This window comes from Streptomyces sp. NPDC092370 (assembly GCF_044755265.1).
Taxonomy (GTDB): domain Bacteria; phylum Actinomycetota; class Actinomycetes; order Streptomycetales; family Streptomycetaceae; genus Streptomyces.
In genome coordinates, this window is the sequence record NZ_JBIVQO010000005.1 from 1 (window position 1) to 453791 (window position 453791).

The 453791-nt window shown below is 70.8% G+C and carries 404 protein-coding genes, 18 tRNA genes, 1 other RNA gene, 16 pseudogenes and 2 riboswitches; of the genes and pseudogenes, 222 read left to right on the forward strand and 217 right to left on the reverse strand.

Annotation, left to right across the window (positions count from 1 at the left end; all coding sequences use genetic code 11):
• Positions 1–428: 428 nt before the first annotated feature.
• Positions 429–977, reverse strand: coding sequence for a MarR family winged helix-turn-helix transcriptional regulator (locus tag ACIQHQ_RS16840; protein WP_142162300.1), 549 nt, complete (start codon positions 975–977; stop codon positions 429–431).
• A 121-nt stretch (positions 978–1098) separates the two neighbouring features.
• Here ACIQHQ_RS16840 and ACIQHQ_RS16845 point away from each other — a divergent pair, with 121 nt between their 5' ends.
• Positions 1099–2364, forward strand: a complete 1266-nt coding sequence (locus ACIQHQ_RS16845; RefSeq protein WP_402613058.1) for an MFS transporter — start codon at positions 1099–1101, stop codon at positions 2362–2364.
• Positions 2365–2376: 12 nt separating this feature from the next.
• Here ACIQHQ_RS16845 and ACIQHQ_RS16850 read toward each other — a convergent pair whose 3' ends face one another.
• Positions 2377–4044, reverse strand: a complete 1668-nt coding sequence (locus ACIQHQ_RS16850; protein WP_402612703.1) for a SpoIIE family protein phosphatase — start codon at positions 4042–4044, stop codon at positions 2377–2379.
• 174 nt (positions 4045–4218) lie between these two features.
• Positions 4219–5610, reverse strand: coding sequence for an NAD(P)/FAD-dependent oxidoreductase (locus ACIQHQ_RS16855; protein WP_402612704.1), 1392 nt, complete (start codon positions 5608–5610; stop codon positions 4219–4221).
• Positions 5611–5984: 374 nt separating this feature from the next.
• On the opposite strand from ACIQHQ_RS16855, the gene ACIQHQ_RS16860 reads away from it, so the two are divergent.
• Both ACIQHQ_RS16860 and ACIQHQ_RS16865 read left to right on the forward strand, forming a co-directional pair.
• A complete protein-coding gene (locus tag ACIQHQ_RS16860; RefSeq protein WP_402612705.1) occupies positions 5985–6752 on the forward strand; it encodes a TetR/AcrR family transcriptional regulator in 768 nt (255 codons plus the stop codon).
• Between the two features lie 288 nt (positions 6753–7040).
• Positions 7041–9032, forward strand: a complete 1992-nt coding sequence (locus tag ACIQHQ_RS16865) for a sigma-70 family RNA polymerase sigma factor (RefSeq protein WP_402612706.1) — start codon at positions 7041–7043, stop codon at positions 9030–9032.
• A gap of 13 nt (positions 9033–9045) precedes the next feature.
• Here the strand turns inward: ACIQHQ_RS16865 and ACIQHQ_RS16870 are convergent, their stop codons facing one another.
• The gene (locus ACIQHQ_RS16870) at positions 9046–12342 is read right to left on the reverse strand and encodes a BTAD domain-containing putative transcriptional regulator (RefSeq protein ID WP_402612707.1); all 3297 of its coding nucleotides are present in this window, start codon (positions 12340–12342) and stop codon (positions 9046–9048) included.
• A gap of 394 nt (positions 12343–12736) precedes the next feature.
• Entirely contained in the window at positions 12737–14854 is a 2118-nt protein-coding gene (locus tag ACIQHQ_RS16875; protein ID WP_402612708.1) for an asparagine synthase-related protein, read from the reverse strand.
• An 822-nt stretch (positions 14855–15676) separates the two neighbouring features.
• Here ACIQHQ_RS16875 and ACIQHQ_RS16880 point away from each other — a divergent pair.
• From ACIQHQ_RS16880 to ACIQHQ_RS16895, 4 genes are all read left to right on the forward strand, one after another.
• On the forward strand, positions 15677–17101 hold the full coding sequence (locus tag ACIQHQ_RS16880; RefSeq protein ID WP_283974864.1) for an MFS transporter: 1425 nt from the start codon (positions 15677–15679) through the stop codon (positions 17099–17101).
• Positions 17102–17174: 73 nt separating this feature from the next.
• The gene (lhgO, locus tag ACIQHQ_RS16885; RefSeq protein WP_402612709.1) at positions 17175–18380 is read left to right on the forward strand and encodes an L-2-hydroxyglutarate oxidase; all 1206 of its coding nucleotides are present in this window, start codon (positions 17175–17177) and stop codon (positions 18378–18380) included.
• A gap of 117 nt (positions 18381–18497) precedes the next feature.
• Positions 18498–19346: a tRNA (guanosine(46)-N7)-methyltransferase TrmB gene (gene trmB, locus ACIQHQ_RS16890; RefSeq protein ID WP_402612710.1), complete on the forward strand. Its 849-nt coding sequence runs from the start codon at positions 18498–18500 to the stop codon at positions 19344–19346.
• A gap of 59 nt (positions 19347–19405) precedes the next feature.
• The gene (locus tag ACIQHQ_RS16895; protein ID WP_402612711.1) at positions 19406–20752 is read left to right on the forward strand and encodes a PrsW family intramembrane metalloprotease; all 1347 of its coding nucleotides are present in this window, start codon (positions 19406–19408) and stop codon (positions 20750–20752) included.
• 4 nt (positions 20753–20756) lie between these two features.
• On the opposite strand, the pseudogene ACIQHQ_RS16900 reads toward ACIQHQ_RS16895, so the two are convergent.
• The 4 genes and pseudogenes from ACIQHQ_RS16900 to ACIQHQ_RS16915 all read right to left on the reverse strand — a co-directional run.
• Positions 20757–20939 (reverse strand): annotated as a pseudogene (locus ACIQHQ_RS16900) (aldo/keto reductase); the annotation flags it as partial.
• A gap of 126 nt (positions 20940–21065) precedes the next feature.
• Positions 21066–22100, reverse strand: coding sequence for a M23 family metallopeptidase (locus ACIQHQ_RS16905; protein WP_402612712.1), 1035 nt, complete (start codon positions 22098–22100; stop codon positions 21066–21068).
• A gap of 11 nt (positions 22101–22111) precedes the next feature.
• A riboswitch (cyclic di-AMP (ydaO/yuaA leader) is annotated at positions 22112–22268 on the reverse strand.
• Between the two features lie 299 nt (positions 22269–22567).
• A tRNA-Met gene (locus ACIQHQ_RS16910) sits at positions 22568–22641 on the reverse strand.
• An 817-nt stretch (positions 22642–23458) separates the two neighbouring features.
• Entirely contained in the window at positions 23459–24589 is a 1131-nt protein-coding gene (locus ACIQHQ_RS16915) for a dihydrofolate reductase family protein (protein WP_402612713.1), read from the reverse strand.
• Between the two features lie 76 nt (positions 24590–24665).
• Here ACIQHQ_RS16915 and ACIQHQ_RS16920 point away from each other — a divergent pair, with 76 nt between their 5' ends.
• The 3 genes from ACIQHQ_RS16920 to ACIQHQ_RS16930 all read left to right on the forward strand — a co-directional run bounded on the left by ACIQHQ_RS16920 (position 24666) and on the right by ACIQHQ_RS16930 (position 26659).
• Positions 24666–25181 (forward strand): MarR family winged helix-turn-helix transcriptional regulator, encoded by a 516-nt coding sequence (locus ACIQHQ_RS16920; protein WP_402612714.1) that lies wholly within the window; start codon positions 24666–24668, stop codon positions 25179–25181.
• 226 nt (positions 25182–25407) lie between these two features.
• The gene (gene ribA / locus ACIQHQ_RS16925) at positions 25408–26040 is read left to right on the forward strand and encodes a GTP cyclohydrolase II (RefSeq protein ID WP_402612715.1); all 633 of its coding nucleotides are present in this window, start codon (positions 25408–25410) and stop codon (positions 26038–26040) included.
• Between the two features lie 118 nt (positions 26041–26158).
• Positions 26159–26659, forward strand: coding sequence for a MarR family winged helix-turn-helix transcriptional regulator (locus tag ACIQHQ_RS16930; protein WP_402612716.1), 501 nt, complete (start codon positions 26159–26161; stop codon positions 26657–26659).
• Between the two features lie 83 nt (positions 26660–26742).
• On the opposite strand, the gene ACIQHQ_RS16935 is transcribed toward ACIQHQ_RS16930, so the two are convergent.
• From ACIQHQ_RS16935 to ACIQHQ_RS16955, 5 genes are all read right to left on the reverse strand, one after another.
• The gene (locus ACIQHQ_RS16935) at positions 26743–27813 is read right to left on the reverse strand and encodes a SpoIIE family protein phosphatase (RefSeq protein WP_402612717.1); all 1071 of its coding nucleotides are present in this window, start codon (positions 27811–27813) and stop codon (positions 26743–26745) included.
• Positions 27813–28256, reverse strand: a complete 444-nt coding sequence (locus ACIQHQ_RS16940; RefSeq protein ID WP_402612718.1) for an anti-sigma regulatory factor — start codon at positions 28254–28256, stop codon at positions 27813–27815. Before ACIQHQ_RS16940 ends, ACIQHQ_RS16935 begins: the two co-directional genes overlap by 1 nt.
• The gene (locus ACIQHQ_RS16945) at positions 28256–28669 is read right to left on the reverse strand and encodes an STAS domain-containing protein (protein ID WP_402612719.1); all 414 of its coding nucleotides are present in this window, start codon (positions 28667–28669) and stop codon (positions 28256–28258) included. Before ACIQHQ_RS16945 ends, ACIQHQ_RS16940 begins: the two co-directional genes overlap by 1 nt.
• Positions 28666–29577, reverse strand: coding sequence for an STAS domain-containing protein (locus tag ACIQHQ_RS16950; RefSeq protein ID WP_402612720.1), 912 nt, complete (start codon positions 29575–29577; stop codon positions 28666–28668). Before ACIQHQ_RS16950 ends, ACIQHQ_RS16945 begins: the two co-directional genes overlap by 4 nt.
• Before the next feature lie 146 nt (positions 29578–29723).
• A complete protein-coding gene (locus ACIQHQ_RS16955; RefSeq protein WP_402612721.1) occupies positions 29724–30896 on the reverse strand; it encodes a PP2C family protein-serine/threonine phosphatase in 1173 nt (390 codons plus the stop codon).
• Between the two features lie 151 nt (positions 30897–31047).
• Here ACIQHQ_RS16955 and ACIQHQ_RS16960 point away from each other — a divergent pair, with 151 nt between their 5' ends.
• The 4 genes and pseudogenes from ACIQHQ_RS16960 to ACIQHQ_RS16975 all read left to right on the forward strand — a co-directional run.
• Complete coding sequence (locus ACIQHQ_RS16960) at positions 31048–31542, forward strand: MarR family transcriptional regulator (RefSeq protein ID WP_402612722.1); 495 nt, start codon at positions 31048–31050, stop codon at positions 31540–31542.
• 331 nt (positions 31543–31873) lie between these two features.
• Positions 31874–32734: an RNA polymerase sigma factor SigF gene (locus ACIQHQ_RS16965; protein WP_283974208.1), complete on the forward strand. Its 861-nt coding sequence runs from the start codon at positions 31874–31876 to the stop codon at positions 32732–32734.
• A 460-nt stretch (positions 32735–33194) separates the two neighbouring features.
• On the forward strand, positions 33195–33689 hold the full coding sequence (locus ACIQHQ_RS16970; RefSeq protein ID WP_402612723.1) for a DUF6281 family protein: 495 nt from the start codon (positions 33195–33197) through the stop codon (positions 33687–33689).
• A gap of 200 nt (positions 33690–33889) precedes the next feature.
• Positions 33890–34332 (forward strand): annotated as a pseudogene (locus tag ACIQHQ_RS16975) (hypothetical protein); the annotation flags it as partial.
• A gap of 158 nt (positions 34333–34490) precedes the next feature.
• Here ACIQHQ_RS16975 and ACIQHQ_RS16980 read toward each other — a convergent pair.
• The 3 genes from ACIQHQ_RS16980 to ACIQHQ_RS16990 form a co-directional block, all read right to left on the reverse strand.
• Positions 34491–34563 (reverse strand) — tRNA-Lys (locus ACIQHQ_RS16980).
• Positions 34564–34768: 205 nt separating this feature from the next.
• Complete coding sequence (locus tag ACIQHQ_RS16985; RefSeq protein WP_402612724.1) at positions 34769–36877, reverse strand: DEAD/DEAH box helicase; 2109 nt, start codon at positions 36875–36877, stop codon at positions 34769–34771.
• A gap of 935 nt (positions 36878–37812) precedes the next feature.
• Entirely contained in the window at positions 37813–38163 is a 351-nt protein-coding gene (locus tag ACIQHQ_RS16990; protein WP_283974205.1) for a metallopeptidase family protein, read from the reverse strand.
• Between the two features lie 83 nt (positions 38164–38246).
• Here ACIQHQ_RS16990 and ACIQHQ_RS16995 point away from each other — a divergent pair, with 83 nt between their 5' ends.
• From ACIQHQ_RS16995 to ACIQHQ_RS17010, 4 genes are all read left to right on the forward strand, one after another.
• Positions 38247–39821, forward strand: coding sequence for a metallophosphoesterase (locus tag ACIQHQ_RS16995; RefSeq protein ID WP_402612725.1), 1575 nt, complete (start codon positions 38247–38249; stop codon positions 39819–39821).
• Positions 39822–39901: 80 nt separating this feature from the next.
• Positions 39902–39974: transfer RNA gene (locus ACIQHQ_RS17000), tRNA-Glu, on the forward strand.
• A 35-nt stretch (positions 39975–40009) separates the two neighbouring features.
• Positions 40010–40084 (forward strand) — tRNA-Asp (locus tag ACIQHQ_RS17005).
• Positions 40085–40108: 24 nt separating this feature from the next.
• Positions 40109–40182: transfer RNA gene (locus ACIQHQ_RS17010), tRNA-Phe, on the forward strand.
• Positions 40183–40336: 154 nt separating this feature from the next.
• Here ACIQHQ_RS17010 and ACIQHQ_RS17015 read toward each other — a convergent pair.
• Complete coding sequence (locus ACIQHQ_RS17015; protein WP_402612726.1) at positions 40337–41509, reverse strand: RNA-guided endonuclease InsQ/TnpB family protein; 1173 nt, start codon at positions 41507–41509, stop codon at positions 40337–40339.
• A 157-nt stretch (positions 41510–41666) separates the two neighbouring features.
• On the opposite strand from ACIQHQ_RS17015, the gene hrpA reads away from it, so the two are divergent.
• The 3 genes from hrpA to ACIQHQ_RS17030 all read left to right on the forward strand — a co-directional run bounded on the left by hrpA (position 41667) and on the right by ACIQHQ_RS17030 (position 46128).
• Positions 41667–45611, forward strand: coding sequence for an ATP-dependent RNA helicase HrpA (gene hrpA / locus ACIQHQ_RS17020; RefSeq protein ID WP_402612727.1), 3945 nt, complete (start codon positions 41667–41669; stop codon positions 45609–45611).
• A gap of 94 nt (positions 45612–45705) precedes the next feature.
• Positions 45706–45780: transfer RNA gene (locus tag ACIQHQ_RS17025), tRNA-Asp, on the forward strand.
• 156 nt (positions 45781–45936) lie between these two features.
• On the forward strand, positions 45937–46128 hold the full coding sequence (locus tag ACIQHQ_RS17030; protein WP_402612728.1) for a DUF6274 family protein: 192 nt from the start codon (positions 45937–45939) through the stop codon (positions 46126–46128).
• A 463-nt stretch (positions 46129–46591) separates the two neighbouring features.
• On the opposite strand, the gene bldC is transcribed toward ACIQHQ_RS17030, so the two are convergent.
• Together bldC and ACIQHQ_RS17040 are read right to left on the reverse strand one after the other, a co-directional pair.
• Positions 46592–46798, reverse strand: coding sequence for a developmental transcriptional regulator BldC (gene bldC / locus ACIQHQ_RS17035; RefSeq protein ID WP_003949541.1), 207 nt, complete (start codon positions 46796–46798; stop codon positions 46592–46594).
• A 597-nt stretch (positions 46799–47395) separates the two neighbouring features.
• Positions 47396–48241 carry a hypothetical protein gene (locus ACIQHQ_RS17040; RefSeq protein ID WP_402612729.1) on the reverse strand — a complete coding sequence of 282 codons (846 nt, stop codon included), beginning with the start codon at positions 48239–48241 and terminating at the stop codon, positions 47396–47398.
• Between the two features lie 222 nt (positions 48242–48463).
• Between ACIQHQ_RS17040 and ACIQHQ_RS17045 the strand changes: the two genes are divergently transcribed.
• On the forward strand, positions 48464–49570 hold the full coding sequence (locus ACIQHQ_RS17045) for a Leu/Phe/Val dehydrogenase (protein WP_402612730.1): 1107 nt from the start codon (positions 48464–48466) through the stop codon (positions 49568–49570).
• 319 nt (positions 49571–49889) lie between these two features.
• Entirely contained in the window at positions 49890–50135 is a 246-nt protein-coding gene (locus ACIQHQ_RS17050; protein WP_366716256.1) for a DUF3073 domain-containing protein, read from the forward strand.
• Positions 50136–50218: 83 nt separating this feature from the next.
• Here ACIQHQ_RS17050 and purM read toward each other — a convergent pair whose 3' ends face one another.
• The 9 genes from purM to purS all read right to left on the reverse strand — a co-directional run bounded on the left by purM (position 50219) and on the right by purS (position 59212).
• The gene (gene purM / locus ACIQHQ_RS17055; RefSeq protein WP_402612731.1) at positions 50219–51298 is read right to left on the reverse strand and encodes a phosphoribosylformylglycinamidine cyclo-ligase; all 1080 of its coding nucleotides are present in this window, start codon (positions 51296–51298) and stop codon (positions 50219–50221) included.
• Between the two features lie 44 nt (positions 51299–51342).
• Positions 51343–52872 carry an amidophosphoribosyltransferase gene (gene purF, locus ACIQHQ_RS17060; RefSeq protein ID WP_402612732.1) on the reverse strand — a complete coding sequence of 510 codons (1530 nt, stop codon included), beginning with the start codon at positions 52870–52872 and terminating at the stop codon, positions 51343–51345.
• A 63-nt stretch (positions 52873–52935) separates the two neighbouring features.
• A complete protein-coding gene (locus ACIQHQ_RS17065; protein ID WP_402612733.1) occupies positions 52936–53709 on the reverse strand; it encodes an META domain-containing protein in 774 nt (257 codons plus the stop codon).
• A 37-nt stretch (positions 53710–53746) separates the two neighbouring features.
• Positions 53747–54544: a sterol carrier family protein gene (locus ACIQHQ_RS17070; RefSeq protein WP_402612734.1), complete on the reverse strand. Its 798-nt coding sequence runs from the start codon at positions 54542–54544 to the stop codon at positions 53747–53749.
• Positions 54545–54548: 4 nt separating this feature from the next.
• Entirely contained in the window at positions 54549–55382 is an 834-nt protein-coding gene (locus ACIQHQ_RS17075) for a M23 family metallopeptidase (RefSeq protein WP_402612735.1), read from the reverse strand.
• Positions 55383–55399: 17 nt separating this feature from the next.
• Positions 55400–55900: an ArsR/SmtB family transcription factor gene (locus ACIQHQ_RS17080; protein WP_402612736.1), complete on the reverse strand. Its 501-nt coding sequence runs from the start codon at positions 55898–55900 to the stop codon at positions 55400–55402.
• Between the two features lie 116 nt (positions 55901–56016).
• Entirely contained in the window at positions 56017–58275 is a 2259-nt protein-coding gene (gene purL, locus ACIQHQ_RS17085; protein ID WP_402612737.1) for a phosphoribosylformylglycinamidine synthase subunit PurL, read from the reverse strand.
• On the reverse strand, positions 58272–58952 hold the full coding sequence (gene purQ / locus ACIQHQ_RS17090) for a phosphoribosylformylglycinamidine synthase subunit PurQ (RefSeq protein ID WP_283974191.1): 681 nt from the start codon (positions 58950–58952) through the stop codon (positions 58272–58274). The genes purL and purQ overlap by 4 nt, the downstream gene beginning before the upstream one ends.
• Positions 58949–59212, reverse strand: coding sequence for a phosphoribosylformylglycinamidine synthase subunit PurS (gene purS / locus ACIQHQ_RS17095; RefSeq protein WP_006133353.1), 264 nt, complete (start codon positions 59210–59212; stop codon positions 58949–58951). The genes purQ and purS overlap by 4 nt, the downstream gene beginning before the upstream one ends.
• A 324-nt stretch (positions 59213–59536) precedes the next feature.
• Here purS and ACIQHQ_RS17100 point away from each other — a divergent pair, with 324 nt between their 5' ends.
• The 8 genes from ACIQHQ_RS17100 (at position 59537) to ACIQHQ_RS17135 (ending at position 64178) form a co-directional block, all read left to right on the forward strand.
• On the forward strand, positions 59537–59854 hold the full coding sequence (locus ACIQHQ_RS17100; protein WP_402613059.1) for an Lsr2 family protein: 318 nt from the start codon (positions 59537–59539) through the stop codon (positions 59852–59854).
• Between the two features lie 133 nt (positions 59855–59987).
• Positions 59988–60059: transfer RNA gene (locus ACIQHQ_RS17105), tRNA-Gly, on the forward strand.
• Between the two features lie 119 nt (positions 60060–60178).
• A tRNA-Gly gene (locus ACIQHQ_RS17110) sits at positions 60179–60251 on the forward strand.
• Between the two features lie 137 nt (positions 60252–60388).
• Positions 60389–61360 (forward strand): ABC transporter ATP-binding protein, encoded by a 972-nt coding sequence (locus ACIQHQ_RS17115; RefSeq protein WP_402612738.1) that lies wholly within the window; start codon positions 60389–60391, stop codon positions 61358–61360.
• Positions 61357–62157, forward strand: a complete 801-nt coding sequence (locus tag ACIQHQ_RS17120; protein ID WP_402612739.1) for an ABC transporter permease — start codon at positions 61357–61359, stop codon at positions 62155–62157. The genes ACIQHQ_RS17115 and ACIQHQ_RS17120 overlap by 4 nt, the downstream gene beginning before the upstream one ends.
• A 22-nt stretch (positions 62158–62179) precedes the next feature.
• Entirely contained in the window at positions 62180–63463 is a 1284-nt protein-coding gene (locus ACIQHQ_RS17125; protein WP_402612740.1) for a sensor histidine kinase, read from the forward strand.
• Positions 63460–64080, forward strand: a complete 621-nt coding sequence (locus ACIQHQ_RS17130; RefSeq protein ID WP_402612741.1) for a response regulator — start codon at positions 63460–63462, stop codon at positions 64078–64080. Before ACIQHQ_RS17125 ends, ACIQHQ_RS17130 begins: the two co-directional genes overlap by 4 nt.
• 22 nt (positions 64081–64102) lie before the next feature.
• Positions 64103–64178: transfer RNA gene (locus tag ACIQHQ_RS17135), tRNA-Gly, on the forward strand.
• 42 nt (positions 64179–64220) lie between these two features.
• Here the strand turns inward: ACIQHQ_RS17135 and ACIQHQ_RS17140 are convergent.
• The 6 genes from ACIQHQ_RS17140 to ffs form a co-directional block, all read right to left on the reverse strand.
• Complete coding sequence (locus ACIQHQ_RS17140; protein WP_402612742.1) at positions 64221–65120, reverse strand: phosphoribosylaminoimidazolesuccinocarboxamide synthase; 900 nt, start codon at positions 65118–65120, stop codon at positions 64221–64223.
• A gap of 120 nt (positions 65121–65240) precedes the next feature.
• Positions 65241–66710: a N,N-dimethylformamidase beta subunit family domain-containing protein gene (locus ACIQHQ_RS17145; RefSeq protein WP_402612743.1), complete on the reverse strand. Its 1470-nt coding sequence runs from the start codon at positions 66708–66710 to the stop codon at positions 65241–65243.
• A 214-nt stretch (positions 66711–66924) separates the two neighbouring features.
• Entirely contained in the window at positions 66925–68757 is a 1833-nt protein-coding gene (locus ACIQHQ_RS17150) for a hypothetical protein (protein ID WP_402613060.1), read from the reverse strand.
• 326 nt (positions 68758–69083) lie between these two features.
• Positions 69084–70334: a phosphoribosylamine--glycine ligase gene (gene purD, locus ACIQHQ_RS17155; protein ID WP_402612744.1), complete on the reverse strand. Its 1251-nt coding sequence runs from the start codon at positions 70332–70334 to the stop codon at positions 69084–69086.
• 140 nt (positions 70335–70474) lie between these two features.
• Positions 70475–72874: a DNA polymerase III subunit gamma and tau gene (locus tag ACIQHQ_RS17160; RefSeq protein ID WP_402612745.1), complete on the reverse strand. Its 2400-nt coding sequence runs from the start codon at positions 72872–72874 to the stop codon at positions 70475–70477.
• 63 nt (positions 72875–72937) lie between these two features.
• Positions 72938–73032: signal recognition particle sRNA small type (gene ffs, locus ACIQHQ_RS17165), an RNA gene on the reverse strand.
• 73 nt (positions 73033–73105) lie between these two features.
• Between ffs and ACIQHQ_RS17170 the strand changes: the two genes are divergently transcribed.
• Positions 73106–73193, forward strand: a tRNA-Ser gene (locus tag ACIQHQ_RS17170).
• A gap of 90 nt (positions 73194–73283) precedes the next feature.
• Here ACIQHQ_RS17170 and ACIQHQ_RS17175 read toward each other — a convergent pair.
• From ACIQHQ_RS17175 to ACIQHQ_RS17185, 3 genes are all read right to left on the reverse strand, one after another.
• Positions 73284–73628, reverse strand: coding sequence for an amphi-Trp domain-containing protein (locus tag ACIQHQ_RS17175; protein ID WP_402612746.1), 345 nt, complete (start codon positions 73626–73628; stop codon positions 73284–73286).
• A gap of 67 nt (positions 73629–73695) precedes the next feature.
• Entirely contained in the window at positions 73696–73920 is a 225-nt protein-coding gene (locus tag ACIQHQ_RS17180) for a hypothetical protein (protein WP_402612747.1), read from the reverse strand.
• A gap of 44 nt (positions 73921–73964) precedes the next feature.
• Positions 73965–74198 carry a hypothetical protein gene (locus tag ACIQHQ_RS17185; RefSeq protein ID WP_402612748.1) on the reverse strand — a complete coding sequence of 78 codons (234 nt, stop codon included), beginning with the start codon at positions 74196–74198 and terminating at the stop codon, positions 73965–73967.
• A 123-nt stretch (positions 74199–74321) separates the two neighbouring features.
• Between ACIQHQ_RS17185 and ACIQHQ_RS17190 the strand changes: the two genes are divergently transcribed.
• Entirely contained in the window at positions 74322–74543 is a 222-nt protein-coding gene (locus ACIQHQ_RS17190; protein ID WP_283974158.1) for a hypothetical protein, read from the forward strand.
• A 267-nt stretch (positions 74544–74810) separates the two neighbouring features.
• On the opposite strand, the gene ACIQHQ_RS17195 is transcribed toward ACIQHQ_RS17190, so the two are convergent.
• Genes ACIQHQ_RS17195 through ACIQHQ_RS17205 form a run of 3 tightly spaced genes read right to left on the reverse strand, consistent with a single transcriptional unit; the run spans position 74811 to position 78260 of the window.
• Positions 74811–75296 (reverse strand): MSMEG_6728 family protein, encoded by a 486-nt coding sequence (locus tag ACIQHQ_RS17195; RefSeq protein ID WP_402612749.1) that lies wholly within the window; start codon positions 75294–75296, stop codon positions 74811–74813.
• 17 nt (positions 75297–75313) lie between these two features.
• Complete coding sequence (locus ACIQHQ_RS17200) at positions 75314–75766, reverse strand: DUF4383 domain-containing protein (protein WP_402612750.1); 453 nt, start codon at positions 75764–75766, stop codon at positions 75314–75316.
• Positions 75767–75779: 13 nt separating this feature from the next.
• Positions 75780–78260 carry a SpoIIE family protein phosphatase gene (locus ACIQHQ_RS17205; protein ID WP_402612751.1) on the reverse strand — a complete coding sequence of 827 codons (2481 nt, stop codon included), beginning with the start codon at positions 78258–78260 and terminating at the stop codon, positions 75780–75782.
• Between the two features lie 158 nt (positions 78261–78418).
• Between ACIQHQ_RS17205 and ACIQHQ_RS17210 the strand changes: the two genes are divergently transcribed.
• On the forward strand, positions 78419–79387 hold the full coding sequence (locus ACIQHQ_RS17210; protein ID WP_402612752.1) for a DUF72 domain-containing protein: 969 nt from the start codon (positions 78419–78421) through the stop codon (positions 79385–79387).
• On the opposite strand, the gene ACIQHQ_RS17215 is transcribed toward ACIQHQ_RS17210, so the two are convergent.
• The 4 genes from ACIQHQ_RS17215 to ACIQHQ_RS17230 form a co-directional block, all read right to left on the reverse strand.
• Positions 79287–81104, reverse strand: a complete 1818-nt coding sequence (locus ACIQHQ_RS17215; protein ID WP_402613061.1) for a copper resistance protein CopC — start codon at positions 81102–81104, stop codon at positions 79287–79289. The genes ACIQHQ_RS17210 and ACIQHQ_RS17215 overlap by 101 nt on opposite strands.
• Positions 81105–81248: 144 nt before the next feature.
• Positions 81249–81728 carry a cupin domain-containing protein gene (locus ACIQHQ_RS17220; protein ID WP_402612753.1) on the reverse strand — a complete coding sequence of 160 codons (480 nt, stop codon included), beginning with the start codon at positions 81726–81728 and terminating at the stop codon, positions 81249–81251.
• Entirely contained in the window at positions 81725–82333 is a 609-nt protein-coding gene (locus ACIQHQ_RS17225) for a GNAT family N-acetyltransferase (RefSeq protein WP_402612754.1), read from the reverse strand. Before ACIQHQ_RS17225 ends, ACIQHQ_RS17220 begins: the two co-directional genes overlap by 4 nt.
• Positions 82326–84413: a penicillin acylase family protein gene (locus tag ACIQHQ_RS17230; protein WP_402612755.1), complete on the reverse strand. Its 2088-nt coding sequence runs from the start codon at positions 84411–84413 to the stop codon at positions 82326–82328. The genes ACIQHQ_RS17225 and ACIQHQ_RS17230 overlap by 8 nt, the downstream gene beginning before the upstream one ends.
• A gap of 76 nt (positions 84414–84489) precedes the next feature.
• Between ACIQHQ_RS17230 and ACIQHQ_RS17235 the strand changes: the two genes are divergently transcribed.
• The 4 genes from ACIQHQ_RS17235 to ACIQHQ_RS17250 all read left to right on the forward strand — a co-directional run bounded on the left by ACIQHQ_RS17235 (position 84490) and on the right by ACIQHQ_RS17250 (position 86930).
• Positions 84490–85212, forward strand: coding sequence for a siderophore-interacting protein (locus tag ACIQHQ_RS17235; RefSeq protein ID WP_402613062.1), 723 nt, complete (start codon positions 84490–84492; stop codon positions 85210–85212).
• Between the two features lie 36 nt (positions 85213–85248).
• Complete coding sequence (locus ACIQHQ_RS17240; RefSeq protein WP_402612756.1) at positions 85249–85842, forward strand: HhH-GPD-type base excision DNA repair protein; 594 nt, start codon at positions 85249–85251, stop codon at positions 85840–85842.
• A gap of 530 nt (positions 85843–86372) precedes the next feature.
• Entirely contained in the window at positions 86373–86729 is a 357-nt protein-coding gene (locus tag ACIQHQ_RS17245; RefSeq protein ID WP_402612757.1) for a hypothetical protein, read from the forward strand.
• A gap of 54 nt (positions 86730–86783) precedes the next feature.
• Entirely contained in the window at positions 86784–86930 is a 147-nt protein-coding gene (locus ACIQHQ_RS17250; protein ID WP_402612758.1) for a hypothetical protein, read from the forward strand.
• Between the two features lie 222 nt (positions 86931–87152).
• On the opposite strand, the pseudogene ACIQHQ_RS17255 reads toward ACIQHQ_RS17250, so the two are convergent.
• Positions 87153–87257 (reverse strand): annotated as a pseudogene (locus tag ACIQHQ_RS17255) (helicase HerA-like domain-containing protein); the annotation flags it as partial.
• 203 nt (positions 87258–87460) lie between these two features.
• On the opposite strand from ACIQHQ_RS17255, the gene ACIQHQ_RS17260 reads away from it, so the two are divergent.
• Positions 87461–87757 (forward strand): type II toxin-antitoxin system VapB family antitoxin, encoded by a 297-nt coding sequence (locus ACIQHQ_RS17260; RefSeq protein WP_003999914.1) that lies wholly within the window; start codon positions 87461–87463, stop codon positions 87755–87757.
• A 121-nt stretch (positions 87758–87878) separates the two neighbouring features.
• A complete protein-coding gene (locus ACIQHQ_RS17265; RefSeq protein WP_402613063.1) occupies positions 87879–88496 on the forward strand; it encodes a LytR C-terminal domain-containing protein in 618 nt (205 codons plus the stop codon).
• Positions 88497–88532: 36 nt separating this feature from the next.
• Here ACIQHQ_RS17265 and upp read toward each other — a convergent pair whose 3' ends face one another.
• Complete coding sequence (upp, locus tag ACIQHQ_RS17270; RefSeq protein ID WP_283972326.1) at positions 88533–89168, reverse strand: uracil phosphoribosyltransferase; 636 nt, start codon at positions 89166–89168, stop codon at positions 88533–88535.
• 130 nt (positions 89169–89298) lie between these two features.
• Between upp and ACIQHQ_RS17275 the strand changes: the two genes are divergently transcribed.
• The 8 genes from ACIQHQ_RS17275 (at position 89299) to ACIQHQ_RS17310 (ending at position 93924) form a co-directional block, all read left to right on the forward strand.
• Complete coding sequence (locus tag ACIQHQ_RS17275; protein ID WP_402612759.1) at positions 89299–89532, forward strand: hypothetical protein; 234 nt, start codon at positions 89299–89301, stop codon at positions 89530–89532.
• 276 nt (positions 89533–89808) lie between these two features.
• Entirely contained in the window at positions 89809–90360 is a 552-nt protein-coding gene (locus ACIQHQ_RS17280) for a hypothetical protein (protein WP_402612760.1), read from the forward strand.
• Positions 90361–90416: 56 nt separating this feature from the next.
• A complete protein-coding gene (gene tadA / locus ACIQHQ_RS17285) occupies positions 90417–90848 on the forward strand; it encodes a tRNA adenosine(34) deaminase TadA (protein ID WP_402612761.1) in 432 nt (143 codons plus the stop codon).
• Between the two features lie 45 nt (positions 90849–90893).
• A tRNA-Ser gene (locus tag ACIQHQ_RS17290) sits at positions 90894–90978 on the forward strand.
• Positions 90979–91093: 115 nt separating this feature from the next.
• Positions 91094–91270, forward strand: coding sequence for a hypothetical protein (locus ACIQHQ_RS17295; RefSeq protein WP_202510481.1), 177 nt, complete (start codon positions 91094–91096; stop codon positions 91268–91270).
• Positions 91270–91563, forward strand: coding sequence for a Dabb family protein (locus tag ACIQHQ_RS17300; RefSeq protein ID WP_402612762.1), 294 nt, complete (start codon positions 91270–91272; stop codon positions 91561–91563). The genes ACIQHQ_RS17295 and ACIQHQ_RS17300 overlap by 1 nt, the downstream gene beginning before the upstream one ends.
• A gap of 344 nt (positions 91564–91907) precedes the next feature.
• Entirely contained in the window at positions 91908–92753 is an 846-nt protein-coding gene (locus tag ACIQHQ_RS17305) for an RNA polymerase sigma factor SigF (protein ID WP_402612763.1), read from the forward strand.
• A gap of 268 nt (positions 92754–93021) precedes the next feature.
• Entirely contained in the window at positions 93022–93924 is a 903-nt protein-coding gene (locus ACIQHQ_RS17310) for an RNA polymerase sigma factor SigF (protein ID WP_352114340.1), read from the forward strand.
• Positions 93925–94186: 262 nt separating this feature from the next.
• Here the strand turns inward: ACIQHQ_RS17310 and ACIQHQ_RS17315 are convergent, their stop codons facing one another.
• Positions 94187–94384, reverse strand: coding sequence for a hypothetical protein (locus ACIQHQ_RS17315; RefSeq protein ID WP_402612764.1), 198 nt, complete (start codon positions 94382–94384; stop codon positions 94187–94189).
• A 212-nt stretch (positions 94385–94596) separates the two neighbouring features.
• Here ACIQHQ_RS17315 and ACIQHQ_RS17320 point away from each other — a divergent pair, with 212 nt between their 5' ends.
• The 3 genes from ACIQHQ_RS17320 (at position 94597) to ACIQHQ_RS17330 (ending at position 98585) form a co-directional block, all read left to right on the forward strand.
• Positions 94597–95085 (forward strand): MarR family winged helix-turn-helix transcriptional regulator, encoded by a 489-nt coding sequence (locus ACIQHQ_RS17320; protein ID WP_402612765.1) that lies wholly within the window; start codon positions 94597–94599, stop codon positions 95083–95085.
• Positions 95086–95098: 13 nt separating this feature from the next.
• Entirely contained in the window at positions 95099–97639 is a 2541-nt protein-coding gene (locus ACIQHQ_RS17325) for an MFS transporter (protein WP_402612766.1), read from the forward strand.
• Positions 97640–97727: 88 nt separating this feature from the next.
• Positions 97728–98585, forward strand: a complete 858-nt coding sequence (locus ACIQHQ_RS17330) for a YceI family protein (protein ID WP_402612767.1) — start codon at positions 97728–97730, stop codon at positions 98583–98585.
• Here ACIQHQ_RS17330 and ACIQHQ_RS17335 read toward each other — a convergent pair.
• Both ACIQHQ_RS17335 and ACIQHQ_RS17340 read right to left on the reverse strand, forming a co-directional pair.
• Complete coding sequence (locus tag ACIQHQ_RS17335) at positions 98568–99269, reverse strand: GAF and ANTAR domain-containing protein (protein WP_402612768.1); 702 nt, start codon at positions 99267–99269, stop codon at positions 98568–98570. The genes ACIQHQ_RS17330 and ACIQHQ_RS17335 overlap by 18 nt on opposite strands.
• 57 nt (positions 99270–99326) lie before the next feature.
• Positions 99327–100049 (reverse strand): ANTAR domain-containing protein, encoded by a 723-nt coding sequence (locus ACIQHQ_RS17340; RefSeq protein WP_402612769.1) that lies wholly within the window; start codon positions 100047–100049, stop codon positions 99327–99329.
• A 276-nt stretch (positions 100050–100325) separates the two neighbouring features.
• Here ACIQHQ_RS17340 and ACIQHQ_RS17345 point away from each other — a divergent pair, with 276 nt between their 5' ends.
• The gene (locus ACIQHQ_RS17345) at positions 100326–100619 is read left to right on the forward strand and encodes an STAS domain-containing protein (RefSeq protein ID WP_402613064.1); all 294 of its coding nucleotides are present in this window, start codon (positions 100326–100328) and stop codon (positions 100617–100619) included.
• 10 nt (positions 100620–100629) lie between these two features.
• Positions 100630–101100, forward strand: coding sequence for a PPOX class F420-dependent oxidoreductase (locus tag ACIQHQ_RS17350; RefSeq protein WP_402612770.1), 471 nt, complete (start codon positions 100630–100632; stop codon positions 101098–101100).
• A gap of 1 nt (position 101101) precedes the next feature.
• Here the strand turns inward: ACIQHQ_RS17350 and ACIQHQ_RS17355 are convergent, their stop codons facing one another.
• From ACIQHQ_RS17355 to ACIQHQ_RS17390, 8 genes are all read right to left on the reverse strand, one after another.
• On the reverse strand, positions 101102–101881 hold the full coding sequence (locus ACIQHQ_RS17355) for a TetR/AcrR family transcriptional regulator (protein ID WP_402612771.1): 780 nt from the start codon (positions 101879–101881) through the stop codon (positions 101102–101104).
• A gap of 144 nt (positions 101882–102025) precedes the next feature.
• A complete protein-coding gene (locus ACIQHQ_RS17360) occupies positions 102026–103522 on the reverse strand; it encodes an MFS transporter (RefSeq protein ID WP_402612772.1) in 1497 nt (498 codons plus the stop codon).
• 105 nt (positions 103523–103627) lie between these two features.
• Positions 103628–105760, reverse strand: coding sequence for an ArnT family glycosyltransferase (locus ACIQHQ_RS17365; RefSeq protein WP_402612773.1), 2133 nt, complete (start codon positions 105758–105760; stop codon positions 103628–103630).
• Positions 105760–107226, reverse strand: coding sequence for a glycosyltransferase (locus ACIQHQ_RS17370; RefSeq protein WP_402612774.1), 1467 nt, complete (start codon positions 107224–107226; stop codon positions 105760–105762). Before ACIQHQ_RS17370 ends, ACIQHQ_RS17365 begins: the two co-directional genes overlap by 1 nt.
• Before the next feature lie 14 nt (positions 107227–107240).
• Entirely contained in the window at positions 107241–108848 is a 1608-nt protein-coding gene (locus ACIQHQ_RS17375) for an ATP-binding protein (protein ID WP_402612775.1), read from the reverse strand.
• Positions 108845–109585 carry a response regulator transcription factor gene (locus ACIQHQ_RS17380; protein ID WP_402612776.1) on the reverse strand — a complete coding sequence of 247 codons (741 nt, stop codon included), beginning with the start codon at positions 109583–109585 and terminating at the stop codon, positions 108845–108847. The genes ACIQHQ_RS17375 and ACIQHQ_RS17380 overlap by 4 nt, the downstream gene beginning before the upstream one ends.
• Before the next feature lie 106 nt (positions 109586–109691).
• Positions 109692–110564, reverse strand: a complete 873-nt coding sequence (locus ACIQHQ_RS17385) for a DUF2797 domain-containing protein (protein WP_402612777.1) — start codon at positions 110562–110564, stop codon at positions 109692–109694.
• A gap of 57 nt (positions 110565–110621) precedes the next feature.
• Entirely contained in the window at positions 110622–111023 is a 402-nt protein-coding gene (locus tag ACIQHQ_RS17390; protein ID WP_402612778.1) for an HGxxPAAW family protein, read from the reverse strand.
• Positions 111024–111119: 96 nt separating this feature from the next.
• Between ACIQHQ_RS17390 and ACIQHQ_RS17395 the strand changes: the two genes are divergently transcribed.
• The 5 genes from ACIQHQ_RS17395 to ACIQHQ_RS17415 all read left to right on the forward strand — a co-directional run bounded on the left by ACIQHQ_RS17395 (position 111120) and on the right by ACIQHQ_RS17415 (position 113849).
• Complete coding sequence (locus tag ACIQHQ_RS17395) at positions 111120–111596, forward strand: MarR family winged helix-turn-helix transcriptional regulator (RefSeq protein ID WP_402612779.1); 477 nt, start codon at positions 111120–111122, stop codon at positions 111594–111596.
• Positions 111597–111741: 145 nt separating this feature from the next.
• Entirely contained in the window at positions 111742–112383 is a 642-nt protein-coding gene (locus ACIQHQ_RS17400; RefSeq protein WP_402612780.1) for a hypothetical protein, read from the forward strand.
• On the forward strand, positions 112383–112868 hold the full coding sequence (locus ACIQHQ_RS17405; RefSeq protein ID WP_402612781.1) for a hypothetical protein: 486 nt from the start codon (positions 112383–112385) through the stop codon (positions 112866–112868). The genes ACIQHQ_RS17400 and ACIQHQ_RS17405 overlap by 1 nt, the downstream gene beginning before the upstream one ends.
• Before the next feature lie 341 nt (positions 112869–113209).
• The gene (locus ACIQHQ_RS17410; RefSeq protein WP_402612782.1) at positions 113210–113437 is read left to right on the forward strand and encodes a tyrosine-type recombinase/integrase; all 228 of its coding nucleotides are present in this window, start codon (positions 113210–113212) and stop codon (positions 113435–113437) included.
• Between the two features lie 148 nt (positions 113438–113585).
• On the forward strand, positions 113586–113849 hold the full coding sequence (locus ACIQHQ_RS17415) for a tyrosine-type recombinase/integrase (RefSeq protein WP_402612783.1): 264 nt from the start codon (positions 113586–113588) through the stop codon (positions 113847–113849).
• Positions 113850–113940: 91 nt separating this feature from the next.
• Here the strand turns inward: ACIQHQ_RS17415 and ACIQHQ_RS17420 are convergent.
• A tRNA-Arg gene (locus ACIQHQ_RS17420) sits at positions 113941–114013 on the reverse strand.
• 196 nt (positions 114014–114209) lie between these two features.
• A tRNA-Ser gene (locus ACIQHQ_RS17425) sits at positions 114210–114300 on the reverse strand.
• Between the two features lie 281 nt (positions 114301–114581).
• On the opposite strand from ACIQHQ_RS17425, the gene ACIQHQ_RS17430 reads away from it, so the two are divergent.
• Both ACIQHQ_RS17430 and ACIQHQ_RS17435 read left to right on the forward strand, forming a co-directional pair.
• Positions 114582–115001 (forward strand): SSI family serine proteinase inhibitor, encoded by a 420-nt coding sequence (locus ACIQHQ_RS17430; RefSeq protein ID WP_402613065.1) that lies wholly within the window; start codon positions 114582–114584, stop codon positions 114999–115001.
• A 354-nt stretch (positions 115002–115355) separates the two neighbouring features.
• On the forward strand, positions 115356–120176 hold the full coding sequence (locus ACIQHQ_RS17435) for a PAS domain-containing protein (RefSeq protein ID WP_402612784.1): 4821 nt from the start codon (positions 115356–115358) through the stop codon (positions 120174–120176).
• Positions 120177–120191: 15 nt separating this feature from the next.
• Here ACIQHQ_RS17435 and ACIQHQ_RS17440 read toward each other — a convergent pair whose 3' ends face one another.
• Positions 120192–120770, reverse strand: coding sequence for a TetR family transcriptional regulator (locus ACIQHQ_RS17440; RefSeq protein ID WP_402612785.1), 579 nt, complete (start codon positions 120768–120770; stop codon positions 120192–120194).
• A 127-nt stretch (positions 120771–120897) separates the two neighbouring features.
• Here ACIQHQ_RS17440 and ACIQHQ_RS17445 point away from each other — a divergent pair, with 127 nt between their 5' ends.
• The 4 genes from ACIQHQ_RS17445 (at position 120898) to ACIQHQ_RS17460 (ending at position 125381) form a co-directional block, all read left to right on the forward strand.
• On the forward strand, positions 120898–122091 hold the full coding sequence (locus ACIQHQ_RS17445) for an MFS transporter (protein ID WP_402612786.1): 1194 nt from the start codon (positions 120898–120900) through the stop codon (positions 122089–122091).
• A gap of 353 nt (positions 122092–122444) precedes the next feature.
• Positions 122445–122660 (forward strand): hypothetical protein, encoded by a 216-nt coding sequence (locus ACIQHQ_RS17450; RefSeq protein WP_402612787.1) that lies wholly within the window; start codon positions 122445–122447, stop codon positions 122658–122660.
• Between the two features lie 53 nt (positions 122661–122713).
• Entirely contained in the window at positions 122714–123337 is a 624-nt protein-coding gene (locus ACIQHQ_RS17455; protein WP_402612788.1) for a restriction endonuclease subunit S, read from the forward strand.
• A gap of 4 nt (positions 123338–123341) precedes the next feature.
• Positions 123342–125381 (forward strand): N-6 DNA methylase, encoded by a 2040-nt coding sequence (locus tag ACIQHQ_RS17460; protein WP_402612789.1) that lies wholly within the window; start codon positions 123342–123344, stop codon positions 125379–125381.
• A 78-nt stretch (positions 125382–125459) separates the two neighbouring features.
• Here the strand turns inward: ACIQHQ_RS17460 and ACIQHQ_RS17465 are convergent, their stop codons facing one another.
• From ACIQHQ_RS17465 to ACIQHQ_RS17490, 6 genes are all read right to left on the reverse strand, one after another.
• Positions 125460–127103 carry a long-chain fatty acid--CoA ligase gene (locus tag ACIQHQ_RS17465; RefSeq protein ID WP_402613066.1) on the reverse strand — a complete coding sequence of 548 codons (1644 nt, stop codon included), beginning with the start codon at positions 127101–127103 and terminating at the stop codon, positions 125460–125462.
• 160 nt (positions 127104–127263) lie between these two features.
• A complete protein-coding gene (locus ACIQHQ_RS17470) occupies positions 127264–127824 on the reverse strand; it encodes a SigE family RNA polymerase sigma factor (RefSeq protein ID WP_402612790.1) in 561 nt (186 codons plus the stop codon).
• A 133-nt stretch (positions 127825–127957) separates the two neighbouring features.
• Positions 127958–129130, reverse strand: a complete 1173-nt coding sequence (locus tag ACIQHQ_RS17475) for a lipid-transfer protein (protein WP_402612791.1) — start codon at positions 129128–129130, stop codon at positions 127958–127960.
• Positions 129127–129510, reverse strand: coding sequence for a MaoC family dehydratase (locus tag ACIQHQ_RS17480; protein ID WP_402612792.1), 384 nt, complete (start codon positions 129508–129510; stop codon positions 129127–129129). The genes ACIQHQ_RS17475 and ACIQHQ_RS17480 overlap by 4 nt, the downstream gene beginning before the upstream one ends.
• The gene (locus ACIQHQ_RS17485) at positions 129507–130421 is read right to left on the reverse strand and encodes a bifunctional MaoC family dehydratase N-terminal/OB-fold nucleic acid binding domain-containing protein (RefSeq protein ID WP_402612793.1); all 915 of its coding nucleotides are present in this window, start codon (positions 130419–130421) and stop codon (positions 129507–129509) included. The genes ACIQHQ_RS17480 and ACIQHQ_RS17485 overlap by 4 nt, the downstream gene beginning before the upstream one ends.
• 33 nt (positions 130422–130454) lie before the next feature.
• Positions 130455–130817: a hypothetical protein gene (locus tag ACIQHQ_RS17490; protein WP_402612794.1), complete on the reverse strand. Its 363-nt coding sequence runs from the start codon at positions 130815–130817 to the stop codon at positions 130455–130457.
• Positions 130818–130925: 108 nt separating this feature from the next.
• On the opposite strand from ACIQHQ_RS17490, the gene ACIQHQ_RS17495 reads away from it, so the two are divergent.
• The 4 genes and pseudogenes from ACIQHQ_RS17495 (at position 130926) to ACIQHQ_RS17510 (ending at position 133101) form a co-directional block, all read left to right on the forward strand.
• The gene (locus tag ACIQHQ_RS17495; protein ID WP_402612795.1) at positions 130926–131792 is read left to right on the forward strand and encodes a bifunctional DNA primase/polymerase; all 867 of its coding nucleotides are present in this window, start codon (positions 130926–130928) and stop codon (positions 131790–131792) included.
• A gap of 43 nt (positions 131793–131835) precedes the next feature.
• Positions 131836–132300 carry a hypothetical protein gene (locus tag ACIQHQ_RS17500; protein ID WP_402612796.1) on the forward strand — a complete coding sequence of 155 codons (465 nt, stop codon included), beginning with the start codon at positions 131836–131838 and terminating at the stop codon, positions 132298–132300.
• Positions 132254–132454, forward strand: a pseudogene (locus ACIQHQ_RS17505) (hypothetical protein); the annotation flags it as partial. The gene ACIQHQ_RS17500 and the pseudogene ACIQHQ_RS17505, both read left to right, overlap by 47 nt.
• 74 nt (positions 132455–132528) lie before the next feature.
• Positions 132529–133101: a GNAT family N-acetyltransferase gene (locus tag ACIQHQ_RS17510; RefSeq protein WP_402612797.1), complete on the forward strand. Its 573-nt coding sequence runs from the start codon at positions 132529–132531 to the stop codon at positions 133099–133101.
• Positions 133102–133265: 164 nt separating this feature from the next.
• On the opposite strand, the gene ACIQHQ_RS17515 is transcribed toward ACIQHQ_RS17510, so the two are convergent.
• The gene (locus ACIQHQ_RS17515) at positions 133266–137648 is read right to left on the reverse strand and encodes a hypothetical protein (protein ID WP_402612798.1); all 4383 of its coding nucleotides are present in this window, start codon (positions 137646–137648) and stop codon (positions 133266–133268) included.
• 434 nt (positions 137649–138082) lie between these two features.
• Here ACIQHQ_RS17515 and ACIQHQ_RS17520 point away from each other — a divergent pair, with 434 nt between their 5' ends.
• The 3 genes and pseudogenes from ACIQHQ_RS17520 to ACIQHQ_RS17530 form a co-directional block, all read left to right on the forward strand.
• The gene (locus ACIQHQ_RS17520; RefSeq protein ID WP_402612799.1) at positions 138083–138550 is read left to right on the forward strand and encodes a hypothetical protein; all 468 of its coding nucleotides are present in this window, start codon (positions 138083–138085) and stop codon (positions 138548–138550) included.
• 86 nt (positions 138551–138636) lie between these two features.
• Complete coding sequence (locus ACIQHQ_RS17525; protein ID WP_402612800.1) at positions 138637–138849, forward strand: ferredoxin; 213 nt, start codon at positions 138637–138639, stop codon at positions 138847–138849.
• A 9-nt stretch (positions 138850–138858) separates the two neighbouring features.
• Positions 138859–139606 (forward strand): annotated as a pseudogene (locus ACIQHQ_RS17530) (PIG-L deacetylase family protein); the annotation flags it as partial.
• Between the two features lie 58 nt (positions 139607–139664).
• Here the strand turns inward: ACIQHQ_RS17530 and ACIQHQ_RS17535 are convergent.
• The 3 genes and pseudogenes from ACIQHQ_RS17535 to ACIQHQ_RS17545 form a co-directional block, all read right to left on the reverse strand.
• On the reverse strand, positions 139665–140435 hold the full coding sequence (locus ACIQHQ_RS17535) for a glycosyltransferase family 2 protein (protein WP_402612801.1): 771 nt from the start codon (positions 140433–140435) through the stop codon (positions 139665–139667).
• 40 nt (positions 140436–140475) lie between these two features.
• Complete coding sequence (locus ACIQHQ_RS17540; protein WP_402613082.1) at positions 140476–140745, reverse strand: hypothetical protein; 270 nt, start codon at positions 140743–140745, stop codon at positions 140476–140478.
• A 301-nt stretch (positions 140746–141046) separates the two neighbouring features.
• Positions 141047–141360: pseudogene (locus ACIQHQ_RS17545) on the reverse strand (hypothetical protein); the annotation flags it as partial.
• A gap of 149 nt (positions 141361–141509) precedes the next feature.
• Between ACIQHQ_RS17545 and ACIQHQ_RS17550 the strand changes: the two are divergent.
• The 3 genes from ACIQHQ_RS17550 (at position 141510) to ACIQHQ_RS17560 (ending at position 144847) form a co-directional block, all read left to right on the forward strand.
• Positions 141510–142823: an ice-binding family protein gene (locus ACIQHQ_RS17550; protein WP_402612802.1), complete on the forward strand. Its 1314-nt coding sequence runs from the start codon at positions 141510–141512 to the stop codon at positions 142821–142823.
• 277 nt (positions 142824–143100) lie between these two features.
• Positions 143101–143685, forward strand: coding sequence for a DUF5819 family protein (locus ACIQHQ_RS17555; protein WP_402612803.1), 585 nt, complete (start codon positions 143101–143103; stop codon positions 143683–143685).
• A gap of 61 nt (positions 143686–143746) precedes the next feature.
• Entirely contained in the window at positions 143747–144847 is a 1101-nt protein-coding gene (locus ACIQHQ_RS17560; protein ID WP_402612804.1) for an HTTM domain-containing protein, read from the forward strand.
• A 621-nt stretch (positions 144848–145468) separates the two neighbouring features.
• Here the strand turns inward: ACIQHQ_RS17560 and ACIQHQ_RS17565 are convergent.
• Both ACIQHQ_RS17565 and ACIQHQ_RS17570 read right to left on the reverse strand, forming a co-directional pair.
• Positions 145469–145555 (reverse strand) — tRNA-Ser (locus ACIQHQ_RS17565).
• 63 nt (positions 145556–145618) lie between these two features.
• Complete coding sequence (locus tag ACIQHQ_RS17570) at positions 145619–147040, reverse strand: S1C family serine protease (protein WP_402612805.1); 1422 nt, start codon at positions 147038–147040, stop codon at positions 145619–145621.
• Between the two features lie 286 nt (positions 147041–147326).
• On the opposite strand from ACIQHQ_RS17570, the gene ACIQHQ_RS17575 reads away from it, so the two are divergent.
• From ACIQHQ_RS17575 to ACIQHQ_RS17585, 3 genes are all read left to right on the forward strand, one after another.
• Positions 147327–148154 (forward strand): glycerophosphodiester phosphodiesterase, encoded by an 828-nt coding sequence (locus ACIQHQ_RS17575; RefSeq protein ID WP_402612806.1) that lies wholly within the window; start codon positions 147327–147329, stop codon positions 148152–148154.
• A 166-nt stretch (positions 148155–148320) separates the two neighbouring features.
• Complete coding sequence (locus ACIQHQ_RS17580) at positions 148321–148959, forward strand: ATP-binding protein (RefSeq protein WP_402612807.1); 639 nt, start codon at positions 148321–148323, stop codon at positions 148957–148959.
• Between the two features lie 108 nt (positions 148960–149067).
• On the forward strand, positions 149068–150057 hold the full coding sequence (locus tag ACIQHQ_RS17585) for a DUF5926 family protein (RefSeq protein ID WP_402612808.1): 990 nt from the start codon (positions 149068–149070) through the stop codon (positions 150055–150057).
• A gap of 246 nt (positions 150058–150303) precedes the next feature.
• On the opposite strand, the gene ACIQHQ_RS17590 is transcribed toward ACIQHQ_RS17585, so the two are convergent.
• A complete protein-coding gene (locus ACIQHQ_RS17590; protein WP_402612809.1) occupies positions 150304–150756 on the reverse strand; it encodes a hypothetical protein in 453 nt (150 codons plus the stop codon).
• Positions 150757–150982: 226 nt separating this feature from the next.
• Positions 150983–151648 carry a bifunctional DNA primase/polymerase gene (locus ACIQHQ_RS17595; RefSeq protein ID WP_402612810.1) on the reverse strand — a complete coding sequence of 222 codons (666 nt, stop codon included), beginning with the start codon at positions 151646–151648 and terminating at the stop codon, positions 150983–150985.
• A gap of 503 nt (positions 151649–152151) precedes the next feature.
• Here ACIQHQ_RS17595 and ACIQHQ_RS17600 point away from each other — a divergent pair.
• The gene (locus tag ACIQHQ_RS17600; RefSeq protein ID WP_402612811.1) at positions 152152–153666 is read left to right on the forward strand and encodes a PP2C family protein-serine/threonine phosphatase; all 1515 of its coding nucleotides are present in this window, start codon (positions 152152–152154) and stop codon (positions 153664–153666) included.
• 82 nt (positions 153667–153748) lie between these two features.
• On the forward strand, positions 153749–155206 hold the full coding sequence (locus ACIQHQ_RS17605) for an aminopeptidase P family protein (RefSeq protein WP_402612812.1): 1458 nt from the start codon (positions 153749–153751) through the stop codon (positions 155204–155206).
• Here the strand turns inward: ACIQHQ_RS17605 and ACIQHQ_RS17610 are convergent.
• A pseudogene (locus tag ACIQHQ_RS17610) lies at positions 155196–156016 on the reverse strand (triphosphoribosyl-dephospho-CoA synthase). The gene ACIQHQ_RS17605 and the pseudogene ACIQHQ_RS17610 sit on opposite strands and share 11 nt — an antisense overlap.
• 174 nt (positions 156017–156190) lie before the next feature.
• Between ACIQHQ_RS17610 and ACIQHQ_RS17615 the strand changes: the two are divergent.
• Positions 156191–159184 (forward strand): glycine--tRNA ligase, encoded by a 2994-nt coding sequence (locus tag ACIQHQ_RS17615; RefSeq protein WP_402612813.1) that lies wholly within the window; start codon positions 156191–156193, stop codon positions 159182–159184.
• A gap of 96 nt (positions 159185–159280) precedes the next feature.
• Here ACIQHQ_RS17615 and ACIQHQ_RS17620 read toward each other — a convergent pair whose 3' ends face one another.
• Positions 159281–159745, reverse strand: a complete 465-nt coding sequence (locus ACIQHQ_RS17620; RefSeq protein WP_402612814.1) for an ATP-binding protein — start codon at positions 159743–159745, stop codon at positions 159281–159283.
• 244 nt (positions 159746–159989) lie between these two features.
• Between ACIQHQ_RS17620 and ACIQHQ_RS17625 the strand changes: the two genes are divergently transcribed.
• The 9 genes from ACIQHQ_RS17625 to ACIQHQ_RS17665 all read left to right on the forward strand — a co-directional run bounded on the left by ACIQHQ_RS17625 (position 159990) and on the right by ACIQHQ_RS17665 (position 169812).
• Positions 159990–160811, forward strand: coding sequence for a hypothetical protein (locus ACIQHQ_RS17625; protein WP_402612815.1), 822 nt, complete (start codon positions 159990–159992; stop codon positions 160809–160811).
• Positions 160812–160974: 163 nt separating this feature from the next.
• Positions 160975–161718 carry a YcnI family protein gene (locus ACIQHQ_RS17630; protein ID WP_402612816.1) on the forward strand — a complete coding sequence of 248 codons (744 nt, stop codon included), beginning with the start codon at positions 160975–160977 and terminating at the stop codon, positions 161716–161718.
• A gap of 90 nt (positions 161719–161808) precedes the next feature.
• Positions 161809–162468 (forward strand): SCO family protein, encoded by a 660-nt coding sequence (locus tag ACIQHQ_RS17635; protein ID WP_402612817.1) that lies wholly within the window; start codon positions 161809–161811, stop codon positions 162466–162468.
• On the forward strand, positions 162465–162935 hold the full coding sequence (locus tag ACIQHQ_RS17640) for a copper chaperone PCu(A)C (RefSeq protein WP_402612818.1): 471 nt from the start codon (positions 162465–162467) through the stop codon (positions 162933–162935). Before ACIQHQ_RS17635 ends, ACIQHQ_RS17640 begins: the two co-directional genes overlap by 4 nt.
• A 13-nt stretch (positions 162936–162948) precedes the next feature.
• Positions 162949–164910, forward strand: a complete 1962-nt coding sequence (locus ACIQHQ_RS17645) for a copper resistance CopC/CopD family protein (protein WP_402612819.1) — start codon at positions 162949–162951, stop codon at positions 164908–164910.
• 6 nt (positions 164911–164916) lie between these two features.
• Entirely contained in the window at positions 164917–166206 is a 1290-nt protein-coding gene (gene efeB / locus ACIQHQ_RS17650) for an iron uptake transporter deferrochelatase/peroxidase subunit (RefSeq protein ID WP_402612820.1), read from the forward strand.
• Between the two features lie 62 nt (positions 166207–166268).
• Positions 166269–167201: a prephenate dehydratase gene (gene pheA / locus ACIQHQ_RS17655; RefSeq protein WP_402612821.1), complete on the forward strand. Its 933-nt coding sequence runs from the start codon at positions 166269–166271 to the stop codon at positions 167199–167201.
• A gap of 518 nt (positions 167202–167719) precedes the next feature.
• Positions 167720–168997: a serine--tRNA ligase gene (gene serS, locus ACIQHQ_RS17660; protein WP_402612822.1), complete on the forward strand. Its 1278-nt coding sequence runs from the start codon at positions 167720–167722 to the stop codon at positions 168995–168997.
• Positions 168994–169812 carry an HAD family hydrolase gene (locus ACIQHQ_RS17665; RefSeq protein WP_402612823.1) on the forward strand — a complete coding sequence of 273 codons (819 nt, stop codon included), beginning with the start codon at positions 168994–168996 and terminating at the stop codon, positions 169810–169812. Before serS ends, ACIQHQ_RS17665 begins: the two co-directional genes overlap by 4 nt.
• 38 nt (positions 169813–169850) lie before the next feature.
• Here the strand turns inward: ACIQHQ_RS17665 and ACIQHQ_RS17670 are convergent.
• From ACIQHQ_RS17670 to ACIQHQ_RS17695, 6 genes are all read right to left on the reverse strand, one after another.
• A tRNA-Ser gene (locus tag ACIQHQ_RS17670) sits at positions 169851–169939 on the reverse strand.
• A 281-nt stretch (positions 169940–170220) separates the two neighbouring features.
• Entirely contained in the window at positions 170221–170463 is a 243-nt protein-coding gene (locus tag ACIQHQ_RS17675) for a hypothetical protein (protein ID WP_402612824.1), read from the reverse strand.
• Positions 170464–170562: 99 nt separating this feature from the next.
• The gene (locus ACIQHQ_RS17680; RefSeq protein WP_402612825.1) at positions 170563–171282 is read right to left on the reverse strand and encodes an ABC transporter permease; all 720 of its coding nucleotides are present in this window, start codon (positions 171280–171282) and stop codon (positions 170563–170565) included.
• Between the two features lie 9 nt (positions 171283–171291).
• Positions 171292–172203, reverse strand: coding sequence for an ABC transporter ATP-binding protein (locus ACIQHQ_RS17685; protein ID WP_402612826.1), 912 nt, complete (start codon positions 172201–172203; stop codon positions 171292–171294).
• Positions 172200–173117: an ABC transporter permease gene (locus ACIQHQ_RS17690; protein WP_402612827.1), complete on the reverse strand. Its 918-nt coding sequence runs from the start codon at positions 173115–173117 to the stop codon at positions 172200–172202. The genes ACIQHQ_RS17685 and ACIQHQ_RS17690 overlap by 4 nt, the downstream gene beginning before the upstream one ends.
• Positions 173107–174075 (reverse strand): ABC transporter ATP-binding protein, encoded by a 969-nt coding sequence (locus ACIQHQ_RS17695; RefSeq protein WP_402613067.1) that lies wholly within the window; start codon positions 174073–174075, stop codon positions 173107–173109. The genes ACIQHQ_RS17690 and ACIQHQ_RS17695 overlap by 11 nt, the downstream gene beginning before the upstream one ends.
• Positions 174076–174243: 168 nt before the next feature.
• Between ACIQHQ_RS17695 and ACIQHQ_RS17700 the strand changes: the two genes are divergently transcribed.
• On the forward strand, positions 174244–176001 hold the full coding sequence (locus ACIQHQ_RS17700) for an SDR family oxidoreductase (protein WP_402612828.1): 1758 nt from the start codon (positions 174244–174246) through the stop codon (positions 175999–176001).
• Positions 176002–176141: 140 nt separating this feature from the next.
• Here ACIQHQ_RS17700 and ACIQHQ_RS17705 read toward each other — a convergent pair.
• Positions 176142–176298 (reverse strand): annotated as a pseudogene (locus tag ACIQHQ_RS17705) (helix-turn-helix domain-containing protein); the annotation flags it as partial.
• A 278-nt stretch (positions 176299–176576) separates the two neighbouring features.
• Between ACIQHQ_RS17705 and ACIQHQ_RS17710 the strand changes: the two are divergent.
• The 3 genes from ACIQHQ_RS17710 (at position 176577) to ACIQHQ_RS17720 (ending at position 179171) form a co-directional block, all read left to right on the forward strand.
• Complete coding sequence (locus ACIQHQ_RS17710) at positions 176577–177125, forward strand: RNA 2'-phosphotransferase (protein WP_402612829.1); 549 nt, start codon at positions 176577–176579, stop codon at positions 177123–177125.
• 109 nt (positions 177126–177234) lie between these two features.
• Entirely contained in the window at positions 177235–178137 is a 903-nt protein-coding gene (locus ACIQHQ_RS17715) for an LLM class flavin-dependent oxidoreductase (protein WP_402612830.1), read from the forward strand.
• Between the two features lie 146 nt (positions 178138–178283).
• A complete protein-coding gene (locus ACIQHQ_RS17720; RefSeq protein WP_402612831.1) occupies positions 178284–179171 on the forward strand; it encodes an HAD hydrolase family protein in 888 nt (295 codons plus the stop codon).
• A gap of 19 nt (positions 179172–179190) precedes the next feature.
• On the opposite strand, the gene ACIQHQ_RS17725 is transcribed toward ACIQHQ_RS17720, so the two are convergent.
• The 4 genes from ACIQHQ_RS17725 to ACIQHQ_RS17740 all read right to left on the reverse strand — a co-directional run bounded on the left by ACIQHQ_RS17725 (position 179191) and on the right by ACIQHQ_RS17740 (position 186394).
• A complete protein-coding gene (locus ACIQHQ_RS17725; protein WP_402612832.1) occupies positions 179191–180258 on the reverse strand; it encodes a M23 family metallopeptidase in 1068 nt (355 codons plus the stop codon).
• A gap of 101 nt (positions 180259–180359) precedes the next feature.
• Entirely contained in the window at positions 180360–183848 is a 3489-nt protein-coding gene (gene cydD, locus ACIQHQ_RS17730; protein ID WP_402612833.1) for a thiol reductant ABC exporter subunit CydD, read from the reverse strand.
• A gap of 12 nt (positions 183849–183860) precedes the next feature.
• Positions 183861–184865 carry a cytochrome d ubiquinol oxidase subunit II gene (gene cydB, locus ACIQHQ_RS17735; RefSeq protein ID WP_402612834.1) on the reverse strand — a complete coding sequence of 335 codons (1005 nt, stop codon included), beginning with the start codon at positions 184863–184865 and terminating at the stop codon, positions 183861–183863.
• A 20-nt stretch (positions 184866–184885) separates the two neighbouring features.
• Positions 184886–186394: a cytochrome ubiquinol oxidase subunit I gene (locus tag ACIQHQ_RS17740; protein WP_402612835.1), complete on the reverse strand. Its 1509-nt coding sequence runs from the start codon at positions 186392–186394 to the stop codon at positions 184886–184888.
• Positions 186395–186686: 292 nt separating this feature from the next.
• Between ACIQHQ_RS17740 and ACIQHQ_RS17745 the strand changes: the two genes are divergently transcribed.
• Positions 186687–186854, forward strand: a complete 168-nt coding sequence (locus ACIQHQ_RS17745) for a hypothetical protein (protein WP_402612836.1) — start codon at positions 186687–186689, stop codon at positions 186852–186854.
• A 98-nt stretch (positions 186855–186952) separates the two neighbouring features.
• Here the strand turns inward: ACIQHQ_RS17745 and hisC are convergent, their stop codons facing one another.
• On the reverse strand, positions 186953–188032 hold the full coding sequence (gene hisC, locus ACIQHQ_RS17750; protein WP_402612837.1) for a histidinol-phosphate transaminase: 1080 nt from the start codon (positions 188030–188032) through the stop codon (positions 186953–186955).
• Positions 188033–188464: 432 nt separating this feature from the next.
• Between hisC and ACIQHQ_RS17755 the strand changes: the two genes are divergently transcribed.
• The 3 genes from ACIQHQ_RS17755 (at position 188465) to ACIQHQ_RS17765 (ending at position 192037) form a co-directional block, all read left to right on the forward strand.
• Complete coding sequence (locus ACIQHQ_RS17755) at positions 188465–189577, forward strand: LacI family DNA-binding transcriptional regulator (protein WP_402612838.1); 1113 nt, start codon at positions 188465–188467, stop codon at positions 189575–189577.
• A 321-nt stretch (positions 189578–189898) separates the two neighbouring features.
• Positions 189899–190990 (forward strand): metallophosphoesterase, encoded by a 1092-nt coding sequence (locus tag ACIQHQ_RS17760; protein WP_402612839.1) that lies wholly within the window; start codon positions 189899–189901, stop codon positions 190988–190990.
• A gap of 183 nt (positions 190991–191173) precedes the next feature.
• A complete protein-coding gene (locus tag ACIQHQ_RS17765; protein ID WP_402612840.1) occupies positions 191174–192037 on the forward strand; it encodes a hypothetical protein in 864 nt (287 codons plus the stop codon).
• Positions 192038–192110: 73 nt separating this feature from the next.
• Here ACIQHQ_RS17765 and ACIQHQ_RS17770 read toward each other — a convergent pair whose 3' ends face one another.
• Both ACIQHQ_RS17770 and thiC read right to left on the reverse strand, forming a co-directional pair.
• Positions 192111–192239, reverse strand: coding sequence for a hypothetical protein (locus ACIQHQ_RS17770; RefSeq protein WP_272923355.1), 129 nt, complete (start codon positions 192237–192239; stop codon positions 192111–192113).
• Between the two features lie 158 nt (positions 192240–192397).
• On the reverse strand, positions 192398–194200 hold the full coding sequence (gene thiC / locus ACIQHQ_RS17775) for a phosphomethylpyrimidine synthase ThiC (protein WP_402612841.1): 1803 nt from the start codon (positions 194198–194200) through the stop codon (positions 192398–192400).
• A riboswitch (TPP riboswitch) is annotated at positions 194193–194382 on the reverse strand. (Overlaps the previous gene by 8 nt.)
• A gap of 72 nt (positions 194383–194454) precedes the next feature.
• Here thiC and ACIQHQ_RS17780 point away from each other — a divergent pair.
• Entirely contained in the window at positions 194455–196266 is a 1812-nt protein-coding gene (locus ACIQHQ_RS17780; RefSeq protein WP_402612842.1) for a YibE/F family protein, read from the forward strand.
• Between the two features lie 398 nt (positions 196267–196664).
• Here ACIQHQ_RS17780 and ACIQHQ_RS17785 read toward each other — a convergent pair whose 3' ends face one another.
• The 4 genes from ACIQHQ_RS17785 to ACIQHQ_RS17800 form a co-directional block, all read right to left on the reverse strand.
• A complete protein-coding gene (locus ACIQHQ_RS17785; protein WP_033309865.1) occupies positions 196665–197099 on the reverse strand; it encodes an SsgA family sporulation/cell division regulator in 435 nt (144 codons plus the stop codon).
• Between the two features lie 97 nt (positions 197100–197196).
• The gene (locus ACIQHQ_RS17790; protein WP_402613068.1) at positions 197197–197931 is read right to left on the reverse strand and encodes an IclR family transcriptional regulator; all 735 of its coding nucleotides are present in this window, start codon (positions 197929–197931) and stop codon (positions 197197–197199) included.
• A gap of 319 nt (positions 197932–198250) precedes the next feature.
• Positions 198251–198463, reverse strand: a complete 213-nt coding sequence (locus tag ACIQHQ_RS17795) for a DUF5326 family protein (protein WP_020271174.1) — start codon at positions 198461–198463, stop codon at positions 198251–198253.
• A 165-nt stretch (positions 198464–198628) separates the two neighbouring features.
• A complete protein-coding gene (locus tag ACIQHQ_RS17800) occupies positions 198629–198946 on the reverse strand; it encodes a cupin domain-containing protein (RefSeq protein ID WP_402612843.1) in 318 nt (105 codons plus the stop codon).
• Between the two features lie 60 nt (positions 198947–199006).
• Between ACIQHQ_RS17800 and ACIQHQ_RS17805 the strand changes: the two genes are divergently transcribed.
• The 5 genes from ACIQHQ_RS17805 (at position 199007) to ACIQHQ_RS17825 (ending at position 202921) form a co-directional block, all read left to right on the forward strand.
• The gene (locus tag ACIQHQ_RS17805; RefSeq protein ID WP_402612844.1) at positions 199007–199384 is read left to right on the forward strand and encodes a phage holin family protein; all 378 of its coding nucleotides are present in this window, start codon (positions 199007–199009) and stop codon (positions 199382–199384) included.
• 5 nt (positions 199385–199389) lie between these two features.
• On the forward strand, positions 199390–199881 hold the full coding sequence (locus ACIQHQ_RS17810; RefSeq protein ID WP_402612845.1) for a low molecular weight protein-tyrosine-phosphatase: 492 nt from the start codon (positions 199390–199392) through the stop codon (positions 199879–199881).
• Positions 199878–201167, forward strand: a complete 1290-nt coding sequence (locus ACIQHQ_RS17815) for a cystathionine gamma-lyase (RefSeq protein ID WP_402612846.1) — start codon at positions 199878–199880, stop codon at positions 201165–201167. Before ACIQHQ_RS17810 ends, ACIQHQ_RS17815 begins: the two co-directional genes overlap by 4 nt.
• Before the next feature lie 193 nt (positions 201168–201360).
• Complete coding sequence (locus ACIQHQ_RS17820; protein WP_402612847.1) at positions 201361–202266, forward strand: LysR family transcriptional regulator; 906 nt, start codon at positions 201361–201363, stop codon at positions 202264–202266.
• Positions 202267–202438: 172 nt separating this feature from the next.
• A complete protein-coding gene (locus ACIQHQ_RS17825; RefSeq protein WP_402612848.1) occupies positions 202439–202921 on the forward strand; it encodes an NUDIX domain-containing protein in 483 nt (160 codons plus the stop codon).
• A gap of 9 nt (positions 202922–202930) precedes the next feature.
• Here the strand turns inward: ACIQHQ_RS17825 and ACIQHQ_RS17830 are convergent, their stop codons facing one another.
• Positions 202931–204553 carry a globin domain-containing protein gene (locus tag ACIQHQ_RS17830; protein WP_402612849.1) on the reverse strand — a complete coding sequence of 541 codons (1623 nt, stop codon included), beginning with the start codon at positions 204551–204553 and terminating at the stop codon, positions 202931–202933.
• A gap of 569 nt (positions 204554–205122) precedes the next feature.
• Between ACIQHQ_RS17830 and ACIQHQ_RS17835 the strand changes: the two genes are divergently transcribed.
• Entirely contained in the window at positions 205123–205986 is an 864-nt protein-coding gene (locus ACIQHQ_RS17835) for a GNAT family N-acetyltransferase (RefSeq protein WP_402612850.1), read from the forward strand.
• 72 nt (positions 205987–206058) lie between these two features.
• Here the strand turns inward: ACIQHQ_RS17835 and ACIQHQ_RS17840 are convergent.
• Both ACIQHQ_RS17840 and ACIQHQ_RS17845 read right to left on the reverse strand, forming a co-directional pair.
• Positions 206059–206473 (reverse strand): annotated as a pseudogene (locus ACIQHQ_RS17840) (heme-binding protein); the annotation flags it as partial.
• 56 nt (positions 206474–206529) lie between these two features.
• Positions 206530–207747: an MFS transporter gene (locus tag ACIQHQ_RS17845; RefSeq protein WP_402612851.1), complete on the reverse strand. Its 1218-nt coding sequence runs from the start codon at positions 207745–207747 to the stop codon at positions 206530–206532.
• A gap of 142 nt (positions 207748–207889) precedes the next feature.
• On the opposite strand from ACIQHQ_RS17845, the gene ACIQHQ_RS17850 reads away from it, so the two are divergent.
• Together ACIQHQ_RS17850 and ACIQHQ_RS17855 are read left to right on the forward strand one after the other, a co-directional pair.
• Positions 207890–208354, forward strand: coding sequence for a MarR family winged helix-turn-helix transcriptional regulator (locus tag ACIQHQ_RS17850; RefSeq protein ID WP_402612852.1), 465 nt, complete (start codon positions 207890–207892; stop codon positions 208352–208354).
• A 69-nt stretch (positions 208355–208423) separates the two neighbouring features.
• A complete protein-coding gene (locus ACIQHQ_RS17855; protein ID WP_402612853.1) occupies positions 208424–208876 on the forward strand; it encodes a GNAT family N-acetyltransferase in 453 nt (150 codons plus the stop codon).
• Between the two features lie 65 nt (positions 208877–208941).
• Here the strand turns inward: ACIQHQ_RS17855 and ACIQHQ_RS17860 are convergent, their stop codons facing one another.
• Positions 208942–210327, reverse strand: coding sequence for a serine hydrolase domain-containing protein (locus ACIQHQ_RS17860; RefSeq protein WP_402612854.1), 1386 nt, complete (start codon positions 210325–210327; stop codon positions 208942–208944).
• A gap of 71 nt (positions 210328–210398) precedes the next feature.
• Positions 210399–211880 carry a replicative DNA helicase gene (dnaB, locus tag ACIQHQ_RS17865; RefSeq protein ID WP_402612855.1) on the reverse strand — a complete coding sequence of 494 codons (1482 nt, stop codon included), beginning with the start codon at positions 211878–211880 and terminating at the stop codon, positions 210399–210401.
• Between the two features lie 460 nt (positions 211881–212340).
• On the opposite strand from dnaB, the gene ACIQHQ_RS17870 reads away from it, so the two are divergent.
• Positions 212341–213678: an MATE family efflux transporter gene (locus ACIQHQ_RS17870; RefSeq protein WP_402612856.1), complete on the forward strand. Its 1338-nt coding sequence runs from the start codon at positions 212341–212343 to the stop codon at positions 213676–213678.
• A 164-nt stretch (positions 213679–213842) separates the two neighbouring features.
• Here the strand turns inward: ACIQHQ_RS17870 and rplI are convergent, their stop codons facing one another.
• From rplI to rpsF, 4 genes are all read right to left on the reverse strand, one after another.
• Positions 213843–214289, reverse strand: a complete 447-nt coding sequence (gene rplI, locus ACIQHQ_RS17875; RefSeq protein ID WP_062927880.1) for a 50S ribosomal protein L9 — start codon at positions 214287–214289, stop codon at positions 213843–213845.
• 18 nt (positions 214290–214307) lie between these two features.
• The gene (rpsR, locus tag ACIQHQ_RS17880; RefSeq protein ID WP_003949403.1) at positions 214308–214544 is read right to left on the reverse strand and encodes a 30S ribosomal protein S18; all 237 of its coding nucleotides are present in this window, start codon (positions 214542–214544) and stop codon (positions 214308–214310) included.
• Between the two features lie 45 nt (positions 214545–214589).
• Complete coding sequence (locus ACIQHQ_RS17885) at positions 214590–215177, reverse strand: single-stranded DNA-binding protein (RefSeq protein ID WP_402612857.1); 588 nt, start codon at positions 215175–215177, stop codon at positions 214590–214592.
• A 70-nt stretch (positions 215178–215247) separates the two neighbouring features.
• On the reverse strand, positions 215248–215538 hold the full coding sequence (gene rpsF / locus ACIQHQ_RS17890; RefSeq protein ID WP_104779105.1) for a 30S ribosomal protein S6: 291 nt from the start codon (positions 215536–215538) through the stop codon (positions 215248–215250).
• Positions 215539–215802: 264 nt separating this feature from the next.
• On the opposite strand from rpsF, the gene ACIQHQ_RS17895 reads away from it, so the two are divergent.
• From ACIQHQ_RS17895 to ACIQHQ_RS17905, 3 genes are all read left to right on the forward strand, one after another.
• The gene (locus ACIQHQ_RS17895; RefSeq protein ID WP_402612858.1) at positions 215803–216108 is read left to right on the forward strand and encodes a hypothetical protein; all 306 of its coding nucleotides are present in this window, start codon (positions 215803–215805) and stop codon (positions 216106–216108) included.
• Between the two features lie 162 nt (positions 216109–216270).
• Positions 216271–217392 (forward strand): peptidoglycan bridge formation glycyltransferase FemX, encoded by a 1122-nt coding sequence (femX, locus tag ACIQHQ_RS17900; protein WP_402612859.1) that lies wholly within the window; start codon positions 216271–216273, stop codon positions 217390–217392.
• An 82-nt stretch (positions 217393–217474) separates the two neighbouring features.
• A complete protein-coding gene (locus ACIQHQ_RS17905) occupies positions 217475–218506 on the forward strand; it encodes an alanine racemase (protein WP_402612860.1) in 1032 nt (343 codons plus the stop codon).
• A gap of 102 nt (positions 218507–218608) precedes the next feature.
• Here the strand turns inward: ACIQHQ_RS17905 and ACIQHQ_RS17910 are convergent, their stop codons facing one another.
• Positions 218609–220120 carry a glycosyltransferase family 87 protein gene (locus tag ACIQHQ_RS17910; RefSeq protein WP_402612861.1) on the reverse strand — a complete coding sequence of 504 codons (1512 nt, stop codon included), beginning with the start codon at positions 220118–220120 and terminating at the stop codon, positions 218609–218611.
• A 125-nt stretch (positions 220121–220245) separates the two neighbouring features.
• Positions 220246–222900, reverse strand: coding sequence for a transglycosylase domain-containing protein (locus ACIQHQ_RS17915; protein WP_402612862.1), 2655 nt, complete (start codon positions 222898–222900; stop codon positions 220246–220248).
• A gap of 402 nt (positions 222901–223302) precedes the next feature.
• On the opposite strand from ACIQHQ_RS17915, the gene ACIQHQ_RS17920 reads away from it, so the two are divergent.
• The 4 genes from ACIQHQ_RS17920 (at position 223303) to ACIQHQ_RS17935 (ending at position 227066) form a co-directional block, all read left to right on the forward strand.
• Positions 223303–223986, forward strand: coding sequence for a PadR family transcriptional regulator (locus ACIQHQ_RS17920; RefSeq protein ID WP_402612863.1), 684 nt, complete (start codon positions 223303–223305; stop codon positions 223984–223986).
• Between the two features lie 44 nt (positions 223987–224030).
• On the forward strand, positions 224031–225113 hold the full coding sequence (locus tag ACIQHQ_RS17925; RefSeq protein ID WP_402612864.1) for an inositol-3-phosphate synthase: 1083 nt from the start codon (positions 224031–224033) through the stop codon (positions 225111–225113).
• 88 nt (positions 225114–225201) lie between these two features.
• Positions 225202–226464 carry an MFS transporter gene (locus tag ACIQHQ_RS17930; RefSeq protein WP_402612865.1) on the forward strand — a complete coding sequence of 421 codons (1263 nt, stop codon included), beginning with the start codon at positions 225202–225204 and terminating at the stop codon, positions 226462–226464.
• A 122-nt stretch (positions 226465–226586) separates the two neighbouring features.
• Positions 226587–227066 carry a hypothetical protein gene (locus ACIQHQ_RS17935; protein WP_402612866.1) on the forward strand — a complete coding sequence of 160 codons (480 nt, stop codon included), beginning with the start codon at positions 226587–226589 and terminating at the stop codon, positions 227064–227066.
• Positions 227067–227177: 111 nt separating this feature from the next.
• Here the strand turns inward: ACIQHQ_RS17935 and ACIQHQ_RS17940 are convergent, their stop codons facing one another.
• The gene (locus ACIQHQ_RS17940) at positions 227178–228623 is read right to left on the reverse strand and encodes a CCA tRNA nucleotidyltransferase (RefSeq protein ID WP_402612867.1); all 1446 of its coding nucleotides are present in this window, start codon (positions 228621–228623) and stop codon (positions 227178–227180) included.
• 265 nt (positions 228624–228888) lie between these two features.
• Here ACIQHQ_RS17940 and ACIQHQ_RS17945 point away from each other — a divergent pair, with 265 nt between their 5' ends.
• From ACIQHQ_RS17945 to ACIQHQ_RS17955, 3 genes are all read left to right on the forward strand, one after another.
• Complete coding sequence (locus ACIQHQ_RS17945; protein ID WP_402612868.1) at positions 228889–231300, forward strand: DUF6049 family protein; 2412 nt, start codon at positions 228889–228891, stop codon at positions 231298–231300.
• A 43-nt stretch (positions 231301–231343) separates the two neighbouring features.
• The gene (gene murJ, locus ACIQHQ_RS17950; RefSeq protein ID WP_402612869.1) at positions 231344–233638 is read left to right on the forward strand and encodes a murein biosynthesis integral membrane protein MurJ; all 2295 of its coding nucleotides are present in this window, start codon (positions 231344–231346) and stop codon (positions 233636–233638) included.
• Positions 233639–233779: 141 nt separating this feature from the next.
• Positions 233780–235492, forward strand: a complete 1713-nt coding sequence (locus tag ACIQHQ_RS17955) for a protein kinase family protein (RefSeq protein ID WP_402612870.1) — start codon at positions 233780–233782, stop codon at positions 235490–235492.
• Between the two features lie 65 nt (positions 235493–235557).
• Here ACIQHQ_RS17955 and ACIQHQ_RS17960 read toward each other — a convergent pair whose 3' ends face one another.
• A complete protein-coding gene (locus tag ACIQHQ_RS17960) occupies positions 235558–235794 on the reverse strand; it encodes a hypothetical protein (protein WP_189590500.1) in 237 nt (78 codons plus the stop codon).
• A gap of 356 nt (positions 235795–236150) precedes the next feature.
• Between ACIQHQ_RS17960 and sigM the strand changes: the two genes are divergently transcribed.
• From sigM to trxA, 4 genes are all read left to right on the forward strand, one after another.
• Entirely contained in the window at positions 236151–236879 is a 729-nt protein-coding gene (sigM, locus tag ACIQHQ_RS17965) for an RNA polymerase sigma factor SigM (RefSeq protein WP_402612871.1), read from the forward strand.
• Entirely contained in the window at positions 236876–237820 is a 945-nt protein-coding gene (locus ACIQHQ_RS17970; RefSeq protein WP_402612872.1) for an anti-sigma factor family protein, read from the forward strand. Before sigM ends, ACIQHQ_RS17970 begins: the two co-directional genes overlap by 4 nt.
• Before the next feature lie 167 nt (positions 237821–237987).
• The gene (gene trxB, locus ACIQHQ_RS17975) at positions 237988–238956 is read left to right on the forward strand and encodes a thioredoxin-disulfide reductase (protein WP_402612873.1); all 969 of its coding nucleotides are present in this window, start codon (positions 237988–237990) and stop codon (positions 238954–238956) included.
• A 44-nt stretch (positions 238957–239000) separates the two neighbouring features.
• Positions 239001–239333, forward strand: a complete 333-nt coding sequence (gene trxA, locus ACIQHQ_RS17980; RefSeq protein ID WP_030847066.1) for a thioredoxin — start codon at positions 239001–239003, stop codon at positions 239331–239333.
• Between the two features lie 90 nt (positions 239334–239423).
• On the opposite strand, the gene ACIQHQ_RS17985 is transcribed toward trxA, so the two are convergent.
• The 9 genes from ACIQHQ_RS17985 to rpmH form a co-directional block, all read right to left on the reverse strand.
• Positions 239424–240041 carry a GNAT family N-acetyltransferase gene (locus ACIQHQ_RS17985; protein ID WP_402612874.1) on the reverse strand — a complete coding sequence of 206 codons (618 nt, stop codon included), beginning with the start codon at positions 240039–240041 and terminating at the stop codon, positions 239424–239426.
• Between the two features lie 325 nt (positions 240042–240366).
• Positions 240367–241467: a ParB/RepB/Spo0J family partition protein gene (locus tag ACIQHQ_RS17990; protein ID WP_402612875.1), complete on the reverse strand. Its 1101-nt coding sequence runs from the start codon at positions 241465–241467 to the stop codon at positions 240367–240369.
• A complete protein-coding gene (locus ACIQHQ_RS17995; RefSeq protein WP_402613069.1) occupies positions 241464–242540 on the reverse strand; it encodes a ParA family protein in 1077 nt (358 codons plus the stop codon). Before ACIQHQ_RS17995 ends, ACIQHQ_RS17990 begins: the two co-directional genes overlap by 4 nt.
• Before the next feature lie 366 nt (positions 242541–242906).
• Positions 242907–243623 (reverse strand): 16S rRNA (guanine(527)-N(7))-methyltransferase RsmG, encoded by a 717-nt coding sequence (rsmG, locus tag ACIQHQ_RS18000; protein WP_402612876.1) that lies wholly within the window; start codon positions 243621–243623, stop codon positions 242907–242909.
• 124 nt (positions 243624–243747) lie between these two features.
• A complete protein-coding gene (locus ACIQHQ_RS18005) occupies positions 243748–244260 on the reverse strand; it encodes a protein jag (protein ID WP_402612877.1) in 513 nt (170 codons plus the stop codon).
• A 14-nt stretch (positions 244261–244274) separates the two neighbouring features.
• Positions 244275–245570: a membrane protein insertase YidC gene (gene yidC, locus ACIQHQ_RS18010; protein ID WP_402612878.1), complete on the reverse strand. Its 1296-nt coding sequence runs from the start codon at positions 245568–245570 to the stop codon at positions 244275–244277.
• Positions 245571–245573: 3 nt separating this feature from the next.
• Entirely contained in the window at positions 245574–245948 is a 375-nt protein-coding gene (yidD, locus tag ACIQHQ_RS18015; protein ID WP_402612879.1) for a membrane protein insertion efficiency factor YidD, read from the reverse strand.
• On the reverse strand, positions 245945–246316 hold the full coding sequence (gene rnpA, locus ACIQHQ_RS18020) for a ribonuclease P protein component (RefSeq protein ID WP_078615240.1): 372 nt from the start codon (positions 246314–246316) through the stop codon (positions 245945–245947). Before rnpA ends, yidD begins: the two co-directional genes overlap by 4 nt.
• Positions 246317–246337: 21 nt before the next feature.
• Complete coding sequence (gene rpmH, locus ACIQHQ_RS18025) at positions 246338–246475, reverse strand: 50S ribosomal protein L34 (RefSeq protein ID WP_005482975.1); 138 nt, start codon at positions 246473–246475, stop codon at positions 246338–246340.
• A gap of 374 nt (positions 246476–246849) precedes the next feature.
• Here rpmH and dnaA point away from each other — a divergent pair, with 374 nt between their 5' ends.
• The 9 genes from dnaA to ACIQHQ_RS18070 all read left to right on the forward strand — a co-directional run bounded on the left by dnaA (position 246850) and on the right by ACIQHQ_RS18070 (position 259902).
• The gene (dnaA, locus tag ACIQHQ_RS18030; RefSeq protein WP_402612880.1) at positions 246850–248928 is read left to right on the forward strand and encodes a chromosomal replication initiator protein DnaA; all 2079 of its coding nucleotides are present in this window, start codon (positions 246850–246852) and stop codon (positions 248926–248928) included.
• Positions 248929–249885: 957 nt separating this feature from the next.
• Positions 249886–251016, forward strand: coding sequence for a DNA polymerase III subunit beta (gene dnaN, locus ACIQHQ_RS18035; RefSeq protein WP_402612881.1), 1131 nt, complete (start codon positions 249886–249888; stop codon positions 251014–251016).
• 205 nt (positions 251017–251221) lie between these two features.
• Complete coding sequence (gene gnd / locus ACIQHQ_RS18040) at positions 251222–252097, forward strand: phosphogluconate dehydrogenase (NAD(+)-dependent, decarboxylating) (protein ID WP_402612882.1); 876 nt, start codon at positions 251222–251224, stop codon at positions 252095–252097.
• A 31-nt stretch (positions 252098–252128) separates the two neighbouring features.
• Positions 252129–253250 carry a DNA replication/repair protein RecF gene (recF, locus tag ACIQHQ_RS18045; protein ID WP_402612883.1) on the forward strand — a complete coding sequence of 374 codons (1122 nt, stop codon included), beginning with the start codon at positions 252129–252131 and terminating at the stop codon, positions 253248–253250.
• Positions 253247–253783, forward strand: a complete 537-nt coding sequence (locus ACIQHQ_RS18050; RefSeq protein ID WP_402612884.1) for a DUF721 domain-containing protein — start codon at positions 253247–253249, stop codon at positions 253781–253783. Before recF ends, ACIQHQ_RS18050 begins: the two co-directional genes overlap by 4 nt.
• A 431-nt stretch (positions 253784–254214) precedes the next feature.
• Positions 254215–256275: a DNA topoisomerase (ATP-hydrolyzing) subunit B gene (gene gyrB, locus ACIQHQ_RS18055; protein WP_402612885.1), complete on the forward strand. Its 2061-nt coding sequence runs from the start codon at positions 254215–254217 to the stop codon at positions 256273–256275.
• A 42-nt stretch (positions 256276–256317) separates the two neighbouring features.
• The gene (gyrA, locus tag ACIQHQ_RS18060; protein ID WP_402612886.1) at positions 256318–258912 is read left to right on the forward strand and encodes a DNA gyrase subunit A; all 2595 of its coding nucleotides are present in this window, start codon (positions 256318–256320) and stop codon (positions 258910–258912) included.
• A gap of 19 nt (positions 258913–258931) precedes the next feature.
• Positions 258932–259726, forward strand: coding sequence for a DUF3566 domain-containing protein (locus tag ACIQHQ_RS18065; protein WP_402612887.1), 795 nt, complete (start codon positions 258932–258934; stop codon positions 259724–259726).
• Between the two features lie 99 nt (positions 259727–259825).
• Positions 259826–259902 (forward strand) — tRNA-Ile (locus ACIQHQ_RS18070).
• Between the two features lie 55 nt (positions 259903–259957).
• Here the strand turns inward: ACIQHQ_RS18070 and ACIQHQ_RS18075 are convergent.
• The 10 genes from ACIQHQ_RS18075 to ACIQHQ_RS18120 form a co-directional block, all read right to left on the reverse strand.
• Positions 259958–261040 (reverse strand): tyrosine-type recombinase/integrase, encoded by a 1083-nt coding sequence (locus ACIQHQ_RS18075; RefSeq protein ID WP_402612888.1) that lies wholly within the window; start codon positions 261038–261040, stop codon positions 259958–259960.
• 74 nt (positions 261041–261114) lie between these two features.
• Entirely contained in the window at positions 261115–261303 is a 189-nt protein-coding gene (locus ACIQHQ_RS18080; RefSeq protein ID WP_402612889.1) for a helix-turn-helix domain-containing protein, read from the reverse strand.
• On the reverse strand, positions 261300–262691 hold the full coding sequence (gene repSA / locus ACIQHQ_RS18085) for a replication initiator protein RepSA (RefSeq protein ID WP_402612890.1): 1392 nt from the start codon (positions 262689–262691) through the stop codon (positions 261300–261302). The genes ACIQHQ_RS18080 and repSA overlap by 4 nt, the downstream gene beginning before the upstream one ends.
• Positions 262692–262698: 7 nt before the next feature.
• Entirely contained in the window at positions 262699–262881 is a 183-nt protein-coding gene (locus tag ACIQHQ_RS18090; protein ID WP_402613070.1) for a hypothetical protein, read from the reverse strand.
• Positions 262882–262971: 90 nt separating this feature from the next.
• Positions 262972–263277: a SpdD protein gene (locus ACIQHQ_RS18095; protein WP_402612891.1), complete on the reverse strand. Its 306-nt coding sequence runs from the start codon at positions 263275–263277 to the stop codon at positions 262972–262974.
• Between the two features lie 14 nt (positions 263278–263291).
• Positions 263292–263447 (reverse strand): hypothetical protein, encoded by a 156-nt coding sequence (locus tag ACIQHQ_RS18100; RefSeq protein ID WP_389443966.1) that lies wholly within the window; start codon positions 263445–263447, stop codon positions 263292–263294.
• 15 nt (positions 263448–263462) lie between these two features.
• A complete protein-coding gene (locus tag ACIQHQ_RS18105) occupies positions 263463–263651 on the reverse strand; it encodes a mobile element transfer protein (RefSeq protein ID WP_208783122.1) in 189 nt (62 codons plus the stop codon).
• 20 nt (positions 263652–263671) lie between these two features.
• Entirely contained in the window at positions 263672–264325 is a 654-nt protein-coding gene (locus ACIQHQ_RS18110; RefSeq protein WP_402612892.1) for a DUF2637 domain-containing protein, read from the reverse strand.
• Positions 264326–264403: 78 nt separating this feature from the next.
• Entirely contained in the window at positions 264404–265744 is a 1341-nt protein-coding gene (locus ACIQHQ_RS18115; RefSeq protein WP_402612893.1) for an FtsK/SpoIIIE domain-containing protein, read from the reverse strand.
• A gap of 2 nt (positions 265745–265746) precedes the next feature.
• Entirely contained in the window at positions 265747–266076 is a 330-nt protein-coding gene (locus ACIQHQ_RS18120) for a hypothetical protein (protein WP_062929322.1), read from the reverse strand.
• Positions 266077–266239: 163 nt separating this feature from the next.
• Between ACIQHQ_RS18120 and ACIQHQ_RS18125 the strand changes: the two genes are divergently transcribed.
• Together ACIQHQ_RS18125 and ACIQHQ_RS18130 are read left to right on the forward strand one after the other, a co-directional pair.
• A complete protein-coding gene (locus ACIQHQ_RS18125; protein ID WP_402612894.1) occupies positions 266240–267034 on the forward strand; it encodes a GntR family transcriptional regulator in 795 nt (264 codons plus the stop codon).
• Positions 267031–267696 (forward strand): YdcF family protein, encoded by a 666-nt coding sequence (locus ACIQHQ_RS18130; protein WP_402612895.1) that lies wholly within the window; start codon positions 267031–267033, stop codon positions 267694–267696. The genes ACIQHQ_RS18125 and ACIQHQ_RS18130 overlap by 4 nt, the downstream gene beginning before the upstream one ends.
• Positions 267697–268172: 476 nt before the next feature.
• On the opposite strand, the gene ACIQHQ_RS18135 is transcribed toward ACIQHQ_RS18130, so the two are convergent.
• Positions 268173–268583 (reverse strand): VOC family protein, encoded by a 411-nt coding sequence (locus tag ACIQHQ_RS18135; protein WP_402612896.1) that lies wholly within the window; start codon positions 268581–268583, stop codon positions 268173–268175.
• A 371-nt stretch (positions 268584–268954) separates the two neighbouring features.
• On the opposite strand from ACIQHQ_RS18135, the gene ACIQHQ_RS18140 reads away from it, so the two are divergent.
• Positions 268955–269308 carry a VOC family protein gene (locus ACIQHQ_RS18140; RefSeq protein WP_402612897.1) on the forward strand — a complete coding sequence of 118 codons (354 nt, stop codon included), beginning with the start codon at positions 268955–268957 and terminating at the stop codon, positions 269306–269308.
• A gap of 170 nt (positions 269309–269478) precedes the next feature.
• On the opposite strand, the gene ACIQHQ_RS18145 is transcribed toward ACIQHQ_RS18140, so the two are convergent.
• Positions 269479–269841, reverse strand: coding sequence for a DUF6344 domain-containing protein (locus ACIQHQ_RS18145; RefSeq protein WP_402612898.1), 363 nt, complete (start codon positions 269839–269841; stop codon positions 269479–269481).
• Between the two features lie 337 nt (positions 269842–270178).
• Between ACIQHQ_RS18145 and ACIQHQ_RS18150 the strand changes: the two genes are divergently transcribed.
• Together ACIQHQ_RS18150 and ACIQHQ_RS18155 are read left to right on the forward strand one after the other, a co-directional pair.
• Entirely contained in the window at positions 270179–270307 is a 129-nt protein-coding gene (locus ACIQHQ_RS18150; protein ID WP_003999697.1) for a DLW-39 family protein, read from the forward strand.
• Positions 270308–270535: 228 nt separating this feature from the next.
• Complete coding sequence (locus ACIQHQ_RS18155) at positions 270536–271798, forward strand: hypothetical protein (RefSeq protein ID WP_402612899.1); 1263 nt, start codon at positions 270536–270538, stop codon at positions 271796–271798.
• A gap of 38 nt (positions 271799–271836) precedes the next feature.
• On the opposite strand, the gene ACIQHQ_RS18160 is transcribed toward ACIQHQ_RS18155, so the two are convergent.
• Together ACIQHQ_RS18160 and ACIQHQ_RS18165 are read right to left on the reverse strand one after the other, a co-directional pair.
• The gene (locus tag ACIQHQ_RS18160; RefSeq protein WP_402612900.1) at positions 271837–273327 is read right to left on the reverse strand and encodes a protein kinase; all 1491 of its coding nucleotides are present in this window, start codon (positions 273325–273327) and stop codon (positions 271837–271839) included.
• Positions 273328–273575: 248 nt separating this feature from the next.
• On the reverse strand, positions 273576–274124 hold the full coding sequence (locus tag ACIQHQ_RS18165) for a DNA-binding protein (RefSeq protein ID WP_190900819.1): 549 nt from the start codon (positions 274122–274124) through the stop codon (positions 273576–273578).
• 181 nt (positions 274125–274305) lie between these two features.
• Between ACIQHQ_RS18165 and ACIQHQ_RS18170 the strand changes: the two genes are divergently transcribed.
• Positions 274306–274378: transfer RNA gene (locus ACIQHQ_RS18170), tRNA-Ala, on the forward strand.
• A gap of 155 nt (positions 274379–274533) precedes the next feature.
• On the opposite strand, the gene ACIQHQ_RS18175 is transcribed toward ACIQHQ_RS18170, so the two are convergent.
• Positions 274534–275235 (reverse strand): DUF5324 family protein, encoded by a 702-nt coding sequence (locus ACIQHQ_RS18175; RefSeq protein WP_402612901.1) that lies wholly within the window; start codon positions 275233–275235, stop codon positions 274534–274536.
• A 338-nt stretch (positions 275236–275573) separates the two neighbouring features.
• Between ACIQHQ_RS18175 and ACIQHQ_RS18180 the strand changes: the two genes are divergently transcribed.
• Positions 275574–276101 (forward strand): peptidylprolyl isomerase, encoded by a 528-nt coding sequence (locus ACIQHQ_RS18180; protein WP_402612902.1) that lies wholly within the window; start codon positions 275574–275576, stop codon positions 276099–276101.
• An 87-nt stretch (positions 276102–276188) separates the two neighbouring features.
• Positions 276189–277079 carry a rhomboid family intramembrane serine protease gene (locus ACIQHQ_RS18185; protein ID WP_402612903.1) on the forward strand — a complete coding sequence of 297 codons (891 nt, stop codon included), beginning with the start codon at positions 276189–276191 and terminating at the stop codon, positions 277077–277079.
• A 254-nt stretch (positions 277080–277333) separates the two neighbouring features.
• Here the strand turns inward: ACIQHQ_RS18185 and crgA are convergent, their stop codons facing one another.
• On the reverse strand, positions 277334–277588 hold the full coding sequence (gene crgA / locus ACIQHQ_RS18190) for a cell division protein CrgA (protein WP_402612904.1): 255 nt from the start codon (positions 277586–277588) through the stop codon (positions 277334–277336).
• A 138-nt stretch (positions 277589–277726) separates the two neighbouring features.
• Here crgA and ACIQHQ_RS18195 point away from each other — a divergent pair, with 138 nt between their 5' ends.
• From ACIQHQ_RS18195 to ACIQHQ_RS18220, 6 genes are read left to right on the forward strand one after another with little or no spacing between them, the layout of a single operon-like run.
• Complete coding sequence (locus tag ACIQHQ_RS18195; RefSeq protein WP_402612905.1) at positions 277727–278506, forward strand: DUF881 domain-containing protein; 780 nt, start codon at positions 277727–277729, stop codon at positions 278504–278506.
• A 24-nt stretch (positions 278507–278530) separates the two neighbouring features.
• Positions 278531–279208, forward strand: coding sequence for a class E sortase (locus ACIQHQ_RS18200; RefSeq protein WP_402612906.1), 678 nt, complete (start codon positions 278531–278533; stop codon positions 279206–279208).
• 17 nt (positions 279209–279225) lie between these two features.
• Complete coding sequence (locus ACIQHQ_RS18205; protein WP_037668147.1) at positions 279226–279423, forward strand: hypothetical protein; 198 nt, start codon at positions 279226–279228, stop codon at positions 279421–279423.
• Entirely contained in the window at positions 279420–280058 is a 639-nt protein-coding gene (locus ACIQHQ_RS18210) for an aminodeoxychorismate/anthranilate synthase component II (RefSeq protein ID WP_402612907.1), read from the forward strand. The genes ACIQHQ_RS18205 and ACIQHQ_RS18210 overlap by 4 nt, the downstream gene beginning before the upstream one ends.
• On the forward strand, positions 280055–281221 hold the full coding sequence (locus ACIQHQ_RS18215; protein WP_402612908.1) for a class E sortase: 1167 nt from the start codon (positions 280055–280057) through the stop codon (positions 281219–281221). Before ACIQHQ_RS18210 ends, ACIQHQ_RS18215 begins: the two co-directional genes overlap by 4 nt.
• Positions 281222–281234: 13 nt before the next feature.
• Positions 281235–281984 carry a class E sortase gene (locus tag ACIQHQ_RS18220; protein ID WP_402612909.1) on the forward strand — a complete coding sequence of 250 codons (750 nt, stop codon included), beginning with the start codon at positions 281235–281237 and terminating at the stop codon, positions 281982–281984.
• A gap of 432 nt (positions 281985–282416) precedes the next feature.
• Here the strand turns inward: ACIQHQ_RS18220 and pknB are convergent, their stop codons facing one another.
• The 6 genes from pknB to ACIQHQ_RS18250 all read right to left on the reverse strand — a co-directional run bounded on the left by pknB (position 282417) and on the right by ACIQHQ_RS18250 (position 290635).
• The gene (gene pknB / locus ACIQHQ_RS18225) at positions 282417–284444 is read right to left on the reverse strand and encodes a Stk1 family PASTA domain-containing Ser/Thr kinase (protein ID WP_402612910.1); all 2028 of its coding nucleotides are present in this window, start codon (positions 284442–284444) and stop codon (positions 282417–282419) included.
• Positions 284445–284612: 168 nt separating this feature from the next.
• Positions 284613–286091 carry a peptidoglycan D,D-transpeptidase FtsI family protein gene (locus ACIQHQ_RS18230; protein ID WP_402612911.1) on the reverse strand — a complete coding sequence of 493 codons (1479 nt, stop codon included), beginning with the start codon at positions 286089–286091 and terminating at the stop codon, positions 284613–284615.
• Positions 286088–287539, reverse strand: a complete 1452-nt coding sequence (locus ACIQHQ_RS18235) for an FtsW/RodA/SpoVE family cell cycle protein (protein ID WP_402612912.1) — start codon at positions 287537–287539, stop codon at positions 286088–286090. The genes ACIQHQ_RS18230 and ACIQHQ_RS18235 overlap by 4 nt, the downstream gene beginning before the upstream one ends.
• A 27-nt stretch (positions 287540–287566) precedes the next feature.
• Positions 287567–289117 carry a Stp1/IreP family PP2C-type Ser/Thr phosphatase gene (locus ACIQHQ_RS18240; protein ID WP_402612913.1) on the reverse strand — a complete coding sequence of 517 codons (1551 nt, stop codon included), beginning with the start codon at positions 289115–289117 and terminating at the stop codon, positions 287567–287569.
• 140 nt (positions 289118–289257) lie between these two features.
• A complete protein-coding gene (locus ACIQHQ_RS18245) occupies positions 289258–289767 on the reverse strand; it encodes an FHA domain-containing protein (protein WP_283968366.1) in 510 nt (169 codons plus the stop codon).
• Positions 289768–289777: 10 nt separating this feature from the next.
• The gene (locus ACIQHQ_RS18250) at positions 289778–290635 is read right to left on the reverse strand and encodes an FhaA domain-containing protein (RefSeq protein ID WP_402612914.1); all 858 of its coding nucleotides are present in this window, start codon (positions 290633–290635) and stop codon (positions 289778–289780) included.
• 472 nt (positions 290636–291107) lie between these two features.
• On the opposite strand from ACIQHQ_RS18250, the gene ACIQHQ_RS18255 reads away from it, so the two are divergent.
• The 3 genes from ACIQHQ_RS18255 (at position 291108) to ACIQHQ_RS18265 (ending at position 293010) form a co-directional block, all read left to right on the forward strand.
• A tRNA-Leu gene (locus tag ACIQHQ_RS18255) sits at positions 291108–291194 on the forward strand.
• Between the two features lie 832 nt (positions 291195–292026).
• Positions 292027–292455, forward strand: coding sequence for a JmjC domain-containing protein (locus ACIQHQ_RS18260; RefSeq protein WP_402612915.1), 429 nt, complete (start codon positions 292027–292029; stop codon positions 292453–292455).
• Positions 292456–292503: 48 nt separating this feature from the next.
• Complete coding sequence (locus ACIQHQ_RS18265) at positions 292504–293010, forward strand: DinB family protein (protein ID WP_402612916.1); 507 nt, start codon at positions 292504–292506, stop codon at positions 293008–293010.
• 250 nt (positions 293011–293260) lie between these two features.
• Here the strand turns inward: ACIQHQ_RS18265 and ACIQHQ_RS18270 are convergent, their stop codons facing one another.
• Together ACIQHQ_RS18270 and ACIQHQ_RS18275 are read right to left on the reverse strand one after the other, a co-directional pair.
• Positions 293261–294793, reverse strand: a complete 1533-nt coding sequence (locus ACIQHQ_RS18270; protein ID WP_402612917.1) for an SPFH domain-containing protein — start codon at positions 294791–294793, stop codon at positions 293261–293263.
• A gap of 103 nt (positions 294794–294896) precedes the next feature.
• Positions 294897–295412, reverse strand: coding sequence for a hypothetical protein (locus ACIQHQ_RS18275; RefSeq protein ID WP_402612918.1), 516 nt, complete (start codon positions 295410–295412; stop codon positions 294897–294899).
• 344 nt (positions 295413–295756) lie between these two features.
• Between ACIQHQ_RS18275 and ACIQHQ_RS18280 the strand changes: the two genes are divergently transcribed.
• Positions 295757–296128, forward strand: coding sequence for an NAD-binding protein (locus ACIQHQ_RS18280; RefSeq protein WP_402613071.1), 372 nt, complete (start codon positions 295757–295759; stop codon positions 296126–296128).
• Here ACIQHQ_RS18280 and ACIQHQ_RS18285 read toward each other — a convergent pair.
• Both ACIQHQ_RS18285 and ACIQHQ_RS18290 read right to left on the reverse strand, forming a co-directional pair.
• Positions 296097–296462, reverse strand: a complete 366-nt coding sequence (locus tag ACIQHQ_RS18285; RefSeq protein WP_402612919.1) for a hypothetical protein — start codon at positions 296460–296462, stop codon at positions 296097–296099. The two genes, ACIQHQ_RS18280 and ACIQHQ_RS18285, sit on opposite strands and share 32 nt — an antisense overlap.
• Before the next feature lie 34 nt (positions 296463–296496).
• Positions 296497–297024: a hypothetical protein gene (locus ACIQHQ_RS18290; protein WP_402612920.1), complete on the reverse strand. Its 528-nt coding sequence runs from the start codon at positions 297022–297024 to the stop codon at positions 296497–296499.
• 448 nt (positions 297025–297472) lie between these two features.
• Here ACIQHQ_RS18290 and ACIQHQ_RS18295 point away from each other — a divergent pair, with 448 nt between their 5' ends.
• Positions 297473–299044 (forward strand): alpha/beta hydrolase, encoded by a 1572-nt coding sequence (locus ACIQHQ_RS18295; RefSeq protein WP_402612921.1) that lies wholly within the window; start codon positions 297473–297475, stop codon positions 299042–299044.
• Between the two features lie 118 nt (positions 299045–299162).
• On the opposite strand, the gene ACIQHQ_RS18300 is transcribed toward ACIQHQ_RS18295, so the two are convergent.
• Together ACIQHQ_RS18300 and ACIQHQ_RS18305 are read right to left on the reverse strand one after the other, a co-directional pair.
• Complete coding sequence (locus ACIQHQ_RS18300) at positions 299163–301601, reverse strand: FtsX-like permease family protein (RefSeq protein ID WP_402612922.1); 2439 nt, start codon at positions 301599–301601, stop codon at positions 299163–299165.
• Positions 301595–302320: an ABC transporter ATP-binding protein gene (locus ACIQHQ_RS18305; protein WP_402612923.1), complete on the reverse strand. Its 726-nt coding sequence runs from the start codon at positions 302318–302320 to the stop codon at positions 301595–301597. Before ACIQHQ_RS18305 ends, ACIQHQ_RS18300 begins: the two co-directional genes overlap by 7 nt.
• A gap of 156 nt (positions 302321–302476) precedes the next feature.
• On the opposite strand from ACIQHQ_RS18305, the gene ACIQHQ_RS18310 reads away from it, so the two are divergent.
• The 3 genes from ACIQHQ_RS18310 to ACIQHQ_RS18320 all read left to right on the forward strand — a co-directional run bounded on the left by ACIQHQ_RS18310 (position 302477) and on the right by ACIQHQ_RS18320 (position 306006).
• On the forward strand, positions 302477–303748 hold the full coding sequence (locus ACIQHQ_RS18310) for a sensor histidine kinase (RefSeq protein ID WP_402612924.1): 1272 nt from the start codon (positions 302477–302479) through the stop codon (positions 303746–303748).
• Positions 303738–304397 (forward strand): response regulator, encoded by a 660-nt coding sequence (locus ACIQHQ_RS18315; protein WP_402613072.1) that lies wholly within the window; start codon positions 303738–303740, stop codon positions 304395–304397. Before ACIQHQ_RS18310 ends, ACIQHQ_RS18315 begins: the two co-directional genes overlap by 11 nt.
• A 265-nt stretch (positions 304398–304662) precedes the next feature.
• The gene (locus ACIQHQ_RS18320; RefSeq protein WP_402612925.1) at positions 304663–306006 is read left to right on the forward strand and encodes a cytochrome P450; all 1344 of its coding nucleotides are present in this window, start codon (positions 304663–304665) and stop codon (positions 306004–306006) included.
• Here ACIQHQ_RS18320 and ACIQHQ_RS18325 read toward each other — a convergent pair.
• Positions 305954–306874 carry an NAD-dependent epimerase/dehydratase family protein gene (locus ACIQHQ_RS18325; protein ID WP_402612926.1) on the reverse strand — a complete coding sequence of 307 codons (921 nt, stop codon included), beginning with the start codon at positions 306872–306874 and terminating at the stop codon, positions 305954–305956. The genes ACIQHQ_RS18320 and ACIQHQ_RS18325 overlap by 53 nt on opposite strands.
• Positions 306871–308055, reverse strand: coding sequence for a ScbA/BarX family gamma-butyrolactone biosynthesis protein (locus ACIQHQ_RS18330; RefSeq protein ID WP_402612927.1), 1185 nt, complete (start codon positions 308053–308055; stop codon positions 306871–306873). Before ACIQHQ_RS18330 ends, ACIQHQ_RS18325 begins: the two co-directional genes overlap by 4 nt.
• 157 nt (positions 308056–308212) lie before the next feature.
• Here ACIQHQ_RS18330 and ACIQHQ_RS18335 point away from each other — a divergent pair, with 157 nt between their 5' ends.
• The 4 genes from ACIQHQ_RS18335 to ACIQHQ_RS18350 all read left to right on the forward strand — a co-directional run bounded on the left by ACIQHQ_RS18335 (position 308213) and on the right by ACIQHQ_RS18350 (position 311971).
• Positions 308213–308884, forward strand: a complete 672-nt coding sequence (locus ACIQHQ_RS18335) for a ScbR family autoregulator-binding transcription factor (RefSeq protein ID WP_402612928.1) — start codon at positions 308213–308215, stop codon at positions 308882–308884.
• 142 nt (positions 308885–309026) lie between these two features.
• Positions 309027–310466, forward strand: coding sequence for a DUF2252 domain-containing protein (locus ACIQHQ_RS18340; protein ID WP_402612929.1), 1440 nt, complete (start codon positions 309027–309029; stop codon positions 310464–310466).
• A gap of 246 nt (positions 310467–310712) precedes the next feature.
• A complete protein-coding gene (locus ACIQHQ_RS18345; protein WP_402612930.1) occupies positions 310713–311552 on the forward strand; it encodes a hypothetical protein in 840 nt (279 codons plus the stop codon).
• Between the two features lie 89 nt (positions 311553–311641).
• Positions 311642–311971, forward strand: coding sequence for a rhodanese-like domain-containing protein (locus ACIQHQ_RS18350; RefSeq protein WP_033309945.1), 330 nt, complete (start codon positions 311642–311644; stop codon positions 311969–311971).
• Positions 311972–311985: 14 nt separating this feature from the next.
• On the opposite strand, the gene ACIQHQ_RS18355 is transcribed toward ACIQHQ_RS18350, so the two are convergent.
• Positions 311986–313119, reverse strand: coding sequence for an acyl-CoA dehydrogenase family protein (locus ACIQHQ_RS18355; protein ID WP_402612931.1), 1134 nt, complete (start codon positions 313117–313119; stop codon positions 311986–311988).
• Between the two features lie 615 nt (positions 313120–313734).
• Between ACIQHQ_RS18355 and ACIQHQ_RS18360 the strand changes: the two genes are divergently transcribed.
• The 3 genes from ACIQHQ_RS18360 to ACIQHQ_RS18370 are packed head-to-tail and all read left to right on the forward strand — an operon-like array spanning position 313735 to position 316660.
• A complete protein-coding gene (locus tag ACIQHQ_RS18360; RefSeq protein ID WP_402612932.1) occupies positions 313735–314715 on the forward strand; it encodes a DUF5819 family protein in 981 nt (326 codons plus the stop codon).
• A complete protein-coding gene (locus ACIQHQ_RS18365) occupies positions 314712–315923 on the forward strand; it encodes an HTTM domain-containing protein (RefSeq protein ID WP_402612933.1) in 1212 nt (403 codons plus the stop codon). The genes ACIQHQ_RS18360 and ACIQHQ_RS18365 overlap by 4 nt, the downstream gene beginning before the upstream one ends.
• Positions 315920–316660: a TrmH family RNA methyltransferase gene (locus ACIQHQ_RS18370; protein ID WP_402612934.1), complete on the forward strand. Its 741-nt coding sequence runs from the start codon at positions 315920–315922 to the stop codon at positions 316658–316660. The genes ACIQHQ_RS18365 and ACIQHQ_RS18370 overlap by 4 nt, the downstream gene beginning before the upstream one ends.
• Here the strand turns inward: ACIQHQ_RS18370 and paaN are convergent.
• Positions 316657–318348, reverse strand: a complete 1692-nt coding sequence (gene paaN / locus ACIQHQ_RS18375) for a phenylacetic acid degradation protein PaaN (protein WP_402612935.1) — start codon at positions 318346–318348, stop codon at positions 316657–316659. The genes ACIQHQ_RS18370 and paaN overlap by 4 nt on opposite strands.
• A gap of 160 nt (positions 318349–318508) precedes the next feature.
• On the opposite strand from paaN, the gene ACIQHQ_RS18380 reads away from it, so the two are divergent.
• The gene (locus ACIQHQ_RS18380) at positions 318509–320032 is read left to right on the forward strand and encodes a 3-hydroxyacyl-CoA dehydrogenase (RefSeq protein ID WP_402612936.1); all 1524 of its coding nucleotides are present in this window, start codon (positions 318509–318511) and stop codon (positions 320030–320032) included.
• Complete coding sequence (locus ACIQHQ_RS18385; protein ID WP_402612937.1) at positions 320029–320619, forward strand: TetR/AcrR family transcriptional regulator; 591 nt, start codon at positions 320029–320031, stop codon at positions 320617–320619. The genes ACIQHQ_RS18380 and ACIQHQ_RS18385 overlap by 4 nt, the downstream gene beginning before the upstream one ends.
• Before the next feature lie 132 nt (positions 320620–320751).
• Here the strand turns inward: ACIQHQ_RS18385 and ACIQHQ_RS18390 are convergent, their stop codons facing one another.
• The gene (locus tag ACIQHQ_RS18390; RefSeq protein WP_402613073.1) at positions 320752–321237 is read right to left on the reverse strand and encodes an Lrp/AsnC family transcriptional regulator; all 486 of its coding nucleotides are present in this window, start codon (positions 321235–321237) and stop codon (positions 320752–320754) included.
• 190 nt (positions 321238–321427) lie between these two features.
• Here ACIQHQ_RS18390 and pdhA (ACIQHQ_RS18395) point away from each other — a divergent pair, with 190 nt between their 5' ends.
• From pdhA (ACIQHQ_RS18395) to ACIQHQ_RS18420, 6 genes are all read left to right on the forward strand, one after another.
• On the forward strand, positions 321428–322579 hold the full coding sequence (gene pdhA / locus ACIQHQ_RS18395; RefSeq protein WP_402612938.1) for a pyruvate dehydrogenase (acetyl-transferring) E1 component subunit alpha: 1152 nt from the start codon (positions 321428–321430) through the stop codon (positions 322577–322579).
• Complete coding sequence (locus ACIQHQ_RS18400; protein WP_402612939.1) at positions 322576–323580, forward strand: alpha-ketoacid dehydrogenase subunit beta; 1005 nt, start codon at positions 322576–322578, stop codon at positions 323578–323580. The genes pdhA (ACIQHQ_RS18395) and ACIQHQ_RS18400 overlap by 4 nt, the downstream gene beginning before the upstream one ends.
• Complete coding sequence (locus ACIQHQ_RS18405; protein WP_402612940.1) at positions 323580–325025, forward strand: dihydrolipoamide acetyltransferase family protein; 1446 nt, start codon at positions 323580–323582, stop codon at positions 325023–325025. Before ACIQHQ_RS18400 ends, ACIQHQ_RS18405 begins: the two co-directional genes overlap by 1 nt.
• A 235-nt stretch (positions 325026–325260) precedes the next feature.
• Entirely contained in the window at positions 325261–326244 is a 984-nt protein-coding gene (locus tag ACIQHQ_RS18410) for an NTP transferase domain-containing protein (protein WP_402612941.1), read from the forward strand.
• Positions 326241–327629, forward strand: a complete 1389-nt coding sequence (locus ACIQHQ_RS18415; protein ID WP_402612942.1) for a molybdopterin molybdotransferase MoeA — start codon at positions 326241–326243, stop codon at positions 327627–327629. Before ACIQHQ_RS18410 ends, ACIQHQ_RS18415 begins: the two co-directional genes overlap by 4 nt.
• Positions 327626–328735, forward strand: coding sequence for a potassium channel family protein (locus tag ACIQHQ_RS18420; protein WP_402612943.1), 1110 nt, complete (start codon positions 327626–327628; stop codon positions 328733–328735). The genes ACIQHQ_RS18415 and ACIQHQ_RS18420 overlap by 4 nt, the downstream gene beginning before the upstream one ends.
• 75 nt (positions 328736–328810) lie before the next feature.
• On the opposite strand, the gene ACIQHQ_RS18425 is transcribed toward ACIQHQ_RS18420, so the two are convergent.
• Positions 328811–329659 carry an ABC transporter permease gene (locus ACIQHQ_RS18425; protein ID WP_402612944.1) on the reverse strand — a complete coding sequence of 283 codons (849 nt, stop codon included), beginning with the start codon at positions 329657–329659 and terminating at the stop codon, positions 328811–328813.
• Positions 329656–330675 carry an ATP-binding cassette domain-containing protein gene (locus ACIQHQ_RS18430; RefSeq protein ID WP_402612945.1) on the reverse strand — a complete coding sequence of 340 codons (1020 nt, stop codon included), beginning with the start codon at positions 330673–330675 and terminating at the stop codon, positions 329656–329658. Before ACIQHQ_RS18430 ends, ACIQHQ_RS18425 begins: the two co-directional genes overlap by 4 nt.
• A gap of 169 nt (positions 330676–330844) precedes the next feature.
• Here ACIQHQ_RS18430 and ACIQHQ_RS18435 point away from each other — a divergent pair, with 169 nt between their 5' ends.
• Positions 330845–331837: an NAD(P)H-quinone oxidoreductase gene (locus ACIQHQ_RS18435; protein ID WP_402612946.1), complete on the forward strand. Its 993-nt coding sequence runs from the start codon at positions 330845–330847 to the stop codon at positions 331835–331837.
• 940 nt (positions 331838–332777) lie between these two features.
• On the opposite strand, the gene ACIQHQ_RS18440 is transcribed toward ACIQHQ_RS18435, so the two are convergent.
• The gene (locus ACIQHQ_RS18440; protein WP_402612947.1) at positions 332778–333302 is read right to left on the reverse strand and encodes a hypothetical protein; all 525 of its coding nucleotides are present in this window, start codon (positions 333300–333302) and stop codon (positions 332778–332780) included.
• Positions 333303–333440: 138 nt separating this feature from the next.
• Here ACIQHQ_RS18440 and ACIQHQ_RS18445 point away from each other — a divergent pair, with 138 nt between their 5' ends.
• Together ACIQHQ_RS18445 and ACIQHQ_RS18450 are read left to right on the forward strand one after the other, a co-directional pair.
• On the forward strand, positions 333441–334013 hold the full coding sequence (locus tag ACIQHQ_RS18445; protein WP_402612948.1) for a PadR family transcriptional regulator: 573 nt from the start codon (positions 333441–333443) through the stop codon (positions 334011–334013).
• 85 nt (positions 334014–334098) lie between these two features.
• Entirely contained in the window at positions 334099–334638 is a 540-nt protein-coding gene (locus ACIQHQ_RS18450; RefSeq protein ID WP_402612949.1) for a bacterial proteasome activator family protein, read from the forward strand.
• A 91-nt stretch (positions 334639–334729) separates the two neighbouring features.
• Here ACIQHQ_RS18450 and ACIQHQ_RS18455 read toward each other — a convergent pair whose 3' ends face one another.
• Entirely contained in the window at positions 334730–336370 is a 1641-nt protein-coding gene (locus ACIQHQ_RS18455) for a protein kinase (protein ID WP_402612950.1), read from the reverse strand.
• A 356-nt stretch (positions 336371–336726) separates the two neighbouring features.
• On the opposite strand from ACIQHQ_RS18455, the gene ACIQHQ_RS18460 reads away from it, so the two are divergent.
• From ACIQHQ_RS18460 to ACIQHQ_RS18475, 4 genes are all read left to right on the forward strand, one after another.
• On the forward strand, positions 336727–338316 hold the full coding sequence (locus tag ACIQHQ_RS18460; RefSeq protein ID WP_402612951.1) for a protein kinase: 1590 nt from the start codon (positions 336727–336729) through the stop codon (positions 338314–338316).
• Positions 338317–338740: 424 nt separating this feature from the next.
• Positions 338741–339934: a pyruvate dehydrogenase (acetyl-transferring) E1 component subunit alpha gene (gene pdhA / locus ACIQHQ_RS18465; protein WP_402612952.1), complete on the forward strand. Its 1194-nt coding sequence runs from the start codon at positions 338741–338743 to the stop codon at positions 339932–339934.
• A gap of 1 nt (position 339935) precedes the next feature.
• The gene (locus ACIQHQ_RS18470) at positions 339936–340913 is read left to right on the forward strand and encodes an alpha-ketoacid dehydrogenase subunit beta (RefSeq protein WP_402612953.1); all 978 of its coding nucleotides are present in this window, start codon (positions 339936–339938) and stop codon (positions 340911–340913) included.
• A 10-nt stretch (positions 340914–340923) separates the two neighbouring features.
• Positions 340924–342360, forward strand: a complete 1437-nt coding sequence (locus tag ACIQHQ_RS18475; RefSeq protein WP_402612954.1) for a dihydrolipoamide acetyltransferase family protein — start codon at positions 340924–340926, stop codon at positions 342358–342360.
• A 485-nt stretch (positions 342361–342845) separates the two neighbouring features.
• Here the strand turns inward: ACIQHQ_RS18475 and ACIQHQ_RS18480 are convergent, their stop codons facing one another.
• Positions 342846–343745, reverse strand: coding sequence for a D-alanyl-D-alanine carboxypeptidase family protein (locus ACIQHQ_RS18480; RefSeq protein ID WP_402612955.1), 900 nt, complete (start codon positions 343743–343745; stop codon positions 342846–342848).
• 208 nt (positions 343746–343953) lie between these two features.
• Here ACIQHQ_RS18480 and ACIQHQ_RS18485 point away from each other — a divergent pair, with 208 nt between their 5' ends.
• Positions 343954–344604, forward strand: coding sequence for a GntR family transcriptional regulator (locus tag ACIQHQ_RS18485; protein ID WP_402612956.1), 651 nt, complete (start codon positions 343954–343956; stop codon positions 344602–344604).
• On the forward strand, positions 344601–345899 hold the full coding sequence (locus ACIQHQ_RS18490; RefSeq protein WP_402612957.1) for a nitrate/nitrite transporter: 1299 nt from the start codon (positions 344601–344603) through the stop codon (positions 345897–345899). The genes ACIQHQ_RS18485 and ACIQHQ_RS18490 overlap by 4 nt, the downstream gene beginning before the upstream one ends.
• Before the next feature lies 1 nt (position 345900).
• Here the strand turns inward: ACIQHQ_RS18490 and ACIQHQ_RS18495 are convergent, their stop codons facing one another.
• Entirely contained in the window at positions 345901–346641 is a 741-nt protein-coding gene (locus tag ACIQHQ_RS18495; RefSeq protein WP_402612958.1) for an SAM-dependent methyltransferase, read from the reverse strand.
• 175 nt (positions 346642–346816) lie between these two features.
• Entirely contained in the window at positions 346817–347641 is an 825-nt protein-coding gene (locus tag ACIQHQ_RS18500; RefSeq protein WP_402612959.1) for a maleylpyruvate isomerase family mycothiol-dependent enzyme, read from the reverse strand.
• 181 nt (positions 347642–347822) lie between these two features.
• On the opposite strand from ACIQHQ_RS18500, the gene ACIQHQ_RS18505 reads away from it, so the two are divergent.
• Positions 347823–348620: a carbon-nitrogen family hydrolase gene (locus ACIQHQ_RS18505; protein WP_402612960.1), complete on the forward strand. Its 798-nt coding sequence runs from the start codon at positions 347823–347825 to the stop codon at positions 348618–348620.
• 37 nt (positions 348621–348657) lie between these two features.
• Here ACIQHQ_RS18505 and ACIQHQ_RS18510 read toward each other — a convergent pair whose 3' ends face one another.
• Positions 348658–349149 carry an LURP-one-related/scramblase family protein gene (locus ACIQHQ_RS18510; protein ID WP_402612961.1) on the reverse strand — a complete coding sequence of 164 codons (492 nt, stop codon included), beginning with the start codon at positions 349147–349149 and terminating at the stop codon, positions 348658–348660.
• Entirely contained in the window at positions 349146–350147 is a 1002-nt protein-coding gene (locus ACIQHQ_RS18515) for a GlxA family transcriptional regulator (RefSeq protein ID WP_402612962.1), read from the reverse strand. The genes ACIQHQ_RS18510 and ACIQHQ_RS18515 overlap by 4 nt, the downstream gene beginning before the upstream one ends.
• A 52-nt stretch (positions 350148–350199) precedes the next feature.
• Between ACIQHQ_RS18515 and ACIQHQ_RS18520 the strand changes: the two genes are divergently transcribed.
• A complete protein-coding gene (locus tag ACIQHQ_RS18520; protein WP_402612963.1) occupies positions 350200–350592 on the forward strand; it encodes a cupin domain-containing protein in 393 nt (130 codons plus the stop codon).
• 113 nt (positions 350593–350705) lie between these two features.
• On the opposite strand, the gene ACIQHQ_RS18525 is transcribed toward ACIQHQ_RS18520, so the two are convergent.
• From ACIQHQ_RS18525 to ACIQHQ_RS18540, 4 genes are all read right to left on the reverse strand, one after another.
• Positions 350706–350960, reverse strand: coding sequence for a DUF6458 family protein (locus ACIQHQ_RS18525; protein ID WP_031137490.1), 255 nt, complete (start codon positions 350958–350960; stop codon positions 350706–350708).
• 88 nt (positions 350961–351048) lie between these two features.
• Positions 351049–352371 (reverse strand): M18 family aminopeptidase, encoded by a 1323-nt coding sequence (locus tag ACIQHQ_RS18530; RefSeq protein WP_402612964.1) that lies wholly within the window; start codon positions 352369–352371, stop codon positions 351049–351051.
• A 70-nt stretch (positions 352372–352441) separates the two neighbouring features.
• Complete coding sequence (locus tag ACIQHQ_RS18535) at positions 352442–354268, reverse strand: acyl-CoA dehydrogenase (RefSeq protein WP_402612965.1); 1827 nt, start codon at positions 354266–354268, stop codon at positions 352442–352444.
• Positions 354269–354401: 133 nt separating this feature from the next.
• Complete coding sequence (locus tag ACIQHQ_RS18540) at positions 354402–355205, reverse strand: intradiol ring-cleavage dioxygenase (protein ID WP_402612966.1); 804 nt, start codon at positions 355203–355205, stop codon at positions 354402–354404.
• A gap of 122 nt (positions 355206–355327) precedes the next feature.
• On the opposite strand from ACIQHQ_RS18540, the gene ACIQHQ_RS18545 reads away from it, so the two are divergent.
• Together ACIQHQ_RS18545 and ACIQHQ_RS18550 are read left to right on the forward strand one after the other, a co-directional pair.
• Complete coding sequence (locus tag ACIQHQ_RS18545; RefSeq protein ID WP_363121359.1) at positions 355328–355792, forward strand: SseB family protein; 465 nt, start codon at positions 355328–355330, stop codon at positions 355790–355792.
• A gap of 245 nt (positions 355793–356037) precedes the next feature.
• Positions 356038–357015 (forward strand): pirin family protein, encoded by a 978-nt coding sequence (locus ACIQHQ_RS18550; protein WP_402612967.1) that lies wholly within the window; start codon positions 356038–356040, stop codon positions 357013–357015.
• Positions 357016–357021: 6 nt separating this feature from the next.
• On the opposite strand, the gene ACIQHQ_RS18555 is transcribed toward ACIQHQ_RS18550, so the two are convergent.
• Complete coding sequence (locus ACIQHQ_RS18555; protein WP_402612968.1) at positions 357022–357771, reverse strand: hypothetical protein; 750 nt, start codon at positions 357769–357771, stop codon at positions 357022–357024.
• A 339-nt stretch (positions 357772–358110) separates the two neighbouring features.
• Positions 358111–360249, reverse strand: a complete 2139-nt coding sequence (locus tag ACIQHQ_RS18560; RefSeq protein ID WP_402612969.1) for a SpoIIE family protein phosphatase — start codon at positions 360247–360249, stop codon at positions 358111–358113.
• 179 nt (positions 360250–360428) lie between these two features.
• Between ACIQHQ_RS18560 and aspS the strand changes: the two genes are divergently transcribed.
• Together aspS and ACIQHQ_RS18570 are read left to right on the forward strand one after the other, a co-directional pair.
• The gene (gene aspS, locus ACIQHQ_RS18565; RefSeq protein WP_402612970.1) at positions 360429–362192 is read left to right on the forward strand and encodes an aspartate--tRNA ligase; all 1764 of its coding nucleotides are present in this window, start codon (positions 360429–360431) and stop codon (positions 362190–362192) included.
• Positions 362193–363019: 827 nt separating this feature from the next.
• A complete protein-coding gene (locus ACIQHQ_RS18570; RefSeq protein ID WP_402613074.1) occupies positions 363020–364063 on the forward strand; it encodes a YihY/virulence factor BrkB family protein in 1044 nt (347 codons plus the stop codon).
• Between the two features lie 331 nt (positions 364064–364394).
• Here ACIQHQ_RS18570 and ACIQHQ_RS18575 read toward each other — a convergent pair whose 3' ends face one another.
• The 5 genes from ACIQHQ_RS18575 to ACIQHQ_RS18595 all read right to left on the reverse strand — a co-directional run bounded on the left by ACIQHQ_RS18575 (position 364395) and on the right by ACIQHQ_RS18595 (position 367929).
• Positions 364395–365369: a YihY/virulence factor BrkB family protein gene (locus ACIQHQ_RS18575; protein WP_402612971.1), complete on the reverse strand. Its 975-nt coding sequence runs from the start codon at positions 365367–365369 to the stop codon at positions 364395–364397.
• A 70-nt stretch (positions 365370–365439) separates the two neighbouring features.
• Positions 365440–366120: a DUF3618 domain-containing protein gene (locus ACIQHQ_RS18580; RefSeq protein ID WP_402612972.1), complete on the reverse strand. Its 681-nt coding sequence runs from the start codon at positions 366118–366120 to the stop codon at positions 365440–365442.
• A complete protein-coding gene (locus ACIQHQ_RS18585; RefSeq protein WP_402612973.1) occupies positions 366096–366440 on the reverse strand; it encodes a phage holin family protein in 345 nt (114 codons plus the stop codon). The genes ACIQHQ_RS18580 and ACIQHQ_RS18585 overlap by 25 nt, the downstream gene beginning before the upstream one ends.
• A 64-nt stretch (positions 366441–366504) precedes the next feature.
• On the reverse strand, positions 366505–367176 hold the full coding sequence (locus ACIQHQ_RS18590; RefSeq protein ID WP_402612974.1) for a hypothetical protein: 672 nt from the start codon (positions 367174–367176) through the stop codon (positions 366505–366507).
• 450 nt (positions 367177–367626) lie between these two features.
• A complete protein-coding gene (locus tag ACIQHQ_RS18595; protein WP_402612975.1) occupies positions 367627–367929 on the reverse strand; it encodes a hypothetical protein in 303 nt (100 codons plus the stop codon).
• Between the two features lie 383 nt (positions 367930–368312).
• On the opposite strand from ACIQHQ_RS18595, the gene ACIQHQ_RS18600 reads away from it, so the two are divergent.
• Positions 368313–369353: a hypothetical protein gene (locus tag ACIQHQ_RS18600; protein ID WP_402612976.1), complete on the forward strand. Its 1041-nt coding sequence runs from the start codon at positions 368313–368315 to the stop codon at positions 369351–369353.
• 698 nt (positions 369354–370051) lie between these two features.
• On the opposite strand, the gene ACIQHQ_RS18605 is transcribed toward ACIQHQ_RS18600, so the two are convergent.
• Both ACIQHQ_RS18605 and ACIQHQ_RS18610 read right to left on the reverse strand, forming a co-directional pair.
• Complete coding sequence (locus ACIQHQ_RS18605) at positions 370052–370330, reverse strand: DUF6192 family protein (RefSeq protein ID WP_402613075.1); 279 nt, start codon at positions 370328–370330, stop codon at positions 370052–370054.
• Positions 370331–370342: 12 nt separating this feature from the next.
• Positions 370343–370735 (reverse strand): annotated as a pseudogene (locus tag ACIQHQ_RS18610) (gas vesicle structural protein GvpA); the annotation flags it as partial.
• A gap of 281 nt (positions 370736–371016) precedes the next feature.
• Between ACIQHQ_RS18610 and ACIQHQ_RS18615 the strand changes: the two are divergent.
• The 6 genes and pseudogenes from ACIQHQ_RS18615 (at position 371017) to ACIQHQ_RS18640 (ending at position 374862) form a co-directional block, all read left to right on the forward strand.
• Positions 371017–371823, forward strand: coding sequence for a DUF2382 domain-containing protein (locus ACIQHQ_RS18615; RefSeq protein WP_402612977.1), 807 nt, complete (start codon positions 371017–371019; stop codon positions 371821–371823).
• Between the two features lie 144 nt (positions 371824–371967).
• Complete coding sequence (locus tag ACIQHQ_RS18620) at positions 371968–372237, forward strand: hypothetical protein (protein WP_402612978.1); 270 nt, start codon at positions 371968–371970, stop codon at positions 372235–372237.
• A gap of 483 nt (positions 372238–372720) precedes the next feature.
• Positions 372721–373149: a phage holin family protein gene (locus tag ACIQHQ_RS18625; RefSeq protein ID WP_402613076.1), complete on the forward strand. Its 429-nt coding sequence runs from the start codon at positions 372721–372723 to the stop codon at positions 373147–373149.
• Positions 373146–373628 (forward strand): DUF3618 domain-containing protein, encoded by a 483-nt coding sequence (locus tag ACIQHQ_RS18630; RefSeq protein WP_402612979.1) that lies wholly within the window; start codon positions 373146–373148, stop codon positions 373626–373628. The genes ACIQHQ_RS18625 and ACIQHQ_RS18630 overlap by 4 nt, the downstream gene beginning before the upstream one ends.
• A gap of 11 nt (positions 373629–373639) precedes the next feature.
• Positions 373640–373804 (forward strand): annotated as a pseudogene (locus ACIQHQ_RS18635) (DUF4235 domain-containing protein); the annotation flags it as partial.
• 170 nt (positions 373805–373974) lie between these two features.
• Positions 373975–374862: a universal stress protein gene (locus ACIQHQ_RS18640; protein WP_402613077.1), complete on the forward strand. Its 888-nt coding sequence runs from the start codon at positions 373975–373977 to the stop codon at positions 374860–374862.
• 44 nt (positions 374863–374906) lie between these two features.
• On the opposite strand, the pseudogene ACIQHQ_RS18645 reads toward ACIQHQ_RS18640, so the two are convergent.
• Positions 374907–375377, reverse strand: a pseudogene (locus tag ACIQHQ_RS18645) (IS6 family transposase); the annotation flags it as partial.
• A gap of 1085 nt (positions 375378–376462) precedes the next feature.
• Between ACIQHQ_RS18645 and ACIQHQ_RS18650 the strand changes: the two are divergent.
• Positions 376463–377320 carry a class I SAM-dependent methyltransferase gene (locus ACIQHQ_RS18650; RefSeq protein WP_402612980.1) on the forward strand — a complete coding sequence of 286 codons (858 nt, stop codon included), beginning with the start codon at positions 376463–376465 and terminating at the stop codon, positions 377318–377320.
• A 335-nt stretch (positions 377321–377655) separates the two neighbouring features.
• Here the strand turns inward: ACIQHQ_RS18650 and ACIQHQ_RS18655 are convergent, their stop codons facing one another.
• The 6 genes from ACIQHQ_RS18655 to ACIQHQ_RS18680 form a co-directional block, all read right to left on the reverse strand.
• Positions 377656–378519 carry a phosphatase PAP2 family protein gene (locus ACIQHQ_RS18655; RefSeq protein ID WP_402612981.1) on the reverse strand — a complete coding sequence of 288 codons (864 nt, stop codon included), beginning with the start codon at positions 378517–378519 and terminating at the stop codon, positions 377656–377658.
• Between the two features lie 512 nt (positions 378520–379031).
• Positions 379032–379325: a hypothetical protein gene (locus ACIQHQ_RS18660; protein WP_402612982.1), complete on the reverse strand. Its 294-nt coding sequence runs from the start codon at positions 379323–379325 to the stop codon at positions 379032–379034.
• A gap of 124 nt (positions 379326–379449) precedes the next feature.
• Positions 379450–379968: a GNAT family N-acetyltransferase gene (locus tag ACIQHQ_RS18665; RefSeq protein ID WP_402612983.1), complete on the reverse strand. Its 519-nt coding sequence runs from the start codon at positions 379966–379968 to the stop codon at positions 379450–379452.
• A gap of 328 nt (positions 379969–380296) precedes the next feature.
• Positions 380297–380662 (reverse strand): PH domain-containing protein, encoded by a 366-nt coding sequence (locus tag ACIQHQ_RS18670; RefSeq protein WP_030846758.1) that lies wholly within the window; start codon positions 380660–380662, stop codon positions 380297–380299.
• A 155-nt stretch (positions 380663–380817) separates the two neighbouring features.
• Positions 380818–382533 (reverse strand): methionine--tRNA ligase, encoded by a 1716-nt coding sequence (gene metG, locus ACIQHQ_RS18675; RefSeq protein ID WP_402612984.1) that lies wholly within the window; start codon positions 382531–382533, stop codon positions 380818–380820.
• 157 nt (positions 382534–382690) lie between these two features.
• Positions 382691–384793, reverse strand: a complete 2103-nt coding sequence (locus tag ACIQHQ_RS18680) for a VWA domain-containing protein (RefSeq protein ID WP_402612985.1) — start codon at positions 384791–384793, stop codon at positions 382691–382693.
• A gap of 279 nt (positions 384794–385072) precedes the next feature.
• Between ACIQHQ_RS18680 and ACIQHQ_RS18685 the strand changes: the two genes are divergently transcribed.
• Positions 385073–387166 (forward strand): PhoX family protein, encoded by a 2094-nt coding sequence (locus ACIQHQ_RS18685; RefSeq protein ID WP_402612986.1) that lies wholly within the window; start codon positions 385073–385075, stop codon positions 387164–387166.
• A 25-nt stretch (positions 387167–387191) separates the two neighbouring features.
• Positions 387192–387335: pseudogene (locus ACIQHQ_RS18690) on the forward strand (snapalysin family zinc-dependent metalloprotease); the annotation flags it as partial.
• A gap of 82 nt (positions 387336–387417) precedes the next feature.
• Here the strand turns inward: ACIQHQ_RS18690 and ACIQHQ_RS18695 are convergent.
• Together ACIQHQ_RS18695 and ACIQHQ_RS18700 are read right to left on the reverse strand one after the other, a co-directional pair.
• Positions 387418–388419 carry an endonuclease/exonuclease/phosphatase family protein gene (locus ACIQHQ_RS18695; protein ID WP_402612987.1) on the reverse strand — a complete coding sequence of 334 codons (1002 nt, stop codon included), beginning with the start codon at positions 388417–388419 and terminating at the stop codon, positions 387418–387420.
• A gap of 43 nt (positions 388420–388462) precedes the next feature.
• Positions 388463–389272 (reverse strand): alpha/beta fold hydrolase, encoded by an 810-nt coding sequence (locus tag ACIQHQ_RS18700; protein WP_402612988.1) that lies wholly within the window; start codon positions 389270–389272, stop codon positions 388463–388465.
• 79 nt (positions 389273–389351) lie between these two features.
• Between ACIQHQ_RS18700 and ACIQHQ_RS18705 the strand changes: the two genes are divergently transcribed.
• Entirely contained in the window at positions 389352–390701 is a 1350-nt protein-coding gene (locus ACIQHQ_RS18705) for a PLP-dependent aminotransferase family protein (protein ID WP_402612989.1), read from the forward strand.
• Here the strand turns inward: ACIQHQ_RS18705 and ACIQHQ_RS18710 are convergent.
• Positions 390598–391566, reverse strand: a complete 969-nt coding sequence (locus ACIQHQ_RS18710) for a hypothetical protein (RefSeq protein WP_402613078.1) — start codon at positions 391564–391566, stop codon at positions 390598–390600. The genes ACIQHQ_RS18705 and ACIQHQ_RS18710 overlap by 104 nt on opposite strands.
• A 207-nt stretch (positions 391567–391773) precedes the next feature.
• A complete protein-coding gene (locus ACIQHQ_RS18715; RefSeq protein WP_402612990.1) occupies positions 391774–392214 on the reverse strand; it encodes a hypothetical protein in 441 nt (146 codons plus the stop codon).
• Between the two features lie 187 nt (positions 392215–392401).
• On the opposite strand from ACIQHQ_RS18715, the gene ACIQHQ_RS18720 reads away from it, so the two are divergent.
• The 3 genes from ACIQHQ_RS18720 (at position 392402) to ACIQHQ_RS18730 (ending at position 395672) form a co-directional block, all read left to right on the forward strand.
• Positions 392402–393541 carry a PP2C family protein-serine/threonine phosphatase gene (locus ACIQHQ_RS18720; RefSeq protein ID WP_402613079.1) on the forward strand — a complete coding sequence of 380 codons (1140 nt, stop codon included), beginning with the start codon at positions 392402–392404 and terminating at the stop codon, positions 393539–393541.
• 65 nt (positions 393542–393606) lie between these two features.
• The gene (locus ACIQHQ_RS18725) at positions 393607–394668 is read left to right on the forward strand and encodes a hypothetical protein (protein ID WP_402612991.1); all 1062 of its coding nucleotides are present in this window, start codon (positions 393607–393609) and stop codon (positions 394666–394668) included.
• Positions 394669–395489: 821 nt separating this feature from the next.
• On the forward strand, positions 395490–395672 hold the full coding sequence (locus ACIQHQ_RS18730; protein WP_402612992.1) for a hypothetical protein: 183 nt from the start codon (positions 395490–395492) through the stop codon (positions 395670–395672).
• Between the two features lie 29 nt (positions 395673–395701).
• Here ACIQHQ_RS18730 and ACIQHQ_RS18735 read toward each other — a convergent pair whose 3' ends face one another.
• Positions 395702–396127, reverse strand: coding sequence for an ATP-binding protein (locus tag ACIQHQ_RS18735; protein ID WP_402612993.1), 426 nt, complete (start codon positions 396125–396127; stop codon positions 395702–395704).
• Positions 396128–396213: 86 nt separating this feature from the next.
• Between ACIQHQ_RS18735 and ACIQHQ_RS18740 the strand changes: the two genes are divergently transcribed.
• Together ACIQHQ_RS18740 and ACIQHQ_RS18745 are read left to right on the forward strand one after the other, a co-directional pair.
• On the forward strand, positions 396214–397062 hold the full coding sequence (locus ACIQHQ_RS18740) for a Scr1 family TA system antitoxin-like transcriptional regulator (RefSeq protein ID WP_402612994.1): 849 nt from the start codon (positions 396214–396216) through the stop codon (positions 397060–397062).
• On the forward strand, positions 397022–397216 hold the full coding sequence (locus ACIQHQ_RS18745; RefSeq protein ID WP_402612995.1) for a DUF397 domain-containing protein: 195 nt from the start codon (positions 397022–397024) through the stop codon (positions 397214–397216). Before ACIQHQ_RS18740 ends, ACIQHQ_RS18745 begins: the two co-directional genes overlap by 41 nt.
• On the opposite strand, the gene ACIQHQ_RS18750 is transcribed toward ACIQHQ_RS18745, so the two are convergent.
• A complete protein-coding gene (locus tag ACIQHQ_RS18750; RefSeq protein WP_402612996.1) occupies positions 397206–399209 on the reverse strand; it encodes an Ig-like domain repeat protein in 2004 nt (667 codons plus the stop codon). The two genes, ACIQHQ_RS18745 and ACIQHQ_RS18750, sit on opposite strands and share 11 nt — an antisense overlap.
• Positions 399210–399343: 134 nt before the next feature.
• Positions 399344–399490, reverse strand: a complete 147-nt coding sequence (locus ACIQHQ_RS18755) for a hypothetical protein (RefSeq protein ID WP_363117704.1) — start codon at positions 399488–399490, stop codon at positions 399344–399346.
• Between the two features lie 134 nt (positions 399491–399624).
• On the opposite strand from ACIQHQ_RS18755, the gene ACIQHQ_RS18760 reads away from it, so the two are divergent.
• From ACIQHQ_RS18760 to ACIQHQ_RS18775, 4 genes are all read left to right on the forward strand, one after another.
• Positions 399625–400968: a tetratricopeptide repeat protein gene (locus ACIQHQ_RS18760; RefSeq protein ID WP_402612997.1), complete on the forward strand. Its 1344-nt coding sequence runs from the start codon at positions 399625–399627 to the stop codon at positions 400966–400968.
• Positions 400969–401037: 69 nt separating this feature from the next.
• Positions 401038–402045 (forward strand): permease, encoded by a 1008-nt coding sequence (locus ACIQHQ_RS18765; protein WP_402612998.1) that lies wholly within the window; start codon positions 401038–401040, stop codon positions 402043–402045.
• Positions 402042–402794, forward strand: a complete 753-nt coding sequence (locus tag ACIQHQ_RS18770) for a TIGR03943 family putative permease subunit (protein ID WP_402612999.1) — start codon at positions 402042–402044, stop codon at positions 402792–402794. The genes ACIQHQ_RS18765 and ACIQHQ_RS18770 overlap by 4 nt, the downstream gene beginning before the upstream one ends.
• Before the next feature lie 370 nt (positions 402795–403164).
• Positions 403165–403956, forward strand: coding sequence for a GAF and ANTAR domain-containing protein (locus ACIQHQ_RS18775; protein ID WP_402613000.1), 792 nt, complete (start codon positions 403165–403167; stop codon positions 403954–403956).
• Between the two features lie 15 nt (positions 403957–403971).
• On the opposite strand, the gene ACIQHQ_RS18780 is transcribed toward ACIQHQ_RS18775, so the two are convergent.
• Complete coding sequence (locus ACIQHQ_RS18780; RefSeq protein WP_402613001.1) at positions 403972–404757, reverse strand: hypothetical protein; 786 nt, start codon at positions 404755–404757, stop codon at positions 403972–403974.
• Positions 404758–405088: 331 nt separating this feature from the next.
• Between ACIQHQ_RS18780 and ACIQHQ_RS18785 the strand changes: the two are divergent.
• Together ACIQHQ_RS18785 and ACIQHQ_RS18790 are read left to right on the forward strand one after the other, a co-directional pair.
• Positions 405089–405317, forward strand: a pseudogene (locus tag ACIQHQ_RS18785) (threonine--tRNA ligase); the annotation flags it as partial.
• Positions 405318–405471: 154 nt separating this feature from the next.
• Entirely contained in the window at positions 405472–406446 is a 975-nt protein-coding gene (locus ACIQHQ_RS18790; protein ID WP_402613002.1) for a nucleoside hydrolase, read from the forward strand.
• Between the two features lie 81 nt (positions 406447–406527).
• Here ACIQHQ_RS18790 and ACIQHQ_RS18795 read toward each other — a convergent pair whose 3' ends face one another.
• Complete coding sequence (locus ACIQHQ_RS18795) at positions 406528–407463, reverse strand: LAETG motif-containing sortase-dependent surface protein (RefSeq protein WP_402613003.1); 936 nt, start codon at positions 407461–407463, stop codon at positions 406528–406530.
• Positions 407464–407757: 294 nt separating this feature from the next.
• On the opposite strand from ACIQHQ_RS18795, the gene ACIQHQ_RS18800 reads away from it, so the two are divergent.
• Positions 407758–409440, forward strand: coding sequence for a glycoside hydrolase family 13 protein (locus ACIQHQ_RS18800; protein ID WP_402613004.1), 1683 nt, complete (start codon positions 407758–407760; stop codon positions 409438–409440).
• A 565-nt stretch (positions 409441–410005) separates the two neighbouring features.
• On the opposite strand, the gene ACIQHQ_RS18805 is transcribed toward ACIQHQ_RS18800, so the two are convergent.
• Together ACIQHQ_RS18805 and ACIQHQ_RS18810 are read right to left on the reverse strand one after the other, a co-directional pair.
• On the reverse strand, positions 410006–410491 hold the full coding sequence (locus ACIQHQ_RS18805; RefSeq protein WP_402613005.1) for a hypothetical protein: 486 nt from the start codon (positions 410489–410491) through the stop codon (positions 410006–410008).
• A gap of 41 nt (positions 410492–410532) precedes the next feature.
• A complete protein-coding gene (locus tag ACIQHQ_RS18810) occupies positions 410533–410907 on the reverse strand; it encodes a DUF6479 family protein (RefSeq protein ID WP_402613006.1) in 375 nt (124 codons plus the stop codon).
• A 361-nt stretch (positions 410908–411268) separates the two neighbouring features.
• Between ACIQHQ_RS18810 and ACIQHQ_RS18815 the strand changes: the two genes are divergently transcribed.
• Entirely contained in the window at positions 411269–411682 is a 414-nt protein-coding gene (locus tag ACIQHQ_RS18815; RefSeq protein ID WP_402613007.1) for a DUF5994 family protein, read from the forward strand.
• A 2-nt stretch (positions 411683–411684) separates the two neighbouring features.
• Here ACIQHQ_RS18815 and ACIQHQ_RS18820 read toward each other — a convergent pair whose 3' ends face one another.
• A complete protein-coding gene (locus ACIQHQ_RS18820; RefSeq protein WP_402613008.1) occupies positions 411685–412047 on the reverse strand; it encodes a DUF1304 domain-containing protein in 363 nt (120 codons plus the stop codon).
• 206 nt (positions 412048–412253) lie between these two features.
• On the opposite strand from ACIQHQ_RS18820, the gene ACIQHQ_RS18825 reads away from it, so the two are divergent.
• The 5 genes from ACIQHQ_RS18825 to ACIQHQ_RS18845 all read left to right on the forward strand — a co-directional run bounded on the left by ACIQHQ_RS18825 (position 412254) and on the right by ACIQHQ_RS18845 (position 415627).
• On the forward strand, positions 412254–412541 hold the full coding sequence (locus tag ACIQHQ_RS18825) for a hypothetical protein (RefSeq protein WP_402613009.1): 288 nt from the start codon (positions 412254–412256) through the stop codon (positions 412539–412541).
• Positions 412542–412913: 372 nt separating this feature from the next.
• Positions 412914–413465 (forward strand): TerB family tellurite resistance protein, encoded by a 552-nt coding sequence (locus ACIQHQ_RS18830; protein WP_390982895.1) that lies wholly within the window; start codon positions 412914–412916, stop codon positions 413463–413465.
• A 149-nt stretch (positions 413466–413614) separates the two neighbouring features.
• A complete protein-coding gene (bla, locus tag ACIQHQ_RS18835; RefSeq protein ID WP_402613010.1) occupies positions 413615–414589 on the forward strand; it encodes a class A beta-lactamase in 975 nt (324 codons plus the stop codon).
• Positions 414586–414948: a DUF952 domain-containing protein gene (locus ACIQHQ_RS18840; RefSeq protein ID WP_402613011.1), complete on the forward strand. Its 363-nt coding sequence runs from the start codon at positions 414586–414588 to the stop codon at positions 414946–414948. The genes bla and ACIQHQ_RS18840 overlap by 4 nt, the downstream gene beginning before the upstream one ends.
• Before the next feature lie 4 nt (positions 414949–414952).
• Positions 414953–415627, forward strand: a complete 675-nt coding sequence (locus ACIQHQ_RS18845) for a DUF4328 domain-containing protein (protein ID WP_402613012.1) — start codon at positions 414953–414955, stop codon at positions 415625–415627.
• On the opposite strand, the gene ACIQHQ_RS18850 is transcribed toward ACIQHQ_RS18845, so the two are convergent.
• The 11 genes and pseudogenes from ACIQHQ_RS18850 to pip all read right to left on the reverse strand — a co-directional run bounded on the left by ACIQHQ_RS18850 (position 415578) and on the right by pip (position 425282).
• A complete protein-coding gene (locus tag ACIQHQ_RS18850; RefSeq protein ID WP_402613013.1) occupies positions 415578–416489 on the reverse strand; it encodes a putative RNA methyltransferase in 912 nt (303 codons plus the stop codon). The genes ACIQHQ_RS18845 and ACIQHQ_RS18850 overlap by 50 nt on opposite strands.
• A gap of 714 nt (positions 416490–417203) precedes the next feature.
• Entirely contained in the window at positions 417204–417734 is a 531-nt protein-coding gene (locus ACIQHQ_RS18855; protein ID WP_402613014.1) for a hypothetical protein, read from the reverse strand.
• Positions 417718–418209, reverse strand: a complete 492-nt coding sequence (locus ACIQHQ_RS18860) for an RNA polymerase sigma factor (protein WP_352114132.1) — start codon at positions 418207–418209, stop codon at positions 417718–417720. Before ACIQHQ_RS18860 ends, ACIQHQ_RS18855 begins: the two co-directional genes overlap by 17 nt.
• The gene (locus tag ACIQHQ_RS18865) at positions 418206–418820 is read right to left on the reverse strand and encodes a class F sortase (protein WP_402613015.1); all 615 of its coding nucleotides are present in this window, start codon (positions 418818–418820) and stop codon (positions 418206–418208) included. Before ACIQHQ_RS18865 ends, ACIQHQ_RS18860 begins: the two co-directional genes overlap by 4 nt.
• Entirely contained in the window at positions 418817–419221 is a 405-nt protein-coding gene (locus tag ACIQHQ_RS18870; RefSeq protein WP_402613016.1) for a sortase-dependent protein, read from the reverse strand. The genes ACIQHQ_RS18865 and ACIQHQ_RS18870 overlap by 4 nt, the downstream gene beginning before the upstream one ends.
• A 140-nt stretch (positions 419222–419361) precedes the next feature.
• On the reverse strand, positions 419362–420000 hold the full coding sequence (locus ACIQHQ_RS18875) for a response regulator (protein ID WP_402613017.1): 639 nt from the start codon (positions 419998–420000) through the stop codon (positions 419362–419364).
• The gene (locus ACIQHQ_RS18880; protein ID WP_402613018.1) at positions 419997–421199 is read right to left on the reverse strand and encodes a sensor histidine kinase; all 1203 of its coding nucleotides are present in this window, start codon (positions 421197–421199) and stop codon (positions 419997–419999) included. Before ACIQHQ_RS18880 ends, ACIQHQ_RS18875 begins: the two co-directional genes overlap by 4 nt.
• Positions 421200–421204: 5 nt before the next feature.
• The gene (locus ACIQHQ_RS18885) at positions 421205–423409 is read right to left on the reverse strand and encodes an MMPL family transporter (RefSeq protein ID WP_402613080.1); all 2205 of its coding nucleotides are present in this window, start codon (positions 423407–423409) and stop codon (positions 421205–421207) included.
• Between the two features lie 180 nt (positions 423410–423589).
• A pseudogene (locus tag ACIQHQ_RS18890) lies at positions 423590–423772 on the reverse strand (hypothetical protein); the annotation flags it as partial.
• A 94-nt stretch (positions 423773–423866) separates the two neighbouring features.
• Positions 423867–424268: pseudogene (locus ACIQHQ_RS18895) on the reverse strand (alpha/beta hydrolase); the annotation flags it as partial.
• 45 nt (positions 424269–424313) lie between these two features.
• Entirely contained in the window at positions 424314–425282 is a 969-nt protein-coding gene (gene pip / locus ACIQHQ_RS18900; RefSeq protein ID WP_402613019.1) for a prolyl aminopeptidase, read from the reverse strand.
• A gap of 93 nt (positions 425283–425375) precedes the next feature.
• On the opposite strand from pip, the gene ACIQHQ_RS18905 reads away from it, so the two are divergent.
• Entirely contained in the window at positions 425376–425846 is a 471-nt protein-coding gene (locus ACIQHQ_RS18905; protein WP_402613020.1) for a MarR family winged helix-turn-helix transcriptional regulator, read from the forward strand.
• 586 nt (positions 425847–426432) lie between these two features.
• Here ACIQHQ_RS18905 and ACIQHQ_RS18910 read toward each other — a convergent pair.
• Positions 426433–427425, reverse strand: coding sequence for a LacI family DNA-binding transcriptional regulator (locus ACIQHQ_RS18910; RefSeq protein ID WP_402613081.1), 993 nt, complete (start codon positions 427423–427425; stop codon positions 426433–426435).
• 306 nt (positions 427426–427731) lie between these two features.
• Between ACIQHQ_RS18910 and ACIQHQ_RS18915 the strand changes: the two genes are divergently transcribed.
• Positions 427732–429789 carry a glycoside hydrolase gene (locus tag ACIQHQ_RS18915; RefSeq protein WP_402613021.1) on the forward strand — a complete coding sequence of 686 codons (2058 nt, stop codon included), beginning with the start codon at positions 427732–427734 and terminating at the stop codon, positions 429787–429789.
• Between the two features lie 389 nt (positions 429790–430178).
• Here the strand turns inward: ACIQHQ_RS18915 and ACIQHQ_RS18920 are convergent, their stop codons facing one another.
• The 5 genes from ACIQHQ_RS18920 to ACIQHQ_RS18940 form a co-directional block, all read right to left on the reverse strand.
• Positions 430179–431627, reverse strand: a complete 1449-nt coding sequence (locus ACIQHQ_RS18920; RefSeq protein WP_402613022.1) for a DEAD/DEAH box helicase — start codon at positions 431625–431627, stop codon at positions 430179–430181.
• 149 nt (positions 431628–431776) lie between these two features.
• A complete protein-coding gene (locus ACIQHQ_RS18925) occupies positions 431777–431980 on the reverse strand; it encodes a cold-shock protein (RefSeq protein WP_030846597.1) in 204 nt (67 codons plus the stop codon).
• Between the two features lie 565 nt (positions 431981–432545).
• The gene (locus ACIQHQ_RS18930) at positions 432546–433709 is read right to left on the reverse strand and encodes a serine hydrolase domain-containing protein (RefSeq protein ID WP_402613023.1); all 1164 of its coding nucleotides are present in this window, start codon (positions 433707–433709) and stop codon (positions 432546–432548) included.
• A 96-nt stretch (positions 433710–433805) separates the two neighbouring features.
• Positions 433806–434516, reverse strand: a complete 711-nt coding sequence (locus ACIQHQ_RS18935) for a response regulator (protein ID WP_402613024.1) — start codon at positions 434514–434516, stop codon at positions 433806–433808.
• Positions 434513–435685, reverse strand: a complete 1173-nt coding sequence (locus ACIQHQ_RS18940) for a sensor histidine kinase (RefSeq protein WP_402613025.1) — start codon at positions 435683–435685, stop codon at positions 434513–434515. Before ACIQHQ_RS18940 ends, ACIQHQ_RS18935 begins: the two co-directional genes overlap by 4 nt.
• 158 nt (positions 435686–435843) lie before the next feature.
• On the opposite strand from ACIQHQ_RS18940, the gene ACIQHQ_RS18945 reads away from it, so the two are divergent.
• The 7 genes from ACIQHQ_RS18945 (at position 435844) to ACIQHQ_RS18975 (ending at position 442082) form a co-directional block, all read left to right on the forward strand.
• Positions 435844–436755: a LysR family transcriptional regulator gene (locus tag ACIQHQ_RS18945; RefSeq protein WP_402613026.1), complete on the forward strand. Its 912-nt coding sequence runs from the start codon at positions 435844–435846 to the stop codon at positions 436753–436755.
• Positions 436756–436908: 153 nt separating this feature from the next.
• Positions 436909–438078, forward strand: coding sequence for a CaiB/BaiF CoA transferase family protein (locus ACIQHQ_RS18950; RefSeq protein WP_402613027.1), 1170 nt, complete (start codon positions 436909–436911; stop codon positions 438076–438078).
• A 19-nt stretch (positions 438079–438097) separates the two neighbouring features.
• Positions 438098–438874 carry a crotonase/enoyl-CoA hydratase family protein gene (locus ACIQHQ_RS18955; protein WP_402613028.1) on the forward strand — a complete coding sequence of 259 codons (777 nt, stop codon included), beginning with the start codon at positions 438098–438100 and terminating at the stop codon, positions 438872–438874.
• Positions 438875–438881: 7 nt separating this feature from the next.
• Positions 438882–439625: an acetoacetate decarboxylase gene (locus tag ACIQHQ_RS18960; protein ID WP_402613029.1), complete on the forward strand. Its 744-nt coding sequence runs from the start codon at positions 438882–438884 to the stop codon at positions 439623–439625.
• Complete coding sequence (locus tag ACIQHQ_RS18965; protein WP_402613030.1) at positions 439625–440575, forward strand: 3-hydroxyacyl-CoA dehydrogenase NAD-binding domain-containing protein; 951 nt, start codon at positions 439625–439627, stop codon at positions 440573–440575. The genes ACIQHQ_RS18960 and ACIQHQ_RS18965 overlap by 1 nt, the downstream gene beginning before the upstream one ends.
• 1 nt (position 440576) lies before the next feature.
• On the forward strand, positions 440577–441782 hold the full coding sequence (locus ACIQHQ_RS18970; protein ID WP_402613031.1) for an acyl-CoA dehydrogenase family protein: 1206 nt from the start codon (positions 440577–440579) through the stop codon (positions 441780–441782).
• 111 nt (positions 441783–441893) lie between these two features.
• Complete coding sequence (locus ACIQHQ_RS18975) at positions 441894–442082, forward strand: hypothetical protein (protein WP_402613032.1); 189 nt, start codon at positions 441894–441896, stop codon at positions 442080–442082.
• A 275-nt stretch (positions 442083–442357) separates the two neighbouring features.
• On the opposite strand, the gene ACIQHQ_RS18980 is transcribed toward ACIQHQ_RS18975, so the two are convergent.
• From ACIQHQ_RS18980 to ACIQHQ_RS19010, 7 genes are all read right to left on the reverse strand, one after another.
• Positions 442358–442645 (reverse strand): DUF4190 domain-containing protein, encoded by a 288-nt coding sequence (locus ACIQHQ_RS18980; protein ID WP_390983004.1) that lies wholly within the window; start codon positions 442643–442645, stop codon positions 442358–442360.
• Between the two features lie 123 nt (positions 442646–442768).
• Positions 442769–443365: a TetR/AcrR family transcriptional regulator gene (locus tag ACIQHQ_RS18985; RefSeq protein ID WP_402613033.1), complete on the reverse strand. Its 597-nt coding sequence runs from the start codon at positions 443363–443365 to the stop codon at positions 442769–442771.
• Between the two features lie 19 nt (positions 443366–443384).
• A complete protein-coding gene (locus tag ACIQHQ_RS18990) occupies positions 443385–445448 on the reverse strand; it encodes a discoidin domain-containing protein (protein ID WP_402613034.1) in 2064 nt (687 codons plus the stop codon).
• 232 nt (positions 445449–445680) lie between these two features.
• Entirely contained in the window at positions 445681–446031 is a 351-nt protein-coding gene (locus ACIQHQ_RS18995; RefSeq protein WP_402613035.1) for a MerR family transcriptional regulator, read from the reverse strand.
• Positions 446032–446519: 488 nt separating this feature from the next.
• The gene (locus ACIQHQ_RS19000) at positions 446520–446753 is read right to left on the reverse strand and encodes a CBS domain-containing protein (RefSeq protein WP_402613036.1); all 234 of its coding nucleotides are present in this window, start codon (positions 446751–446753) and stop codon (positions 446520–446522) included.
• Between the two features lie 44 nt (positions 446754–446797).
• Positions 446798–448282 carry a DEAD/DEAH box helicase gene (locus ACIQHQ_RS19005; protein WP_402613037.1) on the reverse strand — a complete coding sequence of 495 codons (1485 nt, stop codon included), beginning with the start codon at positions 448280–448282 and terminating at the stop codon, positions 446798–446800.
• Positions 448283–448461: 179 nt separating this feature from the next.
• Positions 448462–448665: a cold-shock protein gene (locus ACIQHQ_RS19010; RefSeq protein WP_028799214.1), complete on the reverse strand. Its 204-nt coding sequence runs from the start codon at positions 448663–448665 to the stop codon at positions 448462–448464.
• A gap of 912 nt (positions 448666–449577) precedes the next feature.
• Between ACIQHQ_RS19010 and ACIQHQ_RS19015 the strand changes: the two genes are divergently transcribed.
• Entirely contained in the window at positions 449578–450978 is a 1401-nt protein-coding gene (locus ACIQHQ_RS19015; protein ID WP_402613038.1) for a phosphatase PAP2 family protein, read from the forward strand.
• A 45-nt stretch (positions 450979–451023) separates the two neighbouring features.
• Here ACIQHQ_RS19015 and ACIQHQ_RS19020 read toward each other — a convergent pair whose 3' ends face one another.
• The gene (locus ACIQHQ_RS19020; protein ID WP_402613039.1) at positions 451024–451488 is read right to left on the reverse strand and encodes a DUF5990 family protein; all 465 of its coding nucleotides are present in this window, start codon (positions 451486–451488) and stop codon (positions 451024–451026) included.
• A gap of 165 nt (positions 451489–451653) precedes the next feature.
• The gene (locus ACIQHQ_RS19025) at positions 451654–452511 is read right to left on the reverse strand and encodes an alpha/beta fold hydrolase (RefSeq protein ID WP_402613040.1); all 858 of its coding nucleotides are present in this window, start codon (positions 452509–452511) and stop codon (positions 451654–451656) included.
• Between the two features lie 89 nt (positions 452512–452600).
• Between ACIQHQ_RS19025 and ACIQHQ_RS19030 the strand changes: the two genes are divergently transcribed.
• A complete protein-coding gene (locus ACIQHQ_RS19030; protein WP_402613041.1) occupies positions 452601–453197 on the forward strand; it encodes a TetR/AcrR family transcriptional regulator in 597 nt (198 codons plus the stop codon).
• The last annotated feature ends 594 nt before the right edge of the window (positions 453198–453791 follow it).

Below are 453791 nucleotides of genomic sequence, written 5' to 3' on the forward strand. Positions count from 1 at the left end.
TGCGTTTCCGACTCTATCAGATCTTTTCTCGACCCGATTTCCTCGGTGCTTTCCAGGTTTCCGCTTTCGCGTTTCCCTTTCCGGCGGTTCCGACTCTATCAGATCCTTTCGGGCCTGATTCCCAGTCAGCGGGGTTTGTCTTCGCGGCTGTTGGGCCGTTCCGACGTTCCCAACCTTAGCGCGCCCTCTCGGCGATTCCCAAATCGAAGCCGTTCGGAGTCGATCAGGTCGTCGAGTCCCAATTCGAATTGAATTCGGGCGTGCCGAATCCACCCCGTCGGGAGGTCGAGCTGGAGGTTTGGATGCCGCTGCTGCGGCGGAAGCGCTGTCGAAGAACCGTTACGGCTCCGCGGCAACCCGAAGAACTCTACGGACCCGGCATGGGGGCTGTCAAGCGATCCCCTGTCAAGATCTTTTCGGCCCGGGCGTCAGTCCAGGTCGGTGAGGCGCCCGCCGGCATCCGGCTGGGCGTCCTCGACCCGGCGCAGCAGACGCGTGAGCACTTCGCCCAGCGCCGTTCGCTCGTCGGGGGTCAGGTCCTGGAGCAGGTCCTCCTCGAAGACCGACGCCAGGCGCATCGCCTCCAGCCACTTCTCTCGCCCCTCGGATGTCAGTTCCACGATGACTCGTACGCGGTTCGACTCGTCTCGCTCACGGGTCACCAGAGATTCGGCGACCATGCGGTCGATCCGGTGGGTCATCGCGGCCGGGGTGAGGCCGAGGCGCTTGGCGAGGTCGCTGGGGCCCAGACGGTAGGGGGCTCCGGAGAGGACGAGGGCCTTGAGGACCTCCCACTCCGCGTTGCTGATGCCGAGGGCCGAGGTCTGGCGGCCGTAGGCGACGTTCATGCGGCGGTTCAGACGGGAGAGCGCCGAGACGATCTGCTCGACCTGGGGGTCGAGGTCCTGGAACTCGCGCTGGTACGCGGCGATCTGCTCTTCGAGGGTCGGCTCGCTGGGGCCGGGGGTGTCGCCCATGGGCGCAGTATGGCACGGCCGTTCTTGCCTTGAAGTCCTTGGATATGTACTCTTTAGCTTCGAACTTTAGCTTCGAAGTCTTCACTCCTAACTTGTGGAAGAGGTGAACGTGACCAGGGCGATGGGCGCAGCGATGCGCCGGATTCACGTGGGTAACGCACTCAGCGCGTTCGGGCTCGGCTTCACGGTCCCGTACCTGTACGTCTATGTGGCGCAGGTGCGAGGGCTGGGGGCCATGACGGCGGGTCTCGTACTCGCCGTCTTCGCTGTGGCCGCGCTGGTGGTGCTGCCGTTCGCCGGGCGGGCCATCGTCCGGCGCGGCCCGCTGCCGGTGCTGCTCGCCGCCCTGGTCACCGCCGCCCTGGGAGCGCTCAGCCTGGGGATCGCGAGCAGCGCGGCGGCCGTGCTGGTGTCGGCCTCGCTGCTGGGGGCAGGGCAGGCCGTGATGCAGCCGGCGCTCGCGACGATGATCGTGGACTGCTCGTCGGCGGAGACCCGGTCGCGTGCCTTCGCCATGCAGTTCTTCCTGCAGAACCTCGGACTCGGCGTCGGTGGCCTCATCGGCGGGCACCTCGTCGACACGACGAGCGCCGCCTCCTTCACTTTGCTCTTCGCGATCGAGGCGGCGATGTTCCTGCTGCTGTTCGTGGTGATGGTGACCGTGCGGATGCCGCACGCCCCGCGGATCGAGGGCGCTCCCACGGCATCGGGCCGGAGCGGCTGGAAGCAGCTGCTGGGCAACCGGGCCATGGTGCAGCTGTGCGTGCTGGGCTTCGTGCTGTTCTTCGCCTGCTACGGGCAGTTCGAGTCGGGGCTGAGTGCGTACGGGGTGGAGGCCGCCGGGATCTCGACCTCAGCGCTGGGGACGGCGCTGGCCGCCAACACGCTGATGATCGTCGTGGCGCAGTTCGCCGTGCTCCGCTTCGTGGAGCGTCGCCGGCGGTCGCGGGTGATCGCCGCCGTGGGGCTGATCTGGGCCGTGGCGTGGGCCGTCGCGGGGTACGCCGGGCTCGGGCACGGGAGTCAGGAGATGGCGACGGCCGCGTTCGTCTCGACGTACGCGCTGTTCGGTCTGGGGGAGGCGCTGCTGTCGCCGACCGTGGCCCCGCTGGTCGCGGATCTCGCTCCGGAGGGCATGGCCGGGCAGTACAACTCGGCGTTCGCCCTGGTCAAGCAGCTCGCGCTGGCCGTCGGGCCGGCGGTGGGCGGGCCGCTGGGTGCCTCGCTGCACGCGCCCTACATCGTGGCGTTCCTGGTGTTCTCGCTGGGGATCACCGTCCTGGCCGTGCGGTTGGGACGGCAGCTGACCGATGTGCAGGATCAGCCGTGGCTCGGCAAGAGCCGGGTGGTGGCGCGGGGTGGGGCGCCCGTTTCCGCGGACGTCTGATCCGCGGACCGGTCACGTCGACCGGGTGCCGGGCAGGGCGAACTCGCACCACACCGCCTTGCCACCGCCCGGTGTGCGGCGGCAGCCCCAGTTCGAGGCGATCGTGGCGACGATGGCGATGCCCCGGCCCGATTCGTCACCCGGTTCCGCGCGGCGGCGTCTGGGGAGGTGGTCGTCGCCGTCGGTGACCTCGATGATCAGGCGTCTGTCCGTGCGGCGCAGGCGCAGTCTCATCGGCGGGGTGCCGTGCTGGAGGGAGTTCGCGACCAGTTCGCTGGTGGCCAGGACGCCCAGGTCGTGCAGGTCGGCGGGGAAGCGCCAGCTGGTCAGGACACCCGAGGCGAAGGCACGTGCGCGAGGGGCCGCCTCCACTCCGCCCAGCAGTTCCAGGGCGGCGTTGTGGAAGAGCTCGCCCTCCGGGCCGCTGCGCGCGGGGTGCTGGAGGACCAGGACGGCCACGTCGTCGTCGTGGTCGGGGGTCACGCCCGCGGAGCGGACCAGGCGGTCGCAGACGACCTGGGGGGTGCCGGTGGCTCCGGCCAGGGCGCGTTCCAGGGCGGCGATGCCCTCGTCCAGGTCCGCGTCGCGGCGCTCGACCAGGCCGTCCGTGTAGAGGACGGCCGTGGAGCCGGGGGCGAGGGGGATCGAGCCCGAGGTGTGCATCCAGCCGCCGGTGCCGAGCGGGGGGCCGGTGGGTTCGTCGGCACGCAGAACCTTGCCGTTCTCGTCGCGGACGAGGATGGGGAGGTGGCCCGCCGAGGAGTAGATCAGATTGCCCTCGTTCGGGTCGTGGATGGCGTACGCGCACGTGGCGATCTGGTTGGCGTCGATCTCGGCTGCCAGGCCGTCCAGGAGCTGGAGGACCTCGTGCGGGGGGAGGTCGAGGCGGGCGTAGGCGCGGACCGCCGTGCGGAGCTGGCCCATGACCGCCGCCGCGCGCACGCCCCGGCCCATGACGTCGCCGATGACCAGGGCCGTGCGACCGCCGCCCAGGGTGATGACGTCGTACCAGTCGCCGCCGACGGCCGCCTCCGTGCCGCCCGGGTGATACGTGGCGGCGATGCGCAGGTCGTCCGGCTCTTCGAGCTCCTGGGGGAGCAGGGACCGCTGGAGGGTGACCGCCGTTTCGCGCTGGCGGCGTTCGCTGGCGCGCAGACGTTCGGCCGCTTCGGCGTGGTCGGTGACGTCGGTCGCGAAGACGAGGACGCCGCGGCCGTCGCTGCCGCCCTTGCCGTCGCCCTGGGCGACCGGGGTGCAGGTGAAGGTGTAGGAACGGCCGTCGGGGGCCTTACGGGACTTGACCGTGCGCGACTTGCCGCTGCGTTGGACCTGGTCCAGGAGGGGGAAGAGGCCGAGGGCGTCCAGCTCGGGGAGGGCCTCGCGGGCGCGTTCGCCCAGGTTGCGTACGCCGAAGGCGCTCGTGTAGGCGTCGTTGACGTAGGCGATGCGGTGGTCGGGGCCGTGGACCAGGGCGACGAGGGAGGGGATGCGGTCGAGGACCTCACGCACCCGCAGTTCGTCGACGGCGGGAACGGTTGGTGTCGCGTCGGTCAGCCGTTCGGCACGGGCGGCGGGTACGGAACCTTCCCCCCGCCGGTCCGGGGAGGCCGTCTGCTCGGTCCGCGCTGCGGCGCGGCGCTGCGTTCCGGGGAGCCGGGCGCTCCAGCGCGTGAAGTTCACGAATCCTTGCCTCGTGTAGTGGTCGGCGGCCGGTACCGGAACCGGCCGGGGCCCCGGGGGGCCCGCGCCGGGGCGAGTGGTGGCATGCCCGCGGTGGTGGACCAGTCTGGCAGTGCCCGGACCGGACCGACATCCGTCAGACGCCGGGCCGGCCGGTGGAGTTCCTGGGTCGGGTCAGGACGACCCCTTCGGGTTGTGCGGGGGGTCTTGAGAAGGCTTTCCACCGGCCGCGAGTTCGAACTCCGCCCGGGGGTGTTCGAGTGAACCCAGGGAGACGATCTCCCGTTTGAACAGGCCGGCCAGCGTCCATTCGGCGAACACGCGCGCCTTGCGGTTGAAGGTGGGCACGCGGCTGAGGTGGTAGGCGCGGTGCATGAACCAGGCGGGGTAGCCCTTGAGCTTGCGTCCGTAGACGTGGGCGACGCCCTTGTGCAGGCCCAGGGAGGCGACCGACCCGGCGTAGGCGTGCGCGTACGTGTCCAGGGGCTCGCCGCGCAGCGTGTGCACGATGTTGTCGGCGAGGACCTTGGCCTGGCGGACGGCGTGCTGGGCGTTGGGTGCGCACTCGCGGCCCGGCTCTCCCCCAGTGCCCCCGGCGGTGACATCGGGGACGGCGGCGGCGTCTCCGGCGGCCCACGCGTGCGTGGTGCCCTCGACCGACAGTTCCGGCGTGCACCTCAGGCGTCCGCGGCCGTTGCGGGGCAGGTCGGAGGCGGCGAGCACCGGGTGGGGTTTCACGCCGGCCGTCCAGACGACCGTACGGGTGGGGAAGCGGGCGCCGTCGCTGAGGACGGCGACCCGGTCGGCGCAGGACTCCAGGCGGGTCTCCAGGCGGACGTCGATGTTGCGGCGGCGCAGTTCGGTGACGGCGTAGCGGCCCATCTCCTCGCCGACCTCGGGCAGGATGCGGTCCGAGGCCTCGACGAGGATCCACTTCATGTCCTCGGGCTGGACGTTGTGGTAGTAGCGCGCGGCATAGCGGGCCATGTCCTCCAGCTCGCCGAGTGCCTCCACACCGGCGAAGCCGCCGCCCACGAAGACGAAGGTGAGGGCCGCGTCGCGGATCGCGGGGTCGCGGGTGGAGGAGGCGATGTCCATCTGCTCGATGACGTGGTTGCGCAGGCCGATGGCCTCCTCCACGGTCTTGAAGCCGATGCCGTGCTCGGCGAGGCCGGGGACGGGCAGGGTGCGCGAGACGGAGCCGGGGGCCAGGACGAGGTGGTCGTAGGACAGCCGCTGTCCGCCGGTGCCCTCCTCCCCGGTGGCGAGGGTGGTGACGGTGACGGCGCGTTTCGCGTGGTCGACGGCGGTGGCCTCGCCGATCAGCACCCGGCACCGGTCGAGGACGCGGCGCAGCGGGACGACGACGTGGCGCGGTGAGATGGCACCGGCGGCGGCCTCGGGGAGGAACGGCTGGTAGGTCATGTACGGGTCGGGGGTGACGACCGTGATCTCCACCTCGCCCCGGTCCAGCTGCCGTTTCAGTCTGCGCTGCAGGCGCAGGGCCGTGTACATCCCGACGTAGCCGCCACCGACAACGAGAATGCGCGCACGTTCCTTCACCATCCCATGACGCACCCGGCGCTTGAGTTTGTCCACAGCCTCGACGAATTGTGTGACCGGAGAGGGCCCGGACGCCGAGTTGGCCTGATTAGCGGCCTGCGGTTCATTCGTGCAGGTCAGGAGGGGTGGCGGGAGGAGCACGCGACGGCACATTCGGGACGTATGCGACCCGTACTCCGATCGGTGGGCGCTCCGTGCGGAACCTGCCCCTTCTGAATTGACTCCCTCTCAACTATGTTCGTGTGTCGACGGGGTGTAGGGGGATGCGCTCACCGGGGTCCGCGACGGGCGGACCGCGGGACCGGGGCGGTTCCCCCGTCCCGTCATCGAATGGCGGGGAGTCTCCGGGGGGAGACGTCATTACCGGGGGAATGCTTATGCATGTTCAGGACTCTCATTGGTCGCCCGCGTCCGCAGTCGCGGCGGGCGGCATGACGATGAGCGCGGCGGCGGGCAACGGACGCGACGTGTCGCGGACGACGCCGCTGCGCGTGGACGCACAGCGCAATCTGGAGCACGTGCTGCGTGCGGCGCGCGAGGTCTTCGGCGAGCTGGGGTACGGCGCGCCGATGGAGGACGTGGCGCGGCGTGCGCGGGTCGGCGTGGGCACGGTGTACCGGCGGTTCCCGAGCAAGGACGTCCTGGTGCGGCGGATAGCCGAGGAGGAGACCTCTCGGCTGACCGACCAGGCGCGTGCGGCGCTCGGACAGGAGGACGAGCCGTGGTCGGCGCTGTCGCGCTTCCTGCGGACGTCGGTGGCCTCCGGCGCCGGGCGGCTGCTGCCGCCGCAGGTGCTGCGGGTCTCGGTCGAGGACGGCGCGGCCGGCCCGCGGGTGCCGCAGCAGCGGACCCAGCCGGGTGGGACGGAGCTGCGACTGGTGCCGGACCAGCCGGTCGCGGTCGCCTCGGCACCGGCGGTCACGGCCGAGGACGACGCCGGCACGTCGGCGCTGCTCGAGGTCGTGGGCCAGCTCGTGGACCGGGCGCGTGCGGCCGGTGAGCTGCGCGCGGACGTGTCGGTGGCGGACGTGCTGCTGGTGATCGCCACAGCCGCGCCCTCGCTGCCGGACGCGGCTCAGCAGGCGGCCGCGTCGGCCCGGCTGCTGGACATCCTGCTGGAGGGTCTGCGCTCGCGACCGGCGTGAGCCGCCGGGGCCCGGGCCGATCCGGGCCTGGGCCCCGCAGGGATCGTGCCGGGCCGCGCGGGATCGTGCCGGGCCGAAGCGACCGGATCGGCCCGGCCCGAAGCGACCGGATCGGCCCGGGCCCGAGCGAAGAGGGAACCTTCCCCGAACGAGTGACGGCTGGCGCTGCCGTGCGGTAAGTCCCCACGGATGAGTGATCATCCGGATTCCGGGGTTCTGGCCGAAAGCCAATATGGCACGCTGACCCGGTGGTTGGACGGATTGGGCGGCTGCCGGGGGCTTTCCGCGATGAGCGTTGACGGGCGGGACGAGCCGAGCGGTAGCGGCAACGGTGACGCCACATCCGGCGGGCCGGTCCCGCCGCAGGTGCCGAGTCAGGGCGGACGCGCGAGCGTGCCGCCCGGCGGGCACCCCGCGGGCGGCTCGGTCCCGGCCCAGCGCGACCGCCGCGAGGACGGTGCCCTGCCGCCGCCGCGCGTGCTGCCGCCGTCCGACGCCGACCTCATCGACCGGATGCGCTCGGGCGACGACACGGCGTACGAGGAGCTGTACCGGCGCCATGCGCAGGCCGTGCGCAGGTATGCCCGCACCTGCTGCCGCGACGCCCACACCGCGGACGACCTGACCGCCGAGGTCTTCGCCCGCATGCTCCAGGCGGTGCGCGGCGGGGCGGGCCCGGCGCACGCCGTACGCGCGTACCTGCTCACCTCCGTCCGGCGCGTCGCCGCCTCCTGGACGAGGTCGGCACGGCGCGAGCAGCTCGTCGACGACTTCGCGGTGTTCGCCGCCCAGTCCGCCCCCAAGTCCGACGCGTCCGACGACGACACGCTCGAACTGGGCGCCGACGTACGGGCGATGCACGCGGCCGAGCAGTCCATGGCCATGCGAGCGTTCCGGTCGCTGCCCGAGCGGTGGCAGGCCGTGCTGTGGCACACCGAGATCGAGGACGAGTCGCCCAGTGAGGTCGCCAAGCTGTTCGGGCTGGACGCCAACGGCACACGCGTGCTCGCCAGCCGGGCCCGCGAGGGCCTGAAGCAGGCCTACCTCCAGGCCCACGTCAGCGCCGCGCTCACCGGCGACGAGGAGTGCGCGCGCTACGCCGACCAGCTCGGCACGTACGCCCGCGGGCGGCTGCGCACGCGGGCCGAGCGGGGGCTGCGCAAGCATCTGGACGAGTGCGCGAAATGCCGGCTGGCCGCGCTGCAGATCGAGGAAGTGGCCGGCGGCATCCCGGCCGTCGTGCCGGTCGCGGTCATCGGCTGGTTCGGGGCCGCCGGGTACGCGAAGGCGGCCGGGCTCATCGCCGGGGGTGCGGGAGCGGCCGGTGCGGCGGGCGCGACCGCGGCGGCGGGTGGCTCGGCCGGTGGGGCAGGCGCAGCGGGCGGTGGCTCGGCCGGTGGGGCCGGAGGCGGGAGTGGTGCGGCGGCCTCCGAGGGGCTCGGCGCACCGGTGAAGGCAGGTATCGCGGCCGGTGTGATCGCCGTCGGTGTGGTGGCGGCGGTGGTGATGGCGCTGACCGGCAACGAGAAGCCGAAGGAGCAGGCGGAGTCCGCCCCCTCCCCCCTTCCGCCGTCGTCGGTGGTGAGCCCCGGCGAGCCCACGCCCTCCCCCTCGCCGCCGGAAGCCGGTCCGCGGGAGCGGCCGCCGGGGATCGTGCCCGCGCGCGCCGCGACGCCCACACCGGCGCCGGGGCCGCGGACCAGCCCGAGTCGCGAACCCGCCCCCGACCCGAGGCGCGAACCCGCCCCCGACCCGAGTGCGACCCCGTCCCCGACCCGCAAGCCCGCTCCACCGCCCACGTCCCCCGAGCCGACGCCGCCCCCGCCCCCCGCGCCCCCGCTCGCCCCCGCCGTCCACCGGTGGAGCGGCCTGTCGTACGACACCGACGGCGACGGTACGAAGCCCGAGATGCGGATCGGTTCGAGCAGCAGGGTCCGGAAGCGGTCCGGCCTGTCGATCGGCGACCAGGGGTACGCCCACGGCGTCACCGTGCACGGCCGCTCCTCCGTCACCATCGACCTCAACCGCTCCTGCTCGTCGTACGACGCGCTCGTGGGGGTGGACGACATGACGCTGCGGCTCGGCACGGTGTACTTCTCCGTCTACGCCGACGGGGTCCTGCTGTGGCGTTCCCCGCTGGTCGAGGGCGGTGACGCGGCCGTGCCCGTGCAGGTGGACCTCACCGGCCGCAGCACGGTCCGGCTGGTGGTGGAAGCGCGCAGCGCCCTCGACCACCTGATGTCGGTGGACTGGGCGGAGTCCACGTTCACCTGCCGCTAGCGGACACGGAGGCTCAGGAGGCCCGGCCGGTGGCGTACGCGCCGCGCGCGTCGTCCAGCTCGACCAGAACGTCGTCGGCGGTGAGGGCCGCGCCCCGGGCACGCTCCGCCTCGCAGCGGGAACTCCCGAGGGCTGCACGTACGACGGCCTCCACCCGTTCCTCCTGGGAGCGCTCCGGCATGGAGCGCGGCCGGCCGGACCGCCAGTGGTCACCGGTGCCGAGCAGCCGCGCCGCGCGCGGGAAGTCCCCGAGGTCGGCCAGCACTCCCGCAGCGCCCTCCACGACCGTGGCCCGGATCACGTCCGAGCACCGCTTGTGCACGGCTTCGCGCAGGGCCGCGCCCAGCTTGGGCAGGGCCGGGCCCGGGCCGGACTCCCGCGCCGTGATGAGGGCGTCGAGCAGGAGCAGTATCACCAGGAACTGGGGCGGCGGTGTGCCGAGGGCGGTGTTCGCACAGGCCTCCTCGCACCATGCGCGAGCGCGGTCGACATGCCCGTCCTCGAACGCCATCTGGGTGCGCATCAGCAGGATGTACGCCTTGGAGTCCCGTACGCCGTACCGCTCCGCGGCGGCGGTGGCCTCGTCCAGCAGCGCCAGCGCCGTCACCCGGTCCCCGGCGCGGTAGGCGATCTCGCCGAGCCGGGCGATGAGGAAGGGCGACTCGGCGTAGGCGCCCACCTCGTAGGCGAGGCGCAGGGCCTCGTCGTACTCCCTCTTGGCGTCCTCGAAGCAGCTGCGCGCCATGGCGAGCTCACCGGCAGCGCTGCACACCTGGGCACGCAGCCAGCGGTCACCCGCACGGCGGCTGAGGACCCGCAGCTCCGCGAGGTCGTCGTCGACGCCCTCCAGGCCACCGGGTCCGTCGACGACCGTATGCGCACGGAACATCAGGGCGACGGAGATCTCCCAGTCACCGCCGTACGCACGGCAGTTGGCGACGGCGGCGTCCAGGACGGTCCGGATCTCGCTCGGGTCGGCCAGGAAGGAGGAGAGGATCGGGCAGACGAGCCCCGGGACGCGCGCCGCGTGCGGGCCTCCCCTCTCGTAATGGGCCCGCACCCGATCCATGTACGGCCGCTGCTCGTCGACGAACGTCTCCATGGGCTCGGCTTCGGTCATGAAGAACAGATGCAGCATGCGCACATCCATCCGCAGGCCGTGCAGCGGATGCCCCGCCTCCCCGTCCGGTGCGTCGAGGAAGTGCTCGATGGGGCCGGGCAGTTCCGGCTCGCCGTCGGCCGGCACACGGCCCGCGAGGTCGAGGGCCACGCCCAGCCGCAGCGTCCGCTCCAGCCACTCCAGGCCTTCGTGACGGTAGTTGCGCAGCCAGCAGAACCAGCCCATGGCGAGGGCGAGGGCAGCGGCCTCCTCCTCGTCCCCGGCGGTGAGGGACCGGTCGAGAGCCGCGCGGATGTTGTCCAGCTCGGTCTCCAGACGGGAGATCCACGGCAGTTGCTCCGCGGAGCGCAGCAGCGGATCGGCCCGCTCGGCGAGCGCACGCGCCCAGGCGCGGTGCCGGAGCTCGGCGGCGGCGCGCACCCGGGGGGCGTCGGCTGCCCGCTCGACGGCGTACTCGTGGATGGTCTCCAGCATCCGGTACCGCATGCCGGAGGTGCCGTCGTCGGCGCCGGGGGCCGCCACGACGAGGGACTTGTCGACGAGCGCCCCGATCAGCTCGGCGGCGGGCCCGGAGCACACCGCTTCGGCCGCCGCGAGGTCCCAGCCGCCCGCGAACACCGACACCTCGCGCAGCATCGTCCGCTCGGCGTCGTCGAGCAGGTCCCACGACCAGTCGACGACGGCCCGCAGGGTCTGCTGGCGGGGCAGGACCGTACGGCTTCCGGAGGTGAGCAGGCGGAAGCGGTCGTCGAGACGGTCGGCGATCTGCCGGGGGGTGAGCAACCGGAGCCGGGCCGCGGCCAGTTCGATGGCGAGCGGCAGCCCGTCCAGCCGTCGGCAGATCTCCGCCACCGCCCGCTCGTCGCGGAGGACGGCGTCCGCCGCGTCGGGGCGGACGGCGGCGGCGCGCTCCGCGAACAGCCGGCGGGCGTGGTCCGGAGGCAGGGGTTCGACCGGGCGCACCGACTCGCCGGGCACGCCCAGGGGTTCACGGCTGGTGGCCAGGACGGTGAGCTCGGGGCAGCGGGTGAGGAGGGTCTCGGCGAGGTGGGCGGCGGCGCCGATGACATGCTCGCAGTTGTCGAGGATCAAGACCAGGCTGCGCTGGGCGCAGTATTCGACGAGCAGGGCGACGGGGTCGTCCTGCACGGCGGTGAGCTCGCTGGTCATCAGCACGGTCTCGCGCAGACCGAGCGCACTGACCACCGCTCCCGGCACCGCCTCCGGCCGGTCGAGCGGGGCGAGCTCGGCCAGCCGGGCCTGCGGGAGCCCGGCGGCGGCCTCCTCGGCGAGGCGGGTCTTGCCGGAGCCGCCCGGTCCGGTGAGCGTGACGAGCCGGGCCCTGTGCATCTCGGAACGGATGGCGTCGATCTCGGATTCCCGGCCGACGAAGGAGGTCAGACGGGGACGGATGGTCCCGGGGCGCATGCGCTCGCGCCCCGGTGGGGCGGGCGGGGTCTTGCCGTCCTGCGGCGCGGAAACGAGCAGCTCGGCGTGGAGGGCGCGCAGTCGGGGCCCGGGGTCGGTGCCGAGGCCTTCGGCCAGACAGCGGCGGGCGGTCTCGTAGGCGGCGAGGGCGTCGGCGGCCCGGCCGGTGTCACGCAGGGCCTGGATCAGCAGGGCGTGCAGCGGCTCGTCGTACGGGTGTACGGCGGTCAGTTCCCGCAGTTCCGGGACGACCTCCGGCCCGCGGCCGAGCCGTATCCGGGCCTCCGCCCTGGCCCGGATCGCCTCCAGGCGCCTGGCCTCCGGGCGGGCGGCGGCGGCACGGTCGGGCAGGTCGGCGAGGGCGGGGCCGCGCCAGAGGGCGAGGGCGGCGTCGAGGTGCCGTTCCGCGAGGGCGGGGTCGTTGGCGGTGAGGGCGTCGGTGCCCTGCCGGACGAGCCGTTCGAAGAGGAAGAGGTCGACGTCGTCCTGGCCGGCGGCGAGTCGGTAGCCGCCCGTCTCGGAGGTGACGGCGTCCCTCCCGAGGGTCCTGCGGAGCCGGCCGATGAGGGCCTGGAGGGCGGCGGGGGCGTCCTCGGGCGGCTCGTCCGCCCAGACCTCGTCGATGAGCGTCTGGGGGGTGGCGACACGAGAGGGCCGCAGGGCCAGGGCGGTGAGCAGCGCGCGGAGCCGGGGACCGCCGACGGGTACCACTGCGCCACGCCCGTCCTCTGCCGTGGTGACACCCAGGATTCTGTACCGCACGGGGTCATTGTCGCCCGGCCGGGGACGAGAGCCGCGGGGTTTTCGGTACGGGGCGTTGCGGGTGTCTGCGGTGCACCTTCTGGGCGCCGTCGCCGGTGCCGGGTGGGTCCGCAGCCCGGCGTAGCGGGGTACCGCTGCGCCGCCCCCTCCCCGTGCGTGGCCAGGCGGAGTCGCACCCGCCGGACGACGCGGGTGGACGTGTCGGGGTGCCCCCGCGGCGGTCGGCGGGTCGACGGACCGCAGTCGGCACGGCACGGCACCCCATCGCGCCGTTGCGGGCCGGACGACACCCGACGCCGCCCCGGCCCGCCCACCGGTGTCGGTCGCGAACACGCGCACCCCACGGACCCGGCAAGGACACACGCGGAAGCAGACGCGGGCACGGATACGGGCGCTAGACCCGACGCCCTCCACCGGCCCCCGCGCCCAACGCTCCCCGCTGCGGGGCGATCCCCGCCGGTACCGCGCGCTGCCGAGCCGGCGTCCCCGTCCAGCAGGTGCCGCGGCGCGACAGCAGGCGGCGCAGCCACAGTTCCAGGGAGACCAGGTCCGCCAGGCCGTCCAGGGGGAGGGGTTCGCCCGCCGCCGCGCCGCGCAGCGCCTTGCGGACCACCCGGGCCTCGACCAGGCCCGCTTCCGCCAGCAGCGGGGTGTCGAACAGGGCGACCAGGGAGTCCGCCGCCACGCGCAGCCCCGTGCGCTCCGCGGCCGCCGCGGTCGCCTGGGTCGGGGTGCCCCAGCCGGGCGGCAGCTCCCGGACACCGGCCCCTTCCAGCACCGTACGCAGGATCGCCGCCCGGGCCCCCGGCCGCACCCGCAGCGCCTCGGGCAGCGCCCGGGCCGCGCGGACGACCTGGTTGTCGAGGAACGGCGCGTGCAGCCGCTGGAAGCGGACCTCCGCTGCCTGCTCCAGCACCCGCAGGTCCGCCGCGTGCCGTGCCAGCGCCGCGCGCGCTCGGAAGTCCCCCGGCCGCTGCCCCGGCCCCACCAGCTCCGACCGGTGGGTCGACGCCTGAAGACGAACCGATACTTCAGCGAGGGCCTCACCGGTCAGCCAGCGCGCCGCCGGCCCGGGTCTCCCCCAGGTCAACGCGGCGAGCGAGGCGTCCAGCGCACCGCCGGGAGCGTCGAGCCCGTCGTCGGAGCGGGGGTCGAGGAGGCGCTCGGCGAGGGACTCGACACCCGACCGGTACGGCGTACGGGACAACCGCCGCGCCGCCGCGTACACGCGCGCGGGCACCAGCACCGACCCGTCCGCCTTGGCCAGCGCGGCGACCGGCCGCACGAGATGACGCCGCCGGCGGTCCATCAGCAGGTCGGCGAGCCGCGCGGGATGGGCGTCCAGCACCTGGCGCGCCCCGTAACCCGTGAAGTGGTCCGCGCTGCCCGCCGCGAGCCGGGCCCGATGGCGCGCCGCCGACACCAGGCACGGCCCGGGTTCGTCCGTCAGCGGCCCGTCCAGGTCGGCGTACGGAAGGGTCTGCTCGTCACCGGCCACGACGACGTGGTGCAGCCGGGGGTTGGCCGCCAGCGCGCCCGCCCGCTCCAGTTCGGCCTCCCGGCCCCCGACGGCGAGGTCGTTGAACGTGACGGCCAGCAGCCGCTCCCCCGCGCCCGTGCCGTGGCCGAGCACGGTGCCCGGCATCCCGGGCAGTCCCGCGGCCAGCAGCGCCAGCGCTCCGGAGGCCGGCCCGCCGGAGAGGTCCGCGCCGATCCCCGGCACCGGCGTCCCGCGGGCGGCCCGCCGCTCGGCGGGTCCCATACCGGGGACGGGGCCCGGGTCGATGTCCGCTCCGGGGACGTGCCGGGGCGCGGACAGCCGCGTCCGTACGGCCTCCACGAGCGCGTCGCGCACCGCGTCGACCGCGCTGTCCGGATCGGCCGGGGGCGCCGCCACGGCCAGCGAGGCGACCGGCTCGTACCCGGCGATCTCGCGCGCCCCGGCGCGCAGGATGAGGGCATGCCCGGGCGGAACGCGCTTCACGCCGTCGTACGGTGTGGAGTCGTGCAGCGCGGCGGGCACGTCCGGGGCGGCCAGCAGCGCGGCGAGGTGCCCGAAGTCGAGGTTGGCCTCGATGAGATCGGCCAGCGGCAGCGCGGCGGTCGCGTACGCCGTTCCGCCGGCCCAGGGCGTGTGGAACACCGGCCGCGCGCCCGCGAGATCGCCACAGACGGTGATCCGCCTGCCGACCTGGACGATCGCCGTGTAGCTGCCCGGCCAGGCGGTCAGATGCCGAAGTGCCCCGCCACGCGCGGCGAACAGCGCGACGCGCAACTGCTCGTCGGTGGCGCCGCAGATGCCGAGGACGGCGATGCGCGTCCGGTCGTCGGCCTTCACGACGCGCACCTCGTCGGGGCGCCAGTCGCCGACCGCCCACAGGGGATCGGGGTCGCCCCACAGGAGTTGGGACCCCACCGGGTGCAGCGTCTCCCCCTCGCCGCCGGTCGCCCCCGCCGAGCCGGCAGCGACGGCTCCCGCGGCGGTGCTGCTCCATCCCACCAACCACCGCATCGCCGCCTCCACAGGCTGTGGACAACCAGTGCACCGCACGAACCGGTTCACCATGCTGCCATGAAGGAAGCGTTCCAGAGGGTGCCGACGCCGCTTGCGCTCCGTCGAATGCGCCCCGGCGGAGCCGCCCGCACCGCCCCGAACACCCCGAACACCCGCACGCCACAAGGAGACCCGGGCGGCGGCAGCGGGCGGCAGGGCGGAAAATCCGGAAGGGACCGGAAGGGAAACGGGAGCAGGCGGAGGAGGAAGAGGAACGGGCCGCCAAGAATCAAGGCACGCCAGCGACATGTCTCCAGTACGACTGCGATACGAATGCGCCCCCGAAACACGCCCCAATCACGCCGGACGCGCCCTCAAGTGCCGTGGTCGGAGGCCTGGTCCCCCAAGACCGGCGGGGTCGGTTTTCCGCCAAATCGGCGTCACGCAGACAGCCTCGAACACTCTCCGTACAGGGTCCGCACCCTGCCGCCCGGCCGGGCGATCCGGGAGACGGAGCACGCCTCCCGGACCGTTTCGCCGCCCGCGGGGATGAAGGCGGCGGTGTCCCCCAGCCCGCTGGATCCAGTACAGCGGGCCGACCCACGCGATGACCATGGAACCGCTCCCGCGATGGCCGGAGAAGAGCGCACGGACAGGCGCACGGCCACACACCGGGAGCACGTCGCAACAGCCCGTATCTGAACCGCACTTCAGTACGGACCACAATCCCGCCAACCGGAACAATGCCCCTTAACGCTTGGGATGCGGCGAACTACGCTGGGTTTACGAATGCCGCGTGGTTATGCCAGTGCGGCAGCCGTCTGTGTCGAGGGGTGGCGCATGTCCAGGGAGCAACGCGGGCCGAACGACAAACTCGGCGCCGTTCTCGCCCTCGCGGGAATTTCCAACGCGGGCCTCGCGCGGCGCGTCAACGATCTTGGCGCCCAGCGCGGTCTGACGCTTCGCTATGACAAGACGTCGGTGGCGCGTTGGGTGTCGAAGGGCATGGTGCCGCAGGGTGCCGCGCCCCATCTCATCGCCGCCGCCATCGGCCAGAAGCTCGGCCGCCCGGTGCCGCTCCACGAGATCGGCCTGGCCGACGCGGACCCGGCACCCGAAGTCGGCCTCGCCTTCCCGCGGGACGTCGGCCAGGCGGTGCGCTCGGCGACGGATCTGTACCGCCTCGACCTCGCCGGCCGCCGGGCCGGTTCGGGCGGCATCTGGCAGTCGCTGGCCGGATCGTTCGCGGTGAGCGCATACGCAACGCCCGCCTCACGGTGGCTGATAACCCCGGCCGACAGTTCGGTCGCGCGTGACGTGGGCCCCGGCGAGGGCTCCGGCGCACCGCTCAAAGTCGGCCACAGCGATGTGCAGAAGCTGCGGGAGGCCGCCGAGGACGCGCGGCGCTGGGACTCCAAGTACGGCGGCGGCGACTGGCGTTCGTCCATGGTCCCCGAGTGCTTACGGGTGGAGGCCGCCCCCCTGCTGCTCGGCTCGTACTCCGACGAGGTCGGCCGGGCCCTCTTCGGCGCCTCCGCCGAACTCACCCGCCTCGCGGGCTGGATGGCCTTCGACACGGGCCAGCAGGAAGCGGCCCAGCGCTACTACATCCAGGCCCTGCGCCTGGCCCGGGCGGCGGCGGACGTCCCCCTCGGGGGCTACGTGCTGGCCTCCATGTCGCTCCAGGCCACCTACCGCGGCTTCGGCGACGAGGGCGTGGACCTCGCCCAGGCCGCTCTCGAACGCAACCGCGGACTGGCCACGGCCCGCACCATGAGCTTCTTCCGCCTGGTCGAGGCCCGGGCACACGCGCGTGCGAACGACGCCCAGGCCGCCGGCGGCGCCCTGAAGGCGGCCGAGAGCTGGCTGGAGCGCGCCCGCCCCGGCGACAACGACCCGAGCTGGCTCGGCTTCTACTCCTACGACCGTTTCGCCGCCGACGCGGCCGAGTGCTACCGCGACCTCAAGGCTCCCCGCCAGGTACGCCGCTTCACCGAGCAGGCCCTGTCGAAACCGACGGAGGAGTTCGTCCGCTCGCACGGTCTGCGCCTGGTCGTCTCCGCGGTCGCCGAACTGGAGTCGGGGAACCTGGACGCCGCGTGCGAGCAGGGGGTGCGGGCGGTGGAGGTCGCCGGGCGGATCTCCTCGGCCCGCACCACCGAGTACGTGAAGGATCTCCTGCACCGTCTGGAACCGTACGGCGACGAGCCACGGGTGGTGGAGCTCCGTGAGCGTGCACGGCCGCTGCTGATGACTCCGGCGTAGCCGGGCGCAGGTATGCCGTTCGCCCCGCGTTTGAAGGCATTGTCAGTGGCGCAGTGCACTATCGAGGCGGGAGGTGGTGGGCGTGCGGACCGGATACGACTGTGACGTGCTGGTGATCGGTGGCGGAATCGTCGGTCTGTCGACGGCGTACGCGATCACACGCGCCGCACCGGGCACACGTGTCACCGTCCTGGAGAAGGAGCCGGGCCCGGCCCGCCATCAGACCGGCCGCAACAGCGGCGTCATCCACAGCGGCGTCTATTACCGCCCAGGTTCCCTCAAGGCGCGCTACGCGGTGCGGGGCGCGGCGGAGATGGTCAAGTTCTGCGCCGAGTACGGCATCCCCCACGCGGTCACCGGCAAGCTGATCGTCGCCACCGACCGCGCGGAGCTGCCCCGCCTGCACGCGCTGGTGCAGCGCGGCCGGGAGAACGGGATCCCGGTGCGGGAGCTGGGCGCCTCCCAGATCGCGGAATACGAGCCGGAGGTGCGCGGCCTCGCCGCGATACACGTGGGCACGACGGGCATCTGCGACTTCGTCGCGGTCGCCCGACAGCTGGCCCACGGCTCGGGTGCGGAGATCCGCTACGGCACGCGAGTCGTGCGCGTGGACCGGCGCCCCGAGCGGGGGGTCGCCGTGCTGACGGCCGCGGGGGACGTCGTACGCGGGCGGGTCCTGGTGAACTGCGCGGGCCTGCAGTGCGACGAGATCGCCCGGCTCACCGGGGACGACCCGGACATGCGGATCGTGCCGTTCCGTGGTGAGTACTACGAGCTGGCCCGGCCGGAGCTGGTGCGGGGCCTGGTCTATCCCGTGCCCGACCCGGCGTTCCCGTTCCTCGGGGTGCATCTCACGCGCGGAATCGACGGGGGCGTCCATGTCGGGCCCAACGCGGTCCCGGCGCTGGCCCGCGAGGGGTACGGATGGGGCACGGTGCGTCTGCGCGAACTGGGCTCGACCCTGGCCTGGCCCGGCTCCTGGCAGATCGCCCGCCGGCACTGGCGGTACGGGACGGGTGAGCTGCGGCGGTCCCTGTCCAAGGCGGCGTTCACGGACGCGGTGGGCAGGCTGCTGCCCGCGGTGGCCGAGGGCGATCTGGTGCCGACAGCGGCGGGTGTGCGCGCCCAGGCGGTCCTCCGCGACGGAACCCTGGTCGACGACTTCCTGATCCGCGAGGGCCCTCGCGCGGTGCACGTCCTGAACGCGCCGTCGCCCGCGGCCACGGCGTCCCTGCCGATCGGCCGGGAGGTGGCACGGAGGGCACTGGCCGCGCTGTGAGCTCTCCGGACGCCCGGCGACCCCGCCGAGCCCGGTCGCTCCCGCACCCCGGCGGCAGACGCAGGCACCCCCACCGGCGGGTACGCACCGCACCACCGCCGTAAAATCGAGGGCACTGTGTCTGACTCCGTGAACCCCCCCGAAGACCCGCACCCGCACGCGCACGCCCACCCGCAGGCGCCCGGGGACTCCGTCCGGCGTACCCGGGCCAAGGGAGAGCCGCGCTTCCCCTACGGGCCCAAGGCCGATCCCGCCGGGTCGCACTTCGAGCGGCGCATCCGGAGTTTCCAGCCGCGGCGCAGCCGCGTCACCGCCGGCCAGGCGGACGCGCTGCAGCGCCTGTGGCCCAAGTGGGGCCTCGACATCGACGGCCGGGCCCTCGACCTGCCCGAGCTGTTCGGCAACGACAACCCCGTCGTCCTGGAGATCGGCTTCGGCATGGGCGAGGCCACCGCCCAGATGGCCGCCGCCGACCCCGCCACGAACATCCTCGCCGTCGACGTCCACACCCCCGGCCAGGGCAACCTGCTCAACCTCGCCGACCGCAACGGCCTGTCCAACATCCGGGTCGGCAACGGCGACGCCATCATCCTCCTGCGCGAGATGCTCGCCCCGGCCTCCCTCGACGGTCTGCGCGTCTACTTCCCCGACCCCTGGCCCAAGAAGCGGCACCACAAGCGAAGGATCATCCAGCCCGACTTCCTCAGTCTCGCCGCCACCCGCCTCAGGCCCGGCGCGATCCTCCACTGCGCCACCGACTGGGAGCCGTATGCCGAACAGATGCTCGATGTCCTCACGGCACACCCCTACTTCGAGAACACGCAGGCCGACGGTGGCTTCGCGCCGCGCCCCGACTTCCGTCCGCTGACCCGTTTCGAGGGCCAGGGACTGGACAAGGGACATGTCGTGAACGACCTCCTCTTCCGTCGCGTACAGCACGTGAACCAGTCCCCCGCCGGCGCCTGACCACCCCTGGCACCTCTCCCGCCTGCGGACAGCGCCCATCCGTCGTTAGGGTCAATGCCGTGGCCACCAGCCCCCCACACCCGTCGTACCCCAGCGGTCCCACCGACGGCGCGCCCTTCGTCGGCTCAGGCACAGCCGGCTCCTCGCGGCCCGCCCACTGGTGGCAGCGCGCCTGGGTGCGCTACGGCGCGCTGAGCACGCTCCTCGCGATATCCGGCCTGGTCATCCTCGCCCTGGTCCGCGAGGAGACCGGCACGGAGGGGTTCCTGGTCGGGCTGGGGCTGGCCGTCCTCCCGGTGCCCCTGCTGATAGCCGCGTTCCGCTGGCTGGACCGGGTCGAGCCCGGCCCCTGGCGGAACCTGCTGTTCTGCTTCGCCTGGGGCGCCTGCGCGGCGGCGCTGATAGCGATCGTCGCCAACAGCTTCGCGACGAGATGGATAGCGACGGCGACGGCGGACCCGTCCAGCGCTGACACCCTGGGTGCGACGGTGATAGCGCCGGTGGTCGAGGAGTCGGCCAAGGCGGCGGCCGTCCTGCTGGTCTTCCTCTTCCGTCGCCGCGACTTCACCGGCATCGTCGACGGCGTCGTCATAGCCGGAGTGACCGCCACCGGCTTCGCGTTCACGGAGAACATCCTCTACCTGGGCACCGCCTTCGGCACCGACCAGCTCACCGGCGGCACCGGCATCGCGTCCGTCACGGCGGCGACCTTCTTCGTGCGCATCATCATGTCGCCGTTCGCGCACCCGCTGTTCACGGTCCTCACCGGCATCGGCTTCGGCATCTCCGCCATCTCGGCGGAGCGCCGGCGTCTGCGCCGCGTCGCCTTCCCGCTGTCCGGGCTGCTGCTCGCGATGGGCATGCACGCGATGTGGAACGGCTCGTCGGCGTTCGGCGAGTACGGGTTCTTCGCCGTGTACGCGGCGTTCATGGTGCCCATCTTCGGGCTGCTGACGTGGCTGGTGATCTGGACCCGGCAGCGGGAGCTGAAGACCGTGCGGGCGGAGCTGCCCGCCTACGCCGTGGCCGGCTGGCTGACCCCCGCCGAGCCGTTCGCGCTCGGCTCGATGCGGGCCCGGCGGATCGCCCGCCAGTACGCCCGCCGGCACGCGGGCAGGGCGGCGGCCCGGGAGGTGGCGCGGTACGAGGCGTACGCGACATCGCTGGCATTCCTGCGGCACCGGGCCCGGCGGGGCGGCACCGGCTCCGGCTTCGCCGTGCGGGAGGGGGAGCTGCTCGGCGAGTTGTGGCGGCGCCGGGAGGTGGCCCGCCCGGCACTGGACCACGCGGCCCGGATCACGGCCCCTCCGGTTCCGGTGGTGGCCCCGCCCTGGCCGGTGTACGGCGTGCACGGCTACGGCCACCAGCCGGCGCCCTACCCCGCGTACAACCCGTACCGTTTCTGAGGGCTCAGGCCGAGGCCTGAGTGAGCCGATCGAGCTGGGCCTGCGAGAAGGTCGGCTCTCCGACGCCGGCCAGTGCGGCCGGCTGCTCCACCGTCCGTGCGGAGGCGATCGGCGCTGCCACGGTCGGCCGGGCGGCGAGGCGGGCGAGGGCCGGCGCGGCCACGGGGACGTCCTGCTCAGCGGCAACGACCGCAGGGGAACCTCGTTCCACCAGGGATGCGAAGCTCCCGCCAACACCGCGCCGGAAAACCGGCGGCCCTGACGTCGAGGGGTCGTCGTCAGGGCCGCCGGTGCTGCAACGGATCTGTGCGGCTTACGGGTTCAGTCCCTTGCCCCGCAGCCACGCCATCGGGTCGATGCCGCTCGCGGATCCACCGGAGTGGACCTCCAGGTGGAGGTGCGCCCCGGTGACGTTGCCGGTGGCGCCCACGCGGCCGATGACGTCGCCGGTGCTGACCTTCTGGCCGACGCTGACGCCGATGGACGACTGGTGCGCGTACCAGATCTCGGTGCCGTCATCGAGGGTGAGGACGGTCTTGTAGCCGTACGAGCCGTTCCAGCCCGCCTCGGTGATGGTGCCGCTGTGCACCGCCTTGATCGGCGTGCCCGTGGGGGCGGCGAAGTCGAGGCCGGTGTGGTAGCCGGAGGACCAGTAGGCACCGGCCTGGCCGAAGCTGGAGGTGATGGTGTACGAGGAGGTCGGCAGCGTGTACTGCTTGGCGAGGGCGGCGAGCCGCTCGGCCTCGGCCTTCTTCTCGGCCTCCTCCTCCGCCTTCTTCTTGGCTTCGGCGGCCTTGGCCTTGGCTTCCTTCTCCGCCTTGGCGACGGCTTCCGCCGCTGCCTTCTCGGCGGCGGCTGCTGCGTCCTGGGCGGCCTTGGTCTCGATCTGGTCCTGCTGGAGCTCGACCTGCGCCATGATCCGGGCGCGCAGCGCCTCGCCGGCGCCCGCACCGGAGGTGCCCTGCTCGGGTTCCGCCGTGGCGGTGCCGAGGCTGCTGAGCGGGGTGGCGGAACCTTCGGGGGTGTCGTCGTCCGAGATGAGGGAACCCACCGAGGGCAGGTCCGGCACGGAGATGGACACCGGGGGCTTGCCGGTCTGGGCGCTGGCCATGCCGCCGGCACCCACGGCTGCTATGACACCGACGCCGAGGACGGTGGAACTGCGGGCGAGACCTCCGCCGCGCTGCTTGGTGACGCGGTGCCGGCCACGGACGGGACGGATGGACTCCTCGGTGGGGTTCCACTCCTGGAACGGGCCCTCGTCGGTGCGCTGACCGCCGTAGCCGAAGGTGTCGGTGTCGCGCTTCGGCGCGAACGGGGCCGCGGGGGCAGGCCGGTTGGACGCCACGTGGGCGTGCTCCTTTCCTTCCTTCTCGCCTACCGGGTTAGCTGACGGGTTCGGAGCAGGAAGGTCTCCTACGCGCGTATACCCGCCGTGCTTCCACGGTGGCATCCGCGCGATTCACCCCAAGTGGTGGTTCCCCGGTTCCCTTTCGGGATTCGGCGCGTGCGCACGGAGCCGCCTTCTGTGACGGCTGGGACGACCGCGCTGCGTTATCGAACGTTAATGGAGGCGCGAGGGGTATTCCAGCGATTCCACTTGATCATTAACCTTTTTCACGCGGACTTACCTGCCATGACCGGCTTAAATCGGACGAGTTGACCGCATCACAAGTGACTGACGAGTTTTGACGGTGCGTCAGTTGTTATGCGCGGTGGGACGGTTCGCTCACCGACCGTAAGGGACGTCGGCGGTGTGACGAGGAAATGCACCGAGGGCCGGAACCCTTTCGGATTCCGGCCCTCGGCCTTCAGTAGCGGGGACAGGATTTGAACCTGCGACCTCTGGGTTATGAGCCCAGCGAGCTACCGAGCTGCTCCACCCCGCGCCGTTGTGACTCCAGTGTACGCCATCCGCGGGACGGTTCGCGCACACCCACCGCTCAGCCGCCCAAGGTGCCCGCGTGGGTGAGGGTTTCCCGGGCGGTGAACGGGTCGTCGGACCCGGCCGGCCGGGTCCGTACGGCCGGCTTGTGAGCGGCGGGGACGGGCCGGCCGATCCGTTCCCGCCGGGCGTGTGCCGCACGGTCTCGGCGGCCCGGGCCCAGACCGACCCGGCCCAGCCGGCCCGCGATGCACCCTCTCCCCGGTGTGCGGCGCGGCGTGGCCGACCAGGCGTCCATGATCTGCCGGCCTTCTCGGCGTGCCGCCGCTCGGCGGTGACGGCGAACAGCGGGGCCCGTGTGCGGCGGCCAGGGCGTCCTCGCGCTCCGCGGCGCAGCCCCGGCCCTCCGCGTCGCCGGCCGGACAGACGACGGTCTCGTACGCCCCCGGCCCGGTGCCGGTACGAGCCGTACGCGCTGTCCCGCATTGTGAGGTACGCCTCACCGCCGGGGCTGCCGCCCGGCGGTGAGGTGCTCGCGCACGGCATTCGGCCGAGCCCGGCCGACGAGGACACCGGGTGCGCGAAGGGGGTGTCGGGGGGGGAGGGCCGGGCCCATGGTGCGGGCGACCGGGCCGTCGGACCGGCGGGAGGGGACGAGGAGGGCGAGTGCGATGAGCGGCGGCTGGAAGAACAGTGCTGCCGTCCTTCGTCTGCGCGCCGGCCTGATGGCCGCCGCCTCCGCGCCGTCGTCCCGACCCTGGAGGCGGCGCGACCCGGACGGCGGTGCGGACGGGGGATGTGTCGGGCCGATCGGCCCGCACTCAGCCCGGGAGGTGGCGGTTCGGGGCCTTGGCCCGCTCTTCGTGCTCCGGCAGGACGACGACCTGCGCTCCGGCGGCCGAGAGAAGGCCGCTGCCGTCGGCGTCGGCGACGAAGGTGTCCGGCTCCCGCCAGGCCGTGACGACCCGCCGTACGCCCGCGTCGAGGATCAGCCGGGCGCAGGGTGCGGGGCGGGAGGCGCGGCGGGCACAGGGCTCCAGGCTGCTGTACACCGTCGCGCCGGGGAGGCGCGGATCGGCCGGGTCGAGCTTCGCCAGGGCCGCCTCCTCGGCGTGCACGACCGGGTCGCCGGCCTCGCGGGAGTGGCCGCGGGCCAGTTCCGTGCCGTCGGCGGCGACCACCACCGCCCCCACGCTGAACGCCGTGTCCGAGGGCGGGCAGCGACCGGCCAGTTCGCAGGCGAGGGCCAGCCAGTGGTGGTCGGCCGCGGCGGGCAGCGGGCCGGTGCCCGGGGCCGTCGGCTCGTAGCGCATGAGGACGACGTCCTCGATCCGCCGTGACTCCAGCAGCCGGAGGCGGCCGCCCTGGTAGCCGCCGGGGCCGAAGAGGCGGGGCGCCCGGGGGTCGCCCACGAAGAGCGGGGCGAGGACCAGTTGGAGTTCGTCGGCGAGGCCCTGGGTGAGGAGCTGGGTGTGGATCAGGCCACCGCCCTCGACCATGAGCCGGCGTACCCCCCGGACGTCGTGCAGGTGCGTGAGGAGCCGCCGCCAGTCGAGGTCGGGCCCGAGCGGGACGACGTCGGTGGCGAGGTCGAGGGCACGGGCGCGGCCGGCTCCCCGGTCGGTCGTGTAGAGGACCTTCTCACCGCCGGTGTGCCAGAAGCGGGCGTCCGGGTCGAGGTCGCCGGAGCCGCTGACGGTGACCTTCAAGGGGTACTCCGGTTTCCCGGCGGCCGTGCGGGTGGCCCGGCGCGCCTCGGAGTTCACCAGCAGCCGGGGGTTGTCGGCGCGGATGGTGCCGGCGCCGATCAGGATGGCGTCGACGGAGGCCCGGACCTCGTCGACCCGGTCGAAGTCGGCCGGGCTCGACAGGAGCAGGCGGTCGGGTCCGGTGTCGTCCAGGTAGCCGTCGAGAGAGACGGCGGCGGACAGCAGGACGTACGGGTGAGGCATCGGCGCTCCGCGGCTGGTCGGGACGGCGGCACTGGACCGGCTTGGTTCAAGTTTGAAACAAACCTACACTGGCGGCATGACGACTCGCTGGCTCACCCCCGATGAGCAGCGCGCCTGGCGCGCCTACATCGCCGCCTCGCTGCTCCTGGAGGACGCGATCGACCGGCAGCTCCAGCAGGACGCCGGCATGCCGCACCTGTACTACTCCATCCTGTCCGTCCTGTCGGAGTCCCCGGACCGGCGGCTGCGCATGACCGATCTGGCCGAGCGGCTGAAGATCACGCGCAGCCGGCTGACCTACGCGGTGACCCGGCTGGAGAAGGACGGCATGCTGCGGCGCGAGGCCTGCTCCGCCGACAAGCGGGGCAGCGTCGCCACACTGACCGACGAGGGCTTCGCCGTGCTGGAGCGCGCGGCGCCCGGGCATGTCGAGACCGTGCGGAGCTTTGTGTTCGACCGGCTCAGCGAGGAGCAGGTGGGGCAGCTGGAGAAGATCTCCGCGGCGATCGCGCAGGGGCTCCAGGAGGACGGGGCGCGACCGGCGGCGGACGACGTGCCATGGCGGCGGAGGTCGTCGTCACCTTGTGCGTGACGAGACGCGGGTGACGGAATGACGCCGGTGACGCCGGTGACATGGGTGGCGGAATGGCCGGTGACGCGGGTGACGCGAATGACACGGCAGTGACACGCGCCACACCCCCACGGATCTCCGTTGCTTCAAATTTAAAGCACGAGTAGGGTTCCACTCGTGCATCTGCTTCAAATCTGAAGCAATACGGCTGTGCAGCCGAACAGGAAACGGAACCCGGAGGCCCCGTATGCCCGACACACCCGCCGTCCTCGCCACCCCCCGCTCCCGAGTCCGGGTCCCGCTGCGCTTCCAGGACGGCTACGAGGCCGACGCCGAGCTCGTCACCTTCCACGGACTGGCCGACGGGCAGGAGCACGTGGCCGTGGTCCTCGGCGAGCCCGGGCCGGTCCCGCTGGTGCGGCTGCACTCCGAGTGCCTGACCGGGGACGTGTTCGGCTCCGCCCGCTGCGACTGCGGCCCGCAGCTGCGCGAGGCGGTCGAGCGCATAGCCGAGCGCGGCGGCGTGCTCCTCTATCTCCGCCAGGAGGGCCGGGGCATCGGCCTCTACAACAAGCTCGACGCCTACGCCCTCCAGGACGAGGGTCTGGACACCTACGAGGCGAACGCGGCCCTGGGGCTGCCGGAGGACGCCCGCGACTACACGGCGGCGGCCCAGATGCTCCGGGCCCTGGGCATCGGCGAGCTGGACCTGCTCTCCAACAACCCGGACAAGGCGGACCAGTTGCGGTCCCTGGGCGTCGAGGTCCGCGACCGGATCCCCACGGGCGTCTTCACGACCGCACACAACGTCCGCTACCTGCGCGCGAAGGTCCTCCAGACCCAGCACACGCTGCCGCTGGCCGCGCTCAGCGCGGGCTGAACCGCCCCCGGCCCGGCCGGGCACCGAACCGAGCTGCTTGCCCCTCGGTTCCCCGGGTACAGCCTTTGAAAGAGGGCGACCTCATCAGTACCCGGAGCTTTATGGAAGTGACCGTTTCGTGACCGATCTCGGCGGCCCCGGCGACCACCGGGCGAGGGGACCGGGGGATGGCCCGGAGGCCGTCGCATCGCAGATCGCCGATGCCGTGGAGAGTCTGACGGCGCTGTGGTCGGTCGCCGCCCAGGAGGCGTCCCTGCGCCTGTCCCTGCACCAGTTGCGGGCACTGCGCACCGTGCAGGCGACACCCGGTCTGAATCTGACGACCCTCGCGGAAGGCCTGGACATCGGCCTCCCCACGGCCAGCCGCCTCTGCGACCGCCTGGCGGCGGCCGGCCTGCTGGAGCGGGTCCCGCACCCCGACACCCGCCGCGAGGTGCAGCTGTGGCTCACCACACACGGCCGGCATGTGCTGGGGGAGGTCGCCGGCCGCCGCGCCCAGGCCCTGGCCGCCGCGCTGGCGGCGATGGAACCGGCCGAACGGGCGGCACTGCGCAGGGGATTGCGGGGGTTCCTGACCGCCCAGGGCAAGGTGGTACCGGGCGTCGACGGGATCGAGTGAGTCCCGGGAGGCGTACCGGCGGCGCCTTCTAGGCCGTCAGCCGCCGGTGAGTCCCCGCCGGTCGTCCGGCCCCTCAACGCCCGTCAGGTTCCCGAGCCGTGGCGGCTCACGCCGCCGGCGGTCAGTACCGCCACACACGTGTCGTCCCGCGTGGGCCGGGCCGCGCTCCCGGCGTCGCGGAGCACCACCGCGGCCGCCACCGCCGGGTCGCAGCCGGGGAGAACACCGTCGTCGGGCGGCGTCCAGCGGCTGGGCAGGCCGTCGCTGTGCAGGACCAGCAGGCTGTCGGCCTGCCAGGGCACCCGCTGCACGGGCAGAGACGCCGGGGCCTGCGCGCCCACGATGCCCGGGTGGGACAACAGCGCCTTCCACGTGCCGTCGGTCCGCAGCCGGGCGCCGACATTGCCGATCCCCGCGAAGCTCAACTCCCCGGCGGCCACGTCGAGCTGGGCCACCGCAACGGCCGCGCCCCGGGTGGGGCGCAGGGCCCGGCCCAGCCTCCGCAGGATCTCGGGGGGCGGCAGCTCGGCCACGCCGCGCAGCTCCGTCACCGCCGCCGTGGAGGCCTCGGCCGCCTTCGCCCCGTGCCCGAGCCCGTCGGCGAGCAGCAGGGTCAGACGGTCACCGCCGCACACCCGGCCCCAGGCGTCCCCGGACTGCTCGGCCCGGCCGAGGGGGACGTTGACACCCCCGGCCCGCGGACCGGGCGGGGGCGGCCCCTGGTTGCGGACGGCCGGCTCGTGGCCGATCCGGGCCATCACGACGGTGCCCCGGCCGGGGGCGCTGTGCAGATCGAAGTCGTTCGCTATGCGCCGGCACGTGCCGAGCCCGGCGCCGAGCGAGGCGGCGACGGTCGTGGTGTATCCGTCGCGCATCGCCGCGGCGACGTCGGGGATGCCGGGGCCGTGGTCGACCGAGACGAGCTGCACCGCCGGCCGGTGGCCGTCGTCGTGCGCACGCTCGACGAGGTTGATCAGCACACGCCCGCCGCCCGCGTGCCGCAGCAGGTTGGTCGCCAGCTCGGTCGCCACGAGCGCGGCGGTCGCGGTGCGGTTCGGGGGCAGGCCGGCGCAGGCGCTGGCCTCCTCGGCCGCCACCCGGACGTCCCGCACCCGGGTCGAGTCGTCCACCGGCACGTCCCAGACCCTGCTCATCACGGCACCGTCCGGGAGGGCGGTACGACGGTGGCCCAGGCGGTGACGGTGACGGTGGTCCCCTCACCGGGCCGGCTGTCCACCTCGAACTCCTGCACGAGCCGCTTGGCCCCGCTCAGGCCGAGTCCGAGCCCGCCGCCGCTGGTGTACCCGTCGGTCAGCGCCTGGTCCAGGTCGCGGATGCCGGGCCCGCTGTCGACGAAGGCCAGCCGCAGCCCGTGCGACTGCCCCAGGGCGAGCGGAGTGATCTGCACATGGCCGCCCCCGCCGTGGACGAGGGTGTTGCGGGCCAGTTCGCTCGCCGCCGTGACGAGCTTGGTCTGCTGCACCAGACCGAAACCGAGCTCGGCGGCGGCCTGCCGGACCTGCTGGCGCACCCAGGCCAGATCGGCGTCCGAGCCGATCGGCAGACTGGCCGGGCCGGCATGGCGGGAAGTCTGCATCACGGTCTCCCCTCGCCCCGGGGCGTGGTCACACCGAGCAGCTCCATCGCACGTTCGACGTCCAGGGCCGTCCGCAGGCCGGGCAGGGTGAGCCCCAGCTCGACCAGGGTGATCGCCACCGCCGGGCGCATCCCGGCCAGCACCGTACGGGCCGCCAGCAGCTTGGCTCCGGCGGCGATCTCGGCGAGGACCCGGCCCAGGAACGAGTCGACGATCTCCACACCGGAGATGTCGATCACCACCCCGGTCACCCGGGAGTGCGAGATCCGGTCCGTGACGTCCTGCTGGAGCTGCTCGGCCATCCCGTCGTGCAGCTCCCCCTGGAGCGTGACGAGCAGGACGTCGCCCAGCTGGAGGACCGGCACCGTGAAGCCGTGTCCGCCCAGGGGCCCGTGTCCCGCCGACCCGGTCACCGCGTGCCCGCGTCCGCCGCCGCGCCGGCCGCCCGCAGCGGTGCGATCTCCACACCCTGCTGACTGAGGGCGTAGGCGAGCGCGTCCGCCAGGCTCGAGCGGGTGAGCACCGTACCCAGGTCGATGCCCAGATGGACGATGGTCTGCGCGATCGCGGGCCGGATGCCGGAGACGATGCACTCGGCGCCCATCAGCCGGGCCGCCGCCACGGTCTTCATCAGGTGCTGGGCGACCAGCGAGTCGACCGTGGGCACGCCGGTGATGTCGAGGATGGCGTACCGGGCGCGTTCGGCGACGATCGCGTCCAGCAGGCTCTCCATGACCACCTGGCTGCGCGCGCTGTCGAGGGTGCCGATCAGCGGCACCGCGACCGTGCTGTCCCAGAGTTTGATCACCGGGGTGGCCACCTCGTGCAGCTGCTCGCGCTGCCGGGCGATCAGTTCCTCGCCCGCACTGACCGTCGTCTCCAGCACGACCAGGCGCAGCGTGCCCATGAGCACGGTCAGCGCCACCACGGCCTCCTGGGCCTCGGGGGCGTACGGCTCCGGGAACTCCGCGCGCAGCAGGTCGGCCACCGGCTCACGCAGGGCGGCCACTTCGGTGGCGACCCCGTCCGGGTCGATGCCCGTGCGGGCGCGGGAGGCCGCCATGCGCCCCAACTGGTCGCGCACCGACTCGAACCCGGCCGCCCGGATGTCCTCCAGCCGCCCCGAAGCCGCCACGGCCGCCAGCGCGGCGGTCACGGCCCGGCCCGCCTCCACCGCCTCGTCACGCGACACCGTGAAGACCGTGCGGAACAGCGCGGCGTCCGCCCACCGCTGGGCGATCTGCTCCCGGCGCCGCTCCAGGAACGCGCTCACCTGGTATGCGGCCGGCTCCTGTTCCGCGTTCTCTTCCGACACCGACACTTGCATCGCTCCCTTGTACGGGCCGGCCCGAGGTCGCGCGACGGCGCCTCGGCCGTTACTTGCCGTATGACAAACATTAGTGCCGGCGTACAGCCCCGCCAAACAACTGCCCACCGGCGCCCCCGACCTGCGCCTTCCCCGGTCCCTTACCGGCCACGCCAGTCCAGACACACCACGAGGGCGTCGTCGTCCGGAGTCGACTCGCCGCGGTGACCCGTCAGTTCGCGCAGGACGGCCCGGGGCACCTCGGCGGCCGGCAGCAGCCGGGTCGACTGGATCGCCCGGGTCAGGGCCGCCTCCCCGTAGGCCTCGCCGCCCGGGGAGGCCACGTCGTACACCCCGTCGCTGACGAAGACCAGGCGGTCACCGGGCTCGGCACGGAACTCCTGGACGGCGTAGTCGGTCTCCTCGAACATGCCGAGCGGCAGCTGGGCCTCGAAGGGCACCCGCTCCACCGTGCCCCGGCGCAGCCGCAGCATCTGCGGTGACCCGGCGTCCACCGCCCGGACCCGCCCGGTGGCCAGCTCGAAGTCGAGCATCAGCATGGAGAGATAACAACGGCCCCGGTAGTGGGCGTACACCGCCTGATCGGCCAGGGCCGCCTGGTCGTCGATGGGCAGCCCGGCCCGGCGCGCGTTGCGCAGGGCGTTGATCGCCAGGTTGGTCAGCAGCGAGGCCTCTATGCCCTCGCCCATGCCGTTGGTGACGTACAGACTGAGCCGGTCGGCCGAGGCGGACCAGTCGAAGTTGTCCCCGAAGATCGCGTACGCCGGTTCCAGCTGCGCACCCAGTTCGTACTCGGGGCGGGCGCAGGAGCGGCCCGGCAGCAGCTGCCACTGCATCTCGGCGGCCAGCGTCAGCCGGTCCCGGCGGCGCGCCTGGAGATACACGTCGGTGTCCCGCTCGGCCACGACGACCTCGTGCCCGAGCACCTCGGCGATCTCGGCCAGCTCGCCCAGGCAGCCGTCGGCGTGCCCGCCGCCCGGCAGGGTCACGGTCAGCACCCCGAGGCGGTCGCCGCGCACGGTGACGGGCAGATGCACCCGTACGAGATCACCCGAAAAGGCCTCCACGTACGGCTCCTGCGCACCGAAGGCCCGGCCCGCCGGGCTGTTGTGCACGGACACCGGCTGGAGGGTGTGCGGCAGCACGGACACCGGCTGGAGCACCGTCAGTCCGTAGTCGGCCAGGAAAAGCTCGACGGAGTCCGCCGCGTACTGATCGGTCAGTACACGACGGACCGCGTCCAGCAACTGGTGGGGGGCCGCCGTGCGCAGGGCGCGCTCGGCGGCCACGAATCTGTGCGTGATCGTGGTCACGGTGGTCTGTTCACCATCCTCGGTGCGGACGTCGGCACGTCCTCGGAAACGGTTCCTTGTCCTGGGGCCGGGAAGCGGGTCCGGCAAGCGGGTCCCGGGCGGCTCACGTCACGCCTAGTACGCTGACGGCCATCCCGGTGCCTGCGAGAGTGTGACTGTGACTTCCCTCCGACCCCGCCCTGAGCCAGCAGAGGTCGCCCGTGTGACCTCCACGGCCGCGGAGTTGCTGGAAGTCCTCTGGGGCCGCGCCTCGACGGCGCCGGCCTCCGCGTCCCAGCTGCGGGTGCTGCTCATCCTCGAACACCACGAGGGCATCAACCTGCGCACCCTCGCCGACTCCCTCGCCTCCACACCGCCCTCGACCAGCCGGCTCTGCGACCGGCTGCAGGCGGCCGGATTCGTCGAGCGGGAGGTGAGTTTGGCCGACCGGCGCGAGGTACGCCTGCACCTCAGCGGCCGGGGCCGTACCTTCCTCGCCGACCTGCGGGTACGCCGGGAGCAGGCGCTGCGCGCGGTGCTCGACCAGATGCCCGCGGCGAAGCGGGTGGCGCTGCTGCAGGGGCTGGAGGCGTTCTGCGACGCGGCGGCGGCCCAGATACACGACGACTCCGAAGACTCCCCCTCGTCCGGCACCCGGACTGCCTGAAACACCCGCCGCGCACGGAATCGATCCTTCCGGTCTCTTCCCCCCGCACGTTCGGCACGCCTAGGCTGTTGCCCTCCACCTATCGTTGTCAAATGACAACTGTCCGCTCCGCGAACCCCTCGTCCCTCTCCTGCGCACCGCACCGCCCACCCTCCTCTGCCCGTACCGTCGCAGTACCGGACCGGGTACCCCGCCACCGCCTCGACCTGCGCCGACTGTGGTCAACGTCTCGCCGGGGCATATGCGGGGCATGAGCCGGACGATGGCGGGTAGCGGCGCTGGAGGTGGCCTGTCGGGGGATCGGAGCGGGCCGGAACAAGAGGGAGGGCCCGTGACGGCGACCACGCGCATCGGCACGACGACGGATTCCGCCACCTACACCGGTGAGGAACTGCCGCAGATCGCCGAGCCCCAGAAGCTCGCCCCGCAGGACGCACGCGGGCTGACCGGCCAGTTCCTCGACCGGCTCGCCGTGCTCGAGGAAGGCACACCCGAATACCAGTACGCCCGCAACACGCTCATCGAGATGAACATGTCTCTGGTGCGCTTCGCGGCCCGCCGATTCCGCACCAGCGGCCAGTCGATGGAAGACATCGTCCAGGTCGGCGTCATCGGCCTGATCAAGGCCATCGACCGGTTCGAGGTCTCCCGCGAGGTCCAGTTCACCAGCTTCGCGGTGCCGTACATCATCGGCGAGATCAAGCGGTTCTTCCGCGACACCTCCTGGGCCGTGCACGTGCCGCGCCGCCTCCAGGAAGCCCGCACCGAACTCGCCAAGGCCACCGAGGAACTCGCCTCCCGCCTCGGCCGCGCACCGAAGGTGGCCGAACTCGCGGCCCTGATGAACCTGACGGAGGAAGAGGTCGTCGAGGCCCAGATCGCCGCCAACGGCTACCTGTCCTCCTCCCTCGACGCCACGGTCACCGGCGACCCCGACGAGAGCGACACGACGCTCTCGCAGTTCATCGGCGAGGAGGACCCGGCCCTCGAACTCGTCGAGAACTTCCACGCCCTGGCCCCCCTGGTCGCCGAACTCGACGAACGCCAGCGCCTCATCCTCCACCTGCGCTTCGTGGAGGAACTGACCCAGGCGGAGATCGGCGCCCGGCTCGGCATCTCCCAGATGCACGTGTCCCGGCTGATCTCCCGCACAGTGGCCCGGCTGCGGTCGGGGATGCTCGCCACCGGCTGACCCCGCCCCCGCAACGACAAAAGCCCCGGCCCGGAGACGATCCGGACCGGGGCTTCCGCGTAGGCCCTGTGGGACTCGAACCCACAACCAATGCACCGACAACTGTGGCCTGGCCGACCAAGTACCCGCCAAGAGTCACTACGCGGGCGCGACCACGTACGAAGCGGACATCAGTAACCACGGGACGTGCACCGCCCGGGACGGCAAGAGCACGTGGGACGCCGGTGACCTGGCCGCCGGGACCGTCGCCTCGACCTGCGCGCACACATGGCCCAACCCGGTCGGCAAGAACGACCTCCGGGAAGCGGACGTGAGGTTCAACATCGCGGACTTCGACTTCACGAGGAATCCGACGAGCACCTGCAACGGCCTGTACCACGATGTTCTCAACACGGGCACGCACGAGGCCGGTCATGTCTTCGGTCTGGGCCACGTGGGTTCCGGGCATTCGAATCTCACGATGTTCACCAAGGCGGACCGCTGCGAAGTGAAGAAGAGGACACTCGGTAAGGGCGACGTCATGGGGCTTCGCAGCATCTACCAGGGAGACTCCATGAGCTGGGTCGGACGACAGGCGATCGCGGCGGGACTGGCAGCCCTGGCGTTCACCGCGGTCGGGTGCGGATCAGGAGGCTCGGAAGGTGCCGACGCGAACGGCGAGAGTGTGTGCGCGAGCGACGTCCTCTACGAAGGCCGCACGTACATAAAGCTCTCGGACGTCGAGGTCGAGGTCGGACAGAAGGTCGGCACCGCCACGAGTCCGCCGTGCCGTGACACCAATGACCAAGCCGCCGACGTGCCGGAGTCCTCGGAGAACGCCTACGCGGTGAACGGCGTTTCGCCGGACGTGGTCATAGCGATCGGGTCCTCTCCTGAACAGGCGGAGCCCTTCAGGGTCCTCCGCTCCGACAAGAAGATTCCGCCCGAGGTACAGGAGTTGATCGACGGATCGTGAGCCGAGGCGTGGAAAAGTGCTTCGCCCGGCCCGAGCCTCCCTGTTGCGGTCCCGCCATGAAGCGGGCCAACCCGTCACTCACGACGACGCCGGACCACGTTCCGGCGAGCTGATCCAGGAGCTGACGCGAACCCCGGGGCGAGTGCCCCGGGGTTCTGTGCTGTCCGGCGGCTCTCGCCCTCTCACCGAGAGGAACCGCCATGTCCGACCACCGCCGCCTCGGCCGAGAGCTCGACCTGTTCGACACCGACCCCCTGATGGGCGCGGAGCTGCCGTACTGGCTCCCGGACGGGGCCGTCGTACGGCACACCCTGGAGCAGTACGTCCGTGCGGCCGAGCGGGCCGCCGGATACCGGCATGTGCACTCGCCCGTGCTCGGCAAAACGACGCCCACATCTTCTGCACCCTGGAGCAGGCCGTCGAGGAGGCCCGCGCCACCCTCGACCTGATCCACCGTGCCTACGCCGACCTCGGCATCCGGGCCGCCCGGTACCGGCTGTCGCTGCCCGGGGAGGGCAACACATACGTGGCGGATCCGGACCTGTGAAGGCGGGCCACCGCGCTGCTGGAGGAGGTGCTGGACGGGGTGGAGTACGAGGCCGAACAGGGTGAGGCCGTCTCAGCTCCTCCCGCCACCTCTGTTCCTGGGCACCGCGCTCGCCGGGCAGACAGCCGTCACGGGCACATCCGCTCACGCATCGCTCACGCACGGGCCCGAAAACGCCACAGCGCCCGACCCGACCGAAGTCGACTCAGGCGCTGCGCTGCAGGTCAGAGGGGGTATCCCTCACCCGCCACCGGTAGGCCCTGTGGGACTCGAACCCACAACCAATGGATTAAAAGTCCACTGCTCTGCCAATTGAGCTAAGGGCCCAGGCGATGTCGCCCCCACGAGCATAGCCGGACGACGCCGCGTCTCCGATCGGGTATCGGTCTCCCGGCCCTGCCGGACGGACGAACAGGGCCGATGAGCGCCCCGGATCAACCGGTTCGGGCGTGTCCGCGCACGCCCGCCCGAACGACAGAGCGCCGTGGCCCGCCCGTTGGGACGAAACCACGGCGCTCCTCATGCGCTGATGTCAGCCGTTGCGCTTCCAGCGCGGCTTGTCCTCGCGGCGCTGGAACGAGCCACCACCCCGGTGCTCGTCACGACGGCCGGAAGGACGGTCGTGCCCGGAGGTGCGGAAACCGGGACGGTCACCCTGACGGTCACGGTTGAAGGGGCGGTCACTGCCACGGTGCCCACCGCGCTCGTCCCGACGCTCGAAGGGGCGGCCCGGACGGTCGTCCCGGCGGAAGCCACCACCGCGGCTGTCATCCCGACGCTCGAACGAACGCCCACCACGGTCGTCACGACGCTCGAAGGAACGCCCACCACCACGGTTGTCATCACGACGGTCGTCCCGGCGGAAACCGCCACCACGACTGTCATCCCGACGCTCGAACGAACGCCCACCACGGTCGTCACGACGCTCGAAGGAACGCCCACCACCACGGTTGTCATCACGACGATCGTCCCGGCGGAAACCGCCACCACGACTGTCATCCCGACGCTCGAACGAACGCCCACCACGGTCGTCACGACGCTCGAAGGAACGCCCACCACCACGGTTGTCATCACGACGATCGTCCCGGCGGAAACCGCCACCACGACTGTCATCCCGACGCTCGAACGAACGCCCACCACGGTCGTCACGATCCACCCGGTCGACGTCCTGCGCCGCCGGCTGCTCGGGCACGGACACCTCGGCCGCCGCAGCCACCACCGCCGCCTGCGCCTCGGCCACCGCGGCCTCCGGGTCCTCACCCTGCTCCCGGGCGACCCGGGCGACCAGACGGTCGGCCTCCTCGCGCAGCTCGCTCGCACGCCGCTGCGCCCGCTCCAGCTCCTTGGCGAGCTGAGCGACCTCACGCTCGGCCTGCTGCGCGGCATTGCCCACCGACTCGGCCTGAACCTCGGTCATCGAACGGGCACCGGTGATCTCCGCGACCTCCGGGTCGAACGCACCGGCACCCTGGATGATGTGCCGCGAAGCGTCGACGCCCGCATCCTCCATCAGCCGGAAGATCTGACGCCGCTGATGCGGCAGCGACAGGGACACGACCGTGCCCGTACGCCCGGCACGCGCGGTACGGCCCGCCCGGTGCAGATAGTCCTTGTGGTCACCGGCCGGGTCCACGTTCAGGACCAGGTCGATACCGTCCACGTGAATACCGCGCGCGGCGACATCCGTCGCGACGAGCGCGTTGACGTAGCCCTTCTTGAAATCCTCCAGCACACGGGTCCGCGCGCCCTGCGTCATACCGCCGTGCAACGCGTCGGCCTTCACACCGGAATCGCACAGCTGCTCGGCGATACGGTCGGCGCCCAGCTGGGTGCGGACGAAGATGATCGTGCGGCCCTTGCGGGAGGCGATCGCGGCAGTGACCGGCGCCTTGTCCTTGGGCTTCACGATGAGGATGTGGTGCGACATGGTCGTCACGTTGCCCTGCGCGCTGTCGACCTCGTGCGTGACCGGGTCGGTCAGGTAGCGCTTGACCAGCGTGGAGATCTCGTTCTCCATCGTGGCCGAGAACAGCATGCGCTGGCCACCGGCCGGAACCTGGTCGAGCAGCTCGGTGACCTCGGGCAGGAAGCCCAGGTCCGACATCTGGTCCGCCTCGTCCAGAACGGCGATCTGCACGTTCTCCAGCGAGCAGGCACCACGGTTGATGATGTCCCGCAGCCGGCCCGGAGTGGCGACCAGCACGTCGACACCACGCTCCAGCGCATAGATCTGGTTGCCCATCGACGTACCGCCGCAGACGACCTTCATCTTCAGGCCCAGGACGTCGCCGTAGGGCTGCAACGCGTCGGCGACCTGCATGGCCAGCTCACGCGTCGGCGTCAGGATGACAGCACGCGGCTTGTGCTTCTCCGTACGGCCACCGGCCAGCGTGGCCAGAGTCGGCAGACCGAACGACAGGGTCTTGCCGGAGCCCGTGCGGCCACGGCCGAGGATGTCCTTGCCGGCCAGGGCGTCCGGGATGGTCGCGGCCTGAATCGGGAAGGGGGTGGTCACACCGTTCTGCGCAAGCTTGCGCACAACACCTTCAGGAAGACCGAGGTCCGCGAACGTGGCCTCGGGGGCGTCCTCGACTGCCTCGTTCTCGGGCACGACGACGTGATCAGTACTGGCGATGGACATGCGAATGCGAAACCTTCCGGAGTCTCAAGTCGGCACGCGCCCGTCAACTCCGTGATTCGCGATTCGCAATACGACCGCCTCAATGCGGTCCACCACGGCAAGGGAGAGTACGCGCCACACGGCGCGCTCTGCAGTGGCGCCGGGCAAGATGGGATCAAACGATCTGCCACCATACGCACTCCGGGCCCTGTAAGGCAAACCGGACCGCGCAGGAGACAGCGGGCCACCATCCGTCGACCGAACGGTCACCCGAAAGCTCCAACCACCCCCCAGCCGAAAATGTTCCCACCCCGGCCCACAGACCTCCCGCCCCCGCCTCACGCCGGCAACCCCGCCTCCGGCGCCGGCTCCCGCTGCGCCAACTGCGGCCCCGGCGGCTCATGCGCCGACGACGACGGCTCCGGCGTCGGCTCCAGCGAAACCGTCGGCTCCGGCGGCGTCGGCGTGGGCTCCGGCTCGACCGTCCGCGTGGGCGTCGGCGGCACCGGCGGCCTCGGCGTGGGCCGCGACGGCCTCCCCGGCCCGTCACGCCCCGGCACGGACGCACTCACACCGGCGCTCGCCGACACCTCGGGGGACGCCGGCCCCCGCACCCCGCCCCCCTTGCCCTTCCCGCCCTTCTCGCCCTTGCCACGCCCCCGCTCGCCCTCGACCCCCGCCGCGCCGAACCCACCACCACCCGAAACCGCCGGCCCACCGTCGGGCGGGCCACCACCCCGCCGACCGGCGGAATGCGACGGCTTGACGCTCCCGCCCGCATCGTCGTCGCCCACACTCATACAACCGGCGGCAGCAGCGACCGCCACGACCGTGACGGCCAGTCGGACGGGTACGTACAAGGGGCGCACGGGGCCACCTCCGGAAGGGGCGATGGAGTCAACACCTCCAACTCCCCCCACCCACAAGAGGACACGCGCCCCGCATCCACAACCCGGTCAGCCGTAACCCAGAGCGTGAAGACGCGCATCGTCGATGCCGAAATGATGCGCGATCTCATGCACCACCGTGATCTCCGTCTCCGCGACGACGTCCTCCCTCGACTCACACATCCGCAACGTCGGATTCCGGTAGATCGTGATCCGATCCGGCAGCACACCGGCGTACCACTCACCCCGATCAGTCAACGGAGTCCCCTCGTACAGCCCGAGCAACTCGGGATCATCCGCCGGCGGCTCGTCCTCGACGAACACCGCGACGTTGTCCATCAACCGCATCAACTCCGGCGGAATCCGGTCCAGCGCCTCGGCGACCAGCTCCTCGAACTCCTCACGCGTCATCTCCAGCACACGCCCATTGTCGGCCACCACCCCGCCACACGAGAGCCCTCCGGCCCCGCATATCCACCCGCACACTTGGGCATACGCGACCAATGGCCCGCGTCCCCGCCGCAGTCCGGAGCGTCCTGAAACCGATCCTCAAGGGCCCGCGCGCCCTCACCCACCACTACCGCTCACACCAGGCACCCGCCACCATCGAACTCGTGGCACAGCCACACCCCTGGACCCGCGCAGCAGGACTCGTGACCGTCGTCCTCCTCGGCGCCTGGCTGGGACTCCTGGTCGTCGGCAACGTCCGCGTCCCAGTCGGCCCCATGAACACCACCATGACCCTGCGCCCCTCCTTCACCGGCGGCACCAAGATCAACATCTCACCCCTCGGCGCCCTCCAGCTGGACAGTCACATCGCCCCCGTCCGCCTCGACGTCAACGTCGACCAGCTCGACCCCGACCGCTCCCAAGCCCTCGTCGACCACCCCGAACGCCTCTCCGGCCTCCAGAACGAGGTCACCGAGGACGTCGGCCACGGCACCCGCGACCTCGCCCTCCGCTCCAGCGTCGCCGTCGTCGCCGGAGCCACCGCCCTCGGCCTCGCCGTCTACCGCCGCCCCCGCCGCGCCCTCGCCGCCGGCGGCCTCGCCCTCACCCTCCTCGCCGCCTCGGGCGCCACCGCCTACGCCACCTGGCGCCCCGACTCCGTCCTGGAACCCAAGTTCTCCGGACTGCTCACCTCCGCCCCCTCCCTGGTCGGCAACGCCCGCAACATCGTCACCGAATTCGACGTCTACCAGAAGGAACTGGCCCGCCTGGTCACCAACGTGACCAAGCTCTACGACGCCACCTCGACACTCCCCGCCTACGCGCCCGACCCCTCCACCATCCGCGTCCTGCACGTCTCCGACATCCACCTCAACCCGGCAAGCTGGAAGATCATCGCCTCCCTCGTGAAGCAGTACAAAGTCGACGTCATCGTCGACTCCGGCGACACCATGGACCACGGCACAGCCGCCGAAAACGGCTTCCTGGACCCCATCGAAGACCTCGGCGCCCCCTACGTCTGGGTCCGCGGCAACCACGACTCGATGACCACCCAGCGCTACATGCAGAAACTGAAAAACGTCCACGTCCTGGACGACGCCAAGGCCAAGACGATCAAAGGCCTGCGCTTCGCAGGCATCGGCGACCCCCAGTTCACCCCCGACCGCTCCCAGCAGACAGGCGCCGAACAGTCCCAGGAACTCGCCGGCGCCCGCCTGGCCACAGCCCTGCGCGACCAGAGCACAGCCGGCACCCCGGTCGACATCGCCATCGCCCACGAACCCTCCGCCGCCCGCGAGGTCGACGGCGAAGTCCCCCTGGTCCTGGCAGGCCACCTCCACCACGACGAGATGGAGGTCCTGCCCTACGGCACCCGCCTCCGCATCGAAGGCTCCACGGGCGGCAGCGGCCTGCGCGCCATCGAGGGCAAACACCCCGACCCCATCGAGGCGTCGATCCTCTACTTCGACCGGGACACCCGCCATCTCCAGGCCTGGGACGAGATCGAACTGGGCGGCCTCGGCCTCACCACAGCCGAGGTCAGCCGCCACCTCCCCAAGGAGAACCAGCCCGGCGCGAGCCAGTCCCCCAGCACCCCACCGGAGAGCACTCCACCGGCCTCCCCGTAAACCGTTTTGGCGATAGCTCCCGCCATCCCATATGCTTCTCACGTCCCCGACGCGCTGAGAAGCGCCCAGGCGGGCCGATAGCCCTCATCGTCTAGCGGCCTAGGACGCCGCCCTTTCAAGGCGGTAGCACGGGTTCGAATCCCGTTGGGGGCACGCACCACCCTGTGCGACACTGTCGTACGAAGCTTGGTCCTGTGGAGCAGTTTGGAGTGCTCGCCACCCTGTCAAGGTGGAGGCCGCGGGTTCAAATCCCGTCAGGACCGCTGAGGTTTCACGTGAAACCTCGTGGCTGGGTAGCTCAGTTGGTACGAGCGATCGCCTGAAAAGCGATAGGTCGCCGGTTCGACCCCGGCCCCAGCCACAGTCAAGGCCCCGATCCTCGGATCGGGGCCTTGTTGCATGCCTCGTGGATCACACCCTGGTACGAGCGTCCGCGTCCGCTGCCGGAGAGGTGAAACCCTCCGGCTCGCAGCTCGCCCCGCCGATGGCTTCGGCGGAAGCGGCGCATCCAGCCCCTACGCGATCAGCGTGAGGGCAGGGACCTGTGACTCGGCCCCGCAGACCCAGGTCCACCAGCCGCGGCCGGCGATGACGTGGGACGCGTTCAGGTCCGCGTGCTCAACGAAGCCGCAGTTCCTGCACGAGAACACGGCCTGTGCCGGCCGGTTCTTGTTGTCGATGTGATGGCAGCGCGAGCACTCCTGGCTGGTGTAGGCCGGATGGACGTGCACCACCGGCACTCCGGCCCGGCGCGCCTTGTACGCGATGAAGGCGCCGAGCTGGGCGAAGGCCCAGGAGTGGATCGTGACGCGTTGGGGCTTTTTCAGCCGTGCCCGTTCGCGGATGCCGCCCAGGTTTTCCAGGGCGATGCCGCGGCCGGTGCGTTGGGCCTCCGTCACGATGTGCTTGCTGATCTTGTGGTTGATGTCGCGGGTTCTGCGGGCTTCCTTTCCCGCGCGGCGTTTGGCTCGTCGTGTGGCGGACCGGGTGTGTTTTCTTGCGAGGTTGTCGCGGTTGCGGCGGTCGTGCTGTCTGCTGCGGTTGAGGCGTCGGCCGCTGTGCCGGTGGCCGGTCGAGGTGGTGGCGATGTTGGTGATGCCGAGGTCGACGCCGATGAATCCGCGTGGGTCCGGGGTGGTGGGGGGTTCCGGGATGTCGATTGTGGCCAGGAGGTACCAGTGGCCGTTCTGGCTGATGAGGTCGGATTCGCCTTGGCGGTGGCGGGCGAGGAGACGGAGTTGCGTTTCCTCGCCCGTGAAGGGGAGGCGTTTCATGCGTCCGGCCACGGTCCAGATGGAGACGGTGCGTTGTGGCATCTGCCAGGACAGCATGCGGTCGTCGTAGGGCTGGGCGCCGTCGGGCCGGAAGGTGAGGGGTTTTTCGGTGGCTCTGCGGAAGCGTGTGGAGCCGGGTCTGCCGAGGTTTCCGGCTTTGAGGTTGCCGGCGAGGGCTGTGTAGGCGTCGCTGGTCTTTTTGATGACGTGCTGGGCGGCTTGGGCGCCGAGGGACCATCGGGTCTTGAGGTGGGTGTAGGTCAGGGCGCGTAGTGCGCGGTTGTGTGTGATGCCGGTGGTGAAGGCCGTGTGGGAGACGTGGTCGGCTGCCGCGTTGCAGGTGTGGAGGGTTGCCTGTAGTGCCGATGCCTGTTCGGGGGTGGGCAGGAGTTTGACGCGGATCACGAGCTTCACGTGCAGGAATGTAGGGCGGGGTCGGTGTTGGGTTCAGGTGATCGAGCTCCGATCACTCGATCGAATGACTGCTCGGTCGTGCGCTCGGAGATCCTCTTCGTGCTTGGTCGAAATCCGTTCGCCTCTGTTTTGCCGGGGATGAGATCCTGGATCGCGTATGTCTACGCACCCTGCCCCCGCCCTCGGCGCCCTCGCCCCCCGCCTGACCGAGCTGTCCCTGCGCGACGCGCACCGGCTCGGGCGCAGGCTCGAAGGTGCGCGCAAGATCCGTAAGCCGGAGGCGCGGGCCGCCGTGCTCGCCGAGATCGAGGCGGAGGTGGGCCGGGCCGAGGAGCGGATGGCCGGGCGGCGTGCCCTCGTGCCGGAGGTCAGGTATCCCGAGCAGCTGCCGGTCAGCCAGAAGAAGGACGACATCGCGGCGGCGATTCGTGACCATCAGGTCGTGATCGTCGCCGGTGAGACCGGTTCCGGCAAGACGACGCAGATTCCCAAGATCTGTCTGGAGCTCGGTCGCGGTGTGCGTGGCATGATCGGGCATACGCAGCCTCGTAGGATCGCCGCGCGTACGGTGGCCGAGCGTGTCGCCGAGGAGCTGGACACGCCGCTCGGCGGGGCTGTCGGCTGGAAGGTCCGTTTCACGGACCAGGTCGATCCGGACGCCACGTTCGTCAAGCTGATGACGGACGGCATTCTGCTCGCGGAGATCCAGACCGATCGGGAGCTGCGGGCGTACGACACGATCATCATCGACGAGGCCCACGAGCGGTCTTTGAACATCGACTTCCTGTTGGGTTATCTCGCTCAGTTGTTGCCGAAGCGGCCTGACCTCAAGGTCGTCATCACCTCGGCGACGATCGATCCCGAGCGCTTCTCGCGGCATTTCGGTGATGCCCCGATCATCGAGGTCAGTGGCCGTACGTATCCGGTGGAGGTCCGTTACCGGCCGCTTCTGGAGGAGGACGGCGAGGACGCCGACCGGGACCAGATCACCGCGATCACCGATGCCGTGGAGGAGCTTCAGGGGGAGGGGAAGGGGGACATCCTGGTCTTCCTCTCGGGTGAGCGGGAGATCAGGGACACGGCGGACGCGCTCGCCAAGAAGAACTATCGGTTCACGGAGATCCTGCCGCTGTATGCCCGGCTGTCGCATGCGGAGCAGCATCGTGTCTTCCAGCCGCACACGGGTCGCAGGATCGTTCTGGCCACGAATGTGGCGGAGACGTCGCTGACGGTTCCGGGCATCAAGTACGTGATTGATCCGGGTTTCGCCCGGATCTCCCGTTACAGTCACCGCACGAAGGTGCAGCGGCTGCCCATCGAGCCGGTCTCGCAGGCCAGTGCCAATCAGCGCAAGGGCCGTTGTGGCCGTACGTCGGACGGTATCTGTATCCGTCTGTACAGCGAGGACGACTTCAATGCCCGTCCGGAGTTCACGGATGCGGAGATCCTCCGGACGAATCTCGCCTCGGTGATTTTGCAGATGACGGCGGCGGGCCTGGGTGACATCGAGAGGTTTCCCTTCATCGATCCGCCGGACCATCGCAACATCCGTGACGGTGTTCAGCTGCTCCAGGAGCTGAACGCTCTCGATCCGGTGCAGAAGGATCCGCGTAAGCGGCTCACGGACACCGGTCGCAAGTTGGCTCAGTTGCCCGTCGACCCGCGGTTGGCGCGGATGGTGCTGGAGGCGGACAAGAACGGCTGTGCGCGTGAGGTCATGGTGATAGCCGCCGCGCTGTCCATTCAGGATCCGCGTGAGCGCCCGGCCGACAAGCAGACGCAGGCTGATCAGCAGCATGCCCGGTTCAGGGATGAGACCAGTGATTTCCTGGCCTATCTGAACCTGTGGCGTTACATCCGTGAGCAGCAGAGGGAGCGGGGTTCGTCGTCCTTCCGCCGGATGTGCAAGCAGGAGTATCTGAATTTCCTTCGCATCCGCGAATGGCAGGATATTTATACGCAGTTGCGTACGGTCGCGAAGCAGATGGGCATTCATCTCAACGAGGACGACGCCCCGGCCGACCGGATCCATCTGTCGCTGCTGGCGGGTCTGCTGTCGCACATCGGCATGAAGGATGTGAAGGAGGGCGCGAAGAACGAGTACCTGGGGGCGCGCAGCGCGAAGTTCGCGGTCTTCCCCGGTTCGGCGCTCTTCAAGAAGCCGCCGCGTTTCGTGATGTCCGCCGAGTTGGTCGAGACCTCCCGTCTGTGGGCGCGCGTCAACGCCAGGATCGAGCCCGAGTGGGTCGAGCCGCTCGCCGCGCACCTGGTCAAGCGGACCTACAGCGAGCCGCACTGGGAGAAGGACCAGGCGGCGGTGATGGCGTACGAGAAGGTGACGCTGTACGGCGTGCCGATCGTGGCGCAGCGGAAGGTCAATTACGGGCGGATCGATCCGGAGATCAGCCGTGAGCTGTTCATCCGGAACGCGCTGGTGGAGGGTGACTGGCGCACGCACCACAAGTTCTTCTCGGACAACCGGCGTCTTCTGACGGAGGTCGAGGAGCTGGAGCACCGGGCCCGGCGCCGGGACATCCTGGTCGATGACGAGACGCTGTTCGACTTCTACGACCAGCGGATCCCCGAGCATGTCGTCTCTGGGGCGCATTTCGACTCCTGGTGGAAGCACAAGCGGCACGAGCGGCCCGACTTCCTCGATTTCGAGCGCGAGATGCTCATCAACGAGAAGGCGGGTGAGGTCACCAAGGCCGACTATCCGGACTCGTGGCGGCAGGGGGACTTGAAGTTCCGGGTGACGTACCAGTTCGAGCCGGGTGCGGATGCCGATGGTGTGACGGTGCACATCCCGTTGCAGGTGCTCAACCAGGTGACGGACGAGGGCTTCGACTGGCAGATCCCGGGTCTCAGGGAGGAGCTGGTCACGGAGCTGATCCGGTCCCTGCCCAAGCCGATCCGCCGGAACTACGTCCCGGCGCCGAACTTCGCGAGGGCGTTCCTGGACAGGGCCGTTCCGCTTCAGGAGCCTTTGACCACGACGATGGCCCGCGAGTTGCGGCTCATGGTGGGTGTGCCTTTCGAGGCGGACGATTTCGATCTGTCCAAGGTCCCCGACCATCTGAAGGTGACTTTCCGGATCGTTGACGAGCGGCGTCGCAAGCTGGCGGAGGACAAGGATCTGGAGGCGCTGAAGCTGAGGCTGCGCCCGAAGGCCCGCAAGGCCCTCTCGCAGGCGGCCGCGGCGACGGCCGAACGCTCCGGGGGCGAGTCCCTGGAGCGTTCGGGCCTGACCGACTGGACGATCGGCGCTCTCACTCGTGTCTTCGAGACCCGCCGGGCCGGTCAGCCGGTGAAGGCGTATCCGGCGCTGGTCGACGACGGTGACACGGTGTCCGTGCGGCTGTTCGACACGGAGGCGGAGCAGGCGCTGGCCATGTGGAAGGGCACGCGGCGGCTGATTCTGCGCAACATCCCGGTGAATCCGGCGAAGTTCGCCTCGCAGAAGCTGACGAACGCGCAGAAGCTGGCGCTGTCCGCGAATCCGCACGGTTCGATCCAGGGTCTGTTCGACGACTGTGCGATGGCCGCCGCCGACAAGCTGATCGGGGACTTCGGGGGGCCGGCGTGGGACGAGGAGTCGTACCGGAAGCTGTATGACAGGGTGCGCGCCGAGATCGTCGACACGACCGTGCGTACGGTGGGGCAGGTGCAGCAGGTGCTGGCCGCTTGGCAGGCGTGTGAGCGGCGTCTGAAGGCTGTGCGCAGCCCCGCGCTGCTGCCGAACCTGCAGGATGTGCGGGGGCAGCTGGACGCCCTCGTGAAGCCGGGTTTCGTGACGGAGGCGGGGGTGCGGCGTCTGCCGGACCTGATGCGCTATCTGGTGGCGGCCGACCGGCGTCTGCAGCAGATGCCGGCGAACGTCCAGCGGGACACCACGCGGATGCAGAAGGTCCACGAGATGCAGGACGAGTACGCCTGGTTGCTGGAGCAGATGCCGCAGGGCCGGCCGGTGCCGTCGTCGGTCCTGGACATCCGCTGGATGATCGAGGAACTTCGGGTCAGCTATTTCGCTCATGCGCTGGGCACGGCGTACCCGGTCTCCGACAAGCGGATCGTGAAGGCGATCGACGCGGCGGCTCCGTGACGGCGCGGGCGCGGGGGGTGAGTTCGCGTCCGGGGGTCACCCTCCTGTAGAGTCTCTTCTCGCAGCGCAACGCACGAATGGCGCCGCGAAACCTGGTCCTGTGGAGCAGTTTGGAGTGCTCGCCACCCTGTCAAGGTGGAGGCCGCGGGTTCAAATCCCGTCAGGACCGCGTGACAAGAGCCCGGATCTTCGGATCCGGGCTCTTTCGTGTGCCCTGGGCTTGGTCTCCGCCCTCTGGGCGGCTGCACGCCGTCTTGACGCCTCCTCATCGCGTCGGTACCCCAGAATCAGGGCCGTTCCCTGTGCGGCCTTCCGGAGGTGGCGTATGGCGGCAGCGGTCAGGCACGAGACGCGGGCTCTGCTGCGCGCGCACCTGTCGGCCGCGTCGTCGTACCGGCATCTCACGCGGCACTGCCCGATCTGCCACCGTCTGCTGCGGCTGGCGATGGAGGGCGCGCCGCGTGCCGCTCAGGTCCCGGCTCCGGCGGGGCAGGACGAGAGTCCGGCTCCCGCATGATCGACGTGCTGTCCCAACACCCGCTGGGGCAGGGGTTGCTGGAGCCGGAGGCTTCTCTACCGCACCTGCGGCAGGGCTAACAAGCCGCTTGGTATGTGACGGGTGTCACCGCATGAGTTTTGGAAAGTGCGGTACTTACGTCCCACCTACAAAGGGTCAATTTAATATGTGCAATTGCACCCTGACCGGGGCGTCCCGCGCAGGGGATTCGACACCCCTCCCCAGGCTCCTACAAGGCCGCTCACAGCAGCATCGGCGGACCGACCGGGGGCGCACAAAAAAGATCGCGCTGGACCCGGCGGAGTCCAGCGCGATCGACGACGCACCCTGCTATATGCCTGGAAAGCTCTGAGTGGCTTGGGCGTGGGGCCTGTTGGGGCAGGTCCCGCGTCGTGTGGAGCTGTGGTTCCGGACGTCGCGGCCAGTTGGGGGAACCAGCTGGTTTGCCCGGTTATTCAGTTGTTCAGGCCTCGCTGCGCTGCTGCGGGATGCCCGCGAGCAGAGCGCGGACCTCGGCCTCGCGGTAGCGCCGATGCCCGCCGAGCGTGCGGATCGACGTGAGCTTGCCGGCCTTCGCCCACCGCGTGACCGTCTTGGGGTCGACGCGGAACATCGTGGCGACCTCAGCCGGGGTCAGCAGCGGCTCGGCATCAGGGGTGCGAGCGGTCATGAGCGGCCTCCTCGGGAGAACCGAACCTTCTCGGTTCTTTCCTCTAAATTCTGCACCTTGACCCGCGTTGCCCGAAATGGCGGACGCGAGTCGAGTCGGTTATAGGACGAACGGCTTGTCCTCGGCACTACAACTACACCATCTGTCCAGCCGCGTCGGCCAAACCGATGGAATTGCCCCTCCAGGTGTTCATCAGCGACGGAAGCCGATGGACCATGCCATAGCGGACAGTCACACCGCTGTGACGATCAGTCACAGGGTGATCAGGAAGGCATCAGACCCCCCAAAGCGTGCAATGCTGAGATTCCACCCATAGTGCAGCACCACGGGACGGAAGGAGCCCTCCCCGGACTCCTTGTCCTATTTTGGCATGAGGAGGGGCAAGGGACGCAAGAGCCTCGTACGTGTAGTCCGTCACGCTTGGCCTACTTGAGAGGTCTGCCCGGATCGGTCCCTACGTCCCTTGGTGACGAAGCCTCAGAAGACGCACAGCCCGCTTCAGGACCTCGGTGCGAGGACGAAACCCCAAATCGGGCGGTTCGTCAAACGTCAGTTCGTTACCGACGGCGAGCGGTCCACGGACCACAGGGTCAGGGGTCAGTTGGCCGACCGCAGATTCCGTACGGAACGCCAGCGCTCCACGAGCCGGGCGTAGGCCTCCCCCGCGGCGGTCCCGTCGCCCCGGCGCAGCGCGGCGATACCCTCGGCCACGTCCGCGGCGGAGTGGTCGTGCTCCAGCGCCCCGGCCGGCACGGCGTGCACCAGGCCGCCGTAGTCCAGCTCCACCAGCGAGCGCGGGTGGAACTCCTCCAGCCAGCGTCCGACGTCCATCAGCCCGTCGATCAGCGGCCCCTCGTCCATGGCCTCCCGCAGGGCGCGCAGGCCCCGGGCCACCCGCCGCCGGGCCTGCACCATGGGGGTGCGGTAGCGCAGCACGGGCGGGCTGTCGACCGAGGCGCCCTTGTCGTACTCGCGCTCCTCGTCGGAGACCAGCACGAACCAGTTGATCGGCACCTGCCAGGTGGCTGTACGGATCCACGGCCGGGCGTCCGGGTTGATCGACAGCCAGCGCTCGTAGTCCTGAGTCGCCTGGCGCCGCAGGACGGGCGGCAGGACCGCGTCCATGACCGGCGGCGGGAGCTCCTCGGCGAGCTCGTCCAGGGCGAGCCAGCCGCGCAGCCGGGTGCGCCAGGGGCAGACGCAGACGACGCCGTCGACCTCCAGCACGAAGGCGTCCTCGCTCTCGTGCACCGGCACCGGGACCGGCGGGGTGGGTGCCAAGTCGGCCAGGGCCCGGCGCAATTCGTCCTGGTAGGAGGGGCGGTCCGTACGGCGGGCGTAGCGGGCCCACTGGCTGCGCTCCGGCTCGGGGAAGGCGGCCAGCGGTTCGTACACGCGCAGGTAGGTCGCGTAGGGGACGATCAGCGAGGTCACCTTGGGCACGCCTGCTCCCTCCCCCGCGCACCGCCGCGAAAACCTGCGGAACCCACTCACGATCGCGCGGGAAATCTATGCAAATCGTCGCACGGGTGTACTCCGGTCGGAGGTGATCCTGTGCACTGTGCGGTCAGCGGGCCCACCAGGCTCTAATCTCGTGCCCAACAGCCTCCGCCACCCGCACGGGAGCTGGTCTCCGCCCGCCGCAACTACACAGGAGTCACCACAGTGACCGACGTAACCGGCGCACCTGCTGATGTACTGCACACCCTGTTCCACTCGGACCAGGGCGGACATGAGCAAGTCGTGCTCTGCCAGGACCGCGCGAGCGGCCTCAAGGCCGTCATCGCCCTCCACTCCACCGCCCTGGGCCCCGCGCTCGGCGGTACGCGCTTCTACCCGTACGCGAACGAGGCCGAAGCCGTCGCCGACGCGCTGAACCTCGCCCGCGGGATGTCGTACAAGAACGCCATGGCCGGTCTCGACCACGGCGGCGGCAAGGCCGTGATCATCGGCGACCCGGAGCGTGTCAAGACCGAGGAGCTGCTCCTCGCCTACGGCCGTTTCGTCGCCTCGCTCGGCGGCCGGTACGTCACCGCCTGCGATGTCGGCACGTACGTCGCCGACATGGACGTCGTGGCGCGCGAGTGCCGCTGGACGACCGGTCGCTCCCCCGAGAACGGCGGCGCGGGGGACTCCTCGGTCCTCACCGCCTACGGGGTCTACCAGGGCATGCGAGCCTCCGCGCAGCATCTGTGGGGCGACCCCTCGCTGCGCGGGAAGCGGGTCGGCATCGCCGGTGTCGGCAAGGTCGGCCACCACCTGGTGGAGCACCTGCGGGCGGAGGGCGCCGAGGTCGTCATCACCGACGTGCGCGAGGACGCCGTGGGGCGGATCCTCGCGGCCCACCCGACGGGCGTGACGGCCGTCGCCGACACCGCCACGCTGATCCGCGCCGAGGGCCTCGACATCTACGCCCCGTGCGCACTCGGCGGGGCCCTGAACGACGACACCGTGCCCGCGCTCACCGCCAAGGTGGTCTGCGGCGCCGCCAACAACCAGCTCGCCCACCCGGGCGTGGAGAAGGACCTCGCCGACCGCGGGATCCTCTACGCGCCGGACTACGTGGTGAACGCCGGCGGTGTCATCCAGGTCGCCGACGAGCTGCACGGCTTCGATTTCGACCGGTGCAAGACGAAGGCGTCGAAGATCTTCGACACCATGCTGGCCATATTCGCACGTGCGAAGGAGGACGGCATTCCGCCGGCCGCCGCGGCCGACCGGATCGCCGAACAGCGGATGCACGACGCGGCCCGGGCCCGCCGGGTGCGCTGACCCCGGTCCGGTGCGGGATCGATCTCGGGTCTCTCGCACGTTTGGCCGGTACCCGCCGGTGGGCAGTTAGAGAGAACTCTCACTTCTACCGGCGGGTCGACCGCCGATAAGTGGTTAAAATCGCGGTTGACCAGCGAGGACGGGGCGCCTCGAAGGTCCTGGGCGCGGGCACGTCATGCGGGCGACGTACCGTATGGGCGCGGGCTCAGGTACCGTGGAAGCCCTACGGACCGGTCTCTCCGCGGAGAGTCCGTGCCGGACCATGAACGCGTGTCAAGACTCTGGGGCCGTCGAGCCCCGTCGTTGAGGGGGTCGAGCCATGGGGCGCGGCCGGGCCAAGGCCAAGCAGACGAAGGTCGCCCGCCAGCTGAAGTACAACAGCGGTGGGACTGACCTCTCACGCCTGGCCGAGGAGCTGGGTGCATCGCCTTCGAATCCGCAGCCGCCTAACGGCGAGCCGTTCGAAGACGATGAGGACGACGACCTGTACGCACGGTACGCCGACCTCTACGAGGACGACGACGACGAGGACAGCCAGTCCTCGCAGCATCGTCGCGGCGCTTGACCTTGCACTGAGCACGTACCCGGTCGGTGACTTCGGTCACCGACCGGGTTCTGTGCTGCCCGCAGGGTCACGAACTCCGTGCCTCAGCTCGCGTAGTCACCGATCAGGGCGGCACCAGTGGTGTGCTCGCCCCGGTTCGTCATCTCTCCGGCCACCCAGGCGTCCACGCCCCGGTCGGCGAGGGTCGTCAGGGCCACGTCCACGGACTCCTGCGGCACGATCGCGATCATGCCGACGCCCATGTTCAGCGTCTTCTCGAGCTCCAGGCGCTCGACACCGCCCGTACGGCCGACGAGGTCGAAGATCGGGGCCGGCGCCCACGTGGAGCGGTCCACGACCGCGTGCAGGTCGTCCGGGACGACTCGGGCGAGGTTGGCCGCGAGTCCGCCGCCGGTGACGTGGCTGAAGGCGTGCACCTCGGTGGTGCGCATCAGGGCCAGGCAGTCCAGCGAGTAGATCTTCGTGGGCTCCAGCAGCTCCTCGCCGAGGGTGCGGCCGAGTTCCTCGATGTGCGCGTCCAGGGCCAGGCCGGCCTGATTCAGCAGGACGTGCCGGACGAGGGAGTACCCGTTCGAGTGGAGACCGGAGGACGCCATGGCGATCACCGCGTCACCCGTCCGGATGCGATCCGCGCCGAGCAGCCGGTCGGCCTCCACGACGCCCGTACCCGCGCCGGCGACGTCGAAGTCGTCCTCGCCCAGCAGGCCCGGGTGCTCGGCCGTCTCGCCCCCTACCAGGGCGCAGCCGGCCAGCACACAGCCCTCGGCGATGCCCTTGACGATGGCGGCGACCCGCTCCGGGTGGACCTTGCCGACGCAGATGTAGTCGGTCATGAACAGGGGCTCGGCGCCGCACACCACGATGTCGTCCATCACCATGGCGACCAGGTCGTGGCCGATGGTGTCGTAGACGCCCAGGCGGCGGGCGATGTCGACCTTGGTGCCGACACCGTCGGTGGCGGAGGCGAGCAGAGGCCGCTCGTAGTTCTTCAGGGCGGAGGCGTCGAAGAGGCCGGCGAAGCCGCCGAGGCCGCCGAGGACCTCGGGGCGCTGGGCCTTCTTCACCCACTCCTTCATCAGTTCGACGGCGCGGTCGCCCGCTTCGATGTCGACGCCCGCGGCTGCGTAGCTGGCGCCGCCCTCGGCATGGGGTTTCTCGGACATGGCTAAAGAGAACCTTCGTGTCGTACGGCAGGTGTTACGGCCGTCTACGGGCGGCGGATCGCGTCGGCTGCGGCCGTGGCGGCCGGGCCGGCGGCCAGCTCCGTCTCCAGCAGCTGCTTGCCGAGCAGCTCGGGATCGGGGAGCTCCATCGGGTACTCGCCGTCGAAGCAGGCACGGCACAGGTTCGGCTTGGCGATGGTGGTCGCCTCGATCATGCCGTCGATGGAGATGTAGGCCAGGGAGTCGGCGCCCAGGGAGGTGCCGATCTCGTCGATCGTCATGCCGTTGGCGATGAGCTCGGCGCGGGTGGCGAAGTCGATGCCGAAGAAGCAGGGCCACTTCACGGGCGGCGAGGAGATCCGGATGTGGACCTCGGCGGCGCCCGCCTCGCGGAGCATGCGGACCAGGGCCCGCTGGGTGTTGCCGCGCACGATCGAGTCGTCGACGACGACCAGTCGCTTGCCCTTGATGACTTCCTTCAGCGGGTTCAGCTTCAGGCGGATGCCCAGCTGGCGGATGGTCTGCGAGGGCTGGATGAACGTCCGGCCGACGTACGCGTTCTTGACGAGGCCGGCGCCGAACGGGATGCCGGAGGCCTCCGCGTAGCCGATCGCCGCGGGCGTGCCGGACTCCGGGGTCGCTATGACCAGGTCGGCCTCGACCGGGGCCTCCTTCGCCAGCTTGCGGCCCATCTCCACGCGGGAGAGGTACACGTTCCGGCCGGCGATGTCGGTGTCCGGGCGGGCCAGGTACACGTACTCGAAGACACAGCCCTTGGGCTTCGCGTCCGCGAATCGGGAGGTGCGCAGGCCGTTCTCGTCGATGGCGACGAACTCGCCCGGCTCGATCTCGCGGACGTAGCTGGCGCCGCAGATGTCGAGGGCGGCGGACTCGGAGGCGACGACCCAGCCGCGCTCCAGGCGGCCGAGGACCAGCGGGCGGATGCCCTGCGGGTCGCGGGCCGCGTACAGGGTGTGCTCGTCCATGAAGACGAGGGAGAAGGCGCCCCGGACCTGCGGGAGGACGGTGTGAGCGGCCTCCTCGATGGTCAGCGGCTTGCCGTCCTCGTCGACCTGGGCCGCGAGGAGCGCGGTGAGCAGGTCGGTGTCGTTGGTCGCCGCGACGCGCGGGGTGCGGCCGCCTTCCTGCTTGGGCAGGTCGGCCACCATCTCGGCGAGCTGGGCGGTGTTGACGAGGTTGCCGTTGTGGCCGAGCGCGATGGATCCGTGCCCGGTGGCACGGAACGTCGGCTGGGCGTTCTCCCAGACGGAGGCACCGGTGGTCGAGTAGCGGGCGTGTCCGACCGCGATGTGACCCTGGAGCGAACCGAGGGAGGTTTCGTCGAAGACCTGGGAAACCAGGCCCATGTCCTTGAAGACGAGGATCTGTGAGCCGTTGCTGACCGCGATTCCCGCGGATTCCTGGCCTCGATGCTGGAGGGCGTAGAGCCCGAAGTACGTGAGCTTGGCGACCTCTTCGCCCGGAGCCCAGACACCGAAGACGCCGCAAGCGTCCTGGGGGCCCTTCTCACCGGGGAGCAGGTCGTGGTTGAGTCGTCCGTCACCACGTGGCACACCACCGAGTGTAGGCGAGGTCGACCACTGGTCCGAATTGGGGATACCGGACTTTCCGGTCCATCACCGCTCGGCGACCGCCTGCACACGCGTACCGTTTTCGCTGGTCAGCGTGAGGGTTTGGTGATCCACTCGGTACTTGGGCTTCCCGTCGAAAAGCCCCAGCAGGGTCTTCTCGTCGGCCATGAGTGAGTCTTCGCACACCATTCGGGTCGTGGCAGGGGGGCCGAGGGTGATATGGCCGTCGCGGACCGTGGCCTTGGCGTTCACCTTGTTGCAGCCGAGGCTGCCGGAGACGGTGCCCTTCTGCTCGTCGAAGGTGAGGTGGGCCCGGCCGTCCGCCCTCGGGATCGTGAAGGTCCACTCGGTGCCGGCCAGCGGGGCGTCCTTCGCCTCGGTCAGGCGGACGGTGTCGCCCCGGGCGGTGGTGAGGGTGAGGCGGTCGCCGTCCACCTTCGCCTTCAGCTCCTGGCCGGAGAGGGCGCGTGCGAGACGCGTCTCGAAGGCCATGGGCTTGTTCTCGCAGGCCATCCGGGTGGACCTGGTCTTGCCCAGCCGGACGCGGTCGCCGTCGACCGTGGCCTCGGCGCTGAAGTCGTTGCAGCCGAGGCTGCCCTCCGCCCGGCCCTTGTCGATGGTCACATGGGCCCCGGTGGGAGCCTTCTGTGTCTTGCCGTCCGTAGTGACGTTGTCCACGCTCCACCGCACACCGGTGAGCGGCTTCCCGGCACCGACCGAGCCGCTGCCGCCGTCCGCCTTCTCAACTCCACAGGCCGCCGTGAGCGGGACGAGCATGGCGGCGGCCGTCAGGGTCATGCGCTGCTTCTGCCTGTCCATGCCACTTCGACGGGCGACCCGGGGGGATCGGTTCCCCTTATTTCATCAGGGGCAGGTAGACCGACAGATCCGCGCGTTCCCCGCTCGCGCGGACCTCGGCGTCCCCCAGTGCCTGTGCCCAGGCCAGCCGGCCGGTTGCCAGCCGGATCCAGGTCAGCGGGTCCGTCTCGACGACGTTGGGCGGGGTCCCCCGGGTGTGCCTCGGCCCCTCCACGCACTGCACGACGGCGTAGGGCGGCACTCTCACCTCCGTCGACCCGCCCGGTGCCTTCACGGCGAGCGCATCGGCCAGCAGCCGGGTGCAGGCGGCCAGGGCCTGCCGGTCGTAGGGGACGTCCAAGCCGGGGACGGCGGCGTTGAGGTCGTCGGTGTGGGTGACGAGTTCGACGGTGCGGGTGACCAGGTAATCGGCGAGCGGCAGGGCGCCGGCGCCGGTGGCGAGCAGCCGGGTGCCGGGATGCGCGGCGAGGTCGGCGGTGAAGCGCTCCTCGGCGGCGGCGAGGTAGGCATCCGGGTCGGGGTGACGTTCGGCCAGTTCACGGGCGTACGCGGCGATGTCCGGCGCCTCGGCGGCGATCGCGAAGGGCCAGTCGAGCAGCGTGCACTCCTGCCGGGCCGGCTCCGGCAGACCCACCAGGCGGGAGACGGCCCGCAGGGTCATCCCGAAGTGCGCCACGAGCTCCCGGACCGTCCAGTCGCCCAGCCGGGTGGGCAGGGCGAGCTGCTCGGCCGTGAGCCCGGCGACAGCGGTCCGCACGTGCCCGAACTGGGCGAGCACGGCTGTGCGGATCTTGGCGGGGTCGTAGCTGCGGGGGCGTTTCCTGGCCGGGGGCATGGGGTCAGCCTAGGGCGGGCGCCGCGGCGGGCGCGTCGAAGGTCTCGCCGTTGCGGGGGACGCCGATCCCGCGCCAGGTGAAGGGGACGCCACGGGCGGCGTCGGGGTCCGGGGCGTCCATCAGCTGGAAGTGCAGGTGGGGTTCGGAGGAGTTGCCGGAGTTGCCGCAGCGGGCGATCGGCTGCCCGGCGCGGACGCGGTCGCCCTCGCGGACGGTGACGGTGCCGCGCCGGAGGTGGGCGTAGGCGGCGTAGGTACCGTCGCCGAGGTCGAGGACGACGTGGTTGCCGAGGATGCGCCGGGTGCCGCACAGCTCGCGCACCGAGCCCTCGATCAGCGCGAGGTACAGCAGCCCCGGCAGGGACGTGCGGCTGAGGTGGTCGCGCTGCCGGTCCTCCGCCCGTACGACGGTGGCGTCGGCGACCGCGAGGATCGGGGCCCCGAAGGCCGGGAAGTCGCGGGGGCGGCGGGCGAGCGGCCACAGCCGGCGGAAGGCGGGGCGGGCACCGGGCGCTGGCTCGGCCACGACGTCGATGGCATACGTCTGGCCGTGGGCGTGGATGCCGTGGCTGGGGGTGCGGTCCGCCGGGCTGTTCAGTGCGGACCAGCGGCCGGTGACGGGCGGGACGACCTCGACGGGCTCGCGGGCCACCCGGGGACTGTCGGGGGCGCCGCCCCACCGGTTGGCGACGGTGACGACGGCGTACGCGAGCACCAGCGGCAGCAGGTCCCAGAGGACCGGATGGCTCCAGCCCAGGCTGACGTGGGCGATCACCAGGGCGATGAAGAGCAGCTGAAGAGCACGGAAAGCGGCCATGCCGAGCTTGCGTACGGACATCCTGTCCCCCTGTTCGTCTACGGACGGGCCGTCGCCAGCGCCACGAGCAGCGGGACGACCCGCCCCGGCGGCACCTCGTGGCGGCCCTGGCCGGTCGTGTGCAGCCAGCCCGTGGCGGTGAGCCGGCTCAGGTGGTGGTAGATCTGGCCGGTCGTGCCGACCTCGTCCAGCTCGGCGAGTTCGGCGGCGGTGCGCCGGCCACCGAGGACCTCGCGCAGCAGCCGGAGCCGGACCGGGTGGCCGAGCGCCGCGAACGACTCGGCGGCCGTCGTCCATGCGTCGTCCAGCAGGTTCTCCGTGAGGGCGGTCATCTGCCAGGCGTACTGCTCGCCCGTCGGCAGGCGGACGGAGCCTGTGTAGAGGACACCGCCGTCGGCCGCTCCCGCCTCGGTCAGTTGCTCCTTCAAGCCGTTCAGCGCCCAGAAGTCGCTCCCGTCGATGCGGGGGCCGGTGTCCTGGGCACCTTCCAGGGCCGCCAGGCGGCGTTCGAGGTCGGCGACGCGTTGTTCCAGTTCCACCCCTCCAAAAATACGGAAGTACGTAATTCCGTGCAAGAGCCGGTGTGCGCCGACCCGGTCCGGGCACGGCGAAGCCCCCGCCCGGGTGGTCCGGACGGGGGCTTCGGAGCGGTTGCCTACTTCAGCAGGGCCGGGATCGTGCTCTCGTGCGTCTCGCGCAGCTCGGCCAGGGTGAGCGCGAACTCGCCCTGGACCTCCACGCTGTCGCCGTCGACGACACCGATGCGGGTGGCGGGCAGGCCCCGCGCGCCGCACATGTCGTTGAAGCGGAGCTCCTCCGAGCGCGGCACGGCCACGACCGCGCGGCCCGCCGACTCGGAGAACAGGAAGGTGAAGGCGTCCAGACCGTCCGGGACGATCAGGCGGGCACCCTTGTCACCCAGCAGGGCCGACTCGACGACCGCCTGGATCAGACCGCCGTCGGACAGGTCGTGCGCGGAGTCGATCATGCCGTCGCGGGAGGCGGAGATCAGGATCTCGGCGAGCAGCCGCTCGCGCTCCAGGTCGACCTTCGGGGGCAGACCGCCGAGGTGGTCGTGGATCACCTGCGACCAGGCCGAGCCGCCGAACTCCTCGCGGGTGTCGCCGAGGAGGTAGAGCAGCTGGCCCTCCTCCTGGAAGGCGACGGGCGTGCGGCGGGCCACGTCGTCGATGACGCCGAGCACCGCGACGACCGGCGTCGGGTGGATGGCCGCCTCGCCCGTCTGGTTGTACAGGGACACGTTGCCGCCGGTCACCGGGGTGCCCAGCTGCTGGCAGGCGTCCGCCAGACCGCGCACGGCCTCCGCGAACTGCCACATCACCGCCGGGTCCTCGGGCGAGCCGAAGTTCAGGCAGTCGGAGACCGCCAGCGGCTTGGCACCGGTGGTGGCGACGTTGCGGTACGCCTCCGCCAGCGCGAGCTGGGCGCCGTGGTACGGGTCGAGCTTGGCGTACCGGCCGTTGCCGTCCGTGGCGATGGCAACGCCGAGGCCGGTCTCCTCGTCGATCCGGATCATGCCGGAGTCCTCGGGCTGGGCCAGGACGGTGTTGCCCTGCACGAAGTGGTCGTACTGGCTGGTGATCCAGGACTTGGAGGCCTGATTCGGGGAGCCGACCAGCTTGAGGACCTGGTCCTTCAGCTCCTCGGAGGTCGCCGGCCGCGGCAGCTTGTTCGCGTCGTCGGCCTGCAGCTCGTCCTGCCAGGAGGGGCGGGCGTAGGGGCGCTCGTAGACAGGGCCCTCGTGCGCGACCGTGCGCGGGTCGACGTCGACGATCTTGCCGCCGTGCCAGTAGATCTCCAGGCGGTCGCCGTCGGTCACCTCACCGATGACGGTGGCGATGACGTCCCACTTGTCGCAGATCTCCAGGAAGCGGTCGACCTTCTCCGGCTCGACGACCGCGCACATGCGCTCCTGTGACTCGCTCATGAGGATCTCCTCGGGCGAGAGCGTGGAGTCGCGCAGCGGGACGTCGTCCAGGGTGACGCGCATGCCGCCGGAGCCGTTGGAGGCGAGCTCGGAGGTGGCGCAGGACAGGCCGGCCGCGCCGAGGTCCTGGATGCCGACGACCAGCTTCTCCCGGAAGGCCTCCAGGGTGCACTCGATGAGGAGCTTCTCCTGGAAGGGGTCGCCGACCTGCACGGCCGGGCGCTTCGACGGCTTGGCGTCGTCGAAGGTCTCGGAGGCCAGGATCGAGGCGCCGCCGATGCCGTCACCGCCGGTCCGGGCCCCGTAGAGGATGACCTTGTTGCCCGCGCCGGACGCCTTGGCGAGGTGGATGTCCTCGTGCCGCATGACGCCGATGGCACCGGCGTTGACCAGCGGGTTGCCCTGGTAGCAGGCGTCGAAGACGACCTCGCCGCCGATGTTGGGCAGGCCCAGGCAGTTGCCGTAGCCGCCGATGCCGGCGACGACGCCGGGCAGGACGCGCTTGGTGTCGGGGTGGTCGGCCGCGCCGAAGCGCAGGGGGTCGACGACCGCGACCGGCCGGGCGCCCATCGCGATGATGTCGCGGACGATGCCGCCGACGCCGGTGGCCGCGCCCTGGTAGGGCTCCACGTACGACGGGTGGTTGTGCGACTCGACCTTGAAGGTGACCGCGTAGCCCTGGCCGACGTCGACCACACCGGCGTTCTCTCCGATGCCGACGAGCATCGCGTCGGACTCGGGGGCCTTCTCACCGAACTGGCGCAGGTGCACCTTGCTGCTCTTGTACGAGCAGTGCTCCGACCACATCACCGAGTACATGGCGAGCTCGGCCCCGGTGGGCCGACGGCCGAGGATCTCCACGACCCGCTCGTACTCGTCCTTCTTCAGGCCCAGTTCGGCCCAGGGCAGCTCGACGTCGGGGGTCGCGGCCGCGTGCTCGACCGTGTCCAGAGGCGTCCGGCTCATGCGTTGACCAGCTTCTTGAGGATCGAGGTGAAGAACGGGAGGCCGTCGGTGCGACCGGTGCCGATCAGCGGCTCGACGGCGTGCTCGGGATGCGGCATGAGGCCGACCACGTTTCCGGCCTCGTTGGTGACACCGGCGATGTCCCGCTGGGAGCCGTTGGGGTTGAAGTCCAGGTAGCGGAAGGCGACGCGGCCCTCGGCCTCCAGCTCGTCGAGCGTGTACGCGTCGGCGACGTACTGCCCGTCGTTGTTCTTCAGCGGGATGTGGATCTCCTGGCCGGCCGAGTAGTCGGTGGTCCAGGAGGTCTCGGCGTTCTCCACCCGCAGCTTCTGGTCACGGCAGATGAAGTGCAGGTGGTTGTTGCGGAGCATCGTGCCCGGCAGCAGATGGGCCTCGGTGAGGATCTGGAAGCCGTTGCAGATGCCGAGCACCGGAAGACCGGCCTTGGCCTGCTCCAGCAGGGGCTCCATCACCGGCGAGAAACGGGCGATGGCCCCGGCACGCAGATAGTCGCCGTAGGAGAATCCACCGCACAGCACCACGGCGTCGACCTGCTTGAGGTCTTTGTCCTTGTGCCAGAGGGCGACCGGCTCGGCGCCGGCGACGCGGATCGCGCGCTGGGTGTCGCGGTCGTCGAGACTGCCGGGAAAAGTGACGACGCCGATACGAGCGGTCACTTCGCGGCCTCCGCGACTTCCTCGACCCGGACCGTGAAGTCCTCGATCACGGTGTTCGCGAGGAAGGACTCCGCAAGATCATGAATGCGGGCGAGGGCGGCCTCGTCGACCGGCCCGTCAACTTCCAGTTCGAAACGCTTTCCCTGGCGGACGTCCGAGATCCCCTCGAATCCCAGCCGCGGCAGTGCGCGCTGCACCGCCTGGCCCTGGGGGTCGAGGATCTCCGGCTTGAGCATGACGTCGACTACGACGCGTGCCACTGGCACTCCCGGTGTGTGGTGCTGAGCAGGTCCCTTCAGACTACCCGCACAAAATTTCTACGCGCGTTGACTTGTAGGAAACTACGTGACCGTCATCACGATCCCGCATCAGTGGGACCACACCCGAAATTTTCGGGAAAGATCCCGGATCGACACCCGAAACCTATTGCGCCCGCCCGTCTCCCGCCACCACGCTTCCAGCGAAGTCACTTCCGCCCCCCTCTTGATTTTGGACACGCGGAAGGATTTAGTCGGGCTTCACAATGTATTGCCAGGCACTGTACAAATGAATTGGCAAGGTGCCGCATGAAGGGACCGATATTCGTGGCGCAGAAGGTCGTGGTCACTCTCTTCGACGACATCGACGGCTCGGAAGCGGCGGAAACGATCGCCTTCGGACTGGACGGCAGGTCGTACGAGATCGACCTGAGTGAAGTCAACGCCGGAGAACTGCGGAAGGCGCTCGCGCCCTACGTGGAGGCCGGGCGCAAGCGGTCCCGCTCGGGCAAGGCGTACCGGCAGACGGAGGTCGCCCCCGACCCGTCGGCGGTGCGCGCTTGGGCCCAGGCCAACAAGATGGACGTCCCCGCACGCGGACGCATCCCCAAGAAGGTCTACGAGGCGTTCAGCGCCGCGCGGTGACGGCCCGTCGGACCCCGGCGATGCCCGGTCACCCGCCCCTCGCGGCAACCGACTTGCGCAGCACCCCGTCTGATCAGCTAGAGTCTGGAGCACGCCGAGGGGCGAGGCCGAAAGGCCCGGCTCACGGAGACATGCGGGTGTAGTTCAGTAGTAGAACATCCCCCTTCCAGGGGGAAGGCGCAGTGTGCGATTCCTGTCACCCGCTCTGCATCGCCGTACCGGCCACTCATGGTGGTACCCCCTGCTCGAGCTTGTCGAGAGCTTGGGGGAGGATCAGGTAGGCTGGTGCCCGCACCGGTCAGTGAAAGCTGATCGGGAGCATATGCGGACGTAGCTCAGTTGGTAGAGCGCAACCTTGCCAAGGTTGAGGTCGCGAGTTCGAACCTCGTCGTCCGCTCGGGAATGAAGACCCCGGTCCATCAGGACCGGGGTCTTCTTCGTCCCCCAACACCTGAGCGTCCGCCTGACATTTGTCATGCCGAGTGATGACAGCGCGCACTGCTGTCCGGTCCGCGCGGCCGACACGCTTGAGGCATGGAATCCAACGGACACGAACACGTGATTGAGGTCACTGACCTGCGGCGTGTGTACGGGGGCGGGTTCGAGGCCGTACGCGGAATCAGCTTTTCCGTACGGCGCGCGGAGATCTTCGCACTGCTCGGCACCAACGGCGCGGGCAAGACCTCGACCGTCGAACTCCTGGAGGGACTCGCGGAGCCGGCCGGCGGCAGCGTGCGGGTCCTCGGCCACGACCCGTACACCGACCGGGCCGCCGTACGGCCCCGCACCGGCGTGATGCTCCAGGAAGGCGGCTTCCCGTCCGAGCTCACCGTCGCGGAGACCGCGCGGATGTGGGCGGGGTGCGTGAGCGGGGCGCGGCCGCCGGCGGAGGTGCTGGCGCTGGTAGGCCTGGAGTCGAAGGCCGGGACCCGGGTCAAGCAACTGTCCGGCGGCCAGCGGCGCCGCCTCGACCTGGCGCTCGCCCTGCTCGGCGATCCCGAGGTGCTCTTCCTCGACGAGCCGTCCACCGGGCTGGACGCCGAAGGCCGCCGGGCCACCTGGGAATTGGTGAGCGCGCTGCGCGACCGCGGGACGACGGTGCTGCTGACCACGCACTACCTGGAGGAGGCCGAGCAGCTCGCCGACCGGCTGGCGATCATGCACGAGGGCCGCATCGCCACCACCGGAACCCCGGCCGAGGTGACCGCGGCGGAACCGTCGCGGATCTCCTTCGAGCTGCCCGACGGCTACTTCGTCGGCGATCTTCCGCCGCTCGGCGAGCTGGGCGTGTCCGGACACGGGACCGACGGCCGGATCGTCCGGCTCCGTACTCGCGAACTGCAGCGGACGGCCACCGGGCTGCTGATGTGGGCCGCCGAGGCCCGGGTGGAACTGCGCCGCCTGGACGTGCGCTCGGCCTCCCTGGAGGAGGCGTTCCTCGGCATCGCCGGGCACGCCTCCGCCGAGCGGTCCGCGAGCACGACGACGAAGGAGTACGCGGCATGAGCACCACGCACACGACGCCCCGCCCGGCACCGGCGACGACTCCGCTGAGCCGGATGACCGCTCTCGCCCGCGCCGAACTGACCCTGCTCGGGCGGACCCGGGGTGCGCTCTTCGCGGCGCTGTTCGTGCCCCTGATGCTGCCGCTCAGCGCAGCCCAGGCGTCCCAGGAGATGGACCTCGCCGGGGCGGGGCTGAACACCGGCACCCTGGTGCTGCCCGCCGCGGTCGGCTTCTCGCTGCTGTTCGCCGTCTACTCGGTGCTCGTCGGCGTGTTCGTCGTCCGGCGCGAGGAGCTCGTCCTCAAGCGGCTGCGCACCGGGGAGCTGCGGGACGTCGAGATCCTGGCCGGCTCCGCGCTGCCGGCCGCCCTCACCGGGCTGGTGCAGTGCCTGCTGCTGGCGGCCGGCTGCGTCGCGCTGCTGGACCTGTCCGCGCCGTCGGCGCCCCATCTGGTCGTCCTCGGCCTGCTGGCGGGCATCGTGATGTGCGTCGCCCTCGCCGCGGCCACCGCGAGCTTCACCCGGACCGGCGAGAGCGCCCAGGTCACGCCCATGCCGCTGCTGATGGTCTCGATGTTCGGCTCGGGCATGTTCGTGCCGCTGGAACTCCTGCCGGACCGGGTCGCCTCCGTCTGCGAACTGCTGCCGCTGACGCCCGTCGTCACGCTGGTGCGCGGCGGCTGGACCGGGTCCCTCTCCGCGTACGAGGCGCTGGGTGCCGTCACCACCGCCGTGGCCTGGATCGTCATCGCAGTGTTTGCTGTACAGCGGTGGTTCCGCTGGGAACCGCGGCGCTGACCGAGGGGGGAGTGACGGGCCGATGCGCACGCCGGGCAGGTGGTGGCGGCACAAGAGCACGCCGGAGAAGGTCGAGACGTACACGCGGTGGTCGTTCCACTTCTTCGCGGTGATGGAGTTCTTCTCCGTCGGGATCACCTCCGTGGCCCCGCTCGGGGCGCGGCTGGGCAGTGCCGCCCTGCTGGTGGTGGCGGTGCACGCCGCCCTGTGCTTCGTGACCGTGTCACGGGCGATCGACTGGACGCGTGGCCGCAGGCCCCAGCCCACCGGGCTGATGTGGACGCTGGCCGCCGTCACCGCCGCGATCGCCGCCGCCGCCCTCGGCCTCGCCGAGCTCGGACCCGACGGCGAGGACGTCGACACCGCCGCCGGTGGCGTCTTCGGGGTGATCCTGGTCTTCGGGCCCGGCATCATCGCGCTCGGTGTCCGCGACCGGCGGCGCGCGTTCGCCATCGCGGGCGGCTTCGCGGCAGGTGCCTGGGCCGTGGCGTTCGCGCTCGGCGCCTCCGTGCTCACGGCGCTGATCACGGCGCTCATCGTGCTGATCGGTGGCGTGTTCATCGCTTTCACGGCCGTCTTCTCCGTGTGGCTGCTCGACGCCGTCTACGAACTCGACGAGGCCCGCGAGACCCGGGCCCGGCTCGCCGTCGCCGAGGAGCGGCTGCGGTTCGGACGGGATCTGCACGACGTGATGGGGCGCAACCTCGCCGTGATCGCCCTGAAGAGCGAGCTGGCGGTGCAACTGGCCCAGCGGGGGCGGCCGGAGGCCGTGGCGCAGATGGTCGAGGTGCAGCGGCTCGCGCAGGAGTCGCAGCGGGAGGTGCGGGAGGTCGTGCGCGGCTACCGGGAGGCCGACCTGGCGTCGGAACTCGCCGGTGCGCAAGGGGTGCTGGCGGCGGCCGGCATCGACTGCACGGTCGGCGGGGCGACGGCGGCACGGCTGCCGGCTGCCGTGCAGTCCGCTCTGGGGTGGGTGGTGCGGGAGGCCGCGACGAACGTCCTGCGGCATGGGGACGCGCGGCGGTGCGCGGTGCGACTGCGGGTGCTGGAGGGGCGCGTGGTGCTGTCCGTGGAGAACGACGGGGTGAGCGAGACGGGGACGGAACCCGCGTCCGGGCCCCCCGGTTCGGGGCTCGCCGGGTTGCGGGAGCGGCTGGCGGAGCTCGACGGGACGCTGGACGCCGGGCCCGCGGGGCGGGGGCTGTTCCGGCTGACGGCGGAGATTCCGCTGCCTTCGCCGCCCGCCGCGTCCGGCGCCGTCCCGGCCGCTGTCGCCGTACGTTCGGTGAGCGAGGTCACCTCATGACGGTCGTGGAGCCCGTCCGGCTGCTGCTCGCCGACGACGAGCACCTCATCCGGGGAGCGCTCGCCGCGCTGCTGTCTTTGGAGGACGATCTCATGGTCGTCGCCGAGGCGGCCACCGGGCCCGAGGCGATGGCGATGGCGCGGGCGCACAAGCCCGATGTCGCCGTGCTGGATCTGCAGATGCCCGGGGCCGACGGTGTGAAGGTCGCCACATCCCTGCGGGCCGAACTGCCCGGCTGCAGGGTCCTCATCGTCACCAGCCACGGGCGGCCCGGGCACCTGAAACGGGCGCTGGAGGCCGGGGTGCGGGGGTTCGTGCCGAAGACCGTGAGCGCGCGGCGGCTGGCGGAGATCATCCGGACGGTGCACGCCGGGAACCGTTACGTCGACCCGGAGTTGGCCGCCGACGCGATCGCCGCCGGGGACTCGCCGCTGACCGCGCGGGAAGCGGAGGTCCTGGAACTCGCGGCCGACGGGGCACCGGTCGCGGAGATCGCCGAGCGGGCCGCGCTGTCCCAGGGGACCGTGCGGAACTATCTGTCGTCGGCCGTGTCGAAGCTCGGTGCGGAGAATCGGCATGCGGCGGTGCGGCTCGCGCGGGAGCAAGGTTGGGTATAGTGGTTCTCGCGCCACGGCGCATGCGAACGTAGCTCAGTTGGTAGAGCGCAACCTTGCCAAGGTTGAGGTCGCGAGTTCGAACCTCGTCGTTCGCTCCATCGAGAAGCCCCCCGGTTCCGGCCGGGGGGCTTCCGCGCGTTCTACGACCAGCTCGTGCCGGTCAGGCGCTCGTACGCCTCGACGTACTTGGCGCGGGTGGCGTCGACGACCTGCTGGGGCAGGGCGGGCGGCGGCTGCTCGCTCCCCCGGTCCCAGCCGGACTCCGCCGAGGTCAGCCAGTCGCGGACGTACTGCTTGTCGTACGACGGCTGTGCGCGGCCCGGCTGCCACTGGTCGGCCGGCCAGAAGCGGGAGGAGTCCGCGGTGAGGACCTCGTCCGCGAGGACCAGGTCGTCGCCGTCGAAGCCGAACTCGAATTTGGTGTCCGCGAGGATGATGCCCCGCTCCCGGGCGATGTCCCGGCCCCGGGAGTAGACGGCGAGGGTCACCTGGCGCAGCCGGGCCGCGGTGTCGGCGCCGACCTGGCGGGCGACCTCCTCGTAGGAGACGTTCTCGTCGTGCTCGCCGACGGCGGCCTTGGTGGCCGGGGTGAAGATCGGGGCGGGCAGTTCACTGCCGTCGGTCAGGCCCTCCGGCAGGGCGAGGCCGCAGACCGTGCGGGTCTGGTGGTACTCGGCGAGGCCGGAGCCGGTGAGGTAGCCGCGGGCCACGCACTCCACCGGGACCATCTGGAGCGACTTGCAGACGAGCGTGCGGCCCGCCCAGTCGGCCGGGGCGCCCTCGGGCAGTTCCGTGCTCAGGACGTGGTTCGGGACCAGGTCGGCGAGCCGGTCGAACCACCACAGGGACAGCTGGGTGAGGATCCGGCCCTTGTCGGGGATCTCGGTGGGCAGCACCCAGTCGTAGGCGGAGATGCGGTCGCTGGCGACCATCACGAGGTCGCCCGCCTCGTTGCGGTACAGCTCGCGCACCTTGCCGGTGTGCAGATGTACCAGGCCCGGAACCTGGAGCGGCTCGGGCTTTTCGACGAATCCGGACACGGTTCCTCCCCGTGGTTGAAAAAAAGAGGGGCGCCCGAAGGGCCCAAGCAGGGTGGTGGGCGACGGGCGGGCCCAAGTGGCTCGATTCTCCCGTACTCGAGCCTGATCACCGACAGGGGGTCAGTCGCGTTTGCAGATGCGGTCCAGGAGATTGGCGGTGGCCCGCTGGATGCGCGTGTCGACGTGGCCGGGGCGGTCCAGGGCCGGTGACCAGGCGAACGTTCCTGCTGCGAAGACCCAGGCGCCGGAGGGGGCGCGGTACAGGGACGTCTCCTGGTGACGGAGGACGCCGGCCTTGTCGGTGTACGGGGAGTGGGCGAGCAGCATGCGCTCCTCGTGCTCGGGCAGCGGGGTGCGCGGGAAGTAACGGTCGGCCTCGCCCGCCACCAGGTTCTCGATCTCGTCGCCCTCGCGCGCGCCGGTCGCCTCCCACAGCCAGTGCCCTGCGTTGCGGACGATCAGCGGGTGCGGCTCGGGGACGGGCCCGGCGTACTGGATGCCCAGGAGCTGCTGCTCCGCACGGTCGATCTCCCGCCACAGCACCGGCTTGCCCGGGCCCCGGCGCTTGCGGCAGGTCAGCAGCCGGTCGGGGACTCCGGACGGGGAGGGGCCCAGCTCCACCTGCCAGTACATGGAGTTCGCGGAGAGGAAGACGAGCGAGGTGCCGGCGTCGCGGGCGAGCTCCACGGTGGCGCGCATGCCGGCCGACCAGTACTCGTCGTGGCCCGGGAAGACCAGTCCCCGGTAGCGGGTGGGGTCGACGCGGCCCGCGTGCAGGTCGCTCGCGTCGGCGTAGGCCACGTCGTAGCCGTAGCGCTCGGCCCAGCGGATGAAGTCGTAGGCGTGTCCTACGTGCAGGGGGAGGCCGGCGCCCGCGTAGGGGCGGTCGAAGGAGACCGTCATGGCGGCCTCGGACTCGCCGAGCAGACGGCCCTGCTCGTCCCAGGCGTGGTAGAGGCTGGCACCGGTGCGGCCGTCCTCCGGGTAGAGGTTGTAGGCCTGCCAGGTGACGTCGGGCAGCACGAGCAGCAGGTCGGCGGGCTGGTCGTGGCGGACGGTGAAGGGCACGTGGGAGCGGTAGCCGCCGGCGGTGGTGAGGACGGCGACGTACGCGCCGACGTTCCAGTACGACGGGACCTGGAGCCGCCAGGACAGCCACCAGTGGTGGCAGGAGACCGTGCGGTCCGCGGTGAGCGGCGCGGGCTGGACGATGCCGGACAGCCGCGGACTGGTGGTGATCTTCGCGGCGCCGTCTCCGCCGTAGTGACCGATGCGGTAGATGTCGACGGCGAACTGCTGCGGCGGGTCGACGGTGACGTGGAAGTCGATGGCCTCGCCGGGCGCGACCGCCCCGGTGGAGGTGAAGCCCTTGATCTGGCGGTGCACGTCGTCGGCCGCGCGGGGGCCGCCCGTGCCCTTCTTCGACGGGTGGGGCGCGTCCTGGTCCACGTACCAGGGGACGACCTGGCCCGAGTCGCCGAAGTACGTCACGTTGCCGCGCAGCCACGGAACGGGGCCCTGCCCGAAGGGATCCGTCACGGCGTGCGCCAGCGCTCCCGACTCCCAACGGCGGATCTGCTCCGAACCCATGGTGGCTTCCCCTCCCCTTACCCCCGTGGTGGTGCGTACCTGTGTGGCGCGTGCGGTGCTCCGCGGTGCATGCGACGCCTTCACGCCTATGTGTTTGTCGTATGTCGCAAGCCTTTGCCCTACGCACGAACGGTCCAAGCACATCACATAAAGCGCGCACTTCGTCACCGTTCGTTTCGAATTGGCCAGAACCGGAAGCAGGTGCTCCGGGGCGTCAGACGAGACGGACCGGCTTCTCCGGGCGTATGCCGAGCTGGGACAGCCAGATCCGCAGAGGCGTGGCGTCGCCGTCCTCGATGAGGGTGAGGACCTTGGGCGCCAGATCGGCCGTGCGCTCGCCGTCGACGAGGAGGGTCGGGCCGTCCAGCCAGTCCAGGCCCGGCATCGCTCCGGCGGTGTCCATCGCGGCGCAGCAGACCATTGCGGTGAGGTGGTCGGCGAGCAGTTCTCTGGCCGTGCGCGGGGGCTGGAGGGGGAAGAGGGGGAGGGCCCGGTCGTCCCAGAGGGTGGTGGGATCGGGGGTGGGGGACGGGGCGGCGGGAGACGGGGCCGCCGGGGAGGGGGCGGCCTCCTCGCGGGCCAGTTCGGCGCTGAGCCGGGCGGCGAGGGTGGCGCTGGGGGCCGTCGTGCCGGAGAGGTCCTCGTCGTCGTGGGGGTCCCGGGTGCCGGGGGATGTCGCGGGGTCCTCGGCCGGGGTGGTCCCCGGTCCGGGGGCGGGGGAATCAGCTGCGGGGCCGGAGGCGCCCGCCTTCTGCGCCGTCCACCCGGGAGCCGTGTCCGTGAGGTGGTCCAGGACGCGGGACAGGGTCGGGGCACCGGTCGCGGGGGCCGTGGGCCCGGGGACGGGACGGACGCCCATCGCGTCCAGGACACGATGGAGGCGGGCCGCGTCGAGGCGCCACTTGCGGTCCACCACCTCCTCCGGGTAGTCGCTCCAGTCCACCGGCGACCAGTCGGGCCCGGGCCCGGCGGGACCGCCGTGGAAGAGGCGGGCGGCGAGGAGGGAGGCGGCCTCGTCGACCGCGCCCGGCTCCTCCAGCAGATCGCAGGCGGGCCGCTCGCCGAGCCGGGATGCGAAGCCCTCGGCCAGGCGGTCGCGCCGGGACAGTTCCGTGAGCGCCGCGACGACGCCGGCGTCCAGCCGGGACGGCCAGCGGCCCATCCGCCAGGCCGGCAGCGCGACCCGGGTCAGCAGCCGGTCCCAGCCCGCATAGGCCAGGCCCACCTGCTCCTGGGCGACGATCCGCAGCCCGTAATCCACAGCCTGTGCACGCTCCGCGGCCGCGGCCGCCACGCCCCGCTCCATCTCGGCGGCATGGCCGCGGCACCTGCGCAGCAGCAGCCGGGCGACCCGGCCGACCCCGGCGAGCAACGCCCTCGACACCGGATCGCGGCGGGGCGCCGATGTCACGGCCACCGCCGCGTCCAGGCCTCGGACGAAGCGACGGGCGGCGGCTATGTCCGGGTGGGCCGAGGGCCCCGTACCGGCGACGACCGGAGCGAGGACGGCGCGCAGTTCGCCGACCCTCATCCACCACAGGAACGGGGAGCCGATGACGAGGACCGGCGCGACGGGCTGCCGGCGGTGCGCCTGCCTCCCCGCACCCGCTATGTCCTGGTGTTCTTCGGCCGGGGGCGGTCCGTGGGCCGGGTGGGTGCGGTCCTCCAGCCAGCTGTCGCAGTCCGGGGTGAGCGCTATCGCGGAGGGCGCTGGGACGTCGAGGCGGTCGGCGAGGTCGCGCACCATCCGGTACAGGTCGGGAGCCGCCTCCTCGGTGACCGGGACGGTCGGGCTCATCGCCGGCCGGGCCCGGGCGACGACCAGGGCGATCCCGGCGGCGGCGAGCAGCACGAGGGCCGCCACCGGCGTCAGGACCCAGCGGGCCTGGTCCCAGACGGGCCCGTCCAGGCGGTCGCCCGCCACGCCCGCGAGCAGGATCACGGCGACGGCGGCGGGCAGCAGGGCGACGGCCAGCGCCCGGCTGCGGACGCGCAGCACGGCCAGTGCCCGTGCCCGCGCGACCTGCGCGCCTGCTTCCACACCCATTCCGGTCACGACCGACCTCACCCCCTCCCCGTTGACCCGACGCTTTCCTTGCTCACTCCCCCACTGTGGCACCCGCCACCGACATCGCAATGCCGGTGGGCCAAGTGCCGGAACGCTTGCGCCGCACCCTAGTTGGGGCTCCGCCCCCCGTCAGCCGGATACGGCAGCGGTCACTCGATGGAATGGCTTTGGGGAGAGGTGGATGACGGAAAGCGCGCATCGGCCCCCACCTCTCGCATACGTCAGGCCCCGGATCCTGAGACGGATCCGGGGCCTGCGGGGTTCATCGGCGGCGGGGCGGTTTCCCTGTTCCGCCAGGGGGACGGTTATGCCTGCGCGGCCTTCGCGGCGATGTCCGTGCGGTGCTGGGAGCCGTCGAGGCGGATGCGTCCGACAGCCGTGTAGGCACGGTCGCGGGCCTCGGTGAGGTCCTTCCCGATGGCCGTGACGGACAGCACGCGACCGCCGGCGCTGACGACCGCGTCACCGTCCCGCCTGGTGCCGGCGTGCAGCACGTACGCGTGCGGGGCGTCCTGGGCGGCGACCTCGTCGAGACCGGTGATCGGGTCGCCCGTGCGCGGGGTGCCGGGGTAGTGGTGCGAGGCGACGACCACGGTCACGGCGGCCTCGTCGCTCCAGCGCAGCGGCTCCACATGGGCGAGGTTGCCGGTGGCGGCGGCCATCAGGAGACCGGCCAGCGGTGTCTTCAGCCGGGCCAGGACGACCTGGGTCTCGGGGTCTCCGAACCGTGCGTTGAACTCGATCACCCGGACACCGCGGGAGGTGATGGCGAGACCGGCGTAGAGCAGGCCGGAGAACGGCGTGCCGCGCCGCTGCATCTCGTCGACGGTCGGCTGCAACACGGTCTGCAGGACCTCGTCGACCAGCTTCGGGTCGGCCCACGGCAGCGGGGAGTAGGCGCCCATGCCGCCGGTGTTCGGGCCCTCGTCGCCGTCCAGGGCGCGCTTGAAGTCCTGGGCGGGCTGGAGCGGTACGACCGTCTCGCCGTCGGTGACGGCGAAGAGGGAGACCTCGGGGCCGTCGAGGTACTCCTCGATGACCACGCGCTCGCAGGCCGCCGCGTGGGCCCGGGCCGCTTCGAGGTCGTCGGTGACGACGACGCCCTTGCCGGCGGCGAGCCCGTCGTCCTTCACGACGTACGGAGCGCCGAAGGCGTCGAGGGCCGTGTCGACCTCTTCCGGGGTCGTGCAGACGTACGACCGGGCGGTGGGCACCTCGGCCGCCGCCATGACGTCCTTCGCGAAGGCCTTGGAGCCCTCGAGCTGCGCTGCCGCGCCGGACGGGCCGAAGACCGGGATGCCCGCCTCGCGCACGGCGTCGGCGACACCGGCGACCAGCGGGGCCTCCGGGCCGACGACCACGAGTTCCGCGCCGAGCCGTGTGGCCAGCGCGGTGACGGCTGCGCCGTCCAGCGCGTCGACCTGGTGCAGCTCGGCGACCTCGGCGATGCCGGCGTTGCCGGGTGCGCAGTGCAGCGCGGTGACATCGGGGTCGTGGGACAGGGAGTGGCACAGGGCGTGTTCGCGGGCGCCGCTGCCGATGACGAGGACCTTCACGGGGTCAGCCTAACGGGAGACGCCGGATTCCCCTTGTGCGGGCTTCCGAAAGGAGGAGCGATCACGAGCTGGAGGTTCCTCCAAGAGGGGTGCCTCTTCGAGGATCTCCCTTTCTCCGGAGGTGCCGGTCGCGGTCCCGGCTACTCGTTCGTGAACTCCTCGACCACCGTCGCTCCCAGTTCCCGGACGATCAGCTCCTGACCGGAGAGGGCCGATTCGTCGAGGTCGGGGTCGTCGTCCTCGGGAATGTCCTCCTCGACGGAGACATGACGCGGCGCCGGGGCGGCCCGCTGGGGGACGGAGGCGGCCGGCGCGGGAGCGGGGGTGCTCGCCCGGGAGGTGGGGGTGGGCGGGGCCGTCGGGGAGGGGGCGGGACGCTGGGCGGTCGCCGTACCTCCACCGCCCGCGTCGTAACCGCCGCCGCCTGCCGCGTGACCACCGCCACCGCCGGTGCCGTAGCCGCCCCCGCCGCCGAATCCGGAGGGGCCGCCCGGCGCCGGGGGCGCGGAGCCGCCCGAGGGGTCGACGATCGCCTCGATCTTCCACTGGACGTTGAACTGCTCCCCCAGCGCCTGCCGCAGCACGTCCTCGCTGCCGCTGCTCAGGAAGTTGTCCCGCGCGCCCGCGTTGACGAACCCGAGCTGCAGGGTCGTGCCGTCGAAGCCGGTCACCTGGGCGTTCTGGCTGAGCAGGATCCAGGTGAAGCGGCGGCGGTTCTTGACCGCTTCCAGGATGTTCGGCCAGAGCATCCGGGGGTCGACACTCCCGCCGCCCGTGGGAGCGGGGGCGGGTGCCGGGGCGGCCGGGGCCGGAGCCGCAGGCTGGGCGGCGGGGGCGGGGGCGCTCGCCGGCGGGCTGTTCGGGGCCGGCGCGCCCGGGGCGGCCGTGGGCCAGCCGCCGGGGCGGCGGCCGCCGCTGCCCGCGGAGGCGGCGGTGGGCCAGGCACCTGGGGCGGGCTGGGCCGGGGAGGTCTTCGCCTGTCCGACGGGCGCGGCGGAGGCGGCCGGGGCTTCGGCGGGGTCGCCGGGTCCTTCGGAGCGGCCGGGTGCGCCCTGGGCGGCGGGAGCGGCGGCATGAGCCGGAGGGGTGCCCGGCGCCGACGGCGACGGGCTCCGGCCGGGTGACGACGGTGGCACACCCGGGTCCGCCGCGGGAGGGGCGGAGGCGGCCGAAGCCACCGCAGGGCCGCTGCCGCCGGCCGCGGTGCCGGTGGCACCCGGTGCTCCGGATCCCCGGACCGCCGCGCGGGCCGCGGCCGGGCCACCGCCCGGTGTCACCGGACCGCCGCCCGCCTGGACCGGGGCGGCCGCCGCTCCCCCGTGCCCCTCCGGCCCGGGGACGTACCCCGCCGCGGGCATTCCGGCGGGAGCGGCGGAGTAGTTCACGCCGCGCTCGATCCGGTCGAGGCGGGCCATGACCGAGCGCTCGTCACCATAGGCGGCGGGGAGCAGGACCCGCGCACAGATCAGCTCGAGCTGGAGACGGGGCGAGTGGGCGCCGCGCATCTCGGTCAGGCCCTCGTTGACGAGGTCGGCGGCGCGGCTCAGCTCGGCCGGGCCGAAGGTGCCGGCCTGGGCCTGCATACGTTCGATCACATCGGCGGGGGCGTCGATCAACCCCTTCTCCGCCGCGTCCGGAACGGCGGCGAGGATCACCAGGTCGCGCAGCCGCTCCAGCAGGTCGGCGACGAAGCGGCGGGGATCGTTCCCGCCCTCGATCACGCGGTCGACGACCTCGAACGCCGCGGCCCCGTCACCGGTGGCGAAGGCCTCGACGACGGAGTCCAGGAGCGAGCTCTCGGTGTACCCGAGCAGGGCGGTGGCCATGACGTAGGTCACACCGTCCGCCGCGGCGCCCGCGAGGAGCTGGTCCATGACCGACATGGAGTCACGCACGGACCCGCCGCCGGCCCGCACCACGAGCGGGAGCACACCGTCCTCGACGGGGATGTCCTCCTTCTGGCAGACCTGCCCGAGGTACTCCCGCAGCGTGCCGGGGGGCACGAGGCGGAACGGGTAGTGGTGGGTCCGCGACCGGATCGTCCCGATGACTTTTTCGGGCTCGGTGGTCGCGAAGATGAACTTGAGGTGCTCCGGCGGCTCCTCGACGACCTTCAGCAGCGCGTTGAAGCCGGCCGACGTGACCATGTGGGCCTCGTCGATGATGTAGATCTTGTACCGGCTGCGGGCGGGGCCGAAGAAGGCCTTCTCACGCAGGTCACGGGCGTCGTCCACGCCGCCGTGGGAAGCGGCGTCGATCTCGATGACGTCGATGGAACCGGGGCCGTTGCGCGCGAGGTCCTGACAGGACTGGCACTCGCCGCAGGGCGTCGGTGTGGGGCCCTGCTCGCAGTTCAGGCAGCGCGCGAGGATGCGGGCACTGGTCGTCTTGCCACAGCCGCGCGGTCCGCTGAACAGGTACGCGTGGTTGACCCGGTTGTTGCGCAGCGCCTGCTGCAACGGGTCGGTGACATGCTCCTGCCCGATGACCTCGGCGAAGGTCTCCGGGCGGTAGCGGCGGTACAGAGCGAGAGACGACACGCATACGAGGTTATAGGCGCCCACCGACAACGGGCCCCGCCCGGGAGATCCGGCCCCGGGAACGCGGACGCCCCCCACGCACCCGCCAGAGCCGACCTACCCTTGCTGCCTTCCGGCCCTGGGGGAGTTCAGTCAGATAGCGCCGCGTGAGGGGCTGCGCCAAGGCTACCTGATGTCGGGGGCCGGGAACGAGTTCGCGAGCACTCCTCTCGGTCATGTAATGTTCCTGGCGGAGGATTCGCCTAGAGGCCTAGGGCGCACGCTTGGAAAGCGTGTTGGGGGCAACCCCTCACGAGTTCGAATCTCGTATCCTCCGCCAGTGCCTCACCGGGCACGATGTCGAAGGGCCCCACCGTTCGCGGTGGGGCCCTTCGGCGTCTTCCCCGGCCCCGGACACCCTCGCGTCCGCTCACGGTTTTTTCGAGGCGGACCGTTTCGCGCCCCTGCTTCGCCCCGCCGGGGCGGGCGCGTTCTTGTGCTGGGGTTTCTCCGCGCGGGCCTCCGTGCGGGGCGGCGTCGCGCGCGCCGGGGCGGTCGGCCACGTCAGCTCGATCTCCAGCTCGATCTCCCCGTCGCCGATCTCGACCTCCATCTCGCTGTGGAGGTCGTCGGGGATCCGCAGGCCCAGCGTGCCGGGGCCGAGATCCAGCTCGGCGTCCCCGCCCTCTCTCAGGGCGTCCGCGAGTGCGGAGAGCTGGTCAGCGGCCTCCTGCCGGGACAGCGAGCGCTTCCGCTCGTACTTGAGGTCCTTCATGGGGCCCTCCGATGTGACGCAGAAGAGTGGTCGAACCCGGTGTGGCGGTGAGGTGCGGACCCGCGGGTCAGTCGCCCGTCTCCGGGCCCCAGCGCTCGGGGCCCACTCCGTGCCAGTCGATCCACGGCACCTCCGCCACGTCCGCCGGGTCGATCTCCAGGCCGGCGCGGCGGAGGAACTCCGCGACGTCGGCCACGTTGTGGGCGAGCCCGAGGATCTCGCCGTCCACGCGCACCCGCCGGCCACCCGAGGGCGAGGGCGGATGCACGATCACGCGAATCGATCCGGCCATGCCTTCAGGATCGTCCGGGATGTACGGCCCCGCAGGTCGGCGCGTCATCCGTGGAGCCGCTCACCGGTGTTCCCGGCCGACCGCCCCCGCTCTCTCAGCTCCCACCAGGCCGCGGGGGCCGGCCGTCGCCGCTGCCAGGAGGGGTGGAAGAAGGTTTGGGCCGACAGCCGGTACAGGCGACGGCGCAGCTCGGTCCGGCCGGGCCGGTCGGCGAGCCGGCGGTAGGTGGCGGCCCACTCCCGCTGCGCCCGGACAAGATCGTCGGGAAACGTTCGCATGACCAAATTCAAGCATGTGTTCGAATTTCTAGGCCAGTGTGACGTCTCTCGTACGTCTCAGTTCGGGCACTGCACGTGGACAGCCGCAGCGCGAGGGGCATGAGTAGGCGCATACTGAGGTCAATGACTAAGCCTGCTGCTCCCAAGCGTCATTTGCCTACCAGCCCCTTCAAGGCTCCGGTCGCCCCCGCTCCCAAGCACTTCGCCGTGGGTGACCAGGTCACGCACGACATGTACGGGCTCGGCCGGGTCATCGGCATGGAGGAAGGAATCGCGGCGCTCGTCGACTTCGGGTCGGCGCAGATGCGGATCCTGAGCCCCTACGCCAAGATGACCAAGCTGTAGGACCTCCGTGCCCGGTCAGGGCACGCCTGGCCCTCCCCTGGGCCAGTAACGGAAAAGAGACCTCTCATCGAACCGACTTCGTTGTTCTCCGCTGTGGAAGGGCAACCCGGCCGTTCCAGCGCGGCGTCGCCGCCTCCGGCGACCAACCCCTTCCAGGCCCCGGACTTCGGGGAAGACGACACCTTCCCGTTCGAGGACGTGACGGAGCAGCCCACCACCTCCGGGCGCCCGGCACGCCGCAGGGCCGCCTAGCTCCGCGAGAACCCGTCAGTTCCCGGACGTCTCCCCGCCCGCGCGGTCCGAGGCCGGCCAGATGTAGGGCAGGTCGTCCGGAACGCCCGGGAAGAGATCCGCGTAGGCGGAAGGGTCCTTGCGGACCAGGGCCGAGCGGTGACTCTCATGGAACGAGTCGTCGCCGAGCCAGGGCGGGAGTTCGCCGTCGGCGGCCAGTCGGTGCTGGTCGCGGATCGGGGCGTGCGGGCGGGTCGTCGCAAGATCGGCCACCAGCGTGGCCGCACAGGTGTCCTGGTGACCCTGTTCACGCCAGACGCGGCAGATCTCCAGGCCGTAGCGGACCAGCGCCTCCTCGTAGCCGAGCCACATCCTGACGGCCGGGTGGCGCCGCCACCCGTAGCCGGGGACCACCAGGCCGCGCAGGACCTGCAGCGCCTCGACGCGTTGTTTGCCGAGGCGACGGCGGTCCAGGGCCAGGGCCGTGGCGCGGAAGTCCGCGTAGGGCAGGAAGGTCTGCATGCCGTCGTCGGTGATCCTTACCGTGCGCCGGCGCGGGTGGAGCGCCGGCTGAGGGCCAGGGCCAGGCCGATCATGGCGATGCCCAGGACGAAGTGGAGCCAGTCGTCCGCGGTGTTGACCGGGATGAAGTTGGCGTCGCTGTCGTGGCCGACGAACAGGCCGTACACCCACAGCACCAGATAGACGGCGCCGCCGACCAGCAGATACGAGTACGCCCCGGCGGCCGTGCGGGACAGCGCCAGACCGGCGAGGCCGTAGGCCAGGTGCACCAGGTTGTGCAGGATCGAGACCTGGAACAGGCCGAAGAGTTCGGCGCCCGAGTCATGGGAGGCGAACTCCATCGAGTCGTAGTCGGTGGTGATGCCGGGGATGAAACCCAGCACGCCGACCAGCAGGAAGACGAGGCCGAACAGCAGGGCGGCCTGCTGGACGGGGCCGCGGACGGCACGGTGGGACGTGGGTGTGGTCATGGCCGGTGCCTCCTCACGGGCGGGACAGGGTCTGTTCCGCCCAGATGGTCTTGCCGGTGGCCCCCTGGCGGGTGCCCCAGCGCTCGGTCAGCTGTGCGACGAGGAGCAGGCCGCGGCCGCCCTCGTCATAGGTGCGGGCGCGCCGCAGGTGGGGAGCGGTGCTGCCGCCGTCGGAAACCTCGCAGATCAAGGACGTGTCGTGGATCAGACGCAGCTGGATCGGCGATTCGGCGTGCCGGATGGCGTTGGTGACCAGCTCGCTGACGACCAGTTCCGTGACGAACACGGCGTCGGAAAGACCCCACCGCTCCAGTTGCGCGACCACGCCCTTGCGGGTGTGCGCGACCGCGGACGGTTCGGCCGGCACCGCCCAGGTGGCGACCTGGTTCGCGTCGAGCGCGCGCGTACGGGCGATGAGCAGGGCCACGTCGTCGGCCGGGCGCCGCGGCAGCAGGGCGGTGAGGACCCTGTCGCACAGCGCGTCCAGTGAGTCCGCCGGGCGGGCCAGGGCCTCTCGCAGCCGGTGGACGCCGGTGTCGAGGTCCCCGTCGGCGGCCTCGATCAGGCCGTTGGTGTAGAGCGCGAGCAGGCTGCCCTCGGGGAGGACGACCTCGGTGGCCTCGTACGGCAGACCGCCCACGCCGAGCGGAGGCGCGGCCGGGAGCCCGACGAGGTCGACGGTGCCGTCGGGGCTCACCACCGCCGGTACCGGATGCCCGGCCCCGGCCAGGCAGCAGTGCCGCGACACCGGGTCGTAGACGGCGTACAGGCAGGTGTCCCCGACATCGCCCGACGACGTCCCGGTGGAGCCCGCCGTGCCCGGCTCACCGTCGTCCTCCTCGGTGTTCAGGCGGGCGACCAGGTCGTCGAGATGGGTCAGCAGCTCGTCGCACGGCAGGTCGATGTCGGCCAGCGTGCGGACCGCCGTGCGCAGCCGCCCCATGGTCGCCGACGCGTGCAGCCCGTGGCCGACCACGTCGCCGACGACCAGGGCCACCCGCGCCCCCGAGAGGGGGATGACGTCGAACCAGTCCCCGCCGACGCCGGCGTGCCCGCCCGCCGGGAGGTAGCGGGAGGCGACCTCGACGGCCGCCTGCCGGGGCAACCGCCGCGGCAGCAGGCTGCGCTGGAGCGTGACGGCCGTGGCGCGCTCGCGGGCGAAGCGGCGGGCGTTGTCGATGCTGACCGCGGCCCGGGCGGCCAGTTCACCTGCCAGGACCAGGTCGTCGTACCGGAAGATCTCCTGGTTGCGGTGCCGGACGAAGAAGGCGACGCCCAGTGTGGTGCCGCGGGCGGTCAGCGGCACGGTCATCACGGAGTGGACGCCGAACGCCCGGACCCGGGCGGCGCGGGCCGGCTCGCGGGCGAGCCAGGCGGCGAACGCCGGGTCGGTCACCTCGTGCAGGGCGGGCCGTCCGGTGCGCAGGCTCTCGTAGGGCAACGAGCCCGCCGGGTAGGAGTCCACCGCGCCGACCGCCACGGCCGACTCCGGGGCGCCGGGGGTCACGGACCGCAGTGCGGCCCGGCGCAGCAGCAGCGGCCCGTCCTCCGGGACCGCCCGCGCGGGCGGCTCCGGCGCGTCGTCCAGCGCGGCCAGCAGATCGACGCTGACGAAGTCGGCCAGGGCCGGGACGGTCACGTCCGCCAGCTCCTGGGCCGTGCGCGTCACGTCGAGCGTGCTGCCGATGCGCCGGCCGGCCTCGGCGATCATCTGGAGGCGCTTGCGGGCCCAGAACTGCTCCGTCATGTCGTGCGCCGACAGGCAGACGCCCTGGACGGTGCCCTCGTGGTCGCGCAGCGCCGACATGAAGACCGACCACGCGTGCTCATGGCTCTCGCCGGGGGCGCGCAGGTAGTTCTCCTCGTACTGCGGCTCGCCGGTCCGCAGCACCCGGGCCATGCCGCGTTCCGCCCGCAGCCCGGCGTCGTCGTCGATGATCTCGGACACGCGCAGGCCCCGCATCTCCTCCTCGGTGAGCGCCGTGGAGCGCTCCATGTCGGCGTTGGCCCGGCGCAGTCTGAGCCGGGTGTCGTAGATCGCCTGGGCGCAGCACGGGGACTGGGCGAAGCTCCAGCTCACGAGGGACTCGTCGAGGCCGGCCCGCGGCTGCCGGCCGGTCAGGGCCGAGACGATGAGCCAGGCCGGGGCGTCGGCGCCGGGCGGCCTGTGGTGGGCGAGGATCCCGACCGTCAGCTTCCTGCCGTCACGATGCCTCAGCGCGACGTCGCCGTTCCAGCGCGGCAGCCCGGCGAGGGTGGGCATACCACCGCGCACCGGGATCGGCTCGGCCAGCAGATCCGCGGCGCGGTGGCCGGTCACCTCCCCGGCCGAGTACCCGAGGAGCCGCTCGGCGCCCGCGTTCCAGCCGGTCACGATGCCGTGTTCGTCGACGGAGACCCGGGCCGTCAGGGACGCGCCGACGAGGGCATCGAAGGCCTCGGGCGCTTCTCCGAACGGCCGGATGCCCCGGCCGACGGTGACGGGCTGCTCCATGATCGGTCATCTCGCTCTCGGGAGAATCCAGCCGTAACCCCGTACTTGTGCGGATATGACCTGCTTAGACCTGCTTACCCCGATTAGGCCATGTCTCACCGTGACGCCCCCGCGAGAAGCGGAGTCTGCCGACGCCCGGCCCGGGTAACCGCTCCCCCATGGGTGAGATCCGCGTGGGCACGTGCTCCTGGACCGACCGGGCACTGGTCGCAAGCGGCTGGTATCCGGCGGGGCGGCGGGACGCCGAGGGACGGTTACGGCACTACGCCGATCGGTTCCCGGTCGTCGAGGTCGACGCCTCGTACTACGCGCTGCCGAGCGAGCGGAACAGCCGGCTGTGGGCCGAGCGGACACCGGACGGGTTCGTGTTCGATGTGAAGGCCTTCTCGCTGCTGACCGGGCATCCCACCCGGGAGGCGGTGATGCCGGACGGGCTGCCGGCCGAGCACCGGGACCCGGCGGTGCTCGACGAGGTGTGGACCCGGTTCGCGGCCGGGATCGCGCCACTGCGGGAGGCCGGGCGGCTCGCAAGCGTGCTGTTCCAGTTCCCGCCCTGGTTCCGGCCCGGGCGGCGGGCGGAGGCGTTCCTGCGGGAGTGCGCCGAGCGGACCGAAGGCTGGCCGCTCGCCGTCGAGTTCCGGCACCCCTCCTGGTGGGAGCCGGGACAGGACGAAGTGACGCGAGCCCTGCTGGCCGGGCACGGCATGGCCGCGGTCGCCGTCGACATGACGCAGACCCTGCCCTCCTCCGTCCCGCCCGTCACCCCGGTGACCTCGCCCCGGCTGTCCGTCGTCCGGTTCCACGGCCGCAGCGCCGCCTGGGGGACCGGCAGCAAGGAGGACCGGTTCCGGTACGCCTACGACGAGGAGGAACTCGCCGGGTGGCTGCCCCGCGTGCGCCGGCTGGCCGAACGGACCGAACAGGTCCACGTGCTGTTCAACAACTGCTGCGGCGACGCCGCCGTCAGCGCCGCCGAGACCATGACACGGCTCCTCGGCGACGACCCGTCGGCGGCGGTGCGGCTGCCTAGGGCTCGATCCGCACCCGACGCTCGACCGACACCTGGTCCACGTCCGACACCCGCACCGTCGTCTTCATCGTCCAGTCCCCGGCGAGCGGCAGGTTGACGGAGTTGGTGCTCCAGTAGCCGCCCCGGTCGGTGAGTTCGGCGTCGATGGGCCCGATCTTCCGGGAGGGCAGGGTGAAGGTGATGCGGAGCTCGGGGACGACGACCAGGCCCGTGTCGGAACCGTAGACCACCGCTTGGATGCCGTTCTCGCCGACGCGGGCCGGGTCCAGGGTGACGTGCACCGCGCCGCGGCCGGCCAGGGCCGCGGTGCCCGTGTCGAAGGGCACGGTCGTCTCGGTGGTGGGCGGGAGCGAACCCGCCGGGGCCTGCTCGGCCGCCTCGGCCTGGGCGCGACCCGGCAGGGTTCCCGTGAGCACGGTCGTGATCATCAGCACCACGGCGGCGACGGCGACCTCGACGAGCACGGAGCGACGCAGGCGGCGGCGTTGGTCGTCCCGGTCGGCGTCGGGCGCGGGGGGCTCCTCCGCCGCTCCACCGGGCCCCTCCGGCTCCCCGGGCTTCCCGGGCCCTTCCGGCTCCCCGGGTTCGCCGTGTTCCGCCGGTGCGCCGACGGGCTGCGGGACCCGGGCCGGTACGGCTGCCCGGACGGCCGCCGCCGGTGCCGCGAGCCGCTGCGTCCAGCGTCGCGAGTACCCGGCCACCAGCAACAGCACGGCCACCCCGGCCAGCTTGGCGAGCAGCAGCCGGCCGTACGACGTGTTCGTCAGCGCGAAGAGGGAGCCGAGGCCGCGCCAGGACTGGTAGAGGCCCGTGACGGCCAGGACGGTCACCGAGGCGAAGGCGATCCGCGAGAAGCGCGGCACGACCTCCGCCAGGTCGTCGGAGGCGCGGCGCAGGGTCAGCAGCAGCGCCACCAGGCCGCCGAGCCAGACACCGGTCGCCAGCAGGTGCAGTACGGACGACGTCATCGCCAGCGGCACCTGGATCCCGGCGGAGGCGTGCTCGGCCGCCGCCCAGGTCAGGGCCAGGGCGGCGGCCAGGGCGGTGCCGGTCGCCAGGGTGGCCGGCCCTCGTCGTTCACGGCGCCCGGCGAGCCGTACCAGGAAGACGGCGGTCAGCAGGAGGACGACCAGCCGGGCGAGCAGGGCCTCGCCGGGGCGGCCGGTGAGGGTGCGGCCCAGGGCGGAGGCGTCGAAGGCCGAGGCGGGGCCCGTGCCCGACTCGTAGGGGGCGCGCAGCAGGAGCAGGGCGGCCGTCGAGCCCAGCAGCGTCCACCAGGCCGCGGTCAGCGGCCGGCGCAGCGGGGAGGTGTCCGCGGGCCGGCACAGCAGCGCGAACGCCGCCATGCCGACGAGCAGCGCGGCGGCGAGGTAGGCGAGGTAGCGGGCGGCGTCGTGGAGGCCGCGGGTGAGCGGGTCCTCGGGCGGGCCCGTGTCGGCCTGGAAGGTGGTCGCGGAGCGTTTCCCCACGGAGAAGCTGAAGGCACCGGAGACGGGGTGGCTGTCGGCGGAGACGACCCGCCAGGCCACCGTGTAGGTGCCCTGGGCGAGCTTGCCGGGCAGACCGACCCGGGCCGTGTCGGAGCGGCCGTCGGCGTGCGTGGCCTCGCCGGTGTGGACCCGGCGCTGGTCGGGCCCGAAGACCCGGAAGGAGTCGTCGAGCAGGCCGACGGACTCGGTGAAGGTCAGGGTGACGTGGCGGGGGGCCTGCCGGAGGACCGAGCCGTCGTCGGGGTCGGTGGCGCGGAGGGCGGCGTGGGCGGATGCGGGGGCCGCCCCGGCGAGGAGCAGTACCAGCACGGCGCCGAGCAGCACCAGGGCCTGGCACCGCCGGGGGTGTCCGGCATCGCGATCCGCTTTCCGCCGTTGGTCCACGTGGTTCTCCGGGGTCGGGCTGGACGGCTCCGCGTTATGTACGGACGGGACCGGTGCGGCGCTCAACGGGGTGGGCGGGCGTGGCTAGGCGGAAGGCCTGCACAGTCCGGGGATCCTGTCCGCCGCTGCCGGGAATCGGGCCGTCAGTTCCGCCGCGTCGGCGTGTTCGTAGCCCTCGAACGTGAAGCCCGGGGCCATCGTGCAGCCGAACAGGGTCCATGAGCCGCCCTCGATCACCCTGCCGCCCATCCAGGTGCCCGCCGGGACCGTGAACTGGACGTGCTGGCCGTGGAGGATGTCCGGCCCGAGGACCACCGTCCGGATACCGCCGTCCGGGGCGAGCAGGAGGAGCTCCAGGGGATCACCCCGGTAGAAGTGCCAGATCTCGTCCGTGGGCAGGCGGTGGAGGGCGGAGAAGTCGTCCGCTGCCAGGAGCGCGACGATCGCCGTGCCCTCCGGTCTGCCGTCGGGGCGTTCGGGGCCGGCCCAGGTCTGGCGGAACAGGCCGCCCTCACGCGGGATCGGCTCGAGTCGGTAGTGGGCGATGAGGTCCTCTGGCGTCACCCGGGGAACAGTATCTCCCGGTCCAGGAAGGCGAGCTGGGCCTTCTTCTCCGGCAGGTACACGTCCGGGAGGTCGATCTCCGGCAGGACCACCACCGGCCCGAGGGTGAAGCCCGTCCTGAGGAAACGGGCGATCGCCTTCTCGTTGCGCACGTCCGGGTCGACCACGATCCGCCGGCGGTCCAGGCCGAGCAGGACGTATGCGGCGACGACCGACACGAGACGGGCCGTCCAGCCGGACTGTCCGCCGCCCGGACCGGCGGGGGCGAGGAGCAGGTGGACGCCGATGTCGCCGGGGCGGACGGCGTAGCACTCGCTGACGCGGTCGGCCTCCGGCTCGTAGGTCTGCAGGAGCGCGACCGGCTCGCCGTCCCGGACGACGAGGTGGGCGTGGTGGGTGTCGAGCGTGGCCATGTGGGCGTAGATCCCGGCGACCTGTTGTTCCGTCAGCTCGGTCATGCCCCAGAAGACGGCCCGTTCCTCGCTGACCCAGTGGTGGATCACGGGGGCGTCGGCGGCGGGGTCCAGCGGCAGCACGCGGACGGTGCCGAAGCCGTCGATCGGCTGCTCGTGGAGCGGCGTGCGGGAGGTGTACGGGTCAGACATCGGCTTCCTTCTCCAGCTGGGTCCAGTCGGTGACGACCGGGACGAGGTCTCCCCCGAGCCACAGGGGGAGCTGGTCGCGGTGGTGGGGCGAGCCGGGAACGCCCGAGGCGCCGAACGGAACCACCCAGCGGCTGTCCTCGCGCCGGGCCAGGTCCCAGACGTACCGGGCGGCCGGGCCCCTGGCGGCGCGATCGGTGAGGCCCGGCACGCCCGAGGTGCACAGCACGCAGTCGTGGTCGCCGGACAGCCCCGGTTCGTCGTAGGGCCGCTCAGGCTCCAGCGCCCGCCAGGGGGCGAGGCGGTGGGTGTCGCCCCAGACCCCGGCCGGGGGCCGTACGGCGACTTCCTCGATCGCCGCTCGGACGGCCGCCGGGCGGTCGATTCCGTACAGGTCCCCGGCCCGCAGCAGGTGTTCGAGGGCGAAGGCGACCCGGGGGACGAGGGCCAGCCAGGGCTGGAAGACGTCCGGGTACGCCGGTGGCGCGGTGAGCGGGGTGAACACCGGGTCCGCCGCGAGCCGCCGTACGACCGCCGCGCGCACGGCCGCGTAGAGGGCCGCGTCGGCGCTGCCGGCGTCCATGTGGCGGTCCCAGCCGAGGAGCCGGTCCCGGAGGGCGGCGGCCGCGGGTGTGAGGTCGTCGAGGGCGCCGAGGTGGTCCAGGAGGGAGGACGCGGAGGCCAGGTGGGTGTCCGTGTGGATCGCGGGCATGCCGGCGGCGGACCAGCGCTCCTTGCCGGCGAGCAGCGCGGCGATGCGGTCGGCGCGATGCGGCGGGGCGAACTCGACGCCGAGGGGCCCGGACGGGCCCCGCTGGTTGGCCATGACGGCGACGCCGTCGGTGAGCCCGGCGCGGGGCGTCTCGTGCCAGCCCCGCCACTCGTGACCGGGCTCCCAGGCGGGCACCACGCGCAGCGAGTTGGTTACGGCGCGCCGCGGCACCCGCCCGGCCACGCGGTGCAGGACACCGCCCTCGGTGTCGGCGGCCTGGACGACGTTGACCGGCTCGGCCCAGCGGTCGAAGGCCCGGTCCACGTCGGCGACCCGGCGGGCCCGCAGCAGCGGCAGCAGCGCGCCGAAGCCGAGGTCCGCGGTGACGCGGGGCGGGTAGCGCAGGCTGATCGCCACGGGCCCGCCGGAGGGATCGGCCGGGTCGCCGTCCAGGCCCTCGGGTCCGCCGATGATCACCGGGCCCCGGGCGGTCTCGATCACCTCGACCTCGACCGGCTCCTCACCCGCCACCTCGACGGTCTCGGTGTGCCGGGCCGCTCGCCGCCAGACCCCGTCCGGGCCGAGGGCCTCCACACCGGCGCCGGTGCGCCGCAGCCGTTCCCGGTAGAGGTCCTGGTAGTCGGCCATGGCGTTGGTGATGGCCCAGGCGACCGTGCCGGTGTGCCCGAAGTGGGCGATGCCGGGCACGCCGGGGACGGCCAGGCCCACGACGTCGAACTCCGGGCAGGACAGATGGATCTGCTGGTAGACGCCCGGGTCCTCGATCCAGCGGTGGGGGTCGCCGGCGATGACCGCCTGCCCGGTGACCGTCCGCTCGCCGCTGACCAGCCAGCCGTTGCTGCCGGAGGTGCCGGGGCCGTCGGTGGCGAAGAGGCCGATGGCGTCCGTGCCCAGGTGGGCGGCAACCTGCTCGCGCCAGAGCTTGGCCGGGAACCCGGCGAAGAGGATGTGCGTGGCGAGCCAGACGCCGAGGGGGGTCCAGGGTTCCCAGCGGCCCGGGGTGAGGCCGGTGCGGGCGAACTCGGGGGCGGTGCCGCCGGCGAGCCCTTCGTTGACCCCGTCGACGTACGCGCGCACCCACCGCGCCGTCTCGGGGTCCTCCCTCTCCAGTTCCGCGAAGCAGCGTCTCGCGGTGTCGTCGACTCTGGCCCGTCTCGCGAACCGGTCCCAGGCCAGGGCGCTTTTGCCGAGGAAGGACGCCGAGGTGCCCTGCGCCCGGTGGCGCTCGATCTCCAGCTGCCAGGCCCGGTCCCGGGCGGTGACGAGGCCCTGCGCGTGGGCGAGTCCGGCCGTGCTGCCGGCGCGCAGATGCGGAATGCCCCAGGCATCACGGTAGATCTCGGTGGCCACGCGTGCCCCTTCTTTCCTTTAGGTTAGCCTTGCCTAAGTCAACGTGGCGGAATAGTACGTGAAGGGTGAGGGCGCGATGGGGCAGGGGCGGGGTTGGGAGGGCGCGGTCCTCAAACTGCTGCGCGGCAAGGACTTCGAGTTCACGGTCACGGACGTCGAGGACGTCACCCCGCACTACCGGCGGCTGCGCTGCACCGACGGCGGTCTGCTGGCCGCGACCGGAGTGCACCCCACCATGTGGGTACGGCTGTGGTTCGACAACGCGGGCAAGCCGCACCAGCGCGCCTACACGCTGGTCGACCCGGACGCCGGGGCCGGCACCTTCGCCCTGGAGTTCGCCCTGCACGAGGGGTGCGCCAGCGACTGGGCCAGGTCGGCGAAGCCGGGCGACACCATCGAGGCCACCGTCCAGGGCACCGGCTTCGAGCACCCGGACCCCGCCCCCTCGCACGTCTTCGCCGTCGGCGACCCGGCCTCGCTCCCGGCCCTCAACTCGCTCCTGGACGCCCTGGGTCCCGCCCCGGCCACCGTCTGGTTCGAGGGCGGCGACGACGACCTGCCGTACCGCACCGATCCGGCCCGGCACGAGCTGCGCAGGGTGCCGCGCCAGGACGGTGGCGCCCACCTCGTCGACCGGGTGAAGTCGGACCTGCCCGGCCTGCTCCGGGGCAGCTCCGACCCGTACGTGTGGATCGCCTGCGACACCGCGACGACCCGGACGCTCGCGGCGTACGTCCGCAAGGAACTGGGCCTGTCCAAGCAGCGGGTGCACGCGCTGGGCTACTGGCGGGCGACCTGAGCAGCGCAAGGACCCGCCCCGGGGGATGATCGGGGCATGGACGTCACCCTTCACCTCGCCCAGGATCCCGAGGCCGACGCGCTGCTCGGCCGCAGCCCGCTCGCCGCGCTGGTCGGCATGCTGCTGGACCAGCAGGTTCCGATGGAGTGGGCGTTCAAGGGCCCGGCCACGATCGCCCAGCGGCTCGGTGGCGACGACCTGGACGCGCACGAGATCGCCGCCCACGAGCCGGAGGCCTTCGCCGCGCTGCTCTCCCGCAAACCGGCGGTGCACCGCTACCCGGGCTCCATGGCCAAGCGGATCCAGCAGCTGTGCCAGTACCTCGTCGAGCACTACGACGGTGACGCCGAGGCCGTCTGGAAGGACGTCGGCACCGGCACGGAACTGCTGAAGCGACTCACGCAACTGCCCGGCTTCGGCAAACAGAAGGCCCAGATCTTCCTCGCCCTGCTCGGCAAACAGCTCGGCGTACGGCCGACGGGGTGGCGAGAGGCGGCGGGCTCCTACGGCGACCCGGACTCCTTCCGCTCGGTCGCCGACATCACCGGCCCGGAGTCGCTGGTGAAGGTGAGAGCACACAAGCAGGAGATGAAGGCGGCGGCAAAGGCGGCGAAGACCTCCGGCGCGTAGGGCCTGTCGTCCACCTGGCCCGCCCGGGTGGCGCGCCCCTCCGGCCGGACCCGAGCATGAACCATGTCCGAGCCACCGAGCGGCTCCCCCCGGGGCCGGGAGCACGACACCGACCCCGACCGCGCGCCCGAGGGCCCGATACCCCCTGGCCGGCAGGGCCGCGAGCAGTACGGACGGCCCCCTCACCCGCCATCCGGGCCGCCCGCCCCCTGGCCGCTCGATCCTCACCCGCCATCCGGGCCGCCCGCCCCCTGGCCGCTCGATCCGCAAGCCCCCCGCGACCCCGGCCCCGGCGAACAACCCGGCCGGGCCGCACCGCCCGGCCCGCAGGACACCTGGCCGCCCGACCCGCACGGCCCGCAGCCCTCATCACCCCGTGAGCCGCACGCTCTCACCCCGCCCCCGGAGAACCACCGGCCGGAGCCACCGGGACCGTCACGGCCGCGCGCCGCGGGGACCGGCATACCCCGAGCGGGCGGATCTCGCGGACGGCGCGATGAACGGCCCGCGCACGGCGGAGACGACCCCCCGTGACCTCCGCCCCGCAGCCGGTCCCCCGCGGCCCGCGCCGGAACACCTGGCCGCGGGTGCTCGTCCTGCTGCTCGCGCTGCTCGTGCCGGGCACCCACGCCGAGGCCCACGCGGGGCCGACGGCCACCGTCTCCGGGGAGAGCACCACCGTCGAGTGCGACGTCCTCGACTCCGCCCTGCGCCCACCGGCCAGAGGCTCCCGCCGCACCGCCGTCCTGCTGAGCCCCGCCCCGCTCCGGGCCCCCGGGTCCGCGCACACCGCACACCCCTCCGCCCTCGTACCGCCGAGCCCGCCGAGCCCGCCGAGCCCGCTGTACGACCCTCGCCCCCTGCGTTGCGAGGTCCTGCGCTGCTGACCCGGCCGGCAGCCCGCACGGAACAGGAACGACGAGGATCGACGAGGAACAGCCATGCTTCAAGACCCGTACGCGGTCCTGCGCGCCCTGGTGCGCGCGGAGGCCGCCCGCAGCGCCCCCCGGCCGCCCCGCTCCGAACCGTCCCGGTCCGAGCCGGACACGCGGAAGCAGCGGCCCACGGGGGAAGGGGAACGCGGCTGACCCGAGACGCGACGGCGGAGGCGGCCCGGCGAGCGCCTCCGCCGCCCCGAACGCCTCGCCGCCCCGGACGCCTCACCCCCGAACGCCTCGCCGCCCCTGACCCTCGCCTCCCGGACGCCTCACCCCCGAACGCCTCGCCGTCCCTGACCCTCGCCGCCCCGGACGACGAGCGCGTGATCTCCCGCTCGATCCGCGTCCCATCGACCGGGCCGACGGTGTCCCGAGGGTGTGCTGGACGCGACGGCCGAGCTGGGCGAGGACTTCGGCGGGTACGTCCTTCAGGGTCCGCGTGACGAAGAAGACGCGGACTCCTTTCGAGCGAATCAGGACGTGCCGGACCTCCCGGACGGCCGGCCGGGGAAGGCGCAGCCGGAGGCGAGCCGCAGGGCCTCCCGCGGAAGGGCGGCGGTGTGGGCGGACACCTCCGGGGCGGGAGGTTCCCGGTTCGTACCGCCTTGTGCTGTTTTTTTCAGCACCGCACAACGGCGCCGAGGCTGCGCCCGGAAGGTCTTGACCGGTAGGCTTTCCGTGTGATCTTCAAGCGCATCGGAAACGGCCGGCCGTACCCCGACCACGGCCGGGAAAGCACCCGGCAGTGGGCGGACGTCGCGCCGCGCCCGGTCCGCCTCGATCAGCTCGTGACGACCAAGGGTCAGCTCGATCTGGAAACACTGCTCGCCGAGGACTCCACGTTCTACGGTGACCTGTTCGCGCACGTCGTGAAGTGGCAAGGCGACCTGTACCTGGAGGACGGACTGCACCGCGCGGTGCGGGCGGCCCTCCAGCAGCGCCAGGTGCTGCACGCGCGCGTGCTCGAACTCGACTGATCCCCGCCGGTCGCGGGTTGACCCTTTCGGGTTCCGCTGGGCGACGTCGAATGATCATCTAGTAGGCATCGTCGCCCGGGCGCACTACGCTGCGCTCATGAGCATGCTGACTCCCCCCGGCATGGGCGGCAAGTACCGCATCACGGGCAACACCTACCCCAAGATGCGCCGGCCCCGGCGGCGCGGCAGGCTCGTCGTCCTGACCGTCGCGTCCGTCGTCGTCCTCGGCGTGGGCGGGTGGGGCACGCTGCAGCTCATCGACGTCTTCACCGGCGGCGGCAAGAAGGCTTCGGCGGCCGGTGACGGGACGGACTGCGGCATCGAGACCAAGGCGAGTGCCTCGCCCAGCGCCAAGCCCCTGCCCGAGCCGCGCACGATCACCGTCAACGTACTCAACGCCACCACCCGCGGCGGCCTGGCGAAGAAGACCGCCGACGAGCTCGAGAAGCGCGGCTTCAAGATCGGCGACGTGGGCAACGCGACCAAGGAGTACGACAAGAAGGTCAAGGGCACCGGGCTGCTGCTCGGCCCGGCCGCCGCGCTCGACACCACGCTGCCCGTGCTCGGCACCCAGCTCCCGGGCGCCGAACGACGGACCGAGGCCGCCCGCAAGGGCGCTGCCGTCGACCTCGTCATCGGCGACGCCTTCAAGGAGCTGGCGAAACAGCGCGACGCCGACCGGGCGCTGACCAAGCTGGCCAGGCCCGAGCCGGCGCCGACGTCCAAGAAGGGCTGCTGAGCGTTCCCGAGGGCGTGCCCGCGGGCCCCGGGGGTCCTACTCGGCAGATCCGTACATCCGGTCCCCCGCGTCTCCGAGGCCCGGCACGATGTAGCCGTGCTCGTTGAGCCGCTCGTCGACCGAAGCGGTCACGACCGTCACCGGCGTACCCGCCAGCTCGCGCTCCATGATCTCGACGCCCTCGGGGGCCGCCAGCAGCACCACGGCGGTCACGTCGTCGGCGCCGCGCCGGATCAGCTCCCGGATCGCCGCCACCAGCGTGCCGCCGGTGGCGAGCATCGGGTCGAGCACGTACACCTGACGCCCCGACAGGTCCTCGGGCATGCGCGTCGCGTACGTGGAGGCCTGGAGCGTCTCCTCGTTGCGGATCATGCCGAGGAAGCCCACCTCGGCGGTCGGCAGCAGCCGGACCATGCCGTCCAGCATGCCGAGCCCGGCCCGCAGGATCGGCACCACCAGCGGCCGCGGGTGGGACAGCTTGACGCCCGTGGTCCGCGCGACCGGCGTCTGGATGTCGACCTGTTCGGTGCGCACGTCACGCGTGGCCTCGTAGGCGAGCAGGGTGACCAGCTCGTCGGCGAGGCGGCGGAAGGTCGCGGAGTCGGTGCGCTGGTCGCGCAGCGTGGTGAGTTTGTGGGCGACCAGAGGGTGGTCGACGACGTGGAGACGCATGTCCACAACAGTAACCGGGCGGGATCCACCGGACCGCACGGCAAGCCCGTCGTACGGCTGCACGCGATCGCCGGCGTCAAACCGCCCGTCCGGGGGAACGTGGGAAGGACGAGTGGGGATGGTGAACCTGATGCCCGACCGGAAATTCCGAGACGATCCGTCGCCGCGCGCATGGCCGGGGACGAACCCGGAGCCCGACCGCGCGGACGGGGCCGAGGAGTCCGACGCCGAGCGCCGCCGGCGTCGCGCCCGGTTCCTGCGCGACCTGGCCGAGGCCCGGGAGCTGCGCGACCGTGTCCAGCCGCGCCGCGCCAAGACGGCCCGGCTGCGCCACGCGATGCGCATGCGCACGTTCCGCTGGTAGGAAACGGGTGTGGAAACCTCCGGCGAAGATCACGAACCGCGCGGAGGTTCTCGCGGTCGACCGTGCGTGGAGCGGGGCAAAGCCGCGTACGATCCGCAGGTGGCGGCAACGGGCGTGCGAACAGAACTGCCGGACACAGGGAGCCGAAGACGTCCCCTGAACGCCTTGTTTCTGCCACGATTCCGAGTGGGTGGGGCTCGGACGAGCACTCCCCGCCCGTAACCTCCGCCGGGGGGACCCCCAACCGGCACGCCTAAGACCAGTGGGAGAGTCACGGTGTACTTCGCCGCACTGCTCGCGCGCACCGAAGACGGGTGGGAAGCGAGCGACACAGAGCTCGACGATGTGGAAACCCTGTCGGATCTGGCCGACCTCGCCCGTGAAGCCTCCCCCGACGAGGACACGGTGCTCGTGCTCATCGAGCAGGAGGACGCCTGGTTCGGCGTCGTCCGCGTGGACGGCGAGGAAGACCCTCGTATCTACGTCTCGGACGCCGCCGCCGCTGCGCGCAGCAGCTACGGCGAGATCCTGCTCACCGACGAGCTGCTCGGCCGCGATCCGGACGACGGGGACGTCCTCGACGCCCTCGACCTCGACGGCACCGAGGACGGTGATTCCGACGACGAGGACGAGGACGAGGACGATACCGACGACGACGCCGGGCCCGCCGCCTCCGCCGAGGCCGTGCCGCACGGCCCGGTCGGCGACGCCCTGATCCTGGACGACCTCGGCGTGAGCGAGAAGGAGCTGCGCTCACTGGCGACGGACGCCGTCAACGAGATCGCCGAGTCCCTGGGCGCCTCGGAGACCCTGGAGACCGTCCGCTGACCGGTCCTGCCACCCCGGCACCGCCGGATCCCGTCCGGGACCCCTGGCGGCCCGCGATGCGACTCGCCCTGGACGAGGCCGCCGAGGCCGTCCGGGGCGGGGACGTCCCCGTCGGCGCCCTCGTCCTGGCCCCGGACGGCACGACCGTGCTCGCGGCCGGGCACAACGAACGCGAGGCCGACGGCGATCCGACGGCCCACGCGGAGGTCCTCGCCCTGCGGCGGGCCGCGGCCGCGCTCGGCGAATGGCGGCTCGCCGGCTGCACCCTCGTGGTGACGCTGGAGCCCTGCACGATGTGCGCGGGCGCGATCCAGCAGTCCCGCGTCGACCGGCTCGTCTACGGCGCCCGCGACGAGAAGGCCGGCGCGGCCGGCTCCCTGTGGGATCTCGTGCGGGACCGGCGGCTCAACCACCGGCCCGAGGTGATCGGGGGAGTGCTCGCCGAGCAGTGCGCCGAGCTGCTCACCGAGTTCTTCCGCGGGCGCTGAATTCCGATTTCGAAGCACGCGGCACCTTGCTGTAAGGTCTCCCTCGGTAGCGTGTCCGAGCGGCCGAAGGAGCTCGCCTCGAAAGCGAGTGTGGCGCAAGTCACCGAGGGTTCAAATCCCTCCGCTACCGCTTGAGAAGGGCCCCGTCGTCAGACGGGGCCCTTCGTGCGTCGGCCCCTTCGCGTGATCAACCCTTCGTGCGATCATGTGCGCTGCATGGGACACCAGTGACAGGGGAGGCCGCGATGGCGGTGAACGCGAAGAAGGTCGCCGTCTACGCCCTCGTGGTCTTCGCGCTGTACGTGATCATCACGGACCCGAGGACGGCGGCCGACTACGTACTCATAGGGTTCCAGGGCATTTCGGACGCCGCCGGGGCCCTCGGCGACTTCGCCACGTGGGTCGCCAAGGGAGGAAAGTGATGATCCGCCACCTGGTGCTCTTCAAGCTCAACGAGGGCGTCGAGCGTGCGGCCCCCCGGGTCGTGAAGGGCGTCGAGGCCTTCCGCGCGCTCGAGCGCACGATCCCCGAGATCCGCTTCTGGGAACTCGGCTGGAACGTCAGCGACCGCCCCATCGCGTACGACTTCGCCATCAACTCGGCCTTCGACGACGCGGACGCGCTGCGGAGGTACGTGGAGCACCCCGACCACCAGGCGGGTGTCGCGCTGTGGCGGGAGTTCGCCACGTGGGTGATCGCGGACTACGAGTTCTGAGACCGGCCGCTTCGAGCCCCCTGTCGCCATGACAGGGGGCCCTTCTGTTGCGTGAGTTGATTTATGCGGCTTTCATTCCTCAACACGTAGTTATGGGGTGCTTGCACATACTGCACATGTCTTGTGATGCTATGACCGCTTTTGATGGAAGAGTCGACGGGTGAGTTGACGATGACGAGGTGGAGTTGACCGTGCTGGCCAGTACCGCACCTCAGGCACCGTCCCCCCAGGCGCCGTCCCCTCAGCCACCGTCGCCCCAGGCGCCATCCCCTCAGCCACCGTCCCCCCAGGCGCCGTCCCCTCAGCCACCGCCATCCCAGGCCGCACCCGCCCAGGCCGCACCCGTGCAGACGGCGCCCGCCCAAGCAACGGCCACGGAGCCCGCTCCGGCCGCTCAGGCCGCTCAGACCGCTCCCCGGCGGAGCAGTCGTGGGGCCGACACCCGGGCGCTCACCCAGGTCCTCTTCGCACAGCTCAAGGACCTCCAGCCGGGCACCCCGGAGCACGACCGCGTGCGCGGGGCGCTCATCGAGGCGAACCTCCCGCTCGTGCGCTACGCGGCCGCCCGGTTCCGCTCCCGCAACGAGCCGATGGAGGACGTCGTCCAGGTCGGCACGATCGGGCTCATCAACGCCATCGACCGCTTCGACCCGGAACGGGGCGTGCAGTTCCCGACCTTCGCCATGCCCACGGTCATCGGCGAGATCAAGCGGTACTTCCGCGACAACGTCCGCACGGTCCATGTGCCGCGTCGGCTGCACGAACTGTGGGTGCAGGTCAACAGTGCGACGGAGGACTTGACGACCGCCTTCGGCCGGACCCCGACGACCGCGGAGATCGCCGAGCGGCTGCGCATCACCGAGGACGAGGTGCTGTCCTGCATCGAGGCCGGACGGTCGTACCACGCGACCTCCCTGGAGGCCGCGCAGGAGGGCGACGGGCTGCCGGGGCTGCTGGACCGGCTCGGCTACGAGGATCCCGCGCTGGACGGCGTGGAGCACCGCGACCTCGTACGGCACCTGCTCGTCCAGCTGCCCGAGCGGGAGCAGCGGATCCTGCTGCTGCGGTACTACAGCAATCTCACGCAGTCTCAGATCAGCGCGGAGCTCGGCGTCTCGCAGATGCATGTGTCGCGGCTACTCGCGCGTAGCTTCCAGCGGTTGCGGTCTGCGAACCGCATCGACGCGTAACCGCAAACGTTAGCGAGAGGTCACCGTGGGGAGGGAATCGCTCACCAGGGCGCTTTCCGGTAGTTGAGAGCCGAAAGGCCGTCAGACCCTGTGTTTGCAGGGCGGATTCGCATCTCAGATGTCGACATGTCTCTACAGCGTGTTGCCGACATGTGACATTCTGCGTGAAGCGCGTTTGCCGGAGCTCCGGCTCCGGTATTCAGGTGAAGGCTGCGTTCCTCAGACGGGAGCGTCCGCCGCGACCGTCCCGCGACCCAAAGGGGGTGGCATGTCCGCAGAACAGGGCAGCTCGAAGGTGCTCACGCTCGCGGAGAGCGAGTCAGCTCCCCATGCTCTCGACTCACTCGGCCCCATCGATGAGGCTCCGGCCCTCGTGGCCGAGCCCGTCCCGGTCCTTCCGACCGCGGGCGCCATCGACACCCGCACCCTGTCCCGCTCCCTGTTCCTGCGGCTGGCCGCGCTCGACGAGGACAGCCCCGAGCGTGCGTACGTCCGTGACACGCTCATCGAGCTCAACCTCCCGCTGGTGCGGTACGCCGCCGCGCGGTTCCGGTCCCGGAACGAGCCGATGGAGGACATCGTCCAGGTCGGCACGATCGGGCTGATCAAGGCGATCGACCGGTTCGACTGCGAACGGGGCGTGGAGTTCCCGACGTTCGCGATGCCGACGGTGGTCGGGGAGATCAAGCGGTTCTTCCGTGACACGTCGTGGTCGGTGCGCGTGCCGCGTCGGCTGCAGGAGCTGCGGCTCGCTCTGACCAAGGCCAGCGACGAGCTCTCGCAGAAGCTGGACCGGTCGCCGACGGTGACCGAACTCGCCTCCGTGCTCGGGGTGTCCGAGGAGGACGTCGTCGACGGGCTGGCGGTGGGGAACGCCTACACGGCGTCCTCGCTGGACTCGCCGGCGCCGGAGGACGACGGCGGCGAGGGGTCGCTGGCGGACCGGCTGGGGTACGAGGACACCGCGCTGGAGGGTGTGGAGTACCGCGAGTCGCTGAAGCCGCTGCTGGCGAAGCTGCCGCCTCGCGAGCGGCGGATCATCATGCTCCGCTTCTTCGCGAACATGACGCAGTCGCAGATCGGCGAGGAGGTCGGCATCTCGCAGATGCATGTCTCCCGGCTGCTGACCCGGACGCTGGCACAGCTCCGGGAAGGCCTGATCTCGGACTGACCGAGGGCCCACTGGGGCCGACCGAGGGCTGGGGGCGCGGTCGTTGGGGCCGCGCCGTTCGCCTGCGGCGGTGTCGGTGGGAGGGCGCGTGCTGTGCCTGACAGCGGATGCGGGTCGGTGCCGTGTCGGCGCGTGTGGTCGCCCTGCGGCCTCCCGCCGCAGCGCACGGCGTCGGGCCGCCCGGCTGCGGGCATGCGCGCCGAGCAGGGCGACCCACCTGGCGTCTGCGGCGACGCCGGGTACCGAAAAGGCCGCGTGGCGGCTACGCCAGTGCCAGCCAGGCCACCGCCGCGACGACCGCCACGGCGGCGATGACGCCGAGGATGAGACCGATGCGCGGTCCGCTGCTGGAAGGTGCCGCCGCCTGACGGCCCCGAGGGGCTTCGTCGACGAACGCGCGGAACATCTGGGTGCTGCCGGCGGGGTCGTGATTGCCCTGCGGGGCCTGGTTGTTAGCCATGGCCCGAGACCCTAGCGAAAACGGCGGGGCTCCCCAAGTGGGGGTAGGGGTTCCGTTTAGTCCGGCCGGCCCGTGCCGCCGGGCCCGTGACCAGCGCATGTACTCCCGCAATACGCGCTTTGCCAACTTTTTGTGCCGCCTGCACCTCTTTCATTTGCCTGTAGCAACCAACGGCTTCTATGGTTGCCCTAAGCAACGAAAGCGGAGGTGTCATGGCCGACAGGGCGCAGTACGAAGAGCTGGTCCGCCAGTTCAGCGCCTTCGGCGCCGTGAAGCGGGAGCTCGGCAGGATCATGCCCGCCGAGTGCCCCGGCGGGTCGGCGGCCGTGCTGACCCTGTTGGAGCGTCATGGCGACATGCGCATGAGCAAGCTCGCCGAGCTGCTGGCGGTGGACATGTCGGTCACCAGCCGCCATGTCGCGCACGTCGTGGCCCGGGGCTGGATCGAACGCTCCCCCGACCCGGCGGACAAACGCTCACGCATCCTGCGGCTCACGTCCGCGGGCCGCGTACAGCTCGACGAGCTGTCCCGGCGGACCACCGAGGTCCTCGCCGAGCGCCTGGGCGACTGGACCGACGAGGAGGTCGGTCAGCTCACGAACCTCATGGCGCGGCTGAGGAAGAGCTTCGACGGCCGGCCCGGGAGCCGGGTCACGCCGTCCGCTTTCGACCAGACCACCCGTACACCCGCAAGCACGTAAGAAAAGGAAGCCCATGGCAACGACCACACCAGCCGGTGTGCGGGCTCATGCCAAGCACGGGGGAGGCTCCCACGGCTCCTCCGGCGACGGCGCTCCGATGACGCACCGGCAGATCATGGAGGCCCTCACCGGCCTTCTGCTCGGCATGTTCGTCGCGATCCTGTCGTCGACGATCGTCTCCAACGCCCTGCCCCGGATCATCGGGGACCTCGGCGGCGGCCAGAGCGCCTACACCTGGGTCGTGACCGCGTCCCTGCTGACGATGACCGCCTCCACCCCGCTGTGGGGCAAGCTCGCCGACCTGTTCTCCAAGAAGCTGCTGATCCAGTTCGCGCTGGTCATCTTCGTTCTGGGGTCGGCGGCGGCCGGCATGTCCCAGAACCCGGGCATGCTCATCACCTTCCGCGCCGTCCAGGGCATCGGCATGGGCGGCCTGTCCGCGCTGGCCCAGATCATCATGGCGGCGATGATCTCGCCGCGTGAACGCGGCCGGTACAACGGCTACCTCGGCGCCACCTTCGCCACCGCCATGGTCGGCGGCCCGCTGGTCGGCGGTGTCATCACCGACACCGACTGGCTCGGCTGGCGCTGGTGCTTCTACGTCGGCGTGCCCTTCGCCGTGATCGCCCTGATCGTGCTGCAGAAGACCCTGCACCTGCCCGTCGTGAAGCGGAAGGTCAAGGTCGACTGGGCCGGCGCCTTCTCCATCACCGCGGCCGTCAGTCTGCTGCTGGTCTGGGTGACCTTCGCCGGTGACACGTACGACTGGGTGTCCTGGCAGACGTACGCGATGGTCGGCGGTTCGCTGGCGCTGCTGGCGGTGTTCGTCCTCGTCGAGGCCAAGGCGAGCGAGCCGATCATCCCGCTGCGGCTGTTCCGCAACCGCACCATCACGCTGGCCTCGCTGGCCTCGCTGTTCGTCGGTGTCGCGATGTTCGCCGGGACCGTCTTCTTCAGCCAGTACTTCCAGCTGGCCCGGGACAAGTCGCCGACGATGTCCGGCGTCATGACGATCCCGATGATCGCGGGCCTGTTCGTCTCCTCCACCGTCTCCGGGCAGGTCATCACCCGGACCGGCCGCTGGAAGGCGTGGCTGATCGCCGGCGGTGTGCTGGTGACCGCGGGCCTCGGTCTACTGGGCACGATCCGGTACGACACCGAGTACGGGCACATAGCGATCTTCATGGCGCTGCTGGGTCTCGGCATCGGCATGATGATGCAGAACCTGGTGCTGTGCACGCAGAACCAGGTGGAGCCGGGCGACCTGGGCGCCGCCAGCTCCACGGTGACCTTCTTCCGGTCCCTCGGCGGTGCGGTGGGCGTCTCCGCCCTGGGCGCGGTCCTGGGCAACCGGATCACCGACTACGTCAAGGACGGCCTCGCCGACCTCGGTCCCAAGGGCGCGGCCCTCGGTCACGCCGGCACGGGCGGCGGCGGCATCCCCGACCTGAGCACGATGCCCGCGCCGATCCGCACCGTGGTGGAGAGCGCCTACGGCCACGGTGTCGCGGACGTGTTCCTCTACTCGGCCCCGATGGCGCTGCTCGCGTTGCTGGTGACGCTGTTCATCAAGGAGGTCCCGTTGAGGACGAAGGGCGGGCTGGCGCAGGCCGCCGACTCGCAGGCGCCTGCCGTGGCTCCGGCCGAAGCGGCCACCGAGGCTCCCGCGGCGGAGAAGACCGCGCCGAGCCGGGCCGAGACCGCGGCCGCCGACGGGACCGGGCCCGAGGGGACGCAGCGGCTCGCCACCGTCGCCACGACGGCTCCGGCCGGGGAGTCCGCGTCCGGTGGGGGCGGTGTTCCGGTCCGCGGTTTCGTCCGCGGCGCCGAGTCCGCGCCCGTGCCGCGGGCCGCCGTCACGCTGATCTCGCCGACCGGGCGCCAGCTGGGCCGGTCCGTGGCGCAGGCCGACGGCTCGTACGCGGTGGACGCACCGGGCTCCGGTTCGTACGTCCTGATCGCCTCCGCCGACGGCTTCCAGCCGCGGGCGTCCACGGTCGTGGTGAACGGTGAGCCGGTCGCCTACGACATCCTGCTCAGCGGTACCAGCGGGCTGACCGGCCTGGTAAAGGCCACCGAGAACGGGCAGCCCGTCAAGGACGCCATGGTCATCGTGACCGACGTGCGCGGGGACCTGCTCGCCAACGGGATCACGGGCGAGCACGGCGAGTTCTCCTTCGCCGAGCTGGTGCCGGGGGCGGTGACCGTCGCGGTGAACGCCGCCGGGTACCGGCCGCACGCCCTGCCCGTCGAGGTGGGCGGCACCGGGGTCACCCGGGTCGAGATCGACCTGGACTCGGGCGCCCGCGTCCAGGGTGTCGTCCGCGCCCCGCACGGCCCGCTGGCCGACGCCCGGGTGACGCTGGTCGACCAAGCGGGCAACGTCGTCGGCTCGGCCACGACCGGGACGGACGGGGCGTACGCCTTCACCGACCTGGACGGCGGTGAGTACACCGTCATCGCAACGGGCTACCCGCCGGTGGCGACCGCCGTGACGGTCATGGGTGCCGGCACCGACGCCCACGACATCGAACTCGCCCACCCAGGCGAGTAGTGACCGACCCCGGCCCGTGACGGGTGGCGCGCTCTGAGCGGAGGTGCGCCCCTGTCGCGGGCCGGTTTCCTATCGAGGAGTTGGTGAGATGGGACTGACCGCGAGGATCCGTACCCGGGACGGATGGGCCGTGTCGCACGCGGTCGTCACCGTGGTCGACACGACCGGCGCGCAGGTGCTGCGGGCCGAGGCCGACGCGGAGGGCGCCGTACGGGACGCGACGCCGATGGAGCCGGGGGCGTACACCGTCATCGTCACGGCCGTCGGGTACGCGCCCGCGGCCTCCAGCGTGATCGTCACGGGCGGGGGCACCTCCCGCTCGAGCCGAGCCGGGAGCGGGGGAGGACGGGCCGAGGTCGGCACCGTGACGCTGGCGCGGCAGGGCGGCACCGAGCTGCCGCCGCCCGGTCCGTGGACCGTCGACCCGGTGCACTCCAGCGTGGCCGCCGTGGCACAGCACCTGGGCATCTCCAGCGTGCACGGCCGGTTCACGAAGTTCGCCGGCTCGATCGAGATCGCCCCGGACGACGTCACCGAGTCGCGCGTCGAGGCGGTGATCCGGGCCGCGTCCATCGACACCGGCAACGGCATGCGCGACGGGCATCTGAAGTCGCCGGACTTCCTGGACGTCGAGCGGTTCCCGGAGATCACCTTCCGGTCGACGGGGCTGACGGCGACCGGGGCCGGCCGGTGGACCGTCCACGGCGAGCTGGGCATGCACGGGGTCGTACGGCCCGTGGACCTCGACCTGGCCTACCTCGGCACGGGTCCGGACCCGTGGGGCGGCACCCGCGCCGCGTTCCGCGCCACGGCCGAACTGCGCCGCGAGGACTTCGCCATGCACTACAACCAGGTGTTTCAGGCCGGCATCGCCGCCATCGGCACGACGCTGAAGGTGGAGCTGGACATCCAGGCCGTGCAGGGCGAGTCACTGCCGGCGGCGTGAGTCCGGGGCGGACACCTTCGCCACCAACTGGCCGCACAGATCACGGAGCTTGACGTTGCGGTCCTGCGAGACCCGGCGCAGCCGCTCCAGGGCGATCCGCGCGTCGATCCGCTCCCGGGCCATCAGGATGCCGACCGCCTGGTCGATGACGCTGCGGGAGAGCAGCGCGGTGCGCACGTCGGCAGCGGACTGCCGCCGGTTCTCGATGCGCAGCGCCATGTCGATCGCGTCCCCCGCCCGGGCCGCGAAGGCACGGGCCGCTTCCCGGCCCGTGTCCAGTGACCGCGCGCCGACGCCGTAGAAGTTGAGCGCGGCGCCGCTGCCGCCCTCGACGGCGACCGGCACCGCCAGCACGCAGCCGACGCCCGTGGACAGGGCGTACTCCGTGTACGACGGCCAGCGCGACTCCGCCGCCAGATCCGGGGCGTACTGCTCCTCACCGGTCTCGGCCGCGTCGACGCAGGGTCCCGAGCCGTTCTCGTACTGACGCAGGTCCAGGCCGCTGGGCATGCCGTCGCTGCCGGCCAGGGTGAGCAGCCGCCCGGCGCGGCGCACGGTGATGCTGCACGCGACGGCACCGGGCACCTCCTGCACCGCGCGGTCGGTCAGATCACGCAGCAGCGTGTCGAGACCGCTGCTGCGCGCCATCGCCTGGTCGAGCGTGTCGGACGTCTCGGAACTCATGACCGTACGGGTATCCCGACATCATCCGAACACGCCTTCTCCGTACTTCACCCCACCTCAGGGGGGGTTGTGAGCACCGACGATCCGGCGGGCGAGATCGCGCAGTTTCACGTTCTCCCGCTGCGAGGCGCGCACCAGGCTCTCGAAGGCCGCCGAGGCGTCGATGCCCTGGCGTTCCATGAGGATGCCGGTGGCCTGGCCGATCAGGTCGCGGGTGCGCATGGCCTCCGTGAGCTGCTCGCGCACGGTCGCGGAGTCCAGGGCGATGCTGACGTGCGCGGTGAACAGCCGGCCGATGCGGGTCGCGTCCTCGTCGAAGACCCCGGGTTTGCTCGCGTAGGCCGTGAGCACGGTCAGCCGGCGGCGGTCGGCGCGCAGCCGCAGGGCCAGCGCCGAGCGCAGGCCCAGGTCGGCCAGCACGTCCCAGCCGTCGTCGGCCTCGCTGTCCGTTATCCGCGCCACCGGGCTGTTCCACAACAGGTTCCACAGACCGTGCTGTTCGCGACCGGTGTGGCGGTTCTCGGCGGAGCGCACGACCTCGTCGGTCCAGGCGAGCGTGCGCATCGTGCTGCCGCGCTCGATCACGGAGACACCGGCGTGCTCAGCGCCCGGCATGAGGTGCACGGCCAGCCGGACCGCCGTGCGCAGCGCGCTGTGCGGCGTGAGGGTTTCGTGCAGTTGCTGAGAAGCCACCGTGAGAGCTTCGGCCAGCTCGACGCCGGCCGGATAACGGGGCAAATCAGGAAACTCGGACGCAGCCACCACGAACCTCTTCGGCATGCACGGCCATGGCCGTGCGCAGGAGAGCTCCGCAGCACATTCCCGACTGCGAGCACAGGACGGACAGCACTCTAACTGTTCGGTTGCCTCCAAGTGACGTCCGGCCGACGCCGCCCGGGGGCGCTTCCTCCGGCCGCCCCCCACATGGTGGAATGGCCCCACGGGTCAGGAAGCGGCCTTACCGGAATCCGGACGAACGTCTGCCAGGTGAGTGCCGTGACCTTCTTCACGAATCCCACAGAACCGCGCGACCTCCCCGGCCGCGTCCACCTCGCCATGCCCGCCGAGATCGACTTCTGCAACGCGGAGCGGCTGCTGCCCCTCGTCATGTCCGCGGCCCGGGCCCGGGGCGACCGGCTGGAGGTCCTCGTCCTCGACCTGAGCGCGACCTCCTTCATGGACTCCCAGGGCATCCGCCTCATCAACGACGTACGGCACCGGCTGCGTCCCGGGACCCGGGTGCGTCTGGTGGCCCCGCCGGAGGGGATCACGAGCCGTGTCCTGGAGCTGACCGGCCTGCGCCGGGACGTGCCCGTGTACGACAACCTCGCCGAAGCGATGGCGTCGTAGGCTGCCGGACATGGCACCGAACATCGCGACGAACACCCGCGTCTCCCTCGACGAGTTGCTTGATTTCGTCCGGCCCCGGCACCACGCGGTCCTGCTGACCCGGCGCGCCGACGGCGGCCCCCAGAGCTCCCCGCTGACCTGCGGTGTCGACGACTCGGGCCGGATCGTGGTCTCCACCTACCCGGAGCGCGCCAAGACCCGCAACGCCAAGCGGGACCCCCGCGTGAGCCTGCTCGTACTCAGCGACGACTGGGACGGCCCCTGGGCCCAGATCGACGGCACGGCCGAGGTGATCGACTCCCCCGACTCCGTCGAACCGCTCGTGGAGTACTACCGGAACATCGCCGGGGAGCACCCCGACTGGGACGAGTACCGCGCGGCGATGCTCAAGCAGGGCAAGTCGATCATCCGCATCACGCCGGAGCGGTGGGGGCCCGTGGCGACCGGGGGCTTCCCGGCGCGACTGGTGGAGGGGGAGTAGGTCAGCTCTCCCCGGCGGCGTCACGCTCACGGGTGACCATCGTGTCGATGCCCGCGATCAGCAGTTCCAGCGCGAACTCGAAGTCGCGTTCCAGCATCTCGGCGACGGTGTCGCCGCCACGCGCCGCCATGATCTCCCGGGACTCCCGGAGGACGTCGGCGGCTTGCGGGGCTGCGGTCACGGTGGTCAGGGCCTGCTGGAAGTACTCGTCCACGCTCATGCCGCCGGCGGCTGCCCGGGAGGCGAGATGGCCCTCCAGGGTGCCGTAGCCGTAGACGAACTGGAAGACGGCCGAGATCGTGCTCGTCAGGCGTTTCGCGGGCAGCCCGGTCCGGCGGACGACGCGCTGCACCACCCGTGAGAACGCCAGGCTGTTGGGCCCGATGTTGAGGAAGACCCCGACCAGCGCGGACACCCAGGGGTGCCGCACCAGCAGCGTCCGGTACTCCCGGGCCAGCGCCCGCACCTGGTCCCGCCAGTCCTCACCGGCGTCCGGATCGGGCAGCCGCACCTCGCCCATCACCTGGTCGAGGGCGAGTTCGAGCAGGTCGTCCTTGGTGTCGACGTACCAGTAGACGGACATGGCGGTGACGTCCAGCTCGCCGGCCAGCCGCCGCATGGAGAACTTGGCCAGGCCCTCGGCGTCCAGCAGCCGCACCGTGACCTCGATGATGCGCGCCCGGTCCAGCCCCGAGGGCTGCCCTCCACCGCGCCGCCGGTGCGCTGTGCTCTCCAGCCAGACGCTGGACCGCGGCTGATCCCGCCGGGCGGCTTTCGCCATGGCGCACCTTCCTCGACCTCTTGCTGCCGATCATGCTAGGCGCCTTGAGGGGCGCGGGGCTGCATCGATGCGCCGATCCGCCGCGCGGGCGCGATCGCCCCACGGCGGACCCGCGGCCGCACGGCGACCGCACACCCCGAGCTCCTAGGCGGATTCTGCCCGCTCGGCCCGCCGCAACAACCCGGCCGCGACCAGTCCACCGGCCAGCACGAAAACCGCCCCCACCAGCTGGCTGGTCTCCAGCCCGGAGGCGAACGCATCGGAGATCCTGGTCTTCTCCTCGGCCGAGTCGGCGGCTGCCAGCGCCGCCGGCAGCGACGCCGCGGACACGGTGACCAGCGACGCGAACCGCGAGTTGAGCACGGCACCGAGCACCGCGACGCCCAGGCCGTTGCCGAACTCCGCGAGCGTCCCGTTGATCCCCGCTCCGACCCCGGCCTTCTCCGGCGGAATCGCCCCCATGATCGCGTTGGCCATCGCCGGCATGGACAGGGCCACTCCCGCCCCCATGATGATCAGCCCGAGCAGCATGCCCCCGTACCCGTGGCCGCCGAGCAGCGCGATCGCCGCCAGCCCGCCGGACACCAGGGTCATGCCGAGCGCGATGGCCGCCGGCGTCCCGGCCTTCAGGACCAGCTTCGCCCCCACTCCCGTGAAGTTGAGCGCGACCACCGTCAGCGCCAGGGGCGCCGTCCGCAGCCCGGCGTCCAGCGGCTCGTACCCGAGGACGAACTGGAGATGCTGTGTGAGCAGGAACAACGACCCCGTCATACCGAACGCGACGAGGATCGCGCCCGCGACCGCGCCCACGAACTTCTGGTTGCGGAAGAAGTGCAGGTCGAGCATCGGGTGCTCGGTCCGCAGCTCCCACAGCGTGAACAGGCCGAGCACCACAGCGCCGATCAGCGCGGAGACCAGCACCCGCGCGGAGGTCCAGCCGTGCTCGGGCCCGGTGATGATGGCGTACACGACGGCCGTCATGCCGATGGTCGACAGAACCGCACCCAGCAGGTCGGGCCGGTCGCCCGCCTTGTGCTTGGACTCCGGCACCAGCGCGGCGACCGCGACCAGGCCGAGCACGGCGACCGGGATGTTGATCAGGAAGATCGCGCCCCACCAGAAGTGGTTCAGCATCACACCGCCGATGAGCGGGCCGGCCGCGAAACCGAGCGAACTGACCGTCGACCACAGCGCGATGGCCTTCACGCGCTCCTGGTCGTCGAAGATCTGCACGACCACGGCGAGCGTCGTGGTCATCAGCAGCGCACCGCCGACGCCCATGCCCGCACGGGCCGCGATCAGCTGGGCCGGGCTCTGGGACAGGCCGGCCGCCAGCGAGCCGACGCCGAAGATCGCCAGGCCCGACATCAGCATCAGCTTGCGGCCGTAGCGGTCGGCGGAGTTGCCCGCGGTCAGGAGCAGGCCGGACTGCACCAGGGAGTAGGCGTTCATCATCCACTGGACGTCGGCGGTCGAGGCGTCCATCTCGCGGGTGAGCGAGGGGATCGCCACGTTGAGGATCGTGTTGTCGAGCAGCACGGTGAGCTGCGCGAGGCAGATGACACCGAGGATCAGCCAGCGCTGGGGATGGCCGCCGGACACGGTGCGCGGCGGGGCCTTTTCCTGGGGGGACGTCGTCATGCTGTACACCGTAGAACAGCTCCTATACGGCGTACAACGGAGTTTCGGCGGCACGGCGAGGGGCGGTGGCTTTCGGCCACCGCCCCTCGTCCGGTCAGGGACGTGTCAGCTGCTCGCCTTCTGTGTGAGGTCGTAGAAGGTGCTCGAACCGACCGTGACCTTCGCGAAGTTGGCCTCGACCCAGGAGGTGATCCGAGACGAGGCGCCGTCACTGCTGCCGCCCATGCCGCCCATGCCGCCGGAGGCGATGAAGTAGTGGATCTTTCCGGCCGCCACGTAGTCCTTGAATTGGGCCAGCGTCGGAGACGGGTCCGTGCCGTTGAAGCCGCCTATGGCCATCACCGGATCGCCGGTGGACAGCTGGTAACTCGCCGCGTTCTGGGCGCCGACGGCCGCGGCGGCCCAGGTGTACCGGTCGGCGTCGGTCTCCAGGAGCTTCTTGGCCTCGGCGCTGACGCTGGCGCCGTTGAGCAGGCCGCCGCCACCGCCGCCCATGCCACCCATGCGGCCGCCGTCGCCGTTCGGCTGGTTCTGACCCTGCTGGTTCCGGCCGCCGGGGAACCCGCCTCCGGGGAAGCCGTTGCCGTTCTGCTGGTTCTGCTGGTTCTGGTTCTGCCCGCCGCCCGGGAAGCCGCCACCGCCGGGGCCGCCGCCACCGCCCGGTCCGCCGCGGCCGCCCGCGACCGCCGGACCCGCCGTGACGATCGAGCCGGTGTGCCCCTCGTTCACGGTGGTCAGGGTGTACGCCGCCGGACCGGCCAGCGCGGCGACCAGGCCCAGCCCGGCCGCTCCCAGGGCCAGCCGACGCCCCAGCCGGCCGGCGAAGATCAGACCGAGGGCGGCCGTCAGACCGCCGACCAGGACGAACCACTTGAGCCAGGGCAGGTAGCCGGAGGAGCGGTTGAGCAGGACGTATCCCCAGGCGGCGGTCGCCGTCATGGCGGTGGCCAGGCTCAGCGAGGCCCAGGCCTTGTCGCGCTTGTCCCAGAGCAGCGCCGCGCCCATGCCGACCAGCGGGGCGATGTAGGGGGCGAGGGCCACCGTGTAGTACTCGTGGAAGATGCCCTGCATGTAGCTGAAGACCGCCATGGTGGTGAGCAGCGCGCCGCCCCACACCAGGAAAGCGCCCCGGGTCGCGGAGGTCCGGCGGGCCTTGCCCGTGGCGACCAGTCCGGCGACGAGCAGGATCAGCGCGGCCGGGATCAGCCAGGAGATCTGGCCGCCGATGGAGGAGCTGAACAGCCGGTCCCAGCCGGTCTCGCCCCAGTTGCCGCCGCCGTTCCCGCCACCACCGCCTCCTCCGACACTCCCGGCCTCGTCGCCGTTGAGGCGCCCCAGGCCGTTGTAGCCGAAGGTCAGTTCCAGAAAGCTGTTGTTCTGCGAGCCGCCGATGTAGGGGCGGGAGGAAGCGGGCCAGAGTTCGACGATCGCGACCCACCAGCCGCCGGAGACGACGATCGCGGCGAGAGACGCGGCGAGCTGACCGATCCGCTTCTTCACCGTCACCGGGGCGCAGACGCCGTACACAAGGGCGAGCGGCGGCAGGATCAGGAAGGCCTGGAGGGTCTTGGCGAGGAAGGCGAAGCCGATCGCGGCGCCGGCCCACAGCAGCCACTTCGTGCGGCCGTCCTCCAGGGCGCGGACGACGAAGGAGCAGGCCGCCGCCATCAGCAGCGCCAGCATCGCGTCGGGGTTGTTGAAGCGGAACATCAGCGCCGCGACGGGGGTGAGCGCGAGCACGGCGCCCGCGATCAGTCCGGCCGCGGGGCTGAACCGGCGCCGGACGGCCGCGTACACGACGGCGACCGTGCCGACGCCCATGAGGACCTCGGGCGCGAGGATCGCCCAGGAGCTGAGGCCGAAGAGCCGTACGGAGAGGGCCATGGGCCACAGGGCGGCCGGGGGCTTGTCGACCGTGATGGCGTTCGCCGCGTCGAGCGAGCCGAAGAAAAACGCCTTCCAGGACTCGCTGCCCGCCTGTACGGCCGCCGCGTAGAAGGAGTTGGCGTAACCCGAGGCGCTCAGGTTGCAGAGGTAGAGCACGGCCGTCGCCAGCAGCAGGGCGAGGAAGGCCGGGCGGGCCCAGCGGGGATCCTCGGGCCGGCCGCGCCGGATCCGTTGCCCGAAGGGCCTCTTGGGGAGGTCGGCGGCATGCGCCGGTGCGGGGGCCGGGGGGTGGGTCCGGCTGCCGGGACTCGTGTCCGCGTGGGTGGTCGGTCGGTCGAAGTGGACGGTCATCAAAAGTCCCTCGCGTCGGAGTCGTGCGGGCGCACCGGCTGCAGGTGCAGGGTGGCCTCCCACCAGGTGGTGTCCGCGGCTTCACCGGCGCGGAACTGTGCGGTGCCGTAGGGGGTGGAGCCGTAAGGGGTGGAGCCGTAGGGGGTAGTGCCGACGGCGGTGGAGCCGACGGCGGTGGAGCCGACGGCGGTGGAGCCGTACAGGGGGGCGGCCGGCGAGTCGTCCTCGCGCCGGTCCGGGAACACCCAGGCCCGGAAGAGCAGGAAGCGCAGGACCGTCGCCGCGAGGTTGGCCGCGATGAGGACGGCCAGTTCGGTGGAGTGCTGGGGCTCGGAGGAGGCCGCGTTCAGTGCCGCGAGCGAGCCGCTGGTCAGGACGAGCCCGATACCGAAGACGACCAGGCCCTGTGCCTGGTGCCGTACGGCCCCGCCGCTGCCGCGCACCCCGAAGGTGAGCCGCCGGTTGGCCGCGGTGTTGGCGACCGCCGAGACCAGCAGGGCGAGGGCGTTGGCTGCCTGGGAGCCGGTGAAGACCCTGAAGCCGCCGTAGAGCAGTAGGTAGAAGAGGGTGGACAGGGCGCCGACCACGCAGAATCCGACGAGCTGGCGGGCGAGTCCCGCCGGCACGTCCTTGATGTCACGGTCGCGCGGGTCGTCGCCGAAGGGCCGAGCGAGCCGGTCCAGCGGCAGGGAGCCGGTGGCCAGCGCCCTGCCGACTCGCCATACGCCCTTGAGGTCGTCGGTCGCGGTCTTGACGATGTGCACCGTCGAGTCGGGGTCGTCGACCCAGTCCACCGGCACCTCGTGGATCCTGAGGCCTGCGCGCTCGGCGAGCACCAGCACCTCGGTGTCGAAGAACCATCCGGTGTCCTCGACGAGGGGCAGCAGCACCTGCGCCACGTCCCGGCGGATCGCCTTGAAACCGCACTGGGCGTCGGAGAAGCGCGCCTGGAGCGAGCCGCGCAGGATGAGGTTGTAGGCCCGGCTGATGAACTCGCGCTTGGGGCCGCGCACCACCCGCGAAGTGCGCGCCAGCCGGGAGCCGATGGCGAGGTCGGAGTGACCGGAGATCAGGGGGGCCACCAGCGGGAGCAGGGCGTTGAGGTCGGTGGACAGGTCCACGTCCATGTAGGCGAGGACCGGGGCGTCCGAGGCCGACCAGACGGCCCGCAGGGCCCGGCCGCGGCCCTTCTGCTCCAGGCGGCAGACGGTGACCCCGGGGATCTCCGCCGCCAGCCGCCCGGCCACCTGCGGGGTGGTGTCCGTGGAGGCGTTGTCCGCGATCGTGATGCGGAACGCGTACGGAAACGTCCGGTCGAGATGCTCGTGCAGTCTGCGGACGCACGGCTGGAGGTCCTTCTCCTCGTTGTAGACGGGGATCACTACGTCCAGGACAGGCGTACCGGCTGGTGCGGCCGGGAGGTGCTCCCGCGCCGGCAGGGTGCCGGGAGAAGAGTCGGTTCGCATGGGACCGACTTTCGTCAGGCGCCCTGTCGTGCCCATGTGGTGACGCTGTGGCGTGCCTGTGAGTGCCACTGCCGCCTCGGGTCCGGCTCCGACCGGGGCGACAGGGCGGGCAGACGCACCGTGAACACGGTCCGCCCGGGCACGCTGTCGGCCGTCACGGCACCGCCGTGCGCACCGGCCACGGCCTGCACGATGGCGAGGCCCAGACCGGTCGAGCCGGTGGCGCGGGAGCGCGCGGAATCGCCTCGCGCGAACCGCTCGAAGACGTGCGGGAGCAACTCGGCGGGGATGCCCTGCCCGTTGTCCTCGACCTCCACGCACAGCCATCCCTCGCGCCGCCGCACCCGCGCGGTGACGGTCGTCCCGGGCGGTGTGTGGGTGCGCGCGTTGCCGAGCAGGTTGACGAGCACCTGTTGCAGCCGGGCCGCGTCCGCCGAGACCAGCGCGGGTTCGTCGGGCAGGTCGAGCCGCCAGATGTGGTCCTGGCCGGCCGCCCGGGCGTCGCTGATGGTGTCCACCACGAGCGGGACGAGGTCGGTCTGCTCGAACTGCAGCGGCCGTCCGGCGTCGAGCCGGGCGAGCAGCAGCAGATCCTCGACGAGGAGGGTCATCCGGCCGGCCTCGGACTCGATCCGGCCCAAGGCGTGCCGGGTGTCGGGGCCGACCTGTTCGCTTCCCCGCCGGGTGAGTTCGGCGTACCCGCGGATGGAGGCGAGCGGAGTGCGCAGCTCATGACTGGCGTCGGCGACGAACTGCCGGACGCGCGTCTCGCTGCGCTGCCGTGCGTGCAGCGCCCCGTGGACGTGGTCCAGCATCCGGTTGAGCGCGGCACCGACCTGTCCGACCTCGGTGTACGGGTCGGTCTCGGAGTCGGGGACCCGCTCGCTGAGGTTCACCTCGCCGGTGTGCAGGGGCAGTTCGGAGACCCGGGTGGCGGTGGCGGCGACCCGGCGCAGCGGGCGGGTGGCGACCCCGACCAGTACGGAACCGGCGAGACCGGCAGCGGCGAGACCGGCGCCGGTGACGCTGATCTCGACCAGGACGAGGGTGTTGACGGTGCTGGTGACGTCCGTGGTCGGGATGGCCACGTAATAGCTGCCCTTGTCACCGCTCTCGTACTCGGCCCGGTACTCACCGAGGCCGGGGATGTCGACGGTTCTCGGCTGTCCCTCGATCTGTGGCACGGACGCGAGGGCGGCTGTCTGCGCGGCGTTCAGCGACCGCGGGGTCACCTGGTAGTCGCCCTCGGAGACGCCGTACGCGGACTGCGTGATCCGGCCGCCCTCGATCTTGGCGGCGACCGTACCGCCCGGCTGCGGCCCTCTCGTGACGAAGTCGGTGAGGCTTTCCACCTTGTTCTTCGCGAGTCCGTCCGCCCCGCCCTCGCCTGGCTCCCGGGGTGGGCTTTGCGCGGCCCTGGACGCGGCCGCCTCGAGCTGCTCGTCCAACTGCTCGTACAGATGGGACCTGAGGGCCAGCGTCGTCACCGTCCCGATCACCGCGCACACCACGGCGATCAGCACCACGGACGCGACGACGAGCCGCGTCCGCAGCGTGCGCGGCCTGCCTGCTCGCCGCCCGCCCGCCCACTGCTGCCAACGCTGCCGTCGTCGTCCGCTCATGACGCCGCGGGTTTGATCAGGTACCCGGCACCGCGCCGCGTGTGGATCATCGGCTCGCGTCCGGCGTCGATCTTCCGCCGCAGGTAGGAGATGTAGAGCTCGACGACGTTGGCCTGGCCGCCGAAGTCGTACGACCACACCCGGTCGAGGATCTGCGCCTTGCTGAGGACGCGCCGCGGATTGCGCATTAGGAACCGCAGCAGCTCGAATTCGGTCGCGGTCAGACGGATGTCGTCCCCGGCCCGGGTCACCTCGTGGCTGTCCTCGTCGAGAGTGAGGTCGCCGACGACCAGCAGGGAGTCCGAGCGCCGGTCGGCGGCGCCGGAGCGCCGTATCAGCCCACGCAGCCGCGCGACGACCTCCTCCAGGCTGAACGGCTTGGTGACGTAGTCGTCGCCACCCGCCGTCAGCCCCGCGATCCGGTCCTCGACGGCGTCCCTGGCGGTCAGGAACAGCACCGGCACGTCCGGCAGTTCGCGGCGCAGCCGCCCGAGCACGGCCAGCCCGTCCATGTCGGGCAGCATCATGTCGAGGACCACGGCGTCGGGCCGGAAGTCGCGCGCGGTCCGGATCGCGCCGGTGCCGTCACCGGCACTGCGGATCTGCCAGCCCTCGTAGCGCAGGGCCATGGACAGCAGCTCGGTGATCGACAGCTCGTCGTCCACCACGAGCACGCGGACGGGGCCCCCGTCCGGCCTGAGCAGTTCGGTGCGCCCCCGGGGCGAGGTCGTGGTCATGTGAACACGATGTCGAGGGCCTCTGAGAGCACACTTTCGGCAGGCTGTGATTTCCCTGAGAAACACACAGGCGCCTCTGAGGAAACGCCTGGGAAGGCCGGGCGGATCAGAACAGGCCGTCCTGCACGCCCGACGCCTCCTTGAACGGACGCAGGGGGACGGTCAGCCCGTCCCCGGTGGCGGGCACCAGCCCCCACCCCGTCATCAGCCGGGTGTCGAGCACCACCACGCCGTCCCCCGTGGCCAGGTGCAGATCGGGTCCGGCTGCCGCGACCAGCTCCCCGCCCACCGCACCCCCGGCGACGAGCTCGCTCACGCCCCCGACGGCGACGGGCACCCCCGCCAGCCCGAACACCCCGACATGGTCGACCACCCGCAGCGGCTTCCGTACGAGCGACTCCGGCCACGCGGGGAGCGCGACCGCCCGCCCGTGCAGCTCGGCGACCTCACCCGCCCGGTCCGCGGCGGACTGAGGCAGCGCGGCCCGCACGGCCCGCTTCTCGGCGTACGGAATCCTGTCGGGCACCCGCAGGGCTGCCCTGAGCAGCTCCTCCGCACGCCGGGCGGCCATGAGCGGACCGACGCCGAGCCAGCTGAAACAGACGGCCCCCTGCTCGAGCAGCCGCGCGGATCCCCGCTCCTGCGCGGTGATCCCGACCTTGACCATGCCGGGCCCGAACCACGCCAGATACACGTGGTACGGGCGTGGATCGTCGGCGATCGTGTCCGCCGCCACCGAGTGTGCGCGGTCCAGTCGCGCGCACTCCTCGCATCGCGCCCCCGTACTGCGCCCCGGCACGACCGCACTCACCGGGCACGCATGCCCCCGAGCCCCCACACACGTGCGCCCACACCCCGGCACGACGCTGAAGGCCACGCGTTTCCCCCGGGTCAGCGCACTGCGCCGCCCGCCGTCCCAGAGCAGCTCGGGACCGTCGGGCGACCAGCGCAGCCCCGAGCACTTCCATGCCTGTGCCATCTCTGCCGAGAGTAAGGGGCACCACCGACAACGGGGCGGGGCCGACGCGGAGCGGCCTCACCGTACGGAGTCGGCCCCGACGGCAGCGGCGGTCTCCGGCTCCCCTTCTCGCTGAACGGGCATGCTCGGCACCACGGCCCGGCCGGAACGCCCCGCACGCCGGCCCCGCCCGGCCAGCCGGCACCCCAGGCACTCCTCGTGCCCGCCCGGTGCCGCAGAGTCCCGCACGCGCCAGTCCCACTCCGCCCGGGGCCGCACGCCCGGCCCCTTCCCCCACCCGGCGAGATGCAGGGCCCAGGTCACGAGGAGACCCACGACCCCGATCGCCGACCCGCCGGCGACGAGCACACCGGAGACGGTGCAGACGCCCAGCCCCGCCACACCCGCCCCCACGGTGGCGATGCCACATCCGGCCCACCCCGCGACCGTGTGCCCGTGGTCATACTGATGTGCACTCACGTGCCACTCCCTCGCACCCGAGGATCCGACCCGGCGAACCCCTCACCTGCTAAGACTTTTACGACCCAAACATCTCACGAACTAAGGGATCTGGGAATGCAAGCGAAGCCGCGTCCCGCCGCCACACCGGAGCAGGCACTGTCGGCGATGGACCAGCTCATCGCGACTCACCTGGTCGGACAGCATGAGATCGCCCAACAGGTGGGCCTGAGTGTGACCGACCTCACCTGCTTCGCCTATGTCATCGAGGCCGGCGAGAACCTCCCCACGGCAGGCGATCTGGCGGCCCGCGTCCACGTCACCACCGGCGCGGTCACCGGCATCCTGAACCGGCTGGAGCGCGCGGGCTACATCACGCGCCGCCCCGACCCCGCGGACCGCCGCCGCATCCGCGTGGCGGCCCAGCCCGACGCGGTCGCCCGCGTCCGCGAGGTCTACGAGCCGTACTACGCCCGCCTCACGCACCTGTTCGCGGACTACACCCCGGACGAAATCGCGGTCCTGCACGACTGGTTCACCCGCGCGAGCACACTGGCGGCGGCCTACCTGGAGGACCACTGCCGCCCCGACTGAGCGCGCCGGCCGGAGCACCGGGCGGCCCTCGGCACCTTCACCCCACCCCGGCCCGCCCGCTTGCTTCACGTGTGGTGAAGTGATGATCACAGCCGGGAAGCGACCAACCCAGCTGGAGGCAACACACAAAACAGGGGGCGCACTCATGCGCAGCAAGATACGGATTCTCGCCGCTGCCACCGTAGTTGCGGTATTTGGTATGTCGACTATCGCGCACGCCGATAACGGGGAGGATGAGATAACTCCCACTGATGGCAGCGGGATTGTCCTGAACGATGGGCGTGTCATCGGTTTTGGTGACGAGGTCACGTTCACCTTCGAAGGGGAGCGCGAGAAGGCGAGTGATGACAGAAGCGCGAGCGCGTGCCCTGAGGTGAACGACAAGCCGAAGTACAAAGTCAAGGGATCGCCGTACTTCATAGCCAGCAAGCCGCCGAAGTCGACCTGGCTGCTGCCCGGCCAGAGCGTGTCCTGGGCCTTGACCGACAGCTATGAATTCACCTGGGACATCGGCGCCAGCGCGGAAGCCGAGGCCGGGGTCATTCTGGCGAGGGCCAAGACCTCTGTCGATACCAAGATCAGCAACAAGTGGACATGGTCCGGTACGCAGACCGTTACCGACAAGAACACCACAACGAAGGGGTACCGGGCAGTGCTCGGCCAGCAGGGATGGAAGCTCACGGCCACCAAGACGTGGATTGCTCCGCCCTGCAACGTCAAGAAGAAGACCATCGTCATCAAGGCCCCGAGGAAGGGCGACATTTCGATCGGGCGGAAGAACTCGTAATGATTAACGGCAGGCGCGTCCGATATCTCTCCATTTGCCTGGCCATCTCCATGCCGCTCGCTGTGGGGTCTTGCAGCTCCGGCGAGCTGTCGCCCCCGAAGGCCTCGACTTCGAAGACCTCCGCTTCGGACGGGGCAGAAGCGGCGAAGTCAGTGCTGGAGAAGGGCATTATCGAAATGGAGTCGCTGAGTGACGGGTCTGGCGTGCTGGAGCGGAACTTCGGGAACTCGCTGACATCCGTGCCCGACAACGTATTGAGCTTGGCATTCGCGTTCACTTGTACGGGTGACGCAAAGGTGAAACTGACGCTCACCACTGCGGGCAAAGACGCCGCCTCGAGCACCCTCGTATGCGACGGGTCCATTTTTCAACAAAGCATCAACACAGCCGAGTCGGGTCCTGTCGGATTTTCGGCTGTTACTGCTGACGGCGCGAGCGGTGGCTATGCCTACGCCTACTACGTCGAGAAGAAGAATCATTCGTAGGATTCCCTGAAGGCTCGCGAAAGCGTATGAGCCCCCGACACCTCCCAAGTGGTGGTCGGGGCCTCACCCAGGGTGGTTGCAAAGTCTTGGCGGGGTCGAATGGTTGCAGGTCACGGTGGTGTGACGACCGCCGGTGGGCCCGTCCCGTACATAGCGAAGCTCCGGTTTGAGTGGGCGAGAGATCAAGTCGCCTTGCCGAACCGGAGCTTCGATGGGCCGTCAGTCTGCCAGCGTCTGCCTGATCAAGTCGCCGTCGCGTCAGCACCGCGCACTGCCCGGACTACCCCAGCTGGCCACGTTGGCTGACCCCGCGCCACCGGCGCGGGAGGCCTCACCCGTTCGTGAGCGTGTTGCTCATCGCCTGCCGGCTGTGGGCCGCGTACGAGCTGGCGGTCCGCATCGGCCTGCGGCGCGGTGAGCTGCTGGGGCTGCGCTGGTCGGACGTGGATCTCCACGAAGGCGTCCTCACCGTCCGGCAGGCCTTACAGCGGGTCGGCGGCCAACTACTGATCGTCGCTCCGAAGATCAGCGCTCGGCCCGCCGCGCGGCCCTGCCGTCCGAGTGCGTGACTGCGCTTCGCGCTCAGCGCGCCCAGCAGCTCGCCGACCGGAAAGCCGCTGGCTCGAACTGGAAGGGGACGGCCCAGGGCCTTGTCTTCACCACGAAGAACGGCACCCCCATCGAGCCCCGCACCCTGAACCGCTCCTTCGAGGCTCTGTGCGTCCGTGCCGGCGTCGCAAGGTCCGCTTCCAAGACCTGCGCCACACGTGCGCCTCGCTGCTCCACGAACAGGGCGCCGACGCCCGCATGATCATGGAAGTCCTGGGCCACAGCTCGATTCGCGTGAACGTGGGTATCTGCACTTTCGTACGGCTCGACTCCCCGCGGTCCGTCTTCGACCGCGTCGGGGAGGCACTAAGAGGTGATGGCAATGAACCGGACGATGACGACGGCCCGGCCGGTGTCCCGGTAGCCGTCTGATCGGCTCGCGAAGGCGGTTGCCGTCAGACACTGCCGTCAAGGCAAAAACCAGAGGCCCTGTGGATCGCTCCACAGGGCCTCTGGTCTGCTGTGCACTCGGCAGGATTCGAACCTGCAACCTTCTGATCCGTAGTCAGATGCTCTATCCGTTAAGCTACGAGTGCTTGTTCTGTTTTTTCGCCGCTCTCGGGCCTTCCGGCTCGCTCGCGGCGACAGGAAGAACATTACATGACTGCCGCCGCCATGTGAAATCCGTTAGCCGCACCCCTTGTGAGCTGCGGAAACGGCACTTCCGGCCGCACTTTCGGAGGCAACGACAGCGAAGCCCCGGTCGGCTGACCGGGGCTTCGTGATCGAGTGCGGAGGCGGAGGGATTTGAACCCTCGATGGGCTGTAAGGCCCAAACCGCATTAGCAGTGCGGCGCCATAGACCGGACTAGGCGACGCCTCCAGCATCACTCCCGCGCGAGCGCGAGCGGTGCGTGCCGATGATGACACAGTCGAGCGTGCTGTCACCAATCGACCCCCACGGTACTAGGCGGGAAGGGCGCGGGGCAAAGGCCTTGTCAGGCCCGTGCGGGCCCCCCGGGAGGCCGCGCGCAACATCCGCGGCCGTGCCGCGTTAGGCAGGGCATGTTGCGTGCCACTCCCCGGGCCACCGCCCGCCCCGCCCTGCTGCGCCTCCTCGTCACGGCCGCCGCCTCCGTCGCCGTCGCCGGATCACTGACGGCGGTGTCCCCGGCCGCGTATGCCCAGGCCGGCGGGACCGGCCCGTCGTCCCCGACCCGGCCGGGCGACGGCCCTGACCGCGATCACCTCACCGTCACCGTGCGCAACGCCGGCGGCGGGGCCGACGGAACGTTCGAGCTGTACTGCGCCCCCGACGGCGGCAACCACCCGGACCCGCGCGGCGCCTGTGCCGCCCTGGAGCGGGGCACGCTGTGGGGCCAGGACGTCTTCGCGCCCGCCCCGGAAGGCGGCTTCTGCACCATGCAGTACGGCGGACCGGCCACCGCGCACGTCACCGGCACCTGGGCCGGGCGCCCCGTCGACGCCACGTACGACCGCCGCGACGGCTGCCAGATCTCCCGCTGGGACCGGCTCGTGCCGCTGCTGCCGAGTGTGGGGGGCGAGGCGGGCGCCAGGGCCTGAGGCCGTCCGCCCGTGGAGACGGTGGGGGAGCGAGGCAGCGGGGCGCCGGTCCGCCGACCGGCGCCCCCTACCCATATGCGCCACTCTCCGCCCTCATCACGCCGGTCCGCCGAAAGTACAGAAACGCCGTCGCCGTAAAGGTCCCGCGAAGGTCCCGCGACGTCGTCGCAGGAGGGCGGGCGTTTCCGCTTACTCGGTCGTCAGTTCGGCGTCACTTCCTCGTGCGACCTCACTCTCATCCGGCGTCGCGAGCGCAATCGCAGCCCTTAGACTCCCTCGCGTGACACGCTGCGGGACGGTTGGCAAGATGGCCCGAGCGGTCGGCAAGGTGCGGTAACAGGGAGGAAGCGTCTCGTGAGCAGCAGGCCATCCCGAGGCGCTGCTCGCCTCGCAGCCATACTGGACGCGCTTCCCGACGCGTTGGTGCTGGTCAACGCCAACGGCACGGTCGTCAACGCCAACACCATCGCCCTGGAGGCCTTCGAGACCCCCGGGACCGCTCTGGTGGGGCGCGGGCTGCTGGATCTGCTGCCGCAGTTCGACTCCAAGCTCATCCCCGGCTCCATGCGACGCCCGGAACACCTCGATCCGCACGCCCGCACCAAGCCCACCCGGATGATCGCGCGCCGGACCGACGGAACAGAGTTCCCCGTCGAGGTCACCAGTGCGAATCTGGAGAACGGCCAGCAGGCCTACGACGGTTACGGCTACACCGGCGACGAGCTGCTCATGCTCGTCGTGCGCGACCTCTCCGGGACCGTGGACACCGAGGCCGAGCTCGCCCGGTCCCAGCGGCAGACCGAGATGATCCTGCGGGCCGCCGCCGAGGGCGTCGTCGGCACCGACACCGACGGGCGGATCGTGCTGGTCAACCCGGCCGCCGCCCAGATACTGGGATTCCGGGCCAGCGACCTCGGCGGGCGCGAACTGCACAACCTCGTGCTGCACTCGCGTGCCGACGGCTCGCCCTTCCCCTACGAGGACTCGCCGCTCGCCGACACCCTGCGCTCCGGGCGCAAGCACCGGGTGCGCGGGCAGGTGCTGTACGCCAAGAACGGCGGCAAGGTCCCGGTCGACCTGACGACCGCTCCCGTACGCGACGGGGACCAGCTCGTCGGCGCCGTGATGACCTTCACCGACCGGCGGCCGTACGACGCCGTCGTCGAGGAGAAGGAGGCGGCGGAGAAGCGGCACGCCGAGGAACTGGAGCGGATCGCCGAGGAGCACGCCTCCGAGCTCACCGCGCTGCGCCAGCAGCACGTCACCGAGGTGGAGGAGCTGACCGAGCGGCACGCCGAGGAACTCGCGGCGAACGAGGAGCGGTACGCCGCGCTCGGGGAGCGGGAGAAGGACCGGTTCGAGGCGCTCGCCGCCCGGCACGAGCAGTTGCTGACCCTGCTCGGGCGGTCGCTGCGCGGGCCGCTGGAGGAGCTGCGCCGCGAGCTGGCCGCGCTGGCCGCCGACGACGCCGGGCAGCTGTGGCCCGAGGCCAACCAGGTGCTGCACCACCTGTCGGCCGGCTATGCGCGCATCACGACGCTGATCGACAACGTCCTCGGCTACCAGCGTCTCGACGCGGGCAGCGAGAACATCGCCCGCACGAAGGTGATGCTGGACGCCGTCGTCGCGGCCGGGGTCGACGGGGCCGTCGAGCTCATCGGGCCCGGCCGGGTGCAGTTCGCCGTGCACGCGCCGCCCATCGAGGCCGAGGTCGATCCCCGGCTGCTCGCGACCGCCCTCGCGCACCTCGTCGCAGACGTGGCGGGCGTCGACGCGACCGGCAACACGCCCGTGTCGGCGGGCGGTTATCTCGACAACACCGTCGTGGTGGCGGCGGCGCAGCGCGGCGAGGTCGTACGCATCGAGGTGCGCGGGCCGTACGCCGGTGGCGACACGGTGCACGAGCCCATCGTGCGCGGGATCGTCCGCGCCCACGGCGGCGTGCTGCAGACGCACGACGTGCCGGGCATGAGCGGGAGTGCGTACGTCCTCGAGGTGCCGATCGGGGGCGGGGCCGGGGCCGTCGCCGCCCAGCCGGTGGACGAGTCCGCCGCGCTCGCTCTCGTCGACCCCGCCGAGCAGACCTCCGGCGGGGGGCGGCGCCGTGCACGGCGGGCCAGCACCGACGCCTTCCTCGACGGAGACGTTCCGGGTGGAGAGGACGAGGGAACCGGTGCTCCCGGAGCCGACGGGGCCGCGCCCACCGGACGGCGCAGGCGCCGGGCCGCCGGGGAACAGGCCGCCCTTCCGGCACAGGCGTCCGGTGAGGGTGCCGCGTCCGGCGGGACCGGCCGGCGGCGGCGCGCGGCCGAGGACGCCGGTGCGGATGCCGTCGGCAGTGCCGTCCAGGGTGTCGCCGAGGGGGCCGTGGTGACGGCCGCCGAGCACGCGGCGGGCGCCGCCGCCTCCAACACCGGCCTGGGGGGAACCGTGCCGCCGCAGGGCGTGCCCGCGCCGTCCGGACGGCGGGCCCGGCGGGAACCCGGTGAGCAGGCCGCGCTGCCGCCGGCGCTGCCCGCGGCGTCCTCCGGTGGCGAGTCCGCCGGTTCGGCCGAGGCTGCCCCGGAACAGGCGCAGCAGCCGACCGGACGCCGGCGGCGGGCGCTGGCCGCCGCCAACGAGCGGGCGGCTGCCGCCGCCGCGCAGGAAGCGGCGGGGCCGCGCCCGGTATTCGCGCTGCCGCCGGCCGAGGCCGATCAGACCCCGGCCCCGGCCCCCCAGGAGGCGCAGGCCGACCAGGGGCAGCAGGTCGCTGACGCTCCCGTGGGCGCGCCGGGTGCCGTGCCCACCCAGGGGCAGGCGCCGGTCCAGGTGCCGGGCGCCGTGGCGGTTCCCGGTGCGGCTGCCGCCGGTGACGGGGTGGCCGAGGAGGGGCGGCACGACGCCGTTCCGCACGACCAGTCCGCCGATCACACGCCGCCGCAGCCGCATCCGACCAGCGCGCCGACCGGCCGCCGGCGGCGGGCCGTCGCGACGCCGCAGCCGGCCGAGGGCGCCGGGACGCAGATGCCGGGGCATGCCGGCCAGGCGGGTCCGGTGCCCGCCAGTTCAGTGTCCGCCGCTCCCATGTCCGCCGCTCCCATGTCCGCCGGTCCCGCGCAGGGTGTTCCCGCACAGCAGGACGCCACCGGTCAGGTCCCGTTGGGGCAGGCCGCGCCGGGGCAGGGCGGTCCCGTCCAGGCCGGCGTCGCCGCTTCCCCGGTCCCTCCGGGTACGGCGGTGCCGCCGCAGGGCGTCCCGGTTCCCGCACAGGGCAACGCCACTCGCCCCCAGGGCGACGCCGTTGCACCTCAGGGCAACCTGCCGCACGGGAACGCCCCGCAGGGCACCCAACCGCAGGGCGACGCCGTACCCCCGCAAGGCAACCTGCCGCACGGGAACGCCCCGCAGGGCACCCAACCGCAGGGCGACGCCGTACCCCCGCAAGGCGCCGCCGTGCCCTCGCAGGGCGTATCGGTCCCGGCTCAGGGCGGGCTGGGGCACAGTGTGCAGGCGGCTCTTCCGGGGCAGGCGTTGCAGCCCCCGGCCCCGGCCCCGGCTCAGCCTCTGCCGCAGCAGGGCGTCGCCGCACCGGGCCAGCAGTCCTCCGCCGGCCTGCCGCTCCCCGCCGAGGCCGCTCCCGGGCAGGTCGGACCGGCCCAGGGGGCACCTCCCCAGGGCCCGCCGCCTCAGAGCACGCCCGCTCCGGGAACGCCTCCCCACGGCACGAACGCCCACGGAACTCCGCCGCAGGCCGGCGCCCCCACCTCCCGGCCCTGGCCCGCCACCGATGACACGGGCGCGGGTGCCGCCACCCCCGCACCCCCGAACGGCACACCGCGGGCCCCGCGGCACAACACCCCCGCCCCGGGCACCCCGCTGCCGCCGGAGGGCGCGCCACGGGCGGCTCAGCCACTGCCCGCCGAGGCCACCGCGTCCGTCGACCCGAACTCCACGCAGGGGCGGGCGATCAGCGTGCGGACGCTGGGGCAGGGCGTGCCGTTCAACCGGCAGGCGGCCCACGTGCAGCAGCCGTCGGTCATGCCGGTCCCGCAGTCCGTGCCGCAGCAGTCGGCGACGCCTCCCCCGCACCAGCCGGGTGGATCGGGCCGGCGCCGCAAACTCGGGACGCCGCCCGACCCGGCGACGCGTACGGACCAGGCGGGCCGCCCGGAGCAGGGGCAGGCGCGCCCGGCAGCCCAGGCACCCCGCCCGGAACAGGCCGCGCGGCCCCATCCGACCGGTGAGCACACCCCGCCGCCGCTCTCCGCGCAGGTCCCCGCCCCGGCGCAGCCGTCCCTCGCCGGGCAGTCGCGGCTCGCGCAGATGACCGAGGGCGGCGGACGGTCGTACGCCATAGGCGCACCCGACGAGAACGCCGCCGAGGGGCCCGAACCGCTGGACGGGCCCGGTGGGGCCGTCGAGGTGGCCGATCCGCCGCGGCCGCAGCCGATGGACGACGAGCTGCCGCCCGAGCCGCTGGACAACCCGCGGCGGCTGCTGGTGTGGCCGGCGCCGGACGTCAGCACGCAGCAGGCGCTGAGCGACCGCGGCTACCGGCCGGTGATCGTGCACTCGCGCGAGGAGGTCGACGCGCAGATCGCGGCCTTCCCCGCCGCGCTGTTCGTGGACCCGCTGACCGGACCGATCACGCGTACCGCGCTGCAGTCGCTGCGGCAGGCGGCCGTCGCCGCCGAGGTGCCGGTCCTGGTCACGGCCGGGCTCGGCCAGGCCTCACGGGACGCGGCGTACGGTGCCGATCCGGCCGTGCTGCTGAAGGCGCTGGCGCCGCGCGACAGTGAGCAGCATCCGCCGCGGGTGCTGCTGATCGAGGAGCACGCGGAGATCGCGCTGGCGCTGACGGCGGCCCTGGAGCGGCGCGGGATGCAGGTCGCGCGGGCCGCGAGCGACGCGGACGCGGTGATGCTGGCGGGGCAGTTCCGGCCGAACCTGGTGGTGATGGATTTGCTGCAGGTGCAGCGGCGGCAGGAGGGCTTCGCCGGGATCGTCGACTGGCTGCGGGCGAACGGGCAGCTCAACCGCACCCCGCTGGTCGTCTACACCGCCGCCGTCGACCAGGCCGACCTGCCGCGGCTGGCCTCCGGGGAAACGGTGCTGTTCCTCGCGGAGCGGTCCACCAGCTCCGAGGTGCAGTCCAGGATCGTCGAGCTGCTCAGCCGGATCGGCACCAACTAGCCGGTACGACCGGGCCTAGGGTGCCGTCAGCCGGCGCGCGGCCTCCTTCACCGATGCCCGCAGGCGGCCCCGGTCCGGGTCCCCCTCGCCGACCAGGATGCGCCGCATCTGGGGGACGACGGCGGTCCAGTTGGCCAGGGCGGTCAGCAGGAAGAGCAGGTCGGCCGCCGGGATGGCGTCGGTGACGGCTCCCCGGACCTGGCCGTCCCGGAGGGCGGCGACCTTGCGGGCGTAGTGCTCCTGGCGGTCGGACTCGTGGGGCAGCTCGGTGCTGCCGTACTCCAGGCCCTCCCAGAAGAGCAGGCGCAGCAGCTCCGGGTGGGCGGCGTGGTAGTCCATCAGGCGGTCGACCCAGCCCTCGATGTCGTCCGGGTCGACCGGGACGGCCTCGGCGAGGTGGAGCATCTTCTTCTCCAGGACGATGGCGAACAGTTCCGCCTTGTTGCCGAAGTAGGCGTAGATGAGCTGCTTGTTGGCCTTCGCCTCGCCGGCGATGCGGTCGATGCGGGCGCCGGCGATGCCGTGCCGGGCGAACTCGGCGACCGCCGCTTCGAAGATCCGGGCCTTGGTGGCCTCGGGGTCCCTTGCTGCCATGGGGAGAGGGTAGCGCGCCGAGTAACCAACTGTTTGGTTGACAGGTAAGGGCGGGGCGGCCCAGACTGTTCCCCATCCGCCAACCAACCAGTTAGTTGCTAGAGTCGACTCCAAGGAACTCCCCTCCATGCCGTCAGCGACCACGACCACCGTCCAGGCCGGCACCCCCGTGCGACAGGCCCGTCCCCCCGGCCTCTTCCTCACCCTGCTCGCCGTGTGCAGCGCGGTCACCGCCGCCAACGTCTACCTCGCCGCACCGCTGCTCCCGCTCATGGCCCGTGACTTCGGCTCGGCACCCTCGGCCATCGCCTGGATCGCCTCGGTCGCGCAGCTCGGCTACGCGGTCGGGCTGCTGTTCTTCGCCCCGCTCGGCGACAGCGCGAACCGGCGCCGGCTGGTCGCGGGGCTCACGCTCGTCACCGCTCTCGCGCTGGGGGCCAGTGCGGCCGCCCCGGGCACCGCCGCCCTCGCGGCCACGATGTTCGTCGCCTCGGCCGCGACCGTCATCCCTCAGCTGCTCGTCCCGCTGGTCGCCGAGCGCGCCCCCGCCGAGCGGCGTGGCCGGCATGTCGCGGCCGTCATCGCGGGCCTGTTCACCGGCATCGTCGGGGCCCGGGTCCTGGGTGGGCTGGCCGGGCAGGCCTTCGGCTGGCGGTGGGTGTTCGCGGGCGCGGCCGTGCTCACCCTCGTCCTGGGGCTCGCGACCGCGGTGGTCCTGCCGTCGCGGCGGCGCCGCGAGGGCCCGCTGTTCGCGGGGCTGGTGGCGCTGCCGTCCGTGCTGCGCAGCTCGCCGGACCTGTGGCGGGCGTGTGTGCGTCAGGCCGGGATGTTCGGTGCGTGGAGCGCCCTGTGGACCTCGCTGGCCCTGCTGCTGACCGGGCCGGAGTACGGGCTGTCCACCGCCACCGCCGGGCTGTTCGGGCTGTTCGGGCTGACCGCGAGTGCGGTGGCGCCACTGGCGGGCGGGCTGGTGGACCGGTTCGGCGCCGGCAAGGTCGTGCGGTCGGCGTATCTGATCGCCGCCGTGTCCGTGCCCCTGTTCCGGCTGGGCGGGCAGGTGCTGTGGGCGCTGTTCGCCGCGGCGATCGCCGTGCACGCGGCGCTGGTCGCCTCCCATGTCGCCAACCAGACCCTCGCCCTGACCGCCACCCCCACCCCGGCCACCGCCAACACCGCCTATGTGGTCGCCGGTTTCGCGGGCGGCGCCGCCGCCTCCGCTCTCGCCGGGACCGCCTTCAGCCACTTCGGCTGGGGCGGGGTCTGCGGGGTGGCGGGTCTGTGGCTGGTGCTGGGGTGGGGCTTGAGCCGGTCGCGACGGTAAGACAGTCGTAGGGCACCCATGTGCGCCGGACGGGCAGAAGGAACTCTCCCGTCCGGTGCACTTATTTATTAATGCACCCTCACAACAAAGTGAGGCAACATTACGGCTGCTGCCGCGAAGTAGCCCTTCGCAGTCGACGCGAAGGAACCCTTCGCAGTCGATTTCTGTGCTAGGTTAGCCATCACCGAGGCTCGGGATGCCGGGTTCGGGTGCGGTGCCATGAGGGGCGGAGGTCGCCCGGCGGGGCCGCCGATGACAGCAAAGTCGACTCGCCGCACCGCCCGACCAGGGGCCTAATCCAAGACGGGCGGTGCGGCCCTACAACCCCTCACGGGGGCGGAGGGACGATTCTGATGCGAATCGCCATCACCCATGATGCCTGGACCTGGCCCAAGCAAGCCAGGAAGGGCGTGGTCACGCTCGTCGTGATCATCATCGTCGGCGTAATCGTGGCCGCCGCGGCGGGGCATGGGAGGGCTGCGTTGGCAGCGGTCGCCCTGGCCCTTCTGACCGTGGCGGCCGAGGAGCTGTTCCGCGCCGCTCTGCGGTATCGGTTGCGCGTCGTCTGAGTGACGACACCTGCAGGAAAGGACGGGCCGTCCGTGCGAGAGGTGACACATCCATGAGTCCGGACGACCGGAGCCCGCAGCGGCACGGGGACCTCCGGCCCTCGCTGGGCCACTTCTGCGAGGTTGCGGCCGGCCCGTCCGGCACCCTGCTCGACATACTCCACGAGGGTCCGAGCGGCGTTCCGGTCGTCTCACCGCCCGACCTCACCGAGAACCACACCGTGGACACCCGGCAGCTCCGCCGGGTCCCCTTCGAGCAGGCAGAACGATTCGCGCGCTTCACGCTGGGCGCGGGAGACGTCCTGCTCGTGCGGCAGGGCACGCTGGGGCGGCTGGCACTGATCGGTGAGGAGCACACCGGCTGGATCTACAGCTCTTCGTGTCTGCGCCTGCGGCCCGACCGGAGGCGGATCCTGCCGGAGTTCCTGGCCGCATACCTGGCTCACCCTCCTGTGCAGCGGGAGTTGCTCGCCTTGGCGCAGCCCGGGACGGTTCCCTCGGTGAATTCCACGATGCTCAAGGATTTCCCCGTGGTGGTTCCGGGTCTGGAGCGTCAACGAGAAGTCGTGGCGGCGCTGGCCGACATCGATGAGCAGATCATGGTGCAACGCAAGATGCTGAACCAGCTGACAGCCCTGCGGCCGTCGATCTTCGAGCGACTGAAGCGAGGGCAGTAGAACCATGGACGCGATGAGTATGGGACGGCTCACTGTCGACCAGTTGGACGAGCATCTGTGGCAAGCCGCCGAGGTCCTGCGCGGCGAGCTGGACGCGTCTGCGTTCTCCCAGGTTCTGGGCCCGCTCCTCCTCCTTAAGCGGGCCTCCGATCAGCCCGGTCCCTTCCATGTATCGGAGCAGTCCCGGTGGAGGACCGTTCTCGAACACGGCCGGGGTAATCCCGGACATGCCCTCGAGGCGGCTCTCCACCGGCTGGAAGCCGACAACCCCGAGCACATGGCTGGCCTCTTCCAGATGGTCAACTTCGGGAGTGCCCCGAGCCGACGTGTGCTCAGATGGCTGATCGACCACCTCGACCAGGTATCTCTGAGCGACGAAGATCTCACCTTCAGTGATGGAGTGGGCCGGGCCTTCGACCGTTTCCTCGTCCGCACCGCTTCCCTGGCGGGCGCCAAGGGGGCCGACGTCTTCGTCCCGCGGGCCGTGTGTCGGCTGATGACGGAGCTGGTCGCCCCGCAGGAAGGAGACTCAGTCGCCGATCCACACGCGGGCTGGGGCGGCATGCTCCTGCAAGCCACCCGGTATGTCACCGAGCAGGGCGGGCATCCGGCGAACCTGAGGTTGAGCGGCCAGGAGAAGAACACGGCGGCGTGGCTCACCAGCAGGATCAATCTGCTGTTGCACGGCGTCACGGACGCTGTTGTAGCCAACACCGAACCGCTGGCTGAGCCACTCCTCGCCCACGGATACGACCTCGCCCGCTTCGACCGCGTGCTCACGGTCCCGCCGTTCTCGAGGAACTACCTCCGCCATGAAGTAAGCCATCCGGAACGTATGAGATACGGCTGGGTGCCCGAGGGCGGCAAGAAGGCGGACCTCATGTTCATCCAGCACGTCTTGGCCACGCTGCGTCCCGAGGGCCGGGCGGCTGTGGTGGCCCCCCACGGCGTCCTCTTCCGTGGCGGTGCCGAAGGAGAGATCCGCCGGGGACTGATTGAGGACGATCGGATCGAGGCCGTTATCGGTCTCGGAGCGAACGTCTTCTACGGCACCAACATCCCCACATCCGTCCTCGTCTTGAAGGGCACTCACGGACGTTCCGCCGACGAGCGCGGCAGCGTCCTGTTCGTCGACGCGCAAGACGAGGTGACGACAGGACGGTCAAAAAACCGGCTGGACGCCCAGCACATCGCGAGGATCGCGGGCGTCTTCCACCGTCGGGAGGAGCTGCCGGGCTTCTCGCGCCTCGTATCCCTGGAGGAGATCCGGAGGAACGACTTCACCCTGAACATCCGCCGATACGTTGATGCCGACCCACTTCCGGAGCCCTTGATCGACATCGGTGCGGCGCTCGTCGGTGGTGTGCCACGCGGTGAAATCGAGGATCACATCGGCCGGTTTCAAGCCTTCGGAATCAGCCTGGACCAGCTCTTCCTGCCCGATCGTCCGGGATACCTGAGGTTTCCCGCCGAGGGCCACCAGGCGGTGGCGGCCCGCATTTCCATTCTGGCGAATGCCCGGACGATCTCGTTCCTGGACGCCGTCCGGCGGTGGTGGGCGGATCAGAGTCCCCTGCTTGTGGATTTGGCAGGCACGGGAAGACTGTTCCGCTCGGGTCTGCGTTCCCGGCTCGAGACAACCTTCTGTGAAGAGCTGCTCCCCCTGGCCGTGCTGGACCGGTACCAATTGCTGGGCGCCCTCAGCTCATGGTGGTCGGACCGCGACGAAGAGTTGAGAACCATCGACGCGTACGGCTTCGAGGAGGCCCTCGCTCGCCGACGCACACCCGCGGAACGGAAGGGCCCACCGAACCGGCTGCCGTTCATCCCACCGGGCCAAGAGGCGGCCCTAGTACTGGAAGGATTGAGTGACGGCCTCTGCCTGCACGTCGAACAACTCATCACCGCCGAACTGAGGAAGCTGATCGACATCTACGTTCGGTGGGGCGAACGGTACGCCGTTTCCATGGTCGATCTGGAAGAGCAATACTTGGCGGCCTCGCAGCGGCTGCGGCTGCGGCTGACGGGCCTCGGACACGTCTGACAGCCGGGACGAACGGCGCACCGCCGCCGGGTGATGAGCCCCCGGCCACGGCCAGGGGCTCCGATGCGTTTCCCGGCTTCAGATCCGGGTGATGTCCAGCTCCCCCTGCGCGTACTGCCTGCGCAGCACCTTCTTGTCGAACTTGCCGACGCTCGTCTTCGGGACCGACTCGATGATCGTCCAGCGCTCCGGGAGCTGCCACTTGGCGATGTGGCCCTCGTCGGCGAGGAAGGCGCGCAGGGTCTCGAAGGTGGCGGTGGAGCCCTCCTTGAGGACGACCGTGGCCAGGGGGCGCTCGCCCCACTTGTCGTCGGGGACGGCGACAACGGCCGCCTCGGTGACGTCCGGGTGGGACATCAGCGCGTTCTCCAGCTCCACCGACGAGATCCACTCGCCGCCGGACTTGATGACGTCCTTGGCCCGGTCGGTGAGGGTGAGGTAGCCGTCGGCGGAGATGGTGCCGACGTCGCCGGTCTTGAGCCAGCCGTCCTCGCTGAACTTGTCGGCGGGGCGCAGCGGCTCGGCGCCGGGGCCGTTGTAGTAGGCGCCCGCGATCCAGGGGCCGCGCACCTCGAGCTCACCGGCGGACTCGCCGTCCCAGGGAAGGCGTTCGCCGCCGGGGCCGGTCAGGCGGGCCTCGACGCCGGCCGGGAAGCGGCCCTGGGTGAGGCGGTAGGCGAACTCCTCCTGCGTGCCGACCGCGGAGGCCGGGGGACGGGCGACCGTGCCCAGCGGGGACGTCTCCGTCATGCCCCAGGCGTGGCAGACCCGCATGCCCAGCTTGTCGAAGGCCTCCATCAGCGACGGCGGACAGGCCGATCCGCCGATGGTGACCTGGGTGAGGGAGGAGACGTCCCGGGGGTGCGCGGTCAGCTCCGCGAGCAGGCCCTGCCAGATGGTCGGGACGGCGGCGGCGTGGGTCGGCCGCTCGCCCTCGATCATCGCGGCGAGCGGGGCCGGCTGGAGGAAGCGGTCCGGCATCAGCATGTTCACGCCGGTCATGAACGTGGCGTGCGGCAGGCCCCAGGCGTTCACATGGAACTGGGGGACGACGACCAGGGAGGTGTCCTGGTCGGTCAGGCCCATCGACTGGGCCATGTTGACCTGCATGGAATGCAGGTAGATGGAGCGGTGGCTGTAGATGACGCCCTTGGGGTCGCCGGTGGTGCCGGAGGTGTAGCACATGGCGGCGGCCTGGCGTTCGTCCAGTTCGGGCCAGTCGTACGACGTCGGCTTCCCCGCGATCAGGTCCTCGTACTCGTGCACGCGGACGGCCGCGTCGGCGAGGAGCGAGCGGTCTCCGGGGCCCGTGACGACCACGTGCTCGACCGGCTTCAGGTGCGGCAGCAGCGGGGCGAGCAGGGGGAGCAGCGAACCGTTGGCGATGATCACGCGGTCGGCGGCGTGGTGGACGATCCAGGCCAGCTGCTCGGGCGGGAGGCGGAGGTTCAGGGTGTGCAGGACCGCGCCCATGGACGGGATCGCGAAGTACGCCTCGACGTGTTCCGCGTTGTTCCAGGCCAGGGTCGCCACACGCTCGTCGCCGGTGACACCGAGGTCGTCCCTCAGCGCGTGGGCCAGCTGGGCCGCGCGGGCGCCGATCTCCGCGTAGGAGCGGCGGTGCGGCTCGTCCTCACCGGTCCAGGTGGTCACCTGCGATGTCCCGTGGACCGTCGACCCGTGGGTCAGGATCCTCGAGATCAGCAGCGGTACGTCCTGCATCGTGCTCAGCACGGCGTCCTCCCGGGGGCGACATTGCCTACGCGGTGGTAAGGGTTGCGCTGATTCTGCGCACATACCGCGCGGTATGTCACTAGGTCCGGGCGATCGATCAGATCACGCCATCCCGGAGGGGGAACTCACAGGCGGGCGGGACACCTCCTCACCGGCGGGCCAGTCCCAGCTCAGCGTCCTCGCGGAGCTTGCCGAGCGCCCGGGAGACGGCCGACTTCACCGTGCCCACCGAGACGCCGAGCAACTCGGCCGTCTGGGCCTCGCTGAGGTCCTCGTAGTACCTGAGGACCACCATGGCCCGCTGCCGGGCGGGCAGCCGCATGATCGCCCGCCACATCGCGTCGCGCAGCGCCTGCCGCTCGGCCGGGTCGTCCCCGCCGGCCACCGGGTCGGGCTCGGGCAGCTCCTCGCACGCGAACTCGTCGACCTTGCGCTTGCGCCACTGCGAGGTCCGGGTGTTCAGCAGCGCCCGGCGCACATAGCCGTCGAGGGCGCGGTGGTCCTCGATGCGCTCCCAGGCGACGTACGTCTTGGTGAGGGCGGTCTGCAGCAGGTCCTCCGCGTCGCTCGGGTTGCCGGTGAGCGAGCGGGCGGTACGCAGCAGCACCGGCTGGCGGGCCCTGACGTACGACGAGAACGACGGGTACGGAAGGGTCTGCGCCGCCGGTCCGGCCGCCTTCGAAGCGCTCGTGCAGACGAGTGTGGTCATGGCTCAACGCTATGAGCGACGGCATGGTGAGCGGATCGGCCGCAGGTCCCGAAGCGGGGTCCCCCTCAGGTTGTAGGGGTGCGACCGGCTGCACCTCCTGTAGGTGGAGCGCGGGTCCCGGAGTACTGCGGGTTCACCCCTGGGGGTCGGCGGTCAGGACGAGTCCGGACGTGGGCACGCCCGTCCCCGCCGTCACCAGGACCCGTTCCGCTCCCGGCACCTGGTTCGCCGCCGTTCCCCGGATCTGCCGGACCGCCTCCGCGATGCCGTTCATGCCGTGCAGGTACGCCTCGCCGAGCTGCCCGCCGTGCGTGTTGAGGGGCAGGTGTTCCTCGGCCACGAAGTCAGCCGCCTCGCCCCGGCCGCAGAAGCCGAACTCCTCCAGCTGCGTCAGCACGAACGGCGTGAAGTGGTCGTAGAGGATGCCCACGTCGATGTCGGCGGGCCCGAGCCCCGAGGTCCGCCACAGCTGCCGGGCCACGAACGCGCTCTCGGGCAGGCCGGTCAGGTCGTCGCGGTAGAAGCCGGTCATCTGCTCCTGGGCGCGTCCGGCGCCCTGGGCGGCGGCGGCGATCACGACGGGCGGGCGGGGCAGGTCGCGGGCCCGTTCGACGGAGGTGACGACGAGGGCCTGGCCGCCGTCGGTCTCCTGGCAGCAGTCCAGCAGCCGCAGCGGTTCGACGATCCAGCGCGAGGCGGCGTGGTCGGCGAGGGTGATGGGCCGGCCGTGGAACCAGGCCGCCGGGTTGGTCGCCGCGTGCTTCCGGGCGACGACCGCCACGTGCCCGAAAGCCTCCGGGGCCAGCCCGTGGGTATGGAGGTAGCGCCGGGCCGCCATCGCCACCCAGGAGGCCGGGGTGAGCAGGCCGAACGGCAGCGACCAGCCGAGCGCCGCGCCCTCCGCCGACGGCTCCCGGTGCCGCACCCCGGAGCCGAAGCGACGGCCCGAGCGCTCGTTGAAGGCCCGGTAGCAGACGACCACGTCCGCCACGCCCGCGGCGATCGCCAGGGCGGCCTGCTGGACGGTGGCGCAGGCCGCTCCCCCGCCGTAGTGGATCCGGGAGAAGAAGGAGAGCTCCCCCATGCCCGCGGCCTGGGCGACGGTGATCTCGGGGCTGGTGTCCATGGTGAAGGTGACCATCCCGTCGACGTCGGCGGGGGTCAGCCCCGCGTCCGCGAGGGCCGCGTGCACCGACTCCACCGCCAGGCGCAGTTCGCTGCGGCCCGAGTCCTTGGTGAACTCGGTGGCCCCCACGCCGACGACGGCCGCGCGCCCTCCGAGACCGTCCCGCCCTGTCGGGCTCATGCCGGGACCCGCACCGTCACCGTGCCCGTGACATGCGTGCCGAGGCCGTTCACGCCGACGACCCGGACCGTCGCGGTGTCGCCGTCGACCTCTTCGACCGTGCCGGTCAGCACCATCGTGTCGCCGGGGTGGTTGGGTGCTCCGAGCCGGATGGCCACCCGGCGCAGCACGGCCCGGGGGCCGAAGTGGTCGGTGATGTAGCGGCCGACCAGGCCGTTGGTCGTCAGGATGTTCATGAAGATGTCGGGGGATCCCTTCTGCCGGGCGAGGTCCGGATCGTGGTGGACGTCCTGGTAGTCGCGGGAGGCGATCGCCCCGGCGACGATCAGGGTCCGGGTGACGGGGATCTCCAGGGGCGGGAGGCGGTCACCGGCGTTCACGGGGTCACCCCCCGGAAGACGGGCAGCACGAGCTCCTCGTCGTACCGCCGGAACTCCAGCCGCACCGGCATGCCGATCCGCACCTGGTCGTACGGCACCCCGACCACGTTGCTGACGATTCGCACGCCCTCCGCGAGCTCGATCAGGCCGACCGCGTAAGGGGGGTCGAAGGCCGGGAAGGGCGGGTGATGCAGGACGACGTAGGAGTACACCGTGCCCTCGCCGCTCGCCTCGACGGTGTCCCAGTCCGGGGAGCCGCAGCCATTGCAACCCGGCAGCCAGGGGAAACGCAGGGTGGCGCAGGCGGTGCAGCGCTGGATGAGGAGCTCGTGGCGGGCCACGCCCTCCCAGAAGCCGGCGTTGTCGCGGTTGACGACGGGGCGGGGGCGGCGTTCGGCCGGCTTCGAAGGCCGGTGTGCGGGGGCGTACTTGAGGATGCGGAAGCGGTGGGTGCCGGCGAGTTCGCCGCCCGCGCGGACGTCGGTCCGGGTCGTGACGAAGTAACCCGCCCCGAGCTTCGTGGCCTTGCGGCCGGACACCGACTCGATCACCGAGTCGAAGGTGATCCGGTCGCCCGGGCGCAGGGGGCGCACATACTCCTGTTCGCAGTCGGTGGCGACGACCGCGTCATGCCCCGACTCGTCGAGCAGGGTGAGGAGTTCGTCGTACGCCGCTGTGCGGTCCGGGCGGCGGTGGAGACCGGCCATGGTCCAGGCCTGGAGCATGGTGGGGGGAGCGATGGCATCGGGGCCGGTGTACGCGGGGCTGGTGTCGCCCATGGCCTCGCACCAGTGCCTGATCATCGGCTCGTTGACGGGGTCGCGGCCGATGCCGGTGGCGGCGGCCGGGAGGCCCTCGTAGGCCTTCAGGCGCGCCTCGAACTCCTCGTGGTCCTCCGGCTCACCTTTCACGGTTTCTGACTGTCCGTCAGATCCGCTGCCCCGTCAAGACCTCGCGGACCCGGAAGAACGCCTGCGCGGCGGTGCCGGAGTACCGCCGCACAGACGCTTGCCACCCCACGAAGCACACCCCCACGGCGCCCGGACCGGTGCCCGCCGCACCGCCCGCCCGGCTCGCCACCACACCGGGACGAAGCTGACGGCGGTGGCGGCGTCGCCCTGGTTGACGGCCGTGCACTCCGAGCCGTCGACCAGGGCGGTGTCGCTCTGGTTCCAGGCGTAGTCGCCGGCGGCCTGCTGCTGGGTGGTGGCGCGTCGCCGAAAGCCGTCGCCGCCGTCGCCGCCGGCGCCGCTGCCGTGGATGGCCTGCCCGGCCTCCGTGACAGACGCGATGGATCCGTTTCGCACCCGGGTACCGCAAGGGGCCGTCCCGCACTTTTCGGCCGACCCCGGGCCCCCCGGCGTGTCACGCCCGCCCCCCTTTCCTTTTTCGAACGTACGTACGAAACTAGTGTCATGGCCACCACCGACCGGCAGGCCGCGACGCTGGCCCTCGCACACGCCCTGTCAGCCGCCGAACGCGGACTGGCCGTCCTCCCCCTGTCCCGCACCAAACTCCCCGCGCTGCGCTCCCCCCACCACGACGACCCCGCCCCGTCCCCCTGCCACGGCCAGTGCGGCCGCCTCGGACACGGGGTGTACGACGCCTCCAGCGACCCGGACCGCATCCGCGAGCTGTTCGCCGCCGCGCCCTGGGCGACCGGCTACGGCATCGCCTGCGGACTGCCCCCGCACCACCTCATCGGCCTCGACCTGGACGTGAAGACCGGCACGGACTCCTCGGCCGCCCTGCGCGAGCTGGCACTACGGCACCTGTTCACCATCCCGCCGACCGTGGTCGTCGTGACCCCGTCCGGCGGCCGGCATCTGTGGCTGAGCGGGCCGCCCGAAGTGGTCGTCCCGAACTCGGCCGGCCGGCTCGCCCCCGGCATCGACATCCGGGGCGCCGGCGGCTACCTGGTCGGCCCCGGCTCCCGGACGGCCCAGGGTGTCTACGCCGCCGCCCCGGGCACCGCGCACCTGCCCCCCGCCCCCTGCCCGCGCTCCCTCCTGCGGCTGCTGCTCCCGCCGCCCCGCGCCCACCACCCGGCGCCGCAGACGGCCGGCGAGCGCGGCCAGGGACTGGTCCAGTTCGTCCTGGCCGCGCACGAGGGCCAGCGCAACACCCGCCTGTTCTGGGCGGCCTGCCGGGCCTACGAGGACGGCATCGGCCCGGCGCTCGTGACTCCCCTGGTCGACGCGGCTCTCCACACCGGCCTGTCCGAGCGGGAGGCCCGCACGACGATCGCGTCGGCGGCACGGATGACCGGGCACCGGCCGTGAGCCCCGCCCGCACGGCCCCGTCCATGAACACCGAAAGACCTCCATGCAACAGCACGCCACATCACCGGCCCTGGCGCTCACCCGCCTCGTCCTGGCCTCCGGCCGCTCGGTGGACCTCGCCGACCTGCGGTTCTCCTCGACGTACGGCGACATGCTGGAGGGCTATCCCTGCAAGCCGCTGAACGATCTGCGGATCCGGGGTCTCCTGCACGCCGCCGAGCGGTCCCGCCCGGGCACGCCGGTGCACCTCGTCCCGCCGCGGCGGGAGTACCCCGACCAGTACGCGGGCGGCCTCGGGCCGGTCGAGGTGCTGCCCGCCGTGGCCTGCCTCGGCACGTTCCACTCCGCGGCCCTGGACCCGGCCCGCGACCCGGTCGCCTACCGCTCGCGCCTGACCGTCGTCTGGTTCCAGTCCACGCCCCGCCTGCCGTCGGGCTGCGACGCGGAGCCCGCGCTGCGCGATCTCGACTGGGCGGGGCTGGCCCGGGACGCCCCGGCGCCCCCGTAGGGTCGTCGACCCGAGTGCTTCCCGGCTGGAACATCCGCGCCGGCAGTCGGAGTCGACCTGGTCGCTGTACGAGTACCACCTGGAACGACTGGAGCCGGAGGACTTCCTCCGGGAGCCCGCGGCGCACTGCTGGACGACGCGCCCGCGCAGCCCTTCTGCGACGCGTTCAGCCAGGCCGTGTCCCCGGCTTCCGGGGCAGGGCCGTCCCGTGCGTGACATCGTGGGTACATGAGCATCGACGTTCACCCGGCCACGGACTTCGAGGACGTCCGTGCCGTGCTCGGGCCCAAGTCGCCCCAGGCGAACGTCTGCTGGTGCCTGAGCTACCGGATCCCCTCCCGGCTGAACAACGAACTGCGCGGTCCGGAACGCGGCGCGTACGTCGCGGAACTGTGCCGCGCGGACCCTCCCCCGGGAGTGCTCGCCTACGACGGTGACGAACCGGTCGGCTGGGCCGCCGTCGCCCCGCGCGCGGACACCTCCTTCGCCCGCAACCGCAAGATCCCGCACATCGACGACCTGCCCGTCTGGTCGCTGTGGTGCGTCCGGGTCCGCCCCGGCCATCGCAGGCAGGGCATCTCACACGCCCTCATCGCCGGCGCGGTCGCGTTCGCCCGGGACCGCGGCGCACCGGCGATCGAGGCGTACCCCCTGGACAACGGTGACGCCAAGGTCGATCCGACGATGGCGTACGCGGGTCTGCGGAAGAACTTCGAACGCGCCGGCTTCACCCACGCGGCGGACACGACCTCGGTGCTGGCCGGTCATCCCCGGATTCTGATGCGCCTCGGCCTGCGGTGAGAAAAGGCCCGACCGCTGGCGACGGGGGATGCACCAGCGGTCGAGCCATGGCCAAGGGTAACAAGCGCTTGCCCACCGCGAGCCGACTGACCGTCAGGAGAGCCCGGTTGTGACTGGTATCACTCAACCGCCGTGCCGGCCGGGCCTGTTGTCGAGGGGGCGGGTCAGCCGTCGCACGGCGGATCGTAGGAGAGCCGGGGCAGGTACTCCCGCCAGGTGTCCGGCGTCAGCACCCCCCGGGTCATCGAGCAGACGCGGCGGGCGGCCGCGTCGACGTCGAGGTTCCACAACCGGATGGTGTCCGCGCCGCTCGACACCCCGAGCATGTGGCTGTTCGGGCTGAACGCCAGGAAGGTGCCGCTCTTGGCGTGGGGGCTCATCGACTGGCCGATCGCGGTGGCGTGGGAGGGGTCGGAGACGTTCCACAGCCGGACGGTGCTGTCGTTGCCGCCGCTGGCCAGGGTGCGGCCGTCCCGGCTGAACGTCAGCGACACGACCGCTTCCGTGTGCCCCGTGAGCCGCGTCTCCTCGGAGGCCTCGGCGGGGTCCGTGATGTCCCACAGGCGGACCGAGGTGTCGTCGCCCGCGCTGGCCAGCGTGCGGCCGTCGCGGCTGTAGGCGAGGGCGTTGACCGCTCCGAGGTGGCCCCGCAGAGGCGCCCCGGCGAGGGTCACCCGCCCGGGGCGGGCCGCGTTCCACAGCCGGATGGTGCCGTCCGCGCTGCCGCTCGCGAGCGTCCGGCCGTCCGGGCTGAACACGAGGTGGTTGACGTAGCCCTTGTGCCCGGTGAGGCTCGTGCCGAGCGGGCGCGGCCGGGACGGGTCGCGGATGTCCCACAGCTGGATGGTGCGGTCGTCGTGGGCCGTGGCCAGGACCCGCCCGTCGGGGCTGAACGCCAGCGGGTCCGCGTACCGGATGCGCAGCGGGACGGGGGAGCCGTACGGGGCAGGGTCTTCCGGGTCGGCGAGGTTCCACAGCTCCACGGCCCGGTCGCCGGTCACGACCGCGAGGGTGCGGCCGTCCCGGGAGAACTCCAGGGAGCGCACGTCGCCCCGGCGAGGGCGAAACGGTTCACCTATCCGCACCGGCCTGCCGGGCCTCCGCACGTCCCACAGCCGGATCCGGCCGTCCCGCGCCGCCGTCGCGAGCACCGGCCCGTCCGGCCGGAACGCTCCGGTCCGGCCGGCCATGTCCGACGTCGGCACCGACCACAGGCGGACCTTGTTGTCACCCGTCCCGGTGGCGAGGGTGCGCCCGTCGGGGCTGAAGCCGAGCGCGTACATCTCGCCGCTGCTGCCCGCGAGGGGCCCGCCGACCTGCGACGGATACCTCGGATCGCTGACCTTCCACAGGCTGGCGGTGCTGTCCGCGCTGGCCGCGGCGAGCATGTTCCCGTCGGGGCTGAAGGCCACGGACCAGACCGGCCCGGTGTGACCGGCGAGCGGCGCGCCGATCTCGGCCGGGCGGCCCCCGCCGGCCATGTTCCACAGCCGCACGGTGCCGTCCGCGCCGCCGCTGGCGAGCGTGCGGCCGTCGGGGCTGAAGGCCACGGAGTGCACCGTGGTCGTGTGGCCGGTCAGCGGACTTCCGGCCGGCTCCGGGCGGCCGGGCTCGGACACGTCCCAGAGCCGGATCGTGCCGTCGTCACCGCCCGCGGCCAGCGTCCGGCCGTCCGGACTGAACGCCACCGAGCGCACGGCCGCCCTGTGTCCGGTCAGGGGGGCGCCCAGCACCTGGGGCCGCCGCCGGTCGGCCACGTCCCACAGCCGGACCGCGTGATCGTCGCTCGCGGAGGCCAGCGTGCGTCCGTCCGGGCTGAAGGCGATCAGGTAGATGGTGCCGTCGTGGCCGGTCAGGGGCGCGCCGAGCGACTTCGGGTGCTCGGGGTCGGTCACGTCCCACAGCCGTACGGTGCCGTCGTCGGAAGCGCTGGCGAGCGTTTGGCCGTCCGGGCTGAAGACCGCGCTGCTCACCCAGCTCGTATGCCCGGTGAGGGGCTTGCCCAGGGGTTGCGGGCGCTTGGGGTCGGCGACATTCCACAGCCGCACGGTCCGGTCGTAGCTGGCGGTGGCCAGGACCTGTCCGTTCGGGCTGAACGTCGTGAGGTAGACGGCACCCGTGTGACCGGTGAGGGGCGTGGCGAGGGGGGTGTTCACTATGGAGATCAGGCGGCTGATCGCGCCCTTGTCGTCCGGCCGCAGCCGATGCGCCACCAGGTCGAGCTGTGCGGACAGCGACGGGTCCGTGTCCTGCACGCGGTCGGACTGGGCGAGCACCTGCTCGAAGACGGCCTCGTCCCGCTGCTTCCAGGCGATCACGGCCGATCCGACCGCCAGCACCGCCAGCACGACCAGCGCCGCCACCGCGCCCCGGCTGATCCAGCTGATCCGCCGGCGCAGCCGGACCGAGGCGGCCAGGAACTCCACCGCGCTGCGGGTCAGGAACCTGTCCCCGGCGGACCTCGCCCAGCCGTGGGCCTGTTCCAGCCGGGAACCCCGGTAGAGCAGCGAGGTGTCGCGGTTCGACTCCTCCCAGGCCCGGCCGTCCTCCTCCAGGCGCTGGCGCAGCAGATTGCCCTGCCGGTCCTCGTCGATCCAGTCGCGCAGCCGCGGCCAGGCGTGCAGCAGCGCCTCGTGGGTGATCTCCACGGTCTCCGCGTCGAGCGTCACCAGCCGGGCGCGGACCAGCGCCTCCAGGGACTCCTCCGTCTTGCCGGGGTCGGTCGACTCCTGTGCCAGCTGCCGCCGGGTCCCGCGCCGGCGCGTGGCCTGGGTGTCCTCGCCCAGCCGGACCAGGCGGAGCAGGAGCAGCCGGGCCGCCGTGCGCGCGGCCGGGTCGAGACCGGTCCAGGCCCGCTCGGCGGTCGCCGCGACCGCGCCCTGGATGCCGCCGGCCGCGCGGTAACCGGCGAGAGTGAGCCGGCCGGCCTTCCTGCGCTGCCAGGTGGCGAGCAGGGCGTGCGAAAGGAGCGGCAGCACGCCGGCGTGTTGTGCCCCGCGCGGGCCGTCGGCACTGACCTCCCGGACGATCAGCTCCGCCAGCCCCGGCTCCAGCTCCAGGCCGACGGCCTTGGCCGGACCGGTCACCGCTTCGCGCAATTCCGCGGTGGTCAGCGGCCCAAGCACCATGTGCCGGTGCTGGAGCGCGTCGGCCAGCTCGGGGTAGCGCAGGCACCGGTCGTAGAAGTCGGCGCGGATGCCCAGCACCACGATCGCCGGGGCCGGTTCGCCGGGCCGCGCTGGAGAGCAGGCGGCGTGCAGGGCCTCGATGAAGGTGCGCCGGTCCGCCTCGTCGGGGCAGAGGGTGAACGTCTCCTCGAACTGGTCCACGATGACGACCGGGCGGGCCCCGGAGGGCGCTTCGCGCCGGGCCCAGGCGGCGACGGCGGCGCGGACGGCGCCGGTGAAGGGCGGCGTACCGGGATCGGGTGCCGGTGGGCCGCCGCTCTCCTGGGCCGCGGGCTCCCTGCCGGGGGAGGGACCGGGCTCTTGCGCGGAGGAGTGGCCGGGCTGTTGCGCCGAGGAGTGGCCGGGGTGTTGTGGGGCGGAAGCGCTGGGCCCTTGCGCGGAGGAGTGGCCGGGGTGTTGCGCGGAGGAAGCGCCCGGCTGTTGCGCGGAGGAATGGCCGGGCTCCCGCGTGGAGGAAGCGCCCGGCTGTTGCGCGGAGGAATGGCCGGGCTCCCGCGTGGAGGAAGCGCCCGGCTGTTGCGCGGAGGAATGGCCGGGCTGTTGCGCGGAGTAGTGGCCGGGCTGTTGCGCGGAGGAAGCGCCGGACCGCCCTGTCTCCGGCCCGGACGGGGCTGCCCCGGGCGCTGTCCGAGCGGGGAAGACGGCGGCCAGCTCGGGAATGCGCCGGCCCAGCTCCGCCAGCGGATCACCGCCCGGTACGAGCTGTACGACCTCCCGCGCCCGGCCGCTGTCGTCGCCGTCGTCGCCGCCCAGCGCGCCGTCCCGCAGGGCGGGCACCAGACCGGCGTTCAGCAGTGAGGACTTCCCCGCCCCCGACGCGCCCACGAGCATGACCAGGCCGCCCGTCCCTGCGACGGCCCCGAGCTGGGCGACGAGCGCGTCCGTGCTCCGCTCCCGGCCGAAGAACCACCGGGCGTCCTCCCGGCGGTAGGAGGCGAGACCCCGGTAGGGGCAGACCCCTCCGGGGGCGGCCGCGGTCTCCTCCGCGGGCCGTTTCTCGGCGGCGGACGCCGCGGGGCGCTCGCCGACCGGGTCGGCCACCGCGCGTTCCCACAGCCGCTGCCACTGGCCGAGGTCGTACAGCCCCGGGGAGACGGGCGTGGGCCGCTCGCGCCGTGCCTCGGGGATCAACACGTGCAGCACCGCCGCCAACGCGGGGAACTGGGCGGGTACGTTCCGGGCCCGCCGCCAGTCGCTGATGCGCTGGGCGGACACCCGCACGGGCCGCCCGCGTTCGTCGACCCGCTGGAGCCGGACGACCGCTTCGGACACACGTTTGAGTGGAGGGTTGCCGGCTTCCTTGTACAACAGCGCGAGGCGTTCGGCGAAGGCGGTGCGTGCCCCCGAGTCGGAACTCAAGGTCTCAGCTCCTTACTTCCGCGCCTGGACGTCCGGACCGGAAAACTCACTCTATATGGCTGACCTGCGGTGATACCGTCCGCTGCCCCCGGAATCTCCTCGTCCGCGGCCGGAAATGGCAGGATCCGGACGCAACAGCGCGCCCATCCGGTCAGCTTCCGTCCGAGCCGGACGACGAGGCTCCACCGTTCGGTACCGGTCCCCACGAGGGGAGGGACCGGTGCCGGACGACGTGGCGATCCGCCCCGGCGGACCGCGCCCCGCAACCCCCGCGAACCGTCTGTCCCGGCCTCGGCGGGCCGTGCCGCACACCCCTGCGGACGTCGCCGCGCACGCCCTTCGGACCGCGCCCTCCGACCCTGGAAAACTGACGGCCCGTCAGTTATGGTCGGCCTGCCGTACCGCTTCCGCAGCGATGTGCAGGGGTGAGCGCAGTGGAGTCACGTCCCGAGAGCCCACGACCGCAGGGTGTCCCGCGCTGGGTCGCGATGTTCTACCGCCCGGACGCCGGCTCCTGGAAGACCGCCGCCGAGTCGCCCCACCGCTCACCGGTGCTGTACGCCCTGGGCGAGATGACCCAGACCCTGCGCGCACGGGGCGACGAGGTGGCCGTCGCCCTGTGGGGGCCGAGGGACGGCGGATGGCACCGGTTCGCCGCCCCGCTGCAACAGACCGTCGTATCTCAGCCGAATCCAGAGCCCTCCTCCGACGCACCGGCCACACTGGCGGAACGGATGGCCGGCCGCCGCCACCAGGTCCTCATCGCCGGCCTGACCAAGGCGGGCCTCTACGACCTCTCCCCCGAGGACGACACGACCGTCCAGGCGCTGGTCGAACGGCTCGACGAGGCCGCCGTACGCCGGGTCGCCCAGTGGCTGGCGACCGCCGGGGGCGCACGGTGACCGGACCGGTTCGGCCGGGGTCGCGCTGGGCAGGCAACTCCCCGACGGCCACGCTCCCGATGCCGTCAGGAGGGGGACACGAGGACATGAAGGTCTCCGTAGACCGCGAACTCTGCTACGGCTCCGCCGAGTGCGCCCACCGGGCTCCGGCGGTCTTCGAGTTCGTCGACGGCTTCGGCGCCGTCCGCCCGGGGCGCGAGCGAACGGACGGCGGCCCGGAGATCCTGGAGGCGGTCGAGAAGTGCCCGAGCCAGGCGATCAGCATCACCGGGGCGCCACCGTCGCCGGACCGGCCGTAGCGAGGGCGGTTGCCGCTGCCGAGCCTGCTCGCGGTCTTCGCCCACCCCGATGACGAGTCCCTGTCGGCGGGCGGTGTCCTCGCCCGCCACGCGTCCACCGGAGCGCACGGCGGTCGTCACGCCGACCTGGTCGGCGGACACCCCACGCGCCGCGGAACTGGCCGAGGCACTCCGCATCCTGGGCGCCGACAGGCCACGCATGCTGGGTCACGCCGACTCCCGCGTCCCGCTCTCGGCCCCGGCCAGACCGCGCTTCCGCCACGTCCCGCTGGACGAGGCGATCGGGGAACTGGTCGCACATCTACGGGACTTCCGCCCGGAGATCACCCTCACCCACGACGCCCACGGCGGCCTGACCGGCCACGAGGACCATGTGCACACCCACCGCGTGACCACCCTCGCGGTCCACGCCGCCGGACCGGAAGGCCTCTACCCGGACGCCGGAGAGCCCCGGCAGCCGAGCGCCCTGTACCTGGCCACCCACCCGCACACGGCGGTCCGGACCTGGGGTGGGCACCTGGCCCCCGTAGGCAAGGCGCTGCACACGGTCCCGGACGAACGCGTCAGCGTCACCGTCGACGTCACCCCCTGGCTGGACCGGAAGGTCGCGGCGGTCCTGGCACAGCGCACGGAGGTGGCACGGGGAGCCGCACCGCGTCTGATCGACGCGCTGTCCGTGCCCGAGCGGGAACGGCTGCTCGGCACGGAGTGGTACACCCGCCACGGCCTGCTGCCGTCGGCCCCGGCGCGGGCCGAGCCGCTGTCATGGCGCGGTCGTGACACCGCCGACGGCCCCGGCGCGGGCCGAGCCGCTGTCATGGCGCGGTCGGGACACCCCACCGGAGCCGGGACAACGCCCTGGCCCTGGCCTCCACGACAGCCATCCGGACCTCCCGCTCGGCCTGGTCCATATGGGCCGCCTGCCCGGTCACCTGCCCGGCCCACTTCCGGTACAGCAGGCCCACCTCCCCCGAGAACCAGCCCCGGCTCACCGCGTTCAGCGCCAACAGCAGGCCGGTGTCCTCCGAGGCGGGCAGCGCCATCCAGCCGCCCAGGGCGAGCAGCAACTCCCGCCGCACACACAGCGAGGCGGGATGCACCTGCGCGAGAAAGCCGTTCGCCTTCCAGTGCGCGAGCACGGCCCCGCGCTCTATCGGCCCCTGGTCCGGATCGCCCGGGAACCCGACGGTCGACCCGTCGGGCAGGAGGTCGAGCACCCGCGACGTGGCCCACCCGAGACCCGGGTCCCCTTCCAGCGCGGCGAGATCCCGCGCGAGCGCGCCCGGCGTCAACCGGTCGTCGGCGTCCAGGACCTTCACGTACGCCCCGTCCCCGTGCGCCAGCGCCATGGTCCGTGCGACACCGGGCCCTCCTGCCCGCCCCTGCCGGAACGTCACCCGGGCGTCCCTGGGCACATACGGCCGGACGCCCTCGCTTTCCCCGTCCTCCTGCACGACCCAGTGCCACTCCCAGCCGACGGGAAGCCGCTGCGCGCACAACGACGCGTAGGCCTCCGGCAGAAAGCGGGCGTGGGGACCGTGCACAGCGGTGACGACGACGATGCGCCGACTCACGGCGGCGTTCACCCACCCTTCTCCGACCGGCACGCCTCGGTGATCGTAGTGCTCACCACGGACCTGGCGTCCGCCCGTTCCAGGACCAGGTGAGGGCCACCGGCCGGATCGACACCGGTCCGCTCCCGGAGCAGACTGACGCGTCGATCTGCCGGCCGCCGTCGAGCAGAGCGGCCAGCTCCACGACCAGCGCGGCATCGAGCTCGCGCAGGGCGGCCAGCGCCTGGCCGCCGTTCGTGGGCAACGCGTACCCGTGGACCAGCAGTTCCAGAGCCTCCCGGGCCGGGCCCCGAGTCGCCAGGAGTCCTTGCGCAACCGCCAAACGGCCTTGCCCGTACGCCCGTCCCGGGCCAGCACCGTCGCCTTGTCCTGCGCTCCCTGCCCGTGATCATCGCGGTCGTTCGCGCCTCGGTGTTCGTCATGCCCCCTCCCGCGTCTGGCGCCTCACGACGCAAGACGGCGGAGAGCCTGTGCGCGTTTGTCCCACGCGGAAGGGGCGCCCCTCGGCAAGACCTCGGGCCTCGCGCGGGGGCCGTGGTCCACACCAGGTCCGCCCTGGCCTGCCGAGGTCTGGCCGCGGGCCACCCCTCCCACGCCTCACTCAGGACATGTGCCTCGTCCGAAGGGTGCAGAGCCGGCGCCGGGCCAAGGTGGTCCACGATCCGGTCGGGGAACGGATTTCGATAACCCGGACACCGGGGCCAGTTGGCGCAGGGTCAGGTTCGTCCGACGGTACGCGGCGACCAGCAGGAGTCGCTCCTCCAGCGGCAGGCTCCACGGTCGGGCCTGGCGTACCGCATCCGCACCCTCGCCGCCGCAACGCGGTGATCGGCTTGCCGAACTCACGTGGGTTCAGCCCGGTGAACGGGGCTATCCAGGACGGCTCGGTTATGGGCTTGCCGCACGGACGGAGGCAGTCATTCGGCTCAATATTCATCGTATTGCTGGATGAATATTGATCGATTCCGGCGACACCGCCGAGTGAATCGTCACCAGTGTCAGGCGCCTGCGTAATATGCCGCCGACAGAAGAGGCGATTCTGTTCGACGCGGAACGCCGAAAGCCCCCACAGGAGTTGGAAACTCGATGACACTCAACATCCCCGATGTGCCACAACGGCGCACATTGATGGTCTGGATCGCGGGGGCACTCGCTCTGCTGGTCGCCGCCGCCGTTGTGGCCGTGACGCCTACGCGAGCGAATGCAGCGACATTCGTGGATCTGGGCGAGGCGGAAAGCTACGCGGTGCTGGCCGGTTCCACGGTCACCAACACAGGACCTTCTGTGGTCACCGGAGACGTCGGTGTGTCTCCGGGCACGGCTATCACCGGATTCCCACCGGGGACGGTTGTCAACGGGACGATCTACGCGGGCGCGGCGGCGGCAGGAGCGCAGGCCGCCCTTGGTACGGCGTACGACAACGCTTTCGGCCAGCCCACGGAATTCAACCTTTCCGCGGCGCCCGTGAATCCCACACTGATTCCGGGCACCTACGCCGTCGAGTCCGGTCTGCTGGTCAACGGTACCTGGACCCTTGATGCCGGAGGCAATCCCGATGCCGTCTGGGTGTTCAAGGTTCCGGCGGGGCTGACGACGGCGTCCGGGAGCAACATCGTCCTTCAGAACGGCGCCCAGGCCTGCAACGTGTTCTGGGTGACCGACGAATCGGCCACGCTCGGATCGGGCTCCCGCTTTGTGGGCACCCTCATGGCGCTCACCTCTATCACTGTCAACAGTGGGGCAACCATCGAGGGCCGGGTACTGGCCCGCAACGGGGCCGTGACACTGGACAACAACGTGATCACCAGGCCGGAGTGTGACACCGCCACCACGACCACCGGTGATGCCGCGACGGGCGACACCACCACCACCGGCGACACCACCACCACCGGCGACACCACCACCACAGGTGACACCGCCACAGGCGACACCACCACCACCACAGGTGACACCGCCACAGGCGACACCACCACCACAGGTGACACCGCCACAGGCGACACCACCACCACCGGCGACACCACCACCACCGGCGACACCACCACCACCGACACCACCACCACCGGCGACGCCACCACAGGTGACACCACCACCGGCGACACCACCACCACCACTGGCGACGCCACCACAGGTGACACCACCACCACCGGCGACGCCACCACAGGCGACGCCACGACGGGCGACGCCACGACGGGCGACGCCACGACGGGCGGACACAACTGTGGCTGCCACAAGCCGGGGAAGCCCGGTTACGGCGACAAGCCAGAAAAGCCCGGCTACGGCGACAAGCCAGAAAAGCCCGGTTACGGCGACAAGCCGGAAAAGCCCGGCTACGGTGACAAGCCGGGGAAATCCGGTCATGACAAGAAGTCGGGGCGAGCGCAAGCTGCCCAAGGTGCCTGAAATGCCCTTCCATCACTGAAGGTAAGACGGGTGGCGCGCGGCGGATCGTCATGGACTTGCGTCGCGTGCCGCATGCGGAAGCAGGAGCAGCGGGTGTGAGTGGTCAGGATGGAAAGGACGGGGTGGGGCCGTGCTGAGCGGTGCTGATTCGACATACGTAGAGGAGGCGCGACAGACCGACGCTGAATCGGCAGCACGGAATGGTGTCGGGGGACCGGCTGGCTCCCGGGGGAATTCGCGGCCGCCCCGCCCTCTGAGCGCCGCAACGGGAATCGCGGTGGCCCTGTGTCTGGCGGTGACTCTGGTCCATGTAGTCCTGGTGTTTCTGCACGTGGCGCCTCCGAACACCATCTCGCAGGCGTACAGCCGACAGGTCAACGCGTGGGTCCGGCCCTTTTTTGAGCAGAACTGGCGGCTTTTCGCCCCGAACCCTCAGTCGGCTAACCGGCAGATTTCTGCGAGGGTCAGCCGGACGGCACCGGACGGCACCACACAGGTGAGTGGCTGGATCGATCTGACCGCTGCGGACGATGCCGCAGTGAAGCACAACGTCTTTCCGAGCCATACGGCACAGAACATGCTGCGCCAGGCATGGAATGCGTATCTGAAAACGCACGGCAGCGACAACCGGCCGTATTCGGAGCGGGCTCTGATGATCGAGAAGTATCTGCGCAACATCGCGGCGGAACGCGTCGCCGCACAACATGGCGGCGCCTTTGACTCCATCCAGCTGCGGGTGATCTCTCAGCCCGTCGCCGCGCCCGGCGCAGCGGGTGGACATCCCCCGGTGACCACGGCATCGACGCGGCCCCAAACGCGGTATCTGCCCTGGTGGAAGGCGGCCTCTCATGGAACGGACTGAACAGCGACCGGTTGCGGCGCCCACGGCGTCCGCACAGGTAACGGAACGAGGAGCCGTTCGCATGCCGCAGCGTGTCCTCGACGGGGCCCAGGTGCTCGTCGCGCTCCTGACCGAGCGGCCGGTGTCCCTGTACGCGGCGGCGGTGCTGCGCATCGGGTACGGGCTGCTCTATCTCGTCTTCCTGCTCCGCGAGTTCCCCCACCGCCACGACATGTGGGGCCCGGATGCACCCTGGACGCCCGCGCTGGCCAGGCAGATGTTCGACCAAAGCGGGTGGGTCAGCCTCCTCACCCTGTCCGACAGCCACGTGTACTTCGAGGTCTGCTACGCCCTGGCCCTGGTGACGTGTGCGCTGTTCCTGCTGGGCTGGCGGACGCGGGCGGTGTCCGTGCTGTTCGCCGTCGTGGTGGTGTCGTTCCACGCCAGGGCGCTCTACATGGCCGACGGCGGGGACAACCTTATGGTCCTCATGGCTGTCTACCTCCTCTTCACCGCGTGCGGCCGGCGCTGGTCCCTCGACGCCCGCAGGACCCGGCTCCAGGCGTCGGCGGGCGGGACCGCAGGCCTGCGAAGCGGCGGCCTCCGGCACCATCTCGGCGACGCCCGCGTCATCCTGACCACCGTGCTGCACAACTGCGGCATGTTCGTCATCGCCGTCCAGGTCTGCTTCCTCTACGGATGCGCGGGCCTGTACAAGGTGCAGGGCGCGAAATGGGGTGATGGCACCGCCCTTCACTACGTCCTGAACATCGATCTGTTCCGGCCCTGGCCGGAACTGTCCCAGTTGATCGCCGGCCATCATGTGCTGATCGCCATCGTCGCCTACCTGACGGTGCTGGTACAGATCGCATTCCCGTTCACCCTGTTCAGCAGGATGAAATACCCCGTCCTGCTTCTGCTGTTCGGCATGCACGTGAATATCGCGTTGCTCATGGGGCTGCCACTTTTTTCCGGCGCGATGATCGTCGCCGATGCCGCGTTCCTGCCGGACCGCTTCTACCGCGCTCTGGGACGGCTGGGGCGGCGCACCTTCCAGCGCACAGGTGGCAGGGGAGCCGAAGCCCTGGTCGGGACAACGCCCGCAGCGGTACCACCGCAGCCCTCACTGAACCTCACGGAAGTACGGCCAGCGGTCCGATTTCCCTCGCATATGGGCCGGTAGAGAGCAGGTGACTGTGCCGCCCGGCAAGTGATGCCGCTTCTTCGCGACAATCTGGTAGACGCCTCGGGCCATCCAACGCGGGTGGTGGCTGCGAATGGGAATCTGCGGGTGGCGGGCGGGCAGGCAGTTCCGGCTGGGGTCTGTCCCGTCGGGTCCGACGAGCCGGTGCGTGTCCAGCGGCGGGGCAGCGCCGTAGGCGCGGTCATGGTCTGCGGGCAGGTCGTCTCCCCCGGGTGCCGCCCGTACGCTGGCCGGACCGTGACCGTGACCGTGCACGTCGCGGAGTCGACCCTCACCATGGAACTGGACGGCCCGGTCGGCGTCAGCCAACGCTGGCGATCAGGGCCGCGGTGACGACAGCCGCCCAGAGCAACCGGGATCAGCCATGTCCCTCACCACGCGTCCTGCGTGGACTGCGGGAGCACCACGGCCGTCCTGCGTGGACTGCGGGAGCATCGCATGGCTGACCCTGCCGGTTCCTTACCGACGATGGTCCACGCGTGGTCCGCGCGCACTGATCAACGACGTGACAGAGCCGGATGAAGGTGAGACAGGCCCCATGCGGAAGGGGTGTCTCTCATGAGAGACACCCCTTCCGACCTGCGAGGCTTACGACCTCTGCGGAGGCGGTGGGATTTGAACCCACGGTGACATCGCTGCCACGACGGTTTTCAAGACCGTTCCCTTCGGCCGCTCGGGCACACCTCCCCGCGCCGGCCGTGATCGGCGGCGCGGGGACAAGGGTAACGGGTCGGCGCGGGCGGGTGGGGGTCAGTTGTCGCCGACGCGGGAGCCGAGCGTGACCTCGACCGTGTGCTGCTTGCCGCCGCGCTCATAGGTGATCGTGACCTTGTCACCGGGCTGGTGGGTCCAGATCTCGCCGATCAGGGTGGGGCCGGAGTCGATCACCCGGTCGTCGAGCTTGGTGATGACGTCGCCCGGCTTGAGACCCGCCTTGGCGGCCGGGCCGCCCGGCTCGACCGGTGCCGCGCCGCCCGCGCCCTGGTCGGTGATCTGCGCGCCGTCGGAGCCGTCGTCGAGGGAGACCGACGCGCCGATCTTCGCGTACACCGGCTTGCCGTTCTTGATCAGCTCCTGGGCCACGTACTTGGCCTGGTTGATCGGGATGGCGAAGCCCAGGCCGATCGAGCCCGACTGCCCGGTGCCGAAGCCGCCGTTGCCGGTGGACTGAATCGCGGAGTTGATGCCGATGACATTGCCCTGCGCGTCCAGCAGCGGACCGCCGGAGTTGCCCGGGTTGATCGAGGCGTCGGTCTGCAGGGCGCTCATGTACGACGCCTGGCTGCCGCTGCCGTCGCTGGAGGCGACCGGGCGGTTCTTGGCGCTGATGATGCCCGTCGTCACCGTGTCGGACAGACCGAACGGGGCGCCGATCGCGATGGTCGCGTCGCCGACGGCCACCTTGTCCGAATCGCCGAGGGTGAGCGGCTTCAGGTCGGAGGGGGCGTCCTTCAGCTTGATGACCGCCACGTCGTAGCCCTGGGCGTTGCCGATCACCTCGGCGTCGTACTTCTTGCCGTCCGGGAACGTCGCGGTGAGCTTGCCGCCGTCCACCGCGTCCGCCACCACATGATTGTTGGTGACGATGTGGCCCTGCTTGTCGAAGACGAAGCCGGTGCCGGTGCCGCCCTCGCCGCTGGTGCTCTCGGCTTCGATCGTGACCGTGCTCGGCAGCGCCTTGGCGGCGACTCCCGCAGTCGTGCCCGGGTCGCGCTTGACGTCGCCGCCGCTCGCGGAGGCCGACACCGTCGTCGAGCCCGTGCTCTCGTCGTTGTTCTTCGCCAGCACATACCCGAGCCCGCCGCCCAGGCCGCCCGCGCACAGCGCGGCCACCAGGACCGCGGCGACCAGACCACCGCGCCCGCGACCCGACTTCGGCGCCGGCTGCTGGTACGACGAACCCCAGCCGCCCGGCCCGGCCCCGGAACCGCCGCCGCCGTACGGGGAGGCCGGCGGCGGGGGCGGGGGCCAGGAGGGGTCGGGGGCGGAAGAGGAGACGCCGGGGTGGCCGGCGTCACCGGAAGCGCCCTGCCCCTGAGGGTGCTGCCCCGGGGCGTCCTGTCCGTACGGCCCGGCCTGTGCCTGGGGCGCCGGAGCAGCGGGAGCGTCCACCGGCACGGGGGGTGCGGACGGGGCCGGCGGTACCGCGGTGCCCTCGTTCTCGGTGCTCACAGCTTCTCTCCTAGATCCACGGCCGTTTTCCGGGTCGCACGCGGTCACGCCTTTTCCCGCCGTCGACGGGCCGGCGCGATACAGCGGTGCTTGTCCCCTTGTATGCCGTCAGCTTTTCCCACAGGCCGTCAGAGCACCATAAGCGGTGGCTGTGTGTCCGAGGCCATTCTTTATATAGGTCACTACCTGCTAAAAGGACGCAATCCCTATGCCTCCGTCCGAACCTGCGCATCCGTCGAGTCCGTCCGACCAGACGCGTACCCGCACTCGATGGCACCATGACGCGGTGACCCACGCACGACAGCACGTGATTCAAGTCGTCGCCCACCGCGGAGCCTCCGAGGACGCCCCGGAACACACCCTGGCCGCGTACACCAAGGCCATCGAGGACGGCGCGGACGCCCTCGAGTGCGATGTGCGCCTGACCGCCGACGGCCACCTGGTGTGCGTGCACGACCGCCGGATCAACCGTACGTCCAACGGCCGCGGCGCGGTCTCCGCACTGGAGCTCGCCGACCTCGCCGCCCTGGACTTCGGCTCCTGGAAGACGGGTGAAGCCTGGAAGGGACGCGACGAGGAACCCGACTGGGAGCACCGCCCGGAGGACCGCGAGGCGACCTCCGTCCTCACCCTGGAGCGACTGCTGGAACTGATCGCCGACGCCGGGCGCCGCGTGGAACTGGCCGTCGAGACCAAGCACCCCACGCGCTGGGCGGGGCAGGTCGAGGACCGGCTGCTGGTCCTGCTGAAGCGGTTCGGCCTCGACGCCCCGGCCTCGGCCGAGGAGTCCCAGGTGCGCGTCATGAGCTTCTCGGCCCGCTCGCTGCACCGCGTGCGTGCCGCCTCGCCGACGCTCCCGACGGTCCATCTGACGCAGTTCCCCTCGCCCCGGCTGCGCGACGGCCGGCTGCCGCCGGGCGTGCGGATCGCGGGGCCTTCCATCCGGATCGTGCGCAACCACCCCACGTACATCGAGCGCCTGAAACAGGCCGGGCACCAGGTGCACGTGTGGACCGTGAACGAACCCGCGGACGTGGATCTCTGCGTCGGGCTGGGTGTGGACGCCATCATCACCAACCGCCCGCGCGCGGTGCTGGACCGGCTAGGCCGCTGACAACCGCACCGGCGCGCAACCCCCCAAGTCCCACCAGACACACGCACACCTCTTGACCCCGCGTCCCGGTGAACGGGATCCTCCTTTATCAGCCACACCGATGTTTTCCAGCCAGGCGATCACAAGGAGTGCTCCGGCGCGTTCGGTCCGTATTCGCTCGGGGTGAATGCGTCACCGGGGGTGGATCGGCCGGTTTCCGGTACAGGCCAATGGGGCATCCACACCGTGGCGTGGGGCGAAGGAGGTCTCGGGGGTGGCGTTGGTGGTGGCACAGGAGGTGCCCACGTCGTCGAGCATGGCCGTACCCCATGGCCCTGCGGGCGTGGGGGAAGCGCGACGCCGGATGCGTACGCAGCTGCGCGGAGGCGGAGTCGCGGAGTCGGTCATCGACGACGCCGTACTGATCCTTTCCGAACTCTTGAGCAACGCGTGCAAGCACGGCAGACCCTTGGGCGGCGCACTGTCCGGCGACGGTGACGTCCGTGCCGCGTGGCGCGTGGACCCGGCCGGGCGGCTCATCGTCGAGGTCACGGACGGCGGCGGCCCGACCCGCCCCGCCCCCGCGACTCCGTCGGTCACGGCGCACGGCGGTCGCGGGCTGAACATCATCACCGCGCTCGCCGACGACTGGGGCGTGCGGGACGACATCCGCGGCGAGGTCACCGTGTGGGTCGTCGTCCACGGCGACGTCCACGATCCCGACGCCGGCCACCGCCGCGACGACTTCGCGACGCGCGTCACCGCCCCTGCGGTCTCCCGGATACCCGGGCTGGGCTTCGCGGACGCCTTCGACGGCATGGACTGAGCGCCACACGCCGCGCTGGACCGGGTTGTCCACAGGACCCCGTGGCCCGGGGCACGAACGGCTAGGCTCGCGACCGTACGAGACGAGCCGCAATCGGGAGACCCATCGATGGCCAAGAAGCGACCCCAGACGAAGGCCAAGCGCCCGCAGACCACGGGCGGGGCCCGCGCCGCGGGTGCCGAGGGAGACGTTCCGGTCGTCGGCGCCCGCGAGCCCTGCCCCTGCGGCAGCGGCCGCCGCTACAAGGCCTGTCACGGCCGGGCCGCCTCCCACGCCGCGACCGAACTGGTGCACCGCCCCTTCGAGGGTCTGCCCGGCGAGTGCGACTGGGTGGCCCTGCGCGAGCTGGTGCCGGCGGCCACGGTCGAACTCACCCTGAAGGACGGCCTGCCCGAGGGTGTCCCGGCGGTCACCCTGGCCACGGTCCTGCCCATGGCCTGGCCCGCCCTGCGCCGCGACGACGGCTCGGTCCTGCTCGGCCTGCAGAACGACACCTCCTCCGGCGACATCAGCCGCGACCTCGCCGACACCCTCCAGCGCGCCCTGGAGGCCCAGCCCGGCACGCCCGTCCAGGGCCGCCGCGCCCCGGCCGACAGCCCGCGGCTGCAGGACCTCCTCGACCCCGAGGGCGCGTTCGAGCCAGAAGTGCACAGCGGCTTCGAGTTCTGGGTCCCGGACCCGGAGAACGCCACGCCCGAGGTGACCGCCTCCCTGGAGCGGGCCAACGCCGCGGCCATCCCGACCGTCAAGCTCCAGGGCGTGGACGCCGCCTACTGGTGCGAGACGCCGGAGAAGAACCATCTGCGGTGGGTCATGCCGCACGCCGAGGAGCGGCTTCTGGACGCCCTCGCGCGGCTGCACGCGGCGGGCCGCTCCAGCCTCGGCGAGGGCACCCGCCTGGTGGGCTCCTTCCGCGCTCACGGGCTCACGGTGCCGGTGTGGGACCTGCCGAGCGGGGTCAAGGCCGAGGACATCGAGAAGCCGGCGGCCGAGTTCGCCGAGCGCCTCGCCGCCGCCCTGGCGACGGACGCGCCGCTCACCGCGGACGAGCGCCGCGCCCGCGGCGGCCTCACCAACCGGCAGGTCACGCTCAGCTGACACCCGCCGGTGGTCCGGCCGGCCGCGCCGCCGGCCGGCCGGACCCGCGCGTCCCGCGCCGATCACAACTCCCGGTGCGGACAAGCCAGTCGGTGACCGGAAAGACGAGATCGAATTTGCGAACCGCCGATCTCTTGTTACCGTTCCTGTAGCCCGGTTGCTGGTGCATCCCCCGTCGCCAGCAACCGGGTCTTTTCGTCTCCGCTTCCGTTCACGGAACACAGCCGCTCGTCAACTGCCCCTTCGCTAGGGCGAGTTGCTCCCCGAGCGCAGCAGCAGCGGCCCCCGTCCGCCCCGCTCGGCGAACTCCACGACGGCTGTGTACGACGCCGGATTCCCGCGTGCGGGCTCACGCGGCGTCTCACACGTCCCCGGCTCGTCCCCGGCCCCCACGGCACACGTCATCCACAGGTTCCGGTCGGGGCCCATGAGGCTCAGCAGGGCGTCCAGCGCCTCGCCGGTCGCATTGCGGTAGTAGGTCCGAGCCCAGGTGTCCGCACCCCGCGTCACGACACAGGTCTGCGCCTCGATGCCGTGGGGTGAGGAGAGTTCGGGTCCGCAGCGCACGGCGATCGACTGGCCCTGGGCAGGGAGGCCGGGGGCGGCGAAGGACGCCCCCGGCGCCTTGCCGCCGGCGCGCGGGGAGGGACGTACGGCGCCGGAACCGGACGGGCGGACGTCGGCAGCCGCCGAACTCACGACGCCCTTCGACCCCGAAGACCTCGCCGGCCCCACAAACCCCATGGGCCCCACGGAACCCCCGGACGCCACCGCCGGCGGCAGTGCGACCGCGCACGCCACCACACCCGCGAGGGCGAGCAGTCTGGTCTTTCGGGAGTCCCGGGAGCGACCCCGGGCAGGACGCCGCATGGTTCCGGAACCTAACGCGCCGGTGCGGGCGCCGGGCTCGGCGCGCCCGACAGCCCTACAAATCGGGCGCGCTCACACCCGTACGAGTGAGCGCTTCCACCACGGCGTCCACCACGGCCTCGACATCGGGGACCCACGGCGAGGCCGAGCCGGGCAGCGGCGCGCGCTCCCAGCGGATCTCCCCCTGGGCCGTCCCGGACGGGGGCAGGGCCAGATAGCCGCCCTCTCCGTGGAAGCGGAGCGAGCCGGGAACGAAGTCCTTGGCGTAGAGCAGCTCGCCGAGCTGCTCCATGGAGTACGGCTTGACGAGGATCGCCCAGCGGGTGGGCGAGGCGACGACCGGGCCGAGCCGCATGCCCGTCCGGTCGAGCGCCTTGAGCGCGCGGGCGGCCGGCAGGGCCGGCAGGGAGACCGCGCAAGGGGCGCGGCCGCCGGTGGCCATGACGATCGGCGCCGTCGGCCGGTTGCCCCACCACCAGCGCACCATGCGCCCGTCGGTGGTGGCCGCGAGGAGGCCGGGGTCGAAGGGGTGCGCGCCGGGCACTGTGCACTCGGGGTCGGGGCAGCTGCAGCGGGAGTGCCCCTCGGGGTCCGCCGCCACGCCCGGGAGTACGGGCCACTGCCATTCCGTCGCGTAGGTCAGGGCCGCGCCGATCAGCTCAGGCCTCCCGTCGCTGCGCTGGGACAGGAGCCTGCGTCGCCTTCCGAGGATCTCGCGCATGAGCGCTCGTTCCTTTCCGTTGCACGCCTGGCAACACGGTGGTCCACATCACATCATGTGTCGGTCACTTCACTGTGCGTACCTGTTGGCGCATCACACCCCTGCTGAAGGCAAGGGGAACCCCTATGGGTCGAGCTTCGGGCTGCCTCCGCGGCCGTCCCGCCCATACTGCGTCTACCGAGAGCACGGGCCTGGCGTAGGGGTGGCGAAGTATGGCGTTTGCCGTCGCGCGTATTTCTCTCCGCCTCCGCCACGGGAGGATGGGGCACGGTCGTCGGTGGATAGGACGCCCGGTTCCGTCACCAGGTTCCGGGTGATTCCCAACCACCCCTGGCCTTTACCGAGTAGGTACCCATCACGACCGTTGTGACGCTCCGTCGAGCAAGCCCAGTCGACCGCAATAAGCCGTCCCCTGAGGCAGTTTTCAGCCAACTTCACTTTTCCGCAAGAGGAAGGAGAGTTGTTCCCTCGGACCTCACGGCACCAGTAATCCCGGCAGGACAATGCTGGACATCTCCTCACGAGTGCGTGTACATGTGGAGACACTGCTAGCGACGCAGAATGACATGGGGGTTTGCGATGCTTTTGAGCAGTACGTACCGGTTGCAAGGCCGGACGCCATGAACGCTCCGCACCCTCCGAAAGTGGCTGGAATCGATTCAACGGTTCCTGCGCCCGCCCACACTGTCGCGCCCGTCGCGGCGGGTTCGCCCCCGGCCGCCCCCGCGCAGCCCCCGGCTCCCGCCGGCGCGGTGCTCCAGGACCGTCTCGCCGGCTGGGTCTCCGACCTCACCACCCTGCACGAACTCACCGAACGCCTGGCCCGCACGGCCACGCTCGACGCGGCGCTCCAGGAACTGCTGGGAGCCGGTGCCGCCCTGGTGGGCGCCCGGCGTGGCCTCGCCGTCCTGGAACCCGGCGACGGACTCGGCCCGGACACCACCACCGGCCTGGGCCTCGCCCGCGCCGACCTCGGCCACATCGAGACCGTCCCGCGCAGCGCCTTGTCCTACGGCCGGATCCTCGAAGGGCTGCCGGGCGGCGAGGGCGGCATCGCCGAGCCCGACCTGTTCGCCACGGAGGGGCTCGACCCGCGCCACCGCGAGGTCGCGGCCCGCCTCGGCTACGCGGCCAGCTACGCCCTCCCCCTGACCACCGACGCCGCCGGCCGTCTCGGCGCCGCCGTGTGGCTCTACGACGAACCCGCCGAGCCGGGCGAGCGGCAGCGCCACCTCGCCGGCCTCTACGCGCGCTACGCCGCCGAGCACCTGGCCCGGCTCCTCGAACTGGAACGCACGCGCACGTCCATGGCCACGATGTCGGACGAGTTGCTGCCCGCGCGGCTGCCCCGGGTCGCCGGTGTCCAGCTCGCCGCCCGGCACCGCACCGGCCCGCGGGGCGGCGGCGACTGGTACGACGCGCTGCCGCTGCCCGACGCCGCCCTCGGCCTCGCCGTGGGATCCGTCACCGGGTCGGGCCCGAGCGCGGTCGCCGCGATGGGACGGCTGCGGGCGTCGCTGCGTGCGTACGCCGTGATGGAAGGGGAGGATCCGGTCGCCGTCCTGTCCGACCTGGAGCTGCTGCTGCGGCTCACCGAACCGGCCCGCTCGGCCACCGCCCTGTTCGGCTACTGCGAACCGGCCGCGCGCAAGATCACGCTGGCCGGGGCCGGGCACAGCCCTCCCCTGCTGATCGGACAGAGCCGTACGGAGTTCGTCGAGACGTCCGTCTCCGCCCCGCTGGGCATGCTCGCCTGCTGGGAGGCGCCGAGCGTGGAGATCCTCGCCGAGCCAGGAGAGACGGTTCTGCTCTACACCGACGGCCTGCTGCACCGCACCGGCGAGGCCACGGACCGCGCCTTCGCCCGGCTGCACGCGGCGGCGGCCGGAGTGCCCCGGGCCCTGCGCGGCGATCCCGGCGCGATCGCCGACCACGTCCTGCGCGGTGTGCTGCCGGAGGAGCTGGACGCGGCGGACGGTGCGGAGGACGTCGTGCTCCTCGCGATCCGGTTCGAGTAACGCTCCTCGTCATCGCCGCGGGGCCCTTTCAACGCCGCCGTACAGTGGACGGTGGTCCAGTGGCGTATCGAGGAGGATGACCGTGGCCGAGGAGCTCACACCGGCGATCCCGGACGAGAGCGAAGAGCCGATCAAGCAGCGGAAGAACGGACTGTACCCGGGCGTGTCGGATGAGCTGGCCGAGAACATGAAGAGCGGCTGGGCCGACACCGAGCTGCGTGACCTCGAGCCCATCCCCCAGGCCGCCGAGACCGCCGCCCGCCGGGCCGCGCTGTCCGCGCGCTTCCCGGGTGAGCGTCTGGTGATCCCCGCGGGCAACCTGAAGACCCGCTCGAACGACACCGAGTACGCCTTCCGCGCCTCCGTCGAGTACACCTACCTCACCGGCAACCAGACCGAGGACGGTGTCCTGGTCCTGGAGCCCAAGGACGAGGGCCACGAGGCGACGATCTACCTCCTGCCGCGTTCCGACAGGGAGAACGGCGAGTTCTGGCTGGACGGCCAGGGCGAGTTGTGGGTCGGCCGCCGGCACTCCCTCACCGAGGCCGGACAGCTGTACGGCATCCCCGCCTCCGACGTGCGCGAGCTGGCCGGCGCCCTGCGCGAGGCCACCGGCCCGGTGCGGGTCGTGCGCGGCTACGACGCCGGCATCGAGGCAGCCCTGACCGACAAGGTCACCGCCGAGCGTGACGAGGAGCTGCGGGTCTTCCTCTCCGAGGCGCGCCTGGTCAAGGACGAGTTCGAGATCGGCGAGCTGCAGAAGGCGGTCGACTCGACCGTGCGCGGCTTCGAGGACGTCGTGAAGGTCCTCGACAAGGCCGAGGCGACCTCCGAGCGGTACATCGAGGGCACGTTCTTCCTCCGCGCGCGCGTCGAGGGCAACGACGTCGGCTACGGCACGATCGCCGCGGCCGGCCCGCACGCCTGCACGCTGCACTGGGTGCGCAACGACGGGGCCGTGCGCTCGGGCGAGCTGCTGCTGCTCGACGCGGGTGTCGAGACGCACACGTACTACACGGCCGACGTGACACGCACTCTGCCGATCAACGGTCGGTTCGACGAGATTCAGCGCAAGATCTACGACGCCGTGTACGAGGCGCAGGAGGCCGGGATCGCGGCGGTCAAGCCCGGAGCGAAGTACCGCGACTTCCACGACGCCGCCCAGCGGGTGCTGGCCGAGAAGCTCGTCGAGTGGGGGCTCGTCGAGGGGCCCGTGGAACGGGTGCTGGAGCTCGGGCTTCAGCGGCGCTGGACGCTGCACGGCACCGGGCACATGCTCGGCATGGACGTGCACGACTGTGCGGCGGCCCGGGTTGAGGCGTACGTCGACGGCGTTCTCGAGCCGGGGATGTGCCTGACGGTGGAGCCCGGGCTGTACTTCCAGGCCGATGACCTGACGGTGCCGGAGGAGTACCGGGGCATCGGGGTGCGGATCGAGGACGACATCCTCGTGACGGAGGACGGCAACCGGAATCTGAGTGCGGCGCTGCCTCGGCGGTCCGACGAGGTCGAGGCGTGGATGGCCTCCCTCACGGGCTGAGTGTCGTCCGCGGGTGCGTGGGGGCTGGCCGCACGGTTCCCCGCGCCCGCACAGGGCCGAGAGCCTCCGGGAACAGGGCGCCCGATGGGCAAGGTGCGCTGCCGCGGGGCGCCCAGCCCCGGTCGGCGAGGGTGGCGTCCAGGGCTGCCGGCGCCGCGCTCCGTTCCCGTTCCGCCCGCGTCCAGGACCCCGCGCGCCCGCGCCTGGACCTGCCGCGGGCCGATCGGGCCCGCCGTGTGGAGCAGTTCCGTGTCCTGGAGTGTGGACATCACCGTGAGCAGGGCGTCCAGCCGGGCCTGGGGCTCGGTGGCGCCCCCTGCCGCGGACCGTGGTGAGGGCGGTCAGGGCCCGGCGGACGTGGGGGAACCCGGCTCTGGTCTCTCCTCTCGCACCGGCCGCCCCGTAGCGGGCCGGCATGGTGGAGCCGCGTGAGGGGCGGCGCGGGGCGCGGCGGTCCGGGGCGGCCAGCCGTTTCGCCAAGGCCGTGGTGTCGGCCGGCCCGGCTCCCGGCCGCAGTGCCGCAGCCGCTACGAGCAGGCCCAGCGTCCACAGGGCGCCCCGGTGGCCGCCGCCCGTCAGTGCCACCGTGTGCTCCGTGGAGCGGCCGATCGCGCCCAGGTCCGCGCGGGCGTGGGGCTCGCCCGTGCGGCGGGCCGTGACGGCCATCGCTGTGAGGCCGGGCAGCAGTGCCCGGGCCGACCAGCGCAGGCCCGGCTTGGGCACCAGGGCCGGCTGGCCGAGCAGGGCGTCGACGGCGGTCCGGGCGAGCGCCTCGTCCTCCCGGTCGGTGCCGTGCCGCGTTCGGGTCATGGCACCGGAGTGCAGGGACGCCACCCGTCAGGGCATGGGGTCCGGCTGTGGACCCGCGGTGAAGAAGCCGGGAACGTCCGACCGGTCGGTCAAGAAACAGCAGGTCAGCGGTAGTTGACGTGTGAGATCATGGCCGACCTTGCCGGGCCGATTCAGGGAACGGGCGCAATCACCATGAAGAACGTTCAGACGGCGCTGACCATGCAGGACGCCATCCTGACCCTGCAGAAGTACTGGAGCGACAACGGCTGCATGATCACGCAGCCGCTGAACACCGAGGTCGGAGCCGGCACGGCCAACCCGGCCACGGCACTGCGGGTGCTCGGTCCCGAGCCGTGGAGCGTCGCCTACGTGGAGCCGAGCGTGCGGCCGGACGACTCGCGCTACGGCGAGAACCCCAACCGGCTCCAGACCCACACCCAGTTCCAGGTCATCCTCAAGCCCGACCCGGGCAACCCGCAGGAGCTGTACCTGGGCAGCCTGCGTGCCCTGGGCGTCGACCTGAACGCGCACGACGTGCGGTTCGTCGAGGACAACTGGGCCTCGCCGGCGCTCGGCGCCTGGGGGCTGGGCTGGGAGGTCTGGCTGGACGGCATGGAGATCACCCAGTTCACCTACTTCCAGCAGGTCGGCGGCGTCGCCCTGGACCCGGTGTCGGTGGAGATCACCTACGGTCTCGAACGCATTCTGATGAACCTCCAGGGCGTGTCCCACTTCAAGGACATCGCCTACGCGCCGGGTATCACCTACGGCGAGGTGTTCGGGCAGAACGAGTACGAGATGAGCCGTTACTACCTCGACGACGCCGACATCGACACCAACCACCGTCTGTTCGAGTCGTACGCGGCCGAGGCCCGGCGCCTGCTGGACCTGGAGCTGCCGGTCCCGGCGTACACGTACGTGCTGAAGTGCAGTCACACCTTCAACGTGCTCGACGCGCGCGGCGCGATCAGCACGACCGAGCGGGCCAAGGCGTTCTCGCTGATGCGCGGGCTGACGCACGAGACGGCGAAGCTGTGGGAGCGGCGGCGGGCCGCGCTGGAGCATCCTCTCGGGCTTGCTCCGGCACCGGCTCCGGCCGAGCGGGGCATGCTGCCCAAGGTGCCCGGCGTCGAGACGCTGCTGTTCGAGATCGGCGTGGAGGAACTGCCGTACGCCGAGGTCCCCGCCACCACCGAGGCGGTGCGCGAGTCGGTCACCGCCAAACTCGCCGCGACCCGGCTGGGGCACGGCGCGATCAACGTACTGGCCACACCGCGCCGGATCGTGATCACCGTCGACGGTGTGCAGCCGCGCGAGCGGGACACCATGCGGACCGTGCGCGGGCCCAAGGCCGCCGCCGCCTACAAGGACGGCGCCCCCACTCCCGCCCTCCTGGGCTTCGCCCGCAGCCAGGGCGCCGAACCGGCCGACGTCCGGGTCGTCGAGGCCAACGGGGTCGAGTACGTGGCGATCACCCGCCACGAGGAGGGGCGTCCGGCCGTCGAGGTGCTCAGCGAGCTGCTGGCCGAGGTCGTCTCCGGACTGCGGGCCGGGCGCAACATGCGCTGGAGCGACCCGGGGCTGTCGTTCTCGCGTCCCGTGCGCTGGCTGCTCGCACTGCTGGGCCGTACCCCCCTGCCCGTGGTGGTCTCCTCGCTCTCCGCGAGCGACACGACGCGGGTGCAGCGGCAGGCCCCCTACCCGGAGGTCCGGGTGACCTCCGCCGAGGGTTACCCGCACTTCCTGCACATGCACGGCATCCTGCTCGACCGGGAGGCCCGGCGCGGGGCGGTCGTGCGGGGCGCCCTGGAGGCGGCGGCCGAGGTGGGCGGGCGCGTCGATGTGGAGGGCCAGGCCGGGCTGATCGACGAGATCACCGACATCCTGGAGTTCCCGTACGCCGTGCGGGGGTCCTTCGACGAGCGCTACCTCGAACTGCCCGCGAGCGTCCTGACCACCGTGATGCGCAAACACCAGCGCTATCTGCCGGTGCTGGACGGGGAGCGGCTCATGCCGCACTTCGTGACCTTCGCCAACGCCCTGTGCGACGACGACGTGGTACGGGCGGGCAACGAGGCGGTTCTGCGGGCCCGTTACGAGGATGCCGCGTTCTTCTGGCGGGCGGACCTGAAGGTGGCGCCGGAGGAGTTCCGCAGGCGGCTGGACAAGCTGACTTTCGAGGACCGGCTCGGTACGGTCGCCGACCGCGCCGTCCGGCTCGCTTCCCTCGCCCTGGATCTGGCCGGGCGGGCCGGGCTGACGCAAGACACGGTGGAGGTCGTGCGGCGGGCCGGTGCGCTGGCCAAGTTCGACCTGGCCTCGCAGATGGTCATCGAGTTCTCGGGACTGGCCGGGGTCATGGCGGAGGAGTACGCCCGCCGGGCCGGCGAGTCCCCCGAGGTTGCCCGGGCGCTGGCCGAGATGGAGCTGCCGCGTTCCGCCGGTGGTGCCCTGCCGACCGGGGACGCGGGTGCCGTGCTGTCCCTCGCCGACCGGTTCGACCTGGTGACGGGCATGTTCCTGATCGGGGCGGCACCGACCGGCAGCTCCGACCCGTACGGGGTGCGGCGGGCCGCCATCGGGCTGCTCAACGTACTGCGAAGCCTGCCCGCCGTGGCCGGGGTCCGGGTGAGCGAGGGTCTGCGCGCGGCGGCCGTACGGTATGCCGCGCAGGGCGTCGAGGTGCCCGCCGAGCGGGTCGCCGAGGCCGCCGAACTCATCACCCGGCGCTACGAGCAGCAGCTCACGGACGCCGGGCACGAGCACCGGCTCGTGCAGGCCGTACTGGTGTGGGCCGATCGTCCCGCCCATGGCGATCGCACGCTGGCCACCCTGGAGCGGCATGTCGGCAGCGAGGCGTTCGAGGCGCTCGCCGCCGCGTTCCAGCGGGTGGTGCGCATCCTGCCCGAGGGCGGCGTCGAGGGGGCGGACCTGTCCCTGCTGACCGCGCCCGCCGAACTGCGTCTCGCCGAGAGCGCGCAGGCCGTGCGAGAGGCTTTGCAGGGACGGGAGGACGATCTCGGCGCGCTGATCGAGGTCTCCGCCCCCCTGGTCGGCGCCATCGGCACCTTCTTCGACGAGGTGCTGGTGATGGACCCCGACCCGGCGCTCCGGGCGGCGCGGCTGGCGCTGCTGACGGACGTGGCGGGGCTGGCCCGTACGACAGTGGACTGGGGCGCGCTGTAGGACGGTGGTTCACGGACGGCGGTTCACGGACGCCGGTTCACGGACGGTGGTTTCACGGGCGGTGTTTCACGTGAAACACCGCGACGGCCTCAGCGGTCAGACCGCCATCAGTGGTGCGTCGCTGCGCCACTTCAGGACCTTGTCGAAGCTCACCACGGCTCCGCCCCGGCCCGGCTTGTTGCCGATGTGGACGTGGTCGGCGAGCTCCTCGATGAGGCCGAGCCCCCTGCCGTTCTCCGCGTCCGTGTGCACGGGACGGATCGGCGGGCGGGACCGCCCGGCGGACGCCGCGGGGAACCCCGGGCCCGCGTCGGCGACCTCGATCCGGCACTTCTCGCCGTCCAGGTACGCGGTGACCCGGTAGGCCTCCGAGCCGGGCCCCCGACCCGTGTCCCCGCCGTGCTCCACGGCGTTCGCGCAGGCCTCGCTGAGAGCGACGGAGAGGTCGTAGGAGATGTCCGGGTCGACGCCTGCGGTCTCCATCGTGCCGATCAGCAGGCGGCGGGCGAGCGGTACGCTCGCAGCTTCGCGCCGCAGATGGAGTGACCACCAAATGCTCATGCTCCAGCCTCCTGGCTGCGGCTCGACATACCGTTACGTATTGCCCTCAGTACCGGTGTGTAAGCGTGAAGTCGACGTGAGGCCGCCCATACGGCGGATGCGCGCTGGTCCTGATCCGTGTATGCGGGGGCGTCCATCGGCGCATCCGAGGGCGCGTGGGGCCAGAGCATGACGTTCCGGTCGTACGGCATCTTGTGGACCTGCCGCACGGGGTGTGCGGGGCCAGTGCGATGATGAGCCCGCCATGACTGCCCCCCACGCGCGCGCAACGCGCTCCGGACACATGCTCCGGATCCTGCGGGCCGCGGTGTTCGCCGCGGTCTGCGTCGTGCTGGCCGGGGCAGGTCACGCGCTCGCCTCCTGCGACGGCATTCCCCTGTGGACGCTGGGCGCCGGGTTCCTCGGGGTGGTCGCGGTGGCGGCTCCGCTGGCCGGGCGCGTGCGCTCGCTGGCGGGGATCACGACGCTGCTCGCGGTCGGCCAGACAGTGCTGCACACACTGTTCGGCCTCGGCCAGCACGGTACGGCCGCCGTCACGTCCTCGGTACCGGCGGGCGGGAGCGACGCCATGCTGGTCCAGCAGGCCGCGCGGTTCGTCTGCGGCACGACGGCTGCGGCCATCAGCCCGGCGCAGGCCCAGAGGATCCTCACCGAAGCCCGGGTCCAGCCGTCTCCGGGGACACACACGCATCTGGCCTCGGACGCCGCGTCCGGCTCGTCGGCCTCGCTGTGGCCGTCCCTGCCGATGCTGCTCGGCCACCTCCTCGCGGCGCTCGCCGCCGGTTGGCTGCTGCGCCACGGCGATCTGGCGCTGCTGCGGCTCACCGCACTGTCGGCGCAGGGTGTCGCCGAGGGAGCGCTCGTACGATCCCTGCGGGCCGCCCTCGCGCTGGTACGCGCCCTGCGCGCCGGGCTTCCCGGAGCCCCGGAGTCCGGTCGGCGCCCGGTGTGTACCGCGCGGTCCGAGCCACCGATGCCGCGCACCACGGCGCTCCAGCACACGGTGATCCGGCGCGGCCCACCGGCCGCCACGGCTTCCGTAGCCGCACTCGCCCTCGCCGCCTGACGCGACGCGACCACCACCACTTCCGCTCCCGGACGTCCCGGGCCTCCACTCTCGGAGCCCCGGATCCCTGGATCCTGCGGAGGAGGGGCCGTCGTGCGGCACGCGCGTGTGCGCGCATTCCTCCTTCCACATCCAGACCGAATCACAGCGGAGCGCTCCTTCCATGAAGGCTTCCCGTATCGTCGCGGCCGGTGCCGCCGCCGGTGTCACCGTTCTCGCCCTGTCCACCCCCGCCTTCGCGCACGTCACCGTGCAGCCCGAGGGCACGGCCGCCAAGGGCGGCTACGCGGTGGTGGACTTCAAGGTCCCCAACGAGCGTGACGACGCCTCGACCACCAAGCTCGAGGTCAACTTCCCCACCGACCACCCGCTGGCCTCGGTGATGCCGGAGCCGGTGCCCGGCTGGGACATCAAGGTCACCAAGTCCACGCTGGACAAGCCGCTGGAAATGCACGGCGAGAAGATTTCCGAGGCCGTCACCAAAGTCACCTGGACCGCTGACGGTGAGGGCATCAAGGCCGGCTTCTTCCAGAAGTTCCCGGTCTCCATCGGCACCCTGCCCGAGGACACCGACCAGCTGGTCTTCAAGGCGCTGCAGACGTACTCCAACAAGGAGGTCGTCCGCTGGATCGAGGTGCCGCAGAAGGGCCAGGAGGAGCCCGACAACCCGGCCCCGGTGCTGGAGCTGTCCGCCGCCTCCGAGGGCGGGCACCACGACGCGGCGACCGGTGAGGACACCGACGCCAAGCCGGCCGAGAAGGCCTCCTCCGACACCACCGCCTCCGACTCCGCCTCCTCCGACGGCACCGACACCACCGCCCGCGTCCTGGGCATCGTCGGCATCGTGGTCGGCGCGGCGGGTGTCGCCTACGGCGTGCTCGCCGGCCGTCGGCGCACCAGCGCCTGAGCCGCTTCCGTTGACGGCGCGCGCCGGATCCCCGCCTCCGGGCGGGGCACCCGGTGCGCGCCGGGTCACCGACATCTGGGACTTTTTTCTATGCGCACCAAGACCTTCGCCGCGACCGCTCTGCTCGCCGCCGCCTCCCTGACCCTGACCGCCTGCGGCAGCGGCGGCGACAGCGACAGCGACAAGCCCGTATCCGTGGTGTCGGAGGAGGCCGGGACCGACAAGGCCGCCACCGTCCTCGACAAGCCGTTCGAGAAGCCGGACCTGGTCCTCACCGACACCCAGGGCAAGAAGTACGACCTCCGCAAGGAGACCGCGGGCAAGCCCACGCTGATCTACTTCGGCTACACCCACTGCCCCGACGTCTGCCCGCTGACGATGAACAACATCGCCGTCGCCAAGAAGCAGCTGCCCAAGGCCGAGCAGAACGAGCTGCGCGTGGTGTTCGTGACCACCGACCCCAAGCGCGACACCTCGGCCGAGCTCGGCAAGTGGCTCAAGGGCATCGACTCCACCTTCGTCGGCCTCACCGGCGACTTCGCGACCATTCAGGCCGGCGCCCGCACCCTCGGCATCTCCATCGAGCCGACCAGGAAGGACAAGAACGGCAAGACCGTCTCCGAGCACGGCACCCAGGTCATCGCGTTCTCCCCGAAGACCGACGGCGGCTATGTGCTCTACGGCGAAGGCGCCACCGTCGACGACTACACCAAGGACCTCCCCAAGATCGCCAAGGGGGAGAACCCGTGAGGCGGCGAATCGGCCCGGCCCTCGTCATAGCCGGGACGCTGGCCCTGGCCGGCTGCGGCAGCTCGGACTCGGGCCGTGACAGCGGCTCCGGCAAGGCGGAACTCTCCGTCGGCTCCGCGTACATGCCGCAGCCGGTGTCCGACGACATGGCGGCCGGCTTCCTCACCGTCACCAACAAGGGCGGCGCCGACGACGAGCTGACCTCGGTCACCAGCGGCATCGCCGGGCAGGTCACCGTGCACGACACCGTCGACGGGACGATGCGGGAGGTCAAGAGCCTCAAGATCCCCGCGGGTGGCCGGCTGGAGCTGAGGAGCGGCGGCGACCACCTGATGTTCGAACAGTTGAAGAGCAAGCCGAAGGAAGGCCAGACGGTCTCCGTCGAACTGCACTTCGCCCACTCCGCCCCCATGGAGGTCGAGATGCCGGTGAAGCCTGCGACCTACACGCCCAAGACCGGACACTGAGGGAGGGACCCCTGTGACGCAGACCATCGCCCCCCGCGTCCGGACCCTGGTACTGCTGCTCCTGGCGGCGGCCTGCGCACTCCTCGCCGGAGCCGGCCCCGCCGCCGCGCACGCCGCGGTGACCGGCAGCGACCCCGGACAGGGGGCGGTGGTCGACAAGGCACCAGCCCGGATCTCGCTCACCTTCTCCGAGCAGGTCGCGCTGTCCGACGACTCGCTGCGCGTACTCGACCCCGAGGGCAAGCGCGTCGACACGGGCAAACCAGCCAACGTCAGCGGCACCACGTACGCCGTGCCGCTGCACTCGGGGCTGCCCGACGGCACGTACACGGTGGCCTACCAGGTCGTCTCGGCGGACAGTCATCCCGTCACCGGTGCCTACACCTTCTCCATCGGCGCCCCCTCCAAGACGTCCGTGTCGGTCTCCGGGCAGTCGGCGGACGACGGGGTCGTGGGCTGGCTGTACGGCTTCGGGCGGTACGTGTCGTACGCCGGGTTCATCGTGATGGCCGGCGGCGCCGCCTTCGTGCTCGCCTGCTGGCCGCGCGGTTCCGGGGTGCGGCCGGTACAGCGGTTCGTCGTCTCCGGATGGGTCGCGCTCACCGCGGCGACCTTCTCCCTGCTGCTTCTGCGCGGCTCGTTCACGGGCTCCGGGAAAGTCTCCGACATCTTCGACCTGTCCCTGCTCGGGCAGGTGCTGCAGACCAAGAGCGGTGCGGCCCTGGTGTCCCGGCTGCTGCTGCTCGCGGCGGCGGCACTGTTCATCGCCGTGCTGTTCGGGGCGTACGACAAGCGGGAGGACACCCAGGAGAAGCGGGACCTGACCTTCGGGCTCTCGATCGGCGGCATCGTGGTGGCGGCCGGTCTGGCGGCGAGCTGGGCGATGTCCGAACACGCCTCGGTCGGTCTCCAGGCGGGTATCGCCATGCCGGTGGACGTGCTCCATCTGCTGGCCGTCGCCGCCTGGCTCGGCGGACTGGGCGCACTCCTGGTCGCCCTGTACCGCGCGCCCGTCGGCACGCCCGTCGACACCGCGGCCGTGCACCGCTTCTCGCGGCTCGCCTTCGGCAGCGTCCTCACCCTGATCGCGACCGGCACGTATCAGTCCTGGCGCCAGCTCGGCTCCTGGTCGGCCTTCACCGACACCCGCTACGGCCAGCTCCTGCTGGCCAAGATCGCCCTCGTGGTCGTCCTGGTCGGGGTGGCGTGGATCTCACGCCGGTGGACGGGCCGACTGGCGCAGACGGCGCCGGTGCAGGCGGCGGTACGGGAGAAGGAGTGGGTCGGAGCGAAGGCGGACGGCGCCGCGGCCGACGACGACGTCTCTGACGCGAGCGCGAGCGACAGCGGTCTCGACACCGGCACCGGTGAGCAGCCCGGCTCCGAGCCCGCCGACAGCGAACGCGCCGCGCAGCTCGCCCGGCAACAGGCCGCCCGGGATGCCGCGCGGCAGAAGCGGATGCGGGACGCGGACCCGAACCTCTTCGGGCTGCGGCGCTCCGTGCTGGCCGAGGCCGGCATCGCGGTGGTGCTGCTCGCCGTCACCACCGTCCTGACGCAGACCGAGCCGGGCCGCACCGAGCAGGAGGCCAAGGCGGCCACCTCGTCCGCCGCCGCCGACACGGGCGCGTCCGGGGCGCTGACCCTGAACATGCCGTTCGACACCGGCGGCGAGGACGGCAAGGGCATCGTCACCGTCGATGTCGACCCCGCGCGCGTGGGCGGCAACGAGATGCACGTCTATGTGGAGCGGCCCAACGGCCGGGCCTTCGACATCCCCGAGGTGAAGGTCGCATTCACCCTCAAAGCCAAGGACATCGGGCCCCTGCCCGTCGTCCCCGACCACATCGCTACCGGACACTGGTCGGCGAACGGAGTGCAGATCCCCATGGCGGGCGACTGGAAGGTCGACGTGACCGTGCGGACCTCCGACATCGACGAGGTGACCGTCTCCAAGAACGCTCAGATCGGCTGAACGACCATGCCTGACCAGTCCCTTCCAAAGGCCCGCACCCCTGAGGCCACCCCCGGGGAAAGCGAAGCGGCCTCCGCCCACGAGGGCATCTCACGGCGGCGGCTGCTCGGCACCGCCGGTGCCACCGGGCTCGTCCTCGGCACGGCGGGCGCCGCCGTGGGCTACGCCGCCGCCCCCTCCGAAGCCGCCGCTCCGCTGACCTCACTCGGCACGGGCCGGGTGATGTTTCACGGGAAACATCAGCCCGGCATCACCGACGGCCTCCAGGCCCGCGGCCACCTCGTGGCCTTCGACCTGGCGGCAGGCGCCGGCCGCAAGGAAGCCGCCGCTCTGCTGCGCCGCTGGTCGGATACCGCCCGGCGGCTGATGGCGGGTGAGCCGAGCCCTCACGACGACACCGACGTGGCCCGTGACGCCGGCCCTTCGTCGTTGACGATCACCTTCGGCTTCGGCCACAGCTTCTTCGCCCGGACGGGCCTGGAGAAGCAGCGCCCGACCGCCCTCGACCCGCTGCCCGAGTTCTCCTCCGACCAGCTCGACAAGAACCGCAGCAACGGCGACCTGTGGGTGCAGATCGGCGCCCACGACGCCCTGGTCGCCTTCCACGCCCTGCGTGCCATACAGAAGGACGTGGGCCGGGCGGGCAAGGTGCGCTGGCAGATGAACGGCTTCAACCGCTCACCCGGCGCCACCTCCCACCCCATGACGGCCCGCAACCTCATGGGCCAGATCGACGGCACCCGCAATCCGAAGCCGAGCGAGACGGACTTCGACCAGCGCATCTTCGTCCCCGAGAAGGGCGAACCGGCCTGGATGGCGAACGGCTCCTACGCCGTCGTACGCCGGATCCGGATGCTCCTCGACGACTGGGAGCAGCTCTCCTTCCAGGCGCAGGAGGACGTGATCGGGCGCCGCAAGTCCGACGGGGCGGCACTGTCCGGGGGCACCGAGACGACCGCGATGGACCTGGAGAAGACGGATGCCAAGGGCAACCTGGTGGTCCCGATCAACGCCCATGCCCGCATCACACGGCCCGACCAGAACGGCGGAGCGGCGATGCTCCGCCGCCCGTTCTCCTTCCACGACGGCATCGACGGTGACGGGGTGCCGGACGCGGGTCTGCTCTTCATCTGCTGGCAGGCCGATCCGCTGCGCGGGTTCGTGCCGGTGCAGCGCAAGCTCGACCGCGGCGACGCCCTGTCGCAGTTCATCCGGCACGAGTCGAGCGGGCTGTTCGCCGTGCCGGGCGGGGCCGCGGAGGGTGAGTACGTGGGGCAGAAGCTGCTGGAGGGGTGAGAGTTCACCCCAGTGCGGGCTTGTGAGGGATAGCGCTTCCGCGGGCCCATTAGGGTGAGGTCATGCCAGCGAGCTATGCGTATCTCGGCCCCGAGGGCACCTTCACCGAAGTGGCCCTGCGCACGCTTCCCGAGGCCGCCACCCGGGAGCTCATCCCGTACGTGTCCGTCCAGTCCGCGCTCGACGCGGTACGCGCCGGCGAGGCCGAGGCCGCGTTCGTGCCGATCGAGAACTCCGTCGAGGGCGGCATCACCACCACCCTCGACGAGCTGGTCGCCGGCGCCCCGCTGATGATCTACCGCGAGGTCCTGCTGTCGATCACCTTCGCGCTGCTGGTCCGCCCGGGCACGAGGCTGTCGGACATCAAGACCGTCTCCGCCCATCCGGCCGCACAGCCGCAGGTGCGCAACTGGCTGAAGAAGCATCTCGCGGACGCGCACTGGGAGTCGGCCGCCTCGAACGCGGATGCCGCCCGGCTGGTCCAGGAGGGCCAGTACGACGCCGCCTTCGCCGGTGAGTTCGCTGCCGCCCGCTACGGCCTGGAGGCGCTGGAGACCGGGATCCACGACGCGGAGAACGCCCAGACGCGGTTCGTGCTGGTCGGCCGGCCCGCCCGGCCCGCCGCCCCGACCGGCGCGGACAAGACCTCGATCGTGCTGTGGCAGCGCGACGACCACCCCGGCGGGCTGCGCGACCTGCTCGGCGAGTTCGCCACCCGCGGCATCAACCTGATGCTGCTCCAGTCCCGGCCCACGGGCGCGGGCATCGGCAACTACTGCTTCTGCATCGACGCCGAGGGCCACATCTCCGACCGTCGGGTGGCCGATGCGCTGATGGGTTTGAAGCGGATCTGCCTCCAGGTGCGCTACCTCGGTTCCTACCCGCGCGCGGACATGCGGCCGGGGGATGTGCGGCCACCGCGTCTGGGCACCTCCGACGACGAATTCGTCGCGGCGGCGGACTGGGTCGCGCGGTGCCAGGACGGCCGCTTCTAGGCCGGTCGTACCTGCCGATTGTCGTTATCCACAGGAGTTATCCACAGGTCGCTTCTCGATCTGGGGACAAGTCGACAACGGGGTGTGCCCCCGTCGACAAATCGCCCTACAGACCCCTGAGGGGTCCATCCGCACGTAGGTGACCCTTCGTCCACCGTTTTCCTTTGCGTAACTCTTCGGAGTGACCACTTTCCGCTCGAAAGCGAGGACAGAACGGGTTTCCATCGAGAAATCCGAGGGATCAACGGATCTTCCGGAGTGATCCATTCCGAAGTCCACAGATCTTCCACACAGCCTGTGGATAACTCTTCGGCGCGCGGGGATCCCTGTGGACAACCGCGGCCCAAGTCCCGCTTCCCGCAAGGGATTCATGTCAATGCGGCACCCCGAGGATGCCTCGCGCCGGGGATGGAGGGGCACTGCATTGACGCCACACACAATTCGCCTATACCGGGATGTATGCCACCCCGGCCCTAGTAAGTCGTGGGCGGTCACCCCGCACCGGTAGCCTTGGGCTCGTGATTGACCTTCGCCTGCTCCGTGAGGACCCCGACCGTGTGCGCGCGTCGCAGCGCGCCCGTGGAGAGGACGTCGCGCTCGTCGACGCCCTCCTGTCTGCCGACGAGCGGCGCAGGTCGTCCGGCGTCCGCTTCGACGAGCTGCGCGCCGAGCAGAAGGCGCTCGGCAAGCTCATCCCCAAGGCGGCCGGCGACGAGAAGGCCGAACTGCTGAGGAAGGCGGGCCAGCTCGCCGCCGACGTCAAGGCGGCCGACGCGGACCGCGACGCCGCCGCGACCGAGACCCAGGAGCTGCTCCAAAGGCTCGGCAACCTCGTCCACCCGGACGTGCCCGTGGGCGGCGAGGAGGACTTCGTCACGCTCGAGACGCACGGCACGATCCGCGACTTCGCCGCCGAGGGCTTCGAGCCCAAGGACCACCTGGCGCTCGGCCAGATCCTCGGCGCGATCGACGTCGAGCGGGGGGCCAAGGTCTCCGGCTCGCGCTTCTACTTCCTGACGGGCGTGGGCGCGCTCCTCGAGCTGGCCCTGGTGAACGCGGCGATGGCGCAGGCCACCGCGGCCGGCTTCACCCCGATGCTGACCCCGGCGCTGGTGCGCCCCCAGTCCATGGCGGGCACGGGCTTCCTCGGCCAGGCCGCGCAGGACGTCTACCACCTCGCCGACGACGACCTCTACCTGGTCGGCACGTCCGAGGTGGCGCTCGCGGCGTACCACATGGACGAGATCCTCGACGCCGACCGCCTCCCGCTGCGCTACGCGGGCTTCTCGCCCTGCTTCCGTCGCGAGGCCGGCTCGCACGGCAAGGACACCCGGGGCATCTTCCGCGTGCACCAGTTCGACAAGGTCGAGATGTTCTCCTACGTCGCTCCCGAGGACTCGCAGGCCGAGCACCAGCGCCTGCTGGACTGGGAGAAGCAGTGGCTGACCTCGCTGGAGCTGCCGTACCGCGTGATCGACGTGGCGAGCGCCGACCTGGGGGCCTCGGCCTCCCGCAAGTTCGACTGCGAGGCGTGGATCCCGACCCAGGGCAAGTACCGCGAGCTGACCTCGACCTCGGACTGCACCGAGTTCCAGTCCCGCCGCCTGTCGATCCGCGTCCGTGACGGCAAGCAGGTCCGCCCGCTGGCCACCCTCAACGGCACGCTGTGCGCCGTCCCGCGCACGATCGTGGCGATCCTGGAGAACCACCAGCAGGCCGACGGTTCCGTGCGCGTGCCCGAGGTGCTGCGTCCGTACCTGGGCGGCCGGGAGGTCCTGGAGCCGGTGGCCAAGTGAGCGACACGGCTTCCCCGGGCGGCTTCCCGTACCGGCTCGTCGCCACCGACCTCGACGGGACGCTGCTGCGCTCCGACGACACGGTGTCGCAGCGCACCCGTGACGCGCTCGCCGCGGCCACCTCGGCGGGCGCCGCGCACATCGTCGTCACCGGCCGCGCGGTCCCGTGGACCCGGCACATCCTCGACGACCTCGGCTACCAGGGCCTGGCCGTCTGCGGCCAGGGCGCGCAGGTCTACGACGCCGGCGCGCACCGCCTGCTGACATCGGTGACGCTGGACCGGCAGCTGGCCGGGGTGGCGCTGGCCAAGATCGAGGCGGAGGTCGGCCCGCTGTACGTGGCGGCGAGCCGTGACGGCCTGGACGGCGAGGTGCTGGTGGGCCCGGGCTACGCGGTCCAGGGCACCCTGCCCGCCACGCCCTTCACGGACGCGTCGGACCTGTGGACCGCGCCTCTGAACAAGCTGTACATCCAGCACCCGACGCTGACCGACGACGAGCTCTGCGAGGCGGCCACGCGGACCGCCGGCGGTTTCGTCACCGTCACGATGGCGGGCGAGGGCATCGTCGAACTCCTCCCCCTGGGGCTGTCCAAGGCGACGGGGCTGTCCCTGGCGGCCCGTCGGCTCGGGTTGAAGGCGGCGGACACGATCGCCTTCGGCGACATGCCCAACGACATCCCGATGTTCGCCTGGGCCTCCTACGGCGTCGCCATGGCGGACGCCCACGAGGAGTTGAAGGCGGTGGCCGACGAGGTGACGTCCTCCCATGACGAGGACGGCATCGCGGTGGTGCTGGAGCGGTTGCTGGGCTGAACTCCGGGCCCCGGTGCTCGGGGCTCGGTGGTGCTGGGCGGAGGATGCACGGATCGAACGTGCGCGGGCCCTTGCGGACCCGACCACGGTGTAGCAAACCGGTGCCTTACCACTCGGCCAATCCTCCGGGTGGGCGGCCCACGCGATGTGCGATTCGCGTGCTCGAAGCGGCCGCCCCGGGCAGCTCCCCGTGTGGGGCGGGTTCCACGGAGAGGTGGTGCCTACTCCGGATCCCGCCGCGGGCTGCCCTGAAGGGAGCTGGACGTACTGCCGTGCATGGACATCGTCCCGCTCCTCTCCCAGAACGTGGCGCCGGGCTCCTCGCCCGGCCGCGACGACCATCACTCTGCCCGCCGGGCGAATGGGACGCCACTGATTAAACCGGTGGCCCGGCCGGCGGCAGCCCGGTTACTTCCTGCGCCACTTGCGCCGCCGGGCCTTGCTGAAGAACCAGCCCGCAGGCGGCTCGTCGGAGCGCCAGGGCTGCGGCTCCGGTTCCTCGCGCCGCCACTTCGCGGCGAGCATCCGGGCACGGGCGGACGGCTCGGAGGTCCCGGCGGAGCGTATGAAGTCCTCGTCCAGTACGACACCGTCGAGGTCGTCCCGGGCCTCGCCCCCGGTGTCGTCGTACTGAGCCCTCTCGCCCGCCATACCCGTCCTCCAGCCGTCCAACTTCCGTTGCGATTGCCCTGCATCCCGTTCGCCCAGTGTGCCCGGGCGAAGGTGAAGCCTCCGTCAAGGCCGAGGCGGTCACTCCTCTCCGGCGAGCGTCAGAGAGCGCAGCTTCTGTCCGGCGAACCAGGTGGCCAGCACCGTGACCGCCACCAGCAGCACCGTCGCCGTGGTCAGACCGACGTCGGAGGAGACCAGGTCCCCGCCGGACACCTTCTGGGCCACGGCCAGCGACCACTGCTGGACGCTCAGGGTGCGGGCGCCCGGTACCAGGGAGCCGAACAGGGCCTCCCAGACCAGCGCGTAGACGAGTCCGAACACCACCGCGTGCCGGGAGACCGTGCCGAGCAGCAGGAACAGGGCCGCGTACGCGATGGAGGCGACCAGGGCGGCCACCGTGTAGGCGACGGCGACCTGCTGGCCGTTGCCGTTCAGGATGAAGCCGGCGATGAGCGTCGGCACAGCGGAGAACACCATGGTCACCGCGATGGCCACGATCAGCTTGGTGAAGATGATCGTCGGACGCTTGATCGGCTTGGACAGCAGGTACACCACCGAGCCGTCGTCGATCTCCGGTCCGATCGCGCCCGTTCCGGCGATGACGCCGATGATCGGGACCATCGTCGCGAGGGCGAGTCCGCCCAGCAGGTCGGACGCCGTCTGGTCGTCCGCCCCTGCCAGGCCGCGCACCGCCACGGCGATCACGATCAGCAGCATGGGCAGGGCGCCGAGGATGAGGGCCCGGCGCCTGCCGAGCAGGGCCCGGTACGTGAGCCGGGCGACTGTGGGGTCGTACATCAGGGCCTCCTACGCCGCGACGAGGTACGAGAAGACGGACTCGAGGGACTCGTCGGACGGCGAGACCGTGAGCAGCCGGATGCCGTGGTCCCTGGCCACCCGCGGCAGCAGGGCCGTGAAGCGGCCGAAGTCGACGGCCTGGACACGCAGCGCGCCCTCGGTGACGTCGACCTCGATGCCGGCCGTCGACGGGTCGGCGATCAGCGCGGCCGCGAGGGCGCGGTCGTCGCTGGAACGCACCAAGTAGCGGTGCGGCCGGTCGGTCATCAGGCGGCGGATCTTGCGGAAGTCCCCGCTGGCGGCGTGCCGGCCGGCGACGACGACCTCGATGTGCCAGGCGAGTTGCTCGACCTCTTCGAGGATGTGGGACGAGAAGAGGACCGTGCGGCCCTCATCGCCCATGCGGCGCAGCAGGTCCATCAGCTGCATGCGCTGGCGTGGGTCCATGCCGTTGAACGGCTCGTCCAGCAGGAGCAGGGAAGGGTCGTGGACCAGGGCGGAGGCCATCTTCACGCGTTGGCGCATGCCCTTGGAGTACGTCTGGATCTTGCGGTCCTGGGCGTACTCCATCTCGACCGTGGCGAGCGCCTTCTGGGCCGCCTTGGCGCCCAGGCCGTGCAACTCGGCGTTGGCCAGGACGAACTCCTTCCCGGTGAGGAAGTCGTACATCGCCTCCCGCTCGGGCACGACGCCGATCTGCTTGTAGATCTGCTCGTTGCGCCACACGGCCTGGCCGTCGAGGGTGACGGTGCCCGTGGAGGGGGCCAGGAATCCGCCCATCATGTTGATCAGGGTGGACTTGCCGGCGCCGTTCGGACCGAGCAGGCCCGTGACCCCGGGGCCGATGGTCATGGTGATGTCGTTGACGGCGACCACGTTGCCGAACCAGCGGGAGACGTGGTCGATGGAGAGCGTGGTCACAGTCCCACCTTCTTGTAGCGGCGCATCAGGAGGGCGTAGCTCGCCGCGATCAGGCCCAGGGCGACGACCACGTAGACGATGCCCTCGGCGTTGCTCGGGCCCACCCCGCTGGGAGAAGCGGACGTCGCCCCCAGGAACGCGGACTGCACACCGTCGACGATCGTGATCGGCGAGAACAGTCCGATCCACGGCACGGCGTCGCCGCTGCCCTGGGCGTCGGCGATGGCCTGGAGGGTGGAGACCGCGCCGTAGGTGATGGTCAGCACGGCGATCACGGCCGCGATGCCGAAGCCGCGGCGCGGGGTGAAGGACGCGATGACCAGGCCGATGCCGGCGAAGAGCAGTGAGAGCAGTGCCACGGACACCAGTCCTTGTGCGAATCCCTTGGTCTGGTCGGCGAAGTCGAGCTTGGCCAGCAGGGCGCCGACGTAGAGCACGAGCAGGGGAGCGGCCGTGAGGACGAACAGCGCCGAGGCCAGCGCCGCGAACTTGGCGCGGACGTAGTCGGCGGTCTCGATGGGCCGCGAGAAGTACAGCGGAACGGTCTTGAAGCGCAGGTCCCGCGAGACGGACTGGGGGGCCTGCGAGGCCACGTACAGGCTGATGACCGCCTGCATGACGATCGCGTAGCGCGTGTAGTCCAGGGGCAGGGCGTTGGCCTTGGTGGCGACCGCGACGGCGACCATGATGGCCGCGGGCACGCACATCACCACGAACAGCAGCATCGGCAGCACCTTGGACTTCACCGAGCGGCCGAGGCCGTAGGAGCCGCGCAGGGACTGCGAGTACAGGGAGCGGCGGGCGTAGGCGCGGCCGAGGCGGGGGCCGTCGTAGCTGCGGTAGCCGATGTTGTGGATGCGGGTCTGGTCACCCGGTGCCGGGGCCGGTGTCCCCGTGGAGTGCTCAACCGCCATGGCCGACCGCCTCCTTCCGCTGCTCGTTCCGGTCATGGGCCGTGAAGACCTCGGAGATGTGGTGCCTGCGCTGCTCCATGCGCACCAGGCCGAGTCCGAGGTCGGCGATCACGTCTCGGACCAGGTCGTACGTCTTCTCGCCCTGCGCGGTGAGCAGCAGGACGTGGCCGGCGCCCGGCAGGCCGCTTCCGTCCTCGACGCTCACCCCGCGCGCGTGCAGCGCCTCGCGCACCGCACGGGTGCCGTCCGGGTGCTCGTCGGTGTCGGTGACCTCGATCGCGAGGGTCGTGGTGGTCTGTGTGAAGTCCGTGGTGGAGCTGGAGCGCAGGAGCTTGCCTCCGTCGACGACCACGACGTGGTCGCAGGTGCGCTCCAACTCGCCCAGCAGGTGGGAGGTGACCAGGACCGAGATGCCGAAGTCGGTGTGGATGCGGCGGATCAGGCCGAGCATCTCGTCGCGGCCGACCGGGTCGAGTCCGTTGGTCGGCTCGTCCAGGAAGACCAGCTGCGGGTCGTGGACAAGGGCCTGCGCGAGCTTGACGCGCTGTTTCATGCCGGTCGAGTAGCCGCCGATGGGGCGGTAGCGCTCCTCGTACAGGCCGACGTGGCGCAGGGTGTCGGCCGTGCGCTCACGCGCGGCGGTGGGCGGCAGGCCGGACATGCGCGCCATGTGGACGACGAACTCGGTGGCGGAGACGTCCGGCGGCAGGCAGTCGTGCTCGGGCATGTAACCGACGCGCTCACGGATGTCGGCGCCCTGGGTGGCGACGTCGAGGCCGAGCACTTCGGCGCGGCCCTCGGTGGCGGGGGACAGACCCAGCAGGATCTTGATCAGTGTGGACTTGCCGGCTCCGTTGGCTCCGACGAGTCCGGTCACACCGGGTCCGACGTCCACGGAGAGCCGGTCAAGCGCGGTCACCCGGGGGAACCGCTTGCTCAGGCTTTCGGTCGCGATCACAGTCACCCCTCGAAGGTAGGGGCCGTGCGCGTGGCGGTCGTCACTCCGCAGAGCTGTCTTCGGATCAGCCCTGAGTATTACGGGCCCCTAGGGGAGCTGATTCTTGAGAGTTACCACGGCCGGGAAGTCTCTATTGACGAACTCTCTAACAACTGCCAGATTCGCCGGATGACGTTGCTGACGGGCGCGCGGGAGCGCAGGGTGCGGACGGGCGGAGTCGAGCTGTGCGTGGCCGAGCTGGGTGATCCGGGACGGCCGACGGTCGTCCTGGTGCACGGTTACCCCGACAGCAAAGAGGTGTGGTCCGAGGTCGCCGAGCGGCTCGCCGGGCGCTTCCACGTGGTGGCGTACGACGTCCGCGGCCACGGCCGCTCGACGGCGCCGCGGCCACTGCGGGGCGGGTTCACGCTGGAGAAGCTGACGGACGACTTCCTGGCCGTCGTGGACGTGGTGAGTCCGGACGAGCCGGTGCACCTGGTCGGGCACGACTGGGGCTCGGTGCAGGCCTGGGAGTTCACCACCGTGCGGCGCACCGAGGGCCGCATCGCCTCCTTCACGTCGATGTCCGGCCCGTCGCTGGACCACTTCGGCCACTGGATCGACCGGCGTGTGAAGCGGCCCACTCCGCGGCGGGTCGGCCAGCTCCTCGGGCAGGGTGCCCGGTCCTGGTACGTGTACCTGCTGCATACGCCCGTGCTGCCCGAACTGGCCTGGCGAGGACCGCTCGGCAAGCGCTGGCCCCGGGTCCTGGAGCGCGTCGAGAAGGTGCCCAGGGGCGACTACCCCACCGCGTCCCTGCCGTCGGACGCGGCCCACGGGGCCTGGCTGTACCGGGACAACGTCCGGCCGCGGATGCGCAGCCCACGTCCGGACGCTCATGCCCACGCACCCGTGCAGATCATCACGCCTTTGGAGGACCGGTTCCTCTCGGAGCGGCTCCACGACGAACTGGATCAATGGGTTCCGCAGCTGACCCGCCGGACGATCCAGGCGGGGCACTGGATCCCGCGCACCCGCCCGGACCAGCTGGCCTCCTGGATCGACGAGTTCGTGACGTCCGTCGAGAACGGGAGGTCCCCGATGGTGGCGAGCGGCGAGCACGCCGAGCGGTTCGGCGGGCAGCTCGTGCTGGTCACCGGGGCGGGCAGCGGCATCGGGCGGGCCACGGCGCTCGCGTTCGCCAAGGCCGGGGCGCGCGTGGTGGCCGTCGACCGGAACGCGGAGGCCGCGGCCCGCACCGCCGAGTCCTCCCGCCTGCTCGGTGCCCCGGACGCCTGGGCGGAGACGGTCGACGTCTCCGACGAGCAAGCCATGGAGAAGCTCGCCGAGAAGGTCACCGCCGAGTACGGGGTGGTGGACGTCCTCGTGAACAACGCCGGGATCGGACTGTCCGGTTCCTTCTTCGACACCACGCCGGAGCACTGGAAGAAGGTGCTCGACGTCAACCTGTGGGGCGTCATCCACGGCTGTCGGCTCTTCGGCCGCCGGATGGCCGAGCGCGGGCAGGGCGGTCACATCATCAACGTGGCGTCGGCCGCGGCGTACCAGCCCTCCCGGGCGCTGCCCGCCTACAGCACCTCCAAGGCGGCCGTGCTGATGCTCAGCGAGTGCCTGCGGGCGGAGCTCGCCGGGCAGAGGATCGGTGTGACGGCGGTCTGCCCCGGCTTCGTCAACACGGCCATCACGTCGACGGCGCACTTCGCCGGGGTCGACGCCCGGGAGGAACAGCGGCTGCGCAGGCGCACCGCCCGGCTGTACGGGCTGCGCAACTACCCGCCGGAGAAGGTCGCCCGCGCCATTCTGCGCGCGGTGACGCGCGACGAGGCGGTGGTGCCGGTGACGCCCGAGGCGCGGGGTGCGCGGTGGCTCTCGCGGTGGGCGCCGGGGGCACTGCGGAGGATCGCGCGGGTGAAGCCTCCGGTGTGAGGCCGAGGGCTCCGAATCCCCACAACGGCAGCTCGCGGTGACCGCATGGGTTCGCCGGCTTCAGGCTGCGGTTACGCGGGGGCGTCCGCCCCAGCGGATGCCCTTCTCGCTTCGGATGCGGGCGCCCTGCTCGGCCCAGCCGTGGTGGCCGTCCGGATGATGAAGCCCTCGTCGTCATCGCTCAGCAGCGGGGACGGCCTCCCGCCCACCGAGGGTCCGGGCAGGCCATGCCGATTTCGTTGTACCGCGTCGGTAGCGCACCGCGCTGGTACTGCCCCGGCGCACGATCTGCCGCAGCTTCTGCCCTTCCTGGTCGGTGCGTCGGTGTACACGAACAGGCTCAGCCGCTCACATTGCCAGCGACTGGGAGGGCGCAGTTCAGACCTCTTCACTGGTACGGACCGAAACGAACGTGACCGCCCATCCAGCCGCCAACCCTGCGAATCCGGCAGGTCCCGGCAGTAGTTGTCCACAGAACCGTTGATTCCGCTGTGGATAACCACCCTTGGTTGTGGATCAAACCTGCGAAGCGAAACTCGATCGCGTGATTCACATCTCTCCCGCACCCTGAGGGGATGGAGGAGAGACGCACCGTGAAGGTGTCGAAGTACCTGTCGAAGCATCTGCGTCACCAGCCGGAACGCATCGGACTGACCCTCGACGAGGCCGGCTGGGTGGAGATCGACACGTTGATCGCCGCGGCCGCCGCACACGGCTTCCGGTTCACCCGCGACGAACTGGACCAGGTCGTCGCCACCAACGACAAGCGACGTTTCGCCCTCGAGGGAACGCGGATCCGGGCTAGCCAGGGTCACAGCGTGGAGGTCGACCTGGGACTGGCACCGGCCACCCCACCCGCCTATCTCTACCACGGCACCACCACCCGCACCCTGGACGCGATCCGGGCCGAGGGGCTCCGGCCGATGACCCGGCATGCCGTGCATCTCTCGCCCGACCGGGAGACGGCGACCCGCGTCGGCGCGCGCCGGGGGCGGCCGGTCGTGCTGGTGGTGGACGCGGGTGCCATGCACCGGGACGGCCACGTCTTCCAGGTGAGTGCGAACGGCGTATGGCTGACACAGTCCGTACCGGCTCGCTATCTGCGCTTTCCCGGGTCGGGCTGACCTTCACGCCCCCGGTCGTTCCCCCACTGTGTCCACCTGGACGCGCACGGTGACTGTTTCACGTGAAACACCTCCGGGTGCCTGACGACGCTCCCTTAAGCTCGACGCCATGAGTCTGCGCCTGAGCACCGTGATCCTCCCGTACCGCCGCTGGCACGAAGGCGGCCGCGCGGCCTGGACGCGCGCCGAGCAGCTCGGCTTCCACACCGCGTACACCTACGACCACCTGTCCTGGCGCACCTTCCGGGACGGTCCGTGGTTCGGCGCCGTGCCGACCCTCACGGCCGCCGCGAGCGTCACCGACCGGCTGCGGCTGGGCACCCTGGTGACCTCGCCGAACTTCCGGCACCCGGTGACCCTCGCCAAGGAACTGATCTCTCTCGACGACATCTCCCGCGGGCGGGTCACCCTGGGCATCGGCGCGGGCGGCTCCGGCTTCGACGCCACCGCGCTCGGCCAGGAGCCCTGGACCCCTCGCGAGCGCGCCGACCGCTTCGGTGAGTTCATCCCGCTGCTCGACCGGCTGCTCAGCGAGGACGCCGTGTCGTACGAAGGAGACTTCTACTCGGCCCACGAGGCGCGGAACATCCCCGGCTGTGTGCAGCGCCCCAGGCTGCCGTTCGCGGTGGCCGCGACCGGGCCGCGCGGGATGCGGCTCGCCGCCCGGTTCGGCCAGGCGTGGGTGACCACCGGCAACCCGAAGCTGAACGAGAACGGCACACCTGAACAGTCGATTCAGGCCATCCGTGGGCAAGCGGAGAGGCTCGACGACATCTGTGCCGAGGTCGGCCGGGACATGACCGGTCTCGACCGGGTCCTGCTCACCGGATTCACGCCGGACCGCGGCGGTCCACTCCGGTCCTTGAACGCGTTCGTGGACTTCGCCGGGCGGCATGTGGAGCTGGGCTTCACGGAGATCGTGATCCACTGGCCGATTCCCGACTCGCAGTTCGCGGCGGACGAGAAGGTCTTCGAGCAGATCGCCATGGAGGCACCCGCACAGTTGCGCTGAGCGTGGACGGAGGTGCCGAGGAGCCTCCGGCGAAGGGTTCCGGTGGGAAAGCCCAGGTGTCGGCTCTCGCCGGAAGCCCCGACAGGGGTCCTGGCGAGAGCGGTATCCACTCACCTGTGCGGAGCCCCGCACGCACGTGCAGGCATGTGCGGGACAATGGCCGGGTGACCTCAGCGACCCGACAGCCCGAGACCGCGGCCGAGACCCTCCCGCCGCGGCTGATCGCCACCGACCTCGACGGCACTCTGCTGCGCGACGACAAGTCGGTCTCCCCGCGTACGGTCGCGGCGCTCGCCGCAGCCGAGAAGGCGGGCATCGAGGTCTTCTTCGTCACAGGCCGCCCGGCCCGCTGGATGGACGTCGTCAGCGACCACGTGCACGGCCACGGCCTGGCGATCTGCGGCAACGGGGCCGCCGTGGTCGACCTGCACGGCGGCCCCGGCGCCCACCGGTTCATGAAGGTGCGGGAGCTGGCCCGGGAGAACGCCCTGGACGCCGTGCGGCTGCTGCGCGACGCGGCGCCGGGCACGGTGTACGCGGTGGAGCAGACGTACGGCTTCTACCAGGAGCCGGCGTACCCGAAGTTGCACATGGAGATACCGGACAGCCTCGCCCCGGCCGAGGAACTGCTGGGCCCGGACCACCGGGCCGCCGGCGAGCCGGTGCTGAAGATCCTCGCCTATCACCCCGAGATCGACCCCGACGCCTTCCTGACCCTGGCCCGCCTCGCCATCGGCGACCGCGCCAACGTCACCCGCTCCAGCCCCAGCGCCCTCCTGGAGATCAGCGGCCCGGGGGTGTCGAAGGCCAGCACCCTCGCCCTGTGCTGCGCGGAACGCGGCATCTCGCACGAACAGGTCGTCGCCTTCGGCGACATGCCGAACGACGTGGAGATGCTCACCTGGGCGGGCCGGTCCTACGCGATGGGCAACGCGCACCCGGACGTGATCGCCGCCGCCTCGGGCCGGACGGTCGCGAACAACGACGACGGGGTGGCGGTCGTGATCGAGGAGCTGCTGGCGGAACTGCCGTAGCCACCGGGGGCCGGGGGCCTCAGAGGGACACCCCACGCGCCGCCAGCCACGACACCGGGTTCACCGCCGAGCCCGTCTGCGGTGTGACCCGGGCCTCGAAGTGCAGGTGCGGGCCGGTGGAGTTGCCCGTGGTGCCCGACTGACCGATCCACTCGCCCGGGCTGACGTGCTCCCCCTGGTCGACCGCGACGGACGCCAAATGGGCGTACTGCGTGTAATAGCCGCCCGCGTGCTTGAGCACGATCTCGATGCCGAAGGCGCCCCCGCAGGACACCCTCACGACCCGACCCGTCCCCACGGCCCGCACCGGTGTACCGATCGGCACCGCGAAGTCCTGCCCGGTGTGCCGGTTCGACCAGCGCGCGCCACCACTGCCGTAGGAGGCGGAGAGTTCGTACGTCTCGACCGGCGCGACCCAGTCGCCGTCGCCGAAGCCCGTCTCCGGCTGATCCAGCCGGGCCGCTCCGCGGCACGCCCCGGCGGCGACCGCGGCGTCCGCCTGCCCCTGGAGCCGGGCACGGGCCGACTCCAGCTTCTGCTCGATGCCCGCCTTGAGACCGGCGAGTTGGGTGTTGCGCTTGTCCAGCACCTGCCACTGGGCCGCGGCCTTGGCCTCGTCCGCCGCCAGCCGGGCCTCCGCGCGCTGGTTCTTGGAGATCGCGTTGTTCACGGCGAGATCCGCTTGGGCGAAGGCGTGCTGACCTCGCATCAGGCCGTCGGGGCTACCGGCGAGGATCATGTGCGCCGCCACCGGCAGGCCGCCGCTACCGCGGTACTGGGCCCGGGCGATGCGGCCCAAATCCTCGTGCAGCGCGGCGATGCGCCGCCGCTGCGCCTCCAGGAGCGCCTCCGCCCGCTGCGCCTCGGCCCGCTGCTCCTCGGCCTCCTCCCGGCCCGCCTCGTACTGCCGCGTCGCCACCGCGGCCTCCTCGTACAGCCGCGCCACCTCGGCGCTGAGCGCCGTGTCCGCGCCGGTCCCGGTGCCGTTCCCTGATTCCTCGGGCGCCGTCGCCGGCCGGGCGGCGAGCGCGGCCAGCGCGCACAGCAGGACCGGAACGACCAGCCGATAACGGCGATATGAGCACATGTCAGCGATCGTCGCCCAGTCCGGCCGACCCGGTCCTGTTCACGTCGTACGGCTGGGGGAACGGCTGCGCCGAACGGCCCAGCGCGGGCCGTTCCCGGCCGCTAACGAACCCCCACCAGCGACTCCGCCGCCGCCTCCCGCTGCGCCATCCCCCGCAACGGCCCGTCCGCGGCCACCAGCTCGGCGTACGGCCCGCGCTGTACCACCCGTCCCCGGTCGAGCACGATCACCTCGTCGACCGCTTCGAGCCCTACCAGCCGGTGCGTGATGAGCAGCGTCGTACAACCCTCGGTGGCGGCCAGCAGATCGGCGGTGAGCGCGTCGGCGGTCGGCAGGTCGAGGTGCTCGGCGGGCTCGTCGAGCACCAGGACGGGGAAGTCGGCGAGGAGTGCCCTGGCCAGCGCCAGCCGCTGCCGCTGCCCTCCGGACAGCCGTGCTCCGTGCTCGCCGACAAGCGTGTCGAGCCCGTCGGGCAGGCTGTCGGCCCAGTCCAGCAGCCGGGCCCGGCCCAGCGCGGCGCGCAGCCGGTCCTCGGTGGCGTCCTTCCGGGCGAGCAGCAGGTTCTCGCGCAGCGAGCTGTCGAAGAGGTGCGCGTCCTGTGCACACAGCCCGACGAGCTCCCGGACGTCGTCACTGAGCAGCGCGTACGCGTCCACACCCGCCAGCGTGTACGAGCCCGCGTCCGGGTCGAGGAACCGGAGCAGCACCTGCGCCAGCGTCGTCTTGCCGGAGCCGGAGGGTCCCACCACGGCGATCCGGCGGCCCTTCTCGAGGGTCAGGTCGATCCCGGCGAGCGCGTCCCGCTCCTGTCCGGCGTGCCGCGCGGTCAGCCCCGCGACGACGAGCGGGAACGGTGATGCGGGCGCCTGCCGCGGCCGCTCCGGCTCCCGCACCGGCTCCGGAGCGTCCAGCACCTCGTACACCCGTTCCGCGCTCCGGTGCACGCGCTGCCGGTACTGCACGGCGAGCGGCAGTCCGAGCACGGCCTCGAAGGCGGCGAGCGGGGTCAGGACGACGGCGGCCATGGCCACCCCGTCCAGCCGCCCGGCGGCGACCGACTGCGCTCCGGCCAGGGCGGCGGCCGCAACGGTCAGGCCGGAGATCAGCGCGGTGAGACCGTCGCCGAGGGCCGTGGCAGTGGCGGCGCGTGAAGCGATGCGGGTGAGGACGCCGTCGGCCTCGCGAGCCTGGGCGGTCCGCGTGGGCAGGGCGCCGGCGACCGTCAGTTCCGCGGTACCGGTCAGCAGATCGGCCACCCGCGTCGCGAGCGCCCCGCGTGCGGGTGCCAGCCGGTGCTCGGCCCGCCGGGCCACCGCGCCGGTGATCAGCGGCACGCCGACCCCTGCCGCCAGGAGCCCGGTCGCGAGCACCGCCCCGGCCTCGGGCAGCAGCCATGCCGTGAAGCCGACGGACGCGGCCGACACGACGACGGCCGCCCCGGCCGGAAGCAGCCACCGCAGCCAGTAGTCCTGCAGCGCGTCCACGTCCGCGACCAGGCGGGAGAGCAGATCGCCCCGACGGGTCCGGTGCAGTCCGGCCGGCGCAAGCCGCTCCAGCCTGCGGAACACAGCGACCCGGGTGTCCGCCAGCATCCGCAGCACGGCATCGTGTGACACCAGCCGCTCGGCGTAGCGGAAGACGGCTCGTCCGATCCCGAACGCCCGCGTCGCCGTGACGGCCATCATCAAATACAGCACGGGCGGCTGCTGCGAGGCCCGCGAGATCAGCCACCCGGAGGTGGCCATGAGCCCCACGGCACTCCCCAGTGCGAGACTCCCGAGCAGCAGGGCGAGTCCGAGACGCCCACGCCGGGCTCCGGACAGGGCACGCACGCGGGTGAGGACCCCGCTCGAAGCCGATGTCTCGACGGGCTGGGCCGGGATGGGCTGTTCGGCTTCAACGGACCGCGCCTCGGTTCCCCGGGCTGCGGCGGGCGCCTCGGGCAAGGCAATCGTGGTCCCGGGCTCCGCCAGCCGCACGACCCGGTCCGCGACCTCCAGCAGCGCCGGCCGGTGCACCACCAGCAGCACGGTCCGGCCTGCCGCGAGGCGCCGCACCGCAGCGACGATCTCGGCCTCCGTGGCCCCGTCCAGCGCCGCGGTCGGCTCGTCGAGCAGCAGCACGGGCCGGTCCGCGAGGAACGCCCGGGCCAGCGCGAGCCGCTGCCGCTGCCCCGCGGACAGCCCGGCGCCGTCCTCGCCGAGCACCGTGTCCACGCCCCCGGCCAGCGCGTCGACGAACTCCAGCGCCCCGGCGTCCCGCAACGCCCGCCGTACGGCGTCGTCGTCGGCGCCGGGCCGCGCCAGGCGTACGTTCTCAGCGATCGTCCCGGCGTACAGATGCGGCCGCTGCGGCACCCACGCGATCCGGGAGCGCCATTGCTCCAGGTCGGTGTCGGTGAGGTCGGCTCCCCCGATCCGCACCCGCCCCTCGGCCGGTCGCACGAACCCCAGCAGGACGCTCAGCAGCGTCGACTTGCCGGCGCCGCTCGGACCGACCAGCGCGACCGTCTCCCCGGGCTCGACGCTGAAGGACAGGTTCGAGACGGCGTCCATCGACCGCCCCGGGTACCGGACGGTCACGCCCTCGAATGACAGTGCCCCCTCCGGCACGGGCCCGGAGCCGGATGCCGGGGCGGGCGTCTCCAGGACCTCGAAGATCTCCTCGGCCGCGGCGAGCCCTTCTGCCGCCGCGTGGTACTGCGCCCCGACCTGCCGCAACGGCAGATACGCCTCGGGGGCGAGGATCAGGATGACCAGGCCGATGTACAGGTCCATCTCCCCGTGCACCAGCCGCATGCCGATCGTCACGGCGACCAGCGCCACCGAGATCGTCGCGAGCAGCTCCAGCGCGAACGAGGAGATGAAGGCGATCCGCAGCGTTCGCATGGTCGCCCGCCGGTACTCGTCGGTGATCCGCCGGATCGACTCCGCCTGCGCTTTGGCCCGCCCGAACACCTTGAGTGTCGGCAGCCCCGCGACCACGTCCAGGAAGTGCCCGGACAGCCGTGACAGCAGCCGCCACTGACGGTCCATCCGGGCCTGGGTGGCCCAGCCGATCAGCACCATGAAGACCGGGATGAGGGGCAGGGTGCCCACGATGATGGCCGCGGAGACCCAGTCCTCGGTGACGATCCGGGCCAGCACCGCCACCGGCACGACCACCGCGAGACCCAGCTGCGGCAGGTACCGGGAGAAGTAGTCGTCAAGGGCGTCGACGCCCCGTGTGGCCAGGGCGACCAGTGAACCGGTCCGCTGCCCGCTCAGCCAGCCCGGACCGAGCTCGGCGGCACGCTCCAGCAGCCGGCCCCGCAGCTCGGACTTCACCGCCGCGCTCGCCCGGTGCGCCGCCAGCTCGGTGAGCCAGCCGATCAGCGCCCGGCCGACCGCGACGGCTGTCAACAGCAGCAGGGGAGTGCCGAGTTCGGACACCGACATGCCGTGCTGGAAAGCGCCGACCACCACCTCGGCGATGAGCATCGCCTGCGCGATGACCAGGCCCGCGCCCACCGCCCCCAGGACGACGACCGCCAACAGGAAGCCCCGGGTGGCACGGGCGTACCGAAGCAGACGCGGATCGATTGGTTTCACGTGAAACACACCTCAGTGCACGGTCTCGGCTATGTGTTGCGTACCGATCCGCTTGCGGAACACCCAGTACGTCCAGCCCTGGTAGAGCAGGACGATCGGGGTGGCGATCCCGGCACACCAGGTCATGATCTTCAGCGTGTACGGGGTGGACGAGGCATTGGTGACCGTCAGGCTCCAGTCCGGGTTCAGCGTCGACGGCATGACGTTCGGGAACAGCGTCAGGAAGAGCATCGCCACCGTGGCCACGATGGTGAGCCCCGACAGGGCGAACGCCCACCCCTCACGCCCGGCCCGTGCCGCGACCAGGGCCACGAGGAGCGATGCCACGGCCACGACCATCGCGACGAACGACGCACCGTCGCCCCGCTCGGCCTGCGTCCACAGCAGGAAGGCGAGTGCCAGCAGGGCGGTCACCAGTCCGACGCGCAGCGCCAGCTTCCGCGCCCGCTCCCGGATCTCCCCGACGGTCTTGAGCCCGACGAACACCGTCCCGTGGAAGGTGAACAGCGCCAGCGTCACCAGACCGCCCAGCAGCGCGTAGGGGTTGAGCAGATCCAGGACGCCGCCGGCGTAGTTGAAGTTCTGGTCGATCTTCACGCCCCGCACGATGTTGCCGAAGGCCACACCCCACAGGAACGCCGGCAGCAACGAGGTCCAGAAGATCGCCGTCTCCCAGTTGCGCTGCCAGTTCTCCTCGGGCCGCTTCACGCGGTACTCGAAGGCCACACCGCGGACGATCAGGCAGACCAGGATGAGCAGCAGGGGCAGGTAGAAGCCGGAGAAGAGCGTGGCGTACCACTCGGGGAAGGCGGCGAAAGTCGCGCCGCCCGCCGAGAGCAGCCACACCTCGTTGCCGTCCCAGACGGGGCCGATGGTGTTGATCAGCACCCGCTTCTCGGGCCGGTCGCGGGCGAGCAGCTTCGTGAGCACGCCGACCCCGAAGTCGAAGCCCTCCAGGAAGAAGTAGCCGGTCCACAGGACGGCGATCAGGACGAACCAGACGTCGTGCAGTTCCATGACTGTGCAGCTCCCTCGGCCTAGTACGAGAAGGCCATCGGCTTGTCGGCGTCACGGGAGTCGCCGCCGATCTTCGTGGGCGGGTTGAGATCGGCCTCGGTGAGCTCCGGGGGGCCTGCCTTGACGTACTTGACCAGCAGCTTGACCTCGACGACGGCGAGGATCGCGTACAGCGTGGTGAAGACGACCATCGAGGTGATGACCTCGGCCTGGGAGACACCGGGGGAGACCGCGTCACGCGTCTGGAACAGGCCGTAGACGACCCAGGGCTGGCGGCCCATCTCGGTGAAGATCCAGCCCCAGGAACTGGCGATCAGCGGGAAGCCCAGAGTCAGGATCGCGATGCGCCAGTACCACTTGGTGAGGGTCGGACCGAGCGCCTTCTTCGGCAGCAGCACGAGATGCGGCACTTCGTCGTCGCCCACCCTCAGATGCCGTGGCAGCAGGAACTTCTTGCGGGTCAGCCACAGACCGGCAAGGCCGATGGCGAACGACGTCATACCGAAGCCGATCATCCACCGGAAACCCCAGTAGGCGACGGGAATGTTGGGGCGGTAGTCGCCGGGCCCGTACTTCTCCTGTTCGGCCTTGTTGACGTCGTTGATGCCGGGCACGTACGAGGTGAAGTCGTCCTTCGCGAGGAAGGACAGCAGGCCGGGAATCTCGATGGCGACCTTGTTGTGGCCCTTGTCGACGTCGCCGATGGCAAAGACCGAGAAGGGGGCCGGCTTCTCGCCGTCCCACAGCGCCTCTGCCGCGGCCATCTTCATCGGCTGCTGCTGGTACATGATCTTGCCGAGCACGTCGCCGCTGATCGCGGTGAGGAGACCGCCGATAACGACGGTGACGAGGCCCAGCCGCAGCGACGTCTTCATCACCGGGACGTGCTTCTTGCGGACCAGGTGGAAAGCGGCGATGCCGACCATGAAGGCACCGCCGGTCAGGAAGGCCGCGGTGAGCGTGTGGAAGACCTGGGCGAGCGCGGTGTTCTGGGTGAGCACCAGCCAGAAGTCGGTGAGTTCGGCCCGGCCCTTCGCCCCGTTGATCCGGTAGCCGACCGGGTGCTGCATCCAGGAGTTGGCCGCGAGGATGAAGTACGCCGAGAGGATGGTGCCGATCGAGACCATCCATATACAGGCCAGGTGGATCTTCTTGGGCAGCTTGTCCCAGCCGAAGATCCACAGGCCGATGAAGGTCGACTCGAAGAAGAAGGCGATCAGGGCCTCGAAGGCCAACGGCGCACCGAAGACGTCACCGACGAAGCGCGAGTAGTCCGACCAGTTCATGCCGAACTGGAACTCCTGCACGATCCCGGTGACCACCCCCATCGCGATGTTGATCAAGAAAAGCTTGCCCCAGAACTTCGTCGCCTGGAGGTACTTCTCCTTCTCCGTCCGCACCCAGGCCGTCTGCAGGCCGGCCGTGAGCGCGGCCAGCGAGATCGTCAGGGGGACGAACAGAAAGTGATACACGGTGGTGATGCCGAACTGCCATCGCGCCAGGGTCTCCGGCGCCAGAGCCAGGTCCACGTCGCCGCTCCTTACATACGCTTGTGAAAGCGTTCACATTCACAAGCCATTATGCAGCACGAACTTTCGAGCTCCGGAGGGGGGGGGCTGTATCCCCTGTCACAGTCAGCCCTCGACCCAGGGCTTCAACATATTGTTGAGTCAACGGCATACCCGCACCGACATCGCCGCCGATACGGATCTTCTGACCGGGCGGGACATCTCACCGCCACCCCCCGACGACAGCCCGACCACATAGGCGCTCGCCAAGGCACTGCCTCTTACCCCTACCGCCCGCGCCTGGGGCGAGAAGGTGTACTTCGACACGGGTTCGGTTTCACGTGAAACAGGCGTCCGGCAAGCCGTCGAGCCGGGCACCTTCACCTTGTGGGCCGATGGCGCCCTCGCCCCCTCGCCCTCTGTACGGACCCAAGCCGATCTCACCCGGCGACGAGTGCCGCCTCGCAAGCCCGTGCAATGACCTGGACCACCTCGACGGCGATCCCGGGCTGCACATGAGCGTGCGGGACGGCGTCCCGTGCGGATGGAACTCCCGGGCGCCTGACCCGGCTCCCGGCCCTACAGGTCCTTACGGAACCCTTCCGCCACCTTCAGGAAGATGTCGTTCGCCTCGGCTTCCCCGACCGTCACCCGCACACCCTCGCCCGGGAACGGCCGGATGACCACCCCCGCCTGCTCACACACCTCCGCGAACGGGACGGTGCGCTCCCCCAGCCGCAGCCATACGAAGTTGGCCTGGGTCTCGGGCACCGTCCAGCCCTGAGAGCGCAGTCCGTCGACCACGCGCGTGCGCTCACACACCAGCGAACCCACCCGGCCGAACAGTTCGTCCTCGGCCCGCAGCGAGGCGATCGCCGCCTCCTGCGCGAGCTGGCTCACGCCGAACGGCACCGCTGTCTTGCGCAGCGCCGCGGCCACCGGCTCGTGGGCGATGGCGAATCCGACGCGCAGGCCGGCGAGGCCGTACGCCTTGGAGAAGGTCCGCAGGACACAGACGTTGGGCCGGTCCCGGTAGAGCTCGACGCCGTCCGGCACCTCGGGGTCGCGGATGAACTCGCGGTAGGCCTCGTCGAGAACCACCAGCACGTCACTCGGGACTCGGTCGAGGAAGCGCTCCAGCTCCGCCCGCCGCACCACCGTGCCGGTCGGGTTGTTGGGGTTGCAGACGAAGATCAGCCGAGTCCGGTCGGTGATCGCATCGGCCATCGCGTCGAGGTCGTGCACATCCCCCGGCGTCAGCGGCACCTGGACCGACGTCGCACCGCTGATCTGCGTGATGATGGGGTACGCCTCGAAGGACCTCCAGGCGTAGATCACCTCGTCACCCGGGCCGGAGGTGGCCTGAATCAGCTGCTGGGCGACACCGACCGAACCGGTGCCGGTGGCCAGGTGAGTGAGAGGAACACCGAACCGCTCGGACAGCTCGTTCATCAGCGCCGTGCAGGCCATGTCCGGGTAGCGGTTGAAGTTGCAGGCCGCCGCCGTCACGGACTCCATCACACCGGGCAGCGGCGGATACGGGTTCTCGTTGGAGGACAGCTTGTAGGCCACCGGACCACCTGCCGCGGCGGGCTTGCCCGGCTTGTAGGTGGGGATTCCCTCCAGCTCGGCGCGCAGCTTGGGGCTCGTCTCGCTCACCGCAGTCCTCCTCGTGAAGACCGGCGGCCCATGACCGCCGCCGACATCCAATGCTCCTCACCTTATGAGGATTCGGCGCCCCTGCGTATAGCCGCGGCCGACCGGACGGCTTCGGCCTCCTCCGTCCCAACGGCATCAGGGGCATCACCGCACCAAGGCGTACGAATCCGGGGGGCGCGCCGCACATATATCTAGGCGCCGGTGGTGCACGCCGTGGCGCGCATCCCCCATGCAGGTGAGTTGAGACCTCTTCGCAACATCGGCCACTTGGCAGGCCCGTGTGCGCCACCACGTCACGTACTGGCATGGGACCGCTCAACGCCCTTGGTTTCTAAAGCAATTGGGCTCAAATGATCATGCAGAAACGTGCCTGTCAACGCGTGCATATGCGTCCGCACTACCCCACCGCATGAGCCCTACTATCGGCTCGCCATGACAGCAGCAGGGAAGCACCAGGTGAGCCGCGCGGAAACCTCACGACGAGGCAGTCGGCCGGGTCGGGCCGGTATCAGAGACGTGGCCGCCGCCGCCGGAGTCTCGATCACGACCGTCTCCGACGCCCTCAACGGCAAGGGCCGACTCCCGGACGCCACCCGGCGCCATGTCCGGGAAGTCGCCGACCGGCTGGGCTACCGGCCCTCGGCCGCCGCCCGGACCCTCCGTACCGGCAAGTCGGGCCTCATCGGTCTGACCGTGACCACGTACGGGGATGAGCCTTTCACCTTCACCGAGTTCGCATACTTCGCCGAGATGGCACGGGCCGCCACCTCCGCCGCGCTCGCCCGCGGCTACGCCCTCGTCATCCTGCCCGCGACCTCCCGCCACGACGTCTGGTCGAACGTCGCCCTGGACGGCACGGTCGTCATCGACCCCTCCGACCAGGACCCGGTCGTCAGCGAGCTCGTACGGCAAGGCCTGCCGGTCGTCTCCGACGGCCGCCCGGCAGGCTCGCTGCCGGTCACGGCCTGGGTGGACAACGATCACGAGGCCGCCGTCCTCGGCATCCTCGACCACCTGGCCGCCGCCGGCGCCCGCCGCATCGGCCTGCTGACCGGCACGACGACGGACACGTACACCCACCTGTCCACCACCGCGTACCTGCGCTGGTGTGAGCGCGTCGGCCAGGACCCGGTGTACGAGGCCTACCCCGCGCACGATCCGTGCGCGGGCGCCGTCGCCGCCGACCGGCTCCTCGCCCGGCCCGACCGGCCCGACGCGGTCTACGGGCTGTTCGACCCGAACGGCACCGACCTGCTCGCCGCCGCCCGCCGTTACGGCCTGCGCGTTCCGGAGGACCTGCTGCTGGTGTGCTGCAGCGAATCCACGGTGTACGCCAACACGGATCCGCCCATCACCACGCTCTCCCTGAAGCCGCGCCGCATCGGCACGGCGGTGGTGCAGCTCCTCATCGACGCCATCGAGGGAGTGGAATCCGACCATCCGGTGGAGCAGGTGATACCGACGGAGCTGATCGTGCGTACCTCTTCCCAGCGACGCCCGCCGCGCACGACGGTCAGCCCGCCGCGCTCACCCGAGGAGACCTAGGTCTCCCGGGGACGCCTCGCAGGGGGCGTCCGGCAGAGGACCTCTCCCGCAACGGGGTAAAGGGAAGGTCGTCCTCCTGGGGAGAAACAGGGCCGGTCCCCCGGAGAGAAGGGATCGTTCTCGCGAAGAGAAGAAGAGCGAGGACGGTCACACGGTGGTCAAAGCACGGCTCAATCGGGGCGAAAGCCGCAGTGAACTGGACTCTTGCTCTGATTCACCACCCCTGGGTCATCACACGGCGCGATCCGCATTCCTATGATGGGCCCACGACATCCGCGGGCCGCTACGACCAGGCAGTCCGATGCGGTGCAATGCGGCGCGATGGTGGAGGGGTCGATGACTCAGGGGGCCGGTCAGGGACCCGAGGTGGAGCGGACGGCGACGTTGCGCGACTTCCGGGTGCCCGCGTACGTCCACGAGACCGGTCCGTACGTCCACAGCGTCCACCCCGGGGAGGTCGCCCCGCCGCCCGAGGAGACCTACCCCGAGGGATACACGCCGACCCAGCGCGACCTTCCCGTCATCAACCGGGGTGACACTGTCCAAGTGACCGTGGAACCCGAGACCGCCGCCGCCCCGCAGGCCAGCACCGGGCAGGGACCGCTGTACGTCGTGGGTGACGTGCACGGTTATCTCGACCAGCTGGTGTCGGCCCTCCAGGAGAAGGGCCTGCTCGACGCCTCCGGCAACTGGTGCGGGGGTACCGCCCGGCTGTGGTTCCTCGGGGACTTCACCGACCGCGGTCCGGACGGCATCGGCGTCATCGACCTGGTGATGCGGCTGTCCGCCGAGGCAGCCGCGGCCGGCGGCTACTGCAAGGCACTCATGGGCAACCACGAGCTGCTGCTGCTGGGCGCGAAGCGGTTCGGCGACACCCCCGTCAACTCCGGCGCGGGCACCGCCACCTTCCAGGCGGCCTGGCTGCTCAACGGCGGCCAGAAGACCGACATGGACCGCCTCCAGGACCATCACCTACAGTGGATGTCCCGTCTGGACGCCGTCGAGGAGGTCGACGGCCACCTGCTCGTCCACTCCGACACCACCGCCTACCTCGATTACGGCCGGTCCATCGAAGAGGTCAACGACACCGTCCGCGAGACGATCACCCGCAACGACGCGGACGAGGTCTGGGACCTGTTCCGCAAGTTCACCAAGCGGTTCTCCTTCCGCGACGAGGGTGGCGCGGACGCCGTGCGCCGTCTGCTCGATACGTACGGGGGCACCCGGATCGTTCACGGCCACAGCCCGATCCCGTACCTGCTGGGCGAAGTCGGTGCCGAGGACGACGAGGACAACAGCGACCCGGTCATCGAAGGACCGCACGTCTACGCCGACGGACTCGCCATCGCCATGGACGGCGGCGTGACCATGGCCGGAAAGCTGCTGGTCCAGCAACTGCCGCTGGATACGTGAACGTTCACCGGGCAGGCGCCCCCGCTCGGAGGACCGGGACGGCGAGGGGCCAATTTCAGTAAACCCCCTGTCACCGCATACCGTCACCGCTCTACCATCGGCTTATCCGTAGCAGGCTCCCCTCCGTTTCTGCCCGACGGCTCGTCAGCATGCCGAGCCCCAAGCCCTACGGAGCATCGGGGGATGCACATGAACAGCGTTCCGCAGCACCTGCTGAGCGAGGACCGCCAGGAATACGAGCGGATCCTCGATGAGGCGCTGCGCTCCGCACCACACCGTCCCGACCTGGCCGCTGTCGGACAGCGGCTCAACCCCGAGCAGTTGCGCACCATGGCGCTGAACGCCACCGCGCTCATCACGGCCGCCGCGTCGGCCGAATACCAGCACTACGTCAAGGTCCGCAACGAACTACGTCAGCCCGCGTCGTCCGCTTCGCCGGCCGTGCACGAGTCCGGTTCCTCCGAGCCGGGCGCGGGCGCCTCGGGGCTCGCCGCCGGCATGGGCGTCGCCGACGCCACCGGCGCGGGCGCCGTCGCCGTCGTCGCCGTCCTCGCACCCGTCCTGGCCGGTACCGCGGCGGCGATCTTCCTGCTCGTCGGCTACATCCTGCAGATGCTCGACCCCGAGCAGGGATTCGCCCGGACCATGCTCACCACGGGCTGGGTGTTCGGCGCCGTGACCGCGGTCGCGATCCTCGTCGCCGCGGTGGGACTGCTGCTCACCGCCCTGCGCAACAAGCCCACGGCCGAAAGCGGGCCGTACGGCGAATTGCAGGGGGAGGTGGCCCAGGCCAGGGCGGCCTGGCACGAGGCGCTGCTGGAACGCGGGATCCTGCCCTTCCTGCGCGAAGCACTCGTCGACCCCGGTGCGACCGCCGCACTGCACCCCACGCCCTCGTCCACCCCGGTCAGTCGCATGCCGCACCTCGGCTACGACCGCCCGGGGTTCACCAGCCCGGACGACGGCGGCCGAGGTTCGCGCCCCAGCTTCAGCAGTCCGGACTACACCAGCCCGGACTTCGGAGGCCCGGAGCACCAGCCGGAGTAGCCGTCGGATCCCGTCCGAGCAGGCGCCTCCCACAGGCCGGGGGGCATCGGCCCCCGGGCCTGTGCGCGGCAGGTCAGTCCGCTATGGGCAGGTACACGCGGTTCCCGCTCGCGGCGAACTCCTTCGACTTCAGGGCCATGCCCTCCTCGATCTCGGTCCGTGTGCCGCCGTGTTCACGGCGGATGTCCTGAGAGATCTTCATGCTGGACAAGTCCAGACCGGAGTCGCGCGGACTGACGTCGTCGTCCGGCCCCGCCAACAGGCGCTCTGCCAGAGAGCACGTAGGCAGGTCCGTGCCTTCCAGGCCGGACAGAACGGCCCATGACTCCACGAGCCGCGGGCCGTCCCACACGGCTCCGGCTAATCAGCCAGCGGCAGATAAACCCGGTTCCCGCTCGCCGCGAACTCCTTCGACTTCTGGAGCATCCCCTCGGCAATCTCCTCGGACGAGGCACCCTCAGCCGCAGCACCACCGAACCGCTCTGTGATGCTTTGGCTGATCTTCATGCTGCAGAACTTGGGACCGCACATCGAGCAGAAGTGGGCCGTCTTGGCCGGTTCCGCGGGCAGGGTCTCGTCGTGGAACTCCCGTGCCGTGTCCGGGTCGAGAGCCAGGTTGAACTGGTCCTCCCACCGGAACTCGAAACGGGCGTCGGACAGCGCGTCGTCCCACTCCTGCGCACCGGGGTGTCCCTTGGCGAGGTCGGCGGCGTGGGCAGCGATCTTGTAGGTGATGACGCCGGTCTTCACGTCGTCGCGGTTCGGCAGGCCCAAGTGCTCCTTGGGCGTGACGTAACACAGCATCGCCGTGCCCCACCAGGCGATCATCGCGGCACCGATGCCGGAGGTGATGTGGTCGTACGCCGGGGCGACGTCCGTGGTCAGCGGGCCGAGCGTATAGAACGGAGCTTCATCGCAGATCTCCTGCTGAAGGTCGATGTTCTCCTTGATCTTGTGCATCGGGACATGACCCGGGCCCTCGATCATGGTCTGCACATTGAAACGCTTCGCGATCCGGTTGAGTTCCCCGAGCGTGCGCAACTCCGCGAACTGCGCCTCGTCGTTGGCGTCCGCGATCGATCCGGGCCTGAGACCGTCGCCGAGCGAGTACGTGACGTCGTACGCGGCGAGGATCTCGCAGAGCTCCTCGAAGTTCTCGTACAGGAACGACTCCTTGTGGTGCGCGAGGCACCAAGCGGCCATGATCGAGCCGCCGCGGGAGACGATGCCGGTCTTGCGGTTCGCCGTCAGCGGGACGTACGCCAGGCGCACGCCCGCATGGACCGTCATGTAGTCCACCCCCTGCTCGGCCTGTTCGATGACCGTGTCCTTGTAGATCTCCCAGGTCAGCTCCTCGGCCCGGCCGTCGACCTTCTCCAGAGCCTGATAGAGCGGCACGGTGCCGATCGGGACGGGGGAGTTGCGCAGCACCCACTCGCGCGTGGTGTGGATGTTGCGGCCGGTGGACAGGTCCATGACCGTGTCGGCGCCCCAGCGGGTCGCCCAGGTCATCTTCTCGACCTCCTCCTCGATGGAGGAGGTCACGGCCGAGTTGCCGATGTTGGCATTGACCTTCACCAGGAACCGCTTGCCGATGATCATCGGCTCGATCTCCGGGTGATTCACGTTGGCCGGCAGCACGGCCCGGCCCGCGGCGATCTCGTCCCGCACAACCTCGGGCGCCACGTTCTCCCGGATGGCCACGTACTCCATCTCGGGCGTGATCTCGCCACGACGGGCGTACGCGAGCTGCGTGACCGCCTGGCCCTGCCTGCCCCGGCGAGGCTGACGCGGCCGGCCGGGGAAGACGGCGTCCAGGTTACGGAGCCCGCCGCGGGGCGAGGTGTGCTTGATGCCGTCGTCCTCGGGACGGACGGGCCGGCCCGCGTACTCCTCGGTGTCACCGCGGGCGACGATCCAGTTCTCGCGCAGCGGCGACAGGCCCCTGCGGACGTCGGTGTCGACGAGCGGATCGGTGTAGGGGCCCGATGTGTCGTACAGCGTGACCGACTGGCCGTTGGTGAGGTGCACCTGACGGACCGGCACGCGCAGGTCTGGGCGAGAGCCCTCGACATACGCCTTGTGCCAGCCGATGGACTTCCCGGCCTCCTCGGACTTCTCGTCCGGAACGGAGGCAGGCGTGCGTGTGTCCTTGCTGGTCATGAGACCTACTCCCTACGCCGGCATTACCCGGTAACAGGTTCGGCGGTCGACGCAGCGGCTTCCGCCCGGTGACGTTCCGTGTGAAACATCACTCGACTCCGGCGATGTTTCATGTGAAACATCGCTGGGACGGAGGTCAGCGCCCTCTCAGCCCGGTGCTCCGAGCTCCCGCGTGTACAAAAGGTGCCTCCACGCTAGCGGCAATTCTGGCGCGGTGAACAGAGGGCCCCCCTCGTTCTTGCGATGATCGGTCGGTGACCACGACGCAGCGTCCCCCCTACCCCCCGCCCGAACCGCCCCGCGGATCCGGTGCCGGAAACGGCAACGGCCGTGGTGACGGCCATGACGGCGCCGCCGAAACCCGGCACGCCGCCGAGGTCCGGCAGGAGCAGACTCAGGGGCAGGGCCCTGGGCCTGGCTACGGCCGCGTCGGGAGCTTCGGTTCCGGAGGCGGCGGTGAGCGTGATTCCGGCTCCGGTTCTGGATACGGCTCGGGCTCCGGTGATGAGTACGGCTCGGGCTCCGGCGGCGGGTACGACTCCGCTCCGGGCCGTGCGTACGGCTCTCGTCCCGGCGGAGAGTACGGGCCAGGCGCCGGTGGCGGCCCGGGTGCCGGTTCTTCCGGTGGCGGCCACGGTGGCCCCGGCGGCGGGCACAGTGGCGGGCATGGTTCCGGCCCCGGCAGAGGTGACGGGCACGGCCACGGTGGGGACAACCACCACGGTGGGGGCGACGGACACGGCCACGGCTCCGCACCGGGTGGCGGCCATGGTCATTCCCACAGTCACCACCACGGCCCGGCCACGCCCGTCTCCCTGCATCTACGCAAGGTCATCGCGGCGGTCCTGATCCCGTTCGCCGTGGCAGTGCTGGTCGGTCTCGCCGTGCTGTGGCCGGGCGGCGCCCCGTCGCACGAGCGCACCGGCGTCGGCTTCGACCGGCAGACGCAGCAGGCCACGGTCACCAAGGTGGTCGAGGTGAGCTGCAAGGAGGCCGGTGCCTCGGGCGTTCCGCCGACCGGCGACACCTCCACCGCAGAGGGTTCCTCGGCGGTGCAGGCGGAGAAGGGCACCTGTAAGAGGGCCACGATCCGGGTCGACAGCGGCAATGACAAGGGCCGTACGTTCACCGAGATCGTCCAGCCGGACCAGTCCCGCCAGTTGCACGAGGGCCAGGAGGTCGTGGTCGCCTACGAGCCCTCCGCGCCGAAGGACCTCCAGTACTCGGTCACCGACATCAACCGCCGTCTGCCCATGGGGCTGCTCGCCGGCATCTTCGCGCTCGCCGTCGTGGCCGTCGGGCGGTTGCGCGGTGTCATGGCCCTGGTCGCGCTGGCCATGAGCTTCCTGGTGCTGAACTTCTTCATCCTGCCGGCGATCCTGCAGGGCTCCAATCCCCTGATCGTGGCGGTGGTGGGTGCGAGCGCCATCATGCTCATCGCCCTTTATCTGTGCCATGGCCTGTCCGCCCGGACATCCGTGGCGGTGCTCGGCACGCTCATCTCCCTGCTGCTCATCGGCATCCTCGGTTCGGTGTTCATCGACTGGGCCGCGCTCACCGGCAACACCGACGACAACACCGGGCTCATCCACGGTCTCTATCCGACGATCGACATGAGTGGTCTGCTGCTGGCCGGCGTCATCATCGGTTCGCTGGGCGTACTCGATGACGTGACGGTCACCCAGACCTCGGCGGTCTGGGAACTGCACGAGGCCAACCCGTCGATGGGCTGGCGCGGGCTCTACCGCGCGGGCATCCGGATCGGCCGTGACCACATCGCCTCGGTCGTCAACACGCTCGTCCTCGCCTACGCGGGGGCGGCACTGCCGCTGCTGCTGCTGTTCTCGATCGCACAGAGCAGTGTGGGCACGGTCGCCAACAGCGAACTGGTGGCGGAGGAGATCGTGCGCACGCTGGTCGGTTCGATCGGCCTGGTCGCCTCGGTGCCGGTCACCACGGCCCTGGCGGCGCTGGTGGTCTCGGCCGACCGTACCGGAGCGGAGCCTGCCGCAGAGGCCTCAGGGACCCCGGCACGCGGGGGGAGGGGCCGACGCCGCAAGCGCTGACGCGTCGCCCTGCCGCAGGTGGCCTGGCCTGTGCCTGCGCAAGGCGCAAGCGCTGACGCCTCTCGCCTGCCGCAGGTGGCCTGGGCCCGGGCCCTGCGCAAGCCTCGGGCCGCGAGGGAAGACGCCCCGCACTCAGGCCCCGTGCCGGACTCCCGGCGTCGGGGCGCGTGGGCCCCGGGCGCCTCGGCCTCGGCCGCTTCCCGCGAGTCCAGCGGCTCAGCCGCGTCCCGCCCTTCCGGCGCCTCCACCGCAGCGGCCCGCACCATCTCCGGCGGCGGAAGCGTCCGCCCTCCGCGAGAAGATCGCCCGGTCATACGACCATCGCAGGAAGAAGCGTTCCTGCGCAGCTCGGCGGCATCCGGTGAAGCGTTCCTCCACCGTGCCGCCGGGCCCATGTCTCAACCAGCGCCCTGCTCGGCGAGGATGCGGTCCAGGGCCTCGTCCAGGTGGGCGTCGAAGTCGGCGAGCGAGCCCTCCTGGCCCAGCGGCACCAACTTGTCCGTACGGTCGAGGAAAGCGACGAGCGGTGCCGTCGACGACCGGAACAACGCCTGGTCGCTGCCCACCTGAAGCCTGATCAAGACCTCGCCCAGCGCATCGGGTTCGACGGGCGTGACCCGCACGTCGCCCTCCCCGCACGGCCGGCCGACCCCGTCGATCAGCAACTCCCGGCCGAAAGCCCACGTCACGGGGGCATCACCGGGCAAATGAAACGTCAGCCGGACGGCATAGGGATCACTGGACTCATAGCGCAGCTCCACCGGAATGCGGAAGGAGAGCTCCTCGGACACGAGAAAGCTCATCATGACCTCTGCTTGCACGGACTCGCGCATCGATAACCCCGTCATTCGCCGTGACTGGCCGGGAACGAACCTCTGACACTGGTGGAATCTTGCTGAACGTACACAGCAGATCACAAGGAGTGAGTTTTCACATACTGATAGAGAGCGCGAGCGAGCCGAGCGACCGCCCGATCTCGGCCTGCAACTGCCGGGCCGCGGGCAGCAACCGGTCGGCCTGATGTGCGGGGAGTGAAATGGCCATCGTCGCTGCCGTGGTGCCGAGCGTGAGCGGGATCGCGGCGCAGACCGCGCCCAAGGCGTACTCCTGACGCTCGATCACCGGTTCCATGCGCCGGATGCGCTCCAGACGCCGGAGCAGACTGTGGTTGTCGCGCACGGTGTACGGCGTGAGCGGCTGTACCGGGTAGCGATCGAGGTGATCACGTCGTGCGTCCTCGTCCAGCTGGGACAACAGGCACTGCCCGACGGCGTGCGCGTGCCCGGTCTCACGGAAGTCGGCCCACTCCTCGACGGCCGGGTTGTTCGGGGTGTCGGAGACGCACATGACCTCGATCTCGCCCTCGCGGTACACCGCGTAGTACACGGGCACGCCGAGGACGTCCCGCCAGTGCGCGAGTACGTCGACCACCGTGCTGCGACGTTTCTGCCGCGCCCCGCTGCTGCTCAGCCGCTCTGCGGCCTCTCCGAGGAAGAACAGGCCCTTGTCGCGGCGCAGATAGCCCTCGTGCACGAGCGTGCGCAACAGGTGATAGGTCGTCGGCAGCGCCAGCCCGGTCTCGCGGGCCAGTTGCTTGGCGGGGGCGCCGTACTCGTGCACGGCGACGGTCTCCAGCAGTCGCATCGCGCGCTGCACGGATCCGATGAGGGTCGGCGGAGGCGCGGGTGCGGAGGGGGCCGGTGGCCCGGGGGGTGCCGCCGAGCGGGGTTGCGCGGGGACGGTGTGGAGGTGGACGGGTGCGGTGTCAGCCGGGACCAAGGGTCTCTCCCGAAGCGCGAGGGGGCAGACCGTGTGGAGGAACACGGGTGGGGTGAATGCCGCTCGCGGGGAAGTCCCCGCGTCGATTTCCGGACTCTATTCGCCTGCCACCGCGTGCAGACGACCCCGCCGGGAAACTTCCCCCGCCCGAGGGAACCGGTGATTCCAGGCGTGTCCCGCTACCCCCACCGGTTTCCCACCGGCCTCACCAGTCGCTGCGCGACGAGGAGCTCGATGTGAACTTCCGTACGACGTAGATCAGTCCTCCGACCAGCGCCACGAAGACCAGCACCTTGAAGAGCAGTCCGATGACGAACCCGACCACGCTGGCGATCAGCCCGCCGAACACGACCAGGGCGATGACCGGCACCGCGATCCACTTCACCCACCACGGCAGCCCCGTGAAGATCTCTCGCATCGCCCTCGTCCTTACCTCTCCGCCCGTTCGAATGCCGGGTCCTGTCCGTCCTTGTGGATCTCTGACGTCCTGCACTCGATGCTAGGTCCGGAGAGGGGGCGAACGGGGGCCTCGCACCCCTTGTCCTCCCCTGACCGATCCCTGAGGGAACCCTGAGGTCGTCCGTCACCTCTCGGGCGGAGAGAAGACCACCAGCACCCTCAGATCCTCGGTGATGTGGTGGAACTTGTGGGCCACTCCCGCCGGCACGTAGATCACGCTGCCGCGCGCCACCTGGGTCGTCTCCAGGCCGACGGTGATCGCGGCCCGGCCGCTCACAACGAAGTAGACCTCGTCCTGATGGTGCGGCTTCTGTGGATCCTGTACGCCCGCGTCGAGAGCGTACAGGCCGACCGACATGTTCTGCTCCCGCAGAAACTGCAGGTAGGCGCCGTCGTTGGCGGCGCGCTCCGCCTCCAGTTCATCCAGCCGGAATGCCTTCATCGCCTTGCCCGCCCCTGCCTCTTGTCCTCATACCCGATCAGGTCTGCCACGATCAGACACATGAAGAATTTCGTAGTCAAGACGATCGCCAACGCGGGTGCCCTGGCGGTCGCCGTATGGCTGCTCGACAAGATCACCCTGACCGGTGACAGCACGGGCAAGAAGGTCGGCACCCTGATCGTCGTGGCACTGCTCTTCGGGCTGGTGAACTTCCTCGTCAAACCGGTCGTCAAGCTCCTCAGCCTTCCGTTGCTGATCCTGACACTCGGGTTGTTCACCCTGGTCGTCAACGCGCTGATGCTCCTGCTCACCTCGTGGCTTGCGGACAAGCTCGACCTGAGCTTCCACGTGGAGGGCTTCTGGACGGCCGTCCTGGGCGGTCTGATCATCTCCGTCGTCTCCTGGGCCCTGCACGTCGTCCTGCCCGACGAGGACTGAGCACCATGACGTACCGCGTCTGTTTCGTCTGCACGGGCAACATCTGCCGTTCCCCGATGGCAGAGATCGTCTTCCGCGCGCGGGTGGCGGAGGCCGGTCTCGACGGGCTGGTGGAGGTCGACAGCGCCGGTACGGGCGGCTGGCACGAGGGCGACGGGGCCGACCCGCGCACGGCGGCCGTCCTGGAGGAGCACGGCTACGCCGGCGGCCACACGGCCCGGCAGTTCCAGCCGTCCTGGTTCTCCCGCCTCCACCTGGTGATCGCGCTCGACTCCGGCCACCTCGGAGCCCTGCGCCGCCTCGCCCCCACGGAACAGGACGCACAGAAGGTACGACTGCTGCGCTCGTACGACCCCGCCGCCGGCGAGGACCTCGACGTACCGGACCCCTACTACGGGGGCATGGACGGCTTCGAGGAGTGCCTTGAGATGGTGGAGGCGGCGAGCACAGGGCTGCTCGCCGCAGTACGCGAGCACGTGGAAGGACGGGCGGCATGAGTGATTCCGCCAGGGGTGACGTGGGCCGGGCGACGGGCGAAACGGACCGGGTGAAGGATGCCGCGAGCCGGGTGACGGGTGCGGCGGCCCGAGCGACGGGTGCCGTGGACGACGTGACAGCCGCCGTGGGCAAGGTGACGGGTGCCGCGGGCCTCGCTACCGAGGACGCCGGTGACGGCACGCGCGCGGTGCGGGCCGGGCTGCCCGAGCCGGTCAAGCACGAGCCCACCCTGCCCGGTCCCGTGTTCGCCGCTCACTTCCACCTGCCGGGCGACCCGACCGGCCCCTACACGTACGGCCGCGACGAAAACCCGACCTGGACACTGCTCGAGCGCGCCGTCGGCGAGCTAGAGGCGCCCGGCCCGGACGGTGCCGAGACGCTCGTCTTCGCCTCCGGCATGGCCGCGATCTCAGCGGTGCTCTTCTCCCAGCTGCGCACCGGTGACGTGTGCGTCCTGCCCGACGACGGCTATCAGGCGCTGCCACTGGTCCGCGCCCAGCTGGAGGCCTACGGCATCGAGGTGCGCACCGCGCCGACCGGCGGTGACGCCCAGCTCGACGTCCTCGACGGCGTGAAGCTGCTGTGGATCGAGACGCCGTCGAACCCCGGGCTGGACGTGTGCGACATCAGGCGGCTCGCCGAGGCGGCACACGCGCGTGGTGCCCTGGTGGCCGTCGACAACACCCTCGCGACGCCCCTCGGCCAGCGTCCGCTGGAACTCGGCGCCGACTTCGCGGTGGCCAGCGGCACCAAGCAGCTCACCGGCCACGGCGACGTCCTGCTGGGCTACGTCGTCGGCCGGGACCAGGCGGCGATGGCCGGCGTACGCCGCTGGCGCAAGATCGTCGGTGCGATCCCCGGCCCCATGGAGGCCTGGCTCGCGCATCGTTCGATCGCGACGCTCCAGATGCGGGTCGACCGGCAGAGCGCAACGGCGCTGGCGGTCGCCGAAGCGCTGTGTGAACGGCCCGAGGTGTCGGGCTTGCGCTACCCGGGGCTCCCCGACGACCCCTCGCACGCGGTCGCCGCGCGGCAGATGCGGCGCTTCGGGTGCGTGGTGTCGTTCACGCTGCCCACGCGCGCGCGTGCCGATCGCTTCCTGGACGCGCTGCGGCTTGTGGACGACGCGACGAGTTTCGGCGGGGTGCGGTCCACGGCCGAGCGGCGCGGGCGCTGGGGCGGGGACGCGGTGCCGGAGGGCTTCATCCGCCTCTCGGTCGGAGCCGAGGACCCCGAGGACCTGGTGGCGGACGTGCTGCGTGCGCTGGACGCGTCGGCTGCCTGACATCCCCATGGACGGTCCGAGCCTCCCCCCTCGTGGCTCGGACCGTCCTCCGGTTCCCCGCGCAAGAACCGCGCGACCAAGGCTAGTTGACTCTCTGTCAGTGTCCAATCACTGTAGCGACAGAGACCTATCGACTTATTTATAGTTGAGCGCGGCCAGGGCATGAGCGGGGCCGAAGAGGGGAGCTTGTGCGGTGGATCTGGCCTTGCTGCGGACCTTCGTGACCGTGCACCGAGCCGGCTCCTTCACCCGCGCCGCCGCGCTGCTCGGCCTCTCCCAGCCGGCCGTCACCTCGCAGATCCGGACGCTGGAACGGCAGCTGGGCCGCCCCTTGTTCCTGCGGCAGGCCCGCGGCGTGACCCCGACGAGCATCGGCGACGAACTCGCCCACAAGGCCGCACCACATCTCGACGCGCTGGTGGAGATCACCGAGACCGGCCTCGACGACGACTCCTGCTTACGGACGCTGCACCTCGCAGGCCCTCCGGAGTTCACCGCCGAACGAGCCCTGCCCGCCCTCACGGAGCTGACCGGCGAGGACGGTCAGGGCTTCGCCTTGCGCGCCTCGTTCGGGAACGCCGAGGAAACCCTGGAAGGGCTTTCCGCCGGGCATCACGATCTGGCCATCAGCACGGCTCAGCCGCGCGGCGCCCTGCTCACGGCGACTGCGCTCTGCGACGAGGAGCACGTCCTGGTCGCCGCTCCGCGCTGGGCCGATGAGACCGGCGCCGGGCAGCCGGACGGCAAGCCGATAACGGCCCTGGAGCAGGTGCCCGTGGTGGAGGTGCACGAGTCGCTGCCCTTCGTCTCCCGCTACTGGGCCTCCGTCTTCGACTCGCCCCCGGCCGCCCCGGGCACCGTCATCGTTCCCGACCTGCGTGCGGTCCTGGCCTGCGCGGTCGCGGGGGCGGGGCTGGCGGTGCTGCCCCGCTACCTGTGCGCGGCGGCGCTGGAGCGGGGCGATGTCGTGCCCCTGTACGAGCCTGCGGTGCCTCCGTTGCGGACGTATTTCCTTGTGGTCCGCACCGGGACGCTCGCGATGCCTCACGTCGCGCGGGCGCACGACTGGTTGCTGCGATCCTCGGCCGACTGGTGCTGAGGCGCTCGGGGGCGCGCGAGCCGTGCCGACGTGCACTGCGGGGCGCCCCGACAAGGGGGGAGGGCGCCATGGCGCGGGTGCCGGGGCGCTCGGAACGGTGTCTCACTCTGAGGGCTCGAGAGGTCACGTTTCGCGATGTTTCACGTGGAACCATGCGGGCCACATTTCACTCATGACCGTCCGACCCGTGGTCAAGCGCACCGCCCGCGCCGTTCTGCTGGACGGTGACGACCTGATCTTGATCAAGCGCACCAAGCCGGGTGTGGATCCCTACTGGCTCACCCCCGGCGGCGGGGTCGAGCCCAGCGACTCGACCGTCGTCGATGCCCTCCACCGCGAGGTGTACGAGGAGCTCGGCGCGAAGGTCACCGACGTGGTGCCCTGCTTCGTGGACACCATGGAGCACATCAGGGAGGACGGTGGTGCGACCGGTGTGAAGGTGCAGCACTTCTTCGTCTGCCGCCTCGAGTCCATGGACCCCTCCCTGCGTCACGGTCCCGAGGTGGACGAGCCCGTCGGTGAGTACGAGATCGTGCGTGTGCCCTTCACCCGGGTCGGGATCGCGTCCGTCCATCTCGTACCGCTGTCGCTGCGGCATTACCTTGACGGCAACATCGAGGGTGTTCTCGCCATGCACGCGCCCGACCTGGGCTGAGACGGCTGTTCAGTTCCCCGCCGCAACCAGTTCCTCGACGGAGTCGTGCCGTATGCGGTCCGACGGGATGCCGACGTCCCTCAGGGCGTCCACACCGCTGCGGATCATCCCGGGCGGACCCGAGAGATAGGCATCGAACTCGTTCCACGGCCCGTAGGCCCGTATCGCGTCCGGCAGCTGCTGGTTCGCCTGCTGGTCGATGATCGCGCGGACCGAGAGCCAGGGGTGGGTCTGCTGGAGGCGGAGCATGGTGTCGATGTCGTACAGGTCATGGTCGGTGCGGGCCCCGTAGAAGACCTCCACCGGCCGGCGGTCCCCGTGCTCGGCGACGTCCTCGACCAGAGCCTTGATGGGCGCTATGCCCGTGCCGCCGCCCAGGCAGAGGAGGCCACTGGCGGTGGTGTGGTCGACGGTCATCGAACCCGCGGGCGGGCCGAGCCGGATGATGTCGCCGGGGCGGGCGCGGTGTACCAGGGCGTTGGACACCCAGCCGGCTGGAACGGCCTTCACATGGAACGACAACAGACCGTCGGAGCGGGGGGCCGAGGCGAAGGAGTAGTGCCGCCAGATCCGCGGCCACCAGGGTGTCTCCAAGCTGGTGTACTGCCCGGCGAGGAAGGGGTACGGCTGGTCGGGGCGGACCGTCACGACGGCGACGTCCGGGGTTCTCAGCTCGTGCGTGACGATCTCGGCGTACCACCAGGCCGGGGCGCGCAGTTCGTCCGCGGCCGCCGCATCGATCATGACCTGGGAAATCGTGGTGTAGGCCCGGACCCAGGCCGCCTCCATCTCCGGGTTCCAGACTCCGGCGGCATACTTGCTCAGCGCGCCGATGAGGCATTCGCCGACGGCCGGGTAATGCTCGGCCCGCGTCCCGTACTTCCGGTGACCGCGGCCGAGATTCTGCAGGTAGTCGACGAGGACGTCCTTGTCGTCGATGTGCTCCGCGGCCGTGAGCAGCGCCCTGAGCAGCCGGTCCCGCTGGGTGTCCATCGCGGCCGGGAACAGTGACCGCAGGTCGGGGTGGCGGACGAAGAGCAGGGCGTAGAAGTACGACGTCACCTTGTCGGAAACAGGGGCGACCTCGGCCATGGCGCGGCGGATGAGGAGGGCGTCCGGGGACGCCGCTTCGGCCGAGGCTGTGGCGGCTGGTTCTGAAGCCGACGCCGGTGCGTGTCGCGGGGAGGGAACATGCGGCTCGGGAGCGGCAGGCGGCGCGGCCACGGTGGAGGCGAAAGGCGCCGGGGTGAGCGCTATGGGTGCGGGACCCGGCGACGAGGCGGCGGCCGGGCTGGAGAACGCGTGAGACGGGTGGTGCTGCACGGCGGAAAGGGTGGAGGTGGGGATCCCCTTCGCGGATTCACGCCCGGAGTCCGGCCCGTCGGCGCCCGCGCCGCCGGGCGTCGAGACGGGGGGCTCGGATGTGCCGTCCTCCGGCACATCCGGGGCGGGCGTGGGCCTGCCCACGGGGCGTATCACCGCCGGTCGGCGCCCGTCTGCCGTCCCGGGTTCGCTGTCCGGCGCCGTCGTCGGGTTCTTGCGGGGTGTGAACCAGCCGCCCCCGCCGCCAGAAGTGCCGCTGTCGGCCGACGTGGTGGTCGGAGCGTCCATGGTGTGCCTCGCCTCGAGCATCTTTCGGTCGGTCTGCGCACTTCCTTGGCCGGAAGGTGCCTGCTTCCCCCGTGGACGGTCTGTTCCCCTCCTGTCGCGGCCAATGCGGCCACATTCAACCCGCATTCCGGCTCCGTACGGACAAGTAAGGCGAGAGTGTGACATTGGCCGCAGCAACTCTCATCGAGCTTCTCACCCGCCTGGACGCTTCCGTCACGAACCCGGAACGCGGGTCTTCGATCTCTCTTGCCCATTCCAGGCCGCATCACCCTGCACTCGTCCCACACGGAACGAGCCGACTCGTCCCCGGACGCGAACCGGATTCGACCCTACCGGCCACCGCTGTGCACACAAGTCCCCCCTGCACCGGTCACGAATGCGGGCACGACGCGCATCAGCAGGTCGGCCAACCAAGTGACCGGCGGCCCCCGTTCACGGGCTCGATCGGCACCAGAAGTTCTTACGTGTTTCACGTGAAACATCCAGTCCCGGTCCGTGCGTCGGCCGAGCGGTGACAACTGGCCAAAAGGTCGTATGTCTCCGTCGAAACAGGTGGACGCCGGGGTGTCTTGTCGGACAGCCTGACCTGCGTGCCGACTCCTTCTCTTGCCTCATTGCCCATCCGTCGTCTGACGCTCCGCGATCAAGCCGCATGCGCCGACTTGTCCGAGGATCGGGGGTGGCCACGGGAGGAGCACAAGTGGGCTTTCCTTCTCACGGCCGGGAAGGGCTACGGCATCGACGACCCCGACGGGGGCCTCGTGAGTGCCTGTGTCGTCACCGAGTACGGGCCACAAGACCCCGACCTCGCCGCGATCGGCATGGTTCTGGTCGCCGGACGGCATGCCCGCAAGGGCGTGGGGCGCCGACTGATGCGCGATGTCATCTCCGCGATGGGCACCACGCCTCTCACCCTGCACGCGACGCCGTACGGCCGCCCCCTCTACGAGGAACTGGGCTTCAAGGTCACCGGGCGGGCCGAGATGGTCACTGGGCGCTTCACTCCCGACGGACCGGAGCCGAAAGTGGCCACCCGTCCCGCGACCGCCGAGGACCTCACCGCGATCCTCCGGCTCGACGAGCAGGTGTTCGGGGCCGACCGTACGCACATCGTCACCCGACTGCCCGCTTTCGCGGACCAGTTGCGCGTGGCCGAGGAGCACGGCCGGATCATCGGATACGGGGCGGCCTGGCCCAACATGGACACCCACGTCGTCGGCCCGCTCATCGCACGCGACACATCGGTGGCCCAAGCGCTCATCGCCTCCCTCGCCGCGCACACCGACCGTCCCCTGCGCACCGACATCGACGTGAGGCACGAAGAGCTCCTCGCATGGGTGAAGGAGCGCGGTCTGGAGTCCGTCGCCTTCAACTCGGTGATGTCTTACGGGATCTCCGAGTCACCCGGGGACTGGAGCCGGCGGTTCGCGCCGGTCACGGTCGCGGCGGGCTGAAGACCCTCGATACGACGGCGCCGGCTCCCCGTGGATCGGGACCGGCGTTGTCGCGCTGAAGCGGCTAAGTCGGGCAAGGGCCTCCACGGCGGTCGTGGCGAAAGCCGTGCTCCTGCTCCGGGGCACCTCCGCCGACGCCGATCGCGCCGATCAGGCGGCCGTCGCGGTGCACCGGCGCCGGCGATGAGCGGCATCGGCCGGTCGAGGGCGGTCGGCAGCGTGTGGAAGAGGCATCCGGGCAGCACCGCGTCGACGAGGTCGGCGGTGGGCGCGCTCAGATGGAGAGCCGTGCAGGCCTTACGGGTGCTGGTCCGGCCGGAGATCAGCACGGCACGGTCGTCGCGACGGAAGGCGAGCAGATGGCCGCCCGCGTCCAGATCGGTGACGCCGACGGTGACGCCCGCGGCCTCAGCGGCATGGTGGGCGGCGGCGACGAGGACATCGGCTCATGGATGGTCAGCGGGGCGGCAGCGGTAGTGGTGCCCATGAGGGGTTCTCCTGGAAAGCTTGCTGTGGTGCCGGGGCTTGGGGTGGCCGGGATGTTCAGGTTGCTCCGTGGTGGACAGGGGCCCGCCGCTCCGTCGGCGCGGATCCTGTGACCACGCTGCTGGAACCACCGGCACGCCGCTCCAGGGAGGCCGAGACGACGGCCAGAACCAGGGCTCCGGCAGCCAGGGCGGCACCGACCCAGTTGGGGGCGGTGTAGCCGAGGCCTGCCGCGATCACGAAGCCGCCGAGCCAGGCGGACAGGGCGTTGCCGAGGTTGAAGGCGCCGATGTTCACCGCGGAGGCCAGGGTGGGAGCGCCGTGCGCTTGGTCGAGGACCCGCTTCTGGAGGGGCGGCACGGTCGCGAAGCCCAGGGCACCGATCAGCGTGATGGTGATCGCCGACAGCAGCTTGTCGTGCGCGGTGAAGGTGAACAGCGCCAGGACGACGGCCAGGGCGCCCAGGGCGATGTAGAGCATCGGCATCAGCGCGCGGTCGGCGAACGTGCCGCCGACGAGATTGCCGCCGACCATGCCGAGGCCGAAGAGGACCAACAGCCAGGTGACGGATCCGTCGGCGAAGCCCGCGACGTCGGTCATCATGGGCGCGATGTAGGTGATGGCCGCGAAGACGCCGCCGAAGCCGAGGACCGTCATGGCCATAGCGAGCAGTACCTGCACGTTCTTGAAGGCGGCCAGCTCGTGCCGCAGGCGCACGTCCTTCGCCTTGGGCATGTCGGGGACGAGCCGGGCGATGCCGACCAGGCCGATGACACCGAGGGCGGCGACGATGCCGAAGGTCACCCGCCAGCCGACGGACTGCCCCACGAGAGTGCCCAGTGGGACGCCCACGACGTTGGCGACGGTCAGGCCGGTGAACATCATCGCGATGGCTCCGGCCTTCTTGTCGGGGGCGACGAGGTCGGCCGCGACCACCGAGCCGATACCGAAGAAGGCGCCGTGTGCCAGTGAGGCGACGATCCGGCCGATCAGCATGACGGAAAAGGCCGGGGCGAGGGCCGAGAGCAGATTGCCGGCGATGAACAGGCCCATCAGCAGCATCAGCATCCGCTTGCGGGAGATCTTGGTGCCGAGCACGGTCATCAGCGGGGCGCCGAACATGACTCCGAGCGCGTAGCCGGTCACCAGGTACCCGGCCGTGGGGATGGAGACCCCGTAATCGCCCGCGACCTCGGGCAGCAAGCCCATGATCACGAACTCTGTCGTTCCGATCCCGAAGGCTCCGATCGCGAGGGCCAGAAGCGCGAGAGGCATGGAGGGGTTACCTTCCCAGACGATTGCATGAGCGCTTTGCGTGCGTACACAATTGTTGCATACGCGGGCTACTTGCAGTCGCCGTATATTGCGGTCCTGCTCTATCCTGGGAGACAGCCGCTCCGGGACGGAGGAAACGCCAATGACAGCGACGGACCCCGCGCTCACCGCTCTCGCCCAGAGCTGGTGCGCCCTCTCCTTGCTCCACGGGAGAATCGAGGCCCGTATCGAGCGCGCTCTGCAGGCACAGCACGACCTCAGCGCGCGCGAGTACTCCCTGCTGGACGTGCTCAGCCGACAGCACGACGGCGACGGAGGCCATCTCCAGATGAAGCAGGTCGCCGACGCCGTCGTCCTCAGCCAGAGCGCCACCACACGTCTGGTCACCCGGCTGGAAGACCGCGGGCTTCTGGAGCGCTACCTGTGCCCCACCGACCGCAGGGGTATCTACACGAACGTCACCGCGGCCGGTCTCGAGCTACTGGAAGCGGCGCGGCCCACCAATGACGCCGCCCTGCGCGAGGCTCTCGACGAGGCGGCGAAGAACCCCGAGCTGGCCCCCCTCGTCCGGGTCGTGGAGACGCTGAAGGCCCCGGTGCCCGCCTAGGTAACCTCCCCACGGGCCTCGCCGCGAGCGACAGCTTCTGCACCGGCCTCTCTGCGTAGAGTGCGCCCCATGGGAGATCTTGAAATACGTGCCGCCGTGGCCGACGACGTCCAGGCGATCGTCGCCATGCTCGCGGACGATCCGCTGGGCGCACAGCGCGAGTCCCCGGACGACCTCACCCCGTACCTGGCTGCGCTGGAGAGGCTCAGCGCCGACCCGAACCAGCGCCTGGTCGTCGCGGTTCGGGAAGGCCGGGTCGTCGGCACTCTCCAGCTCACGATCATTCCGGGACTGTCACGACGCGGCGCGACCAGGTCGATCGTCGAAGGAGTGCGCATCCACACGGACGAGCGCGGCGGTGGCCTGGGGACTCAGCTCATCGAGTGGGCGATCGACGAATCCCGGGACCAAGGCTGCCAGTTGGTCCAGTTGACCTCCGACAAGACGCGCGCCGAAGCCCACCGCTTCTATGAGCGGCTCGGCTTCACGGCGTCCCACACGGGCTTCAAACTCCAGCTGTGACCGCCGCGAGGACGTGTGTGGGCGCTTCGTTTCACGTGAAACGAAGCGCCCACATGCTCCGCCGCCTAACCGATGCCGCGCCATCCCTCGGGGTCGATACCACCCGGCACAGGAGTCCCCTCGTCATACGGTCGGCGCGTGAACATGAACGAGCCGAGGTCAAGGTGGCTCACGGACCCGTCCGGCCGCCGCACGACCTTCAGGAGCTCGCCGGCGTAGTAGCCCTCCAGCCCTGTCCAGGTGCCATCACCGTTCGCGCGGAACCTTGAGCGACGGCCACCGCCGGACAACGGCCCCAGGGAGACGTGCCCGTCGGCCGTAAGCCGCAGAGCGAAAGCGTGCGTCCCCCAGTACCACTGGCCCGTCAACTCCAGCAGCGACGAGTCGACCTCGTTCAGCGGCTTCCACGGTACGGGGATGCGTGGCTCCGCTTCGGCGACGATACGGACCAGGTCCGCGGCGACGGGGAACAGCATCGGCCCGGACGTGGCATTGGCCAGGGCGATCGCCGCCACGTCGTCCTCGACGCTGATCATCAGGCAGGCGAGGAAGCCGGGCAACGAACCGGTGTGGCCGACGAGAGACCGTCCGTTCCGCCGCCGGATCTCCATGCCCAGGCAGTAGGCGTAGCCACTCGCCACGTCCGCCGCCTCATGGGGCGCGGCCGGCGTCCTCATCTCCCGCAGCGACTCGGCGCTCAGTACCCGCTCGTCGCCGTTGACCAAGAAGACCGCGAACCGCGCCAAATCGGCCGCGGTCGACCAGAGTTGCCCGGCCGGCGCCATGCGGCCCAGATCCTCGGTGGGTTCGGGAAGCATCACGTCGGCCCACGGATGCACGGCCCAGCCACCCGCATGCGGCGCCTGCGGCCGCACGCTCGTGCGGTGTAGCCCCAGAGGGTCGAGCACCTCACGCCGAAGGACCTCCTCCCAGGGGGCCCCGCGGTGTTTCTCGATGAGTGCGCCGAGCAACGCATAGCCCGGGTTCGAGTAATGGAACCGGCGGCCGGGCGGAGTCAGCAGGGGCCGCTCACCCAGGACGTCGGCGAGTTCGGGACGCAGGGATCCCGGGCTCCGCTCCCACCACGGTCCCGGTGTCTCGGCCGCCAATCCCCCTGTGTGCGCCAGCAGTTCGGCGACGGTCGCCTCTCCCACGCCGGTGCCCGGCAGGTGCTTCTCCAGCGGATCCCCGAGGTCGATTGCGCCCTCGTCGCGTAGCCGCAACACGAGAACCGCCGTGAAGGTCTTGGTGATCGAACCGATCCGGTACTGCACGTTGTCATCCGGCGCATGGGCTTCCACCGAGGTCCGCGCACCCGTCCACACCGTCGTCCCGTCCCGCACGACGGCCGCGACGAGCGACGGAGCCCGTCCCTCGGCCTGCGCGACGGCGATCCGGTGCAGCAGAGCGCGACGTGTGCCGGGGAGCAACTCTCCCTGAGATGTCGTCATGGGCCCAGTCCACCTGGCCCGCAGCCTCTCGTCGAGCACATTCGGAGCGGGCCGCGCGAGGCGGGGTCGGATCAGGTCTGCGCCATGTCCACGAACCGCGAGTAGTGCCCCTGGAAGGCGACCGTGATGGTCGCCGTCGGGCCGTTTCGGTGCTTGGCCACGATCAGGTCGGCCTCGCCCGCACGCGGTGACTCCTTCTCGTAGGCGTCCTCGCGATGCAGCAGGATGACCATGTCGGCGTCCTGCTCGATGGAGCCGGACTCACGCAGATCGGACACCATCGGCTTCTTGTCCGTGCGCTGCTCGGGACCACGGTTCAGCTGGGAGAGGGCGATGACCGGGAGCTCCAGCTCCTTGGCCAGCAGCTTGAGGTTACGGGACATGTCCGAGACCTCCTGCTGACGGCTCTCTGCCCGCTTGGAGCCACCCGACTGCATCAGCTGAAGGTAGTCGATGACGACCAGCCTGAGGTCGTTGCGCTGCTTGAGACGCCGGCACTTGGCGCGGATCTCCATCATCGACAGGTTCGGCGAGTCGTCGATGTAGAGCGGGGCCGCAGAGACGTCGGGCATCCGCCGGGCCAGGCGCGTCCAGTCCTCGTCCGTCATCGTCCCGGACCGCATGTGGTGGAGGGCGACCCGGGCCTCGGCGGACAGCAGACGCATCGCGATCTCGTTGCGCCCCATCTCGAGCGAGAAGATCACACTCGGCAGGTTGTTCTTGATCGAACAGGCCCGCGCGAAGTCCAGGGCGAGTGTGGACTTACCCATGGCGGGACGCGCCGCGATGACGATCATCTGGCCCGGGTGCAGGCCGTTGGTGAGCGAGTCGAAGTCCGTGAACCCGGTCGGCACACCGGTCATCTCGCCGCTGCGCGAACCGATCGCCTCGATCTCGTCGAGCGCGCCTTCCATGATGTCGCCGAGCGGCAGGTAGTCCTCGCTGGTCCGCTGCTCGGTGACCGCGTAGATCTCCGCCTGGGCCCGGTTGACGATCTCGTCGACGTCGTCGTCGGCCGCGTATCCCATCTGCGTGATGCGGGTACCGGCCTCGACCAGGCGGCGCAGCACGGCCCGTTCGTGGACGATCTCCGCGTAGTACGCGGCGTTGGCCGCCGTGGGCACCGTCTGGACGAGGGTGTGCAGATACGACGCCCCGCCGACCTTGTTGATTTCGCCGCGTTTGGTGAGCTCGGCCGCGATCGTGATGGGGTCCGCCGGCTCGCCCTTGGCATAGACGTCGAGGACGGCCTGGTAGATCGTCTCGTGGGCCGGCTTGTAGAAGTCGTGGCCCTTGAGGATCTCCACAACGTCGGCGATGGCGTCCTTGGACAGGAGCATGCCGCCGAGGACGGACTGCTCGGCGTCGATGTCCTGCGGCGGTACACGCTCGAACGACGGGGCCGATCCACCGTCCCACGCCCCGCTGTCCCTGCCGCGCTCGTGCTGTTCGTCGCGGCCCCGGCCTCCGTCTCCGCGCCGGCGGGAGGCGGGCAGACGATCACTGGGACCGCTGTCGGCCCACGGGTCGTCCAAGGGCTCGGAAATGCTCACCGAGCCACCTCCTCCCGTCCGCCGAAGCAGACCTAGCCGTGCCCCTCTGTTCTACGGCACGGCACTGACAAATAAGAGGCCCAACTCCGGTTGGCACACGCCGGTTTTGTGGCGTTCTGAAAACCGGCGGACGGAGCGGGCGCCGGACCACCGTAGGCCTCTCGGCACCGTCAGCCAATCTGGTTATCCACAGGCCATGTGGACGACGGCCCAGATGCTGTGGAGAACTCCTCGAAACCTGTGCACGAGCCGGTGGACAGGCCTGTGAACAAGCAGCGGGTCCGCCGAGGCTGACCCATCTGACCTGCCGTTTTACCGTCCACCGGCTGTGTAGAAGAAAAACTTTCCCAACCGGCCCAAGATCGTCTCGAACAGTGCACAGCAGTGCGCACACCGAGACGGAAAGTAAGGGTCAGAAAAGCTTTGCATCACTTACCTGTGGAAGACTAGATTGGTGCACATGACACAGGCCCCCACGCGCCGCCGACCAGGCCGGAGACAGCACGACCGAGAGATCGTCGCACTGGCCGTACCGGCCTTCGGCGCCCTCGTCGCCGAGCCCCTCTTCCTCATGGCCGACACCGCGATCGTGGGCCATCTGGGCACAGCCCAACTCGCCGGCCTCGGCGTCGCCTCGGCCCTCCTGATGACCGCAGTCAGCGTCTTCGTCTTCCTCGCCTACGCCACCACAGCGGCAGTTGCCCGCCGAGTCGGCGCGGGTGACCTCTCGGCCGCCATCCGGCAGGGCATGGACGGCATCTGGCTGGCACTGCTCCTCGGTGCTGCCGTCGTCGCCGTCGCCCTGCCGACGGCGCCCCACCTCGTGGACCTCTTCGGTGCCTCGGACGCGGCAGCTCCCTACGCGACCACGTATCTGCGCATCTCCGCGCTCGGCATACCGGCAATGCTCGTCGTGCTCGCCGCGACCGGCGTGCTGCGTGGCCTCCAGGACACGAAGACCCCGCTCTACGTCGCCATCGCCGGCTTCATCGCCAACGGTGCCCTCAACGCCGGGCTTGTCTACGGCGCCGACCTGGGGATCGCCGGTTCCGCATGGGGAACCGTCATCGCCCAGTGCGGCATGGCGGCGGTCTACCTCGCCGTAGTGCTACGAGGAGCCCGCAAACACGGCGCTTCGCTGCGCCCGGACGCCGCCGGGATCAGGGCCTCCGCGCAAGCCGGTGTTCCCCTCCTGGTCCGAACCCTCTCCTTGCGGGCGATCCTCATGATCGCCACGGCGATCGCCGCCCGCCTTGGAGATGCCGACATCGCCGCCCACCAGATCATCCTCTCCCTGTGGAGCCTGCTGGCCTTCGCCCTTGATGCCATCGCCATAGCGGGGCAGGCCATCATCGGGCGCTACCTCGGAGCCGGTGACGCCCAAGGCGCCCGAGACGCGTGCCGTCGCATGGTGGAGTGGGGGATCGCCGTCGGCGTCGTGCTCGGAGCACTGGTGGTCATCACCCGGCCGGCATTTCTGCCCTTGTTCACCAGTGACCCAGCGGTCAAGGACATAGCGCTGCCCGCCCTGATCATCGTCGCCCTCTCCCAGCCGATCTCCGGCATCGTCTTCGTTCTGGATGGGGTCCTGATGGGTGCAGGCGACGGACCTTACCTCGCATGGGCCATGCTGCTCACCCTGGCAGTCTTCACACCGGTCGCTCTGCTGGTCCCTGTACTGGGCGGTGGGCTGACCGCCCTCTGGGCCACGATGACGCTGATGATGACCGTACGGATGCTGACGCTGTGGCTCCGCGCCCGCTCGGGGCGCTGGATCGTGACGGGCGCGACGCGCTGACGTGTTTCACGTGAAACGCTGCCTGTTTCACGTGAAACACAGCGAGGTCCACAGAAGGCGTGTTTCACGTGAAACACGGACGCTGTTTTCAGTCAGCAGACACGAATGGGGCCGCACCCCGCAGGGTGCGGCCCCATCCCTTACTGCTTCAGCAAGCGCGGCACTCAGGCCGCGACAACCTCGATGTTGACCTTGGCGGCAACCTCGGGGTGCAGACGCACGGACGTCTCGTGAGCGCCCAGCGTCTTGATCGGCGAGCCGAGCTCGATGCGGCGCTTGTCGACCTCGGGACCACCGGAGGCCTTGATCGCCGAAGCGATGTCGGCCGGCGTGACGGAACCGAAGAGCCGACCGGCGTCGCCGGAGCGAACGGCCAGACGGACCTTGACGCCCTCGAGCTGAGCCTTCACAGAGTTGGCCTGCTCGATGGTCTGGATCTCGTGGATCTTGCGAGCACGACGGATCTGCTCGACGTCCTTCTCGCCACCCTTGGTCCAGCGGATAGCGAACTTCCGCGGGATCAGGTAGTTGCGAGCGTAACCGTCCTTGACGTCAACGACGTCGCCCGCGGCACCGAGGCCGGAGACCTCGTGGGTGAGGATGATCTTCATGAGTCGGTCACCCTTCCCTTATCGCGCGGTGGAGGTGTAGGGCAGCAGCGCCATCTCACGGCTGTTCTTCACGGCCGTGGCGACGTCACGCTGGTGCTGGGTGCAGTTGCCGGTCACGCGGCGGGCACGAATCTTGCCGCGGTCGGAAATGAACTTCCGCAGCATGTTCGTGTCCTTGTAGTCCACGTACGTGACCTTGTCCTTGCAGAAAGCGCAGACCTTCTTCTTCGGCTTGCGCACAGGCGGCTTAGCCATGGTGTTTCTCCTGTGTGATCAAGAAGTATGAGTGCGAACCCACCCTTAGAAGGGGGGCTCGTCCGAGTAGCCGCCGCCACCGCCGCCGCCGGAGTTTCCACCCCAGCCGCCGCCACCGCCCTGGTTGCCACCGGCGGGAGCGCCGGTCGCCCACGGGTCGTCGGCGGGAGCGCCGCCGCCCTGCTGGCCGCCACCGGAGCCGCCGCCCCAGCCGCCGCCACCCTGGGCGCCGCCACCACCGCCGCTGAACCCGCCCTGGCCACCTCGGCCACTGGTCTTGGTGACCTTGGCCGTGGCGTTGCGCAGGCTGGCGCCGACTTCCTCGACGTCCAGCTCGTAGACCGTGCGCTTGACGCCCTCACGGTCCTCGTAGGACCGCTGCTTCAGCCGGCCCTGCACGATGACGCGCATGCCTCGCTGGAGCGACTCCGCGACGTTCTCCGCCGCCTGACGCCAGACCGAGCAGGTCAGAAAGAGGCTCTCGCCGTCCTTCCACTCGTTCGTCTGGCGGTCGAAGGTGCGGGGGGTGGACGCGACACGGAACTTCGCGACCGCCGCACCGGAGGGGGTGAAGCGCAGCTCGGGGTCGTCGACAAGATTGCCGACGACCGTGATGACGGTCTCGCCTGCCATGGGGGAACCTCTCGGCGGGTTTGCTCTGGCTGCTTGCTACTCGAATCCCGGGATCAGCTGAGCTGGAAGCTCAGTGCATCTCGGGACGGAGGACCTTGGTCCGGAGGACCGACTCGTTCAGGTTCATCTGGCGGTCGAGCTCCTTGACGACCGCAGGCTCGGCCTGCAGGTCGATGACCGAGTAGATGCCCTCGGGCTTCTTCTTGATCTCGTACGCGAGACGACGACGGCCCCAGGTGTCGACCTTCTCGACCTTTCCGCCGCCGTCACGGACGACAGACAGGAAGTTCTCGATCAACGGAGAGACAGCGCGCTCCTCGACCTCGGGGTCGAGGATGACCATCACCTCGTAGTGACGCATGTGGAACCCACCTCCTTTGGACTCAGCGGCCACGGTCGTTCCGTGGCAGGAGGGTTGTGATGCGTAGGCAACGGTATCGGCCACCACTGACAGTCGGGGGTTCTGATGAGGAGCCCCTGCCATGACATGGGCAGACACCGGTGCGGACGGTACAGAGTACCCGCACAGCGGCTTGCGGTTGAAATCCGGCCTCCAGGGCAGCCAATCTGTACACATCGGGTGTGTATGGCGCTACGATGCGCCGACTTTCGCAGGAGGTGCCCTATGGCACAGGCATTGCGACCCAACACCGCCGGCGGCCTCTTCGCCACGGACGGCAAGCCCCACCCCCTCCAGGACGCCCTGCTCGCGGTGACCCTGGTCCTGGGCCTCATGTCGTTCCTCACGGCGATCATCGACGAAGACCTGCATGTGCTCAGCTCCTGGGCCGGCCTGGTGGGCATCCTCACGGGCGCGTACGGCCAGTGGATCTCCGAGACGACCCGGGAACGCTTCGGCCTGATCCTGGGCCTGGGCGCCTCGGGTGTCGGGTTCTTCCTGGGCATGGCGCACGGCGGCCTCATCGGCTGACGCCAGACACCCCACTTCGAACTTCGCTCACGCCCCGGCCGGCCTCGGGCCGGGGCGAAGGTCCGTACGCCCAACCGGCGCGCTCCCAAGGCGCAGTAGGCTTCGCGCGAGAGCCGGAGCCCCTGAACCCATGGGGACACACCAGCCCGAGGAGCGCCCCGAATGAGCCTGACCCTGAGGACCATCAGTCGCGAGCAGCATCTGGCCTACATCCAGAGCCTGCCGTCGGCGAGCCACATGCAGGTCCCGGCCTGGGCTGATGTCAAGGCGGAGTGGCGCTCCGAGAACCTCGGATGGTTCGACGACAGCACCGGTGAGATGGTCGGTGCCGGCCTGGTCCTCTATCGGCAGCTTCCCAAGATCAAGCGCTACCTCGCCTACCTGCCCGAGGGCCCGGTCATCAACTGGTTCGCGCCGAATCTGCAGGAGTGGCTCGAGCCGATGCTGGCGCACCTGAAGCAGCAGGGCGCCTTCTCCGTGAAGATGGGCCCGCCGGTGATCATCCGGCGTTGGGAGGCACCCTCCATCAAGCAGGGCATCCAGAACCCCGACGTGAAGCGCCTGCGGGACATCGAGGCGGACCACATCGAGCCGCGTGCCTTCGAGGTCGCCGACAAGCTGCGCCGCATGGGCTGGCAGCAGGGTGAGGACGGTGGCGCCGGCTTCGGCGACGTCCAGCCCCGCTACGTGTACCAGGTGCCGCTGGCGAACCGCTCCCTGGAAGAGGTCCACAAGAACTTCAACCAGCTGTGGCGCCGCAACATCAAGAAGGCCGAGAAGGCCGGCGTCGAGGTCGTCCAGGGCGGTTACCAGGACCTCGAGGAATGGCAGCGGCTGTACGAGATCACGGCCGTGCGCGACCACTTCCGCCCGCGCCCGCTGTCGTACTTCCAGCGCATGTGGACGGCCCTCAACACCGAGGACCCCAACCGCATGCGGCTGTATTTCGCCCGGCACAACGGTGTGAACCTGTCAGCGGCGACGATGCTGATCGTCGGTGGACACGTCTGGTACTCCTACGGCGCCTCCGACAACATCGGCCGCGAGGTCCGGCCCTCGAACGCGATGCAGTGGCGGATGCTGCGCGACGCCTACGCGCTCGGCGCCACCGTCTACGACCTGCGCGGCATCTCCGATTCGCTGGACGAGACCGACCACCTCTTCGGTCTCATCCAGTTCAAGGTGGGTACCGGCGGCCAGGCGGCCGAGTACCTCGGCGAGTGGGACTTCCCGCTGAACAAGCTGCTGCACAAGGCGCTCGACATCTACATGTCGCGTCGCTGATGTCCCGTTCAGTGCTTCTATACCTCTGACACACGGCAACCGCTGATACACGGCGACCACGAGAAAGGTTCCAGGTCCGGCCATGGCGCTCACGCTCTACGTCGACACCGCGCGCTGGCGTGCGCACCACAAGCAGGTGCAGGAGCAGTTCCCGGGCCTCGTGCCGGTCTGCAAGGGCAACGGCTACGGCTTCGGGCACGAGCGGCTGGCGGAGGAGGCCACACGGCTGGGCTCGGACATCCTCGCCGTCGGCACGACGTACGAGGCCGCCCGGATCAAGGACTGGTTCAGCGGGGACCTGCTGGTGCTGACGCCCTACCGGCGCGGTGAGGAGCCGGTGCCGCTGCCGGACCGGGTCATCCGCTCCGTCTCGTCGATAGACGGTGTGTACGGCCTGGTCGGCGCCCGCGTGGTGATCGAGGTCATGTCCTCGATGAAGCGGCACGGCATCAGCGAGCAGGACCTGGCCCAGCTGCACGCCGCCATCGAGAACGTCCGCCTGGAGGGCTTCGCCATCCACCTGCCGCTGGACCGCACCGACGGCTCGGACGCCGTCGAAGAGGTCATCGGCTGGATGGACCGGCTGCGTGCCGCCCGGCTGCCCCTGCACACCATGTTCGTCAGCCACCTCAAGGCCGACGAGCTCGCCCGGCTCCAGCAGCAGTTCCCGCAGACCCGGTTCCGGGCCCGCATCGGCACGCGGCTGTGGCTCGGGGACCACGACGCCACCCAGTACCGCGGCGCGGTGCTGGACGTCACGCGGGTCGCCAAGGGCGACCGCTTCGGCTACCGCCAGCAGAAGGCCGCCTCCGACGGCTTCCTGGTGGTCGTGGCGGGCGGTACGTCGCACGGAGTGGGTCTGGAGGCTCCCAAGGCGCTGCACGGCGTCATGCCGCGCGCCAAGGGCGTCGCCCGCGCCGGCCTCGCGACGGTGAACCGGAACCTTTCCCCGTTCGTCTGGGGCGGCAAGCAGCGCTGGTTCGCGGAGCCGCCGCACATGCAGGTCTCGATCCTGTTCGTGCCGGCGGACGCGCCGGAGCCGAAGGTCGGCGATGAGCTCGTGGCCCATCTGCGCCACACCACCACGCAGTTCGACCGGATCATGGACCACTGACCGGCGCGACGCGGCATCCCTCGCCACGCAGCAAGAAGGTCGTACACGGCTCCCCGTGTACGACCTTTGGCGTTCCCGGCTACGGCATCCCCCGCCGTTCGCTCAGAGCGAACCGTCCGTGGCGCCCGGCCTGCCCCACTCGACCGACGGCCCGTCGAACTGGGCGGTCATGCGCCGTCGTGCGCGGGCAGCGGGGCCGAGAACGAAGACGTCTTCGGCCGTGTCGAGCACTCCACCCGAGGGGTCGTCGGCACCGGACCGCCGCACCGGGTCCCGCTCCGGCATGAAGATGTCCCGGACGACCATCACGCACAGGTACAGCGTCCCCAGCAGATGGAGACCGATGGCCCAGTGGTAACCGTCGGTGGGAAGACCCTTGTGGGCCTCTCCGCTGGTCGTGTACGCGAGGTACAGCCAGATCCCCAGGAAGTACGCCACCTCGCAGGCCTGCCAGATCAGGAAGTCCCGCCACTTCGGCCGGGCGAGAACGGCCAGCGGCACCAGCCACAGGACGTACTGCGGCGAGTACACCTTGTTGGTGAGGATGAACGCCGCCACGATCAGGAAGGCGAGCTGGGCGAACCGCGGGCGGCGCGGGGCGGTCAGCCCGAGCGCCGCGACAGCCGCACAGCACAACAGCATCAGCAGCGTGGCCAGTGTGTTGACGGTGTCGGTGCTGAGCGGGTCGTCCGAGTTCTGCGCCATGATCAGCCAGAACGAGCCGAAGTCGACGCCCCGCTCCTGGCTGAACGTGTAGAACTTCGACCAGCCCTCGAAGGCGAAGAGCATCACCGGCCCGTTCACGACCACCCACGCGACGATCGCGCCGCCCAGAGCCGTCCCGAACTCACGCCACCTGCCCGCACGCCAGCACAGCACCATCAGCGGCCCCAGGAGCAGGAAGGGGTAGAGCTTGGCGGCCGTGGCGAGCCCCAGCAGGACGCCGAAAGCGAGGGAACGACCACGTGACCACATCAGCATCGCCGCGGCCGTCAGAGCGACCGCGAGCAGGTCCCAGTTGATGGTGGCGGTCAGGGCCGCGGCGGGCGCCAGGGCGATCAGCAGGCCGTCCCAGGGGCGCCGGGCGTGGGTACGGGTGACGCAGACGGCGATGACCGACGCACACACCATGAGCATCCCGGCATTGACCATCCAGTACCACTGCTCCTGGTACTGGATGGTGCCGCTGCCGGGCGTGAGCCAGGAGGCGACCTCCATGAAGACACCGGTGAGAACCGGGTACTCCAGGTACTGCATGTCGCCGGGAAGCCGGTCGAAGTACGGCACGAGCCCGTCGGCGAAACCGCGCCCCTGGTAGAGGTGGGGGATGTCCGAGTAGCACGCATGCGTGTACTGGGAACTCGCGCCGAAGAACCAGGCGCCGTTGTAGCAGGGCGCCTTCTGGACCAGGCCGAGGGCGAACATACCGATCGCCACCAGCGCGATCACCCGCACGGGAGTCCACCAGGACGTCCCGAGCAGGGCACGCCGCCCGAGCGGGCCGCCGATCAGCTCGCTGCCGGCTGCGGCGACCTCGTCCTCCTGGGTCGGCCGCACCGGGTCCGGCTCGTGGACGCTGGCTTGCGTCGATTCTGCACTGGGCATGCCGCACATCCTGCCGTACGTGTCTGGCCATACGCCGAGGGCCGCCGTACCCAAGAGGGGACGGCGGCCCTTGTTTCACGTGAAACACCTTCGCGTTTCACGCGAAACACCCAAGCCGGGCGAACTGTCGGCGGCTATCCCTCGGGGCCTCCGAAGATGCCTCCGTTGCCATTGCCTCTGGTGTTGCCACCGTCCAGGTTCGTATCGGTTGGCGAGGGCTCGGTGGACGCCCCTCCGTCTGTGCCCCCGTTGCCGGTGCCGCCGTTCTGCGCGCCACCGTCGTCCTCGCATCCGAAGAACCCGCAGGTCTCGCTCGGCGACGGCGACGGAGACGTCGGGCTCTCGCTGGGCGTGGCGCTCGGCGACTCGGTCACCGTCTCACTGGGCTCCGCACTGGGCGTCGGCGTCGGCGACGGGGCACCCGCCTCGTGCTGGATCTCGCCGATCTCCTCGGCCTCAGGGAAGCCGAGGTCGGGCTCATCCTCCAGTGCGGCCTTCATGTACTCGGTCCACACCAGTGTCGGGACGTCACCACCGTGGATGGACTTCTCACCGGCCGTGCCGTTCATGGAGAGCAGCTTGGCGCTCTTGGGGTCCTCACGGAACATCGCGACCGAGGTCGACAGCTGCTGGGTGTAGCCGACGAACCAGGCCGACTTGTTCTCGTCCGTGGTACCGGTCTTGCCGGCCGCCGTACGGCCCAGGGAGAGCGCCTTCTTGCCCGTACCGTTCTGGATGACGTTCTCCAGGACGTTCGTGACGTTGTTGGCCACGTTCTCGGGGATCGCCCGCGTGACCCTCGGCTTCTTGAAGCCCTGTACGTCCTGACCGTTGTACTTGACGCTGGTCACCGAGTACGGGGCGGCCTGCTTGCCCGCTGCGGCGAACGTCGCGTAGGCGTCGGCCATACGGATCGCACTGGGAGTCGACGTACCGAGTGCGAATGAAGCGTTGAGATCGGCGAAGCTGCTCCTCAGGATGCCGGACTTCTCGGCCAGGTCCGCCACGTTCTTCATCCCCACATCCATGCCGAGCTGCACGAACGGGGTGTTGACCGACTGCTCCATCGCCTTGTACAGGGAGATGTAGCCCCAGGGATAGTCACTCTCGTTCTCCTGGAAGAACGGGGTGTTGTCCTTCTTCAGGACATAAGAGCCGTCGTTGTTCTTGACCTTGAGATGGTCGTTGCCGTTGTACTTGCTCAGCGGTGAGAGAGGGCCGTTACTCCGGTAGGTGCCGCGCTCCATCGCCGCGGCGAGCACGAACGGCTTCCACGTCGAACCGACGGGGACGCCCGAGGTGTCCGCGTTGTTGTTGAAGTGGCCGTTCTCGAAGCCCGCACCGCCGTAGAGCGCGACGATCGCGCCGTCGTTGGGCTTCACCGACGCCGCACCGAACTGGACGTGCTTGTCCAGCTCACGCTTCTTCGGGTCGAGTTTCTCCTTCTCGACCGTCTTGACCGCCCTCGCCAGCGCCTCGACGTTCTCCTTCTTGAAGGTCGTCTTGATCTGGTAGCCGCCCAGGTCGAACTGCTTCTCGGAGATGTTGGAGTTGTTCAGCACATACTTCTTGGCCGTGTCCACCAGGTACCCGATCTGGCCGGTCATGCCCTTGGACGCCTTGCGGTCCTGGGGCGTGGGGTACCTCTTGATCGCTTTCTGGTACTCCGCGTCCGTGATCCTCTTGTCGTTGTGCATCTGCTCGAGGATCCAGCTCCAACGAGCTTCGGAGCGCTTGCGGTTGGCCGTGGGGGTCGCCGTCTTGTCGATGCCGTCATTACCCGCGGGGTCGTAGTACGTCGGACCCTTGAGCAGGGCGGCGAGGAAGGCACACTCACTCGGTTCGAGCTTGTCCGCGTTCTTGCCGTAGTACGCCTGCGCGGCAGCCTGGATGCCGTAAGCGCCACGACCGTAGTACGAGGTGTTCAAGTAGCCCTGGAGGATCACCGGCTTGGGAACCTTCGTGCCCACCTTGATGGAGATGAACATCTCCTTGAACTTACGGCTGACCGTCTGTTCCTGGCTCAGGTAGGTGTTCTTGACGAACTGCTGGGTGATCGTCGAACCGCCCTGCGTGTCACCGCCCCGGGCCATGTTCGCCAGGGCGCGGGCGATGCCCATGGGGTCGACGCCGGAGTCCTCGTAGAAGCTCTTGTTCTCGGCCGAGATCACCGCCCACTGCATGGCCTTCGGGATCCGGGCGATCGTGACGTTCTGCCGGTTCTGACCGCTGCCCGCCGCAACCATCTGGGTGCCGTCGGCCCAGTAGTAGACGTTGTTCTGCGACAGGGCCGCGGCGTTCTCCTCGTTGGGGACGCCGACCATGGCGTAGCCGATGCCCGCCACGGCCACCAGGCTGCCGAAGAAGCCGATGCACAGGCCGGAGACGAGCTTCCAGGACGGCATCCAGCGCTGCCAGCCGTACTTGCCGGCTCGCGGATAGTCGATCAGCCGTTTCTTGTCGGGGACGTCGGCCGCGCGTCCCCTGCCCCGGCCGGGCCCGTTCGGGCCGCCGGGACCGGCACGCCGACCGCCTCGGGTCGGTTCGGCCGCTCTGCGGCGGTTACCCCCCGTGCTTCTCTGCGCCGCGCGGCGGGCCTCGGCACGGCCGCCGTACTGACGCTCCTCACCCCCTGAGTCGTAGACGTCCGACCCATAGGAGTCGGACGGAGACCCGGTGGCGCCTCGCGGTGCCGCACGGCGGCCGGAGGACGAGCCGGACTGGCCGCGTCGGGCCGCGGCACGTCCGCCTCCCTGCGGCTGCGGCGGTTTGCGACGGTGCTCGCTCATCGAACGACTACTCCTCGGGCAGGCGCACCCTTGCGCGCCTGGAAACGGCGGCTGGTTTCCGGTCCCCCCGAAGTACGGATGCGGTCGGCTCCGCATTCATCGGTCCCGTATGCACCCGTACTACACCGGGGACGACGACGCTCTCAGGCGTCACTCGGTTCCCGGTGATGTGCATGGCGCACAGACTACGCACCGTCAAAACCCGCCGAGCCCCGAACTTCACCTCAAATCAGGCAACTCGCCTCCGACGAATCGGTGATGTGATCCCGTTCACCCACCCCGCTCTTGTCGCATCCGGAAGGCCGTTCTATCGTCGAGATGTATCGGTTCGATACATCAGCACGACACATCGGGCCGAGACATCGGTCCGATACATGCGCACCGCGGCGAGAGGAGGCGACGATGAGCCGGCGTTCCGGGATCCTCGAGTTCGCCGTACTCGGTCTGCTCCGCGAATCCCCGATGCACGGGTACGAGCTGCGCAAGCGGCTCAACACATCGCTGGGTGTGTTCCGTGCGTTCAGCTACGGGACGCTCTATCCCTGTCTCAAGACGCTGGTCGCCAACGGCTGGCTGATCGAGGAGCCGGGGAACACCCCCGAGGACGCCCTCGCCGCCCCCCTCGCGGGCCGCCGGGCAAAGATCGTCTACCGATTGACGGCTGAGGGCAAGGAGCACTTCGAGCAGCTGCTCTCGCAGACCGGGCCCGACGCGTACGAGGACGAGACCTTCGCCGCCCGTTTCGCCTTCTTCGGGCAGACCTCACGCGATGTCCGCATGCGCGTGCTGGAGGGCCGCCGCAGCCGGCTGGAGGAGCGCCTGGAGAAGATGAGCGCTTCCCTCGCCCGGACCCGGGAGCGCCTGGACGACTACACGCTCGAGCTCCAGCGCCACGGGATGGAGTCCGTCGAGCGCGAGGTGCGCTGGCTGAACGAGCTGATCGAGAGCGAGCGAGCGGGGCGGGACCTCAAGGGTCCGGCCACCGCGGAGCCCGACTCGCATGACACCACATCTGGAGCGTCGGGCGGCCTGCCCCGGCCGGGGAACGACCCCCGGCCGGATACGTCCGACGACACCGCCACGTGAGAGCCCGTTCAGGGCCTCACTCGTACACACAGGGAGCAACCGGAATGGGTTCGGTTCGCGTAGCCATCGTCGGTGTGGGCAACTGTGCCGCATCGCTGGTGCAGGGAGTCGAGTACTACAAGGACGCCGACCCGGCGTCCAAGGTGCCGGGCCTGATGCACGTCCAGTTCGGCGACTACCACGTCCGCGACGTCGAGTTCGTCGCCGCGTTCGACGTGGACGCCAAGAAGGTCGGCCTCGACCTGGCGGATGCCATCGGCGCCTCCGAGAACAACACCATCAAGATCTGCGACGTACCCAGCACCGGTGTGGCGGTGCAGCGCGGCCACACCCTCGACGGCCTCGGCAAGTATTACCGGGAGACCATCGAGGAGTCGGCCGAGGAGCCGGTCGACGTCGTCCAGATCCTCAAGGACCGGCAGGTCGACGTCCTCGTCTGCTACCTGCCCGTCGGTTCCGAGGACGCGGCGAAGTTCTACGCGCAGTGCGCCATCGACGCGAAGGTCGCCTTCGTCAACGCCCTTCCGGTCTTCATCGCCGGCACCAAGGAGTGGGCGGACAAGTTCACCGAGGCGGGCGTGCCGATCGTCGGTGACGACATCAAGTCCCAGGTGGGCGCCACCATCACGCACCGTGTGATGGCGAAGCTGTTCGAGGACCGGGGTGTCGTCCTGGACCGCACGATGCAGCTGAACGTCGGCGGCAACATGGACTTCAAGAACATGCTCGAGCGCGACCGCCTCGAGTCGAAGAAGATCTCCAAGACGCAGGCTGTCACCTCCCAGATCCGCGACCGCGATCTGGGCGAGGGCAACGTCCACATCGGCCCGTCCGACTACGTCGCCTGGCTGGACGACCGCAAGTGGGCCTACGTCCGTCTCGAGGGTCGCGCCTTCGGTGACGTCCCGCTGAACCTGGAGTACAAGCTCGAGGTCTGGGACTCCCCGAACTCCGCCGGCGTCATCATCGACGCCGTGCGCGCCGCGAAGATCGCCAAGGACCGCGGCATCGGCGGCCCCGTGCTCTCCGCGTCGAGCTACTTCATGAAGTCCCCGCCCGTGCAGTACTTCGACGACGAGGCCCGCGAGAACGTCGAGAAGTTCATCAAGGGTGAGGTCGAGCGCTGACGCGCCGCAACCAGTCGCTCCTGCCAGGGCTGTGAGGGTCCCCGGGTCGTACGACCCGGGGACCCTCCCCGTATGTGAGGCTGGTCCCATGGCCGTCGTCCGTGACCTGCGCGTCCTGTTGCGCTTCCAAGGTTTCCGGCGCCTGCTCGGCGTGCGCCTGCTGTCCCAGGGTGCTGACGGCGTCTACCAGGTCGCACTCGCCGCGTACGTGGTCTTCTCGCCGGAGAAGCAGACCTCGGCGGCCGCGGTCGCCTCCGCGATGGCGGTGCTGCTGCTCCCGTACTCCCTCGTCGGCCCCTTCGCCGGTGTCCTGCTGGACCGCTGGCGGCGCCGTCAGGTCCTGCTGTTCGGCAGTCTGTTGCGCGCGCTGCTGGCCTGCTCGACGGCCGTACTGATCCTCAGTCCGGCTCCGGACTGGCTCTTCTACGTCTCGGCGCTGTGCGTCACCGCCGTCAACCGCTTCGTCCTGTCCGGCCTGTCGGCCGCCCTGCCGCGTGTGGTCGACGCCGATCGCCTGGTCCTCGCCAACTCCCTCTCACCGACCGCCGGAACCCTGGCGGCGACCGCGGGTGGCGGACTCGCCTTCGTCGTGCGCCTGGTGGTGGCGGACTCCGACGCCGCCGTGGTGCTCGTGGGAGCGGGTCTCTATCTGTGCGCGGCCCTGGCGTCGCTGAGCATGGCGCGTGAACTCCTCGGTCCGGACCGGCCCTTGGCGCGTGAGCGGATCGGGACAGCCCTCACGGACACCGCTCGCGACCTGGCGGCCGGCGTGCGTCATCTGGCGGCGCCACAGCGCCGCGAGGCCGCCTGGGCCCTCGCGGCGATGTCGCTCATGCGGTTCTGCTACGGCGCCCTGCTGGTCATGCTGCTGATGCTGTGCCGGTACGCCCTCACCTCGACCACAGACGACGGACTCACGTTGCTGGGGCTGGCGTTGGGCGTCTCCGGCGCCGGGTTCTTCGCGGCGGCCGTGGTGACCCCCTGGGCCGCGGGGCGGCTCGGTCCGGGGCGCTGGATCGTCGTGTGCGCGGGGGCGGCGGCGCTGCTGGAGCCTGCCCTCGGGCTGCCGTTCGCCACCGCCCCGCTGCTGGCCGCGGCCTTCGTCCTGGGGCTGACCACCCAGGGCGCGAAGATCGCCACGGACACCATCGTCCAGTCCTGTGTCGAGGACGGCTTCCGTGGCCGGATCTTCTCGGTGTACGACGTACTCTTCAACGTCTTCTTCGTCGGCGCGGCCGCTGTGGCGGCCCTGATGCTGCCGCCGGACGGCCGATCCGTGCCGCTGGTGATCACGATCGCCGTTATCTACGCGGCAGTAGCTGTCACTACGGCCCGATTTGGCCGTCCGTAAGTGTCACATCAATGACACAGGGCCACTTCTGCCTACTGCGTTGTCAGTGGGGACCGCTACCTTACGTGAGTCTTATCTCGCGACATGTTCGCGTCACTCACCATGATCCAGGGGGACCTCAAGTGACCATTCCGCCGCCGCAGGGCAATCCGTTCGCACAAGGTCAGCCCACGGCTGCACCCCAGGCTCCGTTCCCGCCGCAGGGCGGTTACCCCCAGCAGCCCGGGCAGCCCGGCTTCCCGCCCCAGGGCGCCGGTCCGGTCCCCCCGCCGCCCCCCACCCGACGCTTCAGCAAGAAGCTTCTGCGCATCGTCGGGTTCATCGTCGTCGCGATCATCATCGCCGTGATCAAGTGGCAGTTCGGCAAGACCGACGCGGAGACCACATCCGTGGGCAGCTGCATGCACAACAAGGGCACGCAGTCCCAGCCGGACCTGTCGACGGTCGACTGCTCATCCAGTGACGCCCAGTACGAAGTCGTCGAGAAGTTCGACAACACCAGCGATGGCGACAAGTGCAGGGCCGTCAAGGAATCCCAGATCGCGTATTACCAGTCGGGCGACAACCACGATGTCGTTCTCTGCCTGAAGACCGTCAAGTAGAGCCAGAAGCACAGGGGCCGGTGTTTCACGTGAAACACCGGCCCCTGTGTACGCCTCAGCATGAGCCGCCGGGCTCATGTTTCACGTGAAACATGCCCCCCGTTCGCGGCCTCAGCTCTCCTGCCCGGCCCACCACTCCTTGAGTGCGGCCACCGCGGCGTCCGGCTCCATCGGACCGTTCTCCAGGCGCAGCTCCAGCATGTGCTGGTACGCACGGCCGATGACCGGACCGGGACCCACCCCGAGGATCTCCATGATCTGGTTGCCGTCCAGGTCCGGACGGATCGAGTCCAGCTCCTCCTGCTCCTGCAGCTTGGCGATCCGCTCCTCCAGCCCGTCGTACGCACGCGACAGAGCCGCCGCCTTGCGCTTGTTCCGGGTCGTGCAGTCCGAGCGGGTCAGCTTGTGGAGGCGGTCGAGGAGCGGGCCGGCATCACGGACGTAGCGTCGAACCGCCGAGTCCGTCCACTCACCGGTGCCGTAGCCGTGGAAGCGCAGGTGAAGTTCGACCAGACGTGAGACGTCCTTCACCAGCTCGTTGGAGTACTTCAGGGCCGTCATGCGCTTCTTGGTCATCTTCGCCCCAACCACCTCGTGGTGGTGGAACGAGACCCGGCCGTCCTTCTCGAACCGGCGGGTGCGCGGCTTGCCGATGTCATGCAGCAGGGCAGCCAGGCGGAGGGTGAGGTCAGGACCGTCCTCCTCCAGTGCCATCGCCTGCTCCAGGACGATCAGCGTGTGGTCGTAGACGTCCTTGTGGCGGTGGTGCTCGTCACGCTCCAGCCGCAGGGCCGGCAACTCGGGCATCACGCGATCGGCGAGGCCCGTCTCGACGAGCAGCGTCAGGCCCTTGCGCGGCTGTGCGGAGAGGACCAGCTTGTTCAGCTCGTCCCGTACCCGCTCGGCCGAGACGATGTCGATACGCCCGGCCATCTCCGTCATCGCCGTGACGACCTCGGGGGCGACCTCGAAGTCGAGCTGAGCCGCGAAGCGCGCGGCCCTCATCATGCGCAGCGGGTCGTCCGAGAAGGACTCCTCCGGGGTGCCGGGCGTACGCAGCACACGCGCCGCGAGATCCTCGAGCCCGCCGTGGGGGTCGACGAACTCCTTCTGGGGCAGCGCCACCGCCATCGCGTTCACCGTGAAGTCACGTCGGACCAGATCCTCCTCGATGGAGTCTCCGTAGGACACCTCGGGCTTGCGCGAGGTGCGGTCGTAGGCCTCCGAGCGGTAGGTGGTCACCTCGATCTGGTAGCCGTCCTTGTGGGCACCGACCGTGCCGAAAGCGATCCCGACCTCCCAGACGGCATCCGCCCAGGGACGCACGATCTTGAGGACGTCCTGGGGGCGGGCGTCGGTCGTGAAGTCCAGATCATTGCCGAGCCGGCCCAGGAGGGCATCCCGTACCGAGCCACCGACCAGGGCGAGGGAGAACCCGGCCTCCTGGAAACGGCGGGCGAGGTCGTCGGCGACAGGAGCGACCCGCAGCAGTTCACTCACCGCGCGGTGCTGCACCTGACTCAGGGCACTGGACGTTTCTTCGTTGGCGTTCGGCACAACAGAAGAGGGTACGTGGCCCGGGCCACCGCGAGCTCCTCCTGTTCCTCGTGCGGAAGCATGGGGACAGGTCCGTTGTCCACGCACAACCAACCCCGTGAGCCGTAAAGAACCGCTTCCTTCCATAGGGCCACATACCGGACAACAGGGTGCTGGTCGGCGATCTTGTGGAACGGACCGCGGCACTTCCCCTCAGCGCGCATCGTTACCATGCGTGGACGCACATTCCGACGACCACTGACGACGACGAGGGACGGACGAGCGCGTGGCCGAGGCGGCAGACTTCCAGGGGACCAGTGCCTCACCTGCCCGCCGGTGGCTGCGGCGCACCGGGGCACTGTTCGCCGGGGCGCCCCTGCTGGCCGGAATCCTCCAGTTGCCCGCCGCCACACCGGCGGACGCGGCCGGGCAGGAGTCCCCGCAGGCTGCTGCCTCCAACGCGGGCTCGGTATCGGTCGCGGTCGACTCGCTCACCCCCAGTGCCCCCTCCGAGAGCGACACGGTCACCGTGTCGGGCACGGTGACCAACAACGGCAAGCAGACGGTCACCGATGCCCATGTCGACCTTCAGGTCGGCCCCCCGCTGGAGACCCGCTCGGCGATCGACACTCTCGCCAAGAAGAGCGACGCCCTCCAGGGGCCCTCCGGGGAAAAGGTCGGCGGCAAGTACACCGAGAAGTTCTCCGCGCTCACCCCCGGCGTCGCGCGACCCTTCAGCATCTCCGTGCCGGCCGACAAGCTGGATCTCGGCCGTGACGGTGTCTATCAGCTGGCCGTCGCGCTCTCCGGGGAGACCGCCGCGCAGCCCTGGGACCGGGTTCTCGGCGTCCGGCGCACCTTCCTGCCGTGGCATCCGGAGGAGGCGGACACCAAGACGAAGACCACGTTCCTGTGGCCTCTCGTCTCCAGCGCCCACATGGCCGCCGAGACGGGGTCGAACGAGCAGCAGACGCCGGTCTTCAGCGACGAGGAGCTCGCCGAGGAGATCGCCCCGGGTGGGCGCCTCGATCAGATGGTGTCGCTGGGCAAGGGCCTCGACATCACCTGGGTGATCGACCCGGATCTGCTGGCGTCCGTCGACGCGATGACGGGGAGCTACCAGGTGCGCGGTACGGACGGCACCACCACTCCGGGCAGGAACCAGGAGGTCGCCAAGCACTGGCTGGCCGAACTCCAGCAGGCGGTCACGGGCGAGGAGGTGGCCGCCCTGCCGTTCGGCGACCCGGACCTGGCCTCCCTCGCCCACAACGGCACGAACGTCACCGGCTCGCTCAGTCACCTCAAGGAAGCCACCGACGTCGCCGCCAAAACGGTGGACACGATCCTCCACGTGAAACCGTCCACGGACTTCGCCTGGCCGGTGGACGGCGCCGTCGATCCGTCGATCGTGAAGGTCGCCACGTCCGCGGGTGCCGACAAGGTGATCGCCCGCAGCGACAGCCTCCAGGACAACCTGTCGTACACGCCCTCCGCTGCCCGGCCCATCGGCGGCGGCACCACGGCCGTGGTCGCGGACTCCCGCATGTCCACGGCGTTCCAGGGCGACCTGACCAGGGCCTCCGCCTCCACACTCGCCGTGCAGCGCTTCCTGGCCCAGAGCCTGACGCTGAGCCTGCAGACCGGCAAGCAGCGCAGCGTCGTCATCGCCCCGCAGCGGATGCCGTCCGTGAGTCAGGCGCAGGCCATGGCGGAGGCCTTGGCGGCACTCCAGGGCGGGAACTGGTCCGAGTCGCAGGACCTCACGGCCGCCGCCAAGGCCAAGCCCGACCCGGCTGCCCAGACGAGGGTGCCGCCGGCCTCCGCGTACCCCCCCGCGTTGCGCAGGCAGGAGCTGCCACGGGCCGCCTTCGAGCAGATCGCCAGGACCCAGGGCAAGCTCGACAAGTTCAAGGTGATCCTCACCCGCCAGTCCCGGGTGGTGACACCGTTCGGGCGGGCCATGAACCGCGAGATGTCCACGTCGTGGCGCGGCCTGGGCGTCGCAGCCGTGGGGTACCGGGATGGCATCGAGTCGTACCTCAACGGGCTGATCGACGGGGTCAAGCTGATCCAGAAGTCGGAGACCAAGCTCTCCGGCCGCAGCGCCACGATCCCCGTGACCGTCCAGAACAATCTGGTCCAGGGCGTCGAGCACCTGCAGCTCCGGCTCACGTCGACGAACCCCACGCGACTCAAGATCGGCGGCGCCGCCTATGAGGAGCAGCATGTCACCGTCAATGGCGGCCACGCCCAGTCGGTGAAGTTCACCACATCGGCCAACGCCAACGGTCGGGCGAAAGTCGTCGCCCAGCTGTACACGGAGGACGGCCAGAGGTACGGCGCTCCGGTCGTCTTCGACGTGAGGGTCACCGAGGTCACGCCCACAGTGATGCTGGTCATCGGTGGCGGCGTCCTGCTCCTGGTCCTCGCCGGCTTCCGTATGTACACCCAGCGCAAGCGCGCCGCCGCCCGCGAGGCCGCCGAGAGCGACGCTGCCGAGGCTGGCGCCGAGGACGACGATTCGCAGAGCCGGGCGGCCGCTCCGCAGAACCCCGAGACCTCCGGGGCACGTCCCGAGGAGGAGGAGACCGGGGCCGCCTCACGGACGGGCGCTTCGGAGCAGCCGAGTGACCCGGCCCCGGACACCGCAGCGGAAAGCGCCGACCCGTCCGGCACGGGTGAGAGAGTGGACCGTTGAGAAGTCGTGGCCGGTGGGCCCGGGACGATGAGGTGGGGTAACCATGAACGCGCCGTACGACGGTGACCGCGGCCAGGCCGCGGGCAGCTCGGGCTACCCCGATGCGGGCGGGCCTGAGGGCTCACCGCCCGAGCACGGCCAAGTGCCGGCGCAGCCGCCCGCGGACATCTACCTCCAGGACGCCTACGGCCAGGAGCCCTACCGGGCACAGGACCCCGCCGCCCAGGACCCGGCCGGCGAGGCGCTCTACGACCGCGCCGCGCACCCGCCGCCCCCTCCCGGCTCGTACCAGCCACAGCAGCAGCTCTACGGCCAGCCGCCGCAGTCGCCGTACGCGCCCGATCCGCAGGTGTGGGCGCAGACGCCCCCGCCGGAACCGGACGGCCCGACGCGGCACCTGCCGTACGGCGACGACGCCCGCACCACCCAGTTCATGGGCGTGGACGACCTCGTCTCCCAGGCGGGTGAGCCGCGCCAGGAGCCGGACGCGTTCGCGCATCTCTTCCGGGACCAGCAGCAGAGCAGCGGCCACCCGTCCTACGAGTCGCCGTCGGTCCCCGGTCCCTCCCCGGCCCCGGGACAGATGGCACAGGGCCCGTACGCACCGCAGGAGCAGTACGCGGCGCCCGGCCGGACCGCGGCGGCAACGCCCCTCGTGGACGAAACACCGGCCCCTGAACCCGCCGCCTCGTCCGCTCCCAAGAAGGGCGGACGCGCCGCGGGCCTGATGAAGTCCAGCGCCGTGATGGCGGCGGGCACGATGGTCTCCCGCCTCACCGGCTTCATCCGCTCCGCGCTGATCGTGTCGGCGCTGGGCGTGGGCCTCCTCGGCGACACCTTCCAGGTCGCCTACCAGCTGCCGACGATGATCTACATCCTCACCGTCGGCGGTGGTCTCAATTCCGTCTTCGTGCCGCAGCTCGTGCGCGCCATGAAGCAGGACGAGGACGGCGGCGAGGCGTACGCCAACCGCCTGCTCACCCTGGTCATCGTGACGCTCGGCGCCCTCACCGCGCTCTCGGTCGTCGGTGCGCCGCTCCTGATCCGCGTGCTGTCCGACCCGGTCGCCAGCGATCCGGCGGCGAACCAGGTCGCCGTCACCTTCGCCCAGTACTTCCTGCCCACCATCTTCTTCATGGGCGTCCACGTGGTGATGGGCCAGATCCTCAACGCCCGCGGCAAGTTCGGCGCGATGATGTGGACCCCGGTCCTGAACAACATCGTCATCATCGTGACGCTGGGCATGTTCATCTACGTCTACGGCACCGCGGCCGACTCCGGGATGAAGGTCGCCAACATCCCGCCGGAGGGCCAGCGCCTGCTCGGCATCGGCGTCCTGCTCGGCCTCGTGGTCCAGGCACTCGCGATGATCCCCTACCTGCGCGAGACCGGCTTCCGGTTGCGGCTGCGCTTCGACTGGAAGGACCAGGGCCTCGGCAAGGCCGTCACGCTCGCCAAGTGGACGGTCCTGTTCGTCCTCGCCAACCAGGCGGGCGCGATGATCGTCATCCAGTTGTCCACCGCGGCGGGCAAGGCCTCACCGGTCGACGGCACCGGCTTCTCCGCCTACGCCAACGCCCAGCTGATCTGGGGCCTGCCCCAGGCCATCATCACGGTCTCCCTCATGGCCGCCCTGCTGCCGCGTCTGTCGCGCTCGGCCGTCGAGGGCGACGGGGGCGCCGTCCGCGACGACATCTCCCAGGGCCTGCGCACCACGGCGGTCGCGATCGTGCCGATCGCGTTCGGTTTCCTCTCCCTCGGCATCCCGATGTGCACGCTGATGTTCGGTTCCTCGGGCACCAGCGAGGCCACCAACATGGGCTTCATGCTGATGGCGTTCGGGCTCGGTCTGATCCCGTACTCCGTGCAGTACGTGGTCCTGCGTGCCTTCTACGCCTACGAGGACACCCGAACTCCCTTCTACAACACGGTCATCGTGGCCGCGGTCAACGCGGGCGCCTCGGCGATCTGCTACTTCGTGATCCCATCCCGCTGGGCCGTGGTCGGTATGGCCGCCTCCTACGGCCTGGCCTACGCGATCGGCGTCGGTGTCGCCTGGCGCCGACTGCGCAAGCGGCTCGGCGGAGACCTCGACGGAGCCCGGGTCCTGCGGACTTACGCCCGGCTGTGCATCGCGTCCGTCCCGGCCGCCCTGCTCAGCGGCGCGGCCTGCTACGGCATCGGCCACTCGCTCGGCCAGGGCCCCGCAGGCTCGTTCGCCGCGGTCCTGGCAGGCGGCGCCGTGCTCCTCGTGGTCTTCTTCGTCGCCGCCCGCCGTATGCGCATCGAGGAACTCAACTCGCTGGTCGGCATGGTCCGCGGACGCCTGGGACGCTGAGTCGGGGGGTAGGCGCACAACCATCGTCGGCCACCGCGTGTCGTGCATAGCGGCGGACTGTGGGCACAATTGGTTTCGGCGTCGGACGGCGCGCAACGGAAGTCGGGCGGGCGCGCAATGGATGGGGAGGCAGGAACGACGGTGGCGGAACGGAGTACGGCTGCCGTCGACGTGGCAGACAACAGCGGCGAGACGTCGCTGACCGCGCAGGCGGACCAGTCCACGGCCGACGGGGTGGCCAAGAACCGGGAGCGGGACACGGACAGCGACGAGGTACAGGAGACCGCCGGGACCGACGGTGCCGAAAAGATCTCGCCGCCCGAACTGCACAGTGGTCACAAACTCGCCAGACGCTACCGCCTCGAGGAGTGCGTCACCCGTCTGGACGGTTTCAGCAGTTGGCGTGCCGTGGACGAGAAGCTGCGCCGTGCCGTCGGCGTGCACATCCTGCCCGCCGACCACTCGCGTGCCCGCTCCGTCCTGGCGGCGGCCCGCTCCTCCGCCCTCCTGGGCGACCCGCGTTTCGTCCAGGTGCTGGACGCGGTGGAGGAGAACGACGTCGTCTACGTCGTCCACGAGTGGCTTCCCGACGCGACGGAACTGACCACGCTCCTCGCCTCCGGGCCTCTGGAACCCTACGACGCCTACCAGATGGTCAGTCAGGTCGCTTCCGCCATGGCCGCCGCCCATCGTGAGGGCCTCGCCCACCTGCGGCTGAACCCCAACGCCGTACTGCGCGCCTCGACCGGCCAGTGGCGCATTCGCGGCCTCGCCGTGAACGCCGCCCTGCGGGGTGTCGCGTCCGACACCCCGCAGCGCACCGACACCGAGGCCATCGGGGCCCTGCTGTACGCGGCGCTCACGCAGCGCTGGCCGTACGAGAGCGACGCCTACGGCCTGTCGGGCCTTCCGAAGGACATCGGCCTGATCGCGCCCGACCAGGTACGCGCCGGTGTGCACCGCGGTCTGTCCGAGCTCGCCATGCGCGCGCTCGCCAACGACGGTGCCACCGCCTCCCGGCACGAGTCGCCGTGCACCACCCCCGAGGAGCTGGTGAAGGCGATCGGCGAGATGCCCCGCATCCGCCCGCCGGAGCCGGCGTTCACCGCCCTGCCCGAGTACCAGCGCACGACGTACCAGCAGGGCACGTACGGCCGTCAGGCCCCGCGCCCCGGCGTCACCCAGCAGATCCCGAGCCCGCCGCCCCCGCTCCAGACCCGCACGGGCAAGGCCCTGAAGTGGGCCGTCTCGGCACTCCTGATCGCCGCGCTGGGCCTCGGCAGCTGGCAACTGGCGGACGCGCTGATGGACCAGGGCGGCAAGAACGAGGACCCCGGCCAGACGCATACGAACGACGGGGACGGCGGCAACAAGCCGGTCGCACCGCTGAAGCAGATCCCGATCGACAGCGTGCGGGAGTTCACCCCGGGCGGTTCCGGCATACAAGAGGACGAGGTCCAGCTCGCCATCGACGGCCGGGCGGACACCGCGTGGATCACGCCGGAGTACCGGGGGTACCCCAACTTCGGGAATCTGCCGCAGCGCAAGGACGGCAGCGGACTGATCCTGGACCTCGGCAAGGTCACAGACGTGTCCCGTCTCGATATTTCCATGTACCGAAGCAGGCAGACAGCACAGGTTCTCGCCGCCGATGCCGATATCTCTAATCCGTCGTCTCTGGGTGATTTCTCCCAGGAACTCACCGATTTGTCGACCGTGGGTTCCGACCTCAAGGTCACACTGAAGAAGCCGGTCAAGACGCGTTACGTCCTCATCCACATCACGGAACTTCCGGCCGACGGCTCCGCGGACCGCTTCCGAGGAGGTATCTCAGAAATTCAAGTGCGCGGCTGAGAGCACTCCAGCTGCACCGAAAGCGCGTCCGGTTCGAAGTTCAGGCTCCGAACCGGACGCAACGATCAGCCGCAGTGACCCCAGTCGGAATTGTCACCGGTGGTCCCCACCTGGCCGAGGAAGCGCACGCACGCCCCATTGGCATACAGGCTCACCGGGCCGGCGTGGTAGGAGTAGTACCCAGAGTCCGTCTTCTTGGTCCCGCCGAGCACCTCAAGCTGAGCTATCATCCGCAACTTGACTCCAGGGGTACGTGATGTGGTGATCACGCAGTTGGTGCCATTGCTGTAGTAGAGATCCACCCACCCTGTGTCAAAGGAAAGCCGGTCAATTCGACTCCCCGGACACGTGGTCGCAGCCTGAGCCGTTCCGGATCCCGCAAAAATGACCGCTCCCGCGATGGTCGACACGGCCGTCCCCATAGCGGCAGCTCGACGCCCGCTCAACTTCTTCACCAGCTTCTCCTGTTGCCTGTTGTGCGCCAAAAGAACATGACACATAAATTATATGACCAGCAGAAGAGCTCATGATCAGGCCAATGGGAGGTGCTGTGTCTGTCACAGCGTTCCAGGACCCGCCTCGGGTTCGCTGAGGCGCGTTTACATCCCACCGGCCCGCAGGATTCAATGGACCACTCAGAGCGGAACGGGGAGGGGACGTGCAGGTAGAGCACCAGAACAGCTCACCGGCGACCGATGCCCAACTGATCCGCCTTCATGTGGGAGGCGACCCGGAAGCCTTCGCCGAGTTGGTGCGCCGTCATCGTGACCGCCTCTGGGCCGTCGCGCTGCGTACCCTGGGCGACCGCGAGGAAGCCGCTGACGCCGTCCAGGACGCGCTGGTCTCCGCCTACCGGGCCGCCCACACCTTCCGCGGTCAGTCGGCGGTCACGACGTGGCTGCACCGGATCACGGTGAACGCCTGCCTCGACCGGGCCCGCAAGGCGGCCTCCCGGAAGACCTCTCCCGTCGACGACACCGAGCGCTTGGAGCAGCTCCTGGAGCCGCACGAGTCGGCTGCGGCGCCCGCGGAGCGTAAAGATCTGCACCGCCAGCTGCTGGAGGCGCTCGGCACCCTTCCGCCCGATCAGCGGGCCGCCCTCGTGCTGGTCGACATGCAGGGGTACCCCGTAGCCGAGGCCGCCCGGATCCTCGACGTGCCCACCGGGACGGTAAAGAGCCGATGTGCCCGGGGCAGAGCCAGACTGCTGCCCCTGTTGGCTCATCTGCGGCCGGAAAACGGCGGAGGTGGCAAGGAGACGGGCGGGCGACGGAACCGCGGGGAGGAGCCAGCCGTCCCACCCGCAGCGGGACCGCGCCGAGCGCAATCCCCGGATACAGGACCGAGCGACCCAGCTGCAGTGAAGGGCGGAGGTGGACGAGCGTGACGTCGACGACAGACATGGCCGGGCACCCGGACGTCGCGGAGATCTCCGACCTCGCCGAGGGGCTGCTTCCACCGTCCCGGACCACCGACCTCCGTCGGCATGTGGACGAGTGCGAGCTCTGCGCGGATGTGTACGCCTCCCTGGAGGAGATCCGCGGGCTGCTCGGCACGCTGCCGGGGCCGCCCCGCATGCCCGCCGATGTCGCGGGCCGTATCGATGCGGCTCTTGCCGCCGAGGCTCTGCTGAACGCCAGCGGCCCGGAGTCAGAGGAGAGCGCGGAGCCGGCGGATGCTCCCCTTCTCGCGCACGACGACGGTGGTGCGCATGTTTCACGTGAAACATCGACTCCCACCGACCGGCCTGCCGGTCGTCCCCGCTCCTCCAGCACCGGTCCCGGCCGCAAGGGCCGCACGCGCATCGGGCGCCGCAGGATCGCCGTCCTGGGGACCGTCTTCACGGTGGCCGCATTGGGTCTGGGCTCCGCCCTGCTGTCGTCGCTCGGCGACAACAAGCCGCCTCACGACACGGCTGGTGAGCGGCAGAACACCTCTGCGGACACCTTCTCCGAGGGGGAGCTGCGGAAGCAGGTCACCGATCTCCTGGCCGAGAACAAGACCGAGAACAAGACGGAGAACAAGACTGAAGGAGGCGGCAGCTCCCGCACCCCCTTCGGCGCGGCGACCGCGCCCGGCGACCAGCACAGGGTCTTCAAGGGAGCCGTGGTGCCCGGTTGTGTCCGCGACGGCATCGGGCGGGACGACACCGCTCTGGCGACGCGGAGCGGCACGTATCAAGGGAAGAAGGCCATGCTCGTGCTGCTTCCCGATGCTTCCGACGCCACCCGGGTCACCGCCTACATCGTCGACGCGACCTGTGTGGATCACTCGGCATCCGATGCGGTGGGCGAGGTGCTCCTGAAGCGCACCTACCCGTCCGCCTGAGCAAGCGCTTCGTCTCACCTACTGGGGTCACCTCGCAGTGCCCCATCATCGTGTGCCCGGACACAGCGGGAATGCACGCCCCTTAGGATCCGTTGGGTGGGGTGAGAGTTCTCCTGGAGAAGCTCCTACCGCTCGACCGACGCAGTCCAGAGACGAGGAAACAAGCCGTGAGCGACGTCCGTAACGTGATCATCATCGGCTCCGGGCCCGCCGGCTACACGGCGGCGCTCTACACCGCGCGCGCGTCGCTGAAGCCGCTGGTGTTCGAGGGCGCCGTCACCGCAGGTGGTGCGCTCATGAACACCACCGACGTCGAGAACTTCCCCGGCTTCCAGGACGGCATCATGGGCCCCGAGCTCATGGACAACATGCGCGCCCAGTCGGAGCGCTTCGGAGCCGAGCTCGTTCCGGACGACATCGTGGCCGTCGACCTGAGCGGTGAGATCAAGACCGTCACGGACACCGCCGGCACCGTCCACCGGGCCAAGGCCGTCATCGTCGCCACCGGCTCGCAGCACCGCAAGCTCGGACTGCCGAACGAGGACGCTCTCTCCGGCCGTGGCGTGTCGTGGTGTGCCACCTGTGACGGCTTCTTCTTCAAGGACCAGGACATCGCCGTGATCGGTGGTGGCGACACCGCGATGGAGGAGGCCACCTTCCTCTCCCGGTTCGCCAAGTCCGTGACCGTCGTCCACCGGCGTGACACGCTGCGTGCTTCCAAGGCCATGCAGGAGCGTGCCTTCGCCGACCCGAAGATCTCGTTCGTGTGGGACAGCGAGGTCGCCGAGATCCAGGGCGACCCGAAGCTCTCGGGTCTGAAGCTGCGCAACCTCAAGACCGGTGAGATCTCGGACCTTCCGGTGACCGGACTGTTCATCGCCATCGGCCACGACCCGCGCACCGAGCTCTTCAAAGGCCAGCTCGACCTGGACGAAGAGGGATACCTGAAGGTGGACGCACCGTCGACGCGCACGAACCTGACCGGTGTCTTCGCTGCCGGCGACGTCGTCGACCACACCTACCGTCAGGCGATCACCGCGGCCGGTACCGGCTGTTCCGCAGCTCTCGACGCCGAGCGCTACCTCGCCGCCCTGGCGGACGAGGAGCAGCCCGAGCCCGAGAAGACCGCTGTCTGACCCTCCCTACCCGCCCCACGCACCAACCAGTTAAGGAGCCCGCCGTGGCCGGCACCCTGAAGAATGTGACCGACGACTCCTTCGAGCAGGACGTCCTCAAGAGCGACAAGCCTGTCCTGGTGGACTTCTGGGCCGCCTGGTGCGGTCCGTGCCGCCAGATCGCGCCGTCCCTCGAGGCCATCGCGTCCGAGTACGGCGACAAGATCGAGATCGTCAAGCTGAACATCGACGAGAACCCGGGTACGGCCGCCAAGTACGGCGTCATGTCCATCCCGACCCTGAACGTCTACCAGGGTGGCGAGGTCGCCAAGACCATCGTGGGCGCGAAGCCAAAGGCCGCGATCGTTCGCGACCTTGAGGAGTTCATCGCCGAGTGAACCGGCGGAGCCGTCGCATCGACGGTGTGTGTTTCACGTGAAACACGAATGGGCCAACCCGGAAGGGTTGGCCCATTCGTGTGCCCGCACCTACAGGGGTCGCAGCGCCGGCTCCTTCTGCACGGCTCCCAGAAGGCGGTCCAGCGCCATCTCGACGTCTTCCTTCCAGGAGAGCGTCGACCTCAGTTCCAGCCTCAGCCGGGGGTGGGTGGGGTGCTGTCGAACCGTCTTGAAGCCCACCGCCAGAAGATGATCAGCAGGCAACACACAGGCAGGTTCCTTCCAGCGTGCGTCTCCGAAGGCCTCGATCGCCTTGAAGCCGCGCCTCAACAGATCCTTGGCCACCGTCTGAACCATCACCCGGCCCAGCCCCTGCCCCTGGTAGCCGGGCACGATGAACGCGGTCATCAACTGCACCGCGTCGGGTGAGACGGGACTCGTGGGAAACGCAGTGGAGCGGGGGACATAGGCGGGGGGAGCGTAGAGCACGAAGCCCACCGGCACGTCGTCGACGTACACGACCCGCCCGCAGGATCCCCAGTCCAGTAGGACCGCTGAAATCCAGGCTTCCTTCTCCGAATCGGATGTGCCCGCCTTCAGCGCGGCCTCACCGCTGACCGGGTCGAGCTCCCAGAAGACACACGAGCGACAACGCTGGGGAAGGTCCTGGAGGTTGTCCAGCGTGAGCGGTACGAGCCGGCGGCCCATGAAGGGTGATCCTCGCTTCCTTCGCCCGCCGCCGCTTCGCGGGCGGCTGTCAGAGCGCTCCGTTCCTTGAGGAGACTGCCGATGAACCCACCGACCGCCCCCAGCCCCAAACCGGCGCTCACCAGTCCGGTGCGGCTCAAGGTGCGCATGGCCCCTGCCCTCCCTCTCAGAGGTGCTGCCGAGTGGTTGCACCGTGCCCCGCTCGCATCGTATCCACGATGCGATTCCATCGATACCGCCAAAAAGGAAAGAGCGAGCCACGTTCCGGCGCACACCGGACACGGCCCGCTCTCACCCGATCCACCAAAGACCCCTTGCGGAAGGCTCAGGACTCGCTCTCCTCGGAGTCGCCCTCCAGGAGACTCTTCTGCAGGACCGGGCCCTCGCCCGGGGCGAGCGAACCGAGGATCCGCTCAAGGTCCTCCATCGAGGCGAACTCGACGGTGATCTTGCCCTTCTTCTGCCCCAGGTCGACCTTGACCCGCGTCTCGAAACGGTCCGAGAGCCTTGTGGCGAGGTCGGACAGCGCGGGAGAGACCCGGGCACCGGCACGCGGCCCCTTGGGCTTCTGAGCCTTCTGAGGCCGCGACCCCATCAGGGTCACGATCTCCTCGACAGCCCGTACCGAGAGCCCCTCGGCCACGATGCGGTGGGCCAGCCGATCCTGCTCCTCCGAGTCATCGACGGAAAGCAGTGCCCGCGCGTGGCCGGCGGAGAGCACCCCGGCGGCGACCCGACGCTGTACGGCCGGCGAGAGCTTGAGCAGACGCAGAGTGTTGGAGACCTGCGGGCGGGAGCGCCCGATGCGATCCGCCAGCTGGTCGTGCGTGCAGTTGAAGTCCCTCAGCAACTGGTCGTAGGCGGCTGCCTCTTCCAGCGGGTTGAGCTGAGCGCGGTGCAGGTTCTCCAGCAGAGCGTCGAGGAGAAGCTTCTCGTCCTCCGTGGCCCGCACGATCGCCGGGATGGCTTCCAGCCCCGCCTCACGGCACGCCCGCCAACGGCGCTCGCCCATGATGAGCTCGTAGCGGGCGGGACCCACCTGTCGCACGACGACCGGCTGGAGGAGCCCCACTTCCTTGATGGAGGTGATGAGCTCGGACAGCGCGTCCTCGTCGAAGACCTCACGAGGCTGCCGCGGGTTCGGTGTGATGGAGTCGAGGGGGATCTCGGCGAAGTGCGCACCGATGGGCGCTGCGGGCGTGGCGGGAGCACTCGGCTGCGAAGGCTCCTCTGTTTCACGTGAAACAGTCGGCAGCGTGGCCACCTTGGCTGCGGCCACCCCACGTTCGTTCGGCAGTGCAGGCAGTCCTGCGGGGGATGTGGAAGCAGCACCCCCGGACGCAGCCTGGGCCACCGACTTCTCCGTCGGCGCAGCAGGGATCAGCGCGCCGAGACCACGACCCAGCCCCCTCCGTCGCTCGCTCACTGGACACCTTCCACCATGCTCGGGTCGTTCTGTTGTGCGCCGATGTGGGCGTGCGTCGCGTCATAACTGATGCCGACGCCCTTCAGCGCAATTTCTCGTGCCGCCTCAAGGTAGGAGAGGGCACCACTCGATCCAGGATCGTAAGTCAGGACCGTCTGCCCATAACTCGGCGCCTCGGAGATACGGACGGAACGAGGGATGCTCGTCCGCAGCACCTCGTCACCGAAGTGGGTGCGCACCTCTTCCGCGACCTGGGACGCGAGGCGCGTCCGGCCGTCGTACATGGTGAGCAGAATGGTCGACACATGCAGGTCGGGGTTGAGGTGCCCCCGTACCAGGTCGACGTTGCGCAGCAACTGCCCGAGCCCTTCCAGTGCGTAGTACTCGCACTGGATCGGGATCAGTACTTCCTGGCCCGCCACGAGTGCATTGACCGTCAGCAGACCGAGGGAGGGCGGGCAGTCGATGAGGATGTAGTCCAGCGGCTGTTCGTACGCCTGGATCGCGCGCTGAAGCCTGCTCTCCCGTGCCACCAGGGAAACCAGCTCGATCTCCGCACCGGCGAGATCGATCGTGGCGGGAGCACAGAAGAGGCCCTCGACATCGGGCACCGGCTGGACAACCTCGGAGAGTGGCCTGCTCTCCACCAACACGTCATAGATGGACGGGACTTCGGCGTGATGGTCGATGCCCAACGCGGTGGACGCATTGCCCTGTGGGTCGAGGTCGACCACCAGGACCCGGCCACCGTGGAGCGCCAGCGACGCGGCAAGGTTGACGGTTGTCGTCGTCTTGCCCACACCGCCCTTCTGGTTGGCGACCACGATGATTCGGGTCTGCTCGGGCCGTGGCAGGCCCTCACCGGCACGACCCAGAGCCTCCACCGCCAGTTGGGCAGCACGACCGATGGGAGTGTCGTCCATCGGAGGCGGTGTTTCACGTGAAACATCCGCCCCCATCGACTCGGTACGGGGACCGGGGACCGGATCGGTCATCGGTCCCGCGATGTTGGCGTCGGACCGCAAGGATTCACTCTCCTCGACTTCAGGCTCGCAATGAACAGAGCCTCCCATGTCTTCGGGGTCGCGAACCAGTGAGGCCTGGCGTTCTGTGGAGAAATCCACCTCTGTGGATACCTCCGGTCCCTCATCGAGTGAACCGAGAGGCTTTCGGTCGCGGGGTTCGGCCGCAGCGCGGCCACGACTGATGATGCCGTGCAGCAGTGAGCGACGTTTCACGTGAAACACGATGCACAGCAGCCGTGGCCGGATTGTCGCGACACTCCGGCATGCATAGGTTTGGCAGCTTGTGTGGAGTACGTCTCGTCCTCAGGACGGATCAGTGCCGCCGGGGCAGATGGGTATCTCCACGACGGATCGGCATCTCCACGACGGATCAGCGTTCACCAGGACGGGCCGACGGCGTCGGAACGCCTCAGCTCAGCGCCGTCGACGCGTCCGCCCCGTGCGAGCCGCCTTGGCGCGCTTCGCGGCGAAGCGCACACCGCCCGGGCTTTCCCCGACCTCGACCCGAACGACGGTGGACATCGGGTCCACCACACCCTCACCCACATGCAGGATGGACGTCTCCACCGCCCCCAGCTTGCTCAGCGCCGACGACGCGCTCTTCAGCTCCTCCTCGGCGGTGTCGCCCTTGAGCGCGAGCATCTCGCCGTACGGCCGCAGCAGGGGGATCCCCCAGGTGGCGAGCCGGTCGAGCGGCGCGACGGCCCGGGCCGTCACCACATGAACGGGCTGGATCTTCCCCATGACCTCCTCGGCGCGGCCGCGCATCACGGTCACATGATCGAGGCCGAGCAGCTCGACGACCTCGCTGAGGAAGTTGGTGCGCCGCAGCAGCGGCTCCAGCAGCGTGATCTTCAGGTCGGTGCGGACCAGCGCCAGCGGAATACCGGGGAGACCAGCGCCCGAGCCGACATCGCACACTGTCACGCTCTCGGGCACGACCTCCGAGAGCACGGCGCAGTTCAGCAGGTGCCGCTCCCACAGGCGGGGCACTTCACGCGGGCCGATGAGACCGCGCTGCACGCCCGCCTCAGCGAGCAGCTCGGCGTACCGCACCGCATCCGCGAAGCGGTCACCGAACACCTCGCGCGCCTGCTCGGGCGCGGGGGGAAGCTCCGCTGCCTCCGTCACGGGGGACCGTCCTTCCGTACCGTGTCAGCGCCCCAGGCGCCGACACCAGAACCACCAGAACTATCAGGCTGACAAAGTTCGGCCCCGTCTGCTCAACAGACGGGGCCGGGGAACGTGAAGGCCGTCAGGCGGGCAGCACGACGACGAAGCGCTGCGGCTCCTCGCCCTCGGACTCGCTGCGCAGTCCTGCGGCCTTGACCGCGTCATGCACGACCTTGCGCTCGAAGGGCGTCATCGGCTCCAGCTTCACGGCCTCACCGCTGCTCTTGGCCTCCGCGGCGGCCTTGGCGCCCAGCTCGGACAGCTCGGAGCGCCTCTGTGCCCGGTATCCCGCGATGTCGAGCATCAGGCGGCTGCGGTCGCCGGTCTCCCGGTGCACGGCCAGACGGGTGAGCTCCTGGAGCGCCTCCAGTACCTCTCCGTCACGGCCGACCAGCTTCTGCAGATCGCGGCCGCCCGTGTCGCTGATGATCGAGACAGAGGCGCGGTCGGCCTCGACGTCCATGTCGATGTCGCCGTCGAGGTCGGCGATGTCGAGCAGACCCTCCAGGTAGTCCGCCGCGATCTCGCCTTCCTGCTCCAGGCGAGTCAGGGTGTCTGCACCCTCGGCAGCGGCGGAGGTGGTGCCTTCCGTCACGGATGGACTCCTTCTTACTTCTTGGACGGGGACTTGGGCCGCTGCGGGCCCTTGCGCTGTCCGGACTGGGCCTTGCTGCGGGTGCTGCCGCCGGCGGGCTTCGCGCCGCCCTTCTTGGCAGCGGCGGCGGGCTTGGCGTCCTCGGGCTCGTCGGCCTTGGTCAGCGACGTCTTCGGTTCGTTCTCACCGGCCGTCCTCGCGCCGGCCGGCCCACCGTGCTGACGCTGCGACTTGCTCTGCCGCTTGGGCTGCTGGCGCTTCGGGGTACCGGCGGCGGTGGTGGTCGGCGAACCGTCCTCGGCCTGCGCTACTGCGGCGGTGTCGCTCTTGATCACGGTGCCGTCGGCCTGGGCGGCGAGGCCGGCCTTGCTCAGGCCGTTGATGAACTTGCGCTCGAACTCGTTGCGGTCGCGGCCCTTGGCGACGATGGCCTTGACGATAGCCCGGTCGCGACGCTTGCCGACCTTGTCGTGCCGCGTGACGTGCTTGGTCAGGCGCTCCAGGTACTCGGCCTGAGCCTTGGAACCCGGGGTCGGGTTGTTGCGGATGACGTACATCTGCTGACCCATGGTCCACACGTTGGTGGTCAGCCAGTACACGAGGACACCGACGGGGAAGTTGATGCCGAAGACGGCGAACATGACCGGGAAGACGTACATCAGCATCTTCTGCTGCTGCATGAACGGGGTCTTCACCGTGGTGTCGATGTTCTTCGTCATCAGCTGGCGCTGGGTGAAGAACTGCGACGCCGACATCAGGACGATCATGATCGCGGTGACGATGCGGACCGTGGTCAGCGAGGCCTCGAGGGCCGCGACGTCCGAGGAGCTGTCGGTGAACTTCGCCGCCAGCGGGGCCCCGAAGATGTGCGCCTGCTGCGCGCTCTTCAGCAGGCTGTCGTTGATGACACCGATGGTGTCGTTGTTCGCGATGCTGTTGAGCACGTGGTACAGGGCGAAGAAGAACGGGGACTGCGCCAGGATGGGAAGGCACGAGGAGAGCGGGTTGGTACCCGTCTCCTTGTACAGCTTCATCATCTCTTCGGACTGACGCTGCTTGTCGTTCTTGTAGCGCTCCTGGATCTTCTTCATCTCGGGCTGGAGCGTCTGCATGGCCCGGGTCGCCTTGATCTGCTTCACGAAGAGCGGGATCAGGCAGATACGGATCAGGATCACCAGGGACACGATCGACAGGCCCCAGGCCCAACCGGTGTCAGGGCCGAAGAGGGCGCCGTACACCGAATGGAACTGGACGATGACCCAGGAGACGGGTGTGGTGATGAAGCTGAAGAGGCTGGCAATCGTGTCCACTAATCATGCTCCTTGGGCATGGGACGGTGTCTCTGCGGCCGGGCTCGAAGGACTCGACGGACTTGTGGGAGAAGTCTGTCCCTCGGTGGCCGGTCCGGCGGCGGAGGGCCCGCCCTTGCGTGCACGCCACGCGTTACGCAGCATTTCGTGCCACCGGGGGCGCTTGCGCGGCGGGACATGATCCACACCGCCCAGCGACCACGGATTGCATCGCAGGATGCGCCAGGCCGTGAGTGCCGTTCCCTTGAAGGCACCATGCCGGTCGATGGCCGTGAAGCCGTAGTGGGAGCACGACGGGTAGTACTTGCAGACCGGCCCGAGCAGCGGACTGATCGTCCACTGGTAGAGCTTGATCAGGGCCAGCAGCGGGTACTTCATCGCGCGCCCCCTCCCAGCAACCGCTGGAGAGCGGCATCCAGGTCTCGGGCCAGCTGTGCATGGTCGGCGTCGCCCGATCCGGGCAGCGCTCGTACGACTACCAGGCTACCGGGGGGCAGCTGGGCGACTCGCTCGCGCATCAGGTGGCGAAGCCTGCGCTTCACTTTGTTGCGCACGACCGCGCCACCCACTGCTTTGCTCACGACGAAACCCGCACGCGTCGGGGGAGCGCTCTCCCCAGGCGCGTGCGGGTCCGTGGAACCGCTACGTAGGTGGACGACGAGGAGCGGGCGTCCGGCCCGGCGTCCTCGTCGTACCGCGGTCGCGAAGTCCTCGCGCCGCCTCAGCCGATGCTCGGTAGGCAGCACGACGTCATGACCTGATCGGGATCAGGCGGACAGGCTGGCGCGACCCTTGCTGCGGCGGTTCGCGAGAATCGCGCGACCGGCACGGGTACGCATCCGCAGGCGGAAGCCGTGGGTCTTCGCGCGACGACGGTTGTTCGGCTGGAAGGTGCGCTTGCTCACTCGGGGGCTCCAGAAGAAATCGGTGGTTGCGGGGTGCCGTCCTGGCTGTCACCGTGCGCCCACGAGTAGCTCGCAGTTACGCCCGAGTGCACCGCTGACCGATCACCCAAATGATCTGTGCCCATCGGAGGCAGGCGGCAGCAGCCATCGACAACTCGACCTGGTTACGGTACGCGCGGCTGCGCCATCCGGTCAAACCAGGAGTCGCCGGGAGACACTTGTCCACAGGCTGGGGACAACAACTTGAACCGTACCGGCCGCCCTGACTACCGTGACGTAACTCCGATTCGTTCCCTTATCCCTGCCCCACCCGATTTACATCCCGAGCCGTCCCAGAACCACACGTTCGTGGGACCTGTGAGAGAGCGTGCCCTGTGGCTGACGTACCTGCCGATCTTGCCGCAGTGTGGCCACGCGTATTGGAGCAGCTCCTCGGGGAGGGCCGCAGCCAAGGGGTCGAGGGGAAGGACGAGCACTGGATCCGCCGCTGCCAGCCGCTGGCGCTGGTCGCGGACACCGCCCTGCTCGCCGTACCGAACGAGTTCGCGAAAGGCGTGCTCGAGGGCCGGCTGGCGCCGATCGTCAGCGAGACACTGAGCCGTGAGTGCGGCCGCCCGATCCGGATCGCGATCACCGTCGACGACTCCGCGGGCGACCCCCCGGCCCCGCAGGCCCCACAGGCCCGCCACCAGTCGCGCTACGAGGAGCCCGAGCTTCCGGCCACCCGCCAGGACCGCGAGGGCTACGACCGCAATGACCGGGACGGCTACGAGCGCAATGACCGCGACGGCTATGAGCGCAAGGACCGCGACGGTCATGACCGCCGGGACCGCGACGGCTACGAGGGGTACGGCCGCCACCGGGCCGACCAGCTGTCCGGTCAGGCCGGCGACCAGCTTCCGCCTACGCGCGCAGATCAGCTTCCCTCGGCGCGTCCCGCCTACCCCTCCGAGTACCAGCGCCCCGAGCCCGGCGCCTGGCCACGTCCGTCGCAGCAGGACGAGTACGGCTGGCAGCAGCAGCGCCTCGGATTCCCCGAGCGTGACCCGTACGCGTCACCCGGGCAGGACTCGTACGGCTCCCAGGAGGCGTACAACCCCCAGGACTCCTACGGATCCGGGTCCAAGGACACCTACGGGCCCAAGGACACCTACGGGCCCAAGGACTCCTACGGTCCGCCCTCCCAGGACTACCGCCCCCAGCCCATGGAGCGCCCCTCCTACGAACAGCAGCGCTCCGAATACGAGTCGTCACGCGGCGACTACGAGCAGCGTGACCCGGTTCGCCGGGAGCTGCCCGATCCGCCGGTCGGCTCGGGGCACGTCCACCGGGGCGGCCCGGTCGGCCCGAACCTGCCCACGACCGGTGCGCCCGGCCCGCTGGCAGCGCAGCCCGCGCCGGCGACCGGGCCGGGTGAGCCCACCGCTCGACTGAACCCGAAGTACCTCTTCGACACGTTCGTCATCGGCGCTTCCAACCGCTTCGCGCACGCGGCCGCGGTCGCCGTGGCCGAGGCGCCGGCGAAGGCGTACAACCCCTTGTTCATCTACGGGGAGTCCGGGCTCGGCAAGACGCACCTGCTGCACGCGATCGGGCACTACGCGCGCAGCCTCTACCCGGGCACGCGGGTGCGGTACGTGAGCTCGGAGGAGTTCACCAACGAGTTCATCAACTCCATCCGCGACGGCAAGGGCGACAGCTTCCGCAAGCGGTACCGCGAGATGGACATCCTGCTCGTCGACGACATCCAGTTCCTGGCGGACAAGGAGTCGACGCAGGAGGAGTTCTTCCACACCTTCAACACGCTCCACAACGCCAACAAGCAGATCGTGCTGTCCTCCGACCGGCCGCCGAAGCAGCTGGTCACCTTGGAGGACCGGCTGCGGAACCGTTTCGAATGGGGTCTGATCACGGACGTCCAGCCGCCCGAGCTGGAGACACGCATCGCGATCCTCCGCAAGAAAGCGGTGCAGGAGCAGCTGAACGCGCCGCCGGAGGTGCTGGAGTTCATCGCGTCCCGGATCTCGCGGAACATCCGTGAGCTGGAGGGCGCGCTGATCCGGGTCACGGCGTTCGCCTCGCTCAACCGGCAGCCGGTGGATCTGGGGCTGACGGAGATCGTCCTGAAGGACCTCATCCCCGGTGGCGACGACTCGGCGCCCGAGATCACGTCGACGGCCATCATGGGCGCGACGGCGGACTACTTCGGTCTGACGGTCGAGGACCTGTGCGGCACCTCGCGTGGCCGCGCCCTCGTCACCGCCCGCCAGATCGCCATGTATCTGTGCCGTGAGCTGACGGATCTGTCGCTGCCGAAGATCGGCGCGCTGTTCGGCGGTCGCGACCACACCACCGTCATGCACGCGGACCGCAAGATCCGCAATCTGATGGCAGAGCGCCGCTCCATCTACAACCAGGTCACGGAGCTGACCAACCGGATCAAGAACGGCTGACGGCGGCGGAAGGCCACTGAGGGCGCTCCCGGATTCCTCCGGGAGCGCCCTTCTCGTGTCCGGGCCCGTCGGCGCCAGGGACCCGGAACCGGCCGCTCCCGCGGGCGTGTGGCCCGGGTTTCCGAGCCCCAGGGGGGATCAGCGGCCCCCGCGTCGCGCACCGAGCCGCAACCCGGTGTTCGATTAGTCGCAGGGTTACGGCCTCCCTCCACAGATTCGGCAACTTTCTGCCGTCCACATCCTGGGGACCGGGGAGTTGTCCAGATCGTGTCCACAGGCGCCGCTGTTGAAAGACCATCAGACCAGCTCAGGTGGTTGTGGATTGGTGGACGAAGGATCTCCACAGCCTGTGGACGACGGGGCGATCCACAGGCTGTGCACCGAGTTGTCCACCGGCCGCCCACAGGCTGAGGGCGGTTGTCCCCAGCGATCGGCCTCTTCTCCACATGCCTGTCCACTGTTCGGCAACGTGACGCGCCTCCTCACCGGGTCGAGTGAAAGGCGTCACACGAAGGTGCCGGATTGGGCTGTGGGAAAGGTGGGTAAACCTGGGGACGGCGCTGGGGAGAACTCGCCTCACCCTGTGCACGGTGTGTGCAGAACTTTCTGTTCTCCACAGATGCGCCCGGTTGTCCACCGCCTCCACCCACAGGGTCCGTGGACAAAATTCCCGCCCTGAGCTGGGCAAATGAGGTTATCCACGGTATCCACAGGCCCTACTACTACTCCCAACTAGAGAGAGCTGGGAATCCGTTTCGAAGGGGGCCCTGTGCACAACTCGCTCTTCGGTGCCCGGCCGCCCCTCGTCACGACTTGACCCCGAGAGGCACCTACTGTCAGTGCGGTGCGTCAGACTGGTCCCCGGTGTCCTCCCCTTCACAGGGACCGTCGACACCACGACAGACGACGAGGGCCAGGCAGAGCGAGAAGCGCCGGCAACAGCAGGAGGCGGCAACAGTGAAGATCCGGGTGGAACGCGACGTACTCGCGGAGGCAGTGGCCTGGGCGGCACGCAGCCTCCCGGCCCGTCCGCCGGCGCCTGTCCTCGCCGGCCTGCTGCTGAAGGCCGAGGAAGGCCAGCTGAGCCTGTCCAGCTTCGACTACGAGGTCTCGGCGCGGGTGTCCGTGGAGGCCGAGGTCGACGAGGAGGGCACGGTCCTGGTCTCCGGCCGCCTGCTCGCGGACATCTGCCGCGCGCTCCCCAACCGGCCGGTGGAGATCTCCACAGACGGTGTACGGGCGACCGTGGTCTGCGGCTCCTCCCGGTTCACACTCCACACCCTGCCTGTGGAGGAGTACCCGTCCCTGCCGCAGATGCCGAACGCGACGGGCACGGTCCCCGGCGAGGTCTTCGCCTCCGCCGCCTCCCAGGTCGCCATCGCGGCCGGCCGTGACGACACGCTGCCCGTCCTCACCGGTGTCCGCATCGAGATCGAGGGCGACACCGTCACGCTGGCGTCCACCGACCGCTACCGCTTCGCGGTCCGCGAGTTCCTGTGGAAGCCGGAGAACCCGGACGCCTCGGCGGTCGCCCTGGTGCCCGCCAAGACGCTCCTGGACACCGCCAAGGCCCTGACCAGCGGCGACCAGGTGATCCTGGCGCTGTCCGGCTCGGGCTCGGGTGAAGGCCTGATCGGCTTCGAGGGCGCCGGCCGCCGCACGACGACCCGCCTGCTGGAGGGTGACCTCCCGAAGTACCGCACGCTGTTCCCGACGGAGTTCAACAGCATCGCCGTCATCGAGACCGCCCCCTTCGTGGAGGCCGTCAAGCGTGTGGCCCTGGTCGCCGAGCGCAACACCCCGGTGCGGCTCAGCTTCGAGCAGGGTGTGCTCATCCTGGAAGCGGGTTCCAGCGACGACGCACAGGCTGTGGAAAGGGTCGACGCCCAGCTCGAGGGTGACGACATCTCGATCGCCTTCAACCCGACGTTCCTGCTGGACGGCCTGAGCGCCATCGACTCCCCGGTGGCCCAGCTGTCCTTCACGACGTCCACCAAGCCCGCGCTGCTCAGCGGCAAGCCGGCGCTGGACGCCGAGGCGGACGAGGCCTACAAGTACCTGATCATGCCGGTGCGCCTCAGCGGCTGAGCCCGCCCGGCGGTCGGCAGGACGCCGTGGATCACCGGCTTGTCCACAGGCTGAGGACAAAGCTGCAGGTGAGGGCGTACGAGTGAGCGCGTATGCCCACAGATGTGCGCGAGCGTCCGGGTTTAGGCTCGGACGCGGGTACGAAAGTGCCTCGCGGTACGCACGTGCCGCCACGCCACGTCGCAGAACCTAAGGAACACAACTGATGGAGCTCGGTCTCGTCGGCCTCGGCAAGATGGGCGGCAACATGCGCGAGCGGATACGCCGCGCAGGTCACACCGTCCTCGGATACGACCGCAACCCGGACCTCGCCGACGTCCACAGCCTGGCTGAGCTTGTGGGCAAGCTCAGCGGCCCGCGCGTGATCTGGGTGATGGTCCCGGCGGGCGAGCCCACGCAGTCCACCATCGACGAGCTCGCCGAGCTGCTGGAGCCCGGCGACGTCGTCGTGGACGGCGGCAACTCCCGCTGGACCGACGACGAGAAGCACGCCGGCGAGCTGGCGGCCAAGGGCATCGGCTTCGTCGACTGCGGTGTCTCCGGAGGCGTCTGGGGCCTGGAGAACGGCTACGCGCTGATGTATGGCGGCGACAAGGAGGACGTCGCCAAGGTGCAGCCGGTCTTCGACGCCCTCAAGCCGGAGGGCGACTTCGGTTCGGTGCACGCCGGCAAGGTGGGCGCGGGTCACTTCGCGAAGATGGTCCACAACGGCATCGAGTACGCGATGATGCAGGCCTACGCCGAGGGCTGGGAACTCCTGGAGAAGGTCGACTCCGTGACGGACGTCCGGGAGGTCTTCCGCTCCTGGCAGGAGGGCACGGTCATCCGCTCCTGGCTGCTCGACCTCGCGGTCAACGCGCTCGACGAGGACGAGCACCTGGACGAGCTCCGGGGTTATGCACAGGACTCCGGCGAGGGACGCTGGACTGTGGAAGCGGCCATCGACAACGCGGTGCCGCTGCCGGCGATCACCGCGTCGCTGTTCGCGCGGTTCGCCTCCCGCCAGGAGGACTCGCCCCAGATGAAGATGATCGCGGCGCTGCGGAACCAGTTCGGCGGCCACGCGGTCGAGAAGAAGTAACCGAGCACCGAGGGAGGTCGGCGAAACGACCATGCACGTCACGCATCTGTCGCTGGCCGACTTCCGCTCGTACCCCCGGGTCGAGGTCCCGCTCGACCCGGGGGTGACGGCCTTCGTCGGGCCGAACGGGCAGGGCAAGACCAACCTCGTCGAGGCTGTCGGATATCTCGCCACCCTCGGCAGCCACCGGGTCTCCTCCGACACCCCCCTGGTCCGCATGGGCGCCGAGCGCGCGATCATCCGGGCCCAGGTCCGCCAGGGCGAACGTCAGCAGCTCGTCGAACTGGAGCTCAACCCGGGCCGCGCCAACCGGGCTCGTATCAACAGGTCCTCGCAGGTCAGGCCGCGTGATGTGCTGGGGATCGTCCGGACGGTGCTGTTCGCGCCCGAGGATCTCGCATTGGTCAAGGGCGACCCCGGTGAGCGGCGCCGCTTCCTCGACGAGCTGATCACCGCCCGCTCCCCGCGCATGGCCGGGGTCCGTTCCGACTACGACCGCGTCCTCAAGCAGCGCAACACCCTGCTGAAGTCGGCCGCGCTGGCCCGGCGGCACGGCGGCCGCGCCATGGACATGTCCACCCTGGACGTGTGGGACCAGCATCTCGCGCGCGCGGGCGCCGAGTTGCTCGCCCAGCGCCTGGACCTGATCGCCACGATCCAGCCGCTGGCCGACAAGGCCTATGAGCAACTCGCGCCCGGCGGCGGCCCGATCGCCCTGGAGTACAAGCCGTCCGCGCCGGGCGAGGCGCACACCCGTGAGGACCTCTTCGAACAGCTGATGGCGGCGCTCGTCGAGGCCCGCAAGCAGGAGATCGAGCGCGGCGTCACCCTGATCGGCCCGCACCGGGACGACCTCCAGCTCAAGCTCGGCCAGCTCCCCGCCAAGGGCTACGCCTCCCACGGAGAGTCCTGGTCCTACGCGCTGGCCCTACGCCTGGCCTCGTACGACCTGCTCAGGGCAGAGGGCAACGAGCCGGTGCTGGTGCTCGACGACGTCTTCGCCGAGCTGGACACCCGCCGCCGCGAGCGCCTCGCCGAGCTTGTCGCGCCCGGCGAGCAGGTCCTGGTGACGGCCGCGGTCGACGACGACGTCCCGCACGTGCTCTCCGGGACGCGTTTCGCCGTGTCCGAGGGGACGGTGGAGCGCGTATGACGCAGAACGCACCCGGAGGCTCCCCGAAGCCACCCGAGCCCTCCGGCGTCGACCTCGCCCGCGTGGCGCTGCGGGCCGCCAAGGAAGCCGCACGCGCACGGGGGGACGCGGCGCAGCAGAAGAAGCAGGCGCGCCGCGGCGGTCTGCGCTCCGGCGCGCGTGCCGACGGACGCGATCCCATGGCACTCGGCTCCGCGATCAACCGGCTGATCACCGAGCGCGGTTGGGAGGCGCCGGCCGCCGTGGGCGGTGTGATGGGCCGCTGGCCGCAGATCGTCGGCGAGGACGTGGCCAAGCACTGCGTCCCCGAGAGGTACGACGAGGACGAGCACGTCCTGACGGTGCGCTGCGACTCGACGGCCTGGGCGACGAACCTCCGGCTGCTCGCGCCCACGCTGGTCGCGCGCCTCAACGAGGACCTGGGTCACGGCACGGTGAAGCTGATCAAGGTGCAGGGTCCGGGAGGCCCCGCGCGCCGCTACGGCCCGCTGCGCGCCCCCGGCAGCACCGGTCCGGGCGACACCTACGGCTGAGCGGCACCGGTTTCCCACCCGTCGACAGCACGTGACTGACTTCACATCGAGGGCTTCCGCCTGCTCTTTCGGGGCGCCGGTGACCCTCCCGCCGTGGGCCCGCACACGGTTGCGAATCGCGACCTGACTCCTAAGTAGCCAAGGGTTGACGGCCGGAAGCGCTGAGTGCCTCCGTGAGCCTCTTGGGGCCCCCATCCGTATATCGGGAGTCGGACAAGACCCGTCGAGGGCGGCACATGCGGACTCAGGTACCGGCAAACCCCCATCAGTGTCAGTGCTACCGGTAGACTGGAAGCAATCCCGCCCCAATCGTGGGGACCGTCCGGGAAAAGCTGAGCAACGCTGATCAAGGCTTACCAACGCAACATGCCGCAGCCGCTCCGGCAACCCGCCGACGAGCCTGGCTCGTGCTGTGCCAGAAAGGGCGCTTCGTGGCCGATTCCGGCAACCCCAACGAGAACATCCCGTCCACCGACGCAGGCGTGACCAGCGAGGCGATCACCTCCAACGGCGAGGTCACCGCCTCGTACGACGCCAGTGCCATCACCGTCCTCGAGGGTCTGGACGCGGTCCGCAAGCGACCCGGCATGTACATCGGCTCGACCGGTGAGCGAGGGCTGCACCACCTCGTGTACGAGGTCGTCGACAACTCGGTCGACGAGGCGCTGGCCGGCCACGCGGACACCATCGACGTGACGATCCTCCCCGACGGTGGCGTCCGGGTCGTCGACAACGGCCGTGGCATCCCGGTGGGCATCGTCGCCTCCGAGGGCAAACCGGCCCTCGAGGTCGTGCTGACCGTGCTGCACGCGGGCGGCAAGTTCGGCGGCGGCGGCTACGCGGTCTCCGGCGGTCTGCACGGCGTGGGCGTCTCCGTCGTGAACGCGCTGTCCTCGAAGGTCGCCGTCGAGGTCAGGACCGACGGCCACCGCTGGACGCAGGACTACAAGATGGGCGTCCCCACGGCGCCGCTCGCCAAGCACGAAGCCACCGAGGAGACCGGCACCTCGGTCACCTTCTGGGCCGACCCGGACATCTTCGAGACCACCGACTACTCCTTCGAGACGCTCTCGCGGCGCTTCCAGGAGATGGCGTTCCTCAACAAGGGCCTCACACTCAAGCTCACCGACGAGCGCGAGTCCGCCAAGGCCACCTCCGGGGCGGACGAGGCGGGCGCGGACGAGACCGCCGAGGTCAAGACGGTCACGTACCACTACGAGGGCGGCATCGTCGACTTCGTGAAGTACCTCAACTCCCGTAAGGGCGAGGCGGTGCACCCCACCGTCATCGACCTGGAGGCCGAGGACCGGGACAAGCACCTGTCCCTCGAGGTCGCCATGCAGTGGAACGGCGGCTACACCGAGGGTGTGTACTCCTTCGCCAACATCATCCACACCCATGAGGGCGGTACGCACGAAGAGGGCTTCCGCGCCGCGCTGACCTCGCTGATCAACAAGTACGCGCGCGACAAGAGGCTGCTGCGCGAGAAGGACGACAACCTCACGGGTGACGACATCCGCGAGGGTCTGACGGCGATCATCTCGGTCAAGCTGAGCGAGCCCCAGTTCGAAGGCCAGACGAAGACCAAGCTGGGCAACACCGAGGCCAAGACCTTCGTGCAGAAGGTCGTCTACGAGCACCTCGCCGACTGGCTGGACAGGAACCCGAACGAGGCCGCGGACATCATCCGTAAGGGCATCCAGGCGGCCACCGCGCGCGTGGCGGCCCGTAAGGCCCGTGACCTCACCCGCCGCAAGGGCCTGCTGGAGACGGCGTCCCTGCCGGGCAAGCTCTCCGACTGCCAGTCGAACGACCCCACCAAGTGCGAGATCTTCATCGTCGAGGGTGACTCCGCCGGCGGTTCGGCCAAGTCCGGCCGCAACCCGCAGTACCAGGCGATCCTCCCGATCCGCGGCAAGATCCTGAACGTCGAGAAGGCGCGGATCGACAAGATCCTGCAGAACCAGGAGATCCAGGCGCTGATCTCGGCCTTCGGCACCGGAGTCCACGAGGACTTCGACATCGAGAAGCTGCGCTATCACAAGATCATCCTGATGGCGGACGCCGACGTCGACGGTCAGCACATCAACACCCTGCTGCTGACCTTCCTGTTCCGCTTCATGCGGCCGCTGGTCGAGGCCGGGCACGTGTACCTCTCCCGCCCGCCGCTCTACAAGATCAAGTGGGGCAAGGACGACTTCGAGTACGCGTACTCCGACCGCGAGCGCGACGCCCTGATCGAGATGGGCCGCAACGCCGGCAAGCGCATCCGCGAGGACTCGGTCCAGCGCTTCAAGGGTCTCGGTGAGATGAACGCCGAGGAGCTGCGCATCACGACCATGGACCAGGAGCACCGCGTCCTCGGCCAGGTCACCCTCGACGACGCCGCCCAGGCCGACGACCTGTTCTCGGTCCTCATGGGCGAGGACGTCGAGGCCCGCCGCGCGTTCATCCAGCGCAACGCCAAGGACGTCCGCTTCCTCGACATCTGAGTCGGTCTCAGCTGACCGCATCAGGAAGGATCTTCACCAGCAATGACCGACGAGAACACTCCCGTGACGGCGCCCGAGGGTGACGCCCTGGCCATGCGCGTCGAGCCCGTCGGGCTCGAGACGGAGATGCAGCGCTCGTACCTCGACTACGCGATGTCCGTTATCGTCTCGCGTGCGCTGCCGGACGTCCGCGACGGCCTCAAGCCCGTCCACCGCCGGGTGCTGTACGCCATGTACGACGGCGGCTACCGGCCCGAGCGCGGCTTCTACAAGTGCGCCCGCGTGGTCGGCGACGTCATGGGCAACTACCACCCGCACGGCGACTCCTCGATCTACGACGCGCTGGTCCGCCTCGCGCAGCCGTGGTCGATGCGCATGCCGCTCGTGGACTCCAACGGCAACTTCGGCTCCCCGGGCAACGACCCGGCCGCGGCCATGCGGTACACCGAGTGCAAGATGGCGCCGCTGTCGATGGAGATGGTCCGCGACATCGACGAGGAGACCGTCGACTTCACGGACAACTACGACGGCCGCTCCCAGGAGCCGACGGTCCTGCCGGCCCGCTTCCCGAACCTGCTGATCAACGGCTCGGCCGGCATCGCGGTCGGCATGGCGACCAACATCCCGCCGCACAACCTGCGCGAGGTCGCCGCCGGCGCCCAGTGGTACCTGGAGAACCCCGAGGCCTCGCACGAGGAGCTGCTGGACGCGCTCATCGAGCGCATCAAGGGCCCGGACTTCCCGACCGGCGCGCTCGTCGTCGGCCGCCGGGGCATCGAGGAGGCGTACCGCACCGGTCGCGGCTCCATCACCATGCGCGCGGTCGTCGAGGTCGAGGAGATCCAGAACCGCCAGTGCCTGGTGGTCACGGAACTCCCGTACCAGGTCAACCCCGACAACCTCGCGCAGAAGATCGCCGACCTGGTCAAGGACGGCAAGATCGGCGGCATCGCGGACGTCCGTGACGAGACGTCCTCGCGCACGGGCCAGCGTCTGGTCATCGTGCTGAAGCGGGACGCGGTCGCCAAGGTCGTGCTGAACAACCTCTACAAGCACACCGACCTGCAGACGAATTTCGGCGCCAACATGCTGGCGCTGGTGGACGGCGTGCCGCGCACCCTCTCGCTCGACGCGTTCATCCGCCACTGGGTGACCCACCAGATCGAGGTCATCGTCCGCCGTACGCGCTTCCGGCTGCGCAAGGCCGAGGAGCGGGCGCACATCCTGCGCGGTCTGCTGAAGGCTCTGGACGCCATCGACGAGGTCATCGCGCTGATCCGGCGCAGCGACACCGTCGACATCGCCCGCGGCGGCCTGATGAGCCTGCTGGAGATCGACGAGATCCAGGCCAACGCCATCCTCGAGATGCAGCTGCGCCGACTGGCCGCCCTGGAGCGCCAGAAGATCGTCCAGGAGCACGACGAACTCCAGGCGAAGATCAACGAGTACAACGAGATCCTCGCCTCCCCGGTTCGCCAGCGCGGCATCGTCAGCGCCGAACTGACCGCGATCGTCGAGAAGTTCGGCGACGACCGCAAGACGACGCTGATCCCCTACGAGGGTGACATGTCCATCGAGGACCTGATCGCCGAGGAGGACATCGTCGTCACGGTCACCCGGGGCGGCTACATCAAGCGCACCAAGACCGACGACTACCGCGCCCAGAAGCGAGGCGGCAAGGGCGTGCGCGGCGCGAAGCTCAAGGAAGACGACATCGTCGACCACTTCTTCGTGTCCACCACGCACCACTGGCTGCTGTTCTTCACCAACAAGGGCCGTGTCTACCGCGTCAAGGGCTACGAGCTGCCCGACGCCGGCCGGGACGCGCGCGGTCAGCACGTGGCGAACCTGCTCGCCTTCCAGCCGGACGAGGCGATCGCCGAGATCCTGGCGATCCGTGACTACCAGGCGGTTCCCTACCTCGTCCTGGCCACCAAGGCCGGACTTGTGAAGAAGACGCCTCTGAAGGATTACGATTCGCCCCGTTCCGGCGGTGTGATCGCCATCAACCTTCGCGAGGGTCAGGACGGTTCGGACGACGAACTGATCGGAGCCGAACTGGTCTCGGCGGAGGACGATCTGCTTCTGATCAGCAAGAAGGCGCAGTCGATCAGGTTCACGGCCTCGGACGACACCCTGCGGCCCATGGGCCGTGCCACCTCGGGTGTCAAGGGCATGAGCTTCCGCGAGGGTGACGAGCTGCTCTCGATGAATGTTGTTCGACCCGGTACGTTCGTGTTCACTGCCACAGACGGCGGGTACGCGAAGCGGACCGCCGTCGACGAGTACCGCGTCCAGGGTCGCGGCGGCCTCGGCATCAAGGCTGCCAAGATCGTCGAGGATCGTGGGTCCCTCGTCGGCGCGCTGGTGGTCGAGGAGACCGACGAGATCCTCGCCATCACGCTGTCGGGCGGTGTGATTCGTACGCGAGTCAACGAGATCAGGGAAACCGGCCGTGACACCATGGGCGTCCAACTGATCAATCTCGGCAAGCGCGATGCCGTCGTGGGCATCGCTCGTAACGCCGAGGCGGGACGCGAGGCGGAAGAGGTCGACGGCGACGTGGTCGTCGACGAGACCGCCGAGGGTGCCGTGAACACCGGCACGGACGAGGGTGAGGCGCCCTCGGCCGAGTAGGCACGAGGAGTGAGTCAGCGTGAGCGGAGCCACGGGCGCCGGACCGGCCGGTACCTCAAGGGGTACGGAAGCGGACGACGGCGGTCGTGGCTCCGCCGCGCGTGCGGCGGACCCGCACACGACCAACCTCAGGGCGATCAAGTCCCCGGCCAAGGGCGCGCCCTCGCCTGACGCGCATGAATCACAGGGGGGAACTGTGACGGACAGCCGAGGTCCGCAGACCCAGCAGCACAAGGCCGGCGCGGGCCCGTCCGTCTCCGGCACACAGCCGCAGCCGGCCGCCCAGGAGCCGGGCACGGCCTCCCCCTTGCCCGGGGAGCGGCAGGCGCAGCAGGCGGCCGGGCCGTACCACCCGCCGCAGGCCTACCCGGCGCAGCAGGCGGCCGGGGGTGCCGGTACCGGCGCCGCACGGCGTCCCCGCACGGGAGCGCGCACCACTCCGCGGGTCCGCAAGGCGCGGCTGCGGGTGGCGAAGGCCGACCCGTGGTCGGTGATGAAGGTCAGCTTCCTGCTCTCCATCGCCCTGGGCATCTGCACGATCGTCGCGTCCGCGGTGCTGTGGATGGTCATGGACGCGATGGGCGTCTTCTCGACGATCGGCGGCACGATCTCCGAGGCCACCGGCTCGAACGAGTCCAACGGCTTCGACCTGCAGGCTTTCCTGTCGCTGCCGAACGTCCTGATGTTCACGTCGATCATCGCGGTCATCGACGTGGTCCTGGCGACGGCTCTCGCGACACTCGGCGCGTTCATCTACAACCTGTCCGCGGGCTTCGTGGGCGGTGTCGAGCTGACGCTCGCCGAGGACGAGTGACGTCCTTTGACGTTGTCCCGACAACCGATTTTGGGACTGCGCATGTCGTGCGCTAATCTTCAGGAGTCAGCGCGCGGGACACACACCGCAGAGCGCGGCGGGGCTATAGCTCAGTTGGTTAGAGCGCATCCCTGATAAGGATGAGGCCACAGGTTCAAATCCTGTTAGCCCCACCAGCGAAAAGACCCCCAGTCGATACCGGCTGGGGGTCTTTGACATCCATGGCTGACATCAGCCGATGAGTGGATCTTCCAGGAGTTCGGCGAGCATGCCGACCGCTTCCCGCTCGCTGTCCCCTACCACGTGCGTGTAGACATCCATGGTCATGCTGATCTGGCTGTGTCGGAGGATCGCCTGAGCGACCTTGGGGTGCACCTTCAGGAAGGCGAGCAGGGTCCCGCAGGTGTGCCGGGCGAGGCGGACGGTGATCCGGCGGACACCGGCACGCTTGACGAGCCGATCAAAGGTCCGGGAGAAGCCCACGGGGTCGATCATGCCGCCGTGCTCGGCGGAGAAGATCAGGTCATGGTCCGGCTCCTGGGACCAGTGCTCACCGGCGATCTTCCGTTCCAGGGCTTGCAGCTCGCGCCGCTCCTCCAGGCCGCGGGCGCAGAACTCGGGAAGCGGGAGTACGGCCTGTGAGGACTCCGTCTTGAGGTCTTTGAGGACCAGGCCGACGCCCTTGACCCGCTGTACCTGCTTGACCGGGGTGAAGCGGCCGGCCTCGAAGTCGATGTCCTGCCAGCGCAGGCCGAGTACCTCGCTGCGGCGGAGCCCGAGGACCAGGACGAGGACGCAGGCCGCGTAGAGCCGGTGGGCGCGGACCGACCGCAGGAACGCGATGGCCTCCCGGGCGTTCCATGCCGTGCCCCTGGCCTTGGTGACCTTGGGCATGTCGACCAGGAGGGCGACGTTGCGCGTGACCAGCTCCTCGCGCATTGCCCGGTTCAGGGCGTTGCGGAGGACCCGCAGGACCTCGAAGCGAGCGGAAGCGCCGACCTTCTCCCGGGCCAGGGCCGCCATGAAGGCCCGGATCTGCGCTGGGGTGAGCTTCACCAGCGGCTTCTTGCCGAGGTGAGGCAGCAGGTACAGCCGCACCTTGGACTCGTACTTCACGTACGTGTTGTGCTCGCGTTCCGGCTTGACGATGTGCTCCAACCAGTAGGCCAGCCACTCGCCGAGCGTCCAGGATCGGGACGGCACCGGGATGCCGTTGCGCTCCTGGTCTTGTAGCTTGCCGAGCTTCTCATTCGCTTCGTCCCACGTCCGGCCGTACACGTACTTGCGCACGCGGTTGCCGTCTGTGTCGGTCACGTAGGCCGCACCCTGGTACCGGCCATCGGATCGCTTAGCGATCGTGCCGCCGCCGTTGGGTCGACGCTTCGCCATCAGGCAGCCTCCCCGATCTGACCAGCGATGAAGTCGCGGACCGCGTGGTCCGGGATGCGACGGCACCCGTCGACCTTGATGGACACGAGGCGGTGCGTACGGATCAGGTCGTAGACCTTGGTGCGGCCCACCTTCAATCGCGCCATGACCTCAGGCACGGTCAGCAGTTCCTGGGCAGCGGTGGTCATGGAGCGGCTCCTTCCAGGTCGAGGAGGGCGGGTCGTTCCTCGCGCGCGATCTCGCGGTTGTGCTGGATGTCGCGGCGGATGTTGGCGGCGAGCCAGGATTCGCCGGGGGTGTGGCCGTGGCCGGCGTAGGACCAGTGGGCGAGGGTGAGCGTGGTTGCTTCTTCGTCGTCGGGGTCGGACAGGCCGAGGGCTTCGCGTTGCTGGGCGGCGCGGTAGTCGGCGCGGGTCTGGCGTAGGGCGCCGAGGGTGGTGGAGTAGCGGCGGGACTTGGTGGAGAAGTGGCCGCGGAAGCCGAGCATGTGGGCCCAGTTCCGGAGCTTGCGGTCGGGGTAGAGCGCGTGGAGGTCGAGGCAGGCGGCGATGAGCCGGGCGGGGTGGTCGGGTACGCCGAGGAGGACCAGGGCTTCCTTGTTGCCGATGCGGCGGTCAACGGTGCCGGTGGTCTCGGCTGCTTTGGTGGCGTACTTGGCGACGTAGGAGGCGACGGCCTGTTCGGTGATCTCTTCGCCGTGGCCGAAGGCGCCGATGGGCTGCACGTCGAGCTGCGTGCCCCAGTGCAGTGTCCGGGCGGGCTGGTCCCCGGCGGCGGGCACGTCGACCGTGACGCGGGCGGCGGCGGCATGGATGGAGTCGGTGAGCAGATCGAGGGTGGCCCAGGCTGGCGGCGGATCGTCGGGCCCGAAGGGTCCGTCGAAGCGGATCACCGCGTGGAAGTGGACGGCCCCGCGCTTTTGGTATTCGGCGACCTTGCCGAAGGAGACGCGGGCCTGTTCCTTGGCAGCCTTCTGGGTCAGTCCGGCCCGCTTGGCGATCTCGCGGCGAAGGTAGATCGTGAAGTAGCGCCACAGCTCGGAGGCGTGGTTGTTCCACAGCACCGCGCCCGGGTAGTCGTAGGTGGCGGGGTCGAGCGGGGTGCCGAGTTCGGGTGCGTCCTCGCTGTGGCGGGTGCCGCAGCGGCAGGGCCGGTGGCCGGGGCGGTTGTGGACCGGGCCGAACGAGGGCGCGGTGAGGGTGGCGAAGACCCGGGGGTGGTCCCGGATCGTGTGGGGGGTGCCCTTGTCGGGGTCGCCGATGAGCCCGGCGCGGATCAGGTGGTAGGTGTCGCCCGCGTAGGTCCAGGCGCAGGCCGGGCAACGGGAGGCGCGGCGGTTGCCGCAGGCGACGCGCAGTCGACCGCCGGGCTCGGTGTCGGTCGAGTAGGAGTGCAGCACCTGCCCTGTGGCCTTGTCGCGGGTGACGGTGGTGCCTTGCAGGTGGATCGGGTCGGAGCAGCCGCCGGTGCGGCGGATCTGGTCTTGGATGCGGTCGAGGTCCGGAGACCCGGCCAGCCTCAGCACGTCGGCGAGGGTGGCCGGGTCCAGGCCCGCCATGGTGGCGGTGTCGGTCACGCGGTCGTCACCGCCCGGTCTTGGCGAACGCGGAGGCGGGGGCCGTGTGGCCGGTGCCCTTGCAGGTCAGGCAGGTGACGCGGAGGGTGGCGCGGGTGCCGTCGGCGTGGCGGGTGCCGGTGGTAATGGCGGCGGTGGCGAAGCCGTCGCAGTCGCGGCAGACGCGCGTGTTCGGGGCGTGCTGGGGCATCATGAGGCTTCCCTTTCGGGTCCGATGGGTCTGGAAGGGGTGCAGGCGCCGGGGCGGCGGTCTTTGGCGAGAGAGCCGCCCCGGGGCCGTTCAGTGCTTGTGCAGGTCCTTGATGAGCAGGCGCAGGACGACCGCGACCACGGCGACGGAGACGCCGGTGATGGCGACCGCGAGCAGGAGTGAGACCACGACCGCGCCGACGACGAGGACCACGGCGCCGCCGCCAGCGGCAAGGGCGAGAGCGCTACCGGCGGTGAGCTGGACCGTCGGCCGGTTCGAGGCCGGGGCGACCGGTGCTGGTGCCGTCGGCTGGAGGGGCACCGGGGTGTAGACGGCCGGGGCGGTGGCCGTAGCGGGCGGTGCGGTGTCCTGGGGCGGGTACTTCGGCGTGAACACGAGACGGTTCCCTTCTACTTGAGGACGGAGCCGAGGGCGGGGGCGAGGAAGCTTCCGGCGACGAGGTAGCCGCCGACCAGGAGCACAGCGACCAGCCACCAGGGCGGGCGGGCGAGCTTGACGCCGAGCCATCCGACGACGAGCAGAGCGAGCCAGAGCGGTACGTCCATGGCGGGCTGTCCCTTCTAGGCCTTGCAGCGGTGGGTGCGGGCGGCGAGCTCGGCGCCGGCGCGAGTGTCGTAGTCGGCGGCGAAGCCACAGCCCGGGGCGGTGCAGGCGGCGGTGTGCTTGTCGCGGCCCCGGCCGTCGTAGGCGGTGGCGACCTGAACGGGCCCGATGCGGATCACGTTGCGGAAGCGGCGGTAGGCGGTCACGGGAGGCTTCTTCCTTCCGGTCAGGTGAGCTGGAGTTCGGCGGCGATGGCGTCGGCCATCGGGGCGGGCAGTTGGAGCCGGGCGGACAGAGCGTCGGCGGGCATCGGGGACCCGGTAGAGACCTGGTGTGCGTCGGCGATCTTCCGGGCGTGATCGAGCAGCGCGGCCGGAACGGCGGGGACGCTGGGCGCGGGCTGCGGCGGAGCCGGGGTCAGTTCCGGCACGGTCGAGGCGGGAGCCGGTTCGGGTGCGGGTTCGTCGGTGCGGTGCGTCTCGACTTCCGGCGCCGCCGGTTCGTCCCCAGGCGGTGCAGAAACGGGCGAGTGGACCAGGAGGGTCCCGCCGAGGAAGGCCAGGGCAGGCCAGCCAGCCACGAGGATGCGCAGCCAGGCGGGCACGTGGGCCAGGTCGAGGAGACCGGCGGTCGCGATGTTCGCGCCGAGTGACGCGGCCAGCGCGATCACGAACCAGGTCCAGGCGGCCCGGTCGCGGCGGGCCGAGCGCAGCCGATGCCAGGCGGCGACCAACAGCAGGTCGACCGAGACCGGATAGGCCCAGGCTTTCCAGCCGGACTGTCCGGCAGCGGCGGCAAGGTCGTGCAGGTGGGCGAAGGACAGCGCACCGGCAATGACGGCCTGTACGAGCACGGCGTCCGGGCGAATCGAGCGAGACATGTGGGGCACCTCCCTTCAAGGGAGTCGGGCCAGGGGCGGGCCGGGGAGCATCGCCGACCGCCCGAGGCGGAGCGGGCGTTACTCGGTGACCGGGCGGGGCTTGACCAGCGACGGACCTGCCGTCGGCGCGGGAGCGGGCACGTGAGGGCGGAACGGATCGAGGAACGGCAGATCCGGGACCATGTGGGCGAACTCCCGGCAGACCGCGACCACTTCGGCCCGCGAGGTGTTCGGGGTGCGGATCTTCGACCAGCCGCCGGAGGAGTCCGCCGCGACAGCGGTTCCGGGACGGTTCATCGGGATCATGCTTGCTGCCGGGACCGCGTCCGGCGCCACATCGGCGAGCCCCATTTCGGCGGTCTGCTTGTCGTTGACGCGGTGCACCACGCGGCCGGTGAGCTGAGCACGGAGCATGGTGGCGCCCTTGCCCAGGTCGGAGCCGAAGCGCTGTCCGCAGATCTCCAGGTAGATGCCGATCGCGCGGGCCATCTGCGCCAGCCGGATCAACGCGGTGACAATCCGTTCCCGACGCTCCTCATCCTTCTTGGAGGAGATCAGGAACAGCTCAGCCACCTCGTCGACCAGGACGACGACCGGCACTGGCCGCACCTCGGCAGGCAGATCCCACATGTCCGAGACGCCGTGACGGCTCAGCAGGTCGAAGCGGGCTTCCATCTCCGCGACCAGGACACCGAGCAGTGAAGCGGCATCGTCGGGGTTGGTGACCAGCGCCGACAGGCGGGGCGCGAAGGCGGACTGTTCCACCCCGCGCTTGCAGTCGACCCCGACCAGAGCCACCGGCAGTTGCGCCAGCCCCTTGATCAGATTGCGCTGGTACATGGACTTGCCGGAGTGGTTGGCGCCCAGGGTGAGCGCCATCGGGGCTTTGCGGTAGTCCCGCTCGAACGCGGTTCCGTCCTCCCGCACCGCGACCGGAACGGCCATGCCTTGCGGGCGGGACTTGCGGGGCATCCGCACGTGGCGCAGCACGTCATAGCCGGTCATCCGCAGTTCCACGAAGCCGGGCTTGGTCTCGACCACGGTCACCGAGTGGACGCCCCAGGCGTGCCGGAGCCGCTCGGAGGAAGCGATCACGTCGGCGGGCTCCAGACCAGCGGGAAGCCGCAGGGTGACCCGCAGTCCCGTCGAGGTGCCGCGTACCCGGCGGATCTTCGGCGGGACCGGCTGAACCTCACGGCGAGCGACGTTGCGGGTCATGAACGCCCGCAGACCTGACGGGTGCACCGTCAGCCCGCACACGTCCATCGTCGAGCGGTACGAGAGGATGAAGCGGCCCCAGGTGACCGGCATCCCGACCAGCGACCAGTACACACGCGGCGCACGCACCTTCGCGTAGCCGAGACCACCGGCGCCCGCTAAGGCTCCCGTGGCCTCCAGCCACATCGTCAGGTCGCTCATGGTCAGGCCACCGGTGTGATCGCGACCGCGCGGAACGAGATTCCGTGCCGCTTCTGGCCGTTGAACTCGTTCTCCCAGTCACGCGCCTTCAGGCCGACGACCTTCACCGGCATGCCAGGCGCCAGACCCTCCTGGTAGCCCGTCTCCGGGATTGTGACCTGGTACAGGTTCCCCTCCCCCTCGTCCGAGACCAGCAGACCCACGGTCGACAGCGGGGCGCCGGTCTCCCGATCCATGGCCCGCTCACCCGTCTTGGCGTTGGCCAGCTTCGGCACGGGTGCGGTCGCCACGAACACGACAGCGGACGAAGTGTCGATCTTGAACGACGGCATGAGCACTCCTGATGTCTCACAGCTTTGAAGCAGCCCAAAGAAGGCCTTTCCTTCCCGCTGTCCTAGGACTGCGGTGGGCTTGGCAAGACTGTGGCACGCAGTCCTAGGACTGTCAACAGTCCTGGGACTGTGCTTGACTGGTGGTGTCGAGAGGAGTCGTGCAATGGCGCCCAAGTGGCGGGAGTTGGCAGACAAGCTGGCTGAACAGATCAAGAGAGGTGAGTACGCGCCCGGCCAGCAGCTCCCGCAGATCAGGGAGCTGGTCGCAGCGGGTGAGGGCTCCAAGTCCACCGTCCACCAGGCGTACAGGGCCCTTGAGGCCGAGGGTCTGGTGACGTCTTCTCGCGGTCACGGAACTGTCGTGCGGGAGCGAGTGCCTCTGAAGCGTCTCGGCATCGCCAGGTACGACAAGGCGAAGTGGCGGGACGGCGATGAGGTCGCCTTCATTGCGGACCGTGTGGCTTCCGGGCGGGGGTACCGCCGGAACGAGCAGACCCAGACGGTCACTCGCGTCGTGGCGCCACCGGAGGTGGCGGCCGCACATGGGCTGCCGGAAGGCGCCGAGGTCTACGCCCGCGCGCGACTGGTCAAGGAAGGCGACCAACCGACACACACGCTGACCAGCTACTACCGTCCCGAGCACGTGGAGGGAACACGCCTGGTGGATCCCACGCCGGGGCCCGCCGGCCGAGGCGGCGGATTTCGCGTGCTGTACGACGCGGGTTACGAGATCGATCACATGCAGGAGCGATTGTTTGCCCGTGCTGCTACACCGGACGAGGTGAAGCAGCTGCAGCTACCGCCTGGCGAACCGGTCGTCGAGCTGCACCGAACGACATATACGGCCGAGGGCACCGTCGTGGAATTCGCCATTGGGGTACATGCGGCGTCGCGCTTCGCGTGGGAGTACGACTTCAAGGTGCCCGACTCGGCGAGGGACAAGGAGGGGCAGCAGTGATCTCGACGCAGAATTGGGCAGACGCCCGACGCGTGTGGGACTACCACCAGATGGGCCACTCTCCCCGGCCGTGCTCGGTAGCCATCGGACTTGGCAGCCACGACTTGGGCGTGGCGGACAGAGCAGTGGACCTGTACAAGCGCGGCATGGCCCCCCTGCTCATCTTCACCGGTGCCACGAGCCCCACGACACGGGAACGCATGCCGCGCGGCGAGGCCGTCCACTACCGGGAGCGGGCTGTGGAACTCGGGGTCCCCAGCAGTGACGTTCTGGTCGAGCCTCGCGCCCGCAACACGGGCGAGAACATCCGCTTCTCACGAGAGTTGTTGGAGGAGGCCGGGGTGGAGGTGTCCTCGGTGCTCCTGATCAGCAAGCCGTACGAGGAGCGGCGGGCGTACGCCACCGCGCGGAAGCTCTGGCCCGGAGTCGAGGTCGTCAGCGCCTCCAGTCCGATGACGCTGGACGAGTACGTCGACTCCATCGGTGACGCCCGCTTGGTGATCGACATGCTGGTCGGTGCGCTTCAGCGGCTGATGATCTACCCGGAGCAGGGATTCATGATCAGCCAGCCCCTACCTGCCGACGTGGTCGACGCGTACGAGCGCCTGTGCCATGCCGGATTCACGAGCCGACTCCTGACGACCGACGTGCCTTCGGCCTGACCCTTGCAGGGCGAGAGCTGTTACAGGTTTCTCTACCTCATCAAGCCCCGGCTGCGCTCCGCTCCGCCGGGCGCGCTTCCCGGCTCCGCTCCGGGCGCCGCTCCTGCCTTCGGCCCGCTCCGCCCGCGCTGCGCCGACGCGCGCCCACATGTGGATAGGGCCGGAGGCCATGAGTCGATCACCGCATAGAGCGGCCCACGGTCAAGGCAATGCCTCCGGCGGGGGATCGGCCGGCACCGGGATGGAGGGGGGCCGCTTCCGCCCGCGGGTCCGTAGTGGCGTGCGTGGGGAGCTCCCATCCCGTCCGCCGTCGACCCAGGCAGAGCCGAGCAGACGCGGCCCATGGCGTCCAGGTCGTTCGTACAGTGGCGCGCTCCACCTGGACGCCATGAACCACGCCCGCTCCACGGTGTGTGGGTCGACGGCGGACGGGATGGGAGCTGGGGAGAGTGCTGGGTGAGGAAGTGGGCGGCTAATTAGTCGCGCTTGGGCCAGATCGGGCCCTGGTCGGTCCAGATGACGCCCTTGTTGCGGCACAGGCAGAAGGGGTGGCCGATCGGGTCGGTGTAGACCTGCCAGCCGTAGCCGTTGGGGCCGATGAAGTCCTGCCTTAGCGTCGCGCCGAGGTCGAGGACGCGGCGCTGCTCGGACTCGATCTCGTCCACTTCGAAGTCGAGGTGGAACTGCTTGGGGTGCTCGCTGTCGGGCCACTGCGGAGCGCGGTAGTCGTCCACCCGGATGAATGCCAGCTCGATCTCGCCGAACTGGATGCCAGCCCAGTTCTCGGAGCTGCCTTCCTTGATCGGACGGCCCGTCAGCTCGGAGTAGAAAGCCGCCAGCTTCATCGTGTCCGGGCAGTCGATAATGAAATCGGTGAGTCGCAGCATCCCGCGATCTTGGCACAAGCTCACACCCGGCTTCGGGACAGGCCCTGTGTTGGGTTTGTCAAGAGCGCCCCTCATCGCTGACATCAACGGCCGACATCAACAGAGGCGACCGGCACCGGTCAGCGCCGAACACCGACGGACGATCCATCGAAGCCGAGAGCGACTTGGCCGACGTCCATGACCCCACATGATCGACCTGATAAGGATGAGGCCACAGGTTCAAATCCTGTTAGCCCCACCAGCGACGAGAACCCCAGTCGATATCGACTGGGGTTCTTCGCTGTGCGGGTCGCCATCAGCCGCGGTCCGGTTCTCCCACCCAGCGCTTGAACCGCCTGTTTTCGAACCATCCCCGTGCCTAGACTCCGTAAATGACCTTGGAATGGGAACAGGTAATCGTTCACGCGGTGGATCCGGTGGCCCTGGGGCAGTGGTGGGCCGACGCGCTGGGCTGGGTGGTGGTGTACTCCTCCGACGAGGAGTTCGAGATCCGCCCCGAGCCGGATCGCATGCCTGGGCTGGATTTCGTCCGCATCGACGAGGCCAAGCAGTCCAAGAGCCGGCTGCACCTCGACTTCAGGCCCGACGATCAGGCCGCCGAAGTGGCTCGCCTCGAGGCGCATGGCGCCAAGCGGGTCGACATCGGCCAAGGCGATCAGTCGTGGATCGTCATGGCCGACCCGGAAGGCAACGAGTTCTGTGTCCTCGGCCAGCGGAAGCAGTGACAAGCGCATCGGCGCGATGACCCCCGAACGCTGACGGTCGGGGGGTTTCCGTCTCTGCGGTGTGCCCTCGTGCGGGTCGTGGCCAAAGGGCCGGGACATGCGTGAGCCCGGCGGCTCTGTCGAGCTGCCGGGCTCTGTACGCGGGATCGCCAGGACGTCCTGCCGGAGGTTCAGCGCTGCAGGGGCGTGAGATGGTCCGCCTCGGCGTCGGGGTCCTCATCGGTGCAGTCGGTGCCGGGGGTGGCCGCCGTTTCCGCGGGTGAGCGGTGCCGGCACCGGGGGGTCTTGCCATGGGCCTCGGCGTGGATGCGCTGCTTCATCGTGGGGGGCAGGGCCTTGGGGGAGGTCCAGGGGAAGGCCGCCGGTGCCGCTGTCCGCTGCTGCGGGATGTTCGCTCCGCCGCTGTTGCTCTTCTGCTCACTCTGCGGTACCGCCGCGACGGCGGTCGTGGTGACGAGTCCGAGCGCCGTGCACAGCGCGAGGAAGGCGGTGACGATGGCGGTCCACAGCGTCATGACCTTGTTCCGGGCCATGGCCCCTCACTTTCGGGTTGGGCGATTTGCGTACTTTCCTCATGATGTGTATGGGGGCCGAGAAGTGGTGGATCTCGGCCCGTGGCGCGTCGATGTTCCGATGAACACCACCCGTATGGACGCAAAGGGGGTGAAAAGGCGGGAAGAGCGGCGAAGGGCGGTCAAAGTAACCGTCCGTCCCGGTGTGATCACCCTCCGATCAGAACGGGATACTCCGCTTCTATCCCGGTTGCCGGGACGGGAGTTGACAGCCGACTCAGGTCACCGATCGGTCTCGGTCGGTGTGTATAGTCGGGCGCCAGAGGTCCCCTACGTCAAGGAAAGACGAGGTAGCGCGGTGAAGAAGCTTCTCCTGGTCGCACTGGCCGCCATCGGCGGGCTCCTCGTGTACCGCCAGATCCAGGCGGATCGCGCCGAGCAGGATCTGTGGACGGAGGCGACTGACTCCGTGCCCACGGGTTCGTGAGTCACGACAACCCAGACCGAGCACACCCCGGCCGCCTCGCGGTCGGGGTTTTGTGTGCCGAGGGCCGGTCGTGAAGCCGGCCGACGCGGCAGGATGGGCCACGGTTTCACGGGCTCTGTGATCCGGCGACGTGAGGGGTGGCGCGTGAGGGGACGGTGTCGTACGGCGCGGGGACGGCGCGCGGGGGCGTGGCGCGGCCGTCCGGCGGGGACCGTACGCCTGGGGGCTGTGGCGGTGGTGCTGGGGACGACGGCGGCCGTGACACCCGGCCAGGCGGACGCTGCCGGAGAGGCCTCCGGCGCCCCGGTCCCGTACGCCTTCGCTGTCGGCGCGCAGAGCGTCGAGGGCGCGACGAGCACCGGGGACGCCGCCCTCCTGGAGCCCGGCCGGACCTACAAGAGCTCCCTGCCCAGCAGCGGCAAGGTCAGCTACGGCCTCGAACTCGACGCCGTGTCGAACGCGTACGTCTCCGTCACCGCCGTCCCCTCACCCGGCAGCACCGTCTCCGTCATCGACGGGGTCAAAGTGACCGTGCAGGACGCCGAGGGGAACACCTGCTCCGTCGACAACACCGGCTTCGGGGCCGCCCGCAGCCCGCATCCCATTGCCGCGTGGGGCATGCGCGAGATCTCTCCCAACAAGTCGCTGTGCCGCAAGGCGGGGGCGTACTACGTGTCGGTCGAGCGCGTCGATCCCGAGGGCGAGGGCTCCTCGCCGGACGCCTGGGACCTGGAACTCCTCGCCATGACGGAACCGCGGACGGCGAAGACCGGGCCGACCAGCGCGCCCGGGGTGTGGAACTCCGCCACGCCCCAGCCGGTCCAGGGACAGTCCCAGCGCCGGAAGGGCGGCGCGGGGTTCACCGGTGCCACCCCCCTCGACCAGGGAGTCTGGCGGGACGACATCCGGCCCGGCCAGACACTCTTCTACACGGTGCCCGTCGACTGGGGACAGCAGGTCTCCGTCACCGCCGAGCTCGGCAGCTCGGGCTCCGACGCCACCGGTTACGCCTCTGACGCGCTGAACCTGGCCCTCTACAACCCGGCACGCGGTCACGTCGCCGACGTGGGTGTCGGTTACGACGGCGGCCAGAAGTCCGGGAGCCTGCCCCCGCTCCCACCGGTCGACCACGCCAACCGCTACGCGGCCACCGCGCAGGTGAGCGCGCTGCGCTTCGCCGGCTCCCACTACCTCGTCGCCCATCTCTCCGAGGGCGTCGCCGACACCTTCGGCGACGGGCCGTTCGTGATGACGCTGCGGATCCGGGTCAGCGGTGAGGCGCGGAGCGGGCCCGAGTACGCGGGGGAGTCCGAGCCGAAGGGTGTCTTCGAGGTCTCGGACGAGGACCGGGAGGCGGCTGCACAGGGCGTGGCCGGGGGCGATGACACCGCGATGAGGGCGCTCGCCGTGGGCGGGATCGGCACTGGCAGCGCGCTACTGGTGGGGCTCGGGGTGTGGACTCTGGTGGCTCGGCGGAGGAACGCCGCGTAAAGGGGAGCCGGACGCCCCCCGACCGGGCCGCCGGACCCTCAGATGCGGGTCAGTGCCCAGAAGCCCACGGCGTAACAGGCCAGAGCCAGGAGCAGCAGTGGTACCGCCACCTTGGCCGGAGGGCCGGGGCGGGAAGGCCTCTGCGCACGGTGCCTCGACGGAGCCTGGGCGACTGGCGGGGCCTGCGGAGTCCACACCGTGTACGAGGCGGTGGAGGCGTCCGTGCGGTACTGCTCCGCAGGGGGCAGGGACGGGCCGGAGTACACGGGTGGGAGCGGCTGGGCGGTGGACAACGGGTGCGTGGGTTCGTAAGGGGAGACCGGAGCCTGCGGGTGCGGGCCCTGAGTCGGTGTGGGGCGTGGCGGTCCGGGCAGCGGGGTCGTGGTGACGGTGGCCTGCGGAGGCGGCAGCGGGAAGCTGCCGGTGTCCGACATGGAAAACGGCTGGGCGGCGGCCGACGGGTCGGTGGTCCGTCGCGGGTCGGACGGTACCGACGGCGCGCTCGCCTGGGACCAGGCAGGGCTTGACACGTCGGCGGGCTGCCCGCCGGGCACCGGCAGGTCCGCCTCGTCCGCTCCCCGCCGGGACTGCTCCTCGCCCGTCTCCGGGCCGGACGGCTGCGCTCGCGGACCCAGTCCCTTCGCCCTCTCCAGCGGTCCCTCGGGGGCGAACCCCCGGGGGAGCGGGCCGAGTTGGTCGAAGATTTCGATCAACTCGTCGTCCGGGCCCGGCTCGGGGAGCAGCTCCGCGGCTGCGGCGAGTGCCTTGCGTGCTCCCGTCGCCGTACGGAACCGCGCCTCCGGGTCCGGCTGGAGCAACATGGCCACCACCTGCCACAGCGGCTCCGGAATGCCCTTGGGCGCACCGGGCGTCCCGTGCTCGGCGAAGTACTGGATGAGCGCCTTGCTGTCCGGCTTGGCGCCTTCCAGCAGATACAGCGCGACCAGTCCTACGGCGAACAGGTCGGCGGGGAAGTCCGGTTCGGCGCCCATCATCTGCTCGGGCGCGAGATAACCGGGCGTCCCGACGACGAGATTGGTCTCGGTCAGGCGGGGCTCGCCCAGCCGCATCGCGATGCCGAAGTCGGACAGCCGCAGCCGCGGCCGGCCCGTGCCGGTGGCCTCCAGGAGCACGTTGGCGGGTTTGACGTCCCGGTGCACCACGCCCTCCGCGTGCACCGCGGCCAGGCCCGCCAGCAACTGGTCGAGCAGGGTGCAGACGAAAGCCGGTGGAAGGGGGCCGTAGTCCCCGACGAGATGGACCAGGGATCCGCCCGCCACCAGATCCATGGTGAACAGGACCTTGTCGTCGTCGGCGGCCCAGCTGGTGGGGGCGAGCACATGGGGGTGGTCGATCCGCAGGGCCTGTTCGCGGACAAAGCGCAGCAGTGAGTGCGCGTCGCTCTGGAGCAGTACCTTGGCGGCCACGTAGCGACGGCGGCGGTGGTCCCAGGCGCGCCAGACGGCACCGACCCCTCCGCGTCCGATCGGGTCGACCAGTTCGTACCGGCCGGCGAAGATCTCACCCATGGCTGTACGTCGCTCCTCCCCCTGCGGCTTCCCCCCTGGCTTCCCCTCGGCGAGCGCTACGACTCCCCGACGGGCGAAACGGCTCCCCCTGACGCCCCCCGACTCCCCCGATGAGCGATACGTCCCCCTCACATCAACCGGTCCCCCGTGCGGCGCACGCCCCCTCGTGCCCGCCCGTACCGTGACGCGTCCCCCGTCACCTCACCCGCGGCCCGCTGCCGAACCCCCTTCGGCGGCCGGGCCGGGGATCAGCTCTGGTGGGACTGGTAGTGCGTGACCGCGTCCGAGGTGCGGCCGGCCCCGTAGACCCGGAGGAACTCTGCCAGCTCCGGATGGGTCGGGGCGAGGGTGTCGGCGGCGTCGATGATGTCGCCCGCCGCCGCGACCGACCGCAGCAGCGACTGGATCTCGCGCACGACGCGCTTGACCGTGGGCGCCCCCGAACTGCTCGTGGTCTGTGTGGTGTTGCTGAGCACCGAGCCCCCTTGTGACTTCTTGATCTCCTCCATGCGCTCAGTGGCCTCGGCCGCGCTCACGCTGCCGTCCGCGACCTGCCCCGCCAGGTCCTGGAGCAGCTGCACCCGCTGCACCACGGCCGGGTTGCCGATCTTCGCCCGCTGACCGCTCATCAGCTGCGACAGCATCGGAGCGGACAGTCCCAGAACCCCCGCGAGACGAGCCTGGTTGAGACCAAGATCGTCGATGAGCCTACGGAAGAGCGCCCCCAACGGCTCCCCGTACCAGTTCCGCTGCAGTTCCCGCGCTCTTGCGGTCGCTTCCTGCTGTGCGGCGTCCATTGCGTCTCCCCATCGCTTCCCCATGTACGGCGGTTCGCGGTAGCGAACCACGCCGAGCATCTTACGGAGAGTGGTCGACGACGGGGACCCCCAATCTTTTTGCGGAACCATGGGGGTGACCCGGTACTCTGGTCTTCGACGCCCGCCGGGACGCGGTTCCTCCGGCGCGATGTCACCTTCCGGGGCCTTAGCTCAGTTGGTAGAGCGCTGTCTTTGCATGGCAGATGTCAGGGGTTCGACTCCCCTAGGCTCCACTCCGGAAATGCCCTCCGAGCTGCGGAAACGCAGCCTCGGGGGGCATGGTGCGTTTCCGGGCGGATTCCGGTGACGCATGTTTCACGTGAAACAGCACGGCGGGGCGGGAGACCCTCAAGTCTCCCGCCCCGCCGTGCTGTTGAATCCGGCGCCCTCAGGAACGGTCGTCGCGCTGCGCGGCCTCGTCCTCGGCCTGCTTCGCCTCGACCTCAGGATCCAGCACTGCCTGGCCCGTGCCGTCCACGGAGGACAGGTTCCCCGACTCGGGGACCTCCGTCGCGGCCGGCGGCTCCACCAGCCAGTCCGGGTTGGCCTGCTTGTCCCACCACTTCCACGCGGCGAAGGCACCGCCAGCCACGGCACCCAGGATCACCAGCGTCTTCATGGCCTTGCCGGCCCTGGCCCGCCTCTCGTGCTTGCGGACCAGCTTCTGGATCTCCTTCGACGAGACCTGACCGCGCAGCGCGGCCATGGCGGCCGCACTCCGGGCGGCGGCCTCGGCCGTGACAGGCACGGCCGCGGCCACTGCCTGTTCGATCATCGGCCTGGAGTACTCCGCCGCCTGGCGGGCAACTTTGCGGGTACGTTCGGCGGCTTCCTGGGCGGCCTGGTCGACCTTCGGCGGCACATGCGTGCGGGCCTGCTCCAGATACGGCTGCACAAGAGTGCCGTACTGGACGCGCGCCTGCCCTGCGGCCTGCGTCACCTTGGGCGCTAGCCGTACGCGTGCCTCGTGTGCGTAGTGCGCGGCCCTGTCCTTGGCCGTGTCGGCGTAGGGCGCCACCACTTCCGCGGCGTGCAGCACGCTGTCCTTCGCCGAACCAGTCGCGGCGCGCACGCTGTCGATGCGGGTCACGGGTTCCTCCTCCTCGGTGGCGTACGGTATTTCGACTTTCCACCCTTTTACGGATCATGCCTCCCGGTGCACGACCAGGCATGCGCGGACGGGCATCCGGGTCACGCGAATCGGCATCCAGTGCCGATCGAGTGCGATACCGGACAAAATAGGGGGCAACAGGAGCTTGTCGTCGACAATGCCACGGATCCCCGCCGCGCGCCCCCGCCCCGGGACTACTCGACCGGTTTTCTGTGAACCCCGCCGAGGGTTTCCCCCCGCTGCGCCGAGCTCGGGCGACGCCGGGGCTGCTCCGTGCGAGGATCAGGGGGTCACGGAAAGACAACGGAAGGCAGATCGTGGCTGAGCAGCTCTATGCCACCCTGAAGACCAATCACGGCGACATCGAAGTCCGGCTTCTGCCGAACCACGCGCCCAAGACGGTCAAGAACTTCGTCGAGCTCGCCCAGGGCGAGCGGGAGTGGACCCACCCGGAGACGGGTCAGAAGTCCACCGACAAGCTCTACGACGGCACGGTCTTCCACCGGGTGATCAGTGGCTTCATGATCCAGGGCGGTGACCCGCTGGGCAACGGCACCGGCGGCCCCGGCTACCAGTTCGAAGACGAGTTCCACCCGGACCTGCGCTTCGACAAGCCCTACCTGCTGGCGATGGCCAACGCCGGCCCGGGCACCAACGGCTCGCAGTTCTTCATCACCGTCTCCCCGACCGCGTGGCTGAACCGCAAGCACACCATCTTCGGTGAGGTCACCGACGCGGCCAGCCAGAAGGTCGTGGACACCATCGCCACGACCCAGACGAACCCGCGCACCGACCGACCGCTGAACGACGTGGTCATCGAGTCGGTCGTTGTGGAGACCCGCTGAGCGTAAGGCTCCCGCAGGGAACCAATCGCCCCGCTCATCCGTAAGGATGAGCGGGGCGGGCTTTTCTCACACGATCTAGGGGAGACCATGGACGACCAGGCTGCGGGCAGCCCGCAGGACGCCCACAGCGTCCCCATGTGCTACCGCCACCCGGACCGCGAGACCGGGATCCGCTGCACCCGCTGCGAGCGCCCGATCTGCCCCGAGTGCATGGTCAACGCCTCCGTCGGCTTCCAGTGCCCCGAGTGCGTCCGCACCGGCTCCGGCACGGGCCACTCGCCCACGGCCGCCATGCCCCGGACGATCGCGGGCGGTTCCATCGCCGCCGACCCCCGGCTGCTGACCAAGATCCTCATCGGGATCAACCTGGCCGTGTTCATCGCCGTCCAGGTCCACGAGGCACTGCTGAGCGACCTCGTCCTCCTCGGCGCCTGGCCGCCCGCGCCATTCACGCCCACCCAGGGCGTGGCGGGAGGCGAGTGGTACCGCATGGTGACGTCGATGTTCACGCACCAGGAGATCTGGCACATCGCGTTCAACATGCTCAGCCTGTGGTGGCTCGGCGGCCCGCTCGAAGCCGCACTGGGCCGCGCCCGCTACCTCGCGCTCTACTTCATCTCCGGACTCGCGGGCAGTGCCCTGGCCTACCTGCTGGCTTCCCCGAACACGGCCACACTGGGCGCCTCCGGTGCGATCTTCGGCCTCTTCGGTGCCACGGCCGTGCTGATGCGCCGGCTCAACCAGGACCTGCGGCCGATCATCGCACTGCTGGTGATCAACCTGATCTTCACCTTCAGCCCGGGCTTCAACATCTCGTGGCAAGCCCACACCGGCGGCCTCGTCGCCGGTGTCGTCGTCGGATACGCCATGGTCCACGCCCCGCGCGAGCGGCGCGCCCTGGTCCAGTACGGCACCTGCGCCCTGGTCCTGGGAGTGGTCGTTCTGATGACCGTTCTGAGGACCGCGCAGCTCGTCTGAGCAGGCGTTGTCCACAGCGTGTACCGGATCCTGTGCACGCTGTGCGGGAACACATGTGCCCCCTGTCACTGACCAGCGTTTCCGCAGGTCAGGCAGGGGGCGAACAGACTTTCGAGTGCCGGTACTTCCGTCATACCGGCGTCAACGTCCCGCGAGTTATCCACAGATCGTCTTTCTTTTCCCCATGTGGAAAACCGCTGTGGATAACTCACTGAACAGCCCTGGGCAGAGCTGCGTTCACCTTCCGGTGACCGCTACTTCCACTGGGTCGAGACGGCGAAGCCGGCGGCGATGAAGCCGAAGCCGACCACGATGTTCCAGTTGCCCAGAGAGTCGAGCGGCAGCGAGCCGTCGGTGACGTAGAAGACGACGATCCAGGCCAGGCCGATGAGGAACATGGCCAGCATGACGGGCGCGACCCAGGCACGATTGCTCAGCTTGATGGCGGTCGTCTGCTTGGCGGCCGGCGGCGTGTAGTCGGCCTTCTTGCGGATACGTGACTTCGGCACGAGGGTCTCTCCTGTCGATGCGCTGCGTGGCCGCGCAGGTAACTGGGTCGGTCTGGGGCAGCGTGAGGGGACTCCGATTGCTCCCCCGGGCGTCCGTTAGCGTAGTGCTTCCGCCGCGCCGAAGGAGATAAGGGTACGTTGAGCAATTCTGCCGACTCCCCCGGGACGGGATCCACCCCTGGGCGCGCGCGCCGTTTCCGGCCGGTGCGGATCCTCACGGCGGCCGTCTTCGCTCTCGCGGGTCTCATCTTCTTCACCAGCTTCGACACCGCCAAGGGCACCAACATCCGCACGGACTCCTCGCTGCTGAAGTTGTCCGACCTCATCCACGAGCGCAGCCGTGAGAACGGCGCGCTGGACGAGACCAACGGCACCCTGCGCAAGGACATAGAGGCGCTCGCCGAGCGCGACGACGGCAGCACCAAGGCGGAGGACGACAAGCTCTCCGCGCTGGAGAAGCGGGCGGGCACGCAGGCACTCAGGGGCGACTCCCTCTCGGTCACGCTCAACGACGCGCCGCCGGACGCCACGGCCAAGCTCCCCGGGTATCCCGAGCCGCAGCCGGACTACCTGGTCATCCACCAGCAGGACCTCCAGGCCGTGGTGAACGCGCTGTGGCAGGGCGGGGCCAAGGGCATCAAGGTCATGGACCAGCGTCTGATCTCCACCAGCGCGGTGCGCTGCGTGGGCAACACCCTGATCCTTCAGGGCCGGGTCTACTCACCGCCGTACAAGATCACGGCGGTGGGTGACCCGGGCCGGCTGCAGAAGGCGCTCGCGGCCTCTCCGGCGATCCAGAACTACATGGTCTACGTCAACGTCTACGGGCTCGGCTGGAAAGTCGAGGAGAACGGCCCGGTGACTCTGCCCGGCTACTCGGGCACAGTGGATCTGCACTACGCGAAGCCCGTGGAGTAGAGGCGAGGGCCGGGGGAGCTGCCGGTGCGCGTGATCGTCAGGACCGTCAGCGAACTCTGCATCACCGTCGGCAGCGTGATCGTGCTGTTCGTCGTCTACGTGCTCTTCTGGACCGGTGTGCGGGCCGACGGTGTCATGGACGCCCAGATCGACCTGCTCCGGAAGGAGTGGTCGAAGCCCCGCCCGCCGGCCGGCGACTCCCCGGCGGGTCCTCCCAGGCCGGCGCCGTACGCCGAGGGCAGGCCTTTCGCGATCATGTACATCCCGCGGCTTGGTTTCACGTGGAACAAGCCCGTGCTCGAAGGCACCGCTGCCGGGACCCTGAAGAAGGGACTGGGCCACTACGCCGAGACCGCCCAGCTGGGGCAGGAGGGGAACTTCGCGGTCGCCGGTCACCGCCGCACCTACGGCGACCCCTTCAAGGACTTTCCCGAGCTCAGGCGCGGTGACGCGGTGGTGCTGACCGACGGCACGACTTGGTTCACGTATCGGATCGACAAAGGCCCGCACAAAACAGTGCCCTCGAACGTCGAGGTGATCGACCCTGTCCCACGTACATCCGGGTACACGCGTTCGGGACGCTATCTGACGCTGACCACGTGCGAACCGGAATGGGGGCACAGTCATCGGCTGATCGTCTGGGCGCACCTGGACTCCACCCAGCCCGTGGAGGCCGGGAAACCAGAGGCGCTGCGCCGTTAGTCTGGTGGCTGTACGGCGTGGGTCTGGTGCCGTGGTACGACGGAAGGGACGGCATGTACGGCTGGATCTGGCGGCATCTGCCGGGGAACACGTGGGCGAAGGCAGTGATCTCACTCGTCCTGGTCGTGGCCGTGGTCTACGTCCTCTTCCAGTACGTCTTCCCGTGGGCGGAACCGCTGCTGCCCTTCAACGATGTGACGGTGGACAACCAGTGAGCGCGCGCATTCTCGTCGTCGACAACTACGACAGCTTCGTTTTCAACCTGGTCCAGTACCTGTACCAGCTGGGCGCCGAGTGCGAGGTCCTGCGCAACGACGAGGTGTCGACGGCGCACGCTCAGGACGGATTCGACGGCGTTCTGCTCTCCCCGGGCCCCGGCACGCCGCAGCAGGCCGGGGTATGTGTCGACATGGTCCGGCACTGTGCAGACACCGGGGTCCCGGTCTTCGGTGTCTGCCTCGGCATGCAGTCGATGCAGGTGGCGTACGGCGGTGTGGTGGACCGTGCGCCCGAGCTGCTGCACGGCAAGACCTCGCTGGTCGAGCATGGCGGTGGGGGCGTCTTCGCGGGCCTGCCCTCTCCCTTCACGGCGACGCGCTACCACTCGCTGGCCGCCGAGCCGGCGACGGTCCCGGCCGAGCTGGAGGTCACGGCCCGCACGCACGACGGCATCGTGATGGGCCTGAGACACCGCGAACTGCCGGTCGAGGGTGTGCAGTTCCATCCCGAGTCGGTGCTGACCGAACACGGGCACCGGATGCTGGCCAACTGGCTGGTGGAGTGCGGCGACCAGGGCGCGGTGGCGAGGTCGGCCGGGCTCGCCCCGGTGGTGGGCAGGGCCACGGCGTGACCGCGCTGCGCCCCGAGCGCGAGTCCGACACCTCGTACGGACAGCAGTCGTACGGGGTGCCGGGTGCGTTCGAGGAGTGGCCGGGCGGAGGGACGTACGGTGCGACCCCGCAGCCGTATCCGGCGGGGCCGGGCGGGCAGCCGCAGCCGGAGCCGTACGCGTCGTACGACCCCGTCTCGGACGAGCGGTATCTGCCGCCGGTCGACGAGGAGACGGTGGCGCTGCGGCTACCGGATCCCCCACCGGGGACCGGCGCCGCCCCAGCGGGCTCTGCGGCTTCTTCGGCCCTCCGGCAGGACGGATCCGCCCCGGGAGGTCGCGCGGCCCGCAGAAAGGCCGCCAAACGCCGTCATGGGCGTCATGGCGGCGCCTCGGAGGCCTCCCCGGCCGCCCACAACGGCAGCGACACCGGCAGCGGCTCCGGCACGGGGAGCCGGTCGCGGGCACCGCTGTCACGTGTGGAGGCGCGGCGACAGGCGCGGGCGCGCAAGCCGGGCGCCGCGGTCGTCGCGAGCCGGGCGATAGGCGAGGTGTTCATCACCGCCGGCGTGCTGATGCTGCTGTTCGTCACCTACCAGTTGTGGTGGACGAACGTGCGGGCGTATGCCCAGGCCGGCCAGGAGGCCAGCAGCCTCCAGAGCGACTGGGCGAGCGGCAAGCGCAGCCCGGGCGCCTTCGAGCCGGGACAGGGTTTCGCGATCCTGCACATTCCCAAGCTGGACGTGGTGGTCCCGATCGCCGAGGGCACCAACAGCAAGGGCGTGCTGGACCGGGGCATGGTCGGTCACTACGCCGAGGGCGCGCTGAAGACGGCGATGCCCGGGGACAAGACCGGTAACTTCGGGCTCGCGGGCCACCGCAACACCCACGGAGAACCGTTCCGTTACATCAACAAGCTCGCTCCGGGCGATCCGATCGTCGTGGAGACGCAGGACGAGTACTTCGTCTACAAGATGGCGTCGATCCTGCCGGTGACGCCGCCGAGCAACACCAGCGTGCTGAATCCGGTGCCCGCGGGGTCCGGATTCACCAAGCCCGGCCGCTACATCACGCTGACCACGTGCACGCCGGAGTTCACCAGCAAGTACCGGATGATCGTCTGGGGCAAGATGGTCGAGGAACGGCCGCGCAGCAAGGGCAAGCCGGATGCGCTCGTCAGTTAAGGGCAGATGACCAGTGGCAGGGACCACCGACACGGACCACGAGAAGCACACCGGCGGGGCGTCCCGGCCGCCTGCGGCGCGCCGCAGGCCCGGCCCGATCGCCCTGGCCGTCAGCTTCTTCGGGGAACTCCTCATCACGGCGGGGCTGGTCCTCGGCCTGTTCGTCGTCTACTCGCTGTGGTGGACGAACGTGGTCGCCGACCGCGCGGCCGGCAAGCAGGCCGACGAGGTCCGTGACGGCTGGGCCCACGGCCGCGGCGGCCCCGGGGCGCTGGACACCAAGGACGGCATCGGCTTCCTGCACGTGCCGGCGATGAGGAACGGCGAGGTCCTGGTCGCGAAGGGCACGTCGAACAAGATCCTCAACGACGGTGTCGCCGGCTACTACACCGACCCCGTGAAGGCGACGCTGCCGATGTCGGGCAAGGACGGCAACTTCTCCCTCGCCGCCCACCGGGACGGCCACGGCGCGAAGTTCCACAACATCGACAAGATCAGGAAGGGTGACCCGATCGTCTTCGAGACGAAGGACAAGTGGTACGTCTACAAGGTCTACGGCATCCTTCCCGAGACCTCGAAGTACAACGTCAAGGTCCTCTCGCAGGTCCCGGAGGAGTCGGGCAGGAAGAAGCCGGGCCGCTACATCACGCTGACGACCTGCACACCGGTGTACACGAGCACGTACCGGTACGTCGTGTGGGGTGAGCTGGAGCGAGTGGAGAAGGTGGACGCGGACCGGACGCCGCCGGAGGAACTGGGCTGACCGCGTTCCTTGCGGGAGGTCGGTCGTTCACCTGACAGAGGCCCGAAGCCGCAACCTTCCCTTGCGGCTTCGGGCCTCTCCGTCACAGTCCGGCTGTACTCCAGGACGCTCAGTGCCGCCCCGGCGCTCCACTCCTCGGAGGGCGATGAGCTCTCACCGGTGCTCGCCCCGTTGCGTCGATCAGGGCGTTGAACAGGGGGACGACGGTCGTTCTGCCTTTCGGCTCGTATGGCCGGGGCGGATTCGGATGCCCCGCCCCACCCGGTGAACGCGTCGGGGCATGTGAAGACGCGATCGAGGGGCGCACGCTTTTGCGAGGTGCGCTTGGTGCAGGGCGGCGGGCACCATGCCGTCTGCCGTGCACGGCAGAGCCCCCGGCCTCTGCGGGCCGGGGGCTCTGCTCCGGGGTGCGAAGGTGCGGTGACGGCGGGGTCAGTCGTCCTCACCGCGGCCGCCGATGGCACCTCCGAAGATGCCGCCGCCGCCGTTGTCACCGCCGCCGTTGTTGTTGTTGCCGCCGCCCGCGGTGGTCAGGGTGATGGCCTGGCCGCCCGGGTTTTCGACCTCGGTACCCGGCTGCGGATCCTGCTGGGTGACCACGGAGTTGTCGTCCTGCGAGCCGGCCACCTGGATGTTGGTGAACCCGCTCTGCTGCAGGATCTGCTTGGCCTGGGCCAGCGTCCGCAGCCGGACCTCCGGCACCTTCACCTTCTGCTGCTGCTTCGCCTTGCCGACGACGATCTGCACCGACGAGTTCTTGTCGACCTGCTGATTGGCCGACGGAGTGGTGGAGATGACCTTGCCGACCTGGTTGGGGTCGTCGGTTTCCTGCTCGGTGCAGTTGCCGACCAGGTTGCTGGCCTGCATCTGCTGCTTGGCGGCATCACAGTCCCGGCCGAGCACGTCCGGGACGGTGGCCTTTTCCTCGGCCTTGGCGACGGTCAGGGTGATCGTCGAACCCTTCTCCACCTCTTCGCCCGTGGTCGGGTTCTGGTCGAGCACGGTGCCCGGTTCCTCGGGGGACGTCCGGGTCTTCGTCTCGATCCTGAACGCGTACTTGTCGCCCGCCAGCTTTTCCTTCGCCTCGTCGACACTCAGGCCGGTGACGCTGGGAACCGTCACCTTCGGCGCGCCCGTCGACACCACCAGCTGGACGGTGGAATATTTGTCGACTTTCTGTCCCTGTTTCGGGTTCTGCGAGCAGATCTTGCCCTTGCTCTGGTCCTCGCAGGGCTTGTTCTCGAAGGTGAGCTTCAGGTCGGCGTTCTCGGCCAGCCTCTCGGCCGAGGCCTTGGTCTCCCCGATGAAGATCGGTGTCTCCACCGCGTTGTTGTCCACGCCGCCATCGCCGCTGAACGCCCACCGGCCGATGAGGATCGCACCGACCAGGACGAGGAGGCCCGCCACCACCAGCAGGATCGTGGAGGTGTTGGACTTGCGCTGCTGGCCGCGGCGCCGGTCGGGGCGGTCGTCGTAGCCGTAGCCGCCGTCGTTCGGGTTCATGGGGGGCAGCATCGACGTGGCGCCCGCGCCGGAGTCGGCGCGCAGGGCGGTCGTCGGCTGGTCGTCGGGATAGCCGCCGTAGCCCACGGCGCCCATCGCGGCGGTGGCCGCGACCGGCTGGCCGTCGAGGCAGGCCTCGATGTCGGCGCGCATCTCGTCGGCCGACTGGTAGCGGTAGTCCCGGTCCTTGACGAGCGCCTTCAGCACGATCGCGTCCATCTCGGGCGTGATCTCGGGGTCGAAGACGCTCGGCGCCTGCGGCTCCTCTCGGACGTGCTGGTAGGCCACGGCCACCGGGGAGTCGCCGACGAACGGCGGACGCACGGTCAGCAGTTCGTAGAGCAGACAGCCGGTGGAGTACAGGTCGGACCGGGCGTCGACCTGCTCGCCCTTCGCCTGCTCCGGGGAGAGGTACTGGGCGGTGCCGATCACCGCGGAGGTCTGCGTCATCGTCATGCCGGAGTCGCCCATGGCGCGGGCGATGCCGAAGTCCATGACCTTGACCTGGCCGTTGCGCGTGAGCATGACGTTCGCCGGCTTGATGTCGCGGTGGACGATGCCGGCGCGGTGGGAGTACTCCAGGGCCTGGAGGATGCCGATGGTCATCTCCATGGACCGCTCCGGCAGCAGCTTGCGGCCGGAGTGCAGCAGCTCACGCAGTGTCGAGCCGTCCACGTACTCCATGACGATGTACGGAATCGACACGTTGTCGATGTAGTCCTCGCCCGTGTCGTAGACCGCGACGATCGCGGGATGGTTGAGCGAGGCGGCCGACTGGGCCTCTCGGCGGAACCGGGCCTGGAAGGAAGGGTCGCGCGCGAGATCGGCACGCAGCGTCTTCACCGCCACGGTGCGTCCGAGGCGGGTGTCATGCGCGAGGTAGACCTCCGCCATGCCACCACGCCCGAGCACCTGGCCCAGTTCGTACCGGCCGCCGAGGCGACGCGGCTCTTCCATAGCTACCTACCAGCCCTCTCCGTCGGTCCCGACCGGCACGCTTGTACGGTCGAGGCTGCCGTCCGGGCCTACCGTACCCGGCTCGCTTTGTGTGACCTGGCCAAGCCCGTCAGCCGATACAGGACCGGTATCGCAACGTGCACCGATGTGAAGCAGACGTGAGCGGGGTCACTTCTTGCTGTCGATGACCGCCTCCATCACGTTCCTCGCGATCGGAGCCGCGAGGCCGCCACCGGAGATGTCGTCACGGACGGCGTTGTCGTCCTCGACGACGACCGCCACGGCGACCGGCGAACTGTCGTCGTCGCCCTTGGCGTAGGAGATGAACCACGCGTAGGGGTTCTCGCTGTTGTCGACGCCGTGCTGGGCGGTACCGGTCTTGCCGCCCACCGTGACCCCGGGGATCTTGGCGTTCGAGCCCGTGCCCTTGTCGACGACCGTCTCCATCATCGACTGCAGGATCTGGGCGTTCTCCGCCGACAGCGGCTGGCTCAGCTCCTCGGGATCGGTCTTGGCGATGGGGTCGACGCCGGGCGACTGGAGCTCGTCGACCATGTACGGCTTCATCAGCTTGCCGTCGTTGGCGACCGCCGAGGCGACCATGGCCATCTGCAGCGGAGTGGCGGCGGTGTTGAACTGACCGATCGAGGACAGCGCGGTCTGCGAGGGGTTCATGTCGTCGGAGAAGACCGACGCGTTGGCGCGGACCGGCGTGAACTGCTCCTCGCCGAAGCCGAACTTCTTGGCCATGTCCAGCATCTTGTCGTTGCCGAGGTCCGAGCCGATCTTGCCGAAGACGGTGTTGCAGGAGTACTGGAGAGCCACCCGCAGCGTCGCGTTCTCGCAGGGGATGTTGCCCTCGTTGGGCAGCTTGGTGGTGGTGCCCTTCATGATCCAGGGGTCCGGCGAGTCCGTCTTGGCGTCGGCGTCCGTGTACAGGCCGTCCTCCAGCGCCGCGGCCGCGGTGACGACCTTGAAGGTCGAACCGGGCGGGTAGGTCTCGCGCAGCGCCCGATTGAGCATCGGGTCGTTCGGGTTGGCCTTCTTCTGCAGCTTCTGCCAGGCCTTGGTGTCCGTCGTCGTGGAGTTCCCGGCGAAGGACGTCGGGTCGTACGACGGGTAGGAGGCCAGGGCCAGGATCTTGCCCGTCGACGGCTCCAGGGCGACGACGGCTCCCTTGCCCCCCTGCTTCTTCAGGCCGTTGTACGCGGCCTTCTGCGCGGCGGCGTTCAGCGTCGTGACGACGTTGCCGCCCTGCTGCTTCTTGCCGGTGAGCATGTCGAGGGTGTTGCGGAAGAACAGCCGGTCGTCATTGCCGGTGAGGATGCCGTCCTCGATGGACTCCAGCTGCGTGGCGCCGAAGGCCTGCGAGGCGTAACCGGTGACCGGCGCCCACATCGGGCCGTCCTTGTAGGTGCGCTTGAACTTGAAGTCGCTGCCCGGCGTCTCGGCGGAGCCGGTGATCGGCTTGCCGTCGACGATGATGTCGCCGCGGGGGGACGCGTAGCGCTCGATGATGACGCGGCGGTTGTTCTTGTCGGTCCTGAGCTCGTCGGCCTGGACGTACTGGATCCAGTTGTCACGGATCAGCAGGGCCAGGACGAGCAGGCCGCAGAAGATCGCGATCCGGCGCAGGGGCTTGTTCATGACGGGCGGACCACCTGGGTCATCTCGGCGTCGGGGTTGGCGGCGGGAGCGGGGGCCGGGCGGCGGGCCGTGTCGCTGATTCTCAGCAGGATGCCGATCAGGGCCCAGTTGGCGATCACGGAGGAACCGCCGTACGCCACGAAAGGCAGCGTCATACCGGTCAGCGGGATGAGACCCATCACACCGCCGGCCACGACGAAGACCTGGAGGGCGAAGGCGCCGGACAGACCGATGGCCAGCAGCTTGCCGAACGGGTCGCGGGCCGCGAGGGCGGTGCGTACACCGCGTTCGACGATCAGGCCGTAGAGCAGCAGGATCGCCATGACGCCCGCCAGGCCCAGCTCCTCGCCGAAGGTGGCGAGGATGAAGTCGGAGTTGGCGGCGAAGCCGATGAGGTCGGAGTTGCCCTGCCCGAGCCCGGTGCCGAGCGTGCCGCCGGAGCCGAAGGCCCACAGGGCCTGCATGGCCTGCTCCGAGTGGAGGATGCCGTCGCTGGCCCCGGAACGGCTGAGCTGGTACTCGCGCATCGGGTCGAGCCAGGCCTGCACACGTGTCTGGATGTGCGGCTCGAAGCTCGCCACGCCGACGGCGCCGACCGCGGACATCAGCAGACCGAAGACGATCCAGCTGGTCCGCTCGGTGGCGACGTACAGCATGATGACGAACATTCCGAAGAACAGCAGGGATGTACCGAGGTCGGTCTCGAAGACCAGGATGAGGATCGAGATCACCCAGACCACGAGGATCGGACCCAGGTCGCGGCCGCGCGGCAGGTACAGGCCCATGAAGCGGCGGCTGGCCAGGGCCAGGGCGTCCCTCTTGACCATGAGGTAGCCGGCGAAGAACACCGCGAGCGCGATCTTCGCGAACTCGCCCGGCTGGAGCGTGCCGAGGCCGGGGATCTTGATCCAGATCTTGGCGCCGTAGATGTTCGCACCGAGGCCGGGCACGAGCGGCAGGATCAGCAGGAACAGCGCCCCGGCCATGGAGATGTAGGTGTAGCGCTGGAGAACTCGGTGGTCCTTGAGGAAGATCAGCACGGCCACCAGCAGGGCGACGCCCATCGCGGAGTACAGCAGCTGCCGGGGGGCCGCCTCGACGAACTGCTTGCTCGCCTGCAGCTTCTCCGACTGGTCCAGTCGCCAGATGGCCACCAGACCGAGCCCGTTCAGCAGGGTGGCCAGCGGCAGCATCAGGGGGTCGGCGTACGGTGCGAACTTCCGGACGGCGAGGTGACCGACGCCCGCGAGCAGACCCAGCCCGAGCCCGTAGCTCAGCAGGCCCGGCGGCACCGAGTCGTTGATGGCCAGGCCGACGTTGGCATAGGCGAACACCGGGATGACCACGGCGAACGCCAGCAGCGCCAGCTCGGTGTTGCGCCGGCTCGGCGCACCGATCGCGCCGATCGTGGACGTGTGGTGCGTCGGCGATGTGTTCGTACCGCTCATCGTGTAACAGGGCCTCTCACGGCTTGCCTACTGCTTACCGCACAGCGAGACGACCTTCTGCTCTTCCTCCGAGAGGCTGGGGCCGGGGCTGGGAGTAGGTGCGGTCGTGGACGGGTTCGGGGACTTCTCAGGCGCCGACGGCGAGCCCGACGGGTTGGACGGGTTCGGCGTCGGTGTGGCCTTGGACGTGAAGGAGGCGGGAGTGGTTCCCGTGGTGCCCCCGGCCTCGCCTTCGCCGGTCTTGGAGTTGTTCTGGCTCTCGGCTTCGCGCCGCTGCGCCTGCTTCTTGCACGCGGAGGCCTGCACCGACAGTTCCTGGATCTTCGCCTGGGCGTCCTTGAGACCGCCCTCGGGGATGGTCGCCTCGACCAGCTTCTGCTGGTAGGGCGGCAGGTACTTGAGTTCGATCTCGGGGTGGTCCTTCTCGACCTTCGAGAGCGAGACCCAGGCCAGGTCCTGGCTGATGCCCCGGTACAGCGCGACGTGCTCGTCCTCGGTGCCGACGTAGTACTGGGTCTGCGTCCAGCGGTATCCGCCGTACAGACCGCCGCCGATGACGGCCAGTGCGAGGACGCCGTAGAGGGATCTCTTCAGCCACCGGCCTTTCTTGCGGGGTTTGGCGAAGTCGTCGTCGCCGTAGTCGAAGCCGCCCGCCGGGATGTAGCCGGTGGTGTCGCCGGAGCCGGGCGGGCCGAACTCGCCGCCGCCCCGGCCCTGCCCCTGACGGCCGAGCCCGGAGGCGCGGCCGGCGGGGGTCTGCATGATGCCGTTGTCGTGCAGCTGGTGCTGGTTCTCCGCGACGGCACCGACCACCACCGGGGTGTCGGACAGCTGACCCGCGAGGGTGTCGCCGGTGTCCAGGTCGAGGACGTCGGCGATGATGACCGTGATGTTGTCCGGGCCGCCGCCGCGCAGCGCCAGCTGGATCAGGTTCTGGACGGTCTCCTGGGGGCCCTGGTAACTGGCGAGGGTGTCCTCCAGGGTCTGGTGGGACACCACGCCGGACAGGCCGTCGGAGCAGATCAGGTAGCGGTCGCCGGCGCGGACCTCGCGGATGGACAGGTCGGGCTCGACGTGGTCGCCGGATCCGAGGGCGCGCATCAGCAGCGAGCGCTGCGGGTGCGTGGTGGCTTCCTCCTCGGTGATGCGGCCCTCGTCGACCAGGCGCTGCACCCAGGTGTGGTCCTGGGTGATCTGCGTGAGGACGCCGTCGCGGAGCAGGTAGGCGCGGGAGTCGCCGACGTGGACCAGGCCGAGGCGCTGGCCCGTCCACAGCAGGGCGGTGAGGGTGGTCCCCATGCCCTCCAACTGGGGGTCGTCCTCGACCATCGAGCGCAGCTGGTCGTTGGCGCGCTGCACCGCCGTGCCGAGCGAGGTGAGGATGTCGGAGCCGGGAACGTCGTCGTCGAGCGCGACGATGGTGGAGATGGCCTCGGAGGAGGCGACCTCACCGGCCGCGGCGCCGCCCATGCCGTCGGCGATGGCGAGCAGGCGCGGGCCGGCGTATCCGGAGTCCTCGTTGCCCTCCCGGATCATGCCCTTGTGCGATCCGGCCGCGAAGCGCAGGGAGAGACTCATGCGCACCTCGCCTGTCGGCTCCGGGTACAGCCGGTCGTGTCGAGCCACACTGCCCACCCTCCGGTCGGGAGCGCGCCGGGGGCCGGGGTGGGGCCCGCCGCTGCGTGCTCGCTCCGCTCGCGCCTATCCATGATGTAGCACTACTTCCGCAGCTCGATGACGGTCTTGCCGATGCGGATCGGCGCGCCCAGCGCAATCGGTGTGGGAGTCGTCAGCCGGGACCGGTCCAGGTACGTGCCGTTGGTGGAGCCGAGGTCCTCGACGATCCACTGGCCGTCGCGGTCCGGGTAGATCCTGGCATGGCGGCTGGAGGCGTAGTCGTCGTCCAGAACGATCGTCGAGTCGTGCGCCCGGCCCAGGGTGATGGTCTGGCCCTGGAGCGCGACCGTGGTGCCCGTGAGGGTGCCCTCGGTCACGACCAGCTTGGTGGGGGCGTTACGGCCGCGCCGGCCGCCGGTGGGCTGCTGGCGCTGGGGTGGCGGCGCCTGGCGGGCGGCCTGCTGCTGCCGGCCTGCCTCGCGGCGCGATCCGCGCTGGGTGACGCGCGTACCGAACAGGTCGCTGCGGATGACCTGCACGGCCACGATCACGAACAGCCACAGTACGGCCAGGAAACCCAGCCGCATGACCGTGAGGGTCAGCTCTGACATTGCCCCCGCTTCACCCTTCGGCTTGCCGGTAAATGATGGTGGTGCTGCCCACGACGATCCGCGAGCCGTCGCGGAGCGTAGCGCGGGTGGTGTGCTGCCCGTCCACCACGATGCCGTTGGTGGATCCGAGATCCTGGATCGTCGAGGGCGTTCCGGTCCGGATCTCGCAGTGCCGGCGGGAGACGCCGGGGTCGTCGATCCGCACGTCGGCGTCGGTGCTGCGGCCCAGCACCAGCGTCGCGCGGGAGATCTGATGGCGGGTGCCGTTGATCTCGATCCAGTGGCGGGTGCGTCCGCCGGCGGCCGGCGGCCGCTGGCCGCTCGCGGCGGGCGGGTAGCCGTAGCCGCCGGGGCGGCCGCCGGGGGGCGGCGAGGCAGGCATGGGCGGGGCGCCGCCGGGCGCGGCGGGCGGCGGGTAGCCGTAGCCGCCGGGGCGTCCACCCGGCGCGGCGGCGGGCGCGGCGCCGCCCCCCGGGCCGCCCTGCTGGCTGCTGGAGGAGGCGAGCGTGCGGCTGCGCACCCGGTACAGGCCGGTGTCGAGGTCGTCCGCCTTCTCCAGGTGCACCTTGATCGGGCCCATGAAGGTGTAGCGCTGCTGCTTGGCGTAGTCGCGGACCATGCCGGCGAGCTCGTCGCCGAGCTGGCCCGAGTAGGGGCTGAGCCGCTCGAAGTCCGGGGTGCTCAGCTCGACGATGAAGTCGTTGGGCACGACCGTCCGGTCGCGGTTCCAGATGGTGGCGTTGTTGTCGCACTCACGCTGGAGAGCTCCCGCGATCTCCACGGGCTGGACCTCGGACTTGAACACCTTGGCGAAGGTGCCGTTGACCAGACCTTCGAGACGCTGCTCGAACTTCTTCAGGACTCCCATGGGGCACCTCCTCCGTCGCTGCCGTCCTGTGTACTGCTCTGCGGGCCACTTGCCTGGTACTGCTTACTGATCGTATCCACGCGCAGCTCGATCGGCTGGTTCCCCCTGTCAGCCCCGCCGACGGGTGTCGACGCAGGACGAAGTTCCCTGTGGAGCTCGTCTTCGAACTCCTCCGGTGGTACTGCTGCGCGTAACCGCCTCACGTATGCCTGACATGGATCGTAGAGGCGGCCGTGGACCAGTGTCCCGCACCTGACTGTGGACCCGGACCCCCTCCTGCGGAGACGGCGGGTACCGGTACGAGGTTGATACGTGAACCGGTACGCGTTGATACGTGGCGGGGACATCGATGGTTCGGCGGGGGCTCTGCCTGCGGTGACAAGGGATGTGAACCCACCCCTTCCAGCGTGCTAATGTTCTGGGTGTCGGAAGGCGCCCGCCCCAAGGGGCAGACGCCCAGGACTCACCCAATGCGCGGGTGGCGGAATAGGCAGACGCGCTGGATTCAGGTTCCAGTGCCCGCAAGGGCGTGGGGGTTCAACTCCCCCCTCGCGCACCATGGAGTACCGACGAAACGGGCTCATCGTGATCACGATGAGCCCGTTTCGGCATGTCCAGCAGGTCGGCTGCGGTGTGATGATGCTTACACGCATGACGGCCCGGCGGCTGGTGGGCCGCGGGGCAGTCGGGTTCTGCGGTTGTTGATCTTCAGTGGCTCACCGGGATGTGTGCAGTCTCACTCATCAACTTGGTCTCTTCCTGCTTCGTGTCGTAGCCCTTGGGAGTCCAGGGGCTTGGTTCTTGCGGCGGTGGGCGGGCGGCGCCGGGGGCGGTTGCCGTTGACGGCTATGGCATCGGCCCAGGCGGTGAGTTCGCGTTTCTCGGCGTGTCCGGGCTGGAAGGCCAGGAGGATGGTCTGGGCAGCGATGCCACGGATGCGGCGGCTGCCAGGATTCTCGAGACGTTCACGCAGGGTGTCCTTGGCGTAGCCGTTCCTGCCCACGATGCTGTTGCGCGGAAATGGAGCGCTGCCTGGTCTCGGAGCCGTACGGGAGGGGCTGCCGCCAGAGGGTGGTGCCGCCCGGCGGTGACCGTCCGCCGGTGGGCGGACGGTCCGTCCGGCCGGCGTTACCAGGCCGCCAGGGCCGCCGTCCGGCGCAGGTCGGCTCCGGGTCCGGGCTGGTGATGGTGCGCTGCTCGCGGCAGGAGGTGGGGCCGGCCGGGCCGGGCTCCGGGTCGATCACGAGGAGGGGGACACCGCGCCCGAGGGTGTACGCCTTGAGGGGGCACTGGGTGCGGTTGGCTTCGGCGGGGCACACCGTGCGGCGGTGGCCTTCGGCGTCGGAGCGAAGCTGGGGGCATGGTGCGTCGACGAGCCAGGTGGCGCGGGCATGACCACGAAGAAGGACAGCCGGGTCGGCGACTGGGCGAACCATGACCAGGGGCGGGCCGACGGGTGTGCAAGCGATCAAGCGGGTGGGCCTCGGACTGCTGCCCTCCCAGTCGGAGATCATCGGCCGCCCTACCTGCGGGGCAACCTCAAGGGGCAGGGCGTCCCCGAGAAGGGTTACACCAAGACGGTCACCGGGCAGGGCACGGACGTGACCGACACGGTCGACGCGCAGAAGGTGTACGAGCTCTTCGGTGCCGGCGCCACCATCGTGTGGAGCAGTTCGGCGCCCGGACCGACTTGCGTGGCCTTCCTCACGCCGGCCGGCAAGCAGGGCTTTTCCCCGCACCACGACCCGGTAGACCTGTTCATCGTGCAGACCGAGGGCACCAAGCGGTGGCGGCTGTGGAACCCGCCGCCGTACGACTAACGGTGTCCGCCGGCGGACACGACGACACGACACACCGCAAGGATCACAGTGACGACCGAACGCGTTGGCCCTCCCGCGATCGCCGACGAGCGTGAAATGCTCCGCGGCTACCTCGACTTCCACCGTGCGACGCTGGCCTTGAAATGCGAGGGCCTCACCGACGACGAGCTGCGCCGGCAGTCGATGCCGCCCTCGACCCTCTCCCTGCTCGGCCTGGTGCGGCACATGGCCGAGGTGGAGCGGTCCTGGTTCCGCAGAATCATCAACGGCGAGGACATCCCGCTCGTCTGGTCGGACGACTTCGACTTCCAGGTCGCCTACGACGCCCGTGAGGCGGACCGGCAGGAGGCCTTCGACGCCTGGCGGGCGGAGATCGAGCACGCCCGCCGCATCGAGGCGGTGGCCGAGTCCCCGGACGTCATCGCGCACGACCGCCGCAAGGACCAGAGGGTGTCGCTGCGCATGGTCATGCTCCACATGATCCACGAGTACGCCCGGCACAACGGGCACGCCGATTTCCTGCGCGAGGGCCTCGACGGATCCGTCGGCGTCTGACGCGCGAGCCCTTTTACCCTGGCCGACTTCAGTACACAGGAGAGCCGTTGTCATTCGCGCCGACGCGGATGGACGGCTCGGAGGTGTCGCGCCGGTCGTGCTCGGGAGGGCTTCGGTGCGGAACGCTGCGAGGATCCGGCAGCCGGTGAACGGACCGGCTGCCAGGACCGGCAGTGCCGTCTGCCCACATCTCCCAGGACGGGGCCCGGCGGCTCGATGCCGCGCGGGCCCCTGTGCCGGCTGTCTGCTCTCAGCCGACCTGGATCTTTCCGTTGGCCTCGGCGGAGGCCGGCGTGGTCGAGGGCTGGACGTCACCGTTGCGCTGGGTGACGCTCTTCAGCAACTCGGCGAGATCGACTCCCGTGGTCGAGCTGAGGAGTTCGACGCCCTGGGCCACGTTGTCGGCGACGGTGCGGGACAGCTGGCTCGCGCCGTCGGTGGAGATGACCGTCATCTTGTCCACCGCGCTGAGCGGCTCGGACGCCTTCGCGACCACCTGCGGCAGCACCTCGACGAGCATCTGCAGCACGGCCGCATCGCCGTACTGGGCGAAGGCGTCGGCCTTCTTCCGCATCGCCTCGGCCTCGGCCGCCCCCTTCGCACCGATCGCCGCCGCCTCGGCCTCGCCCTCCAGCCGCACCGCCTCGGCGATCGCCCCACGCCGGGACCGCTCGGCCTCGCCCTGCTTGAGCCCCTCGATGGCCTGCGCTTCGGCCAGCGCGCTGCGCTGCTGCTTCTCGCCCTCACCCGTGAGCCGGGACCGCTCGGCCTCCGCCTGCGCGGCGGCGATGGCGGCCAGCCGCTCCGCCTCGGCCTGCTTCACGCGGGCCACGCGCTTGGCCTCCGCCTCCTGCTCGGCGGCGTACCGCTGGGCGTCGGCGGGCTTGCGGACCTGGGTATCGAGCTGACGGTCGGTCAGTTCGGCCTGACGCACGGCGACCTTCTCCTGCTGGGCGAGGATCTCCTGCTGACGTGCGGCCTCCGCGAGCGGGCCGGCCGCCGCCGCCCGGGCCGCGGCCTCGTCGGTCTCGGCCTTGATCTCGGCCTGCTTGAGGTAGAAGGTCCGCTGCGCGATCGCGATCTCCTCCTCCGCCTTCAGCCGCGCCTGCTCGGCGGCCCGTCGGGCGACCGCCTCGGCGATGTCGGCTTCCTGCTTGGCGCGGGCGGCCTCGGGACGGCCGAGGTCCTCGAGGTAGGAACCCTCGGTGGTGATGTCCTGGATCTGGAAGGCGTCCAGCACCAGGCCCTGCCCGGACAGGCTCGCCTCCGCCTCCTCCGCCACCTGTCCGGCGAACGCGGCCCGGTCCCGGATGATGTCCTCCACCGACATACGGCCCACAATGGCGCGCAGCGCGCCGGAGAGCACCTCCTGGGTGAAGCCGACGATGCCGTCCTGCTGCATCAGGAACCGCTGGGCGGCGGCGCGGATGGCGTCCTCGGTGCCGCCGACCTTGACGATGGCGACGCCCTCCAGGTTGGCCTTCACTCCGCGCAGGGTGACCGCGCCGCGCACCGCGACGGGGATGTGCCGCGAGGACAGGTCGAGGGTGAACCTCTGCTGCACGAACGGCACGACGAACACGCCGCCGCCGACCACGACCTTCTGGCCGCTGTTGTCGGTGAACACCCGCCCGGTCTCCGGATCGGTGGCCGTCTTGCCGCGCCGCCCGGTGACGATGAACGCCTCGCTCGGACCGGCGACCTTGTACCGGCTGACGACGACCAGCGCGAGCAGCACGAGGAGTACGACGACTCCTCCCACCGCGATGGCGACAGAACTCATGGTGATGTCCCCTCAGCCCTCCCTGAGGACGGCATTCGGTAAGGATGGGTGGATGGGAACGGCACCTCGGCCGGGTGCCGGAAAAGAGGACCGCTTCGCCGGGTCAGCGTTCGACCGGGCGCACGGACACCGCCGACTGCGACAGCGCCTGCTCGACCCAGACCTCGGCTCCTCGGGCCACGGCAACCGGACTCTTGGCCGCGAACTTCATCGGCTGCCCGGCCAAGTGCACCAGCACCTCGCCGTAGCCCTCGGCGGGGATCGCGGTCACCACCGAACCGGATGCGCCGATCAAGTCGGCCTCACGCGGAGCGGCGCCGGAGGAGTCACGCATCAGAACCCGGCTCAGGCGGCAGGCGAACCAGCCGGTGAGGACACCGGCCGGTACCCCGATCACCGTGGCTCCCACCGGGCCCAGTCCGGTCGTCCCCATGACGATCGCCCCCGAGAAACCGAGCATGGACAAGAACCCGGCGATCACCGGCAGCGACAGCAGCCCGTCGAGCAGGCCGTCCACCACGGCGACTCCGTCGAGCAGTCCCTCCAGTACGCCGTCGAGAACGAACGACAGGGCAAGGAGGACGACCCCCGCTATGCCGAGCCCCAGAAACCAGGCCATCCGCGCACACCGCCCCTCCTTGCCCTTCCCCCGCTGTCTCAGGCATCGTCACACGTCGACACCGGGCGAGACATTGCCTGATTCCGGCAATCTTTACGCTGCTTCAATGCCGCACCCCGAACAGTCGGACGGTCGGCGGGCATGGCCCCTGGCGATGCTCAATGACACCGCGTCAGGAACCGGTACCGTCCCCACCGGTGTGCCGGGAAGTCCGGTCGGGATCTTGACGGAAGAAGGCGGAGAAGCCTCGTCGAACGGGGGTCCGGCTGCACGCCCTGCGCCGTCGCCGCCGCAAGCGTGCGACGCAGACCGACGCCCATGGCGGTGCCCAGCGCGTCGCCGTCATCGGGCTCGGCCGCTTCGGCTCCTCGCTGGCCGGCGAGCTGATGCGGCGAGGCTGGGACGTCCTCGGTATCGATACCGACGCCCGGCTTGTCCAGAAGTACAGCGACGGGCTCCCCTCCCCCAGCGGGCAGCGGCCTGGTCAAGGGCCGCTGCCCAAAGAGGCCATCCCGCACACTGCGCGGGACAGCCTCTTTGGATTCGCCGGTCCGTCAGCCTTTGCTGTCACGGTGGTTGAAGCGCTGCGCCCTCTGCGGCCACCAGCACCGCGGCGGCTGCCGCGAGGAAGCCGCGTCGGCCCGCTGGAAGCCGTGCTTGGGCGGCTCACCGCCGTTGCTCCGTTCACCTCTCGGTGGACCGGCCCAGGCTCTTGATCTTCTCGAACGGGTAGGCACCCACGATCACCACGGCCAAGCCGTAGAGGGCGAGGACCACAAGTCCCCAGATGCCGACCGTTCGGCCACCGCCGCTCATGATGACCGTGCCGATCGGCACCAACGGAGCGAAGCTGAGCACCGCGGCCCCGGTGCACCAGAAGGCCACCAGGTCGTTCGCCCGTTTCCTCAGCCCGGGGTCGGACTTCACCTCAGCGGGGACCTCGTACCCGTCGGACCGGTCACAGACCTTGCCCCGGTACCCGGTGCGTGCGGCCAACGCACTGGCTACGCCCAGCAGGAGGAAACAACCGAAAATGAACATGTAGGCCATGAATGCCCCAGGATTCGCGCGGCGCCGAGCAACTTCAGCGGATGTACTTGATGATGAAGGCGATCACCATGTTGATGGCCTTGTTCTTGACCCAGCCCGGCAGGAACTTCCAGACGACGCCCCCGATCTCTCCACCGAGGCAGCCGATGACGGCGTTCCTGACGTAGGTCTTCTTGCTGGACGCCTTGCCCGCCGCGATGTCGCTGAGCACCGAGGTGGGAATGCTCGCCAGTGCTCCCTTGGCGCACCATGCCGCCGCACCGATGGCCGCCGCGGCGATCGGGAACGCGAAGCCACCGGACCGGCTCATGGCCTTCTCGATCTCGGCCAAGGCCTCCGGTCCCATCTCCTGCCCGATGAACTGGCGCTGCTCGGCGGTCAGTTCAGGAGACTGCGTCGCGGCTGAGGCAGCCACGGAGTGAGCCCTTCCCCGGCCGTCGTCGGCGGCCGTGGCGCTCGGAGCCGCGGTGGCGAGCAGGGCCGCACTGGTGACGGCGGCTATTCCGGCCAGAGAGACGCGGCGCGTGGTGGTCTTGCGCATGGTGGATTCCCCAGTGGTCATTCCTTCGTCTCCCGGTCATGGAGACGGTTCCGTGGTATTCGCCTCCAGGTCATGGAGGCGATCACGGACGAGACTCCGACATCCCGTGGGAGGTCCGGCATAAGAGAGAACGCGTGAAAAGGATCACGGTTATCGACCGGAACGTCCTACATGAAGCAGGCCTCTTGTCGAAGACGCCGGTGGTTTCACCACTGGCACCGCAAGAGAGCGAAGAAAATCCTTGAAAAGCCGACCACTTGGAATCGTACACGGCTCAACTTCATTTCAGCACGCGACTCGATGCGGATGGCGAAGAGCCGGTCGCGGTTGTCCGACTCCAGCAGGATCCGCCCCGACTCCCCGTACGTCCACGGTCGGAGAAACACTGCCCCGTGGAGTGATCAATCCGCATTCCGTGCGCGGCAGGGTGGTTGCGTCCCGTACGCGTCGACCCAAGGACCCCACGCACGTGCGCAACAGTCGAATACCCCTCTTCCTGGCGGTCAGCGCCGTCACCACGCTGGTCCCCGCGCTGACCCCCGCCACGGCATCCGCCGCCGAGAACCCCCTCCGCCCCTACCTCCAGCAGAAACCGGCCTGGCACCGCTGCGACACGGAGCTGCCCGCCTCTCTTCAGTGCGCCACGATCAAGGTGCCGCTCGACTACGGCAGACCGGGCGCCAAGAAGCTCGACCTCGCGATATCGAGGATCAAGACGAGCGTCAAGAAGGAACGGCGCGGTGTGCTTCTGCTCAACCCGGGTGGTCCGGGCGGACCGGGTGTCGACATGCCGCAGTACATGGCCGGCGAGCTGCCGAAGTCCGTGAAGGACAAGTACGACCTGGTCGGCTTCGACCCGCGGGGCATCGGCCGGAGTTCACCCGTCGGCTGTGGCCTGACGTCCGAGGAGCGGAATTGGGAACGGCCTTACAAAGCCGAGACGTTCACCAAGGACGTGAAGTGGGCCCGGACCGTCGCCGAGAAATGCGACAAGAAGCAGGGCGACAAGCTCCGCCACATCACCACCCGCAACACCGCCCGGGACATGGACGTCATCCGCGCCGTGCTCGGCGAGAAGAAGGTCTCCTATCTCGGATACTCCTACGGCACCTACCTCGGCGCCGTCTACACGCAGATGTTCCCCAAGCGCACCGACCGCTTCGTGCTGGACAGCGCCGTCGACCCGGCCCGCATCTGGCGCGGGATGATCCAGGTCTGGGCGGAGGGCGCCGAGCCCGCCTTCACCCGATGGACCGAGTGGACCGCCGCGCGGCATGCCACCTACAAGCTGGGCCGGACTCCCGAGGCGGTCCGCAAGACCTTCTACGACCTGGTCGCTCAGGCCGACCGCAAGCCGATCGACCTCGACGGCACGCTGCTGACCGGCGACGACATCCGCCACGGCCTCCGGGGCGTGTTCTTCGACGCGCGCGCCGCCGCCGAAGCGATCGCCGAGCTGAAGAAGGCCGCCACCGGAGCTCGCCCGTCCGTGGACCGGGAGCTCAAGACGCCCGAGCCGGTTCCGCCGTCCTTCGGGCGGACCGTGCCCGAGGACAACGGTGACGCCGGCTTCTGGGCCGTCGTCTGCGCCGACACCCGTGCGTGGCCGCGCGATCCGGAGCAGTACCGCAAAGACGCGATCCGGGACAAGGCCAGGTACCCGCTGTACGGCGACTTCGCCTCCCACATCAAGCCGTGCGCCTTCTGGAAGAAGAGCGGCAGCGAACCCGCCACCAGGATCGGCAACAAGGTGGGCGCGCTGATCCTCCAGAACGAGTGGGACTCCCAGACGCCGCTGACCAGCGGCCAGGGTCTGCGCCGCGTCATGACGGGCTCGAGGATGGTCACGGTCGCCGGAGGTGTCGGACACGGCATCTACGGCACCAAGTCGTGCGCCGACAAGACGGCCACCGCCTACCTGACCACCGGCAAGCTCCCCGCGAAGGACATGACCTGCCAGGCCGCCGGCGAACGCAACACCCCCAACCGGTTGCCGCTCCCGACGCCCCCGGGCGTCCCGGGGATGGTCAGCCGCTTCTGATCGTCAGGGGCCCTGGGAAGGCCCTCCCCCTGCGGGCTTCCGTTCCGGTGGTCGTCGCGACACCCCCAGTTCAGGGGATGCGATGGACTTCGGGATCCGGGAGACCCGGGCGGAGGGCCTACTCGCGTACCCCTGCCAGGTCCGCCGGGCGGCGGCGCAGTGCGAGGGCGGCGGGGGCCGTCGCGGCGGCCACGGCCAGCAGGGCGCAGGCGCCCGCCGTCGTGCCGAGCGCCTCCCACGGGAGGGTGACGGCGGGCCGCACCGACAGCAGGGCGAGGGCGCTCCACAGGCCGGCCAGGTTGACGCAGGTGACCATCACGCCGAGGAGCGCGCCGGCCGCGACCGCTGTCAGGGCCTCGGCGCCGGTCAGCCGCAGCAGCTGCCACCGGGTGGCTCCGGCCAGCCGCAGCACGGCCAGGTCGCGGATCCGGTCGGAGGACGCCATGACCGTGGTGTTGACCACGGAGATGCCGGTGTAGAGCAGGGCGATACCGAGGACCAGGAAGAGGCCGAGGCCGGTGGTGCGGTTGGTGTCGGGACGGGTGGCCCGGAGCCACGCCTCCCGGGTGAGGACCCGGCCGTCCCCCGTGCCGAGCGCCTCGCGCAGGGCCGTGGCCACGGTGGCCGGGGCCGTGCCGTCCTCGAGTGCCACGTCCACGCGGTCGACCATGGCGCCGGGGGCGTTGCGCGGGGTGACGTAGACGCCGTTTCCGCCGGTGCCGGTGGTCATCACCGCGGCGACGCGGAGGGTGCGCGGCGTCCCGTCACCGAGCCACACCTCGACCCGGTCGCCCACCCGGTGCCGCTGCCACTCCTCGTTGACGATGATCGAGTCGTCGTCGAGGTCGCCCGGTCTGCCCGCCGCGAGCGGCAGGCGCGTGGTGGCGGCGAGGTCGCCGGGGATCGCGGCGCGGGCCTCGGAGCGCATCAGAGCCACGCCGTCCTCCAGGACGTGGACGGCCGTCGAGGACGTCGGGGAGATCCGTGCCCCCGGTACCGCACGCAGTCTGCGCAGGGTGTCCGCGTCGAAGCCCGCTCCGGACACCGGGGTGACGACGAAGGCGGCGGTGGTGCGGTCGCTCGCCTCGGTGGTCTTCGCCTGTCGCAGGGTCGCGGTGGCACCGAGGAGTGAACCGGCGATAGCGACCGTCACCAGGACGGGGGCCGCGAGCGCGGCGGTCCGGCGGACTCCGGTGGCCGTGTTCTCCCGGACCAGCATGCCCACGGCCGAGGGGAGGCAGGTCAGCACCCGCGTCAGGGGGCGCAGCACGAGGGGGGCGAGCAGGGCGGTCGCGGTGATCAGCAGCATGGGACGGCTGACGTACGTCTTGCGGTGGAGCAGGTCGGACGGATCGCCGATGAGGGAGAGGGCCGTCAGCAGGGCGGCCGTGAGCAGGAGGGCCGTGCCGCACAGCAGGCGGCCCCGGGTCAGGGGCCCGCTGTCCACGACTGCCTCGCGCAGGGCCTCGGCGGGGGCGGTGCGGCCGGCTCGCCAGGAGGCCGCGGTCGCCCCGCACAGGGCGACGAGCAGGCCCGTCCAGAAGGCCGCGTGGTACGGCCAGGTGTGCTCCCCGAGGGTGAACCAGGCGGGGGCGAGGCCGTCGTCGATCAGCCGGGCGACCAGCAGCGGTGCCCCCCGGGCGCCCAGCGCGCAGCCGGCGGCCGAGGCGAGGACGCCGACGGCGAGTGCCTCGGCGAGGACGCTCCGGCGGATCTGGGCCGGGGTGGCCCCGGCGGTGCGCAGCAGGGCGAACTCCTTGCGTCGCTGGGCGACCGCGAAGGCGAAGGTCGACGCCACGACGAAGACCGACACGAAGGCGGTGACGCCGCCGGCGGTGCCGAACAGGGCGTTCATGGCGGTGAGCGTCTCGCGGTCCCGGCCGGGGTCGGCGTCGGCGAGGCGGCGCGCGCCGCCGGTGAGGACCCGGGCGCTGTCGCCGACCGCCTTCCGTACGGACGCCGGGTCGGCATGCACGACCAACTGCGCTGTGGAGCCCTCCATCCGGGCGGCGCGGGCGTCCGTGAAGAAGACGGCGTTCTCGAAGCCGCGTGCGATGAGGGTGCCGACGACGCGTACGGTGCCGTGGCCGGTGCGGACCCGCTGGCCGGGGTGCGCCCAGTCGCCGGTGACGACGGCCTCGTCGGCCGTGTGCGGTGCCCGGCCGGTGGCGAGGTCGTAGGGGGCGTACGCGGCGGTGGACCAGGGGTGGCCCACCAGGTCGGCGGGCCCGCCCTCGGCCCGGACGGGGAACGAGCGGTCTTCGACGACCGGGCCCAGGTGCCGCAGCCGCGCGAGGGTCGCGGCCGGTACGGGGCGCGGGTGGGCGAGGGGGGATTCACGGGCGCCGTTCGGGGTCGGCACGCGCAGGGTGTCCCGGCCCTTGACCACGACGGGGGCGGCCGCGAAGCGCTCGGGGCCCCGCTCAGGGGCAGTGACCGTCGAGGCCAGGGCCAGGCCCGTTACGGTGAGCAGGGCCACGCCCAGGCAGAGCGCGACGAAGCTGCCGGTGAAGGTGGTCCAGCGGGTGCGCAGGGTGCGCAGGGTGACGCTCAGCACGGCACGACCTCCAGGCGGGTCATGCGGGTGGCGATGGTGTCGGCGCCGGCGCCGGTCAACTCCCCGCTCACGCGCCCGTCGACGAGGAAGACCACACGGTCGGCGTACGCGGCGGCCACCGGGTCGTGCGTGACCATGACGACCGTCTGGCCCTCGCGGTCGACCATGCCGCGCAGCAGTCCGAGCACCTCGCGTCCGGTCCGGGTGTCCAGGGCACCGGTCGGCTCGTCGCCGAACAGCACATCCGGCCGGGTGATCAACGCGCGGGCCAGAGCGACACGTTGCTGCTGGCCGCCGGAGAGCTGGGACGGTCTGTGCCGGGCCCGGTCCGCGAGACCGACCTGCTCCAGCACTTGGCGCAGCCGGGCTGCCGGGACGCGGTGGCCGGCCAGCCGCAGGGGCAGGGCCACGTTCTGCTCGGCGGTCAGCGAGGGCAGCAGGTTGAACGCCTGGAAGACGAACCCGACGCGCTCGCGCCGCAGCAGGGTCAGCCGGCGTTCGCTCAGCCCGGTCAGCCCGGTGCCGCCCACGGTGACGGACCCGGAGGTGGGCCGGTCCAGACCGGCCGCGCACTGCAGCAGCGTCGACTTGCCGGAGCCGGAGGGCCCCATGACGGCGGTGAAGGTCCCGGCCGGGAACGCGAGCGAGACTCCGTGGAGTGCGGTCACGGAGCCGTACGTCCTGGTGACGGCGTCGAGCCGGACGGCGTCGTGTGTCATGGGTTCCCCCTGGTGTCGGTGTCGCTTCCACGAAACCGGGCGGGGGCGGGCCGGCGCAGTGCGGCGGGGCCTAGACCTGGGGTAGGGCCAGGCATACCCCCGGGCCTCCGCCAGAGCCCATGGCCGTCGGCGCGGCCCGCTTCTACGGTGGTCCCCATGCATCCTCGGAACGTGTGGCAGGCCCTGTCCCGCCCCGGATACCTGCTGTCGGCGTGGCCGTGGCGGGCGGCCGGATACCTGCTCACCGGCGCGGTGACCGGTGCCGTCGTGCTCGTGGGGATCGTGGTGTCGGTGGCGGCCGGCGGGCTGCTGGCGCTCGCGTTGGTGGGGTTGCCGTTGCTGCTCGGGACGGCTCTGGCGGGCCTTCCGGTGGCGGCGGTGGAGCGGTTGCGGCTGCGGCTGGTCGACGCCGAGCCGGTGCCCGACCCGCACCGGGTGCCCGGGGAGCCGGGGCTGCGGGCCTGGCTGTCGACCCGGTTGCGGGAGCGGGCCACCTGGCGGGAGCTGGGTCACGCCCTGCTGTTCGCGGGGCTGTTGTGGCCGGCCGACGCCCTCGCGTTCACCGTTCTCCTGCTGGGACCGCTCTCCGTGGTGGCGACTCCGTTGCTCATGGCCGTCCTCGGCGAGGCGAAGGTCCTCAAGGTGTGGCTGGTCACCACCTGGCCCGCTGCCGTCGGGTGTGCCGTCCTCGGGCTGGTCCTGCTCGCGCTGGGCGTCTGTCTGCTGGGCGTGGTGGCCGGTGCCCGGGCCGGGCTGGTACGGCTGCTGATCGCACCGCAGGAGGCCGATCTCGGGGCCCGGGTGGCCGAACTGGCGCGGTCCCGGGTGCGGTTGGTGGACGCCTTCGAGGCCGAGCGGCGCCGCATCGAGCGAGATCTGCACGACGGGGCGCAGCAGCGGCTCGTCGCCCTGACGATGACGCTCGGGCTGGCCCGTCTCGACGCCCCGCCCGGACCGCTCGCCGACCAGCTCGCCACGGCGCACCGGGAGGCGGACGCCGCCCTCGCGGAACTGCGCGAGCTCATCCACGGCATCCACCCCAAGGTCCTCGCCGACTACGGCCTCGAAGCCGCCGTCGCCGACGCCGCGGACCGTTCGGCCGTGCCCGTGGACGTCGACCTGGACCTGCCGGGGCGGCTTTCCCCGGCGGTCGAGGCCGCTGCCTACTTCGTGGTGTGCGAGGCGCTCGCCAACGTGGGCCGGCACAGCGGCGCGAGCCGGGCCGCGGTGAGCGGCGGGCACCGCGACGGGCGGCTGCTGCTGTGGATACGCGATGACGGGCGCGGTGGGGCACGGGCCGGGCAGGGCAGCGGGCTGACCGGGCTCGCCGACCGGGTGTCGGTGCTCGATGGCAGACTCTCCCTGTCCAGTCCGCCCGGCGGACCGACCCTGCTGCGTGTGGAGATCCCTTGTGACCCTGCGAGTTGAGCGGCCGCTGCGGGTCGTCCTGGCGGAGGACAGCGTGCTGCTCAGGGATGGGCTCGTCGGACTGCTCACACGCTGTGGGCACGAGGTCGTCGCGGCCGTGGGGGACGCCGAGGCCCTGGTGAGGGCCGTCGGGGAGCACGACCCGGACGTGGTCGTCACGGACGTGCGGATGCCACCCGGTTTCCAGGACGAGGGGCTGCACGCGGCTGTGCGGCTGCGCGAGGAGCGTCCCACGCTGCCCGTGCTGGTCCTCAGCCAGTACGTGCAGCGCCGCTACGCCGCCGAGCTGCTGGACTCCGGCGACGGCACGGGTGTCGGCTATCTGCTCAAGGACCGCGTCGGCCAGGTCGAGGAGTTCGTCGAGGCGCTCGGGAAGGTGGCCGACGGCGGCACGGTCGTCGACCCCGAGGTCGTACGGCAGTTGCTGCGACGCCGCCGCGACCCGCTGGAGCGGCTCACCCCGCGCGAGCGGGAGGTGCTGGCGCTGATCGCCGAGGGCAGGTCCAACAGTGCGATCGCCCGCGAACTGGTCGTCTCCGAGGCGGCCGTGGGCAAACACGTCTCCGGCATCCTCACCAAGCTGGACCTGCCGCCGGCGGACGCGACCCACCGCCGGGTGCTGGCCGTGCTGGCGTATCTGCGGGCCTAGCAGGTGTCCGCAAGGCGCCGCTGTCGTCGACGCGTCGTGCGACGACCGGCGAGTCGGTCTCATCGCGTGGCCGTCAGAGCCGTGCGGGCAAGCCACGGGTGACCGGACAGGGCCGGGCCGTCCGGACCCGTCTGACGCCGCGGTGATGACCCACCCCTGGCCAACAGTGGGTGAAGCGGTGGCCAAAACAAACCGGTTGGCAAGTTTCGCCGCCGACCGGATCGCACCATGGTCCCCCAGCCTCTGGACCGAGGAGCGATGAGTCATGGCACAGCAGGCCTGCCCCTTCCTGTCGATCGACCCGTCCGGTCAGGACCTCTACGGCGAGATCGCCCGCATCCGTGCCCAGGGCCCGGCCGTGGAGGTCGAACTCCCCGGCGGCGTACGGGCGTGGTGGATCACCGGCCTGGAGCTGAACAAGCGGCTGCTGGCCGGCCCCGAGACGAGCAAGGACGCCTACCAGCACTGGCCGGCCTGGATCAACGGCGACATCTCCCGCACCTGGCCGCTCGCCATCTGGGTCTCGGTGCGCAACATGGTCACCGCCTACGGATCCGACCACAGCCGGCTGCGCAAGCCCATGGCCGCCGCCTTCACCAAGCGCCGTGTCGACGCGCTGGTGCCGCGCGTCCAGGAGATCGTCGACCGGGCGCTCGACGCTCTGGAGGGCGTCCCGGAGGGCGAAGTCCTCGATCTGCGGGCTGCGTTCGCGGCGCCGATCCCGCACGAGGTGGTGTGTGAGCTCTTCGGCGTACCGGCCGGCGAGGACGGCCCGCGCGCGGCCCTCTACCGCATCATCAACCGCTTCTTCGACACGGCGATCACCCTGGAGGACGCCCAGGCCAACGCCGTCGACCTCTACGGCACGCTGACCGCGTTCCTCCAGCACAAGCGGGAGCACCCGGCCGACGACCTGACGACGGCACTCATCACCGCGCGGGACGAAGGCGGCCTCAGCGAGCAGGAGTTGATGGACAACCTGATCCTGTTGCTCACCGCGGGCTTCGAGACGACCGTCAACCTCATCGACAACACGGTGCACAGCCTGCTCGCCCACCCCGACCAGCTCGACCTCGTCCGCTCCGGGCGGGCGACTTGGGAGGACGCCCTGGAGGAGTCGCTGCGCTTCGAGGCACCGGGCGCCATGTCGGGCTTGCGCTACGCCGTCGAGGACATCGAGATCGAGCCGGGCCTGACCATCCCCAGGGGCGAGCCGCTCGTGGTCTCCTTCGCCGGTGCCGGGCGCGACCCCGAGCGGCACGGGCCGGACGCCGAACGGTTCGACGTCACGCGCGCCACCAGCCGCGACCACGTCTCCTTCGGCCACGGCGTGCACCACTGCCTGGGCCGGCCCCTGGCCATGGCCGAGGCGACCGTGGCCCTGACGTCGCTGTTCGCGCGCTTCCCGCGACTGGCCCTGGCCGACCCGTCGCAGCCGCCGAAGCGGCTTCGCTCCATCATCTCCACCGGCCACGAGGAGCTGCCGGTGCTGCTGCACGGCCGGAGTCCGGGCCCGCGCCCGCAGCAGACCGAGGCCGAGGCCGATGCTGCGGCGATCAGGAAACCCGGCCCTGGAGGAACGCGCGGTACCAGGGCGCCGCGAGGCTGAACGCTGCCCCGAATCCCTCGCCGGGTGAGCAGTCGACGTCCTTCCAGAACGTGTCGTCCGCGAACCAGTGGTCGACGGTGAGCATGCCGAGGTGATGGAGGGCGAGCGGGGACCCGGCGGCCCGGTCCAGGGCGGTGGCGACGTCCACGGCCGCACCGCCGCCACATTCGCCCAACTCCCGGCCCACGGCGGCCAGCAGGTCGGGAACCGCCACCGGCTCGGGCTGGCCCACGTGACGCACACCGCCGCCGTACGCCGGGGAGAGGGCGGCGGCCACCACCGCTCGGCCCAGGGTGCCGACGTCGATCATCGACTGGAGCGCCTCGCAGCCGGTGAGGGTGGCCGACAATTCGTTCATCAGCCACACCAGGCCGGGGATCACCCAGCGGTCGCCCTCGCCGTACACGAGGTGGGGACGCAGCACCAGACCGCCGGCGTCGAGGACGTACCGTTCGGCGGCGGCCCGGGTGCGGCTGGTGGGCGACGCGGGTGCGATCGGCACCTCCCCGGGGCGTACGCCGCGGAACGGGCCCCGGCCGAGGACGGCGGCCGTGCTGACGTACACGATCCGGCGCACTCCGGCGCGCACGGCCTCCTCGACCAGGGCCCGGGTGCCGTGGTCGTTGACCGCCTGGACGGTCTCTGCGGCGCCGCTGATCCGCGAGGCGCAGTGCACGAGGACGTCGATGTCGGCGCACGCGCCGCGCAGGGAGGGCGGGGCGCAGAGGTCGCCGTGGACGTATTCGGGGCCGGGCGGTGCGTGCCGGGACAACAGACGGACGTGGACGTCCGGATGCCGTTGGGCCGTGGCGGCGACCCGGTTGCCCACGAAGCCACTCGCGCCTGTGATTAAAAGTTTGACCGTCACGACAGGGACCGTACCGGCGCCGGCCGGGCGCAGGTCAGGGTGGCGGTGAAGACGGACTCGCCGTCCTGCCGCCCCGACACCCGGACGGTCGTCTCGCCGGGGTGTTCGGTGAGTACCTCGGTCTCTATCCGGCATGGGCTGTGCAGTTCGGCGTACCGGGTGAAGCCGGCCGTCATGGTGCCCGGCAGGAAGGGGCGCAGGCCGGACGCGGCGGTCGCGGCCTGGCGGGCCGCCTCGAACAGGATCATGCCGGGGACGTGGTCGTTGGGCCGTTGGAAGAGGACCGGGTGGCCGGTGTCGACGCGCAGGTGCCATACGCCGGGGCGGTCGGCGGGGGCGAGGACGACGTCCTCCGGGCGGGCCCGTCCCGCGGCCCGCGGCGGTATGCCGGGCAGCAGCGGCACCGGCGTGTCCGGGGCGTCCAGCTTCGCCGCCCGCAGGCGGCGGTAGGCGCGCGGGGAGGTGCAGCCGGTGCTGCCGGTGCCGCGGGCGACGAACCGTCCCGCGCGGCGGAACTCCATCGTGGTCCGCATGCTGTGCAGTCCGCGACCGCGGCGGCGGATCTCGGAGCACACGACGTCGACCTCGACCGGTTCGGCGGCGTCCGCCAGCAGCAGCGCGGACGGGTCGACGCAGACCGTCAGGTCCCACATGACGAAATGTGTGTCGGCAGGGGCGCCGAACTCGGCGTGCGCCAGCACCATCGACGCCTGCCGCAACGTTTCGCCCACGACCATCGGGTCCTGGTGCCGGTCGTCCACGGGGCCGAAGAAGGAGTGGGCGGCCGGCCAGTGCGCGGTGAACCGGAAACGCGTGTCGGAGATTCGGGCCCACCGGGTGGGGAAGACGTCCGTCTCTGTGGTGCGGTGGGCGAGTTCCTTGGTGACGGCGGTGTGGAAGTGGGGGACAGGGTGTTCGGTGACGGGGGACGGCGGCGCCGGCTCTGCGGCTGTCGTGGCCGACGCCGCAGGTTGCGCGGTGGCGGTGGCCGGTGATGCGGGTTGCGCGGTGGCGGTGGCCGGTGATGCGGGTTCCTCGGCGGTGGGACGCGGTGGCGCGACCCCCCGGTGCACCTCGGCCTGTGGCGGGTTCTCGACGGTCGTAGCAGTTCCGTTTGCCGGACGGCCCCCGCGTCCGGTCTGATCGTCGGTGAGTGCGCTTAAAGGCCCTGTCTGCGGCATGAGAACCCCCAGGATCGGCTGCCTGGCCGCGGTCGACGCCTGACTAAGATACGGACGAACCGGTTATTTCCAAAGTGGGACAAACCGCTGGGACAGGCTCTCGCGCCCTCGCCGGACAGCGACTTCACAGGGATCGACGGAGATCAGGAGGCACCCGATGGCGCGACAGGAGCGCGCGATCCGCACCCGGCGGACCATCCTGGAGGCGGCGGCGGCCGTCTTCGACGAACGCGGCTACACCTCGGCGACCATCGGCGAGATCCTGGACCGGGCCGGCGTCACCAAGGGCGCGCTGTACTTCCACTTCGGCTCCAAGGAGGAGCTGGCGGTCGGGGTGTTCGAGGAGCAGCTCGCGATCACGCTCCCGCCGCAGTCCAGCAAGCTCCAGGAGCTCGTCGACTCCGGTCTGGTCATGGCGCGCCGGCTGCGGTCCGAGCCGCTGGTGCGGGCCAGTGTGGGGCTCGCCCTCGACCAGGGGGCCATGGACCTCGACCGCACCCCTGCCTTCCAGATGTGGATCGACCAGAACGTACAGCTGCTGAGCGAGGCGAAGACGCGGGGCGAACTGCTCCAGCACGTCGACGTGGCGGAGACGGCGGAACTGCTGGTCGGCAGCTTCTCCGGCGTGCAGCTGCTGTCCCAGTTGCGCTGCCAGCGGCAGGATCTGGAGCGCCGTGTCGTCGTCCTGTTCGAGCACTTCCTGCCCAGCATCACCGTGCCCGCGGTGCTGGCCCGGCTCGACATCACGGTGGACCGCGCCGAGAAGGTGCTGGCGCAGGTGCGGGCGGAGGGGGAAGCGGCGGTGGCCGCGGAGACCTCCGTGCCCTGACGGGCGTAGCGGTCCCGCAGTATGGGCCCGGCGCGGTCGCCCACATCTGTGGAGTTGTCCACAGGGTCTGACGCGTTACGCCCGCCGGTTGTACGGTCGGCACAGGGTTGATGTTCGTGCGCGTGCGGGGGAGGCGGTCGGGATGACCAGGGCTGGAGCTCAGGACGAGGGCGGGACCACGGCGGGGGACGGGGCGATGCGCCGGCTGCCCCGGGTGCGCGGCTTCGCCGCATGGCCGGCCGAGGACTCGCCCCAGGACGAGGGCAAGGCCCTGCGCAAGCGGGTCCCGCGCAGCGCGCACGCCACGCTCGACCTGGACGCGTCCCGGCCCGACGCGGTGAGCGCGGTCGAGGAGTCGGGCCGCGGGCGACTGCCCGAGCTGGCGCCGATCAGGGTCGGCCGTATGACCGCCACCCCCTTCGCTTTCCTGCGTGGCGCGGCGGGCCTCATGGCCCACGACCTCGCGCGCACGCCCATGACCCGGATCCGTGCCCAGATCTGCGGCGACGCCCACGCGGCCAATTTCGGCCTGTACGGCGACGCGCGCGGCGGACTGGTCATCGACCTGAACGACTTCGACGAAACGGTGCCCGGACCCTGGGAGTGGGACCTCAAGCGGCTCGTGGCCTCCCTGGTGCTCGCGGGCCGGGTGGCGGGTGCCGACGAGGACCAGTGCCGCAAGGCGGCGTACGACGCGGCCGGTGCCTACCGCAGGACCATGCGGCTGCTGTCCAGGCTCCCGGTGCTGGACGCGTGGAACGCCATCGCGGACGAGGAGCTCGTCTCCCACACGGACGCCCATGATCTGCTCGGCACGCTGGAGCGGGTCTCCGAGAAGGCCCGCCACAACACCAGCGGCCGTTTCGCGGCCAAGTCGACCGAGGACACCGAGGACGGCGGGCGCCGCTTCGTCGACGCCCCGCCGGTGCTGCGGCGCGTCCCGGACGCGGAGGCCTCGGCGGTGGCGGCCTCCCTGGAGGAGTACGTCGGCACCCTTCAGGAGGACCGCCTGCCGCTCCTCGCCCGGCACGCGGTGCAGGACGTGGCCTTCCGCGTCGTCGGCACGGGCAGCGTCGGCACCCGGTCCTACGTCGTGCTGCTCCTGGACCACCGGGGCGAGCCGCTGGTGCTGCAGGTGAAGGAGGCACGGGCGTCGGCGCTGGTACCGCATCTGGCGACGGCCGGCTTCGAGGTACCGGACGCCGGTCACGAAGGCCGGCGGGTGGTGCTGGGCCAGAAGCGGATGCAGGTCGTGAGCGACAGCCTGCTGGGCTGGACCACGGTCGACGGCTTCCATTTCCAGGTCCGCCAGTTCCGCAACCGCAAGGGCAGCGTCGACCCGGCCGCCCTCGCCCCCGAAGAGTTGGACGACTACGGCCGCATGACCGGCGCGCTCCTGGCCCGCGCCCACGCGCACAGCGCCGATCCGCGGCTCATCGCCGGGTACTGCGGGAAGAACGAGGAGCTGGACGAGGCGATGGCGGCCTTCGCCGTGGCGTACGCGGACCGGACCGAAGCGGATCACGCGGAGCTGGTGGCCGGGGTGAAGGCGGGGAAGGTAGCGGCGGAGATGGGGGTGTAGGGCGGCCGAGACGGGGGTGCGGGGGCGCGCGGGCCGGGCGGGGCCGTCGTCGGCCCAGGTCTTCCCGTCCGCACGTCCCTGCGGGGTGCGGAGGCGGGCTCGGTCGGTGGTCGGTGGTCGGTGGTCGGCGCGAGTGTGCCCGGGCTGTCCGTGTCGCCCGGTCGGTCGCGGCGCCGGGGTACGGGACGTCACCGGCCCTGTCCTCCGGGGCGAGGCCCCAGGAGGTCCGTCACCTAGGCTGGTCGGGTGACGACCCCGGAAGCTGAGCAGGATGGTGGCGACGCCGCACGGCCGGAGGCGCGGCTGGAGCGGGCCGTGCGGGCCGCCGAGCAGGCGTTGATCGAGTACGAGATCGCGGTGGAGACCTTCCGCGTCGAGGTCGAGAACTTCTCCCGGCTGCACGAGCAGAAGCTCGGGCCGCTGTACGCGCGGCTCGAGGAACTGGACGCCCGGATCCTTGAAGCCAGAGCCGCCCGCAGCGGCGACCCCGCCGACCGGCAACGGGCCGAGGAGGCCAGAGCACGCCTCGCCCCCATTCCCGGCGTCGAGGAACTGCTGCACGGCTGGATGGACGGCAGCGGGCTGTTCCCGGAGGCCTCGGCGATGCTCACGGACCAGCCGGTCCGGCCCCCGCAGCGGGTCCGCCCCAGCGATGAGGCCCGCAGGCTCTACCGCGACCTCGCGCGCAAGGCCCACCCGGACCTGGCGCAGGAGGAGAAGGAGCGTCGGCGGCGCGAGGAGTTCATCACGCGGGTCAACGCCGCCTACGCCCGGGGCGACGAGGCGGAGCTGCGCGAGCTCGCCGAGGAATGGGCCAGGGGACCCGAGCTGAAGCGGGGCCCGAGCCGCGCCGAGGAGTTGTACGCCCGCCTCGAATGGCTCGCCCAGCGCAAGGAGCTGCTCGCCCTGCTCGCCAGGGAACTGGAGGACAGCGCCATCGGCCACATGCTCCAGCTGGCTCCGGACGACCCGGACCGGCTCCTGGACGAGATCGGGCAGGGGCTGCTCGCCCAGGTCACCGAGCGCGAGACGCAACTGGCCGCGCTGCTCGGCGAGGGCGAGGGCGAGGGCGCGGGCGAGAGCTGAGACGAGGGCGGGGGCCGGGGCCGGGCCGTGCCCCGGCCGGCGTTCGGGCCGGTTCCGGTAGCGTCGGACGCATGACTTTCGGAGCTGGTGTGCCCACGGTCGCGGTCGCGGACCTCAAGGACGGCGACTTTCTGCTGGACGTCCGGGAGGACGACGAGTGGAAGGCCGGTCACGCCGAAGGGGCACTGCACATCCCGATCAGCGAGTTCGTCGCCCGCTACGGCGAGCTGACCGAGGCCGCCCCGCAGGACGGCCGGGTCCATGTGATCTGCCGTTCGGGCGGCCGTTCCGCCCAGGTCACGATGTATCTGGCCCAGCAGGGCATCGACGCCGTGAACGTCGACGGTGGCATGCAGGTGTGGGAGGCGGCCGGTCGCCCCGTCGTGACGGACGACGGGCAGCAGGGGTTCGTCCTCTAGACCCGCCCGTTCCGTCAGGCCGGTGGGTGGGCGGCCAGCAGGTCGCCCAGGACCTCTTCGTGGGCCGCCGCCGGGCCGAGTGACAGTTCCAGGTACTTGGCCCAGGCGTGGTACCGGTGCAGGGGGTAGTCGACGTCGGCGCCGAACCCGCCGTGCAGATGCTGCGCGGTCTGCACGACCCGGCGGACGCCCTCCGACGCCCAGATCTTGGCGACGGCCACGTCACCGGCTGCGGGCAGGGCCCCCGGTGCCCCGGAGGCGATCCGCCACGCGGCCTGCCACAGGGTGGCCTCCATCGCGCGCAGGTCGATGTAGCGGTCGGCGGCCTGCACGGCGACGGCCTGGAAGGTGGCGATCGGGAACCCGAACTGCTCACGCTCGCTCGTGTACTGCCCGGTCATCCGCAGCACGTGCTCCCCGAGACCGAGCGCCAGCGCACACGTCCCGGTGGCCAGCAGATCCCGCAGCCACTCCCACGCTCCGTCGGTCTCGATCACGTCCCGGGCGGCGAGTCGCGCCGACTCCAGCCGCAGCTCTCCGAGCCGTTCGCCGCTGGTCGAGAACTGCTCGGCGAGGACGGCTCCCTCGAGCCCGCGCGGGACCAGCGCCAGCAGGGTACGGCCGGTGCCGGTGTGCGCGGGGACGACCGTGACATCCGCGTCGTAGGCCCACGGCACCGCCGTCTGCACCCCGTCCAGCACCCACGTCCCGCCGTCCTGCCGGGCGGTCACGGCCTGCTCGGCCGGGTCGTGGCCGGTGCGGCCGTGCACGGCGACGGTCAGGACGAGCTCGCCCCGGCCGGCCCGGGCGAGCAGGTCCGCCTTCGCCCCGTCACCGCCGTAGGCCTGGACGGCCGCCGCCGCCGCGCTGCTCTCCAACAGAGGCACCCTGGCCAGCACGCGTGCCGACTCCCGCAGCACCAGGCACAGCGCGACGGCGTCCAGGCCGGCCCCGCCGTGGCGCGGGTCGAGCAGCAGGCTCAGCAGGTCCGCGTCGGCGAGCCTGGCCCACAGGGCGCGGTCGTACGTCTCGGCGACGGCACCCGGGGTGAGGGCCGGACTGGGCACGGTGTCGGGCGCGACCCCGGCGAATACGCCCTTTGCCGCCTCGGCCGCCGCCTGCTGCTCCTCGGTGAAGGTGAAGTCCACGGTGCCTGTCCTTCCGGATCCCGTTGAGCTGACGGAGCGTCAAGATAGAACAGGTTCTAGAAGAAGGGAATGGGTGTACGGGCGGGCGCCGTAGGGTGTCACTCCTGTGGACGACCGGCCGGGCCGCCCTGTGGATAACCTGCGGGGGTCCCCTGTGGACCAGGGGGACCGCGGCTCCCGGTCGGGCGCACGCGCCGTACGGTCACCTGCGCGGTGTGGTGACGGCCACGGCGGGACCGGCGGACAGGGGCTGTGCCCGGGTGGGCGTCCTGAGTACCGTGCCCGTGCCGATGCCGCGCGCCGGTGCGCGGGTGGTGCGACGCCCTCGCGGCCGGGCGGACGGAACGACGGACCGGGATCGTGGAACGGGGCGGAATGGACGCGTACGACGAGGGCTCGAACGCCCGGCACGGCCCGGGCACACCGAGCCGACCGGCCTCGCCCGCGGAACGGGGCGCATCGGGGGAGTCCGCAGGCCTGGGCGTGCCGCCGGAGTCCGCCGGGGAGGGGGTGCCGTCCGGGTCGGTTGGGCATGACGTGCCGCCGGAGTCCGGGCAGGGTGTGCCCTCCGGGTCGGTCGGGCAGGGTTTGCCGGCGGAGTCCGCAGGTGAGGGCGTGCCGCCGGAGTCCGCCGGGCAGGGTGTGCCATCCGGGTCGGTTGGGCAGGGTGTGCCGCCCGCGCGCTCCGAGCCGGTCGGGCAGGGCGTGCCGCCGGAGTCCGCAGGCCTGGGCACGCCGCCGGAGTCCGCCGGGCATGGCGTGCCGCCCGCGCGCTCCGAGCCGGTCGGGCCGTTTGAGCCGGTCGGGCAGGGCGTGCCGCCGGAGTCCGCAGGCCTGGGCACGCCGCCGGAGTCCGCCGGGCAGGGTGTGCCGCCCGCGCGCTCCGAGTCGGTCGGGCCGCCGAGGGCGGTCGAGCCGGGCTCGTCGGGTGAACCCCGTACCGGCATCTCCGCGCTGTCCCCGCGCTACCAGATCGGGGTCGCCCTGGCGCTCGCGGTCGTCGCCATCGGGGTGTGTGTGCATCTCGGGATGACGTTCCTGCACGTCGCGCCGGTGAACACGGTCACCGGGGCGCACGGCGAGGCCGTGGACGACTGGATCTATCCGGAGTTCGAGCAGAACTGGAAGCTCTTCGCGCCGAACCCGCTCCAGCAGAACATCTCGATCCAGGTCCGGGCGGGGATCCGCGGGCCGGACGGCATGACGCTGACCACCGGCTGGTACGACCTGTCCGCCGAGGACGGCGAGGCCATCGACGGCAACCTGCTGCCCAGCCACACCCAGCAGAACGAGCTGCGCCGCGCCTGGGACTTCTTCGTCGCCACGCACGACGGCGAGAACCGGCCCGTGGGCCTGCGCGGCTCGCTCTCCGAGGCGTATCTGCGCCGGATCGCGGTGCTGCGGCTCGACCGCGACGCCGCGGTGCGGACGGCGACCGGGGGCGCCGGGGTCATCGAGCGCGTGCAGGTCCGTTCCCGCACCAGCAACGTGCCGCCACCCGAGTGGAGCCGGGAGAAGGTGTCCACGACGCCGTCCTACCGGGAGCTGCCGTGGTGGAAGGTGCCGCAGGACGAGGCTCAGGGGGGCGTGCGGTGAACCGCCTCACGCTGGCCGTCTCGGGCGGCATCGCCCGCGTCACCGAGGCCGCCCTGGGCCCCTACCAGACGGCCGTCATCCGTATCGGCTTCAGCGCCACCTGGCTGCTGTTCCTGCTCCGCGAGCTCCCCCACCGCCACGAGCTGTACGGGCCCGACGGTCCCTGGAGCTGGGATCTCGCCCAGCAGCTGGTCGGGTCCAACGGCTCCTTCACCATCCTGATGTGGTCGCAGGGCCGCATCTGGTTCGAGATCGTCTACGCGCTCGCGGTCCTGTCCAGCGCCCTGCTGCTGCTGGGCTGGCGCACCCGCACCATGTCGGTGTTGTTCATGGTCGGGGTGCTGTCGCTGCAGAACCGCAGTGTCTTCATGGGGGACGGCGGCGACAACGTGCTGCACCTGATGTCGATCTACCTGGTGTTCACGCGGTGCGCCCAGGTGTGGTCGCTGGACGCCAAGCGGGGCGAGCGGGACCGGGCGGCCCGCGCGCGGGGCGAGCGGGTCACGGACCGGACCGGCACCGCCCTGTGGGGCGTGTTCGGGTTCGTGCTGGTCGCGGTCACCCTGGCCGGCCGGATGCAGGGCGACTGGCTGATACCGGCCCTGCTGTGGACGGTGTGGGTGGCGCAGGCCCTGTGGTGGCTGGCCGGGCGCCGGCCCGGGACCGGTGAGCCGCGGGTCCTGCTGGACGTCGTTGCCGCCATCGTGCACAACGGCGCCCTGCTCGTGATCATGGCAGAGGCCTGTCTGATCTACGCGACGGCCGGCTGGTACAAGATCCAGGGCTCCCGCTGGCAGGACGGCACCGCGGTCTACTACCCGCTGCACCTGGAGTACTTCTCGCCCTGGCCCGCCCTCGCCGACCTGCTGTCGGCCAGCGGCACGATGGTGATGCTGGTGACGTACGGGACGGTCCTCGTGCAGGTCGCCTTCCCGTTCACCCTGTTCAACCGGCGGGTGAAGAACGTCCTGCTGGCGGTCATGATGACCGAGCACGCGGTGATCGCCGTGGTCCTCGGACTCCCCTTCTTCTCACTGGCGATGATCGCCGCGGACGCGGTGTTCCTGCCGACGGGCTTCCTGCGCCGGCTGGGCGGCCGGGTGGCACGTGCGCGTGATCGGCTCCCGCGCCGGGGCGGGCGTACGCCGGTCCCGGGGCAGCGCGCGCCCGAGAGCCCCGAGACGGCGCACGTAGGCTTCGGGGCATGACCGACCCCGTGACCGCCTGGCACCGGCTCGCCGGCGACACCGTCCTGCTCGACGGGTTCCACGCCCTCAAGCACGCGCTGCGTTTCGGCGCCGAGGTGCCGATGGCGGTCACCGCCGACCGGGCGGCCGCCCTCGCCCTCGCCGACGAGCTGGCCCCGGACGTTCGGGACGCGCTGGCCGGGCTGCTGACGGAGGTGCCGCACCGGACGTACGCGTCGTTCGTGCCGCGCCCGCACCCCACCGCCGTGGCCGCCCTGGCCGTCCGGCCGTCGCGCGCCTCCCACCTGGCGAAGCTGGCGCACGCGCCCCGCACGGCCCCGGTCGTGGTGCTCGACAACCCGCGCAACCTCGGCAACGCGGGCGCGGTGATCCGCCTGGCCGCCGGTTTCGGCGCGACCGGCGTGGTGACGACCGGGACGGTCGACCCCTGGCACCCCACCGTCGTACGCGGTGGGGCGGGTCTGCACTTCGCGACGGCCGTGGAGCGCCTCGAGGTGTCCGAGCTGCCGCCCGGACCGCTGTTCGCCCTCGATCCGGAGGGCGACGACATCCGGGCCGTCACCCTCCCGGACGACGCCGTCCTCGCCTTCGGCTCCGAACGCACCGGCCTGGGCACGGAACTACGCGCGCGTGCGGACCACTTGCTGTCGCTCCCGATGCGCCCCCAGGTGAGCAGCTACAACCTGGCGACGAGTGTGGCGATGACCCTGTACCACTGGAGCTGCGGCGCCGCCTAGGCGTCCCGCCGCACCTCGACCACACGGAACCGGTTGGCGACGAACGCCCCGTCGCACAGCGCCGCACTCGCCGCCGGGTTTCCCCCCGACCCGTGGAAGTCGGAGAACGCGGCCGTCTGGTTCACGTAGACCCCGCCCGTGAGGTTCAGCGACAGCTGCGCCGCCTCCTCCAGGCAGACCTCCTGCACGGCCTGCTCGACCTCCGGGTCGGTGGTGTACGCCCCGACGGTCATCGCGCCCTTCTCGCGGACCGTCCGCCGCAGCAGCTCGGTCGCGTCCGCGGCGGAGTCGACGGCCACGGCGAAGGACACCGGTCCGAAGCACTCGCTCATGTACGCGGCCTCGGCGTCCGGCTTGGCCCCGTCCAGCTTGACGATCACCGGCGTGCGGACGACCGCACCCGGGAAGTCCGGGTTGCTGATCTCCCGGGAGGCCAGGGCGACTTCGCCCAGCCCGGAAGCGGCCTCCAGGCGGGCCTTGACGTCGGGGTTGACGATCGCGCCGAGAAGCGCGTTCGCCCGGGCGTCGTCGCCGAGGAGCCCGTCGATCGACCGGGCGAGGTCCGCGACCACCTCGTCGTAGGACTTGGGGCCCTGGTCGGTGGAGATGCCCTCGCGGGGGACGAGCAGGTTCTGCGGGGTCGTGCACATCTGGCCGCTGTACAGGGACAGCGAGAACGCCAGGTTGGAGAGCATGCCCTTGTAGTCGGACGTCGAGTGGAGGACGACGGTGTTGACGCCGGCCTTCTCCGTGTAGACCTGCGCCTGGCGGGCGTTGGCCTCCAGCCAGTCGCCGAACTCGGTCGAGCCCGTGTAGTCGATGATCCGGATCTCGGGGCGCAGCGCGAGGGTCTTGGCGATGCCCTCGCCGGGGCGCTCGGCGGCCAGCGCGACCAGGTTCGGGTCGAAACCGGCCTCGGCGAGCACCTCGCGCGCGACCTGCACGGTGAGCGCGAGCGGCAGCGCCGCGCGCGGGTGGGGCTTGACCAGGACCGCGTTGCCGGTGGCGAGGGAGGCGAACAGGCCCGGGTAGCCGTTCCACGTCGGGAAGGTGTTGCAGCCGATCACCAGGCCGATGCCGCGCGGGACCGGCGTGAACTGCTTGGTCATGGCGAGCGGGTCGCGCTTGCCCTGCGGCTTGGTCCACTCGGCGTTGTCGGGCGTGCGGACCTGCTCCACGTACGCGTACGCCACCGCCTCCAGGCCGCGGTCCTGCGCGTGCGGCCCGCCCGCCTGGAACGCCATCATGAAGGCCTGGCCGGAGGTGTGCATGACCGCGTGCGCGAACTCGTGCGTCCGGTCGCTGATGCGCTTGAGGATCTCCAGGCAGACCACCGCGCGCTGCTCGGCGCCCGCGTCGCGCCAGGCCCGCTGGCCGGCCTTCATGGCGGGCAGCAGCACGTCGAGGTCCGCGTGCGGGTACGTCACGCCCAGGTCGACGCCGTACGGGGACGTCTCGCCGCCCACCCAGTCGTCCGTCCCGGGCTGGCCGAGGTCGAGGCGGGAGCCGAGCAGGGCGTCGAAGGCGGCCTTGCCCGCCGCCGCGTCCAGGCTGCCGTTCTCCCCGTAGGCCTTGGGGTGCTCGGGGTGCGGGGACCAGTACGCGCGGGTGCGGATCGCTTCCAGCGCCTGGTCGAGGGTGGACCGGTGCCGGGCGATCAGCTCGTGCGCCGAGAGTGCGGCGGTCATGCGTGACCAACTCCTCGTCTCAAGAACTCTTCGTCGAGTTCATGACCTGGGCAGAAACCTGGGCAGGAACACTCGGACAGAGCTAGAGTAACCGAACGATCGGTCGGTTCAAGGGGGTCCGCCGCATCTGTGGAAAACCCCGTGCGGGAGGATCGCGCACATGACAGCACTCGACCTCGGCAGCCCCGTGGCCGTCGTCGGCAACGGCACCATGGGCCAGGGCATTGCCCAGGTCGCGTTGCTCGCGGGCCATCTCGTACGGCTGTACGACACCGTTCCCGGGCGGGCGCGGGAGGCGGCCGACGCGATCGGCGCACGCCTGGACCGGCTCGTCGAGAAGGAGCGTCTCACCGGCGCCGACCGGGACGCCGCCCGCGCCCGGCTGCGGCCCGCCGAGGACCTCGCCGAGCTCGCCGACTGCGCCCTGGTCGTCGAGGCGGTCCTGGAGCGGCTGGACATCAAGCAGGAGCTGTTTTGCGAGCTGGAGGGCATCGTCTCCGACGACTGCCTGCTCGCCACCAACACCTCGTCGCTGTCCGTCACGGCCATCGGCGGCGCCCTGCGCGTCCCCGGCCGGTTCGTCGGCCTGCACTTCTTCAACCCCGCGCCGCTGCTGCCGCTGGTCGAGGTCGTCTCCGGATTCGCCACCGACGTCACGTACGCCACGCGCGCGTACGAGACCGCCCGCGCCTGGGGCAAGACGCCGGTCGCCTGCGCGGACACCCCAGGCTTCATCGTCAACCGCATCGCCCGGCCCTTCTACGCCGAGGCCCTCGCGGTCTACGAGGCGCAGGGCGCCGACCCGGCCACCATCGACGCCGTGCTGCGCGAGTCGGGCGGCTTCAAGATGGGCGCGTTCGAGCTGACCGACCTGATCGGCCAGGACGTCAACGAGTCCGTCACGCACTCGGTCTGGCAGGCCTTCTTCCAGGACGTGCGCTTCTCCCCGTCCCTCGCCCAGCGGCGCCTGGTCGAGTCCGGCCGGCTCGGCCGCAAGAGCGGCCAGGGCTGGTACGCGTACCGGGACGGAGCCGAGCGCCCCGAGCCGGACACCGCCGAGAAGCGGCAGCCGCCCGCGTACGTCGTCGCCGAGGGCGACCTCGGCCCGGCGGCCGAGCTGCTCGCGCTGATCCGCGAGGCGGGCATCCCGGTCCGCGACGAGGACGACGACGAGGAAGCGGGGGCCTGTCTGCTGCTCCCGAGCGGTGGCCGGCTCGTCCTGGCCGACGGGCAGACCGCCGTGGAGTTCCGGGACGTCGTCTACTTCGACCTCGCGCTCGACTACCGCAAGGCCACCCGGATCGCCCTGTCCGCCTCCCAGGACACCTCCCCGCAGACCCTCGCCGAGGCCACCGGCCTCTTCCAGGCGCTCGGCAAGCAGGTCAGCTTCATCGGCGACCTGCCCGGCATGATCGTCGCCCGCACGGTCGCGCGGATCATCGATCTGGCGCACGACGCGGTCGCCAAGGGCGTGGCCACCGAGGAGGACATCGACACCGCGATGCGCCTCGGTGTCAACTACCCCCTGGGTCCCTTCGAGTGGAGCCGCCGGCTCGGCCGTACCTGGGCCTACGCGCTCCTGGACGACCTCCACCACTGTGATCCCTCGGGACGCTACGCACCGTCCCTGGCGCTGTACCGCCACGCCCACGCCTCCGACCCGCGGGAGGGCACCGCCTCATGACCACCGCCAAGCGCGACACCTACACCCCGGACACGCTGCTGTCCGTCGCCGTCCAGGTGTTCATCGAGCGCGGTTACGACGGCACCTCCATGGAGCACCTCTCCCGGGCGGCCGGCATCTCCAAGTCGTCGATCTACCACCATGTGTCCGGCAAGGAGGAACTGCTGCGCCGGGCCGTGAGCAGGGCGCTGGACGGCCTCTTCGGGATCCTCGACGAGGAGCACGCGCGCGTGGGGCGCGCCGCCGACCGCCTGGAGTACGTCGTCCGGCGCATGGTCGAGGTGCTCATCACCGAACTGCCCTACGTGACCCTGCTGCTGCGGGTGCGGGGCAACACCGACACCGAGCGGTGGGCCCTGGAGCGGCGCCGGGACTTCGACCACCGGGTGTCCGACCTGCTCAAGGCGGCCGCCGCGGACGGGGACGTGCGTGCCGACATAGAGGTCCGGCTGGTGACCCGGCTGGTCTTCGGCATGATCAACTCGATCGTCGAGTGGTACCGGCCGGACGTCCGCGGCATGAGCGAGCGCGAGGTGGCCGACGCGGTGGTGCGGCTGGCCTTCGGAGGCCTGCGCAAAGCCGCCTGACCGCGGCCTCCCGCGCGAGTGCCCGCGCGTCGGCGGATGTGCGCGGCACGATGCCCCGGCCACCCTCCGGTGGGGTTCGCGGTGCTGCCCGGCGTAGCGGTGGCCGCGAGCTGACGAGCTCGGCCGGGCCGTTCACCCCTGCGGCTCCAGGTCCTCCTCTTCGAAGACCAGCAGCGTGCGCGTGCTGAGCACCTGCGGGATCGCCTGGAGCCGGGTCAGCACCAGTTCCCGCAGCGCCCGGTTGTCGGACACATGGACCAGCAACAGCACGTCGAAGTCCCCGCCCACCAGGGCGATGTGGGAGGCGCCGGGCAGCTGTCTGAGCTCCTCGCGCACCGTGCGCCAGGAGTTCTGGACGATCTTCAGCGTGATGTACGCGGACGTGCCCTGACCGGCCCGCTCGTGGTTGACGCGGGCGCCGAAGCCACGGATGACCCCGTCCTCGACGAGTCGGTTGATACGGGCGTAGGCGTTGGCGCGCGAGACGTGGACCCGCTCGGCGACCGACCGTATCGAGGCGCGGCCGTCCGCCTGGAGCATGCGCAGGATGTCCTGATCGATGGCGTCCAGGGGCCGCGGCGGCGGCAGCGGACCGCTGTCGTCCTGCCCCTCGGCCATTTGTTCAGATGCCACCCGCCCCCGCCTCTCTGCCATGGACGTAGTGCGTCCATCTCAGGCTGTGGAGAACCGTTTGTCCACAGCCTGAGGCCACCCGTAGCCAAAATGTGCCGACGACCGAACAATCGGTAGGTGAGGCGCATCACAGCCGATGCGCCTGACCAAGCCGCTCCCACGAGGAGGTGCCGTCATGACGGTCATGGAGCAGCGGGGCGCTTACCGGCCGACCCCGCCGCCCGCCTGGCAGCCGCGCACGGATCCCGCGCCGCTGCTGCCCGACGCGAAGCCGTACCGCGTCCTCGGCACCGAGGCGGCCGCGAAGGCCGACCCCGAGCTGCTGCGGACGCTGTACGCGCAGCTGGTGAAGGGCCGCCGTTACAACGCGCAGGCCACCGCCCTCACCAAGCAGGGCCGTCTCGCGGTCTACCCCTCCACCACCGGCCAGGAGGCCTGCGAGGTCGCCGCCGCGCTCGTGCTGAAGGAACAGGACTGGCTCTTCCCCAGCTACCGCGACACCCTCGCCGTGGTGGCCCGCGGGGTGGACCCCGTCGAGGCGCTCACCCTGCTGCGCGGTGACTGGCACACCGGCTACGACCCGTACGAGCACCGGGTCGCCCCCCTGTGCACCCCGCTCGCCACCCAGCTGCCGCACGCCGTCGGTCTCGCGCACGCCGCTCGCCTCAAGGGTGACGACGTGGTCGCGCTGGCCATGGTCGGCGACGGAGGCACCAGCGAGGGCGACTTCCACGAGGCGCTGAACTTCGCCGCCGTCTGGCAGGCCCCGGTGGTCTTTTTCGTGCAGAACAACGGCTTCGCGATCTCCGTCCCGCTCGCCAAGCAGACCGCGGCCCCGTCGCTGGCCCACAAGGCCGTCGGCTACGGCATGCCCGGCCGCCTGGTCGACGGCAACGACGCCGCCGCCGTGCACGAGGTGCTCTCCGACGCCGTACGCCGTGCCCGCGCGGGCGGCGGCCCCACTCTCGTCGAGGCGATCACCTACCGGGTCGACGCCCACACCAACGCCGACGACGCGACCCGCTACCGCGGCGACGCCGAGGTCGAGACCTGGCGCGAGCACGACCCGATCCGGCTGCTGGAGCGCGAGCTGACCGAGCGGGGCCTGCTCGACGAGGCCGGCATCGAGGCCGCCCGCCAGGACGCAGAGACCATGGCCGCGGCCCTGCGCGAGCACATGAACCAGGACCCGGTGCTCGACCCCATGGACCTGTTCGGCCACGTGTACGCCGAGCCGACCCCGCAACTGCGCGAGCAGCGGGACCAGCTGCGGGCGGAGCTGGAGGCCGAGGCCGACACCGAGCCGGAGGGGGGAACGCACCGATGACCACCGTCGCCGTCAAGCCGGCCACCATGGCGCAGGCCCTCACGCGCGCGCTGCGCGACGCCATGGCCGCCGACCCAGCCGTGCACGTCATGGGCGAGGACGTCGGCACCCTCGGCGGTGTCTTCCGCGTCACCGACGGACTCGCCGAGGAGTTCGGCGAGGACCGCTGCACGGACACCCCGCTCGCCGAGGCGGGCATCCTCGGCACGGCCGTCGGCATGGCCATGTACGGCCTGCGCCCGGTCGTCGAGATGCAGTTCGACGCGTTCGCCTACCCGGCGTTCGAGCAGCTCATCTCGCACGTGGCCCGCACCCGCAACCGCACCCGCGGCAGGATGCCCCTGCCGATCACCATCCGTGTCCCCTACGGCGGCGGGATCGGCGGCGTCGAGCACCACAGCGACTCCTCCGAGGCGTACTACATGGCGACTCCGGGGCTCCATGTCGTCACGCCCGCCACCGTCGCGGACGCCTACGGGCTGCTGCGCGCCGCCATCGCCTCCGACGACCCGGTCGTCTTCCTGGAGCCGAAGCGGCTGTACTGGTCGAAGGACTCCTGGAACCCCGAGGAGCCGGCGCCCGTCGAGCCGATCGGCCGCGCGGTGGTGCGGCGCCCCGGCCGGAGCGCCACGCTCATCACGTACGGGCCGTCCGTACCCGTCTGCATGGAGGCGGCCGAGGCGGCCCGGGCCGAGGGCTGGGACCTCGAAGTGGTCGATCTGCGTTCCCTGGTGCCGTTCGACGACGAGACGGTGTGTGCCTCGGTGCGGCGGACGGGACGCGCGGTCGTCGTCCACGAGTCGGGTTCCTTCGGGGGCCCGGGCGGGGAGATCGCGGCCCGGGTCACGGAGCGCTGCTTCCACCACCTGGAGGCGCCGGTGCTGCGCGTGGCCGGGTTCGACGTCCCGTACCCGCCGCCGATGCTGGAGCGTCACCACCTGCCCGGTGTGGACCGGATCCTGGACGCCGTGGGGCGTCTTCAGTGGGAGGCCGAGAGCTGATGGCACAGGTGCTGGAGTTCAAGCTGCCCGACCTCGGTGAGGGGCTCACCGAGGCGGAGATCGTGCGCTGGCTGGTCGAGGTCGGTGACGTGGTCGCCATCGACCAGCCGGTCGTCGAGGTCGAGACGGCCAAGGCCATGGTCGAGGTGCCCTGCCCCTACGGCGGTGTGGTCACCGCACGCTTCGGCGAGGAGGGCACGGAACTGCCCGTCGGCGCACCGCTGATCACGGTGGCGGTAGGGGAGCGGCCGGCCTCCGGCGCCGGGGACACCGGGGCCGGGGACACCGGTTCCCAGGGCTCGGGCAACGTCCTGGTCGGTTACGGCACCTCCGAGGCGCCCGCGCGGCGCCGCCGGGTCCGGCAGCAACGGCCGGTGTCCGGCACGTCCGCGACAGCCGGACAGACGGGTGTGCCCGGGGCGGTGAACGGGCGGACCGAAGCCGCCCCCGCCCCGGCGCACGCGCAGGCCGCGGGCCCCGCGACGACGGTGAACGGGCAGGGCGGCGGCCTCGTGAGGGAGGACGGACCCGTCCCCGTGATCTCGCCCCTGGTTCGCCGGCTCGCGCGCCAGAACGGCCTGGACCTGCGGGAGCTGACCGGGTCCGGGCCCGACGGGCTGATCCTGCGGGCCGACGTGGAGTACGCCCTGCGAGCCGCGGGGCAGGGCGTCACGGCATCCCCGGCCGAGCCGCACCCGGGCCTGCCGCGGACCTCCGCGTCCAAGCCCCCGGTGGCCTCCTCCGCAGCGGCCCCCGGCGAGATCCGCACCCCGCTCAAGGGCATCCGAGGCGCCGTCGCCGACAAGCTGGCGCGCAGTCGCCGCGAGATCCCCGACGCCACCTGCTGGGTGGACGCCGACGCGACGGAGCTCATGCGGGCGCGTACGGCCATGAACGCGGCCGGCGGACCGAAGATCTCCCTGCTGGCCCTGCTGGCCCGGATCTGTACGGCCGCCCTCGCCCGCTTCCCCGAGCTCAACTCCACGGTGGACGCGCAGGCCAGGGAGATCGTCCGGTTCGACCAGGTGCACCTGGGCTTCGCGGCGCAGACCGAGAGGGGCCTCGTCGTCCCGGTCGTTCGGGACGCGCACGCGCGGGACGCCGAGTCGCTGACCGCCGAGTTCGCCCGGCTGACCGAGGCCGGCCGGACGGGGACGCTGACGCCCGCCGAGCTGACCGGCGGCACGTTCACGCTGAACAACTACGGCGTCTTCGGCGTCGACGGCTCCACCCCGATCATCAACCACCCCGAGGCCGCCATGCTCGGCGTCGGCCGCATCGTCCCCAAGCCGTGGGTGCACGAGGGCGAGCTGGCGGTACGGCAGGTCGTCCAGCTCTCGCTCACCTTCGACCACCGGGTGTGCGACGGCGGCGTGGCGGGCGGGTTCCTGCGGTATGTGGCGGACTGCGTGGAACAGCCGGCGGTGCTGCTGCGGACACTCTGACCCGTCCGTCCGTTCCGTTCCGTCCGTTCCGTCCGGCCGCAGCGACTCCCGTTTGTTCCGTCCGGCCGCAGCGACTCCCGTCCGGCCGCAGGGACTCCGTGCGGGCGCCTGCCATGCGGACGCTGCGCCTGCCGTGCGGACGCCGTGATTCCTGTTCAGTCCGCGCTCAGCGTCCCGTGACCGGGCCGGTTCCCCCGCGTTCCCTGTGATCGCGGGGGCCGCGCATACTCAGGGGGTGACCGCCTACGAGTACCCCGGTGCACCCGACGCCGGCCCCGGTCCCGCCCAGGGGGCGGACCCCGCCGGATACGACGCCGTCGTGCTCGCCGGTGGTGCCGCCCGGCGCCTCGGCGGCACCGACAAACCCGGTGTGCGCGTGGGCGGGCGGGCTCTGCTCGACCGGGTGCTCGCCGCTTGCGGCGGCGCCCGGAGCACCGTCGTCGTCGCCGCGCCCCGGGCGACCGCACGGTCCGTCACCTGGGCCCGCGAGGACCCGCCGGGTGGCGGACCGCTCGCCGCGCTCGACGCCGGACTCCGCCACACCACGGCCGAGCATGTCGTGGTGCTCTCCGCCGACCTGCCGTTCCTCCAGGACGCGACCGTCGGCCGCCTGCTGAGCGCGCTTCGGGGAAGCGGCACCGACGGTGTGCTGCTGACCGACCCGGGCGGCCGTGACCAGCCGCTCGTGGCCGCCTACCGCGCGCCGCGGCTGCGCGAGGAGCTCGCGCGCCTCGTCGGCCGACACGGCGCGCTCGTCGGTCTTCCCCTGCGGCGTCTGACCACCGAGCTGAACCTCACCCGCGTCTGCGACCCGGTCGCGTCCTTCGACTGCGACACCTGGGACGACATCGCCACCGCCAGGGCACGTATCAGGGAGCATGGGCACGTGTTGGATGAATGGATTTCCGCCGTCAAGGACGAACTGGGGATCGACCTCGATGTCGACACCCGCGGCCTGCTCGACCTCGCCCGCGACGCCGCCCACGGTGTGGCCCGGCCCGCGGCGCCGCTGACCACCTTCCTCGTGGGCTATGCGGCCGCGCAGGCCGGCGGAGGCCCCGAAGCGGTCGCCGAAGCCGCCCGCAAGGCCGCCGCCCTCGCCGTCCGCTGGGAGGAGGAGAGCGAATCCGAGGCCCAGCCGCCCGCCGCCGCGCCACAAGCCCCCCAGGGCGATGTGGCCCCCGACGCCACGCCCGACACCCGCCAGGACGCCGGATGACCCCGCACGGCGCCCGTGCCGGTGAGAACGCCGAGGACCTCGACGTCGAGGAGGTGCTCGCCCTCGTGAAGAACACCAACGGCAACCACCTGCCCGACCCCACGGCACGAGGCGGGACGGACGGTGCCCGCGTCCCCCACCGGCCGGACCCCCCCGACCGGCCCGACACCCGCCACCGCGCCACCCCCTGGGCCGAGGCACGGGCCCTCGCGGAACGCGCCGGCCGCGACGCCGCCCGGGCCGCCCGCCGCGCCCCGGTCTCCGCGCTCTTCGACACCGCCCTCGGCCTGACCCTGGCCGCCCCGCTCGACGCCCTCACCGACCTGCCCTCCTTCGACACCTCCGCCATGGACGGCTGGGCGGTCTGCGGCCCCGCCCCCTGGCGCGTACGGGAGGAGGGCGTCCTCGCCGGGCACGCCGCGCCCGCGCCCCTCACCGACGGGGAGGCCGTCCGGATCGCCACCGGCGCCCGCATCCCCCCGGACGCCACCGCCGTCCTGCGCAGCGAGCACGGCCGCACCGACGACAAGGGCCGCCTGTACGCGACCAGGGACGTCGTCCCCGGCCAGGACATCCGCCCGCGCGGCCAGGAGTGCCGCACCGGCGACCAGCTCCTCGCCGTCGGCACCCTCGTCACCCCGGCCGTCCTCGGGCTCGCGGCGGCGGCCGGATACGACACCGTCACCGCGGTCCCCCGGGCGCGCGCCGAAGTCCTCGTCCTCGGCGACGAGTTGCTCACCCAGGGACTGCCGCGCGACGGCCTGATCCGGGACGCGCTCGGCCCGATGCTGCCGCCCTGGTTGCGGGCGCTCGGCGCCGAGGTCACCGCCGTCCGGCGCATCCGCGACGACGCCGATGCCCTGCACCGGGCCGTCACCACCTCCGACGCCGATGTCATCCTCACCACCGGTGGCACCGCGGCGGGCCCCCTCGACCACGTCCACCCCACCCTCAGCCGGATCGGCGCCGAACTCCTCGTGGACGGCGTCGAGGTGCGCCCGGGCCACCCCATGCTGCTGGCCCGCATCACGCAGACGCAGCACCTCGTGGGCCTCCCGGGCAATCCGCTCGCCGCCGTCTCCGGCCTGCTGACGCTCGCCGAGCCGCTGCTGCGGAGCCTCGCCGCCCGCCCGGCACCGGAGCCGTACACAATGCCGCTGCGGGACGCCGTGCACGGGCACCCGCACGACACCCGGCTCGTCCCCGTCGTCCTGCGCGGCGACGAGGCCGTGCCGCTGCATTACAACGGCCCCGCCATGCTGCGGGGCATCGCGGCGGCCGACGCACTGGCCGTCGTACAGCCGGGTGGCGCCCGGCCGGGCCAGGAGACGGAACTGATCGACCTCCCCTGGGCGTCCGGAGGAATCGGGGTGTGTTTCACGTGAAACTTCCGGGCCAGGACGCGATCGCCCGCCAAGCCGACGAACATCTGGTGACCCATCGGGTGAAACTCCCGAGGAAGATGGTGGAGCACCCGGTCCGCCAGGTCGTCAGACGGTTGTTGATGGCACTGGTGGTCCTCGTCGCGACCGCGCTGATCGTCTACGCCGACCGTGACGGCTACAACGACAACGCGGGCGGCGGCGTCGACCTCCTCGACGCCTTCTACTACGCGACCGTCACTCTCTCCACCACCGGTTACGGTGACATCACTCCGGCGAGTAACGGCGCCCGGCTGACCAATATCCTCGTCATCACGCCCCTGCGCGTGCTGTTCCTGATCATCCTGGTCGGTACCACGCTCGAAGCCCTCACCGAACGCACTCGGGAGGAGTGGCGACTGACCCGCTGGAGGTCCACCTTGCGCGATCACACCGTCGTCATCGGCTTTGGCACGAAGGGCAGGTCGGCGATCCGGACCGTCTGCGCGACGGGACTGAAGAAGGAACAGGTCGTGGTGGTCGATCCCAGTTCCAAGGTGATCGACGCCGCGACCGCCGAGGGGTATGCGGGCATCGTCGGGGACGCGACGCGCAGCGAGGTGCTCAAGCAGGCCGAGGTCCACAAGGCACGTCAGATCATCATTGCCACCCAGCGCGACGACACGGCGGTCCTGGTGGCGCTGACGGCCCGGCAGCTCAACCGCGGGGCGAACATCGTGGCCGCCGTGCGCGAGGAGGAGAACGCGCCGCTGCTGAAGCAGTCCGGTGCCGACGCGGTCATCACCAGCGCCAGCGCCGCCGGCCGTCTGCTCGGCCTCTCCGTGCTCAGCCCCTCCGCCGGCATGGTGCTCGAGGACCTCATTCAGCAGGGCAGCGGGCTCGACATCGTGGAGCGGCCGGTCGTCAAGGCCGAGGTGGGCAAGACGCCGAGGGAGGCCGCCGACCTGGTCGTGAGTGTCATACGCGGTCATCGGGTGCTCGGTTATGACGACGCGGCCGTCGGAAAGCTGGAGTTGACCGACCGGCTCATCACCATCGTGCGCAAGACCCCGGCCACCCAGGTCGCGCCGGACATCCGCCCGATGCCCCCGATGCCCCGCAACAACTGACGAGCAGAGCGAACGGCCGGCCGTCGCGCACCCTCCGGTGCGCGACGGCCGGCCGAGAGCCCGAGGGCGCCGGGGCTACTTCCGGTTGTACAGGCGCATCGTGACCGGCCCGAAGACCAGCACGAACAGGGCCGCCCAGCCCAGCGACCAGGCGACCTCGTCGGCCGGCCAGTCACCGCCCATCAGGCCGCGCACCGCTGACGCCAGATGGGTGATGGGGCTGTTGTTGACGAACGCCTGCAACCAGCCCGGCATGGTCTTCGGGTCCACGAACACGTTGGACAGGAACGTGAGCGGGAAGATCACCATCATGCTGACGCCCATCACCGACTTCTCGGTGCGCAGCATCAGCCCGAACATCGTCCAGATCCACGAGAAGGCGAACGAGAAGGCCACCAGCAGGGCGATCCCGGCGAGGACACCGGCCACCCCGCCGTCCGGCCGGTAGCCCAGGATGATGCCGACGGTGAGCATCACGGCCGACGCGATCGTGTACCGCAGAGCGTCGCCGAGCAGATAGCCGACCATCGTCGACGGCCGCCAGATCGGCAGGCTGCGGAACCGGTCGAAGACGCCCTTCTCGATGTCGGTGTTCACGGAGACACCCGTGTACATGGTGATCATCACGACCGACATCACGAGGATGCCCGGCAGCAGGAACTGGATGTACTCCTTCGGCGAGCCGGCCAGCGCCCCGCCGAACAGGTACGTGTACATCAGCACCATCATGATCGGGAACGCCGTGACGTCGAAGAGTTGCTCCGGCACGTGCTTGATCTTGAGGATCGCCCGCCAGCCGAAGGTCATCGACGCCGACCAGGCGCTGGGCCGCGGCGGCCGGTCCTTGGAGACGAGCAGCGCGGCGAGGGACTCGGCGCTGACCGGGGCGAGCTCCTTGCTGTCGGTGGTCGTCGCGGTGCTCATGCCGCCACCTCGTCCTTCGGGTCGTCGGAGCGGTCGGAGGAGTCGTGCGTGTCGTGCCCGGTGAGGGCGAGGAACACCTCGTCCAGGCTGGGCTGGCCCAGCGAGAAGTTGTCGACGGTGATGCCGGCGCGGACCAGTTCACTCAGCGCGCGGGCGGCCTGCTCGGCCGCCGAGTCGTCGCTCGCCGCCGTACCGAGGCGGGCGGTGAGGGCCACCGGGTCGGGCTCCGGCTGCACCCGCGCGTCCAGGGTGCGGCGCAGCAGCTCGGCCGCGAGGTCGCGCTGGTCGGCATCGCGCAGGCGCAGATGGACGGACCCGGCGCCGACGGACGACTTCAGCTCGCCCTTGGTGCCCTCGGCGATCACTTTGCCGCGGTCGATGACGGCGATCCGGGACGCCAGCTGGTCGGCCTCGTCCAGATACTGCGTGGTCAGCAGCACGGTCGTGCCCTGGGCGACGACGGCCCGCACGATGTCCCAGACCTGGTTGCGGCTGCGCGGGTCCAGACCGGTCGTCGGCTCGTCCAGGAACAGCAGGTCGGGGGTGTTGAGGATGGACGCTGCGATATCGATGCGGCGCCGCATGCCACCCGAGTAGTGCTTGACCTGCTTCGCGGCCGCCTCGGTCAGCCCGAAGGCCTCCAGGAGCTGGCCGGCGCGTGTGCGGGCGGCCTTCTTGTGGTGACCGAGCAGCCGGCCCAGCAGGACCAGGTTCTCGGTGCCGGTGAGATCCTCGTCCACCGACGCGTACTGGCCCGTGAGGCTCACCCGGCCGCGCACCTCGTCCGCCTCGCGGACGATGTCGTGGCCGAAGACATGGGCCTCGCCGCCGTCCGGTCGCAGGAGCGTGGCCAGCATCTTCACGGTGGTGGTCTTGCCGGCGCCGTTCGGGCCGAGGACGCCGTAGACCGTGCCCGCGGGCACGGACAGGTCGACTCCGTCGACGGCCCTCGTCTCGCCGAACGTTTTCACCAGGCCCGCGGTCTCGATCGCCAGGCCGGACGTCTGCGTGCTCATGCTTCGGGTCCTTCCGCGTGCTTGGGCTACGCATGGAGAGACCTTTACCGTCGCGCAAACTCATCGGTCCCGCACACGGTTTTCGCCTGGGCCGGTCCCATGGCCCAGTCGCGGTGGTCCCGGAGACGGAGCGGACTCGGTCCGGGGACCGAGGGGTACGGTCCCTTGCATGTATGCGATCACGATTGCCGAACCTGGTGGGCCCGAGGCGTTGGTCTGGGACGAGGTCCCGGACCCCGTGCCCGGCGAGGGCGAGGTCCTGGTCGAGGTGGCGGCCGGCGCCGTCAACCGGGCCGACATCCTGCAGCGGCAGGGCTTCTACGAACCGCCGCCCGGCGTGTCCCCCTACCCCGGCCTGGAGTGCTCAGGGCGGATCGCCGGGATCGGCGGTGGGGTCTCCGGGTGGAACGTCGGCGACGAGGTGTGCGCGCTGCTCTCCGGCGGCGGTTATGCCGAGAAGGTGGTCGTCCCGGCCGGGCAGTTGCTGCCCGTGCCCGACGGCGTCGGTCTGACCCAGGCCGCGGCCCTGCCCGAGGTGGCCTGCACGGTCTGGTCGAACGTCTTCATGATCGCCCACCTGCGTCCCGATGAGACGCTCCTCGTGCACGGCGGCTCCAGCGGTATCGGCACGATGGCCATCCAGCTGGCCAAGGCCGTCGGTGCGCGGGTGGCCGTGACGGCCGGTACGAAGGAGAAGCTGGAGCGGTGCGCCGAGCTGGGCGCCGACATCCTGGTCAACTACCGCGAGCAGGACTTCGTCGAGGAGGTCAGGAAGGCGACGGACGGCGCCGGGGCGGACGTCATCCTCGACAACATGGGCGCCAAGTACCTGGAGCGCAACGTCAGGGCCCTCGCCGTCAACGGCCGGCTCGCGATCATCGGCATGCAGGGCGGAGTGAAGGGCGAACTGAACATCGGCGCCCTGCTCGCCAAGCGCGCCGCCATCACCGCGACGTCCCTGCGGGCCCGGCCACTGGAGGAGAAGGCAGCCATCGTGGCGGCCGTACGCGAGCACGTCTGGCCCCTGTTCGCCGGCGGCCACCTGCGCCCGGTCGTCGACCGCGAACTCCCGATGCGGGACGCCGCCGCCGCACACCGGGTCGTGGAGGAGAGCGGCCACATCGGCAAGGTCCTGCTGATCGCCGCCCCCCAGGGCGCCTGACCCCTGCCGCGGGTCCGGGGCACCCCGTCCCGAACGGGCGTGCGGCGGACCCGGCGCCGGATTACGCCAGGTGCTCGGCCCCCAGCGCCGGGACCGGGCGATCGCACGGCCGCTCGACGAGGCGGCCGGACCCCTCGCGCCCCCGCGGAGCGGCACGAGCCGTCCGCCCCGGGCGGCCGGGCTCTTCGCGCGGCACGAGCCGTCCGCCCGAGGCGGCGCGATTCCGCCTGCAAGCGGGGCCGCCCGGGGCTTTGGCCCCGCTCCAGGCGGCTGGACTCCCTTCACGCGGGGGTCCGGGCGGGCTCGGGGTTCCCTTGCACTGGTTGTCCGGATTCCGTGTTCAGGTGGGGGTTCGGCCGGGGTTGCGACCTCGCCGCGTCGGGCGGGCGGGCTGCATGCACGTGGGGGGTCCGGCCGGGCAGGCTGCCTTCACGCGGGGGTCCGGGCGGGCTCGGGGTTCCCCTGCACTGGTCGGCCGGATTCCGTGTTCAGGTGGGGGTCCGGCCGGGCGGACTGCCTCCAGGGGGGTCCGGGCGGGCTCGGGGTTCCCTTGCACTGGTCGGCCGGATTCCGTGTTCAGGTGGGGGTTCGGCCGGGGTTGTGACCTCGCCGCGTCGGGCGGGCGGGCTGCATGCACGTGGGGGGTCCTGCCGGGTGGACTGCCTTCACGCGGGGGTCCGGGCGGGCTCGGGGTTCCCTTGCACTGGTCAGCCGATTCCGCCTCCACGAGGAGGGCTCGGCGAGCCGCGGTCCCAACACACCGGACAGCCGGAACCCCCTGCGAGCGGGGGGACGGATCCGGCCGGGCCGTGCCCCCGCCGCACCGTCCGGCTGCCCGGCCGAGCGGCCGGGGGTCGCCCCGGCGGCAGCCGAGCCGCACCTGCGAAGTGCGCGGTACACGTGTGCCGGACGGTCGGGTCCCGACGCCCGGCGTCCGCCCCTACACCCGCCGCAGCCGCAGTCCCACGAACGCCAGGCCCAGGCCCAGGCCGATCAGGACCAGTCCGCTGCCCAGGGGCAGGATGCGCAGGGCCGGGCCGCCGGGTCGTTCGGCGGTCGCGGCCTCTCGTACGGGCTGCTCCGCCGGGGCGGACGGTACCGGGGCGGGCTCCCGGGGCGCCTCGGGGACGGCGGTGGCGTCGGTGACGCCCGGCTTCTCCCCGGCGTCCTCCGGGCGTCCCGGACGTGCCCGGCCTTCACCGGCCCTGCTCCCGGCCCACGAGGGCTCACCGGGTGCGGAGGGTGCCGACGGGGCCGACGGGGCCGACGAAGCCGCCCGGGCCGCCCGGGCCGAGGGGGCGGGCAGGTGGGACGGAGCGGTGACGAGCCCGGCCTCTCCCTCCTCCTCGTCCGTGAGGGCGGCGGCCCCGTGGGACGGGACGGATCCGTAGGGTGAGACGACCGCGCCCGCCCCCAGGGCGAGCACCAGTCCCGCCGCCCGCAGTGCGCGTAGCCACGGAGTCACGTGGGTGACCCCCTCCCGCCGCGCCCGTCAGGGCAGAAACGGCAAGTTCGGTCCTATTGAGGCAATCAGCCTCACACCGTCCCGGACTTCCGGCACTCCGGACTCGGCCGACGGGCGGAATCGCTGCACAATCCGGTTATGTCGATACGTCACGGGCTGCTGGCGCTCCTGGTGGCAGGTCCCCGCTACGGCTCCCGCCTGCGCGCCGACTTCGAGGCCCGCACCGGCGGGACCTGGCCGCTGAACATCGGGCAGGTCTACACGACGCTGGGCCGCCTGGAACGGGACGGCATGGTCGCCCAGGACGACGTCGACGCGGCCGGACGGACGCTGTACGCGCTCACCGACGCGGGCCGGGCCGAGCTGCGCGCCTGGTACGACCACCCGGTGCAAAGGACCGGCCCGCCGCGCGACGAGCTGGCGATCAAGCTGGTGATGGCTCTCGGCACGGACGGCGTCGACGTACGGGAGGTCGTCGAGACCCAGCGCCGGCACGTGACGCGGGCGTTGCACGAGCACGTGCGGCAGCGGGCGGAGGCCCTGGCCGGGGTGCCGGAGCACCCCGAGAGGATGGCCCGGCTGCTCGTCCTGGAGCAGCTCGTCTTCCACGCCGAGGCCGAGGTCCGCTGGCTGGACCACTGCGAGGCCCGTCTGCTGCGCTTCGTCCACGAGGAGGAGGAACCACCCGCGCGGAAGCAACCCGAAGTCTGACCGGCTCGTCTCCTCCGGCGTGGTGGATCAGCCTCCTGTGGGGGCACCACGGAGGTGAGGTGCAGGCGTGCGACAGAATGGCGACATGGAGATGCCGAGGAACCAAAGGCCGCCGGAGAACCCTCAGATCCTGGTCGTGGGCCAGGACGGCATGGCGCTCGGTGGCGGCAGCGCAGACGAGGACTCCCGCGAGACCCCGGTCACGGAACAGGTGGAGCAGCCCGCCAAGGTCATGCGGATCGGCAGCATGATCAAGCAGCTGCTGGAGGAAGTGCGCGCGGCTCCCCTGGACGAGGCCAGCCGGGTCCGGCTCAAGGACATCCACGCCAGCTCGGTGAAGGAGCTGGAGGACGGTCTGGCGCCCGAGCTGGTCGAGGAGCTGGAGCGGCTCTCCTTGCCTTTCACGGACGAGGCGACCCCCAGCGACGCGGAGCTGCGCATCGCGCAGGCCCAGCTCGTCGGCTGGCTGGAGGGGCTCTTCCACGGGATCCAGACGACGCTGTTCGCCCAGCAGATGGCGGCCCGTGCCCAGTTGGAGCAGATGCGCCGGGCCCTGCCGCCGGGTGTCGGCGACGGCCTCGACGAGCAGCAGCCGGGCGGCCGTTCGGGCGGCCCCTACCTGTAGACGGCCCACCGGCACGCGGCCACACCGGCCACCACACCGACCACAGGGGCCCGGCGGCCGAAGCCGCCGGGTCCTTCCGCGTCGGGGTACCTCAGGAGGGCGGGTTGCCCGTCGAGACGCTGAGCTCGATCTCGGGCATGTCCCGCGGGTCCACATCGGTGCCGGCGGACGGGAACTGGCCCATGATCGTGCCGTCGCCGTAGGTGTTCTCGTCCGTCATGTCGATGTTCTTCTTCCACCCGGCCGCCTGGAGACAGGCCTTGACCGAGTCGATGTTCTTGAACTTGAAGTCAGGCATCCGGACCTTGTCCGGGTCGTTGTACGACTCCCGAGGCTCCGTGCACTCCTCGGTGTCGATCGTCTTCGAGGTGTCCGGGCCGCGGTAGCCGGGCTTCTTCTCCGCGGAGGCCGAGGCGCTCGCCTTGCTGCCGGGCTTGTCGTCCTCGCCGCCGCCGTTCATGAGCAGCGCCGTGACGAGGCCGCCGACCGCGACGACGGACACGATGACCGAGCCGATGATCACGGGCTTGTTGTTCCGGCCGCCGCCGGAGGAGGCCGGCGCGCTCTGGGGCGTCAGGTTGTACGGCGGCGGCGTCGACGGGCCCGGCTGCGGGGAGTAGGCCGCCGGGGACGGCGTCTGGTAGCCGCCCTGCTGCGGATAGCCGTACGCCGGGGACGGCCCGGTCGGGGCGGGCGTGCCGTAGGGGTTCGGGGGCGGGGTCGGCTGGTAGGGCGTCTGGACCTGTCCCGAGGGGGCCGGGGTGGCCTGGTCGACCGGCGGGAACACGGCCGAGCCGACGCCCGCGCCGCTCGGGGCCGGCGTTCCCGGGACGATGCTCGGCGGCGCGGTCTGGACGGACGCCGCCACGCGCAGGCACTCGTCACGCATGGCCTCGGCGCTCGGGAAGCGCTCGTTGGGGTTCTTCTTCAGCGCGCGGGCGATCAGCGCGTCCACGGCCGGCGGCAGCGCGCGGTTGATCGAGGACGGAACCGGCGGCTCCTCCTGCACATGTGCGTACGCGATGGCCAGCGGCGAGTCCGCCTCGAACGGCAGCCGCCCGGTCACCAGCTGGAAGAGCATGATGCCGACCGAGTACAGGTCGGAGCGGGCGTCCACACCGCGGCCGAGGGCCTGCTCGGGCGAGAGGTACTGAGGGGTGCCGACGACCATGCCGGTCTGCGTCATCGACGTCACACCGGACTGCATGGCGCGGGCGATGCCGAAGTCCATGACCTTGACCACGGCGCGCTTGGTCATCATCACGTTGCCCGGCTTGATGTCGCGGTGGACCAGGCCCATCTCGTGGCTGATCTCCAGCGCGGCCAGCACGTCCGCGGTGATCTTCAGCGCCTTGTCGGCGGGCATCGCGCCCTGCTGCCGCACGTCCTCGTCGAGGACCGAGCCGAGCGGGCGGCCCTCGACGTACTCCATGACGATGTAGGGCGTCGTCATGCCGTCGAGAGTGTCCTCGCCGGTGTCGAAGACGGAGACGATGTTGGTGTGCGTGAGCTTGGCCACGGCCTGGGCCTCGCGGCGGAACCGCTCGCGGAAGGCCTGTTCCCGTCCGAGATCCGTGTGAAGTGTCTTGATGGCGACCTGCCGGTCGAGCACACTGTCGTAGGCGAGGTGCACCGAGGCCATGCCGCCCTGGCCGAGCAGGTCACGCAGCTGATAGCGGCCACTGGCGAGCGCCCGCCCCGTGTACTGGCCCTGCGCGCCGTCCTGGCTCATGTTCCGTTTCCCCCGTAGCCCTTCAGGCGCCACCGACTGCCGTTGATCCGCCGTTGATCCGTATGGGATCAACCGTCATTCCCGGCCAAGTCTGCCCCAGGGCACCGGCACGTCAAGCGCGATGCCCGTTCCGTGACCGTACGCGGAAGAAGCGACGCGGAAGCGTTACAGGGGGCCTACGGCCGGAACGCGGAATTTGCACGACGGTACGGAGTGAAGGTTTCATGGCCGGTCCGTCTCGTGCCGGTCCGGGCGCCCCTTCCCGGACCGGAGGCTTGCGCGGAGGCTGTAGCGTGGCCGACGGAGACCGTAACAACACCGCGCGCACCCGCGGGCAGAAACGACGGCGAGGACTGATGGCACAGCAGCAGCGCGCTCAGGGCCCGTCCGACCCCGAGGCGACTGGCAGCGGTATGTCGGACGCGCCGGAGTCCTGGGGGAACGGCGGGCTGGTCGGGGACGGCCGGTACCGGTTGACCCACAGACTCGGCCGGGGCGGCATGGCCGAGGTGTTCGCAGCCGAGGACGTCCGCCTCGGACGCACCGTCGCCGTCAAGCTGCTCCGCTCCGACCTCGCCGAGGACCCGGTGTCCAAGGCGCGCTTCACGCGCGAGGCCCAGTCGGTGGCCGGCCTCAACCACCACGCGATCGTCGCCGTGTACGACTCCGGCGAGGACTTCGTCGGCGGTCAGTCCGTGCCCTACATCGTGATGGAGCTGGTCGAGGGCCGCACCATCCGTGACCTGCTGCTGAACGCGGAGGCCCCCGGCCCCGAGCAGGCGCTGATCATCGTCTCGGGCGTCCTGGAGGCGCTCGCCTACTCCCACCAGCACGGCATCGTGCACCGCGACATCAAGCCCGCCAACGTCATCATCACGCACAACGGCGCCGTGAAGGTGATGGACTTCGGCATCGCCCGCGCCCTGCACGGCGCGTCCACGACGATGACGCAGACCGGCATGGTCATGGGCACCCCGCAGTACCTCTCCCCCGAGCAGGCCCTCGGCAAGGCCGTCGACCATCGCTCCGACCTGTACGCCACGGGCTGTTTGCTCTACGAACTCCTCGCGCTGCGCCCGCCGTTCACCGGTGAGACCCCGCTGTCGGTGGTCTACCAGCACGTCCAGGACATCCCGACACCGCCGTCCGAGGCCTCCGACGCCTGCCCGCCGGAGCTGGACGGCCTGGCCATGCGCGCTCTCGCCAAGGAGCCCGACGACCGATTCCAGACGGCCGAGGAGATGCGCGGGCTGGTCCAGTACGCGCTCCAGATGCTCTACGACCAGGGCGGCCACACCGGCACCTGGAACACCGGCCCGGTCGTCATGCACGAGGGCCGGCACACCCCGTCGGGCGGCTTCGCCGGCACGGCCGTGATGGGCCACCCCGGGGACGCCTCCGGCACCACGCAGATCCCCTCGCCGATCCTGCCCGGCGGCTACGGCGGCGGGGACGACGGCGGCTTCGAGGGCCACGGCAACAAGGGCAGCGGCCGCGGCAAGCTCTGGATCCTCGCCGTGCTCGCGGTGATCGCGATCGCGGCGGGTGTCGCCCTGGCCCTGCAGAACACCGGTGGCGGCAAGGACGACCCGAGCAAGAAGCAGTCGCCGACCACCTCGCAGACGCCCGAGAAGAAGACGCCCAGCGAGACGCCGAGCGACGACCCGACCGACGCGCCGACCGACACGTCCACGGACAACAGCACCGGCACGAGCTCCGGCGGCGGCAACTACACGCCGTCCTACACGCCGTCCTACACGCCGTCGCAGAGCGCTCCGCAGTCGCCCACCGGCCAGCCCTCGAACCCGCCGACCTCCTCGGAGCCGACCGGCGAGCCGACGGGCGAGCCGCCCACGGACGTGGAGACTCCGCCGGACGACACGGGCGGTGCCGACGGTGGCACCACGGAGGGCGTCGTCGGCGGCGCGGGCGGCGGCGAAGGCTGACCCGCTGCTCAGAGGCATGATCCACGTGCGCGTGGGGCCCGGGAACGGGACCCACGCGCACGTGCCGTTTGGACGCGCCGACAAGAGAACTCTTCCCGTGACCTGGGTCACCGGGTTAACGTGCGGTTGCTCCGGCCTCCTGCAAGGCTGTGACCAGGGACCCTTCACCACCTTCCCGATTTACTTGGATATCCAAGCAAAATCCCAGGTCAGAGGGGGTTTCACAGAAATGTGGAGCACTGGGTAACGTGCTTTCTGCAGGGCGCTCGCCGGGGCACCTGTCACGCCTGTCCCCGGCCGAGTGGCACCCACCCCGTGCCCCGGTGGTCGAGAACAGGTGAGCCGCTCCCCCAGGCTCAAAAGAGCAGGGGGGACCCCCAGGCCTACCGGCAACCCCGTGGCCCGGACCGACGGAGGAGCACACGTGACCGTGGAGAGCACTGCCGCGCGCACACCGCGACGCAGCGCCGGAAGCAAGGCCGGCACCACCGGCACCAAGCGCACCACCCGCACGACTGCCAAGAGGGACGCCGGCACCGAGCCCCAGCTCGTCCAGCTGCTGACGCCCGAGGGCAAGCGTGTCAAGAACGCCGAGTACGACAAGTACGTCGCCGGCATCACTCCGGAAGAGCTCCGCGGGCTCTACCGCGACATGGTGCTCACCCGCCGCTTCGACGCCGAGGCCACCTCCCTGCAGCGCCAGGGCGAGCTGGGCCTGTGGGCGTCGCTGCTCGGGCAGGAGGCCGCCCAGATCGGGTCCGGGCGGGCCACCCGCGACGACGACTACGTCTTCCCGACCTACCGCGAGCACGGCGTGGCCTGGTGCCGAGGCGTCGACCCGTCGAACCTGCTCGGGATGTTCCGCGGCGTGAACAACGGCGGCTGGGACCCCAACAGCAACAACTTCCAGCTCTACACCATCGTCATCGGCTCCCAGACGCTGCACGCCACCGGCTACGCGATGGGCATCGCCAAGGACGGTGCCGACAGCGCGGTGATCGCGTACTTCGGTGACGGAGCCTCCAGCCAGGGCGACGTGGCCGAGTCGTTCACCTTCTCCGCGGTCTACAACGCCCCGGTGGTGTTCTTCTGCCAGAACAACCAGTGGGCGATCTCCGAGCCCACCGAGAAGCAGTCCCGCGTGCCGATCTACCAGCGTGCCCAGGGCTTCGGCTTCCCGGGCGTCCGGGTGGACGGCAACGACGTGCTCGGTGTCCTCGCGGTCACCCGCTGGGCCCTGGAGCGGGCCCGCACCGGCGAGGGCCCGACCCTCGTCGAGGCCTTCACCTACCGCATGGGCGCCCACACCACCTCCGACGACCCGACCCGCTACCGGGGCGACGAGGAGCGCCAGGCCTGGGAGGCCAAGGACCCGATCCTGCGCCTTCGCCGGTACCTGGAGGCCTCGAACCACGCGGACGAGGAATTCTTCGAGGAACTGGAGACCGAGTCCGAGGCGTTGGGCAAGCGAGTGCGCGAAGCGGTCCGTGCCATGCCCGACCCGGACCACTTCGCGATCTTCGAGAACGCCTATGCGGACGGCCACGCGCTCGTCGACGAGGAGCGCGCCCAGTTCGCCGCGTACCAGGCGTCGTTCGCCGATGAGGGGGGCAACTGACATGGCCGACAAGATGGCACTGGCCAAGGCGATCAACGAGTCGCTGCGCCGCGCCCTGGAGTCCGACCCCAAGGTCCTGATCATGGGCGAGGACGTCGGCAAGCTCGGCGGCGTCTTCCGGGTGACGGACGGCCTGCAGAAGGACTTCGGCGAGAGCCGCGTCATCGACACCCCGCTCGCCGAGTCGGGCATCGTCGGCACGGCGATCGGCCTGGCCCTGCGCGGCTACCGCCCGGTGGTGGAGATCCAGTTCGACGGCTTCGTCTTCCCGGCGTACGACCAGATCGTCACGCAGCTCGCGAAGATGCACGCGCGTTCGCTGGGCAAGGTCAAGCTGCCGGTCGTCGTGCGCATCCCGTACGGCGGCGGCATCGGCGCGGTGGAGCACCACTCCGAGTCGCCCGAGGCGCTCTTCGCGCACGTGGCGGGCCTGAAGATCGTCAGCCCGTCGAACGCGTCGGACGCGTACTGGATGATGCAGCAGGCCATCCAGAGCGACGACCCGGTGATCTTCTTCGAGCCCAAGCGCCGCTACTGGGACAAGGGCGAGGTCAGCACGGAGGCGATCCCGGGCCCGCTGCACAAGGCCCAGGTGGTCCGCGAGGGCACCGACCTCACCCTGGCCGCCTACGGCCCCATGGTGAAGCTCTGCCAGGAGGTCGCGGACGCGGCCGCCGAGGAGGGCAAGAACCTGGAGGTCCTGGACCTGCGCTCGGTCTCCCCGCTCGACTTCGACTCGATCCAGGCGTCGGTGGAGAAGACACGCCGCCTGGTCGTCGTGCACGAGGCCCCGGTGTTCTTCGGATCGGGCGCGGAGATCGCCGCCCGGATCACGGAGCGGTGCTTCTACCACCTGGAGGCCCCGGTGCTCCGGGTCGGCGGCTACCACGCGCCGTACCCGCCGGCCCGCCTGGAGGAGGAGTACCTGCCGAACCTGGACCGGGTGCTGGACGCCGTCGACCGCTCGCTGGCGTACTGAGGAGAGGGTCGTGACGACGATGACGGAAGCGTCCGTGCGCGAGTTCAAGATGCCCGACGTGGGCGAGGGACTCACCGAGGCCGAGATCCTCAAGTGGTACGTCCAACCCGGTGACACGGTCACCGACGGCCAGGTGGTCTGCGAGGTGGAGACGGCGAAGGCGGCCGTCGAGCTCCCCATCCCGTACGACGGCGTGGTCCGGGAGCTGCACTTCCCCGAGGGCACCACGGTCGACGTGGGCACGTCGATCATCGCGGTGGACGTCGGCGGTGGCGGCGCCGCACCCGTGCCCGCCGCCGAGCAGCCGGCGGCGGCCGAGTCCGCCGAGGAGCCCAAGGCGGCGGGCTCGGGACGCCAGCCGGTCCTGGTGGGCTACGGGGTGGCGACCTCGTCCACCCGCCGCCGCCCCCGCAAGGGTCCGGAGGTCCCGGTCCAGCAGGCCTCGACGGCGATCCAGACGGAGCTGAACGGCCACGGGCCGGCGGCACCCGCCGCACCCGCCCCGGCGCCCCCCGCTCCGGCCGGCGCGGAACGCCCGCTGGCCAAGCCCCCCGTCCGCAAGTTGGCCAAGGACCTGGGCGTCGATCTGACGACGGTCGTCCCGACCGGCCCGGACGGCATCATCACCCGCGAGGACGTGCACGCGGCGGTCGCCGCCGCCGTCCCGGCGGTCCCCGAGCCGTCGGTCACCCCCGCCCCCGCCCCCGCCGCGACCGCGGCCCAGACTCCGGTGTCCTACGACACGGCCCGCGAGACCCGTATCCCGGTCAAGGGGGTCCGCAAGGCGACGGCGGCGGCGATGGTCGGCTCGGCGTTCACCGCGCCGCACGTCACCGAGTTCGTGACGGTCGACGTGACGCGCACGATGAAGCTGGTCGAGGAGCTGAAGGCGGACAAGGAGTTCGCGGGCCTGCGCGTGAACCCCCTGCTGCTGATCGCCAAGGCGCTGCTCGTCGCGATCCGGCGCAACCCGGACGTCAACGCGTCCTGGGACGAGGCCGCCCAGGAGATCGTGGTCAAGCACTACGTGAACCTGGGCATCGCGGCCGCGACCCCGCGCGGCCTGATCGTGCCGAACATCAAGGACGCCCACGCCAAGACGCTGCCGCAGCTGGCCGAGTCGCTGGGCGAGCTGGTGGCGACGGCCCGGGACGGCAAGACATCCCCGGCGGCCATGCAGGGCGGCACGGTGACGATCACCAACGTCGGCGTCTTCGGCGTCGACACGGGCACGCCGATCCTCAACCCGGGCGAGTCCGCGATCCTCGCGGTCGGTGCGATCAAGCCCCAGCCGTGGGTCCACAAGGGCAAGGTGAAGCCCCGTCAGGTCACCACTTTGGCCCTCTCCTTCGACCACCGCCTGGTCGACGGCGAGCTGGGTTCGAAGGTCCTGGCCGACGTGGCGGCGATCCTGGAGCAGCCGAAGCGCCTGATCACCTGGGCGTGAGCCGGGTCCGGCGGCCCCCACCTCTCGGGGTGGGGGCCGCCGGCGTTCGTCCGGGGGAATGAACGGGGGGTTCGCCGAGGGACACAGGAATCTCCTCGGACTCTCCCAAGTACCACACGGCAGGCGGTTTATCCGGACATACGATCAAGCTCACCACGAGATCGACCACTCGCCCGGCGTTCCGGGGGGAGGCCTGTTTCCGGGCCGCGACGGGCGCGGTCACTCCCTCGAAAGTGAGTGAACCCCCCCTGCGCGACGCGATGTGCTCAAGGCCCGGAGATTCGTGAACACCGTCTACGGCAGCCGTATCGGCACGACCGCGGAGGAGCACGGCGAGGCCGGCTGGACGACCCTGTACGCCCCCCGGTGAACGTGCCGGCGGGCGGCCGGCGCAAGGCGGCCCGGGTGCTGGAGCGTCGGCAGCGCACTGCGGCATGACGAAGGGGGCTCCGCCGCGGTGCGCGGCGAAGCCCCCTATCGTCGTCCTACTGGGTGAAGCCGTAGTTGAGCAGCTTCGTCGCGTCCGCCTTGCGGGCGTCCAGGCCGGTCGAGGCGAGGACCGTGCCGATGACCGTCTTGCCGCCGCGGGTGGCGGCGAAGACCAGGCAGTACTTCGCCTCCGGGCCGGAGCCGGTCTTCACACCGATCGCGCCGCTGTAGCTGCCGAGCAGCGGGTTGGTGTTCTCCCACGGCGCCATCGTCCGCGTGCCGCCGGTCTTGGTGATCGTCTTCGCCGTGTACTTCTTCGTCTTGACGACCGTGCGGAACGTGGAGTTCTTCATCGCGGCGCTGGCGAGCTTCGTCAGGTCGCGCGGCGTGGAGTAGTTGGCGCCGTGGCCGATGCCGTCGAACGAGTCGAAGTGGGTGTTCTTCAGACCCAGGTTCTGGGCGGTGGTGTTCATCTTGCCGATGAACGACTTCACGCGTGCCGAGCGCGTCGAGCCCGAGCCGAACTTGTCGGCGAGCGCGTAGGCCGCGTCACAACCGGACGGCAGCATCAGCCCGTACAGCAGCTGACGGACGGTGACCTTGTCGCCGACGATCAACTTGGCGTTGGACGCGTAGTTGTTGTCGACGATGTAGTCGCTGTAGGCCTTCTGGATCGTGACCTTGCTGTCCATGTTGAGGTTCGACTGCTTCAGCACCACCAGTGCCGTCATGATCTTGGTGGTGGAGCCGGTCGAGCGGCGCGTGTCGGCAGCCTTGGTGTAGAGCGACTTGCCGGTCGCGTTGTTCATCGCGTAGCCGCCCTTGGCGGCGATGGAGGGCGCCGAGGCGGCCTGCGCCGGCGCGACGGTGAGGGCACCGGTCGCGAGCATGGCGCCGGTGGTGACGGCGACGGCCGCGGCTCTGCGGAAACGAGTGCCCTGAATGCCGGTTATCAAGTGAAGTACCCCGATTGCGTCGAATGCCCCAATGGTGCGGCCGAGTTGAGGACGAGGGGAAAGGGGCCGCACATGTCTGACTCGTAACTAGCACACGATATTGCGCTGTTGCCGAGCGGGAGCCCCGCTTTGCCACAGATGTGTGACATTCCAGTCCGCATTTTGGACGTATTCCGCCATGCGTACCTGTTGTATCTATGCTGTCCGCATGCCCCTGGCCGTGAAGCAACCGCCCGCCGCAGACCGTGTCTACGCCCACGTCAAGCAGGGCGTCCTGGAGCGCCGCTACGAGGGCGGGACCCTCCTCACCGAGGGCGAACTCGCCGAGGCCGTCGGGGTCTCGCGCACACCGGTCCGGGAGGCGCTGCTCCGGCTGGAGGCCGAGGGGCTGCTCCGGCTCTATCCCAAGAAGGGCGCCCTCGTGCTGCCCGTCTCCGCGCAGGAGATCGCCGACGTCGTCGAGACCCGGCTGCTCGTCGAGGAGCACGCGGCGCGCAAGGCCGTGCCCGCGCCCCCGGGCCTCATCGAGCGCTTGGAGGAACTGCTGGCCCGGCAGAAGAAGCAGGCCGCCGTCGGAGACCTCGCGGGCGCCGCCGTCACCGACCGCTGCTTCCACGCCGAGATCGTCCGCAGCGGCGGCAACGAGATCCTCTCCCGCCTCTACGACCAGCTGCGCGACCGCCAGCTGCGCATGGGCGTCGCCGTCATGCACTCCCACCCCGACCGCATCGCCAAGACCCTCGCCGAACACGAGGAGATCCTCGACGCGCTGCGCTCCGGGGACGCCGAGGCGGCCGTCGGCCTCGTCCACCGGCACATCGGCTGGTTCTCGCACCTGGCCCGGGGGGAGGTCCGATGAGCTCCGCCACCACGCTCCCGGACGATCCGCCGGGGGGCCGCCGCGCCCTGGCCGTCTGGGGCATCGGCGTCTCGGTCTACTTCGTCGCCGTCATCTTCCGTACGTCCCTGGGCGTCGCCGGGCTCGACGCCGCCGACCGCTTCCATGTGAACGCCTCCGCCCTGTCCACCTTCTCCATCCTCCAGCTGCTGGTCTACGCGGGCATGCAGATACCCGTCGGCCTCCTGGTCGACCGGCTCGGCACCAAGAAGGTGCTCGCCCTCGGCGCGGTGCTGTTCACGGCCGGACAGCTCGGCTTCGCGTTCTCCCCCTCGTACGGCACGGCGCTCGCCTCCCGGGCCCTGCTCGGCTGCGGTGACGCGCTGACGTTCATCAGCGTGCTGCGCCTGGGCAGCCGCTGGTTCCCGGCCCGTCGCGGGCCGCTCGTCGCCCAGTTCGCGGGACTGGTCGGCATGGCCGGCAACCTGGTCTCCACGCTCGTCCTGGCCCGGCTGCTGCACGGCGTCGGCTGGACGGCGGCGTTCGCGGGCAGCGCCGCCGCCGGGGCGGTGGTGTTCGTCCTGGTGCTGCTGTTCCTCAAGGACCACCCCGAGGGCCACGAACCGGAACCGTTCCCGCACCAGGGCGCGGCCTACGTACGGCGGCAGATCGCCGCATCCTGGCGGGAGCCCGGCACCCGGCTCGGGCTCTGGGTGCACTTCACCACTCAGTTCCCGGCCATGGTGTTCCTGCTGCTGTGGGGCCTGCCGTTCCTCGTCGAGGCACAAGGGCTCTCCCGGGCGACGGCCGGCGAACTCCTCACGCTCGTCGTGGTCTCCAACATGGTCGTCGGCCTGGTCTACGGCCAGATCGTCGCCCGGCACCACGGTGCGCGGCTGCCGCTCGCCCTCGGGACGGTCGGCGCGACGGCGGCCCTGTGGGCGGCGACCCTCGCCCACTCCGGCCCGCACGCCCCGATGTGGCTGCTGATCGTGCTGTGCACGGTGCTCGGGGCATGCGGACCCGCGTCGATGATCGGCTTCGACTTCGCCCGCCCGGCCAATCCGCCGGAACGGCAGGGCACCGCCTCCGGCATCACCAACATGGGCGGCTTCGTGGCCTCCATGACCACGCTGTTCGCGATCGGCGTGCTCCTGGACGCCACCGGCGACGACTACTCCCTTGCCTTCTCGGTGGTGTTCGTGCTCCAGGCGGTCGGCGTCTGCCAGATCCTGCGGCTGCGCAGGCGCGCGGCCCGGCGGGAGCGAGAGCGGCTGGTGGCCAGCCGGGTGGAGACGGTGCACGTCCCGGCGTAGATCAGCGGTCCGCCACCGGCACGAGGGTGAGGTAGGCGAGGCCGAGGACGCCGCGGTAGGTGAGCCACCTGGCCCGGTGCCGGTCGACGCGCTCGCGGGTCTGTGCCGCCAGGGGATGACCGGGGTGCTCGGCGAGCCACACCTCGGTGTCCGCGAGGTACCCCGACTCGAACTCCTCCCACTCGTCGAGGCTCGCGGTCTCCGTCCACTCGGGCCTGAACCCCGCGTCGATCGCCAGGCCGATGAGCGTCGCGAGGTCGGGATGGTCGGTGACCGCGGCGTCCGGCCACATGCGGGACAGTTCGGCGGGGGCGGGGGTGCGCTGCCAGAAACCCTCGCCGAGCAGCACGCGACCGCCGTCGGCGACCAGGCGGCGCAGTTCCTGGAGCGCCGCCGGGAGCCGGTCGCCGAGGGCCTGACTCGATCCCACGCACAGGACGAGGTCGGCGGGGCCGTGCGCGGTGGCCGTGGCGGACTCCTCCACGAAACGGGTCCGGGATGCCAGTCCGCGGTTCTCGGCGGCCTCCCGCCCCCGCGCCAGGTCGTCGGCGTTCAGGTCGATGCCGGTACCGGTGGCCTCCGGGGCGGCGGCCAGGACGCGGAGCATGAGCTCGCCCGTGCCGCAGCCGATGTCCAGGACGGTGGTGGGGCGGTGACGGGTGAGGCGTTGTACGAGGGCGTCCGCCCGGGCTTCGGACAGCGGGCCGTGGAAGGTGAGGCGGGTGCGGTGGGGTGGGCTCATGCCGACGGACGCTACGGCCGGGGGCGGACCCGCGGCACGGGTTTTCCGGTGCGTGCCGCGGCGGCCCCGGCCGGTGGGCGCGCAGCCCGGCGGAACGGGGTGCCTCCGAGCCCTCGACTGCGGTGGGGCGGAGGGCGCCCCCGTGCGGGAAGGCCGGCGGCTCGGGAACGGCTGCCTACCGTGTCACGGTGAAGTTCCTCAGGATGGCCGCCGTCAGCTCGGGGTCGCCCTCCGTCTTCAGGCGGTCGGACACCGACTCCGGGCTCACGCGGCCGCAGGCCAGGCGGACGTACGTCTCCCAGTCGAGCGTGAGGGTCGCGGCCGGGCCGAGGGCCGGTGCCGTTTCCAGGGTGCCGCGGCCCTGGATGTCGACGCGGATCGTGCGCAGGAACTCGACGGGCCCGTGCACGTCGAAGACGATGGCCGAGCTGCGCGGCGCCTGCGCGTCCTCGGCCACCACGCGCGGGAGTTCGCCGAGCAGCACGTCACGGGCGACCAGCGCGCCGGGGGAGTCGAGGTTGCCGGGACGGCCGAGGGCCGTGCGCAGGTCCTGCTCGTGCACCCACACGTCGAACGCGTGCCGCCGCATCGACTCCTCGAGCGTGAGATCACTGCCGTGCGGCCCCCGCACCTTCGTGCCCGGGTCGCGCGACTCGTTCCGCAGCTGCCGGTTGCGGCGGATGATCACGTACTCCAGCTCGGAGGTCATCTCCGGCGCCGTGTGGTGACGGCGGACGTCGACCTGCATCTCCATGTAGCGCTGGTGCTCGTTGGTGACGTGGAAGAGGTCGCGCGGGAGGCTGTGGATGGGCCGCGGGTCGCCGAGCATCTCGCAGTCCAGACCGATGACATGGGAGACCACGTCCCGCACCGACCACCCCGGGCACGGCGTCCGCTGGTTCCATTCGGCCTCCACGAGCGGCTGGACCAGCTCTGATATCGCTTCGATGGAGTGGGTCCAGGCGTCGGCGTAGGGCTGGAGGGTGGGATGCAGACTCACGGAACGGGACCCCTCGGCGGTCGGTGCACGGGCAGGTGGTGGCGGCGTTGCCAGTGGGAGGTGGCGGCTGTCGGCGGGTGTCTTGCGAGCTAAGTTACGCTGCTGTGAGGCACCCCGGCACTGCTTTCGTGTGACGATCGTAGGCCCGTGTGGACGACTCGAATGCCAGGACGGTGGTAGTGTGCGCGCCTCTGTGATCCAGATCGCCGTAAACGAGGACGAATCGGTCGAAGCGCGTCGGCAGCGGGCGGTCACGATGGTCCGCGAGCAGGCCGGAGCCGATCTCGTCGTCCTGCCGGAGCTGTGGACCACGGGTGCCTTCGCCTACGAGGAGTTCGGGCGCGAGGCCGAGCCGCTCGAAGGGCCGACGTACGAGGCGATGGCGAAGGCCGCGAGCGACGCGGGCGTGTGGCTGCACGCGGGGTCGATCCCCGAGCGGGATCCCGAGGGCCCCCTGTACAACACCTCCCTCGTCTTCTCCCCCTCCGGCGATCTGGCCGCCGTCTACCGCAAGATCCACCGCTTCGGATTCGACAAGGGCGAAGCCGTGCTGATGGGCGCGGGCACGGAGCTGGTGACGGTGCGTCTGCCCGAGACGACCCTGGGCCTGTCCACCTGCTACGACCTGCGCTTCCCCGAACTCTTCCGCGGTCTCGTGGACGCCGGTGCCGAGACGCTCGTGGTGTCGGCGGGCTGGCCGGAGCTCCGCCGGTCCCACTGGACGCTGCTGGCCCAGGCACGGGCCGTGGAGAACCAGTCGTTCGTCATCGCCTGCGCAACGGCCGGGACGCACGCCGGAGTTCCGCAGGCCGGTCACTCGATCGTGGTCGACCCGTGGGGCGAGGTGCTGGCCCGGGCCGGCGCCGGCGAGGAGGTCCTCACGGTGGAGTTCGACCCGGGGAGGGTCGCGACGACCCGGGAGCAGTTCCCGGCCCTGAAGGACCGGATGCTGGGCCTCAAGCCTCCCCGCCGCCCCTGAGGACGGACCCGGTCCCGAGGACGGGCCTTCCGGCGGCTCAGTCCTCCCGCTCCTTCTCCGCCAGGTGGATCACACACACGGCGACCGCGATCAGCAGCGCGGGATCCGCGTCCTCGCGGACGACGTCCACGCCGTAGGTGTCCCGCACGGTCAGCCACCGCCGGGAGATCACCGCCAGCAGCTCCCCGTCGTACTCGACGGCGAACTCCCGGTCGAGGATCTTCCCGCTGACGTCGAGTTCGTTGCCGTCGGCCAGGGACACCCGGTAGTGGTTGCGCAGCAGGGACAGCCGCTTCCGGCGGATCGTCGCCAGCGGCTCCCCGCTCCGCTGGAGCACCATCGTGTCCCGCAGGGCGAGCATCTTCTGGTGGATGTCGACGAGGACGTGGCCCTGGGCGTCCTTCAGCTCCCAGGTGTCCCGCAGCCGCAGCGCCTTGCCGTCGACGAGGAACACCTTGCTGCCGTGGTCGTCCTCGATCCAGTAGTCGTCACCGAAGCCGAGGAGCCGGTCGTACACGAGGAATCTCATGAGACCAGGGCTTCCCCGCCACCGGTTCCAAAACGCCGCCTGTAGGCCGACGGGCTGAGCCCGGTCGCCCGCCGCAGCCGCGCCCGCAGGTTGGTCGCCGTACCGAGCCCGCTCCTGGCCGCCACCACGTCCAGCCGCTCCTCGCCCCGCTCGATCAGCCGGCAGGCGAGGGCCACCCGCTCCCCGGTGAGCCACGCCAGCGGCGTCGTGCCGAGCTGCGCGCGGAAGCGGCGGTGCAGCGTGGCGGGGCTGACACACGCGCGTGCGGCCAGCTCGGCCACGGTCAGCGGCTCGCCCAGCCGCTCCTGCGCCCACGCCAGCAGCGGCCCCAGGGACTCGTCCAGTACCTCCGGCACCGGCCGCTCCACGAACTGCCGCTGCCCGCCGTCCCGGTGCGCGGCGAACACCAGCCGCCGGGAGACGTGGTTGGCGATCTCCGCACCGTGATCACGCCGCACGACGTGCAGTCCCAGGTCCAGCGCCGAGGCACTGCCGGACGCGGTCAGGATGTCGCCATCGTCCACGAACAGCACGTCCGGCTCCAGCCGGACCTCCGGGAACCGCGCCCGGAACGACTCCGCCCACATCCAGTGACAGGCCGCCCGCCGCCCGTCCAGCAGCCCGGCTTCCGCCAGCGTGAACGCGCCCGAGCAGAATCCGACGAGCCGCGCACCACGCGCGTGTGCCCGGCGTACGACGTCCAGGACGCGCGGCGCACGGGGTGCGCCGGTGTCGGGCCGGTTCGGCACGATCAGGGTGTCCGCGTCCTCGGCGGCCTCCAGCCCGGCGACGCCGGTCAGCGTGAAGAAGCCGTCCCGCATCCGGGTGTGCGGCGCGGCGGCACACAGCCGGAAGTCGTACAGCTCCCGTCCCAGCTCCGGTCTGCGCAGCCCGAACACCTCGATGGCGCAGCTCATCTCGAAGGGGTTGGAGTTCTCGTCGACCAGCAGCACGACCTGGTGGAGACGCTGGAGACGCTGCGAGGATTCTTGCGGCATGTGCGATTCCTAGCACTCGCGCCACGCCTACGGCACCCCGCAGGATCCCCTCATGACCGAGAAACCCGTCTCCCTCGCCCACGCCCTGGCCTCCTTCACCGAGCAGTGGAGCCCTCGCATCGTCACCGCCGTCAACGACTACGACGTCCGCCTCGCCAAGGTCGAGGGCGAGCACGTCTGGCACGTCCACGACCACACCGACGAGTTCTTCCTCGTGCTCGACGGCGAACTGCACATCGGTCTGCGGGAGGCGGCGGGCGAGCGCACGGTCGAACTGCCCAAGGGCAGCGTCTTCACGGTTCCGCGCGGCACCGAGCACAAGCCGTACGCCCCGGTCCCCACGGCGATCCTCATGTTCGAACCGACGGGCACCCTCACGGTGGGCGACCGGCACGACGACGTCCCGGACCACGTGGATGCCACGACGGGACATGCGCTGGGCTGAGGGCTGGTCCCGGACCGTCTGGTGCCGACGGCGCGCAAGACCTCCTGGAGCGTTGCTCCAGGAGGCACCCGAGCCGCGCATTCCCTACCCGCCAGGGCGGGGAGGATTCACATTCAAACCCCGTACCCGTCGCTGTAGCCGTCGCGGCGGTGGTGGTGTGCCGCCGGGTCTTCGACGACCTGCGTCGTGGGGGGCACGACCACGCGCCGACGCCGGGCGATGCTGCTGAACGTGGTGACGCCGATCAGTCCGACGATCATCAGGATGATGCCGACCAGGTCGAGGTTGACCCCCTGCATGTCCCAGTCGGTCGCGAACGTGAGGATGGCTCCCACGGCGATGAGGATGATGCATCCGCCGAGGCCCATGAGTGTCGCCTCCCTGTACGGTCCGGTCGTTCCGGTCCCGGAACACCGGGTACCCCCGTGGCGAACACCCATGCGGTAAGGCTCCGTTCTACCTCTCCAGGAACGCCGCCAGGGCGCCCGCGAGGAGGAACGGATCGTCGGCGCCGCACAGTTCGCGGACGCTGTGCATCGACAGGATGGCCACGCCGATGTCGACGGTCTTGATGCCGTGCCGGGCGGCGGTGATCGGGCCGATCGTGGTGCCGCAGGGCATGGAGTTGTTGGAGACGAAGGACTGGAAGGGCACGTCGGCCGCCTCACAGGCCGCCGTGAACTCGGCGCGGCCCGAACCGTCCGTGGCGTAGCGGTTGTTGACGTTGACCTTGAGGATCGGGCCGCCGTTGACACGCGGGTGGTGCGTCGGGTCGTGCCGCTCCGCGTAGTTGGGGTGGACGGCGTGACCGGTGTCGGAGGACAGGCAGACCGTGCCGGCGAAGGCGCGGGCCCGGTCCTCGTAGGAGCCGCCGCGGGCGAACACCGAGCGCTCCAGCACGTTGCCGAGCAGCGGCCCGTCCGCGCCGGTGTCCGACTGGGAGCCGTTCTCCTCGTGGTCGAAGGCGGCCAGGACCGGGATGGAGGCTGGCTGTGACGACGACGAGGCGACGGCCGCGAGGGCCGCGGTGCCCGCGTGCACCGAGAGCAGGTTGTCCATGCGCGGCCCGGCCAGGAGCTCGCGGTCGCGGCCCAGGTAGGCGGGCGGTTCCACGGAGTGCGTCATGAGGTCCCAGCCGGTGACCTCGCCCGCCGGGATGCCGGCCGTCTCCTCCAGGAAGGCGATCAGGTCGCCGTCGCGGACGTCGCGGCCGAGGCCCCACACCGGCTGCAGGTGCCGCTGCTTGTCGAGCTTGAGGCCGTCGGCCGTCACCGAGCGGTCCAAGTGGATGGCGAGCTGCGGGACCCGCAGCAGCGGCCGGTCGACGTTGACCAGGTGCGTCGAGCCGTCGCGCAGGGTCAGCCGGCCCGCGAGGCCCAGATCGCGGTCCAGCCAGGAGTTGAGCAGCGGTCCGCCGTAGATCTCCACGGCCACCTGGCGCCAGCCGTGCGCCCCGCTGTCGGGGAGCGGCTTGACGCGCAGATTGGGGGAGTCGGTGTGGGCGCCGACGATGCGGAACGGTGTGTGGGGCGCGGCGCCCTCCGGCACGTACCAGGCGATGATCGCGCCGCCGCGCAGCACGTACCTGCCACCGCTTCCCGCGGCGGAAGCCGCTGATGTCACCGCGTCCCACGCGTCCGTCTCGGCGACCTGCCGGAAGCCCGCCTTCTCCAGCCGTTCGGCGGCGGTGGCCACGGCGTGGTACGGCGTGGGGCTCGCCGCCAGGAAGGTCATGAGGTCGTCGGTGTGGCCGCGGTCGAAGCGGGCTCGTTCGGTCATGGCTTCACCTTAACGAGAGGGCCCGTTCCCCTGAGTGGGGAACGGGCCCTCGTCAAAGGACGTGAGGGGCCTAGAACGCGGCCTCGTCCAGCTCCATCAGGTCCAGCTCGACGCCCTCGGCGACCTTGCGGGCCAGGGTGACGCCCGGCAGGACGTTCGCGGCGAAGAACTTGGCCGCGGCGATCTTGCCGGTGTAGAAGGCCTTGTCCTTGGCGGAGGCGGTCTCCAGCTTCTCGGCGGCGATCGCGGCGCCCTTGAGCAGCAGGTAGCCGACGACGACGTCACCGGAGGCCATCAGCAGGCGGGTGGTGTTGAGCCCGACCTTGTAGATGTTCTTGACGTCCTGCTCGGTGGCCGCGAGGTCGGTCAGCATCAGGCCGACGATGGCCTCCAGCTCGACGGCGGCCTTGGCGAGGTGCTCGCGGGCACCGGCCAGCTCCTCGCCGCCCGTGCCGAGGGCGAGGAACTTCTTGATGTCCTCGGCGAGGGAGTTCAGCGCGGCGCCCTGGTTGCGGACGATCTTCCGGAAGAAGAAGTCCTGGCCCTGGATGGCCGTGGTGCCCTCGTAGAGGGTGTCGATCTTGGAGTCCCGGATGTACTGCTCGATCGGGTACTCCTGGAGGAAGCCGGAGCCGCCGAACGTCTGCAACGACTGGGAGAGCAGCTCGTAGCCCTTCTCGGAGCCGTAGCCCTTGACGATGGGCAGGAGCAGGTCGTTCAGCGCGTGCTCGGTGGCGGCGTCCTCGCCGGCGGCCTCCTTGATCTGGATCGCGTCCTGGATCGAGGCGGTGTACATCACCAGGGCGCGCATGCCCTCCGCGTACGCCTTCTGCGTGATCAGCGAACGGCGCACGTCGGGGTGGTGGGTGATGGTGACCTTCGGCGCGGTCTTGTCCATGAAGTTCGCCAGGTCGGGGCCCTGGACGCGCTCCTTGGCGTACTCCAGCGCGTTCAGGTAGCCCGTGGACAGCGTGGAGATCGCCTTCGTGCCGACCATCATGCGGGCGAACTCGATGATGCGGAACATCTGGCGGATGCCGTCGTGCTTGTCGCCGATCAGCCAGCCCTTGGCGGGGTGCTGGTCGCCGAAGGTCATCTCGCAGGTGTTGGAGGCCTTCAGGCCCATCTTGTGCTCGACGTTCGTGGCGTAGACGCCGTTGCGCTCGCCCAGCTCGCCGGTCTCGAAGTCGAAGAGGTACTTCGGGACGAGGAAGAGGGACAGGCCCTTGGTGCCGGGGCCGGCGCCCTCGGGGCGGGCGAGGACGTAGTGGAGGATGTTCTCCGACATGTCGTGCTCACCGGAGGTGATGAAGCGCTTCACGCCCTCGATGTGCCAGGAGCCGTCCTCCTGCTGCACGGCCTTGGTGCGGCCGGCGCCCACGTCGGAGCCCGCGTCGGGCTCGGTGAGCACCATCGTGGAGCCCCACTGCTTCTCCGTGGCGACCTTCGCTATGTGCTTCTGGACCTCGTTGCCCTCCTCGAAGAGGATGCCGGCGAAGGCCGGGCCCGAGGAGTACATCCACACGGCCGGGTTGGCGCCCAGGATCAGCTCGGCGTAGGCCCAGATCAGGGAGCGGGGCGCGGTGGTGCCGCCGATCTCCTCGGGCAGGCCGAGGCGCCAGTACTCGGAGTCCATGAAGGCCTGGTAGCTCTTCTTGAAGGACGCGGGGACCGGCGCGGTGTTGGTCTGCGGGTCGAAGACCGGCGGGTTGCGGTCGGCGTCGATGAAGGATTCGGCCAGCTCGTTCTCCGAGAGGCGGGTCATCTCCTCCAGGATGCTCTTCGCGGTCTCGACGTCCGTCTCCTCGAACGGGCCGGTGCCGTACACCTTGTCGCGCCCGAGTACTTCGAAGAGGTTGAACTCGATGTCGCGGAGATTCGACTTGTAGTGCCCCATGGCGACGGCTCCCGGCTCCCTAGAGAGATCGGCGAGGCACTGGCTCCTCGCGCAGTTCACGTACCAACAAGTAGCTACGATGATGCTACCCGTCAGTAATAAGGCGCAACCCCGTCCGGCCATCTGTGACAGGTCACACCGGAACGGTCAAGGCCGCGGTGTAGCCGTCCGCCGTGCTGCCCGTCATCCTCGCCAGTTGCCGCTCGTGTCCGTCGCCGAAGACGCCGTCGTCCTGCGGTGACAGACCGCTCAGGTTCCGCACGCTGTCGCCGTAGCCGTCCGTGGCGTAGACCGCCTCGCAGGCGTCCTTCGGGAAGGCGAGCTGCGAGGTGTTCGTGATCGACGTGGCCGCGGTGGCGTCGGCCAGGCTGCCGAACACCTCGAAATGGACGTGTGGCCAGCGGCCCGGGTAGCAGCCGGGAAAGATGCTCGTGAACGTGACCCGGCCCTGGTCGTCCGTCTCCTGCACGCCCCGCAGGTAGTTCTCCTCGGTGACGCCCTCGGAGTACAGGGAGTAGGCACCGTCCCGGTCGCAGTGCCACAGGTAGACGGCGGCACCCTCCTTCGGCGTCCCGCAGCCGGAGGCCGCCTCCACCACGGTGAGGGTGATCGTCAGGGGAACGCCCTCGGCCGTGCCGCCCGCGGATTCGCCGAAGCTGCTGGTGATGTCGCTGCGGACGACCCCGCTCTCCTTCAGGACGTTCACACCGTTCGAGCCGTCGCCGGGGAAGGGCCCGGCCGTCTCCTCGGGGATCTTTGCGCATCCCGCGGACGAGGAGGGGGACGCCGAGGTCTTCTCCCGCGGTGTGCAGCCCACCAGCGGGACGAGGCCCGCGCCCGCCATCAGCCGGATCATCCGGCGGCGGGCCGGCTCGGGGAGGTCGTGGGCGAGGCCCCTGTCGTGCTCGTGCGGGCCCTTGTCGTGGCGTCCGGTCATGACACGACGCTACGGGCGGTGGCCGCGGCGATCCACGCAGCGGACGCTGTCGACTCGCTGTCGGTTCGCCGGGAGGGCCGTACCGGCCCGCCGCCCCATCCGCTCTCGGTACGCTTGCGCTCATGTACGGCTACGACCAGACAGCGGGCCCGCAAGGGCAGTACGCCCCTCCGCAGCAGCCGATGTCCGGCGGGTACGGGCAGCAGCCGCCGCTGTACCCCGAGCCGTCCCCGCCCTCCCTCACGGACGCGGTGCGGGCGTTCACCACCGGGCAGATGGCCGCCGAGGACTTCCAGCAGGTCTTCGCGACGTCGAAGGTCTACTGCCCGCGCGGCGACAACCCCGGCTTCCTCGCGCTGCACAACACCCAGCAGCCGGTGATCCCGATGTTCAGCACCCTCAAGGAGCTGCGCCGGTACGCCGGCAAGGAGTCCAAGTACTTCGTGATCACCGGCGCCGAGGTGCTGGACCTGCTGCCGACCGGCTACGGCTTCGTCCTCGACATGGAGGGCGATCACCGCATGGTGTTCGACGCGAAGGCCGTGGAGCAGATGGTCGAGTTCGCGATGCGCCGGATGTACGGCTAGGGCCTGTCGTCCTTGGGCAGCCGTAGCGCCAGGCCGTGGAGGACGACCTCCAGGCCGTAGGCGAACTCCTCGTCGCGCCAGTTGGCCGTCACCCCCGTAGCGGGGGTGACGGCCTTTCGTCATGCCGGTCCGCCGTGTTTCGCTGCGCCGTCGCCCCGTCGGGAATGCCCTCCCGGATTTCTCTGTTCTGGGTGGCAGAAAGTTCAACGCTCAACTAAACTGGGTGTACACGAGGAGGAACCGACATGCCTGCAGTGACCGTCGAGAACCCGTTGACGCTGCCCCGCGTGACCGCGTCTGCCGATGCCGTGGCACGTCCCGTGCTCGCCGTCACGACCGCTCCCAGCGGTTTCGAAGGCGAGGGCTTCCCGGTGCGCCGGGCGTTCGCGGGGATCAACTACCGCCATCTCGACCCGTTCATCATGATGGACCAGATGGGCGAGGTGGAGTACGCGCCGGGCGAGCCCAAGGGCACGCCGTGGCACCCGCACCGGGGCTTCGAGACCGTCACCTACATCATCGACGGGATCTTCGACCACCAGGACTCCAACGGCGGTGGCGGCACCATCACCGACGGGGACACCCAGTGGATGACCGCGGGCTCGGGTCTGCTGCACATCGAGGCCCCACCCGAGCATCTCGTCGTGTCCGGCGGGCTCTTCCACGGCCTGCAGCTGTGGGTGAACCTCCCGGCCAAGGACAAGATGATGGCCCCGCGCTACCAGGACATTCGCGGCGGCTCCGTCCAGCTGCTCAGCACCCCCGACGGCGGCGCGCTGCTGCGGGTCATCGCCGGTGAACTGGACGGGCACCAGGGGCCCGGCATCACGCACACGCCGATCACGATGATCCACGCGACGGTGGCTCCGGGGGCGGAGCTGACCCTGCCGTGGCGCGAGGACTTCAACGGCCTGGCGTACGTCATGGCCGGCCGCGGCAGCGTCGGCACCGAGCGCCGCCCGGTGCACATGGGGCAGACGGCCGTCTTCGGCGCGGGCTCCTCGCTGACCGTCCGCGCGGACGAGAAGCAGGACTCCCACACGCCCGACCTCGAGGTCGTCCTGCTCGGTGGACAGCCCATCCGCGAGCCCATGGCCCACTACGGCCCGTTCGTGATGAACACCAGGGAAGAGCTTCAGCAGGCCTTCGAGGACTTCCAGAAGGGCCGCCTGGGCACGGTCCCGGCCGTGCACGGCATGACCGCGAGCGGTCCGCAGGACTGACGCGGGTCACCCCGCCTCGGAGTTCTCCCAGGTGGTGACGTCCATGGTGATGGACGACAGGCCCTCACCGTTCTTCTGCCAGCCGAGGACGGTGAGGGCGGCGACCCGGTTCTCGTCGGTGAGCACGCACGCGGTGAGTCCCCTGCGGACGTTCTTCTGATCGATGGTGAACCCGAACCGGGTGGCCGCGGCGCAGCTCTCGGCGGTCGCCGCGCCGTCCACGGTGGCGAGGTCGCCGCTGGCGCCGCCGAGGGTCCAGCCATTGCCGTTCGACGGCATGGTGAAGGTGATGTCGGAGAACTGCTTGGTGAAGTCGAGGTCCACACTCGACCCGGACCGCAGCACCACCTTGCGGTGCTCCCGCACCACCGCCGCTCCCGCTCCGCCGTCGGCCGCAGGAGTCGCGCCGCCGGGCGGTGAAGCGGCCGGGCCGGACGCGGCGGGCGTGGGATCCGTGGTGCCGCCCGTGGTCGCGGCCGTCGTGTTCGTGTCCGACGTCGCGCCGGCGCCGGACGTCACGCTCGTACCCGGCCCGGCCCCCGTGCCGCCGGCATCGCCCTGATCGTCGAGCAACCGGTAGGCGACCACGCCCCCGGCCGCCACCAGGGCGAGCGCCACCACGGCGGTGGCGGGACCCTTGTAGGAGAGGCGACCCAGTTTGACGTGGGTGGAGGGGTCGCGTTGGCCGCTGCCCTCGTACGACACCGAGAACGAGGACCTCTTGTCCCGGTCTTCCCGGGATGCGGACTTGCCCATGCGACTTCCTTGCCTGCGGTCGGGTTTCGGCCAGGGCACTCATCGTGCAGGCGGGGCGGGGGACGCCGTCGTCACTCACCCGGCGGTCACGCGAAAGGGTGGATTGGTGTCGATCGTGTTGACGCCGGTGTGGTGGTGGGGCCGCTCCAGCGACCAGACCCGTCACAGCGACCAGGAGCAGCAGACCCAGCGGCCAGGTGCAGGACCGGCGACCGGGCCGGTCACAGCGACCAGGAGCAGCAGACCCAGCGGCCAGGAGCAGGACTGGCGACCGGGCCGGTCACAGTGACCAGGAGCAGCAGACCCAGCGGCCAGGAGCAGGACCGGCGACCGGGCCGGTCACAGCGACCAGGTACCGCCGCCCGAGCCGTCCACCGACTCATAGAGCTCGAACCAGATGCTCTTTCCCTCGCCACGCGGCTCCACCCCCCAGGCGTGCGCGAGCAGTTCGATCAGCACCAGGCCGCGGCCGGAGGACGCCAGCTCCCCGGGGCTGCGCTTGTGCGGCAGGTCGTCGCCGGCGTCCGAAACCTCGATCCGCAGGCGCCGCTCACCCACCCCGCCCGTGATCTCTGCGACCAGCAGCGCGTCGGAGTCGGTGTGCACGAGGACGTTGGTCAGCAGCTCGGACAGCAGCAGCACGGCCGAGTCGACCTGGTCCGGCGAGGTCCAGTCGTGCAGCAGCTCCCGCATCTGCTGCCGGGCGACCGCGACCCGCTCGGGCTCGGCCTGCGCGACGGTCAGCACCGAGCGGCGCACCGGAGGCCGTACGACCATCGAGTCCCCGCACCCGCAGCCGTCACCGTCCCGGCTCAGCAGCAGCATCGCGATGTCGTCCTCGCGCCGGTCCGCGAGCGGGCCGGTGGTGTGGTGCGAGGACGGCCCGTGCACGGCCTGCACCAACGCGTCGGCGAGTTCCTCCAGGTCGCCCCTGTGGTCCTCAAGGATCACGCGCAGCCGCCGCCAGCCGGTGTCCAGGTCGTGGCCGCCGGTCTCGATCAGGCCGTCCGTGCAGATCAGCATCGTCTCGCCGGCTTCCAGCGTGAGCCGGGTCGTGGGGTAGTCGGCGTCCGGGTCGATGCCCAGCGGCAGGCCGCCCGACGTCGGCCGGGTCAGCACCGTGCCGTCGGCCATCCGGATCGCCGGGTCCGGGTGCCCGGCGCGGGCGATGTCCAGCACCCCGGTCGTCGGGTCGACCTCGACGTACACACAGGTCGCGAAGCGCGGGTCGGCCGGGTCCTCGTCGCTGATGCCGTGCAGGAAACGGGAGGCGCGTGAGAGCACCGCGTCCGGCCGGTGCCCCTCCGAGGCGTAGGCCCGCAGGGCGATCCGCAACTGGCCCATCAGCCCCGCCGCCCGTACGTCATGGCCCTGGACGTCGCCGATGACCAGGGCGAACCGCCCGCTGGGCAGCGGGATCACGTCGTACCAGTCGCCGCCGACCTGGAGCCCGCCGCCGGTGGGGACGTAGCGGGCGGCGACGCTCATGCCCGGGATGCGCTGCGGGCCGAGCTTGGGCAGCATCGTGCGCTGGAGCCCGTCGGTCAGCGCCCGCTCGCTCTCGGCCAGGCCCGCCCGGGTCAGGGCCTGGGCCAGCATCCGCGCCACCGTCGCCAGCACGGAGCGCTCGTCCGGGGTGAACGCGACCGGGTAGGTGAACGCCGCCATCCACGCGCCCATCGTGCGCCCGGCCACGGTCAGCGGCAGGAACGCCCAGGAGTGGCGTCCGAAGCGCTCGGCGAGCGGCCAGGTCAGCGGATAGCGGGCCTTGTACTGCTCGGCGGAGGACAGATAGACGGCCCGGCCGGTCCGCACCACCTCGGCGGCCGGGTAGTCCGTGTCCAGCGGCATCTCCGAGAAAGGGCTCTCGGTGCCTCGCTGCTGCCCGTGGTGGCCGATGACCGTCAGGTGATCGCCCGAGACGCCGAACACCGCCAGTCCGTCCGGCGAGAACCCGGGCATCGACAGATTCGCCGTCACCCGCAGGACCTCCTGGGTGGAGCGCGCCTCGGCCAGCGCCCGGCCCGCGTCCAGCAGGAACGCCTCCCGCGAGCGCCGCCAGTCCCCGGTGACGGCGCTGCGCCCGGCCAGAGTGCCCGGCGTCGGCTCGGTGACCTCCTGAAGGGTGCCGATCAGCCGGTACGCCTTACGGACCCGGTCGAAGGACGGCTTGGAGCGGCTGCGGACGACCCGGACGACCCGGCCCTGCTCGTCCATGATCCGGACCCGCACCTCGGCGAGGGTGCCCTCGGCGACGGCGAGCTGGACCACGCCGGTGATCTCGTTCCAGTCGACCGGGTGCAGCCGGGCCCGGGCCTGGGCTTGCGTGAGGCTGGTCTGCTCGGCGGGCAGCCCGAGCAGCCGGGCCGCCTCGGCGTCGACCGTGACCAGCCCGGTGGCGGTGTCCCAGTGCCACAGGCCGGTCGCGAGGGCTGCGAGAGCCTCCCCCACGGCGGGCAGAGGCTCGCCAGTGCGCATTGCCCTACTTTAAGAAGACGCGGTCGCCCGCTGCCACCGATCGTGGACGTGTGCGCCAACGACGGTGGGTGCGTGCTCGATCGATAACTGTGGAGAGCCGATCTTCGCCTGCCCGGTACGCTGGGGACCAGTTTCACGTGAAACACAGACCCCGATCAGCGAAGACTGGATGAACGACGATGCATCGGTACAGGTCCCACACCTGCGGCGAGCTCCGCTCCTCTGACGTCGGCAGCGACGTCCGGCTGAGTGGCTGGCTGCACAATCGGCGCGACCTGGGCGGCATCCTCTTCATCGATCTGCGCGATCACTACGGCATCACGCAGCTCGTGGCCCGCCCCGGCACGCCCTCCTACGACGCTCTCGACAAGCTCTCCAAGGAGTCGACCGTCCGTGTCGACGGCAAGGTCGTCTCCCGGGGCGCCGAGAACATCAACCCCGAGCTGCCGACCGGTGAGATCGAGGTCGAGGTGGGCGAGGTCGAGCTGCTCGGTGCCGCTCAGCCGCTGCCCTTCACGATCAACACCGAGGACGGGGTCAACGAGGAGCGGCGCCTGGAGTACCGCTTCCTGGACCTGCGCCGCGAGCGCATGCACCGCAACATCCTGCTGCGCACGTCGGTCATCTCGGCGATCCGCCACAAGATGACGGCGCTGGGCTTCAATGAGATGGCCACGCCGATCCTCTCGGCGACCTCCCCCGAGGGCGCCCGCGACTTCGTCGTCCCGTCCCGGCTGAACCCGGGCAAGTTCTACGCCCTTCCCCAGGCGCCCCAGCAGTTCAAGCAGCTGCTGATGATCTCCGGCTTCGACCGCTACTTCCAGATCGCGCCCTGCTTCCGTGACGAGGACGCGCGTGCCGACCGCTCGCCGGGCGAGTTCTACCAGCTCGACATCGAGATGAGCTTCGTCGAGCAGGAGGACGTCTTCCAGCCCGTCGAGAAGCTCATGACCGAGCTCTTCGAGGAGTTCGGCAAGGGCCGCCACGTCACCTCGCCGTTCCCGCGGATCCCGTTCCGCGAGGCGATGCTGAAGTACGGCTCCGACAAGCCCGACCTGCGTGCCCAGCTCGAACTCGTCGACATCACCGACATCTTCGAGGGCTCGGAGTTCAAGGCGTTCGCCGGCAAGCACGTACGGGCCCTGCCCGTGCCGGACGTCTCCGGCCAGCCCCGCAAGTTCTTCGACCAGCTCGGCGACTACGCCGTCTCGCAGGGCGCCAAGGGCCTGGCCTGGGTCCGGGTCGGCGAGGACGGCTCGCTGTCCGGCCCGATCGCGAAGTTCCTCACCGAGGAGAACGTCGCCGAGCTCACCAAGCGCCTGTCGCTCGCGGCCGGCCACGCGGTCTTCTTCGGCGCGGGCGAGTTCGACGAGGTCTCCAAGATCATGGGTGCGGTGCGGGTGGAAGCCGCCAAGCGTGCCGGGCACTTCGAGGAGAACGTCTTCCGGTTCTGCTGGATCGTCGACTTCCCGATGTACGAGAAGGACGAGGAGACCGGCGCGATCGACTTCTCGCACAACCCGTTCTCCATGCCGCAGGGCGGTCTGGAAGCCCTTCAGAGCCAGGACCCGCTGGACATCCTCGGCTGGCAGTACGACATCGTGTGCAACGGCGTCGAGCTGTCCTCCGGCGCGATCCGGAACCACGAGCCGGAGATCATGCTCAAGGCCTTCGAGATCGCCGGGTACGACCGCGAGACCGTCGAGGAGAAGTTCGCCGGCATGCTGCGCGCCTTCCGCTTCGGCGCCCCGCCGCACGGCGGCATCGCCCCGGGCGTCGACCGCATCGTCATGCTGCTCGCCGACGAGCCCAACATCCGCGAGACCATCGCCTTCCCGCTCAACGGCAACGCCCAGGACCTGATGATGGGCGCGCCGACGGAGCTGGAGGAGGCGCGGCTGAAGGAGCTGCACCTGTCGGTGCGCAAGCCGCAGCCGAAGTAGGCGATCCCTCGGAAGTGGCTCGGAACCGTCGCCGGTTCCGAGCCACTTTCGTACCCAGGACTCCTAGCTCGAGGAGCTCACGGACGACGAGCGCTACCTGCGGGAGCGTACGAGAGCGTGGATGCGGTCGCTGTGGAACACGTGCAGTGGACCCGCTACCACGTGGACGATCGCGGTCTGGGTGGGGGCAGCGCCCCACCGGCCAACTGGTGTCAGGGCATCATCCCTGGGCCAGGCCGACTTGGACGGCGTACGCGGCGCTGCGGGGGCAATGGCCCGCGGCTACTTCCATTCCGCGGGCCTCGTCGTGAGGACGCTGCTGCTAGGGGAGCGGCATGCTCGGTCGGCAGGATGCGACGTACCAGACGGTGTGCAAATCTGACGGAAAGGGTCTGAACGGGTGGTGTGAGGAGGAGCGGTATGGACGCCGAGAGGATGAGGCAACGGGCCAGGGAGATGGCTGGCCAACTACGGCAGAGGCACCCGGCTGAGCAGAAGAGCAAAGGGCGGCACAAGGCCGGGACTCATCGTGGCGGGCTCCTGGAGACCCAGATGAAAAAGCTGCAGGAGCGCCGTCACCGGAGCCGGTGACTCGGCAGGCAGTCGCAGGTTGGGGGGGGGTGGGCCGGTTGCACTGATGAGAGGCGCCGCGGACTTTCCTTGTCGACCAGCGGCCCGAAGGTGGCTGGGTATCTGTGGCTCGAGTCGTCATGCCTGTGACCGACCAGTGTCCGGGTGCTCCATCGGTCGATAGCCGCAGGGGCTGTGGTGGACGGGTGATGGTCCCGGTGCTGCCTAGAGCGGAGTCCTGCGGATACCCGAGTGTCATGGCACGGACAGTAGATGCGGACGGAAACACGGGACCTGAGCCGGAGCCGGACGGCCATGACACGGCCGTTGGACCGGACGAGGAGGTGGAGGAGCGGGCTCCGGACGCGCCGACCGAGCTTCCCAAGCGATCCTGGTGGGCGGTGCTGAAGGGAACCCTGAAGGAATTCAAGGACGACGAGCTCGCAGACCGGGCTGCGGCCCTGACCTATTACGGGGTGCTGTCCCTGTTCCCGGCGTTGCTGGTGTTGGTGTCGCTGCTGGGTATCTCGGGGCAGTCGGCGACACAGCAGGTGATGGACAACATCAACAAGCTGGCGCCGGGTTCGGCGCGCACCATCATCAGCAATGCCGTGAAGCAGTTGCAGGGCAACGGCGGTGTTGGTTCCATCATGGCGGTCGTGGGTCTGGCGCTCGCCGTGTGGTCGGCCTCGGGCTATGTCGCCGCCTTCATCCGTACCTCCAACGCCGTGTACGACATGCCGGAGGGGCGCCCTGTGTGGAAGGTGCTGCCGGTCCGGCTGGGTGTGACGGTGGCGCTGCTGGTCCTGGCGGTGATCAGTGCCCTGATCGTTGTGTTCACCGGCGCCTTGGCGCGTCAGGTGGGCACCGCGCTGGGCCTGGGGAACGCGGCGCTGACAGCATGGTCGATCGCGAAATGGCCAGTCCTGGTGGTCTTGGTCACGATCATGATCGCAATCCTGTTCTGGGCGACGCCCAACGTGAAGGGGCGCGGCTTCAAGTGGGTCACACCGGGCAGCTTCCTTGCCCTGCTGGTGTGGATGGTCGCCTCCGCCGGCTTCGCGTTCTACGTCTCCAACTTCGCCTCATACAACAAGACGTACGGCACTCTGGCGGGAGTGATCGTCTTCCTGGTGTGGCTGTGGATCAGCAACATCGCGATCCTGCTCGGCCTGGAATTCGACGCCGAGATGGCCCGCCAGCGGGCGGTCGCCGGTGGTCTGCCGGAGACGCAGGAGCCGTACGTCCCGCCCCGGGACACCCGCAAGTGGTCGCAGGAGGAACGACGCCGTCTCGCCTGAGGCAACGTGCCGCCCAAAGGTCGGGCGCTGTGCGCGTGTGCATGTTCGCCGTGCGTGCTCGGGGGGCATAGCGCTTGACCGAGTAGCGTGCTTCGCAGCAGCTGACCGAGCTGGTGTGCGGGAGATGCGGCTGGCGCAGGCCGAGATGAAGGAAAAGGACAAGCGATACGCAAGGGCGGCGGGCTGTTCGTCGGCGGCGTTGTGGGCACGCTCACCCTGCAGGCCCTGCCGGTGTGGCACGCGGCCGTGCTCCTCCGTACTCGGTCTGGTGGGTGGCGCGCCGACGCTGGACAGCACCGCACACTGCACCGTCGGCACGGCGGGGCGTTTGTCAGAGTTTGCGGGTGTCGCGGGGCTCGACGTAGGGCTCTTCGCCGGGAGGGTGGCCGCTGTCGATGGCCCGGGCGCGTTCGAGTTCGGCGTTGAACTCCAGGCCGAGCAGGATGGCGATGTTGGAGATCCACATCCAGATCAGGAAGATGATGATCGCGGCCATGCTGCCGTAGGTCTTGTTGTAGCTGCCGAAGTTCGCCACGTAGAAGGCGAACGCGGCGGAGGCGATGAGCCAGATGACGATGGCGATGAGGCTGCCGGGGCTGACCCACCGGAACTTGCGTTTGACGTTGGGGGCCGCCCAGTACAGCAGGGCGACGATCGCGGCGAAGAGCAGGACCATAACGGGCCATTTGGCGATGTTCCACACCGTGATGAAGGTGTTGCCCAGGCCGAGGACCTGGCCGGTCTTCTTGGCCAGGGTGCCGGTGAAGACCACGCCGATGGCCATGGCGGCGAGCAGCACCACGACGATGAGGGTGATGATCAGCCGGGTGGGGATGGTCTTCCAGACGGGCCGGCCCTCGCCGATGTCGTAGACGGCGTTGGATGCGCGCATGAACGCGGCGATGTACCCGGAAGCCGACCACAAGGCCAGCGCGATTCCGATGATCAGCGCGATGCTTGCCCCGCCCTGGTTTCCCTCCAGCTGTGTAAGGGCGTTGTTGAGGATGTCGCGGGCGGCGCCGGGCGCGAGACTGCCGAGGTTGTCGATCATCGGTTTGATCGTTGCGCTGCCCAGCAGCCCGAGGAGCGAGACCAGGGCGAGCAGGGCGGGAAAGATCGCCAGGACGCCGTAGTAGGTCAGGGCGGCCGCCCAGTCGGTGAGGTTGTCCTCCTTGAATTCCTTCAGGGTCCGTTTGAAGACGCCTCCCCAGGACCCTTTGGGCAGGTCGGTCGGCTTCTTTGCAGGCTCAGTCGGGTGCCCGTCCAGGCGGGAGGTCTCGTCGCGATCGTTGCGGTGGCGGTCCATGGCTCACCCCTTCTGATCGGTGCCGCCGCACCAGGAGCGAAATCCGGGGCGGTGCGGCGGTCACGGGTGGTCACATGGCGCCGGGAGGCTGCTGCCGGGCGTCGTCGGCTACCTGTCGGCCGGCCTGCCGGGCCTGCTCCGTGACCTGCCCGGCCTGCTCGCTTGTCTCCTCCTTGGTGGTGCGAACAGCTTCCGCAGTGGTGTTCTTGACCTCCTGGGCGGCCTGCTTGGCCGTCTTGGTGGCGTCCTCCTTCACGTGCTGCGCGGACTCCACCGCCGCCTGCTTGACGGACTCGATCGCCTCACCGGCCTTCTCCGACAGCTGGGAGGCTGCCTGCTCCTCAGCCTGCGAGGTGGGCAGCAGCGAGGCGGCCAGCAGCCCGGTGCCGAAGGCGATCAGTCCGGCCGCCAGCGGATTACCCTGCGTCTGCCTCACCGCCTGCTCTGGCGCACTGCTGACTGCTTCGCCGACCTGCCCGGCCGTCTGGCGCATCGTGTCCGCGGCCTGGCCGACGCTGTCCTGGACGGAGGCTGCGGCCTGCTGAGTGCGGCCCCCGGCGTTCTGCGTGGTCGCGGAAGCGGTGCCCATGACGCGCTGGCGCGCGCCGGAGACCGCGCTGCGGACTCGATCGGTGCGGCGGCGCACGATCCGTCCCGGGCTGGTGCGGTCGGCCAGCCGGTCGACGTTCTCCGGCAGGCGCTCGCGGGTCGCCTCGATCTCGTTTCTCACTTGGTCGGGTGACGTGCCCATTGCGCGTCCTCCTTCAGCGTCTCCACGGTCTGCTCCGGCTTCGGGGACACCTCCCGCATCCGGGAGCGGCCCATCACGAACAGCACTGCCGCGATCCCCGCCCACACTGCGGTGACGATCAAGGCTGCCCATCCGGTGTCCATCACATTGGCCAGGGCGAACATCGCCGCGAGCGAGGCGAACAGCGCGACCATGTATCCGCCGAACCCGGCTCCGCCGTACAGTCCGGCGGCCTTGCCGGCCTTGCCGGCCTCCTCACGGATCTCGGCCTTGGCCAGCTCCACCTCCTGCCGGAAGAGCGTCTGAATGTCCGAGGTCACCTCCGACAACAGCTCTCCGACCGAAGAGTCCTGACCCCGCGGCTCCGGCGCCATCGATGACATGTCACACCTCCGGGTAGGCCCGCGGTTCCGGCTGCACGGCCCCTCTCGGGTAGGGCTGCGGCTCCGGTTGTATGGTCCTTTCGGGCACCCCCGGGTAACCGTGGTACTCCGGCCGTACGACCCCCTCGGGCGCCCCTGGCGACCCAACGCCCTGATCCTGCGACCCCTGGCCGGACTGCGCCTTGCTGCCGGCCTTGGCCATCCTGCCGACCGCGAACCCCGCCAGCGCCGCCCCTGCCAGGAACGTCCCCGGCCGACGCCGCGCGAATCCCTTCAGGTCCTCGGTCATGCCTTCCACACCGTGCTCGTCCAGGTAGTCCGCCGCCCGGTGGCCACCATCCGCAGCCTTAGACACCAGGGTGCGGGTCGGGGAGTCGTCGGGGGCGTTGCGCGCCATCTCCGCCAGATCGTCCGCCCACTGGTGCACTGTCTCGGCCGCACGCCGCGTCTGGCCCTCCACCTCCTCGGTGACACGGCCCCGGAGGTCGCCAACGGCGCTTCCGGCCTGGCGGCGCGCCTCCCCAGCTACCGTCTTGGCCTGCTCCAGCGCGGTGCCCGCCACCTCGCCGGCGGCTTCCCTGGCCTGGCCGGCTGTGGCCGATGCCTGCTCCTTCGCCGTCTGTCCGGCCGCCTGTCCACGCCCGGCCCCGCCCACATCGGACTCAGTACTCATGGTCCTCACCCTCATCTCCGGGGCGCGGACGGCCTCCAGGCTTCGGTGAAGGACGTCCGGGGGACATCGCTGCACCCCCACGGTTGGCATCTCTCAGCTCGGTGAGGGCCTTACCACGCCCGTGTGCCTATGTACCGATTGAGGCATTTTTGCGAGTATCCGGGCCATGACACGCGAAACTACCCCTGCATGTGGGCGGGGCGGGACGCGGGCGGCCTTCGGCGCTCGATAGCCGTCATGGCGTGGGCCGCGCGGCAAGGCATGGGGCGTCGAGATCGTGGCACCGCCTGAACGCCAGAAGGATGTCACTGCGGCGCAGAGCTTCGTCAGTGACCTTTTGATCGGCGGTGCGTTGTTGCTGTGACGCGTGCACTTCGCTCCGGTCGCAACACGACGGAACATCGTGTGCGCGCGGCCCCGGCCCCGCCCGGCGTCGGAGCCGCCCTCGACCTACTGATCGGCCAGGACCAGCAAGTCACGACAGTCCTCCGGTTCCGTGACGGTGTGCCCCATCTGCACCAGCAGGCCCGACACCGCAGCCCGCACAATCGCGTGCATGCTGTCGCCCGAGGCACCAGGCTGGTCGTTCGCCAGCGAAGTGAACCCGTCCGAGGCCGTCCATCTCACCAGCACCCCGGCCGCCACCTCCGTCACCGCCAGTCCCGGCTCGCTGTCTTGCGCGTCCTCGTGGACGAGGTGGAAGCCAGCCTGGATCAAGGCATGCCGCACCTGCCCAAGCAGGTCGGACGACACGGATGACACCGAGCCCGCCTGCCCAGATCCCGCACGATCAAGCACCCAGATGCCACACAGTCCGCGTAGCGCCAGGGAGACGTCTCGGGGACTGCCTGGGAGCCAGAGTGCCTCACCCGGCCTTCACCGTGCGCTGTCGGCGGTGGAGGAGACGGCGGAGGGGGCCTCGGCTGCTGGGTGTGGCGATCCCGCAATCAGCCAGGGGTGCGGGGGTACCCGAGCTAGTTGCGGTGCCGCCTCAGGCACAGGCGCCTGGCTGGTACCGGCTTTGAGCGGCGAACCTTCGTGGGCCTGAAACGGCCTCAGCCACACCCCATACCCGGACCCTGCTGGATCCACCGATCCGTCCAGTTCGAACCCCATGCCAGAAGGTAGGGCACGCCATGACAGCGGTAACGACAGATGCGCTTGTCCCGGCGCTTGAGGACGCTCGTGATGCTCACACTGCGATCATCGACCGTTTCCGGGCCGATATCGCCGTCCACGCCACGGGCCCCCGACGGGAAGTTTTGGAGCGCCATATAGACGGCACGTACGACTGTGTCGTCCGCATCGACGGACACATGCGTGAACTGCGCCCCGGCCGCCCGCTGCGGGACACCGCCGACCGGGTCCGCCTCACCGCCCGGGCAACCGTCCGGATGGCCGGGCTGTTGCTCGAGATCGGTGCCGCCATCACAACCGCCATACTGCATCGTCGCAATGGGCCGAGTCCGCGCCAGTTGGTGAGACACACCGAGAACGAATACTCGATCACCGCCCGGGCGCTGGCGGCCTGCCTGGCCGGGGAGAGTATTGCCGAGCAGGCGCATGACCAGGTCGCCTCCGACCTGCTCGCCACGCTGCGCCGCCAGGACGAGGAACTGCTCGCCACGCTCGAGGACCGCCTCGCTCAGCAGGCCCGGGCCGTGGCCGTCGCCGGCAACGGCCACGGCAGGCAATCCGGTGACGGCGGCCCGCCGGACGCCGCCACAAGCACCGTGCGCCCTGCCGTCAAACGGGTCCCAGAAGCCGCCGAGGGCGGTGCCCGGCAGGCAACGCGCACAGCCACAGGCTCGCTCCGCCGAATGCCCGAGGAGAACGACGACGCGGTCACCAGGGAAGAGGAGCCGCCGATCCTCGGATACCAGCACTTCCGCGTCCCCGACATCGTCCAGCGCCTGCCCACGCTCCCCCAGGCGCAGCTGTCCGCGCTCGACGCCTACGAGCGGGCCCACGCCGGCCGACCGGAAATCCTGAACGCCATCGAGCGGCTACGCGGCAGCGAACCGTGGCCCGGGTACGACGCCATGATCCCCGACCAGATAACCGCCCGGCTGCAGACTGCCACCCCCACCGAAGCCCGGCAGGTGCTGGACTACGAAAGGCGCCACCGCCAGCGCCGCACACTCATCGCCATCGCCAAGGCATGCAGCGGCCCATGACTGGCCGGCGTTGACTGTCCCAGTGCGCCGAACCCCTCCCAAAAGCGCCGGGGCATGCAGCAGGTGCGCATGCTCAGCCTGCCGCGGCAGTGCGTGGGACGATCTCTATGTAGCTGATTCCGAACTCTGGTGCACTCTGTGTACGTTTTGCGCATGCATGCTGAGGCCGTTGTGCAGCGTCTTTTCGAGGATGTGTGCCGAACCCTGGCTCGTGCGGGGTTCGATATCGCGTCGGCGGACGTTGCAGGGGGACAGGGCTGAGGGTTCGCCGGATGCGGACGCGGTGAAAGCGGGATGGGTACCGGGACAGGAGCTTGACCCGGCAGGAAGGCGGGATGCTGAGTATGAGGGCATTCGTGCGGCTTTGAGGCAGGCTTTGCTGGAAATCCTCACGCAGGCCGGTTATGCGGTGCAGGCCGACCGGGCCAGCGGCGAGGTGTGGGTGGTGCCGGGCTAGACGGTGCGGCCTGGCTTGTGCTGCTGAAGCTGGAGGCTGACGGCGCCGTGACCACGCATGATGACGGCCGTGGAGCGGGTGACATGCGCGTGCACTGGTGCCATGCGGCCCTCGGGTCCCTCCGGCGTGGGCTGGAGACCGCGCTTCGGTGACCGCCCTGGCATGGCAGGTGTCCCCTGGCCCTCGCCCTCGGGGACCAGCAGCCATCAGACGATGGGAGCCTGGATAACCTTTCCGCAGGTCACAGGCTCGACAGGTTTTGGCGGATCCCCTCGCAGGTGTGGCGGAGTGATCGGCGGAGCTCGTCGTCCATGTCGACCTTGCCGGTGTCCACGACCTGCTCCACCCAGTCGAGCGTCGCCCGGACACGGGCGACGTTCTCGTGGACGATCGTGCGCTCGTCGTCCGACAGTTCCGGCCCCGCAGGCCCGGAACTGCCCCGGCCCGCGGCAGCCACGAACGAGTGGCAGGCGGTCACCACGTCCAGAAACTCCACCGTCCGGTCGATCTGCTTCACCACCGGCGACAGGTCTGGTCTCCCCGAACTCCTCGCGGCCTTGCCGGTGACGCTCGTTCTGGGCATGGCCTGCGGGAAGGCATCCGAGACGGTTTCCGCGGCGCCGGACAGCGCTCCCTTGGTCTTGCCGCGCGCGCCGGACTGCGTGAGCTGTCCCGTGAGCTCGGTAAGCCCGGCCGGTTTGCGCGGGCCCGCTTCCAGGTCGAGGCGGTTGCACGCTTCGGCGAAGCGGAGGTAGGTGTCGACGCTGGCCACCACGATCCGTATGTCGATCGTGAGTAGCTCGATACCGATAAGAGAGACCCGCACGTAGGCGTCGATCACCAGCCCGCGGTTAAGGATGAGTTCCAGAACGTCGTAGAGGCCGCTGGAACCGCCCCCGCCGCCCTGCTGTGTCGCGACGGTCATCGCGACCAACCCCTCGCTGTCTGTCTCTGCGCGGTCCCGTCGGCGCTGTTCCTCGCTGCGACGCAGGCTTGCAGGTGCGAGTAGCCCCCACCATCTGAGACCAACGCGTGTACAAGCTCGGTGGGATGGATGCCGTCTGATCCGGCCCGGGAGTGAGAGCAGCCTCCGGGACGCGCTTGTCGCTTGGCGATTCAACATGCTTGTTCCTGTTTCACACCCTTTGGGGTGGTGAGCCGGGCAGGGAGCGAGCCGCATACGAGAAGAGAGCGGGTTAGCAGACTGTGATCACCCACGAGCAGATCCCGACTGTGCTCGACCACCCGGTCTACGACACGGACGGCAACAAGATCGGCGATGCCAGGCACGTCTTCCTCGGCGACGCCACCGGCCAGCCCGAGTGGGTCAGCGTCAAAACCGGCCTGTTCGGCACCAGCGAGTCCTTCGTACCGATCCACGACGCCTCCATCGTGGAGGACCACCTGGAGGTCCCCTACCCCAAGGACACGGTCAAGGACGCACCCAACGTCGACGTCGACGCAGGCGGCCACCTCTCCGAAGACGAGGAGCACCGCCTGTACGAGCACTACGGCATCGACTGGGACGCGGCCTGGCAGCAGGCCAACCAGCCCGGCGCGGGCGGCTGGGCCCACGCCGACACCAGTGAGACAACCGACGTGCCCCGCTCCGCGGACACCGGCGCCGGCGGGGATGACGCCATGACGCGCTCGGAGGAACGCATGCACGTCGGCACCGAGCGCCGCGAGGTGGGCCGGGCGCGGCTGCGCAAGTACGTCGTCACCGAAGAGGTGCAGCAGACCGTGCCGGTACGCCGGGAGGAGGTCCGCGTCGAACGCGAGCCGATCACGGACGAAAGCCGCGATGCCGCCCTGTCCGGGCCCGACATCAGCGAGGCCGAGCACGAGGTCACCCTCCATGAGGAACGCCCCGTGACGGAGACTGAGACGGTGCCGGTGGAGCGGGTGCGCATGACGACCGAGGAACAGACGGACGAGGAGACGGTGCGCGGCCAGGTCCGCAAGGAACAGATCGACACAGAAGGCGTCGACGAAGACCGGCGCGACAGGTAACCGAGCCCGCGTCGCCTGCCCGCTGCCGCTCGGCGGACTTGAAAAGGGGGGGCCGGCAGGTCAACAGCTACCGGACACCCAGCCCTGGGACTTCGGGACGCTGCCCGGGCGATCAACACCGGAACAGAAAGGGAGGCGGCCGTCATGACCCAGGTCGAGCAGCCCCTGACAGAAGCCGCCATCAAAGTGCGCCAAGTCAACCACTACCAGTTCAGCTGGGTGGCTGGAGAACCCGGCCAGCGCGGCACCTTCACCCTGCAGCTGGTCTTGGACGAAGGCGCCGGGGAAGAAGTCCTCACGGTCGACGCCGACGACGCCGACGTGCTGAAGGATCTGCTGGAGCACAATCAGACGGTCCAGTACGACGTCCCACGCCACACCCTGATGTTCGGCGTGACGCCCGCCGGCAGCTGACACCCGGCAACCCACCGTCCAGACCCCGCCGACAGACTGGCGCGGCTGGGCGTGCACGGAAAGGCAGCGGTGGGACTGGCCCCGGGGCAGACCGTGGGCAGCTCCACCACATCCGTGTGGTCCAGACGATGCGGCCAGCTCCGCAAAGAACAGATCGACACCGAAGGCATCGACGACTGGGGAACAGTAGCCGAGCCTGTGTCGCCTACACGCTCCGGCCCGCTCGGAACCTGCACGAGCGGGCCGGCGCTGCGTACCCGGCAGCGCACTACCAGGCACACGCGCACAAACCGGCCAGGCAGCCGCCGCGACGCACCAAGACCGCACCGTGCGGGTAACCCGCGAGCCTCGGCTCAACCACCGCACCGAGCCTGTCCTGATCTTGTCTGTTCGGGGTACTCGCGCCCTCACCACTACGACGGGCCGCACCGCGGCCCGTCGTAGTGGACCGAAGACGGACGGGAGGTGATCGTCGTGTCGACCATGCAGCCACCCCCTGCCGGCCCCGACCGCAGGAGTACTCACAGCACGGACGAGCCGGTGAGTGAACTGGTGCAGCGGGCCTCGCAGCAGCTGACGGAGCTGGTGCGCGGCGAGCTGAGGCTGGCGCAGGCGGAGATGAAGGAGAAGGGCAAGCGCTACGGCAAAGGCGGCGGACTGTTCGGCGGCGCCGGGATAGTCGGCTTCCTGATGTTGCAGGCGCTGGTCGCCACCGCGATCGCGGCGCTGTCGGTGCCGCTGCCGGTGTGGGCGGCGGCGCTCATCGTCACCGCGGTCCTGGGTGTGATCGCCGCAGTGATGGCCATGAGTGGAAAGAAGCAGGTCGACCAGGCCGCGCCGCCCACGCCCGAGCAGACGGTCGAGAGCGTGAAGGCCGACGTGGCCGAGATCAAGGAGAGTGCACAGCGATGACCCAGCCGCCTCACGACGAGCCCACTGCCTCCAGCCCCGAGGAGCTGCGCGAGCAGGTCGAGCAGACCCGCACCGAGCTCGGGGAGACGGTCGAGGCGCTGGCGGCCAAGACCGACGTCAAGGCCCGCGCCCAGGAGAAGGCCGCCGAGGTCAAGGAACAGGCCGCCGCGAAGGCCGGCGAGTTGAAGGAGCAGGCCGCGGCCAAGGCCGGGGAACTGAAAGCGAAGGCAACCGGCCTGGCCCACCAGGCGCAGGACAGGCTGCCCGACCCGGTCAAGGACAAAGCCGCCCAAGCCGCTGGGCAGGCCAAGGCGATGGCGGCCCAGGCCGGTCAGCTGTGGGAAGAAAAGGCACCCGAACCGGTGCGGCAGAAGACCGCCCAGGGGGCACAGCTGGTGCGGGACAACCGCAACCTGCTCCTGTCGGCAGCCGGTGCGGCCGCCGTGGTGTGGCTGGTCTGCCGCCGCCGGAAGGGGTGAGCTGGTTGTAGGCATCAAAGAACGCCTACAAGCCGGTCGGTCTGGCTCTGGGAGCCGTCAGCGGCATGCTCGCCGGTGGCCTGTTCAAGCAGGCGTGGAAGATGCTCGGCCACGACGAGGACGCACCGGACGCCACCGACGAGGAGCGCGCCTGGACAGAGGTGCCGCTCGCCGCCCGGGCAGCAGCCGACCCCCGGGCCGGGCCGGCTGAGCAAATGCGCGTGCCGCTCAAGCGGCAGGACCGGCTTGCGCCTGGTGGCGTCCTTGAGGACAGGGCGAGAGGCTGGGAGAGCAAGGCGCTGGGCCGTTGCCCGCGCCGACGCCGTGACGAGGAGAGCGCAGCGTGTTGCCCAGGCCGGTCGTGGTGGGAGTGGACGGCTCCTCCTCTGCGCTGGCCGCCGTGGAGGCGGCAGCGCAAGAGGCCCTGATGAGGCGAGCCGAGCTCCAGGTCGTGCATGCCTTTGTCTGGCCCGCTATGCATGTCCCGCCCGGCGGCTCGCCTTTGGGACCGCCTGCGGGAGGCGTGCAGGAATCCGTCGAGCATCTGCTCGCCGAAGCGGTCGAACGAGCCTTGGCTGCCGCTCCCGGGGTGGTGACCGATCAGGCGGTCATCGCGGGGGAAGCGGTTACGGCCCTGGAAGCAGAGTCGAGGACGGCGCAGCTGATGGTGGTGGGCCATCGCGGCTCGGGTGGTTTCGCCGGGCTGCTGCTGGGATCGACGTCGGTCCATCTGGCCGCTCACAGCCACTGCCCGGTGATGGTGGTACGAGACCGGATGGCGAATGACGGGCCGGTGCTGGTGGCGGTGGACGGTACCCCCCAGAGCCGTGGGGCGATCACGTATGCGTTCGAGGAGGCTTCACTGCGAGGCGCGGACCTGGTGGCGCTGCACGTATGGGGGACGTGGAGCGACCGCGGTGACACCCGCCCGGCGGATTTGGTGGACCTCATCGGTGATGTGGAGATGCTTCAGGCACACGAGGAGCAACTCCTGCACGAGGCCCTGTCCGGCCACCGAGAAGAGCACCCTGAAGTGATCGCCCACGCACGTGTTGTGCGAGGCCGTACGCGGCCGACACTGATCGAGGCGAGTCGTGGAGCCCAGCTCATGGTGGTCGGCACGCGCGGACGCGGCGGATTCACCGGACTGCTCCTGGGCTCAGTCAGTCAGGCCATGCTCCATCACGCACACTGCCCGGTCACCGTGGTGCGTTCCGACCTGGTACTCCCGTGAGAAATGGCGCTGTGTAGCCAGCCCTCGAGGCGTGCACTGACAGGGTTGAACGCGGACAGGAACCGCTGGGCTGCGCCAACGCCACGGAAGCCCTTCATCGCCCGTTCGCGCTGCCTTGTTGGCTGGTGGCTGTTCTCCGCCCGGTTCTTCAGGTACTTCGACTGGCGGTGCTCGACGGAGGGCACGACGTCGCGGTGGGCCGCGCCGTAGGAGCGGAGCTTGTCGGTGATGATCACCGGCGGCACCGCACCTGTGTTCTTCAGCAGGCGGCGGAAGAATCGCCTGGCCGCGGCGGTGTCCCGCCGGTTCTGTACGAGGATGTCGAGTACCATCCCGCGCTGGTCGACGGCCCGCCACAGGTACTTCCGCTCACCGTTGATCTTGATGAAGACCTCGTCCGGATGCCACTTGTCCCCGGGGGGGCGGACCGTCTCGTAAGAGACGACGACACCGCGCTCGAGCATCAGCTCCTCGACGTCGCGGAAGCTGAGCGGGAACCGGTGGTAAAGCCACACACAGCGGAGATGACCTCGGCCGGGTAGCGGTGCCCCTTGTACGACGGCGACCTGCTCTCCACGGGCACCCCTCCAGCAGCATCAACCCGAAGATCAGCCACGGGACAGCGCCGTGGCGCCAGGGATCCGTGGGGCCACGGCGCGGCGTTGTGAAGGCTTTGCAGGGCGGCACGAGCCTTCTCGTACTGCTCGCGATACGGGACTGCACGCTGGGCTGTGAGCTCCTCCAGCACCACCCATGGCACGGCCACCGTGTCGACGCCAGACGTGCGGATGGTCCTCAGCAGGTCAGTCAGTGCTGACGCTGTCGAGTGCGAAGCTGCGCAAGATGCTCGTGTCGAGAATGATCAACGGGTGACTCCTTGTGCTCAGGGACCTTCGTGTCGAGGATCTCAACGCAACGTGCAGGAGCGCACCATCCCGACTCGGGCCCGCGCCCGGGCAGTCCGTCCAACGCCACGCTCATAGGCGGGCCGTAGGATGGACTGCTGCTCGACATCACCGGCTGGACCGGGGACGAGATCGACACCGGCGTGCTGCATGCCCGGCCGGGTTCCCTCAAGCGTTCCCGGAACTCACCATCACGCGTTGCTGCTTCTCACCAACACAATCATCCCAACGACGTCGTCGCCGACCTCATCACCCAGACACTCGCCCTGGAGGGCGTGACGTTCGACTGGCACCCGGCCCGGGCGCAAGCCGTACGTGCAGGGGAAGAAGACCCGCAAGCCCCCGGCGAACGGGGGCGATTCCGGTTCCTGTCTCCTCAGCATTGATGGTGACTTTTCCCGCCGACTGGGTGATACCCGTCAAATACGATCAAGGGGAGTGCACTGGGGAGATCTTGTTCGAGTGTGTGCCGCGACGTGGGGCCAGCGCTGCTCAGGTGCGTGACATTCCGCAAGCAGCAAGCGGGCTGGAAGACCGCAGCGGCCCCGGGGCGGCTGTGGCGCGCATGCTGCGCGTGTCGCGGCCGGCCCAGGGGCGGACCGGTGTGCTGGTAAAGCTTGGCCGGTCACCCCCATGTTTTCGTCTTCGGAGGCCGCTCCCCGCGACGGGATGCCTCTCGTACGGAGGTCACCGCCATGCCCCAGGACGCGAAGTCGCCGGAGAAGCTCCGCAGCAACCGCTCTGCTCTCACTCACAAGGTTGGCTACGCCCTTGCCCACCCCGGTCGCGTCGTCCCGTATCTGCGCCGTGCTGCGCGGGATATCTGGTTGCGCTGGAAGCATCCCGACCACATCGGCTACTACCGTGCGGTGATGGCCTACGACACCCGCCGCAACCCGGAGGCAGCGGTCGGCAGCCAGACCCACGAGCGCTGGCTGGCCCTGGGCCAGATGCAGTTCGACTACCTGATCGAGCACGGGCTGACCCCCGGCAAGCGGATGCTCGACATCGGGTGCGGCAACCTGCGCGGCGGCTGGCGCTTCATCGACTACCTCGATCCGGGGAACTACTACGGCATCGACATCTCGCCGGACATCCTGATCGCCGCCAAGAAGACGCTCGTCGAGCGGGGGCTCCAGGGCAAGCTGCCGCACCTGACCATCACCGGCGACCTCACGCTGGACTTCCTCCCCGGTGACCACTTCGACGTCGTGCACGCGCACAGCGTCTTCTCCCACTCACCCTTGGACGTGATCGAGGAGTGCCTCGCCAACGTCGGCCGCGTCCTGACCGACCAGGGGTTCTTCGACTTCACCTTCGACCGCACCGAAGGTGTCGAACACCAGGTGCTGCGGGAGGACTTCTACTACCGCGCCGAGACCCTCCTGGACCTGGCCCGCAAGCACGGCCTGTATGGGTGTTTCATGGAGGACTGGGAGCAGCGGCCCCACGGCCAGTCGAAGATCCGGGTGAGCCGCTCCCCGCTGCCGGGCCCCGGCCACCGCGACGGGCTGCCCCAGCATCAGCCGCCGGCACGCATCCTGCCGGCGTGATGCCGTCGCAGGTCAGGACGCTACGGCGAAAGATCCGTCGGTCAGCAAGGCTTGCGTCGCTGCAGTGACAAGATGCCGCATGGACTGATACGGCACGCCTGCCGATGGCGATGGCCCGGCTCGCTGACCAGGAGGGGCGCCTTCCGCACTGTGAGCGAGGGGAGTGGTGCGCACCGTCCCGTTGCCGCGTGGCGCACCGTCAGCAGCCTGGCAGGGAGCGGGCCACCACATACACCTGCCACGCGGGCTGCCGACCGCGGTGACCGACGCGCGTTTCGACCAGAACGCGAGCACGCTCGGGGCCGGCACAAGGGGCGCGTGGGCCGCCGGCGACATCATGGAGCACGCCCAAACGCCTCTTCCGTGGCTGGTTCCTGTCCCAGTACTACCGGCGAGCCTGTCGTGGCGGGGGCGGGCGCGCCGCGGACTTCCCGCGCACGCCACTGCGCTCGTAGCTGGTTGCATCGGCCGAGGCTCCACAAATCGGCGCGTTCGATCAGCGGCTCGAACCACGGCAACGCCAGCAGGATCAAAAGCCCCGCTGCCCAACCGAGCAGGACGTCGCTGAGCCAGTGCGTACCGAGGTAGACGGTGGTCAGGCCGACCCCGAGTGCCATGCCGGCCGAGACTGCGGACAGGCAGCGCCGCGCTGTCGCAGTGGAAGCCAGGTAGGCCAGGATGCCCCAGGTCACCACGGCGTTGGCAGTGTGGCCGCTGGGGAAAATGTCGCCGCCCAGGGCCATCTCGTTCGAGCCGATGACGGTCGCGTAGTGCGGACCGAGACGACCCATGCCGATCTTGGCGGAGCCGACTGTGATGTTCAGTAGCAGCAGCGAGACAGCGAGCGCCAGCAGCGGGCGGAGGGTGCGCTGCCGCCAAGAACGCCAGCCCAGCCACGCAGCGACCAGCACCGCAGTGGGGCCGCGTTGGCCGAGCACCACGAAATGGTCGGCGAAGGCGTGGATCTGCGGCCACTGCTGGTACGGGCGGAAGAACATCAGCTGCCAGTCCAATCGGACCAGCCAGGACGTGGTCAGCACAGCCCAGACAATCGCCAGGTAGAAGGCCATGATGGCGGTGAGCAGCACGATGTGGTGCGGGCCCATTGTCGGCACATCGATGTGCGTCGGCCGCTCCGGTTCGCGGTCCAGCCTGGCGAACAGCCGGTCCAGGCAGGTGAGTGGTCGTTCAGTACCCACCCAAGCGAAGTTACAGTGCGTAAGAGATCGCTATCTGTGCGTGCTGGTCCACGTGTCACGCTCGGAGGGGGCTTGTTGGTGTATCGCGGGCTTGCTGGCCTGGTGTGTTGTGGGTTCGTTGAGAGAGGCCGGGTGCACGGTTCAAGCAGGCAGTTCGGGGTGTGAGCTGGGGTTGTGTCGTCTGCGCTGAGTGGGACCGGGCTCGTTGTGGGTTTCGCCAGCGTGTAAAGGCTCGGTTGGTGTTTGTGTTGGTCAGCGCTGTTTTGCCTGTTCGGTGGACGAGGGTCAGGGTTGAGGGTCACCGTCGCCGGGAGGCGGATGCCGGCGGGGGTGATGGCTTGTGGTGCGCACTCGGCGATCTGCCTGCCGATGAAGTGGCACGTAGGTTCTTGCTGACCCTCCGCGACGGGCCTGCCCATCAGACCTGCGAGCAGATCGAGGGCTTCCTGGTTGATGTACCGATCGGGGTCGGGGGACTGGAGGTGTCGACGCAGAAGATCCGCGTCCAGTCCTTACTCTTGGAGGTATGCAGCGAGCGTGCCGACCAGCAAGAAGTTGTAGGCCAGGGCGTCCGTGAGGGCGTAGAGCACCAGACGGTGCCAGTTCGCCGGCGATTCGATGTGCTGGCGCGCGGCGCTTACAGCCTCGTCCAGATGGCGTCGTTCCCAGTGAACGAAGTCTTGGACCAGAGAAATCAGCTCCGCTGGACCAACCCCCACCTGTGCCTCTCCGCCCGGAATCCTGGTTGCTTTTCGGGCCTCTGGAGCGGGCGGGACGGCGTTGCGGATGTCCTGCAGCCCGCCCACCCCGGCTCCAAGCTGTACGCGAGCCCTTCCACGACCTGCTCAAGCGAGCGGTCGAAGCCGGCCACGGCGACCACAGCATCTCTGCCCTGACAGAGATCCTCAAAAAACGTGTGGATCGTTGAAGTTATCGTCTGATGCTCCGGTGCCATCGGATCTCGCCTTCGTGCCATTCGTCGGTGGGCGTGAGCCCGGCGGCAGTGGCGACGGCGGCGGATGCCCGGTGTTCGGGATGGATGTGGGCGATGACGGTGTGCACCGGCTGCTGGCCGAGCCAGGCGACGAGTCCTCGAGCTGCTTCGGTGGCGATGCCTCTTCCCTGCCACAGGGTTCCCACGATCCAGGCGATCTCGGCGATGGGACCGTGGCCGGAGGGGCTGACCGTCGCCTGGACGGTGCCCGTCAGGCAGGACTCGTCACGAAGCCGGATCACCCAGTTCAGCCAGGACACGGCCGGATCGGGAGAGCCTGCGGTCATGCGCTGGTAGCGCGAGCGCAGGGCTTGCGGGGCGTCCGGCGTGCCGCCGATGAAGGTGTGCAGGGCCGGATCGGACAGCACCGAGGCCATCTCCTCGGCGTGCTCGACGTGCAGTGGCAGCAGGTCGAGCCTGCTGGTGTTGATGGGCTGGGCAGTGAGGGTGCTCACGCTGCGACCACCTCGGGGCGTTCGACGAGGTAATGAGCATTGCTCCTTCGGCTGCGCCGAACATCCTGCGAGACCAGCCCTAGTAAGGGCCAACGCCAACGCCCGGACAGCCCTCGCTGGGCAGCACGTATGCCGACAAACATCATCCCTGCCCGCCACGCGCGGCACCTAAAACGGTTCGTTGAGACGAAGGCCGTCGCTGCCGTGCACCACCGACTCAAATGCGGGACGGCCCTTGTATCCGCCGAGAGACGGTGTGCTGCGGGCAAGAGCTGCGTTCACTCTTTCGAGAGGCGGAGAAAGGTTCCGGGCTTTTCGGAGGAGGGGGCTACCTCGCCACGAACTGGGTCAGGATCGCCTGGACCTCGTAGATGTCGACGCCCTTCGTGAAGGTCTTCTCGATGGGGGTCGGGGTGCCGGAGATCCAGATCTTCAGTTCGGCGTCCAGATCGAAGGTGCCCGCCGTTTCCACCGCGAAATGGGTGATACTGCGGTAGGGGACCGAGTGGTACTCGACCTTCTTGCCGGTGATGCCCTGCTTGTCGATCAGGATCAGGCGGCGGTCGGTGAAGAGGATGGTGTCGCGGATCAGCAGGAACGCGGCGTGGACCTGCTCGCCGTGGCCGAGGAGACGGGCGTAGTCCTGCTGTGCCGATTGCGGGTTCACGGTGTGTGCGTTGCCGAACAGTGCCATCGGTGATCCCCCATGTGGTTGGCCAGGTGCCTCGGTCATCCTATGAACAGAGGTTCCCGGAGGCGATGAGCCTGAGGACGAGTCGTCGCGAAAACGCGTCCGCCCCCAGGAGGAGACTCCCCTAGGGGCGGACGCGGGGCGGGTGCGGGGCGGGGTTACGCCGGCTCGCCGCCGAAGCGCTCCTTGTACGACTCCAGGTCCTCGTCCGTGAGCTTGGCGAACAGGACCGGCGGGATGGTGAAGGGAGTGCCGGCCGGGACGGCGGTGAGGGAGCGCGCCTCGTCCGCGGTGACCCACAGCGCGGTGTCGTTCTCCAGGGAGAACGCCTCGCGCATCTTCTTCGCCGACGTCGGGATGAACGGCTCGGAGACCACGGCGTAGAGGTGGATCAGGTTCATCGCCGTACGCAGGGTGAGCGCGGCGCCCTCGGGGTTGGTCTTGATCTCCAGCCAGGGGGCCTTCTCCTCCAGGTAGGAGTTGCCCGCCGACCACAGGGCGCGCAGCGCCGCCGCCGCCTTGCGGAACTGGATGGCCTCCATCTGGGACTCGTACTCCGCGAGCAGCCGGGCGATCTCCTCGCCCAGCTTCCCCTCCGCCTCGCCCGGTTCTGCGCCCGCCGGGACCTCCTCGCCGAAGCGCTTGCGGGAGAAGGACAGCACACGGTTGACGAAGTTGCCGAGGGTGTCGGCCAGGTCCTTGTTCACCGTGGCGGTGAAGTGCTCCCACGTGAAGGACGAGTCGTCCGACTCGGGGGCGTTCGCCATCATGAAGTAGCGCCAGTAGTCGGCGGGCAGGATGTCGAGGGCGTCGTGCGTGAAGACGCCTCGGCGCTGGGACGTGGAGAACTTGCCGCCGTAGTAGTTCAGCCAGTTGAAGGCCTTGATGACGTCGACCTTCTTCCACGGGGCGCGGGTGCCCAGCAGCGTCGCCGGGAACATCACGCTGTGGAAGGGGACGTTGTCCTTGCCCATGAACTGCGTGTAGTGGACGCTCGCGTCCGACTCCCACCACCAGGAGCGCCAGTCGCGGTTCTCCGGGTCCTGGTCCGCCCACTCCTTCGTCGCGCCGATGTACTCGATCGGGGCGTCGAACCAGACGTAGAAGACCTTGCCCTCGGCGGCGAGGTCCGGCCAGGTGTCGGCGGGGACGGGGACGCCCCAGTCCAGGTCACGGGTGATCGCCCGGTCGTGCAGGCCTTCCGTGAGCCACTTGCGGGCGATGGAGGACGCGAGGACGGGCCAGTTGTCGGCGCGCTCGTCGACCCACGCCTCCACCTCGCCGGCGAGCGCCGACTGGAGGAGGAACAGGTGCGTGGTCTCGCGGACCTCCAGGTCGCTGCTGCCGCTGATCGCGGAGCGGGCGTCGATCAGGTCGGTCGGGTCCAGGACGCGCGTGCAGTTCTCGCACTGGTCGCCGCGGGCCTTGTCGTAGCCGCAGTGCGGGCAGGTGCCGATGATGTAGCGGTCGGGCAGGAAACGGCCGTCGGCGTTCGAGTACACCTGGCGGATCGACCGCTCCTCGATGAAGCCGTTCGCCTTCAGCTCGCGGGCGATCTCCTGCGTGATCTCGTGGTTCTGCGGGGAGGAGCTGCGGCCGAAGTAGTCGAAGGCCAGGTTGAAGCCGTCGTAGATCGCCTTCTGCTGGTGGTGCGCCTCGGTGCAGAAGGCGTCCACGGGCACGCCCTGCTCCTTGGCGGCCAGCTCCGCGGGGGTGCCGTGCTCGTCCGTCGCGCAGATGTAGAGGACCTCGTGGCCCCGCTGGCGCAGATAGCGGGAGTACACGTCCGCCGGGAGCATGGACCCCACCATGTTGCCCAGGTGCTTGATCCCGTTGATGTACGGAAGGGCGCTGGTGATGAGGTGTCGAGCCATCGCGGGCTGCTCCCAAGTCGCTACGTGGGGTGACGATCTCGTGGTCGCGGTCGTCTACGGAACCTTGAAATCGTAGCTGACACGGGTACGCCGCCCGCCTCCCCTTTTCGGGTGGGAAGCGGGCGGGCGTCGGGGCCCGGGGTGGGCCGGGAGAGGGTCAGGGGCGCCAGTTCGCCAGGACGCCCTCGTAGAGCTCCTTGTCCGTGAGCTCGCGGGGGGTTTCGCCGGCGAGGAAGTGGGACGTGTTCGGGGTCTTGAGCTTGCGGAGGTAGTCGAAGGCCTTGTTCTCCGGGTCCCCGAAGGCGACGAAGGAGAAGAAGACGGCGGGGTGGGTCTTGGCGGCCTCGGTGAGGGCCTGGGTGGCGGGGGTCTTCGCGTCCGGGGCGCCGTCGGTCTGGAAGACCACCAGGGCGGGGGTGGCGGGTTCCGCCGTCTTGTCGTGGTGGGCGAGGACGGCTTCGACCGCCGCGTGGTAGCTGGTGCGGCCCATGCGGCCGAGGCCCGCGTGCAGGTCGTCGATCTTGTTCTCGTGCTCGGTGAGGGTGATCTCGCCGGTGCCGTCGAGTTCGGTGGAGAAGAAGACGACCGGGACGGTGGCCTCGGGGTCGAGGTGTGCCGCGAGGGCGAGCGTCTGCTCGGCGAGGGCCTGGGCGGAGCCGTCCTTGTAGTACGGGCGCATGGAGGCGGAGCGGTCGAGGACGAGGTAGACCTTGGCCCGGGTGCCGGTGAGGCGGTTGGCCTCGAGGGTGGCGGCGGCGGCCTTGTAGGCGGTGGTGAGGCCCGGGGCGCGGGTCTTGACGCGGGAGAGGGGGAGAGCGGGTCCGGCCTCGGCGTCGCCGTCGGCGGCTGCGGGTTCGGAGGCCGAGGGTTCGGTGTCCGCGGTTTCGGGGGCCGCATCGGCCTCGGTCTTCGGCTCGGCGGCCTTGTTCGTGGCCTCGGTCTTCGGCTCGGCGGCCTTGTTCGTGGCCTCGGTCTTCGGCTCGGCGGCCTTCTTCGTGGCCTCGGTCTTCGGCTCAGCCGCCTTCTTCGTGGCCCCGGCCTTCGGCTTCGGCTTGTCGGATGCCCTGGCGGCGGGTACCGCGTCGGCTTCAGCATCGGGGGCCGTCTTGGGCTTCGGCTCCGTGTCGGCCTCGGCCTTCGGCTCGGCCTTCCGCTTGGTGCTGGGTTCGGCCTTCGGCTCCGGGGCGGCCGTGGGCTCGGCTTCGGCCTCCGGCTTCGCGTCGGCCGTCGGCCGAGCCTCGACCTCGGCTTCAGGCGCCGGTTCCGTCTCGGGCGCCGGTTCCGTGTCGGGCTTCGACTCCGTGGCGGGCTTCGATTCAGCCTTCGGGGCGGGGGCCTCCGGGGTTGCCGGTTCCGTAGCCTCCGGCTCCGCCGGGGTGGACTCGGCCTTCGGCTCGGCGGGCGTCTCGGCCTCCGGCTCGGGCTTGGCTTTTGCTTCCGCCTCCGCCTCCGCCTCCGCTTCCACGGCCGTCGTGTCCGCAGGTGCGTCCGCCTCTGCCGGTGCCTTCACGTCCGTCGTCGCGGTGGGCTCCGGCTGAGCCTCTTCCGCCGGGCTGCTCTCCGACTGCTGCGCCTGCTCCGACTGCTCCTTCTTCGCCGGCTTCTCCGCGACCGGCTCTTCTGCCGGAGCGGTCTCCGGCTCGACCGGCTCTTCTGTCGAGGCGGTCTCCGGCTCGACCGGCTTCTCCGCCGGAGTCGCCTCCGCCTCGACCGGCTCGACCGCTACGGCCGGTTCCGCCGCATCGGTCGCCTTCTCCGCTACGGCCGGCTCCGAATCCCCGACCGGCTCGGCAGCCTCTGTCGGCTCGGCAGCCTCCTTCGGCTCCTCCGGCGTCTTCCGGTCCTCAGCAACTGCCGGTCCGTCGTCGACAGCCGTCTTCTCAGCGGCCGTCGGCTTCACCGCCGACTTCTCCTCCTCCTCTTCCTCCGACCGCGAGGGCTTCGGGACCGTCACGTGGTCGAAGGCCGCCGCCACCAGGTCGTGTTCGCCGGAGGACGACGTGCGGGGTTCGGGGACGCTCGCCGTCGGTGTGGGCTTCGGTTCCGGGGAGGGGGATGGGACCTTCGGGTCCGCGGAGGGGGCCGCGGCCGGTGTCCGCTCGGCAGGCGCGAGGGGGTCGCGGCCGGTGTGCTCGGCGGTCCGGTCCTCGGTCCCGCTGGTCTCACCGGCGGTCGTCGTCCGCGCCGCACCCTCCGTCTCGGCGGTCCGTGATTTGCGTGACCGTCCGAACGCGTTCCGCAAGAGAGTGAGAATGCCCATGTGCGCGCAACCCTTCGCGTGAGTTGAAGCCCGTCAATCCCTGGCCAGGACGGACACGTAAGGTTAGCGGCCCTCCTGTGTGATCTTGGGCAGGGTCTGTTGTGCCGGGTCCACCCTGTCAAGGGGGACATCCGGCCTGAGCGGGTGTCGCGATACTGAATGGCAGCAACCCCCGTACGGCAGCCAGGGGTTCACTCGGTGTTCATCAGGGCGCCCGGCTATCGCGCATATGTGCCCCTACGGTCACGCTGACACCAAGGGTTTTTTGGGGAGAGTAAAGTGCGCAAGCTGCTGCCGTTGATCGGAACGCCGTCCGGTTCGCACCCTGGCGGCCGGTCCGCCATGACCTGTCGTTTCCGGTGTGGTGACGCCTGCTTCCACGAGGTGCCCAACACCAGCTCCAACGAGTACGTCGGTGATGTGATAGCCGGTGCGCTCAGCCGCCGGTCGATGATGCGGGCCGCGGCCGTGGTGACGGTGGCCGCCGCCGGAGCGGGCGCCGCGGGAGTCGCCGAGGCACCGCGGGCCGTCGCCGCGCCGGCCGCCACCCCGGCCGCCGCTGCCGCCTCCGTGGCCGCCCGGCGCAAGAACAAGGGTGCGCGCGGACTGCGCTTCGCGCCCGTCGCGCCGAACACCGCCGACGCCGTGACCGTGCCGGAGGGGTACCGGCAGAACGTCGTCATCCGCTGGGGCGAGCCCATTCTGCGCGGGGCGCCCGCCTTCGACCCGGAGCGGCAGACCGCCAAGGCCCAGGCCGGACAGTTCGGGTACAACTGCGACTTCCTCGCTCTCCTCCCGCTGCCCGGGGAGCGGAACAGGCAGCTGCTCGTCGCCAATCACGAGTACACCGACGAGATCCTGATGTTCCGCGGGTACGACGCCGCCAACCCCACCCGTGAGCAGGCTGAGATCGCCTGGGCCGCGCACGGGCTGTCCGCGGTCGTGGTGGAGGAGGACCGCGGGAGCGGGAAGCTCACCGCCGTCTCCCGGCATCGGCTGAACCGGCGGGTCACCGCCACCACCGAGTTCCGGCTCACCGGGCCCGTCGCCGGGTCCGAGCTCGTGAAGACCTCCGCCGACCCGACCGGCACCAAGGTGCTCGGCACCCTCAACAACTGCTCGGGCGGTGTCACCCCGTGGGGCACGACCCTGCACGGCGAGGAGAACTTCAACCAGTACTTCGCCAACGGCAGCCGGGCGACCGACAAGCGGTACGGGATCGGCACCGGCGCCACCGAGCGCAAGTGGGAGAGGTTCGACAAGCGGTTCGACCTGGCGCAGGAGCCGAACGAGGCGCACCGGTTCGGGTACGTCGTCGAGTTCGACCCCTACGACCCCACGTCGACGCCGCGCAAGCACACCGCTCTCGGGCGGTTCAAGCACGAGGCGGCCACCGTGCGGCTGACGCACGACGGCCGGCCGGTCGTGTACTCCGGCGACGACGAGCGGTTCGACTACTTCTACAAGTTCGTCGGCAGCAAGCGGATGCGGCACGGGTCTTCGCGGGCCGTGCGCGAGCACAACCTCTCCCTGCTCGACGAGGGCACCCTGTACGTCGCCAAGCTCACCGGGGACTCGCCCGCCATCGAGATCGACGGCACGGGCAAGCTGCCGGGCGACGGCGAGTTCGACGGCAGCGGCGAGTGGATTCCGCTGGCCACCGCGACCGCGAAGGGCGCCGTCTCGCACGTGCCGGGGATGAGCGCCGAGGAGGTGTTCGTCTTCACGCGGCTCGCCGGTGACAAGGTGGGCGCCACCAAGATGGACCGGCCCGAGGACATCGAGCCCAACCCGGTGACCGGCAAGGTGTACGTCGCCCTGACCAACAACTCCAACCGTGGTGTCGGCTCCAACGCCAAGGCGGACGAGGCCAACCCGCGCCACGCCAACAAGCACGGGCACGTGCTGGAGCTGACCGAGCGGTGGAACCGGCCGGAGAGCACGAGGTTCGCCTGGTCGCTGTTCCTCGTCGCCGGTGACCCGGAGGACCCGGCGACGTACTTCGCGGGCTTCCCGAAGGACGGCGTGAGCCCCATCTCCTGCCCGGACAACGTGGCCTTCGACCCCTACGGCAACCTGTGGATCTCCACCGACGGCTCCCAGCTCGGCTCGCACGACGGCCTGTTCGGTGTGGCGACCCGGGGTGAGCGGCGCGGTGAGCTCAAGCAGTTCCTGACCGTGCCGAAGGGGGCCGAGACGTGCGGCCCGATCATCCAGGACCGGCGTGTCCTGGTCGCCGTGCAGCACCCGGGCGAGATCGACGGCGCGTCCGTGGAGAAGCCCGCCAGCACCTGGCCCGACGGGCCGGGGACGTACGTCCGTCCGGCCGTCGTGGCCGTGTGGCGCGCCGACGGGTGCGACATCGGCGTCTGAGCCGGGTCGGCACCGGCCGGCCGGGGGAGAGCTCATGTCCGGTGGCGGCCCGGGCCCGTCCTGCACCAACGCCGTCCCGAACGCGACCGAGCGGTCCCGCGTCAACCGGCTGTGGGCCAACGGTCTTGCGGCGACGATGACCAAGGTCCCCGAGAAGTCCGCCCGTTGAGACGTTGAGACGTTGAGACCTCACACGGCTGCGGCCGCCCTGCCGCGAGGGGCGGCCGCAGCCGTGTGCGCGCCGGTCCGGGTCAGCGGCCCTCGTGGAGCGTGAGGTCGGTGACGACCGCGCGGTGATCGGTGTCGGACAGGTCCAGGATGCGGGTACGGCTCGCCCCGAAGTCCTCGGACACCAGGACGTGGTCGATCTGCGCGCCGAGCGTGGGCGCCGTGAGGGCCGGCCAGGTGGCCGTGCGATCGGCGCCGTCCAGACGGGAGGCGTCGCGCAGGCCGGTGTCGAGGATGCGGCGGAAGGCCGCGTGGTCCTGGGAGGCGTTGAAGTCGCCGGCCAGGACGAGGGGGATGCCGGGGCCGGCGGCTGCCGCGTCGCGCAGGGCGCCGAGCTCCCGGCGCCAGAGGTCCACCTGGCCGGGGAGCGGAGGCATGGGGTGGGCGAGCTGGAGTCGTACGGCGTGCCCGTCGACGTCGGCGACCGCCCCGGGCATGCCCATCGTGCCGCGCACGCCCTCGGTGGGCCGGAGCGGGAAGCGGCTGAGGATGACGGACCCCTCGGAGCCGCCGCCCTCCACCGCCCGGCGGTGCGGGTAGGCCCGGGAGAGGTTCCGCTTCAGCAGGCCATCGCACTCGTGGTCGCACTCCTCGACGAAGACCACGTCCGGTTTCTCGCGTCGGACGGCGGTGACCAGGGAGCCGGTGCCCTGGCCGAACTCGACGTTGGAGGTCAGTACGCGGAATTCGGCGGCCGGGCGGCCCGAGGGTTCGTCGGCCTTGCCGTACGGCTCGATGAACCAGGCCAGCAGGCCGAGCAGGACCACCCCCCACAGGGTGCCGGGCCACCGGCGGGACAGCAGGGTGAGCAGCAGTCCCACGGCGGTGGGCACGAGCAGCCAGGGCAGGAAGGCGAGGAGCTGCGGGACGGGGGTGATGCCGTCGCTGTCGGCGGCGCGGAAACCGACGATCACGCTCACGCCGGTGAACAGCAGGCCGGCGCACCAGGCGCCGAGCCGCCGTCCGGGCGGACGGTGCTCGCGCCCGTCGTCCCCGGCGGTCCACTCGGCAGCGGCGGTGTCCAAGGCCCGGCCTTCCGTTCGCGGGGTGGGTCGCCCGCATCCTCCCTCAAAGACGGGGCGGGGCGGGGGAAGGTTGCCGGGCGTCGACCCGGGCCAGGAATTCGTCCAGCACCCGGTTGAACACCTCGGGGCGTTCCAGGTTCGGCATGTGGGCCGCGCCCTCGATGACGCACAGTTCCGCGTCCGGGAGGGCCGCGTGCATGGCCCGGGCGTCGGACACCGGCGTGAAGGTGTCGTCGGCTCCCACGACGACCAGGGCCGGGACGGTGACGCGGGGGAGCAGGGTGTCGTAGCCGGGGCGGCGGGCCCGGGCGCGCAGGGCAGCGGCGGCGCCCTCGGGGGCGGTGGCGGTCATCATGCCGTGGACGTGCGCCTTGACCTCGGCGGACGCGTACGGGGCGACCATCCGCTCCAGGACCTCGTCGGCGTAGCCGCGCATGCCTTCCGCGAGGAGACGGTCCGCCGTCGCGTCCCGGGTGCGCACGCCCTCGGGGGTCTCCGCCGACGGGAAGGTGTCCGCGAGGACCAGGCCGCGGACGCGGTCGGGGAACAGGCGGTAGCAGTCCATGACGATCTGGCCGCCCATCGACAGGCCCGCGAGGACGAACGACTCCACCTTCAGCTCGTCCAGCAGGGCCTCGATGTCCCGGGCGAACGCGGAGAAGTCCGGGACGGCCGGGGTCGTCGGGGAGGCGCCGTAACCGCGCAGATCGGGGGCGATGACACGACGGGTACCCGGGAAGCTGCCGAGTTGTGGGGCCCACATCGTGCGGTCGAAGGGGTGGCCGTGGACGAGGACCAGGGGTACCCAGGGGGTATCCGATCCTTTGTCCTCGTATGCGAGGAAGGGTGCCATGGCGTCGACCCTAGGCCGCCCAACTACTCGGTGCAATAAGATCTTTGCTCTCGGTGCAATCCAAGGGGGAGACCGGCCGATGAGTGACTACCGGCGTATCGCCGACCGCATCGCCGACGACATCGCCACCGGGCGACTGCGACCGGGCCAACGGCTGCCCCCGCAGCGGGCGTTCGCGCGCCGCCGGGGTGTCGCCCCGTCCACGGCGGGGCGGGTGTACGGCGAACTCGTGCGGCGCGGGCTGGTCGTCGGGGAGGTCGGGCGCGGCACCTTCGTACGGGCCGCCCCGGCGCTGGGCCGGGCGGGGCAGACGCTCACCGAGGCCGCACCGGGGGCCGCGAACGTCAACCTGGAGCTCAACTACCCGTCCGCCCCGGGCCAGCCGGAGCTTCTCGCCCCCGTCCTCGCCCCGCTGCTGCGCCCCGACGTGCTGGCCGAGGCGCTGTTACCGGCCGCCGCCACCGGCACCGCGGCCGCGCGGGAGGCCGCGGCCGCGCTGCTCACCACCCCCGGCTGGCGCCCCGCCCCCGAACGGCTGCTGTTCACCGGCAACGCCCGGCAGGCCATCGCCGCCGTCCTCGCCTCACTGGTCCGGCCCGGCGGCCGGGTCGGGGTGGAGCAGTTGACGTATCCGCTGGTCAAGGAGATCGCGGCGCGGCTCGGCATCACGCTGGTGCCGCTGGCCGGGGACGCGGCCGGACTGCTCCCGGAGGCCGTCGCCGCGGCGCACCGCACGGCGCCGCTGTCCGCCCTCTATGTGCAGCCGACGCTGCACAACCCGACGTCCCTCACGACCGGCCGGCCGCGGCTGCTGCACCTCGCCCAGCTGGTCCACGACCTGGACCTGCCCGTGGTGGAGGACCGCATCTGGTCCTTCCTGCGGGAGCCGGGTGACCCGCTCGCCGTGCACGCCCCGGCCCTCACCCACGTCGTCGACGGGCTCTCCAAGCGGGTCGCCCCGGGGCTCACCGTCGGGTTCCTCGTGGTGCCTTCGCACCGGGTCGCCGCCGTGGCGGGCGCCGTGCGGTCGGGCGGCTGGAGCGCGGGGCGGTTCGCGCTGGAGGCGGCGGTGCGGTGGGCCGGGGAGGGGACGGTGGCGCGGCTGGTGAAGGCCAAGCGGGCGGACGCGGCACGGCGGCAGCGGATCCTCGCCGAGGAACTCGCGGGCTTCACCGTACGGTCCGACCCGGGGGCCTATTTCGCCTGGTGGGAGCTGCCCGCCCGGTGGCGCGCCGACACCTTCACGGCCGCCGCCGCGGCGCACGGCATCGCCGTCACACCCGGCCCCGACTTCGCCGTCGCCCCCGGGCACACGCCCGACGCCGTCAGGCTCGGGCTCGCGTCGGCTCCGGAACCGGATCTGCGCCGGGCACTGCGGACACTGGCGCGGGTCGCCGCGCGGCGAGCGGGGGAGCGTACCGGCCCGTGACCCAGGCGACGGCCGCCACGGTCAGGCCCAGCACGCACAGCAGCCACGACACCGCGCGCAGGGGAGAGGTGAGGGCGTCGTAGACCGCGCCCGCGGCGGGGCGGTGGAGCGCGTCGGGCAGGTCGGCGAGGGTGAGGCGGCGGCCGATCGCGACGGCGAGGACCAGCAGCGCCCCGCCCAGGGCCGTACCCAGCCCGAGGGCGGTGACCGCGCGGCGGCGGCACGCGGCGACGGCGATCCCGGCGACCGCGAGGACGACGGTGGCGAGCGGCAGCCAGAAGGCGGCGGTGTCCAGCACGTGGTACCCCTTGCGCAGCCGGTCCACGTCCGCGGCCGGGAGCACCGGGATCCGCGTGTGCGTGACCGGGATGCGGTGGGCGAACGGCACGTGGTCGTGGGCGAGTTGCTGTTTGATCCGGGCGATGACGGGGGCGGGGTCGACGGTGACCGGGGCGCCGTGGGCGCCGTCGTCGCGCAGGGCGCGCAGCACCGCGTCGTGCACGGCCAGGTTCGACGCGTCCCAGGCCGCGCGATAGGCCTCGGTGCGGGTGAAGGAGCGCGCCGCGTCGTGCACGAAGGGCCCGACCGCCCCGCGCAGCGGACCGGTGTCGAGCTCGTGCCCGGCCTCCCGCATGACACCGTCCCCGACGGCGTCCGCGACCGCCCGCCGCACATCCGGGTCGGCGGCGAGCGGCGCCATCGTCCGGACGTAGCGGCCGGTGTCGGTCAGTCCGTGGGCGGCCCAGGACGCGAGCGCGCCGAAGGGCACAAGCAGGCACGCCAGGACGAGCAGAACGGCCGACAGGGCGTTCCGCGATCGTGGGGGCGCCTTTTCGGACACGGGCGCCCGGTTGCGCCGGGACACCCTTCCAGGCAAGGCGCCCCGGCCCCGGTCCGCGAGCGGTGCGACGGCGTCCGGCTGCCCGTCCGCCGCGCCGAACGGCCGTCCCACCTGGGAAGATGGTGCCTCTCCGGTCCGACGGAGGGTTGCGCCGAACGGGTGTCCTGGGCGGCCGGCTCGTCGTCCGGCGTGCGCGGGGAGCGCCGGCTGGAGGGCACGCGCGCGGTCACCTCAGTCGAGACGCCGGCCCGCGGCGTCCTCGCGCGTGTAGAAGCGGTAGAACACCATCGCCATGACACCCGCCCCCACCAGCAGCCCCAGGCCGCTGGAGCTGAACACGGACGCACCGGTCTGGTTGTAGAGGAAGCCGATCGCACAGCCCGTCAGGACGAACCAGCTCAGCGCGTGCAGTTCACGGGGCAGCCGCGAGGACAGCCGCCACACGGCGGCGAAGGCCACGGCGAACACGAGCGCCGTGACGAAGCCGAACAGCAGGTTCCAGCCCGTGATGGGCCCGCCGTGGCGTCGGTTGGCCGCGGCCCAGAAGCCGTAGACCAACCCGAGGACGACGGGCAGCGCCACCCTTGCGGCGGCGTGGGTGCGCGCACTGAAGACATCGGGCCTGCGACCAGGCGTGGTCATCGTGCGTGAGGCGGGTGCCGCATGAGCCATGACAGCTCTCCTCTCTGTCCCTGCCCCTGGATCCAGGGCACACCGGCCCGGAGCCCCTGGCAAGTCGGCAAAGCGCCCGGGACGGGATGCGGCCGGTCCCGCCCCGTGTTTCGCTGGGGCCGTGAGCCGCCACCGCAGGGGGCACGGCCCGCTCGTCCGGTACGCCCGGGCCGGGGGCCGGACGGCCGTGCGGCGGCAGGAGCTGCTGCGGGTGCGGGGCCACAGCGTGGCCTGGGTGCCGCCGCTGCTGCTCCTCGTCGTCCTCGCGGTGGCCGACTACCACACCATCGGCGAGTTCCGGATGATCTCCTGGATCGTGCTGGTGCCGGGTATCGCCGCCGCGATCTGCGGAGTGTGGGGCACGGCCCTGTTCGCGGTCCTCTCCCTCGTGACGTACGTCGTCGCCGACAGCGCCTGGCCGCACGAATACCAGGCCGGCCGCGCCGACTTCGTCCTCGTCGCCCTCGGTGGCACCCTCGCCGTCCTGGCCTGCGCGATCCGCGTGCGCGACGAGCGCCGGGCCCTGCACATGGGCGACGTCACCGACACCATCCGCCGCACGGTACTGCGCCCGCTGCCCCCCGGCTGGGGCGGCCTCGACCACGCCGGTGTCTACCTCACCGCCGACGCCCACGCCCGTGTCGGCGGCGACTTCTACGACATCCAGCCCGGTCCGCACGGCACCCGCGTCCTGGTCGGTGACGTACAGGGCAAGGGCCTGGGCGCGGTGGAGGCGGCGGCCGCGTTGCTCGGCACGTTCCGCGAGGCCGCGTACCACGAGGCGGACCTGGCGACGGTCGCCGAGCGGCTGGAGACACGGATGACCCGGCACCGCGAGCACACCGTCGCCCTGGGCCGCTCGGACGGTGACCGGTTCGCCACGGCCGTCCTGCTCGCCTTCCCCGACGACGACCAGGAGGCGGTGGACGTCCTGCTGTTCGGGCACGAAGCGCCGCTCGCCGTCGGGCGGGGCGGGGTGCGCACCCTGTCGGCCGGAGCGGGGCTGCCGCTCGGCTTCCGGGGCCTCGCGCCCGGGCCGGCGCAGATCCGGCGGTGGCGGATCAGCGGTGACGAGACGCTGTTGCTGGTGACGGACGGGGTGACGGAGACCCGGGACGGCACCGGGGCGTTCTACCCGCTCGCCGACGAGCTGGCCCGGGCGGTCGCCGAGGACCCGGGCACCGCCGAACCGGCCCGTCTGGCGGCCTTCGTCAGGGACGGCACGCTACGGCACGGCGGCGGGCACCTCGCCGACGACACCACGGTGTTCGCCGTTCGCAGGAGAGTCCGGTCCGAAGCCCCCGAAGGCGGACGTTTGCGGTCCTGAGACCCCTCTTTGCAGCCGCAGCCGTTACGGTGCTGACGTACGTGATCGACACAGGGGGTGGGGCGATGCCCGGAACCGTGCTGCTGCTGGCGGCCTCGCCGGTGGGCAAGGGGCGCCTGGTGGACGCCGCCTCCGTGCTCCCCGTTCTCGCCGCCGTGGCGCCCGCCGTGCTGTCCGGCACCGACACCGCGAACGTCGTCGAACTCGCCGACCCGCTGGAGCCGCAGGCCGTGCTGACCCGCCTGCGCGCCGCCGCCGCGGCCCCCGGCCCCCTCACCGTGTACGTCACCGGCCAGCTCCAGCTCGACCGCCGGCAGCGCCTGCCCCACCTCGCGCTGGCCCGCACCACCGCCTCCACCGCCCGCTACACGGCCTTCCCCTGGCACTGGTTCCGGGAGGAACTGCGGCTCCGACCGGCCGGCGCCACGACCCTGCTGCTCGATCTGCACGCCGACGCCGAGACCTGGGAGCTGCTGCGCGGTACTCCGCTGGACTCGGGCCGCGGCAACGCCGTTCACGGTCGCATCGCCCCACCGCCGTCCCGGCGCACGGTCGCGCAACCGGCGTACATGAAGGCCGTGGCGACGATCCTGCGCAGCGGGTTCCGGCCGCCGGTCGAGCAGTTGCACCAGCAGGCGCTGACCCGGATCGCGCCGGAGAGCGCGGGGAAGGACCTGGTGCTGAGCACACCGGGCCCGACGGGCGGGGATCCGCACGCCGCGATCACCGCCGCCGTCCAGTCCGGCCGGCACGCCGACGCCGACGCGCTCGCCGCCCGGCACGAGCAGCTTGCCGTCACCGCGCACGGACCCGCCTCCGAAGAGGCCCTGCACTGGGCCGAAGTACGCGCCGACCTGGCGATGTTCGCCGGGGACGCGGCCCGCAGCTGCCGCACCTGGCTGATGATCGCCGGCGCCCGTCTGAACGCCGGCCAGGCGCCGGACGCCCCCGCCGTCGAGGCCGCGGTGGACCGGGCGCACCACCAGTGGAGCCAGGTCCGCGACACCATCCCCGCCCGTGAACTGGGCGCCGCGCTCGCCGCGTTGCGCGGCAGGGTCCCCGGGCGGCGCGAAGGGGCGCTGGACCATGTGCAGCGGCAGCTGAGGCAGTTGCAGACCCAGGGGTGAGCCGCGTGCGCCGTGTGCGCGGCGTGAAGGGGGCGTGCGATCGCTTGCGCGGGTCACGTCACGCGACCGGTGAGCGCGCCCTGCTCGACGCGAAGCCGGTCCCCGGGGGCCTCACCGGGTCCGTCCGCCCGGCCAGGGCCGCCGACCCCTCGGACATGGAACAGGCACGGGAGAGTCACGGCAACGCGCACGGACCCGGCAGGGTCCTGTTCCTCCTCGACAGCTCCGGCTCGATGGCGGGCCGCTGGGAGGGCCCCAGCGGCGGCCCGGGCATCCTGAAGCAGACCCTGCCCGGCCTCGGCGGGGAGGACGAGTACGGGGTGTGGGCGGTGCACGACACCGGCGACCGGACGCACACCGAGCTGCTGCCCTTCGGCACGCACGAGCGCTCCGGGGCCGCGAGGCCGAATCGCTCAGCGCCTTCGCGGAGGGCCGTACGACCTTCCTGCGGCACTGGCCGTACGTCTACCCGGCCCTGTACGAGACGTTCAAGGGGAACCACGGTGTGACGCGGCTGCCCGGCAAGGCCGTACTCGACGGGCAGAACCTGGCCGTCACCTCGTCCACGTCCGAGCAGCGGGCCGCCAAGGCCGCCGAGCTGATCGCCTTCCTGACCGACCCGGACAGCGAACGCTGCCTGTTGCGGGCACGGGTTCGCCGCGACCCGCACCTCCGCCTACCAGGCTCCCGACAGCCCCGCGGAGTGCCGGCACGCCGCCGCGTACTCCGGGAGCCCCTCGGCGTCCCCACGGGCGGGAGCGCCGAGGTCAAGGCACCCGACCGGTTGGTCAACGGCGTCAGCTACTCCCGGGACACTCCCGTTGCCCGCCCTGAGCGAGGCCGTCCAGAGCCCCCGCACGCCCCTGTACGGCGCGGTCACGCAGACCCTCATCACCGAACTGGACGCCCTGTACGGCCCACGGGCGGCGGGCGCGGCCCGGCCGGGGGACGCGCAGATGGCAAACAGTCTCGACGAGGCGTTGAGGAAGGTTCTGCCCGACTGAACGTCCTTCCGCTGCCGCCGGCGCGGCGCTCACGGCTTCACGTCACACTCGAACCAGACGGCCTTGCCGGGCCGGTCAGGCAGTGGATCCCACCCCCACCGGTCTGTGACGGCGTCGACGATCAGCACGCCGCGTCCGTCCTCGGCGAGTTCGTCCACAGCTGTGGACAGCGGCGGTCGCGGGCACGTGTCCGTGACCTCCACGCGCAGTCCCCGCCCGTCCGGCCGCCGCAGCATCAGCACAGCGGCGCGCCGGTCGGGCGTGTGGCGTACGACGTTCGCGACCAGCTCGGTGAGGGCGAGCGACGCGGAGTCGCACAGTCCGGTCATCTCCCAGGCGGTGAGATACACCCTGAGGATGCGTCGCAGATGCCTGGCGGAGTGCTCACCGAGGGTGAAGTCGACGCCGTACCTGGTGCCAAGTCCCGGCTCCGGCTGGTGGATTAGGTGGTTCATGCCACCAGCGTGGAGTGGTGTGGTTACTCTCGGCTACAGAACGAAATGAACGCCGTGCGGCGTTCGGACCCGGGGGTGACCGCGCCATGCCCAACATCCGTCGACTCGACCCCACCGCCTCGCCGTTGGACTACTTCGGCTCGGAGCTGCGCCGCTACCGGGAGAGTGCGGGACTGTCCCAGAAGGAGCTCGGGGACTGCATCTTCTGCACGGGCTCTCTGGTCGGCCAGATCGAGACCGCGCACAAGGTCCCGACCAGAGAGTTCGCGGAGCGTGCGGATGCCGCGCTCATGACGGACGGTTGTTTCTCGCGCTTGGTGGGGCTGGTGTTGAGGAGCCAGCTTCCTACGTGGTTCCAGGCGTATGCGGAGATGGAAGGCAGCGCGTCCTACATCTCTACGTACCAGTGTCAGTTGGTGTACGGCCTTCTTCAGACGGAGGCCTACGCCCGGGCCGTACTGGGCGTCGAACACAAGGAGAAGCTCGACGAGATGGTGGCGGCCCGGATGGAACGGCAGCGCGTCCTGGAGCGCGAGCAGCCGCCGGTGGTGTGGACGGTGCTGGACGAGTCGGCGCTCTACCGGCAGATCGGCAGTCGCGACATCATGCGAGACCAACTCGCCCACCTGTTGAGTCTCATCGGACAGCCCTGGACGCACCTCCAGATCCTGCCGTTCTCAGCCGGCCAGCACTCCTCGATGATGGGCTCCTTCACCCTCCTGCGGTTCGATAACGACCCAGACATCCACTACAGCGAGAGCTACGACCAGGGCCACATGACGGCCAATCCTCAGGTCATCAGGGAACGTTCGGTCGGTTACGCTCGCCTTCAGGCCGATGCCCTCTCTGAGACGGACTCGGCGGCTTTGATCGCCCGGGTGATGGAGGAACGCTATGGGGAACAACCTGGACGTGGCGCGTGCTCAGTGGCGTAAGTCGTCGTACAGCGGAAGCAGCGGCGGCGAATGCGTCGAGGTCGCCGACCTCGGGACCGGCGTCGCTGTTCGCGACTCCAAGGACCCCGAGGTCGGCGCGCTCACGGTCTCGCCGGAGGCCTACGCCGCCTTCGTGACGTACGTCAGCGCGTGAACACGAAGTACTTCCACGCTCCGTACGTCGTCGTGTTGACGTTGTCGCCGGACGCCGGGTCGATGTAGGACGCGCGGATCCGGAAGCGGGGACCGATCGGCGGCGTGCCGGTCATGGTCACCGCGTCCTTGCCGTAGCGGTCGAGGGCGAGGTACTCGGAGTCCGTGGTGCGCCAGGCGCCGTCGGCGTACCGCTGCACCTGGAACTGGTACTTGCGGCCCGGGTACATGGACATCGTCGTGTTGTGGACGGGGTCCTTGGACTGGCGGAAGTAGTGGTACTTCTGGTTCCAGGCCGTCGCCGTCTTGTACCAGCCGCTCAGCGAGGTCGAGATCTTGACCTTCGTGTAGGCCGAGTTGGTGACGGTCTTCGCGGCATACCGCGTGTCGCCCGTGAACTTCGCGCTGACCTTCGTGTCCCGGGTCAGGTGGACGGTCGCCGAAAGGTTGCCGGACGAGTCGACCGTGCCCTTCTTGACCAGCGTGTTCGGCTTGTCGGAGCCGTACGGGTCGGCCCAGATCTCGACGGTGCGGTTCTTGTACGTCGTACCGAGGTGCGCCGTGAACGACACGTCGCTGCCGTAGCCGTACACCTTGCCGTTGTTGTTCAGCGTCAGCGCGGTCGCGGTCTTGGCGACGCTCACCGCGTGGGCTGCTGTGGCACCCGCGTGCGCGTCGTCGCCCGCGTAGGTGGCCGTGTACGTCACCTTGCCGCCCGCCGGCGGGGTGTCCGTGAAGGAGTACGAGCCGTCGGCCGCTACCGCCGCCGTGCCGAGCGGCTTGCCGGACGGGGACTCGTCGTCGGTGCGGGTGACCGAGACCTTCGTGCCCGCCGGAAACGCCGCCGACGAGGACAGCGTGCCGGTGAGGGTGAAAGGCTTGGCACGGGTGGCCGTGGCGGGGGCGTTCACCGTGAGGGTCGTGCCCGCCTTCGTCGGGGCTTCGAGAATCCGCAGCGAGTAGACGTTGTTGTCGTTCTCCGAGAGCGCGAACAGCCTGCTCTCGTCCGGCGCCCAGGCCAGGCCCGCCGGGGCCAGGGTGTCGCCGCCGCTGCTGTTGCCGGTGTTGGGGAAGTCGTACTGCCTCAGGGGTATCGAGGTGCCCGGCTTGAAGACATGGACGTCCGGGTCGTACCAGGAGAAGGTGCCCGCCGCGACGTCGCCGTTCGGGGCGATGTCCACCGCGTTCGGGTACGTGTTGGTGACGTACTTGCCGTCGGCGGAGAGGTCCGTGAGCCTGTACACCGGCTGGTAGTACGGGGCGCCGCTGGCCGTGACGACGTCCTTGCCGTCCGGCGTGACCGCCAGGTCCTGGAGGTTGCCGCCGCCCGTGTTGCCCGGGTCCCTGGCGTACGCCGTACGGCTCGCCGTGCCGGAGGAGACGTCGTACACGGCGAGTTCGACCGGGCTCTGGCCCGGCGAGCCCGCGGCGAGCGTGCCCGGGGCGCCCGGGGAGGCGTCCAGGATCGGGGCCTCGTAGAAGGTGCGGCCGGTGTCCTGGCCCAGGGTGAGGCCCGGGTCGGTGGCGTCCGGGTCGAGCGAGCCGATGTTGCCGTCGCCGGAAGCGCCGTAGCTGAACCACAGCCTGCCGCCCGTCAGGGCGACGTACGCCGGGCCGGCGCCCTGGCCCGTGGACCAGCGGCGGGTCTCGGTCGCCGTGGCCGTGTCGATCGCGACGAGCGCGGTCGCGTCATGCACGGCCGCGTACAGCGTGCCCGAGTCGGGCGACAGCTCCAGGCCGTGCACGCCGGGCAGCGAGCCGACGGTGGCGATGACCGTGCCCGCGTAGTCGGTGACGACGACCTGGCCGGCTGTCGGATCGCTGATGAAGACGCGGTGGTGGACTCCGTCGACGACCATGTCACCGGACGACTTCAGCGGCAGGATCTTGCTGGAGTCGGCTGCCGCCGCCGACCCGGCGCCGGCCGCGACGAGCGTCACCGAGCTGAAAAGGACGGCGAGCGCCGTCGCGGTCGTGAGCGTGCGTCTGTGCATGGATCGAACCCCCCGGAACGAAAGAAGTGATCAGCAGGAAAGAGGTGATCAGCCTCCGCAGGCTAGAACACCCCTCTGACACTCGGGTGAACTATGCAGCATGAGGCTGGGGGGAAAGGCGGGTTCCGGCCGTCTCAGCGAGAGTCGGCCACAGGCCGCGGACCGTGCTGTGGTGCCTCGGCTCGCGCCGGACCCGCGTTCGCCGCGAGGAGCAGGGTCGCCACGGCGACGAGGGCCGCGGTGAAGCCTCGGGCGTACCGCTCGGCGGTGCGTGTGCGCATCGGCACGGCGACCTCGCAACTGGGGCGGCGACTACGGCGGCAGGGTGTTAAGCGTCTTCGACAATGCCGCTTAACACTCCGTTTAACCTAGGGCCAGTCCAGGCCGAACGGCAAGAGGGACAAGGGGAGTTGGCGTGGGGGAGCGGGATGATCCGGGGACCATCGGCCGCCGGGTGCAGCGGTTGCGCACGGAACGCGGACTGACACAGCGGCAGTTGGCGGAGCCCATGTACACACCGGCCTACATCTCCACCCTGGAGTCCGGCCGGGTGCGCCCCTCGGACGACGCCCTGCGGCATCTCGCGCAGCGGCTCGGCGTCGCCTTCGACGAGCTCGCCGGGGGGCGCTCCGCCCGGCTCGTCACCGGGCTGCGGCTGCGGCTGACCGAGGCGCAGCGCACCCTCTCGGTCGGCGAGGCCGAGGCGGCGGCCGACCAGTACGCCGAGCTGCTCGTCGAGGCCGAGACGCACAACCTGGCCGCCGAGCAGTCCGCCGCCCTGCTCGGCCTCGGCGAGTGCGCCCTGGAGACGGGCGAGCTCGTGACCGGCCGGCAGTACTTCGAGCGGGCCGAGGAGCGCCTGGCCGACGCGCCGCTGCCCGCCCGGGTCCCGGCCCTGCGCGGCCGGGCCGTGGCCCACTACCTCGCCGGTGAGCTCCGGTACGCCGTCTACCTGCTGGAGACCACCCTCGACGAACTCAACCGCGGCGGACTGCACGACCCCGACGCCCTGCTGTTGCTCTACGCCAGCGCCATCGGCCCGTACATGGACATGGGCGCGCACGCCCGGGCCGCCCAGGCCGCCGAGTTCGCCCTGGCGCTGGCCCCGCAGTCCGGCGACCCCGCCCTGGTCGCCCGCATGCACCGGTCCGTCGCCCGCACTCTGGTCGCCGAGGGCCGCCTCGCCGAGGCCGACGCCTCCCTGGCCAAGGCCGCCGAGCTGTACCGGGGCCTGCAGATCCGCACCGAACTCGCCAACTGCCACTGGATGCGCGGCTACGTCTACGCCCAGGACGGCCGGCTGGAACGCGCCGAGGAGGAGCTGCGGCAGGCCCTCGGCATGCTGTCGGCCAAGCGTGCCGCCCTCTACAGCAGCCAGGTCACCGTCGAGCTGGCCGACGTGCTCCACCGGCGCGGCAGGTCCGACGAGGCCGCGGCCCTGCTGCACGACGTCCTCGGGCACCTGTCCCCCGAGCGCGGCGCCGTCCACTCCGCCGCCGCGCACCGGCTGCTCGGCATCATCGCCGAGGACGCCCGCCGCACGGAGGACGCCGAGGAGCACTACGTCCGCGCCCTGAGCCTGCTGGAACGGGCCGGCGCCGCCGGTGACCTGGCCGACCTGTGCCGGCTGCTGGGCGACCTGCTGCGGCGGACCGGCCGGGTGGAGGCGGCCCTGGACGCCTACCGGACGGGCCTCGGGCACCGCACCGCCCCCGGCACCACGACCCTCGGGCCCGCTCCCGCACAGCCTCCTCTGTGAGGCGACCGGGCCCTCGGACAGCCGTGCGGGTTAGCCTCACTCCCGGGAAAGAACGACCAGGGCGGGCGCGTGGACAACCAACGAACGGTGGCCGACGGCATACGGCTGTGTCTGCGGGCCCTGGTGTACGCCGTGCTCGGCGGTGCCGCGCTGCTCGTCGTCGTGACGGTGGCGTCGGTGCTCGGGCCGATGCTGGCGCTCGACCTCTACACCCCGCCCGTCGCGGCCTGGTGGACGGTGTTCACCGCGATCACGGTCCAGGGCGTGCCGTTCCTGCTGCTGGGCACGGTCGTGTCGGCGGCGATCGGGGCGTTCGTGCCCGAGCGGGTGTTCCAGCGGTTGCTGCCCCGCCGTACGGTGCTCGCCGTGCCGGTCGCCGGGGCCGCCGGGGTCGTGCTGCCCGGCTGCGAGTGCGCGTCCGTGCCGGTGGCGGGGAGCCTGATGCGGCGGGGTGTCGCGCCCGCCGCCGCGCTGGCCTTCCTGCTGTCGGCGCCCGCGATCAACCCCGTCGTCCTCGTGGCGACGTCGATCGCTTTCCCGGGGCAGCCGGAGATGGTTCTCGGCCGGCTCCTCGCCTCGCTCGGCACGGCCGTGGTGATGGGCTGGCTGTGGGCGCGCTTCGGGCGTGAGGAGTGGCTGCGGCTGCCGAAGCGAAGTGGTGGGCGGACGCCGGCCGGCGGTCCGCGCGCCTTCGTCCTCGGACTTCAGCACGACTTCCTGCACGCGGGCGGTTTCCTCGTCCTCGGGGCGGCGGCCGCGGCGACGTTCGACATCGTCGTGCCACGGTCGCTGCTGGAGGTGTTCACCGGGTCGGCCTGGCTGTCGGTGCTGCTGCTCGCGCTGCTCGCGGTCGTGCTGTGCGTGTGCAGTGAGGCCGACGCGTTCGTGGCGGCGTCACTGAGCGGCTTCTCCCCGACGGCGAGACTCGCCTTCATGGTGGTCGGGCCGATGGTCGACCTGAAGCTGTTCGCGTTGCAGACGGGCACGTTCGGCAGGGCCTTCGCGGTGCGGTTCTCGGCGGCGACGTGGGTGGTCGCCGTGGTGAGCAGCGTCCTGGTGGGATGGTGGCTGCTGTGAGGCGCTACGGACCGGCCGTACTGCTCGCGCTCGTGGGCGCGGCGATCCTGCGGGTGTCGCTCTTCAGCGAGCTGTACCTCCGGTACGTGCAGGCGGGGCTGCGGCCGTACCTGGTGATCTCCGGGGTGACGCTGGTGCTGCTGGCGGCGGCGGTGGCGGTGGTGACCCGCGGGGCGGAAGCCGACGGGGGCGACGAGGCGGACGCGGGCGCACCGGAGGCCGCGGCGCACGAGCACGATCACGGCCATGGACCCGCCGGTCCCCGGGTCGCCTGGGTTCTCACACTGCCCGCCCTCGCCCTCCTGTTGTTCCCGCCGCCCGCCCTCGGCTCCTACAGCGCGGAGCGCGAGGCGGACCGGCGTGCCGCCCGGGGCGTCGGCACCTTCCCGGCCCTGCCGGCGGGCAACCCGGTCGATCTCGCCCTCGGGGAGTTCGGCTCCCGGGCGGTCTACGACAGCGGCCGCTCCCTGCGAGGCCGTACGGTCCGGCTCACCGGCTTCGTCACCCGCGACGACGACGGCACCTGGTACGTCACCCGCCTCCTCGTCTCCTGCTGTGCCGCCGACGCCACGACCGCGAAGGCCGAGGTGCGCGGCGCGCAGGCCCCACCGGTCGACGCGTGGGTGACGGTCACCGGCACGTGGCACCCCGAGGGGAGGCTGGGCTCGGACGCCGCCTGGCCACCGGTCGTCGACGTCACCTCCGTACAGCGGGTGCCGCAGCCGGACAGCCCGTACGAGAGGCGCTGAGGCCGATCCGCCACGCCCACGGCCTGAGGCGCTGAGGCCGATCCGCCACGCCCACGGCCTCGCGCAGGGGTTTTGCCCCCCTGCCCACGGGTAGTCGGGGGCACGACTCCGGGAGGGCTCGGGGTGATCCGGGCGGGTGTCGGGCGCGGTGCCCGGCGGGCATCGGGCGAGGTCGTGGTGCTGATGCCGGCCTGCGCCGGGCGTTGCGCCGCGCCCGGCGCAGGCCGGCATGCGCCCGGCCATGCACCGGCGAACCGCCGGGACCTGACCCGACGGCCCGTGTGCCCGGGGCAGGCGGCGGCCTGCCCGGCCCGCGGCCGGCCCCGGAAACGAACGGCGATGGTGGAAGGCGCGGTGATCGAAGGAGGCGGTGGCCGTGCGGCCCAGGGACGACCCGCGAGGCGCCCACGGCGGCGACCCGGGCCCCGGCCGTAGCGAGGGAGCAGGCCCGGACCTGGACGGAGTCAGGGCCGCCGACGTGATCGCCAGAGGGGTGCGGGGCGCCGAACCGCGAGAGGTGCCGGGGCGGCTGTGCGAGGTCGCGGTGGAGCTGCTGCCGGTGATCGGCGCGAGCGTGTCGCTGCGCAGCCAGGGCATGCCCGTGCAGCTGAGCGCGAGCAGTGCGCAGGCCGCGCACCTGGCGCAGATCCAGGCCACGCTGGGCGACGGCCCGTGTCAGAGCGCGCTGCAGGAGGGCGCGCCCGTGCTCGCCTGCGACCTGACCACGGGCCGTGACGCGGGACGCTGGCCGGTCTTCGCCCAGCAGGCGACGGAGGCCGGGGTACGGGCGGTGTACGCGGTGCCGCTGGGCAGCGGCGCGGTGTGCGTGGGCACCCTCGACCTGTACCGCGACCGCCCGGGCGGACTCACCGAACGCCAGCTGCACGTGGCCCGGATCGTGGCCGGTGTCATGACCGTGGCCCTGATGGCACTGCCGCACGGGGACGAGCCCGGGACACAGGACGGGGAGGACTGGCTGAGCGGGCTGGCCGCGGACCACGACGAGGTCTACCAGGCCGTCGGCATGATCATGGCCCAGCTCGGCGTGGGCGCGGACGACGCGCTCGCGCGGCTGCGGGCGGACGCCTTCGCACGGGGGCGCACGGCCCTGGACGTGGCACGGGACGTGACCGCCCACCGCACGCGATTCGACCGGTACTGACCCCGGCCGGGGGTGTCAGATCTGCGCCCTGCCCTGCTTCGTCATCTCGGCCAGGCGTTGCGCCCCGAGCTGAGCGGCCTGCTGCGTGACCTCCGCGTACACCTCGCCGAGGCCTCCGTTGGTGAGGGTGATCGCCTCCTCGCCGACGCGGACGGCGGCGATGTCCATCGTGAGATACGTCGGCTCCCCCTCCTCCGACTCGCCGGCCAGCGTGACCCGCAGGGCCTGCCGGGCGTCCCCCACCGGTGGCAGCGGCAGGTCGTGGACCTCGACGTTCTGGATGCCGGTGCGGGTGGTCGCGGCCGTGAACCGGCCGCACCTGCCGGGCAGCGACTTCATCCAGCCCAGCGCGCGGTCCACGTCCGCCGGGCGATGGGCGGCGACCCGGTAGCGCAGCTGGGCGTCGGTGTCCCCGTCGTCGAGCGCGGAGGTCGCCTGCGGTCCCCGCGGGGCGCCGAAGGGCTCCTCCGTGTAAAGGACGTCGAGCAGCCGCTGGCAGTCCCGGTCCCGCGTGGTCGCCTTCAACAGCCCGTCCCGCCAGGTCCGCGCGCCACGGGTCGGCACCCACGGCTCCCCCAGATCGGCCTCGGTGACCAGCACCGCCCGGGCCTGCGCCTCGGTGAGGGCGGCCCCGGAACCGGCGGGCTGTTCGACGGCGGGTGACGCGGCGGAGGCCGACGGGGAGGCGGAGAACCACCGGGGCCGCGGCTCGCCCCCGACGGAGCAGCCGGCCATGGCCGGCAGGACGGTCACGGCCAGCGCGGAGGCGAGGAGGGCACGGATGGCCGGAGGGTGCGTCATCGGGGTGCCTCCTGCGGGGGTCATGGAGGCGCCGCCGGGCGGGGGCGGGCTCTCCACGATCGGGTACGTGCTCTTACGGCACCACCGCGGCCACCCGCCCACCAGCGATACGGTCCGTCCGGGTGAGCGGACCGGGACGCCCGCGGCCGCCCGTCAATACCCGTCGCCCCGCCCCGGGCCCCCTGTGACGGTCATGCCCATGCAGCGCGTCCAGCCGTTCCCGTCCGTCACGACGACGCCGGAGCATGTCCCGGCAGGCCGGCGCTGACCGGATGTCCCAAGCCCCGGGGCTTCGCCGTGTGGTGCTCGCCCGCGGTCCCCAGAAGCCACCCTGCGCGACCATCGCCGACTCGGCCGTGAACCGGACCCGTCGACACCGATCCGCTGACGGTGCGGAGCTGCCGTACTGGCTGCCCGACGGCGCGGTCGTGCGGCACACCCTGGAGGAGTACAGCCGCGACGCGCAACGGCGGGCCGGCTACCGGCACGCGGACGCACCGGCCCCCGGCACACGCGAGCTGTACGACCTCTCCGGGCACCGGGACCACCACGGCGACGACAGGCCCGCGGCATGGCCGGCGGAAGGTGGCGTCGGACTTCGACGGCACGGCGATACGGCGGTCCTGACGCCGCGCGCCCGCGGCGAGCCGTCCCGCGGGCCGTAGGGTCGCTGTCACGGAGCTTCCCCGCGGACCACTGGAAGGAGTCCCCGCCGTGACGGACGGTCAGCGCATCCCGGTGATCATCGACTGCGACACCGGCGTCGACGACGCCCTCGCCCTGCTGTTCGCCGTACGGCACCCGGCGCTCGACGTGCGTGCGATCACCTGCGTGGCCGGGAACACGGACGTGGACGGCGTCGTCCGCAACACCCTGACCGTGCTGGAGCAGGCGGGCGCCCCCGAGGTCCCCGTGGCCCGGGGCGCCGAGCGGCCGCTGATCGAGGCCCCCCGGTCCGCGCGGCACGTGCACGGACACGACGGCATGGGTGACCTGGGCCTGCCCGAGCCGACGCGGAGGCCCGCCGACGTCGACGCGGTGACGCTGCTGCGCCGCGAGATCCTCGCCTCCCCGCGCCCGGTCACGCTGATCCCCACGGCACCGCTCACGAACATCGCGCTGCTCCTGCGTACGCATCCGGAGGTGGTCCGCAACATCGGGCGGATCGTCTTCATGGGCGGCGCGGCGGCCGTCGGGAACGCCACGCCGGTCGCGGAGTTCAACGTCTGGCACGACCCGGAGGCGGCCGCGATCCTGCTCACCGCCGGGGTGCCGATCACGATGTACGGGCTGGACGTGTTCACGCGGGTCGTGGTCCCGGCGGCGCAGGTGCGCAGACTGCGCGCGAGCGGCGAGCCGGGGGCGCGGCTGGCCGGGGAGCTGCTCGCCCACCGCCCCGCCCACCCGGGCAGCCGTCCTGACGACCCCTCCGAGACGGCCGGCGGCCTCGGTGACGCGGGTGCGGTGTGCGCGGTCGCCGACCCGGAGGGCCTGACGACCCACCGCCTCCCGGTGGACGTCTCCCTCGCGCCCGGACCGACACGCGGCATGACGATCGTGGACCGCCGCGCCCGGCCCGGCGAGTCGGAACTCCACGACGGCACGCGCGAACAGCCCCTGGTCGACGTGGCGCTGGACGTGGACGTGGAGCGCTACGTGAAGCTGTACCTGGCGACGGTCGACGTGTGATCACCGCCGGGGCATGCGAGCGCCCGGTGTGCTGTCGCCGCCGGACGACAGCACACCGGGCGCTCTTCAGGCTCGGGCGTCCTACGCGCCGCGCTTGGCCGCACGGCGGCGGGTCACGACGACGAGGGCCGCGCCGCCCGCCAGCAGGGCCGCCGCGCCGAAGGCGATCGGGCCGGTGCTGCTGTTGGCGCCGGTCTCGGCGAGGTCACCGCCACCGCCGTTCGGCTTGGGAGCGGTGGGCGTCGACTCGGAGGCACTCGGGGTGGGCGTGTCCGTGTCGGAGGACGGCGGCGTCGAGGGCTCGGCCGGCTCGGACGGGGACGCCGGAGGGGTCGTCTCCTCGGCCGGCTCGGAGGGGGACGCGGGCGGCGTGGAGGCCGGGGGCTCCTCCTCCGCCGGCGGCGGGGTCGTGCAGTCCTTCGTGCCGCCGTTCCAGGCCGCGATCAGCTTGTCCTTGATGACCGGGCGGTCCGGGCCCTTGGGCAGCTCGCCGTGCTCGAAGCCGTCCTTCGCGTCCAGCTCGCCGTCGAACTTCACGGCGCCCCGGTAGAGGTCGATCTGCCCGAAGCAGTCCTTGTCCGGGATGGCGATGTCGAGCGAGTCGGTGGCGCCCGGCTTGACCGTCACCGTGTCGAAGTCGACGAACACCTGCTCGCCGGAGGTCGCGAACGTCGCGCCGTGCGCGAGGTAGGACGCGAGGGAGGCCGTGCAGGTGACGGCGTCACCGGCGGTGCGGACCTTGATGTGGACCTTGCCGTCCTCGGTCGGCTTCAGGTTCTGGTCGTCGACCTTGACCGAGTCGTGGAAGTTCGCGCCGTCGAGCGAGAACTGGCAGCGATCGGTCCCGGTCTCCGTGCCCGCACCGGTGCCGGGCTTGTAACTGCCGCCGGACGACCAGCCGTCACCGCCGGGCGTACCTTGGGCGAACGCGGTGGTGGCGGAGGCGGCGCAGAGGGCGAGGGCCGCGGCGCCCGTCCCCAGCAGGCGGCGCGCGGTGACACGTCTCGCTATGGACATGCGTATCCCATTCTTGGCGTGTGCAGAACCCGGGTGGCGGCATGCGGGCAGCGCGCGGCGCACGGCTGCCGGGGCCGCACCGGGGGTGAGTGGTCTGAGAAACACTGGGCTCATTGGTCACATGCGCCTCAGCGAGCCCCCATCGTGGCGGCGCCGCAGCACGCTGTCAACCTGCGCTGATGTAAAGGAAGTTGCTCTGCCGTCACACTTTCATCACAGCAGGAATGGATCACTCCGATCAGCGTGATGGTTCCTTTTTCCGGCATTCTGGACAGATTCAATGCTGTCGCCCGTATGCCCTTCGAAGGAGACCGCGTGACCGATCGCTCCACCCTCGACCTGTCGTCCCGGGATCCGGACTGGTGGCGCCAGGCCGTCGTCTACCAGATCTACCCGCGCAGCTTCGCCGACGCCGACGGTGACGGACTCGGTGACCTGCGCGGCATCACCCGCCGCCTCACCCACCTCGCCGCCCTGGGCGTGGACGCCCTGTGGCTGAGCCCCTTCTACCCCTCCGAGCTCGCCGACGGCGGCTACGACGTCGCCGACCCCCGGGGCGTCGACCCGCGCCTGGGCACCCTCGACGACTTCGACGCCCTGGTCGCCGAGGCCCACCGCCTCGGTCTGAAGGTCATCGTCGACATCGTGCCCAACCACTCCTCGCACCAACACGCGTGGTTCCAGGAGGCCCTGTCCGCAGGTCCCGGCTCGCCGGCCCGCGACCGCTACGTCTTCCGCGACGGCCGCGGCGAGCACGGCGAACTCCCGCCCACCGACTGGCAGTCCGTCTTCGGCGGCAGCGCGTGGAAGCGGGTGTCCGACGGCCAGTGGTACCTGCACCTGTTCGCCCCCGAACAGCCCGACCTCAACTGGGAGAACCAGGAGGTCCGCGCCGACTACCGCACCACCCTGCGCTTCTGGTCCGACCGCGGGGTCGACGGCTTCCGGGTCGACGTCGCCCACGCCCTCGTCAAGGACCTGAGCGAACCGCTGCGCGACCTCGGCCGGCCCGAGCTGAGCCGCGAGGAGGCACTCACCGCGCTGCCGCCCGGCACCCACCCCTTCTACGACCGCGACGACGTGCACGAGATCTACCGCGACTGGCGCAAGATCCTCGACGCCTACCGCCCGCCCCGCATGGCCGTCGCCGAGGCGTGGGTGCCCGGCGCCCGGCGCGTCCTGTACGCCCGCCCGGACGAGCTGGGCCAGGCCTTCAACTTCGAGTACCTGGAGGCCGGCTGGGACGCGGACGAACTCAGGCAGGTCATCACCGACTCGCTCGCCACCGCCCGGGCCGCGGGCGCCTCGGCCACCTGGGTGCTGTCCAACCACGACGTGATCCGGCACGCCTCCCGTCTGATGCTGCCGCCCGACACCGACCTCAACGCCTGGCTGCTCTCCGGCGGCCACGCCCCGGCGGTCGACCCGGAGGCCGGGCTGCGCCGGGCCAGGGCGGCCACCCTGCTGATGCTGGCGCTGCCCGGCTCGGCCTACGTCTACCAGGGCGAGGAACTCGGCCTGCCCGAGGTCCCCGACCTGCCCACCGAAGTGCTCCAGGACCCGATCTGGGAGCAGACGGGCCACGTCCGCAAGGGCCGCGACGGCTGCCGGGTGCCCCTGCCGTGGACGACGGCCGGACCCTCGTACGGCTTCGGGCCCGGCGGTGCCTGGCTGCCGCAGCCAGCCGGCTTCGCCGCCCACGCCGTCCAGGCGCAGGACGGAGTCGAGGGCTCCACCCTGGAGCTGTACCGCACCGCCCTGCGGCTGCGCCGCAAGCTCCTCGACGGCGAGGAGCTGACCTGGGCGGAGGACGCCCCGGACGGCGTGCTCCGGTTCGACCGTTGCGCGGGCTGGCACTGCGTCACGAACCTGTCCGGCACGCCGGTCGGACTGCCGGCCGGTGAGGTCCTGCTGACCAGCGCGCCCCTGGAGGACGGCCTGCTCGGTCCGGACACGACGGCGTGGCTCGGACGCTGAGCGCTCAGCGCTCAGCGCCCGGCGCCCTGGTGAGGGTCATGCTGTGGCCCCCGCGCCCCGTCGGGGGCGCGGGGGCCACTCGCCCGGCCCACCAGGGCGTGCCCCGAAAGGGTGCCCGGAAGGATCGTCGCCCGAGGGTCTTCTTCAGGCCGTGTCCGGACAGGGAACCCCGCCCGCGATGAAGCGGGTGCACCTGGACAGCAGCCGTTGCGGGGCCCTCGCGGTGGGAGTGCTCCCGCTCCCCGGCACCGGCCCGGGACGGCGGGCTGTGGGGTGCCGCGACCATCGCACCCGGCCGGGAGGGCGTCGGCGAGGCCGCGGGCGTCCCGGAGGCCGCTGAGGGCGCGTCACTGACGCTCACGCGCCCGGGGCGCCCGGGTGACCGGCACGCCCGAGGCCGCGGGCGTCCCGGAGGCCGCTGAGGGCGCGTCACTGACGCTCACGCGCCCCGGGGCACCCGGGTGACCGGCACGCCGCTCGACGCCTCCGGCCGCCGTGGCTCGGTCGACGGGCTGAGCGCGATGAACGACCGGATCGGCATCTGCGTGACGCAGACCGGCTCGGGTCAGTAGCGCAGCGCCCGGGCCACCTCCGCCCGGATCTTCCCGGGCAGGTCGTGGGTGCTGCGGGCGGTGGCCGTGGCCGAGTAGCCGGCCCGCACGTGGTCCACCGTGACGATGACCGTGTCGACCAGCCGTCCCCCGGCGTCCCGGAAGGCGACCTGGACGGCGAAGGACCGGGACGCGTCGTCGGTGTTGCGGACGGTGACCTCCGTGCGGACCCGGCCGTCGGTCCCGGTGGCGGTCGGACCGGTCCTCACGTCGTCCTTGACGTCGGTGCCGCCCTGGATGGCGTCGAGCCGGTGCCCGGCCTCGGCCGTGGCGGACTCGACCGCCTCGGAGGCCTCCGAGGCGATGGACCCCACCGCGGACTCCGCCTTCCTCGCGGTGTCCGCCGGGCTCTCGTCGCCGCAGCCCGCGAGCACGGCGGACAGGGCCAGCGCCAGGGCCGCTCCTGCCGTCGCCCCACGCGTCCGGTGGCGGGCAGCCATGTCGCCTCCCTGGGGGACCGCCGGCCCTCGGGCCTACGGCCTCATGTGCGTCCGAGTCCGCCGCCACCGAAGGATCCGCTGGATCCGGGCGACCATCGGCGCGGATTCTGGTCCTTGCCGGTCCGGGTGCTCGCGCGATGCAGCTCGTGCGGCATAATCCGCTGACCGTCGCGCGCCACGACCGGCACGTCGTCGGGCTCCCGCATCTCCCGCATCTCGCGGACCGGCCCGGTGTCCGGCATGTGCGGCTGCTCCTCGGGGGCGGGGTGATGGGTGTCCGTGTCCATGACCCGCATCCCGACCCGCACGGCCCAGATCAGCGCACAGGCCACGATCAGCCCGCCGACGAAGGCGAGGGTCACGGCGACCGCGTGATCTGACGAGGCCGCCAGTTCTGCGTACGTTGCCGTATTCATGCCCCAAGTATCGCCGACGAAATGGCATAAAGCGCCCGGAATGCCCCATGGTGAAAACCTGGGCTGCCTCGGCCGTCCCGCCCGGCGTGATGTCCGGCGGGGCGCAGGCCGCCGACGACCGGGGCCCGCCCGCGCACCTCGTCCAGCCCTTGCACGAGGAGGGGACGACGTCTCGGCGCGGCGCGGTCGGCCCCGGCTCCCGTGCCGCCCGCGGGGTACGGTGGAGGAACCGGGGGTATGCCGCAACCGGTGGCCGAACCGGTCTCACTCCCGGCGCTCCACGCACTCCCGGGACCTCCCACCGGGCCCGCGGCCTCCCCACCTCCTCGCCACGCACCCCATCCGCAGCAGGAGCCCCTCGATGACGTCCGCCTCTTCGCCCCCGCCGTCCGTCCCCGCGCCGTCCGAGGTCCGGCTACGGCTCGCGGACCAGCCGCGCCAGGGGCCCACCGCCCGCCGGATCGACGGGGCGTGGTGGCCCCGCTCCTACGACCTGTCCGCCGAACTGCCCGGGCTGCTCGGCGGACTGCCGGATGCCTGGGGCAGGATCGGCAGCGTCCTGGTCAACGGGGACACCTGGCCGTCCTGCCCGGAGCGGCTGGTCGTCGCGGGGCAGGCGGTGCACGTCGGCCGCACGGACTCGCCGACCGCCCCGCACACCGTCTGCCTGCTCGCACCCGGCCGCGGCCGCTGGGACCTGCTGGTGGTGCCGCCCGCCACCGAGGAGGCGGAGGCCGTCCGGCTCATGGAACAGGCCGTCGCAGAGGGCGTCTGACGTCAGCGCGCCAGCAGCACCAGGGCCAGGGCGGCCAGCGCCGGGACGGTCTGGACGAAGAGGATCTTCCGGCTGGCGGTGGCGGCGCCGTAGAGCCCCGCGATCGCCACGCACACGAGGAAGAACACCGAGACCCGGAAGCCCACCGGGTCGGACGCCACCGCGCCCCACACCAGGCCGGCGGCGAGGAAGCCGTTGTAGAGGCCCTGGTTCGCCGCCAGGGCCTTCGTGGCGGCGGCGAACTCGGCGCTGGTGCCGAAGGCGGCCCGGGCCCGCGGCGTGGTCCACAGGAACATCTCCAGCACCAGGATGTACACGTGGAGCGCGGCGAGGGCCAGTACCGCGAGCGTGGCGACGGTCGACATGCGCTCATCATCACAGGCCCGCCCCGGCCGTCCTCGTTCGGGCCCTCCCGGGAGGCGGCGGGACGCGCCGGGTGGCAGATTGCGGCCAGAGGAAGGCCGGGCCCGGCCGTCGCGTCCCCGCGTGTGCCGCTCGGGAGCCGGGCCCGGTCTTCCCGCCCGCGCGCTCCGCAAGGCCGTCCCCGTGTCCGGAATCAACCACTCTCGGGTTGACCGGCAGCCCCAGGCTTCATCAGCTGTCCCACGAGTCGTGTTCGACCCCGTCCCCGAGCCTCACGACCGACCCGAGCCCTTCCGCGGAGACCGGCACGACGGCCGGCGGCGGCACCTCCGGCACGACCGGCGGCGACGGCATCTCGACCACGGGCGGCGCGTCGACGGGCTTCGACGGCGGCAGCCTCGCCGCCACCGCGCGGGCGGCATGGGTCTCCTCCTCGTGGCGGCCGCGGCCCTGGAAGTGGTGGGTTTCGCGGCTTTCCGCCTCGCCCCGCGCCTGAGGCTCCGCTCCCGCGACGACACCGGACGTTCGTCATCGCGGGCGACGGCATTCTCGACCACGGGCGGCGCGTCGATGGGCTTCGACGGCGGCAGCCTCGCCGCCACCGCGCGGGCGGCATGGGTCTCCTCCTCGTGGCGGCCGCGGCCCTGGAAGTGGTGGGTTTCGCGGCTTTCCGCCTCGCCCCGCGCCTGAGGCTCCGCTCCCGCGACGACACCGGACGTTCGTCATCGCGACTGCCCGCACCCGGCGTCGGGGTGCGGGCAGTCGCCTTTCGTTTTGCGGAACCTTTGCCCGGGTGCCGGGCGTTGGATGGGTGTGCGCGCGTGAGCTCGTGCGGTAGGTGATGCCGACTAGTACCGAGGTGACCTCAATGGCAGTGTGGGACCGGCTCAAGGACCAGGCCAAGGCTCTCCAGCAGGGGCAGGGCGGGCGGAGTGCGCCGGCCGGCGGACACAGCGGTGGGACGAGGTCCGGTGGTGGCGGCAAGGCCCAGCTGGTCGGCCTGTTCAAGACGCAGCTCGGGTCGCTGAAGAACGAGCTGAAGAGCGGTGCGTACCGGGACGCGAGCATGGCGATGTGCGCCCTGGTGGCGGCGGCCGACGGGCAGGTGGACCCGGCCGAGCGCCAGCAGGTCGAGTCGATGATCCTCAGCAACGACGTGCTGCAGAACTTCCCGCCGGAGCAGCTGCGCCAGCGTTTCAACAAGCATGTGGACCAGCTGACCGCCAACTTCCTGCTCGGCAAGACCGAGGCGATGCAGGAGATCGCGAAGGCCGCCAAGAAGCCCACCGAGGCCAGGGCCGTGATCCAGACGGGCATGGTCATCGCCGGTGCCGACGGGCACTTCTCCCAGGCGGAGGCGACGGTCCTGCGGGAGGCCTGCGCGGCGCTGGGGGTGTCCCCGGCCGAGTTCCAGCTCTGACCGGTGGGCCACGGGGGCGGCTCCGCCGGCCGGTCGTCCACGGCGTGCCGGCCGCCGGCCCGGGAGGCTCCGAGCGACAAAACCCCGCAGGACCGCCGGGACGGGAGCACCGGAGCTCCCCTCGGCCACGTGGTGAAGGAGCCCGCCGCATGACCCCCGACCGGACCGCCCCCTCGCGCCGCGCCCTCCTGGCCGCCTCGGTCCTGCTCCCGCTCGCGGCTTGCGGTACGGACGACCGCCCCGCCGGCGATGCGAGGCGGCGAACCCCTACGCCCACCGGCACGCCGGCCGGTGGACCCCCTGTCCACCGGCCCCGGCTGGCGGACCTGGAGCGCGCGTACGGCGCCCGTGTCGGTGTCTACGCCCTCGCGACCGGGACCGGTGCCACCGTCGTCCACCGCGCCGGCGAGCGCTTCGCGTTCTGCTCGACGTTCAAGGCGCTCGTCGCGGCGGCGGTCCTGCACCACCGCTCTCCGGGCGGCCTGGACCGCCGCGTCACCTACACCGAGGCCGACCTGCGCTCCACCTCGCCGGTCACCGGAAAACACGTCGCGACCGGGATGACGCTCCGTGAGCTCTGCGACGCCGCGGTCCGCCACAGCGACGGCACGGCGGGCAATCTGCTGATGCGCGACATCGGCGGCCCCGCCGGGCTCACCGCCTATCTGCGCCGGCTCGGCGACACCACGAGCCGCATGGACCACTACGAGCCCGAGTTGCACGACGTACCGCCGGACGACCCCGCCGACACCACCACCCCGCAGGCGATCGCCACCGACTTCCGCAGGCTCCTCCTGGGCACCGCCCTGCCCGCCCGTGATCGCCGGCTCCTCATGGACTGGCTCTCGCGCAACGCCACCGATGTCGGCGCCCGCCGCATCCGGGCCGGGCTCCCCGAGGGCTGGAAGGTGGCCGACAAGACCGGGACGGGCAACTACGGCCGGGCCAACGACATCGCGGTCGTCCACCCGCCGCGCACCGGGCCGCTCGTGCTGGCCGTCATGACCGACCGGCCGGGCTACGACACCGACCCCTCGGACGCCCTGATCGCCGAAGCGACCCGGCGGACCATCGCCGCCCTGCGGCTCCCGGCGCTCCCGTCGGCGTCTATAACGGGGCCATGATCTATCACGTCGTACCGCTCACCGTCTGGAACACCGCCCCGGGTCAGGCGTACGCGCCCACCTCCCTCGCCGAGGAGGGCTTCGTGCACTGCTCCCCGGACGAGGCGACCACCCTGGCCGTCGTCAACGCCTTCTACCGGGACGCGCCCCGGCCCCTGCTCGTGCTCGCCCTCGACGAGGCGCGGCTCACCGCCCGCGTGGAGTGGGAGGCTGCGGCCCCCGCCCCGCCGCCCGGCGTCACCGGCGACACCCTGTTCCCGCATGTGTTCGGCCCCCTCGACCGGGACGCCGTCGACCACGTCCTCGAAGTGAGGTGGGACGAAAACGGCCGGGCCTCGGAACTGCGTACGGCAGGATGACCAGGTGATCGAACAGAAGTCCAGCCCTGCCGCGCCCGCCCTCCGCCCCGTCCGGGGAACGGCCCTCTGCGCCATCGGAGCCCTCGCCCTCGCCGCACTGGCCTGGGTGGTCCGGGCGGTCTGGCACCTCCGGCTCGCCGCGGCCGGAGAGCCTGTGTCCGGCCCGCCCGACCAGGGCGGCGGCGTGCACCGTCCGCTGAACACGCTGGAGGACTCCTACCACCTGGTCGACTCGGTCGGCAGCAGCGTCACGGCCGTCTGCGCCATCGCGTTCCTGTTCTGGCTGGACCGGATGCGGGACAACGCCAGGGCCCTCTCGGGCGCGGAACCGCGCTACAGCTACCCCTGGCTCTGGCTGGGCTGGATCGTGCCCGTCGTGAATCTGTGGATACCCCGGGGCCTCGTCGCGGACGTCCACCGCTCGGTCTTCCCCGAGCACCGGCTGCCCGCCGTCGTGAACGGGTGGTGGGGCCTGTGGCTGGCCGGTCTGGCCGGCGGCGTGGGGCTCATCTACGCCGACGACACGGACGAGGTCATCGTCCGCGCCTACCACGGCGTCCTCCCCCTGGTCGCCGCCGACCTGGTGATCGTGGCCGCGGCCGGGGCCGCGGCCCTGATGATCTCCACGCTCACGGCGGCCCAGCAGCGGCGCGTGGACGAACTCGCCCGGGCCGCCTAGTAGGGAGCGTTCCGGCCCGTCCTCGACGCGGCCGGTACACCGACGCGACGAACGAGGCGGTCACCCGCACCGGTGTCTCCAACTCCCCGATGCACTCGCGCAGTTGTTCCGCGTCGACGTGATGCGCGGCCGGGCTCATGGTCACCAGGCCGGTGACCTCCTCGGCCGTGAGGCTCATCGCGTACTCCAGCGACTCGGCGCGCTCGTGCCGGAAGTGCGCCGCCAGACTCCGGCGCAGGCGCTCCTCCTTCCCGGGGTCGACGGCCAGCAGCCCCGTGGAGGGACGCAGTTCGCTCAGGTGCCGGGCGGTGGGGGTGACGACGAGCAGCGCGCCGTCCGGGGCGAGGACGCGGTGGAACTCGGGGCCGTTGCGGGGTGCGAAGACGTTGAGGACGAGGTCGGCGCAGCCGGTGCGGACGGGCCACGGCTGCCACACGTCCCAGCCGGCGGCCTCGGCACGGGCGTGCGCGCGGGCCGCCGCGCGCAGGGCGGGCACGGAGCTGTCCAGTCCCAGACCGAGGGCCCGGGGGAGGGCGTCCAGGACCGCCGCGAGGTAGTGGCCGGTGCCCGCCCCCGCGTCCAGCACGGTCGCGTCGGGCGGGGCCAGTTCCGTGGCGAGCTTCGCTAGGGCGCGGGCGAGCGGGTCGTAGTGCCCGGCGCGCAGGAACGCGGCGCGGCAGCGGACCATGTCGGGGGAGTCGGCGCTCGGGGCGCGGCGGTGGCCGGTCAGCAGGCTGACGTAGCCGTGCCGGGCGATGTCGAAGGTGTGCCGGTTGGCGCAGCGCAGGGCGCCGCCGAAGCGCTGGAGGCGGGCCGGGCACTGGGGGCAGGTCAGGACGGACAGGAGTCGGTCGGACGGCATGGGTGCTCCTCGGAACGCGGCGCACCGCCGGGAAGCGGGGACGCCGCGTGCGGGTGACGGACGGTGAGACGTCGGCGCCCGCCGGCCGGCCGCCGTGCACCGGCGGCCGGGGTGCGGGTACGCCGAGGATGGCGACGTGAGTCCGTCACATCGCCGTCCTCACCGCGGCGTCAGAGGAAGCAGTGGGGAAGGGCGTTGCATGCCAGGGCCATACGGCAAGGCTAGCGACTGCCTCCGAACGCCACGACGAGCCGCCCGGCCGAGGCGAACGACCGACGGGACGTGCACGCGCCTGAACACCTCCTGGCCTCGTGCGGGCCGCGCCCACCCTGCCGCAGGCCCCCGGGACTTCGGGGGTTGTCGTCCGCTGGTGAGCGAACTGTCGGCTGTGTACCTGCCGGAACCGACCGTCGGACGGCTGCTGGGATCGTGGCAGCCGGACGTTCCCGCGCTGCTGCTCGGCGCCATGCCGGGCATCGCCGAACTGGTCGCGATCCCCTTCCCGCTGGCGGTCCTCGCGCAATGGGCACGTGCCGAGCGTGCCCGGACGGCCGTGCTGGACCGGCGCCTCGGCGGCGAACTCGCCGCCTCCGCGGCCGCTGCGGAAGGAGCTCCCGCACGCGTGTGGCCCTGGTGGGAGACCGAGGAGGGCGAGGTGGCGGAGCGGGTGCGGCGGCGGGGGCGGGGTGACCGACCCGGGCCCCGCGGGGCCGGTCAGCGGCTGTCGGCCACTCCCCGGTCCGTGCTCGGGCGGCCCGCCGACGGGCCGGGGCGTATCGAGGTGGGGGTGGCCGACGGGGTACGGGACGGGTCCGCCGGGCCGGCCGGCTCCTCCGGGGCGCGGGTGCCGGGGACGGACGCACGGGGAACGTCGGTGGCCGGGCGGGGCGTGTGCGGGGACGAGGGGCGGGACTCGGCCGGGGACGGCGCCGGGGTGGTGGGCGCTGTCGGGGCGGGTGGTGTCACCCGTGGGGTGGGCGGGGCCATGGGGATCGTCGGAGTGGTGGGGCGTTCGGGTGCCGTGAGGCGCAGGGGGAGCGTGATGAGCGCGGCGGCGACGCAGCACAGGCCCGCCCCGGCCGCGGCGCGCAGCAGACGCCGGCGGGTCGCACGGCGGCGGATCACCTCGTACTGGCCGGCGGGCGCGCCCAGGTAGTCGGGGGAGGAGGGGCGCAGGATCACGGCGAGCGGGTCGTCGGGGGCGAACTCCGGGTCGCCCGGGTCTCCGTCAAGGCGTGTGGTCAAGGCTTCTCCTCAGGTGGACGCGGAGCAGTTCCCGGGCCGCGTGCAGGTCGGCCTTGACAGTTCCTTCCTTGCGCCCGGTCAGTGCGGACACCTCCCGGATCGGCATGTCAGCGTAGTAGTGGAGGAGGATCGGGACGCGCAGTCGTTCCGGCAGCGACTGCACGAGCAGCCGCACCGACGGGTCGGCCTGCTCGGCGTGGGGGCGTACGGCGGCTTCCGAGGTGACGCGGTGCATGGCCCGGCGCTCGCGCTCCAGCTTGCGCCAGTGGTCCCGGACGAGATTGGCCGCGGTGACGTAGAGGAAGCCGCGCGGTTCCTCCACGGACGTCCAGCGGGCCCAGAGCCGGGTGAACGCCTCGGAGGCGATCTCGTGAGCCGTCCCGTCGTCGTCGACGAGACGGCGGCACCAGCCGGCGAGGCGCGGGTAGAGGGCGGCGAACAGCTCGGACGCGGCCTTCTCGCGGGACCGTTTCAACGCTCTCCAGGGGTGGGGGACCCGGAGCCGCTCAGCGCCGCGAACACGATGACGTTGTCCGCGTAACCGTCGCCGGTCCGCGCACCCCCGCACGTGATCAGCCGCAGCTCCGGGCGGTCCACGTTCCCGTAGACGTCGTCCGCCGGGAAGTCGGTTTTCGGGATCGTGCGTACGGCCGTGACGGCGAACTCCGCCGCGGTGCCGTTCTCCAGGCGCGCAACGATCCGGTCACCCCGGCGCAGCCGGGCGAGGTGGCGGAAGACGCCGTCGCCGTAGGGGCCGGCCGTGACATGGCCGAGGAGCACCGACGGGCCGGTCCGGCCGGGCGTCGGCGAGTGCCGGTACCAGCCGGCCCGGTCGTGGGCCGTGACCGGCGGCACCTGCACCGTGCCGTCGGCCGCCAGGCCCAGCCGGATGACCGGGGTGTCGACGCCGATGGCCGGGATCAGCAGCCGCACCGGGACCGAACGGGCCAGGGGGCGGGCCCGCTCGGCCGGAACCGGCCGAGCGGTGGTCCTCGCCCGCGGCGCGGTGGTCCCGTTGCTCCCGCACGCCGTCAGCACGGACGCCAGCGCCCCGGCCGTGAACGCGCGCCTGGAGAACGAGCTCATGCCCCGGTCGCCCGGCGGCGGCGTACGACGAGGACGGTGCCGCCGCCCAGGGCGAGCACCGCGGCGGCGCCCGCGCCGAGCGCCGTGCCGTCGAAGCCGGAGTCGGAGGCCTGGGACGCGGGTGTCACCCCGGTGTCGGGCGCGCCGCTCGGGACGACGGAGACCTGGTCCTCGGCCGGTGCCCGGGTCGGCTCGTCGTCCGGGGCCGGCGTGTCCTCGGCCGGCGCGCGGGTCGGCTCGGCGCTGGCCGTCGGTTCGGCGCTGTCCTCCGGCCGCTGGGTGGGCTCGACGGACGTCGGGGCCGGGCGCGGGGTCGCCGTCTCGCTCGCGAACACGGGTCCCGTGCCCAGGAGTACGGCAGTACCCGCGAGGGCCAGGGCGGTGAGGACGGTTCGGCGCATGGGAACGCTCTCCTTCGTCGGTCCCGCCCGGTGAAGGGCGGGTTGGGTGACGGGTCGTGCGGAGAGACGAGGCGGCCGAGGGACGGGTTGTAAAGAGATGGCAAAGGCCCGATCGCGTGTGGTCACGCCGGTTCAAGGGCTCAAGGCCTGTGCAACAGCCCCCGTTCCATCGCCACCACCACCGCCCTCGTGCGGTCGTTGACGTCGAGCTTGGCGAACAGCCGGAGCAGATGCGTCTTCACCGTGGCCTCGGCGATGACGAGGCGACGGCCGATCTCGGCGTTGGTCAGGCCGTCCGCGACCGCGTTCAGGACGTCCGACTCCCGGGCGGTGAGCGGGATCTGGGCGGGCTGGCGCATGCGGGCGACCAGCCGTTCGGCCACCCGGGGTGCCAGCACCGTCTCACCGCGCGCCGCCGCGTGGATCGCGTCGGCCAATTGCTCACGGGTGGTGTCCTTCAGGAGGTAGCCGATCGCCCCCGCCTCCACCGCGCGCTCGATCTCCGCGTCGGTGTCGTACGTCGTCAGGATCAGCACCCGGGTGCGGGGGAAGCGCCGCACGATCTCGGTCGTCGTGGCCACCCCGTCCAGCACCGGCATCCGCAGGTCGACCAGGGCGACATCGGGCTCGTGGCGCTCGACGAGGCCGAGGGCGGCGCGGCCGTCGCCCGCCTCACCGACGATCTCGATGCCGGTCTCGGAGGCGAGGAGGGCCACCACCCCGGCCCGCATGACGGTGTGGTCGTCCACCACGATGACGCGGAGCGCTCCGCCGGTCATGCCGTCGCCCCGCTCTCCGCGGCGGCCGGAGGTATCAACGCCAGCACCCGTGTCCCGTCGCCCAGCGAACTCGTCACCGTCAGCCTCCCTCCCAGCTCCGCCAGCCGTTTGCGCATGCCGTCCAGGCCGAAGCCCGACGAGGACTCCGCCACGAACCCGGTCCCGTCATCGGTGATCTCGAGCTCCACGCCGTACGGGTGCCGGGCCAGGACCACACCGACCGTCGAGGCGCGGGCGTGCTTGCGCACGTTGGCCAGGGACTCCTGGGTGCAGCGCAGCAGCGCGATGCGGGTCTGCTGGTCGCACTCCAGGTCCGCCAGGTCGGCGTCGACCGTGAGGCCGGTGTCCTCGGCGAAACGGTCCAGGATCCGGCGGAGGGTCTGCGCCACCGAACCGGCGTACGCCTGGCCGGGGAGCTGGGGTGAGCCGACCAGTTCCCGGGCCTCGGCGAGGTTCTCCCGGGCCGTCGACTCGATCGACCGCAACTGCTGGGCGCTGCGCGCCGGATCGGAGTCGAGCCCCGCCCTGGCCGCCTCGGCGAGCACGATGATCGAGGCGAAGCCCTGTGCGAGGGTGTCGTGGATCTCCCTCGCCATCCGCTCCCGCTCGTCCGCCGCGCCCTGACGCTGGTGCGCCTCGGACAACTCGGCCTGAGCCTGCTCCAGTTCGATGATCAGCCGGGCCCGTTCGGCGCTCTGCCCGACCACCGAGTGCGCCCACAGCCCGATCAGCACTCCCACGGCGACGACGATCAGCGTGGACACGAGCGTCACGGTGAAGAACTCCACCGACCAGCCCTGCCGCAGCACGCTGCCGGCCGTGGTGGCGGCCGTGGCGAGCCCCAGGAACACCATCGAGGCCCTCGGCGTCCGCCCGAACATCCAGTAGTGCGGCAGCGTCACCATGAACAGCGCCGCGTAGTTGCCCCGCAGATACGCCAGCGCGCCCAGCGCGGCCACCAGCACCGACAGGTACACGTGCGGCCGTACGACGGGATTGGACGGGAAGCGGTCCAGGACCGCGTACGACAGCACCACCCCGCCCAGCAGCGCCAGAGCCGCGTACTTGCTCTCGCCGGGCCGGTCCATGGCGACCAGCCCGACGGCCATCACGGCGAACAGCAGCCAGCACACCGTGTTCCAGCGGCGCAGTGACGTGGCCCATAAGGCGTCGGGGGTGGACCCGGCGAGAGCGGTCATGCCCCTCAACGTACGTCGACCGCCGGACGTGAGGACGACCTTTTCTCCGGTGCCGCCACAGTTCGCCGCCCCGGCCGCGCGGGCCACCAACTCGCCTCGCCCAGCAGCAGCATCGCCGCCGGCAGGACCATGACCCGGACCACGAACGCGTCGATCAGAACGGCCGCCGCCAGGACGAAGCCCATCTGCTTCATCTCGATGATGTGCAGGAAGACGAAGCTCGCGAACACAGTCGTCATCACCACCGCCGCGCTGGTCACCACGCTCGCCGAGGAACGGATCCCGTCCAGCACGGCCTGCCGCGTGGGCACCCCCGCGAGCACGGCCTCCCGGATCCGGCTCACCACGAACACCTGGTAGTCCATCGACAGCCCGAAGAGGATCACGAAGAGGAACAGCGGTACGCGCGACCCGATCGAGCCGGTGGAGCGGAAGTCCAGCAACCCCTCGGCCCACGTCCCCTGGAAGACCAGCACGAGCAGCCCGAGCGCCGCCGCGGCGGACAGCAGGTTCAGGCCGACGCCGAGCAGTCCGAGCACCACCGAACGGAAGGCGTACACGGTCATCGCGAACGTCACCAGCAGCAACGCGCCCAGAACCAAAGGCAGTTTGCCGTTCTGGTGGGCGGGATAGTCGGCGTAGCGGGCGACGTCGCCGGAGACGCCGTACTCGGCGCCGGTGATCCGGCCGACGGTCGCGGGCAGGAAGTCGTCCCGGAGCCGGTCCAGGGAGTCGTACGCCTCGTCGGAGTTGCCGAGGTGCGGCACCATCAGTTCGAGGGTGCTGGTGCGCCCGTCGGCGGAGGCCCGTACACGCGAGGCGTCGGTGAACAGCGGATCGGCCGCGGCCCGCCGGGCCACCTCCCGCAGGGCGCCGCCGACCTCCGAAGACCGCGAGGCATCGGCACGCACGACGATCTGGTGGGTCACCCGCCGCTCCGGGAACGCCTCGTTGAGCCGGTCGTAGACCTGCATCGCGGGGATGTCACGGGAGTGCGTGTCCCGGCTCATCTCCGTGATCTTCAGTCCGGCCAGCGGGACGACGAGGGCGAGGAGCGCGACGACCGAGACGCACAGGGTGGCGAGGGGATGCCGGGCGGCGGGCCGCAGCAGAGCGTTCCACACCCGGCCGCCGCCCGTGCCGCCGCGTACCCGCCGCGCCGGCTTTCCGCGCTCCGTCCGCCGCAGCGCCCGGCGTTCCGCACGCCGCCCCAGCTTGACCAGCAGCGCGGGCAGGGCCGTCAGCGAGCCGGCCACCGAGACCAGGACGACCACGATGGTGCCGGTCGCGAGGGAGGAGAAGATCACGTCGGAGGCCAGGTACAGCGTCGCCGTGGAGGCGACCACCGCGAGCCCGGAGACCACGACCGTCCGGCCCGAGGTCGCGGCGGCCAGTTCCACCAGCGCCTCGGAGGAGAGCCGCCCGCCGGAGCGGGCCCGTTCCTCCCGCTCGCGCTTGAGGTAGAAGAGCGTGTAGTCGACGCCGACCGCGAGGCCGATCATCAGGATGACGTTCGTGCCGACGCCGGCGTCGGGCGACACGTGCGAGACGACCATGGAGAGCCCGACCGCAGCCGCGATCGACGACAGCGCCAGCAGCAACGGCACCCCGGCCATGGTCACCGACCCGAACACCACCATCAGCGTGACCAGGGTGACGGGAAGGGTGATCGCTTCGGACAGCGCCAGGTCGTCACTGCGCTGCTTGTCGACCCCCTTGCTGACGGAGGGGCTGCCGGTCTCCTCCAGCAGCAGGCCGGGGTGGCTCTTCTGCACCGCCGAGGTCTGCGCCACGAGCGCGTCGACCTTGTCCTTCGCGTCCCGTTCCTCGCCCTTCAGCGCCACCTCGACCATCAGGATCCTGCGGTCCTCGGACCACAACGGACGGGCCACGCGCGCCACTTCGGGCAGCCGCCGCATGCGGCCGGTCAGGTCGTCCGCGGCCGTTCGGGCAGCTCCCTCGTCGAGGGCGCCGCCCGAACGGGAGGAGATCAGCACCTGCTCGGCGGCCCTGCGCTCCAGATGCGCCTCGGCCGCCAGGGCCTCGGCGCGGCCGGCCTCGCCGACCCGGTAGTCCGCCGTCTTCGCACTGTTCGTGCCGACGGCACTGCCGAGCCCCAGACACAGCGCCACGAACACCAGCCAGCCCGTGATCGCCCGCCAGGGGTGCCGCGCACTCCAGCGCGCCAGGCGCACAGATAATGAGTTCATGCCCGAAAGCCTGGCTGAGCTGGGCTGTTGCGGGACAGAGGTACTCGGTTGAACCTGCCGTCCACCGGTCGGTGGACCCGGGCCCTGGGGAAAACCCCACCCGCTGCGGGATCGGCTCGGTTTCAGGACGACCGCCTGTCCGCCCGCCGGCGCCATGGCCACGTCGAGCGTGCCGGTGGCGGTGAGGGTCCGGGTACTGACCACGACCGGGGTCCGGAGCGGGCTGGTGCCCGGGGTGCCGTCGGCGTGGACCGTCGCCGTGTACGTGCCGCTGCCGAGGAAGGACAGCGGCGGCGACAGGGGCCTGGGGTGGTAGCCGCTTTCCGCGAGTGCGGTTGTACGTGTCCGCGCAAGGCGGGTCAAGAGGGAGGAGCCGCAGGAACCGCGTTGGGAACGCGAACACCCCGGGTGCCGGGCCTGGTGCGGCCCGGCACGCGGGGTGCCGTAGTGCGGTCGGTCAGCGCAGGGAGCCGAGGCGGTCCAGGCGGTCGTTCACTCCGTTGCGGAGTTCGCCGAGGGTCGTTCCCGGCGGGGCCACCTTCGGCGGGGCGGACGGCGGCTGGGTCTCGTCCGCGCAGGTCGTGCCACGCGCCGGGACCTTCAGGTCCACCAGGTAGCCGGTGACGGCGTCCGTCGCGCAGGCGCTGCGCCCGAAGGCGGTGTGGCCCTCGGCCTCGAAGGTGAGCAACCGGCCGTTGTCGAGCTGCCGGGACAGGGCCACCGCGTCCCGGTACGGGGTGTCCGGGTCGCCGGTCGTGCCGAGCACGAGGATCGGCGCGGAGCCCTTCGCCCGAAAGGAGCCGTCGTAGCGGCTGGGCTTCTCGCCGGTCCACTGGACGCAGGCGGTGGCGTGCTGGTGGAGGCCACCAGCCTCGTACCCGCCTTCCGCACCGCTGCGCGGTTCTTACGGGGTGCGGACCGGCCGGAACCGGTCCGTGGCCGCCAGCACCGCCTCCGTCGTGGCATCGCCCGACAGCCCGTGCCCCTCCTCGCCGATCAGCACGAGCTCCGCGTCCGGCCACACCTGGGCCAGCCGCCATGCGACGTCCGGAGGACCGCTGATGTCCATGCGCCCGTGGATCATCACGCCGGGGATGCCGGCGAGCTTCCCGGCGTCGCGCAACAGCGCCCCGTCCTCCAGGAAGCCGGCGTGCCGCCAGTAGTGCGTGACGAGGCGGGCGAAGCGCAGCCGGAAGTCCGGGTCCGCGTAACGGGGATCGGGCTTGTGCCCGGCGTGCGTGGACACGTGCACGTCCTCCCACCGGCACCACTCCCGCGCGGCCCGCTCCCGTACGGCCGGATCGGGATCGGCGAGCATCCGGGCGTACGCCTCCACCAGGCTGCCCTCGCGCTCCCCCTCGGGGACGGCGTCGCGGAACCGGGACCATTCCTCGGGGAAGATCCGGCCCATGTCCCGGGTGACCCACTCCACCTCGCGGCGGGTGGTGTTGGTGACGCTGAAGAGGACCAGTTCGGACACGCGTCCCGGGTGCCGCTCGGCGTAGGCCAGCGCGAGCGTCACGCCCCAGGAGCCGCCGACGACGAGCCATTCCCCGATGCCGAGGTGCCGCCGCAGCATCTCGATGTCGGCGATCAGGTGGGGTGTGGTGTTGGCGTCGAGTGAGGTCCGCGGATCGGCGGCATCGGGTGTGCTGCGCCCACATCCGCGCTGGTCGAAGAGCACGATGCGGTACACCGCCGGGTCGAACAGCCGGCGCCAGAACGGCCCCGCCCCGGACCCGGGCCCGCCGTGGAGGACGAGGGCGGGCTTGCCCTCCGGATTCCCGCAACTCTCCCAGTAGACGCGGTTGTCGTCGCCGACGTCGAGCATGCCGTGCGCGTACGGCTCGGCAGGTGGATAGAGCCCGGCCATGAGTGACTCGCTCTCCTCTACCCTCGGCAGGTATAACAGCGCTGTTAGATTAGCAGCGTGAACAGTGCGAGGAATCACCCGGATCCAGTGGCCGTGGGCACTTTGCTCCGCCACGTCCTGGAGCTCCTGGACGGTGACGTGGCCAAGGTCTACGAGGAGCAGGGGCTCCCCGAGTACCGGCCCCGCTTCTCCCCGGTCGTGCGGGTGCTCCTGGCCGAAGGCCCGCTGTCGGTGCGCGACTTGGCCGCGGCAGTGGGCGTCACGCACTCGGCAGCGAGTCAGACGGCGGCGCAGATGGCTCGCGCGGGCCTGGTCACCCACACCCCCGACCCGCTGGACGCCCGCCGCCGCATGGTCGGCCTCACACCGAAGGCCCGTGCCCTGCTGCCGCAGATCGAGGCGGAGTGGGAGGCCACGGTGGCGGCGATGGCGGAGTTGGACGCGGAGCTTTCGATGCCGCTGGGGGAGGTGCTGAGGGAGGTGGCGGAGGCGGTGCGGCGGCGGCCGTTCCGGGAACGGGTCGCGGCGGCGTACCGGCCTCCAAGGGGCGGCCCGAAGCCGTGACCTGGGGGTGGGCGAGCCCGCAGACAGGCCGTACCGTGCCTGCCCTGCTCGCGCGATGGCGCTGCCGGGATCCTCGGCTCCGATTTCCCCAACCTCCGCTATCGGTACGTGGACCAGCTCCACGCCCTGGAACGGCCGGACCTCGGAGACGACTGGTGGCGGGCGGTGTGCCGCGACAACGCGGCAGGGACGTTCGTGCCTTGAGGGCCTCTGCCTCTGAACTCACCCTTGCCTGCGCCTGTGCCTGTGCCTGTGCCTGTGCCTGATCGGCCGGAGTCACCGAGGACAACGCGGCCCGCTGGGATTCGGCCGGGAGCACGCAGAACCCGTTGCCCTCCGGGGCTCCCGGCGGTGGCGTACGACCCCTTCGCGACCGGCACGGACCGCATCGTGACAGCGGCTCCGCTCGGGCAGATCCCGCCACTGCGCCCCGGTCCTGAGCCGTAAAGTCCTGATCCGGCGTGTTCGGGCCGCCGAGAACGCCCCACCCCCAGCCATCGGCCCTGCGGCGAGCACCGACCGAGGATGCGCCGGGGCTCGGCAACTGCTTGGAGGCCGCCCGCGGGAGTCCCATCGTGGCCCGGGCTCATGCCCGAACCGCCGGCACCCCCGAGCTCTCCCGCCGCACCAACCGCGTAGGCACCAGCGTCGTACCGTGCTCCTGCCCGTCCTGCCGCATCTTGCTCAGAACACCCTCCACACACAGTCGCCCCACCTCGGCGAAGTCCTGGTGGATGGTGGTGAGGGGCGGGAGGAAGGACGCGGACTCGGGGATGTCGTCGAAGCCGACGACGCTGATGTCGCCGGGGACGCGCAGGCCGCGTTCGTGCAGGGCCCGGAGCAGGCCCAGGGCCATCTGGTCGTTGGCCGTGAACACCGCCGTGCAGTCCGGCTCGTCGGCGAGGAGCAGACCCGCCCGGTAGCCGGACTCGGCCGACCAGTCGCCGCGGACCAGGGGCGGCGGGGTCCGGCCCGCCTCGGTGAGGGTGGTGCGCCAGGCGTTGGCGCGGCGCTGGGCGGCGAAGGAGCCCTCCGGGCCCGCCAGGTGCCACACCGTGTCGTGGCCGAGGTCCAGGAGGTGCCGTACGGCGTCACGGGCGCCGCCCGCCTGGTCGGTGTCGACGACGGTGTAGCGGTCACCGGCGTCGGAATCGGCCACCACGACCTGCACCCCGGGCGGCAGCGAGACCGTCGCCGCGTCGAGCAGGTGGATCTCCATGATGACGATGACGGCGTCCACGGCGAGTTCGCCCAGCCGGGAGAAGGCGCCGTTCACCTCGTCCTGGGTGGGGACGGCCACGGGCAGCAGTGTGACGGCGTAACCGTGCTCGGCGGCGGAGGTGGCGATGGCCTCCAGGGTGCGGATGTTGCCCATGGTGGAGAGCGAGAAGGTGATCACGCCGAGGGTGCGGAACTCGCCCCGGCGCAGCGCCCGGGCCGCGCTGTTGGGCCGGTAGCCCAGCTCCCGCATGGCTGCCAGGACCTGCGCCCGGGTGTCCTCGCTGACGCCCGGGAAGCCGTTCGAGACGCGGGAGACCGTCTGGGACGAGACCCCCGCGAGCTGCGCGACGTCCGCCATGGACGCGCCCTGACGGGGCCGGGTCGCGCGTCTTCTCGTCCGGCTCGTGCCGCTCGACTCGCTCTCGCCGTCCACTGTGCCCACATTCCCCTCCCTACGCGACCGGCGCGCAAGTTTCGGTCCGGGCCGAGTCCTTGACCCCTGAGATTCGGACAGTGTAGACATCCCGCCAGTGGATGTTTACGTAAACATTGCCTAGTCGAAACCGTACGAGAAGCCGACGAATCCGTACCAGTCGCACCACGCAGGCCCCGATCTCTGCGTCCGCCGGCACGCGCGGCACGCAGAAGAGCTGGAGTACTCGAGATGGCACACCGCACCCGCAAGAGAAGGCTCCTCGGGGCCATCGGCGTCACCTTGGCGACCGGAGCCGTCCTGGCCACCGCCACCCTGCCCGCCGCGCACGCCGAGACGACGGCCGCCGAGGCCGCCGCGGCCGGGGTCACCGTCCGGCCCGACCCCTCGTACTCGGGGGAGAAGTTCCAAGGCTGGGGCACCAGCCTGGTCTGGTTCGCCAACGCCACCGGCGACTACCCGCCCGCGATCCGCGAGAAGCTCTACAAGCTCCTCTTCGGCGACGAGGGCCTCGCCCTGAACATCGCCCGCTACAACATCGGCGGCGGCAACGCCCCCGACGTCAAGGACTACCTGCGGGCCGGCGGCGCGGTCGAGGGCTGGTGGAAGGCACCGGCGGGCACCACCCGCGAGGACGTCGACTGGTGGGACGCGGACGACCCGGCCGACTGGAACAAGAACGCGGACAAGACGCAGCGCTGGTGGGTCGACCGCATCAAGAAGGACATCACCCACTGGGAGACCTTCAGCAACTCCCCGCCCTGGTTCATGACCGAGAGCGGCTACGTCTCCGGCAACTTCGACGCCGGCAAGGACCAGCTGAAGACCGACTCCGTCGACGACTTCGCCGAGTACCTGGTGGGCGCGACCGAGCGGCTGGAGAAGGCGCACGGCATCAAGGTCGACACGCTGGACCCGTTCAACGAGCCGAACACGAACTACTGGGGCACCAAGCTCGGCCCGGACGGTCAGCCGGTCGGCGGCCGTCAGGAGGGCGCCCACATCGGCCCCGAGCTCCAGCAGAAGGTGATCCGTGCCCTGGCCCCGGTCCTGAAGAAGTCCCGCTCGCACGCGGAGATATCCGCGATGGACGAGACGAACCCGGGCACGTTCGCGACGAACTGGAACTCCTACCCCCAGGAGGTCCGCGACCTCGTCCGCCAGATGAACGTCCACACCTACGGCACCGGACAGCGCACGACCGTCCGCGACCTGGCCAAGGCCGCCGACAAGCCGCTGTGGATGAGCGAGGTCGAGGGCGACTGGGGCGACGGCCAGAGCTTCACGGACATGCGGCCCGGCCTGGGCCTGGCCCAGCGCATCGTGGACGACCTGCGCGAACTGGAGCCCAAGGCCTGGGTGTTCTGGCAGCCCGTCGAGGACTACGACAACATGAAGCCGGGCGGGGAGTCCGCCAAGGGCGGCAACTGGGGCGAGATCCAGCTCCCCTTCAGCTGCACCAAGAAGGACACCCTGAAGTCCTGCCCGATCTACACCAACACCAAGTTCGACACGGCCCGCAACTTCACGCACTTCATCAAGCCCGGCGACCGGCTGATCAAGACGGACGACACGTCCAGCACCGCGGCGGTCTCCCGCAAGGGCGACGCGGCGACCGTGGTCCACGTCAACAGCGCCACCGAGGCGCGCGAGGTCACGCTCGACCTGTCGAAGTTCGGCCGGGTCTCCTCCCGCGCCACGGTCACCCCCGTGGTGACCAGCGCCGACGGCAAGCTGAAGAAGCAGAAGGCCGTCCGGGTCACCGGCAAGCAGGCCACGCTCACCGTGCCCGCCCAGTCGGTGACGTCCTTCCTCGTCAAGGGCGTCTCCGGGGTGGCGAAGGACGCGGCCGAACTGCGCAAGGGCCACACCTACCGCCTGACGGGCGTCCAGAGCGGCAAGGACCTCACCATCGCCGGCAATGGCACGGGCCTGGTCATCAGGACCCCGAACGCCTCCGACCCCAGCGGCCGGCAGTGGCGGGTGGAGCAGGTGCGCGGTGACGGCAACCGCAAGCGCCATGTCCTCACCGAGACCGGCACGGACAAGCGCCTGGCCATCCGTGACGGCGCCCTGATCGCCGAACCCGACGAGGGCCGCCGCGACGCCGCCGCGCAGTGGATCGCGTCCTCGACCGGCGACGGCACGTGGACGCTCGTGAACGCGGCGACCGGTCAGCTCCCGGACGTCGGGGGCCAGTCCACGAACGACGGGGCTTCCGTCGGCGTCTGGCAGCCGAACTCCGGGGCCAACCAGCGCTGGAAGGTGACCGAGGTGACGGGCGGCTGACCCTCGCCCGGCGTCCGGCCCACGACGCCCCCGGCTTCCGCACCCGGCAGGGGTGCGGAAGCCGGGGGCGTCGTACGTCACCATCCGGCCCCCTGGCTCACCGCCGCCGGTGGCCGGTCCGCCCGACCACGGGCGAGCGCCGCGTCGACTCCGGCGACCTGCCGTCGGCACCCTCAGGGAGCCGTCCGCCGCCCGGCCCGGCACCTCGTTCGCCGGGCCTGGCCGCGGTCCCGGACGGCTGACCGCCGCTGACGTCGAACGGGGGAGGACACGGCGCAGTGGCCGGCGCCGAACAGGGCGGAGACGGTGCTGCGGCCGGCGCCGAACTCTTAAGGACCCGTCGCGTGGATCACGTCGCAGACGACAGGCCCTGGGACCGGCAGGCCGGTTCAGCGGCGGCGGCCCCGGGGCGGCCTGCTCCGTCGTCCGTTCGGAGCGGAACCCGTCCGCGCGGGCGGCTGCTCGGCGGCCGGCGGGGCGATGACGACGGGCACGCCCGAGGGCTCCTGCGCCCCGGTGATGCGGCTCAGCTCGGGCTCACCCGAGCGGACGCGGGTGACCTGCGGGGTGATGCCGGCGTCGGCCATCAGCCGGGTCATCTCGCGGCGCTGGTGGGGCAGGACCAGCGTGACGACGGTGCCGGACTCGCCGGCGCGGGCGGTACGGCCGCCGCGGTGCAGGTAGTCCTTGTGGTCACCGGGCGGGTCCACGTTGACGACCAGGTCGAGGTTGTCGACGTGGATGCCGCGGGCGGCGACGTTGGTGGCCACCAGGACCGAGACCTGACCGTCCTTGAAGCGGGCCAGGGTCTTGGTCCGCTGGGACTGGGACTTCCCGCCGTGCAGCGCCATGGCGCGCACGCCGACCGCCAGCAGCTTCTTGGCCAGCCGGTCGGCTGCGTGCTTGGTGTCCAGGAACATGATCACGCGTCCGTCGCGGGCGGCGATCCGCGTCGTGGTGGCGTGCTTGTCCGCGTCCTCCACGTGCAGCAGGTGGTGCTCCATCGTGGTGACCGCGCCCGCGGAGGGGTCGACGGAGTGCACCACCGGGTCGTGCAGGTAGGTGCGGACCAGCCGGTCGACGTTGCGGTCCAGGGTGGCGGAGAACAGCATCCGCTGTCCGCCCGGCCGCACCTGGTCCAGGAGTGCGGTGACCTGCGGCATGAAGCCCATGTCGGTCATCTGGTCGGCCTCGTCGAGGACGGTGACGCCGACGTGGTCGAGGCGGCAGTCCCCCCGGTCTATGAGGTCCTTGAGGCGGCCCGGCGTCGCGACGACGACCTCGGCACCGGTGCGCAGGGCGTTCGCCTGCCGGCCGATCGGCAAGCCGCCGACCACCGTGGCCAGCCGCAGCCGCAGCGCGCGGGCGAACGGGGCGAGGGCGTCGGTGACCTGCTGGGCCAGTTCCCGCGTGGGCACGAGGACGAGGGCCAAGGGCTGCCGGGCCTCCGCCCGCTGCCCGTCGACGCGGGCCAGCAGGGCGAGCCCGAAGGCGAGCGTCTTGCCCGAGCCGGTGCGCCCGCGGCCCAGGACGTCCCGGCCGGCCAGCGAGTTCGGCAGCGTCGCCGCCTGGATCGGGAACGGCGCGGTCAGGCCCTCGGCGGTCAGCGCGGCCAGCAGCCGCTCGGGCAGGTCGAGTTCGGCGAACGCCTCGACGGCCGGCAGCGCCGGGGTGACGGTGACGGGCGGTGCGAACTCCTGGCTGGGAGCGGTACGGCGCCCGCCGCGGCCGCCGCCGGCCGGACGGGACGCAGTGCCCCCGCCGCCCGACTTCCGGGACCGGACCTGGTTGTTACGGGAGTGGGGGGAGCCGTTGCTCCTGCGAGCTGTGCGGTCCATGGGGAACCTTCCTCGATGCGGCACGCGTCGAGGAATACGCGGCGGCGCGAGAGCCGCAGGATTCGCAAGAGTTGAGCCGGAGAAGAGCAAAACGAGCCGAGGCCCGCACCGCGAGGGTGCGGGCCCCGGTCAGGGCATTCGCGTACGCGTCAGGCGGGAACGATGTTCTCGGCCTGCGGGCCCTTCTGGCCCTGCGTGACGTCGAAGGTAACCTTCTGGCCTTCCTGAAGCTCGCGGAAGCCAGAGGTGGCGATGTTCGAGTAGTGGGCGAAGACGTCCGGGCCGCCACCCTCCTGCTCGATGAAGCCGAAGCCCTTTTCCGCGTTGAACCACTTCACGGTGCCAGTTGCCATGTGTATCTCCCTTGAGGGGCAGTACCCGAGACCTGCACTTTGCCGACTCGGGGTCGCTGAAATGATCACCCTCCGGAGAGATTCGAAAATCCTCGGAAACAAAAAGAGTGCTCGTCGACGGAGGCCGATAGAGCACTCGAAGTCTTTGGGAACCAAAACTGCAACACCAGCCAAGGTAGCACAGGCCGGCTCGGATGGCTCGGGAATCTCGTACCGGATGTGGATCAGGTCTCCCGTCCGTACTGGGTTCCGAGTACCGACGGGGTGTCGGAAGGGGCACGACGACGGGACGGCCCGCTCCCGGACAGGCTCGGCAGACGTTCTCCGGCGACGGTGGTCCGTCGCCCCGGCCAGGGCGGCCGTCCTGGTCACCGTGGGCCCGGGCTCCCGCAAGGCCCGGGAGCTCGACCGAGGGAGGAGCTCTTCCCCGGAGCCCCGGCCGCCGGCGCGACGGCCGGGGTCGTCTTCGTCGCGCCGGGTGGCGAAGCTCACGGCCGCCGGGCACCGGAAGTCCATCGAGAAGGCCGTGGCGGGGCTCGGCGACGGTACGCAGGCGCCGGGCCGCCTACGGCCTGCCGTAGGTCGCCACCATGATGTTCTCGGCGGTCCTGCTCATGTCCTTGCCCTTGGCGTCGGTGGAGTTGACGCTGTAGACGAGGGTGCGGGAGCCGCCGCGGGTGGAGGCGATGGCGGCGTTGTACCCCCAGCGCCCGCCCGTCTTGCCCCACACCTCGCGTCCGCCCAGCACCTTCATGGACAGGCCGACGGCGTAGGCGGCCGGCTTTCCGCTCCTGAAGGCGCTCACCCCGGGCAGCGTGAACATCTCCTCCAGCAGCGGCCCGCGCACGATCCGTCCCCGGAACAGGGCGCCGGTGAAGCGCTCCAGGTCCGCGGTGGTGGAGATGATGTCCCCGGCCGCCCATGCGTCCGTCGCCCCCCACACGGAGACGTCCCGGAGCCCGGTCGTGCCGTCGTCGAGCCGCATGGTCTGGTAGCCGTGGTTGTGCGGCCCGGTGATGCGCGGGTTCGTCCCCGGGAAGGAGGTGTTCCGCAGCCCCAGCGGCCCGAGCACCCGCCGGGCAACCTGACGCTCGTAGGAGTCATGGGTGACGCGCTCGATGAGCAGGCCCGCGACGGTGTAGCCGATGTTGAGGTAGTGCTGCCGCTCGCCGGGCGCGAACTCGGGCTCCTTCGACGTCGCCGAGCGGACCATGTCCCGGGGGTCGTGGACGCGGAAGCGGTTCGCGTACCACTCCTCGACGGTGGTGCCGGGGAAGTCCGGGGCCGGGATGCCGTGCGTGTGGTTGAGGAGCTGCCGGACGGTGACGTCCTCGTACGACGCCGGGATCAGGTCCGGCAGATACGAGCGGGCGCTGCGGTCCAGGTCCAGCCGGCCCTCCTCGGCCAGTTGCAGCGCGACCGCGGCGGTGAAGACCTTGGTCACGGACCCGGCGCGGAAGCGGGCGGATGGATCCGCGGCCCGGCCGGTCCGCAGATCGTGCACCCCGGAACTGCCGTGCCAGACACCCTCCTCGCCGCCGACGCGGACGAGGGCGGCGGTGGCGTCGGCGTCGGGGAGGCCGGCGATCGCGGCTTCGAGGGCGGTGTCCGGGGACGGCGCGGCCGTCGATGTGGCCGGGGCGGAGGCGGCGGCCGGGAGCACGGACGGCCCCGCGGCGATCCCCACGACGAGTACGGCGGCGGTCAGCAGGCTGGTTCGGGTCTTCATGGCGAACTCCGGTGGGAGGGGCCGACGTTGAGTGACGGCTTCATCCTCCGCGGCGCAGCCGCCACGCGGATCGCCCGCACCGGTGGTCCCGGGACGTCACTTCCTCGCCGGTGCGGGGGAGAACCCGGAGCGGGAGCCTCCCCCGGGCGGGGGATCCCCGGCAGCGACCAGGCCGGTCTCGTAGGCGCAGATGACGGCCTGGATACGGTCCCTGAGGCCCAGCTTGGCGAGCACGTTGCCGACGTGCGTCTTGACGGTGTGGTCGCTGACCACCAGCTCGGCGGCGATCTCGGCGTTCGACAGACCTCGGGCGAGCAGCAGCAGCGTCTCGCGCTCCCGGGCGGTCAGCGCGTCCAGCAGGGGGTCGGGACGGCGGGACCGGGTGGCGGGCCGGGTGTACTGCTCCACCAGGCGCCGGGCAACGGAGGGTGCGAGCAGCGAGTCGCCCCGGGCGACGACCCGTACGGCGTGCACGAGGTCGTCCCGGCGGACGTCCTTGAGCAGGAAGCCGCTCGCGCCCGCGTGCAGCGCGTCGTACACGTACTCGTCGGAGTCGAAGGTCGTCAGCATCACCGTCCGGCAGTCGCCTGCCGCGCTGATCGCGCGGCAGGCCTCGATGCCGTCCGTGCGGGGCATGCGGATGTCGAGCAGCACCACGTCGGGCGCGTGCCGCCGCACCGCGTCGACGGCCTCGCCACCGTCGCCCGCCTCGGCGACGACGTCGATGTCCGGCTGCGCGTCCAGGATCATCGCGAAGCCGCTGCGCACGAGCTCCTGGTCGTCGGCGATCACGACACGGATCGTCACGCCCCCACCTCCGCCGTGGCGGACAGGGGAAGGCGCACCCGTACCTCGAAGCCGCGCCCGTCCGCCCCCGGCCCGGCGGCCGCGCTGCCCCCGTGGGCCGCGGCCCGCTCACGGATCCCGACGAGCCCGTGCCCGCCGCGGTGGGACACGGCGCGCGCCCCACGCCCGTCATCGGTCACGGCAACCTCCAACTCGTCCTTCAGGAAGGAAAGCCGGACTGTAACCGTATGCGCGTCCGCGTGCTTGACGACATTGGTCAGGGCCTCCTGCACCACCCGGAAGACGGTGACCCCGGCCTCGTCGGTCACCGGCCCGACCTCCCCCTCGGCCCGGTACACCACGTCGAGTCCGCTCCCGCGCACTCGGTCGAAAAGCTCCGGCAGCGCGGCGAGTCCGGGCTGCGGCGCACGGGGGGCGGTGCCGCCGGTGCCGTCACCGCCGTCCCGCAGCACCCCCAGCATGTGACGCAGCTGGGCCATGGCGTCCCGCCCGGTCGCGGAGATGGCGTCGAAGGCCGCCTCGGCCCGCTCGGGCGCGGCACGCACCGCCACCGGCCCGGCCTCGGCCTGGACGATCATCAGGCTCACGGCGTGGGAGAGGATGTCGTGCATCTCCCGTGCGATGCGCGCCCGTTCGCGTGCGGCGGCCTGTTCGGCCTCGACGCGGTGTGCCCGCTGCCGGGCGTCGGTCAGCCGCCCGAAGACGTAGGCGGCGGCGAAGACGAAGAGGGAGAAGGTCAGTTCACGCGCCGACCTGGTGTTGAGCCACACGCCCACCGGCACGGCGGCCATCAGCACCAGCCCGGTGAGGAGCCGCGCCGGCGGGCCCGACAGCGCGGCGACGGTGTAGGCGACCACCAGCCCCGTGTACGGCAGTGGTTGCCCGGGTCCGTCGACGGTCAGCCGGTACAGCGCGTTCGTGGCCAGCACCGCGAACAGCACGGCGAGCGGAGCGCGCCTGCGCCAGACCAGGGGCACGACGGTGAGCGTGCTCAGCCCGTACGCGGCCCAGGTCGCCGGTGGCAGCCCGGGCGCACGCGGTACGAGGAACGGCATGGTCATCGCGCCCTGGACGAGCAGCGCGACGCCGATGTCGACCAGGAGCGGATTGGCCGCCGCGAGGGCCCGCCCCCGCTCCCACCACCCGCGCAGCTCCCCGCGTATGCCCATGGCGACGTACGACCCCCGTCTCGTGCGGCCCGACTCCCGAGACCGAAACCGTAGCGGGGGCGGGCGGACCGGCATGGCGGGACGGTTCGCTTCCGGACTCCGGTCCCCGCTCCCCGGCCTCGCGGGGGAGTGCGGCCACAGCGGATAGGCTGAATGCCGTGGAGCTCCTGCACCTGCGCTACTTCCTCGCCGTCGCCCAAGAGCTGAACTTCTCCACCGCGGCCCGCAGACTGCACATGGCCGCCTCCCCGTTGAGCCGGCGGATCAAGGACCTCGAGAACGAGGTCGGGCACCGGCTGTTCGACCGGGACACCCATCATGTGCGGCTCACCCCGGCCGGCAGCGCGCTGCTGCCGATCGCGCGGGGGGTGCTGGAGCAGGTCGACTCCATCCGGTGGCGGCTGGACGAGACGGCCCGGCCGCGCAGGACCACCCTGCTGCTCGGCGTTCCCAGCGGCGTCCACCCCGATCTGCGGGAACGGATGGCGGCCCTCGCCGAGCGGGTCGGCGACCGGTTCGAGATCAAACGCTGGCCCGGCGGCACCGACCGGCTCGTCGACGCGGTGTGCGACGGCAGGCTGGCGCTGACCCTGGCCCGGCTCCCGGCCGGTGGCGACCCGGCGCTGGAGCAACTGCCGGTGATGTCGGAGCGGCTCGGCGCGGTCGTGCCCCGGGACCGGTTCGCGGGGCGGGAGTCCGTCGCCCTCGCGGAGCTGGCCGAACTCGCCTACGCGGGCTCCCCGACGGCGTCGACCAACGCCTACTTCCGCGGCCTCGACCAGCAGCTCGCCGAACTCGGCGTCCGCAAGCGCGTCGAACTGGGCAGCGCCACCTTCGAGGGGATTTCCGAGATAGTGTCGAGTGGTCTGGCCTTCTCTATTTCCATGCTGGATTCCCGAAGCCCCGTGCAGAATTACCGTCTGGACAATGTCGCGGTCCTTCCCTTCTCTGATTTCCATCCCCGCCTGGAGACCGGGCTGATCTGGCGCAAGGACCGGGCCAACGGCGGTGACCTGGAAGAAGTCGTGGCCGTAGCCCGCGAGGTGTTCGCCGAGCCGCTCCGCTCATAATCACCAGAAAATCTTCACACAAAGCGGTATGACCACAGCGGTCATACCGCTGTTCGTTATTCGGTCATTCCATTCGTTTCCCTTCGCCGACTTCCCGGACTAAATTAGTTTCCAGATACACGCACATGGCGAACCGAGGAGTGAAGAAAACCGATGACGGACATCACCGACACCGTCGCAGGCCCCCTGGAGGGCGTCCGCGTGATCGACCTCTCGACCGTGGTGATGGGCCCCTATGCCGCCCAGATCCTCGGCGACCTGGGCGCCGACGTGATCAAGATCGAGTCGCCGTCCGACACCGTGCGTACCGGCCACTACCGCACCACTCCCGGCATGACCCCGCTGAACCTCAACGTCAACCGCAACAAGCGCAGCGTCTCCCTCGACCTCAAGGACGACACCGACCGCGAGCGCGCCCTGCGGCTGATCGACACCGCCGACGTGCTGATCACCAACATGCGCCCCGGCGCCCTGCACCGCCTCGGCCTGTCCTACGACGACATCGCCGCCCGCAACCCCGGCCTCGTCTACGCGCACGCCCAGGGCTTCCGCAGCGACTCGGACCGGGCGGGCAACGCCGCCTACGACGAGACCGTGCAGGCCGCCTCCGGCCTGGTCGACATCGCCGACCGCGCGCTGGGCGAACCCGTCTACCTGCCGACCATCATCGGCGACAAGGTCTCCTCCCTGACCATCGCCTACAGCGTGCTGGCCGCCCTGCTGCACCGGAACAAGACCGGCCAGGGCCAGCTCGTCGAGATCCCGATGACGGACACCCTGATCGCGTTCAACCTGGTCGAGCACCTCGCGGGCCACACCCACGTGCCCGAGACGGGCCCCACCGGCTTCGCCCTGTCGATGCTCAAGGGCCACAAGGCGGTGCGCACCAAGGACGGCCTGGCCTGCGTCATGCCGTACAACCCGCGGAACTACCGGGACTTCCTCACCGCCGCCGGACGCCCGGACCTCGCCGAGGACCCGCGCGTCAACGGCGACGCCATCGACAGCGCCGACCACGAGGACCTGGCCGCGCTCCTGGAGATCTGCGCCCCCGCGCTGACCACCGAGGAGTGGGCGCAGGTGTGCGCCGAGCACAGCATCCCGATGGCCCCCGTGCTGGAACTCGACCGCGCCCACGAGGACCCCTACGTCCGCGACGGCCACCTGCTCGACACCGTCGAGCACCCGACCGAGGGCACGGTCCGCACCATCGGCATCCCGCTGCGCTTCTCCGCCACCCCCGGCTCGATCCGCCGCCTGGCGCCGGTCGCCGGCCAGGACACCGAGGAGGTCCTCGCCGAACTCGACGCCACCGCCCGCTGATCACCACAGGAGGACAGCCATGAGCACCCCCACCCCTCCCGTCGTGCGCACCGAACGCATCGACTCCACCCTGCTGATCACCCTCGACCGCCCCGAGGCCCGCAACGCCGTCGACGCGGCGACCGCCACCGCCCTGGCCGCCGCACTCGACGCACTGGAGACCGACCCCACTCTGCGGGCCGGCGTCCTGACCGGCGAGGGCGGCACGTTCAGCGCCGGCATGGACCTCAAGGCCGCCCTGCGCGGCGAGTCGCCCGAGGTCGAGGGCCGCGGGTTCGGCGGCCTGACCGAGGCCCGCCCGGACAAGCCCCTCATCGCCGCCGTGGAGGGCTTCGCCATGGGCGGCGGATTCGAACTGGCCCTGGCCTGCGACCTGATCGTCGCCGCCGAGGACGCCCGGTTCGCGCTGCCCGAGGTCAAGCGCGGTCTGATCGCCGCGGGCGGTGGCGTGATCCGGCTGCCGCAGCGCATCCCACACCACCTCGCGATGGAACTGCTGCTGACCGGTGAGCCCGTCGACGGCCGCCGCGCCGGCGAACTGGGCCTGGCCAACCGGGTCACCGCCACCGGGCAGGCCGTCGCCGAGGCGCTCCGGCTGGCCGAACAGGTCACGAAGAACGCCCCGCTCGCCCTCGCGGCCCTCAAGCGCGTCGTCCGTGCCGCCGACGGAGCGCCCGAGAAGGAGGCCTTCGCGTTCCAGCGCGGGGAGATGAAGACCCTGATGGCCTCGGACGACGTCCGCGAGGGCATGACCGCCTTCGCCGAGCGCCGGCCCGCCCGGTGGACGGGGCGGTGAGGCCGGCATGAGGACCGAGGACGTACGGCAGCACCTCACCACCCCGCTCACCGGCCCGGCGTACGCGCCGGTGGTCCCGCGGTTCACCGACCGCGAGTACCTCAACGTCGTCTACCGCACCGACCCCGACGCGCTGCGGGCCGTCGTGCCCGAGCCGCTGCGGATCGACGAGCCGCTGGTCCGGTTCGAGGTCATGAAGATGGGCGACGTCAGCGGCTACGGCCCCTACACCGAGGCCGGCCAGGCGATCCCCGTCAGCTTCGAGGGCGAGCGGGGCGAGTACCTGCACGCCATGTACCTCGACAACTTCCCGGCGACCGCCTCGGGGCGCGAGGTCTCCGCCTACCCGAAGGTCATCGGCTCCCCGGCGCTGTACGTCGACTCCGGCGCGCTGGTCGGCACCCTCGACCACGGCAGCCTGCGGGTCGCCACCGCGACCATGGGCTACAAGCACCACGAACTGGACCGGCGCGAGGCCCGGGAACAGATCGGCGTGCCGACGTATCTGCTCAAGATGATCCCGGGCTACGACGGCATGCCCCGCGTGCAGGAACTCGTCCGCACCCGCATCACCGACCTCACCGTCAAGGAGGCCTGGACCGGCCCCGCGAGGCTCCAGCTGTTCCAGCACGTGCTGGCCCCGCTGGCCGACCTGCCGGTGCTGGAGGTCGTCTCCGCCAGCCACATCCTCACCGACCTGACGCTCGCGGGCGCCGAGCCGGTCCACGACTACCTGAAGGGAGCCGCGTGATGACCCGCACCTTCCGTACGGCCGCGGTGATCGGCGCCGGGACCATCGGACTGTCCTGGACGGCGCTGTTCGCCGCGCACGGCCTGACCGTCCGGGTGAGCGACCCGCGCGAGGACCTCGCCCGGGCCGTCACCGAGGCCCTGGAGCAGTACGCGCCGCACCTGGCCGCCCGCGGCCTGGACGTCACCGGCCTCGCCGACCGGGTGCACATCGCGGCCGACGTCACCGAGGCGGTCCGGGACGCGGACGTCGTCCAGGAGAACGGCCCCGAGCGTGTCGAGTTCAAGCAGGACCTGTTCGCCACCCTCGCCCGCGAGGCACCCGCGCACGCGCTGCTGCTCAGCTCCTCCTCCGCGATCCCGTCGACCGCGTTCACGGGGGAGCTGGCGGACGGGGACGCCGCCCGCGTGCTGATCGGCCACCCGTTCAATCCGCCCCACCTGGTCCCGCTGGTCGAGGTCGTTCCCGGCGAACGCACCGGCGAGGAAGCCGTTCAGGCCGCGCTGGACTTCTACACCTCGGTCGGCCGCACCCCCGTCGTCGAGCGAAAGGAGATCGCCGGGTTCGTCGGCAACCGTCTGCAGAACGCGCTCAGCCGGGAGGCGGTGTACCTCGTCGAGCAGGGCGTGGTGACCCCCGAGGACCTCGACACCGTCATGACCAACTCACTGGGCCTGCGCTGGGCGACGGTCGGGCCGTTCCTCGGCTCGCACCTGGGCGGCGGACCGGGCGGCTACCGGCACCTCGTCGAGCACATCGGTGCCTCGATGCAGGACATGTGGGACGGCCTCGGCCGCCCCGCGCAGACCCCCGAACAGCAGGAACGGCTCATCGAAGCCGTGGAGAAGGCTTACGGCACCTCCACGTACCCGGAACTCGCCGGGACGCGCGACCGCAGGCAACTCGCTGTCCTGGCCGCCCTGGACAGCACCGAAAAGGAGGAGAACTGAGATGACCACCCCCACCGCCGGCCCGGTCCCCGACGAACTGACCGCCGACTTCTACCACTACGAGTCGCTGCTCCCGGACGAGGAGCGCAAGATCCTCCTCAAGGCCCGTGCCCTCATGCGCGACGAGGTCAAGCCGCTGGTCAACGACGCCTGGGCCAAGGGCGAGTTCCCGAAGGAGCTCATCGGCCTGTTCCGCGACAGCGGTCTGGCCGGCCTGCCCTACGAGGGCTACGGCGAGCACAAGCCCGCCGCGAGCAACCTGCTGACCGGCATGCTCGCGCTGGAGATGACCCGCACCGACGCCTCGGTGTCGACCTTCTTCGGCGTCCACAACGGCCTGGCCATGTACTCGATCCACTCGGGCGGCGACCAGGAGCAGCGCGACCGCTGGCTCCCGGCGATGGCCGCGATGGACACGATCGGCGCGTTCGCGATGACCGAGCCCCTCGGCGGCTCCGACGTCGCGGGCGGCATGCGCACCACCGCCCGGCGCGAGGGGGACACCTGGGTCCTCGACGGCGCCAAGAAGTGGATCGGCAACGCCACCTTCGCCGACCTTGTCGTGGTGTGGGCCCGTGACGTCGACGACAACCACGTCAAGGGATTCGTCGTCGAGAAGGACACGCCCGGCTTCGACCCGGTGAAGATCGAGAACAAGCTCGCCTTCCGGATCGTGGAGAACGCCGAGATCACCCTGACCGACGTCCGGGTTCCGGAGGCCAACCGCCTGCGGAACATCGACTCCTTCCGCGATGTCGCCGAGATCCTGCGCGCCACCCGCGCCGGAGTGGCCTGGCAGGCGCTCGGTGTCATGGCCGGCGCCTACGAACTGGCCCTGGACTACGCCCGCGAGCGCCGCCAGTTCGGCCGCCCGATCGGCGGTTTCCAGCTCGTGCAGGACCTGCTGGTCAAGAGCCTGGGCAACATCACCGCGTCCTGGGGGATGCTGGTACAGCTCGCCCGGCTCCAGGACGCCGGCATCTTCCGCGACGAACACTCCGCCCTGGCCAAGGCGTTCGTCACCGCCCGGATGCGGGAGGTCGTGGCCTGGAGCCGCGAGATCTTCGGCGGCAACGGCATCCTGCTGGACCACGACATCGCCCGCTTCTTCGCCGATGCCGAGGCGATCTACTCCTTCGAGGGCACCCGCGAGATGAACACCCTGATCGTCGGCAAGTCGATCACCGGTGAGAGCGCCTTCGTCTGACCTCCGGCGCACGTCAGGACGGACCAACCCCGGGTTTGCACCCGGGGTTTCGTTCTGCCGGTCGGCGTATTGCCTGGCACGCCCGCCCCGGGTTTGCGTACGGTCGGCGCGGTGAGCAGGAGACGCTACGTGGCCAGGGGCGTGCCCGGCGGCTACCGCATCTGGGACAACCGGGGGCGCCGCTGGTGGGGCGACCTCTACGAGCTGTGCCCCGACGAGCTCCTGGCCGAGCTCAACGGCCCGGCGGACCAGACGCGGATCACCGCGCTGATGAAGCGCTACCGCGCGCAGAAGCGGTAAGCGCCCCCACACCCCGGCGCCCCGGTGCGGCGGGCGCGGTGTCGGCTCCGGCGGCCTCATCCGCTACGAGGCGGGCGTCGTGATCAGGACCGGTGGCCGCCGTCGCCCCGCCCGGCGGCACCTGGATCTCCTCGCCCGGAGTCATCGCGAAGGTACTGGGCGACCTGTGCGGGCGGTGAACAACGTCCTTGCCAGGGGGAGTTCGTCCGATCGCGGGGCATGCGCGATTCCGACCCGCCCACCCGCATGCCCCGCGTCGGTCCGGACGACGGCGCTCAGCCGCCGACGTACCAGCTGAAGCCGCCGTTGCTGCTGGCCACGGCCACGAGCACGAGCCACAGCACCACGTCCACGACGCCGAGGATGATGCCCGCCTTCGCCATGCCGGCGCCGTTCTTGACCGATGCCTGGCGACGGGCGACGGCGCCGAAGATGATGGCCAGCGGGCCGAGGACGATGTTCAGCAGGAACAGGCCGATGATGCCGCAGCACAGGCTCGCGATCGCCAGGCCGTTGGTGCGCGAACCGGAGGACGCGGCAGAGGAACCGCCGTAACTCGCCATGGAAAACTCCCAGTTGTCGATGGCACGGACCGAAAGGGCCGCACTCTCCTCACTTTCGACTTGTTTTGTTCGAATGCCCCTCTGTGGCGTTCCCATGACAACCGATCCGGGAGAGCGTCCCCGTCAGTCGTCGTGCACCAGCCCGGCGATGTGCGCGGTGACCGTGTCGAGGATGCCCGTCCAGGCCGAGTCGTCGCCCAGCACGAGGAAGTTGAGGGTCAGTCCGTCGGTCATGGCGGCCAGATAACGGGCCAGGACGGGCACGGGTACGCGCAGGCGCAGCCCCATGGACTGCCGCAGCTGGTCGATGAGCTCGGTGTACGCCTCGGCGTACAGCTCGTACTGACGGCGCGCCAGGTGTTCGAACCCGGGCTGACGCAGGGCGTACTGCGTCAGCTCATAGGTGAGCATGTGCTCGTCGGGATGGGCCCGGACGTGGTCCCAGTACGCCTGGAATCCGGCCCGGACGGTCTCCTCCAGGGTGGTCCTGGGCCGGATGGCCTCCTTCACCACCGTCACATAGTGCCCGGTGATGGTGGTGATGACGGACTCGATCAACCGCTGCTTGGAGTCGAAGCAGTAGTGGACGACGCTCAGCGAGACGCCCGCCTCGGCGGCGATGGACCGGGTCGTCGTCCTGGGGACGCCGTCCCGGGCCATCGCCCTGATCGCCGCTTCGGTGAGCTGTCGCCGCCGCTCGGCGGACGGCAACCGTGCCATGGAGCCCCTCCCGTGGGCGTCAGCCGCTGTGGACGCCGACCTCGTGGAGGGAGTAGCCCCAGCCGGTGCCGCGCTCCAGCCCGTGAACGCGGACGTACCGGGCCGGTGTGCCGGCGAACCGCGCGGTGTCCAGGCCGCCGTCACCGGCGGTCGTCGACCAGGCGGTCCGCCAGTTCGTCCCGTCGGTGGAGAGCTCGATCCGGTACGACTTCGCGTACGCGCGCTCCCAGTCGAGGGTGACCCGTCCGACGGTCCGGGTGGAGCCGAGGTCGACCCGGTACCACTGGTCGTCGCTCCAGTCGCTGGCCCAGCGGGTGCGGCGGTCCCCGTCGACGGCCCGGTGTGGCTGGTGGCTCGTGAACAGGCTCCACTCCGAGGAACTGGCCGAAGCGGCGGCGCCGGCTGCGAGGTTCGCGCCGGCCTCGTGGTTCTCGGAGGCCGCCCAGGTGTCCAGGTAGGACTCGGCGCCCCGGAACAGGTCGTCGACCGTGTCCTGGCCGCCGACCCGGCGGATGTCCTCGATCCAGTCCGGGACGAGGCCGTAGTGCGCGGCGCCGTCGGTGTTCAGGTCCCAGGTGCGCTCGCCGGTGGTCTGCCGGTCGATGACCGAGCCGCCGTCGACGCTCTTGAACGGGTAGGTGACCTTGTTCGGCGCGTCCGCCCCGCGCGGTCCCGGCCAGCCGCCGACACCGTTCATGTCGGTGCCGTACCCGTAACCCACGCCGTACTTGTCGCGCAGGGCCGCGGTGCGCCTCGCCTCCGCGACGAAGCCCTCGGAGCCGTGCATGTACTGGGCGATGAAGCCGCCGAGACCGTAGACCCGCTCGCTCCAGTCCATGTCCATCCAGCTGTGCGAGGAGAGCACGCCGGGGTAGGACTCGGCCTCGAAGATGTCGAGCACCCGGCCGGTGGCCTTGACGCTCATGTGGTCGATCTCCAGCATCATCTTGCGTTTCATCATGCCGCGCACGGCGTATTCGCCGAGGTCGGTGAGCCCCCGCACGTTGCACTGGGCGTCGGCGCGGTACGACGGGACCTCCTCGCCGGCCGGGAGCTTCGCCTCGGCCTCGGCCGCCGGGGCGTTGCCGATGGGGTTGTCGTGCTGCGGGCCCGTGCACTTCTCGGTCTTCCAGTACGTGCCGGTCGACAGGAACTGCCCGACGTTGATGGCCGTCCCGAGCGAGCCCGAGTCGAAGCGCACGCCGCACAGGGCGTTGTCGAACTTGTGGCACAGGAACATGCTGCGCACACCCAGCGCGTGCAGTTCGTCCAGGCCCTTGTCGATGTCGGCCCTGCTGCACTGCGCGATGTCCAGGACCTGCTTGCAGCCGAAGGGCTCGGAGGTCTCGACCCCCATGATCACCGCGAGCTTGCCCTGCTCGATGACCTTGCGGGCCTGCGCGCTGTCGGTGACGACCCGGAACCAGCCCTTGCCGGGCCCGCCGTACATCCGGTCGACGTAGGCCTGCATGTCGTACGTCAGTCTGGCCTGGAGCCGGATGGACGTCATCTCGTCGCAGGAGCGGTCCTTGAAGAAGTACACCGAGCAGATCACGCCGTTGGTGACGAGGTCGTTGACCAGCACCCGCTGCCCGCCGCGCCAGGCCCGCTCGATCCAGGCGTAGTAGTTCTGCTGGTGGGTCAGCGAGTCGTGCGCCGGCCAGTCCTTGAAGGTGGGCCAGCCGGTCGGGTCGTGCTTGCCGTCGCCCCCGTTGGTGATGAAGTCGAAGATCGCGAGTGAGCCGTCCGGGTAGTGCTCGGGGCAGTCCTTGAGCGCGTCGGCCACGCCTTGCTCGGAGAAGGCCTTTCCGCAGATCAGACGGCCACCGAAGGCCTCGTTGGAGAAGATGTGGTCGTGCGCGTCGACGAAGCCGCGCACCTCGCCGTCGGCGTTCGTGCCGGTGAAGGGCTCGCCCGTGACGTTGATACGGGAGTCCGGAGCGGGCCGCGCGGTGGGGTCCCACCAGTCGGTCCCGGCGGCCGAACTCGGTGTCGGGCCGAGCGCGATCGACATCACGAGCAGGAGGAGCGACACAACGGTGACGTGCTTGCGTCTGCGGTACGGGCGTCCGGAACTGGTCACAGCCCACGTCCCTCGGTCGGCGGGTCGCGCGGTCGTCTTGTCATGACCTCGCAAAGTGTGACGAGAATCGCCACTGCCGCCGAACGAGTCAAGGGTCCGGGACGGTTGACCTGATGACCGGGGGCCGGTTCACCCTGGGGCGGATTCCGGATCGGACGGGGCGACAACAAACCCCAGGCCGCCGACCTGGGGTTCTCATGGGGCGGTGGGCCGGCCCCCGGCCTTCACCCGATCAGCTCGGACCGGGCTCGGATCCGGCGGCCGCCTGGTTCGCGGCGCGGCGGTACTCGGCGTTGATGCGCTGAGCCTCTTCGAGCTGGTCCTCGAGGATGACGATGCGGCAGGCGGCCTCGATCGGCGTACCCCGGTCGACGAGCTCGCGGGCGCGCGCGGCGATCCGCAGCTGGTAGCGGGAGTAGCGGCGGTGTCCGCCCTCCGAGCGCAGCGGAGTGATCAGGCGGGCCTCGCCGATGGCTCGCAGGAAGCCCGGGGTGGTGCCGAGCATCTCTGCGGCCCTGCCCATGGTGTAGGCGGGGTAGTCGTCGTCGTCCAGCCGGTCGCTGAGCGGGGTTTCTGCTTCCATGTCACCTCGTAGTACAACGCGTCGAGGGGCCCTGGTGCCGTACGGCACCAGGGCCCCGAAGGAAATTCAACACCATCTGTCGGCCCTCATGCTGTGCCGACCTTCTGTTTCCGCTCCCCGGCCCGGCAACGGGAGGGGTGCGGGGATCGCGGCTGCGTGACCGGGGACCACCATCCATTCCGGGGTCTTGCGGTACCCGGACCGAGAGCCTCCCGGGCCGGGCGATCCTGATGGCGTCTGCTCCTCCGTCCTTCCTTGCGTCTCGCTCGACTGTGTCTGACTGTGTCAACACGAAGAAGAGTAATCGCGGCGAGTGCCAATGTCTACTCTGGCAAAGATAGATTTTAGAGTTCAGGTGGTGCAGGGTTCCGGGGGTCCCGGCCGGCGGACGGAGGAGGACGGCGGGCCCGCACATGGCAATGAGGGCCCTGCCGACGCGCGTCGGCAGGGCCCTCACTGGTTCCTGGTGGCGGCTGACCGCCCGAGCTTCACCCCTGCGGGAGGTCCCGGACCCGGACCCGGTCCGTGTAGGCGGGGGCGTCCCGGAGAACGCTGAGCCCCGCCAGGGTGACCAGGCCCGTGCTCCGGTCGTCCCCGTCGCAGAGGACGAGGTGGTCGACCCGGGCCCCGGCCATCAGGGACAGCGCCACCTCGACCGTCATGTCGTCACTGATCCGCGGCGCATGTGCCATGGGGTGGTGCTGCGCCTGTACCGGCGTCATGGGTGTCTCCTGCCGTGAAGGGGGTGGCTGGTGGGCGCGGGGCTCTACGCAGCCGAGCCGAAACCGGTCCGCCGCTGACCCCTGGGGCGCCCCGCCTCGCCGACGGGGCGGCCCTGGCCGGCGGGACGGCGGCCCCGGCGGCCCCGGGACGGGGCGGAGGCGCCGCGGGGGCGTTCCGCGCGCGGCGCGGGGATGACGACCGGGACACCGGAAGGGGCCTGGGCGCCGGTGATGCGGCTCAGTTCCGCCTCGCCGGACCGTACCTGGGCGACCTGCGGGGTGATGCCGGCGGACGTCATCAGCCGGCTCATGCCACGACGCTGGGCCGGGGTCACCAGGGTGACCACGCTGCCGGACTCGCCGGCGCGGGCGGTACGGCCGCCGCGGTGCAGGTAGTCCTTGTGGTCGCTGGGCGGGTCCACGTTGACGACCAGGTCGAGGTTGTCGACGTGGATGCCGCGGGCTGCGACGTTGGTCGCCACCAGTACGGTCACGTCCCCGCTCTTGAACTGGGCGAGGGTCCGGGTCCGCTGCGGCTGGGACTTGCCGCCGTGCAGGGCCGCGGCGCGCACGCCGCTGCTCAGCAGGTGAGCGGTCAGCCGGTCCACCGCGTGCTTGGTGTCGAGGAACATGATCACCCGGCCGTCGCGCGCCGCGATCTCGGTGGTCGTCCGGTGCTTGTCCGCGTCGTGCACGTGGAGGACGTGGTGCTCCATCGTGGTGACCGCGCCCGCGGAGGGGTCGACGGAGTGCACCACCGGGTCGTGCAGGTAGGTGCGGACCAGCCGGTCGACGTTGCGGTCCAGGGTGGCGGAGAACAGCATCCGCTGTCCGCCCGGCCGTACCTGGTCGAGCAGGGCGGTGACCTGCGGCATGAAGCCCATGTCGGCCATCTGGTCGGCCTCGTCGAGCACCGTGATGCCGACATCGTTCAGGCGGCAGTCGCCCCGGTCGATGAGGTCCTTGAGCCGGCCGGGCGTCGCGACGACGACCTCGGCCCCGGAGCGCAGCGCGCCGGCCTGCCTGCCGAGGGACATCCCGCCGACGACGGTGGCCAGCCGCAGGCTCACGGAGCGGGCGTACGGAGTGAGCGCGTCGGTGACCTGCTGGGCGAGCTCACGGGTGGGCACGAGGACGAGGGCGAGCGGCTGCCGCGGCTCGGCACGCTGCCCCGCCGTACGGGCCAGGACGGCGAGACCGAAGGCCAGGGTCTTGCCCGAGCCGGTGCGGCCACGGCCCAGGACGTCGCGGCCGGCCAGCGAGTTCGGCAGGGTCGCACCCTGGATCGGGAACGGCGCGGTCACGCCTTCGCGGCCGAGCGTGGCCAACAGCCGCGCGGGCATGTCGAGGTCGGCGAACGCCTCGACGGCGGGCAGCGGGGGTGTGACCGTCTTCGGCAGGGCGAACTCGCCCTGGGGGGCCCGGCGGCTGCCGAAGCCCTGGGCGCGGCGCGGAGCACCGGAGCGGCGGCCGGCGCCGTCGCCTGTGGAGAAACGGTCACGGGTACGGGATGTGTGGGCGCGCTTCATGCGGGACCTTCCTTGATGGGCACGTAGCAAGGAAAATCCGCAGCAGAGGAGCGGCGCAGAGAATCTCGAGACGAGCCGAATCGATACGGCCGGTTCGGACCGGCGGGAAAAAGCAGCGAGCTGGGGCCCGCACCCCAGAGGTGCGGGCCCCAGCTGCGAAATATGCGCGAGCGCCGGTGTCAGGCGGGCACGATGTTCTCGGCCGTCGGGCCCTTCTGGCCCTGCGCGATGTCGAACGACACCTTCTGGCCTTCCAGCAGCTCGCGGAAGCCCTGGGTGGCGATGTTCGAGTAGTGGGCGAAGACGTCGGCGCCGCCGCCGTCCTGCTCGATGAAGCCGAAGCCCTTTTCCGCGTTGAACCACTTCACGGTGCCAGTAGCCATTTTGTTTCTCCTTCGGAGGCGGTTTCGGGAATCCACCCTGTGTGAATTCCGTGTCGCCGTGATGATTACCCCGTAGGAAATGAACCTTCTGGCAACCACACCTGCAACTGAGATCGACAGTAGCACGGTGCGATCGGGCCGGTGACGTGCGAAATCTCCGTGCGGGACGGCGTGCGAGGAATATTCGGCGGGCCCCGCTTCTATTTCTCATTTTGCGAGCACAGATATTGCCGTCCGGGGGCGCGCCCCTTCCTGTCGTGCCCGCGCGTGCCGGGGCTGTGACCTCTGTAGACGGGGGTGAGCGGCCGCCACCGCCGTCAGCGCGCGGCACGGCGGCGAACACGCCGGGATCCCGCTCCCGCGACGAAGGTCACATCACCCGTGCGGATGTGCCCGTGGCTCCCGCCGCGCTACCGGGGCGCCACTCCCTCGTCCTCGAAGAAGCCGCCGGCCGGACCGCCGCCGGGCGGCGTCGAGAGAGACGCTGCTCGGCGTCCGCGCGGCCGAACCCGACGCGGTCCCCGTCGATGTGCTCCTGTGCGGCATGGGCGAACAGGGCCCGATGCTGCGCGACGCCGGGCCGGCGTGGCGCTGCTGCACCTGCCGTTCGACACCACGCCCCCGGCGGTCACCCCACTGATCGCCTGGCCGCCCCACGGCAGGTCCCGGCCTGTGGCGGGGCTGGTCCGGAGGGCGATGCGGGTGAGCCCGTGAGAGGGCGGTCCCGGCATGGGGCCCTGACATCCGCCGACACTCCGATAGCATGTTCGAGCTCGCGATGGTTCCGCCATCGCGCTCCGTCTCCCCAGCCATTCGGATGAATCGGCCAAAAGATTGAAAGCCAGGGCATCGCGGGTGTCTTCGCGAACAAGCGGCATGACGTCACGGGGCACGTGGCGCCAGGGGCGCGCGATGCTGTGGATCGCGGCGGCCGTGGTCGCGTGCGGATTTCTCGTCGCGCTGGAGATCGCCGCCCGCCGCTACGGCGAACCGGGGCCGATCACCACCCAGGTACAGGCCCTGATCCTCGCTCCCAAGGCGGGCCCCCTGTACGGCGGTCTGGTGCTGATGACGGTGGTGCTCACCTGGCGCCAACGGCTCGTCGCGGCAGGCGCCGCCCTGGGTATCGACGCCGCCCTCCTGCCGGTGCGATGGGCTGTGGGCGCCGACATGTCCGACGGCCACGTCCTCGGCACCGGTGCGCTGTGGGTGATGCTGGGCTTCGCGGTCATCGCCGTCACGCGCCGCACCGGCGGTGACCGCGTCCTGCTGCTCAAGGGCGTCGGCCTGGGCCTGTTGCTGGTGGCCGCCCGCAAGATCGGCGACACCTGGCTGCTCATCACGTCCAAGACCCGCCCGACGGTCCTGGACCAGTACGTGGCGATGGCCGATCACGCGCTCGGCAACCCGTCATGGCTGGCGGGCCGGCTGGTCGAGGCCACCGACCCGGTCAGCAGTCATGTTCTCCAACTGGTCTACGGCCAGCTCGCGGTGGCCGCGGTCGTCGTCGCCTTCCACCAGCTGCGCCACGTGCCGGTCGAGCGCCGCTTCCCGAGCCATCACCTGGTGCGCACCTTCCTGGTGATCGGCCTTCTCGGGCCGGGCATCTACATGCTCTTCCCGGTGGTCGGCCCGGTCTTCGCCTACGGCCCCGGCGCCTCCGGCACCGGCGGCGTGGAGTGGGCGGCGGCCAACCTGTGGCCGCACGCGTCACTGCCGATCAGCACCCCGGTCCCGATGACGTACGACGGGATCACGCCCCGCAACTGCATGCCCAGCCTGCACACGGCGTGGGCCGTCGCGATCTTCATCCATACCCGCAGGGCCCCGCGGACCCTGCGGTACGCGGGCACGTTCTGGCTGATCACCACGCTCGCCGCGACCCTGGGATTCGGCTACCACTACGGCGTGGACCTCGTCGCCGGCGTGGTCTTCGCCCTCACCATCGAAGCAGCCCTGCGCTCGCTCCAGCGCGGCTGGGACCGGCGAGGGATCCGGCTGGTCGTCCACGGCACCACGATCTTCGTCGCGCTCCTGCTGTCGTACCGCTACCTGCCGATGGACATGGCCCGGTATCCGGAGGTGTCCGGGCCCGTTGTCCTCCTGGCGATGGCCTCGGTGATCCACGGCTACGTACGGACCACCGCACAGTGGGCGGCCGACCCGGCCGACCCGGCCGAACCCGCCGGGAGTCCCACTGTGCGGCTGGGCGGCCCCCGGGCCCCGGAAGCGGACACCGCACGGCAGGACGCCGTGACCGAAGAGCACGAAGGTCCTGCTCCCGCGCAGGCTCCGTCACCGGAGCTGCGCTGACCCCCCGCCCGCCGCTCCGAGACGGAGCGGCGGGGGCGAAGTCCCTTATCCGCGTACAGCGGTCCAGGTGATGTGCGGGGGCTCGACCCGTGCGCACAGGGGCCCGCCCTGCGCGTCGGTCAGGCCGAGGCGTCCGACCAGCAGTCCTTCGCGTGCCGCGGCGGCGAGCACATCGGCGGGGATGACATCGAGCATGAGCTTGGCGCGACGGAACATCGTGAACATGCCCGACTCGTCGACCGTCCCCCAGGACAGGTAGATGAACCGCCGGCCCAGACGGTCCTGCACGTACGGCCCCCGGACCTCGGTGCCGGCCGGCGAGGTACTCGTGGTGCACTCCAGGGTCCAGGTCGCGGACGACGCGTCGCCGGGCTGTGGATCGAGGAGTTCGGCCGGACGGTCGCGGCGTTGCACGGCGACGTGGATGTTGCGGCGGGCGGGCACTTCGCCGTCGGCGGAGGCGGGGCGGGTGAGACCGGGCAGGTCGACGGCGTCGATGCGGATGCGCATGACGGCCATCATCCCCTCCTGCCCTTCCCGGGGTCCGGTCACGGGGTCGGGGAGGCGGTCAGCGTGGTCGTGACAGCGCTGCGCACCGCCGCGACAGAAGGTCGCAGCACCACGCCGCTTCCGCCGGCCGACGGGGCGGTAGCGGGCGGCCGGCCGCCCTGGCGTTCAGCCGGCGGGCCGGACCGGCTCCGCTCCGGTTCCGGTCAGGAACTCGGTCAGTGCGTGGGCGAGTTGTTCCGGCTGGTCCTCCGGGACGAGGGTGGACGAGCCGGCGATCTCGACCAGCCGGCCCTTCGGATACAACGCCGCCAGCCGCGGCCCGTGTTCACGCGGCATCAACCGGTCCTCGGTCGCCCAGACGACCAGCACCGGGCGGTCGAAGTCACGCAGCCGCTCACTCCATGCCAGAAAGGTCTCGCGCTTGGGCGCCGAGGTGGCGAACTTGGCGAAGTCCCGGCGGATGGCCCTGCTCCGGGTCGCGGGGGCGAACCAGTCGTCGAGGATCTCGTCCGGAATCCCTCGCAGGCTCATCCCGCCGTATCCGTTGCGGTTGTTCCGGAAGGCGGGCACGCGCATCAGCCGCGTCAGCAGCCGTACGCCGCCGGGAACCCTGCACACGGTCGCCAACGCCTTGGCCGGTCCGGGCGGGAAGTTGTCGAACGCCTCGCAGGCCACCAGCACCATCCGCGCGACCCTGCGGCCCTCCTCCTCCGCCACCAGGAACTGGCCACCGCCCCAGTCGTTGAGGACGAGGGTCACCTCGTCCAGACCCAGCCGTTCGATGAACTCACCCAGCAGTCGCGCTACACCACGGTGGGAGAGGTCGGCGTCCGGGTTCATCGGCCGGCGATGGCCGCCCAGAGGCAGTGTGGGCAGCACGCAGCGGTACCCGTCGAGCAGGGGAACCACCTTGCGCCACTGCGACTCGTTCATCGGCAGACCGTGGCCGAACACCAGCACCGGCCCTTCGCCGCCGGTGTCCTGGTAGTCGATCGGTCCGGACGACAGCTCGATCTCCGGCATCGCACCCCCACTTGATAGATCGTTCTACTGTAATGTAGTGAAGGCCGACCGGGCATGCCAAGACCGCGGCGCCGAAGGGGTGAGGAATCATGGGAGAGGGACCGCCCGACACGCGGACCAGGATCCAGGGCGCGGCCACGACGCTGTTCCGTCGCAACGGCTACTCGGGCACCGGCCTGAAGCGGATCGCCACGGAAGCGGAAGCGCCCTTCGGCTCGATCTACCACTTCTTCCCCGGCGGCAAGCAGCAACTGGCCGAGCACACGATCCGCGCCTCCGGAGCCGCGTACGGCCGGATGGTGATGGCGCTGCTGGACAGTGTTCCGGACCCGGTCGAGTCCGTCGTGCACGCCTTCGAGGCGGCGGCGGACGACCTCGCCGCGAGCGATTACGCCGACGCGTGCCCGATCGCGACGGTGGCGTTGGAGGTCGCCAGTACCAACGAGGTCCTGCGGGTCGCGACCGCGGAGGTCTTCGCCGAGTGGGTCGGCGCCGGTGAACAGTGGTTCCGCCGCTGGGTCGGCGACGAGGGCGCGGCGCGGTCGCTCGCCCAATCGATGGTCATGATCCTGGAGGGAGCGTTCGTGCTCGCCCGGGCCGCCCGCGATCCGGAGCCCCTGCGGGTGGCCGGCCGGTCGATGGCCGAGCTGTTGCGCGCGGCCATCGCGCAGACCCACGAGAGCTGAGTCCACCGAGCCGACAGGCGCCCCACCCCTGCCCGGACCGGTCGCGGGTCCTTCGCGGGACCGAGCGCAGGATCGCGGCGCGAGGCCCGAGCCTCACCGATCGCCGAGCGTCACCGCCCCGACGACGCCGACCGCCCTCGCCGCCTTCGAGGCCGACCTCGAGCACCGTGCCATGCCCGACGTATTTCCTCACCTTCCCGTCCGTGAAGGACCCGTCGTGGGAAAGCCGGTATCCGGGACGCACCACCATCGACATCGCGGGACTGACCACCTGGTCGTTGTTCGAGCCGTACGCGGGAAGCGCGTGGATGCGCCGGGGCGCCGACCACGAGCGCCTCAAGGACAGGCTGACCGAGGAACTGCTGGGCCAGGTCTTGCGCTTCTGCCCTCAGCTGGAGGGCCGCATCGACCACGCCGAGCCGGCGACGCCGCTCAGCTTCAACCACTTCCTCGGCTGCGGAAACGGCTGCTCACCGACCAGGGTGCCGCCGTCGCGTCACGCTGGTGAACCGCTCCGACCGCAGGACCGTCGAGGCGCTGCTGTCCTGGGCGTGGCGCTCCATCGAGGGCGGCACACCTCCGCTCGGCCCGTTG

Bases quoted from the DNA above. Each gene is read 5' to 3' on its own strand.
- ACIQHQ_RS17560 (WP_402612804.1), top strand. From the start codon at position 143,747: ATGCCGCAGCGTGTCCTCGACGGGGCCCAGGTGCTCGTCGCGCTCCTG.
- ACIQHQ_RS17395 (WP_402612779.1), top strand. From the start codon at position 111,120: ATGCAAGCGAAGCCGCGTCCCGCCGCCACACCGGAGCAGGCACTGTCG.
- ACIQHQ_RS18980 (WP_390983004.1), bottom strand. From the start codon at position 442,645: ATGGCGAGTTACGGCGGTTCCTCTGCCGCGTCCTCCGGTTCGCGCACC.
- ACIQHQ_RS18705 (WP_402612989.1), top strand. From the start codon at position 389,352: ATGAGTGACTACCGGCGTATCGCCGACCGCATCGCCGACGACATCGCC.
- ACIQHQ_RS17910 (WP_402612861.1), bottom strand. From the start codon at position 220,120: ATGTGCGGCATGCCCAGTGCAGAATCGACGCAAGCCAGCGTCCACGAG.
- ACIQHQ_RS17595 (WP_402612810.1), bottom strand. From the start codon at position 151,648: ATGCGCGAGATCCTCGGAAGGCGACGCAGGCTCCTGTCCCAGCGCAGC.
- ACIQHQ_RS18985 (WP_402613033.1), bottom strand. From the start codon at position 443,365: ATGGCACGGTTGCCGTCCGCCGAGCGGCGGCGACAGCTCACCGAAGCG.
- ACIQHQ_RS18820 (WP_402613008.1), bottom strand. From the start codon at position 412,047: ATGTCGACCGTCGCCACGCTCGCGGTACTGGCCCTCGCCGCGCTCCAC.
- ACIQHQ_RS16875 (WP_402612708.1), bottom strand. From the start codon at position 14,854: ATGCGGTGGTTGGTGGGATGGAGCAGCACCGCCGCGGGAGCCGTCGCT.
- ACIQHQ_RS17800 (WP_402612843.1), bottom strand. From the start codon at position 198,946: ATGAAGGCATTCCGGCTGGATGAACTGGAGGCGGAGCGCGCCGCCAAC.
- ACIQHQ_RS17620 (WP_402612814.1), bottom strand. From the start codon at position 159,745: ATGAGCATTTGGTGGTCACTCCATCTGCGGCGCGAAGCTGCGAGCGTA.
- ACIQHQ_RS17895 (WP_402612858.1), top strand. From the start codon at position 215,803: ATGGCACAGGCATTGCGACCCAACACCGCCGGCGGCCTCTTCGCCACG.
- ACIQHQ_RS18335 (WP_402612928.1), top strand. From the start codon at position 308,213: ATGGCGCGACAGGAGCGCGCGATCCGCACCCGGCGGACCATCCTGGAG.
- ACIQHQ_RS17635 (WP_402612817.1), top strand. From the start codon at position 161,809: ATGCGCACCAAGACCTTCGCCGCGACCGCTCTGCTCGCCGCCGCCTCC.
- thiC (WP_402612841.1), bottom strand. From the start codon at position 194,200: ATGACCAGCAAGGACACACGCACGCCTGCCTCCGTTCCGGACGAGAAG.
- ACIQHQ_RS18530 (WP_402612964.1), bottom strand. From the start codon at position 352,371: ATGACCGAACGAGCCCGCTTCGACCGCGGCCACACCGACGACCTCATG.
- ACIQHQ_RS17550 (WP_402612802.1), top strand. From the start codon at position 141,510: ATGACACTCAACATCCCCGATGTGCCACAACGGCGCACATTGATGGTC.
- ACIQHQ_RS19010 (WP_028799214.1), bottom strand. From the start codon at position 448,665: ATGGCTACTGGCACCGTGAAGTGGTTCAACGCGGAAAAGGGCTTCGGC.
- ACIQHQ_RS16845 (WP_402613058.1), top strand. From the start codon at position 1,099: ATGGGCGCAGCGATGCGCCGGATTCACGTGGGTAACGCACTCAGCGCG.
- ACIQHQ_RS18125 (WP_402612894.1), top strand. From the start codon at position 266,240: ATGGCGCCCAAGTGGCGGGAGTTGGCAGACAAGCTGGCTGAACAGATC.
- ACIQHQ_RS18330 (WP_402612927.1), bottom strand. From the start codon at position 308,055: ATGCCGCAGACAGGGCCTTTAAGCGCACTCACCGACGATCAGACCGGA.
- ACIQHQ_RS17460 (WP_402612789.1), top strand. From the start codon at position 123,342: ATGGACGCGATGAGTATGGGACGGCTCACTGTCGACCAGTTGGACGAG.
- ACIQHQ_RS18735 (WP_402612993.1), bottom strand. From the start codon at position 396,127: ATGAACCACCTAATCCACCAGCCGGAGCCGGGACTTGGCACCAGGTAC.
- ACIQHQ_RS17065 (WP_402612733.1), bottom strand. From the start codon at position 53,709: ATGGACAGGCAGAAGCAGCGCATGACCCTGACGGCCGCCGCCATGCTC.
- ACIQHQ_RS18050 (WP_402612884.1), top strand. From the start codon at position 253,247: ATGACGCAGAACGCACCCGGAGGCTCCCCGAAGCCACCCGAGCCCTCC.
- ACIQHQ_RS18810 (WP_402613006.1), bottom strand. From the start codon at position 410,907: ATGAATACGGCAACGTACGCAGAACTGGCGGCCTCGTCAGATCACGCG.
- ACIQHQ_RS17925 (WP_402612864.1), top strand. From the start codon at position 224,031: ATGGGTTCGGTTCGCGTAGCCATCGTCGGTGTGGGCAACTGTGCCGCA.
- ACIQHQ_RS17190 (WP_283974158.1), top strand. From the start codon at position 74,322: ATGACTAAGCCTGCTGCTCCCAAGCGTCATTTGCCTACCAGCCCCTTC.
- ACIQHQ_RS18270 (WP_402612917.1), bottom strand. From the start codon at position 294,793: ATGAGTTCTGTCGCCATCGCGGTGGGAGGAGTCGTCGTACTCCTCGTG.
- ACIQHQ_RS17805 (WP_402612844.1), top strand. From the start codon at position 199,007: ATGAAGAATTTCGTAGTCAAGACGATCGCCAACGCGGGTGCCCTGGCG.
- upp (WP_283972326.1), bottom strand. From the start codon at position 89,168: ATGCGTCTCCACGTCGTCGACCACCCTCTGGTCGCCCACAAACTCACC.
- ACIQHQ_RS17115 (WP_402612738.1), top strand. From the start codon at position 60,389: ATGGAATCCAACGGACACGAACACGTGATTGAGGTCACTGACCTGCGG.
- ACIQHQ_RS17985 (WP_402612874.1), bottom strand. From the start codon at position 240,041: ATGGGCCGCCGGCTCGTACCGCTCACGCTGGACAACCTCCAGGACCTT.
- ACIQHQ_RS18490 (WP_402612957.1), top strand. From the start codon at position 344,601: ATGAGCTCCGCCACCACGCTCCCGGACGATCCGCCGGGGGGCCGCCGC.
- ACIQHQ_RS17585 (WP_402612808.1), top strand. From the start codon at position 149,068: ATGGCCAAGAAGCGACCCCAGACGAAGGCCAAGCGCCCGCAGACCACG.
- ACIQHQ_RS17250 (WP_402612758.1), top strand. From the start codon at position 86,784: ATGCTTCAAGACCCGTACGCGGTCCTGCGCGCCCTGGTGCGCGCGGAG.
- ACIQHQ_RS18755 (WP_363117704.1), bottom strand. From the start codon at position 399,490: ATGCGCACACGCACCGCCGAGCGGTACGCCCGAGGCTTCACCGCGGCC.
- ACIQHQ_RS17830 (WP_402612849.1), bottom strand. From the start codon at position 204,553: ATGCTCGAGGCGAGGCACACCATGGACGCTCCGACCACCACGTCGGCC.
- ACIQHQ_RS17930 (WP_402612865.1), top strand. From the start codon at position 225,202: ATGGCCGTCGTCCGTGACCTGCGCGTCCTGTTGCGCTTCCAAGGTTTC.
- ACIQHQ_RS17470 (WP_402612790.1), bottom strand. From the start codon at position 127,824: ATGACCACACTCGTCTGCACGAGCGCTTCGAAGGCGGCCGGACCGGCG.
- ACIQHQ_RS19005 (WP_402613037.1), bottom strand. From the start codon at position 448,282: ATGAAGCGCGCCCACACATCCCGTACCCGTGACCGTTTCTCCACAGGC.
- ACIQHQ_RS17475 (WP_402612791.1), bottom strand. From the start codon at position 129,130: ATGAGCCCGACAGGGCGGGACGGTCTCGGAGGGCGCGCGGCCGTCGTC.
- ACIQHQ_RS17120 (WP_402612739.1), top strand. From the start codon at position 61,357: ATGAGCACCACGCACACGACGCCCCGCCCGGCACCGGCGACGACTCCG.
- ACIQHQ_RS17125 (WP_402612740.1), top strand. From the start codon at position 62,180: ATGCGCACGCCGGGCAGGTGGTGGCGGCACAAGAGCACGCCGGAGAAG.
- ACIQHQ_RS17315 (WP_402612764.1), bottom strand. From the start codon at position 94,384: ATGGCTAACAACCAGGCCCCGCAGGGCAATCACGACCCCGCCGGCAGC.
- ACIQHQ_RS18725 (WP_402612991.1), top strand. From the start codon at position 393,607: ATGCCCGGAACCGTGCTGCTGCTGGCGGCCTCGCCGGTGGGCAAGGGG.
- ACIQHQ_RS17180 (WP_402612747.1), bottom strand. From the start codon at position 73,920: ATGGCCGGATCGATTCGCGTGATCGTGCATCCGCCCTCGCCCTCGGGT.
- ACIQHQ_RS17405 (WP_402612781.1), top strand. From the start codon at position 112,383: ATGATTAACGGCAGGCGCGTCCGATATCTCTCCATTTGCCTGGCCATC.
- ACIQHQ_RS18680 (WP_402612985.1), bottom strand. From the start codon at position 384,793: ATGGGCATTCTCACTCTCTTGCGGAACGCGTTCGGACGGTCACGCAAA.
- ACIQHQ_RS18970 (WP_402613031.1), top strand. From the start codon at position 440,577: ATGACCACCCCCACCGCCGGCCCGGTCCCCGACGAACTGACCGCCGAC.
- ribA (WP_402612715.1), top strand. From the start codon at position 25,408: ATGCCCGACACACCCGCCGTCCTCGCCACCCCCCGCTCCCGAGTCCGG.
- ACIQHQ_RS17770 (WP_272923355.1), bottom strand. From the start codon at position 192,239: ATGAAGATCTCTCAGGACATCCGCCGTGAACACGGCGGCACACGGACC.
- ACIQHQ_RS17350 (WP_402612770.1), top strand. From the start codon at position 100,630: ATGGCACCGAACATCGCGACGAACACCCGCGTCTCCCTCGACGAGTTG.
- ACIQHQ_RS18235 (WP_402612912.1), bottom strand. From the start codon at position 287,539: ATGAGCGGTACGAACACATCGCCGACGCACCACACGTCCACGATCGGC.
- ACIQHQ_RS18670 (WP_030846758.1), bottom strand. From the start codon at position 380,662: ATGGCACTGTTCGGCAACGCACACACCGTGAACCCGCAATCGGCACAG.
- ACIQHQ_RS17815 (WP_402612846.1), top strand. From the start codon at position 199,878: ATGAGTGATTCCGCCAGGGGTGACGTGGGCCGGGCGACGGGCGAAACG.
- ACIQHQ_RS17905 (WP_402612860.1), top strand. From the start codon at position 217,475: ATGGCGCTCACGCTCTACGTCGACACCGCGCGCTGGCGTGCGCACCAC.
- ACIQHQ_RS18450 (WP_402612949.1), top strand. From the start codon at position 334,099: ATGGAGATGCCGAGGAACCAAAGGCCGCCGGAGAACCCTCAGATCCTG.
- ACIQHQ_RS17400 (WP_402612780.1), top strand. From the start codon at position 111,742: ATGCGCAGCAAGATACGGATTCTCGCCGCTGCCACCGTAGTTGCGGTA.
- ACIQHQ_RS18940 (WP_402613025.1), bottom strand. From the start codon at position 435,685: ATGGGCATACGCGGGGAGCTGCGCGGGTGGTGGGAGCGGGGGCGGGCC.
- ACIQHQ_RS17855 (WP_402612853.1), top strand. From the start codon at position 208,424: ATGGGAGATCTTGAAATACGTGCCGCCGTGGCCGACGACGTCCAGGCG.
- ACIQHQ_RS17050 (WP_366716256.1), top strand. From the start codon at position 49,890: ATGGGGCGCGGCCGGGCCAAGGCCAAGCAGACGAAGGTCGCCCGCCAG.
- ACIQHQ_RS17755 (WP_402612838.1), top strand. From the start codon at position 188,465: ATGACAGCAGCAGGGAAGCACCAGGTGAGCCGCGCGGAAACCTCACGA.
- ACIQHQ_RS17850 (WP_402612852.1), top strand. From the start codon at position 207,890: ATGACAGCGACGGACCCCGCGCTCACCGCTCTCGCCCAGAGCTGGTGC.
- ACIQHQ_RS16855 (WP_402612704.1), bottom strand. From the start codon at position 5,610: ATGGTGAAGGAACGTGCGCGCATTCTCGTTGTCGGTGGCGGCTACGTC.
- ACIQHQ_RS17340 (WP_402612769.1), bottom strand. From the start codon at position 100,049: ATGCCGAAGAGGTTCGTGGTGGCTGCGTCCGAGTTTCCTGATTTGCCC.
- ACIQHQ_RS17510 (WP_402612797.1), top strand. From the start codon at position 132,529: ATGAGCATCGACGTTCACCCGGCCACGGACTTCGAGGACGTCCGTGCC.
- ACIQHQ_RS17845 (WP_402612851.1), bottom strand. From the start codon at position 207,747: ATGCCTCTCGCGCTTCTGGCCCTCGCGATCGGAGCCTTCGGGATCGGA.
- ACIQHQ_RS17450 (WP_402612787.1), top strand. From the start codon at position 122,445: ATGCGAATCGCCATCACCCATGATGCCTGGACCTGGCCCAAGCAAGCC.
- ACIQHQ_RS19025 (WP_402613040.1), bottom strand. From the start codon at position 452,511: ATGCCGGAGATCGAGCTGTCGTCCGGACCGATCGACTACCAGGACACC.
- ACIQHQ_RS17225 (WP_402612754.1), bottom strand. From the start codon at position 82,333: ATGTCTGACCCGTACACCTCCCGCACGCCGCTCCACGAGCAGCCGATC.
- ACIQHQ_RS18700 (WP_402612988.1), bottom strand. From the start codon at position 389,272: ATGGCACCCTTCCTCGCATACGAGGACAAAGGATCGGATACCCCCTGG.
- ACIQHQ_RS16865 (WP_402612706.1), top strand. From the start codon at position 7,041: ATGAGCGTTGACGGGCGGGACGAGCCGAGCGGTAGCGGCAACGGTGAC.
- ACIQHQ_RS18430 (WP_402612945.1), bottom strand. From the start codon at position 330,675: ATGAGCACGCAGACGTCCGGCCTGGCGATCGAGACCGCGGGCCTGGTG.
- ACIQHQ_RS19030 (WP_402613041.1), top strand. From the start codon at position 452,601: ATGGGAGAGGGACCGCCCGACACGCGGACCAGGATCCAGGGCGCGGCC.
- ACIQHQ_RS18830 (WP_390982895.1), top strand. From the start codon at position 412,914: ATGGCAGTGTGGGACCGGCTCAAGGACCAGGCCAAGGCTCTCCAGCAG.
- ACIQHQ_RS17680 (WP_402612825.1), bottom strand. From the start codon at position 171,282: ATGTACGACCCCACAGTCGCCCGGCTCACGTACCGGGCCCTGCTCGGC.
- rpsF (WP_104779105.1), bottom strand. From the start codon at position 215,538: ATGCGTCACTACGAGGTGATGGTCATCCTCGACCCCGAGGTCGAGGAG.
- ACIQHQ_RS17885 (WP_402612857.1), bottom strand. From the start codon at position 215,177: ATGGCAGGCGAGACCGTCATCACGGTCGTCGGCAATCTTGTCGACGAC.
- ACIQHQ_RS17795 (WP_020271174.1), bottom strand. From the start codon at position 198,463: ATGCGAGAGATCTTCACGGGGCTGCCGTGGTGGGTGAAGTGGATCGCG.
- ACIQHQ_RS18485 (WP_402612956.1), top strand. From the start codon at position 343,954: ATGCCCCTGGCCGTGAAGCAACCGCCCGCCGCAGACCGTGTCTACGCC.
- ACIQHQ_RS18240 (WP_402612913.1), bottom strand. From the start codon at position 289,117: ATGAGTCTCTCCCTGCGCTTCGCGGCCGGATCGCACAAGGGCATGATC.
- ACIQHQ_RS17235 (WP_402613062.1), top strand. From the start codon at position 84,490: ATGGGGCAGGGGCGGGGTTGGGAGGGCGCGGTCCTCAAACTGCTGCGC.
- ACIQHQ_RS17440 (WP_402612785.1), bottom strand. From the start codon at position 120,770: ATGGCAGCAAGGGACCCCGAGGCCACCAAGGCCCGGATCTTCGAAGCG.
- ACIQHQ_RS18285 (WP_402612919.1), bottom strand. From the start codon at position 296,462: ATGGCCTACATGTTCATTTTCGGTTGTTTCCTCCTGCTGGGCGTAGCC.
- ACIQHQ_RS18915 (WP_402613021.1), top strand. From the start codon at position 427,732: ATGGCACACCGCACCCGCAAGAGAAGGCTCCTCGGGGCCATCGGCGTC.
- ACIQHQ_RS18570 (WP_402613074.1), top strand. From the start codon at position 363,020: ATGGCACGGACAGTAGATGCGGACGGAAACACGGGACCTGAGCCGGAG.
- ACIQHQ_RS18920 (WP_402613022.1), bottom strand. From the start codon at position 431,627: ATGGACCGCACAGCTCGCAGGAGCAACGGCTCCCCCCACTCCCGTAAC.
- ACIQHQ_RS18580 (WP_402612972.1), bottom strand. From the start codon at position 366,120: ATGGGCACGTCACCCGACCAAGTGAGAAACGAGATCGAGGCGACCCGC.
- ACIQHQ_RS17445 (WP_402612786.1), top strand. From the start codon at position 120,898: ATGCCGTCAGCGACCACGACCACCGTCCAGGCCGGCACCCCCGTGCGA.
- ACIQHQ_RS17495 (WP_402612795.1), top strand. From the start codon at position 130,926: ATGGCCACCACCGACCGGCAGGCCGCGACGCTGGCCCTCGCACACGCC.
- ACIQHQ_RS18965 (WP_402613030.1), top strand. From the start codon at position 439,625: ATGACCCGCACCTTCCGTACGGCCGCGGTGATCGGCGCCGGGACCATC.
- ACIQHQ_RS17205 (WP_402612751.1), bottom strand. From the start codon at position 78,260: ATGGAGCAGCCCGTCACCGTCGGCCGGGGCATCCGGCCGTTCGGAGAA.
- yidD (WP_402612879.1), bottom strand. From the start codon at position 245,948: ATGAAGTACCCGCTGCTGGCCCTGATCAAGCTCTACCAGTGGACGATC.
- ACIQHQ_RS18090 (WP_402613070.1), bottom strand. From the start codon at position 262,881: ATGCCCCAGCACGCCCCGAACACGCGCGTCTGCCGCGACTGCGACGGC.
- ACIQHQ_RS18380 (WP_402612936.1), top strand. From the start codon at position 318,509: ATGACAGCACTCGACCTCGGCAGCCCCGTGGCCGTCGTCGGCAACGGC.
- ACIQHQ_RS17785 (WP_033309865.1), bottom strand. From the start codon at position 197,099: ATGCGCGAGTCCGTGCAAGCAGAGGTCATGATGAGCTTTCTCGTGTCC.
- ACIQHQ_RS18870 (WP_402613016.1), bottom strand. From the start codon at position 419,221: ATGCGCCGAACCGTCCTCACCGCCCTGGCCCTCGCGGGTACTGCCGTA.
- ACIQHQ_RS18995 (WP_402613035.1), bottom strand. From the start codon at position 446,031: ATGGAAGCAGAAACCCCGCTCAGCGACCGGCTGGACGACGACGACTAC.
- bldC (WP_003949541.1), bottom strand. From the start codon at position 46,798: ATGACCGCTCGCACCCCTGATGCCGAGCCGCTGCTGACCCCGGCTGAG.
- ACIQHQ_RS18550 (WP_402612967.1), top strand. From the start codon at position 356,038: ATGCCTGCAGTGACCGTCGAGAACCCGTTGACGCTGCCCCGCGTGACC.
- ACIQHQ_RS17295 (WP_202510481.1), top strand. From the start codon at position 91,094: ATGGCGGTGAACGCGAAGAAGGTCGCCGTCTACGCCCTCGTGGTCTTC.
- ACIQHQ_RS18470 (WP_402612953.1), top strand. From the start codon at position 339,936: ATGGCCGACAAGATGGCACTGGCCAAGGCGATCAACGAGTCGCTGCGC.
- ACIQHQ_RS18115 (WP_402612893.1), bottom strand. From the start codon at position 265,744: ATGAGCGACCTGACGATGTGGCTGGAGGCCACGGGAGCCTTAGCGGGC.
- ACIQHQ_RS18290 (WP_402612920.1), bottom strand. From the start codon at position 297,024: ATGACCACTGGGGAATCCACCATGCGCAAGACCACCACGCGCCGCGTC.
- ACIQHQ_RS18260 (WP_402612915.1), top strand. From the start codon at position 292,027: ATGACCACGAAGAAGGACAGCCGGGTCGGCGACTGGGCGAACCATGAC.
- ACIQHQ_RS18590 (WP_402612974.1), bottom strand. From the start codon at position 367,176: ATGAGTACTGAGTCCGATGTGGGCGGGGCCGGGCGTGGACAGGCGGCC.
- ACIQHQ_RS16970 (WP_402612723.1), top strand. From the start codon at position 33,195: ATGTTCACCAAGGCGGACCGCTGCGAAGTGAAGAAGAGGACACTCGGT.
- ACIQHQ_RS18630 (WP_402612979.1), top strand. From the start codon at position 373,146: ATGACCCAGCCGCCTCACGACGAGCCCACTGCCTCCAGCCCCGAGGAG.
- paaN (WP_402612935.1), bottom strand. From the start codon at position 318,348: ATGACCGCCGCACTCTCGGCGCACGAGCTGATCGCCCGGCACCGGTCC.
- ACIQHQ_RS18415 (WP_402612942.1), top strand. From the start codon at position 326,241: ATGACCCCGCACGGCGCCCGTGCCGGTGAGAACGCCGAGGACCTCGAC.
- ACIQHQ_RS16985 (WP_402612724.1), bottom strand. From the start codon at position 36,877: ATGTCCATCGCCAGTACTGATCACGTCGTCGTGCCCGAGAACGAGGCA.
- ACIQHQ_RS17615 (WP_402612813.1), top strand. From the start codon at position 156,191: ATGAAGAACGTTCAGACGGCGCTGACCATGCAGGACGCCATCCTGACC.
- ACIQHQ_RS18305 (WP_402612923.1), bottom strand. From the start codon at position 302,320: ATGACACACGACGCCGTCCGGCTCGACGCCGTCACCAGGACGTACGGC.
- ACIQHQ_RS18750 (WP_402612996.1), bottom strand. From the start codon at position 399,209: ATGCACAGACGCACGCTCACGACCGCGACGGCGCTCGCCGTCCTTTTC.
- ACIQHQ_RS17210 (WP_402612752.1), top strand. From the start codon at position 78,419: ATGGGTGAGATCCGCGTGGGCACGTGCTCCTGGACCGACCGGGCACTG.
- purL (WP_402612737.1), bottom strand. From the start codon at position 58,275: ATGAGCCGGACGCCTCTGGACACGGTCGAGCACGCGGCCGCGACCCCC.
- purM (WP_402612731.1), bottom strand. From the start codon at position 51,298: ATGTCCGAGAAACCCCATGCCGAGGGCGGCGCCAGCTACGCAGCCGCG.
- ACIQHQ_RS18310 (WP_402612924.1), top strand. From the start codon at position 302,477: ATGCATCCTCGGAACGTGTGGCAGGCCCTGTCCCGCCCCGGATACCTG.
- ACIQHQ_RS18230 (WP_402612911.1), bottom strand. From the start codon at position 286,091: ATGAACAAGCCCCTGCGCCGGATCGCGATCTTCTGCGGCCTGCTCGTC.
- rplI (WP_062927880.1), bottom strand. From the start codon at position 214,289: ATGAAGATCATCCTCACCCACGAGGTCTCCGGCCTCGGTGCCGCGGGC.
- ACIQHQ_RS18740 (WP_402612994.1), top strand. From the start codon at position 396,214: ATGCCCAACATCCGTCGACTCGACCCCACCGCCTCGCCGTTGGACTAC.
- ACIQHQ_RS18840 (WP_402613011.1), top strand. From the start codon at position 414,586: ATGATCTATCACGTCGTACCGCTCACCGTCTGGAACACCGCCCCGGGT.
- ACIQHQ_RS17145 (WP_402612743.1), bottom strand. From the start codon at position 66,710: ATGGGTTCGGAGCAGATCCGCCGTTGGGAGTCGGGAGCGCTGGCGCAC.
- efeB (WP_402612820.1), top strand. From the start codon at position 164,917: ATGCCTGACCAGTCCCTTCCAAAGGCCCGCACCCCTGAGGCCACCCCC.
- ACIQHQ_RS16860 (WP_402612705.1), top strand. From the start codon at position 5,985: ATGCATGTTCAGGACTCTCATTGGTCGCCCGCGTCCGCAGTCGCGGCG.
- ACIQHQ_RS17625 (WP_402612815.1), top strand. From the start codon at position 159,990: ATGACTGCCCCCCACGCGCGCGCAACGCGCTCCGGACACATGCTCCGG.
- ACIQHQ_RS17700 (WP_402612828.1), top strand. From the start codon at position 174,244: ATGACGTTGCTGACGGGCGCGCGGGAGCGCAGGGTGCGGACGGGCGGA.
- ACIQHQ_RS18780 (WP_402613001.1), bottom strand. From the start codon at position 404,757: ATGACGCACCCTCCGGCCATCCGTGCCCTCCTCGCCTCCGCGCTGGCC.
- ACIQHQ_RS18560 (WP_402612969.1), bottom strand. From the start codon at position 360,249: ATGCGCACTGGCGAGCCTCTGCCCGCCGTGGGGGAGGCTCTCGCAGCC.
- ACIQHQ_RS18370 (WP_402612934.1), top strand. From the start codon at position 315,920: ATGACCGACCCCGTGACCGCCTGGCACCGGCTCGCCGGCGACACCGTC.
- ACIQHQ_RS18145 (WP_402612898.1), bottom strand. From the start codon at position 269,841: ATGGCCCGGAACAAGGTCATGACGCTGTGGACCGCCATCGTCACCGCC.
- ACIQHQ_RS17370 (WP_402612774.1), bottom strand. From the start codon at position 107,226: ATGCGAACCGACTCTTCTCCCGGCACCCTGCCGGCGCGGGAGCACCTC.
- ACIQHQ_RS18495 (WP_402612958.1), bottom strand. From the start codon at position 346,641: ATGAGCCCACCCCACCGCACCCGCCTCACCTTCCACGGCCCGCTGTCC.
- ACIQHQ_RS17240 (WP_402612756.1), top strand. From the start codon at position 85,249: ATGGACGTCACCCTTCACCTCGCCCAGGATCCCGAGGCCGACGCGCTG.
- ACIQHQ_RS17300 (WP_402612762.1), top strand. From the start codon at position 91,270: ATGATCCGCCACCTGGTGCTCTTCAAGCTCAACGAGGGCGTCGAGCGT.
- ACIQHQ_RS16840 (WP_142162300.1), bottom strand. From the start codon at position 977: ATGGGCGACACCCCCGGCCCCAGCGAGCCGACCCTCGAAGAGCAGATC.
- ACIQHQ_RS18400 (WP_402612939.1), top strand. From the start codon at position 322,576: ATGACCACCGTCGCCGTCAAGCCGGCCACCATGGCGCAGGCCCTCACG.
- ACIQHQ_RS17715 (WP_402612830.1), top strand. From the start codon at position 177,235: ATGAGTCTGCGCCTGAGCACCGTGATCCTCCCGTACCGCCGCTGGCAC.
- ACIQHQ_RS17760 (WP_402612839.1), top strand. From the start codon at position 189,899: ATGGTGGAGGGGTCGATGACTCAGGGGGCCGGTCAGGGACCCGAGGTG.
- ACIQHQ_RS17365 (WP_402612773.1), bottom strand. From the start codon at position 105,760: ATGACCGTCCACTTCGACCGACCGACCACCCACGCGGACACGAGTCCC.
- ACIQHQ_RS18435 (WP_402612946.1), top strand. From the start codon at position 330,845: ATGTATGCGATCACGATTGCCGAACCTGGTGGGCCCGAGGCGTTGGTC.
- ACIQHQ_RS17185 (WP_402612748.1), bottom strand. From the start codon at position 74,198: ATGCGAACGTTTCCCGACGATCTTGTCCGGGCGCAGCGGGAGTGGGCC.
- ACIQHQ_RS17600 (WP_402612811.1), top strand. From the start codon at position 152,152: ATGCTGGACATCTCCTCACGAGTGCGTGTACATGTGGAGACACTGCTA.
- ACIQHQ_RS17130 (WP_402612741.1), top strand. From the start codon at position 63,460: ATGACGGTCGTGGAGCCCGTCCGGCTGCTGCTCGCCGACGACGAGCAC.
- ACIQHQ_RS18540 (WP_402612966.1), bottom strand. From the start codon at position 355,205: ATGACCGGACGCCACGACAAGGGCCCGCACGAGCACGACAGGGGCCTC.
- ACIQHQ_RS17465 (WP_402613066.1), bottom strand. From the start codon at position 127,103: ATGCAGGACGTACCGCTGCTGATCTCGAGGATCCTGACCCACGGGTCG.
- ACIQHQ_RS18555 (WP_402612968.1), bottom strand. From the start codon at position 357,771: ATGGGCAAGTCCGCATCCCGGGAAGACCGGGACAAGAGGTCCTCGTTC.
- ACIQHQ_RS18815 (WP_402613007.1), top strand. From the start codon at position 411,269: ATGACGTCCGCCTCTTCGCCCCCGCCGTCCGTCCCCGCGCCGTCCGAG.
- ACIQHQ_RS19000 (WP_402613036.1), bottom strand. From the start codon at position 446,753: ATGACGCCGGTACAGGCGCAGCACCACCCCATGGCACATGCGCCGCGG.
- ACIQHQ_RS18525 (WP_031137490.1), bottom strand. From the start codon at position 350,960: ATGGGCCTCGGCGGATGCATCATCCTCATCGCCGTGGGAGCCATCCTC.
- ACIQHQ_RS17030 (WP_402612728.1), top strand. From the start codon at position 45,937: ATGGCGGCAGCGGTCAGGCACGAGACGCGGGCTCTGCTGCGCGCGCAC.
- ACIQHQ_RS17200 (WP_402612750.1), bottom strand. From the start codon at position 75,766: ATGACCACACCCACGTCCCACCGTGCCGTCCGCGGCCCCGTCCAGCAG.
- ACIQHQ_RS17075 (WP_402612735.1), bottom strand. From the start codon at position 55,382: ATGTCCGTACGCAAGCTCGGCATGGCCGCTTTCCGTGCTCTTCAGCTG.
- ACIQHQ_RS18625 (WP_402613076.1), top strand. From the start codon at position 372,721: ATGCAGCCACCCCCTGCCGGCCCCGACCGCAGGAGTACTCACAGCACG.
- ACIQHQ_RS18795 (WP_402613003.1), bottom strand. From the start codon at position 407,463: ATGTCCATAGCGAGACGTGTCACCGCGCGCCGCCTGCTGGGGACGGGC.
- ACIQHQ_RS16920 (WP_402612714.1), top strand. From the start codon at position 24,666: ATGACGACTCGCTGGCTCACCCCCGATGAGCAGCGCGCCTGGCGCGCC.
- ACIQHQ_RS18620 (WP_402612978.1), top strand. From the start codon at position 371,968: ATGACCCAGGTCGAGCAGCCCCTGACAGAAGCCGCCATCAAAGTGCGC.
- ACIQHQ_RS17525 (WP_402612800.1), top strand. From the start codon at position 138,637: ATGAAGGTCTCCGTAGACCGCGAACTCTGCTACGGCTCCGCCGAGTGC.
- ACIQHQ_RS18875 (WP_402613017.1), bottom strand. From the start codon at position 420,000: ATGACCGGCGGAGCGCTCCGCGTCATCGTGGTGGACGACCACACCGTC.
- ACIQHQ_RS17500 (WP_402612796.1), top strand. From the start codon at position 131,836: ATGCAACAGCACGCCACATCACCGGCCCTGGCGCTCACCCGCCTCGTC.
- ACIQHQ_RS17690 (WP_402612827.1), bottom strand. From the start codon at position 173,117: ATGGCGGTTGAGCACTCCACGGGGACACCGGCCCCGGCACCGGGTGAC.
- ACIQHQ_RS18185 (WP_402612903.1), top strand. From the start codon at position 276,189: ATGGACGACCAGGCTGCGGGCAGCCCGCAGGACGCCCACAGCGTCCCC.
- ACIQHQ_RS17360 (WP_402612772.1), bottom strand. From the start codon at position 103,522: ATGACGACGTCCCCCCAGGAAAAGGCCCCGCCGCGCACCGTGTCCGGC.
- ACIQHQ_RS18120 (WP_062929322.1), bottom strand. From the start codon at position 266,076: ATGCCGTCGTTCAAGATCGACACTTCGTCCGCTGTCGTGTTCGTGGCG.
- ACIQHQ_RS18885 (WP_402613080.1), bottom strand. From the start codon at position 423,409: ATGAACTCATTATCTGTGCGCCTGGCGCGCTGGAGTGCGCGGCACCCC.
- ACIQHQ_RS18245 (WP_283968366.1), bottom strand. From the start codon at position 289,767: ATGTCAGAGCTGACCCTCACGGTCATGCGGCTGGGTTTCCTGGCCGTA.
- ACIQHQ_RS18080 (WP_402612889.1), bottom strand. From the start codon at position 261,303: ATGACCACCGCTGCCCAGGAACTGCTGACCGTGCCTGAGGTCATGGCG.
- ACIQHQ_RS18805 (WP_402613005.1), bottom strand. From the start codon at position 410,491: ATGGCTGCCCGCCACCGGACGCGTGGGGCGACGGCAGGAGCGGCCCTG.
- ACIQHQ_RS18950 (WP_402613027.1), top strand. From the start codon at position 436,909: ATGACGGACATCACCGACACCGTCGCAGGCCCCCTGGAGGGCGTCCGC.
- pheA (WP_402612821.1), top strand. From the start codon at position 166,269: ATGCCAGCGAGCTATGCGTATCTCGGCCCCGAGGGCACCTTCACCGAA.
- ACIQHQ_RS18745 (WP_402612995.1), top strand. From the start codon at position 397,022: ATGGGGAACAACCTGGACGTGGCGCGTGCTCAGTGGCGTAAGTCGTCG.
- ACIQHQ_RS17455 (WP_402612788.1), top strand. From the start codon at position 122,714: ATGAGTCCGGACGACCGGAGCCCGCAGCGGCACGGGGACCTCCGGCCC.
- cydB (WP_402612834.1), bottom strand. From the start codon at position 184,865: ATGGAACTGCACGACGTCTGGTTCGTCCTGATCGCCGTCCTGTGGACC.
- ACIQHQ_RS17915 (WP_402612862.1), bottom strand. From the start codon at position 222,900: ATGAGCGAGCACCGTCGCAAACCGCCGCAGCCGCAGGGAGGCGGACGT.
- ACIQHQ_RS17325 (WP_402612766.1), top strand. From the start codon at position 95,099: ATGGCAACGACCACACCAGCCGGTGTGCGGGCTCATGCCAAGCACGGG.
- ACIQHQ_RS18165 (WP_190900819.1), bottom strand. From the start codon at position 274,124: ATGGACGCCGCACAGCAGGAAGCGACCGCAAGAGCGCGGGAACTGCAG.
- ACIQHQ_RS17995 (WP_402613069.1), bottom strand. From the start codon at position 242,540: ATGGGAGGCTCTGTTCATTGCGAGCCTGAAGTCGAGGAGAGTGAATCC.
- ACIQHQ_RS18160 (WP_402612900.1), bottom strand. From the start codon at position 273,327: ATGGGTGAGATCTTCGCCGGCCGGTACGAACTGGTCGACCCGATCGGA.
- ACIQHQ_RS17355 (WP_402612771.1), bottom strand. From the start codon at position 101,881: ATGGCGAAAGCCGCCCGGCGGGATCAGCCGCGGTCCAGCGTCTGGCTG.
- ACIQHQ_RS18545 (WP_363121359.1), top strand. From the start codon at position 355,328: ATGTACGGCTACGACCAGACAGCGGGCCCGCAAGGGCAGTACGCCCCT.
- ACIQHQ_RS17825 (WP_402612848.1), top strand. From the start codon at position 202,439: ATGACCGTCCGACCCGTGGTCAAGCGCACCGCCCGCGCCGTTCTGCTG.
- ACIQHQ_RS17320 (WP_402612765.1), top strand. From the start codon at position 94,597: ATGGCCGACAGGGCGCAGTACGAAGAGCTGGTCCGCCAGTTCAGCGCC.
- aspS (WP_402612970.1), top strand. From the start codon at position 360,429: ATGCATCGGTACAGGTCCCACACCTGCGGCGAGCTCCGCTCCTCTGAC.
- ACIQHQ_RS17265 (WP_402613063.1), top strand. From the start codon at position 87,879: ATGGGCGGCAAGTACCGCATCACGGGCAACACCTACCCCAAGATGCGC.
- murJ (WP_402612869.1), top strand. From the start codon at position 231,344: ATGAACGCGCCGTACGACGGTGACCGCGGCCAGGCCGCGGGCAGCTCG.
- rpsR (WP_003949403.1), bottom strand. From the start codon at position 214,544: ATGGCTAAGCCGCCTGTGCGCAAGCCGAAGAAGAAGGTCTGCGCTTTC.
- recF (WP_402612883.1), top strand. From the start codon at position 252,129: ATGCACGTCACGCATCTGTCGCTGGCCGACTTCCGCTCGTACCCCCGG.
- ACIQHQ_RS17375 (WP_402612775.1), bottom strand. From the start codon at position 108,848: ATGAGCGGACGACGACGGCAGCGTTGGCAGCAGTGGGCGGGCGGGCGG.
- ACIQHQ_RS18445 (WP_402612948.1), top strand. From the start codon at position 333,441: ATGTCGATACGTCACGGGCTGCTGGCGCTCCTGGTGGCAGGTCCCCGC.
- ACIQHQ_RS16915 (WP_402612713.1), bottom strand. From the start codon at position 24,589: ATGCCTCACCCGTACGTCCTGCTGTCCGCCGCCGTCTCTCTCGACGGC.
- ACIQHQ_RS18425 (WP_402612944.1), bottom strand. From the start codon at position 329,659: ATGAGCACCGCGACGACCACCGACAGCAAGGAGCTCGCCCCGGTCAGC.
- femX (WP_402612859.1), top strand. From the start codon at position 216,271: ATGAGCCTGACCCTGAGGACCATCAGTCGCGAGCAGCATCTGGCCTAC.
- ACIQHQ_RS18600 (WP_402612976.1), top strand. From the start codon at position 368,313: ATGACAGCGGTAACGACAGATGCGCTTGTCCCGGCGCTTGAGGACGCT.
- ACIQHQ_RS18110 (WP_402612892.1), bottom strand. From the start codon at position 264,325: ATGTCTCGCTCGATTCGCCCGGACGCCGTGCTCGTACAGGCCGTCATT.
- ACIQHQ_RS17765 (WP_402612840.1), top strand. From the start codon at position 191,174: ATGCACATGAACAGCGTTCCGCAGCACCTGCTGAGCGAGGACCGCCAG.
- ACIQHQ_RS18575 (WP_402612971.1), bottom strand. From the start codon at position 365,369: ATGGACCGCCACCGCAACGATCGCGACGAGACCTCCCGCCTGGACGGG.
- ACIQHQ_RS18515 (WP_402612962.1), bottom strand. From the start codon at position 350,147: ATGCCGCAAGAATCCTCGCAGCGTCTCCAGCGTCTCCACCAGGTCGTG.
- ACIQHQ_RS18850 (WP_402613013.1), bottom strand. From the start codon at position 416,489: ATGCCGTCCGACCGACTCCTGTCCGTCCTGACCTGCCCCCAGTGCCCG.
- ACIQHQ_RS17920 (WP_402612863.1), top strand. From the start codon at position 223,303: ATGAGCCGGCGTTCCGGGATCCTCGAGTTCGCCGTACTCGGTCTGCTC.
- ACIQHQ_RS18320 (WP_402612925.1), top strand. From the start codon at position 304,663: ATGGCACAGCAGGCCTGCCCCTTCCTGTCGATCGACCCGTCCGGTCAG.
- tadA (WP_402612761.1), top strand. From the start codon at position 90,417: ATGCGACTCGCCCTGGACGAGGCCGCCGAGGCCGTCCGGGGCGGGGAC.
- ACIQHQ_RS18650 (WP_402612980.1), top strand. From the start codon at position 376,463: ATGCCCCAGGACGCGAAGTCGCCGGAGAAGCTCCGCAGCAACCGCTCT.
- ACIQHQ_RS17330 (WP_402612767.1), top strand. From the start codon at position 97,728: ATGGGACTGACCGCGAGGATCCGTACCCGGGACGGATGGGCCGTGTCG.
- pip (WP_402613019.1), bottom strand. From the start codon at position 425,282: ATGGCCGGGCTCTATCCACCTGCCGAGCCGTACGCGCACGGCATGCTC.
- pknB (WP_402612910.1), bottom strand. From the start codon at position 284,444: ATGGAAGAGCCGCGTCGCCTCGGCGGCCGGTACGAACTGGGCCAGGTG.
- ACIQHQ_RS18800 (WP_402613004.1), top strand. From the start codon at position 407,758: ATGCCCTTCGAAGGAGACCGCGTGACCGATCGCTCCACCCTCGACCTG.
- ACIQHQ_RS18390 (WP_402613073.1), bottom strand. From the start codon at position 321,237: ATGGCCGAGGGGCAGGACGACAGCGGTCCGCTGCCGCCGCCGCGGCCC.
- metG (WP_402612984.1), bottom strand. From the start codon at position 382,533: ATGGCTCGACACCTCATCACCAGCGCCCTTCCGTACATCAACGGGATC.
- ACIQHQ_RS18715 (WP_402612990.1), bottom strand. From the start codon at position 392,214: ATGGCTCATGCGGCACCCGCCTCACGCACGATGACCACGCCTGGTCGC.
- ACIQHQ_RS18880 (WP_402613018.1), bottom strand. From the start codon at position 421,199: ATGACCGCTCTCGCCGGGTCCACCCCCGACGCCTTATGGGCCACGTCA.
- ACIQHQ_RS18535 (WP_402612965.1), bottom strand. From the start codon at position 354,268: ATGGGGCACTACAAGTCGAATCTCCGCGACATCGAGTTCAACCTCTTC.
- ACIQHQ_RS17310 (WP_352114340.1), top strand. From the start codon at position 93,022: ATGTCCGCAGAACAGGGCAGCTCGAAGGTGCTCACGCTCGCGGAGAGC.
- ACIQHQ_RS18460 (WP_402612951.1), top strand. From the start codon at position 336,727: ATGGCACAGCAGCAGCGCGCTCAGGGCCCGTCCGACCCCGAGGCGACT.
- ACIQHQ_RS17870 (WP_402612856.1), top strand. From the start codon at position 212,341: ATGACACAGGCCCCCACGCGCCGCCGACCAGGCCGGAGACAGCACGAC.
- ACIQHQ_RS17860 (WP_402612854.1), bottom strand. From the start codon at position 210,327: ATGACGACATCTCAGGGAGAGTTGCTCCCCGGCACACGTCGCGCTCTG.
- ACIQHQ_RS17070 (WP_402612734.1), bottom strand. From the start codon at position 54,544: ATGCCCCCGGCCAGGAAACGCCCCCGCAGCTACGACCCCGCCAAGATC.
- ACIQHQ_RS18250 (WP_402612914.1), bottom strand. From the start codon at position 290,635: ATGGGAGTCCTGAAGAAGTTCGAGCAGCGTCTCGAAGGTCTGGTCAAC.
- ACIQHQ_RS17175 (WP_402612746.1), bottom strand. From the start codon at position 73,628: ATGAAGGACCTCAAGTACGAGCGGAAGCGCTCGCTGTCCCGGCAGGAG.
- ACIQHQ_RS18955 (WP_402613028.1), top strand. From the start codon at position 438,098: ATGAGCACCCCCACCCCTCCCGTCGTGCGCACCGAACGCATCGACTCC.
- ACIQHQ_RS17335 (WP_402612768.1), bottom strand. From the start codon at position 99,269: ATGAGTTCCGAGACGTCCGACACGCTCGACCAGGCGATGGCGCGCAGC.
- ACIQHQ_RS16880 (WP_283974864.1), top strand. From the start codon at position 15,677: ATGTCCAGGGAGCAACGCGGGCCGAACGACAAACTCGGCGCCGTTCTC.
- ACIQHQ_RS18865 (WP_402613015.1), bottom strand. From the start codon at position 418,820: ATGAGCTCGTTCTCCAGGCGCGCGTTCACGGCCGGGGCGCTGGCGTCC.
- ACIQHQ_RS18135 (WP_402612896.1), bottom strand. From the start codon at position 268,583: ATGCTGCGACTCACCGATTTCATTATCGACTGCCCGGACACGATGAAG.
- ACIQHQ_RS19015 (WP_402613038.1), top strand. From the start codon at position 449,578: ATGCTGTGGATCGCGGCGGCCGTGGTCGCGTGCGGATTTCTCGTCGCG.
- ACIQHQ_RS18910 (WP_402613081.1), bottom strand. From the start codon at position 427,425: ATGGCGGACGTCGCGCAGCTCGCGGGGGTCTCGTCCCAGACGGTCTCC.
- ACIQHQ_RS18100 (WP_389443966.1), bottom strand. From the start codon at position 263,447: ATGGACGTACCGCTCTGGCTCGCTCTGCTCGTCGTCGGATGGCTCGGC.
- ACIQHQ_RS16935 (WP_402612717.1), bottom strand. From the start codon at position 27,813: ATGAGCAGGGTCTGGGACGTGCCGGTGGACGACTCGACCCGGGTGCGG.
- ACIQHQ_RS16995 (WP_402612725.1), top strand. From the start codon at position 38,247: ATGGCCCGCGTCCCCGCCGCAGTCCGGAGCGTCCTGAAACCGATCCTC.
- ACIQHQ_RS18340 (WP_402612929.1), top strand. From the start codon at position 309,027: ATGACCAGGGCTGGAGCTCAGGACGAGGGCGGGACCACGGCGGGGGAC.
- bla (WP_402613010.1), top strand. From the start codon at position 413,615: ATGACCCCCGACCGGACCGCCCCCTCGCGCCGCGCCCTCCTGGCCGCC.
- pdhA (WP_402612938.1), top strand. From the start codon at position 321,428: ATGACGGTCATGGAGCAGCGGGGCGCTTACCGGCCGACCCCGCCGCCC.
- hrpA (WP_402612727.1), top strand. From the start codon at position 41,667: ATGTCTACGCACCCTGCCCCCGCCCTCGGCGCCCTCGCCCCCCGCCTG.
- ACIQHQ_RS18510 (WP_402612961.1), bottom strand. From the start codon at position 349,149: ATGAGATTCCTCGTGTACGACCGGCTCCTCGGCTTCGGTGACGACTAC.
- ACIQHQ_RS17810 (WP_402612845.1), top strand. From the start codon at position 199,390: ATGACGTACCGCGTCTGTTTCGTCTGCACGGGCAACATCTGCCGTTCC.
- ACIQHQ_RS18405 (WP_402612940.1), top strand. From the start codon at position 323,580: ATGGCACAGGTGCTGGAGTTCAAGCTGCCCGACCTCGGTGAGGGGCTC.
- ACIQHQ_RS17580 (WP_402612807.1), top strand. From the start codon at position 148,321: ATGCGTCACCGGGGGTGGATCGGCCGGTTTCCGGTACAGGCCAATGGG.
- ACIQHQ_RS17345 (WP_402613064.1), top strand. From the start codon at position 100,326: ATGCCCGCCGAGATCGACTTCTGCAACGCGGAGCGGCTGCTGCCCCTC.
- ACIQHQ_RS18275 (WP_402612918.1), bottom strand. From the start codon at position 295,412: ATGGCCTGGTTTCTGGGGCTCGGCATAGCGGGGGTCGTCCTCCTTGCC.
- gyrA (WP_402612886.1), top strand. From the start codon at position 256,318: ATGACCGACGAGAACACTCCCGTGACGGCGCCCGAGGGTGACGCCCTG.
- ACIQHQ_RS17725 (WP_402612832.1), bottom strand. From the start codon at position 180,258: ATGTGCTCATATCGCCGTTATCGGCTGGTCGTTCCGGTCCTGCTGTGC.
- ACIQHQ_RS17380 (WP_402612776.1), bottom strand. From the start codon at position 109,585: ATGACCACGACCTCGCCCCGGGGGCGCACCGAACTGCTCAGGCCGGAC.
- ACIQHQ_RS16940 (WP_402612718.1), bottom strand. From the start codon at position 28,256: ATGCAGACTTCCCGCCATGCCGGCCCGGCCAGTCTGCCGATCGGCTCG.
- ACIQHQ_RS17150 (WP_402613060.1), bottom strand. From the start codon at position 68,757: ATGGGTGTGGAAGCAGGCGCGCAGGTCGCGCGGGCACGGGCACTGGCC.
- ACIQHQ_RS18520 (WP_402612963.1), top strand. From the start codon at position 350,200: ATGACCGAGAAACCCGTCTCCCTCGCCCACGCCCTGGCCTCCTTCACC.
- ACIQHQ_RS18930 (WP_402613023.1), bottom strand. From the start codon at position 433,709: ATGAAGACCCGAACCAGCCTGCTGACCGCCGCCGTACTCGTCGTGGGG.
- ACIQHQ_RS17275 (WP_402612759.1), top strand. From the start codon at position 89,299: ATGCCCGACCGGAAATTCCGAGACGATCCGTCGCCGCGCGCATGGCCG.
- ACIQHQ_RS17710 (WP_402612829.1), top strand. From the start codon at position 176,577: ATGGAGGAGAGACGCACCGTGAAGGTGTCGAAGTACCTGTCGAAGCAT.
- ACIQHQ_RS18960 (WP_402613029.1), top strand. From the start codon at position 438,882: ATGAGGACCGAGGACGTACGGCAGCACCTCACCACCCCGCTCACCGGC.
- ACIQHQ_RS17195 (WP_402612749.1), bottom strand. From the start codon at position 75,296: ATGCAGACCTTCCTGCCCTACGCGGACTTCCGCGCCACGGCCCTGGCC.
- ACIQHQ_RS17385 (WP_402612777.1), bottom strand. From the start codon at position 110,564: ATGGCACAGGCATGGAAGTGCTCGGGGCTGCGCTGGTCGCCCGACGGT.
- ACIQHQ_RS19020 (WP_402613039.1), bottom strand. From the start codon at position 451,488: ATGCGCATCCGCATCGACGCCGTCGACCTGCCCGGTCTCACCCGCCCC.
- ACIQHQ_RS18385 (WP_402612937.1), top strand. From the start codon at position 320,029: ATGACCACCGCCAAGCGCGACACCTACACCCCGGACACGCTGCTGTCC.
- ACIQHQ_RS17675 (WP_402612824.1), bottom strand. From the start codon at position 170,463: ATGGCGGGCGAGAGGGCTCAGTACGACGACACCGGGGGCGAGGCCCGG.
- gnd (WP_402612882.1), top strand. From the start codon at position 251,222: ATGGAGCTCGGTCTCGTCGGCCTCGGCAAGATGGGCGGCAACATGCGC.
- ACIQHQ_RS18140 (WP_402612897.1), top strand. From the start codon at position 268,955: ATGACCTTGGAATGGGAACAGGTAATCGTTCACGCGGTGGATCCGGTG.
- ACIQHQ_RS17630 (WP_402612816.1), top strand. From the start codon at position 160,975: ATGAAGGCTTCCCGTATCGTCGCGGCCGGTGCCGCCGCCGGTGTCACC.
- ACIQHQ_RS18925 (WP_030846597.1), bottom strand. From the start codon at position 431,980: ATGGCAACTGGCACCGTGAAGTGGTTCAACGCGGAAAAGGGCTTCGGC.
- ACIQHQ_RS18455 (WP_402612950.1), bottom strand. From the start codon at position 336,370: ATGAGCCAGGACGGCGCGCAGGGCCAGTACACGGGGCGGGCGCTCGCC.